Genomic DNA, 454047 nt, shown 5'->3' with positions numbered 1-454047 from the left:
CCCAAGGCGATGGCGGCGATCCATGCGCTGGCAACCCACTTCACCCCCGTCCCCCCAGGCACTTATGGACCATTACGCAGTCTATATGCCGATCTCTATGGCGAAGAACTGACCCCGAAGTTGCAACGCCCGCGTTGGCGCCTGGGTATTCCGCCCGCGTTTTCCCCCCTGACCGCAGCACGCCTGTTCCAACCCTTGCGCCTGGCCCTGGAAAAGGCAACCGGCAAGGCCATCGAAATTGCGCTGCCGCGTAACGAACGCCAATATCTACAGCAAGTTCGAGCGGGGAAATACCAGTTTGCGCTCTTGAGCCCGCTAATGACGCAAGCGGCGCGGGGGAAGTGCGGCGACTGGCAACGCTGATTCCGAATGCTGGCTCCTCGGGACTGGCGCTGGTACGCATTGCGGGTGTCCAGGCACCACTGACGCAATGGCGGATTGCCTATGGCAGTCCCTACTGCAGCGCCAAAGACCTGATCGCCGACGAGGTCACCCGCCTTGCGGCCGGCAAACCGATCCGCTGGTGGCCGGTGGATTCGGAACGCGGAGTATTCACCGCGCTCGGCAGCGGCAAGGCAAATTTGGGGGTGGTGCGCAGCGCGACGGTAGACAGTCTCACTGCTGCCATGCCGCATACTTGGCAAATCGTCGCCCGCACCGGTCCCGCGCCGGCCTGGGACCTCGTCGCCAGCCCCGCCATTACCCGCGAACAGGGCGCGCAAGTTCGCGACGATTTGGCTACACTCCCGAAACAGGCCTTGACGGCCGCAGGCTTCCGGGAGATCACTGCTCAGCCATGAACCTCGCCCACCCCATCTGTACGCCAAGCCCGCTTTGACACCGTCGGTTCCGCACCTCTGGCAACGCCTGACTTGGCGTAGCAAGAGCATGGCCCTGGTCGTGCTTCTCATCGCAATGATTTATCTGCTGATCGCCACATTTCTCTATACCTCCGTGCGCGCCGACCTCACCAGCCAGGTACAGACGGAAATCCGCCATTTCACCGACAGCATTGCCAGCTCGGCAGCCAACCCACTGCTCCTCAAGGATGCGGGACAGCTTGCGCAACTCGCGAATAGTGGGAACTCTCTGGTGTCTGCAGTGCTGATCGTCGATCGCTCCAACACCGTGGTTGCCAGCACGGATCTCGCCCAGGTAGGTACGCAGATACCGACTGCGGCGGCCAGAATGCTGCCCCGGAAATATGGCTACTCCGCCGCTATCATTGCTGGTAATCAGCGCCTGGGTACGGTATGGCTGCGCAGCGCCACACCAGAAATCGATAGACTCATTGCGCGAAAGCTGGAACACACCACCAGTCGCCTACTGATTCTCGGCATCAGTACTGCCATCATCGGCCTCGTTGGTGCCTACCTGGTCAGCCTTGCCATCACTCGCCCCATATCGCGGCTCATGCGCGAAATGGAAGCCATGCAGCGGCAATTTGGCATACGCGTTGAACCGCAAGCGGCAGAGGCTGACGAATATCGTGACGAATTGCATCGCCTCGAACTCGCCTTTCGCTCCCTCGCGACACGGCTGCGGGAGCACCTGCTGGAGTTGCACAAACTCAATCAGCGGCAGCAGGCCATGCAGTGTATGGTGACCATCGGGCAGATGTCGTCGCAGGTCGCACATGAGATCCGCAATGCCTTGTCCTCCGTGCGCGGGGCGGCACGGTATCTCGTGCGCTACGACGATCGCGACAACCGGGAGGAGTTTTTACAGATCATTGAAGAAGAGGTGCAGCGCCTGTACGACATGACGCAGGGCTTTCTGGATTTTGGCCGTAGCTATGATGCCCGCGTCGAGACGCAGGAACTGTGCGCTTTTCTGCAGCGCTGCGTACAACGACATGTAACGGATTTCGACGCCCGCTCGATTCGCGTAACCCTGGAATGCAATCCCGGTCTACTGGCGAGCTTCGATGCCTCTTTGCTCGGGCAAGCCATCAGCAACCTCTTGCTCAATGCCTGTGATGCAGTACCTGCCCAGGAGGGTCGCATTCTGCTGCGGGCCACCGCCCTTGCGGATAGTGTCGAGATCAGCGTGCAGGACAATGGACCGGGAATACCTCCGGCGCAATGGACAGAGGTTTTCAAGCCTTATGTCACCAGCAAAACCAAGGGGAGTGGACTTGGTCTGGCGATTGTCGCCAAAATCATGATGGTCCACGAGGGTAGCGTTGAGTTGCGCCAGGCACAGGGGTATGGGGCCTGTTTCGTGCTCACGCTACCACTCGCGCACAGCAACCGGGCAGAGATCATCAACGAAGGCTGAGGAGCAGTATGGATACCCAAATTCTGATTGTGGAGGACGAGCGCAATCTGCGCCGCGTCCTGGCCGCCATCCTGGGCGCTGAGGGCTTCACCGTGCTCGAGGCAGAATCGGGCGAGGAGGCCCTCGAACTCCTGCAGCAACAAAGTCCCTCACTGATCCTTACGGATCAACGCTTACCGGGGATGCCCGGTATGGAACTTTTGCGTCGGGTAAAGATGCTGCTCCCCTCGATTCCGGTCATCGTCAGCACTGCCTATGGCGAGATCGATCAGGCAGTGGAGGCCATCAAGGAGGGGGCGGAGCATTATCTGACGAAACCCGTGGACGAGGGCGAGCTGCTGGCCTTGATCCGGCAGATCCTCGAACGCGGCGGCCGGAGCATCCCACCTCTGCGACAAACCCCTAAACGGCATGGATTGATCGGGGTCAGCCGGGCCATCACCCAGCTTCTAGAAACTATAGATCTCGTAGCGCCGGCACCTTCCAACGTCCTGATCAGTGGCGAATCCGGCACGGGCAAGGAACTGGTGGCCCGTGCTCTGCACGAGGCCTCTCCGCGTGCTGGAGAACCCTTCGTTGCCTTCAACTGCGGCGCCATTCCTCTAGAGCTGGTGGAGAGCGAAATTTTTGGCTATGAACGTGGCGCCTTCACCGGTGCGGTGCGCAGTCAAGCTGGAAAGCTGGAGACGGCGGCTGGCGGCACATTGTTCCTCGATGAAGTTGGCGACATGCCTTTACCGATGCAGGTCAAGCTCCTGCGCGCCCTGCAAGAAAGGGAATTCACGCGCCTCGGCACCCATCAACCGATCCGTCTGCAGGCACGTATCGTTGCTGCCACCCACTTAGATCTAAAACAGGCCATTCAGGAAGGACGTTTCCGAGAGGACCTGTACTACCGCCTGAACGTGATTCCACTGCATATTCCCCCGCTTCGCGAGCGACGTGCCGACATTGCTCCGTTGGTCAGCCATTTTCTCGAAAAAATCTGTCACGAGATCGGACGTCCACGAATAGAAATCGACAGCGATGCCCTCTCCGCCCTGGAGAGTTATTCCTGGCCGGGCAACATCCGACAATTGGAAAACCTTCTGGAACGCTGTGTCGTGCTCACTCGCCACAACAGCATCGGTCGGCGTGATCTGCCAGGAGAAATTCGCGAGCAGGCATCCAATAACGAAGGGCAGCCATCCAGCCCCTTCGATCTACCCGCCATCGAGCGGCAAACGGTACTCAGTGCGCTGGAAAAGACCCGTTTCAACCAAAGCCAGGCAGCGGTGCTACTGGGTATCAGCCGCAAACAGCTGCGTACCAAGATGAAGAACATGGGTCTGCTGGCCGACCAAGCAGAGGAAGAAGAGGGGTTTGATTAAAGACTAGGCGCTGCTGTGCCTTTCGGCACAGTGAAGCCCCGGCAATGGTCCGGGGCATTTTATTTGCTCCTGCGAACCGACCGGCGACCAGGCCATGGCTCCGGCACGCCCTGCTAAAGTAACAGGCTGATTTTACGAATTGTAAATGGCATTGTCGCGATCCTGTGGACGACCACGACGTGCGGTCCATTGAAAATCCATGTCCCCGCCATAGCTGGCACGAAACCTGCTGAGTGATAGCGCACCGGGCGAGAAACCGGGCAGCACCGTAGGAGTCATCATGAACGCTCACAGACGCACACGTGCGGGGATACTTACTGGACTGGCTGGCGCCCTGTTGTTGGTCGCTACTGCTGCCAGCGCTGCCCCGGCGGTCAATAACATTGAAGCTGGTCGCGCCTTGGCATTTAACCGGGCCAAGGGAAATTGCTTAGCCTGTCACGCCCTTCCCGGCGGCACGCAAGCGGGTGATGTTGGCCCGGCTCTGCCGATGAAAGGCGTGACCTTCCAGCAAATGTTCCAGACCAAGGAAAAGTTGGTCGCCTTTCTCTCTGATCCGGAAAAACTCTTTCCCTATGCCAACATGCCGGAATTTGGCAAGAACAAAGTCCTGACCCAGCAAGAGCTGGAACAGATTGCTGATTATCTCTGGTCCTTGAAATAAATCATCTGTTGAGGAGTATTTACATGAAGCAAATGCAACGTAGACAATTCCTCGGTACCGGCGTCACCGCCGCTGCCGTAGCTGCCGTCGCCGGTACTGGTCTTTTGCGTGCCGGCAACGCCTTCGCCGACAATGTCGCGGGCTGGCCTGCCAAGGCCTTCGACGCCAAAGTGCTTGATCAGGCAATGAGCGATTCGGTTGGCAAAACCAATGTACCTGTTTCTCCCAAGGTTTCGCTCAAGGCCCCGACGATCGCCGAAAATGGTGGCGCTGTGCCGGTCACGATCGAAGTCGACTCTCCCATGACGGCGGATGACTACATCAGCACGGTCTGGCTCTTTGTTGATCACAACCCCACCCCTCTGGCGAGCCAGTTCAATTTCACCCCAGCATGCGGCAAGGCCTACATTCAAGAGCGCATCAAGATGGCGAAGACCGACAACGTCAGGGTCGTCGCCAAAACCAACAAGGGGGAACTGATGGCCTCGGCACCCCGTGAAGTCAAAGTCACCATTGGCGGCTGCGGCGGCTGATTTTTTTAGATTTTCTTAAGGAGCAATATACCATGGCAGAAGCACTTGGCAATCCGATGATCCGCATGCCCGGTAGCGCAAAAAAGGGGGAGATCGTGGAGGTTCGTTCCCTGATCATGAACCCGATGACTACCGGTCTCCAGAAAGACAAAAAAACGGGCAAATTGATTCCTGCACATTTCATTCAGACGGTAACCGTCACCTTCAACGATAAACCGCTGTTGGACATCGACTGGAGTACCGCAGTCAGCGCCAATCCCTATCTGGCATTCAAAATGCGTGCGGAGGAAAGTGGTACCTTAAAAATGGTATGGAAAGACAATACCAATGGTAACTGGAGCGCGGACTCCAAAATTACCGTGAGTTAGGAACACGCTACAGCGCAGTGCATAGCGCACTGCGCCGATTTCCATAAAAAGGGAGGGAAATCGCAATGAAAAGATGGCTCATACCTGTTGCTGTTGTGGCGCTCGCCGGAAACAGCATCGCAGCCAATGCGGTGAATTGGTGGGACCTTGGAAACACCAAGGTGGGACCGGAACAGACTCTGCAACAGTTTCACGAATATTTCAAACAGCAATTTCCCAGCATGCCGTTAGAGAAATACGCGCTGGGAGCCTATGCCTTCAGTCCCCAGCTCTACGCACAATATCAGGAAGCCATGCAGTTCAACCCAGGAGACCTGACTCTCTCCGAAGGGCAGAAGCTCTGGGACAGTAAATTCAAAAATGGGAAAACCTATGCCAGTTGCTATCCCGATGGCGGCAAGGGGGTAGCTGCGCATTATCCGATGTTTGATAGCAAGACCAACCAAGTCGTCACCATTGGTATGAGCATCAACGCCTGTCGCAAGGCCAACGGCGAAGCGCCGCTGAAATATGGCAGTCAGGACATGATCGCATTGCAGACCTATCTTGGGTCGCTGTCCAATGGTATGCCCGTCGACGTGCAGGTCAAAGGGCCGGGCGCGGTGAAGGCATTTGAGGAAGGAAAGGCCTATTTCTTCATGAAGCGTGGGCAACTCAACTTCTCCTGTGCTTCCTGTCATGTTGCCTATGCCGGGAAATATCTGCGCGACCAGATCATCTCTCCAGTGGTTGGGCAGAGTGCCCATTTCCCTACCTATCGGGCGGCGTGGTCGGCGGTAAATACCCTACAAAAGCGTATGGAAGGCTGTGACAAGAAAGTGGGTGCGCAACCGGAAAAGCTGGAGAGCGTCAACTATCGTAACCTGGAATATTTCATGAGTTATCTCAGTAATGGCATCAAGATGAATGTTCCGGGCTATCGGCCGTAAGGCGGCGAGCTTTCTGCTGATCACATCTGTCGTACCAGAGGAGTTGTCCATGTTTCGTATCGCATCCCTTGCGGCAAGACTCAGCGTTGCTTTGGCCAGCGCTGGCTTCGCCTGTATCGCCCACGCGGCACTCGTTGCGGCGCCGGTTTCCGGCATGCCTAAAATCAATACCGATTCCCCGTTGTATGTCGTAGCCGTAGACCAAGGAGTGACGCCCGCTCAGATTAAACTCGGTATCAGCAGCGGTGCCGAGGCGGAAAACATGAATGTCGTCGGCACGCTGGATGTACAGCAGGGTTTGCAGGAGCGCGGCATCAAAAGCAATACGCCTTATGTGATTTATGAGGTGTGCAATCTCGTACTGGGTGCGAAAATTTTGCAGAGCACCCCGGAGTTCGGCGCTTTCGCTCCGTGCAAGATCGTCATGTATGAAAGTCATGGGCAATTAAAACTCATGACCTATTTACCCACCTATGCGCTGCGCTATTTCCCAAAGAATACCGAAGCAGAAAAAGTGGCCAAGGAACTCGATAAACAGATCATCACCGTAATGAAACAGGCCAAATCCGGCGGTCTGTAAACAAGAATTGGGGAGGTATCATCGTCATGCAATTGGGTAGAAGAGATTTTTTGCAACTTTTGGGCGTCGCTGGGGCCAGCGGCTTTTTTGCGCCCGGCGCCATCCAGGCCGCCTGGGGGAGCGACAAGGACCCCTACGATATTCCCGCATACGGGAATGTGACGCTGCTGCATATGACTGATTCACATGCCCAGCTTCTGCCGGTCTGGTGGCGCGAACCCGATACCAACATCGGTGTCGGCCCGGTTCTGAATCAGACCCCGCATCTCTGCGGCAAATGGATGCTCGATTATTATGGTCTGGCCCACCGCGGACGCGACGAGTACGCCTATTCCTGCCTGGATTTCGATACCCTCGCCAAGCACTACGGAAAAATTGGCGGCTATGCGCATATCGCTACGCTGGTAAAACGCTATCGCAGCCAGCTCGGCAATCGCGCCCTGCTGCTCGATGGCGGAGATACCTGGCAGGGTTCTGCGACTGCACTCTGGACCAAGGGTGAGGACATGGTCGGAGCGCAAAACCTGCTCGGTGTGGATGACTTCGTCGGTCACTGGGAATTCACCTATGGACAGAAGCAGGTCGAATACCTGGTAAAGAACAAGTTGAAGGCCAAGTTTCTGGCGCAGAACGTGTTCAGCAACACCTGGCAGGAGCCCGTCTTTCAGCCTTATCAGATCCACGAGATCAGCGGTCGTCGCATTGCCGTGATCGGTCAGGCATTCCCCTTCACCCCCATCGCGAACCCTGCCTACATGATTCCCGACTGGGGCTTTGGCATTCATACCGAGCACATGCAGAAAATGGTAGACGAGTGCCGCAATGACAAGAAGGCAGATCTGGTGGTCGTCCTCTCCCACAATGGCGCTGACGTGGACAAAAAAATGGCCTCTCTGGTCAAAGGAATCGACATCATTCTCGGCGGGCATACGCACGATATCATGGGTCCCAAGCCTTTCCAGGTGAATCAGACCTTGATCATCAACACCAGCACCAACGGCAAGATCTTGGCGCGCTTCGATCTCGATGTCGGCAAAGGCAAGCTCAACGGCTGGCGCTTCCACTATCTGCCGGTGTTCTCCAATCTGATTCCCGCCGATGCCGCAATGAGCGCGTACATTGACGGGGTACGCAAGCCGTATCTGGAAAAATTGCAGCAACCCCTGGCGACCACGGGTAGCCTACTCTATCGGCGTGACAACTTTAACGGCACGTTCGACCAGCTCCTCTGCGATGCCTTGCGCGCCGAGATGGATTGCGAGGCCGCGTTCTCGCCTGGTTTCCGCTGGGGCTACTGCAAGCTGCCCGGGGAGACCATCACCATGGAAGATGTCATGGGGCAGACGGCTATCACTTATCCCCAGGTGACGGTCAACAACTATACCGGCGAGCAGATCAAAAACATCATGGAGCAGGTGGCGGACAACATCTTCAACCCCAATCCCTACTACCAGCAGGGCGGTGACATGATTCGCGTCGGCAACATCCAGTATGACTTCAACCCCGACGAGAAGATCTATCATCGCATCAGCAACCTGCGTATTGGTGGCAAGCTTGCCAGTGCGAGTAAAAAGTACAAGGTCGCCGGCTGGGCTGCCATGCAGCCGGTGGAAGGCAAGCCCGTCTGGGAAGTCTTTGCCAGCTGGCTGCAGAGCCAGAAGCATGTGGAAGTGAAAAAGGTCGATCTACCCGTCCTGAATGCGGACATGCGCGACAATAAGGGCATTGCCTTCCCCAAAAGCTACCACCTGTAACGGGACAAGCTGGTAACGAGCGGACTCCGCCGGCCAATTGTGCCGGCTTTTTTGTAGCCAAATCGCTACAGTTTCAGTCGCTTACCGGTTCTTGGGCTTTGCCATGGCTTCTGCTAGACTGGCCGGGCATTTTTTGGGACCGCTGCGCAGGCGCGCGGCCCACGAACAGCATTGGCTTCTGGACCCCCATGCAGGATCACAACTAAATGATATTCAAGCGCTTTCTTGGACTGTTTTCGAGCGATCTGGCAGTTGACCTCGGCACGGCGAACACCCTGATCTATGTACGCGGCAAAGGCATCGTCCTCTCTGAACCCTCGGTAGTGGCGATCCGCATCGGTCGCCACGGCGCCGACCGGCGTACGCAGGCCGTTGGCGAGGAGGCCAAACGTATGTTGGGACGCACACCAGCCAACATCATCGCCATCCGCCCACTGAAGGATGGCGTCATCGCCGATTTTCAGATCACTGAGGCGATGCTCAAGCACTTCATCAAACGCGTCCATCCCCAGCGCTTTCTTAGCCCGAGTCCGCGCATCATCGTTTGCGTACCCTACGGGGCAACCCAAGTCGAGCGGCGCGCCATCCGAGAGTCTGCCCAGAGCGCTGGTGCCCGGGAAGTGCATCTCATCGAAGAACCCATGGCAGCGGCCATTGGCGCGGGTTTGCCGGTTGCCGAACCCACCGCCTCGATGGTAGTGGATATTGGCGGTGGCACTACCGAAGTCGGCGTGATTGCCCTGGGCGGCGTCGTCTACTCGCAGAGCGTGCGCGTCGGTGGCGACAAGATGGACGAAGCCATCGTCAATTACATCCGCCGCAACTATGGTATGTTGATTGGCGAGAGCACCGCTGAAGAAATCAAGAAAACCATCGGTTGCGCCTACCCCTTGAGTGAAACCCTGAGCATGGAGGTACGCGGACGTAATCTTGCCGAGGGGGTCCCGCGCACCTTCAGCATCTCCAGCAACGAAATCCTCGAGGCCCTGCAGGAGCCTCTCGGCGCGATCGTCGGGGCCATCAAGCTGGCCCTGGAACAGACCCCCCCGAACTCGCCGGCGATATCGCTGAGCGCGGCATGGTGCTGACGGGCGGCGGTGCCCTGGTGCGCGATCTCGATCGTTTGATCATGGAAGAAACCGGGTTACCAGTCATCGTTGCCGAAGACCCTCTCACCTGTGTGGCTCGCGGGGGAGGCCGAGCGCTCGAAGAATTGGAGCGCCTGGGCGAGGTATTTGCGGAAGAGTGAAGCGTAGACGCCAATGTCTGGCTTGTCGCTGAGTCGCCCCCTTCCATCGCTGCTGCGCCTCGTCCTACTGGGCGCAGTCAGCGCGGGGCTGAGCTTTTACAGCATTGGACACCCCAATCTGCAAGCATTCGGCCTCAGCCTGGCGCGCCCGATCTTCTGGCTCAATGGGCAAGTGAGTGACGCTTGGTCGGCGGCCAGCGGTTACCTGCAGGGACAAGAGGCGCTACGGAGAGAAAATGCAGATCTCCGGCAACGCCTGCACGCCTTGGAGGCCGAAAACCTCGCGTTACCGATATTACGCGCAGAAAATCGTCAGATACTCGCCCTGCTGGACAGTTTTCCCACGGCACCGGGTCGGGTGACGGTAGCGCAGGTCGAGGCCCAAAGTCTGCTCTCCGGAAGTCAACAAATCACTATCAATGCGGGCTCGGCAGAAGGTGTCTATGTCGGTCAGCCTGCACTTGCACCCGGCGGCGTAATCGGACAAGTGGTCACCGTGAGCCGCGATAACGCCAGAATCAGTCTCTTGTCGGACCTGTCCAGCTCCGTTCCCGCGCAACCACTGGGGGTGGTGAACCACTGCTGGTAGATGGGCAGGGGAGCCTACAGGCATTGTCTGTGCCCTTTCAGTCACGTGACACAAAGCTGGTTCCGGGGATGGAACTGGTCACTTCCGGGCTGGGTGGCCGTTTCCCTCCCGGTCTGCCACTGGGCGTGGTGCAAACCGTAGAGCGGAGGAGCGACGGCTCGTTTGCCAAGATTGAAGTTCGCCCGAGTGCCAATCTGGCAGCACTGAACACCATCCTTCTGCTGTGGCCGCAGACCCGCCGCTCATCGGATCGATGAAGGCAGGGATTCTGTTCCTTGGCTTTCTTCTAGCCTTTCTCCTGGAATCGCTGCCATTTGGCCCACTCTACGCGCAGTTGCATCCCGACTTCGTGGCACTGCTTATCTTGTACTGGGCTTTGAGCAGCGAGCAGGCCCTGAGCTACGTGGTCATTTGGTTGATTGGTCTGCTCCAGGATTTACTCCTCGGCGATCTTCTTGGCGCTCAGGCAATCTCCCTCGTGCTTATGTTGGTCTTGCTCTATGCTTGGATGAACCGGGTGCGACGACTCCCGCCTTGGGAGCAGCTCTTCTTTATCTTTTTTTTGCTTCTCGCCCAACAGCTAGCTGCCTGGCTCTGGCCGCTGTTACTGCGACCGATTGCCTGGCACAACGCGCTCCTTATCGGTCCGGCACTGGGCGCTGCCCTCTGGCCGTTGTTGACGTATCTCCTCGACCAAATGCAGCGCCACTGGCCACAACTGAGGAGATGAGCAGATGAACTCCAGCAACCGACCGCAACGCCTCGCCCGAGTTTTCAGCCACATTGATCCCGCGTTGATGACCGGCATCCTGCTGCTTATGGGGATCAGCTTGGCAGTGCTCTATAGTGCCAGCCAACAGAACCTTCACGTCGTATGGGCACAATTACTGCGTTTCACGATCGGGATTGGCGTCATGATCGCCATCGCCAATACGCCGCCCGAGCGCCTGCGCGCCTGGGCTCCGCCCCTCTATGCCGTGGGCATCGTGCTCTTACTGCTGACCTTGGTCGTCGGCGAAACCAGCATGGGCGCCAAACGCTGGCTGGGCGTCGGAGCCCTGAGTTTTCAGCCTTCCGAGCTGGTCAAGCTCGCTCTGCCGCTGATGCTCGCCTACTACTATTCGCAGGTGGACGATGTGCGCCTGTGGCGACCCGCGGTCGTCGGTTTTGTGTTGATCGGCGTGCCCTTTCTCCTCATCGCCAAGGAACCCGACCTGGGTACTGCAGTGCAAATCGCAGCGGCGGGGCTCTTTGCCATGTGGCTGGCGGGCGTGCGACGACGCTGGTTCATTGCCCTGATTCTGCTTGCCGCCATCAGCGGCCCGGTACTCTGGCATTTTTTACATGGCTACCAAAAGGAGCGCATCCTCACGTTTCTCGATCCGCAACGCGATCCACTGGGCGCCGGCTACCACATCATCCAGAGCATGATTGCCATTGGTTCAGGGGGAATCTTTGGCAAGGGCTGGTTCCACGGTACCCAGGTCAACTTGGATTTTCTACCTGAGGCGCAGACCGATTTCGTCTTCGCCGGTTTCGCTGAGGAGTTTGGTCTGGTCGGTGTGCTGCTGCTGATGGCGGTATATCTCCTTATCGTCCTGCGCGGCCTGGTCATTGCTTTCGAAAGCCGCTCCCGCTTCGGGAAATTGCTCGCTGGCACTCTCAGCCTGACCTTTTTTCTCTATGTTTTCATCAATATGGGCATGACCAGCGGCATTCTGCCGGTCGTCGGTGTTCCCTTGCCGTTGATCAGTTATGGCGGGACGGCGATGCTGACCTTTCTTGTCGGTTTGGGTATCCTCATGTCGATTCATTCGCACCCCCGACTTCACGACTAACCCGCCTTTTTAGCAGGATGTTCATGGCTTCTATGCGTACTTTCTTCAACAGTGTTCTGGCTACCTTACTTTTCACCTTCTCCACCCTGGCAATGGCCGTCACCCCAACGCCGCAATTGCCGATTCCACCGGCACCCTCTTTGCCCAATGTGGCGAGCTACGTCCTGATGGATTATCAAACAGGACAGGTCATTGCGGCGAAGGACCCGGATTTGCGCCGCGCGCCCGCCAGCCTGACGAAATTGATGACGGCCTACCTCACCTATCAAGCGATTGCCGACGGTAGTCTACGCTTACAAGAAACGGTTCCGGTTTCGGACGCTGCCTGGAAAACTGGTGGTTCCCGTATGTTTATACAGCCACGCCTGCCGGTGACGGTGGATCAACTCCTGCACGGGCTGCTGATCGATTCCGGCAATGACGCGGCGGTGGCTCTTGCCGAGGCCATCGGCGGTAGCCAAGAGGCATTCGTCACCCTGATGAACAATGCTGCAGCAAAGCTGCAGCTGCATTCAACCCACTACAGCAATGTAGATGGTTTGCCCGACGACAATCTGTATACGACCGCTTATGATGTCGCTGTGTTGTCGCGTCATATGATCCAACAATATCCGCAAGTCCTGCAGATCACCAAGCTCAAATCCTATACCTACAATAACATCACCCAGCGCAGCTGGAATCCGGTATTGTTCCGCGACCCCAGTGTCGATGGGTTGAAGACCGGACTTACCGATGCCTCTGGGCATTGCATCGATGCCACGGCCGAGCGCAATGGCAGGCGTTTGATCGTCGTGGAGATGGGTGCGCCCAGCTGGTCTTCTGGTACGGACGCTATCGAAGCCCTGCTCAATTATGGGTATCGTTTCTACGAGAACCAGGAACTGGCTGCCGCAGGCAAGCAGGTGGGCGTAGCATCCCACAGTGACTGGTCGCCGATGCAGGTGCCCGTCTCCGTGGCCGAGCCATTGATTGTAACCGTTCCGCATGGCCGCGCCGCCGATCTGCAAACCCACTTGCTATGGACGCCAAAGGTGCAGGCGCCCTTCGCCAAAGGGACCGTACTGGGGCAACTGCAGGTAACTCTGGATGGCAAGGTCGTGCGCAGCGTGCCGGTCCTCGCCAGCACTGCGGTGAGCAAGGCGTCCTGGCTCGGACAGCTGTGGCATCGCGTCAGCGCCGCCCTCTGAGGTCGAGGACTTCACCTGATGCCGTGGAAGCACTACCATGCGGGAGTAAGTACCTCGGGCAAGACGAGGCGCGATGAGGAGCAGGCATGGAAACGCTAGGCGAAAGGCCAGACGATTTTCCCCATATCCACCATGTGAAGGCTATTGGTCAGCACGACGATCTGCTCGGCGCGGTGCGGGCAGCCGTCGCCGTGCATGTGCCGGATATATCAGAGCAAGCATTCAGCGTGCGCGCTAGTGGTGGTGGTAAATATACCGCCGTCACCTGCTCAGTGACGGTGCATGATGCCGAGCACCTGCAGGCCATCTACGCCGCAGTGCAAGGGATCGAGGGGGTGATGCTGTGCCTGTAGAGCTCTCCGACGAATCCATTTCCGTGCGCTGCTGGCCCGGTCTCCTGCCTTACTTCACCGTGCTCGACGCCATGCGTGAATTCACCCGACAACGTGACGAGACAACTCCTGATCAGATCTGGTTGTTGCAGCACCCCCCGTCTTCACCCTAGGTCGCAATGCCGATGCAGCGGACGTGCTTGATCCTGGCCCCATCCCGGTGATCCGCAGCGATCGCGGCGGTAAGGTGACCTATCATGGTCCTGGCCAATGGGTCGCTTACCTCCTCATCGATCTCGCCCGCTGCGGCTGGAATGTGCGACAACTGACGCTCGCCATGGAAAATGCCGTCATCCACCTGCTTGCGCAACACGGCGTCAGTGCCCAAGCGCGCCGCGACGCCCCGGGGTATATGTACAGGGAGCCAAAATTGCGTCCTTGGGGTTGCGCATTCACAAGGGCCGTAGCTACCACGGATTGAGCCTGAACACCGACATGGATCTCAGCCCTTTTCAGCGGATTCATCCTTGTGGTAGCCCCGGCCTGGAAGTCACGCAGGTACACACCCTCTGCCCAGATCTGTCCTCGGAAAGCGTGGCCAAGGAGCTACTCGACAGTCTCTCCATCGCCCTCGGACGGCCCTTGCACAAAGGGGGTAGCTGATGGCAAGCGCCGAACGGGGAGAGGAAAAGGTCCGCCGCAACCCCGTGCCCATTCCCGTCGTTGCCGAACCGTCTCGGCGCCAGCCAAAGCCCGACTGGCTGCGGGTGCGTTCGCCCTTGAATCCACGTGTGGATGAATTGAAGACGATTCTGCGACGGGCAAACCTGCACACGGTCTGCGAAGAGGCTTCCTGTCCCAATCTGGGAGAGTGCTTTGGTGGCGGAACGGCTACCTTCATGATCCTCGGCGATCTATGTACTCGGCGCTGTCCCTTCTGTGACGTTGCCCATGGCCGACCACAGGCTCCTGATCCCGAGGAACCTGCGCACTTGGCGCAGACCGTTGCGCAGATGGGGTTAAAATTCGTTGTGGTGACCTCCGTTGACCGCGACGACCTGCGGGATGGCGGCGCCGGGCATTTTGCCGCGGTCATCGCCGCATTGCGTCAGCAATGTCCGGAGCTGCAGATCGAAATTCTGGTTCCAGACTTTCGCGGACGTCTGGATAAGGCCCTCGATGCGCTGGCCGAATATCCCCCCGATGTCCTCAACCATAATCTGGAAACTGTACCCAGGATCTATGCCCAGGCGCGTCCAGGCGCAGACTACGCGCATTCTTTGGAGCTCCTGCGCCGCTATGGAGAGCGCCATGCCGATGTCCCAACCAAGTCAGGCCTCATGCTGGGCCTGGGGGAAGAAATCGGGGAGATCATCGAAGTGATGCGCGATCTGCGCGCTGTCGGCTGTTCGTTGCTCACCCTCGGACAGTATCTGGCGCCCTCGCGCCATCATTACCCTGTGCAGCGCTACGTGGCGCCCGATGAGTTTGCGCAGTTGGAGCAAATCGGACGAGAAATGGGATTTCGTCACGTGGCAGCCGGCCCCTTGGTACGCTCTTCCTACCATGCCGAGCATAGTTTCCGTGAGTGGTCTGACCCACTGTAGCGTGTGACGCCGATCTATCTGCTCAGCCTCGGCTCCGCCTTGGTCCAGCCGCCCGGCGTCTTCCTGGGCATTGCGGGTATCGGCCTGCTCCTCAGCGCATTGGGCGGCTGGCATTCCCTAGGCAGAATCGTGATCGTCCTCGCCCTGTTCGGCATCTATTTCACTGCCACCCCGATTGGCGCACGTCTCCTGCTGCAGCCGCTGGAAGATCGGTATCCACCGCTGTTGCATCCCCTGCGCGGAGACCTGGCGCCGCAAGCGATCGTTGTACTGGGTGGCGGCGAGATCGTCAATCCAGATCGGCCGGTGCCCGAGATGGCCAATGCACGAACGATGATGCGCTTACAGGCGGCCGCCGCGCTGGCGCGACAAGTCGATCTACCCGTAGTACCCAGTGGCGGCGCGCCCAGTTTCGGGGCGCCCAGTGAGGCGGCGACCATGGCCAGCCTGCTGCGGCACAGCTTCCATGTCGATAATCCGATCTGGCTGGAGGGCAAATCCTACAATACCGCTGCCAATGCCAAGGACAGCGCGTCCCTGTTACGCCAACACGATATTCGCCGAATCTACCTGGTGACTTCGGCGGTCCATATGCCGCGGGCCATGGCTTGGTTTCGCCACTATGGTCTCCTGCCAACGCCCGTGCCCTGCGACTACCGGATGGGACAGGCGACCCCACTCTCCTGGCAGTCCTGGCTACCCCGCGCGATCTATGAGGAGATCAGCAGCGAGGCCATGCACGAATATGCTGGCCTCCTCTGGTATTACTGGCGCACCGGGAAGTTTTAACTGGACTTCTGCCCCGGCAAATAGACCTTGACGTTGATCTGATCCTTATTGGCCTGGCTCGCCAGCGGAAGTGGGGGAGGAACGGCAGCACCGTTGGCAGCGGGTCCATACGGCGCATACGCATAAGGCTTGGCGGGCAACGCCTGGACTAGGGTGGCATAGGTGGGCGTGCCCTTACCGATTGGCAGGGCAACGGTATTGTGCTCGGCAACCATACGCCGTACCCGCGCCCAGTCGATCTCTTCGTGCAAATGATTGGCCGCCATAAACTGCTTGATGGCGACCACCGCGCGTTGCAGATCCGTTGGTCCATCCTTGTGATACGCATGCAACGGCTTGTAGCACTGCAGGTAGATCTGTCCGTTGCGTTCGCCCACCATGTTCGGCTCGTCGATGATGCGCACCGGCGTTCCCACTGGCACCATGGGGAAGAGCTGCGCGACATTCTCCGGGTACATCTGGAAGCAACCCTGGCTGGATCGCATCCCGATGCCCCAAGGGTGGTAGGTGCCATGAATGAAGATTCCAGAGAGTCCCGTCTCCATGGCCAGCTCCCCCATGGGATTTTCCGCACCCGGCGGCCAATACCAGGGAATGTCCATGTGAAACTTCTTCTCAAACCAGGCGTGGATGTTTTTGGGCACGTACCATGCCGGCATCTTGAACTTCTGAATGATGCTGGTAGTGGTCAGACTCTCCTTCCAGCCGGGCAAGAACACCCCGACCGGATAGGTAAATACCACTCCCCGACCCTCCGGGAAGAAATAGATGCGCCGGGCAGGGATGTTGACGACAATTCCTCGCCAAGGCCCGGCGGGTAGCACGTACTCGTTGGGAATGACGACCTTGCTCGCCTGACCCGGCAGCCAGGGATTCACTCCAGGATTGGCGCCAACCTCCTGGTTATAACCGATATCATAGAAGCGACCGATATCGAGCAAGGTGTCATCGCGATGGCTGGTAACGGCTTGCAGGTTCCCAACCATGTTACCGTGCTGCGGTAAGGGGAACACCGTAGCCTGGGCGGCGAGCGGCGCCAGCGCGACATAGCCGGCAAGAAAAATTCTTCGTAGTGTGATTTGCAGCATTGCAACCTCATCCGAGAGGCTGGCAGAATCCCTAATTTCTTCTGCGCGGCCAGTTAATCCTGTTGTAACTTTGCGATTTTACCGAAAATGGAGCAAAAAGTGGAATCACCCTTTCTTCTCGAATTACGGCGCCATCTCCAAGATGAAACGCCCGGGACGGAAGTCCTGCGGACCGCCTTCATCCCCTTGGACCACCTCCTCGCCGACATCGCCACGGACCTGCAGATCGTCTACGACGGCCCTGGCGTGGGACTGGGCACCCAGCCGAACCTGCACCGCCTGCGCGTTGCCCAACACCATTGGACGGGTAGCGAGCAAGCTTGGGGTCTGGCGGTATGCAGCTATGCCGGGCCCGGAGAACCGCGCAGCGAGTGGCGCATCGCGCGTGCCAGCCGCGAGCGTCTGCCGGTGATTTTGCGGGCATTGCCCGAGTTTTTCCACGGCTACGCCGAACTGGCACTCAGGGAACACCCCGAGCGCGGCAGCTGCAAACGGCTACAGGAAATCGCGCATCTACTCGGGCGTTGACAGGCCGACAAAAGCATCTATCTAGCTCCTCGAAGTCCATTGGATCATCCAGGAGCCTTGAGTCTCAAGCCATGCATCTCCCCACGACGAGTCTGATACTGATCGGTGCAGCCGTGTTTTTGGTGGTGGCAGCGATTCTCTGGAAGTTATGGGGGCGCAAAGCCACGGGCCCAGGAAAAGCATCTGAAACCCCGATGTCGACCGCCGTGCAAGCTCCGCAGCCACCGTTGCCTGAGGTAGGCGCGCCGGCCGCCAGGGTGGCGGAAATCGAAGAGGTCAGCATACTGGACGAGGTAGAAATCTACCTCGCATATGGACATATCGATCAGGCAACGACGGCCCTTCGCTGGTATGTCGAGCATCATCCACAGGACCAGGAGCAAAGAAACCGGCTCCGCAATCTCTACATCGAGGCTCTGGATTATCCGCATCTCGCAGAGCTGCTGGAGGAAGATCTCGACCAGCAAATTCTGGACATCCATGCGGTCCGCGACCTGACCTTACAATGCCTGCAGAAGGACCCGCAAAATCTGCCACTACGCGTGTTGGCCGAGACCCGACTACAACTCAGTCTGGCAAATATCGAACAGGAACTAGGCCGTCAGCAACCCCTCCCAAAGGAAAATCTGCTCGCGCGCGAGCAGGAACAGCTGGAGCTGGGTTCTGTCCATCGCGACCTACAGCAGGCAATCGTCCATCCTGAACCGCTCGAACTGACCGACATTCCTCTGCACGCATTTCAGCGGCATGCAGCGGAGCATGAGCGAAAGGAAGAGATTGCAGCAGATGCTCTGCTGTGTGGTTCAGAGCCCCAATCTCCGCTCAATGACGAGGAAATCCGGGTGGTTAGCACCCTCGTTGGTACGGGGCATGCGGTCGCATTACTGAGAGAAGCGGGCCAGGACGCAGCCGCGGCAACTCTCCTACAGCGCGAGGTCGTTCTATACCCGAAACGACTCCGTCTCCACGTACTGCTTCTCCAGATCTTTTATGAACAGGGAAACAGCCAGGATTTTGCCCGCACTTTGCTGCGGTTGCATATCATCCTCTGGGGTCTAGGGAAGGCATTACGCCAACGCCTGCTCAACCTGGGGCGGCAATTGGGTCAAAACGACCTATATAACGACTTGGAACATAGTGAAGGGAGAGAAAATCAGGTGCTACCGAGTCTCGCAGAAAAATATCAATTATATGTTCCTACCAGCACTATCCCCGTAAGCAGCGCGCAATTGGTGGAGGAACGCCTGCGCCGCGATCGAGAGATTGCCGAGGTGGATGCCGATGACCCAATTTTACGCGACTTCAATATGCTCCTCGATTATGGCCAAGTAGAGGAAGCCGTCGATTTGCTAGAACAGTCAGCCCTTGCCTCACCGCGAAAGTCCGGCTATTTCCTCCCATTACTGGAGATGTATGAACGCATGCAAGCACGCGATCGTTTTGCTCGATTCAGCAAAAGGATCATCCACAGTGACCCACAACCTGACGAAGCCATCCTGCGGCAACTGTACCACCTGTCCGAACGCCTACAGCGAGACATCAGCGCTACCGCCTGAGGAGGAAAATCATGACTGACAAGGCACAGATTGCGGGAACCCCTTCGATTCTCGTTCGCGGGATTGGCCTCGATAGCCGAAAAGAGGCCGTATTTCGTATGGCCTTTCGCATGAACCGTAGGGCGAATTATAGTTTTCTCGAAGCGGATGATCGGCAGGTGCCGGATGCGGCGATTGCCGATCTGGATTCTCCCGACGGGCTCGCCGAAGCCAAGAAATTTCGTCAGGAACACCCCGAGATTCCCCTACTTGCCACGACTGTAGTCCCCAACAATTTTCCCCAGTTCGTGACGCTGGCCAAACCGATCCGCATGGAAACCCTGTTCCCCGCGTTGGAGCAGTTGCTGCGTCCATCACCAACGACCCGAGAATTGCCTCCGCGGGAGCCCCCGGAACCAGTAGAGCAGGCCCGAAGTTCTACAGCAGCGGCGAGTCCAGCCAAAATCCCCACGAGCGTGCAGCAGCCGCCGGTAAGGGAGAAACCCAGTTTTGACCCGAATCAAATCAATTACTTCGATCCGGAGCAGGGCCTTCTCGCGCTGGTTCAGCGGGCCATCCGCGATCAAATTCCCGTAGGAATCGTCGATCGACGTAATGGAAGATTGCTCTGGCAGATCCTTCCAGAGCAGGAAAGGGTTGACGCCAGTGTCAGCATGGAAGAGGCACAAGCAATCTTTCGAGAAGGAGAAGAAAACCTCATTCTCCGAGATGGCGCCTCTTTCACCGACAACAAATCCGTTCATTCGATGACGCTTACGGAATATCTTTGGCAGATTCACGCAATCGCTGCGGATGGTCGCCTGAGCCGGAAAATTCCATTGAATCGCCCAGTAAAACTGCGCCGGTGGCCCAACCTTACGCGTTTATACCCACTACCCGAGGCGCTGCGTTTGGCGGCTTTTCTCGCCCGTTCACCGGCATCTCCGGCATTGACCATTCGGATGTTGCAGGTACATTCCCAGGCCCTCTTCAATTTTCTCGCGGCCGCTGATGCCCTGCAATTATTGGAATATAGTTCCGCCGCAGGCATGGCGTCAGAGCCGGCGATCTCCTCCGACACCCTGGCGGAAGCGCAACGGCCGAGTCCTGCGAAGCGCGGTCTTCTTGGCCGTCTGTTAGCGAAGATTGCAGGGCTATAGTGATGGAAATGAATAATAACCGGGAGACCTATTTATGAGAGAGGACAATAAAATCGTTTTCACCGGCCCGGTTGGCGCAGGCAAAACTTCGGCGATATCTGCTATCTCTGATGTGCCCATCATCTCTACTGACGCGAAAGCGTCAGACATGACCATAAATCGTAAAGGCCACACCACGGTGGCTATGGACTATGGGATTCTGCACCTTGGCGACAAAAGCAAGGTACATTTATACGGCACTCCAGGGCAGGAACGCTTTGATTTCATGTGGGACATCCTGACTACCGGCGGACTTGGGCTGATATTGATGCTGGACAACACACGCCCCAATCCGCAAAAGGACATGCATTTCTTCCTCCATGCATTCAAGGACTACATTGCCGAGGTTCCGGTGGTCCTGGGCATCAGCAAGACCGATGTCAACCCCCGCCCGGATACCGCAGACTATGCAAAAATGCTCGCGGAGGTCACCCAGGATCTGCAAATGCTCAATCCTGTTCCGCCGATCTTCGAGGTGGACGGGCGCAGCAAAGAGGACGTGAAGAACCTGGTCATGGCGCTACTCTTCTCCATCGATCCTGGTCTGGGAATGGTGCCATGAGCATCGAACTCGTCACTGCTGAGCGCCCTCTGTATGCCGAGTTGACGCCAGCGGGTGCATTCTATGTCAGCTCGGGACCCGAACTGGAAGGCAACCGGTCGATTCTCTTCCATATCCTTCGCGAAGGATCGCGCAACCCTTTCAACCCGGAAGCTGCCTGCCGCTGGACCCGATTGGATTCGCTGGATGACGCCTTGCGCAGTATTTTCCGCCTGCAACGCCTGGGTCTGATCCGCGGCAATCCCGAGCCACGCCACCCACCCGAGCAGCGCCTGGAAGACGTCCTCCCGGGGTTACTGGCACAGCTATCGGACGGGCAACGCGCTCTACTTGCCGATGAAAACGGCTTTTACCTGTCAACATCGGGCTTCCTGCATGAATCCGCGGAGGAGCTTGCTGGACTTTCCGCTGATTTGCTCAGCCTGCAGGGCCGACATGGGAGGTTGTTGCGCAACAATCTCCGCATCCACAGTGAAACCTGGGCGCTGGTCGACCCCGCGGGACAGTCTGAGCTCGGATTCTGGCCGCTATTCATTGGTCCGCAGCGCTTTATGTTGATCATCGGCGGTACCCCCCTACTCCAGAGCCAGCCCTTCGTCACCCTCGTGCAAATACTCGATCAACGGTATCGCTAAACGTCTTCATCCTTTTTTATTGGGAGTTTTAACGCCATGCGTGAAGAAATGCTTAAATCCATCCTCAGTGACCTCAACGGCTCTTCCGCCGACATCGAGGCATCTGCAGTCATATCCACCGATGGGTTGACCATCGCCTCCCTGCTCGCCGGCAACATGGACGAGGATCGCGTCGGTGCCATGGCTGCCGCCATGCTGTCCCTGGGCGACCGCACGGCGGCGGAGCTGGCCCGCGGAGAGCTGGAACAGGTGATGATCAAGGGAGATTCCGGATACGTCCTCCTCATCCATGCCGGACACGATGCCGTTCTCACCGTAATTGCCAGAAAGGAAGCAAAACTTGGCTTGATTTTTCTGGATGCGAAACGCGCCGCCCAAGGCATTGCGGAACTTCTGTGAACCCAGACTTTCCCGATACCGGGCATTCGGCCATAATTGGCGTCCTCGTGCAGCGGGGTCGCCATGACTTTTCAGGAAATCATCCAACAGTTACAGCAGTTTTGGAGCGAGCAGGGTTGCGTGGTGCTGCAACCCATGGACATGCCCGTGGGTGCCGGCACCTTTCACCCGGCAACCTTTTTGCGGGCAATCGGTCCGGAACCCTGGCGTGCTGCCTACGTACAACCCTCCCGCCGCCCCACCGACGGTCGCTATGGCGACAACCCCAATCGGCTACAGCACTATTATCAGTTCCAGGCAGTACTCAAACCAAATCCCCATAATCTGCAGGAGCTGTACCTGGAATCCTTGCGGCGCCTGGGCATCGACATTGCGCTGCAGGACATCCGCTTTGTCGAAGACGATTGGGAGTCACCCACCCTCGGTGCCTGGGGTCTGGGCTGGGAAGTCTGGCTAAATGGCATGGAAGTGACGCAGTTCACCTATTTTCAGCAGGTCGGTGGCCTGGACTGTCGCCCGGTGATGGGTGAAATCACCTACGGCCTGGAGCGCTTGGCCATGTATCTGCAGGGTGCCGAAAGTGTTTATGACCTGATCTGGACACCCGGCGTGAGCTACGGCGACGTCTATCACCAGAATGAGGTGGAGCAGTCCCGCTACAATTTCGAGCTGGCTCCGGTAGACGATCTATGGCAACGCTTTGACCGCGCCGAAGTCGATTGCCAGAGCCTCATCGCGGCCAAGCTGCCCCTGCCCGCCTACGAACGGGTGCTCGACTGCTCCCACACTTTCAACCTGCTCGATGCCCGCCATGCCATCGCCGTCAACGAGCGCGCACGCTTCATCGGCCGGGTACGCAATATGGCGCGTGCGGTAGCCGAAATCTACGCCGAGGCTCGCGCCGAGCTCGGCCACCCGCTATTGCAGGGAGTTGACGCATGAAGTCCCATCCCTTGTTACTGGAAATCGGTTGCGAGGAACTGCCGGCAGCGGAACAACAGCAGCTGCAGGAAAGCGCCGGGGAGATCATGATTCGTCTACTCGACGAGACCGGCATCGAGTATGGCGAGATCCTCCCCTTCATTTCGCCACGCCGGATCGCTTTGCTCATCCCCGATCTCGCCGCTAGCACGCGTGCCGAGGAAGAACTCCGCCGCGGACCGTCGTTCGAACGCGCTTTTGTCGATGGCAAGGCGACAGCGGCGGCCGAGGGTTTTGCCCGCTCCTGTGGTGTCGCCGTGACCGACTTGGAACGGCTGGAAACCGAAAAGGGTACGATACTGGCGTGGCGTATCCAGCATCCTGCTCGCCCCGTGGCGGAACTGTTGCCCGAGCTGGTCACGCGCTGGGTCGAGTCCTTACCTTTGCGCAAGCGAATGCGTTGGGGCAAGCGAGAGGAAAGTTTCTCCCGTCCCATTCGCTGGCTGCTTCTCCGTTTTGCCGACCAGGCCCTGCCCTGGCAGGCCTTTGGTCTGCAAAGCGAGGCCCATAGTTTCGGTCATCGCGTCCATCATCCTGGCCCCGTGCCAGTCGTGCAACCGCAGAGCTATTCCCAAGCCTTGCTACAGGCAAAGGTCCGCGCCAATTGGCAGGAACGCCGCGCCTATATCGCAATGGAACTGCAACGCTTGGCGCAGGAGCTGGACTGCACGCCCGTGCTTGCCGATGCCCTCCTCGATGAGATCACCGGACTTTGCGAATGGCCCGTAATCCTTGCGGGCGGTTTTGCCGAGGAGTATCTGCGGATCCCCGAGGAAGTTCTGATTACGGTGATGATTCAGCACCAGCGCTATGTCCCCTTACGCACTCAAAGTGGCTGCCTGGCTCCGCGTTATCTCTTCGTAGCGAATATCGAAAGCCGGGATGCACAGGTCGTCATTCATGGCAACAACCGGGTGCTGCGCGCCCGCCTCGCCGATGCCGCCTTTTTCTGGGACCAGGACCGCAAAAGCAGCCTGGCGGCACGCATTCCCGACCTGGACAAGGTCTCCTTCCAGGATGGTCTGGGGAGCATGGGCGACAAGGTGCGGCGATTGCAAAATCTTGCTCCCAGGGTGGCGGCGATGGTCGGTGCCGATCCCAAGGATTGCGAGCGCGCAGTGCAACTCTGCAAAAGCGATCTGCTCAGCGGCATGGTGGGAGAGTTTCCGGAGCTGCAGGGCATCATGGGATCCTACTATGCCCGCCATGATGGTGAATCCGCCGCCGTTGCCCAGGTCATCGGCGAACAATATCGGCCAGCAGGACGCGATGACGCCATACCGAGCTCGGCGGCCGGGCAGGCGCTCGCTCTGGCAGATCGCATCGATACCCTCTATGGCTTTTTTGCGCTCGGGAAAATCCCGACCGGCGATCGCGATCCCTTTGCTTTGCGCCGCGCCGCATTGGGCATTCTGCGCATTGCGCTGGAAGGAGAACGCTCTTTCTCTCTGGGTGAGCTCACGCAGGTCAGTCGCAGAAGCTATGCCGCGACACTGCTTCCCGGCGCGGAACCCAGTGCAAAACTCAGCGAGTTCTTTCAGGACCGACTGCGCGTGCTCTTACGCGAGGAAGGCTTCGCCGCCGACCGTATCGCAGCGATTCTGGCGGTGGCCGGTGACAATCCGCTCGACGCCCGACGCCGACTGGAGAGTCTCAGCACCTTTCTCGCCAGTGACCCGCGCGCCGATGATCTGGTGGCACTGATCAAGCGCGTCAGCAATCTCTTGCGCAAGGAGGAAAGCCCGGAAAATGCAGCCCTGCAGCCCGGCCTGCTGCAAGAAGCGGCAGAAAAGGCGTTATGGAACGCCTGGACGGCCATCCGCGAAATCGTTGAGGACGACCTTGCCGCCAAGAACTACCATCACGCATTTGTGACCCTCGCCAGCCTGCGCGACCCGGTGGACCGCTTCTTTGCGGAAGTGATGGTACTCTGCGAAGATCTTGAGCTCCGGCGACAACGTTTGGCGCTGTTACGAACGTTGCAAAGTGCGTTTTTGCATGTCGCCGATTTTTCTCAGCTGCAGGGCCGCGGATGACGCATCTGCTGATCCTCGACCGCGACGGCGTCATCAACGAAGACAGCGATGCCTACATCAAGTCCGCTGCCGAATGGCGGCCGATTCCCGGCAGTCTGGAGGCCATCGCCCGCTTCAATCGCGCGGGCTACACCGTCGTGGTGGCGAGCAATCAGTCAGGCATCGGCCGGCGCCTGTTCAGCCTGCGCGCCCTGGGCGCCATCCATTCCCGTATGCGGCGGGAGTTGGCGGAGGCTGGGGGACGGATCGACGCGATTTTTTTCTGCCCGCATCACCCGGAAGCCGGCTGTGCCTGCCGCAAGCCAGAGGATGGCATGTTCCGCGAGATTGCCGAGCGCTTTCATGTTGATCTGCAGGGAGTGCCAGCCGTCGGCGACAGCCACCGCGACCTGCTAGCGGCACGCAGTGCCGGTGCCAGCCCTATCCTGGTACTGACTGGTAAAGGAAAGAAGGCGGCAGATAACGCGCGAGCCGAAGGCGTACCCGTTTTCCCGAATCTGGCCTCAGTCGCCGACGCCCTACTCGGTCACTAGGCGATGCCGCGAGTCTTCCGTAGCCTTCTGTTTTACGGGGGATTCACTTTGTGGACCCTGATCTGGGCGTTGCCACTTCTGCCCTTCCCTCTCCTGCCCCAATCCTGGCGCTACTGGGGTTGCGGTGCTTGGGCGCGGGTCGCGAGCCACCTCTTTGCCTGGAGCATCGGTGTGCGGTATCGCGTCCAGGGGCTGGAAAATGTTCCGGCCGGTCCCTGCGTTATCCTCAGTAATCATCAGTCCTCCCTCGAAACCCTGCTGCTCTGGCGTTACTTCCCGCGTCTTTCTTTTGTCCTCAAGGCAGAGCTGCTGCGTTTTCCCATCATTGGCTGGTATCTGCCCCTGAGCCAGCCCATTGCCATCGATCGCCAAGCGGGGCGTCAGGCCCTCAAACAGGTTCTGGAGGAGGGAGAAAAGCGCCTGCAGGCAGGAATTCCCGTACTCATTTTTCCGGAGGGTACGCGACAGCCCTGTGGCGAGCTCGGCCCTTTTCACCAGACCGGTGTCGCCCTCGCGCAGCGCGCCGGCGTACCGATCATCCCCCTCGCCCTCAATAGTGGCTGTTTCTGGCCGCGTCACGACTGGCGCATGCGATCGGGCGAAGTACATCTGCATTTTGGTCCTGCCGATACCGGCGAAGGGCGCAGTAACCAGGTGACCGAACGGCTGCGCGAGTGGATTGCCGCGGAAATCAGGCAGATGCCTGCACCCGGCGACTAAGAGCGAAGTCCACGACTCTACCAGCGATATCGATGCCGCTCACGCGCTCGATGCCCTCCAGGCTGGGGACGGGATTGACCTCCAGGATGACTGGAGCGCCTTGCTCATCGAGCATCAGATCCACTCCGGCAAAATCCAGATCCAAGGCCACCGTTGCGGCAAGCGCCAACTTCTCCAGGAGCACTAGAACATCTCCGGCATCCACGAGTTCAGCCGTCCCGGCCCGATGCAGATTGCTACGGAACTCTCCCGGTCCCGCCCGTCGCCGCATGGCCGCCAGCACCTCGTTACCCAGGACGATCATGCGATAGTCCTCCCCTCCGGCAGAAAACGTTGCAGCAGGGTTTCGTGCTGCAATTGCAGCAGGGTATCCACCAGCGCTCGCGCCCCTCCACGGCTCTCCGCGAGGTTGACGCCAACGCCCTGGGAGCCGCTGAGCAGTTTGCTGACCAGTGGCGTTCCCAATTGCGCGAGTGCCGTTTCCGTCGCCGAAGCATCGGCAAGATACCAAGTCTCCGGTACCGGCAACGACGCGCTGGCGAGGATTTGCAGGGAAAGGAACTTGTCGCGCGCGAGCAGGATCGCATCACCGCTATTGAGGCAATAGCTACCCTGCGCCGCCAGCTGCCGTAGCAGGCGCACGCCGAGTTGGGTCAGGGGACTGCCAAAACGCGGCAGCACCACTTCGGGAGGCGGCAGGAGCTGCCCTTCATAATATAGGTGAAAGTTTCCTTGCTGGACGTGCAGGGCGCAGCGCTCGGGCTGCAGGACACGACCATCCACCCCCCTCACGCGCAGCGCCTCCTGCAGGCGACGGGTGGAATAAAGCTGCGGGTAGCGTGACAGGATCGCGACGGAGGTCAAGAATCACTCTGGTAGGTCAGCAGCGGCAGTTCTCCGTGCGCAATGGATCGCTCGATGAAACTCGCACGACCCGGTTGACGTTGTTCCAGGGTAGGCCGGCTCCTCGCCTCTACCCCAACAATCGCCGCCAATAGAACCTCCAATTCTTCCCCATCAACACGCAAGGCGCCGTAGGGATTCTGGGGGTTTTCTGGGCGCCAGAAGAGATTGCTACGCCATCCCTTGGCCCGTACGACGGGATTCTCAAACAATGTGCGACAGCGCTGTCCAATATCGGTTTTTGCCTCCATCCTCACTCCCACCTGACCGTCTGCAACAAAATCCTTGACTTGGCTTTAGAAATATAGAAGAGCATAATAGTCAACTATAAAGAGATCCAAAACGGACACGGCAATGGATCATAGTCTGGGCCCACAGGGCCGACAAGGAGTTTGCAATGAGTGAAAACACGACGCAGCAAGGGGTAGCCGGGCACGGTGCCTTTTTTCAGGACACCAATCTGAAAGCCGAGGAAGCCGAAGCGGCGACGGCGTGGGTGCGCAACCATGTCGACCGGCGCTCGGTGGATCTGGGCGAGCGCATGGACGACATCCGCGAGCACATGTGGGAGTTGGAGAGAGAGGGCGAGATCATCGTCCATCGCATCACCGATGATCACAAGCCGATCGAGGTCGAAACCCTCTTCGGCTGGAAGAAGCGGGTGCCCACCAACCAGCTCTGGCATCACAAGAGCTGCGGGCAGTGCGGCAACATCCCCGGCTATCCCACCAGCCTCATGTGGTTCATGAACAAGTTCGGTATCGACTACCTCGACGAGACCGACCAGACCTCCTGCACCGCCTGGAACTATCATGGCTCCGGCATCGGCAATGTCGAATCCCTGGCCGCCGTATTCCTGCGCAACTTCCACCAGGCCTATGTCTCCGGCAAGCAGCACGGCTTCGAGAATGGCCACTTCTACCCCCTGGTACACTGTGGCACTTCCTTCGGCAACTACAAGGAGATTCGCAAGTACCTGATCGAATCTGCCGAACTGCGCGAAAAGGTCAAGAAGATCCTCGGCAAGCTCGGGCGTCTGGTGGACGGCAAGATCGTCATTCCCGAAGAAGTGGTGCACTACAGCGAGTGGCTGCACGTGATGCGCAACCGCATCGCCAGCGAATTGCAGACCATCGACATGAGCAACATCCGGGTCACCGTGCACGCTGCCTGCCACTACTACAAGATGGTGGCCGAGGATGCGGTGTATGACAACACGGTTCTCGGTGGCAACCGTACGGCGGTGGGTACTTCGGTGGCCCAGGCCCTGGGGGCGCAGGTCATCGACTACTCCACCTGGTATGACTGCTGCGGCTTCGGTTTCCGCCACATCATCTCCGAGCGCGAGTTCACCCGCAGCTTCACCATGAACCGCAAGATCAAGGTCGCGCGGGAAGAAGCCAAGGCGGATGTGATGATCGGCATCGACACCGGCTGCATCACCACCATGGACAAGAACCAGTGGATCGGCAAGGCGCACGACATGAACTATTCCGTGCCGATCATTGCCGACGTGCAGTTGGCGGCCTTGGCCTGTGGTGCCGATCCGTTCAAGATCGTGCAGCTGCAGTGGCACGCCTCCCCCTGCGAGGATCTGGTGGAGAAGATGGGCATCAGCTGGGATAAGGCCAAGGCCGATTTCCAGGAATACCTGAAGCAGGTCGAGCAAGGGAATGTGGAGTACCTCTACAACCCCGAACTCGCTACCAATCAGCAAATCAATATGAAGACCGCCCACGGCTGAAGCGGCCAACGATCCACTAGCCAAGAGCCCCACCACGGTGGGGCTTTTTTATTGCGGACCCGGTTTCTTCCGCGATGCAGTTGCACCCCCACGGTAGCGTACGACGCCCTTCGAAGGAATCCGAATCCGCCCCGACTGCCCAGGCATGACTTGGGACCCGCACTCGCGAACGCCAGAAGCCTGCGCCGGACAGACGAATCTGTTTGTTGTCTTAATCCTAAGATTATAACTAACTGATTTTATGGTCTTATTTTCCTTATCCCAAGTTCATAGACATTCATAAAAAAACTGGTAGGATCCGCGCTTAAAGGACGCAGCCGGACCAGGCTGCCATGAGGGAGCGACGAAATGTGCAAGTATATCCGTCTGTTTAGTCGGGTCGATACCTTTGTGAGCAAGGATGCCGTTCCAGCGTCAGAAGCGCTCACGCCACCCCGGGCAGCAGAGTACTATCCCCGGCCAGTTGCTCTCCACTCCGAATCGCCCATCCAGCGCATCACCGTCTACCGATGTCTGCGTCTTCCCAACGGCCAGTTGGAACCGCATCCGTGGTGGCGTTTCCCGAAGGCGCGCTGGCCAAAAGGAGAGCAATCCCGGAGTCTTTTGCGTCGAAGCCTCGCGCGTGCATCCGCGGGCCTACTCGCGTGGGATGCAGATCAATACACCTTTCTTTCCACTGTTCAATACCGGTCTTACGTTTTCTTCGCCGAGCTCGAAGGGTGCCGCAACAGTACTAGTGAACAGTTGATTCGAGAACTCTGGGATCTTCACCAGCGTCTGCGCACCAATATTCCTTTTTTCCCACCCATTTCCGTACAAGACCGGGAAATCATCTTGTCTCTGTTGCGCGGCAACTCAGCCGGGAAAATTGCGAAAGATATCGCCGTTCCGCGGTCCCAGGTAAACAGCCGACTGCAACGCTTGTACAAAAAATTTGGCGTCAACAAAAGAGAGGAACTAATGGTCTGCCTTTGGCAATGTTATCGAAAAAACAAGAAGCAATTGCTACATCCTGCAACGGCTGCTAAAAAAATGCTACCGCTGGCAATGGCCGCAGCATCACTCTCCATACTTCCCCACGCAGCTTTTTCTGCCGAAAAAGGGCAGAATCTACCATTTTTACATCCCTACCCAGGCAGTAGCCTGCTCACTTATCAGCATCAGCATTTCGATGAAATACGGATGCCAACAGGTCCTTTTGACGACAAAGGCGAACCCAGTCGGGCCGAAAATCTACAAGGAGAGGTCGTCTACATCGATTACTACAGCCCGACCGATCGCTCCCCTCTCGAAATCATGAGCAATTATCAGCAAACCTTGCAACAGGAAGGCTTCAAAATTCTCTGGCAATGCGCCAACAACGCCTGCAACACAAAGCACAATATTGGAGATGTCTTTCAGCACAATCCCCTGTGGCAGCCCGCTGGAGATTTCAAGACCTTCTTCGGAAACGGTGGCGGCCGGATGAGTACCGCTCGACTCATTTCTCCCAATGGTGCGCAAACCTGGGTCTATCTCTGGGTATCGGGCTCCAGCCCACAGGGGAGGGGCGAGACTTACGTCTACGCCGTGCAAACCAAGCCCATGCAGACCGGCATGGTACAAGGCGATCGCGAGCTCGTTACCGCATCGGAAATGGGCCAGGCGCTGCAAAGTCGGGGACGCTTTGCCATGCACATCCCGTTCGACTACAACAAAGCCACTCTTCGCCCCGACGCCCAAGCCCCTATTGCTCAATTGGCTCAGGTACTCAAACAAAATCCCCGGATGATGGTTGGGCTTGATGGCCACACCGACGCCATCGGGTCTGCCGCGTTCAATCAGAAACTCTCCGAAGAGCGGGCTCAAGCCGTCAAGGTGGCGCTGGAACAGCTGGGCGTGCCAGGCAAGCAGATTGCCACCCGCGGCCTCGGGGCAACGCAGCCCGTCGCCGACAATCAAAATGATGCAGGCCGCGCCAAAAACCGGCGCGTGGAAGTCGTCAATCTCACCCCAGGTTTTGTGCCAAACGCTAGCGCGAGCGGAGGGGCTACCGGGGTTCCGGCCATGACTTCGCAAAACTCGCCCAGCCAGGCCTCCAGCAGCGCGGGCAGCACGCCCGGCATGGATCCTGCCGCCCACGCGGCGCTGCGTGCCACCCAAAACGGGCTGTACGCCAGTGGGCATTGGGGCATTGCCCGGGCGCTGGATTTCCTGCCCGGACAGTAAGGTGTTGTGAAGGGGATCTTCATTTTCTGATGAGGGAGGCGTAATACATGTTGATTACAGGAAAACCTCGAGAACGCGGTCAGGGCATGACTGAATACCTGATCGTCGTGGCACTCATTGCCATTTCTTCCATTGTCGTCTTTTCCCGTTTTGGACAAACCATGCGTAACCAGGTTGCTGGATTGGCGCACGAACTCGTCGGCACCGACTCTACCAAATACGGCGTCAAATATGCCAAGCAAAAGGCAGACTACGCTGCCACGAATGCGAACAAAACCAAATCCATGAGCGACTATACCTCGGCCAATGATCTGAAAAAGCGTTGATTTCACCATTCTTGCCCGTATTGGCAAGGACACCGTGGTTGTTGTTTCTCTCACCTGATGGAGGGTTATATGAAGCAGAAGTTGATTGCAGTTCGTAAGTCGGTTCGTGAAGCGGGTCAGGGCATGACCGAGTATCTGATTGTTGTGGCCCTGATTGCCATCTCCGCCATCGCCGTGTTCTCGTTCTTCGGCCAGACCATGCGTCACCAGGTGGCCGGTATTGCGGCGGAGCTCGCGGGCAATGACTCCAGCACCAACGTCAGCAACGCGAAGGGCACTGCCAGCAATGCCAATAGCCTGGGCACCAAGCAGAAGAGCATGGGCGACTACAGCTCTGCGAGCGTCCTCGGCACCGGCGGCACCGGCGGCAAGTAATTTTTGCCGAAGTAACCTGGCGCTTTCCTCCCCCGTCCGTTGGGATGCGGGGAGGCTTTACAGGAGTCTAGCGATGCAAAACCGGAAAGTTTCCTGCCCAACGTTTTCCCTTTTCCCACGGCGCAAGAGGGGAAAAGCGCGCCGTGAACAGGGACAGGCGGCTTTGCTCGCTGTACTGTTGATTCCAGTCGCCATTGCTGGCGTGCTCCTAGTCTTCAACACCGGGCAGCTTACCTCCAGCAAGCTGCGCGTACAGAACGCCGCCGATGCAGCGGCTTTCTCTGCCATGGAATTGCAAGCCCGGCAGATGAATCTCGATGCCTACCTCAACCGCGCCATGCTCACCAATCAAATCGCCATTGGCCAAGCGGTGAGCATTCTCTCGTGGTCGCGCTATGTGCGCCAGGCTGGCGAGAATATCCAAACGCCGCTGCGGGCCATTCAGGCTGTAGCTAGTCTCATCGGTGCCGGCGGCGCCGTCGAAGCCTATCGTCAGGCCATCGAGGCGAACGCCAAGATCGTTTACGCCACGGGCCAAGTCTACGCACTGCCTTTTTTGGCCGTGGCCTCCGGCGCGGATGTGGCATATTCCGGCGCCTCTGAAGCCTTCAACTTGGCGCTCGCCAACAGCACACCCAACGGTGCCCTGCAAAAAACGGTGGAACAGATTGTCCGGCTCAATGCTGGTCCCAAAGCGAGAGTACTGAACTTTACCGCAGCAGGTCTTGCCACCACCGTTGCACCCTATTGGGCAGCTCGACGCAATTACGTAACGCGCTGGGGCGAAAATGCGGACGCCAACGGTTCCGATCCGGGAGGGCGCGCACGCATGGCCAGCATGATCAACCAAGGCTCGCAGGCATTTACGGTAAACCGCGACCACGACGTTGAGCGTCCCTTGACTATCAATGCGCTGGTTGTGCGCATCGGGACGCACAAGAGTGGTGGCAGCCAATTTGCGCCCAATGCCAATAGCGACTATGTCTGGTCGGGTGCGGATAGTGTTTCTACACAAGTGCAAATTTTCGGACCTTTTTGCGGACGAATCATCCCCCGCCTTTGCTGGAAAACGACGTACTCCGACTCTTGGGCGCGCGGCGGCTCTTGGGCAGGAGATCAGGGCAATTTCGACTACAATGCTAGCGGCCCTCGCAACTGGTCCGATCCAAGGGTAAATCCGCAGGCATCCGGCGAGGCGAAAACCGTTCAGTGGTCGTCTTTTCCCGTTTACCAGGGTGCATGGTCCCGCGATAGTCGTGGCATGAGCCGCATCGTTTCGGAGTATGCCAGTCGCGATATGGCCTTGTTGGGTCAGAAAGGCATCTCACCATATCGTGACCTTGTCTGGCAGGATCAGCGTCCGGGGGCAGACCTGACTGACAGCGCCCCACGCTACATCGTGGTCGTCGATCTCCCCAAGACCGAAGTACGCGATTCGGTTACTGCCTTGGGCATCAGCCACGATTCCGACGCGACCAACACCCGCCTTGGCTGGCTCAATATGCACCTGACTACCCAGGGAGCCGGCAAAAACCCGGGAGTGCGCGCTGCTGCCGCCGCCCAGGTCTACTTCCGCCGCCCGGCGGAGCTCTGGCCCAGGAGCGATGGGCTCGACGAACGCGCCAATCTATTCAGCCCCTTCTGGACGGCCCGTCTGGTCGATCTCACTCCTACCGAAAAGGCGCAGGTACTTGCCTTGAACATCGCGGAGTAGCCAATGCTTATGAAACGTAACCTCACTTTATCCATAACCTGCGCTCTCGCTTTGCTGACGTTGGCACCACCATCCTATGCCCAGGAATCATCTCTGAAATTCCACCCCACCCCTGCCGCGCCCAAGAGTGCGCTGCAAGTCAAATCCATGGGCGTAGGCGATCCCTACCCTCGGGCGAACGACCTCGCTATAAAAAATGGGACTGTCGTATTAAACGGTTTGAGCTCAGGAGACTATTCCGGCTCGCGGGCATGGAATGGTGAAGTCAGCTCTTCTTTTCTTTGGGGAGGGGTGGAAAGCCAGCGTTTTGATCATATCACGCAACAATTCGCTACAAAGGGTTTATGTGAGCCATTAGATCGTCCACCACCTCCCCATGGCATTACATTCTCCAATGATCTCAAGGATTTTGTTGTCTCGCTGCCAGCTCTCCAAGCTGCGCTGGGTGCCAAAGGCATCCTCTTCGCACCCAGCGGAACTGAACAGTGGATGGCGCTCAAAGCTTCAACCGTTTTATCTCCTAAACCGGGCGTCAGGACACAGATGCAGACTTTTACTCGCGCAGTTTTTTTTCTCACCACAGGCGATCCGCGCGTCGTACGAGACGAAATTGTTCGCGCGGCAGAAGCGCTTGGCTACGAAGATATCCCGCCACCAAAAGTTCCAGGTTTTTCTGGGGCCGATGACTTCGCCATTTTAAAGCAACCGGTTGTCGGTGCGGTATTCAATAGTGCACTAGTGACCACCGGCGACGATAAAGCGGGCAAGTCTTTTGGGCGCCCAGCAAGGAGAATGGACATCTCCTGTCTTGTAACTGACAAAGTTAGCAAAAATTATTTGCTCCACACCGTCAAGCCAGGCACCAATCACACCTATCAGATTAAAGATTTGAGATTCGGTTATATTGCTCAATTTTCGCCGATTCCTTTAGGCAAAGATACCGAGCCATTTACCAAAGCGCACGTTAACGCACGACTCGAAAAAGAGCGAACGATGAGCCCGCAGCAGGTTGCGGCGCGACGTAACGCGGAAGAAGAACGATTATTCCGGGAAGCGTACCAGAACTCTCCAGGCGCGCAAAAACATGACCAGAAACTTCACTCCACGGCAGAAAATGGGAAGAAAGAAATTCAGTCCTATCTGCAGGAGATTGGCCCGAATGGCGAAAACCTAGCCAAAGTTTTAATTAGCGGGGGTATGAGTCCGGACAAGGCCTACAAGCTCGCTGCCCAAACGGCTTCAAGCACGCGTGATACGGCTCGAATAATGGGTGATATTGCACAACACTTTGGCCAGCGCCACCAGGAGCTCATGCAGTGAATAATTGCTATATATTGCCGCGACAATTACTCTCTGCGTTTTTTCTCCTGTCGTTGCGGTTGGATGATCCCACCCCTGCTGGAAAAGAGCGGTTTCTCACCTTGATCATAGCGAAATAGCTGATGCTTACGAAACGTAACGTCATTTTACCCATAACCTGCGCTCTCGCCTCGCTGACATTGGCTCCGCCATCCTATGCACAGGAATCATCGCCAATTTTGCACCCCACCCCAGCCGCACCCAAGAATGCGCTACATGTCGAATCCATGGGCATGGATGATCCCTATCCTCGGGCGAACGCATTGTTGCTGAAAAATGGCGCCAAGGCTCTGGATGCGATGACTACACATGATATATCGGGTTTCGAATCGTGGAACAACGAAACGAGCTTGGCGTTTTCCTGGGGAAGCGCTGACTCTCGCTTTGAGCGTATCCTGAACGATTTCTATCAACGATTTCGCCAATGTTCACCCATCGATCGTTCTCCGCTGGCTGCAGGCGTTCAATTTTCCACTGATATTGCGGATTTTCCAGTGCCACTATCAGCTCTGCAGGCTGCGTTACGCGCCAAGGGTATTCTTTTTGCGCCTTTTGGGACCGAGCAATGGAAAGTCCTCAAATGGACGGGCCTTTATTCTCCTGAGAAGGGCGTTGTAACAAAAATCCAAGGTTTTGTCCGTGTAGTTTCCTTTCTCAGCACCGGCGATATACGTACCGTACGCAAGGCCATGCTGCGCGCCGCGGAAGCGCGTGGTTACGAAGACACCACACCTCCCAATGGACCAGGTTGGCTCGAATTGGATCACGTAGCATTTTTGAAACAACCAGTGGTTGGCGCAGTAAACATCTCTGCTCTCATGAGCATTGATCCTGCTAGCAAAGCGAACGCCGGAGAACTCCCAGGAGATGTGTCCTGCCTCATCACTGATAAGCAAAGTAAGACTTTCCTGCTTCACACGGTTAAACCAGGCACCAATCGAAGCTATCAGATTAGAGATTTGAGCTTCGGTTATATTGCTCAGTTTTCGCCGATTCCCTTAGGCAAAGACACCGAGCCTTTTACCAATGCTCATGTGAACGCGCGAATAGAAAAAGAACGCAAGATGAGTCCGCAGCAGACAGCGGCGCGACGCAAAGAGGTAGAGGATCGTGTGTACCGCGAGAAATATCAGAATGCCCCAGGTGGACAGAAATTTACCCAAAATTACATTGCTGATATGGAAAGGCTCAAGAGGAATGCGCTGGCGTTCCAGCAACAGATTGGCACAAACGGTCAAAACTGGGCGAGCGAGATGAAAAAGACAAAAATAATGCCCCCCGATTGGGTCGATGAGAGAGCGGCTGAGCTCGCCTCTGGTGCGCGTGAAGGCATCAAATTAACTGAGGATATATCGAACCACCTCCGCCAGCGCCACCAGGAGCTCATGCAATGAGTGCGACAAAAGCACGGTATTCAACAAATTTTCCAGGCACGGCGGTTGCGGCGCATTGCCGAGAGGAGCGGACGACTCACGAAGGGAGCCTCGGGTACAGGAGTCTTTTATTGGTTTTTTGCCTGAACACCCTTTCGGCCGCAACCGCTCTCGCCGGACCAGTGGCCCAGAACGGTAAGGGCGGTCTCGACGAGTTTCTGGCAACTCCTGCCGCGCCCAAGAGCACATTGTACACCGAGTCACTGGGCTCTGGCGACCCCTACCCCGCAGTCGAGGCCCTCGTGCGGCACAACGAACAGCGCCTTGCTGACTTAGATTGGAAAGGTATGCGCTCCTACGACGGATCAAGTGCCGGCTACATGGGCGACGTAGGTATCGACGATGACCTCGAGCCCAAACTCCGGCACGTCTTTTTCAAAGCACTCGAGAATTGTCGAGGCATGAGTCAGACCGACATGCCAAAAGGAGTTACGCTGTCTGACGACTTGCACGACTATGTTTTCAATCCCTCTGCTGTACAGGCAAGTCTGGCTATGCAAGGAATTCTTTTTGCACCAGAATTTAGCAACGGCTGGAAACCGATGCAGTTTTCCTGGCAATTTGCGCACAACCATTTGCAGCACTGGGATGGCACAGAAAAGAAGGGGTACACCCAAATTCAAAATTTTTGGCGTGTGCTCTTTTTCGTAAGCACAGGTACTACCCAGCAGGTACGCGCGGCTCTTATCAAAGCCGCTGCTGATCATGGCTACGCTCTCAATCCCCTACCGAAAGGACCTGGTTGGCAAGGTGGGGATGGCTTTTTGTCGTTTAGCCAGAGGGTAACTCCTTTGGTAAAGAATTTTGCGCTGGTAACGATCAGTAACTCGGGAAAGGCCGGTGACGATGCTGAGTCGCCAGAGGATCTGAAACTGAATAATCAGCTGCGCAGCGGTGGCTGGCGTTGCCTGATCAGTGACGATTTTGCCAAAGGCTGGCTAAGCAAAGTAAATCCTAAGACAGGTAGGCGGTATCAGCTCGAAGACCTCACTATGGGCTACATCGTACAAAGGTCTCCTTTACCGCTTGGAAAAAACACCGAGCAATTTACCAATGCGCACGTACGGAAACTCCTGGATGACGAGCGCAAATTATCCCCGACACAATTGCTCGCCAATACAAAGTCCGTAGATAAACGCATTACCCTAGATGCTTTCAAGCACTCTCCGCAACGACGAGAAAAAATGCTGGAGGCAGCAAAGAATCTAAATTCCGCCGCAGCTGAATCCAGGAAAGCTGAACAAGAACTGCCGAAACTCGCTGCAGATATGCTGCGCTTGGAATTCCAAGCGGACAAGTGGAATCTATCATCTCGCAAGCTAAAAGGAATATCCTTGAGGCCGAAAGGCTTGGGGACAAAGCAGCATCCCAGTTTCGGCAAGTTGAGAAACAAGCTGCTTCGGACTAGGAGGATTTGATGTGCACGAAATATTTGCAGAGCCCTTCATATAAGAATTTCCAGTCCACCCGAGAAAGCGGCCAAGCCCTCACCGAGACCGTGGTGATTGCGGGCTTTGTCCTCGTGCCGCTCTTGCTCCTTGGCGTGTATGTTGGCAAGTGGGCATATCTGCAAGATCGCAGCATCGAGGCGGCGCGCTATGCCGCCTGGGAGCGGGTGGTGTCCCTAGCCAACCCGCCACAAAATCGCGAGTGGGTGAGCCTCAAAACCGATCAAGATCTCCAGAACGAAGTCGCCATTCGGTTTTTTGGCGGCCGCGGGGAAAAACTCACTGCCGTTACGGGAAACGCGGGCGCGACTGACATAGCCAAAGGCTCCAGCCGCGAGCCCCTACTGCGCAAACACGACGGAACATCCCTCCTCGTGGAGCGAGAAAAAAATATCACCGTTGCCACGCGGCAGGAAGCCTTTGACGGCGGCTGGACGGGCGGGGCTATCGGCGCATTCGGCAAACTTACCCAAAAAATTGGTGTCATGCCTCTGGAAATGACGGGCCCGACCGTCGCCGCCGTGACTGTTTCAGCTGCCGGTTTGCCGCAAAAGATTTTTGCCGAGGTGGGCTTGGGCCAGCCTCTGCAGTTCAAGGCGCAAGCTGCAGTGCTTGGCGACCCATGGTCGGCCAATGGCCCCGGCGAGGAGGAAAGGCTGCTGCGCAGCGGTTTTATGAAGCCACAGGAAGCGTTACCGTTAAAGGGTTCAAAGTACTCATTTGGTATCGCAGCGACGACACTCCGCGGTTTGGGATATCCGCTAGGTGACCTTTTCCAAGAGGCTGGCAAGTTTACTAACGACCCCGACAAATATCGCATAAAAATCGACACCGAACAGCAATTTGGCGACCGTCTGCAGCCTGCTCCCAGCATTCCTGCGTATCAGGGGCCGTGAAAGATGTTCCGACCACGAATTCTTGACGTTTTGTTTTTTGCGATCCTTAGCAGCGCAGTGGCTGCGCCCACCTGGGCGGAGGAGCTGCCATTGTGGCCGCTCCCCAGCACTATGCACACGAGCCCCGTCGCCCAAAAAATGCAGCTCAACGGCGTGCCGTTGCGAGCAGCCTTACTGAGCGGACAAATCTCCGACTACGAGTTTCGTCGAGCGTTGGAGGCCTCCTGCGCCGAGGAAAAGGGGCGTTTCCAGGCATTGCAGTTTGGTGCAAAAAACCTCTGGTCTTGCATTCGCGAACCCTACTCGCAAACGGTGCAATGGCAAGAAGAAAACGGGCGAATCACGGGCGAACTATCAACCCTGCGCTTGGACTCTCAACCTACCCTGCCACCGCCGCTACTGCTAATTCCTGACCGCACCGAATCAGTGTCTGATTTGGAAACGGAGGACGACGGCGTTCGCGGTCGCGTACAGATTCTGCGCAGTGACCTCAGCGTGCCACAGCTCCGCGCTGCCTTGTTACGCGCAGCGCAGGCTAAGGGTTGGAAAGTGGAGCCACTTCTGAGTGGCAACCTGATGCGCTTGAGTCTACGCCAGCGGCATGAATCGCTCGATCTTGCCTTTCAACCCGAGAGAATGGGCGGATGCAAGACGGTGCTTGTTTGGCAATCAAAGGAGTAAAAAACATGAAAAGACGGCTCAGAACAAAAAGAGAACATACACAAGCGAGCGGACAGGCGATGATTGAATATCTGATCATCGCCCTTGCGATTATTTTTGCGCTGCTGATACCGATTCCATCAATCGTGCCGGGAAAATTACCTGATCAAGCTTCGGTATTAACGCAGCTCTCGGTCGCTTTGCGCGGAGCGTATGCCGACTATTCCTGGGCAACGTCCCAGCCTGTGACCAACTAGGAGCGCATCCGTGGCAGCCCAACTACCCGAAGATCTGGAGCCAATCACCATTCAGAAAAAGCCGGCGCGTACGCTCGGTGGCTGGTTACTTCTGGCAGCCGCAATTCTTGCGGGTTTGGCCGCCGCTTATCTTGCCGTACATACCTTGCGCTCCCGGGAGGAGGCCGCAATCGAGAGCCTACGCAGTGCACAGCGGGGCGAAACCATCCGTGCGGTAGTTCCCATCCACGACATTGTCCCCGGGACGATCCTCGATCTCTCCATGGTGGCAGCGCGCTCCATTCCTGCCAACACGGCACCTACCGATGTGATCACGCCGGAAGACTTCGAAAAATTTGCCGGACATCGCGTCAACGTGCCCCTGCAGCAGGGACGACCCATTTTGGCGTCTTATCTCAGCACGCGTCGAACCCTCGCCGACATCATCGATCCCGACAAGCTGGCAATGACCTTTACGGTAGACAACACCAGTACCTTGGACGGTATGTTGCAGCCGGGAGATCACGTGGACGTGCTGTGGTTCAGCACGGCAGGACAAAAAGGTAGTGCTGGGGAAGCGGGTTCGGGGGTTACCGGTGAAGACGGCGCACAAGAGCTACAGAAAGCTCTTGGTGCTGGCGCCTCCGGCGGGCCTGTGATGTTCCAGGTCGGCACCTCTCCCGAGAAGCTTCCGAAAGAATCCGTTCGCTACTTGGAACGTGATCTCAAGATTCTCGCTACCGGAACGCGCACCGTTTCGGCAGATTCTGCCGCCAATCTGGGCAACGATCCTGCCATGCAGGGGGCCGCCAATCAGTTCAACTCTGTTACCGTAGAACTCACACCATTGCAAATCCAAAAATTGGCCTTGGCCAAACGCCTTGGGGAGCTACAACTGGTACTGCGCAGCCATGACTCTCAGGTGGTGGCGCCCGCCAAAGTCTTTACTGTGCGCGACATTCTTGGCGTGCGAAAACATGCCGGTGGCACCCTCTACGCCGCCGATACCATCGAATACATTGTTGGCTCTACGGGCGAAAGTGGGCAACTGCGCTCCCACGTCGATCTCGCCAATCTGCGACGGCTGCCCAAGTCGGCCGGCGACACAGCAGAGCAGAGTCTCGCCGCTGGTGGTGGCGCACTGCCCAAGCCCGTCCCGCTAGATCAGCTGCTCCCTCCCGTTTCGCGTTGAAAAAAGGATATCCCATGCGTCTTCACCGGAAGATCTTGCTTGCCCTGACGGTTGCCAGCCTGAGCACAACGAGCCTGGGAGCCGAAGATCAAACTCTCAATCTCTATGCCGGGCAGGTGAAAGTAATCCCTACCAAACCGGTAAAGCGCGTTGCCGTTGGCGATGGCAAGGTGCTCAGCACAACGGTCGTCGAAGGCAAGGAGTTGCTCCTGCTCGGTGACGCCGAGGGTGAAACGAGCCTGCGGGTTTGGTACAAGGATGGCGGCGAAGAGGCGTACCGGGTCTTGGTAGCGCCCAAAAATGTCGGCCGCGCGGCGGAAGAGATGCGCGAGCTGCTTGGTGCGGATGGGCATGGCGCACAGGTTCGCGTAGTCGGCGAGCATTTGGTAATCGATGGTCACAATTTACCCGCAGACGTTCTCATGCGTATCAGCGAGCTGCAAAAGCTCTATCCCAAAACCCTGATCTTGGCCAATCCAGCACCATTCAAAATGGAAAAAATGGTGTGGCTGGATGTCAATGTGCTGGAAGTCAAAAAAAGCGCCATCGAGACGTTTGGAGTGGACTGGACCAAGCAGATTGCCGGCCCCTTCGTCGGTTACGGCAAGGACTTCGTCGGCCCAAGCTTTCGTCAGTACACTCCGCTAGGCCAAGATCCGACGCAACCCCCAGTCCAAGGGTCTGGAGTTCTCTTGACCCCGCCACCACCGGGTCTGACCGGCGCGATTGATCTCACCAATCTCGCGCGTCCTCTGGCCGGAGGTTGGAACGTGGGCCTGATCACCGGCATGCTCTCGAAAATCAACTTTGCCATGAGCAATGGCGACGCCTACCAAATCGCCAATCCACAACTCAGTGCCCGCAGCGGCGGTGAGACGAAGTTTCTAGCCGGTGGTCAGGTACCCATTTTGCAGGCCTTGGCCTCCGGAACCGTCGCCTTTCAGAATGTGACCTACAAAAATTACGGCATTCAGCTCGATTTCAAACCCCAAGTGGATGATGAAAACAACATCACTATGCATGTAGTAGCGGACATCTCCGACATCGATCCCGCCACCAGTGTGGTTCTCAATGGCTTCAATGTGCCCGGTTTCACCACTCGCCGTAGCGAGGCCGATATCAATGTTGGCGACGGCCAAACCATGGTCATTTCTGGCTTGGTCAATCCGAAAACTGCCAAAAATCTCTCTAAACTGCCTTGGTTGGGAGATATCCCCGTTTTGGGTCATCTCTTCAAATCCACCGATTTTCAGTCCGGCAACACCGATCTCATCATCCTCGTCACTCCGCGCGTCGTCTCGCCAGCTTCCCTGGAAAATATCCGCCAGGTATCCCGCGCAGTGGTCATGAAAGACGAGTATCAGAAAGTCTTGCCCAAAGATTCGGCAACGTGGGAAGCCGTAGGTCGAACTCTCGGTTCGAAAACCCCGTATCCCGAGACCCAGGCGGTACCCGCACCCAAACCCCAGCCGCCTCTGGTAGTCACGCAGCCCCCTGTGGCACAGAGTCCGAAAGACTAGGAGAAATTGTATGTTTCGCGTTATCGCTCAACACCCCAAACACGGCCCCTTGGAAGTTCGCCCCCATGACGGCGTTTGTCTGATTGGACGTTCTACGGAGGCCCATCTCCAGCTCGACGGATGGAACATAGGCAAGGAACACGCCAGGATTTTGCGGCGGGAAGATGGTCCCTATGTCGAGGCATTGAGCAGCCTCGGAGCGGTATCGGTGAATGGAGAAAAAGTGCGCTGGTATGGCCCGCTGACGGAACGCGATGTTCTTGAGGTGGGCGGCGTTACTGTGCGCATTCAAAAGAAGGAAGCGCCAAGCTCTCCCTCGTCTCCCCCCAGCCCGCCAGCTGCGCAGCAAGCAGCGGCTCCGGAAGCCATCGCGTCGATTCCGAAAGTACCGGAAGCGGACGCCAACATCGCAGAGTTGCGGCCACAAATCGATCCGCAATGGATGCAGTGGCGCTCCAACGTCCAGGAGCGCTTGCGGGCACAAATGGATTTGCGGCGCATGGATCTTGCCAGCATGAGTCGCGACGAACTGCGGCGAGTCGTCAGCAATCTTGCCACTGAGGTTTTGCAAGGAATGCGCCTACCCCCGGATCTGGACCGGGAGCGTCTTATCAGGGAAGTCGTCGATGAAGCAGTGGGGCTCGGGCCGCTGGAAGATCTCCTCGCCGACGAATCGGTTACCGAAATCATGGTCAATCGCTACGACGAAGTGTTCGTCGAACGCGGTGGGCGACTGCAACCGGCAGCAACGATTTTCAGCAGTGAGCAAGCCGTGCGGCACATCATCGATCGCATCGTGGCCCCCATCGGTCGCCGCATCGATGAAAGCTCCCCTCTGGTGGACGCCCGACTGCACGATGGTTCGCGCGTAAATGCGGTCATTCCGCCCGTGGCGCTGAAGGGTGCCAACATCACCATCCGGAAATTCAGCAAGAAACGGCTGCAGATGGAGGATCTGATGAGCTTTGGCTCGGTGGAGCCGCGCATGGCGGAGTTTCTGCGAGTAGCCGTGGAGCAGCGCAAAAACATCATCATCTCCGGCGGTACGGGCTCGGGCAAAACGACGCTGCTGAACGTGCTTTCCAACTACATTCCCCCCAACGAACGGGTGGTGACCATCGAGGACGCCGCCGAGCTCAAACTCTACCAGCCCAATCTCGTTTCCATGGAGGCGCGACCGGCAAACGTAGAAGGCAAAGGCGCCATCCCCATCCGTGAGTTGGTACGCAATGCCCTGCGTATGCGTCCTGACCGCATCGTCGTTGGTGAATGTCGTGGCGGTGAGGCACTCGACATGCTCCAGGCTATGAACACCGGGCATGACGGCTCGCTCACAACGGCCCACGCCAACAGTCCGCGCGACATGCTCTCCCGTATGGAGGTGATGGTCATGATGGCAGGCATGGAATTGCCCCTGGTCGCCATTCGTGAACAGATTGCTTCGGCCATCGACATCATCGTCCAGATCACTCGTTTTTCCTGTGGCTCGCGCAAGCTCACAGCGATTGTGGAGGTAACTGGCACGGAAAGTGGCGTGATTCAGTTACAAGAGTTGTTTCATTTCAAGCAACAGGGGTTTGGGACTGACGGGAAGGTCCGCGGTGCCTTCCGTGCTACCGGCAGCATGCCGGAATTTTACGAAGAGATGCGCGCCCGCGGTCTGCCGGTCGACATGAGCCTCTTTTTGGAGGAAGAGCATGGGCGCGTCTGAGCTTGGCATTGCCCTACTCGTTTTTCTTTCCGTTGCGGCGCTGATCTATCTGCTCGCCCAGGGATCGCGTCGCGCGCTGCAGCGCCAACAGCAACGGTTCACCAAAGATGCACAACGCAATCTGACGGACATGTTCATCTTTGCCGACCCGGGACTTCTCTGGCGCATGAATCTCGCCGCGCTGCTACTCATTCCACCGCTGTTTTATCTCGTTGTTCCCTCCTTATCGGTGGTGATCCTGCTGGCACTGATGCTTGCCGTCGCACCACGTTTTTTGCTCCGTCATCTGAAGATCCGGCGTTTTAACCGACTCCACGACCAATTGCCCGACACCCTGTTGATGATGGCCTCGGCGCTGCGTGGCGGCGCAAACCTGGGGCAAACGCTCGAAGGCTTGGCGCGCGACATGAGTGCCCCCATGAGCCAGGAGCTCTCTCTCGTGGTGCGCGAGCAACGCCTTGGCATTCCCTTCGAAGAGGCTGTCGCGCACTTGGCGGAGCGGGTGAAATCTCAGGATTTTGATCTGGTGGTCTCGGCACTACGCATCAACCGCGAGGTGGGTGGCAATCTTGCCGATACCCTTCTGCGTCTCGGCGAAACTGTGCGCAAGCGTTTGATGATGGAGCAAAAAATCAAGGCCCTTACCTCGCAAGGCAAGCTGCAGGGTCTGGTCATGACCGCTTTGCCGATACTTATCGTCCTCGCCCTCTTGCGTATCGAACCCCAGGCCGCCAGCGCACTCTTTGATACCTACAAAGGATGGGCAGTACTCGCCATTGCTGCGGTGCTCGAGCTGCTGGGCTACTGGGGCATTCGTAAAATTGTGAGTATCGAGGTGTAGTATGAGCGACCGGCTACTCCGTAGCATGAGTGCGCGTAGGCTCTGGCAGCGCAGTCTCCCCTGGCTGGGTGCTGGCCTTTTGTTGCTACTCGGGATGTACTTCTTTGGCGCTCGTGCTTGGGACCTGCTGCTGAACAATACCGGCGATTTACCCGTTCTTCTGGTAGGTGCCTTGGCAGGGGCGGTAGCAGTAGCAACGCTGTTCGGGCTCTCTCTCTTGTTTTCAGCGGTCGAGAAACAAGCGCGCGACTACATGGACCCCCTACCCAAAGGGCTTGCACATGTCTGGCCACTGGTGCGCTTCATCAACTCCACCATCGTCGTCTTTCTACCCAACAAACTGGTCTATAGCAGCGCCCAGCGCCTACAAAAAGCTGGTCTACATTATCTGGTCACCCCGCGCGATTTCTTCTCTCTGAAAATTCTCGCAGCTCTCTTTCCAGCATTTTTCAGTCTCCTTGTTTATGTCGCCTTGGGGATTTTTCGCTGGGAAATCACATTGCTCGCCATGTTACTGATGAGCTTTTATCCCGACCTGTGGTTGGTAGAACAAGCCAAAAAACGCCAAAAGCGGATTCTCAAGGATCTGCCGGTATATCTCGACTTTATTACCCTGATGGTGGAAGGTGGACTCAATCTTACCGGTGCCATCCAAATTGCTGTCGATAAGGGACCGGAAGGGCCACTGCGCAATGAGTTTCGCATCATCCTCCGCGACCTGCGCTCGGGGATGCCACGCATCGAGGTTTTCCGACGCTTTGGGGAGCGCGTCGCGATGCAAGAGCTGCGCAGCTTGGTTACTGCCATCATCCAGTCGGAAGAACGCGGTGGTAGCTTGGCTCCCGTGCTCAAGGCCCAGGCGGAGCAACGCCGCGAAGAGCGTTTCCTGCGCGCCGAAAAGGCAGCCCTAGAGGCACCCGTCAAGCTCCTGGCTCCCCTCGTCATGTTTATTTTTCCGATTGTTTTCCTCGTGTTGGCCTTTGTCATTTACATGAAATACGTGCAGGAGGTGGCCACATGAGCCAGCGGGGTAGCATCTGGCGGGGCGAAGAGTGCGTATGGGCCCAAGCCTCGCTTGCCAGCGATCCGCTTTCCCGAAGTGTAGGCCTGCTCGGCAAAAAGAGCTTGCACGCGGATCAGGCGCTATGGCTACTTCCCTGTCGTGCCGTGCACATGTTTGGCATGCGCTTTGCGCTTGATCTGCTCTGGCTCGATCGCGCTGGACAGGTGCTGGCGGTGCGATCGAATGTGCGCCCCTGGCAACTTGCGTGGCCTCGGCTTCGAGGAGTGCACAGCACCATTGAGGTGGCTGTGGGAGAGATAGCCAGTCGCGATATCGCTCTTGGCCAAAAACTGCATTGGCGAGAAATGGACGTGTGAGGAGAAACGAAAATGCCCTGTCATAGCCCGAAATCTCTCGTCGTCGAATCCCACGAAGCAGGAGCCGGAGTGGTGGAGTTCGTCATCAGCATACCCATCGTTCTGCTTCTACTCCTGGGGAGCTTGCAGGCGAGCCTGCTCTACCAGAGCCGCCTGCAACTCGAGGTGGCCGCCCAGAATGCCGCCCGCGCCGGTGCCCTGCACGGCGGCGACATCAACGCCATCCGCCGCGGCCTCGCCGAGGGACTCACGCCCCTCTATACCCACGGTCAGGATGCCCAAGCCCTGCTCAAGGGGCGCCTGGCCGCCGAGGCTGCCGCCCGCCAAGCCAAGATCGAGATCCTCAGTCCCACCGTCGAGGCTTTCCGCGACCACAAGCAATACGGACGCCTACCCCTTGACGACGACATCGGCAAGAAAATCGGCCCCGACGGCAACTGGGGCTGGGGCATACCCGAAAGCCATCTCGGCTACCGTAAGACCAGCCTCGGTGCCGGGAGCGGCCTAAGCGTGCAAGACGCCAACCTCCTCAAGATCCGCGTCACCTACCATGCCCCACTGATCATGCCCTTTATCGACAAGATACTCGCCCGCTTCGATCCCAACAACGCCGGGCGTGGCAGCGTGGTCGGCGGCAACGGCGGCGGCCAGGGTGCCTTCAGCGTGGCAGCCGGCGACTCTCTACTTCTCGGACCAAGCGCGTCTGGCCAGCTCCTGCCCACCTTTCCCCTCACCGCCGAGGCAACCTTTCGCATGCAAACCCCCTTCACCCATGTGAACGGGTTGCAGCAGACAAGCGCACTCGCCAATCCCCAGGCGGGGGGTAATGAGACCTATACACCGCCTGATAGCCAGGCCCCGACGAACGATCTCGAACCCTTGCCACCAGACGATCCCGGTATACCCGACTATGACATCGCCGACCAGCTACCGCCGCCGCCAAAGTATGGTTGCACGAATTGACCAGCACTATCGAAAAATCGGAGAGAGCGATATGATTCAGCGGATAGAGAGCACACGCACAGCACAACGCAAGGCGGTGCTCGTCGCCCTAAGTAGCGTTGCCTTTCTTTTCCAGACATTGGACGCGCAGGCGATGAACTGTAGGCTAGCACAAACGCCCACGGAAAAGGCTATCTGTTCTGACCCGGAGCTGAAACTCCTGGATGCACGCCTCGGTCGCGACTATGCGGCTTTGAAAAGCGCATTCCAAAATTCAAGCAGTCACGCTTGCGTGCTACCCGCTGAAGCCGCCAGACAGACGGAGTGGCTCGCAAAAAGAGATGCCTGTGGTGCAAATGCGGCGTGCCTAAAAAAGGCGTATGAGGAGCGACTGACAGCGCTAGGTGTTTACGCAAGGGCGTGTGTAGCTTGCGCCTCACCGACTACACCTGTAGCGTCTACCACTGGCCCAACGAGCTCCGACGCAAAAAAATGTGAGCCGATAAGTACCACAAACAATCAAAGGGAAATCGAGGCATACAACAAAAGCCACTTTGTCGTGTCTGAATCAGGAAAAGTAGCGATACGGCATTACGAGGGCATGGTTAATTGCTTGTACGAAGACTCTGTAGGTCTTGCAACCGTGGGCATAGGTCACCTGATTGAACCTCGAGGGAGTATAAAAGGATTACCTACCAGAGCTCCGAAGGAATGGGAGAAGTATCGCAGCGGAGTTACCGATGAGCAGGCTTTAACGGACATGGACGACGATATAAAGACGAGGATTAAAGAATACGCAAACAAACAAATAAAGGTAAAACTTACAACGTGCCAAATGGACGCATTGATGAGTTTCTTTTTCAATTTAGGCCCAGGTATATCTTCTATTTACAACCTTTTAAATAAATGTGATTGGAAAGGCGTAGCAAACAAGATGAAAGAGTACAATAAAGCGGGTAATAAAGTTAACCAAGGACTGGTAGACAGAAGAAAAGGTGAGGCAGATCTGTTTTTGGAATGTAAGTACCCGGAATCATCATTCGGAAGAAAAACGTGTTGCGATTATTCCGCAACAATAAATAGCAAAAAACAGACTTTCAAAGCCAAATGTAAAAGCTCGTGCAAACCTGGAGGATCGTGCTATGGCCTGTAATCTTTTTACAAACCTATCCAAACCTGTCAACATACTAGCAAGCCTTGTCCTTTTGTTTTTCTCTCTTCCCCTGCATGCAGCAAGTGCGGTAGATAGTTTAGAGACACTCAAACAAATTCCCATTGTTCCGGCAGTAAAACGGGTCATCGCGCATCCCAAAGATGCCAAGGCCATCGAGAAGCTTGTAGCTGGTGACTGGAAAGCGATTGCGACGGTTGGTTTTTCTGGGATTCTTACCGACAGAGATGCCCCCAAAACCGTGCTAGGCAAGGTCGGCAAAATTGTGCTCTCGGGCAAGGCGCCCGAGATTGGCGTCTTTGGCTGGGAAAATTCTGCTTGCGGCGCAGCCACGCCCACTGGCAAGCTCTACACTTGGGATAAGTACGAAATTCCTCCGCCCGGTTATGTTCAAATGGGGTGGCACGGGCTGGATGAGTCCGATTTTGAGCCCGAAAATGCCAAGTACTACCACATACTCACCTGGAATGGTAAGCCCTTAAGCAAGGCGCAGCTGGACGCTGCCACGCACTTGTTTCCCTTCAACCAGGATATTAAAGAGGGTCGACGTTGGCTTCTGATCGGTTTCAAGCGCAAGTGTAAAGGCAGCAAGCCGGAGGATGTGCTGCTGCTCGAACCTACTCGCGGTGGGATGCTAGTGCAGTATATGGTCGAAGGCTGGATCCTGTACGAGCGCGTCTCCCCCGGCAAAAGTCATCCGTGACCGGCGAGAGCGCACAACAAGCAAAAGGAGCGGAGCGTGCAGTTGTGTAAGATAAACAAAGCAGTTTTCTACGCACTGATCTTCGTTATCGGGCTGTTTGGCGGAAACCCACTCCTGGCGGAGAGCATCCCGGCATACGACTGCCCCGCCGCGGCGAAGAGCATCTACGCCCCAGATTTTGACAATCGCTGCAATGTGCCCAACTCCCCCTGGAGTCCGGTTTGTAGAGCGATCCATACATACAAACCCAAAGATTGGACCGACAACCCGGGATTGCTTGCATCTACCGTACATGTAGCGTTTTTAAGGAGCCTGCGCCAGGCCGGAGTAGATACCCCCTACTGCAAGGCGCTGATCGACAGCGAGGAGCCTTTCGAGCGCAAGTTGATTGCCTGTGGCAACAATGGGCCGTGTGCGGTCAAGGTGATGGGAGAGAGATCCTGGCAATTGCGCGAGTTGGAAGAGAAATTCACCGGTCCGCAACTGACTCAAGAAGCGCTGGAAGATTTTCTTGGCAAAGATGCCCGCCTCCCCGTGGGCAGCGGCGAGACCCTGGAAGAGCGCAGCATCCGGGGCCTGAGCATCTCCCCTCTCCCGCACGCCTCGCTCGCGGCACAGGGGTTGACCCTGAGCTGGGGCTTTGAACCCCACAATGCGCAGGTACAGACCGTGGTCTTCAGTAACCAGAAGGGGCAGGTCCTGGCGCTGGCGCTGGTCGATGGTCTCTACGCGCAAGGGGAAACGGCACAACAGTTGCCCGCATCGGCCCGACTCCGTCTCTTTGTGCGCAACCCCCAGCAGTTATCCTCTCTCCTCTCTGCCCTGCAGGGCTGGGCCGCCGCCGATGCCCTGGGCATGAACGTGGACTGCAGCAAAGTAGGCAATGCCGTCTGCACTCGCTGGAGCCAGTATTCCATGCCGATAACCATCTACCACCTGCCGTGCAGCAAAGGAAAACTCGCGGCCTGCCGCCTGCCCGCCCCGAAGCCCAAGGGCAACATTCCTTCCCTGGAGATCTTCCGGCAATGAAACCATCTCATCCAAACCCGCGGTGCGGCAGACACGCAGAGTGTTTACCTGAGCTTGGTGCGAAGAGAATGGCAAAGCCGCAGCCTCTGGAACTCTGCGATCTGCACCGCAAGGCCAACACCCCTACCGCCTACTGCCGCGTTCCCGGCGAAATCGGCCCCGGGTCCGCAAAAGATATCTCCCTGTTTTGGCAGTGACAGAGAGAGAAAATGCGTGCGCCAACCGAACAGAATAGAGGCGGTACCATCACCCTCTCAATTTATCTGTTATTTCTCGCGGCACCCGTTTCCGCCAGCACGAGCTATCCGCTCTCTGTACCGCCCAATCCGGAGAAACATTTGCCCGACAATAAATTCTGTGGCGAAAAAGCTGTCACCCTATGGGAATGCGGCTTGCCGAAAAAGACCGTGGTCTTATGTCTGCAACGTCAAGGCAAAGGATTGGAGCACCTCGGCCTACGCGCGGCAAATTCGCAAGGCAAAGTCCAGGAACTCGCTCGTGGCGGCCAGCCTGGCGTGCAAATGGATTATGTCATCGCGGCCAATGGAGATACCTCTCTAAGGATGACGACACCTACTGCTAACTACATGCTGATTGATTTAGCCCGCGCTCGCTCGGAATTGGAAGTGACGCTTGCAGGCCAAAGAAAAACCCAGCACTATATCTGCAAATACGGAAATCAGACCTTGGCACTGAACTATAATCTCTCGTTATTTCGGCAATTCGGTTTGGCAAAATAGATCGTTTTTCATCGCAAGAAATGGAAATAGAATTCTGGCTTACGGAGACAAACTCCTTGACATCTCTTTCTCAATGCACACGTGTACCGAAGGCTCGTGCTATGGTCTATAACTTTTTTACAAAGCTGTCCAAACCTGTCAACATACTTGCAAGCCTTGTCCTTTTGCTTTTCTCCCTTCCCCTGCATGCAGCAAGCATGGCGGATAGTGAAGAGGAAATCAAAGAGATTCCCATCGTTCCGGCGGTGCAGCGGGTCATTGCGCATCCCAAAGACGCCAAGGCCATCAAGAAGCTGATAGCCGGTGACTGGAAAGCGATTGCGACTGTTGGTTTTTCTGGGATTCTGGCGGACAAAGATACCCCTAAAACTGTGCTGGGCAAGGTCGGCAAAATTGTGCTCTCGGGCAAGGCGCCCGAAATTGGCGTCTTTGGCTGGGAAAATTCCGCCTGCGGCCCAGCTACGCCCACTGGCAAGCTCTACACTTGGGGAGACTACGACATTCCCCCGCCCGGTTATGTTCAGATGGGGTGGCAGGGGCTAGACGAGTCCGATTTTGAACTGGAAAGCGCGGGTTTCTATCACATAACCAGCTGGAATGGTAGGCCCTTGAGCAAGGCGCAGCTGCGCGCAGCAACACCTTTGCTCTCAGTAGACGATAAGCCTTGTTGGCTCCTGATCGGTTTCAAGCGCGGGTGTAAAGGCGGCAAGCCGGAAGACGTACTGCTACTCGAACCTACCCGCGGTGGGATGCTGGTGCAGCATATGGACGATGGCGAGATCCTATACGAGCGCATCTCGCCCGGCAAAAGCCGTCCGTAACCGGCGATAGCGCACAACGAGCAAAAGGAGCGGAGCGTGCAGTTGCGTAAGATAAACAAAGTAGTTTTCTATGGACTGACCTTCGTCATCGGGGCGTCCTGTATGCCCTGCAGGGCTAGGCAGCAGCCTCCACGCTCGGGACAAGCCGCCTGCCAGCGGGCCCTCACCAAGCTCCCGCCCATCGACGTCTATGACCTGCACTGCAAGGCCAAGACCCCCAGCGCCGCCTGCCGCATCCCCGGTGTAGCCGGCTCCGCCTCCGTACAAGATGTTTTCCTGTTTTGGCAGTAACAATGGAGAAGAAAATGCGTCGTGTCCTCCCATATCGTGATCGCAGCCCTGTTATTCTCTCGCTTTGCCTGTGCTTTTTGTGTCTCACATTGCCTGTCGCTGCCAGAGCCACAGGAGAGAAATCCATGCCTCCTATTTCCGAGTTGCCGATCAACCGTTTTTGCGGAGCCGAGGCGGTAACCTTATGGGAATGCAGATTGCCCAAAAAAACCGTAGTGTTGTGTCTCCAACGGCAAGGCACGGGCCTGAAGCGATTGAGCGTCCGCGAGGTGACGCCACAAACCAAGATACGGGAGCTGGTGCATGGCGGCCAACCAGGTGTGTATATGGATTACGAAAACACGCCCAATGGGGACGCCTCCCTAAAAATTACGACCCCAGCTGTCATCTATACGCTGATTGATCCCCTTCACGACCAATCCATACTTGAAGTAAGCCAAAAACACGGATCTAAGAGGAGAACGTGTCAGAATCCAAACCAGACTCTGATGCTCAATTATACCATTGCATTTTTTCGCAAGTTCGGCTTGAAGAAAAACGATTCCCATCGATCGGATGTGAATAGCGATGCGACTGATCATGCTGATATCACAAACTCTCTTCAAGCGCTCGAATTGGCAGACAAAGAGCTGAGGCAGGTAAAGGATCATGCCGAGCTTGAAGTCAAAATGCTCTCCAAAACATGGACAGTCGCACAAAATCAAGCTGTCTGGCGTTTATATGGCGCCGCTCAGCGTTTTTTTTTCAGATTATTCAGAATACGAGTACATCACCAGCGCCGGGGACCAATGGAATACCTATTGGCAAATAGAAGCCGAAAAAAATCGCTACATAGAGTTTCTTCATCTTTTGCGATTGGTTGCTGAAAATCGGCTATCAGAAACCGACGATAAAAACATAGCCGAACTACAAAAAAGCCTGAATAATACTGTTTCAATTTCGACAAATAAGATAAAAGATTCAGAATTTTTCTCTCAATACTCAGGCCGGATTTCCATTGATGCAATCAAAATCTCGCAAAAATCCTGGGAGCCCTACTACCGAGCGTGGATCAATCTGTACCGCGTACTACATCCACAAGCCGATACGCGGGTCTTACAAGCATGTTTGCTTCGTCAACGCTTGGATAGTGTTACCCTTTTCTTAGAAACCCCCAATGCCGATGAGCGCCTCGATCACTTGCCCGCCGAATCAAACGGTAAACCTTCATTTTCGTGTGCAAAGGCTACAACCAGCGCTGAGCGAAGCATCTGCGCCGATGCAGTGCTCAGCAAGAAAGATAGCGAACTTGCGCTGGACTATGAAAGCGCTCTGGATAGAATCCTTCCCTGCGATCCCAAGCGCCAAGAGCTGGTGCATGCCCAGCGTCAATGGCTCAAATCTCTCGCCAAGTGCAACGGACGAAAAGACTGCCTGCTACAGCGTTATGAACAACGTATTCATGCACTCGAGGGTCGCCAGGATTTTGTTGGCGACTTGTAGGGCGTTGCTTACATGGGGCCATCCACGCAGCTGGGGGTAGCGGCAAGAAACAAGACCATTTCCAATTCAAGACTTACGTATAGTTTCTGGGTCCCCGTTTGCGAGTCATTGGGATACGCATGGGGACTCCGATACAAATTGGTATATTGGGAAAACGATGGAGGGAGTACCTATGATGCGTTCTTTCGCACGATTGTTATTGGCGTTTGCTGCATGTGCCTGGGTCTTGCCCGGCAGAGCGAACGAGCTTGCAGGTGTTTGGGAGGGCACGGTTGGCACATTGCCCGTACGCGCCTGTTTTGAGGAGGTGAAAAATGATTCGGCAGTGCAAACGTATGGACAGTACTACTACCTGCGTTATCTGCGCTGGATCAACCTGGTTCCGCCGGAAGGCAAGAATGTACGATCAGGTACCTTCGACGAATATGATACCCAAGACCAGCGCTGGCATCTTGGGCCGGTGGAAGGCCAGGAACTTGGCGGCATCTGGACCGACGGCAAAAAGACCCTGCCCATCCGGCTTACGCGGGTCAATACCCATAAGAAGGCCTGTACCGATCCTGCCTACACCGGTCCGATGCAGAAGCTACGCCGCAAATTCGCAGGATTCCTGTCCCCAATGCACCTTATGTCAAGATCCGGGCCACCTTCCCTCCCTTAGATGCAGAGGATTATCGCTCTGAATCGTTTCTGCTAAGCGCCACCACACCTGCGGCAAAACGTTTCAATGCGGAGATGCGTAAGCGCATGGATGACTTCAAAAAAGAAGTGTTCGGCGTAGAAGAGGAGGGGAGCACTGGATTCCGCTATGATACTTTCCCCCGAAATCTTTCCTTGACCGAGTACTTGACTCCCGTCGCCATCTCTTCAACGTGGGTGGTATGGCGCGAAGATGTGATAGGGTTCCACGGGCTTGGCCAGCAACAAGCTGGATTCTGGTTATGTCATTTTGCATCTACCGACCGGAAAACAATTAGATGATCTTTTGGCCTCAAATGCACATGCCCAAGATGGCTACTGGAGCTACGCCCCCAAGCTGGAACAATTGATCAAGAGTGCACCTTATGCCCAAGGCAAAAAGGTTGTCGCGGAGTGTCAGGAATGGGAACAAACATTCGTTCATTGGTCACTCAGACCCTCGCGCCGGGGCATCGATTTCGTGCCGATCGTGCGCTATAGCGCCGAGCTATTCGAAGCCCAGCCCGACTGTGCCCGGGCACTCACTTATTCCCAGGTTTTGCCGTGGCTCAGTGGGTCGGGCAAAAAAGACTTACAAAGCTTTATGCGTTCGATGCAGGAACCTGGCGCCTGGGCAAATGATAGCGAGTGATTCGTGACGTTCCCATAATCATTGCTTACGATCGCCTTACGGAACGCTGTCCCAAGGCGAATAGCCCTTATCCATCCATTCAAATCTTGAATGATCCAGCAGAGCGCCGGGGACTCCCTCTGGAGGACGATTTTCGGGTATGCTGGGCGCCGAGCCTTCAGGCGACCTTTTCATCGGCTAAGACAGGAGGAGTACCCATGGATTCCCAAGCCCTCAACGCGCGCTGTGTTGAACTGTTCCAGAACCCCAATGTTCGCCTGCGCATGTGGAATGCCCGCATGTTCTGGAAGGTAGGCGATCAGTTCAACGTGTCCAGCGACAAGTTGACCGATCCCAAGGTCGATCTCTGCGAGCTGGAAGTGATGCTTGCCACCGCTGCACTGACAGAGTCGCAGTGTGCCGCAGAGCTCGACAAGAAAGAGCCTGGCCGCGCTGCCTTCATTCAGCGTCAGACCCGGGAAGGAATGCGCCCCCTGCTCCGCGCCGCCACTCACTGACGTATTGCAGCAAGCGGGGCAGCAACTGCGCCCCGCTACTGCACTAGGGCCATCACCGCCCGCGCGCAGATCAAATCATTCTCGGTGACCCCGCCAACGGCGTGGGTGCAGTAGCGCACGGTGCAGCGGTTGTACGAAACCTGCAGATCGGGATGATGGTCCTCGCGGTGGGCAATCCACGCCAGGGCATTCACAAAGGCCATGGTTTCGTAGAAGTTGCGAAACTGAAACGTCTTTTCCAACCCATTGTCTCGCCAAATCCAACCGGGCAAGTCCGCCAAGGCGGCGTCGATTTCGGCGGCAGATAGGGGCTGCACCCCGCCCTCACAGGCGCGACAGGTTCCTGGGCGCAAATCGTTGGGCATTCCGTCTCTCCTTTCAAAAACTGCTATGATGCCGTAATTGTAGTGCCTCGAGGTGCATCATGGCGAAAAAACCCCTGCCCCCCCTAACGACTCCCGACGGTAGCCAACAGGTGCTACTGCATTCCTGTTGCGCTCCTTGTGCCGGTCCGATCATGGCCGACATCCAGGCGGCAGGCATCGCGCTCACCATCCTCTTCTACAATCCCAACATCCATCCCGAAGCAGAATATCTCCTGCGCAAGGAGGAAAATATCCGCTACGCCCAAGAACTCGGCCTGCCCTTTGTCGATCTCGACTACGACAAGGACGACTGGTTTGCACGTGTCCGCGGCTTGGAATGGGAACCGGAGCGCGGCGCCCGCTGTACCGCGTGCTTCGACATGCGCTTCGAGCGCTCCGCCCTGTACGCCGTCGAGCATGGCTTTACGGTATTTACCAGCACCTTGGGAATCTCGCGCTGGAAGGATATGAACCAGATCAATGCCTGCGGCCACCGCGCCGCCAGTCGCTATCCCGAACGGCTACGCTATTGGGACTACAACTGGCGCAAGGGCGGCGGCAGCCAGCGGATGATCGAAATTGCCAAAAAGGAACAGTTTTATCAGCAGGAATACTGCGGCTGCGTCTATTCCCTGCGCGACACCAATCTCCACCGCATCACCCAGGGCCGCGACAAGGTCGTGCGCGGGGTGAAATTCTACGGCCGCGACGAGGCAGCCAAGGGCATCCAAAGCTGATAGCGGTCGCCCGGACCCAAGAGTTCGAGCAACGGATACTCTGGCGTGATGCCGTTGCGTTTGCACCAGGATTGCAGCGCCGCGTACCCTTTCCAGCTGGCGATGGCACTATTGGCGTGCAGATCAACCGCCACTACGCGCTGGCTCGCCCATTCCCCTGCCTGCCATCCTGACGGTAGCGCGCTTGGCGAGGCCGTCAGCAGCACCCCCAGGCGTGCTTCCACCCGGTTATTCTTGCCCTGCATCGCGCTTTCTTTCTCGATTAACGTGAGCGTAGACCCCTGCCGCCAATCAGCAGGCAGCTCCTTGACCCATTTCTCGCGCTGGCGGTCGAGGCCGGCGTAACTACCATCATACTGCCGATAGACGTAGTGCAGCTGCGGACTGCTCATCTCTTGCACAGAGGCGCTGGAAAAGACCCCCAGCCACCAGAGGGTGAAGAGCAGCATCGCCAAAAATACCAGCACTGGACCGCCCCAACCACGCCGCCAATCCCGCTTTGGGCGCATCCGTTCTGCATCGTTCATATTGCCAACTCCCGCCAAAGGCGTTGCCAATCAAAGTAAGGGCCAGGATCCCATCTCCGCCCTGGGGCGATCTCCGCATGTCCGGCAATGGCGCGCCGATCGAGGGCAGGAAAGTAGGACCAAAGCGCAGGGATCAAGCGCGACAAGGCGGCATACTGGGCATCGGCAAAGGGCTGGGTGGCGCTGCCTTCGATCTCGATGCCCACGCTGAAGTCGTTACAGCGCTCTCGCCCCTGCCACTGCGAAACCCCGGCGTGCCAGGCGCGACGATCGACGGCCACATGCTGCCAGATCTGCCCGTCGCGCTCGACAAAAAAATGTGCGGAAACCCGCAACTCCCGCAACTGCTCGTAATACGGGTGGCGGTCGAAATCGAGAGTCCCTTGGAAAAAGCGCTGCACCTCGCCAGAACCAAAATTTTCCGGCGGCAGGCTGATGGCATGCAGGACCAAAAGATCGACACTGCTGCCGGCAGGGCGCTCGTCACAGTAGGGCGAAGGCGCGCGCTGCGCCGCGCGTAACCATGGTCCCTCCCAGGAGTCCTTCATGGCGCCTCCTCTGGTGGCCAATCTGCCTGCGCCGCGAGCCAAGGGTCAAAGGCGGAAAGCCGGGCCTCGACCTGCATGGGCCGCTGGTAACGGCCATCGCGGAAGACGAAAAGCGCCGGCAGATGATAGACCTCGAATTCCTGGGTGAGCCCCATCTCGATGCCGGCATCGGCCTCCCAGACCTGCAGATCGCTGCGACGATGCTCCCACTCCGTCAACAAGCGACGCCAGATCTTGCAACTATGGCAACCCGCCGAGCTGAAAAAAAGGATCGTCCACCCCTTTTGTTCCGCCATGCGTTGCCAAAACCCGAGTTCGGAGACCCGCTCCATCGTCATAACCCGATGCGCGAGCAGCCGTTGCCGCCCCATTTCTGCATGGGCGGAGTATAGCATGGCAGGAAATCAGCGCTGCAGTTGTTGCTCCAGGGCGCGTCGATTGGGCAGATGGGCGTCGAGCAAGGCATAAAAGCGCTGATTGTGGTGGCGTTCGCACAAATGGGCGCATTCGTGGGCAACGACATAGTCGATGCAGTCCAGGGGCATCTCTACTAAGGCAAGCCGAAACGAGAGGCGGCGCGCCACGGTGTTGCAGCTCCCCCAGCGCGTGCGCATGCGGCGGATCCCCCAGGCGGCGACATTCACACCAAAGGCCCTCTCCCAACGCTCGATCATTGCCGGTAGAAGGCGTTCCAACTCCCGTCTTTGCCAGGCCTCGAGGAGCAGTCGCTGCGCAGCACGGTCGATATGGGCAGGACAGTAAAGGATGAGCCGATCGCCCTGGCGCTCCACCCGCGCCCTACCCTCCCGCGAGCAGCGTTGCAGGCGTAGGGTTTCACCCAAATGCAGGAGAACATCGTCATCCTCTTGCAGCGCGAGTTCCTGGAGTCGGGCACGCTGCTCGTGAATCCAGGGCAGTTTCTCCACCAGAAAACGGCGCAGTAGAAACTCCGGAAGATACCAGGGACAGAAAACCCAGACATCTCCGTCGGCATCGAGCTGGATACGCAGACTTTTGCGTTGTTGACGGCGGTAGCGACAACGAAGCCCAGCCACCTCCAGTGACTGGGCTGCTTGCGGCTGCTTTTTGGACACGGTACTAGGCCACCCTCAGAGCTGCGGATGCTCGCTACTCGGTGCCTGCAGGCGATTGAGGGCAGAGACGTAGGCCTTGGCGCTGGCCACGATGATGTCGGTATCTGCGCCCAAGCCATTGACCACCCGCCCATCACTCCCCTGCAGCCGCACGGTGACCTCGCCTTGGGCATCGGTGCCCGTGGTGATGGCATTCACCGAATAGAGTAAAAGCTGTGCGCCACTGCCCACCATCTCCTCGATGGCCTGGAAGGTAGCATCGACGGGTCCACCGCGGGTGACCGCGGCCGTCTTCGGCACCCCATCCACCCAAAGTTCCACCTTGGCCTCGGGATGTGTCCCCATTTCCGAGCAGACCCGCAAATAGCCCAGGCGGTAGCGATCCTGGCTGCCCTGCTGGGCATCTTCATTGACCAGTGCCTGCAGGTCCTCATCAAAGATTTCGGCCTTACGGTCCGCCAGATCCTTGAAGCGCGCGAAGACCTGGTTCAAGGCCTCGCCGTCGAGCTGGATTCCCAGCTTTTCCAAGCGCGCCCGCACGGCTGCCCGCCCGGAGAGCTTGCCCAGGGTCATGCGGTTGGCCTCCCAGCCGACGTCCTCTGCGCGCATGATTTCGTAGGTTTCGCGCTGTTTGAGGACGCCGTCCTGATGGATACCCGACTCGTGGGCGAAGGCATTGGCGCCGACGATGGCCTTGTTGGGCTGCACCGGAAAACCGGTAATGGTCGACACCAGTTTGCTGGTCGCGACGATCTGGCGGGTATCGATGCGGGTATCGCAGGCAAAGACGTCGCCGCGGGTACGCACCGCCATGACGATTTCTTCGAGGGCGGCATTCCCCGCCCGCTCGCCAAGACCGTTGATGGTGCATTCCACCTGCCGCGCCCCGTTTGCCACCGCCGCCAAGGAGTTGGCCACAGCCAAACCGAGATCATTGTGGCAATGCACGGAAAAGACCGCTTGGTCGCTGTTGGGGATGCGCTCGCGCAGGGTGGAGATGAGACGCCCAAAGCGATCCGGCAGGTTGTAGCCGACGGTGTCGGGGATGTTGATGGTACGGGCACCGGCAGCGATGGCCGCCTCGATCACCCGGCAAAGGAAATCCTCCTCCGAGCGACCGGCGTCCTCGGGAGAGAACTCCACGTCATCGCAAAGACTGCGCGCCAGTTTGACTGCCTCCACCGCCCGTTCCAGCACCTGATCCGGGGACATGCGCAATTTTGCCTGCATGTGGATGGGGCTGGTGGCAATGAAGGTATGGATGCGGCCCGCTGCCGCAGGGGCCAGGGCCTCACCGGCGCGGCGGATGTCTTCCTCCCGCGCCCGCGCCAGACCGCAAATGCGGCTTTCGCGAATACTCTCGGCAATGGCACGCACCGACGCAAAATCTCCGGGGCTCGCCGCCGGAAAACCGGCCTCGATGACATCCACCCGCAGCCGTTCCAGTGCCTTGGCGATGCGCAATTTTTCGTCTTGGGTCATGGCAGCGCCCGGCGACTGCTCGCCATCGCGCAAGGTGGTATCGAAAATGATCAACTGCTCTTTCTGCTGCATGGCAAATCCTTCCTAAATCGGAATCTCGGGAATCTTTGGATAATTAAACGGGACCGCGGCGGGTCGAAAGAGATTCTTAGCCCCAGCGGGGCAGCAGCAGTCGGCCTTCGCCGAAGGCGAACGCAAGTAGGAGTGCCTGCAAAGAGAATGGCTTCATGGAGCGGAATATAGACAAACTCCAAAAAGAATGCAAATGTAACGACGCCACGACACCGATGGAGCCTGTATGCGCCTGCTTCTTGCCATTCTCATTCCCTGGCTGCAGTTCTTTACCATTGGCCGGCCTTTTGCTGGCATCATCTGCCTAATCTTGCAGCTCACCGTGATTGGCTGGGTGCCGGCAGCCATTTGGTCGGTGTATGCCCTGAGCCAATACGAGACCGATCGCAAGATTCGACAGGCCACCCGCAACTAAGCATCAGGACGTCTGTAACCAACGATAGACCGTCCTCTCACTGACCCCCAGCCGCTCTGCTACCAAGCGACGGTTACCTTGATAGTGAGCCAGGAGCTCGTCGAGGTCCTGGGGACGCCCACGCCGGGTGGAAACCAGAGTGGGCCGCGGGTGTGGCGCCGTTTCCACCGCCGGTCGCTCTTCCATATTCAAGAAACGCAGATGCTCGGGCCGGATCATGGGACTATCGGCGAGGGCGACCGCTTTTTGCAGGATATTGCGCAACTCCCGGACATTGCCCGGGAAATTGTAGGCGCAGAGGCGGCGCTCGGCTTCGGCGCTGAGCTGCCAACGACCGGACCACTCCTGACCAATACGGTCGAGCAGGACGCGGGCAATACCGGGTATATCTTCGCGCCGCTCCCGCAGCGGCGGCAGGTCGATGGTGATGGCGGCGAGGCGATAATAGAGGTCCTCGCGAAAGCTCCTCTCTGCGACCATATCACGCAGGTTACGATTGCTGGCGGCGATGACCCGTACATTGGCGTGCAACAGGTCCGATCCCCCCAACCGCCGGAAAACGCCGGTTTCCAAGACCCGCAATAGCTTTGCTTGCACCGGTAAAGGCAATTCACCGACTTCGTCGAGAAACAAGGTGCCGCCGTCAGCACTTTCGTAGAGGCCAATTTTGCGCCCGATGCAGCCGGTGTAGGCGCCCCGCTCGTGTCCCAGGAACTCACTCTCGAAAAGATGTTCCGGAAGGGTCGTACAATCCACGGTGATCAGGGGCTTTGCGGAGCGAGCGGAAAATTGATGGAGGGCACTGGCAGCCAGCTCCTTACCGACCCCACTTTCGCCCCAGAGCAAGACGCTGGCATCGGTTCGCGCAGCCATCTCGATATGATGCAGACACCGCAAAAAGGCCGGAGAGCGACCGACCATGCGTAATTCGTTGCAGGTGATGTCGTTACGTTCCCGGGGCAGACGGATGATTTCCTCCGCCAGATAGGCCTGACCGCGCAAATCGCGCAGGACATGGCCACGAATACGCACATGTTCGGCATTGCCGGAAGGGTCGTAATGCACATGCCGCACCTCGTGCGGCTCGCCGTGGCGAAACACCGTCTGATGCGGACAGTCTTCGCCGTTCTGATGACAGGGAACCTCCGAATGATGCGAGACCTGATGACAGCGCCGGCCAACCACCTCCTCGGCGGTGACGCCGTAGCACTCCCGATAAGCGCGGTTGGCGGCAACAATGCGATATTCTTCATCAATGACGACCATGGGATGCTGCTGCAAATCCATGGCCGACTGCACATCCAAAGCTTCTAACGGCGGCGTGTTCTTATCCAAAGGATCTTCTCCATGATTCCTTATATGGGAGAAAAACGGACAAAATTAATTTATGGAACGATAACCATTTTCTCCATTATGCCGATTTTGGCAAAAAAACCAAGACGCAACCGATTCAGCGTAACTGTAATCTGCCTATGGGATACGCGAACGAGAGAAATCTGGATGCAGGGACAAATGGGCGAGAAGACGCGGGCAAAAGATATTAACTTAGAATATTATTTACTTCTGATGTTTAACCGCTTTGGATTCTTGCGCCACTGGGAATCCGGTACTCCCAGCAAAAACGACCCGCCGGAGCGGGTCGAAGAACTCATGATTGTGGCCATGAGGAGGAGGTACAGCCAATAGATTTGAAATGTTACCCCAGCGGGCCGTTAGCAGTGACGATTTCCGGTTCCATAGGAGCCAATAGTGACAACAGGTAGTTCTGTGCACCGATGGGGATGCGATGGGCGTCCATGGCATCGATCATGTCTTGTGATAAGTAATTGAACGCAGCCGTGGTGATCTGCAACCCTCGATGCGCATCCGTAGCAAAGATCAGAAGCTGGTCGTCAGCGAGAGGTAGCAGGCCACTCTGGTTGTTTTCTGTAGCAACGGTTCCCAAGTCCAGATAAGCTGCAGTTACTGACAATTGTTTGTACGGAAACCACGCAGGACTTGTTGGTTTGCATTGGTGGCATCAATATTCACGTCAGCCAACGTGGCCAGACCGAATATACCGTCCAGCCAAACCTTGGTAGCCGACAGATAATACGACATCGCATGGCGAGCTACACCGAGCGTAGCGGCCAGATTTTTCAGCATCTCATTGTGGTGATAATCAATGCCGATGGCGACTTGCGGCTCCCTCCAGTTTTCATCTTAGTTACATCGGAACGTAGTCGTAGCAGTAGCCGTGGGGGCTGATTTTCCCTGCGACAACTTTGCAGGTGCCGAAGGCTGATCCACTCGCGCCAGGAACGAAGTTTGCGCAATTGCTGCACATGTCCTGACCCGAGGGATGATCCTGATAGTGAACAGAAGCCTTACTGACGAGCGTGGATGCCTCGGCTTGGGATACAAAAACCAAAGGAGCCATAGCGGCCGTAGCCACAAAAGCACCACTCATTTTGAGCCAGTCACGGCGAGACAACGATTTCATACACACCTCCTTGCGGCAGAGAGACCCAACTGAATATACGTAGGGTCCCTCATTTTGGATTCACACGATTTTGGCCGTCCATACAAAATGGTCAACCAACGGTGACTCTCTGGTGGATTGTCGAGTTGATAGTAACGCGCTGATTTAAGAAACGTCCTTGTGGGGTCGCATTGCTAGCAACCGGATCACGATAGGAATGGCCTTTCAACACAAGGCGATTGCTGGAGACTCCCCGATTTTCGAGATATCGAGCAACACTCTCGGCACGCGCTACCGAAAGTCGATAGTTGTAGGCGTAGCTGCCAGTCTTGCTGCAGTAGCCATTCACGTTCAAGACGGCTTGTGGATGATTATTTGCGAAGGCGGCGACTTCATCGAGCACCTTGATATCCCGTCCCAGCAGTTTCGCCGAGTTGGTTTGGAAGTTGACTCCCGTGATGGTAATGGGCTTGCTCTGCAAAACGGTGTGCGCAATGGGTGCAACCGGGGCGGGAACTGCTTTGGGTGCCGGCTTTGGAGCGGGGGACGGGGCTGGGAGAGGCGGCGCGCAATTGAAGGGATTCTCCCCGCAGCCAGCAAGGCCGGCGGCTACCATTCCGAACAAAACGTACTGGGAAATTTTCATGAAGTTCTCCTAACGTATCAAAAGGGCTGAGGGTCGCCCCTCAGCCACCCGAAACCGTTTCAGGCTTTCTTGGGAGCAAGGCTGCCTACGGGAAGTATCGCTTTCCCCATCACGGGGTTGATGACATGCACTGCTGCCAAATAGAAGCCAATGACCGCAACGACCATGAAAAGCATCGACGCGATTGGAGCGCTGCCCACGGCCATCAATACGAATGCGGCACAGAGTAGCCCGAAAAGCAGGACCAGGCCGATATTGGCACGCAGGGACGCCAGAAAGAAAATCAGGGTAATCAATGCCATGAGCCAGAACCAAACGGCGAGGAGCTCCGGCGCAGACTTCATCGTCACCGCCAGTCCGCCAGACAGCGCGGCAATGGCGAAGCTCAGAAAGAAGGAACCATTAGTGAACATTACCGTGGCAATGTAAGAGTTAGGCATCTGATAGGTCATGGCTCCGGACACATACATTGCTGCAGCCCCAAAACCAAAGCAGAGCGCAAGCAAGGTTCCAAGCCCCACCATAGGAAACAGCCCATGAAAAAACAGGGCGCCGATGATGAAAAGAGGAACAGCAAAGCCAAATAGTCCGATGGTGATAGGATCTTTCGTTTTATCATCCTCCAAAATGTCATTGTCTCATAATCTGGTACTACACTTATTTACCGCCACTCCAAACAAAAGCGACCTGCCGAAGCAGGTCAAAGAACTCATGATTGTGGTCATGAGGAGGAGGTGCTGCCACGTCAAAAAAATTGACTCAGCCCAACGGTCCATTGGCCGTCACGATCTGTGGTTCCATCGGGGCAAGTATCGACAACAGATAGTTCTGCGCACTGATCGGGATGCGATGGGCATCCATGGCATTGATCATGTCTTGCGATAAATAATTGAACGCAGCCGTGGTGATCTGCAATCCTCGATGCGCATCCGTCATGCTCGGACCGGTATATTTACAGGGCCCGCCAACCGCCATACAAACCTGATTCACCAGTGCGTATTTCAGCGCCGGGATGTTAGTGTGCGCAAAGTAGTAGTTGATGTGGGGGTCATTAGCGACATTGTCGACAAAGGTGTTGATCAGCGCCGTGATCCCCGCCTTACCCCCGAAATCCGCATAGTAATCCTGCGCCGTGGCAGCACTCACACCCAACACGGAGAATGCGGCAACCCCGGTTCCAAAGATGATCCCCTTCAGGGACTTCGACAACAAAGAGTTCATGATACGTTTTCCTCCGTAGCAAAGCTTAGAAGCTGGTAGTCAGGGAAAGATAGAGACCGCTCTGATTTTTTTCCGTAGCGATCGTGCCCAGATCCACATAGGCGGCAGTCAAGGACAGCTGCTTGTACGGGAACCAAGCTACGTAGACATCCTTCCAGGCGCTGGTTTTACTCACCGCATCTCCCAACGGAGCCAATGGTCCCGAGCCCGCGATGAGCTGATTTTGCGGCATCGCCCGATATTCTCCTCCCAGCACCACATGTCGGTTCAGGAATACCCCAACAGATGCGGCTGGCAGAACCTTATAGCCCATGCCGTTCACCCCACCAAAACCAAGTAGACCTTGCTGATTCGCATTGGTCACCTGAATATTCACATCCGCCAGAGTAGTGAGGCCAAAAATCCCGTCCAGCCATACTTTGGTCGCAGACAGGTAATAACTCATGGCATTCCGGGTCACACCCAGAGTAGCGGCGAGGTTTTTCGGCATTTCGCTATGGTGATAGTCCACACCGACAGAGACCTGTGGCTCCCACCAATTTTGGTCATACACGATGTTACCAAATAACCGCACCTTGAGTCCTACGATATCTTGGTTCAGCTGGTAATTGTTTCCAAAAAAAGCTGGTCCAGATAACCCCAACGTCTGTGAAGCGGGAGCATTCAATTCCTCGGCAGATGGAGAAACACCGTGCAGCCCATAGGCAAACCCATTGATCGCTTGGTCCAATGCAGTCCCCGTATTGCCGAGGCTGAAGCTTTGGCGAGCGTAGGAAATCTCAATTCGGTCGAATAGCCCAACGGACGCGCCATAGGCGTCCATGTTGTAATTATTGAGCAGAACGTGGGAATAGAAGGCTGTTGCACCAATCTGCTGGTTGGTACCATAACCAGAAATGACTGCCCAAGGATTGATACCGCCGCCAGCAGCACCATCTACGGCAGTTACCGCACCTGTGCCCAAGAGACGACCCATTCCCCAAAGACAGGCCTGACCGATGGCAGCGGAAGCAACCAAGGGGCTAGCAGCCAGTACCATGCCGACCGCGCAAGCAGTCAAGCGTTTCCGATAACGTAGCGTGTTTTTCATTGTGTAGTACTCCTCCAAGTTGTAAATGAAACCGCGTCGCCCTCACAGCAGGATCCATGCCATCTACATATTTATTGACAATGAACTGTAATAGATTGATTGTAATAACATCAGAAAACATATGGTTACTTATTTGCATGACATTAACGGTATGTCATGACATGACTCTAATGACATCTGTCAGAAAACGACCAACTATTCTTGCCATGGCATGACACAACATGACAATGTCATGACATTACCGATCAATGCATACTACCAATCCCTTTCAGAACCATGCATGCTGAATTCATCAGCATGAATTACTATGTAAATCAGATTATTAAAATATACTTTTTTTTGTTGGCACAGGATATGCAGGTTGTCTGACTACAATCTACGGCGAGGGTATTTATGGCAGGCATGTTCATTATTTGTCTCAACGGCGACCGCGAGCATTTGCAGTTCGCGGCCATGGCAGCGTCGGTAGCGGCGGTTTCTGGAACGGACGTTCAGGTGTTTCTTTCCATGAATGCGTTTCCCCATTTCATCAAGGGGCACAGCAAGCAGGCGCCGGTTAGCGGTGTCCTTGGCAAAAAAATGGAAGAGCACAAGGTACCGGAGTTCTTCAATATCTTTGAGCAGGCGGTGGAATTGGGTGATGCCAAGATCTGGGCCTGCTCCATGGCCATGGATGTGATGGGGGTGAAAGAGGATGAACTCGAGCCCATCGTCGCCGGCGCCATGGGACTGACCAAGTTTTTTAGTGATGCCGAAGGCGGTCAGATCCTGACCTTCTGAGGCAGCAAAAAGGATGGGCGGGTCTTTCCCAGCCCAGCGGTGACGAGAGAAGAAAAGGAGTGTGTGATGGCAGAACGTACGGTCGATGCCCGCGGTAGCTTTTGCCCGGGCCCGTTGATGGAACTCATCGCCAACATGAAAAGCATGCAGGTGGGTGACACCCTGGAGTTGCTCTCCACGGACGCAGGTTCCGCCAAAGATGTGCCCGAGTGGGTGCACAAGGTGGGACATGAAATGGTGGATACCAATCAAGACAGTGAAGGAACCTTCCACATCCGGGTGCGGAAGGCCAAGTAAACGCAGGTACGAGGAGTGATATCATGAGAATTCTGGTCGTAGGTGGCGGTATGGGGGGTACGATCTTCGCCAATCATCTGGCGCGGCGTATCCATCACGAAATGAAGACGGGCAAGGCGCGCATCACCATGCTCTCTGCCAGTCACGAGCATGTCTATCAGCCGGGCTGGCTCTATGTGGCCATGGGCCGGGCAACCCCTGATGAGTTGGTCCGGGAGCAGCAGAGCCTGCTCGAACCCGGCATCGAGTTTCATGTCGATCCGGTGGAGGAGTTCCACCTCGCGCACAACCACGTCAAGTGCAAGAGCGGCAAGGTGCACGAGTATGACCTCATCGTCATCTCCACGGGTTCCCGTCCCATGCCCGAGAATATCCCTGGGCTCAAGGAAAACTCTGTCAACTGCTACACGGCAGAAAATGCCGTGGAGTACTACAAGCAGCTCTCGGAGTTCAAGGGCGGGCGCATCGTGGTCACCGTGGGCCTGCCTCACAAGTGCCCGATGATTCCCCTGGAGGTCACTTTTGCCATGTATGACTTCATTAAGGATCGCGGTCTGCTCGACAAGACCGAGTTCTACTACACCTACCCCATCGGTCGGGTGCATAGCCTGGAGAATGTGGCCAAGTGGGCCGCGCCGGAGTTCGACGCCAAGGGCATCAAATACGAGACTCTCTTCAACATGAAGGAAGTCGACGGCAAGAACGCCAAGGTAATCAGCGAGGAAGGTAGCGAAGTGGCCTATGACCTCCTGGTGGCGGTGCCCCCGCACAAGGGCCAGGAAGTCATCGAGAAGAATGGCCTCGGCGAAAATGGCTGGATCCCGACCAATCGCCACTCCCTGCACATGGAAGGCGAGCATGGCAAGAACGTCATCGTCCTCGGCGATACCACCAACCTGCCCATTTCCAAGGCTGGCTCCACGGCGCATTTCGAGGCCGAGACCGCAGCCGAGAACGTGGCGGCGGTGGTGAAGATGGGGCGTCCAGTGAAGAGCTACGACGGCAAGGTCTTCTGCTTCATCGAAGCGGGCAAGGACCGCGCCACCTATGCCATGTTCAATTACCAGAATCCGCCGCAGCCCAAGGCCCCCACGGGTGCGGTCCATGCCTTCAAGATGGCCTACAACAAGCTCTATTGGGCGACCGCGCGCGGCTTGCTCTGAGGAGGTGACCCATGGCAGCTGTACTGGATACTCGCCAAGAGGAGGAGCTGCAACAGGCGCAAATGGCCTTGTTGCATCTGGTCCGCAACGGGGACTTGGAGCGCATCGTTCACCTCGCCCGCCTTCTCGGCGCGGCGGGGGATTCGATGAGCGATGAAATGGTTGGGCGCCTAGCGGAAATCGGGTCGAGCGGACTCGATCTGCTGGACCGCGTGGAGCGGGCCGACCTGACCCGCGCCATACCGGCCATCTCGGCCTTGGTCCACAATGGCGATCTCGATCGCATCGTTCACCTCGCGCGCATGCTCGGCGCAGCGGGGGATTCGATGAGCGATGAGATGGTCGGACGCCTGGCGGAAATCGCCACTGGCGGGCTGGACCTCCTCGATCGCGTCAATCGCGCCGAACTCGCCCAGGCCCTGCCGGCCATCTCGGCCTTGGTCCATAACGGCGACCTGGATCGTATCGTCCATATCGCCCGCATGCTGGGTGCCGCCGGCGACTCCATGAGTGACGAGATGGTCACCCGTCTCGCCACTCTGGCCACGGATGCGATGTGCCTCCTCGACCGGGCGGTACGCACGGGGGTCATGGACCGCTTACTGGGCGTGGTAGAGAAGATGGATGAGCAACACATCCTCACCGACTTTCTCCACTGCCTAGCCGGTGCTACCGAGGAAGCGGCAAAAGAACCCGCCCCCAAGGGCGGCCTCTTCGGCCTGCTTGATCTCATGAAAAAGCAGGAAACCCAACAAACCATCCAGTTCCTGATGTTGGTCGGCAAGCACTTCCGCTCCTGCCGTCTCAAACACTGACCCGAACACCAATCAAGTTCACTCGCCCCGCTTGAGGCCCTACGGGGCCTTTTTTGTGCTCTAATCTGCAGCCGAGAACTATCGAAACCAGGACGTTCTTCCGATGCACATCGGCCTCTGACACGGATACAATCATTCTAGGCAAACCCACTGGAGATTTTTCATGCGCGCACCTCGTTCTTTCTCCCTGATTTTTGGTCTCGCCCTAGTCGGGCTCGCCGCCAATGCCCAGGCCTGCACCCGCGTCGTCTACCACGGCGAGGACGGGCTGAACATCACTGGCCGCACCATGGACTGGCGCGATCCTATGAATACACGCCTCTGGCTCTTTCCTGCCGGATTGAAGGAGAATGGCGGTGCCGGCGACAACTCCGCGGCCTGGACTTCGCGCTATGGCAGTGTGGTGGTGACGTCTCTCAATGCGGCGGTCAGCGATGGCATGAACCAAAAGGGACTGGTGGCCAATATGTTGTGGCTCAACGCCAGCAAATATCCCGACCAGTGCGCGGCAAATGAAAAACGGCTAGCAATCAGCGCCTGGGCCCAGTATTTTCTGGACAATTTTGCTACGGTGCAGGAAGCCATCGCTTCTCTAAAAACTCATCCGGTTTGTCTCATTTCCGCACCCATTCCGGGTACCGATCGCTTCACCACGCTGCATCTTTCCCTGTCTGACGCCAGCGGCAACAGCGCGATTCTGGAGTACATCCACGGCAAGTTGGTGATCCACGAAGGGCGCCAGTATCAGGTCATGACCAACGATCCCGAATATCCTCAGCAAATGGCCGTCGCTAAATACTGGGAACAAATTGGTGGTACACGTTTTCTACCCGGTACGAATCAGGCCCCGGACCGATTCGCCCGTGCCGAATTCTACATTCACGCCATTCCGAAAACCGCCAGTAACCGGACGGGTGTGGCCCAGGTATTGAGTGTGCTAAATAACGTCTCCGTACCCATGGGGATTTCGACACCAGGGCATCCCAATATCTCCACGACTCGCTGGCGCGTAGTGGCGGACCAAAGAAATCTCCATTACTACTACAACTCCACCTCTTCCATGGACCTTTTCTGGGTAAACCTGAACAAGGCCGACCTGAAGCCCGGCGCACCCGTGCGCACCTTGCCCATGGGCGCTGGACAAACCTATAGCGGCGATGTCGTCGATAAATTCGTCCCCACAAAACCCTTCCACTTTGTTCCCGTACCGCCGGAAGTACTGGCTGCCTACCGCTAAACAGGAGAAATGATATGCCACGCAATAACGAATCAGAGAAGAAAAATGCCCTTACACGCCGCAACTTTTTGCAGTCCGTTGCCGTGATTTCCGCGGGAGCCGCTCTCCCGCAAGTGGCATTGGCCGAGTCTGCACAAAAAATCACCACGGCACCGAAGCCGATAAACATCGATTCTCCCGACGCCGCCCTTGCCGCTCTCCTCGAGGGCAACCGCCGCTTCATATCCGGACAGATGAATTCGTGCAGCGTGCCCATTGGTCCCTTGTTGGAAGAGACGGTAAATGAGCAGCAGCCATTTGCTGCCGTGCTCTCTTGCGCAGATTCCCGCGTACCGGTAGAGACAATTTTTGATCAGGAACTGGGGCGCATCTTTGTTGCCCGTGTAGCCGGCAATATCGCCACCCCGGAGATGATCGCCAGCCTGGAATATGGTGTTGCGGTATTGGGCACCAAACTGATCATGGTCATTGGCCACAGCAGCTGCGGCGCGGTGAAAGCGGCCATGCTCAATAAGGATGCCCCGGGACAGATCACCTCTCTGTACGAGTACATCCGACCTGCCATTCATGCCGGTGGGCACAATTTGAGTGCTTCCATCCATGACAACGCTAAAATCCAAGCCAAGCTCCTGGCGAAGGCCTCACCGGTGCTGTCACAGGCCATCAGCGAGGGAAAACTGCGGATCGTTCCCGCCTACTACAGCCTTGCCACAGGCGAGGTAACCGTCCTCAAGGATTGAGCAAACCAGGTTCGGGCGATCCGCGCGGGTCGCCCTCAGCGTTTCAGGAAACCCCGTCCCTGCAAAAAGCCCTGCATGTGTGGTCGTGCCTCGCGACCGGCAAGGGCAGCCACTTCCTGACTCCAGCTACTGTCCTTGCGATGCGCCGAGCGTGAGGCGTAGTACTCATGCATGGCGGCATCATATTGGGCGATATATTCGGCATCGTGACCGTCGTCGTAGCGGTTTTCCTGTAGAACGGCGGCCAGCGGCAGGCGGGGCTTCACCTCGACGTCCTGGTCTGGATAGCCGAGACAGAGCCCAAAGATGGGATAGACCTGCTCCGGTAGGCGGAGCAGTTCGCTGATTTCGGCAGGATGGTTGCGGACAGCACCGATGTAGCAGGCACCCAGGCCCTGGGACTCTGCGGCGACCACGCAGTTTTGCGCGCAGAGCGTGGCATCGGTGGTCGCGATTAGAAAATGCTCCGTCATGCCGGGCACGAAGGGCGGCCCGAGGCGATCGCAAACCCCCTGCGCACGCCGCAAGTCGGCACAAAACACCAGAAACTCCGGCGCCAGACGCACATATTCCTGCTGGCCAGCAAGCTCTGCCAGTTGCGCGCGCAGGGCGGTATCGGTGATGCGCAGAATGCGGTAGGCCTGGAGATTGCTGGAGCTCGCCGCCTGCTGCCCACAGCGCACGATCTCTTCCAAGAGCCCCGCCGGCAAAGGTTCGGCGCGAAAACGGCGGATGGAACGGTGGGATTGCAGCAGCTGGAAAACGTCGGTCATCGGAATACTCCCAGAGCGAGGCAGACCGTTTCATGGTAGCAGCGTCGACCTTTGCTGACACCACGTCGATGCTCCGCCAAGCGCAGAGTCCTCGTTGACATAATACCATCTAGTCGGTATGTTTTCCCTACCGTTCACTACTTTTGAGGAGAATGTCATGGCTCTACTGCAAGTCACCTCACCCGAAAATGCCCAAGGCGAACTCGCTGAACTTTATGCGCAAATCACCCAAGCCTTCGGCGGTGTTCCGGAAGGGCTACAACTCTTTGGCGTCAGCCCAGCGCTGCTACGCGGCCAATGGCAAAACCTGCAGTACTTTGGGCAGCATCCGCGCATTTCTGCCAACTTCTTCGCCCTGCTCCGCTACCTTCTTTCGGAAGAAGGCCACTGCGCCTTCTGCATCGGTTTCAACGAGGCGCTCCTGCTCAATGCCGGGTTCAGCAAGGAAGACATCGCCAAGGCCCGTACTACTCCGGCGCAAGGCCCTTTGTCGACGGCGGAAAACGCTCTTCTCGATTACGCACTCAAGGCAATCCACGCTCCCCATAGCGTCGGCGAGGCAGAAATCGCTTCCCTGCATACGCAAGGTTGGTCCGATCAGGATCTCTTCGATGCCGTCGCCCACGGCGCTCAGCATCAAGCCATCGACATTCTCTTCGAGACCTTTCGCGTCGCTCCCTTTCAAGCCGGCTGAAGAAAACGATCCCAGCTGGTCGCACTTACACACTCTATCGTGCGCAGCTTGGCTATAGCGCCGCTCGGAAAACTCTCATATCATAGAGGATATGAAAACTATCCGGGCGGTGATAGACACCAGCGTGCTGGTTGCGGCATCGCGCAGCCATCTTGGGGCGTCTTTCCGGGTATTACGCGAGATACGAGCCGGAACTTGCGTGCCTTTGCTTTCGGTTCCGCTCTTATTGGAGTACGAGGCGGTGCTGAAGCGACCGGAGCATCTGGCGGCCAGCTGCCGAACTCTCCAGCTTACTGACGCCTTTCTGGACGCGCTCTGCTTGCTGGCAGAGCCAGTTCACTTACACTATCTCTGGCGCCCACAATTGCGTGATCCAGGAGATGAAATGGTCCTCGAAACTGCTCTGAATGGTCGCGCGGATGCTCTGGTGACCCTGAATGGCAAGGACTTTGTGGCCGCCAGCCGATTTGGGATGCCAGTGATTGGCCCAGGAGACTTGTTGGCGCAACTGCGCAAGGAGAAGTGATCATGTCCAACTATGCGTTGCGGATTCCGGATTCTCTGCTCAGCTATGCACGAGAAGTCGCCAAGGAAGAACACGTTTCCATGAACCAGTTCTTTGTGACCGCCATTGCCGAAAAGGTTTCGGCGCTGAAGACCGAGGCGTATTTCCGGCAGCGTCGGGAGCGTGGCGACTTGGCCGACTTCGACCGCTGGCTGGAAGCAAGCCCACGCGCGACACCCCTGCCCGGCGACGAGCTCCCAAGCGACTGAGGCGGGTAACGCCCCTACCCGCTCTTACTTTTTCTTGGGCTGATATTGCTTGCGGCGGAAGAGATCGGTCTTGCGGGAAACCAAACGGTCGAGAAAGAGCAAACCATCGAAGTGGTCCATTTCGTGCTGCACCGCCCGCGCCTCGAAGCCCTCGCATTCGTAGAAGCGGTCGCGACCCTCGGCATCCTGGGCTTGTACCTGGATGCGCTCGGCGCGGATGACGTTGCCGGTGAAATCCGGCACCGACATGCAGCCTTCGCGCCCCACCGCCATGCCCTCCCAAGCGATCAGTTCGGGATTGATGAGCACCATTAGGCCGTGGCAATTGTCTCCAAGCTTGGGGCGTACATCGACAATGACGATACGCTGCAAACGGTCCACCTGGGGCGCGGCAATCCCCACCCCACCGGGGCCGGCGTACATGGTTTCGGTCAGATCGGCAACGAACTGTCGCAACTCTTCGTCAAAGTTCTCTACCGGCTCGGCAACACGCCCCAGGCGTGGGTCGGGGTAGGTGAGAATCGGCAACACCGCCATCAGAGCAACACCGTATCGATGGGGTGGACGGTAATCTCGATGCCTTGGCTGGTCTTCAGGGGTTCGAGTATGGCGCGCACCTGCTCCACACCTTCGGGAGCCGAGCCCTGGATGACCATCACGTAGATGGGGCGATCGGGGTTACCCGAGCGCTCGCTTTCGAGATCGATGATGTTGAAGCCGACACTGGCCAGCTTTTCGGTGACGCTGGCGACGATGCCGGGATGGTCTGCCCCATAGACAGTGACGCGGACATTGGCGGAGTCCTGCTGCCGCGGCAGGCTCGGAATGGGATCGAGGTGGACGCGCAGGTTCAGACGTTTCACCGCCGGATCGAGAGCCGACTCGACGGCACCAAAGTCGCGCTGGTAATCGATTACCTGCATGATGGTGAAGTAACCACCCAGGCGCATCATCGAGGCATCGCCAATGGCACAGTCGGCGGCGTAGAGAGCTTGGGTTACGGCGGCAACGATACCCGGTCGATCTTCTCCGATCACCGTCAGTAGGGCTTGACTCATGATTCTCCTCCCAGGCCATGCAGGCGAGCCAATGATAGATAGCGAAAACAGTATTCGAAAAGTTCGAGATGATGTCGAGCGGCGTCGAAATCTCGGCCCCAGGCGGTCATGCCATGGAGATGGATCAGGGCACCGGGGACGGCGGGCTTTTCCCGGGCAAAGGCCGTGTCCATGTCGGCGGCGATCTGCGCCACCTCGACGTGATTGGCAAAGACCGGCAGATCCACCCGCGGCTCGGCATCGGGAATCCCCAGACCCTTGAGCATTTCCAGAGGGGGCAGGCGCAGGCGACCGTCCCGGGCAAAGTTGCCGCAGATGTTTGCCTCTACCGAATGGACGTGAAAAATCACTCGCGCCTCGGGAAAGTGGCGATAGATGACCCGATGGATGCTACTTTCGGCAGAAGGCCGACGACCCGCCACCGCCTCGAGTACCCGGCCATCGAGATCGAGGGCGACGAAGTCTTCCTGCTGCAGGCGATCCTTGGGGCGACCGCTGGCGGTGATCCAAAACCCGTCCTCGCGGCGTGCCGAGAGGTTGCCCGCCGTCCCCAGCATCCAGCCGCGGCCATAGAAATCCCGGGCGGCAGCGGCTAATTCCGCGCGTAGATCCATCATTTCTCGCCCTCCAAGGCACGCAAGACATCCCCAAAATCCTCGAAGCGGGTGTAGGCGCGCCCCTCTGCCGCCAAGTAATCGATCAGGCCATTACGGGCAAAGACGCGCGGACAGTCCCGCGCCAGGCGCAGGTCGGTTACCGAATCGCCAATGCAGATGGCCTCGTCCGGCGCATAGTGGGCATAGATGGCCTTCTTGACGACGAGTTCCTCGGCATCCTGCCAGGGCGAGAAGACCCGCAGGGTGGAGCCGGAAAGATCCACCTCCAGGCCGTGGATGGCGCGAATCCTCTCGCGCAGGGGGGCAAGCACCAGCTCTGCCATGCGGGTGAACCCCCCGGTCACCACCAAAAGCTCCCAGCCCAGCCTCGGTAGAGCGTCGAGAAAGTCGACAAAGCCGGCGCGCAGATGGCTGTGTTCGACAACGAAGGATTCCATCTCTGGCCAGCGCGCACTCGGAATGCTCGCGAGGATCTCCGTGAGTCCATCGCGCAGACTCACCCGCAGGGCTAGGATCTCCGGCAGGATGCGCTCGCTGACTGCAGGCGCAAACTCCCGTATCAGGTCACGAAAGATCTCCTCGACCAGGATGGTGCCGTCAAAGTCGCAGAAAATCAGGCGCTCAGCCATTACCCGTCCCCCACTTGGCCAAGGCGGAATGCAAGGGGCCAGGAGGGACGGCAGCGAGGGCGAAAGACTCTCCCGCCTGCACCCGCTCCCAGGCCTCGAAGAAGGCACGCACTCCGCTTGCCGCGCCGTCGGGATGATCCATGATGCCGGTGCCAGCATTGAGGATGACCTCCTTGCCATAGTCCGCGAGCAGGGCCGGCAGAATACCCGGCTGAATTCCCGCCGAAGGCACCGGCGCCAGTCCCCGCTGCCGCAGCGCATCGCGGATGGCGAACTCCTCCGCCGCCGGGAAAGGCAGACTGCCATAGTGGGCCGGATAGAGTACGGCATCGGCCCCGGCATGGGCCATGAGGGTACCGAGCAGGACGGCATAGCGCAGACCGTGCTCCGGGGCTGCCGCCAGCGCACCCCCCAGGGCCGGATGGGCGAAGATCGGGACGGCGATTTCCGGGTCCTTGGCCAAGGCCTCGAGCACGGGAAAGCCGTAGGCGAGGACGTTGAGGAGCAGGGCATTGGCTCCCTCCGCCACAAGCTGCCGCGCCAATTGCTGCAGGCTGGCGGCATCGCCGGAGAGATTGACGGCATAGAGCAGCTCGCGTCCAAGCCGATCACGCCGCGCCTCGACGATGGGGGCGCAGGCCCGCCAGCGCTCCAGGGTCGGGGCAGCAGCCAGATTGGGAAGGATTTCGTCATCTTTGATGATGTCGAGCCCTGCCCAAGCCACCTCGGCAAGGATCGCCGCATGATCCTCGGCCGTAAGCCCCAAAGCGGGTTTGAAAATCGCCATGAAGAGGGGACGATCGAAAGCCCCCACCTGCTCGCGGATGCCTGCCAGCCCGAAGCGAGGCCGCAAGCCGTATGCCTCGGGCAAGCGCAGATCCCAGACCTTGGCCGTGGCACCAAGGGAGTACTTGCCAAAGATCATCGTCAGCAGGCTGCCGATCCCGCCATCTACATTGGCCAGGGGAAAGGCGACAGTGGCCAGGCTGCTCCCGTCTGCCAGGGTCTGCAGGGCACGGATCTCCCCTAGGTGCCCGCGCAGCTGCGTCTCGCGATGGGCATGGCGCTCATCCCAGGAGCCCGCCGTCTGCCCCACCGCCAGCGCCTGCGCCTGCCGCTCGGCGTTGGCGCCGGCCGGAAAACGATAGTCGACTTCGAGGAAGGCGGTCATGGACGCGGAAACTGCTGCATGGCCCGCTCCTGGTAAACCGGGGTCCAGCCACCGCGGGCGCTGAAGTAACGCACCGCCTTGATGCGCCGCGCCCCATTGAGACGGAACCAGTGCTCGACCTGGGCGGGAATGTGGATGTAGTCTCCGGCGCTCACCGTCACCTCGAGCTGCCGCCCGTCGGCGAGGACAAAACCGAAGACTCCTTCGCCGTCGACGATATAGCGCACTTCTTCGTCTTCATGGATGTGAATGCGGCAGAATTTGGCATCGAGCTCGGCGAGCTGCGGGTGTTCGGGATGGAGCACTACCAGATCGCGCTCCTGATAGCCTTTTTCTTCTTGCAGAACGCGGAAAACAGAATCGAGGGCCGCGAGCAGGCGCTCCTGGCCCTCGGCATCCAACTGCGCCGGCGCTAGCCAGGGTGCCGCGGCGCCGGCCACAGGGTACTCGCGCAGCGTCACCCCTAGAGGCGCCAAGAATGTCGCCAAGGCCTGTGCATCGCTGCCCTGCTCACCGCCATCCCCTAACTTCCAGCCTTTCATAGCCCCTCCCGCCAGATCAAGGACGCCATGCGCCCGGTGCAACCGTCGCGTCGATAGGAAAAAAATCGTTCTGCTTCCGTCACGGTACAATATTCGCCGCCGAAGATCTCGCGCACCCCCAGATGCCGCAAGCGGCGCCGCGCCAAGGCGTAGATATCCGCCCAGTAGCGGTCCCCCTCCCCCGCCCGAAAGGCGGCGTCGCTACCCGGATCTTGGCTTACGAAACACTGCCGCAGTTCCGGCCCCACCTCGAAGGCCCCCGGGCCGATCGCTGGCCCCAAGTATACCAGAATCTCCGCGGGCTCCACCTGCAGGGCGGTAATCCCAGCTTCGAGAATTCCAGCGGCAAGACCGCGCCAGCCGGCATGCAAGGCCATGATCGCTTGGCCATCGCGGGAGCAGGCGAGGACCGGCAGACAGTCGGCGGTGAGGACAGCGAGGACCGCACCTGCTGTCCGCGCTATGGCGCCATCTGCCTCGCTTGCCATGCTCGCGCCCGAGCAAGCCTCCCAGCTAACGATTTGCGTGCCATGTACCTGGCGCAGCCAGAGCGGCTCTGCGGGCAGATCCAGGGTACTCCGCAGGCGTTGCCGATTGGTGGCAACGGCGGCGGGATCGTCGCCCACATGGTCACCTAGGTTCAGGCTCTGCCAGGGACCCTGGCTGACGCCCCCCTGGCGGGTACTGATGGCGATGTGCACCCCATCCGGCAGGGGAAGATCGGGAAAAATAAAGGATAGTTCAGGAAGCACGGCGGCGCAGAAGGGCCAGCAGGGCCTCCATGTCGGCAGGCAAGGGGCTTTCAAAGGCACAGGGTTCACCGCTCCCCGGATGCTCGAGCTCAAGCCGCCAAGCGTGCAACGCCTGACGCTGGAAACTGCGCCACAGGGTCATGCCTTCAGGGTCGAGGCCCGCTGGTATCACCGCGCGACCGCCGTAGACCGGGTCACCCACCAGGGGGTGCCCAATATGGCGCATGTGTACCCGGATCTGATGCGTCCGCCCCGTCGCCAGCCGCAGGCGCAGCAGGGTGTGGCGGGGAAAGCGCTCGGCTAGGCGATAATCCGTGCGCGCCGGTCGGCCGTCGTCGCGCACCGTCATACGCAGACGATCCTGCGGATGCCGACCGATGGGTGCCTCGACCCTGCCACCGCCGGTCATTGCCCCGAGCACCAGGGCCAGATACTCGCGGTGCATGCTGCGTTCCGCCAACTGTTCCGTGAGGTCCTGACGGGCATGCTCAGTCTTCGCCACCACCAGCAGGCCACTGGTGTCTTTGTCCAGACGATGGACGATCCCGGCCCGCGGCAGGTGCTTACTCCCCGGGCAATGGGCGAGCACGGCATTGGCGAGGGTGCCGCTGGGGTGCCCAGCACCGGGATGGGTGAGCATTCCCGCGGGCTTGTCGATGACCAGAATTTCCTCGTCTTCGTGCACGATGTGCAAAGGAATCTTCTCGGCGCGCCAGTGCTCCGGCTCCCGCGGCGGCAGGCGCACCTGCACCGTCTCGCCTCCCTGCACCCGCTGGCTGGGCCGCGCCGCATGACCATCGACGACGATCTCTTCCGCCCCGAGAAGCTCCTGAATGCGGCTGCGACTCAGCTCGGTGGCAAGTTGAGCCAGAACGACGTCGAGGCGCTCGCCTGCCCGCTCCTCTGGCAAAACCCAGGTGATTTCCGTAGTATCCGTGCTCATGGCCCGCCACTATAGATCATTGTTCGACATGCGCAAGCGCTCCCTCGTCGTTATTGCAGTTCTCACCCTGGCCGCCGCCGGCTGTGCCTCGGACAATCACAAAAAGGATCTGATGGACTCCCACGAGGCCGCAGCGACCATGTACAGCCACGCCAAGCAGGCCGAGGATCGCGGCGACTATGGAACAGCGATTCGGGAGTACCAGGATCTGGAGGCGATGTATCCCTACGGCCCCTACGCTGAGCAGGCGCAGTTGAATACCGCCTATAGTTACTATCGCCAGGGCGATTCCAAGGCAGCGGCAGCAGCAGCGGAGCGCTTCATCAAGCTGCACCCGGTCAATCCTCACGTGGACTATGCCTGGTACCTGAAGGGAATCTCTGAATACCAGGAAATCGAGGGAGCAAACTGGAACCCGGTGCCCCTGCATCAGGCCTTCGACACTTTCGAAACCTTGGTGAAACGCTGGCCAAAGAGCGCCTACGCCGCCGATGCCCGCCTGCGCATGGAGAAGATCATCGACCTGCTGGGCAAGCGCAACCTCGATATCTGCAAGTTCTATTACGTGCGCGACGCCTATGTCGCGTCAGCCAATCGTTGCAGCGAGGTGGTGACCAAATACCAGTTGAGCCCAGCCCGCGAAGAGGCCCTCTATTACCTCTACCTATCCTACAAGCATCTGGACCTCGCGCAGCTGGCACAAAATACCGCGGCCATCCTGCGCTACAACTATCCTCACGGAAAATACACGCAAAAGCTCGGTTGAGCGGGGCGGCTCAGACCGCCTCGTCGCCCTCCTCCCCGGTGCGGATACGAATGACGCGCGCGACATCACTGACGAAGACCTTGCCATCACCGATCTTACCCGTGCGTGCCGCTCCGACGATGGCATCGACGGCCCGATCGACCAGGGCGTCGGGGACCACCACCTCCATTTTTAGCTTGGGCAGAAAATCGACCACATACTCGGCGCCCCGGTAGAGCTCCGTGTGCCCTTTCTGGCGCCCAAAACCCTTCACTTCCGTTACCGTCATCCCGGCAATGCCCATTTCCTGCAAGGCATCGCGTACGTCATCCAGCTTGAATGGTTTCACAATCGCTTCGATCTTTTTCATGACCTCTCCTGCAGACAGTGCGGATCCCAGGCATGGAATCCATTACTGATAGGGTAGCGGCGGTCCTTGCCAAAGGCCAGAGGGCTGATACGCACCCCGGGTGCAGCCTGCCGCCGCTTGTATTCGGCACGATCGATCAAGCGCAGAGTCCGCTCCACGGTGGCGGCCGAAAAGCCGCGCGCGACGATCTCCGCACGTCCCTCACTCCGCTCGATATAAGCATGGATGATCGCGTCGAGGACATCGTAGGGCGGCAGACTATCCTGGTCCGTCTGTCCCGGCGCCAGCTCGGCTGAAGGCGCTCGTTCGAGGACACGCTGCGGGATTACCTCGCCTTGCTCGTTGCGATAGCGCGCAAGCTCATAAACCAGGGTCTTTGGACAATCCTTGATCAGGGCAAAGCCGCCGGCCATATCGCCGTAGAGGGTGGCATAACCCACCGCCATTTCGCTTTTGTTGCCAGTACTGAGTAACAGCTGACCGAATTTGTTGGAATAGGCCATAAGCAGGGAACCACGGATGCGCGCCTGGAGATTTTCCTCGGTCACATCAGCGGCGCGTCCGGCAAAGAGCGGCGCCAGGGTCTCCAGATAGGCATCAAAGAGCGCATCGATGGAGATGATGTCGTAGCGTACCCCGAGCTTGCTGGCCTCCGCCTCGGCGTCTTCGACACTCATTGCGGCCGTGTAGCGGGATGGCAAAATCAGGGCGTGTACCTTTTCGGCGCCCAAGGCATCGGCGGCGATCGCCAGAGTCAGGGCGCTGTCGATGCCGCCAGACAGCCCGAGGACCACGCCGGAAAAGCCGTTTTTCTGCACGTAATCACGCAGACCCAGCTGCAGCGCGGCGTAGACCTCGGCAACGGGGGAAAGCTCCGGCGCCACAGGTCCGCCTCGCCACTGTTTCTGTGTCGCGGAGATTTCGACGTCGAGAAAGAGAAGCTCATTGGTAAAGGCTGGGGCGCGCGCAATTACGGATCCGTCGGCAGCCACGGCAAAGGAAGCACCATCGAAGACCAGTTCATCCTGCCCGCCCAGCAGATTCGCATAGAGAACGGCAGCACCCGCTTCGCGCGCACGCTGCGCGGCCATCCTCTCCCGTTCTGCCTGCTTGGCGCGATGAAAGGGCGACGCATTGAGGATTACCACGGCATCGGCAGCGCCTGGCTCCTTGAGCAACGGCAGCTCGGAACACCAGAGATCTTCGCAGATGCGCACGGCCAACCGCAGTCCTTCGAGGGTAAAGATCAGCTCACCATCGCCGGGTTGGAAATAGCGTTTCTCGTCAAACACCTGGTAGTTGGGCAAACAATGCTTGCCGTAACTGGCCTCGATTCGCCCACCGCGCAGGAGGCTTGCGGAATTGTACAGATGTCCGTTCCGGCGCAGCGGATGACCGACGAGCAGCGGTAGGGGACAATCCCGCGCCAGCATCTCCACGGCTTGTGCGCAACAATCGAGAAAATCGTTGCGCAGCAACAGGTCTTCTGGCGGATAGCCGGAGAGCACCAGTTCCGGCGTAACCAATAGCGCTGCCCCCTGCGCTTGCGCTTCTCGGGCCAGTTGCAGGAGCAGGGCCGCATTGCCTGCCACATCCCCGACGCGGGGATTGCATTGGCTCAGGGCAATGCGCATGCTTCAGTTGCCGAGCAGGGCCGCGGCCTGGTTTCCCAGCTCCGCCGGCGAGGACACGCAGTGAACCCCGGCGGCGCGCAGAATTTCATACTTCGCGGCTGCCGTACCCGCACCGCCATCAATGATGGCACCGGCGTGCCCCATGCGTTTTCCCTTGGGAGCCGTCGAGCCGGCGATGAAAGCCACGACCGGTTTGCTCATGTTCTGGCGAATGAACTCCGCCGCCTCTTCTTCGAGACGCCCGCCGATCTCCCCCACCATGATCACCAGTTCCGTCTGCGGATCGGCCTCGAAGAGACGCAAGACCTCGACAAAATCCATACCGATGATGGGATCGCCGCCGATTCCCACACAGCTGCTCTGCCCCAGACCCAGACGCGTCGTTTGCTCCACCGCCTCGTAGGTCAAGGTACCAGAGCGCGATACGATGCCCACCCGTCCCGGCAGATGGATCGAACCGGGCATGATGCCGATTTTGGCCTGCCCAGGGGTGATGACGCCGGGGCAATTCGGGCCGATCAGGCGTGCGTGTGGATGCTTGGCGAGATATTGTTTGACCAGCAGCATGTCATGCACCGGGATGCCTTCGGTGATGCAGACGATGAGTTCGATCCCCGCCGCGGCCGCTTCGATGATGGCATCGGCAGCGGAAGGCGAAGGCACATAAATCACCGTCGCCTCGGCCCCGGTCGCCGCGACCGCCTGCGCCACGGTGTCAAAGACCGGCAGGCCGAGATGTTCATTACCCCCCTTGCCTGGCGTCACGCCACCCACCATGCACGTACCGTAGGCGATGGCCTGTTCCGAGTGGAAGCTGCCCTGCTTGCCGGTAAAGCCCTGGCAGATGACGCGGGTGTCGTGGCGAAGAAGAATGCTCATGAATGAATTCCGAAATAAAGTAACAAAGCGATGATGATCAACTCGCCGATAACCAAAAAGAGGAGCAGCGGTCGGCGCCGCGGCAACCCACGCTGCTCGATGAGCGCCCGCAATTCTGCAACTTCGCGCCGCAACGCGTGAAGATCATCGGCCTGGGCCAGATCCTTGAGGCGCTCTTCGAGGACCTGATCGACAATGACTGCCGTTCCTGCCAGGTTTTCTGCCGTCTTGCGATCCGCGCCACGTTTGACATAGGTCTCTGCCAGACGCGAAATCAGCGGCCCGGAGTGCCGCAGCAGGGGCCAGAGCTTCTGCAACCAAACGACATTGATGTCCAAATCAAGCCCGAGCGGCCTCTACCGCCTTGCACGCTGCATCGGTCAAGCCCTCCGCAACGATCATGCGCAGCCCGCTGTCCCGCAACATCGCCATTCCCTCCTCCTTTTTGGTGCCTTCCAGACGCACCACCACCGGCAGGTGGATGCCCACCTCGCTGGCCGCCTGAATGATGCCCTGGGCCAGGAGATCACAGCGGGTGATGCCACCAAAAATATTGACCAGAATGGCCTTTACGCGCTGGTCGGAGAGGATGAGCTTAAAGGCCTGGGTCACCTTGTCGGCAGCGGCACCACCGCCCACGTCCAGGAAATTGGCCGGCTCGCCGCCGTGCAGCTTGATCAGATCCATGGTCGCCATGGCCAGCCCTGCCCCATTGACCATGCAGCCGATATTCCCGTCGAGGGAGATGTAGTTCAGACCAAACTGCCGCGCGGTGATCTCCCGCGGGTCCTGCTGGGTGGAGTCAAAAAGCTCATCGGACTCGGGGTGGCGATAGAGGGCATTGTCATCCATCACCACTTTGGCATCCAACGCGAGAACTTTGCCATCCTGGGTGAGGGCCAACGGATTGATCTCCACCATCTGCGCATCCAGCCGCCGCGCCAATTGGTACATGCCCTGCATGACCTTGACCAACAGCTGCACCGCCGCCGCCGGCAAGCCCCAAGCAAAGCCCAGGTCACGCGCCTGATAAGGCAGGAAGCCGATGCCAGGATCCAGGACAATACGCTGGATAGCCTCGGGGCGTGTTGCCGCCAGCGTTTCGATCTCCATCCCCCCCTCGTCCGAGGCGATGAAGGTCAAGCGCGCCGCAGCCCGGTCCACCAGCAAGGCAAGATAAAACTCCCGCGCGATCTGGCTCGGTTCCTCGATGAGCAAAGCGGCGACATGCTGCCCCTCCGGGCCCGTCTGGGCGGTCACCAGGCGCTTGCCCAACAAGGATTGAGCTGCCGCCTCCACTTCCGCAATGCTATGCACCCGCTGCACGCCACCGGCCTTGCCCCGGCCACCGGCGTGTACCTGCGCCTTCAAGACCCAGTCACCACCACCCAGGGCACGGGCCTGATTGACCGCCTCCTTGACGGAGAACGCCGGTATTCCCTTCGGTACCGGCACCCCTTCCTCGGCCAGCAACCGCTTGGCCTGATATTCGTGCAGATTCAATGGGTCATGCCTCGATGCGACGGCAGAGCGCCGCGGTGAATTCGCTGGTGGACAACCCCGCCTGGCCCTGCAGACTGGCGAGATCGCCAGTCACTTCCCCGGCGGCTATGCAGCCTTCCATTGCCGCAGTGATGGCTTGCGCCGCCTCCAACCAGCCCAGATGTTCGAGGAGCATCACTCCGGAAAGAATCAGGGAACTGGGATTGGCCTTGCCCTGCCCGGCGATGTCTGGTGCGGTACCATGCGTCGCTTCAAAGATGGCGTGGGTATCCGACAGATTGGCGCCGGGCGCCATGCCAATGCCCCCACCTCCGCCGCCAGGGCATCGGAGATGTAGTCGCCGTTGAGGTTCAGAGTGGCAACCACATCATAGTCCTGCGGGCGCAGGAGAATCTGCTGCAGGAAATTGTCGGCGATGACATCCTTGATGGCCAACTTGCCGGCCTGCAACGCCACCTGCTCTGCCGCGGCTGCCGCCGCTTTCCCTTCGGCCTTGGCGATAGCCGCCTTCTGCCGCCCGGTGAACACTTGCTCAGCGAACTCCCGCTCGGCCAAGGCGTAGCCCCAATCGCGGAAGCCGCCTTCAGTGAATTTCATGATGTTTCCCTTGTGCACCAGAGTCACCGACTTCCGCCCATGCTGCAGCGCATAGCTAATGGCACGGCGAATCAGGCGCTCCGAACCCTCCTGCGACACCGGCTTGATGCCAATGGCAGAGCTGTCGGGGAAACGAATCTTCCTGACCCCCATCTCCTGTTGCAGAAAGGCGATGACCTTGGCCACCTCAGGGGTCCCTGCGGCCCACTCGATACCGGCATAGATGTCTTCCGAGTTTTCCCGGAAGATCACCATATCGACATCTTCCGGGCGTTTCATCGGGCTCGGCGTCCCAGCAAAATAACGGACTGGCCGCTGACAGACATAAAGATCGAGATCTTGGCGCAAGGCGACATTGAGACTGCGGATGCCGCCTCCCACCGGCGTTTCCAGCGGACCCTTGATGGCTACATGATAGCGCTGGATGGCGGCCATGGTTTCCTCGGGCAGATACACGCCCGCGCCAAATTTGGCCACGGCCTTTTGTCCCGCATAGAGTTCCTGCCAATGGATGCGACGTTTAGCGCCGTACACCTTGGCCACGGCAGTATCGAGTACCTGCCGCATGGCCGGTGTGACATCGACACCAATCCCATCACCCTCGATGAAGGGGATGATCGGATCCATGGGGACTACCATACTCCCCTTTTCGTAGCGGATCGCCGTACCACTCATGCCGTTTTCTCCAGTTGCTCGCTGGCCCAGGACAAAGCGCCGCCCTTGCGAATCAGCTCGAGATCACGTTCGCTGGCCAACTGTGGTTGTACGGCAATCTCGATGCCCTGACTGAGATCTTGCAGCAGCAACGACTTGCCCAAAGCCAAACCACGGATGTCCAGTGCCAATTCATCTCCCGCCTGCACCTTTTCGTAGTCGGCGGCGTTGACGAAGGTCAGCGGCAGAATGCCGAAGTTGATCAGATTGGCCAGGTGGATGCGCGCGAAGGACTGCACCAGTACCGCCCTCACTCCCAGATAGCGGGGCGCCAGAGCGGCGTGCTCCCGGCTGGAGCCCTGCCCATAGTTGTGTCCGGCGACGATGAAGCCGCCGCCGGAGCGCTTGGCTCGGCTGGGGAAGCTTTCGTCGACCACATGAAACACATATTCCGAAATGGCCGGCAGATTGGAGCGCAGGGGCAGGACCTTGGCCCCCGCAGGCATGATATGATCGGTGGTGATGTCGTCCCCCAGGCGGATGAGCACGGAACCGCGAATTTCCTCAGGAGCCGCCTGGTTCACCGGTAGCTTGGCGATATTGGGGCCACGTAGCACCTCCACCTTCTCTGGCTCGCCCGCGGGTGCCACGATCATACGGTCGTCCACCAGGAACTGCCCGGGCAAATCCACCTGGATGGGCGCCATACCCAGATCGCGCGGGTCGGTGATCACACCGGTCAGGGCGCAGGCAGCGCAGGTCTCGGGGCTGGCAAGGTACACCGAGGCATTCTTGGTGCCGGAACGGCCGTAAAAGTTGCGGTTGAAGGAGCGGATGGAAACGCCCTCGCTGGGCGGTGCGAAGCCCATGCCGATACAGGGACCGCAGGCGGACTCCAGGATACGCGCGCCAGCGCCAATGAAATTGAGCAAGCCGCCATCCCGAGTGACCATCTCCATGACCTGCCGCGAACCGGGCGAGATCCCCAGACTCACCCCTTCCGCAACCACCTTGCCTTGGAGCATGGCCGATACGGTCATCAGATCGGTGTAAGACGAATTGGTACAGGAGCCGATGGCCACCTGCGCCACCGGCGTGCCGGCCACCTCGCGCACGGTCTTCACATTGTCCGGGCTGTGCGGACAAGCAATCAGCGGCTCCAGGGTATCGAGATCGATCTCCAGGACCTCGTCATAGCTGGCGCCGGCATCCGCCACCCACTCCGACCAGTCTACCTCCCGGCCCTGCGCCTTCAGATAAGCGCGGGTGACGTCATCGCTGGGGAAGACGCTGGTGGTGGCCCCCAGTTCGGCACCCATATTGGTGATGGTGGAACGTGCGGGCACCGACAGACTGGCGACTCCCGGACCAAAATACTCGAAGACTTTCCCCACGCCGCCCTTGACGGTCTTGCGGCGCAGCACCTCGAGGATGATGTCCTTGGCGCTGACGAAAGGCTGCAAGCGGCCGCTGAGCTTGACGCCGATCACCTGCGGCATGTTCAGGTTGAAGGCCAGTCCGCCCATGGCCAAGGCAATATCGAGTCCACCAGCGCCAATGGCGAGCATGCCTGCACCACCCGACGTGGGGGTATGCGAATCGGAACCGAGCAGAGTACGCCCCGGCTTGGAGAAGCGTTCCAGGTGCACCTGATGGCAGATACCATTGCCGGGACGGGAAAAGTGGATCCCATATTTGGCGGCAAAACTCTGCAGGAAGCGGTGGTCATCGGCATTCTCGAAGCCCGACTGCAGCATGTTGTGATCGACATAGGATACCGACAACTCGGTGCGCACCTTGGGCAGACCCAGCGCCTCGAACTGAAGGTACGCCATGGTACCCGTGGCGTCTTGAGTCAGGGTCTGGTCGATGCGGATCGAGATGGGACTGCCGGCCTGCAACTCACCACTGACGAGGTGAGCAGCAATGATTTTCTGCGTGACGTTGTGGGCCATAGCGAAACTCCTTTTCGAGGCGGCAATCCATAAGAAAGGATAATGACAAAAGCAGCCGCCTACGCCAAGGGGCAATCACACCCAATCCTGCGCTCGCCGCAGGCGCCGCAAGGTCTCTTCTCGCCCGAGCACCGCCAAAGTCTGATCGAGGGGCGGGGAGACGGCACAACCGGCCACCGCCACCCGCAGCGGCTGGGCCACTTTGCCCAGCTTGCCTTGCGCATGCTCTTGCGCCAAGTCCTGCAAAACCGCATGCACGGCCCCGGCCGTCCAGTCCGGGATCGGGTCCAGCGCGCCCAGCGCCGCCTGCAGCAGTGCCCCCTGGCCGGCGAGATGCTTGCTGCGATCCTTTTCTTCGGCCGATTCTGGCGCGATGTAGAACATCCTTGCGGCAGCGGCCATATCCACCAGGGTCTTCGCACGCTCTTGCAACAGCGGCACGACCTCCGCTAACGCCGGACCAGCGGCGATTGCCGCGTCGTCCAATTCCACCAGATAAGGCCGCAGCTGTCGGGCCAGGTCCCCTGCCGACAAGGTCTGCAGATGCTGGGCATTGAGCCATAGCAGCTTTTCGGGATTGAAAGCCGAGGCCGCCTTGTGCACCTCCTCGATCCGGAAATGCTCGATCATCTCCGCGCGGGTGAAAACTTCCTGATCGCCATGGGACCATCCCAGCCGCACTAGGAAATTGAGCAGGGCGTCCGGGAGAAAACCCTGCTCGCGATACTCCAGCACACTGACCGCACCATGGCGCTTGGACAGCTTCTGTTTGTCCGGCCCGAGAATCATCGGCACATGGGCGTACTGCGGCACACTGGCGCCTAGGGCCCGCAGAATCTGCATCTGCCGCGGGGTATTGTTGAGGTGGTCATCACCGCGGATGACCTGGGTGATACCCATATCCCAATCATCCACAACCACGCAGAAGTTGTAGGTGGGGGTGCCGTCCGAGCGGGCAATGATCAGGTCATCGAGCTCGCTGTTTTGGAACGCCACCCGCCCGTGCACCAGGTCCTCGACCACGGTTTCGCCAGTGTCGGGGCTGCGAAAGCGGATGACCGGAGAGACGCCCGGACGAGCCTCCTGACGATGCCGGCAGCGACCATCATAGCGGGGTTTCTCGCCGCGCGCCCGCTGCTCTTCCCGCATGAGATCCAGTTCTTCCTTGCTGCAGTAGCAATGATAGGCGGTGCCGGCCGCCAGCATCTGCGCCAGCACCTGGCGATAGCGTTCCATCCGCTGTGTCTGATAGAACGGACCTTCGTCCCAATCCAGACCCAACCATTGCATCCCCTCCAGGATGGCGGCGGTGGCTTCGGGCGTCGAGCGTTCGAGGTCCGTGTCCTCGATGCGCAGAATGAACTGACCCTGCTGTTGGCGCGCATGCAACCAGGAGAAGAGCGCAGTGCGCACTCCACCAATGTGCAGATAACCGGTGGGACTGGGGGCGAAACGGGTACGTACGGTCATCAACTCTGCATCCTTTCTTGCTTCTGTACGAGTAGCAGGGCCCATCATATCAGGCTTGCACTCTGCGCCACACTGCGCGCAAAAATCTCCGCACGGTTCCCAGGATCGATAGGAAATTTTGATAGTGCATAATCAGCATTGACGAGCAGCGATGGAGCCCCTAGTATCAGCCGAGAATCTCCCCCTGGGGATCACTCCAGCTTTTTGTTTATATTTGCGAAAAATCTGCAGATTTGGTCAGGGTGCACGGTCGGGGCCTCCTCACCAAAGAAGGAGTAGTATGCGAAAGTCGGTCATCGTCCTATCCACGAGCTGCGCGCTACTGGCGTCACCGCTCGCTTGGGCCAGCAACAGTGCGGCCACCGCACCAGCCAACAACGATCCGTCAGAATCCCTTTCCCAGTTGATCGCCAAGCTGCAAAGCAGCGGTCCAGCCGGGCAAGACCCCAGCACGGATGCGCAGGAAACCGCCCCGGAGACTGTCAGCGACAGCTCGCAGCTTCTGCAGGAATTTCACAACCTACAGCACAGCGACGTGGCGCTACAAAATGCGCAGGAGAGCATCTGGACTGATCTAGTGGACGGTTTCCGCATCAGCGATGTCTCCCGACCGCGGGTAGCCAAGTGGCGTAGTTGGTTCCTGCAGCATCAGGGCAAGCTGGAGGAGATCCTCCACAACTCCCGTCCCTTCTTGTACTACGTGGCCAACGCGGTGCACGAGCGGGGCCTGCCCATGGAGCTGGCGTTGCTGCCAGCCATCGAGAGCGGCTACAACCCGAAGGCATATTCTCCGGCAGCCGCGGCAGGGCTCTGGCAGTTCATTCCCGGCACGGCAAGGAATTTTGGTTTGCAGAACACCCGCTGGGGCGACCCCCGCCTCAGCCTAACGGCCTCCACCAATGCCGCCCTTGATTATCTCTCCTATCTCTACAATTACTTTGGCGGCAACTGGTTGCTTGCCATCGCCGCCTATAATGCCGGTCAGGGGACTGTCTCGGCGGCCATACAGCAGAATGTCGCTGCGGGGGAACCTACCGACTTCTGGGACCTGAACCTGCCGAACCAGACGGAAAACTACGTTGCCGAGCTACTCGGGCTGGCACAAGTGATTCAGAATGCGCAGGCTTACCACATTGCCCTGCCAAGCATCCCCAACACCGCGCATATTGCCTTGGTGAATACACCGCGGCGGGTCAATTTGCAGGTTGCTGCGCAGTTGATGGACGTCTCGGTGACGGAGCTGCAGCGTCTGAACGCCGGCCTCAGTTACGGGGTAGCGCCGGCCGGCTACTCGCTGGTCGTCCCCAAAGACAAAGCGAAAACCCTGCGCACCGCCTTACTGCAGATGCCGGAAATGGAAACTCCGACGCCCGCTCCGGCAGCCACCCCAGCACCAGCCATCGCCGTACAGACTGCCCGGCCTACTCCCGCCGTGCATTACACCTCCGTACGTCCCGGCGAAACCCTGTCCCAGCTTGCCCTCCGGACTGGCGTTTCCGTACGTGATCTCGAGCGCTGGAATCATTTGCGGTCGGGTCGCTTCCTGCAGGTGGGGCAACGACTCGTCATCTATGGCGGCAAGCCCATGGCCGTCGCCAGCGGGTATGCGCCGCGCAGCATCACCGTGCGTCCCGGCGAGAGCCTCTGGCAGCTGGCGCAGCGCGCCGATGTCAGCGTAAGCGCCCTGGCCAGCGCCAACGACATAAGCACGCGCAGCGTCATCCACCCCGGACAGAAGCTGCAGTTGCCTGGCGCTCACTTGCAGGAGGCCACCTATACCGTTGCCCAAAGCGGCGGTAGCATTCGCGTGCGACCCGGCGAAACCCTCTGGCAGATTGCGCAGCGCGCCGGTGTGAGTGTAGCGGCTATTGCCTCCTACAACGGTTTGCACAGCAAGAGCATATTGCATCCCGGACAGGTGCTGCGCCTACCCGCCCGCGGGACGGAGGTGGCTGCGTTGAGTCCACAGCAAGAACGGCTGGCCACTGCGCCCCATGCCACCACCTACGTCGTCCGCCCCGGCGACACCGTCTGGCAGATTGCAGAGCAATTCCATGTTTCACCCCATGCCGTGGTGCAATGGAACCGTTTGGCCTCGGCCAGCGACCTGCAGCCCGGCAAGCATCTAACCATTTTCCTGCGTTGACAGGGACTCTCGGAGCATTCACAGACCATGGGTTTTTTACAGAATAAACAGGCTTTGGTAGTCGGCGTTGCCAACGAGCGCTCCATTTGCTGGGGAATCGCCCAGGCGATGGCGCGGGAGGGGGCAGAAGTCCTGTTGACCTACCAGAGCGAGCGCACCAAAAGCCGGGTGGAAGACCTGGCGGCGCAGATCCAGGCGCCGTCCCCTCTGGCCTTGGATCTGATGGACGAGGCGCAGGTGCGTGCCGTCGTCAACGACCTCCAGCAACGCTGGGGTGGGGTGGACATTGCCATCCATGGCGCTGCCTTCGCACCCAAGGAAGAGCTGTCCGGCAACTACGCCGACGTCACCACCCGCGAGGGCTTCCGCATTGCCCATGAAGTGTCGTCCTACAGCTTTACCGCCATGGCACAGGCCCTGCGCCCCTTGCTGCAAGGACGCCACGGCGCCCTCCTCTCGCTCAGCTATCTGGGCGCCGAACGGGCGATGGCCAATTACAATGTCATGGGACTGGCCAAGGCCAGCCTGGAGGCAGGTGTACGTTATTTGGCGCACGCCCTAGGGCCCGAAGGGATCCGGGTAAACGCCATTTCTGCTGGGCCCATCCGCACCCTGGCAGCCAGCGGCATCAGCGAATTTCGCAGCATCCTCGACCACTATGCCGCGCATGCTCCGCTACGGCGCAACGTGACACAAGAGGAAGTCGGCAATGTCGCCGCCTTCCTCTGCTCGGATCTCGCATCTGGCATTACCGGCGAAATCACCTACGTCGACGCCGGCTACAACATCGTCGGCTTCTAGGCGCGGCGCTTCTCCACCTCCTCCAGCATCGCCTCGAAGGAAGTGGAGAAGGCCTCCAAGCCCTCCTTCTGCAGTTGAGGCGCGACTTGCCCGTCGAGGTCGATCCCGAGGGCAGCGAGATCGGCCAGCGTCTTCTCCACCTCAGCAAGGCCCTGAGACAGGGTATCTGCCAGCTTTCCGTGTTCCCGCAATTTGGCCAGAGTCGCATCGGGCAGGGTATTGATGGTCTCCGGACCCATCAATGGTTCGACATAGAGCAGATCGGAATAGGCCGGATTTTTGGTGCTGGTGCTGGCCCAAAGCAGATACTGTGGCCGCCCGCCTGCCGCCTTGAGGCGAGAAAAGCCTTGGCCGTGAAAGGTCTCCCGATACACCGCGTAGGCCTTCTTGGCCAGTGCCACCGCGGCCTTGCCCCGCAGCCGCAATGCCGCATCCGTGCCGATTGTTTCCAGCTGCTGATCTACCAGGGTATCGACGCGAGACAGGAAAAGGCTGGCTACGGCCTTCACCCGTCCAGCCTCGCCACCAGCGTCGATCCAGGCCGAGAGACCTTCCTGATAGGCAGCGAATACCTGGCGTACGTGCTGCAGGCCAAACATCAACGTCACATTGACGGAAATACCGCGACTGATGAGGGTGCGCAGCGCGGCAATACCAGCGGCGGTCGCCGGCACCTTGATCAGGAGATTTTCGCGCTGGACGATGCCGCGCAAACGCTCCGCCTCGGCAACGGTGGCGGCCTCATCCATGGCCAGTCGCGGGGACTCCTCCCAACTTACCCAACCATCATCGCCTTGGGTGGCGACATGGGTGGCGTGCAGAAGATCGCAGGCCATTTGCAGATCGACCTTGACCATTTCTTCGTAAAGGCGCTCGGCCGACTCTGCCGGACGCAGCAAATCCTCTTGATAATATGGGCTCTCGTGAATGGCCTTCTGGAAAATACTGGGGTTGGAGGTCACTCCGGAAACTCCGTCTTCAGCAATATAACGGGCCAGAATGCCGTCGTGAATCAGAGTACGAGAGAGATTGTCGAGCCATAGACTCTGCCCCAGGCGTGTATGCACTGCACGTAAATCTGCCATTGCCTTTCTCCTTGCGAACCACTCTGCCTACCAGTCTAGTGCAGAAACCGGTGCGACAGCGGATTACGGATGGCCCTGAATCGCCGCGCGACCACCCTCGGCGACGAGCTCTGGCAGACCTTCCCAGTGCTCGCGCCGCGACAGGGCACGCAGCAACATCGGTAGATTCAACCCATAAACCACCCGCACCCAAGGGTTAGCCCAAGTCTCGGGTAGGGCGTTGGCTGGGCTGGCACCGCGGATGTCACAGAGAATCAGCAGCGGACGCTCCGACCCAGCGGCATCGATCAGCTCTTGCAGGCGCGCGCGTAATGACGTGAGATCGTCTCCCGCGGGAGACAGGGCAAATACCGCCGCAGGACGGTCACCATAGATATGCTCGACCACATCCAGCAGCGCCTCGCCAAAACCGGCATGGGTGAGTAAAGCGACCTGCGCCAGGCTCAAGAATACCGCTCCTGAATATCGAGCTCGCGATGCTCGACCAAAATCTCCTGCCCATCACGTGCAAAGGATCTCGCCAAGGATTCGACCATATAGACGCTACGATGTTTGCCACCGGTGCAGCCCAGGGAAATGGTGACATAGTTTCGGTGGTCACGGGCAAAAGGGGGAAGCCACTCCTGCAGAAAGGCCTCCAGACTGCTCCGCGCCCTTTGTACGGCCTCCTGAAGATCAAGGAAATCCCGCACGGCGGTGTCGCGCCCGGTCAAAGACCGCAGTTCGGGCTCGTAATGGGGATTGGGCAAGGCGCGTAGGTCGAAGACAAAATCGGAATCGGCAGGTACCCCGTTGCGGAAAGCAAAAGATTGGAGCAGCACGATCAGGCGCTGAGCCCGTGCCACCTGGGCCCAGGCCTGCACACGTAGCCGCAACGAGTGGCTGTGCACCTGCGAGGTATCCAGCACACGGTCGGCAAGGCGTGCCAAAGGAGCCAGCAGGACGCGCTCACGCGATAACACCTGATGCAGTGCGGCGCCCGGTGCTATCTCTGCCTGGTCACTGAGGGGATGGCGGCGGCGAGTCTCGCTGTACCGGCGTAACAGCGTTTCTTCATCCGCATCGAGAAAGAGTATGCGCGGTTGCAGGCCGCATTCCTGCGGTATCTGCTGTAATGCTTCGGGCAGTGCGTCGAGAAAGGTGCGATTGCGCACATCGATACTCACGGCAACACGCAGGGGAGCCAGCTGGTGGTGCGTCAATTCCTGCAACAAGGAACCCAGGAGGGTGGCAGGCAGATTGTCGACACAGAAATAGCCAAGGTCCTCGAGCGCCTGCAAGACAGTCGTCTTACCGGAACCGGACAGACCCGTAATGATGACAAAATCACCAGCGCCGCTCATAAATTGTGGCCCACAGCGCGGGTTTGTTGATCGAAAAGCGCCACCATATCCATTCCGGCCTCTCGCAGGTACTGCGCTCGTGCCGCCGCTTCTACCAGTACCGCCAGATTGCGTGCAGCACTGACCGGCAAACGCAGGCGTGGAAAGGGCACTCCGAGGATATCCCAGTAGTCCACCTGGCCCTGCAAACGATCGACGTCGGCCAGTTCCATTTCCGTCATGTCACGAATCTCGACCACCAAGCGCAGACGCTTGGAATCGATCACGGAGGCGGCACCAAAGAGGTGGCGGATATTGATGATCCCCAGCCCACGCACCTCCATGAAACCCTGCAGGGCCGCGGGACAATGGCCGGTGATCACCCCCGGCGCTTCGCGAATGCACAGCACACTGTCGTCGGCGATGAGGCGGTGATGGCGACTCACCAGCTCCAGGGCCAGCTCGGACTTGCCGATTCCGGCCTCCCCCTGAAGGAGGATCCCCACCCCGAGCACGTCAACCAACACCCCGTGCAGCAGACAGCGCGGCGCCAACTCGCGTTGCAGATATTGCTGCACACGCACCAAGATTCGCCGCGCAGGAAGCGCCGAGACGAGGATACCCACGCCTTGGTCCATCAAGCTCGCCAGCCAATCCGACGCTGGCTGTACCCCTTCCGTAAGAATGAGGACGCGCAATGTCCTCACCAGATAGATCTGCTCGGGATGACTCTGCAGGTAGTCCAGTTCTGCCTGCCCCAAGATCTGCACCGGGTGCGAGCGAATGAAACTGAGAAAACCCACCAGCGCCGCACCATCACTACTATGCTGCGGGTCGACTCGCAGCACTGTTTGCGCGGCCGCGTGCAGGATCGTCCAGCCAAGTTCGGCGGCCAGATCGGAAGCCATCTGGGAAAAACTTACGCTGCGCTCCATATCGGCCTACCCTATGCAAACGGCGAGAGCATCGCCACCGACGACTGGGACGCCTCAGGCGACTAGCAGGGCGCGAAAGGCATCCACATCCTGGACTTCGGCAAGCTGCTGCCGCGCGGTTTCCTGCGTTAGACGCGCTGCGATGTGGGAAAGTATCTCTAGGTGCTCCATGGCTTCTCCAGCGGGTACCAGCACGGCCACAAAGATACGCACGCCTGCCGCATCGGGCGCGGCAAATTCCACTGCCCTACGACTGCGCAACGCGGCGACCGCAGCACTGGCGAGATCCGGCAGACGCGCGTGTGGCACCGCCACCCCAAAGCCCAGTGCCGTCGAACCCTGCGTCTCGCGGTCCATCAGGGCATCATAAATTTTTTGCCGAGCAATTCCCGTGCTCTCACTGAGCCTCTCGGCTAAGGCCTGCAGGACCTCCGTCATACTCGCGGCTGGACTGTCGAGAAGAATAGCCTTTGCGGGGAGCGGCAAAGCAGCCATGGTCATTCGCTTTCTGTGGCAAGGACTGCGGCTACCGGACTGCTCCGGTGGCGCTGCAGCCTTTCCTTGTACTGACGCACCTGACCGTCGATCTTGTCGGCCAGTTGGTCGATGGCGGCGTACATGTCGGCATCGCGCGCCTCGGCGTGAAAATCGTGTCCGGGAGCACTGACCGTAATCTCCGCCACGCTGGAGAGTTTCTCGTGGGCGAGAAACTTCAACACGACCCGTCCATCGATGACGCGATCGAAATAGTGGTCAAGGCGTCCGAGTTTTTCGTGCACGCGGTTCTTGATGGCCTCGGTGAGGTCCAGGTGTTGCCCGGTGATGTGTATTTGCATGGCAAGCTCCTAGCTTTCGTTTCCGTTTTGGGAGTCCGTCACTGCTTTACCGCTCCTTTGTCAGTGTAGCGCCTTGGACTCCATTACAAAAGCGGGCAGAGGCGCTATCTACAGGCGGCGGCGCTGGCCGGCTGGCGGGATGTTGGCGGCCTCGCGGTACTTGGCGACCGTACGACGGGCAATCTGGATGCCCTGCTCGGCAAGTATCTTGGCGATTTCCGCATCGCTGAGAGGATGCCGACTATCCTCCGCCTGAACCATTTTGAGAATGACGGCGCGGATGGCGGTGGCAGATGCCGCCCCACCCTGATCCGTACCGACATGACTGGAGAAAAAATATTTGAATTCGAACAAGCCGCGCGGGGTGGTCATGAACTTTTGATTGGTCACCCGGGAGATCGTCGATTCATGCATCTCCACAGCCTCGGCAATATCGCGCAGAACCATGGGACGCATTGCCTCCGGTCCGTGCAGGAAAAAGTCCTTCTGCTGTTCAACGATCGCCGTAGCTACCCTCAGGATGGTTTCTTGCCGGCTTTGCAGACTTTTGATGAACCAGCGCGCCTCATTGAGCTGATCCTGGATGTATCGGTGCGCGGCGTCCTTGCCACCGGACAGGTCAGCGTAATGACGATTGATGCGCAGCCGCGGCATCGCCTCGGCGTTCAGTTCCACTCGCAGCCGTTTGCCTACCCAACGCACGATGACATCGGGAATGACATATTCCGAGGCTCCGGCACCAATTTCGCTGCCGGGTTTGGGATTGAGGGCAGCAATCAGGGCGACGGCAGCGCGCAAATCCTCCTCGCGCGCATCCAGAGCCTGCGCCAGACGGACATAGTCATGCTTGGCCAAAAGCTCGAGCTGCTCATCGACGATGCGGCGGGCGAGCAGCAGGGCATCATCTTCTTCCTCGATCTGCTGCAACTGCAAGGAGAGGCACTCTGCCAGACTGCGGGCAGCGATCCCTGGCGGATCAAAATCCTGGATCTGTCGCAGAATCGCTTCCAGCTCCGCCACAGGTCGACCAGAGGTCTCCGCCAACTCAGTCAATTCCGCCCCCAGATAGCCGGTATCGTCGATGGCATCGATGATCAACTCGGCCAGATTGCGATCATCACTCTGGAAAAAGGTGAGGTCAGCCTGCCAGCGAAGGTAGTCCTGCAGGCTTTGTTCGCGGCTGTTGCGCGCCTCGAAATCGGGCAGATCCTCCTCATTGGCCGTCGCGCTTCCGGAGGCGCTGCTGCCCATATCGAACACATCTTCCCACTGGCTGTCGACAGGCAGCTCCTCGGGCAGGCTGGTCTCCGCCGCGAGATCGAGCTGACGCTCCTCCGGCGCTGGAGATGAAGCATCGCTCGCCGCCAGCTCCACGCCTTCCTCTTCATCGAGGAGCGGGTTGCTGTCGAGCATCATCTGCACTTCCTGCTGCAGGTCCAGGGTCGACAATTGCAGAAGGCGAATCGCCTGCTGCAATTGTGGAGTCATGGCCAGATGTTGGCCGAGTTTGAGTTCGAGTCCTTGTTTCATGATTCAGATCTTGAACTGCTCTCCTAAATAGACTTCGCGCACCGCAGGGTTGTCGATGAGGTCTTGCGGGCCGCCCGAGGCCAGCACCTGACCATCATGCAGGATATAGGCGCGCTGGCAAATACCCAAGGTTTCACGCACGTTGTGATCGGTGATGAGGACGCCAATACCGCGCTCACTCAGGCCGGAAATCAACTGCTGAATCTCGATCACCGAGATGGGATCGATGCCGGCGAAGGGTTCATCGAGCAGGACGAAGCGCGGGCTCATGGCCAGGGTGCGGGCGATTTCCACCCGCCGCCGCTCACCTCCCGAGAGGCTTTGTCCGCGGGTGTTGCGCAGATTTTGCAGATGCAGTTCGGCGAGCAGCTGCTCCAGACGCGCCTGCCGTTCTTCGCTGCTGAGAGGCAACTGTTCGAGCACTGCCAGGACATTGTCGGCGGCGCTGAGCTGACGGAATACTGAAGGCTCCTGGGGAAGATAACCAAGCCCCAGTCGTGCGCGCTGATGCATGGGGAGTTTGCTGATATCCTGGCCACTGAGGTAGATCCGGCCACTGTCGGGGCGGATCAAGCCTACCATCATATAGAACGTGGTGGTCTTGCCGGCGCCATTCGGTCCCAAGAGACCCACCACCTCGCCGGCCTTCACCTCCACCGACACCCCGCGCACCACGGTGCGTCGGCGAAAGCGTTTGACCAAGGATTCCGCGCGCAGCTCGGACGTCATGGCTTGGCGCCACCCCTCTTGGCTGGATAGAAGACCGAGCGCACCCGCTGGCCAGGACTTGCCGTCACCGCCGTCTGTTGGCTCTGCAAAAGATAGATGACCTGATTCCCGCTGACCTCGTTTTTCCCCTGCCAAAGGTGGGCGTCGCCGCTGAGGATGATGCGGCCGCTGCCGGGTTCATAGGTCAGCTGCTGGCCATAGCCATGGCGCTCGGCACTGGACATGGTGAAACTCACCGGACTGCCGGTGGCTACCGCTTTCTCTACCTTACCGGCGGCGGCGTGGATGGTGAGCTGTGCCGCGTGGATGACGAGATCCCCTTGCTGCATGACCACATCACCGCTGTAAATGGCCTCCTGCACGGGTTTGTTCTGGCCTTGCAACTGGTCAGCGGAAATGTGGATGGGCCCCTTGCCGAGTCCCGCATCCGGCGCGTTCGCCGCGCTGACCGAAAGCGGAACAAGACAAGACAGAAGAAGGAAGCAACATTTACGGTACATAGGTTCCTCGCACCTGATGCAACAAGCGGAACTGCTCCGTTTTTACCGACGCCCATAGCCCTACCCCTTGCAGGGTACTACGCCCGTGCACTAGAAAGACCGGATCCTGGGTCTCGATCACGCCGCTCTTGGGGTCATAACGCAATCTTTGCGTACGCAGGGTATTATCGGACGCCAAAGTCGCAAGCACCTGTCCCCAGGCCAAAAGCTCCTGATCGCCGTTACGCAGAAGGCCATGCTCGGCCTGCAGGGCAAGGTTCCCCTGACGGCGGAAGCGCTCCACCGAAAGACCGTTGAGAAAAGTCTGATTGCCCTCGGGCAGATGGTAGGCATCCTGTGCATGGGCAAGTAATTGCAGTTGTCCCTGCGCGTCATACTCGCGCAGGACGACATCGCTTGCGGCCTGATCGCCGCGTCGGATGCCACCATGCCAATCCACGGCAACGAACGGAATGGGTTGCTTTGGCCAGGTCAGCCACAACAGTCCTGCGCCCAGCAGGGCGAGAAGCAGGAGTCCGGGCAGGCGCAGGTTCATACCTGACCCAGCGCGCGCGCCACGATGCCGCCCCAATGCCCCTGGGCACGCAGGATTTCCTCGCTCAGTTCGCGCACTGCGCCCATGCCACCTGGGCGTTGCGCGACCCAGTGCGCGCGCACCAGGACTTCGGGGTGCGCATCAGCGGGCGCCGTGGCAAGCCCCACGCGGCCGAGGATACCGAGATCGATCAGATCATCGCCCATGTAAGCGACTTCTTCCTCTTCCCTTTGGGTGGCGAAGAGCAGTTCGGTGTAGGCAACGATCTTGTCGACACTCCCCTGGTACACGCGCTGGATGCCGAGATCACGGGCACGATGGGCGAGGGCCTGGGAATAGCGCGCGGTGATCAGGGCCACCTCGATCCCGCAATCCTGTAGGAGGCGGATGCCATGCCCATCGCGCACATGAAAGCTTTTGCTTTCCCGCCCTTCTGCATCGAAAAGCAGACGGCCATCAGTGAGCACCCCATCGACATCCAGCACCAGCAGACGCACCCGCGCACAGCGTTCGCTGAAATCCATCATGCGACCCCCGCATGTAATAGATCATGCATACTGATGGCGCCCGCCAAGCGATCCTCGTCATCGACGACCAGCAATACCGCCACCCGTTCCGCATCCATCCGCGCCATAGCCTCTGCCGCCAAGGCGTCGGCGCTGATACATAGCGGCTTGGGACGATAGAAATCGGCCATAGGACGACCCCAGAGGTCCTGTTGCTCGCTGAAGGCACGGCGCAAGTCACCATCGGTGAAGATGCCCAAAAGGCGATCCTCGTCATCGACTACCGTCGTCATGCCCATGCCTTTGCCACTCATCTCCAGGATCGCTTCGTGTACCGGGGTAGAGAGCCGGACCCGCGGCAACTGCTCGCCCCGGCGCATCAGGTCTTCCACCCGCAGCAATAGACGCCGTCCCAGGGCGCCACCGGGATGAGAAAGAGCAAAATCATCCGCGGAGAACCCCCGCGCACTGAGCAGGGCCATAGCCAAGGCATCCCCCATCGCGAGACTGGCAGTGGTCGAGGCGGTGGGTGCCAGATTCAGCGGGCAGGCCTCGCGCGCCACGGCACAATCCAGATGCACGTCCGCCCGTCGCGCGAGGGTAGAATCCGCCTTGCCCGTGAGGGCGATCAGCGGCACGCCAATGCGTTTCACCACCGGCAGGATGGCAAGCAGCTCCGCGGTTTCGCCCGAGTTGGACAAGGCGAGGAGCAGATCGGACGCCGTGAGCATGCCAAGGTCGCCATGACTGCCTTCGGCAGGATGGAGAAAGAGGGCGGGACTCCCCGTACTGGCCAGAGTCGCAGCGATCTTCTTGCCAATGATCCCGGATTTGCCCATACCGCTGACGACAATGCGGCCCGGACAGGCGAGCAGCAGACGGCAGGCGGCGACGAAGGCATCGTCGAGGCGCGCTTCCAGGGCCTCCAGCGCCTCCCGCTCCAGACGCAGAGTGTCACGGCCGGTACGCAGCAGGAGCTCGCTGGCGACGGTCGTTTCAGTCATTGGCGCGACTCGCTTCATAGGCAACCCGACACTCGGGATGGGCCGCCATCACCTTGTCGACGTCGGCAAAGCTGCTCTGCTGCAAGAGTTTCCAACATTTCAGATTGACGGCTGCCAGCTCTCGCGGATGCTGACGATACCAGGCCACCGACCCACTCTTCGGGCTACCACTGAGGATCTGCGGGCGATCGGCCCAAAACAGCAAAACGAACAGGGCGATAGCCCCAAGAAAAATGAGCCCATAAATGATCTTCATCGACGCGCAAACCCGTGAACCACATCTCTCACTCGATCTCTTCCCCGTACTGTGCATTCAGAAGCGCTACCAGCCGCTCCTCACGCTGCTGGAGATCGGCAAGCAAATTTCCGGCCAGATTATCCCACAAGCTGTGCAAAGGCACGAGTGCCGCCCCGGCTTCCATTTGTTCCAACTGTTCCGAGACCTTTTCCAGACTCTCCCGCAACTGCAGGCCACTGCTCAGACAGTTCTTGATCTGCTCACGCGGGTGCGGAATCCAGGAACGATCAGCGCTGTAGGAGCGCAATTTTTCGCCACACTCCAGGATGCGCCGCCGCAGCTTACCCAGGGCGCCAATCTTGCTGCTCTTCAGTTCGCCCCACAACGCCAGATCCATCAACGCCAACCAGTGCTCGCGCCACTCTTGCACCTGGGCAGCACTGGGGTGCACCCAGATGGCAACTTCCGCTTCATCAAAGACCACTACGTTCCTCCACAGTGCAGGCGGGCGGCCTGCAAGCGCTCCGGCGTACCTACATCACACCAATACCCTTGCTGAAGATACGCACGGAGAAGATCCATCGCCACCCATTGCCGCAGCCACGGTGCCAGTGGCGCTCGGCCGCTGGCAAAATTCGCCAGCCAGGCAGCGTCGAGAAGGGCAAGACCAGTATAGGTATAGGTCGGCAACCCCGCAGCGGGCGCTGTCACGCGTCCTCGTTCTACGGCAAAATCGCCCTGGGGATGGTGCGCGGGGTTGTCCACCAGAACCAGGCCCGGATCGCCGGCCAGCAACTCCGCCAGGGGATGCTCCGTGCAAATGTCGCCATTGAGCAGAAGAAACGGGGCATTTTCCAAACGCTCACGCAGGGCCACCAGTGCTCCCCCGGTTTCCAGGCGCTGCGCCGTTTCGTCGCTATATTCCAGCGACATGCCTTGCCACTGATGGCCCAGGAAGCGAGGCAACAGGGCTCCCAAGTGCGAGAGATTGATGAAGACCCGTTCCACTCCGGCGGCGGCCAGATGATCCAAGTGGCGGACGATGAGCGGGCGCCCTGCAACGCTCAACAGCGGCTTGGGGAGAAAGTCGGTGCGCGGGCGCAGGCGCTCCCCCCGCCCCGCGGCGAGGATCACGGCCTGCCGCATGGAGACCAACTCTGGAACAAGGGCACGAAGCACCGCCAGGCGTCCTGCCCAGCAAGCAGGTCTTCCACATAGGCCCAAAAGCGCGGCAGAAACTGGAGATACTCCGTTTTTCCGTCCCGGTAGGCGAGACGGCAAAAAATCCCCAGGATTTTCAGATTGCGCTGCAGGGCCAAAACCTCTACCTGCACGCGAAATGCCTCGGCATCCGGGACGACCAATCCGTGGCGCTGCAGCAGGCAGCGATACCGCTCGATCCAGCCAGTGCGCCGTGCACGCCCCCAGTCCCAGTAACGATCCCAGAGCAGAGAGGCGAGATCGTAGGTATACGGCCCGAGCACGGCGTCCTGAAAATCGATCATCACCAGCGTAGCATTCGGCCGCAGCAGTAGATTGCGCGCATGGAAATCGCGGTGCACCCAGATTCTGGGTTGCTGGCAGGCGGCGCTCGTCAGCTGGCGAAACAGGGAGCTCAGCTGTACCTGTTCGGCGTTCGACAAGCAAACCCCGAGATGCCGGCGCAGATACCAGTCGGAGAAGAGCGACAATTCCCGGCTTAGCAGTTCGCTGTCGTAGGCGGGCAAGGGCGGACGGAAGATCCGCTCTTGCGCTGCCACCGCCAAGCCCAGCAGCAGGGGGAATACCCTGGCCATGAGGGCATCCGGCGACTCACCCGCATCCAGCGCGCTCTTGAGGTCACGGAAACCCACATCCTCCTGCAGTAGGAGACGGTGCTGGAGAGAGACTGCAAAGATGCGCGGCACGGGCAAGTCCACCTCGGCAAAACGATGCTGCACACGCAGGAAGGGCAGCAGCTCGTCGGCGTGGGGCACTTGTGCCAGAACCCGCCCTGCGGGTGCCCGCCAGTAGCCGCGTGCGCTGGCGTCGCCAGGGATCGACTGCAGGGTGCCCGGCTCAACGCCATGGGCGCGCAAGAAGCGTTCGGCGGCAGCACTGAGCTGGGGCAGAGCATTGGGAGATTGCGACATACGCGCATTCTGTGCGATTTTACGCGCCTATGCCTAGCCCTGGGACATGCTCGATGGCCGTAGGCCGCTCACGCCCGCGGCGCTGGTCCCTGACCTGCGCGGCTGCGGCGTTCTGCATCTTTGTCTCTCCGGCCTGGGCGCAGGATGGGCCGGTAACCCTCTACGCCGACCAGATCCAGGGCCTGGGCAGTGGCCAATGGACGGCCACGGGCAATGTCGAGGTGCTCTACGGCGATCGCCGCCTCTATGCCCATCAGGCGCATTACGACGAGAAGAAGGACGAAATCATCGCCAAGGGGCAGGTGCACCTGGTGAGCCCGGGAATCGTCACCAATGCACCGGAGGCAACCCTGAAGATCCACAGCAATCAGGGTATCGTTCTCCATCCGCGTTTCCTGCTGCCGAGTCAGGATGGCCATGGGCAGGCGAGCAGCGGGCAGGAACTTGGCAAGGATCACTACCGCCTCAACGAAGCCTGCTACACCACCTGCCACGGGCAGGTCCCGGCCTGGCAGATCTACAGTCAGCAGCTGGACCTCAACCAGAGCGACCAATACATCAGCACCTACAACAGCACCTTGAATGTCTATGGTCTGCCCGTCCTCTGGCTGCCCTATTTCAGTTTTCCGCTGCAGCGCCATTCTGGTTTTCTGCCACCGACCATTGGCAGTTCCACCATCAATGGTTTTACCCTGGGTATCCCCTACTATTTCGACATCGCCAGCAATCTCGATGATACCCTGACCGTAGAGGGACTGACCAAGCGCGGGATACTGGTACAAAACCAGTTCCGCTATCTGGAACCCGACTATAGTGGACAGTTGCTCCTCGCTTTGCTGCCCCACGACAAGCTCACCGGCAGCAATGTCTGGGCCGTATCCTGGCAGCACCAGCAAAATCTGGGAGATGGTTTTGCGCTCTCGGTCAATTACAATCGTGTCAGCTATCGGAATTTTCTCGCCGATCTCTCCGGGGTTACCGGCTTCAACGGCGGTTACATCGGCGGGGTCGGCAATGCGCCGTATCTGACCTCCACCGGCGCCATCAGCTATGGCAATCGCCATCTGCAGGCAGGTGTCATGGTGCAGGGCTATCAGGAGCTGCTGCAGGGCGGCGCCGCGCCCTACGCGCAATTACCCTATGTTTACGCCAATGGCTATTGGCGCCTGGGCAAAACCGGCTATTTCGACTGGCGCAGCAACTTCAATTACTTCTATGCTAGCACCGGTCCCATCGGCCAGCGCCTCGACCTCACACCCACTGTCGGTTGGAAATGGAGTCGCGCTTGGGGCTACCTGGAACCGCAGGCGCGGCTCTATTTCAGTCATTACCAGATCCAGCGCAATGGTCCCTATGCCCGCGTGAGCAACCGCAGCCTGCCGGCTCTGAGCCTGCGCGGCGGTCTCAACTTTGTTCGCGATGCCAAGGACGGCAGCAGTATTGTCCTGCATCCCATGTTCAAATACCTTTTCATTCCTCTGCAGGCACAGGACCAGATCCCGAACTTCGATTCCAGCCTGCCCTTCCAGAACTACGACTCGATATTCACCGACAACTCCCTATTCGATGGGAGCGATCGCATCAATGCCGCCAACCAGTTGGCCTATGGCCTGGAAGGATCGGGCTACAACCCGAATGGACGGGAAGTCTGGAGCGCCGCCATCGGTCAGATCCACTACTTTAACCGTCAGCAGATCGACCTTGCCGGCAATATCGTGGCGCAAAACAGTCGGTCCAATTATTTCTGGCAGGCCCAGTACGCCCCCCTGGCCAATCTCAATTTCCTCGCCAGTTCCGAAACCGACTCCAACTGGCAGCGTTTCGAGCGCATGGATTTTCGCGCGCAATGGTTGGCCCACAACGGTACGGTGCTCAATCTTGATTACCGTTACACGCGCAACTACGTCGATCAGGCGGGCGTCTCTGCAGCTCTACCCATCGGTAAACGATGGCGCGTCCTCGGTGCCTATCAATATGATGTGCAGGATGACAAACCCTTGGAGCAGTTGCTCGGGATCGGCTATGATGGCGGCTGCTGGACGGCTCAACTGATGATGTTTCACCAGATTCTACTGGGGGGACAGACGAACAACGCCGTCTACCTGGAAATCGTGTTGCGCGGTTTGACCAGCATTGGCAACAGTTCCAACGGTTTCCTCGATCAATATGTGCCCGGCGCCAGCATGGAGTTCTGATGTCCCGATACCGCTCTGCCCTTTTCCTCGCTGCTTTGGCTAGCAGTTGCTCTGCCTGGGCCGCAACCCCTTTCGTCAACCGCGAGACACTCCTGGCTGCACCACCGCCGCAGTCGCGAGTCTTTTCCGCCCGCTCCACGGAGGTACCGCAGGCCGCACCCCTGCCGCAGAACCTCGACACCCTCAACAAGGTAGTGGCGGTGGTAAATGATCAAATCATCACTTCACTACAACTCGACCAGAAGGTCAGCGCCATCAAGGCACAACTACAGCAACAGGATCCCGGCCAGTTGCCACCGGAGGCGATCCTGCGCCGTCAGGTACTGCAACAGATGATCCTGCAGGACATCGAGGTGCAGATGGCCAAACGCATGGACATCAACGTCGATCAGGCCACGCTGGACCAGGCCATTGCCAATATCGCCCACAGCAACAATCTGACCGCGGACCAGCTGCGCGAAGCACTGAACCAGCAAGGGCAGTCCTGGTCGGAATTCGAGGACAATCTCCGTGAGCGGATCCTGGTGGATCGTCTACAGCAGCAGGAAGTAGAGGCGCGGGTGCACCTCGGCAAGGATGAGATCCAGACCTTTGCCCGCCAGCTCAAACAAACTGCGGGAGTGAGTTTTGAATTGCAGCAGATATTCCTACCCTTGCCTGGCGACCCCAGCCCAGATGCCGTGAGTCAGGTGCGCCGGGATATCGAGCAGGTGCACCAGCAATTGGTTGATGGCGCCAGCTTCACCCGTCTGGCCACCGAGGTCAGCGCTGCCCGCGACGCTCTGCAGGGCGGTCGCCTGGGCTGGATCAAGGCCGCCGAGCTGCCCAGCGCTGTCACGCAGGCTCTGCTCAAACTGCAACCCGGCGATATCAGCCCGGTGATCCCCAGCGCCACCGGTTACCACATTTTCAAGCTCCTCAATGTCAAGCATCAAGAGCCATCGGTGACTGAGGTCAAGGCGGCGATGATCTTGTTGCACGCCGGCAAGGGTATCCAGGAGCAGGAGGCACAGTCCCAGGCCAAGGACATCGAGACCAGCCTGCAATCCGGGGTGAATTTCAGCGAGCTGGCCCGACGCTACAGTCAGGATCGTGCCACGGCAGCCAATGGCGGCGAATTGGGCTGGGTAGCACCGGGAAGTCTGCCCGACGAGCTGGAACGCGCACTGATGAGCTTGCCGGTGGGCAACGTGAGTGCCCCCATCCAGATCGGCGACGCCATCTATATCGTGCAGTCGCAAGGCCATCGCGAGGCTGCCCTGAGTGATGCGCAGCTGGAATCTGTCGCCCGCATGCAGCTTTTCAACCGTACGGTACGCGAGCGTATGGAGGAGTGGCAGCGGCGCATTCGCGATGGCGCCTATGTCGAAATTCTCGACCCGGATCTGCGCCTGCGCAACGCCTGAGATGAATAGCTCCATTTCGACTGGAAAGCCACAACAGAGTCCAGAGTCGCTCCTGGGGCACAGGTTTTTACCCGCCATCGCCTGGACACCTGCCTGGACCCTGTTTCGCAAAGAGGTATTGCGCTTCGCCCGCGTCTGGTTGCAAACGATTGCCGCGCCCCTGGTCACTACCCTGCTGTATCTGCTGGTTTTCGGCCATGCCCTGGGCGGACATATCCACATTTATCCCGGGGTCTCCTACATCGCCTTCATCGTTCCCGGCCTGATGATGATGTCGGTGCTGCAGAATGCCTTTGCCAACAGCTCTTCCAGCCTGATTCAGGCCAAAGTGACGGGCAACATCATTTTTCTTCTGCTGAGTCCCCTGCGCCCAACAGAGATCTTTCTGGCGATGACCGCAGCATCCATTGTCCGCGGCATTGCCGTGGGTTTGGCCATCTTGCTGCTGGCTCTGCTATTCCTGCGCTTGCCCTTGCAACATCCGGTGTGGATCTTGCTGTTTACCGTTCTCGGTGCGGGAGGAATGGGTGCGCTGGGTATCGTCGCCGGACTCTGGGCAGAAAAATTCGACCAGATCGCCGGCTTTCAAAACTTCCTGATCATGCCGTTGACCTTTCTCGCCGGAGTGTTCTATTCCGTGCAGTCGTTGCCGGGGACCTGGCGTCACCTGTCTATGGTCAATCCTTTCCTCTACATCGTCGATGGTTTCCGTTATGGGTTCTTCAGCGATGCGGACGTCTCGGTCTGGACTTCCCTCGCCGTCGCTCTGATCTTTTTTCTGCTCAGCTCGACGGTGGCCTGGCGCCTGTTGGCCAGCGGTTACAAGCTGCGTCCCTGAGCAACGGGATCACAGACACGACAATTTCAGGTAAGATGAAACGATGATGCAAGCAAATACGATCCGTTCCCTCATCGAGTCCGGTCTTCCCGGCGCTCAGGTGCAAGTATTCGGTGACGATGGCGCCCATTTCGAGGCCGTTGTCATCGCCGAGCAGTTTCAGGGCCAGAGCCTCGTCAAACGGCACCAGCTGGTGTACGCCTGCCTGGGCGACCGCATGCGCGAAGAAATCCACGCCTTGCAGCTACGCACTTTGAGCCCGGACGAAGCTACGGCTCGTTCCTAACTTTTTTCCTTCCCATTCGAGGTACAGTCATGGCCGACATTCAAGACATCATCCGGGATCAGGTAACCAAGCACCCCATCACCCTCTACATGAAGGGTAATCCGCGGGCGCCGCAATGTGGCTTCTCCGCCCGCGCAGTGCAGCTCCTGCAGCAGGCGGGCGTGAAAGAGCTCTTCACCGTCGACGTGCTCGCCGACCCGCAGATTCGCGACGGCATCAAGAAATTCTCCAACTGGCCGACCATCCCGCAGCTCTATATCAATGGCGAATTCGTAGGCGGCTCCGATATCATGGCGGACCTTTTCCAGCAGGGCGAACTGCAGAAATTGGTCAGTAAAGCGCAGGGCTGACGCAACATCGTGGACAAACTGCTCCTGCGTGGTAACGGCCCCCTGCGTGGCGAGCTGCGGATCTCGGGGGCCAAAAATGCTGCCCTACCTTGCCTGGCAGCGAGCCTTCTGGCGCGGGAGCCGGTTGTCCTGCGCAATATTCCGCACCTACGCGACGTCACCACCACGCTCGAGCTTCTGAGTTGTTTGGGCGCACGGGTACTGGTGGATGAACAGTTGGGGGTGGAAATCGATCCCCGCAGTGTCCACTCTTTGGTTGCGCCCTATGAATTGGTGAAGACCATGCGCGCCTCGATCCTGGTCCTTGGGCCGTTACTCGCTCGCCACGGCAGCGCAGAAGTCAGTCTGCCCGGCGGCTGCGCCATCGGCAGTCGTCCGGTCACTGTGCATCTCAACGGTCTGCAGGCCCTCGGCGCCGAAATTCGTCTGGAAGATGGCTTCGTCAAGGCCAAGGCTGCGCGCCTGCGCGGTGCGTCCATCGTCATGGAGATGGTGTCCGTCACCGGTACCGAAAATCTGCTCATGGCGGCGACCCTGGCGGAAGGACATACGCGCATCGAAAATGCCGCGCGCGAGCCGGAAGTGGTGGATCTGGCGCGCATGCTCAATGCCATGGGCGCCAAAATCCGCGGCGCCGGCACCTCGGTGATCGAGGTGGAGGGGGTGGATTCCCTGCATGGCTGCGAGCATCAGATCCTCCCCGACCGCATCGAAACTGGTACCTACCTGGTTGCAGCGGCCATGACTGGGGGCGACATTTTTTTGCGGCGCACCGATCCACGTCTGCTCGACAGCGTCCTGGCCAAGCTGCGCGAGGCGGGAGCGGAGCTCCGCGAGGACGGCGATGGCATTCGTCTGCGCATGCAGCAGCGAGCACGGGCCGTGGACATTCGCACCGCGCCCTATCCCGCCTTTCCGACCGACATGCAGGCGCAGTTCATGGCCCTGGATGCCATCGCCGAAGGGAGCGCAAAGATCACCGAAACGATCTTCGAAAATCGCTTCATGCACGTCTCCGAACTGCAGCGTCTGGGGGCGCGTATCGACAGCGACGGCAAAACGGCGGTCGTACGCGGTGTACCCCGCCTGCAGGGAGCGCCGGTCATGGCCACCGATCTGCGCGCCTCGGCTTGTCTGGTGCTGGCCGGCCTGGTTGCCGAAGGCGAGACCCTCATTGACCGCATCTACCATCTGGATCGCGGCTATGAGGTCATCGAAGAAAAGCTGAGCGCCCTCGGGGCAGATATTCGACGAGTACGAAATCGAAGCGGAAAGGCGGCATGAACGACATTTTGACCATTGCCCTGTCCAAGGGGCGCATTCTCGAAGAAAGCATTCCCCTCTTTGCCGCCGCCGGTATCGAGCTGGCCGAAGACCCCGACAAGTCGCGTAAGCTGATCCTGCCCAGCACCGACCCGCAGGTGCGCTTTCTCGTGATCCGCGCCAGTGACGTGCCCACCTATGTCAGTTGGGGGGCTGCGGACCTGGGCATTGCCGGCAAGGACGTGCTCCTCGAGCAGGAAAACCTCGCCCTCTACGAGCCCCTCGACCTGCGCATTGGTGTCTGCCGTATGTCGGTCGCAGAGCCCGCTGCCCTCGCTGCCGCTGACCGGCCGGAAAGCTGGGAGCGTGTCCGAATCGCCACCAAATACCCAAAAATCACCAGGCGCTTCTTTCAGGCGCGCGGCATTCAGACGGAAATCATCAAGCTCTACGGCAGCATGGAGTTGGCGCCCTTGGTTGGGCTCGCGGACCGCATCGTTGACCTGGTCTCCACTGGACGCACTCTGCGGGAAAATGGTCTCGTCGAGGTCGAGGAGATCATGCCCATTTCCAGCCGGCTGGTGGTCAACCCGGCAGCGATGAAACGCAAGGGAAAAGCCATTGAGGATCTGATTCGCAAACTAGAAGCGGAGATAGGGCAATGAAGCGTCTCGACACCCGACAAGAAGATTTTGCTGCCGCTTTTTCTGCCCTGCACGGCTGGGAAGCGAGCGGGGACCTGCAGGTGGAAGAGCGCGTGCGCGAGATCCTGCATGCCGTGCGCACGCGCGGCGACGCTGCCCTGCTCGAATACGGCGCCCGTTTCGATCGCTTGGTGCTAGCCGACAGCTCTGCTCTGGAAGTCCCCTTGCGCGACTGCGAAAAGGCTCTTGCCAGCCTGCCTGCGCAAGGTCGCAGTGCCCTGGAAGCCGCCGCTGAACGGATTCGGGATTATCACCAACAGCAGCTCGTGCAGAGCTGGGAAATCACCGATGCTGCCGGTAATCGCCTCGGGCAGCGGGTCCTGCCCCTGCAGCGGGTGGGGATCTATGTTCCGGGTGGCAAGGCCGCCTACCCCAGTTCGGTACTGATGAATGCCTTGCCCGCCAACGTGGCGGGGGTTGAAGAGATCATCATGACCGTGCCTACTCCCAACGGCGAGGTCAATCCCTGGGTCTTGGCTGCCGCCGCTGTTGCGGGTGTCGATCGCGTCTTTCGCGTCGGTGGCGCCCAGGCCGTCGCTGCCCTGGCCTACGGTACCGAGTCAGTGCCAGCGGTCGACAAGATCGTCGGCCCGGGCAACATCTATGTCGCCACCGCCAAACGCATGGTCTTTGGCAAGGTCGGCATCGACATGATCGCCGGCCCGAGCGAAATCCTCGTCCTCAGCGACGGCTCGGCGCCCGCCGAATGGCTCGCCTGGGACCTACTCTCCCAAGCCGAGCATGACGAAATTGCCCAGAGCATCTTCATCACTTGGGACGCCACCCACTTGGAGGCGGTTGCCAGTGCCGTCGACAAGGCCCTGACGGAACTCGACCGTGCTCCCATCGCCCGCGAAAGCTGGGCCAATCGCGGTGCCCTCATCCTCGCCCGTGATGCCGTCGAGGCCTGCGCTTTGGCCAATCAGGTGGCACCAGAGCATCTCGAGCTTGCCGTGCAGGAACCGCGTGCCCTGTTGCCGCAGATACACAATGCCGGTGCGATCTTTCTCGGTATCCACACCTGCGAAGCCCTCGGGGACTACGTGGCCGGACCCAATCACGTGCTGCCCACCGGCGGTAGTGCGCGATTCTCCTCGCCTCTCGGGGTCTATGACTTCATCAAGCGTAGCAGCTTGATCGAAGCCAGTCCTGCGGGAGCGGCCCAGTTGGGGAGGCTTGCCAAGACGTTGGCGGAGGCCGAGGGGTTGACGGCCCATGCGCGTTCGGCTGCGGCACGGGTGTCTGGCGGGCAATGAGCGGCAAGACCCTACAGCAGGAACTTCTACGCCCAGCCGTGTTGGCCAGCCACGCCTATGCGGTTGCCGAGAGCGCGGGCTTGATCAAGCTCGATGCCATGGAAAATCCCTATGGATTGCCCGACAGTCTGCGCAGTGCTTGGCTGGAAAAGCTGCGTGAGGCCGAGCTCAACCGTTATCCCACGCCGCGCCCCACGGCATTGCTGGATGCTCTCGCCCAGCACGGCGGCATCCCCGCCGGCATGGAGCTCATGCTCGGCAACGGTTCCGACGAACTGATCCAGATCCTGATTACTGCGGTGGCGGGTGCCGGACGACCGATCCTGGCGGTCGATCCGTGCTTCGTCATGTATCGTGTCATCGCCGAACAGCAGGGTCTGGCCTACCATTCCGTGCCTCTGGATGATAATTTTCAGTTGGATCTTCCCGCCTTTCTGGCGGAGATGGAGCGCTGCAACCCAGCCATCGTTTTCCTTGACTGGCCCAACAATCCCAGCGGTCAGATGCACCCGGTGGAAAGTCTGGAGGCGATCTGCGCCGCTGCACCCGGTCTGGTGGTAATCGATGAGGCCTATCATGCCTTCAGCGAGGAGAGCTTTGCCGGGCAGTTGGGACGCTGGCCGAATCTCCTGCTGCTGCGGACCCTCTCCAAGGAGGGCCTAGCGGGGCTACGCCTCGGCTATCTGGCCGGACCAAGTGCCTGGATTCAGGAACTCGACAAGCTACGTTTGCCCTACAACATCAACATCCTCACCCAAAAGAGCATCGCTTTCGCTCTACAGCACGCCGAGGTATTGGCTTTGCAAGCGGCGGAGATCCGCGCTCAGCGGGAAGTCGTCCTCCAACGCTTGCAAGAACTGGGGGTGCGAGTCTGGCCCAGCCGCGCCAATTTCCTGCTCTTTGCCCTACCCGGTCGTGCCGCTGCCATCCACGCTGGACTGAAAAGGGCCGGGATACTCATCAAGGCCTTTACAGGACATCCTCGCCTCGGTGACTATTTGCGCGTGAGCATCGGTACACCTGCCGAAAATCGCGCCTTTCTTGCTGCCTTGGAAGAGTTGCTATGAGTCGCGTTGCGGACGTCCGTCGTGATACCCTCGAAACCCAGATCAGCGTGCGGCTGGAGCTGGACGGTAGCGGCCAGGTGCAGCTGCGAACCGGTCTGCCCTTTCTCGAACACATGCTGCACCAGATTGCCCGCCACGGTCTCTTCGACCTCGAGATCGAGGCCCAGGGCGATCTCGAGATCGACGCCCACCACACCGTCGAGGATATCGGCATAACTCTCGGTCAGGCCTTTGCCCGGGCCGTGGGCGACAAGGCTGGACTGACCCGCTACGGCCATGCCTATGTTCCCCTCGACGAGGCACTATCGCGGGTAGTGGTAGATCTATCCGGGCGACCCGGCCTGGTCTACGCGGTCGAGTTCCCGCGGGCGCAGATCGGTACTTTCGACGTCGATCTGCTGCACGAATTCTTCCAGGGCTTCGTCAATCATGCTCAGGTCACCCTGCATCTCGATGCCCTGCGTGGTAACAACGCCCACCACATTGCCGAGACCCTCTTCAAGGCTTGTGGCCGAGCGCTACGCATGGCGGTCAGCGCGGATCCACGGGCTGGCAGCAGCATCCCCAGCACCAAAGGGACACTGAATCGATGAGTTATCGCAGTTCCGTTGGCATCGTTGACTATGGCATGGGCAACCTGTATTCCGTAGCCAAGGCGATCGAGCATCTGGGGGGCAAGGCAGTGATCAGCGCCAAACCCGCCGAGCTGGCCGCCTGCGATCGCCTGATTTTCCCCGGCGTCGGCGCCTTTGGCGATTGCATGGCGGCCCTGCAGGAACGCGAACTGGATGAGTTTCTTCGCGTTGCGGCGCAGAATCGTCCCTTTCTCGGCATCTGTCTGGGTATGCAGGCGTTGATGGAATCCAGCGTCGAGCATGGCGAACACGCCGGGCTGGGTATTTTGCCAGGCCGGGTCTTGCCCTTTCCTGAAGAGGCGCTGCACACTCCGCAAGGACAGCCCCTGAAGGTGCCACATATGGGCTGGAATCAGCTCCACCAGCTCGTAGCGCATCCCCTCTTTGCCGGCGTCCCGCAGGATGCTCATTTCTATTTCGTGCATTCCTTCTATGTCGAGCCGGCACATCCCGATCTGCTCGCCGCCTTTGCCGACTACGGCTTTCCTTTCTGTGCGGCGATTGCTGCCGACAACCTCTTTGCCCTGCAGTGCCATCCGGAAAAGAGTGGCAGTGCGGGCCTACGCTTGCTGGGCAATTTTCTGGAATGGTCTGGCGATTGCGGCAACGGCTGCGAGATTGCGTGAACATGGAGAAAAGAGCATGTTGTTGATACCCGCCATCGACCTCAAGGAGGGGCATTGCGTGCGACTGCGGCAAGGGCGCATGGATGACGGTACCACCTTTTCTAAGGATCCTCTGGCCACCGCCCGGCGCTGGGTGGAGGCCGGGGCGCGGCGCCTGCACATTGTCGATCTCGACGGTGCGGTCAGTGGGGAACCGGTGCATGCCGAGATCATCGGGGAAATCTGCCGCACTTTCCCCGACCTGGAAATTCAGGTGGGTGGGGGCATCCGCACCGACGAGCAAATCGAACGCTACATTCTCGCTGGGGTGAATTTCGTCATTATCGGTACCCAGGCGGTCAAGGCGCCGGGCTTTGTTGCCGAGGCGACGCTGGCCTTCCCCGGACATATCATCGTCGGCATCGATGCCCGCGATGGCAAGGTGGCCACGGAGGGTTGGTCCAAGCTCTCTCGACACGATCCCATCGATCTGGCGCAGCACTTTGCCAACGATGGCGTAGAAGCCATCATCTACACCGACATCAGTCGCGATGGCATGCTCAGCGGTCCCAACATCGACGCCACAGTTGCCCTGGCCCGCAGCATTCCAATACCGGTAATCGCCTCCGGGGGCATCGCCAACCTGGAGCAAGTGCTGGCCTTGCAGGCCCACGAAGAAGACGGGATCCTAGGTGCCATCAGCGGTCGCGCCATCTACGAAGGCACCCTCGATTTTGCCGCAGCGCAACGCCGTCTGGACGAACGCGATGCTCAGTAAGCGCATCATTCCCTGCCTCGACATCGACCAGGGGCGGGTAGTCAAAGGGGTGCAGTTTCTCTCCCTGCGCGATGCCGGCGATCCGGTGGAAACCGCCGCCCGCTATAATGCCGAGGGTGCCGACGAGCTCACCTTTCTCGACATCTCGGCTAGCCATGAAGGGCGGCAGACCATGGCCGATGTAGTCGCAGCGGTGGCCGCCGAGGTCTTCATTCCCCTGACGGTGGGTGGTGGCGTGCGCAGCGTGGAAGACGTCCGCACCCTGCTTCTGGCCGGGGCCGACAAGGTCAGCATCAACAGCGCAGCGGTCGCCAAGCCTGAGCTGGTGCAGCAAGCGGCGCAGCGCTTCGGCAATTCCTGCATCGTGGTGGCTATCGATGCGCGCCGTAGTGGCGAGCACTGGGAGGTATTTACCCATGGTGGCCGCCGGGCCACGGGTCTGGATGCCGTGGCCTGGGCACAGCGTATGGCCGCCCTCGGCGCTGGCGAGATTCTCCTGACCAGCATGGATCGCGATGGCACCGGGAAAGGCTTTGACATCGAACTGACCCGCGCCGTGGCTGATGCCGTGCCCGTGCCGGTCATCGCCTCGGGTGGAGTGGGCAAGCTCGAAGATTTCGCCGCTGGCATCGTGCAGGGCCATGCCGATGCCGTCCTGGCCGCCAGTGTCTTCCATTTTGGCCAATTCCGCATCGCGGAAGTGAAAAGTGCCCTGGCGCTGCAGGGCATTCCTATGCGTCTGGATGCCTGATGCATCCGCAGGCCGCCCGTTTGCGTAGAGAAAAACATGGATAGTCAGTACGACAAGCTGCTCGCTGCGGTGCACTGGAATGCGCAGGGCCTGGTTCCGGCGATTGCTCAGGATGCACGGAGTGGACAGGTATTGATGCTGGCGTGGATGAATGCCGAGGCCCTGCGCCTGAGTCTGGCGGAACGTCGGGGCATTTACTGGTCGCGCTCGCGTCAAGCCCTCTGGCGCAAGGGCGAAAGTTCTGGGCATGTGCAGCATTTACAAAGCGTTCACCTGGACTGTGATGGCGACACTTTGCTCTTACGTGTGCTGCAGGAGGGCCCCGCCTGCCATACCGGCGCCGACACCTGCTTTTTCCACGCGGCTGGAGAGCAGAACTGGGAAGATTCCGTGCCTCCGGGTGGCAGCGTTCTCGATGATCTCCAGGCGGTCATCCAGCAACGACGGCAGGCCGACCCGGCACAGTCCTATGTGGCCAAATTGCTCCAAGGCGGCCGTGATCGGATCCTCAAGAAAGTGGGAGAGGAGGCCACAGAGTTTCTGATCGCCTGCAAGAATCCCGAGACGCAACCGGTGCTTGCCGAGGCCGCAGACTTGCTCTTCCACCTCATGGTGGCGCTGGAGGAACGAGACTTGCATATCGATGACGTATTGGGCGAGTTGCAACGCCGCGAGGGATTGTCCGGATTGGTCGAAAAGGCATCTCGCAAGTCGGCTTGACGCTGTTATCCTTCTTGACTATGGTCAGGAGTGCATTGGCGCATCATCCCGTAAGGGAAGGAGATTCACATGGGCGCTTTCAGTATTTGGCATTTGATTATCATCCTGTTGATCGTGGTGGCCCTCTTTGGCACCGCCAAGCTGCGTAACGTCGGCTCCGATCTGGGCTCGGCCATCAAGGGCTTCCGCTCCGCGGTCAAGGAAGAAGAGGAAAAGAAGGAAAAAGAGGCTGCCATCGGGCATACCATTGAAGCCGAAGTCAGCCCGAAGACCGAACAGGAAAGCATTCACCGCAGCTAAGCCATGTTTGATTTCAGCTTTGGCGAACTCGCCCTCCTCGCGGTCATTGCCTTATTGGTAGTCGGGCCGGAAAAATTGCCCGAGTTGGCGCGTACTGCGGGGAAATGGGTGGGCTACTTCCGGCGCACGGTGAATAACGTGCGCTCAGAAGTGGAACAACAGTTGCTGCTCGACGAGATGCGGAAAGAGGCAGAGAAACTCAAAGGCTTTGCCAATGAGCCACTGCAGGAAGTGGAGAAATTCAAGGCGAGTATCGAGGAGCCTCTGTTGGCCGAAGGGAATCCCATCGAGACGGGGACACAGCTTGGTTCCAGCGGATCAGGAGGCGAGCCGGAAGTCACACTGCCGCCCCCGAGCAGCAGCCCCTCCCGCCCCCAGGATCAAACGCTGCACTGATGAACTACTCCGGGGTAGTGCCACCCCTGCCGACACCCTGATAGCTCCTGGAATTTCATGGCGAGTGCAGACAAACTGAGCGGGTCCGCAGAAAATACCTTCATCGGCCATCTCTTGGAGCTACGTCGCAGAGTCCTCTTTGCGGTCATCGCGCTCTTCGTGGGTTTTCTTGTCTCCTATCCCTTCGCCCAGCAGATCTATGGCATTCTTGCCCAGCCATTGATCTCGGTCCTGCCCAAAGGCAGCCACCTGATTTACACCAGCTTGCCCGAGGTCTTTCTGACCTACGTGCAGCTATCGCTCATTTCCGGCTTCATCCTCGCCCTGCCGGTGATTCTGTACCAGTTCTGGGCCTTTGTCGCACCAGGTCTATATACCCACGAACGGCGGGTATTTTTTCCGATTCTGTTCACTTCCCTCGCGTTATTCGTGGCGGGCATCGTCTTCGCGTATTTCGTCGTCTTTCCCAACGCCTTTCGCTTCTTTGCCAGCTTCTCTGGCAACGACATCACCGCCATGCCCAAGGTCAGCAATTATCTCGCGCTGATCGTCAAGTTTTCCCTGGCCTTTGGGCTGGCCTTCCAAATTCCGATCCTGGTGGTGGTGCTGGTGCAGATCGGCGTTCTGCAGCTCGATACCCTGCGCCGGGGACGACGCTATGCCTTCCTCGTCTGCGCCATTGCCGCGGCGATTCTCAGTCCGCCGGATGTCATGTCGATGGTCCTGCTGATGATCCCCATGTATATGCTGTTTGAAATGGGGCTGTTATTTTCCGCCTACTTCGAACGCAGACGGAAGCGCATGGCCGACAGCGTGCCCGCAGAAGAGACCGACCCCGAGCGTGCCATGGACGCTGCCGAAGATAGCTTCCGCGACGACTAGCGCGGGACTTTTCTTTCCCCTGTGCTATGCTCACCGAAGGATGCCCAAGGGAGGTGATCGATGGTGGCCGAGATGCTGAGCATGAACACCAGTGACGTAGACGCCATTCTTGCTGCGCGTCATCACGATCCCTTTGCCTTCCTCGGCCAGCATCCCGTGGGCAACGGTTGGGTACAACGGGCCTACCTGCCCCATGCCAAACAGGCCGAGCTATTGCCCAAACGCGGTAAGGCTCGGCCCATGCATTGCGTGGCCGAGGATGGGATCTTCTTCTGCGAATCGAACACACGACTGGCGCAGCCCTACCGTTTGCGTTGGCAGGATGGCGTGGGAAACTGGCACGAACAGCATGACCCGTACACCTTTCAGCCGGTGCTCGGCGAGATGGACATCTACCTCTTCGGCGAGGGTCGCTGGCTGGATGCGTACCGCAGCCTGGGCGCACATCTGCGCAAGTACGAAGGAGTCGAGGGGGTGCTCTTCGCCGTCTGGGCGCCGAATGCCGAACGCGTCAGCGTGGTTGGCGATTTCAATGCCTGGGATGGTCGGATACACCCCATGCGCGCACGCGGCCAGAGTGGTCTCTGGGAGCTTTTCCTACCAGGACTCGGCGCGGGCGCCCTTTACAAGTTCGAGATCCGTCATCGCGAATCCGGCAACGTCTTCGTGAAGACCGATCCGTATGCCCAGAGCTTTGAACTACGCCCGGAAACCGCTGCCCGCGTAGTCGAAGCACAGCATCAGTGGCAGGACGACGCGTGGCTGCAAGGGCGCGCCGGGGCAGATTGGCAGGCAGCGCCCATGAGCATTTATGAGGTACATCTTGGCTCCTGGCGGCGCCGTGCCGACAACAGCTTTTGCAGCTACACCGAACTCGCCGAAGAACTGGTGGCCTACTGCAAGGAAATGGGCTTTACCCATCTGGAGTTGCTGCCTGTCATGGAGCACCCCTTGGATGAATCCTGGGGCTATCAGGTCAGCGGTTACTTTGCCCCCACCAGTCGTTTTGGCAGCCCCGACGAGTTCCGCGCCTTCGTCGATCATTGCCATCAGCAGGGCATCGGTGTCCTGCTCGATTGGGTGCCCGGGCATTTTCCGCGCGACGACTGGGGGCTGGCACGCTTCGACGGCACCGCCCTCTACGAACACGCCGACCCGCGCGAGGGCGAGCACAAGGATTGGGGCACCTACATCTTCAATTTTGGGCGCAACGAGGTGCGCAATTTCCTCCTCAGCAATGCCCTTTACTGGGCCGAAGAATTCCACATCGACGGCTTTCGCGTCGATGCCGTTGCCTCCCTGCTCTACCGCGATTATTCCCGCAAGGAGGGTGAATGGATCCCCAACCAATATGGCGGGCGGGAAAATCTGGAGGCGATCGATTTTCTGCGCGAACTGCACGTCGCCCTACACGAACGGCATCCGGGAATCCTGAGCATTGCCGAAGAATCCACCGCCTGGCCCATGGTCTCTCGACCCACCTATCTTGGCGGCCTGGGATTTTCCATGAAATGGAACATGGGCTGGATGCACGACACCCTGAGCTATCTGCAACTCGACCCCATCCATCGGCAGTATCATCACGATGCCCTGACCTTCAGCCAGCTCTATGCCTACACGGAGAACTTTGTCCTGCCGCTCTCCCACGACGAAGTGGTGCATGGCAAAGGCTCCCTTCTCGACAAGATGCCCGGAGACACCTGGCAGCGTTTCGCCAATCTGCGCCTGCTGTTCAGCTACCAGTTCGCCCATCCCGGCAAGAAACTCAATTTCATGGGCAACGAATTCGGCCAGGGACGGGAATGGGATAGCGGTTCTGCCTTGGACTGGGGACTATTGGATGTCGATTGGCACCGCGGCTTACGGCAGATGTTTCGCGATCTGAATCGACTGCATCAAGACATCGCCGCCTTGCATGAACAGGACTTTCAGCACGAAGGGTTTCAGTGGATCGATTGCCACGACTCTGGACAGTCGGTGCTGAGCTTTTTGCGCTGGGATCGCCACGGCGATTTTGTGGTCGTCGTCTGCAACTTTACGCCCGTGCCACGCGAACAGTATCGCATTGGCGTGCCCCGCGCCGGAACCTACCGGGAAATCTTCAACAGTGACGCTGCTGTCTACCGAGGTAGCAATGTCGGTAACCCCGCCCGACCCAGCGAGGCAGTGTCCTGGTCCGGTCTGCCGGCCAGCCTGTCGCTGACCCTGCCACCGCTGGCGGCGATCTACCTGCGCTGGAGTGACTGAACCGTGCTCCTGCTCTACCTGATCATTGCCGTTGTCGCAGGTCTGGCAGAGCTCTTCACCGGTACCTTCTACCTCGCCGCGGTTGCCATCGCTGCCCTGATCGCCCTCCTCGCCGGGCTTTTCCTACCGCATCTCACTCTGCACTGGGTCTTTCTCGCCAGCAGCGTGGTCCTCATTCTCGTCAGTGCTTGGCTGCGCCATCGGCTGGCACGCAAAGCCAGCGGCGTCGACGACCTCGATCTGGGCCAAGCGGTGGAGGTGCTCCGTGGTCCCGACGCCCAAGGGCGCTACCGGGTCCGTTATCGTGGCAGTGAGTGGCCGGCGGTGCTGGAAGAAGGCGATACTGCCTGTCCTGGCGCCGCCGCGGTCATCGTCGCGCACGAGGGAAATCTCTTGCACATTGCCGTCGTTCCGCCATCGTCCGGGGAGTCGCTATGCCTACCACCCTCATCAGCATCGTCGTCGTCCTGATCGTCGTCTTTTTCGTGCTGCGCGCTACCATCCGCGTGGTGCCCCAGCAGCGCGCCTGGGTGGTGGAACGCCTCGGTCGCTATCATGTGACCCTGCAACCGGGTCTGAATCTCATCGTCCCCTTCATCGATCGCGTCGCTTACCGCTTCGACATGCGCGAATTGCCCATGGAGGTGCCCGCCCAGGTTTGCATCTCCCTCGACAACACCACCATGACTGTCGATGGCGTGCTCTACGTACAGATCACCGATGCGGTCAAGGCGGCCTATGGCTCGAGCAACCCGTTCAATGCCGTCATCCAGCTCGCGCAAACCAGCATGCGTTCGGAAATCGGTAAACTGCATCTCGACGCCGCCCTGTCGTCGCGGCAGCTCCTGAACGCGGCGGTGGCTGAGGCCGTAGACGAAGCCGCCCTGAACTGGGGGGTGAAAGTGCTGCGCTACGAAATCAAGGATATTACCCCGCCGGGTGAGATCATCCGCGCCATGGAGCTGCAGATCACCGCCGAACGCGAAAAACGCGCCATCATCGCCAAGTCCGAAGGGCAACGGCAGCAGCAGATCAACACCTCCGAAGGACAGCGGCAGCAGGAAATCAACATCGCCGATGGTCGCAAGCAGGCGGAGATCCTACGTGCCGAAGGCGAGGCGCAGGCAATTGCCCTGGTCGCCGAGGCCACGGCCAAGGCCATCAGCACCATCGGCGCCGCTGCCCGCGAACCTGGCGGGATCGAGGCTCTGCAGATGCAGATTGCCAAGGATTACATCGAAAAATGGGGGAACCTCGCCAAGGCCGGTACCAGTCTGGTCATTCCCGCTGAACTCGGCAACGTGGGCGCCCTCGTTTCCACGGCGCTCGCCATCGTGCAGAAAAACGGGTCGGGGCCAGCAGCCAAGGGCTGAGATTGCGACGCAAAAACGGCCGAATCATCCGGCAGCCAGTTCTCTGCTAGCCCCAGCTGGACGCGTTTCCGGCATATTCCGAGAAAATTTCTCATGTTGTCAAACGTAGCTCAGGACCAATCTGCGGTGAGCACTAGATGCAGGGCGTCATCTCTCGACCGGCGGCCATTGTCAGGCCGCGTGCAGTACGCGTAACACTCTAATATAGTCATAGACGGCGTCACGGGCTTGACGATGCCCGCACGGCTCGCCGCCGTGCGGATGGCGCGCTGTACGGAAGCCTCATGAATATGGTGTCGCCGTTGCGCCCCCGTGCGCACGGCAGATTGGCCACCTACCACATGGTCCCTGAAAGCTCATGCAGCAACGCCCGCGCTTCGCCGGAGGTCAGCACCGTAGGCAAGTGTTGGGAAAGCTTGGCGCTGGTGATATCGTCCAGCCAGGGCAGGTCAATATCAAGCACTTGCTTATAGAGAAAAAGCAACGCCGCCTTAGCCTGATTTTGCGTAGAGGACGACACCTTGCGCTCTACCGCTAGATAACTGAGGAATGCCTCGATCTCTGTGGCTCCCATCTCCTTGGGGTGCCGCGACCAGTCCGTATAGGCCTCTTCGGTACGGATGCTGTAGTGCAACGCCCTGATCCTGGCGCGCATTTGGTCCAGGAGTTTGGGTAGGGAATTAGGGGTTGGCTGACTGATTTTCATCAGGCAAATATTAGGCAGTCCTAAATTTTTGAGCAAGGGTAATTATGCTGCAGATACAGTATATTGGCGTTGCTCTGTGTTGCGTTAGCCATCTATCTTGTGCTAGGGTGGTGCCATCTAATTTATGTTAGCTGTCGGGAGATAAAATGGACCCTTCCGAATTGAATAGCTGGCTATCCCTCATTCAACATGCGCCGGAGAATCTCCGTCAGTACTTGGAAACTACATTCTGGATTCTTGTCTTTCTGATTTTGCTGTGGGCAATCCTGAGGACTCTTTTCAGCAAGCAGTTCAAGGAGTTTTATCGGCTCATCGGTGTAGCTGCTAAGAAGACTGGAGAAATTGGCAAGACTGTTGCCAAGGAAGCTGCGAAAAATCTCGAACTCCCCGAGCCTTATCCAAGGCTGGCAAGGTTCTTCGCCATCGTGTTCATGATTAACGGTTATCTGGCCGCTTTCTCTTTTACCTGCTTTGCGCTTGCCGTTGTTGCACTACTAGTTCTTTCCAACACGCCCAGCTTCTGGGCTCGAACGGGTGGCATGTTGTTTCTGGTACTTCTCGGATACTTCGCGTGGTTCTTCTTCGCCCAGTCTGAAAAGGAGCGCATCAGAATCTTCAAGGAAAGTGGTCGTGATGGCAGCTAACACTACAGTCGAGCGGACCTGCGCAAAAAGCCGCACAGGCCGCTCACTTTCACGTTAGGCCCCTCATTTATGACGACTACATATCAACCAAATTCATTGTTCCGAGCAGGACCGCGCCCTGACTTGAACGCGTGCGTGGGAACAAATGGCGGGCCGTATGACTTCGGCGCTTATGGTGAAGGCTTTTTCGAGGGCGGCTTTCAGATCGTGGCCGCAATAAAGCGAGACGAATGGACAATTGATCTCCGGTTCTTCGATGTTTCATGTGGGTAGCCTGAGATCCAGTTTACCGAGGATCAGGTAGGCCATGTTGATAAAGTTCTTGTGGGTACGGTAGCCACGGGCTTTTGCCTTGGCGGACTGGAGGAGGCTATTGAAGCCTTCCAGAATCCCGTTGGTGATCTGGCTCTCGAACCAGCGGAGCACACCATCCCAGTGATTCATGACGGTGTAGGCGACCTTGACCATTGGCGGTAATCCGCTGTCCTTGACGTTTTCCACCCAGGCCTTGAGCAGGGTGGCGCCCTGGTGGCGATTCTGGACGGTGAAGATTTCTTGGAAGGTCAGGCGAAGCTGATAAGCCTGTGCTGTCTTGAGGTTCTGGTTCTTGAGGATCTCCCGGAGCCTGGCGCTTTGCTTGGCGGAGAGCTTTCCCGGGTTCTTGAGCCAAAGCCAGCGGCTCTTTTTCAGGTCTGGTTGGGAGAGGGCTTCCCCCTTGCGTACGGCATCTACGGCCTCATTGACGAGCTTCATGAGGTGAAAGCGATCGAAGGTGACCTGGGCGTTGGGCAGGTGTTCTGCGGCCCCTTTTTGGAAGGCTGGCGAGAGGTCCATGCTGACCTCCGTAATGGCCTCGGCGCTGCCGCCATGGGCCTGCAGATCTTCGGCGAACTGCGCAAAAGTCTCGGCATCCTTGCCGGGTGTGGCAAACAGCAGGCGCTTCGCCACGAGGTCCACAAACAGGGTGATGTAATCATGGCCGCGCCGGCTGCTCGTCTCATCGATACCGACGGAATGGACCTCTGACATGTCCGCGGCCTCGCGGGCCTTGGCGACGTAATGATCGAGCACCCGCCAGAGTCGCTGGTCCGTCTCCCGCACTAGGCGGGAGACCGTCAACACGGGCATCTCCCGGACCATGGCCATGACTAGAGCCTCAAAGAGCAGCGTGAATCCCGAGCCTTCCCGCGCCCAAGGGACGGATACCAAATGCACGCCGTGTTCCGGGCAATGGACCCGTGGTACGCGGGCATGGAGATAAGCCGCATGCTGGAAGAAGTCGAGGTGACGCCAGACCTTCTCCTGGGTGTCATAGACCGGGCAGTCCTGGCCGCAGACCGGACAGGGAAACTGACTACCCCTTGGGAAGTTCACATGCAGGTCCAGGCGCTTTTCCTCCACCGTGAACCGCACATCGTCCACCATCCACGGCGGAACCAACCCCAACGCCAGAGTGAACAGTTGATTACCTTGGTCCATCCTTATCCTCAGCTCGCTGCCCTTCCCATAAAGCAATCATACCGCCTTACCCACTCAATGTGTCGAGGAGCCTGATCTCCTCATCTATCCCGCTACATTTTCATTCCGACATGGAATAGAGCTGTACCTAAAACATATGGTGCGCCTGTTCGCCGCGCAGTCAGGAAGTACGACCTACCAGAAAACTCATACCCTTCAGGACAACTGGAAAACATTCGAGGTGCAAGCGCGAGCAACAGGTAGTTCAGCCTTTGATCATCTTGAACTGTCCATTGCCAAGGACATCATCGACGACTTCTGCAACATCGATCCAAGCGGCCAAGTTTTTCGATATCCCGAAGACATTAAAGGAAACAAACATCTAATCGGGTTAGGAGTTATCAATGTTGAAGTTCTCGGAGACGGCATGCGTGTTTTGCACGAGCGGTTGGAACATTGGCGCACGGCAACCGAGGTCATCTGTGGCCACCCCGGGGCCTAACCAGGTGCTGCAGTGGGACGTCACAAAAAATGCGCTGCATTTTTTGCGCCGCCCATGAGCTTGGGCGTTAGCCCCTTGAACCTGAAGCACATTTGCAAATTGGGAGATTACAAATGAACAAAAAGCAGACGCCCTCGCCGGAACATGAGGTCAATGCTCGCGTTGAAGCTGCCGTAAAACGGAAGCGTGCTCAGCGTCCCTTCCCTGCTTGCGGGTTCGAGGAGGCTCTTGCTTTTGCCAAAGAACTTTTCGATTACGGTAGCGGGAAACCCGTGCGACGACTTAGCCTGTTCGATCATCTGCAGAAGTCACCGGAAAGTGGTCCGAGCAGGATGTTAATTACCAACTCCAACAAGTATGGACTTATCAAAGGTGGCTACGCCGCTGAGCAGTTGGAGCTAACGCCAGAAGGCATCAAAGCCCTTGACGAGGAACTTCCGCGACGAGAACAGGTGAAGGCCCGAATTCAGTTGGCAGTTGATCAGATTGAACCCTTCGCGAAACTGTACGAACGGTTTGCGGGAAACAAGCTCCCCGCTCGCGCCGCTCTCATAGATGCAATCAAGGACTTCGATGTCCCTAGTGAACTCGCTGAAGAAGCCGCTGATACGTTTGTCGTAAACCTTCGGTTTCTTGGGCTGCTGCAAACCCTCTCGGGTGCTGAACGAATCGTTACGAGAGAGCATTTGCTTGACTCACTGCCTGCATCGCCGATTCGTAACACTTCAATTGCAGCCACTCCGCAGATCCAGAGTGCGTCTTCTTCTGCCAAGGTAGGGACAGGATTAATTACGGCAGAACATGCTCAGTTCGAGGCGACTTGCTTTTACGTCACACCGATTGGTGAAGATGGAAGCGAACAACGAAAGCACTCCGATCTATTCCTTGGATCGATTGTTGAGCCAGCGCTTGAACAATTGGGCCTTAGAGTCATTAGAGCCGATGCGATCGACAAACCCGGAACAATCACGCGGCAGATCATTGAGTATCTACTCAAGTCTCGATTGGTCATTGCAGATCTCTCTTTCCACAATCCCAACGTCTTTTATGAACTTGCGATCCGCCATGCAGCTAGGCTACCGGTTGTTCAATTAATCCGCGCATGCGACAGAGTACCGTTTGACCTGAATCAGGTACGCACAATCAAGATCGACACCTCCGACATCTATGCACTTGTTCCCAAGATCGACACATACCGCGCCGAGGTCGGAAGCCAAGTGCGGCGGGCACTTGAAGACCCAGACTCGGTCGACAATCCGATAACGACATTCCATCCCGACTTTCGTGTGCACCTTGGGGGCTAACAAATCATTCCACCGGACCTGCGCGAAAAGCCGCGCAGGCCGGTGAATTCAGACGTTAGCCGTCGACCGGAGGTTCCAAGCAAACGCGCATGAGAACACGACCATTCCGGGAGGGCGACACGTTCGCTACATTCCGTGCTCTCCTTGAAAACACAGTTCGGGAGATTGACTCACTTGAGAACGAGTACGTCCTCAAGGCATCGCCCACTGAGCTTGAGGACTACTACGTCTCTAAGGTCACGGTTACACCCCTTTCTCTGGATGCCGACAACCACTACATCAAGGGACAGAAAGGCACTCAGCTCGACGTGAGCCACCATGTCGATCGGGTAGTGTTTCCCGGCGAGCGGGCAATCGTTAAGGGTACGACTCTCCACATCGCCATTCTCTACTCTGGGGACCCGAACCTTTGGCGCATACGGCCGTCGACATTCAGCCTCTCCGGTTACCCCGAGCTGGAAATCAGAGACGATGTCGTCGTTTTCACCTGCACGTTCCCGGACGACTCTGCCAATCCGGAGCGGCTGAAAGCCGAGATTCAGAACAACATCAGATACTTGGCTGATGCAGTCGCAAACCTTCGACGTGACGTCGATAACCACAACCGAACCGCGTCCCAGACGATTCGCTCCGCCCTAGCCCAGAAGCGAACCAAGGCGCAATCGGCGGTCGGGGCAGTTGCGGCACTCGGGATACCAATTAAGAAGCGTAGCCAACCGTTGACCTTCACTGTCCCAACCAAGAGGCGCGAGTCACCCGTCAAGCGCCCGCTGGCCGCCACCGAGAAATATGCTCCCGAGCCTGCTCTCGATCAAAACGAATACGAGCACATTCTCGGCGTGCTCAAGAGCATGTCTCTCGTAATCGAGCGTAACCCGGGCGCCTTTGCGTCGTTGGATGAAGAAGCGATTCGAACGCACTTTCTTCTGCAGCTCAACGGGCACTACGAAGGGACAGCAACTGGTGAGACACTCAATGCTGCGGGAAAGACTGACATCCTGATTCGCGCCGAGAACCGGAACATCTTCATTGCGGAGTGTAAGTTTTGGCACGGGCCTAAGTCGTTCACCGATGCTGTGGATCAACTCCTAGGGTATCTCTCGTGGCGAGATTCTAAGTCCGCGTTGCTGATCTTTAACCAGACGAGAGACTCGACCGCGGTACGGCAGAAGATGCGCGAGATCATGACGTCTAGGCCGGAGTACCGCAAGACGCTCGAGCACGACCCCGCCGGTAGATCCCGCTACATCTTCGTGAAGACCACGGATCCGGGACGTGAGATCCAAATTTGCATCATGCTTTTCGATGTGCCGACGGCGTAACCGAGCGACGGCTAACAACCGCATGCATCTGACCGGCTACAGCGGGCTTCGCCCGCCTCCGCCGGCAGGTGATGCCGGGCGTTATGCCTCATGAATCCATACGACCGACCCATCTCGCTCGCGGCAACGTAGGGGCCCTCGTCTCCACGGCACTCGCCATCATGCAGAAAAACGGGTCTGCGCCGGCAGCCTAGCAGTAGAGGGAAGCCATCTTGAACACATTAGGACAGCAGTTTATTGTGTAAAAAATAAACAAAGAGCTGCACTCGCGAAAAAGGAATACGCCTCAATGTCTTGCAAAACTACAGCCTCAATCAGTCTTGTTGCGCTTCTCTCTGGTTGTGCAGTGAATAGCGTGACCACTCCCTCGGGGATGCCGACACAACCCGTCCGCAACGCGGCAGTCATTTCACCGCAAGAACGTGCGCAGTACTCCTATGTAATCCAAGTTCGACAAATTATCGCCGGTCATGTTGAGGCCTTGCTCAGAAAACAGGAACAGTCTGCCATTAAGAAGACTGGGCATCCCGTTGTGCTGCCCACGGGAATCTGTGGCGCCGTAGCGGTAGTCCAGGCCAACGGGACCGTTCTGCGCGCGGATCTTGCCCAATGTTCATCCGATGCACTCGGTAAAGTCTTAGTAAAGGCAATTCACGACGCTTCTCCCCTTCCACCGACACCATTTGGTCACAATGCGAACATCACGATTCGTATTAACGATTCGGAGACTACCCCTGGCGTAAAAGCTGGTGAATAGCGAACACGCGCCACCTGTTGGTCGGAGAATAGCGTCCCCAGGCAGCGGCATCGAGCCAGACATCGGCATTGGCGCCCAGGCGAGCCGCGGGGGGATTGGCGCCAGCACCCTACAGGCCCCCCCAAAGTCGTTTCAGGTTGTTTTCAGGCGCTCTTTGTCAGTGGGTGACAAGTGGCCCAAGAGCCCACGGATCAAGCGAGCATCGAGGGTACCCGCAACACCTGACCAGGCTCATAGATCACGATAGGCTTCCTCGTCGGCTGGGCTGGTCCATTCGGATAGCAGGGCCTCTACCGCCTGAGGATATTCCAGATCCAAGGGCATGACCCGTCGTACCCGGGCAGTACCGTCGGGCTCCAATTCCCACGACATGAGGTCGCCAGGACTGACCCGTAGCGCCTCTCGGACAGTAGCAGGAATTGTCGTTTGTCCTTTGCTCGTGATCTTGGCGAGTACGCTCATTGCGTCACCTCAGTAAGACTGCATTACTTACGGAATGTAGCAAGGCTCCGTGGCACGTGCCAGAAGTGCCTGCAACCCAATCTCCGCGATTGGTTCTGCCGTAAGGTTTGGTTCGGACAGGGGTGACGATCAGCCGGTGTTCGGTGCCAGAAACAGGGGGCAGGTTAGCGCTAGTCCGACGGTCTCAGACACCCTCATGACGTTCAGCGACCCCAGGCCGCGGCATCGAGCCAGACATCGGCATTGGCGCCCAGGCGGGCGGCGGGAAGATCGGCGCCAGCGCGCCAGGCTTCGATGGCGGGGGCCTTGGCTACGCCGGTGACCACAAAAAACATGGCGCGCGTCTGTAACAGGCGGGCGGCGCTCAGGCTAACCCGATCTGACGGTGGCTTGGGGCTGTCGTGTACCGCGAGGGCAGCGGGCGCATCGGGCGCAAAGCCTGCCTCCTGGCCAGGGAAAAGGCTGGCACAGTGGCCATCTTCGCCCATTCCCAACAAAACCAGATCGAAGCGATGCAGGGGTAAAATGGCCGTGTAGGCCCTCGCCGCCGCTTCCGCCCCCTGCTCTGCGGGAATGATGTGATGCTGGGCACGCGGGATGGGAGCGGAACCCAAGGCCGATTTTGCTACCAACTGGGAATTGCGCTCGTCATCACTGGGGGATAGACAGCGCTCGTCACCGTAGTAGAGATGCCAATGCTGCCACTGCCCAGCGTAGCGAGGCAGAAGGTCGTAAACGGCCCTGGGCGTATGCCCACCGGCCAATACCCAGTGGAAGGCTCCCCGCGCGGCAATCGCTTCGGCCGCCAGCCGGGAAATGGCCGCTGCAAGGCGCTCGGCGAGACGCTCTGCATCGGGATACAGATGCCAGACTGGGACGCTCATGCGACCGCGGTGCCCAGCATGTGACCGATCAGGGTCGTGGCAAGCAGAGAAAGCGCGCCCCAAATCAACACGCGGATGGCCCCGCGCCAAATCGATGCACCGCCGGCCCAAGCGGCAAGGCCTCCCAAACTGGCAAGTAACAGCAAAGTCAGGACATACAGGACCGGCAGGAGTGCGGCCCCCGGCGCAAAGAGGATCGCCAAAATCGGAAAGATGGCACCCAGGGAAAAAGAGAGCGCAGAAGCCGCAGCGGCTTGTACCGGCCGGGCGGCAGCCACTTCCGTCAGGCCCAGTTCGTCACGGGCATGGGCGGCCAAGGCATCATGCTGCATCAACTGCGCCGCTACCTGACGCGCCAAAACCTCGTCCAGTCCGCGCTGCATATAGATATGAGTGAGCTCCTGCAGTTCCAGCTCGGGATTTTTGTGAATCTCCCGCGCCTCGATAGCGAGATCGGCGGCCTGGGTATCGGCTTGGGAACTGACGGAGACGTACTCCCCAGCCGCCATGGAGAATGCCCCAGCCACCCAGGCGGCAACTCCCGCCAGCAGCAGAGCGTGCGTGCCTGCCTGGCCAGCAGCGACCCCGGTCAGCAGGGCCGCGGTGGACAACAGGCCATCGTTGGCACCCAACACACTGGCGCGTAACCAGCCGATCTGGGTGTGGTGGTGATGCTCATGGTGATGCACCGGTTGCACCGCAGCATTGGTAATCATCAATGTGGATTCCTCACTGGATGTTTTAGTCATCATAGTCAGACGCAGCGCTTGGGTCTACGGGCAGGCAGTGCTAGCCTAAGCCCTGCAGAAAGGAGAAAAAGCGATGAGCGGCCTTGCAGATTTCGTTGGGAATACCCCGCTGTGCGAATTGCGGCGCCTGAGCCCCAATCCACGGGTGCGGCTGTTTGGTAAGCTGGAGGGAAACAACCCCGCCGGTTCGGTGAAGGATCGTCCAGCCTTGCATATGATCCGCCGCGCGCTGGAGCGGGGGACGATCCGGCCGGGAGATCGTTTGGTGGAAGCCACCAGTGGCAATACCGGCATCGCCCTGGCCATGGCCGCCTCCGTCGAGGGCCTGAAAATCACCCTGATCATGCCCGAAAACATGAGTCTCGAGCGGCGCCAGGTGATGCGTGCTTTCGGCGCGGATATCGAGCTGACCCCCGCCGATGCCAGCATGGAAGGCGCTATCGACCGCGCCCGTGCAATGGTCGACGCCGGCGAGGCGATCATGCTTGACCAATTTTCCAACCCCGACAATCCTGAGGCACATACTCGGACTACTGGCCCGGAAATCTGGCGCGACAGCCGTGGGCAGGTCACGCACTTCGTCTCGGCAATGGGTACGACAGGTACCATCATGGGCACCAGTCGCTACCTGCGTCAGGTCCACCCCGCTATCCAGATCGTTGGCGTGCAGCCTGCCGCCGGTGCCAAAATCCCGGGAATCCGTCGTTGGCCGAAGGAATACGTGCCCAAGATCTACCAACCGGAGTTGGTCGATCGGGTCATCGACGTCGGCACGGAGGAGGCAGAGGAAATGACCCGCCGACTGGCACGTGAAGAGGGTATTTTGGCGGGCATCTCCTCTGGCGGCGCAGTTGCTGCCGCCTTGCGCGTGGCCGAAACCCTGGACCAGGGCTTTCTGGTGGCGATCATCTGCGACCGCGGCGACCGTTATCTGTCTACCGGGGTCTTTCCCGCCTAGAGATGATCGGTCCGGCGCCAGCCACGGTCCTGGAGATCCGTGCGGCGAGCCTCAGCGGCCCGCACTTGCAGTTGCACAATCTGCAGATCCAGGCGCAGGGAACGAGCCCGCGCGATCTGCACTGGCAGGTTCAAGCCGGTGCCGCGCGGGGGGCCGGCACCCTGCGCTGGCAAACCCTGCAGGCGCAGGGGCAACTGCATTCCCACGCTGGGGTCGACGAACTGCAGGTGCAGGCAACCGTCCAGGCCAGTCCCTTGGGAAACCTGGAGGTACGCAGCCAGGGGAAGGTCGGCAAAAACGGTGGGCAACTGCGCCTGCAACTCCGTAGCCAGCAGATCGGCGCCTGGCAGGGCTGGTGGCGAAGCGCCGGCCAGGGTAGCTGGTCGGCCCGCCTTTCGGGCGAGGGCAATGCTGCGTACCTCATGCACACGGTGCTACCGAAAACCTGGCATCCCCAGGGAACGCTACGCGCACGACTCACTGCGCGGGGCACGAACTGGACCAGCCTACAAGGCGCAGCACTGCAGGCCTCGCTCGACAAGTTACAGTTTAGCAGCCCCAGCGGTCTGCAAGCGGCGCAAAACGGCGTCTTGCATCTGCATACCCAGGTCGAGCTGCGGCAGGGCATCTGGCAAGGCCAATCGACTCTGCAGTGGCGCAGTGGCGCGGCACTCTGGAGCCCATGGTACGTCAGCGCTCCCGTCGCAGGAGTCACGCTGCGGGGAAACTGGCAATATGGGGCGCAGGGCTGGCGGATAACGGCAGCCACGCTGCACTGGCCAGAAATGGGGCAGGCACGTTTTTCTGCGGCTTCCAGAGGTAGATCTGCAGCACCGGAGATTCATCTGCAGGAAGCTATTTTGGCGATGCAGCCGTTATGGCAAACCTGGCTGCGGCCGATATTGCCGACCAACGGCCTCGCGCATCGACTTGCGGCAAGTGGCCAGCTGAAGATTTCTGGCGATTATGTCGGCCGTCTCGACAAGCTCCGCTGGCAGCTCGAAGATGGCAGCCTGCGCGATCCGCAGGGACAATTTACGCTGCAGGACCTGCGCTCCAGCGGCACTTGGCAACGACAGGGAGGCGAGTCCAAAGCCGAACTGCAGTGGCTCTATGGTGGCTTTTACGGCATCCCTTTCGGGCCCCTCGATGCGCAGTTTCTGCTGCGCCGCCAGGTCGCCGAGCTGCGCGCGCCGACCGCACTTTCCGTGTTGGGCGGTCGCCTTCATATCCAGCGCTTGCAGGCCAACTGGCAGAGCGGTTCGCCCAGCGTCGTTCTCGGCGGCGGGGTCGATCACATTCAGCTGGGTTCTCTCACTCGCACTTTTGGCTGGCCGCACTTCACCGGCACACTCGATGCCGAGATCCCACAGTTGCGCTACCATCAAGGGGATCTGCAGACCAGCAGCGTGATGCGCGCCCACGCCTTTGGCGGCGAGATCAGCATCGACGGACTCTCCCTGACCGAACTCTTTACCCCCGCTCCCCTATTGCAGACCAGCGTTCGCCTGCAGAATCTGCAACTCAAACCGCTTACCGATGTCTTCCCGGTTGGCTACATCAGCGGCGTGCTCGATGGCAGCGTCCAGCATCTCACGCTACTGGATTGGCAGCCGGTGGCCTTCGATGCGCACATGGAGACCCATCGCGTTCGCGGTATCCCGCAAAAAATCAGCGCTGCCGCCATCGAAAAGCTGACCAAGCTGGGAGGCGGCGGCATCAGCGGCTTTTTCCAGAATATCTTTCTGCGGTTTTTTCATACGTTTTCTTATGCCAAACTGGGCTTCGGGGTAGACTTGCGGGATGGAGTCGCGACCTTATCGGGGGTAGCCAGTACCAAAGATGGTGGATTTTATCTGCTCCGCGGCCAGGGACTGCCGCAGGTGAACATCATCGGCTACAATCGGCGCAGTAATTGGCAGGAGCTGCTCGGCCGCCTGCACGCCGTCATGGAAGGCAAGGCCCAGGTTGCCACAGGAGACTAACGGGTGAACGCTTATCGATTTCGACACGGCCTTCGGGTCCTTCTCCTTTTGGGTCTTTCTCTGACCTTGGCGGCTTGCGTCACGGTCAACATCTATTTTCCGGCTGCTGCTGCACAAAAGCTGGCCGATCAAGTAGTTGATCAGGTCTATCACGCCGCACAGCAAGGACGGGTGGACATTCAAGCCGAGCCCGAGGCCAAGACCACCGCGCCAGCGGCTTCGGCGGCACCCAGTGCCTGGCATCGGCCGCAAGAACTGCATCCCAGCCAAATTTTGGGGTATTTGACCAACGCGGCGTTCCGTTCTGTAAGCAGTACAGCGCAGGCTGCCGCCAATCTGGATGCCTCCAGCCCTGCTGTAATTGCAGCCAAGACCAACGTCGAAAACCAGGCCACCAAGTTGGGGTCTTACTTTGCCAGTGGCGCCATTGGCTACACCAGCAATGGCCTCGTCGCGATCCACGATGCAGCGGCAGTCCCACTTGCTCAGCGCGGCGCGCTGGCGGGTTTGGTAGCAGGCTACAACGCTGCCCTGCAAAATCTCTATGCGCAGATTGCTGATGCCAACGGCCACCCCGAATGGGCTGGTCAGATTCAGGAGAGTTTTGCCCGTGCCTGGATCGCGAAGGCCCCCGCAGGCTACTGGTACCAAAGCCCTAGTGGCCAGTGGCAACGCAAGTAACGCCATCTCTTTCCGCTCATGACTCGTCCCAAGCCCATACGCGGCACAGCACCCTGTACTCTGCGGATCGATTCCCTGGATGGGGAGGGTGTGGGGGTTGGCCGGGCCGACGGCAAAGTCACTTTCGTCGCCGGCGCCCTGCCGGGGGAGCAGGTCGTAGCGCAGGTCTACGAAGGTACTCCGCGTTACGATCGTGCCCGCTTGCTGGACGTGCAGCGGGCCTCGTCGCAACGGGTGACGCCACGCTGCCCTCATGCCGGGGTCTGCGGCGGTTGCAGTCTGCAACACCTGGAAGCGTCGGCACAGATAGCGGTCAAACAACGACATCTGGAAGAACAACTCTGGCAGATCGGCAAGGTGCGGCCGGAGCGCATTCTGCCGCCCATTGCCGGGCCGAGCTTCGGCTATCGCCGCAAGGCTCGTCTCTCGGTCCGGGTACCAGCCACTCGCGGAGTATTGGTGGGCTTTCGCGAATACCATTCCAGCTACGTGGCAGATATGGAGAGCTGCGCGGTACTCGACCCGCGCGTGGGCGAGCGGATTCTCGACCTGCGGGCGCTGATCGCGCGTCTGCATAATCCGCGCATCATTCCCCAGATCGAGGTGGCCTGCAGTGATCAGGTCGCGGCACTGGTGTTCCGCCACCTGGAGGCTCTGACCCCCGCGGATGAGGAATTACTGCGACTCTTTGGACAGACCCATGGGCTGCAAATCTGGTTGCAAAGTGCCGGTCCCGATAGCCTGCGTTGCCTCAGCGAGAGCGATCCCCAGGCCTTGTTCTACGTCTTGCCCGAATATGACGTCCGCCTCACCTTCTCGCCTCTCGTCTTCACCCAGGTCAACGCCAGCATCAATCCCGTCCTCGTCCGCCGCGCCCTGGCCCTGCTCGATCCGCAGCTAGGGGAACGGATTGCCGATCTTTTCTGTGGTCTGGGCAATTTCACGCTCCCCATTGCGCGCGCCGGGGCCAAGGTTTTGGGGATCGAAGGAGAGCGTCGCCTGACGGCCTTGGGCAGCGCCAACGCCGCAGCCAATGGCCTGACGGAGCAAGTGGAGTTTCGCTGCGCCGATCTCACCCAGGAGAGTCTCGATGAAGTGCTGGCCGGGCATCCCGTGCGCAAGCTCCTCATCGATCCCCCGCGCAGTGGCGCAATCGAGATCCTCAAGGGTATTGGCGCCGGCATCGAGCGCTTGGTCTATGTGTCCTGCAACCCGGATACCCTCGCACGCGACGCCGGGTATCTGGTGCAGCAGCTCGGCTTTCGTTTCCGCAGCGCGGGCATCGTCAACATGTTCCCGCATACCGCTCATGTCGAGTCCGTCGCCCTCTTTACCCGCTGAGGCTCCTGACCACTGGCTCTGGGTGCAACCCGCCCGGCAACGCCTGCTGGAGATGTGGGGTGGTGCAGCAACGCTAGAGTGGCCAGTATCCACCGCTCGCGCCGGCCTTGGCGAGGAGCTCGGCAGCGGCAAGACCCCGCGCGGTTGGCATTATGTGCGCGCCCGCGTGGGCGATGGCCTGCCGGCGGACGCCGTGCTGCGCGGCCGGCGCTGGCGGGGCGAGCGCTGGCAACCCGGCGCCGTTCTGATCGACCCGATTCTTGCCCGCCTGCTCTGGCTCTGCGGCCTGGAGCCGGGGCGCAACCGGGGCGGTCAAGTCGATACTTTTCGCCGCTATATCTACTTGCATGGCACGGCAGACGTCGAACATCTGGGCCAACCCGTTTCGGCTGGCTGCATCCGTCTCGATCCCGCTGCCATCATCGATTTATTTTCTCGTTCCCCCGCGGGCCTGCCCGTGCTCATTGCCGACACCTTCGCGTCCTATCCCCGGCCGAACAGGAGAACCTGAATGGCACGCTTTCGCTTTCCCCACTTTCAGCGCACGGTCAATGTCTTCAATCCGCACCTCTTCGAAAATCTCTCTCTCGCCGCCTTTCTCGCCTGGGTGGGCCTCGGTTCCGACGCCCTCTCCTCTTCGGCCTACGGTCCTCCCGAAATTTATTACGCCCTGCACGGCCATGAATATTTGTCTGTAATCTTGGCGATCGCCATTCCGATCACGGTATTCATCATTGCCGCCGGCTACAAGCAGGTGATCGCCCTCTTTCCAGAGGGGGGAGGCGGGTACCACACGGCAACCACTCTGCTCGGGCCTCTGGCCGGTTTGGTCAGCGGCGCCGCTCTGATTGTCGACTATATCCTCACCGCGGCCATCTCAGTGGCCTCCGGTACGGAGGCAGTGCTCAGCATCCTGCCGGCGAGCTGGTACCAAGAGCGCATCTTACTCGATTTGCTGGTCCTGCTCTTTCTGATCTTTCTCAATTTGCGCGGCATGAAGGAGTCCATCAAGATCCTTTTGCCGATCTTTGTCGGCTTCCTGATCAGCAACGGGATCATCCTTGCCTGGGGCCTGCTCAGCCATGCCGGAGATTTTCCGCACATTGCCGTGGCGACCGTCCACGGCGTGCAGCAGGACAGCATGACCTACGGCTGGATCTTTATCATCGCTCTGATACTGCGCGCATTCAGCCTCGGTGGCGGTACTTATACCGGCTTGGAAGCTGTAGCCAATGGTGTGCACATCATGCGGGAACCGCGGGTGCAGACCGGCCAACGGACCATGACCCTGCTGGCAACTTCACTCTCTCTGGTTGCCGGCAGCCTGATCTTCCTCTACCTGCTCTATCATGCCGAAGCCCGCGCCGGCGAAACGCTGAATGCCGCGCTCTTCCACAGCATCACCGCCAACTGGCAGGGCTTTGGCATCCATTGGGGCAGTTGGGCCACCCTGCTCGCCCTGCTGACCGAGGGGCTGCTTCTCTTCATTGCTGCCAATACCGGTATCATCACCGCACCCATCGTCATGGCCAACATGGCCGTCGATCGCTGGCTACCGGAGCGATTTTCCTATCTATCCGACCAGTTCGTTTCGCGCAATGGCATCCTGCTCGTCGGCTTCGCGTCGATCGCTATTCTTTTGGCTACCCAAGGCCATGTGCGCATCTTGGTGGTGCTCTACAGCATCAACGTGTTCATTACCTTCACCCTGACCATGGCAGGCCTCAGCCGCCATTGGTTTGCCCAACGCAAGGGCGACAAGCCATGGCTGGGCAAACTGATCATCAGCATACTCGGCCTGATCGTCACCGGCTCCATTCTGATCATCACTGTCTTCGAGAAATTCGATGCTGGCGGCTGGTTCACCCTGCTCATCACCAGCGTTGTGATTTTGCTCGGTTATTTCATTTATCGTCATTACCGTTCCATCAGCAAGCGGACCCGCGAGCTGGACGAAACCATGCTCGACGTCGTCCCGGAAAACATGGAACCCGGGCCGGCGCTGCCCCTCGACCCGCGCGCCAGTACGGCAGTATTCTTCGTGAGCAAATTCGATGGCGTCGGCCTGCATACCCTCCTCACCGCACACCGCATGGTGAAGGGCTTTGTCAAAAACTATGTATTCCTGCTGGCGGGCATCGTCGGTCAGGGCGAGTTCAAAGGCATGGAGGCAGTCGAACAACTCAAGGTATACACCGAAGCGGAAGCCAATCAGTACATCGCCTATTGTCGCGCGCAGGGTATGGCGGCCACCTGGTTTGCCACCTATGGCACCGACCGCATTCAGGCCATGGAAGACCTCGCCAGTGCGGCTATCCGCTATTTCCCCAACAGCATCTTTTTTGCCGGGCGGGTCATCGACTCCAGTCAGAACAGTACATTGTGGAGCATCCTGCACGATGAAGTGTCTTTCATCATCCAGGACCGTCTGCAAAAAGATGGTTTCAGCATGATGATCGTCCCCGTCCATGTGCATGGCATGCCCAACAAACTCCCCTCCATTTCCTTACCTATCGATATGCCGCCGGACATGGAACTGATACAACCGGAAAAGAAGAATGAGGAAAATGCCAAATCCAGTTGAACTCCCTCTCGGCCCGCTGATGATCGACATCTCCGATCCAACCCTTGGAGCGGAGGATCGCGAGCGGCTGCTGCACCCAACGGTGGGTGGCGTGATCCTCTTTGCGCGCAACTGTGTCAGTCATGGCCAGGTGCAGGAACTCTGTGGCGAAATCCACGCCCTACGCCAGCCGGCGCTCCTCATCGCCATCGATCAGGAAGGGGGTCGCGTGCAACGCCTGCGCGACGGCGTCACGCGTTTTCCGCCCCAGGCCAGCCTCGGACGCGTAGCTGATCGCGAGGGACTGGATCGTGCCCGTACCCTTGCGGAAATCTGGGGCGAACTGTTGGGCTATGAGCTTCGGCAGCTGGGCATCGACATGGATTTTACGCCGTGCATCGATCTTGCCTCCGGTGTCTCTGCAGTGATCGGAGATCGTGCCTTGCACAGCGATCCGCGTATTGTTGGTGAACTGGCAAGCCATCTCTGGCAGGGGATGGACCGTCAGGGCCTGACGGGGGTAGCCAAACATTTTCCCGGTCACGGTGGTGTGGCAGCAGATTCCCATCATGAGCTGCCCATCGACCCGCGCCCGCGAGAGGCGTTGGCAACCGATCTGCGTCCTTTCCGGCGCTTGGTCGCGGCGGGCATTCCAGCCGTTATGCCAGCGCATGTGAAGTATTCTGCGGTGGATGAAGCCCCGGCCGGGTATTCGCCGTACTGGCTGCGCCAAGTACTGCGCGGCGAACTTGGTTTTACCGGGGTCATTGTCAGCGACGACCTGAGCATGGCGGGTGCGCTGGGCGTCGGTGCGATCAGCGAGCGCGTCGATACCGCCCTCGCCGCCGGTTGCGAGATGCTGCTTATCTGCAACGATGCGGCCGCCGCCAATCAGGCCATGCAACACTGTCTGACGCGCAATTTACCAGCATCACGCTTCGGCAGTTTGCGCGGTCAGGAAGGCCAGCTCGATGCCAATCGCTGCGCCGCCTACCGTGACGAGATCGACAAGCTCCGGGAGCACTTCTCCAATCCCTTGTAATTCCTCTGCCAACGCGTAGAATACGCGTTCCCCCTTTGTGGTGGTCAACTCCTTGTTCGGACGATGGGCGTCCGGACTCTATGATCCGTAAGGAGAATGCATTGCGGCATTATGAAATCGTGTTTCTGGTCCACCCTGACCAGAGTGAGCTGGTACCCCAGATGATCGAGCGCTACCGGGGCATGATCGAGGGCGATGGCGGGCAGATTCATCGTCTGGAAGACTGGGGTCGCCGCCAGCTCGCGTATCCCATCAAAAAGGCCCACAAAGCGCACTACGTTCTCATGAATGTGGAGTGCAGCGCAGCCGCCCTGGCCGAGTTGGAAGATGCCTTCCGCTTCAGCGATGCCGTATTGCGCCACCTGACCCTGGCGCGCGACGAAGCCATCACCGAGGCGTCGCCCCTGGCGCGCGACGAAAGCGATCGCCACGAGCGGAGCGGCGATGAAGAGCGGACGGATAGCATTCCGGAAAGCGTGGAATAAGGAACCGACAATGGCATTTCATAAAGAAAGAGATAGAGACAACGATGGCGATCGCCGTGGCGGCGGTGGCTTTTCCCGGCGGCGCAAGACCTGCCGCTTCAAGGCCGAGGGCGTCAAGGAAATTGACTATAAGGATCTGAAAACCTTGCAGGCTTTCGTCGGCGAGACGGGCAAGATCGTGCCCAGCCGCATCACCGGCACCAGCGCCCTCTACCAGCGGCAACTGGCCACTGCCATCAAGCGCGCACGCTTCCTGGCATTGTTGCCCTACGTCATCCGCTAATCCGCTGACGACAAGGACAAGATCATGAAAGTCATTCTATTGGAACGCATCAACAAACTGGGGCGCTTGGGGGATGTCGTCGAGGTTCGCCCAGGCTACGGACGCAATTTTCTGGTTCCCCAGGGCAAAGCGGTGGTCGCCACACCCAACAACCTGGCCGATTTTGCCGCGCGTAAGGCGCAGCTGGAAGCAGCCGAGGCCGAGCGCCTGCAGGCGGCGCGGGTACGGGCGGAAGCGCTGGCTGACACCATTCTGCGTATCGCCCTGCAAGCGGGAGAAGACGGCCGCCTCTTTGGCTCCGTGGGTCACCATGACGTGGCGCGGATGCTCGAGGACATGGGACACCAGATCAGTCACGGCGAGGTGCGTATGCAGGAGGGTCCCATCAAGCGCACCGGCGAGTATCCGGTACGTCTGCATCTGCATCCGGAAGTCGAGATCGACATCCAGGTCGTCGTCGAACGCGCCTGATTTCGCGAGTCCAGAGGCAGAGCAATGGCGGCCCATCTGGACCAGGAAGTCAAGGCAATCCCCTTCTCCCGGGAGGCCGAGCAATCGGTCCTCGGGGGCTTGTTGATCGACCCGGAAGCTTGGGAAACGGTCAGTGAGACCCTTGCGGTCCACGATTTTTACGAGCGTCGTCATCAAACCATCTTCGCGGCGTCTGCCGAAATCTGCAATGCCGGCAGCGAACTCGACGCCATCACCCTTGGCGAGCATCTCGAGGCGCGCGACCTCCTTGCCGAGGTGGGCGGTCTCACCTACCTGATCGAACTCGCCAACCTCACCCCCAGTGCCGCCAATATCCTGGCCTACGCGCGGATCGTACGCGAACGCTCGGTTCTGCGTTCTCTGCTCCGTGCCGGCCGCGAGATCGCCGACCTGGCCTATCGCCCCGAAGGCCGGGAGGCGCGTCTGCTGCTCGACGAGGCAGAGCGTAAGATTTTCGAGCTGGCGCAAGGCGAGGATCGCGGCGGCGCCCATTTTCAGCAGATCAAGGAAGTCTTGCCCGCGGTCATCGATCGGATCGAGCAGATCGCCAAGGAGCGCAAACAGATCACGGGACTGCCCACCGGCTTTGTCGACCTCGACGAAAAGACCTCCGGTCTACACCCAGGGCAACTGGTGATCGTTGCCGGCCGCCCCAGTATGGGCAAGACGGCCTTTGCCATGAACATTGCCGAGCACGTTGCCTGTGTGGAAAAACGGGCGGTGGCGGTGTTCAGTATGGAGATGCCGACGGAAGAGATCGTTCTGCGCGCACTCTCCTCGCGCGGACGGGTCGATCAACACCGGCTGCGCAATGGCAGCCTCAATCGCGACGACTGGCCCCGTATTGCCCAAGCCGTCGGCGAACTGAACACCGCTCCACTCTTTGCCGACGACTCGGCCGCCCTCTCGCCCGCCGAGCTGCGCTCCCGCGCCCGGCGCCTCAAACGCGAGCATGACATCGCCCTGATCGTTGTCGATTACCTGCAGCTGATGCAGGTGCCCGGACGCGGCGACAACCGGGTGGCCGAAATCTCTGAAATCAGTCGTTCACTGAAGGCGCTGGCCAAGGAGCTGGCCCTACCCATCATCGCCCTCTCCCAGCTCAACCGCAGCCTGGAGAATCGCACCGAAAAACGTCCGCAGATGTCAGACCTGCGCGAGTCCGGCGCCATCGAACAGGATGCCGATCTGATCCTCTTCCTCTACCGGGACGAGGTTTATCACAAGGACAAGGAAGAGGTGAAGGGTATGGCCGAGGTCATCATCGGCAAACAGCGTAACGGACCCATCGGTACCGTGCGCATGAGCTTCTTTGGCGAGTACACGCGCTTCGAGAACTACGCCCCGCTGGATGGCGATTCCTGACTCCGGCGGGCAGTCCCAGCAATCCTCTGCTATGCTCAAAGGAATTGTGATCAAGAAAAGTGAGTGAGTCGATGAGCACTGTGCTCATGGGCAGCGCCGATGTCGATCCGCATTCCGAGCACGGGTACCTTTGCTGTCCCGACTGCGGCCTGCTGCAAAAATTGCCACGAATCGGTATCCGCGGACTGAACACCTACTGTGGACGCTGTGGTGCTACGCTGGAACGCACCCGTGGGCGCAGCATCAATGCCGCCTTGGCCATGTGTCTGAGCGCCCTGTTCCTCCTGCTGCCGATGAATCTTCTCCCGTTTTTGACGGTAGATATTTTCGGGGTCCACCACACCAGCATCATCTATTCCGGCATTGCCGGGATAGCGGCCCAGGGCTGGCCAGTGGTCGCCGTGATCTTGGCACTGGAACTCATCATCCTACCGTTTTTCCGCTTCGGCTTTTTGGCCGCTGTCCTGCTCGGTGTCTATCACGACTATCATCATCCCCATCTGGGACGGCTTTTTCGCTGGTCGGAGCGCCTCGATCAATGGTCCATGCCTGATGTCTTTCTCATTGGCTCGGTCATCGGCTATGGCCGGGTCGCCCCGTTTCTGCCCATCAGCATCGGAATAGGCGGTTATTGCGTGCTCGCCGTCTCTTTTCTCACCTTGCTGACCCGTGCGAGCCTCGATCGACGCGAAATCTGGCGGCGCATCGGTCCCTGCTGCCAGGAAATCGAAGAAGGGGTGGAATACGTCGGTTGCCCCTTCTGTGGTCTGCCGCACCCCAAGGCGGAGGCAGAGGGTCAACAGTGCCACCGTTGTGGCGAACGGGTCTGGCGCTATCGGCCGGACACCGAAATGCGCGTCCTCGCACTGACCCTTGCGGGTTTCTTCTGTTATCCCTTTGCCTATCTCTACCCCATGGAGAGCAACTACCAACTCGGCAGTCTGCAGGGCTACACCATCATGACCGGGGTGGACAAGCTGATCCAGGCGAATTTTTACCTATTTGCGGCCATCATCTTTCTTGCCAGCGTACTCACTCCCTTTCTGAAGCTGTTCGGGCTAAGCTGGTTCCTCGTCTCCATACATGGCCAATCGCAGCGCTGGCTGCGTAACAAGACCACACTCTTCCGTGTGATTCGCCAGATCGGTCGCTGGTCTCATATCGATGTCTTTACCGTCGCCGTCTTTCTGCCCCTCATGCACCTCTCCGGCTTGCTGGCGGTATACGTGGGGAAGGCATTACCCTTCTTCCTTGCCGTTGTCATAATCACCATGTTTGCCACCGAGATTTTCGATCCCCGCCTCCTCTGGCAAAAGGTCGATGAACAACAGGAACAAGATGAGTCAGTCTTCGTCAACACCGCAAGCGCAGAATCGTAAACCTCGCTGGCCAGGTCTGATCTGGGCCGTGCCGGTCGCCGCACTGGCGATTGTCGCTTGGCTCGCCTTACGTAGTTATCTCGACCAAGGGCCGTCGGTTACCGTGAAGTTTCCTACCACTGGCGGGATCAAGGCCGATCATACATCGGTAAAATTTCGCGGAGTGACGGTTGGTCAGGTCACCGGTACACGACTGGCCAAGTCTTTGGAGGAGATGTTCGTAACCATCCGCTTCGACCCCTACATGGCCGGGCACCTGGGCAAGGGGACGCGCTACTGGATCGCCGGCAAGGAGGTCAGTTTCAGCGATCTGAGCTCCCTCAAGTCGCTCATCGCCGGACCCTATATTGGCGTGGACCCACACCCCGGCCCGACGGTGCACGAGGTGGTGGGATTGAGCCAGGAGCCGGTGCTCAAGAGTGAGCCGAAAGGTCTGACGCTCATTCTGCAAACTGATCATTTCGATGTCGTACAACGGGCAGCCCCCATTTTTTATCGGGGAATGCAGATCGGTGAGGTGCGCGGTAAGGCGCAGGCCCCGGATGGGCATGGCTTTCGGATTTATGCCTTCATCTCGCAAAAATATCTGCATCTGATCAATGCCCGCAGTCGTTTCTGGAACTCGGGCAACATTCGCTTCGATCTCTTTGGCAAAGATTCTGGCCTGCATCTACCGCCCAGCAACGCCATTCTCTCTGGCGCCATTTCGGTATTCACGCCGGAGTCGGGAAAGCCGGCTACGGAAAACATGCAATTCCAGCTCTATCCCAGCGCGCAGGCTGCGCGCTGGGCACCGCGCAGCAATGCCGTGTCTTACCAACTGGTGATGCCAGAAGGACCAAAGGGTCTGACCAGCGGGGCCGCCGTGCGCCTGGAAGGTGCTCGGGTGGGCACGGTTACCGCTGTCGACATGCGCTACGACCCGCAGCATCAGGCTCTGCAGACCTATGTGCAATTGGCGCTCGAGCCACAGAGCATCCCCCTGGCTGACGCCCAGTGGGATGAACAGAATCCGCGGCCCCAGATGGACGCGATGCTGCGCGCCCTGATCACTCATGGGCTGCGGGCCGAACTGCAGCAGAATCCACCCCTCGTCGGCACTCCAGAGATCTCCCTGGTCATGCTCCAGCACCCGAAAGCGGCGACTTTAGCCGCTGGCAATCCACCTCGGATTCCTTTCGTGGAAGGCGGGAGTCTGGCCGGTACGCTGGCTCAGGTCGATGGCATCCTGCGGGAAATCCATGCGCTACCCCTACCGGAAATTGCCCGGAACTTGGAGATCACGACCCATAAAATCGCCACCCTCAGCCAATCGGAAAAAACGCAGGAGACGCTCCGCCATCTTGCCGCGGCGACTCAGCACCTGAATGCCATTCTGGCGTCCGGCCAACAGCAGTTACCCGAAACACTGCAGCATTTGCGCGCCGCGAGTGCGCAGGCTGAGCAGGCCCTACAGGCTGCAGACGGTCTATTGGCAGCCGATGGCAGCGCCGGTAATGCACCGGAATCCACCACCCTGCCGCGTGCGCTGTACGAACTCAGTCGCGCCGCTGCCTCGCTGCGTTCCCTGACTAACTATCTCAACAGCCACCCCAACGCCCTATTGATCGGGAAATGACCATGGCCTGGATCCGTCTCTGTTTTCTTCTTGTTTTCACGCTACTCCTCAGTGCCTGCGCCAGCACCCCAACGCAGTACCTGAGCTTGCGTGCGCAAGGTTCGCCCCTACCCAATCAGCCACTGGTAGAGAGGCACCGCCTGTTGATCGTCGATCACGTACAGATGCCTGCCAGTATCGATCGCCTCTACCTTACCCGCCGTAGCGGCGACAATGGCATGGAGGTATCCGGGCATGTGCGCTGGATTGCCCCCTTGGGAGGCATGACGCAGCGCGTGTTGACGGAAGATCTGCGCCGGCGCCTAAGCGATGTTACCGTGCTGCTTGCCGGTTCTCCGGTACCCGACGATGCGCAACCCACGCATCTACGGGTGCAGGTCCAGGAATTTCTGCCGACGGGCAACGGTCACGTTCTGCTCGATGCCGATTACTTCCTGCTCAATGCCGCTGGCCATGTCGAATATGCTGGACATTTTCATCACCGCGTTCACGCTGATTCGTCCGCAACTGCGCAGGCACAGGCCATGAGCACCTGTATCGCAGAATTGGCACAGGACATCGCGCGACACCTCCCAGCAGAATACCGCGCGAATAGCCTTTAGCTCAGCATGGCAAGTCCGTTACGCGAAGGCCCGCTGCCCGCAACGGAGGCTGTCAAGCTCCAGGGCAGGGATTGTCAATACCAGTTTCGTCCGCTACGCATCAGCGATGCGGCCGCAGTACGACAGATCTGCTGCGAAACCGGATTCCTGGGAGAGCCTATCGAGCCTCTCTGCGGTGACCGGGAACTTTTCGCGGCGCTCATGGTAAATCCTTACCTAGAGTACGCCCTGGATTGGGGCCTCGTCGCCGAACGGAACGGTCAGGTCGTCGCTTATCTCCTGGGTGCTCCACCAGACTTCGACGCTTCAGTCTTTCGCGTGGCCGCGCAGGCAACTCTGAAGATGCTCGGGCGGGCGGCCGCCGGAAGCTATCGTGAGCAGCCGCAAACCCTGCACTTCCTCAACTGGCTGCTGTTCCGCAGCTATCGCGAGCGCCCATTGCGACCAGCCCATGCCGCGCACATGCATTTCAATGTGCGCAGTCCCGAGCGGGGTCACTTTCTGGGTCTGCATCTCTGGCAACAGTTTGAGGCGCTGTTGCGCGCGCGCAGCGTTCTGCACTACTACGGAGAACTCTTTTCCTGGCCAGGACATCGTCCAGAGCGCCCCTACCGACGCTATGGTCTGCAAGTCTTCGATCGCGTGCCGAGCAGCCTTTTCGACTATGCGAGCGATCTGGAAGTGGAGAATATCTGCGTGTACAAACGTCTGGATTGAGATGAACATCAACCTGCGTTTCTGGCTGCTTCTCCTCCTCGCCATCGCTATCTCCCTGCTGCCGATTTGGTATTTCATGAATGGCCAGGCCATCCACCTGATCAGCGAGATACATCTGCAGCTACTCCTGGGACTGACGGCCCTGATGCTTTTGAGCTGGCTGGCCGAGGCTCTGCGCCTGCATCTGATCTGCGCCGGCGTGGCGCTGCGCATCCCTCTACGGAGTGCCCTGCCGCTGGTCATGGCTGCCGAATTTGCTGGGGCGGCAACGCCGGCAGCCTCCGGCATGGGGGCCGCCTACCTTGTCTTTCTCTACCGGCGCGGCCTCAACATTGGTACGGCAGCGGCAGTTCTGCTCGCTATCGCCATCACTGATCTTCTCTTCCTGATTGCCATCTTTCTTTTTTCCTTGCTGTATCTTCTCTGTTTCCAGAACTCTTTGCCTGACGTGCGCATCATTCTCTGGCTGGCATCGCTCAGCTTTGGCACCACAGCTCTCTTATTTGCGATCTGGCATTTCCAGCGTCGACGTATCATTCGCGGCATCGATCGCCGATTTTTGCGCTTCTCCTGGTATCAACGCTACCGGCAACGCATTGCGCTGTTCTTTTCGCGTTTTCTGAAGGCCCTGGAGTTGCTGCGCGCACTCCCTTGGCGACAACGGGGGAAAATCTTTCTGAGTGCCGCCGGCTACTGGACACCACGCTATCTGGTCCTCTGGGCGTTGATGCAGTATGTTGGTGGTCAGGTCAGTGTGCCGTACATCGTGGTCAGTCAGACTTTACTCAACCTGACCTCGCAGCTGAGTTTCCTGCCCGGTGGTGCAGGCAGCGTCGGTGCAGCCTACGGTCTGCTCTTCGGCGCCAGCCTGTCCCAGGCCGATATTGCTTTTAGTCTCCTCGGTTGGCGTCTTTTCACCTATTACTGGTATCTCTTTCTCGGCATGCCGTGGTTCTTTTATGAGTGGGGCTGGGGCAAAGAGCATCCCGGCAAACATCAACGGAAAAGCGTATAACTCCCAAGACGGACAAGGCTCCCCTTGCTATCATTGCCGCATGAGTCGCCCCAACCAAGTAGAAATCTCTGTCTCTGCGCTGGCCCACAATCTGGCTGTGGCGCGCCGTGCCGCGCCCCACGCTCGGGTAATGGGCGCCATCAAGGCCAATGCCTACGGTCACGGCGCGGCTCTGGTCGCCACGCTTCTGGCGGAAGCCGGCATCGACGCCTTTGCCGTGGCCAGTATCGAAGAGGCCGAGGAACTCCGGAACTTGCAGCTCCGCCCCCGTTGCACCGCCCTGGCCGGTCCCTTTTCTGCAGGGGAGATTCCCCTGGCAGCAGCGCATGGTCACCGCTTGGTATTGCAAAATTTTGCCCAAGTCGCCTGGTTGCGGGAGAAGCGCTGGCAGGAGCCGCTGGAGCTTTTCGTCAAATTCGACAGCGGTATGCATCGGCTCGGCTTTTCCCGGGACGAGCTGGCGCAGGTATTTTTCCAACTGCTCGGCGGGGTCGGCGGACCTCTGCGGATTCTGGGCCTGCTGAGTCATCTGGCCCGCGCCGATACCCCAGAAGATCCCTACAATGCCGAACAGATCCGTGCCTTCCATGCGGCTTGCGCGGACTTCGGTCTGCACACTGCCGGGCAGCACTCTCTGCCCAACTCGGCGGCCATACTCGCCATGCCGGCGGCGATCACTCCCTGGATTCGGCCGGGCTTGCTGCTCTATGGCTTGGCACCCATCCACGGACGTAGCGCCGCCGACCTGGATCTGCAGCCCGTCTTACGTTGGCAGAGCGAGATCATCGCCGTTCGCCAGTTGCGCGCCGGGGACTGGCTGGGCTATGGCCCGAGCTGGCAAAGCCCGCGGGACTGCCGCGTGGGAGTGATTGCCTGCGGCTACGGCGATGGATTGGACCGCCGCCTGGGACTGCAAGAGGCCCCCATTCTGGTGAACGGGCAGTGGAGTCATTTGCTCGGCCGGATCAGCATGGATCTCGCCTTTGTCGCGCTGGATGGAATCACTGCCGATATCGGCGATCCAGTGCAAATCCTTGGCGGGCCAGAACTCCCTCTGGAAGACTGCGCCGAACGCCTTGGCACCATCCCTTATGAAATCGGAACCCGCATCGCCCAGCGGGTACCCAGGCTGCGCGTGCCGTGAGTCGAGAGCGCAGTCTCTACGTCTGCCAGACCTGCGGCGCCAGCAGCCCGAAATGGATGGGACGCTGTGGGGAATGTGGCGCCTGGAACAGCCTGGTGGAAGAGCGGGCAGCGCCGGCATCCAAAGGTAGCCGCGGCAGCAGTGCCTACGCCGTGGCCAGCCCGCCGCAACGCCTGGCTGCCGTGCCCATTACCACCATCCGCCGACAAAGTACCGGCCTGCAGGAGCTCGATCGCGTCCTGGGCGGCGGTATCGTGCCCGGGGCAGCGATCCTCTTGGGGGGAGAACCCGGCATCGGCAAATCGACCTTATTGTTGCAGGGCGCCGCCGGCATGGCGCAAAACGACTCGGTGTTATACGTGACCGGCGAAGAATCGGCCGCGCAGCTTGCCCTGCGTGCCCAGCGACTGGGAATCGGCGATCTCGCCATCGAGGTCCTAGCCGAAAATCATCTGGAAAGCATCGAGGCACAGACTGCCCAGCAAAGACCACGGGTATTGTTGATCGACTCCATCCAGACCCTGTTCAGCGAAAATCTCCAGTCGGCGCCGGGCTCCGTCGCCCAGGTACGAGAATGCGCGGCGCGCCTGGTACGTCTCGCGAAAACCCAGGATATCAGCCTGTGGATGGTGGGACACGTGACCAAGGAGGGGGCGATTGCCGGCCCTCGGGTACTGGAACACATGGTCGATACGGTACTGTATTTTGAAGGGGAAGCCGGTAGCCCCTATCGTATCGTGCGGGCCATCAAGAATCGCTTCGGCGCCGCCAATGAACTCGGCGTCTTCGAAATGCAGGAAAAGGGCCTGGAGGAAATCAGCAATCCCTCTCGTCTTTTTCTGAGTCAACACCAAAGGCCGGTTCCCGGCAGCATCGTGCTCCCCACTCAGGAAGGCAGCCGCAGCCTGCTGGTGGAGGTACAGGCGCTGGTCACTCCCAGCCCCCTGGCCAATCCGCGCCGGGTCGCGCTGGGGCTCGATCCCAATCGATTGTCCCTACTGCTCGCCATCCTGCATCGCCATGGTGGAAGTTTCTTGTTTGACCAGGATGTCTTCGTCAACATTGCCGGTGGAGTGCGCGTACTGGAACCGGCCGCCGATCTGGCCGTCGCTCTAGCGGTACTCAGCGCCTTTCGCAACGAACCGGTAGAAGAAGGCTTGGTGGCCTTTGGCGAATTGGGTCTGGCGGGGGAGTTGCGTCCCGTGGCCCACGCCGAGAGCCGCCTGCGCGAGAGCGAGAAACTCGGATTCGAGCACGCCGTCCTGCCCCAAGGCAAGATACCCTCCAGCGCCATTCGCCTGCATTCCGCCCGCTCCCTGGCCGACGCGGTACAATCGGCCTTTGGACACTAGACACACCGGGCCGGTCAGGCCGGTTGTGCATGCAAGCAGACAGCGTCGAGCAGGGCCGTAGAGAAACGCCGATGGCAGTCCTCCACGGCCGCCCAGTCGGCATCTCGCACTCTTCCATTTTCTGTCCGCAAACAGCCAATCAAGGCATGATACTCTTGGTGCAAAGTCATCAACGTGGCATCCGGAGCAAGCCCCAACTGTTCCAGTCGACGCTCCTCGGGACAGGCGTGCGCGTTCGCCATTGCCTGGAAATCAACGATTTCGGGATGCAGCCCCAGCGTCTTTTCGAGAATATCGAAATGAGAGATGTGCTGAGCGTATAGCCCCAGAAAACTTGCTGGAATACTGCCCCTATCCTGCAGGCTTCGATCCAGAAACTCCTGCAATATAGGCATCGGCATCGGACGAGCGATGGCATACCCCTGAAAATACCGTACCCCCATCTCCATCAAGGCATCGCGAATCGCATCACTTTCCACCCCTTCGGCCACGAGATCGATGTGCAAACCCTTGGTCAAGCCCAAGACCGACGTAAGCGATCGCTCCGCGGCGTTCTTTCGTTGAGGGTATTGTGTTGCCAGCATGATGGCTCCTTGGGACGCTTGGAGAAGTAAGATCATGCGCAGCTCGGAAGAAAAGACGCGGTATTGGCAGGAGATGGTGACGGCACAAGAGACCAGCGGGCTGTCAACGCCGCAGTTTTGCCAAGGGCAGGGTCTGGTTCTTTCGCAATTTTACTACTGGCGGCAGCGGCTGCGGGGTGGGGCCAGCCAAAAGACGGCGGCATCTTCCAGCGTTGCCCCCTTGCCCGAGTTCCTGAAGCTGGGATTGCCAAGCGAGCGGGAGACAGGGATTTCTTCCTTGGAGATTCGTCTGGACTTGGGCGCCGGCTGCACCCTTACCATTCGCCGCGGCTGAGATGTTTTTTCCCGAGGGGCGCATCCGGGTCTTCGTCTGCCGGGTACCGGTAGACATGCGCAAGTCTTTTGACGGGCTGTCGGCTTTGGTGCGGCAGTTCCTGGGGCAGGATCCCTTGTCTGGGCACTGTTTCGTCTTCGTGAACCGCCGCGCCACGCAGATGAAGGTGATCTACTGGGATCGCACAGGGTATTGCCTCTGGGCCAAGCGCCTGGAGCGCGGCCAATTCTGGAGCTGGCAGCGACCTCCAGCGGGGGAGTTGGATTGGACCGGTTTGAAACTCCTGCTCGAGGGCCTCGAAGTGGCCAAAACACGCCGTCGCTATCAGCGCCAAGTCCCCGAAAAACTGGCGGAAACTGGGAGTTAGCGCTATGATTCTGCAATGGAAACAGAGACTTCCTCGCTCCCACGCAACTACCCCGAAGCCCTCGCCGCTTGGCAATTGCAGGTGCTCCTCAACCAGTCCCTGCGGGAAGAATTTCAGGCACAGATCCAAGGTCTTCAAGCCCAGCTGGATTGGTTTCGCCGCCAGCTCTTCGGACCCAAGAGCGAGCGCCGTCTTCCGCCTCCTCCCATAGAGCAGCTCAGTCTCGGCGAGATCTTCGAGGCGCAGGAAAAACAGCCGGTTCCTACCCGTACCGTCGCTGCCCATACCCGCACGGTGGCCAAGCGCCCCGAGGAGAAGGCAGAGAGCCTGCCCTTCTTCGACGAATCGCGCCTGCCGGTCGAAACCATCGTGCTGCCGGCTCCCGAGACCCAGGGGCTGGACCCTTCGGCCTATGAGATCATCGACACCAAGATCAGCTATCGCTTGGCCCAAGAGCCCGCCAGCTATGTAGTTCTCAAATACGAGCGGCCCGTAGTGAAACTGCGCGACTCCGGAAAGATCACCCAGGCCCCGGCGCCTGCCGCGGTCTTGGAGGGTGGTCGGGCTGACGTCAGTCTCCTGGCGGGAATCCTGATCGACAAATTCCTCTACCATCTGCCCTTGTATCGGCAACATCAGCGCATGACCCAGCAGGGGCTGCGGGTGAGCCGCTCCTGGCTCACGGACTTGGTGCAACGCTCCATCTTCCTGCTTGCACCGATTTATGCGGCGCAGTTCGAGAGCATTCGCCAATCGCGGGTGCTGACCATGGATGAAACCCCCATCAAGGCCGGATTGTCAGGGAAGGGCAAGATGCACCGAGGGTATTTCTGGCCCGTCTTTGGCGATGCCCAGGAGATCTGCTTTCCCTATGCCGCCACCCGGGGCACGGTCCACATCGAAGAGCTACTCGGCAAGCTGCCGCCGGGCACCGTACTCCTGAGCGATGGCTATGCCGCCTATGCCCGGTTCCAGAAAGAGAACGAAGGGCTAGTCCATGCCCAGTGCTGGGCGCATAGCCGCAGAGAATTCGTCAAGGCCGAGGCCCATGAGCCCGAGCGGGTGGCCGAAGCCCTCCGGCAGATCCGGGAGTTCTATCGCATCGAGGAAGAAATCCAGGAGAAACAACTCACCGGGCAGGCCAAGCGGGAATACCGCAGACGACATACCCTGCCGCTGGTGACAGCCTTCTTCCACTGGGTAGAGCAACAGCTCCAGGACATCGCCCTGCTACCGAGCAACCTCTTCACCAAGGCCTTGGCCTATGTCCATAGCCGCAAAGGTCCGCTCCAAGTCTTTCTGGAAGATCCCGACGTACCCATAGACAGCAACCACATCGAACGACAGATCCGACCGATTCCCCTGGGCCGGAAGAACTGGCTCTTTTGCTGGACCGAGTTGGGCGCCGAGTATCTCGGGATCATCCAGAGCCTGCTCAGTACCTGCCGGCTTCAGGGGGTGGACCCGTACGACTACCTCGTCGATGTCCTGCAACGGGTGGCCACCCACCCCGCCAAGGACGTGGCGCAGCTCACCCCAAGACTCTGGAAAGAGCACTTCGCCGCCAACCCCCTGCGTTCTCCGCTGTATCACGTCCGCAAGCCCGCATAAAGAACGCCGCGGGGAGACCGGTTACAGACCGACTGCACAAAACGCAGATCCTGGGGGCGATCCTCCAGACAACGCACAAAGCCCTGATCCAGCTTTGCCTTATCGACCGGCAACTCTTTCAGACGCAAGAGGGAAGAATATCCACTGCCAATATCATCCAGCGCCAGGCGAAAACCCATCACCTTCAAATCGAGGAGGTGATCCATCGCTATCTGGCGGTCGATGAAGTCGTGACTTTCCAAAATCTCCAAAGTGATTCGCGCGGGATCGACGCGGAAATCATCGACAATCTTTTTTATCGCCCCCATGCAGGCAGTACCCAGTACCCGCGGATCGATGTTGACCGATACCCAGTATACCCGTCCCTCTCGCTCGAGGGCCTGCAAATCGACGATCGCCTGTCGCAGCATCTGCTCTGTCAAACAAAAGACATCTCTTTCGGTAAGCTGACCCAGGAAGTCACCCGGCCCCCAGACCTTGCCGTCCTCGTCCACCAAGCGCGCCAGTGCCTCCAAGCCAACGATCTGTTTACGTCGTTGATCCCAAATCGGCTGGTACCAGCTTCGCAGCCCGCCGGCACGAAAGAGCATCCGCAGCGGATACAAGCTCTGGACGCTTTCGTCCGCGCTCCAGAATGCCCACGGTGCATTCCGAATTCCCTTGTTCCGTTTGGATTCGAACATCGCCTGGTCGGCTTCTCGCAGCAGCAGCTCGAGGTTACTGTTGGCAGAGAGTGGGTAAATACTCACTCCCATGCTCACCTGAAGATGAATCTGCTCACCTGATTCCAGAACCAATGGTTTTTCCACCGCAAGATTGACCTTGCGCAACACACTCTCGAGCTGGTCAATATCGCGCAACCCTTCGAGCAGCAGGATAAACTCGTCACCACCGATTCGGACAACGCAATCCGAGTGCCGCAACGAATCCTGCAAACGCTGCGCGAGCCGCTGCAACATGGCGTCACCCAGGTCGTGTCCGATGCGATCGTTGACTTCCTTGAAGTCGTCCAGATCGAGCACGACCAAGGCCAAGAGGCGTTCACTGCGATCTGCCCGGGCGCGCGCTCGGGGTAATTCCTCTTCCAGCCCACGTCGGTTCATCAGGCCGGTCAACGGATCGTGCAGCGCCATTTTCTCCAGCTCCGCCTCACGTGCTTTCTGGTGGGTAAGATCATGGAAATAGCCAATATAGTTGGTTACTTCTCCCGCATTGTCACGTACCGCTCGAATCTGGAGAAATTCGGGGAGCAATTCACCATTTTTGCGACGATTCCAGATTTCTCCTCGCCACTCGCCATCCCGCTGCAGCTTTTCCCACATCAGCTCATAGAAATTGCCGTTCTGCAACCCGGAGTGCAGAATCTGCGGCGTCAGTCCCAAAACATCGCTTTCGGCATAACCGGTCAGCCGCGTAAATGCCTGGTTCACGCGCACGATGCGCTGTTGCGCATCAGTGATCATGATGCCTTCCTGGGCCTCGAATACTTGCGCGGAAAGGCGCAGCGCCTCGCGCTGCTGGCGCTCCACGCTGACATCCCGCTGCACACTCACAAACTGAACCACCTGCCCCTGATGGTCGCGTATTGGATTGATCGACAGTTGGTTCCAGAAGGAACTGCCATCTTTGCGATAATTGAGAATTTCTCCGCTGTAAGACTGCCCTGCATCCAGGTGCTGGCGTATACGCGCAATGGTTTCGGCTGAGGTCTTGGGCCCCTGTAATATGCGGCAATTCTTGCCGATCAATTCGGCCAGACCGTAGCCCGTCATCTGCGCAAATGCGTTGTTGAAATACAGAATGTTTTGCTCTGCATCCGTCAGCAATACGCCCTCACTGATCGAACGCAATGCCGCGGCAAAGCTACGATCACGTCCGTCTACTGGGGTCTGGAAGAGGATTTGCGCGACTACTGCAGCAATTCCCTCCAGCAATCTCTCCTGCTCTGGTGTCGGCGTACCCACCCGAAAACTGGTGAGTGCAAAGCTGCCAACTGCCTGGCCAAGAGGATCCCGAATCGGTGCCGACCAGCAGGCGCGGATCTGTAACGAATGGGCAAGTTCGCGTAGCCGCAGCCAACGCTCGTCCTCGGTTGCGTTGTGCACCAAAACTTTCTCACCGCTCAGAACGGCGCTGACACAGGAGCCGTTGCCTTCGATCACGCGCAAGCCGTCGAAGCGCTCCCGCAGTCCTTCGGGGAGACTGGGTCCCGCGTACAATCGAAGTTCCCCTTCCAATCCCAGAAGCATCACCGTCGCCAGCGCTCCAGGAACGATGCGCTCGCCAAGCAGACACAAGGATTCGACCAAGGGAAAAGCGGCGTCTGCCGCCTCGGGCACCACTGGATTACACGACAAACCGAGCACTGTACGGAACTCCCACCCCTACCACATGCCCCTTTGTGCAGAGGCTCGCCCCAACTCTCATCAACTTACAAGCAAAAAAGGCCCGCCAGTAAACCCTGAGATTCCAGCGAGCTTTCCCACAATACTCCAACTTTCAACAAAAACAAGTCTACAAGAGACTAGGGTGAGCAAAGATCAAAGGTACATGTCAGAACGGTTGCGCACATACGTATAGATATCAACCTTGGAATATCCATGCAACATATTGATTATGGATACCTTATAAGATTTTTTCAACAACAGACACGGATTATGTTGAAATAACTGTTTTGTTTCCGCGTTGCGCAAGGCCCTTCGAGCGTGGTACGCACTAAAAGGTGTACTGGGCACGGAGATTTTCCGATTCTAGCAACGTTGCACCGCCCTCCTCAAGTGGTCATGCCCACATATCGGGCACCGGAAGCAGTTTAGCCAGCGCTGCGGCTTCAGCGCTTCCATGCAGGCCGCCTCTGTACCAAAGCGCTCCCGCCACTGCACCAGATTCACCGCTTCCGCCTTCATCTTCAACCCTCCAACTCTATTCGCATACAAGGAGCTTCTGCTGAAAATAGTTCAGAGGCATGTATTTCTAAAACAACGGCGTCCACTACACCTAGACTATCCCATAAAGCATATCCAATGCGTCAAATTTCCATTTTTCGGATTCCTCCCAGGTAATTAGGTCATCGGTATTTAAGGGCTTCACGGATTTCCTTTAAAAAATCCTTAACGAACAGATCTACTTCCCGATTAGCCATGTCAGAGCGACCCTCCACGCGACACCGACCACCCAGACGACAACGCCTCGGCTTGCTGCAACACGGTTTGTACGGCAGTGTCCTGAAGATCAGGCGGATAGCCGTACTTCCGCAGGATGCGCTTGACCAGCACGCGCATCCTGGCGCGAGCCGAGTCACGGTGTGCCCAGTCAACCGACACGTTCTCGCGCAGGCCTATCAGCAGTTCGTGGGCAATCACACGGAGCTTGTCGTCACCCATCACCTGCACCGCGCTTTCGTTCTCGGCCAAGGCGTCGTAGAAGGCGATCTCTTCGTCTGACAGCCCGGATTCTTCGCCACGCTGGCACGCTGCACGGATATCCTTGGCCAGCTCGATCAGCTCCTGCAGCACCTCGGCGGTAGTGATCGCGTTGGCGTGGTAGCGCGCTACTGCGTCCTCCAATCGCTCCGAGAAGGCCTTGGTCTGCACCACGTTGGCCTTGCTGCGCGAGCGAATGCCGTCGTTGATCAGCTTGCGCAAAGCTTCCAGCGCTAGGTTCTTCTTCTCGATGTGCTGGAGTTCAGCCAGAAACTCATCGGATAGGATGGAGATGTCCGGGCTCTTGATGCCCGCTGCAGCCAGAATGTCCACGATCTCGGTCGAGACCACCGCGCGGCTGACGATTTGCTGAATAGCCAACTCGCGTTCTTGCTGGGTTACGCCAGAAGCCGTAGCGCTCTTGACCAGCGCGGCGCGGATCGCCTGAAAAAAACCGACTTCTTCCCGGATTTCGCGGGCCTCGTCGGAGGCGGACGCCAGGGCGAACGCCTTGGACAAGGCCAGCACGGCGTCCTGGTACCGGCGGTGAGCGCTCTTCTTGCCGTCCTGGGTTTTCTCTTCCGCTGCCAGCTTCTGTTGCAGGTCGAGAATCCATTCGATGGCCCCCGCCATCATCGCTAGGCGCTGTTGCGGCGTGCCGCTCATTGCCGATGCGTAGTCAAAGCCGTGGTACATGTCCCGTACGACTTCGTATTTCTCCATCATGACCGCGATGGCCTGCGTTTCGTCAACGCCAGTGTTTTCTTGGTCGTTTTTGGAGTACTGCTGCAGCGCCGATTTCAGGTTTTGCGCAATGCCGATGTAGTCCACGATTAGCCCCGCAGGCTTATCACGGAACACACGGTTCACGCGTGCAATGGCCTGCATCAGCCCGTGTCCGCGCATTGGCTTGTCCACGTACATGGTGTGCATACACGGCGCGTCAAAGCCGGTCAGCCACATATCCCGCACGATCACCAGCTTGAGCGGGTCTTTGGGATCGCGGGCACGCTTGGCCAGCAGATCACGCCGGGCCTTGTTGCCGATGTGCTGCTGCCATTCCTGCGGGTCGCTTACCGCGCCCGTCATCACGATCTTGACCGCACCCGCGTTGTCATCGTCGCTGTGCCACTCTGGGCGTAGCTTGACGATCTCATCGTAGAGCTTCACGCAGATGCGGCGGCTCATGCAGACGATCATCGCCTTGCCATCCAGTGCTGCCAAACGGGCCTCGAAGTGCTGCACGATGTCGGCTGCCACCTGCGCCAGACGCTTGTTGCTACCGACCAGTGCCTCTACCGTGGCCCACTTCTGCTTGGCACGCTCGCGCGAGGGCTCCTCCTCGTCCTCTAGAATCTCCTCGACCTCGGCGTCGATCTTCGGCTTCGCCTCCTCGTCGAGTTCGATGCGCGCCAGCCGCGACTCGTAGTAGATCGGCACGGTCGCGCCATCCTCGACAGCCCGGCTGATGTCGTAGACATCGATGTAGTTGCCGAACACCGCCGGTGTGTTCACATCGTCCGCCTCAATGGGCGTGCCGGTAAAGCCGATGAAGGATGCGTTCGGCAACGCATCACGCATGTACTTGGCGAAGCCGTAGGAGATTTCGCCGGTTTTCACGTCCACCTTGGCCTTGAAGCCGTACTGACTGCGGTGTGCCTCATCCGCGATAACCACCACATTGCGGCGCGTGGTGAGCGGCTCCGCGATCTCGCCGAATTTCTGCAAGGTCGTGAAAATCACGCCGCCCGATGCCCGGCTCAAGACCTTTTGCAGATCGTCGCGGCTCTCGGCCTGCACCGGCGTCTGCCGGATCAGGTCGCGACACATCGTGAAGGTCGAGAAGAGCTGATCGTCGAGGTCGTTGCGGTCGGTCAGCACCACCAGCGTCGGGTTGGCCATGGCCGGGTGTTTGACCAGAAGACCTGCGTAGAACGCCATCAGCAGGCTTTTGCCGGAGCCTTGGGTGTGCCAGATGACGCCCGCGCGCTTGTCACCCTGGCTTTGCGTCTTCACACTCGGCAAACCGTAGTCGGTTGGGTTTTCGGCCACACCTTGCACAGGGCTAGAAGCGCGAATCGTGGATGCCACTGCGTGCCGCACCGCGTGAAATTGGTGGTAGCCCGCGATGATCTTGATGAGACCAGAGCCCGTGTCGCCGAACACCGTGAAATCGCGCAGCAGATCGAGTAGGCGGCGATGCTCGAATACGCCTTCAATCAGTGTCGAAAGTTCCGGCGCACCTTTCGGGGCAATGTCCTCGCCGTCGGTGGTGCGCCATGGCATGAAGCGCTCGAGGTCTGCCGAGAGCGAACCCACCCGGGCGGCAATGCCATCCGAGGTGACCAGCAGCGCGTTGGTGTGGAACAGCGCTGGAATCTGCTTCTTGTAGGTCTGCAACTGGTTGAATGCGGCCACGAGATGCGCTCCCGCACTCCCCGGCGCTTTCAGCTCGATCACGCCCAGCGGCAAGCCGTTCACGAACACCACCACATCGGGGCGCCGGTTATTCTGGCCGTTGATCACGACGAACTGGCTCACCGCCAACCAATCGTTCTGCTCCGGGTGTTCGAAGTCGATGAGCGCGACCTTGCCCGCCGTCAAGGTGCCATCGTCGGCATAGTACTCAACATCCACGCCTTCGGTCATCAGCTTGTGGAGGCGGCGGTTTTCTTCGAGCAATGACGGCAGTTCGGACTGCGTCAACTTCCGAATTGCATCTTGACGTGCCTCCAACGGAAGGCCGGGGTTCAGGCGCGCGACGGCGTCCTCGAACCGTTTTTTGAGCACGACCTCATCGTGACTCTCGCGCTCCGGGCGGTGCCCATCGGGGCCGATGTCCTCCTCTCGTTCGATCTGGTAGCCCAGCGCGGCAAGCTGTTCCAGCAGTGCTTGCTCCACGGCGGCCTCCGACAGAAACGCCATTACGGTTCTTCTCGTTCCGCAGCGGCGGCAAAGAGGAGAACCAACGCGCGTTCATCAAAGCAGCAGGTCATGTCAACAATGCCTCCACACCTTGAACGAAGACCTGAAAGCTACGCGAGCGGTTGGCTTGCAGATCGAGTTTGGGAGCGATGCGCCGCGCAGCGTCGATTTTTGGATAACTGCTCTTGTAAATGCCGTGCTTTTTGAGGAAGCGGTGCAATGCTTCCCAGGAGCCGCCATTGTCGGGATTGCGGAAAATGCCTTTGCCGACATCGACCGTAGGCAGGCTGCTAAACGCCTGACGTAGAGCCGCAGCGTCACCGATAAACCAAGATTCCAACTCCTCGACTGCGATGCGGTTGACGACGTGGAAGTGTTTTTGGGCGTCGGGGTGGGTCTTGGTTGCGAGTCCCGCCGTCCTCGCCATGTCTTCGAGCTGGCGCTTGAGCGACGCGCAATCGTCGCTGTCCTGGTCTACCAGTACGACCACGCGCAACGGCTCGCCCCGGTCGATGCGATCACGGTATGCTGCAAGTCGGCCCGGCAGTGCCTTGAGCAGCTTGTGTTTGCTCCCCAGATTGATCAGCTTCCATCGCGCACGGCCACGCAACAGCTTCGGCAGCACATGCCGAAGCGCTTCTTCTGCCGAAGGCTCTTCGACCAGAAACTCGATCTGCGTCACGCCTCATCCCCCATTGCAAGCGGATCACCGGCGTCGAAATGCCCTTCCATCCAAAGCTCCCCAAGCGTCGCTCCCTGCCGGATGAAGTGCTGTATCCCCGGCATGTCGGCCACCCGGCGCACACGGGTATATCCATCGGCGGCGCGGTACAGCACTCGCACCTCTTCCGGTCGCAGGGGGTTGATGAAGAAGGGCGAATGGGTGGTGACGATCAGTTGCGTGCGATCCGCCGCCTGCTGGCACTCCTCGGCCAGCTCCGGCAGCAGGCGCGGATGGAGGTAGTTTTCCGGCTCCTCGATGCCCACGAGTCGAGGCGGGTCGGGGTCGTAGAGAACGGTCAGATAGGCCAGCAGCTTCAGCGTGCCGTCGGAGGCAAAACGGGACAGCACCGGCTTGGAAAACGGTGCATCCTTGACCAAAAGCAGCAAGCGGCTGTCTTCCAAAACCTGGGCTTCGACTTTTTCGATTCGGGGGATGCGCCGCCGCAGCGTCTCGAAGATCTGTTCCAGGCGCTCAGGGTGCTGCTCGCGCAGATACTGAATCACGTTGGGCAGGTTATCGCCCGTCGGTGAAAGGCGCTCCTCGGCTCCAGCCTCCGGATTGCCGCGCGCGGCGTCTGCCGAGAGATACGACAGGTGCCAGCCGGTGATGAAGTTACGCAGCGCAATCACGCGCGGGTTTTCAGCCAAGGTGCCCAAGGTGTTCACGGCCAACACGTCCGGGCCGGAGAGGCGCTTGTCGACGCGCTTGTCACTGGCCTCAGGCATCTCGCCGGTGATGACCTCACCCTCGCCGTAGCGGTAGTCGAGGAAATGAAAAGGTGCTGCCGGATGCCCGCGCTTCCAACGCAAAAATTCGCGCGAAACCACAGGCCCTCTGGCCTGCTCCTGGATTTCCAGGTGGTATGTGATGAGCGGCGTGCCGGGGCGCTCGCGGTATTGCAGTTCAATCACGATGGGGCCATCCCGATCACGGCTGCGCAGCTCGCGAAATCGCCCACGCCGATCCCATGCTTTGCGCAAGCCATCGCTGAAGCACTCAGCCAAAAACGCAAAGACATCGAATACCGTAGATTTGCCGCTGCCATTGGGCCCCAACAACACCGTCAGCGGCGTGAGGCGCTCCAAGCGAACATCTTGTAGTGCGCGGAAATTTCTCACACGCAAGCTCTCGATACGCGGTGGCGTAGGTGTCTCGCTCATCCATTTACTCCCCAAATCGCCTCGAGCGGCTGGCCGTCAGCCGAGTTTGCCTCAGATTTGCGCACCAGCGCCAGCGCCGCTTCCAGCTCGGCAGCGTTTTTCTCGAAGCGCGGTAACCGTTGGCCGCAGTATGTGAAAATTTTGCAACTACTGCGCCATGCGCACGCCGGTGCGATGCGCCGTCGGGTTCGGTGCCATACGCGGCCCGCGGGACACTTGTTCCCTGCAAGACAAGTGCGGCTTCTTCGACGGTGGATTCGGCAAAGGCGCTCATCCCTCGACCCAGTGCGCGACCGGCTGCGCGAGGAACTCATCGAGCGCGATGCCGTCGCCGCCGACCAGCAGCGTGCGCTTCGGCCTGAACGCTTCGGCGAAGGCGGCCATGCCCGCCGGCATTTCCCGCACGCGGCCGCTCTTGACTTCGATGGCGACAAGCCGGCGTCCCGTCTTCACGACGAAGTCCACTTCGCGGTTGCGCTCGCGCCAGTAGTAGAGCGCGCAATCGCCGGCCGCGGCGGCGTTGGCCAGATGCGCGCCGACGGCCGACTCGACGAGCCGCCCCCAGAACTCCCGATCGCCTCGCGCCTCATCGAAAGAGAGGCCGCTCGTCGCGCTCAGGAGGGCCGTGTTCAGCACCTGCAGCTTGGGGCTCGACCCGCGGCTGCGGGCAACGTCACCCGCGACCTTCTGCAGGCCGACGACCAGTCCCGCGCCCGCGAGCAGGTCGAGATAGTGCGCGAGCGTGGTCGTGTTGCCGGCATCCTGGAGCTGCCCCAGCATCTTCGTGTACGACAGGATCTGCCCCGAGTAGCGGCAGGCGAGATCGAACAGCCGCCGCAGCAGCGCCGGCTTGTCCACGCGCGCAAGCAGCAGCACGTCGCGCGAGACCGAGGTTTCGATCAGGCTGTCGGCGATGTAGCGGCGCCAGCGTACAGGCTCGCCGATCGAGGGTGCTGCACCCGGATAGCCGCCGAAGTACAGGAATTCCTCCAGCCCGAAGCCGAACGCCGCGCGCATCTCGGCAAACGACCAGTGCGGCAGGTGCAGCAGCTCGAAGCGGCCCGCCAGGCTCTCGCTCATACCGCGCGCGATCAGCAGCGGCGCCGATCCCAGCAGCACCACCTTGAGCAGCACGCGCCGGCGCGTGTCCTCGTCCCACTGGCGCTTGACCGTCTCAGACCAGCCGGGGATCTTCTGGATCTCGTCGAGCACGAGCACTGCACCCGCCTTGCCGGCTTGACCCGCGGCCAGGCGCGCCGCCTCCCACTGCTGCGCGATCCACTCCGTCCCGCGCAGCGTCGGCTCGTCCGCGCTGGCGTAGCGCACAGCGGCGGCGAGGTCTTCGGCGACCTGTTGCACCAGCGTGGACTTGCCCACCTGCCGCGGCCCGGCCACCACCTGAATGAAGCGCCGCGCTTCGGCGAGCCGGCGGGCCAGTTCGGCCGCCTGCGGACGGCGGTAGGGCGAACGTGAAGTGCTCATGACACTGAGTATTTTTACTCAATGCCATGAGTAACACAAGGAGGCGTGCCGGGCTGCGCGTCGCCCTGCGCCGAGAGGCGGCAGTCGGCTGAATACGAGTATGGGCGGCGGCTGAATGCCAATTCGACTCACGGCCACTGGAGCTCGCGGAACCATGTCCGATTGCGCAGCCGCACGCTTCCAGCCACGCGAGAGCGGCGTGTTCGACGACAGGCTCTGAGAATGTACGCATTGTTTAAGCTTTCCCAAGCTAACAAACAGTCATGTTTCTGTATGGCCCATCATGTGTTCTCTCCCTGGTTCATCGTTGAGGGAGCGCTAACCACGACACAGCCATTTATCCCCTCTATCTTCAAAACACCTTCCTTGAACTTCGTGTGTTCCTCCGTTGCCCGCGTGCAATCCCACAGGAAACTGACAATCCGCGCATCCTTGTATTTCGCGTCGGCGCGATAGAGGGAGGCGTCCTCGGCGATCTCCCCAATGAGCGTCGGGAAGGACTTCTTTACGTCCTTCCGGTATTTGACCTCGATGACCGTGTGCAGCGACGGCAGGTAAAGATCAATGCGCGGATTCTTCTGCCCGACAGGCTGGAGGTTCACTTCGTCCGCGATGTCGTTGAAGATCGGCCCGAGCAGGACATAGAGAAGGTTCTGGACGTGGTATTCGTTTTCCACGGGCCACTTCGCGGGTTCTGCGCCTCGTGTGCGGCCCGAATCTTCCCATGTCCACCGCTTGAGGCCGACAGGGATATGCTCCAGAAATCCCAGAAGGTCGTCGAGGCTCCAGCCCTTCGGCGGCACGATAGCCAAGTCCTGATTGACCTGATCGAAGACGTGAACCATCAGGCTTAAGAGCGCTGTCGATGCGTCCCCTTGCGCCTGCGCCCGGAACTCAACCATGAAGCGTCCGATCAGGGACATGCGGCTTTGGTGATCCTCGATCCGCCGTAGCCTCCTGTAGTGAAGGAAAAGCGGTACGCACGCGCTCGCATAGACGGCGGAGTCGCCGCTGAGGACATACGCCGCGATATCTTTCTCAAAGAGATTGAGATGGTCGCCGCTAATCTGCTGCGCCAAGAACTCTGAACTCCAATTCTCGAACTCGCGGGCGATCCGCGCTTCGTTCATCTGCGCAACTAGCCACTTCACGGCCATGACGCCGAACATGTCGGAGACCCACGGGCGCGGCGTGGAGTCGATCTTGGCAGCCTGCCCGAGCAAGCGCGAGACATCCTGGCTTGAAACTGTTTCGTCCAAAACACCGAGACCCGCAATCGCGCACCGCTGATACAAGGAGAGCGCCGCGAAGTCGAAGGACGGAAGGCCATCCTTCGACAATCCCAGGAAATGCAGGAAGGAGGATTTGAATGGATCGGCGTGCGCGCTCTCGATCACCTTGCGGTGCAGATATTCGCGCAGCGCGTATGCATTGTCCTTCTCTACAGGAACCATTGGGATTGCCCGATCTTCCCGATCATCACCGAGTCGTTCCAGCGCGGAAGCTGGTTCAGCCATCCGAGATTCCGGGCGATCAAGTCGGAATAGCTGATCGTCACCGGCATGGGATTGGGGAAGTAGCTACGCCAGGAGTGCGAGGCGAAACTGTAGAGCTGCGCGCTCAGATACTTGATGTCCTTGAAGGTTGAGTCCTTGTGAACATCGAGGATCACGCCGCGCGGATGCCCGTCCGTGTCCTGGCGTAGCTCGCGCTGCCCGATCAGATAGATCAGCATTTCATGCTTGGAGAGCTTGAAGGTCTTCCCTCGCTGCGGCGCCAGTTTTCCCTTCTGCACGCCCGCTGTCGCGGAGTCGAACATATGCAGCCCGTGATCTTCCGAGATTTTCAGGAAGGCGTATTCGATCTGATATTCTCGGTACTTGTCGATCACGGCGCGGACAGCTTCGATCTCTTCCTTGTTGAACTTCTTGACCTGCGCATGAAAGATCAGGCGGATCGTGTCGCCTTTCTGCCAGTTCATGCGCTTCTGAATCTTCTCGATGGTTTCAGCAAGAACGGAAGTCAAAGCCTCGCAGTACGCCTCCGGCACGACGGCCTTCGATGTGTTCGAGACGATATAGCTACCGTCCCCGGAGAAGACGGTGGTGATGCCCATAATCCGCTGATCGTTCGCGCCGCGCTCCTGCCCGATATTGGCGCTACCGATCCCGATTACGAGTTCATGGGAAAGCGTCGGCGAGGACTTGAGCAGCCACGGAACGCCGCCCATCTTGGCGTAGCAGGCAAGCGCCATGTTGTTGAGCGAGTAGCCGAGTGAGTAATCGGACTGCGCCAGAAGCTCGATGGTGAAATCCTGCACCGGAACTTGATGCAGGAAGAAGAGGCTCTTGCCCAAATAGTACGGATTCTCCGTGACCCTGAGCTTCTTGAAAGACTGTCGGACCTGCACGAGGGCCAAGTCCCATCGCCCGCTGTCATCTGCCTTCTTCCGGATCGCGGCCTCAATGGCATTCTTGTATGCCTCCACGCTGTCGGTGGCGGTCGCGAAGACTTCAACGCGGCTGGTGCCAAGCGTGAACTTGCCTTCAAGCCCGTTGCTGAAGTACCGGCTATTCGTAATGCCTTTGAGGAGCTTGCGGACGAACTGTTCGACGCGGCCCTTGTCATGCTGGGCGCAGATGACGCAGATCGACGGATCGTTTCGGTCAAACGTGCGCTTTGTATAAGGGCCGTACTGTGTCAGACCCCTCTCGGCCCAATCCGCTTCGCCGTTGTCGTTGAAGACAAACACCGGCTTTGGTATCTGCCCGCAATCCTTCTGGATATCGGGCGAATCCTTGATTTCGATGCGCGTGCCGTCGATCAACGTGATGCTCTTCGACTGGATGTACTTCTTGAGGGTGTCGATGCGCGCTTTCTTTTTCTCGCCGCCATTGAAGATAGAGACGGATTGCCGGATATCCTCGACAATGGAATCCTTTTCCGCGCCGTGCGTGTGCAGAATGTAGGCATCGAAGTTCTCACGGCTGGCCTCCAAATAAACGTCTTTCGCCTCGGCCTGAACCACCTGGCCGTCTGGCCGCGTGATGGAGAGCGTTTCGCCTTTGCGGCCATTCACCGATCCCAGGAGTCTTCTGCATCCGTCCGCCTGCTGCGTGACCACGTAACGGCCCGTGAGTTCGAACCCGTCGTTCAGGAAGAACAGGCCATTCTCTTTGACCACCCTGCGCGTTGTGCAATCAATGACAAGGCACGGTTTGCCTAGAATGGTGCGCGTGTCGATGGAGTATTTGGCGCAGACCTTGAAGGGGTAAGCATCGCCAAGTATGGGAACGAGAAGATTGTCTTCAGGCCGGGCGCTCACCAACTCGATAGGGTTGAAGCCGGAGGGATTGCGACCCAGCCCCACAAAGTGCCGCGTCAGCCCGTCCTTGACCAGCGAGCAGAAGATGCCGAAATTGTCTTTGAGCGCGATCGCCTGCGGCGTTCCAAGCACGGGGAACGTGCCATTTCCCGAGAAAATTAGGATGCTATTGCCTTGTCTGCGAAACGCATGAGTCGATCCGTGCTTCGCGCGAAGTTCGTCCAGAACCCCTTTGTCGTAGGGGATCTGGCAAGCTTCGAGCTCTAGCTCGGGAACTATCAGTGGGAATGCGTTCAGAAATACCGGCAAGGTTCGTCCTCTCATGGGTGAGAGAAAACAGTTTTCAGTGAATTCTGCTTTTCTAGCTGGGCAGCCCCAACGCGTAGCTCGCCGGAGATGAGCTTGGGCAGCAGCGTGTCGCGCAGAGCGGCGAGGGTGCGGGATTCGGCAAGAGCCTCGCGAATACGATCTAGCATCGGGCTGACGAGTGCTTCAAACGCTTTGATCACAGCGTGGGAAGGCGCTACGACTTGGACTCCCGCGAGGGTGTCACGAGTGATTGTGTCGAATACGGAGCCATGCGTCCGTTGCTGAAGAATCGAGACCAGCTGACGCGTTGCGAAGTAGTTGAAGAAGCCGCGATCGCCCAGCTTCCCTCGCAAGCCGTAGCAGGACTGGTTCATCGTCATGGGAACGCCCACAAGTGCAACGCGGCCAACTGTCCCGCGTGCGGAGATGATCGTTGTGCCGACCGGAAGAACCCGCGCCGATGAGTTCTCGACCCCGGCGTGGGTAATCTTCTTCTCAGTGTCCAATGTCCAGACATCTGACGGCGGTGGGGCATCGGCGACCGAGAACCATGGGACATCGCCGTTCCAATACTCGGCAACGGATGTCTTCGGTGTCCCGCCACCAATGATCTCCACAGTTTCCGCGAAGGCCTTGACCTCCCACCCCTCCGGAATCTCGCCGAGTTCGGAGTCGATGAGGCGGGCGGGGAAGAGGTCGGCGAGGGGCTTGGGCAGGCCGGGGTCGCGGCCCTCCATCTTGGCGCGCACGGGGTCAAAGTCCACGAACCACGACTTGAACAAGGCGCGGGCCATCGCCTCCAGCGTTTCGTTCTGCTTGCGGTTGAGTTCGATCTTGTCGTCCAGCGTGCCAAGGATATGGGCGATGGCGCGTTGCTCTTCGATGGGTGGGCATTCAAGTTCAATTTTGTTGAGATTGCCTTGCGTTAACTTCGGCATCACAGCGCCGGTGAGATAGCCGCTGATGTCAGACCCCTGAATGGCGTACATCAGAAATCTGGTGTCCGCTTTCTCGTTACCCGTAACAATGTGCGCGTGATTGTTGACCCACGATTTTCCACACGCCATGAAAGCAATAGGCGTTTGTCGAGTGCGCAAATTCTCGCCATCTTCAGCAATCAACAAGTAGTCGCCATCGAACAGGTAGCCGTCCACATAATCAACAATCCCAGAGGCTCCGTAATATGGATAAGGCCCGGGTCGCCTGTCTGATTCTTTTACTGGCTTGCGCTTGCCATCGTGGTTAACGGTCAGATCACCCAGCGAAGTCGTGCGCCACTCACCCGCCATACCCCAGCTCCTTCAGATTGGCTCCGATCGCCGCCTCCAACCGTCCCGCCCACCGCTGCCATCCCGCCAAAACCGACATTCTCATCCCTGCCCATCCTCCTCGAACAGCCGCAGATACGGCTCGAAGCGAAAGCGCCGGTTGCGGGCGTAGCCGGTGATCTCGCGCAGCAGGCCGATGCCCTCCAGCCGGGCGACGATCTGGTTGGCACCGGCGGGGGTGAGGCCCAGCCAGTCGCGCACGGTGGCGACGCTGACGATGGGGTGGTCGAAAAGCCGATCCATCACGCGCTGGCCGTTGGCGGCGGCGCGGCCCAGGTGCTCGGTGATGCGGGCGCGGTAATCCTCGCGCATCTTGAGGATGGCGGCGGCGGTCTGGGTGGCCTCGCGGCTCACCTCGGCCACGCCGTGCAGGAAGAAGGCAAGCCAGCCTTCCCAGTCGCCCGCGTCGCGCGCCGCTTGCAGCCGTTCGTAGTATTCGCTGCGGTGGCGTTTGAAATGGTGCGACAGATACAGCACGGGGCGCGACAGCAGCCCTTTTTCGGTGAGCAGGAAGGTGATGAGCAGCCGCCCGACGCGGCCGTTGCCATCCAGAAACGGGTGGATGGTTTCGAACTGGGCATGGGCCAGCCCCACCTGCACCAGGGGCGGCAGGCCGCCGCCGTCATGCAGAAACCTTTCCAACTCGCCCAGCGCCTGCGGGACTTCGTGCGGGGGCGGCGGCACGAAGCTGGCGGTGGTGAGCGTGCAGCCGGCAGGGCCGATCCAGTTCTGGCTGGTACGCAGCTCGCCGGGGGTGAGCCGCCCGCCACGCACGCCCTGCATGAGTGCGGCGTGGATTTCGCGGATCAGCCGCAGCGAGACGGGCAGTTCCTTCAGGCGCGCCAGGCCCAGGTTCATCGCCCGCACGTAGTTGGCGACTTCATGCACGTCTTTCGGGGTGTCGGGGTCCAAGAGCTGCGCTTCGGCGGCCAGCAGGTTTTGCAGCGAGGACTGGGTGCCTTCGATCTGACTGGAGAGCACCGCCTCCTTGCGCACGTACATGAAGACGAAGAGATCCGGATTGGGCAGCGTGAGCACCGCGCCATCGAGACGGCCCAGGGCGTAGTCGGCGGCGGAGAGTTGGTCACGCAGCGCCCCGGTGAGATCGAGCGGCGGGTCGCGCGGCGGCAGCGGCGCGGGGATGAAGGCGCGGCAGCCACTGGGCTGGCGGATGTAGCGCCCAGCGCGGCCTTCCTTGTTTTCACTTGTCTGCATCGTGGGGCGGTTCCGACCTCTTGCTATCTATTGTGTTTATTATGAGACAGTATCGCTTGTCTGGGAAACACAGCGTTTGCTATGGCAGGCGCCTTTTATCATGCACAACCTAGGGTTCTTTATGGGGCATCAAACCCTAGCACCTTCAAATTGGCCTCAATCGCCGCATCCAGTTTGGCCGCTGCTGTCCGTTGCTCGCGCCACTGTGCGGCCAGTCGAGCCATCTTTTCCGCGAAGGGTTCGCCGTCGTCTTCCTGTTCGGCCGCGCCCACATAACGCCCCGGTGTCAGCACATAGCCGTGCTTGCGGATTTCCTCCAACGAGGCCGACTTGCAGAAGCCGGCCACGTCGGCGTACTCCCCAGCGTCTTTCTCACCGCGCCAAGCGTGGTAGGTGTTGGCAATCTTTTGGATTTCTTCGTTGGTGAGTTCGCGCCGGGTGCGATCCACCAGCACGCCCATCTTGCGCGCGTCGATGAACAGCACCTGCCCGCGCCGGTCACGCAGGCCCTTGCCGGGGTTCTTGTTGCGGGCCAGGAACCAAAGACAAGCGGGTATCTGCGTGGAGTAAAAGAGCTGCCCAGGTAGCGCCACCATGCAATCCACCGCGTCGGCCTCGAGCATCGCCTTGCGGATGTCGCCCTCGCCGGACTGGTTGGAGCTCATCGAGCCGTTGGCCAGCACCACGCCCGCGGTGCCGTTGGGTGCGAGGTGGTGATAGATATGTTGGAGCCACGCGTAGTTGGCGTTACCCACAGGCGGCGTGCCGAATTTCCAGCGCACGTCTTCGCGCAGGCGGTCGCCGCCCCAGTCGGAGATGTTGAACGGGGGATTGGCAAGGATGTAGTCGGCCTTGAGGTCGCGCAGTTCGTCCTTGTGAAAGCTGCCCTCGTTGTTCCAGCGGATGTCGGAGTCGATGCCGCGTACCGCCAAGTTCATCTTGCACAGGCGCCAGGTGGTGTAGTTCGACTCCTGCCCGTAAATCGCAATGTCGCCGATGCGGCCGCCGTGCTCCTGCACGAACTTTTCCGATTGCACGAACATCCCGCCCGAGCCGCAGCACGGGTCGTAGACGCGGCCGGAATATGGCTCCAGCATTTCCACCAGTACCCGCACCACGGAGCGCGGGGTATAGAACTCGCCGCCGCGCTTGCCTTCGGCTCCGGCGAATTGGCCGAGGAAATACTCATACACGCGCCCGAGGATGTCCTTCGAGCGGTCGCCTTCTTCGCCCAGTGCAATGCCGGAGATCAGGTCGATCAGCTCGCCCAGCATCACCTTGTTGAGCGCGGGGCGGGCATAGTCCTTGGGTAGCACGCCCTTGAGCGACTCGTTGTCCTTTTCGATGGCGCGCATCGCGTCGTCAATCAAGCTGCCGATGATGGGCAGCTTGGCGTTGGCTTGCAGATGTGACCAACGTGCCTCCTTGGGCACCCAGAAGATGTTCTCGGCCAAGTATTCATCCTTGTCCTCGGCGGCCTGCGGGTCTTCAGCCAAGAGGGACTGGTGCTTGGCATTGAAGGCATCCGAGATGTACTTCAGGAAAATGAGACCGAGCGCGACGTGCTTGTAGTCGGAAGGCTCCATGTTGCCACGCAGCTTGTCGGCGGCTTTGAACAGTTCCGCCTCGAAGCCGAGGTTGCCGCCGTTGCCATTTTTGCTGGTGTCGTTCTGTGCCATCGTGTCCTTACTCGTTTTTTCGTGTCCGGTTAAATCGGAAAAGCCAATTTTACTTGTCTCATCGCCCCGATCGATTGATTTCTGGCAACGGCTTGTCCCAAGCGATTAGCAGGCCGCTGAAAAACCGCGCGATAAAACTGACCATGCTTCGGTTTTTTTCGGAAATGACTGCCTGAGCGCGCCTCTGGATGGATTTTCTGCGGTTTCTTTGGCCATTTCGATCGATTTACCGAATTCTGGGCGCAATGCTCCCATCATGCCACCCCCAGTCGTGCCATGCGCACCAGATTGTAGGCAGTGGAAACCAAGGTGAAATGCAGGCCCACACGATCCAGACCACGGAATCGCGTCTTGCGCATCCCACCCACGGTTTTCATCCAACCGAAGATCGACTCGATCCGTTTGCGCACGCGGATGCTCGTATACCCGATGTGACGGGTGCTGCGCCCATCAATCGCCGAACCTTTGCATTTTCGGGCCACATGAGGCGTAACGTTGCGGTCACGTAGATTCTGCACGAATTCGTGCCGATCATAGCCCTTGTCAGCACCCAGAGTGATGCGATTCGTACCGCCCAGATCATCGAGGAGCTGCACTGCAGCATCCACTTCTGCTGTGCCATCTGCCGTAGTAACCTGCTTGCTAACGATCAGTTCCTGCCGATTAACTGTTAGCACATACGCCAGAAAGGCCCGACGCGAATCATCTCCCGGCGCCTTTTTATAGAGGCGGCAGTCGGGGTCGGTCACCGAGGCATGGGTGTCATTGCTTCGCTTCTGCCCGCGAAAATCGGAGCCATCGCCCTGCCGGTCATCCGGGTCTTTGGGCTGAAAGGATTTCTGCGAAGCCCAGGCTTCCAGCAAGGTACCATCCACGGAAAAGTGTTCCTCGGAGAGTAGCCCCTGATTCCGTGCCTGCTCCACGACCGTCAGGAAAAAGCGTTGCACGGTTCCATTGTCCAGCAAGCGATCCCGCTTCTTGGTGAACACCGTTGGCACCCAAACCGGGGCATCCATTCCCAAGCCGACAAACCAGCGGAACAGGAGATTGTAATCCAGCTGCTCCAACAGCTGGCGTTCTGAGCGAACGCTGTAAAAGACCTGCAAAAGCAAAGCCCGGAGCAGGTACTCGGGAGGAATCGAGGGGCGGCCGAGGTCCGAATAAATCTGGTTGAAGTGTCCGTCGAATTCAGCCAAGGCCCGGTCCACGATCACTCGGATCGCTCGCAGGGGATGATCTGCCGGCACACGCTCCTCCGGGGATAGATAGCTGAACAACGCGCCCGTCTCTACCTTGGCTCCACGCATGATCGAATCCCTCCGTGCCTTGTCCCGCCATTTACACCACGGACTTTTTCAGCAACCTGTTAAAAAAGTGTTCGCTAAAACGGAATGTCGTCATCCTCAAACTGCTCCACCGGCGGACGCACCGAGCCTTTGGCCGGGCTTTGCGGAGCGGCATAGCCGTCCTGCTGACCATCGTCGAAATTCGCGGTGCCACCCCCGCGACCCCCCACGAGCTGCAGGCGATCACCAACGATCTCCGTGGTATACCGCTCCTGGCCTTCCTTGTCGGTCCATTTGCGCGTCTGCAGGCGTCCCTCGACGTACGCCATACTGCCTTTTTTCAGATATTCACCAGCGATCTCCGCGGTACGCCCAAACAGCACCACGCGGTGCCATTCCGTGCGCTCCTGGCGATTGCCCTCGCGATCCTTGAAGGTTTCGGACGTGGCCAGATTGAGGTTGGCAATGGCCCCGCCGCTGGGCTGATAACGCATCTCGGGGTCACGCCCCAAGTGCCCGAGTAGTATGACTTTATTCACTCCCGCCATGGTTTCTCTCCTGATGACCGGGGACGCGCGTCCCGATAGCCCGTATACTATCCCACTCTGGCAGCCAACAAAGCAAACGGCATGGACCATATCGAAATTCGCGGTGCCCGCACCCACAATCTGAAAAATATCAGCCTGCGGCTGCCACGCGACCAACTCATCGTGATTACCGGTCTCTCCGGCTCGGGCAAGTCCTCGCTGGCCTTCGACACCCTCTATGCCGAGGGGCAGCGCCGCTATGTCGAGAGCCTTTCGGCCTATGCGCGGCAGTTTCTTTCCTTGATGGGCAAGCCCGATGTCGATGCCATCGAAGGACTCTCTCCCGCGATTGCCATCGAACAGAAATCGACCTCGCACAATCCGCGTTCTACGGTCGGCACCGTCACTGAAATCCACGACTATCTGCGCCTGCTCTATGCCCGCGTGGGCACGCCCTGGTGCTGCGGAGAACCGATTCAAAGCCAGAGCATCGCCCAGATGCTCGATCAGATCCTCAGCTGGGAAGCTGGCACCCGCATCCTGGTTCTGGCTCCGGCACTGCGCGACCGCAAAGGCAGCCATGAGGAAATTTTCCAAGGGCTGCGCGCCCGCGGTCTGGTACGCGCCCGGGTCGATGGTCAGCTTTGCGAGCTGGAAGAGCTCCCGGCACTCGATCCCAAACGCAAACACCGCATCGAGGCGGTGGTCGATCGCCTGGTCCTGCGTGAGGATGTTCGGGGACGTCTGGCAGAATCGCTGGAGAGCGCGATGGCCATGGGCGACGAAGAGGCGATCGTGGTCAATCTGGATGAAGGAAAGGATCATTTTTTCTCTGCTCGCCACGCCTGCCACCAATGTGGCCGGTCCTTCCCTACCCTCGAACCCCGGCTCTTTTCCTTCAATAACCCAGCAGGCGCCTGCCCCCGTTGCGATGGACTCGGCGAAATCAACATCTTCGATCCCCAATTGATCGTCCCTAATCCGGCGCTGAGCATTGCCGACGGCGCGATTGCCCCGTGGCGTCAGCGTCAGAACGATATGCTGCCGGCACTTCACGCCCTCGCCCAGCGCCTCGACTTTTCTCTGGAAAGCGCCTGGGACGAACTGCCCGATACCGTGCACAATATTCTGTTGCACGGTTTCCCCGAACCCTTGACCATCCGTGGACGTAACGGCACAGCGGAAAGCCAGCGCTACCCCGGTATCATCCCCAGCCTGGAAAAACGACTGCGCGAGACGCAATCGCAGCTGTTGCGCGAAGAGATCCTGCGCTTCATGGGTCGCCTGCCCTGCCCCGACTGCGGTGGTAGCCGTCTACGTGCCGAAGCGCGCATGGTGCGGGTGGGCACCCTCGCCGCCGTACATGAGTTTTCCGCCCTGTCGATCGGCAGGGCCTTGCGCTCTGTCGAAGAGCTAAAGCTTTCCGGCAAAGACGCCGTCATCGCTGAGCGTATCCTCAAGGAGATCCATGACCGGCTGCAGTTTCTCATGGATGTCGGGCTGGACTATCTGACCCTCGACCGCTCCGCCGAGACCCTCTCGGGCGGCGAGGCACAGCGGATTCGTCTTGCCTCGCAGATTGGTGCCGGTTTGGTGGGCGTTATGTACGTACTCGACGAGCCCTCCATCGGCCTGCACCAACGGGACAACGACCGCTTGCTGCAGACCCTGAAACGCCTGCGCGATCTCGGCAACACCGTCATTGTCGTCGAACATGATGAGGATGCCATCCGTGCCGCCGATTATCTGGTCGATATGGGCCCCGCTGCCGGCGTGCACGGCGGCGAAGTGGTCGCCAGTGGTCATCCCGCAATTGTCGCCAGTAGTGCCGCTTCCCTGACCGGGAAATACCTGCGCGGTGAGCTCTGTATCGCCACGCCCGAACGTCGCCGTCCGCCAGACGAGGAGCGGATCTTGCGGCTCGTGGGTGCGCGTGGACACAATCTGCGCGACGTGACTCTCGAAATCCCCCTTGGGCTCTTCACCTGTATTACCGGGGTTAGTGGTTCCGGCAAATCGACGCTGATCAACGACACCCTCTTCCCCGCCTGCTCGCGCCGGCTGATGAACAGTCATCTCACCCCCGCAGCTTATGATCAGCTCCTCGGACTAGAGCATCTCGACAAGGTCATCTCCATCGACCAGAGTCCCATCGGCCGCACCCCGCGCAGCAATCCGGCGACCTATAGCGGGCTCTTCACTGCCGTGCGGGAGCTCTTTGCCGGCACCAACGAGGCACGCGCGCGCGGCTATGGACCAGGTCGTTTCAGTTTCAATGTCAAGGGTGGGCGCTGCGAGGCCTGCGAAGGCGAAGGGGTACTACGGGTGGAAATGCACTTTCTCCCCGACGTCTATGTAGAGTGCGACGTCTGTCAGGGGCGGCGTTACAAACGCGAGACCCTGGAGATTCACTACAAGGGGAAATCCATCCACGATGTGCTGCAGATGACGGTGGAGGAAGCGGCGGACTTTTTCGCCGCGGTGCCCAGCATCGCGCGCAAACTGGGAACCTTGCTCGACGTTGGCCTTGGTTATATTCAACTGGGTCAGTCCGCAACCACCCTTTCCGGCGGCGAAGCGCAACGGGTGAAGCTCGCGCGCGAGCTCTCCCGCCGGGACACCGGCCGCACCCTCTACATCCTCGACGAACCCACCACTGGCCTGCACTTTCACGATATTGCGATGCTGCTGAGCGTACTCCAGAAGCTGGTTGACGCTGGAAATACCGTGGTGGTGATCGAACACAATCTCGACGTCATCAAGAGCGCCGACTGGCTGGTAGATCTCGGGCCCGAGGGTGGTAGCGGGGGTGGCCAGATCATTGCCCAAGGAACGCCGGAGACTTTGCTGAGCGCCCAACAGTCGCATACCGGTCGCTATCTGGCACGCCATCTGGCAGTAGAAGCGAAAAAAGGCTGAGAGCCCCCGGCTCCCAGCCCCTTTTGCGCGACGCAGAAACGTCAGGAAGTGCTGGCTTGGCGATCCACCAGTTCGACAATCGCGAGCGGCGCGTTATCACCCGCTCGAAACCCGTACTTGACGATCCGCAGATAGCCACCAGGCCTTGCCTTGTAATGGGGACCGAGCTCATCAAAGAGCTTGACCACGGCCTCCCGATCACGAAGACGAGAAAATGCCAAACGCCGGCGCGCCACCGTGGGTTCCTTGGCCAAGGTGATCATCGGCTCGGCAAAGCGCCGCAATTCCTTGGCCTTGGGTAAGGTGGTAACGATACGCTCGTGCGCAAAGAGCGAGACCATCATGTTGGCGAACATCGCCCGCCGATGGCTGCTGTTACGATTCAGTTTTTTTCCACTATTGCCATGACGCATGACGTCACACTCCCCAAATTAACAGTAACGAGTCAGTCGGCCTCGACGGCACCTTTATTGCCCAGTGGCGGCAAGCCCTCGGGCGGCCAATTCTGCAGGCGCATGCCCAGGGAAAGTCCTTTCCCACCCAAGATTTCCTTGATTTCGGTGAGAGATTTCCGCCCGAGGTTCGGTGCCTTCAGGAGTTCGTTTTCCGACTTCTGCACCAGATCGCCGATATAAAAAATGTCCTCCGCCTTGAGACAGTTGAGCGAACGCACCGTCAACTCGAGGTCATCCACCGGCCGTTCCAACAAAGGCATCAAGTCTTCGACAACGGCAACCTTCCGCGTATCCTCGACGGCAGGCATTTCCCCGCCAACGAAGACGTCCAACTGCTGCCGGAGTATGCGCGCCGCTTCCTGAATGGCAGCAAGCGGCTCAATGGTCCCGTTGGTTTCGACATCAAGCACGAGGCGGTCAAGGTCGGTGCGCTGTTCCACCCGAGCACTCTCTACCTGAAAACTGACGCGACGCACCGGACTGAAACTCGCATCGAGAGCCAGCACACCGATCCGCTTTTCGTGGTCACGCAGGCGCGTAGCCGCCGCCTGGTAACCGCGCCCAAAGTCGAGGCGCAAATGCATGACCATTTCGACATCCCGGGTAATGGTCGCGATGACGTGGCCGGGATTCGCCACCTCGACGCCATGCTCGGCAACGATGTCGGCGCCAGTGACTGGCCCCGGGCCCCGTTTGCGCACGGTGATGGTCTGCGACTCCTGGCGGTGACTACGGATCGCCAGCTGTTTCAGATTCAGGAGAATGTCTACGACATCCTCCTGCACTCCTTCGAGACTGGAGTATTCGTGCAGGACGCCCTCAATTTCGACCTCGGTAACTGCAACTCCCTTCAGCGAGGAAAGGAGAATCCGCCGCAGTGAATTACCGAGAGTGTGTCCAAAACCACGTTCTAGAGGACCCAAACTGACGCGGGCGGAATGCGCACCGGTCGTTTCGATTTCGTAATTCTGCGGACACAACAGCTCGCCAACTTCAGCCATAAATAATCCTCGTTGCTCCGTATTACTTGGAGTAGAGTTCTACCACCATCTGCTCGTTCAAATCCTGCGGCATTTCGTCGCGCACGGGGACGGCCTTGATGGTGGCACTGAGTGCCTTGCTATCGACGCTGAGCCACTCAGGGTAGCCGCGACCTTCTGCTGCCTCAACAGCGCTTAGAATGCGCGCGTGCTCCTTGGCTGTAGCCGCCACCGCGACCACATCGCCGGCCCGGACCTGATAGGAAGGGATATCTACCCGCTTGCCATTGACAGTGAGGTGTCCATGGCGAACCACTTGCCGCGCCTCGGCACGCGACGCGCCGAAACCAATGCGGTAGGCCACGTTATCCAGGCGGAGCTCCAAAAAACGGAGAAGTAGCTCACCGGTGACGCCCTTCTTTTGCGAAGCGACGGCAAAATACCGGCGGAATTGCCCCTCGAGAACGCCGTATACGCGCCGGACCTTCTGTTTTTCGCGCAACTGCGTACCATATTCACTGACGCGCCCTCGACGTTGCCCGTGTTGACCCGGCGCATAGGCCCGGACCACAACTGGACACTTGTCAGAGAAACACTTTTCACCCTTGAGAAAGAGCTTGCCACCTTCGCGCCGGCATTGACGGCAACTGGGGCCGGTATATTTAGCCACTACCTACCTCCAAAAAAATCAAACACGCCGCTTTTTGGGCGGACGGCAGCCATTGTGCGGAATTGGCGTCACGTCGCGGATGCTGGTGATGCGAAAACCGACGGAATGCAGGGCACGTACCGTGCTCTCTCGCCCAGGTCCGGGACCACTCACCTCGACATCGAGGTTCTTCAGGCCGTATTCCTGCGCCCGGCGACCGGCATTTTCCGCCGCGACCTGGGCCGCAAACGGCGTGCTCTTACGCGAACCGCGGAAGCCGGAACCACCAGCGCTTGCCCATGCCAACGCATTGCCCTGCCGATCACTGATGGTGATGATGGTGTTATTGAAGGAGGCGTAAATGTGCGCCACGCCATCAACGACGTTCTTCTTGACTTTCTTGCGCACGCGCACATCGGTTTGTGTCTTTGCCATGGTATCGATCCTTCAGCTTCAGCGGGCGATAGGCTTCGCCGGACCCTTGCGAGTACGAGCGTTGGTTTTGGTCCGTTGGCCGTGAACGGGAAGGCCGCGACGATGACGGATGCCGCGATAGCAGCCAAGGTCCATGAGCCGCTTGATACTCATGGTCACTTCGCGGCGCAGGTCACCTTCGACGAGATATTTCGCAACCTCCGCGCGAATGCGCTCCAACTCGCCTTCGCTAATATCCTTCACGCGAACTCCGGTATCGACCTCTGCCGCCGCCAGAATGTCACGGGAGCGGGTGGCTCCAATGCCGTAGATGTACGTCAAAGCGACACCAATCTGCTTGTTATTCGGAATATTGACACCAGCAATGCGGGCCATTCCCTACTCCTTCCCATTCATCATAGTCAACCCCATCACTACGCTTATCCCTGCCGCTGTTTGTGCCGCGGCTCGACGCAAATCACGCGGACCACACCATTTCGCCGGATGATCTTGCAGTTACGGCAGAGCCTTTTCACCGATGCCCGAACTTTCATGGAACGCCTCCTTACTTGGCGCGATAGGTGATGCGCCCCTTGCTCAGGTCGTAAGGCGTCATCTCCACAGTGACCTTATCTCCAGGCAGAATCCGTATGTAGTGCATACGCATCTTTCCAGAAATATGTGCATTGACCACAAAACCATTCTCCAACCGCACCTTGAAGGTTGCACTTGGCAGGTTTTCTATGACTTCTCCCTGCATTTCGAGAGTGTCTTCCTTGGCCATCCCTTTACCTCAACAAAACCCGTATACGTTCGGTCACCGCTGCACTGCTGCCGGTGCCATCCACCTCAGCATACCCGGCCCGACCGCGGTAGAAAGCAACCAGGGGCGCCGTCTCGGCTGCGTACACCGCAAGCCGATGCCGAATTACCGCAGGCTGGTCATCGTCCCGCTGAAAGAGTTCTCCACCACAACGGTCGCAGCGTCCCTGGACCTTGGGTGGCTGGAAGCGCACATGGTAGATGGCACCACAGTCTCTACATACACGCCGCCCGGACAGCCGCTCAACAATTTCCTCATCATCAAGCACGATGTGCAGGATATGTGCGATCGCGACATCACCACTGCGCGCGAGCAAGCGGTCGAGCCCTTCTGCCTGCACCACCGTGCGCGGGAAACCGTCAAATACGACTCCCTTCTGAGCATCGCTTTCCTGCAGCCGCTCCGACACGATGCCCAAGATGATCTCGTCAGAGACCAAAGCACCGGACTCCATCACCGCCTTGGCCCGCTTGCCCATTTCGCTGCCGGCAGCAACAGAGGCGCGGAGCATATCACCAGTCGAAACATGAGGCAAGCCCAACTCCATAGACAGCACCTTGGCTTGCGTACCCTTGCCCACTCCAGGCGCACCCAGGAGGATGATGTGTCCACCAGACGTCATAATTATCGCTTACCCTGTTGGCCGCTTTTCCGCAGCAAGCCTTCGTAACGATGGGTGAGCAAATGACTTTGAATCTGCGCCATGAGATCCATCATAACGACCACCACGATGAGCAGGCTGGTGCCACCAAAGTAAAACGGCACGTTGTATTCCGTGATGAGAAATTCTGGCAACAGACAGACCACGGTGAGATAGATAGCTCCCCACAGGGTGAGCCGGCTCAAAACCCGATCCATATACTTGGATGTTTGCTCTCCCGGCCGCAGTCCGGGAACGAACGCGCCGGACTTTTTCAGGTTATCTGCAGTTTCGCGCGGGTTGAACACCATCGCCGTGTAAAAAAAGGCGAAGAATACGATGGCAATGGTGAATACCACGACGTACAGTGTGGTCCCAGGACTCAATGCCTGCCCAACCCGAGCCAACCACTCCATGCCAGGCACGTTGGCAAACCAGCCGGCGAGGGTGGCAGGCAAGAGCAGAATGCTGGTAGCGAAGATCGGCGGAATCACACCGGACATATTGACCTTGAGGGGCATGTGGGTACTCTGCCCGCCGTAGATCTTGCGCCCGACCTGCCGTTTGGCATACTGGATAGGGATGCGACGTTGTGCGCTTTCCATGAACACTACAAAGGCGAGGACCACCAGGGCCAAGACAAAAATGGCCAGGGCAAAGAGCGGCTGAAACTGTCCAGTGCGTACCAGCTCCAACATGGTGGCGAGGGCCTGCGGCAGACCAGCTACGATGCCCGCAAAAATGATGAGAGAGATACCATTGCCGATACCGCGTTCCGTAATCTGCTCGCCCAGCCACATGAGGAAAACGGTGCCCGCCGAGAGCGTGATCGTTGTGGTAAAAAGAAACAGTGGACCGGGATCGATGACCACCGGTACCGAGCCGCCATGCATCTTCTCGATGGCGACGGCAATGCCCAGTCCTTGCAGGAGGGATAATACGACTGTGGCGTAGCGAGTGTATTCGGTAATTTTCCGCCGCCCCGCTTCACCCTCCTTTTTCAGCTCCTCCAGCTGGGGAATGACTGAACCCCCCAACTGAAAAATAATCGAGGCACTAATGTACGGCATGATCCCCAAGGCAAAAACCGTGAGTCGCGATAGCGCACCCCCGGAGAACATGTTGAACATGCCGAGAATGGTTCCCTGTTCCTGGTGAAAGAAGGAAGCCATTGCCGCAGGATCGATGCCAGGAACGGGAATATGTGCGCCGATGCGGAAGACCAACAACGCCCCCAGCAAGAACAAGATTCGCCGCCGTAACTCCGCGATGTTGCCCGCACCCTGCGCGGCATTGCCAAGTGCACCGAGGGCGTTGGCCATCTTATTCCTCTACCTGACCGCCAGCGGCCTCAATGGCCTGCCGCGCACCTGCGCTGACACGCAGGCCCTTGACGATGATCGCCGCTTCCAGCTTCCCCGTCCGGATGACCTTGATCTGATCGACATCACCGCGGACGAAACGGCGCAGCCGCAGGGCTTCGGCATCCACCACGCCGCTGATCGCGGCGCTAGCAAGCATGTCCAAAGTCACCTCGGCCACCACCGGAGCACCAGCATTCCGAAAACCCCGTTTCGGGATGCGCCGCTGCAGCGGCATCTGTCCACCCTCAAAACCGACCTTGTGGTAGCCTCCGGACCGAGCGTGCTGTCCCTTGTGTCCCCGGCCCGCGGTCTTGCCGAAGCCGCTACCAATGCCACGACCGACCCGCACACGCTCCTTCTTGGCGCCTGGCGCAGGTGCAATGGTATTCAATTTCATGACTGTTCTTCCCAACGTAAAAGATACGGGATTTTCTGAATCATACCGCGAACCTCAGGAGTATCGCGGAGTTCCACGGTGTGGCCGGTGCGCCGTAAGCCCAAGCCACGAACCGTGGCGCGATGCTTTTCGGTGATTCCGATCAGACTGCGGACCAAGGTAATGCGCAGGGTCTTACTCATCCTCAGACCCCCCATGGCCGCGAATCTCCCGCAAGGTTTTGCCACGCTTCATGGCGATGGCCTGAGGACTCGCCAGTTTGGAAAAGGCATCGAAAGTTGCGCGCACAACGTTGATGGGGTTATTGGATCCCAACGACTTGGCCACCACATTGCGTAAACCGACGGCCTCGCACACTGCGCGCATGGCACCCCCGGCGATCACCCCACTTCCCTCGGAGGCCGGCCGCAGGATGACACGGGCAGCGCCATGACGTCCTTCCACGGGGAAGGGAATGGTGCCCCGCATCAGCGGCACGTGGGTAAGGTAACGGCGGGCTTGATCAGTCGCCTTTTGAATACCGGCGGGCACTTCCTTGGCCTTGCCCCGTCCAAAACCAACCTTGCCATCTCCGTCACCGACTACCATCAAGGCGGCAAAGCCAAACTGGCGCCCGCCCTTCACCACTTTTGATACGCGGTTGATATGGATAAGCTTTTCCAACATTCCGTCACTCGGCTGCTGGCTTTCACGGTTCTCTCTTGCCATTGTCAATACTCCGTCAGAAGGACAGGCCGCTTTCGCGTGCTGCCTCGGCGAGCGCCTTTACCCGGCCATGGTAGCGATAACCGCTGCGGTCGAAAGCCACCTCGGTAATACCCAAGTCTTTGGCCTTTTCTGCCACGCGCTTGCCGATGAGGGCCGCGCTATCGGTACTGCCGCCATTCTTGATGGTAGCGCGCATCTCTTTCTCCAACGAAGACGCTTGGGTAAGGACCTTGCCCAGGGCATCGTCGATGATTTGCGCGTAGATATGCTTGCCAGAACGATAGACCGACAAGCGCAGTTTGCCCTGATCGGCGATACGCGCACGGGTCTTTCTGGCCCGACGCAACCGGCTGATATTCTTGTCCATTGCTGATCCCCTCACTTCTTCTTGGCTTCTTTGCGCCGGACCTGCTCACCGGCGTAGCGGACGCCCTTGCCCTTGTAAGGCTCCGGCGGCCGATACGCGCGGATGTCCGCAGCAACCTGGCCGACCATCTGCTTATCGACGCCGCGAATGACGATCTCAGTCTGCGTCGGCGTCTCGATGGTGATCGACGCTGGGACCGGATACTCGACCGGATGGGAAAATCCGAGACTCAGACCCAGAGTGCTACCTTTGGCCTGCGCTCGATAGCCGACGCCAATGATTTCCAGCTTGCGCTCAAAACCCTGCGACACGCCGTGGACCATATTGGCCAACAACGCACGGGTGGTACCCGCGTGATGCACAACGCCCTCGTGCCAATTGACACTCGCACTGTCGCCGTCGACGTGAATCTCGATACCGCTTTGCAAAGCCATGGAGAGCTGCCCTTTGGGCCCCTTCACCACGACTTGGCCGGCGTCGATCCGCACCTCGACGCCCTTGGGCAAACTGACTGGTTGTTTTGCTATGCGTGACATGCTTCCCCCTTACGCGACGACGCAGAGCACTTCGCCGCCGATGCCTTCGGCACGCGCGGCGCGGTCGGTCATAATGCCGCGCGACGTGGAGACAATGGCGATACCATAGCCATCGCGCACCCGTGGCAGCTCTTGCGCACCGCGGTAGATACGCACACCGGGGCGGCTGATCCGCCGAATCTCAGAGATCACCCCTTCCCCTGCATAATACTTCAACGTAATCCGTAGGCTGGGATGCCCGGCGAGGATATCGTCAGCAACTTCCGCGATATAACCTTCATCCAGCAATACCCGCGCGATGGCTCGTTTCAGCTTGGACGCTGGGACCTGGACCGAATTCTTGCCTACTGCCTGCGCATTACGAATGCGCGTCAGCATATCTGCGATAGGATCTGTAATGCTCATCTTTCCCTCACCAACTGCTCTTCACGACGCCGGGGATGTTGCCGGCCGAAGCATGCTTGCGCAGGCAAAGACGGCAGAGTCCAAACTTGCGATAGTAACCATGGGCACGCCCGCAAAGCTGGCAGCGGTGGTAGGCACGCACGCGAAACTTCGGCGCCCGCGCTGCCTTGGCGATCATCGATTTCTTTGCCATAACTTTGCTCTCCTCAGGCGCGGAACGGCATTTTGAAAGCCTTGAGCAAGCCCAGGGCCTCCGCATCGTTCTTGGCAGTGGTAGTAAAGGTGACATCCATTCCGCGCAGTCGATCGATTTTGTCGTACTCGATCTCCGGGAAAATGATCTGCTCCTTTACCCCCATCGAATAGTTGCCGCGCCCGTCGAAGGATTTTGGAGACAGTCCCCGAAAATCACGGATCCGCGGGATGGCAATACTCACCAAGCGATCCAAAAACTCATACATGCGCTCACCGCGCAAGGTTACCATGCAGCCAATCGGGTACCCATCGCGAATCTTGAAGGCAGCAACAGACTTTCGCGCCTTGGTGATGATTGGCTTTTGGCCCGCGATCTTGGTCATATCCCCCACTGCGGCCTCAAGCACCTTCTTGTCGCCCACCGCCTCTCCGACCCCCATGTTGATGGTGATCTTCTGCAGGCGCGGGACCTCCATTACGCTCTTGAAACCAAACTCCTGAATCAGCCGCGGAACGATCTGATCCCTATATACTTTTTGCAATCGTGCTTCCATCTCTACCTGCCCCCTCAATGCGTCGCCAGCTGTTCGCCGTTGCTTTTGAACACGCGAACCTTGCTGCCATCGGCGAGGAACTTGAAACCAACGCGGTCGGCCTTACCCGTAGCCGGGTTGTAAATCGCGAGCTTGCACAACTGGACCGGGGCTTCCTTTTCCACGATACCGCCACCGTTACCCATGCGATCCGGGCGTTGATGCCGCTTGATCATATTCACTTTTTCCACGATGGCGCGGCCTTCCTCCGGCAACACGTGCAACACCTTGCCACGTTTGCCCTTGTCCTTACCGCTGAGCACCACGACTTCATCGTCCTTACGAATCTTGCTCATGCTCAACTCCTACAACACTTCGGGCGCGAGCGAAATGATCTTCATGAAATTGGCGCCACGTAGCTCGCGGGTAACCGGGCCAAAAATACGGGTGCCGATCGGCTGCAACTGGTTGTTGAGCAGTACCGCGGCGTTATTGTCGAAGCGGATGACCGAACCGTCTTCGCGACGCACGCCCTTGCGGGTACGGACGATCAGGGCGTTGTACACGTCACCTTTCTTGACCTTGCCCCGCGGAGCTGCATCCTTGATGCTGACCTTGATCACGTCACCGATGTCGGCATAACGCCGGTGAGAACCGCCGAGTACCTTGATGCACATGACCTCGCGGGCGCCACTATTGTCTGCCACGGCGAGCCGGCTTTGCATTTGGATCATGACGCGACTCCTTCAGCGATGGCGTGGCCGACGACCGATACCAGGCGCCAAGTCTTGGTCTTGGAGATGGGACGACACTCTTCGATGCGCACGGTATCACCGATCTGGCAACTGTTCTCCTGATCGTGGGCGTGAAACTTCTTCGAGCGCCGGATGTACTTCTTATACAACGGGTGCTGGATACGACGCTCGACGAGCACCACAATGGTCTTGTCCATACGGTTGCTGACCACGGTGCCCACCAGACTCCGGGGATTGTGTTCTGTGCTCATTGGCTCACCTTCGCCTTCTTCGTGATCTCGGTACGCACCCGTGCGATATCGCGGCGCACGCCCCGCAGGCGGGCGCTGTTCGCCAGTTGCCCGGTGCCGTGCTGCATCCGCAGTTTGAACTGCTCTTCGAGAAGCGCAAGCAACTGGGTCTGACATTCAGACACCGATAGCTGGCTCAAGTCTTGTCCTTTCATCCCATCACCCGCCGTTCTACGACAATGGTCTGTACCGGCAGTTTGGCAGCGCCGAGCCGCAGGGCCTCACGTGCCACATCTTCCGTTACGCCTTCCATTTCATACAAAACCTTACCCGGCTGAACCAAGGCAACCCAATATTCCGGATTTCCCTTGCCCTTACCCATACGCACTTCCGCCGGCTTTTTGCTGATCGGCTTGTCGGGGAAGATCCGCACCCAGATCCGCCCGCCACGGCGCACGTGCCGGTTGATGGCGCGGCGCGCCGCCTCGATCTGCCGCGCCGTGACCCGCCCGCGGGTAACGGCCTTGAGTCCGTAATCGCCGAAGCTGACTTTATTGCCACGCGTCGCCAGTCCGCGATTGCGACCCTTATGCTGCTTGCGAAACTTGGTCCGTTTTGGTTGCAACATCACCGCTCTCCTTACTTCTGTGCGGCAGCAACGCTAGCGGCGCTGCTCCATTCGAGAATTTCGCCTTTGAAGATCCACACCTTGACGCCGATGATTCCATAAGTCGTCTTGGCCTCGGCAAAACCGTAATCGATATCCGCACGCAGGGTGTGCAGAGGCACCCGTCCCTCGCGATACCACTCGGTACGGGCAATCTCCGCACCCCCCAGGCGACCAGCACAGTTGATGCGCATTCCCTGCGCACCAAAGCGCATCGCATTCGTAACGGCACGCTTCATAGCACGGCGAAACATGACTCGACGCTCCAACTGCTGCGCCACATTCTCGGCGACCAGCTGCGCATCCAGCTCCGGCTTGCGAATTTCCTCGACGTTGACGTGCACCGGAATCCCCATGCGCTTTTGTACTTCTATACGCAGATTCTCGATGTCCTCGCCCTTCTTGCCAATCACCACGCCAGGACGCGCGGTGTGCAGCGTGATGCGCGCGCTACGCGCCGGCCGCTCTACGGTGATATCGGAGATCGCAGCGCCACTCAAGCGTTTGCGAATGAAATCACGGATGCGGATGTCTTCCAGCAACTTATCCTTGAAATCTGCTTTGCCGTACCAGCGCGAGTTCCAATTCTTAATGATTCCCAGACGCAGTCCGATTGGATTGGTTTTCTGACCCATACTTTCCTCGCTTACTGTTCGGCTACGACAATGGTGATGTGACTGGTGCGCTTCAAAATTCGCGTGCCGCGCCCCTTTGCACGTGCGGCAAAACGCTTCAACACCGCTCCACCATCGATCATGATCGACTCGACCACCAACGCATCGACATCTGCGCCTTCGTTATTTTCCGCGTTGGCGATGGCGGACTCCAAGCATTTGCGAATTGGCAATGCCGCCTTTTTCCGGGTAAAGCGAAGGATATCCAAGGCCTTATCCACGGGCTGCCCGCGCACGAGGTCAGCTACCAGACGGGCCTTTTGCGGTGACATCTGCAATCCTTTCAATACTGCCGTTGATCTCATCTTGCTATCCTCAACGCTTGGCTTTCTTGTCGGCTACGTGACCCTTGAAGGTCCGGGTCAGCGCAAACTCTCCGAGCTTGTGGCCGACCATGTTCTCGTTGACGACAACGGGAATGTGCTGCTTGCCGTTATGCACGGCAAAGGTCAGACCGATGAAATCGGGCGTAATGGTGGAACGACGCGACCAGGTCTTAATCGGCTTGCGACTGTTGCTGGCCTGGGCTTCCTGGACCTTTTTGTCGAGATGCTGGTCCACGAAAGGACCCTTCTTGATGGAACGTGGCACGACGAATTCCTCTCCCCTGATCAGGACTTACGGCGGCGGACGATCATGCCGCTGGTACGTTTGTTGCGACGGGTACGATACCCCTTGGTCGGCTGTCCCCAAGGCGACACTGGATGACGTCCGCCTGAGGTACGACCTTCACCACCACCATGCGGGTGATCGACGGGGTTCATGGCCACGCCACGCACCGTGGGACGGACACCCCGCCAACGGGTGGCACCGGCCTTGCCCAGCTGGCGCGTGCCGTGCTCATCGTTACCCACAACACCCAATGTGGCGCGGCAGGATACATGAATTTTGCGCACTTCACCAGAGCGCAAGCGGAGTTGCGCGTAGTCGCCCTCCCGCGCCATCAACTGCGCAGAGGCGCCGGCGGAACGCGCAATCTGCCCGCCCTTACCAGGCCGCAGTTCGATATTGTGCACCACGCTGCCTACGGGAATCTTGCGCAGCGGCATGCAATTGCCTGGACGTACCGGCGTTTCCTCGCCAGAGATCAGGGTATCACCAGCCGATACCCCTTTGGGAGCGAGGATATAGCGACGCTCACCGTCGGCGTAACAAAGCAGGGCCAGATGGGCGCTACGATTGGGATCGTATTCGATCCGCTCGACCTTGGCCGGAATGTCGTTCTTATTGCGGCGAAAATCTACCAAGCGGTAATGCTGGCGATGCCCGCCACCGGCATGCCGGCGGGTTACCCGCCCGTTGTGGTTGCGACCCCCGGTATGCGCCTGGCTGGAGGTCAGAGCTTTGACCGGAGCGCCCTTATGCAGCTCCGGATTGACCACCTTGATGACGAAACGACGTCCGGCAGAGGTCGGTTTGGTTCGTACGAGAGCCATGATTATCCCCTATCTCTCTCAGGCAATGCCAAGGTCGATGCTGTTGCCTTCCGCAAGACGCACGTAGGCCTTCTTCCACGAAGAGCGGCGCCCAGCATGACGCCCCATACGCTTCGCCTTCCCTTCATAGTTCAACGTCTGCACAGACAACACGTTGACTTGAAACAGCCGCTCCACTGCGGACTTGATCTCGCGCTTGGTGGCATCGCGGGCAACCCGAAAGGCATACTGATTTGCAGCCTGGGTCTGCAAGGTACTTTTCTCGCTCACGATCGGCGCGAGCAACACCAGAAACTGCCGTTCGTTGTTCATCCGTACACCTCCGCGAACTTGTTGGCCGCGGCGGCATCCATCAGAACACGCCCATAACGCAGGAGGTCTGCCGGGCCAACATCCTGCCACTCCGCCACGCCAACGTGCGGGAAATTCCGCAGCGACAAAAAGAAATTGACCGGCGCCTCTGCCAGAACGACCAACACGTCATCGCCGCCCGCGGCCTGTAGCCAGGTCCGCCCGAGTTTCGCCTTGGGCTCGGCGAAGTCCTCTGCAGCGATGATCTGCAAACGGTCCTGCCGTAACAGCTCCGCCAGTGCGCTGCGCATGGCACCCGCCCACATCTTCTTGTTGACTTTCTGTTTGTAACTCTGTGTCACCCCCGGGAAGGCTCGACCACCGCCACGCCAGATGGGACTACGAATGCTGCCGGCGCGGGCGCGACCGCCGCCTTTCTGCTTCCACGGTTTGCGACCGCCGCCACGGACTGCCGCACGATTTTTTTGCACCGCAGTACCGCTACGCAGTCCTGCCAACTGCGCAACAACTACCTGATGCAGAAGCGCCTCGTTGTAGGGGGCGGCAAAAACGGCGTCTGCCAGCTCCACCTTTTCCCCCTTGCCACTGCTGATATGAATACTTTCTACTTCCATCGTCGTGCTCCCGCTCACCCGCGCACTGTCGGGCGCAATACCACATCGCCCTCGTTTGCGCCGGGCACACTGCCCTTGATCATTACGAGACGGCGCTCGACATCGACACGCACGACCTCGAGATTCAAGGTCGTTACCCGCTCGTTGCCCAACTGCCCGGCCATTTTCTTGCCTTTGAACACCCGACCGGGAGTCTGGCGACAACCAATGGAGCCCGGGGCACGGTGCGACAGCGAATTACCGTGGCTGGCGCGATTGCTGCGGAAATTGTGACGCTTGATGGCACCAGCAAAACCCTTGCCCTTGCTGATACCGGTCACATCGATGCGCTGGCCGACGGCAAACATATCCATCGACAACTCTTGTCCTGCTTGATAAGAACCGGACTCATTCACTCGAAATTCACGCAAAAAACGGCGCGGCTCAACCGCGGCCTTGCGGAAATGTCCAGCCATCGCTGAACTCAAACGCTGCGGCCGGACGCCGCCTACGCCAACCTGGATCGCTTCGTACCCATCGCTCTCTTTGCTTTTTATCTGGGTCACGACGTTTTCCGCGAGGTGGATCACGGTGACGGGCACTACCTTGCCACCCTCGCCCGCTACCCGGGTCATACCGATCTTGCGACCAATCATGCCGATCGTCATTTTCTTCTCCTTACAGCTTGATCTCTACGTCGACGCCGGCGGCAAGATCGAGCTTGATGAGCGCATCGACAGTCTTGTCATTGGGGTCGAGAATATCCATGAGCCGCTTGTGAGTACGCTGCTCGAACTGGTCACGCGCATTTTTATCCACATGCGGCGACCGCAGCACGGTAAAGCGCTCGATCTTGGTGGGCAACGGAATCGGGCCACAGACCCGAGCGCCGGTACGTCGAGCCGTCTCGACGATCTCCGCGGCGGAGATGTCGAGCATTCGGTAGTCATAGGACTTCAGACGAATACGAATCTTGGAACCTTCCATTGTCTCTTACTCCACAATCTTGGAGACGACGCCGGCGCCGACGGTACGGCCGCCCTCACGCACCGCAAAGCGCAGGCCGTCTTCCATCGCGATCGGGGCAATCAGCGTGACCCTGAACTGCACGTTGTCTCCCGGCATCACCATCTCGACACCTTCCGGCAAATCCACCGCACCCGTCACGTCCGTCGTGCGGAAGTAAAACTGCGGGCGGTAGCCATTGAAAAACGGCGTGTGCCGGCCTCCCTCTTCCTTCGACAACACGTACACCTCGGCCTCAAACTTGGTGTGCGGCTTGATCGTGCCCGGCTTCGCCAGCACCTGACCACGCTCCACCTCGTCCTTCTTCGTTCCACGCAGCAACACACCGACGTTGTCTCCCGCCTCTCCCTGATCCAGGATCTTGCGGAACATCTCCACACCCGTCACCGTCGTCTTGCTCGTCGGACGTATGCCCACAATCTCGACTTCCTCACCCACCTTCACCACGCCGCGCTCGATACGGCCAGTCACCACCGTACCACGACCAGAAATACTGAAGACGTCTTCGATCGGCATCAGGAAGGTCTTGTCCACCGGACGCTCCGGCATCGGGATGTAGCTGTCCATCGCTTCAGCCAGCTTGAAAATCGCCGGCTCGCCAATGTCACTCTGGTCCCCTTCCAGGGCCTTCAGCGCCGAGCCAATCACCACCGGGATGTCATCCCCCGGGAACTCGTACTTGGACAGCAGCTCGCGGACTTCCATCTCCACCAGCTCCAGCAACTCAGCGTCGTCCACCATGTCGGCCTTGTTCAGAAACACGACAATGTACGGTACGCCCACCTGCCGCGCCAACAGAATGTGCTCGCGCGTCTGCGGCATCGGACCATCCGCCGCCGAACAGACCAGAATCGCCCCGTCCATCTGCGCCGCTCCAGTGATCATGTTCTTGACGTAATCGGCGTGCCCCGGGCAATCGACATGCGCGTAGTGACGATTCGCCGTCTCGTATTCCACGTGCGAGGTCGCAATCGTGATCCCCCGCGCTCGCTCTTCCGGCGCGTTGTCAATCTGATCGTAGGCCCGCACCTCGCCACCAAACTTCGCCGACAATACCTTCGTCAGCGCCGCCGTCAGCGTCGTCTTGCCGTGATCCACGTGACCAATCGTTCCCACGTTTACGTGCGGCTTCGTCCGCTCAAACTTTCCCTTGGACATGACTACCTTCTCCCGTTACAACTCAGCGCTGACTTTTCTTGACGACGGCCTCGGCAACATGCCCAGGCACTTCCATGTACTTCTCGAACTGCATACTGTAAGTGGCGCGCCCCTGCGACAAGGAACGTACCGTAGTGGCGTATCCAAACATCTCCGCCAGCGGAACTTCGGCTTTGATGATCTTGGCACCGGCCTCGTCATCCATACCCTGCATCACTCCGCGACGACTGTTGATATCACCGATGATGTCGCCCATGTACTCTTCTGGGGTGACAACCTCGACAGCGAAGATTGGCTCCAGCAGCACCGGATTCGCCTTCGCAGCACCCGCCTTGAAGCCCATGGATCCCGCGATCTTGAACGCCGCCTCGGAAGAGTCGACATCATGGTAGGAGCCATCAAAGATGGTGACTTTGACGTCCACGACCGGGAAGCCGGCGACTATACCACTTTCCAAAGCCTCTTGCACACCCTTTTCCGTCGGCCCGATGTATTCCTTGGGTACCACACCGCCGACTACAGCGTTCTCAAATACGAAGCCCGAACCAGGTTCCAGCGGCTCCAGTCGCAACCAGACATGACCGTACTGTCCACGACCTCCGGACTGCCGCACGAACTTGCCTTCGGCTTCTACGCTCTTGCGGATCGTCTCGCGGTAGGCCACCTGTGGGGCACCCACGGTTGCCTCGACACCAAACTCCCGCTTCATGCGGTCGACGATGATCTCTAGATGCAGCTCGCCCATACCGGAAATGATGGTCTGACCCGACTCTTGATCAGTGCGCACGCGAAAGGAGGGGTCTTCCTGCGCCAACTTGCCCAAAGCAATGCCCATCTTTTCCTGGTCACTCTTGGTCTTGGGCTCGACGGCAACGTGAATGACCGGCTCCGGGAACTCCATCTGCTCGAGGATGATGGTTTTATCCATGTCACAGAGGGTATCACCGGTATAGGCGGTCTTGAGCCCCACGGCGGCGGCGATGTCACCCGCCAAGACTTCTTTGATTTCCTGACGCTCATTGGCGTGCATCTGGAGGATGCGACCGATCCGTTCGCGTTGGCCACGCCCCGGATTATAAACGGTGGAGCCAGCGTTGAGGACACCAGAGTAGACGCGGAAGAAGGTCAACTGGCCGACAAAAGGATCCGTCATGATTTTGAAGGCCAAAGCCGAAAACGGCTCGCTGTCATTGGCAAGACGAGTGGCCTCGGCGCCGGTGTTGGGGTCGGTACCCTTGACCGGGGGAATGTCGACAGGCGAGGGCATATAGTCCAACACCGCGTCTAACATTGCCTGCACACCCTTGTTCTTGAAGGCGCTCCCACAGAGAACCGGCACGATTTCGCTAGCAATCGTCGCCTTGCGTAAGGCAACCTTGAGCTCTTCGATGGAAATTTCCTCACCCTCGAGGTATTTCATCATCAACTCTTCATCGGTGTCGCAAATCGCCTCGATCATTACGTGATGCGCTGCCTCGGCGGCTTCCTTGAGCTCGGCCGGGATCTCCTCCTCCACGAAGGTGGTGCCCTGCGTCGCATCGTCCCAGTTGATCGCCTTCATCTTCATCAGATCGATCACGCCACGGAAACGCTCTTCCTCGCCGATCGGCAACTGAATGGCGACGGCATTGCCCTTCAATTTGCCGCGGATCTGTTCAACGACACGGTTGAAGTTTGCCCCCTGACGATCCATCTTGTTGACGAAAGCCATACGCGGCACGCCATACTTGTTGGCCTGACGCCACACGGTTTCCGACTGCGGCTGCACACCACCAACGGCACAGAACACCGCTACCGCACCGTCGAGCACACGCAGGGAGCGCTCGACTTCGATGGTGAAATCGACGTGCCCGGGGTGTCGATGATATTGATACGATGCTCTGCACGCTTGGCATCCATACCCTTCCAGAAGCATGTCGTTGCGGCCGAAGTGATCGTGATGCCGCGTTCCTGCTCCTGCGCCATCCAGTCCATGATCGCCGTGCCTTCATGCACCTCACCGATCTTGTGCGAGACCCCGGTGTAAAAGAGGATGCGCTCGGTGGTAGTGGTTTTTCCGGCATCAATATGCGCCATGATGCCGATGTTGCGATAACGTTCAATGGGGGTTGTGCGCGCCACGAATTGATCCTTGCGTTTGCGAAGCGGAGAGGGTTACCAGCGAAAGTGCGAGAACGCCTTGTTGGCCTCGGCCATACGATGCGTTTCTTCCCGCTTGCGTACGGCGTTGCCACGGTTTTCCGCCGCCTCGAGTATCTCGGCGGCCAGACGGTTGCCCATGGATTTCTCATTGCGCTTGCGTGCAGAGTCGCGCAGCCAACGCATGGCCAACGCCATGCGTCGATCCGCACGGATTTCCACCGGCACCTGGTAGGTTGCACCACCCACACGGCGACTCTTGACCTCCACTACCGGACGAACATTGTCCAGAGCCTTGCGGAAGATCTCCATCGCGTCGGACTTGCTTTTCTCGGCGACGATATCGAGGGCCCCATACACGATCTTTTCGGCAACGCTCTTCTTGCCATCACGCATGAGGACGTTGGCAAATTTGGCGAGGACCTCTTCCTTATATTTGGGATCTGGCAGCACGATCCGCTTCGGCACTTCTCTACGTCTTGGCATCTCTAACTACTCCTTGGGAATCCGATACCCTTACTTGGGCCGCTTGGCGCCGTACTTCGAGCGGCGTTGCTTACGATCCTTCACGCCAGCAGTGTCGAGGGTGCCGCGGATGATGTGGTAGCGCACACCCGGCAGATCCTTCACACGACCACCGCGGATCAGAACGACGGAGTGCTCCTGCAGGTTATGTCCCTCACCAGGAATGTAGCTACTGACTTCATAGCCGTTGGTCAAACGCACGCGCGCCACTTTCCGTAACGCGGAATTGGGCTTCTTTGGCGTGGTGGTGTACACGCGGGTACAGACACCCCGCTTCTGCGGATTGGCCTCCAGGGCCGGTACCTTACTCTTGGCCACCGGAGCCTTGCGCGGCTTGCGGACCAACTGGTTCAGTGTGGGCATACCTTCTCCAAAAACGAAGGGCGGCACATCACCTGCCGCCAATGAGAGCGCGCATTTTATGGATGCGCGTCCGAACTGTCAAGAAAGATCAGGGGGCTGCAGAATACCGATCAACTGGCGGCGATCGTCTCGGCCTCGCTCTGGCCACCATCAGCGAACAGACTCTCACCGCGATTCCGTCGGCGACGGTGCTCGTGATAGGCAAGCCCGGTTCCCGCAGGCACCAGACGACCGACAATCACATTCTCCTTCAGACCACGCAGATCATCGACCCGTCCGGAAACTGCCGCTTCGGTCAGAACGCGGGTGGTTTCCTGGAAACTGGCAGCGGAGATGAAGGATTCTGTCGATAGACTCGCCTTGGTGATACCGAGCAGCATCGGCGTGAAACGTGCAGGCTCTTTGCCTGCCGCTTCGAGAACTGCGTTCTCCTCTTCCACCCGCGCACGATCGACCTGATCGCCGGTGATGAAGCTGCTATCACCGGCATGGGTAACTTCGACTTTGCGCAGCATCTGCCGCAGGATGACCTCGATGTGCTTGTCGTTGATCCGTACACCCTGTAAACGATAGACATCCTGAACTTCGTCGACAATGTAGTTGGCCAGCGCCTGGACGCCCAGGACACGGAGAATGTCGTGCGGCACCGGCTGGCCTTCTACCAGAGGTTCACCGGGGCTGACTCGCTCACCTTCGTAGACGGTGACATGACGTCCCTTGGGAATCAGGTATTCATGCGTATCCCCGTTTTCATCGGTGATCAGCAAACGTTGCTTGCCCTTGGTGTCCTTGCCAAAGCCGACGATGCCGTGGTGCTCCGCAATAATGGCGTAGTCCTTGGGGCGCCGGGCCTCGAAAAGTTCGGCCACACGCGGCAAGCCACCGGTGATGTCACGGGTCTTACTGGTACCAACTGGCAAACGCGCCAGGGTATCGCCAGGCTGCACCTGTGCGCCATCTTGCACCGCGATGATGGCTCGCGGCGGCAGATAATAGCGCGCCGGCAGATCCGTACCCGGCAACTTGAGATCCTTGCCCTTGGCATCCTGCAAGAGGACCACGGGACGCAGATCGCGACCGCTGGCCGGCCGCTGTTTGGGGTCGATCACTGCCTGGGTGCTGAGGCCGGTGATGTCATCGGTCTGAGAGATGACACTCTGGCCCTCGATGGCGTCTTGCAGCGATACCGTACCAGCGATCTCGCTGACAATGGGGCGCGTATGCGGATCCCACTCGGCAATCCGCTTACCGGGCGTTACCACCTCGCCATCCTGGACCAGGATGGTGGCACCATACGGCACTTTATAGCGTTCTTTTTCCCGCCCTTGCTCATCGGTCACGGCGATTTCGCCGTTACGGCCAACGACCACATGACGGCCACTGGGGTGCTCCACTGAACGCAAGCTGCTGTGGTAACGAATCAAGCCACCCTGCTTGATGTCGATGCTGCTCTGCGCCGCGGCACGACTTGCCGCACCACCGATGTGGAAGGTCCGCATGGTCAGCTGGGTGCCGGGCTCGCCAATGGACTGCGCAGCGATCACTCCCACCGCTTCGCCAGCATTGACCAGGTGACCACGCGCGAGATCGCGCCCATAGCAGAGGGCACAGACTCCATAACGCGATTTGCAGGTCAGGGGAGAACGTACCTTGAGGGCATCGACGCCGAGTTCGTCGAGCTGCCCGAGCAACTGCTCGGTAAGTAAGGTGTTCCGCGGAATGGCAACCTCACCGGTGTTGGGATGCAGGATATCCTCCGCCGTCACCCGCCCGAGAACGCGTTCACGCAACGCCTCGACGACTTCACCGCCCTCCACCAGGGCCATCATCGGCAGACCGTCCTCCGTCCCACAGTCGTGCTCGACGACCACCAGATCCTGCGTCACGTCTACCAGACGGCGGGTGAGATACCCGGAGTTGGCGGTTTTCAAGGCGGTATCGGCGAGACCCTTACGCGCCCCGTGGGTGGAGATGAAGTACTGCAGTACATTCAGCCCTTCGCGGAAATTCGCGGTGATCGGCGTTTCGATGATGGAGCCGTCCGGCTTGGCCATCAATCCACGCATTCCAGCCAACTGACGCAACTGTGCCGCCGAGCCACGCGCACCGGAGTCCGCCATCATGTAAATGGAATTGAAGGAGACCTGGTCGGTTTCCTCGCCATCGGGCAGGGTGACCTTTTCCTTGCTCACCCGGTCCATCATGGCCTTGGCCACCTCCTCGGTGGCGCGCGACCAGATATCGACCACCTTGTTGTAGCGTTCGCCTTCAGTGACCAACCCAGAAGTGTACTGATCCTGGATGGTTTTCACTTCTTCTTCGGAACGCGCCAGAATGGCGTCTTTTTCCGGCGGCGTAACCATGTCACCGGCGCCAAAGGAGATGCCGGCACGGGTCGCCATGCGATAACCGGTGTACATGAGCTGGTCAGCAAACACCACCGTGTCCTTGACGCCCAAGGTGCGGTAACAGGTATTGATCAGCTCCGCGATCGCCTTCTTCTTCAGGACGCGATCGATGACGGCAAAAGGCAGCCCCTCGGGGAGGATATCGCTGAGCAGGGCGCGGCCCACCGTGGTTTCGATGCGCTCCCCACGGAAGCGTAGGGTTACACGGGCATGCAGGCCCACTTCACCGTTCTCGTAGGCGCGGCGCACCTCGGCGCTATCGACGAAGCGCATTCCCTGCCCCTTGGCATCCAGGCGTTCCTGCGTCATGTAGTACAGGCCCAGCACGATATCCTGGGATGGCACGATGATCGGATCGCCATTGGCCGGGCTGAGGATGTTGTTGGTGGACATCATCAACGTGCGCGCTTCGAGCTGCGCTTCGAGCGAAAGCGGCACGTGCACGGCCATCTGGTCACCATCGAAGTCGGCGTTGTAGGCTGCGCAAACCAGGGGGTGCAACTGAATCGCCTTGCCCTCGATCAGCACCGGCTCGAAGGCCTGGATACCCAGACGATGCAGAGTGGGGGCACGGTTGAGCATCACCGGATGTTCGCGGATCACCTCTTCGAGGATGTCCCAGACCTCCGGCTTTTCGGCCTCCACCAAGCGCTTCGCCGCCTTGATCGTGGTCGCCAGACCGCGCTCTTCCAGTTTGTTGAAAATATAGGGCTTGAACAGCTCCAGTGCCATCTTCTTGGGAAGTCCACACTGATGCAGACGCAATTCCGGCCCGACGACGATCACCGAGCGGCCGGAGTAATCGACACGCTTGCCGAGCAGATTCTGCCGGAAGCGCCCCTGCTTGCCCTTGATCATGTCGGCCAGAGACTTGAGCGGACGCTTGTTGGGGCCGGCAATGGCGCGTCCCCGACGACCATTGTCGAGCAGTGCATCTACCGCCTCCTGCAACATGCGCTTTTCGTTGCGGACGATAATGTCCGGGGCCTTGAGCTCCAAAAGCCGCTTCAGACGATTGTTGCGGTTGATGACCCGGCGATAGAGATCATTCAGATCCGAGGTCGCAAAGCGGCCGCCATCCAGGGGTACCAGCGGCCGCAAATCCGGCGGCAATACCGGCAACACCTCCAGAATCATCCATTCGGGACGGTTTCCCGAATTCACGAAGGACTCCAGAATCTTGAGCCGTTTGGCCAGCTTCTTGGTCTTGGTGTCGGAGTTGCTGGCGAGGAGTTCCTCGCGAATCTGTTCGATCTCGCTTTCCAGCGGGATGCCCTTGAGCAATTCGCGGATGCCCTCGGCGCCCATCATCGCCTGGAACTGATCGCCGTAGGCCTCGAGGGCGTCGAGATACTGGTCCTCACTGAGAATCTGTCCACGCTGCAGGTCAGTGACCCCGAGATCGACATCGATGACAACATAGGCCTCGAAATACAGGACCCGTTCGATATCCCGCAAGGGCATATCGAGGATCATGCCCATGCGGCTGGGCAGGGACTTCAGGAACCAGATATGCGCTACCGGACTGGCCAGCTCGATATGGCCCATCCGTTCCCGGCGCACACGCGCCTGGGTGACTTCCACGCCGCATTTTTCACAGACCACGCCACGGTGCTTGAGACGCTTGTATTTACCGCAAAGACACTCGTAGTCCTTGATCGGGCCAAAGATCTTGGCGCAGAACAGACCTTCGCGTTCGGGTTTGAAGGTCCGATAGTTGATGGTCTCCGGCTTCTTTACTTCGCCGTAGGACCAGGAGCGGATCTTGTCCGGCGACGCAATGCCAATGCGGATGGCATCGAATTCTTCCTGCCGATCATTCTGCTTGAAAAGCTTGAGGAGGTTATTCAAGTGACTCTTCCTTATCCGAAGCCTGCGGATACCTTAGACCGATTGTTCCAGTTCGATGTCGATGGACAGCGACCGCAGCTCCTTCAACAACACATTGAAGGACTCCGGCATTCCCGCATCCATGCGGAAATCACCTTTGACGATGGATTCATACATTTTGCTACGCCCGGAAACGTCGTCCGATTTGACCGTGAGCATCTCTTGCAGGGTGTAGGCGGCACCGTAGGCCTCCAGCGCCCAGACCTCCATTTCGCCAAAACGCTGGCCACCAAACTGCGCCTTGCCGCCCAGCGGCTGCTGGGTGACCAGACTGTACGGCCCCGTGGAACGGGCGTGCATCTTGTCATCAACCAGATGGTGCAGCTTGAGCATGTACATGTAGCCAACGGTGACCGGACGATCGAAGGCCTCGCCGCTACGCCCATCATAGAGAGTGACCTGGCCGCTGCGCGGCAGGCCAGCGAGTTCGAGCATATCGCGAATATCTTCTTCGCTGGCACCATCGAAGACCGGCGTCGCCATCGGTACGCCATTGCGCAGATTCTGTGCCAGTGCCAGCACATCGTCGTCGCTCAGACTATTGATGTCCTCCACTTTGCCCGTACGGTTGTAGATTTCCGTAAGAAAGCCACGGAGCTCCGCCATTGCTCGCTGCTGATCGAGCATTTCCGCAATGCGCCGTCCCAAACCTTTGGCCGCCCAGCCCAGATGGGTTTCGAGAATCTGCCCAACGTTCATACGCGATGGCACACCAAGGGGATTGAGCACGATATCCACGGACGTCCCATCGGCCAGATAGGGCATGTCTTCCACCGGTACGATCTTGGAGACTACCCCCTTGTTGCCGTGGCGACCGGCCATCTTGTCACCCGGCTGCAATTGCCGCTTCACGGCCACGTGCACCTTGACCATCTTCAGCACGCCCGGGCTCAGATCATCACCCTGCGTAAGCTTGCGCCGCTTCTCTTCCAGGACCGCATCCAGGCGCTCACGCTGCTGCTCGAGCTGGGCACGGATCTGCTCCAACGCTTCGTTACTCTCCTCACTGCGCAGACGGATATCGAACCAGCGGTCTCGAGCCAACTCCTTCAAATAGCTCTTGGTGATCTTCGCACCTGGCGCCAGACCTGCAGGGCCGCCTTCAGCAACCTTCCCGAGGAGCAGACGTTCGATACGCTGATACGTATCGGCCTCAAAAATGCGGTATTCATCCTGCACATCCTTGCGGATCTTCTTGAGCTGCTCCTCCTCGATCGCCTTGGCCCGCGCGTCTTTTTCGATACCATCGCGGGTAAAGACCTGCACGTCGATCACCGTCCCGTACATACCTGCCGGCATGCGTAAGGAATTGTCCTTCACGTCCGAGGCCTTCTCGCCGAAGATCGCACGCAGGAGTTTCTCTTCGGGGGTAAGCTGGGTCTCGCCTTTGGGCGTGACCTTACCGACCAGAATGTCCCCCGGCCCGAGTTCTGCCCCAATCACCACGATCCCGGATTCGTCCAGATGGCGCAGGGCGCCTTCAGAAACGTTAGGAATGTCGCGGGTGATCTCTTCCGGCCCAAGTTTCGTGTCTCGGGCATAGACCGGAAACTCCTCGATATGGATGGTGGTATAGCGATCTTCCGCCACCACACGTTCGGAAATGAGGATGGAGTCCTCGAAGTTGTAGCCGTTCCACGGGGTAAAGGCGACCAGGATGTTCTGCCCCAGAGCCAACTCCCCCAGTTCCGTACTCGGGCCATCCGCCAATACGTCCCCCCGCGCAACCTCATCGCCGACGCGCACGATCGGCTTCTGGTTCAGGGTGGTATTCTGGTTGGAGCGCGAATATTTCACCAGATTATAGATATCCACGCCCGGTTCCCCCGGCTGCGTTTCGTCATCATTGACGCGTACGACGATGCGCGCACCGTCGACACTGTCAACAACGCCACCCCGACGGGCAGTAATGGCAGCGCCGGAGTCGATGGCGACAACTCGCTCCATGCCGGTACCCACCATCGGGGCATCGGAACGCACCGTAGGCACCGCTTGACGCTGCATGTTCGAGCCCATCAGCGCCCGGTTGGCGTCGTCATGTTCCAGGAAGGGAATGAGGCTCGCGGCCACGGAAACGATCTGCCGCGGCGAGATATCCATGAGCTGTACCTGATCCGGGGCTACCAACAATGTTTCGCCCTTGTGTCGGCAGGAGACGAGCTCATCCAGCAGGTGATTATCCGGGCCCAAAGGGGAGTTCGCCTGGGCGATGACGTAATGTCCTTCGTCAATGGCGGAGAGGTAGATCACTTCATCGGTAGCCTGTCCTCCGATCACCTTGCGGTACGGAGTCTCCAGAAAGCCGTAGGCGTTGGTGCGGGCAAAACAGGCCAGACTGTTGATCAGACCGATGTTGGGCCCTTCCGGCGTCTCGATGGGACAGATACGCCCATAGTGGGTGGGATGTACATCGCGTACCTCGAAGCCCGCGCGCTCGCGGGTGAGCCCCCCAGGACCCAAGGCCGAGACACGGCGCTTGTGGGTGACTTCGGAGAGCGGGTTGGTCTGGTCCATGAACTGCGAAAGCTGGCTCGAACCGAAAAATTCATTGACCACCGCCGCAATCGGCTTGGCGTTGATCAGATCTTGCGGTGTGAGTCCCTCGCTTTCGGCCAGCGCAAGACGATCCTTGACCGCCCGCTCGACACGCACCAGTCCCAGACGGAACTGATTTTCCATGAGTTCACCGACCGAACGCACGCGCCGGTTACCCAGATGATCGATGTCGTCAATCTCGCCGATACCATTGCGAAGATCGACCAGCACCTTCATCACCGCAATGATGTCCTCATTGCTCAACACGCCCGGGCCGGTAATTTCTTCCCGGCCGACACGGCGATTGAACTTCATCCGTCCCACCTGCGAGAGATCGTAGCGCTCGGCGCTGAAAAACAACCCCTGGAACAAGGTCTGCGCAGAATCCTTGGACGGTGGTTCACCCGGACGCATCAAACGATAGATCTCGATCTGCGCCTCATGGGCATCCCGCGCGGTATCGATCCGCAAGGTTTCCGAAATGTAGGGGCCGCGATCGACTTCATTGATGTACAGAGTCTCGATGTGCAAGGGTGCCGACTGCCGCAGCTTTTTCAACGCCTCGTCATCGATCAGGTCGTTGGCCTGGAGCACCAGTTCGCCGGTGGCCTCATCTACCAGATCTCGCGCGAGTACCTTGCCCAGCAGGAATGCCTCCGGCACTTCCACCTCGATCGACTCACCGATTTCCTGCAATTGCCGCACATGGCGGACGGTAATGCGCTTGCCCTTGGCGACGATGATCTCGCCGGTCTTGGGATGCGCAACATCGAATACGGCAATGTCCCCCTGCACGCGGCTGGGGCGCAACTGGTAAAAAATCTGCGCGCCCTCGATCCGAAATTCCTCGGTATCGAAGAACATCCCCAGGATGTCCTCGGTACCATACCCAAGGGCCCGCAATAGCGTCGTTGCCGGCAGCTTCCGGCGCCGGTCGATGCGCGCGTAGAGGTGATCCTTGGGATCGAATTCAAAGTCGAGCCAGGAACCGCGATAGGGGATGATGCGCGCATTGAAGAGCAACTTCCCGGAAGAGTGGGTCTTGCCGGCATCATGGGCAAAAAACACACCCGGTGAACGATGTAGCTGGGAAACGATCACCCGCTCGGTGCCATTGATGATGAAGGAGCCATGCTCGGTCATCAGTGGCAACTCGCCCATATACACGTCCTGTTCCTTGACGTCCTTGATGCGCTTCGCCCCCGTGCTGTCGTCTTTTTCGTAGAGCGCCAGACGCAGCCGCACGCGCAGGCCGGCGCAATAGGTAGCGCCACGCTGATGACACTCCATGACATCAAAGACCGGACGCTCAAGACGATAGCTGACATAGTCCAGTCGCGCATTCCCGGAATAGCTCTCCATGGGAAAAAGCGAGCGAAATACCGCTTCGAGGCCCGTATCGCTGCGCGCCGCAGCGGGAGTTTCAGCCTGGAGAAACTCGCGATAAGAATCCATCTGGGTCGCCAAAAGGTAAGGCACCGGAAGGATACTTTGGCTATTACCAAAGTCTTTACGAATCCGTTTCTTTTCCGTAAAAGAGTAGGCCATGAGTGCTCCGCGCGATAATCGCTAGATTACGAACCAAAAAGACGGCATGCCGCCAATAATGAGGGGCCGACGACCAAAGGTCGCCAGCCATGTGGGGTAGAGACAGGAGATCTTACTTGATCTCGGCCTCGGCACCCGCTTCCACCAACTGCTTCTTGATGTCTTCCGCTTCCGCCTTGGCAATACCTTCCTTGACCGGCTTCGGCGCTCCGTCCACCAGGTCCTTGGCTTCTTTCAAACCCAGACCGGTAATGGCACGCACCACTTTGATGGTGTTCACCTTATTGGCGCCGGCACTGGTTAGGATGACGTCAAATTCCGTCTGCTCCTCGGCCGCTGCCGCAGCGTCCCCACCGGCAGCACCGCCAGCGGCCGGCGCCGCTACGGCAACCGCAGCGGCAGATACACCAAACTTCTCTTCCATATCCTTGATCAGCTCGGAGAGCTCGAGGACGGTCATGCCAGCGATGGCATCCAGAATTTCTGCTTTTGATAAGGCCATGATTGTATTGCTCCTAAAATGGAATTACGCTGCTTGATCGCGCACGGCCGCGAGGGTGCGGACGAAACGTCCGGGAACCTCGTTGAGGGTACGCACAAAGGTAGAGATGGGCGCCTGCATGGTTCCCATGAGCTTGGCCAGCAATTCCTCCCGCGAGGGCATCTTGCTGAGCTGCTGGAGCGCTTGCGCGTCCATCAACTTGGCTCCCAGGGCACCACCAGTGATGACCAGCTTGTCGTTGCTCTTGGCAAAGTCGGTCAGAACCTTGGCCACGGCCACCGGATCTTCGCTGGCCGCGAAAACCAAGGGACCACTCAACAACGGATTCATCACCGCAAAGTCGCTATCCGCCAGCGCACGTTTGAGCAGAGTGTTCTTCACCACCTGCACGTGCACCGACTGCTTGCGCGCCGCAACACGTAGCGCCGTCATCTGAGCGACGCTCAGACCCCGGTACTCGGCTACTGCCATCGCTTGCGCGTTCACCAACTTTGCTTGCAGGGCAGCAACTACTTGTTCTTTATCAGCGAGTTTGAGACTCACGGTTTGCTACCTCCAGTTGGACAGAGGCGGCCAGAAATTCCTGGCGCGCCGTCGCCTACGCAGGGTATGGGTTTGAGGCCGAAGCCCCCTGCGGTCTTTGAACGCCGGCTTGCGCCGACACATCCCGCCAAAATGGCAGAATTCCTCTTAGAGCCCGGCCGGATCCACGGCGACGCCGGGCCCCATGGTCGGGTTGACACTGATCTTGCGAATGTAAACACCTTTACTGGTCGCCGGTTTCGCTTTCTTCACGCTATCCAGCAGCGCGATGAAGTTTTCCTGCAGATCGGCGACAGAAAATGACGCCTTGCCGATACTGCTATGAACGATACCCCCCTTGTCGGCGCGGTAACGGACCTGACCGCCCTTGGCATTTTGCACCGCCGTGCGCACGTCGGCAGTTACCGTGCCAACCTTCGGATTGGGCATCAAACCGCGCGGGCCCAACACCGGACCCAAGGCGCCCACCACGCGCATGGCGTCTGGAGTGGCGATGACCACATCAAAATCCATCTGGCCTGCCTTGACCTGTTCGGCCAGGTCTTCCATGCCTACCAGATCGGCACCCGCGTCCTTCGCCTCGTTGGCCTTTTCCCCCGTCGCGAAGACCGCTACACGCATCGTCTTGCCGGTGCCTTTGGGCAACACCACCGCACCGCGGACTACCTGATCCGACTTCCGCGGATCGATCCCGAGGCCGATCGCGACATCTACCGATTCCGGAAATTTGGCGGTGGCCGTCTGTTTTACCAGAGCCAACGCCTCTTCGAGATCATAGCGCCGGCTGCGGTCGATCAGCGCCCGGGCCGCAATGATACGCTTCGATTTCTGTGCCATCGCTTACCCCTCCACCGTCAGGCCCATACTACGGGCTGTTCCACGAATACTGCGCTTGGCCGCTTCCAGGTCCTCCGTATTCAGATCCGGCAATTTGGTCTTGGCGATTTCTTCCACCTGTGCCTCGGTCACCTTCCCAACCTTGTTGGTGTTGGGACGTCCACTACCGGACTTGAGGCCGGCGGCCTTCAGCAGCAGCACCGGCGCTGGCGGCGTCTTGACGATGAAACTAAAGCTCTTATCGGCAAACACGGTGATGACCACCGGCAACGGCAGCCCCGGCTCGATGCCTTGGGTTTGCGCATTGAATGCCTTGCAGAACTCCATGATGTTCAGACCGCGCTGACCCAAAGCCGGACCAATGGGCGGACTGGGGTTGGCCTGGGTGGCCTTTACCTGGAGCTTGATGTAGCCCGTAATTTTCTTTGCCATATTGACTCCTCGAGGTACAAGCGCCGTACGGCTCCCTCAAACGATAAAATCAGATCTTCTCGACCTGTCCGAAATCCAGCTCCACCGGAGTGGAACGTCCAAAAATGGTCACCGAGACACGCAGTTTGCTCTTCTCGAAATTGACCTCTTCCACCACGCCATTGAAATCTTTGAAGGGACCTTCAATGACGCGAACCTGCTCACCGGCCTCGAAAGTGAACTTGGGACGCGGTTTCTCCACGCCTTCCTTGATCCTCTCGAGGATCGCATTGGCTTCCGCCTCGGAGAGAGGATGGGGCTTACCGACACTTCCGCCCACGAACCCGGTAACCCGCGGGGTACTTTTGACCAGATGCCAGGTCTGATCGTTCATCTCCATCTGCACCAGAACGTAGCCCGGGTAAAACATCCGCTGAGAGGTTGCTCGCTGGCCGTTGCGCATCTCTACCACTTCTTCCACCGGGACCAGTATTTCACCAAACTGATCCGCCAAGCCTTCGCGCCGAGCGCGCTCACGGATCTCTGCCTGCACCCGCTTTTCGAAACTGGAAAAGGCATGTACCACGTACCAACGCATTGCCATGATTAAGCGCCTCCCAAGGCAAAACGCACGACCGCCAGCAAGGCCAGATCCACCAGCCACAAAAAGAGGGCGATGACAATGATCAGCCCGAGAATGACTGCCGTGCTGCGCAGCAGTTCAGGGCGGCTGGGCCACACCACTTTCCGCAGCTCCACGTAGGCCTCGCGAAAGAACTGCAGCAGTGTAGACGCGCCCTCGCTCCAAGCAAAAAAGCCCAGCGCAAACAGGAGGCCAACAATCAGAGCGATACTGGGTACGTACGTGCCGAAATGGAGCGGAATCAGAAAATAGGCGAGCACCCCCGAGGCAGCAAAGAATGCCGCAGCATAGAGTTTCACTTTTTCTGACATGAATGCCGCTTCCTAAAATATGGCAGGGCAGGAGGGGCTCGAACCCCCAACCTGCGGTTTTGGAGACCGCTGCTCTACCAGTTGAGCTACTGCCCTGCAGAAACACAGGCGGCCGCTACGGCCGCCGTCTTTGGAGTCTAGCAAAGTAGACCCCAATCCGCGAATTACTCCACAATCTTGGAGACGACGCCGGCGCCGACGGTACGGCCGCCCTCACGCACCGCAAAGCGCAGGCCGTCTTCCATCGCGATCGGGGCAATCAGCGTGACCCTGAACTGCACGTTGTCTCCCGGCATCACCATCTCGACACCTTCCGGCAAATCCACCGCACCCGTCACGTCCGTCGTGCGGAAGTAAAACTGCGGGCGATAGCCATTGAAAAACGGCGTGTGCCGGCCTCCCTCTTCCTTCGACAACACGTACACCTCGGCCTCAAACTTGGTGTGCGGCTTGATCGTGCCCGGCTTCGCCAGCACCTGACCACGCTCCACCTCGTCCTTCTTCGTTCCACGCAGCAACACACCGACGTTGTCTCCCGCCTCTCCCTGATCCAGGATCTTGCGGAACATCTCCACACCCGTCACCGTCGTCTTGCTCGTCGGACGTATGCCCACAATCTCGACTTCCTCACCCACCTTCACCACGCCGCGCTCGATACGGCCAGTCACCACCGTACCACGACCAGAAATACTGAAGACGTCTTCGATCGGCATCAGGAAGGTCTTGTCCACCGGACGCTCCGGCATCGGGATGTAGCTGTCCATCGCTTCAGCCAGCTTGAAAATCGCCGGCTCGCCAATGTCACTCTGGTCCCCTTCCAGGGCCTTCAGCGCCGAGCCAATCACCACCGGGATGTCATCCCCCGGGAACTCGTACTTGGACAGCAGCTCGCGGACTTCCATCTCCACCAGCTCCAGCAACTCAGCGTCGTCCACCATGTCGGCCTTGTTCAGAAACACGACAATGTACGGTACGCCCACCTGCCGCGCCAACAGAATGTGCTCGCGCGTCTGCGGCATCGGACCATCCGCCGCCGAACAGACCAGAATCGCCCCGTCCATCTGCGCCGCTCCAGTGATCATGTTCTTGACGTAATCGGCGTGCCCCGGGCAATCGACATGCGCGTAGTGACGATTCGCCGTCTCGTATTCCACGTGCGAGGTCGCAATCGTGATCCCCCGCGCTCGCTCTTCCGGCGCGTTGTCAATCTGATCGTAGGCCCGCACCTCGCCACCAAACTTCGCCGACAATACCTTCGTCAGCGCCGCCGTCAGCGTCGTCTTGCCGTGATCCACGTGACCAATCGTTCCCACGTTTACGTGCGGCTTCGTCCGCTCAAACTTTCCCTTGGACATTCAGAAGACCCTCTCCAATCAAAAAGCGACCTGAAAAATGGAGCCCACAACCGGATTTGAACCGGTGACCTCTTCCTTACCAAGGAAGTGCTCTACCGACTGAGCTATGTGGGCCAAACTTGGAGCGGGTGATGGGAATCGAACCCACACCATCAGCTTGGAAGGCTGAGGTTCTACCATTGAACTACACCCGCACGACCGAACTCGGCAAATCTGGTGGAGGGGGAGGATTCGAACCTCCGAAGGCAGAGCCGTCAGATTTACAGTCTGATCCCTTTGACCGCTCGGGAACCCCTCCAGCGGTAGCGGCGAATTATCACTGCGTCCCCCACCACTGTCAAGACCTTTTCGTCGCGCTAACTGATCGGGTAGACACACATTTTATCGCAGAACAGTAGCGTTCCAGACAGGACGGATATACCCGCTCCTTGACAGCGTTGTCGAATTACAACATTCTTCCGCCTGTTGTAAAAATACCGTCGCCTTGTCCGTGGGACGGCTCTACATTTGGTATTGAGGAGGGTATTACAATGTCGAACAATCTGCGATTGACGCTGGCAATCTCTGTCGCTGCGGTATTGAGCTCCAGTACGGCTCTGGCTAGCACCAATCCCTACGAGGGTTATGCGGTAACTGCCCAGGGTGCACCGGTGGTCACCGCCAAGGGCCAGTGCGTGCGCGGCGGACGACCCGACGCCAACGGGCCAGCTCCCGCTTACTGTGTGCCACCCGTGAAGGTCGCTGCGCCGGCTCCAGCTCCAGCCCCTGCTCCCGCGCCGGCACCCATCGCACCAGTCGAACAGACGGTTTTGGTCAGCAAACCGATCACGATCACCGGAATCAACTTCAAGTTCAATTCTTACAAGTTGCTCGACCATGACATCAAGGTCCTCGATGAGGTGGCGGACTTCGCCAAGAATCACCCCGATGCGGTGCTCAACGTAAATGGATATTGCAGCAAGGTAGGTACGTACGCGTACAATCTGAAACTGTCCAAACAACGTGCAGAGAGTGTAGCGCAGTACCTGGAGAGCCATGGAGTCAGCCGTAGCCGCATGGTTCTCAAGGGCCATTCCTACGATGATCCAGTTGCTACCAACGCTACCGCTCAGGGACGCTTCCTCAATCAGCGTGTGGAAATCAACAGCACCATCAAGGTGGAAAAAACCGTAACCAAGTAAGAGCGGATTCCTGCTTTCTTTGGGGCCCCCTGCGGGGCCCTTTTTCGTCCCATTCTCTGGTAAGCATGCTAGAATCCCGCCATGCGCCAATCTTATCTCCGCTCCCTTCGCATCTTTGAGATCACTCGCGTTCTGGTTCGCTACCGGCTGGACGAGTTGCTCTATTTTCTGCCGTTGCTGAAGCCCTATCAGGCCATCCTCAAGCTGAACCCCGGGCGCTGGATCATGCCCAAGCCGGAGGGAAGTTTTGGCGCGCGTCTACGGCTCGCCCTGGAGGCCCTCGGCCCAACCTTTATCAAACTTGGGCAGATGCTATCCACGCGACGCGATTTGTTACCAGAGGAGATCACCCGCGAGCTGGCCAAACTACAGGATGCGGTGCCACCCTTTCCCTCGACGCAGGCACGGCAAATCATCGAACACTCTCTAAAGAAACCAGTTACCGAACTCTTCGCCGAAATAGAAAACGAGTCGGCTGCCGCGGCATCGATAGCCCAGGTTCATTTCGGCCGCCTGCACGATGGTCGCGAAGTGGCCATCAAAATCCGCCGACCTGGCCTGCGCCGCATCATTGAACAGGATCTGGGGATTCTCGCCTGGCTGGCCGAGCTTGCCGAACGCTATTCCCAGGAAGGCCGACGTTTGCGGGTGTGTGCGGTGGTTGCGGAATATGCCAAGACACTTCGCGGCGAATTGGATTTTCTGCGCGAGGGTGCCAATGCGAGTCAGCTGCGCCGCAACTTCGCCCACGAGCCGGAACTTCTCTACATTCCTGAGGTGTATTGGGACTACTGTAGCGAAGAGGTGTTGGTGATGGAGCGCATACGCGGGATTCAGATTGGACAACGCGACGCGCTGCGGGCCGCAGGCATCGATTTTGATCAGCTGTCGCGCCGTGCCGCCGAGATCTTTTTTCGCCAGGTATTCCGCGACTCCTTCTTCCATGCCGACATGCATCCTGGCAACATCTTCATCGATCCGAGCAATGGCCGTTTCATTGCCGTTGATTTCGGCATCATGGGGAGCCTGGACGAGGCCAGCCAGCATTACCTCGCCGAGAACATGGTCGCCTTTTTCGGTCGCGACTATCGGCGAGTGGCCGAAGCCCACATTGAGGCCGGCTGGGTGCCAGCAGATACCAACGTCCAGGATTTCGAAACGGCGATCCGCGCCATCGCCGAGCCCGTGTTTGAAAAGCCTTTACACGAAATTTCCGTGGCCCAACTGCTCCTGCGTCTATTCCAGACGACGCGCCGCTTCCAGATGCAGACCCAGCCGCAACTGCTACTCTTACAGAAGACATTGGTGAATGTGGAGGGGATTGCGCGGGACTTCAACCCTACCCTCAACATCTGGGAGGTGGCAACGCCGCTATTGCGCGACTGGTTGAATCGGCAACGCGGCCCCCAGGCGTGGTGGACGCAATTTCGCCGTCACGCGCCGCAATGGGGCCTAGTGTTACCGGAACTACCGGAACTCGTACACAGTCTGCTGCAAAAGACGCAGCGTGGCGAGCTGCGAGTACCCGTGCAGAATGAGGAACTGGAAGCGATTCGGCGGGAGTTACGGCGCGGTCTGCAGCGCCTTGCCGTGTTGACCAGTTCGGTGATCGTGGTCATGGGCCTCGCGCTCATTGCCGCGGTCGAAGGGGATCTGAATGCTCTGCTGCTGGACCTTCCTATCTGGCTGTGGCTGCTCAGCCTGCCTTTTGTTGGCTGGGCGCTGACACGTTGGTTTCAGGCGGTTTTCATTAGATCGCAACACTAGGAGAGATACATGTGGATTCTCTTTTCTCTGCTCCTTGCGGGCTTGGCGGTGCTGTTCGCGGTGCAGAACAATGCCCTTAGCGGCGTTCGCTTCTTTACCTGGGAGTTTCAACAATCGATCGGGGTGATCGTTTTGATTGCCTTCTTTGCCGGAGCCCTGGCCAGCGCCATTTTTTATCTACCGACGCATTTGCGCAATCGCTGGCGGATTCGCCGACACGCCAGACAGATCAACGAGCTGGAGAAGAGACTTCTGGGCGAGCAGAACCACAGACTGACGCTGGAGCAGGAGCTGCATAAGGCATCTGCATCCGATCAGCGGGAGCCGGAAGACTACCCGCCGCAGAGCCTCTGATCGCTTACGGCGTGACGCGGGTCTTTTCAGCGACCTGCTGGAGGTTTTTCGCCTGCCACTTCTCCAACACCGCCAGGTTGGTCTTGGCTTGCGTTACGCCCAGGCCGGCCGCTTTCTTCCACCAATAGGCGGCCTTCTCAAAATCCTGCTTTACACCAATCCCCTGGTAATATAGGTTCCCCAAATTGTATTGTGCTGACGGGATGTTTTGTTCAGCAGCGAGCTGCCACCAATGGGCGGCCTTCTCGTAGTTCTGCGCTACTCCCTGACCGAAATAATACTGCATCCCCAGATTGTACTGTGCCTTACCGTAGCCAATCTTGGCGGCCTTTTCGAACCACTGTGCCGCCAGGGCATAGTTTTGTGGCACCCCCTGGCCAAGCGCGCAGTGGGTACCAATGTCGTTTTCCAGTTTGGCGGTGGTGAGAAGCGCAGGCGACGTGCTTGCCGTATCCTCCAAAGTGGCTTGTTCGGTCTGGCCCGCCCATGCCGACGCGGAGAGGACGGTGCTAAAAGCCAGTACAGCGGAGATAGCGATGGACTGTGAAATCTTCATGAGACCCTCAAAAGAAAACTCTGGCAGTCAGAAGGTTACATCAGAAAGCTCATGTATGGCTATAGCTACATCGTGCTAACTTTCGACCTTGGGAGAATGCAGCTCCACGGCCCGCCAGCGGCGGGCAAGCTGGTCCAAAACGCCATTGATGAAGCGGTGACCCTGGTCGGCGCCAAAGGCCTTGTCGAGCTCGATGGCCTCATTGATGACCACCCGGTAGGGGGTGTCTGGTGCAGAGTGTAATTCAAAGGCGGCGAGGCGCAGGATGGCACGCTCGATCTCGTTGACTTCATCTTCCCAGCGGCGATCACTGATAGCTTCGATGATCGCCGGATCGAGTGCGTCCACCTGTTCGCAAAGCGCGGTCCAGACCCGATCGAAGAAGGCTACGTCTGCCGCTTGCAGGCGCTCTGGCTCGCCATGGAACTGTTCCGCCAGCTCCTGGCAGGAGGTGGGATTGAGCTGCCATTGGTACAACGCCTGCACCAACGCCATTCGCGCCAGACGTCGACGACTGGGAGTGCGGGGCTCGTTCACAGGTTTTTCAGCAACCGAACCATTTCGATTGCCGTGAGGGCGGCATCAAAGCCCTTGTTGCCGGCCTTGGTGCCCGCCCGCTCGATGGCCTGTTCGATGCTGTCCGTGGTGAGGATGCCAAAAATTACGGGGACGCCAGTCTCTAGGCCAACCTGTGCGATGCCCTTGGCCGCCTCGCCTGCCACATAATCGAAGTGGGGTGTACCACCGCGGATCACCGCTCCCAAACAAAGGACAGCTGCGTATTCACCCGAACGCGCGAGCTTTTGCGCCAATAGCGGGATTTCATAGGCCCCAGGGCTGTAGATCACCTGAATCTGTTCATCGCTGGCGCCATGCCGTCTGAGACCGTCAATGGCGCCCTGCTCCAACTGCTGCGTGATGAAACTGTTGAACCGGGCGACCAGCAGTGCGTACCGCTCGTCAGCGCCGACCTGCAAAGTACCTTCGATGCGCTCGATCATGGGTGTTTTCCTGTTTCGAGAAAGGGAAGTTGGCCGACGATTTCGAGACCGAAACCGCCAATGCCACGATACTGAAACTGACTGTCACTGAGGACCAGCGCCTGATGGACGCCAAGATCGGTGAGGATCTGCGCGCCAATACCAAAGGTGCGGAGAATTTTCCCCGAGTCTCCTGCCTGCCCAGGACCCTGAGGCCGTGCCGGCAAGTCAGCAATCTGGGCAAGGAGGGTCTCGATGCCGTCGGCATGTTGCAGATACACCAGCACACCAGTATCTTCTTTTGCCAAGCGCGCCAAAGCATGGGCCACAGGGCCTTGATCTCCGAGAAAGAGATCGGTGAGCATCTTTCCCACCTGTACCCGCACCAAGACCGGCGCACCGCTCTCTTCTGGCCGCCCCTTGACCAGGGCAAAATGTGTCTCACCAGCAATCCAGTCACGATACAGATGCAGGGTAAACTCCCCCCACGGGCTCTGCCAGGGGCCACTACCTTCGCGCCGGACGATGCGCTCGCGTTCCAGGCGATAGCGGATCAGATCGGCAATGGTCCCGAGCTTCAGGCCATGGCGCGCGGCGTAGGGCAGCAGGTCCGGCAGGCGCGCCATCTCCCCATTTTCGTTGAGAATCTCGCAGATCACGCCAGCGGGCTTGCACCCCGCGAGACGGGCGAGGTCGACAGCAGCCTCGGTGTGGCCAGCCCGCACCAACACCCCGCCAGGCTGCGCGGCCAAGGGAAAGATATGCCCCGGCATGACGATATCCTGGGGGCCGGCGCCATCGGCGATGGCCGCCTGAATCGTGGTGGCGCGATCGGCAGCGGAGATTCCGGTGCTGACCCCGCGCGCCGCCTCGATCGAGACCGTGAAGGCCGTGCCCAGCTGCGCAGTATTGTGACGCACCATCTGCGGGAGTTGCAGTTGCTCACAACGCTCTTGCGTCAGGGGCAGGCAAACCAGACCGCGGGCCTCCCGCACCATGAAGTTGATGGCCTCGGGGGTGGCATGCTCTGCCGCCAGGATCAGATCGCCTTCGTTTTCGCGGTCCTCGTCATCCATGAGGATGACCATTTTCCCCGCCCGAATGTCGGCAAGAATCTCTTCCGTGGGGCTGATATGGGTTTCCGTCATCAACTGAATCCTTTCGCGGCCAGACTTGCAGCGTCGAGCCGGGATTCTACCGCGCTTTTCCCGTTCTCGGCCATGAGGCGCTCGAGATAGCGAGCGAGGAGATCGACTTCCAGATTGAGTCGTTGCCCCGGTTTCCAGAACTGGGCTGTGGTCTGCGCCAGACTGTGGGGAATGAGATTGAGCGCGAAACCATCAGGATAAAGCGCATTGACAGTGAGACTGATGCCATCCACGCAGATGCTCCCCTTGGCCGCGATATAGCGCCGCAATTCCTGGGGCACCTGCACCCGATAGACCTGGGAGCGGCCGGAGGCCTGCGCGCTGAGCAGCGTGCCAACCCCATCGACATGGCCAGCCACCAAGTGCCCACCCAAGCGATCGGCGAGGCGCAAGGCCTTTTCCAGATTGACCTGCGCACCCGGTGCCAAATTGCCGAGGGTGCTGCGCTCAAGGGTTTCGCGGGAGACATCGACGGCGAAACGCCCATGATCCAAAGCAACGGCAGTGAGACAAACGCCCGAAACGGCGATGCTATCCCCCAACTGCACGTCACTCAGGTCCAGACTGCCAGCAGCGATCCAAAAGCGCTGATCACCGCCCAAGTGCTGACGTAGCTGTAGGGTTCCGAGCGCCTGTACGATTCCGGTGAACATCAATCCTCCTGCTGACAGAGGTAACGAACCTTCATATCTTCTCCAAGAGAACGACTCTCCCGCAGTCGCCAACGCGGAACCCGGGCAAGCTCATGATAGGGGCCGATCTCGGCAAAGGCGCGGGCGTCCTGGCCCAACAGCAAGGGGGCAAAATAGAGTAGATATTCATCAACCAACCCGGCACGGAGCAGGCTGCTGGCCAAGCGCCCCCCAGCCTCGACCAACAACTCATTGATTTCTTCGGCTGCCAAAAACGCCATCAGTGCAGCAAAATCGACGCCGACACCCGAGCTCGCCGCCGGCAGAGCGACGAGGCGGACACCGGCAGCGACCAAGGCAGAACCCTTGTCGGCACCGATATCATCACGATGCACGATCCAGATGGCGCCGGGGCTACGCAACATGGCCGCTGTGGGAGGGGTACGCAGGCGTCCATCGAGGACGATCTTGACCGGGTAGCGCGGCAGCTCAGTGGCAAGTCGTGGAGCCAGCCGCGGATCGTCCGCCAGGACCGTACCTACGCCGACCAGGATAGCGCTCGCCTGCGCCCGCTCCTGCTGCACGTCCTCCCGTGCCAAGACTCCGGTCAACCACTGGCTCTGGCCATTCGCGAGGGCAATCTTGCCATCCAGGCTGCTGGCCTGCTTGATGCGAATCCAGGGACGTCCAGCTCGCATGCGCTGGAGGAAACCACGATTCAGCCACGCAGCCTCCTCTTCTAGGCAAGGCACATCGACTTCGATACCGGCAGCGCGCAGACGTGCGATGCCCTGACCAGCCACCAGGGGATTGGGGTCGACCATGCCCACCACCACTCGGCGCACTCCGGCGGTGATCAGGGCATCACTGCACGGCGGCGTGCGGCCATGATGGGAACAGGGTTCGAGAGTGACATAGAGGGTCGCGCCGCGCGCCGCGTCCCCCGCCTCACGTAGAGCCAAAACTTCCGCATGCGGGCCACCCGCCAGCCGGTGTGCTCCGCGACCAATCTCCCTGCCATCACGCACGAGGATGGCACCCACCCGCGGGTTGGGGTGGGTACTGTAGAGTCCCTGCCGCGCCAGCGCCAGCGCCTGCCGCATGTGCTGAATGTCGCTCTGGTCAATCGGCATCGCTGGCGGGCTCACCGTCGTCACCGGGATCGAGTAGGGCCTGAATCTCGCTGCTAAAGGCATGCAGATCATCGAAACGGCGGTATACCGAGGCAAAACGCACATAGGCAACCGGATCAAGCTCACGCAACGCGGTCATCACCAGATCGCCAATGCGACGCGCAGGAATCTCTCGTTCAGCGTGGCTGCGAATCTGTTTCTCGATCTTGCGCAGCGCCAGATCCAATTCCGCGGTAGAGACCGGGCGTTTACTCAGCGCACGCCGCAAACCGGCAAGAAGTTTCTCCTGCCGGTAGGGCTCCCTCCGGCCATCTGCCTTGACCACCATGGGAAAGGCCAGGTCGGCACGCTCATAAGTGGTGAAGCGCTGGCCGCAGGCCGGACACTCCCGGCGTCGCCGCACCGCTTCGCCATCATCGACGATGCGGGAATCGACGACACGGGTATCGTCATGCGCACAGAAGGGGCAATGCACCGTCAGCCATAGACCGGGAATTGCCGGCAGAGATCGAGAATGCAACTCTGCGCTCGCTGCAGTACGGCCGGGTCTTCATGGGCATCGAGAACGTCGGCGATGGCAGCCCCGAGAGTCTCCATTTCGCCCTCGGCAAAACCGCGGGTTGTCGCTGCCGGGTGCCGATGCGAATTCCGCTGGTTACTGCCGGCGGGCGGGCGTCGAACGGTACCGCATTTTTGTTGACCGTGATATTGGCGCGACCCAAAGCTTCTTCCGCCTCTTTCCCTGTCACCTTTTCACCGAGATCAAGGAGAAAGAGATGGTTGTCGGTGCCACCGGATACCGCCTGATAGCCCCGCCCGGCCAGGACGGCGGCGAGCTTCTGCGCATTGCGGATGACCTGCGATTGATAGGATTTGAACTCTGGTTGCAAAGCCTCCTGAAAGGCAACCGCCTTGCCAGCGATGACATGCATCAACGGGCCGCCCTGAATGCCCGGGAAAATCAGAGAATTGACCTTTTTGGCGTACTCTTCACGGCAGAGGATCAGGCCCCCGCGCGGTCCACGCAGGGTCTTATGCGTCGTCGTGGTGACGAAATCGGCGTGCGGCACCGGGCTCGGATGCAGGCCCGCGGCCACCAGGCCGGCAATGTGCGCCATGTCGACCAGAAGGTAGGCGCCAATACTGCGGGCAATCTCGCCGATGCGCGCGAAATCGATAATCCGCGAGTAGGCGCTGGCCCCCGCAACGATCATTTTCGGGCGTTCCTGCTCAGCTTGCGCCGCCATGGCATCGTAATCGATGCGCCCGTCCTCACGGCGCACGCCGTAGGCCACCACGTCGAAGACCTTCCCCGATAGATTCACTTTGGCGCCGTGGGTGAGATGACCACCGTGGGCAAGGCTCATCCCCATGATCTTGTCACCCGGCTTCAGCACTGAAAAATAGACGGCCTGATTCGCCTGCGAACCGGAGTGCGGCTGCACGTTGGCGTGTTCGGCGCCAAACAACTGCTTGGCCCGATCAATGGCCAACTGCTCCACCACATCGACATACTCGCAGCCGCCGTAGTACCGCTTGCCGGGATAACCCTCGGCGTACTTGTTGGTGAGCACCGAGCCCTGCGCCGCCATCACCATCGGACTCGTATAGTTTTCCGAAGCAATCAATTCGACATGATCTTCCTGCCGCACGCGCTCGTGCTCCATGGCCGCTGCCAGGGCGGGATCAAAACCGGCGATCGTTTGGGAAGAAAACATGGGGGCTCCTGCGTCTATCAATTTTCCAGGCGGAACAGTAGCAAGGCGAGCAGCTTTCCCTCAAGCGCAAAATCTGCTCCCTGGCCATGAAGAAGATTCAACTGGCGCGCACTTTCTGCGGTCGCGCCTGCAAAACCGGGAGCTGTACCGACCTGCTCGCACGCTTGCGCCGCGGCCGCTGCTTGTTGGCAAAGATGTCTTCATACGCGACATGGACGATAGGTGGCCCCAGCACCCAGACCAAAAGCGCCAGCCAAACCTGCGCCGGTAACGGCAGAATGACGCTGGCAACCAGAAGGATGGCCCATAAGGCAATGAGTGGATCACGCAACTCCTGACGAAACAGCAAGGCAAGCGTCGTTTCGACTTCCGCCTCCAGCCAGCCATGCCCCTTATGCAGCGCCAGGGCCACGCCGAAGAAAGCCGGGGAAAACCAGAAATACGGGGTCAGAGCGAGATCGGTCAGGCGCTCACTGAACCCCATCCACCAGCCCCAGAATCCTGGCTCCTGACCGATCTGCCAGTTACCCTGCACGCCGCTTAACAGCGCTCCGAGCAGCACTGTTTCGCGGCCAAATTCGAAAAGCAGGCCAAACAACGTCAGCACCATTCCCCACAACACCGCCACACTGAGGGCGTGCCGTATTTGTGCAGCGGTATATTCCTGCCCGTCACAGCGTCCGGCGAGGTAGAGTCCGCCGAGCAGCCCGAGAGGGGCGATGCCATACATGAGCCAGAAGGGCAGCGGCAGGGCGGTGAGGACCAAAGGCACGAGCAGGAAGCGCGCCCAGCGGCCCGGGTGTGCGCGGACGATATCAACGCCGCCATGCACCCAACTTTCCATTCGCTGCAGCCACTGTTTGGCCAACCCCATCCCTCCGCAACCGCACCATTTTGACATTCTAGTGAAGGCAAGCTACAAACTCAAAAAATTGTCGATCTTGAGGACTTTTGGGTGCAGGAACTTCCAGCGTTTCGGGAGCAGGTACGTAGGGCGCACGCACAGCTCATTGTACAGGTCGTTGCCGCTTGTCAGAACGTCGACCGGCGGCCGGCTCTACGGGACAGTCTGCGGGTGGCTACTGCCAACGGCTGGGAAGAGCTGGTCGCGCGCCTGGAACGAATCGTGGCGGGCGAGAGAGATGCCACACTTTTGCTCGGCCTGGACGACGAGGACTACATTGTCGTCGAGAGCGTCCTGCAAGGTCTGCAGGATCCCCATTCTCTCCCTTCTCCCGACGCCCAAGCCGACCCGAGCTTCGCAGCTCCCGGGATTGCCGGAATCGTCGTCGCTGCCCAGCGGGGCGACACCCAAGCCCTGCAATGGCTTGGGCAGATGGCCAGCCAGATGCAGCGGGCGGGAGGCGAGATGGCAAAGTTGGGCGCCTGTCTGGGACCATTATCCCAAGGGAAAACCGACGTAGAGCGCTTGGGCAAAGGACTGGGTGCCAGCACCCGCAGCCTGCTGCACCAGATCGTCGAGGAAATGCACAAACTGCAGGCACAGTGACGCGCTCACGGCGACAACGTATCGTGTAATCATGTTCAGAATCCGAAGAGCAGGAGTGGAGTAGATGGCGTCTGGTTCCCACGTGATGGATGTAAACCTGGGCAATTTTCGCGAGGCCGTGGAAGCCGAGTCCTTTCGTCGCCCGGTCGTGGTGGATTTCTGGGCTCCCTGGTGCGGCCCCTGTCGCGCCCTGGGTCCCGTTCTGGAACGCTTGGCCGAAGAGATGCAGGGAGGGTTTTTACTCGCCAAGATCAACTCGGATGAAAACCCCGAGCTCTCTCGGCAGTATTCCGTGCGCGGCATCCCTGCGGTAAAAGCCTTCCTTGATGGTAAGGTCGTCGACGAGTTCACCGGCGCCTTGCCCGAGTCGGCCATTCGCCAGTTTCTCGACAAGATTTTGCCCAAGGCCGGCGATGAGCAGCGCAAAGCAGGGCTCGAAGCCCTCGCACGAGGCGATACCGCAGCGGCCGAGAAAGCATTTCGCTTGGCGCTGGAACAAAATCCACGCAACGACGAGGCGCACCTGGAGCTTGCGCGCCTTCTGATCGCCCGCGGCGAGCATGACGCCGCCGAGGCCGAATTGGCGGCTCTGAGTCCGGCCTTCTCGGTGCGGGAGGAGGTCGAAGCGTTGCGGGCCCTCGTGGAATTTGCTTCTGACCTGCGCGATGCGCCGCCCAGCGCGGAAATCTTGCGCCAACTGCAGGAAAGCAGCGGTGATGAGCAAGCACAGGCCATGTATCAGCACGCTCTCAGCGAGCTGTTGCAAGGTCATGAGCAGGCGGCACTGGATCAGCTCATCGAGATGGTGCAGCGGCATCGAAAATATCGCGACGATCTCGCGCGCAAGACCCTCCTAAAAATTTTTCTCGTATTGGGCAAGGAACATCCCTTGGTCAACGAGTATCGCAGCAAATTGGCGCGGGCACTCTATTGAGCCTGTTTTCTGGCGGAACCTCTCCGTCGCACCGCCCTGACAGGCACCCATTAGGAGCATGACTGCATGTCCGACCTCATTTCCCGTTTTCCGCAACGTCGCGCCATTTTTGCGGCATTGACTCTGGTCCTGCTCGCTTCCGGTTGCGCGCAAGCGCAGGTGAGCGCACCGAAGCCGGTCCCCAGTCCAACAGCGCCCGTCACCGCAACCCCGCAAAGTGCTGCGTTGCCGCCCTTGGTCAATCTTCCCGATTTTACTCCACTCATCGAGCGCTATGGGCCAACGGTGGTGAATATCAGCACGACCTCCGAACAGGCGATCCCTGGGGCCGGCAATCCCTTCCCGCCAGACTCGCCCTTTTACCGCTTCTTTGAGCACTTTGGTGCGCCCAATGGCCAGTCCAAGCAACCGCCGCAAGAGAAAGTCGAGTCCCTCGGCTCGGGCTTTATCCTGAGCAGCGATGGCTACATCGTTACTGCCGCCCATGTCGTGCGCCATGCCAAGCACATCATTGTCACCCTCGCCGATCACCACGCCTATCCAGCCAAGCTCGTCGGCTTGTCTGTGCGCTACGATACCGCGCTGTTGAAGATCGACGCCAACAATCTGCCCACCGCACCCATAGGCAACTCGAACGATCTCAAGGTGGGACAATGGATACTCGCGGTGGGTACCCCCTTCGGCTTCTCTAACTCGGTCACCCAGGGCGTTGTCAGCGCCCTGGATCGACCACTGCCGGACGATGAGTACATTCCCTTCATCCAGAGCGACGTCCCCATCAATCCTGGCAACTCGGGCGGGCCACTCTTCAACATGTATGGTCAGGTGGTGGGCATCAACGACCAGATTTACACCAACAACGGTGGCTACATGGGCCTGTCCTTCTCCATCCCCATCAATACGGTGATGTCGGTGGTAGAGGATCTCAAGGCACACCGCGCGATTCAGTTTGGCTATCTCGGAGTCGAGGTGCAGAGCGTGACACCAGACATGGCCGAGGCACTGCGTCTCCATGAACCCGTGGGCGCTCTCGTCGCGTCGGTCGAGCCCGACAGCCCAGCGGCGCGCGCGGGCCTGCAGGCCGGGGATGTCATCGTCACCTTCGCGGGCAAGCCGGTCTACAGTGTCGGCCAACTGCCCTTGCTGGTGGGCACGAAAAAGCCTGGAACTCAGGTAGAAATCGGTATTCTGCGGCACGGCAAGGCGGTGAATCTGCCGATCACCGTCGGCGCCTTGCCCAGCCCGCAGAAAGCCAGCGATTTGGAGAGCAGTCCGACGCCGAATCCCAGCGTGCTCAAAATCGAACGGCTGGGGATCTCTACCAAACCGCTCTCTGCCAAACTGAAACAAGAGTTGGGAATCGATCAGGGCGTAGAAGTAGTGGACGTACACGAAGGCGCAGCGGCGGAAGCCGGCGTGCAGCCGGGGATGATCATCGAACAGTTTGACCAGCAGGTGGTGCAGAATCCGCAACAACTGCAACGTCTGGTCGCGGCTACCCCTGCAGACAAACCGGTTCCGGTGCTGATCCGACAAGGGAAATCGAGCATTTTCATTGTCCTGCGCCTTCCCAAAAAAGGGAGCTGAACCTAGCCGCGCGGATGATGCGCGGCGTGCAGGGCCTGGAGACGTGCCTGGGCAATGTGCGTATAGATTTCCGTGGTGCTGAGCTGGGCATGCCCCAGCATCAGCTGCACACTGCGCAAATCTGCACCATGATCGAGTAGATGGGTGGCAAAGGCATGACGCAGACTGTGGGGAGAAAGCCGGCAACGGATGCCGGCGACCCCGCCATAATGCCGGATCAGTTGCCAGAAGCGCTGACGGGTCATCGGCGCGGCCCGCTGGCTGAGAAACAGGGCGCTCTGGGCACCCTGCTGCAAGAGCTGGGGGCGTGCGCGCCGCAAATAATCGGCAAGCAGTTCCTGGGCCCGTTCGCCGATGGGCACCAGGCGTTCCTTACGTCCCTTGCCGAAGGTCTTCAGCACGCCAGCGGCTATGTCCACCTGTGCTAACTGCAGGCTCACCAACTCCGATACCCGCAAGCCGGTCGCATAAAGCAGCTCCAGCATGGCCGCATCCCGCAGACCCAGGGGATGCGACGGATCGGCTGCGGCGAGCAGTGCCTCCACTTCCGATTCCGTCGGCACCTCCGGCAAGTGCCGACCCAGACGGGGCGAGCTGAGATCCAGACTGGGATCGCGGCGCATCCAGCCCTCGCGCAGGGCGTAGGCATAAAAACTCCGCAAACTGGAAAGCTGGCGTCGCACGCTCCGCAGGGCCGCGCCAGCGTTGAGGCGAGCAGCGAGAAAACTTGCCAGGTCGGCATGCTCTGCCTGACGCAGCCCGCGCGGCTGCAGGTACCGGCACAAGGCATCGAGATCCTGGCGGTAGGCCTGCAATGTATGCGCACTCAGGTTTTTCTCCAGCCACAAGGCATCGAGAAATTGCTGGACATCCGCATCCAGCTCCCCGGTAGAGATCTTAGGCATGCGCATTCCCCACCCCCTCATGCCGGAGAAGAAGTTCCTTGTAGGCCAGCGCTGCCCCCTTTCGTTCGCCCGCATAGCCGCCGAGACTGTCCTTGGCGAGTACTCGATGACAGGGGATGAGGATGGCAACGGGATTGCGGCGGCATGCCTGCCCAACCGCGCGGGGCGCGTTCTGCAAACGGCGAGCGAGGTCGCCGTAGCTGCAGACCTGACCCAGAGGAATCTCTTGCAGGGCGCGCCAAACCTGTCGCTGAAAGGGCGTTCCCGTTACCCGCAACAGCAGGAGGCGGCAGCATCGCTCATACTCCTGGAAGTCGGCTGCTGCATAGGCGGCCAGCGCCTGGGCGACCGGGTGATCGGCGCGGAGATCGGGCAATTCCTCGGCCTGTCCGAGAACGGGACTCAGGCCTATCAATGCAGCGTCACAAAATTCCAGAGTCAGCGTGCCGATCGGCGCGACGCTGTGGCGCCAACGGCTTACGATTCCGGGTGCAGGCGCAGAAAAACCAGAGGATGAATCCATAACAACGGTCCGGCAAGTTCCTGGGTAGCCCTTTGCGTCTCCTGCCAATGTGCCCAAAAGTCTGTCGCGGGCTCGGCAGCTACGCTGAGATATTGCTCGGCCCGCCGACGATACCAGGAGGCCAGGGCCTCGCTGCCCAAGGCTTGTACCTGGAGAATACGCTGCCAGTCCTCGCTGAAGATTTGCGGCGTATGCTCCTCGGACAGGGCATGGCGAAAGGCCGCGAGTTCGGTATATCCCGGCCAGTCTTGCTGCGCCTCCCAGCCGGCAAAGCGGAACAGATCGGCAGCGGCACTGAAGAGGATACGCCGGCAACGCCGCAAGCTGCGGTGGGGCATCTGCAATACTGCTGCCAGCCACAGGTAGATGTCTCCCAATTCACGCAGTTGCACGTTCGCCGGATATTCCAGGATCATCAAGCCGAGCGCCAGAAAGAGCTGACGCAACGCGGCAATCGGTTGGTCCCCCATACCGCGCAGATGCTCCATATACGCCGCCAGATCGCGCTCCCGGAGGCTCTGTAAGAGCGCCTTGCCACTATCGGCGCGCCGTTCCGCCCGCCCTTCGGGCACCACCACCGCGCAAGCTTCGGCCAGGCCCCAGTGTTGCCGCAACGCTGCCAGAGTAAGCGCTACGAAATCTTCCGCAGACACGATGGCGGCGAGCTGTGCCCAGGCATGGAAGAGGCTGCTGCGGAAGCCATGCGCGAAACCATCTTCCGCGACCCGCAGGCGCAGGCGATCGATGATCAGGTGCCGGGCCTTGACGTCATCGGCCATGCTGCGCAGCAGCGGCAAAAGTCGTTGCTCATCCCGATGTTCGACGGCCTCGGCGAGGATATCGAGTTCCATGTCGATCGGTAGAGGCGCGTCGGGGATTATTTGCCGCCAAGCGACGGGAGCGAGGGCATCCGTCGCCATCGCCGACCAGGCCCGCGCCACCAAATGGCCAGGCAGGGAATTCGCCGCAATGGTCACGCTAAGTCGCGCCATCCAGCAGCGACCGAGATACAGATCGGCCTGCCCCTGAGATAGAGGCAGGCCCTCACGCAAAAAACCAGACTGCAGGGCTAGGCGCGCAGCGGCGTCTGCCCACATGCGGTCCTGCTCTGGCGCCGCAGCCATCCGCCATTGCGTCAGCAAGGCGGTGGACTGCTCCCCGCTCATCAGCCGAGCTTTTCGCGGATGCGCGCAGCCTTACCGGAGAGATCGCGCAGATAGTAGAGCTTGGCACGCCGGACATCGCCGCGACGCTTCACCTCTACTTTGGCGACCAGTGGCGAGTGCATCGGGAAAACGCGCTCAACGCCTTCGCCACTGGAGATCTTGCGCACCGTGAAGGACGAGTGGGCCCCGCGGTTACGCCGGGCAATACACAGACCCTCGAATACCTGGATACGCTCACGCTCGCCTTCCTTCACGCGAACATGCACCGCCACGGTGTCACCGGCGATGAAGTCGGGGATCTCGTTCTTGGCCTCTGCCTGATTGATTTCATCAATGATATTCACAGCACTTCTCCTTACATCCTGCCACTTTCATCCGCGCTCTCTGCTTCCTGCAGACAACGTATATCCGCGACCGACAACTGACGTTGCGCCCAGAGGTCCGGGCGCCGCGTCTTGGTTCGCAACAACGACTGTCCCCGGCGCCAGCGTGCGACTCGCGCATGATCACCCGACAACAAAACCTCTGGCACCCCCACCCCATCCCATTGCTCCGGTCGGGTGTAATGCGGACAATCCAACAGGTCCGCCGCCGCAAAGCTGTCCTCCTGCGCCGATGCCTCATGACCGAGGAAACCGGGCAGGAGTCGCGCCGTTGCCTCCATCAACACCAGCGCCGGCAACTCTCCGCCGGCGAGGACGTAATCTCCCAGCGACCACTCCTCATCGACCTGTGCCATGACACGCTCGTCGATACCCTCATAGCGCCCGGCAAGGAGAACCATCCCCGCACGGCGGCTGAAGCGCTGGCAATCCGCCTGCCGCAGGGGCTGCCCCTGGGGCGATAGATATGCCACCGGCGCCTCTGGATTTTCCCGGCGCGCCGCAGCGATGGCCGCCAACAGCGGCGGCGCCATCATCAGCATCCCCGGGCCACCGCCAAAGGGCCGGTCATCCACCCGCTGATGCGGCAGATCGCTGAAATCCCGGGGATTCCAGACCTGCAATGCGAGCAGGCCGCGCTGCCGACCGCGGGCCAAAACTCCCGCCTGGAAATATCCTTCGATCAACTCGGGAAAGATACTGATGACATCAAAACGCATCACCAATCTTTCTCCCAGTCCACCACCATACGCCGTTGCGCCGCGTCCACCTGTACGTCCGCTGTCCACGGAATCAGAATTTCGCCACTTGGCTCGCTCTGCACGACGAGAACATCATTGGCGCCAGTCTCCAAAAGACCTTGCACCTGCCCTAGCCGTTGCCCCGCACGATTGATGACCTGCATACCAATCAGCTCACGCCAGTAGTACTCCCCTTCCGGCAGCGGCGGCAGCGCCTCGGCAGGAACGGTAATTTCTTGCCCAATCAATGCCCGGGCGGCCTCGCGATCACCGACCCCCTGCAGCAGGGCAATCACTGCGCCCGCCTGCACCCCACCGGAGAGGACGTCGACGGGCCGATGCGCGGCACCCAGATACCAACGCGGATGGTCGAGGATGCCGTCACGTTCCTCAGTATAGGAAAAGACCTTGACAGCGCCGCGGACACCATAGAGGCCGGAAATCCGCCCCAGAGGCACCCATTCCGCGCTTTCAGGCGGCGTTGACACCTGTCTTGCTCACGCCCTCGGCCTTGAGGAAACGCGCCACGGTGTCCGAAGGCTGCGCCCCCTGGGCCAACCAGTAAGCAGCACGTTCCTTGTCGAGCCGCAGCTCCGACGGATTACTGACGGGGTTGTAAAAGCCCAAACGCTCAATGAAGCGTCCGTCACGCCGTGCCCGACTATCCGCCACCACGATGTGGTAGAAGGGCCGCTTCTTGGCGCCACCCCGAGCCATCCGAATCACTACCATGTCCGTTCCTCACAAAAGTTACGATACCGCGCCCGCGCGGCGGGAAAGGCGAGAATCATAACCAAAAATTTCCCTTATTGAAAGGGCAGACCGCCTTTCATCAGATTGCGCGGATTCATCCCCAGCAAGCGTCCCAGGCCCTTGCCCCCCTTGCCCATCTTTTTGAACATCTTCTGCATCATCTCAAACTGCTTGAGCAGCTTGTTGACCTCGGCGACAGTCGTGCCGGAGCCTGCGGCAATGCGGCGGCGGCGAGAGGCCTTGATGATTTCCGGGTGGCGCCGTTCCTCCATAGTCATGGAGTTGATGATCGCCTCCAGGCGCCGCATCGGCTTCTTATCCTGCAAGACCCCCTGCGCTTCGCTGGGGATTTCGTTCATCCCCGGTAGTTTCTCGAGAATGCTGGTCAACCCGCCCATGCGCTCCACCTGGCGCAATTGTTCGCGGAAATCCTCGAGATCAAAGCCCTTACCCTTGCGCAGCTTGTCGGTCATCCGCTGCGCCTGCTCCAAGTCGACATCTTGCTGTACCTGCTCCACCAGGCTGACGATGTCGCCCATGCCGAGAATCCGCGAGGCCATCCGCTCCGGGTGGAAGGCCTCCAGTCCCTTGCGCACCTTCTCGCCCACGCCGAGGAACTTGATGGGTTTGCCGGTGATGGCGCGAATGGACAGGGCCGCGCCACCGCGCGCATCGCCATCGGCCTTGGTCAGGATCACCCCGGTCAGCGGTAGAGCACTGTCAAAGGCCTTGGCGGTATTGACCGCGTCCTGGCCGGTCATGGCATCGACGACAAAGAGCAGTTCCGTCGGCTGCACCGCGGCGGCGAGGTCGCGAGCCTCGCGCATCATCTCCTCATCGACGTGCAGACGTCCGGCGGTATCGACAATCAGCACGTCGTACACCTGTCGGCGCGCCGCATCGAGAGCATCACGGGCGATCTGCACCGGCGCCTGGCTGGGGTGGCTAGGAAATACCTCGACGGCGATGTCACGTCCGAGACTGGCGAGCTGCTCCATCGCCGCCGGCCGATAGACGTCGGTACTGACCATCAACACCCGCTTCTTTTCCCGTTCCTGGAGCCAGAGGGCGAGTTTGGCGCTGGTCGTCGTTTTCCCGGAGCCCTGCAGTCCGGCCATGAGGATCACCACCGGCGGCCGCGCCTGCAAATCAAGCCGGTCGTTATGAGAACCCATCAGACGCGTCAGCTCGTCGTTGACGATCTTGATGAAGACCTGGCCGGGGCTCAGGCTGCGCAGCACTTCTTCGCCAAGGGCCTTCTGCCGCACTTCGGCAACGAAATCCTTGACCACAGGGAGTGCGACGTCCGCCTCGAGCAAAGCCATACGTACATCACGCAAGGCATCGCGGATGTTGTCTTCGCTAAGACGGGCCTGGCCACGCAAGGCCTTGAAACTCTGGTTGAGACGTTGGCTGAGGGATTCGAACATGGGCACCTCGACAAAGCGAAGGGCCATTTTGCGCGCTCAGGGATATGGGCGCAACGTCGCCGGCGCGAGCAATTCCGGCTGGTGACAGACTTGGAGAGCGTTGGCGGGCATGGCAGAATGCCGGCTACGAGTCACCCGGGGGCAGAGAATTCATGGCGGTTGTTCAGCGTCATCACGACGTTCTCATTCAGCGTCTCAGTCGGCACAGCGCAAACTATCGTGATCCGCTCGAGGAGATCCCGTGGGATACCCTGGATCCGGAGCAAGCTTGGTTGCCTGATCCCCTCCTTTCCTTATACGGGCTGCCAGAGTTCGACGCCCTCCGTGCTGAGGAGCGGATTCGTCTGTCGCAAGTCGAGTTTGTCTCCTTCTGTGAGCTGGGTCTGTGGCTGGAAGCGCTCTTCATTCAACGGCTGGGCAGCCATTCGCTGCAGCACCTGTACGGCGACACACACAGTTATTGTTACCAACTCCACGAACTGCGCGAGGAAGTCGGGCACAGTTTGATGTTCCTCGAGCTGCAACAGCGGGCACAACTCCCTTTCCTGACCCCACCGAGTCAGCGCCCACGCTTGGCCACCCTGTTCGCCCGCTTGGCGCCCGAGGGCTCGGCGGCTTTTTGGGCAACGATTTTCATTGGTGAAAATGTCCCCGACCAGATGAGTCGGCAAATCCTCAGCGACAAGATGCTGCCGCCGGCGGTTTTAGCGATCAACCAGCTCCATCGGCGGGAAGAAGCCAGGCACATGGCCTTCGCGAGAATTACCGTGCAACGGCGCAGTCGTCGCCTGAGCGGTTTACAGCGACGCCTCCTCAGCCCTTTACTGCGCGAGGTGATGCGCCAATTTTTGTACACCGCGTTTTTCCCGGTGCCGGCGGTATATGCTGCGGCAGGATTGGACTCAGCAGCGCGCCTGGCACGCTTGGCGCGGCAAAACCCACAGCGGATAGCGTTGATGCAGAGCTGCGCAGAGCCGAGCCGCGAATTTCTCCGTAGCCAAGGATTTTTTGTATGAGCGATCTTCATCCCAAGATGCTGTTCCCTCTCGGCACCATCCTGCTTTCTCCCGACGCGCAGAGCATTTTCGAGGCGGGAGACATCGATCCCCAAGAGCTGCTATGGCGCCATGTGACCGGCGACTGGGAAGAAAGCATGGACGAGGATCTGCGTCGCGCCAGCCTGGCCGCCATCAGCGACGGCGGCATCATTGTCAGCACCTGGCAGATTGGCGGCTATACTTTATGGGTGCGCACCGACGCATCCCGCAGTTCGACAGTGTTGGACATCCCCTTGGATCACTGAGGCTCTGTGCATGGAAATCACCACGGTCAAAACGCAAGCTTTTGCCGATCAACGGCCTGGTACTTCCGGCCTGCGTAAAAAGGTAAAGGTGTTTCAGCAGGCGCATTACCTGGAAAACTTTGTCCAGGCCGTCTTTGATGCCATTCCCGATCGCGCGGGCAAGACTCTGGTCCTTGGCGGCGACGGTCGCTACCATAACCGCGAAGCCATCCAGACCATCATCAAAATGGCGGTCGCCAATGACTGGGGAGAACTGCTCATTGGCCGCAAGGGACTCTTTTCCACTCCTGCCGTTTCTCATGTGATCCGCCATTACCGGGCACGTGGCGGACTCATCCTCAGTGCCTCTCATAATCCCGCCGGTCCCGAACACGATTTTGGCATCAAGTTCAATGGCGAGAATGGTGGTCCGGCCAGCGAATCCCTGACCGAACAGATTTGGGCCGGGAGCAAGGTCATCAGCAGCTACCGCATTGCACAGATTGAGGACATCGATCTCGATCGCGAGCAGGAATTGCAGCTGGGCAGCACGCGCATCCGCGTCATCGATCCGGTCCGCGACTATGCCGATCTGATGGAGAAGATTTTTGATTTTCCCGCCTTGTCCCGGCTACTGCAGGGCTCCTTTCGCATGCGCTTCGATGCCTTGCATGCCATCACCGGCCCCTATGCGCGGGAAATTCTGGAACAACGCTTGGGCGCGCCCACCGGTACCGTACAAAATGCCATCCCCCTGCCCGATTTTGGTGGGGGTCACCCGGATCCCAATCTGGTCTATGCCAAGCCGCTTGCGGATCTGATGTTTTCCGAGCAGTCCCCGGACTTCGGCGCCGCTTCCGATGGCGATGGCGACCGCAACATGATCCTGGGGCGCGGCATCTTTGTGACCCCGAGCGACTCCCTGGCGGTGCTGACCGCCCAGGCGCGCTGCATTCCTGCCTATGGCAACGGTCTGCATGGTGTGGCACGCTCCATGCCCACCAGCCAGGCTGCCGATGTGGTGGCCGAAGCCTTGGGTATCGAACACTTCGAGACTCCCACGGGCTGGAAATTTTTTGGCAACCTTCTCGACGCCGGTCGCATCACCTTCTGCGGGGAAGAGAGTTTTGGTACGGGCTCTGACCATGTGCGGGAAAAGGACGGCCTGTGGGCGGTACTGGCATGGCTTTCCGTACTAGCCCACAGCGGCCAGTCCGTGCGCGAGATACTAGATGCCCACTGGCAGCGCTTTGGTCGCCATTATTATACCCGGCATGATTACGAAGAGTTACCGAGCGAGGCGGCGGAAAAGATGTTGGAAGGATTACGGTCGCAACTGCCGGTATTGCCCGGACAACAGCTGGCGGGCCGCGAAATACATGCGGCGGACGATTTCTCCTACACCGATCCCATCGACGGCAGCGTCAGCGAGCATCAAGGCTTGCGTATTCTTTTTGCCGACGGCGCCCGCCTGATCTTCCGGCTATCGGGAACCGGCACCGCGGGAGCGACCCTGCGGATTTATCACGAGGCATACGAAACCAATTGCGAGCAATTGCATCGCGATCCACAGCGCTATCTGGCTCCTTTGATAACGCTCGGAAAAGATCTGACTCGCCTGGAAAGCCTTTCCGGCCGCAAGGCCCCCACGGTTATCACGTAACGGAGGTACCCCATGGATTACGATACAGACAATGGTTTGAGCTATGCCGCGTTGGGTGCGGCCCTCGCTGCTGGCGCCCTGGCGGGCGCCGCGGCGGCGCTACTCTTTGCTCCGCAAAGCGGCGAGCGTACCCGCGAGCAGTTGCGCCAGCAGGCCAACCGGGCCTGGGACCGGATGGCGGCATCGCGTGAGCGTATCAACGAGCGCGTCGAAGAATTGCTCGATACCATCGCCATCTACAGCGAGGAGCTGGTAGAAAAAGGCAAGGATATCACGGAGAAAGAGCGGCAGCGGCTGAACGACGGCATCGCCCTCGCCCGCCGAGAACTCGATCGCCTGCGGCGCAAGCTTTCCCGTCTTGATTGACCCAGGTTGCTCCCCACGGCTATCCTAATGGCTTCGGGGAGTGGCGCAGTCTGGTAGCGCGCCTGCTTTGGGAGCAGGATGTCGCAGGTTCGAATCCTGTCTCCCCGACCAATTTCTCCCGTGGCGAAAGGAAATCGACGTATGCGCCGCCTGCTCCTACCGTTTCTGTGGCTGGGCAAGGTCCTCCACTGGCTGCGTCTCACGGTCCTCAATCTGCTGACCCTGGCCATTCTGATCCTGATCATCGTCGCCATCGTTCAGCATTTCTCCCACCCACAGATTCACGTCGCCAAAAATTCCGTTCTCTGGGTCGAACCACGGGGGAGCCTGGTCTACAGCAAAAGCAACTCCTGGCAGGACCGCTTACTGCAAAAGATCCACCCCACCCAAGAGCATGTTCTGCTGCGGCATCTGGTCGCCAGCATCGATCACGCGGCCAAAGATCCGAATATCAGGGTTCTGGCGCTTGACCTGCGGGAATTCGGCGGCGGCAGTCTAACACAGCTGCTGGATGTCGCCCATGCCTTGCAGCGTTTCCGCGCACAGGGCAAGCTCATTTACGCCTATGCCCCGGAATATTCTACTGGCAGCTATGTGCTTGCCGCACAAGCCAACGAGGTATTTCTGCCGGAATTGGGCATGGCCCTGATCACCCCCTTCTCCAGCGATTCCCTCTATTTTAAAGGCCTGCTGGACAAAATCGGGGTCGATGTCTACGCCTTCCGGCAAGGTAAATACAAATCTGCGGTGGAGCCTTTGACCCGCACGGACATGTCACCGGCGGCGCAGGAGGAAAACCGTGCCTGGCTGGCGACCTGGTGGCAATCCTACACGAGCGCGGTGGATCAAGGGCGCGGCTTCTCCGCAGACACCCTGCAGAATTACGCCTCGCATCTTCCCGAATTATTGCAGAAATCTCAGGGCAACGCCGCGCAGTTGGCGCTTAAGCAAAAGCTCATCACGCAGATTGGTGACCGGGAGGACTTTCGCGACGCCATTGCCAAGGCGGTGGGCCAAAAACCGAAGAAGCTCCAGCGCATCGGCTGGCAGCGCTATTATGCAAGCTTTGCCGCGCAACGCCCGGAGCGTGGGCCAGAGATCGCTGTGGTACCCATCGACGGCATGCTGGTGCCAGGCGACATCGAACAGCCTGGGGTGGTTGCCGCCGAAGCGACAGTGCGCCAGCTCGACCGGCTGCGCCATGAGCCGCAAGTCAAGGCCGTCATCCTGCAGGTCAACAGCCCCGGTGGCGATGTCAATGCGGCCAACGCCATCCGTCGCGCCATCGAGCGTTTGCGCCGGGCGGGCAAGCCCGTCGTGGTGAGCATGGGTACCCTCGGAGCTTCCGGGGCCTATTGGCTATCCACCGCCGCCGATCGCATCTATGCCGAGCCAACCACTATCGCCGCCGATATTGGTGTCTTCGTGCTCGTCCCGAACTTTTCCGGCCTGCTGCAAAAGATCGGCGTAGGCTATTCCGGCGTCAGCAGTATCCCCCATAGCCCCTCACTGTCCCCCTACGCGCCCCTCGGTAAACCCGAACAGAAGGCCCTGCAGGCCGTGGTCGACCATCTTTACACCCACTTTGTCGGGCTGGTAGCGAAGGCTCGCCATCTGCCCTTCGCGCAAGCTGAGAAAGACGCACAAGGCCGGGCCTGGAGTGGTGTGGACGCCAAACGTCTGGGGCTGGTGGATGGCCTGGGGGGAATGGCGGAGGCGGAACAGGCCGTTGCCCAACTGGCACATCTGCGGAGTGGCCATTACCACCTGGTCTATCTGCCGCGTCCCGAGAGCGAATCCTCTTTTGCCCAACTCCGCTCCTGGGCACTGGCGAGCTTCGGGTTTTCCTTACCTTTGGGGAGCGGCGGCGAGGCACTGACCCAGGCACAATTGCTTTTGCAATATTCGCGCCCCTACGGGATATTCGCCTACCTGCCCGTCAATCCGAGGCTTTCCTGAGAGCCGCAATGGCCAAGGATCGAAGGCTGACCACACGCCACAGGTCGTCGGCCAGCCCCATTGTTCTATTGGCTTTCTAGAGCAGGTTCACAGGAATTTTCAGATAACTGACGCCATTGGCCTCCGCTGGCGGCAAGGCCCCGGCACGCATATTTATCTGTACCGAAGGAAGAATCAGTACGGGCATGGCCAAGGTCGCATCCCGCTCGGTACGCATTTTGACGAAATCTTCTTCGCTGACGCCGTCGTGCACATGAATATTACCGGCACGCTCTTCGGCCACGGTCCACTCCGCACGCGGTTCGCGCCCCTCCGGCGGATAATCGTGACAGAGATGGAGGACGGTATCCTCCGGCATACTGAGCAAGCGCTGGATGGATCGATATAAAGTGTGTGCATTTCCGTTGGGGAAATCACAACGCGCCGTACCCACGTCCGGGGCGAAGATGGTATCACCTACAAAGACGTGTTTCCCGATCACATAAGCACTGTCGGCCGGAGTATGGCCAGGGACATGCAGCACAGAGACCTGCACGTTGCCGATGGAAAAGGCATCGCCATCCGCAAAGGTCCGATCGAACTGCGAACCATCGGTTTGGAAGCCTTCTTCGGGATGAAAGATCTTCTTGAAAGTCTCCTGTACCTGCCGGATGGCCGCGCCAATCCCGATCTTGCATCCATAGCGTTCCCGCAGCAAATTACCGGCGGACAGGTGATCGGCATGGACGTGCGTCTCGAGCACCCACTCCGGCCGCAAGTCCTCCGAGGCAATGTGGTCGACAACGGATCGTAGAGAACACTCCGTCGTGCGCCCGGACTTCGGATCATAGTCCCACACGGGATCGATGATGGCCGCCTTGCGGGTGGCCGGATCATGAACCACATGGGTGAAGGTTCCCGTGGTGGAATCGAAAAAGGTCTTGATTGCCACTTCCGTCATGGTAATACCTCCGCTTGCAAAAACCTGCAGTCACTGCACAACAGGAATTCGCCATAACAATATGTCTCCATACTTCCAATCAGGGGCTTGATTACGCCCTTTAGAATTAGTTTGTATGTATATTAGAAATAAATCAACTAGAAATGTTCGCCATTCTGCGAGATATCCCGATGACTGACCGAGCACGGATCACGGGATTTTTTGAGCTTTTCGGTGCTTGGGACCCTTCCTCTTTGGCAGCGCCTGGGGACTTGCCGGTACTGCCCCGGCCCGGCGCTGGCATCCTCGGCCACCCCGAAAGGCAAAGTCATGCTGTTCGTCGCCATGATCGTCGGGATGTTTACCCACAAGCTTTTGAAAAATGGCGGCTTCGTCAGTCCGCTTTCGACCTGTCCCGCCAGGTCGTGAATTGATCAATAGCTGCCAGATGACCTACTAGGCTCCCTACGATCCCCACCCGCCAGACGATATCCGTCTGCGTCCTTACCCCGGATACGACGCCAAAGCACTTGGCCACTCAGGCGGTTGGCGACCACGATAAAGACCTTACGATAGGCGCCCGGGGGACAGCTCAACGCTTTTACCGCATGCCAGGAGTGGTCGGTCTGGGCGAAGAGAAAACTCTGGTTGTCCAAGACCCGCGAGGCGCCCACCTCGCGCAGGTCGGAAAAATCGGGGGCCGAGTGGCGCGGCCAACGCCCCGAGTCATCCGCCAGGACCAGGGTCTGACCACCCCAGGACTCCTCCCAGTCATCTGTCGTGTTGCAGTAGAAAATGTGCGAGCCGATCTTGCGCCGCGCGTCGGTATGCGGGGATACCGAGGCACCAGCCGGGGCGTAATGCCAATGCATGGTCAGGATTACCGGGCTACGTGGACGCAGGCCGAGCATAGTGCGCCAGAAACCCAGGTAGGCTGGGGAGTGCAATTCGGCAATGAACTGCCGCCACAGGGGCGAGAGCTGGGCATCGAGGGATGGTCGGTATTGTAGGGCCAGTCGGTCATGGCTTTTTTGTCCATGGGCGCGGGTTCTTCCGACGTGATTCTCGAACAGCTCCAGGGGCGGCAACTGCGCGCAGAGTTGGGGAAAGAGTTCCGGGCGGATGAAGTCGCTGATCCGCATCCAGGGATACGGTGTAATATTCTGAAAATCCAGAGCATTGTCCAAACAATCCTGCAGTGTCGCATCGTCCAAAACCTTCACGGCTCGCCATCCTCCCATCACCAGTCACTGCAGTATAATACAGGCTAGTCTTTTGATCCCATTTACCGCGATGGGCAAACTCTCTACTCTTCGTCGATGCTGATTTCTCCCTTGCGTGTTGGTCACCTCGAGATTCCCCTGTGGGTTCCCGTCACCCTCTTTGCGGCGGTCATGCAGACTTGGCGCACCGGCCTGCAAACTCGCCTGAAAGGGATTCTGAGCGTCGATGCCGCTAGCTTTGTGCGCTATTTGTATGCCTTGCCGCTGGAGTTTCTCGGACTGCTGTTTCTGCTGTGGCGTTTCGGTGGCGCACCTTTTGCCGCGACGGACGCCCCGTTTCTGTTCTTCTGCCTGGCAGGGGGAGTGGCGCAGATCCTCGGCACACTGTTTCTCGTCCGCTCTTTCCACAGCCGCGGATTGGTCACCGGAACCGCCTACGCCAAGACCGAAGCAGCGCAACTGGTCATTCTTACGATGCTCTTCCTCGGCGCCGAGATCCAGATCCTGGCGGTGCTCGGTATCGTTTTGGCGTTGCTCGGCGTACTGCTGCTGTCTGGACAGGGATTTTCTCTACTACGGCGCGACTTTTGGCGCGGCTTGCGCGAACCCGCAGCCCGCTATGGACTGGCGGCGGCACTTTCTTTTGCTCTGGCCGCCATCGCCCTGCGCGCCGCCAGCCGGCACGGCGATCCGCATCTGCCCATCCTGGCTCTGGGACTGTGGCTGCTGCTGGTCACCAATACCCTACAAATCCTGTTGCAGGGATCCTGGCTCTTGCTCCGCAACCGCGCGGATCTACTTGCCAGCCTGCGTGAATGGCGCGTTGCCTGGCCGGTTGGTGTGCTCTCGGCACTGGGCTCCTGGGCCTGGTTCAGTGGTTTTGCATTGACGCAGGTCGCCCTGGTACGCGGCCTGGGGCAGATAGATACGCTGCTCGTCTTTTTCTTTGGCCATCGGATCCTGCGAGAGCGTCTGGGTCGCGTGGAGATCATCGCCACCCTTTTGATCGTTCTTGGAGCATTGTGTATCGTCGCGCCCGACATTCACTGGCAGCGTTGACGCGCCTACGACTGCGCCTCCCGGCGGGGCCGCAGCGCCCAAAACAGCAGGAGCAAAGAAAGGCCGAGGTAGGGCCAGTTGCCATAGCGTGCATAAGGCGTCTCGCCAGCCATCGGCTGAATGCGCGCATTGAGGGCGGCATAACTGAACTGCGGTAGTTGCGCCAACACCTGTCCGGTGGGCAGGATCACCGAGGTGATGCCGGTGTTGGTGGCGCGTATATCGGGCTTTTGCTCCTGCAAGGACTGCATCACCGCCATCTGCAGGGTCTGCGCCGAGGCCGTGCTGTGGCCGTACCAGGCATAATCACTGCTGTTGACCAGGAAGGTCGCGCCCTGAACCACCCCCTTGCGCACGTCACGAGAGAAAGACTCCTCATAGCAGATGGTCATTCCCGCCTTTTGTCCATCCACCGGCAGTACCGAAGCCCCATCTCCGGGGGTAAAACTACCAAGTCCCGGCAGAAAATGATGCACGATCGGGCCGAGAATTTTGGGGAAGGGGATATATTCGCCAAAAGGCACGAGGTGCTCCTTGCGATACCAGCGAATCGGCGCCGTTCCATCAATTTCCATCGTGGCATTGTAGTAGCGCCCGTGGGCGTCTTCGGGAATGCCAATCATCAACACGCTATGGTATTTGGCAGACCAGGCCTGTAGTTGCTGGATGAGCAGCGGAATTTCGGTCTGAAAGATGGGAAAGGCCGTCTCTGGCAGCACGACGAGCTGCGTGCCCGGCGGACTGGCCACGATCAGGCGCACATAGCGCTCGAGGATGTCGTTGATGCGGCTGGCATTCCATTTTTCCGTGATGGGAATGTTGCCTTGCAACAGACGGACCTGCAGCGGTTTTCCGGAAGGGTGGGTAAAACGGACAGTGGCAGCAAAAAGGGCTGCGGCAAAGATCAACAGAATGGCCGAAGCGCCCATCGACCAGACTGCGGCATTCCGCCGCTGGCTGATGACCCAGGCGCCAATACTCGCCACCCCTGCCGTCGCCAGGCCCACGCCATATTGGCCAAGCCAGGGAGCATAGCCCGATAGGAAATTCCCGGCCTGGGTGTAACCCACCGCCAGCCAGGGGAAGCCGGTCGCCACTCGCGCCCGAAGGTATTCGGCAAAGACCCAGAACAGGGGCAAGAGCCACCAGCGGGCCGCCGGCGAAAAACGTCGGGCGACGCCCATGGCCAGGGCCGGATACAGGGCACAGTAGGCAGCCAGCAGCGCCACCATCGCCCCGGCCAGCGGCCAATCCATAGCGGCAAAATTGTGCAGGGTGATGGCCAGCCAGTACACCCCTGAACTGAAGGCGGCAAAACCAAAGAGAAAGCCGAGACCCGCAGCACGGCGCGGCGCGCTGCTACGCTGCACCAGCAAAAAGAGAAGACCCAACAGAACGAAGGCGAGCCAAGCCTGATGAAAGGGCGCAAAGGCCAAGGGCCAGGCGGCACCAAGCGCCAGTGCCGCGAGAGCGGGCCATGCCCGGATCGGTGAAAAAGACATGCAGGTTAGAGTTCTGAGTCGCTATCGCGTTCCACCGCAGTCACCCCCGATGCGGAACTGGGAGCGGTCAGCCGGAAACTTTGCACACGCCGACGGTCAGCGCGCAGGACTTCGAGCTGCAGGCCCTGTACTCGCAGTTTTTCTCCCACACGGGGGACATGTCCCAGTTCACGACTGACCCAGCCGCCAAGGGTGTCGGCATCGTCATCCTCCAGCCGCACGGCAAAGGCGGCATTGAAATCTTCCAAAGGAATCAGGGCATTGACCAGATAGTCGCCATCTTCCCGCGGGACGATCATGACGTCTTCGTCGATGTCATATTCGTCTTCGATCTCGCCGACGATGATCTCCAGCACATCCTCGATGGTGATCAAGCCGGCAACGCCGCCATATTCGTCCACTGCCAAGGCCATATGATGACGGCCCGTGCGGAATTCGTAGAGCAGATGATCGAGGTGTTTGCTGTCGGGAATGTAGGTGGCCGGCCGCAGAAGCTCCTCGATCGTCGGAGTGGAACCCTGCTGGCAGGCGCGCAGCAGATCCTTGGCGAGGAGAATGCCGCGCACATCGTCACGATCATCACCGACCACCGGATAGCGGGAGTGGCCCAACTCCACCACGCGGCTGATGATCTCGGCTACCGGACTGTCGATTTCGATGACTTCCATCTGTGCACGAGGGATCATGACATCGCGGACGGTCATCTCACCGATACGGAAGATGCCGTCGATCATGCGCGCCGATTCGGCATCGATGATCTCTCGCTCACTGGCCTCGCGGATCAGCTCGAGCAAGCCCTCCTGATCCTCGACATTGCCTCGCAGGGACTGGGTGAAACGCTCCCACCAACCGCGGGAGCGCTCGCTACTTCGGTCTTCACTCATTTGCTTGGATACGATATGGGTCGGCCACACCCAGTTGAGCCAGTAAACGGGTCTCCAGCGCCTCCATGCAGCTGGCTTCCTGCTCTTCCTGGTGATCATAGCCCAGTAGGTGCAGAGCACTGTGGATGAGGAGATGGCGATAATGGTCGCGCAAAGGCTTGCCCTGCTCCTCGGCCTCGCGGCTGATGACCGTGGGACAAAGGAGAATGTCGCCCAAGGGGCGGCTGCGACCGGGCCAGACTTGTGCCGGTGCCGGGAAAGAAAGGCAATTGGTGGGCTGTGGCCGCTGCCGGAACTGCCCATTGAGCGCGGCGATCTCGCTACTGCCCATAAATTGCAACGAAATCTCCAGACGCTGTGCGTCTGCGTCACAATCCATCAGGGCCAAGGCGAGGGCAGCACGCAACGCACGCCGGGAAGGAATCCCTGCGCGTTCCGCAGCGGTCAACTCCGGGCTCAACTGCATCCGCAGGAGGAAGCGTGGAGCGCTCATGCGGGGGCATTCCCGCGGTCATAGGCCTGAACGATCCGTGCCACCAGGGGATGACGCACGACATCGGCACTATGAAAAAAGCTCATCGATACCCCTTCAACGCCGTTGAGGATGTCGATGGCCTGGACCAGACCCGAGGGCTGTCCACGCGGCAGATCCACCTGAGTGACGTCACCGGTGATCACCACCTTGGCACCAAAACCCATGCGCGTCAAAAACATCTTCATTTGTTCTGGCGTCGTGTTCTGCGCCTCGTCGAGGATGATGAAGGATTCGTTGAGGGTGCGGCCGCGCATGTAGGCCAGGGGCGCCACCTCGATGATCTGCCGTTCCATCAGCTTGGCCACCTTCTCAAAACCGAGCATCTCGTAGAGGGCATCGTAGAGCGGGCGCAGATAGGGATCGACCTTTTCCGCGAGCCCTCCAGGCAGAAAGCCGAGGCGCTCTCCCGCTTCCACTGCTGGCCGCACCAGGACCAGACGTTGCACCTGCTGTTTGTCGAGCTGCTCGACGGCGGCCGTGACCGCCAGATAGGTCTTGCCGGTACCTGCCGGACCGATACCGAACGTCAGATCATGCTCGCGGATGGCCTGCAGGTAGCGCCGCTGCCGCGGCCCGCGGCCATTGATCCAGCCCTTGCGGGTCAGGACCCCCGCCACCTGCGCGCCGCCATCGTCGCTTTCCGCTTCCAGGCGCGTGGCCTGGATACAGTGGTGCACCCACTGCTGGCTCAGGGAGCGTCCCTGCCGCACCTGCCCGTAGAGTTGCCGCAATACATCCGCGGCAGCCTGCACGCTGGCAGGCTCACCACTCAGGTGGTAACGTTCGCCGCGCTGGGAGATGACCACCCCCAGTCGCCGCTCTACCTGCTTGAGATGGGCGTCCAGTTCCCCCGCCAGCGCCGCCAACTGTGCGGCACTGGCCCCCTCGGCGATGAATTCCCGGTGTTCCGCCGACGTGCCAGGCTCCATCGATAGCGTCTCAGGAGGCCGCACGCAGGCCTGTCAGACGCCCGCGCAGACTGTTGGGCAGGGCTTCGGTGATCTCCACTGCCAGCATCTGACCCGCCAGTCCCTGGGGACCGGCAAAGTTGACCGAACGGTTGCAGCCAGTTTTGCCGGTCCACTCATTGGGGTTGCGTCGCGACGGGCCTGTCACCAGGACATCCTGGGTACTGCCCACCAGGGCACAGCTGTAGTCCTGCGCCAACTGGTTGATACGCGCCTGCAAGATGGCGAGGCGCTGCTCCTTGACCGGCTCAGGCACGCTGTCTTTCAGCTTCAGGGCCGGGGTATTGGGGCGGGGACTATATTTGAAGGAAAACGACTGGTCGAAACGCACCTTGTCGATGAGGTCCATGGTCGCCTGAAAGTCGGTATCGGTCTCTCCCGGAAAGCCAACGATGAAATCCGAGGAAAAGCGGATCTCGGGACGCGCCTCGCGCAGGGCCGCGACCTTGTCGAGGTATTCCGTGACACTGTGCTTGCGGTGCATGCGCCGCAGGATACGATCAGAACCACTCTGCACCGGCAGATGCAGATGCGGCGCCAGAACCGGCAGATCGCGGTGCGCGGCGATCAAGCGCTCGTCCAGGTTATTGGGGTGCGAGGTGGTATAGCGCAGACGCTGCAGACCCGGCAACACCGCCAGACGACGCAGAAGCTCGGCAAAATCGGCATCACCGATCAATCCAGAAGGCGCACGGTAGGCATTGACGTTTTGCCCAAGGAGAGTGATTTCTGCAACTCCCTGATCGAGCAGCTGGCGCACCTCACGCACGATCTCCGGCAGCGGCCGGCTATATTCACGCCCGCGGGTGTGGGGAACGACACAGAAAGTGCAGAACTTGTCGCAGCCCTCCTGTACGGTCACAAAGGCGGTCGCACCCTGCCTTCCCGGCCGCTCCGGCAGGCGGTCGAACTTTTCCAGTTCGGGAAAACTCAGGTCCATCTGCGGCTGCCGTTCCGCCAAGCGGGCATCAAGCAGGTCCGGCAAGCGATGCAGGGTCTGCGGCCCAAAGACGATATCGACAAAAGGCGCCCGCCGACGCAGACGCTCACCTTCCTGGCTGGCGACACAACCGCCCACAGCGATCAAGGGCTGGGGCTCGCGCTCTTTCAGTGGGCGCCAAAAACCGAGTTGGGTATAGACCTTGTCCTCCGCCTTTTCACGGATGGAGCAGGTATTGAGGATGAGAAGATCCGCCGCCTCTGGAGTCTCGACGAGCTTCATGCCGTGACTGCGCGCCAGCAGCTCGGCCATGCGCTCCGAGTCGTACTCGTTCATCTGACAGCCAAAGGTTTTGATGTAGAGATGCCGCAAGTTCGCTTCCCAGACTTCCTTTCAAATCGCCATGATACGAGGGGGACAAGGGGCTGGCAAGGCAGCTGCGGATCCCCTCGCCACGGCAGTTGCTGCCCCAACGCGAGTAGAGGATCGGGTAAGCGAAACATTCGCGGACCCTCAGGTGCCACAAAAAGTGCGGTACGGTCCGAAGCTGCCGGGCATTGGTTCGCTGTAGGGGAGATACTCGGGGCGGGCGCGGTAAGGATCGGCAAGGACGGCGAGGAGCTTTTCCAGGGGACGGGAATCGTTGCCCTGACTGGCCGCGGCCAAGGCGATTTCCACCTGATGGTTACGCGGGATGTAGAGCGGATTGACCGCATCCATGGCAGCAGCCACAGCGGCATGGGGACGGGCATCGCCCAAACGAGCGAGCCAACGCGCATGCCAGGGGGACCAGCTCTCCGGGATCGCGGGAATCCCGAAACGCTCCCGCTGCGCTGGGTCCATGCCCTGCAGGGCTGCCGCCAGACTGCGGAAAGCGAGGGTGAAATCCGCGTGCTCTTGATGCAGCAGCAGCAGGAAGTCCTCCATCAGCGCGTCATCCTCTTCGCTGACCTCTGTAATCCCGAGTTTCTGGGCAAAGATCTCCCGCCAGGACTGCTGATAGAGCTGGGGAAAGCGCTGCAAGGTCTGCGTGAGGCGAGCAATGGCCTGGTCGACATCGTCGTCCACCAGCGGCACCAGACATTCCGCCAGCCGCACCAGATTCCACTGCCCGATCCGTGGCTGCTCGCCATAGGCATAGCGGCCATTCTGGTCGATGGAGCTGAACACCGTGCCCGGATCGTAAGCATCCATAAACGCACAAGGGCCAAAATCGATGCTCTCCCCGGCGATACTCATGTTATCGGTATTCATGACGCCGTGAATGAAGCCCACCCCCATCCATTGCGCGATGAGCCTTGCCTGCCGCTGCATGACTGCATCGACAAAGCCGAGATAGCGCTCACCGCCGGACAGCTCGGAGAGTTCGGGATAGTGGCGCGCGATGGCATAGTCGGCGAGGCGACGCAGCAAGTCCTCCTGCTCGCGCACGGCAACAAATTGAAAGGTACCCACGCGCAGATGACTGGATGCCACTCGCGCCAGGATCGCCCCTGGCAGCGGCTGCTCGCGCTGCACCGCCTCGCCGGTGGCGACGACCGCCAGCGCGCGAGTGCTCGGAATGCCCAAGGCATGCAGGGCTTCGCCGATGACGTACTCGCGCAGCATCGGCCCGAGCGCGGCCTTGCCGTCACCACCGCGGGAGAAAGGGGTACGTCCGGAGCCCTTCAGGTGCAGGTCCCAGAGGTTACCCTGGGGATCGCGGATTTCGCCCAGCAACAACGCGCGGCCATCGCCAAGTTGCGGATTGAAGACGCCAAATTGGTGGCCAGCGTAGGCCTGGGCAACCGGGCGGCTGCCAGAGGCCAGACGTTGCCCGGAGAAGAGTGCCGCGCCCTCGGCACGCAGCGTCGCCACCGACAAGCCCAGTCGTGTGGCCAAGCCCTCGTTCAGGAGCAGGAGCTTGGGCTCGGGGATGACAGCGGCCTGCCACTCGCTATAGAGCCCCTGCAATCGTTCGGCGAAGTCGCTTTCCAGCTGGATTTCCGTTTCCATTCCCTGCTCCTGTCTGCTCCCGCTCACAATGACAGAAAGGCCAATGCCCGGGCAAGAGAGGACAGTGCTATGCTTGGCGCATGCAAAGTCAGACTTCCAGCAAACGCTTGCGCCGGAATCGACGCTGGGCACTCGCCCTTCTCCTGCTCGCCTTCGCGCTTTTTGTCTGGGCCTCTTTGGAGAATGGGCAAGGGGCCTACGCTTGGTTGCTAGCCGCTAGCGAGGCGGCCATGGTCGGCGCCCTTGCCGACTGGTTCGCAGTGGTAGCGTTGTTCCGCCATCCCCTGGGAATTCCCTTCCCGCACACCGCCATCCTGCCACGCCGGCGGGACCAGTTGGCGCAGCGTTTGGCGGAGTTCATCCGCGAGCATTTTCTGCAGGAAGACGCCATCTTACGCCTCGTCCAACGTTATTCCCTGGCAAGTGGACTGGCTTCCTGGCTACGTCGACCGAAAAATCGCGCGCTTTTTGCCGAACAGGTGCAACAGCTCGTCTATCGCGCCCTGCAACTGGCGCAACTGGAGCCCTTGCGTCAGAGTCTCGCCAAGAGTCTGGGGGCACAGCTACGGCAACTGGACTTGTCGCGCTGGACGGCACAGCTTCTGCAACTCCTGACGGAAGATGGCCGCCACCAGGCCCTGCTCAGCGACGCCATCGCCCGCCTCGATGACTGGCTCACGCAGGAAAGCGTGCAAGAAGAATTGGCGGAGCAAATCGAGAGACTGCTGCAACGCGCCTATCCCACGCTGTTTTCCTGGCTCGGCGCGGTCGTCGACCCCGCCACCCTCAGTCGCAATCTCGCCCGCAATCTGGTGCGCGCGGCACAGGAAACCTTGAGCGAGATCCATCAGGACCCCGAACACCCCAAGCGCCAGGCCTTCGATCGTTGGCTCCAAGAAAGTCTCCTGCGCCTACAGCAGGATCAGAGGCTGCAGGCACGCATCCGCCGCTGGCAGGAAGGGCTGCTCGCGCATCCGGCGGCGCGCGATTACGTAGCCCGAGTGGTAAACGACCTGCAGCAATGGCTGTTGCAGGACCTGCAGGCGTCCCCGTCGCGCAGTCGACAGCTCTTGCACAAGGGCGCAGGCTGGTTTGGCGACTTGCTCGATACCCAGCCACAGCTGCGCCAAGCGATCGACGGCTACGTGGAAGAAAGCGCGCGCCGCCTGCTACCCACGGTACAGGAAAGCTTCACCAAGCATATCGAAGATACCATCCGCGCCTGGCCAATGGCAGACATGATCCGTGTCCTGGAGGAAGGTATTGGCAGCGATCTGCAATACATTCGTATCAATGGCACGGTGGTGGGTCTGCTGCTCGGACTGCTCATCCACGCCCTCTTCGTGCTGCTGGGTTCCCTATGAATGGCTCTTTCGGGACTTCTGGTGCGGTGGCGAGCGGTCCGATCGGGGCAGCGCCGGCAACGTCAGCCAGCATACGCGCGGATCAAGGAAACGGAACATTTTTTGCTTTCTTCAATGCAAGATTTTACCGAAGAGGAGTAGATCATGAAGCCGTTCCTTGTCAGCACCTTTGCCTGTGCCGCCCTGCTCTGCAGCAGCAGTATCGCCTTTGCCGCCAATGCCAGTGACGCCCAGAAGGCCATCAGCGCTGCTCAAGCGGCCATGGCCAAGGCCGAAAGCATTCATTACCAGTGGTTGGATACTCCGAAATTCCTCAAAGAGGCGGAGGCCGCAGAAAAGGCCGGCAAATATGATGAGGCGGTCGCCAAGGCACAGCATGCAGAGGAGCTGGCCAAGCTCTCCTACGCCCAGGGGGAAGCGCAAGCCAAGAAGTACAATGTGACCCTCGGCGAGAAAGGCATCACCCTCAACTAAAAGGGCAGGATTCGGGCGCGTACTCCCGCGCCCTGCAGGAGCCTTTGCGCAGCAGCCATTTTCTGGTCTGCATCAGCCGACGCGGCAAAGTGGAGGGTCAGCAGGTCGGTATGGCTGGCGGCCGCCGGCGGCTCGCGGCGCAACAAGAGTCGGTAGAGCTGTCGCGCTACTCCGTCGTTGCCGTCAAAGATGGCGTTTCCAGCAGACCACACCGAGATTTCGTCGCGTAGCCAACAGTAGTGGGTGCAGCCCAACACCAGCGCTGTGGCGTTCCTGGCGTGTGCGGCAATCTTTTCCTGCCAATATTCGCTGGCGCGCTCACGCCAATCCGCTTGTTGCCCCTCGATGATCTCCATCCAGCCCGGACAGGCCAGCGCCCGCACCCGACGTTCTGGATCACAAAGCTGTAGAAGTTTGTCGAGCTTGGCGCCACGCACGGTAAGCTCGGTTGCCAATAACAGCACTTCCCCCCTGCTTTCCTGCAGAGCGACCTTGATGGCGGGCTCGATGCCGATGATGGGCATGGACGCGTACTGGCGCAGTGGTGCTGCGGCGGCACTGGTGGCGGTGTTGCAGGCGATCACCAGGGCATCGACATCGAGCTGCAAAAAGCGCCGGTAGGCATCCTCCGTAAAGGCCTGCACCTCCACAGCGCTACGATCACCGTAAGGCGCGTTGACGGTATCCGCAAAAAAGAAATATTCCGCATCTGGAAGATAGCGGGTACAGGCCAGCCAAGTACTCAGACCACCGAGGCCCGAGTCAAAAACACCAATCCGCATCAGGCGGCCAGAACTTCCCGAGCGAGCAGGGCAGCGCCGCGCATACCGGCCTGGTCATCGCCATTACCGGCGGCGATTTCGACGGTGTCCTGCAGTGCCGGAATCATGTTGCTGCGCAGTTGCCGACACAGCTCTTCGCCGAAGCAATCCCAGGCGGCACTCAGGCCCCCGCCTACCCGAATCTGGCGAGAGTCCAGCACCTTGACCACGTGCGCCAAGCCCTGCCCGAGATGCTCCGCCAAGGTTTGGAACGCCCGCAATGCCCCGGGATTCTGGTCCTGCGCGAGCTGGGCGATGATCTTGGGATCCGCCGGCATGCCGGTGTATTCCAGATAACTCGACACCAGCCCCTGCGCCGAGGCGTACTGTTCCAGGCAGCCCTGGTTGCCACAGCCGCAACGCCGTCCACCTGGGACCACGATAAGATGGCCAATCTCCATGGCCGCTCCGTCTTCCCCCCGCCACGGGCGCCCGGACTGGATCCACCCCCCCCCCACGCCGGTACCAAGCCCAACGTAGATTAAAGACTGGATTTCGGGATGATCCTGGCGCAACGACCAGAACTCGCCAAAGGCCGCCGCATTGGCGTCGTTTTCGAGCAGCACTGGCACCTGCAACTGCTCGCTGAGCTGTGCTTCCAGAGCAAAATTTTCGAGATGTGGGATATTGGGTGACTGCCGCAGCACCCCATCGGCGGTGACAAAACCCGGAAAGGCTACCCCCACTCCGTCGATCTGCGGACATTGCTCGCGCAAGCGATGATAGCCACTGGCAAGGGCCTCCAATACCAACTGCTGCGCCGCGCCTGCCTCTCCGGCCCGGGCGCAGCGCTCCCGCAGATTCAGTTCCGTGCGGTAGCTGGCGACACATTGTGCACCGTCAAAAACGCCAAAGCGCAGGTTGGTGCCACCCACATCCACCCCGAGATACCAAGCACTCATGCGCGCCCCACCTGGATTTGCAACGAGGCAGAAAATTCCTCGCCAAAGGCCGACCAAGTCAGCTCCAGCACCCAAGCCTGCATGATTTTTTCAAAGCCGGCCTCGGACTGCGAAACCGTCCGGTGTGGCCAGGCCCGCCAGGCCGTCTTACCGGGAAGCAGAATCTCGACACTGCCACCCAGCACCGCGTCATCGAGACGAAATTTCTGTGCAGTACCGGAGAGCTCCGCGGCGAAGCCCCCGACAACGGCTCCATCCACAGACAAGCAGCCCGCCGGTCCATCACAACTCGGCATGGCCAGATAGATGCGCGTGGAGAACGTCGTCGCGGCATCTTTTGTTGCTTTGCCGGCGTAGCGCACGGATAGGCAACCGTTGCGCAGAGCAAAGGATTTTTCGAGTTCCCAGGTCTCGTGTCGGGCCAGAAACCGCGGCGTCTTCGCCTCAGCAATAGCTTGATAATGCAGCGCCTCGCCGCCTAGGTGATCGACAAAGCTCTGACAGGGGAGATCATCGAAAAGCAGATCGTCCGCATGAATGACGGTCTTGAAACTGACCCGGTCATGGGCAGAGGCGATGCCTCCAGCATTCTCGGACTCTGCCGCGCCTTCTCCCTGGCGGATCTTGTCATAGTAGGCCTCGTCGCGGCGTGCCAGGGTATCGGCAAAGTCATGCTCGCTCGGGTAGTGATTCCACTCCTGGATGCTGGCGTACGGCAGATGTAGCACGATCTGCATCTGCGCGTCATGATAGAAGCACTCTTCGCGGCCATCGAGATCGACATCTTCCCAGATCATCGCAGGCCGTTTGCGCACTTGGTCGAGCCCTGCCTCCAGACGCGTCAGGTGATGGTGCACGGCACGCCGCAAATGCGGTAGATAAATGCCGCCGAAGAGCCCGTGCCAGTACGCATCGTTGGCCTGCGCCGCGTGCAGATCGGCACGCAGGGCCTCAGACTGGCGTCGCTTGGGCAGGGCATGAAAACGTGCGGACAGCTGCAACATGCGCTTGTGCATCCAGTTGGATTCCGGATAGCGATGCAGGAAGCCTTTCCAGATTCCCCCGCGGATGAGGGCCTTGCGCGCATCCAGACGCCCCGCATCACGTTCCTGCTGCAAGAAGCGTTCATACTCCCGCGCCACATTAGGGCTCAGGGTCCATTCGTTCATTTCACTGTAGGACACCGTCGGCAGGTAAATCATGCCGCGCGGGCGCCGGGTCTTTCGGTAGGCGGCAAAATGCTGCGTTTTGATGCTCTCCAAGGCAAGTACGCCCTCGATAAACTGCGCCAGCCAGCCGCGCTCGTAGACCCAGTTGTAGGTTTCCGGCCAGAGGCCGAATTTCTCGATGTCATCGAAATAGATCGCCGCGCTACCTGGCTGTTGCGCGCCTAGCGCATGGAGAAAGGCAATGGCATCCGCCACCTCAGAAAAGGGCAGGCGGTAGCGCAGTGCCTCGGAGATGGGGAAGACATCGATACTCTGGCCATTCTCCTCAGTACGATAGAAACTGCCGAGCTCGTCTCTTTCCAGTCCCGCGCAAAGAAAATGGTAGTCATCGACCACGACATAGCGAATGGCCGAATCGACCAGCGCCGGAACCACCGAGGGGTCCCAGACGCGCTCCGTCAGCCAGGCACCTTCCGGGCGTTGTCCAAATTCTTCCTGTAGCCGGTGACTCATAGACTGCAATTGTTCGATGCGATCGATATACGGAATTGCAGCCAGCACCGGCTCGGTATCGCCAGCCCCTACCAACTCTACCTGGCCACGCGCCACCATACTGCGCAGGAGCTCCATGGTCTGGGGATGTCGTTCGGCCAGGTAGCCCAACAACCAGCCACTGCTATGAAAGGCAAAGACAAAGTCAGGATAGCGATCAAGCACCTGCAAAAACGGGTGGTAACAGCGCGTTACCGCGTCGTCGACGACCTCGGGAAAATTGCCGATCGGTTGATGGGCATGGACTCCAAACAGCAGGGACAGGGCATCGGGCATCGTTTGCTTTCCTCAGGTGTGGCCACGGCGCATGGTACCACCGGCCTCGGCGCTGCCGCCGCCGTGACTGATGGCTTGATCGAGTTCCGCTGGCGCTGGCTGCTCCAACAAATCGTAGAGTTGCCGCAGGTGATCGCGGTACAGGCCATCAAAATCCCGTACGGCATCACCCGGGTTGTAGTCGCCAAACCACCAGAACCAGTCCGACCCCTCACAACGAGCGAGCTGTTGGCGAATCGCTTCCTGGCGCTCAACAGAAAAGCTGCCGATCTTGCGGTCCACTGCCTCCTTGGCATGGCAAAGCAGATCCCAGGCCCGATTCTTTGCCGGGTCGCCAATCCAGGTACTGAAATTTCCATAGACCCAGCTACCCGCTGCGAGCTTGGGCAGGGCCTTGGCGGTATCGCCGTGATCGCGCACGTAGTCGGCAAAGGTACAGAGCTGGATGTGCGGGTGGTTACTCAGGAGACGGTAGAGTTCGCTGAGAAAATAATAGCCGTTGTAGGGATAGTACTCCCAGGCATTCTCGCCATCGAGAATGACGCTGACCACCGGCGCCGGCTGATCTTCGGTATCGCGCCAGATCGCTTCCAAGCGTTGTACGAAGTCCGTGGCCGCGTCATGCCCGGACCAGGTCTTGTAGTCGAAGCCGATGCGATCCGAGAGGGAATCATCGCGGAAGAACAGATGCGGTCCCTGGGGGGTCGAGCGATAGGCGCCATACAGGTACGCTGCCCGTCCCTGGGCGGGAGAGCGATCCGGAAAGGAGTGATGCAGGCTGCGCCCGAGGACACCCTCCCCGGAGGCCGTCCACTGCAATCCCTCGTCTCCCAGCAACTCCACAAACTCTGCGGAAACCCCCCCCTCGGCCGGCCAGATTCCCCGGGGAGGCGCGGAAAAATGCTGGCGATGACTCGCCAGCGCCTGCCGCAATTGCCACTGTACTCGTTCCTTGCCACCCGGGTATTGCGGACTCTCGGGCAATGGCGCATCCGGCAGCCCATCCTGGGCTGCCCGAAAGTCGAGCAGCAGCGGGGCAATCGGATGCTGGTACGGCGTGCTCGAGAGCTCGATCCGGCCCGCCTGCGCCAGAGCCTGATAACGCGGCAACAGGCCGGCAACGGTCGCACCCAGACAGTCGAGCAGCGCCAGGCGGTCGGCGGCCGAGAAGCCGCTGCCCTTGGCCATCAACTTCTGGATCGTTGCACTTTTTCGGCGCAGGGTCTCGCCGGTCCAGGCCAGGTGATACCAGACCAGGAGATCGGCGAGATATTGTACCGAGAGGTAATCGCCCATCTCCGCAGCGTCTTGCCGGATGAATTGCCAAAGGTCGAAGAGACGCCGGTAGGCGGGAAAGGGATTGAGCATGTGCTCAGGGTCCAGACGAAAACACTGGTCGAGTATGCTGTGCCGGTCTGCCAGGGCAAGGGTCTTCAGGTCGGGGGTGGCCAAGGCCCACAGCAGAGGATCACGAAACTGGCGCGTGCGAAACTGCTCGGCATAGTCGTCGAGCTGCTCGACCAGCACCGGAACGAAATTGAATACCGCCCGCGCCAGAGGATTTTCCTCCAGATGCGCGACCATATCGACGTAGTCCTTGCAGGCGTGCAGATAGGTCCAGGGAAAGCGATATGTCCCTTGGGCATCCCGGTAATCCGGCTGATGCATGTGCCAGCAGAAGACGACGTGCAGGGAGCGCGCTGGCGTCATGCGGCTACCGCACAAAGTGTAGCTGCTGTCCGAGAGATTCGGGGGTGATCAGGGTCACGCCGTTGGGCGTACGATGAAAACGCCGCGCATCCTCTTCCGGGTCTTCCCCCACGACCAAACCCGCGGGGATCACCGTGCCCTTGTCCACCACCACCCGGCGCAGCCGCGCGCCCTCGCCCAGTCGCACATTGGGCAGAATGACCGAATCTTCGATCAGGGTGTGACCATCATTGACCCGCACATTGGAGAACAGCAGCGAACGCCGGACCGTCGCACCACTGATGATACAGCCGCCAGAAACGATGCTATCGAGGGCTACACCGCGACGACCATCATCGTCGAAGACAAACTTGGCCGGTGGCAGCTGTTCCTGATACGTCCAGATTGGCCAGCGGCTATCGTAGAGATCGAGATCCGGGGTCACATGCACAAGATCGATGTTGGCGGCCCAGTAGGCATCGATGGTACCAACATCGCGCCAATAACAGCGATGACTGTCGGAGCCGCCCATGCCGGTGGTCACACAACTGTGGCGGAAGCGATGGGCCATCACCCGGTAGCGAGAAATCATGTAGGGGATCAGATCGTTGCCAAAATCGTGGCTGGAGTGTGGATCATCGGCATCACGAATCAGCTGTTCGTAGAGGAAGTCCGTATTGAAAACATAGATGCCCATGCTGGCCAATGCCTTTTCGGGATGGCCGGGCAACGGGGTCGGATTTTCGGGCTTTTCCGTGAAACCGACGATGCGATCCTCGTGGTTTACCGACATGACGCCAAAGGAGCGGGCCTCCTGCAGCGGTACCTCGATACAGGCCACGCTCATATCCGCCTGACTCTGCACGTGTTCAGCCAGCATCTGGCCATAATCCATGCGGTAGATGTGGTCGCCGGCGAGGACCATCACATAGCGGGGACGATGCGCCCGCAGGATATCGATATTCTGAAAGATGGCGTCGGCGGTACCCTTGTACCAGCCGGTATTCATGCGCTGCTGCGCCGGAAGAAGCTCGATGAACTCGCTGAATTCGCCACGCAGGAAGCCCCAACCGAGTTGCAGATGACGAATCAGACTGTGGGCCTTGTATTGGGTCAACACCCCTACTCGGCGAATACCGGAGTTGATACAGTTGGAAAGGCAGAAATCGATGATGCGAAACTTCCCACCAAACGGTACGGCAGGTTTGGCGCGCCAATCCGTCAGGGGGCCGAGGCGGCTACCCCGCCCACCCGCCAAAACCAAGGCCAAGGTATTCTTGGTGAGATTGCTGACGAAACGCGGTGAATTCCCGAGGGCTTCGGACATATTGGCGACTCCCGAGGCAGATGGCCCAAAAGACTTTCGTTAAAGTTAAGTATAGTGACTCTGCCGTGCTTCCCCTCTTCCTGCTAGGCTTGTAGGAGAAAATACCGCATACCCGGGCGCTGGAGCAAGGCACCCGCGCTGGACAGGAAACGTTATGGGCATGAAGACGCAGCAAAAAAATACCGGATTCTGGCACTTCACCCGGGAATTTTTTCGCGATCCCCGCGGTATCGGTGCGCTGTTTCCCAGCTCCCCATTTCTCGCCCGACGCATGGCTGAGCTGGTACCCGCTGGCGAGGGTGCAGTGGTCGAGCTCGGACCGGGACTCGGCCCGGTGACCCGCGCCCTGCTCGAAGGCGGCATCGCCAAAACCGATCTCATTCTGATTGAGCGCTCTGCCAACATGGTACAGCACCTGCGGCAGGAATTCCCCGGGGTGGAGGTCATTCATGGCGATGCCGCTGAACTGGCCTCCCTGATTAGCGATCGCTCGCCGGTGCGCGCCATCGTTTCCAGTCTGCCCCTACGTACCATCCCACCGAATATCGTCGGACGTATTCTGGCGGAAGTCCCGAAGTGTGCGCGGCGTGGTACCGCCTTCATCCAGTTTACCTATCACCCCCTACATTCCTGTGCAGGCCTGAGCGGCAAATTTACCCATCAGCGAGCCAGCTATGTATGGCGCAACCTGCCGCCGGCACGAGTCGATTGCTTTCACTTTGGCGATTGACCACCTCAAGCAAAGGCCGGATCATGGCAGTCCATGATCCCTTCGCGTCGCCACCGTAACCACGCTGCCCGGACACTCTGGCCTTGGTTATGTCTTCCCGCCTCCCTCACCGCTGCCTTGCGTCGCGCCTACGATGCAGCAGAGTGGCCCCGCGCGCGGGTGCTCGGCTGTGGTCGTGCCCGCCCCCATCCCCGGGAGCGTCGCGCTCTTGGCCTGAATCGCTTGGCCTGGGTCTATTGGCGAGAGGTGGAGCTTCATGGTCCCGATCCGCAAAAACCCGCCATCTGGGCCCGCTCTAGTTTTCCCTTGCGCGCCATAAGCCAAGGGCTGCAGCCCCTTACCCGTCATGGTAGCCGTCCTATTGGCAATACTCTATTCCGGCATCGACGCTTGCAACGCAGTCCGCTCCAGATCGAGGTCACCCCTGCCTTTGGTCAGCGCCGGCGCTGGCGGCGCAGCTCTATACTGCAGCGCGGGGCGCGACGGGTCTGGGTAGAAGAGCATCTCCTGCCCGACCTGCCGCGCTGGCGCGGGCGAGGCCGATGAACCGCGCTTGGCGTAGCCGTATGGCGGCATACGGGGCGCTGATGCGCATCGATCGCCCCATCGGCACCTTGCTCCTGCTCTGGCCCACCTATTGGGGGTTATGGCTGGCAGCCGGCGGCACGCCACCATTGGCGCTGTTCCTAATCTTTACCCTGGGAACCTGGCTGATGCGCTCAGCCGGTTGCGTCATCAACGACTATTTCGACCGCGACTTCGATCGCCAGGTCGCCCGCACCCGTAACCGGCCCCTAGCCAGTGGCAAGGTTCGCGCCCGGGAAGCATTGCTGCTGTTTTTTGTGTTGTGCCTGTTGGCGGCCGCACTCTTGCCGTTTTTGAATCTCCAGGTGTTCTATCTCGCCATCGTTGCCGTGGCCATCAGTGCCGCCTACCCCTTGTTCAAACGCTTCACCCATCTACCTCAAGCCTTTTTGGGTCTTGCCTTTTCCTTTGGCATTCCCATGGCCTTTGCGGCAGTGCAGGAGCGTGTACCGGCCATGGCCTGGTGGCTGATGCTCGCCAATGCCTGCTGGGTGATTGCCTATGATACCGCCTATGCCATGGCCGACCGGCCCGATGACCTGCGCGCCGGGATTCGCTCCACCGCCATCTTGTTCGGACGCTTCGACTGGCTTGCCATTGCGGCTTTCGAGGTGGTCATGCTGGCCATTCTGTCGGTCATCGGTCTGGAGCTGCAGCTTGACTGGCCGTACTGGTTCAGCTTGGCCGGCAGCGCAGTGCTGTTTCTCTACCAACAGAGTCTTCTCGATGGCGATCGCGACAAGGCCTTTCGCGCTTTTCTGCATAACAATTGGGTGGGATTATGGATTTTCTGGGGACTGGCAGCCTCTCTCGGTCATGCCTGAAGGAAGAATCAAGGATCACTTATACACAGTCTAGCCATGTACTGACGCTGACACGCAAGAATCAAGCAGTTAGCGCGCGGCAGAAAAATTACTTTACTAAACAATGAGTTAAAAACGCCTACTTTTTAGGCATCGGAAAAAAAGGTAAATGGCTCAGGCTCTTTGCGCAGTTGGACCCATTTCCTGCACAGACTTATCCACAGAAATTGTGGGAAACTCATGAATCGTGAAACGCCCTGTATCAAAGTTGTTATCCTCGGCCCCCTGCCGCAAACCTTCACCTATCGTTGCGCCCTTCCCCTGCCTGCGTCTGGCTGCCGTCTGCGCGTGCCCTTTGGCCGAGGGGAGCGCATCGCTATCGCGATTGGCCCAAGTGCTTGTCCGCAGGATATCCTCGTCAAGGAGGTCAGCAGCGTCCTGGATTGCGAGCCCCTGCTCCCCAGCCCCCTGCAGGCCTTGCTGGAGTTTGGCAGCCACTATTATCACCACCCTCTTGGGGCTGTCTGGGAAACTGCTTTGCCGGCGCGGCTCTGTCGAGGGCATCCCCTCCCCGAGTTCACGCCCACGACCTGGCGCCTGCGGGCTGACATCAGCCCATCGGAGAAGGGTCTGGGGGCACGGCAAATCGACCTTCTCCAGCGTTTGCGCGAAGGCAGTGTGGCCAGCTCGGAACTCGGCACTAGCGATCGCCAGCGTCTGCGTCAGTTCCTTGCGGCCGGATGGATAGAAGAGGCCCCGCCCACTTTTCAGATTCGGGAGTCGCCGCTTTGCCTCCACCCCGAGCAAGCCAGCGCAGTCGCCGCGATCCGTGCGGCCTCGGCATTTCAGCCTTTTTTACTCGATGGAGTCACCGGCAGCGGCAAGACCGAGGTCTATCTGCAGGCCATGGAACCGCTGGTGTCGGCGGGAAAACAGGTGCTGTTCCTGGTGCCGGAAATCGGGCTCATCGCCCAGACCCAGGGGCGCTGTGCTGAGCGCTTTGGGGCGGATCGCGTCGCCGTCTACCATTCTGGCCAGAGCGACGTTGAACGCTTGCGGGTCTGGACGCAGGCGCGTCAGGGCCGCATCGCCATCGTCATCGGCACGCGTTCGGCCGTTTTTGTGCCGCTCTTACAACCGGCGCTGTTGATCGTCGACGAAGAACACGATCCCTCCTACAAACAGCAGAGCGGTTGGCTCTATTCTGCCCGCGATCTGGCCCTACGCCGCGCGCAACTCGAGGACCTTCCCATCGTTCTCGGTTCCGCCACGCCGTCCCTGGAGAGCCTGCACAACCGTCAACTTGGCCGCTACCGCGACCTGCGTCTGAGCGAACGCGCCAGCGCTCGGCAACTCCCGCCAATCGAGATCTTGCCCCTGCGCAAAAAGCGACTATTGGCGGGGCTGGATCCCGTCCTTCTGAGCGCCTGCGCAGAAACCCTGGCCAGTGGTCGACAGGCGTTATTTTTTCTCAATCGACGCGGCTATGCCCCGGCCCTGCTCTGCCATGCCTGCGGCCATGTTCCCCACTGTCGCCGCTGCTCGGCACCTTTGACCTGGCATCGACGTCAGGCACGTCTGCGCTGTCATCATTGCGGGCTGGAGGCACCCGTTCCGGCGCAATGCCCCAATTGCGGTGCCAGCGAAATTACTGGCATTGGCATGGGCACGGAAGGCCTCGAGGATTTTCTGCGAGAGCGCTTTCCCGACGTGCCCCTGCTGCGTATCGACCGCGACGAGGTGCATAGCCCTAAACAATTGGCGGAGCGCCTGCAACAGATCCTGCACACTCGACCGGCCATCTTGCTGGGCACGCAACTGCTCAGCAAAGGTCACCATTTTCCCGACGTCAGCCTGGTGGGAATCGTGGATGTGGACCAGGGGCTGTACAGCGCCGACTTTCGCGCCCCGGAACGCTTGGCACAGACGGTGATCCAGGTGGCCGGTCGTGCTGGCCGCGGCGACACTCCGGGACGGGTGATCCTGCAAACGCATCTTCCGGAACATCCCTTGCTGCTTGCCCTGCAAGGTGGCGCGTACGCCACCGCGGCAACCCAACTACTCCGCGAACGCCAGCAGGCAGGCCTGCCCCCCTTTCGCGCCCTCGCCCTGCTGCAGGCCGAGGCGCAACGTGCAGAGCCCGTCTATGCCTTTTTATGCGCGGCACACGCCTGCATCGGCCCGGAATTGGAGTGCAGCGGTCCGATTCCGGCTCTGCTCGAACGCCGCGCTGGCTATCACCGTGCCTACCTATGGCTCGAGGGCAAAAGCCGCTCTGCGCTCCACCGTGCCTTGTCTCGCGTCGTGGATCCACTCGGCAAGTTGCCCCAATCGCGGCGAGTGCGCTGGAGCCTGGACGTGGATCCACAGAATTTTTAGGATCGCTGGAAGGCTCTCTACAGGCGGTTGTATCCAGTGCAAGCTCGGGCTAATCTTGGGAAAACACTCGAACGGGGAATGGCATGGCAGCAGGAGACACAGAGGTTGTGCAATCGAGTATTCTTCGTCGAGTCGCCCTATACCTCGGTCCCGAAGACGTAATTGCGCCAGCACGAGAACTCCTCAGCGCCCAAGAATGGATCCTCCTGCCGTTTCGGCATATCGACGAAGTATCGGCGGCGCTGCGCAAGCAGCAACCCTCGGTTGGTATTTTGGTGCTGCAGGATGTCGACGCGGTAAAATGGCAAAAGCATCTGCTGCGACTGATTGCGCAAAATGAAAACATCCGTTGGCTGGCCCTGGTAGAGAAAGAGCTGCTCAACCAACTGGCTATACGGCAACTCATTGGTAGTGCCTTTTACGATTACCACACCACTCCCATTGACCCGCAACGTTTCCTCGTCATGCTAGGACACGCTGCGGGCATGGCAGAGATCTCCCGAGAAGCCCTGTTCACCTCCGACGTCAACTCCGCAACCACAGAAGAGCAAATGGTTGGCGCCAGCAAACAGATGCAAAAGGTCTATCAAGACATTCGCAAGGTGGCAGCAACTGATGCACCCGTCCTGATCACTGGTGAAAGTGGTACTGGTAAGGAATTGACGGCCCGAGCCATTCACGAACGATCCTTTCGCAAGGACGGTCCTTTCGTTGCTGTCAACTGCGGCGCTCTCCCCGCCAACCTGATTCAGTCGGAACTGTTTGGGCATGAAAAAGGCGCATTCACTGGCGCGACAGAAAGGAAAATTGGTCGCATTGAAGCCGCCAATGGCGGCACCCTGTTTCTTGATGAAATCGGCGATCTGCCTCTCGATCTGCAGGTAAATCTTCTCCGCTTTCTGCAAGAACAAACCATTCACCGGGTAGGCGGCAAGGACGAAATTCGTGTCGATGTTCGTGTACTTGCGGCAACCCATGTCAATCTGGAGGAGGCAATCAAAGGCGGGCGGTTTCGACAGGACTTATACTATCGTCTCAACGTATTGCAGATTCTCATGCCTCCACTGCGAGCTCGCGAAGGAGACATCCCGCTCTTGGCCAATTATGTCTTCCATCGCTTCGCTGACGAGCGCGGCCAACGTGTCAAGGGCTTTAGCGAAGATGCCTTGCAAATCATGAATAGCTACTCCTGGCCTGGGAACATTCGTGAACTGATCAATCGGGTACGTCGTGCCATGGTGATGTGTGACAAGATTCTCATCAACGCCGAGGACCTCGGTCTGGAGCGTCGACAGAACCAACGAGCAAGGGTCAGTCTGTCGGAGGCTCGAGATGCGGCCGAGCGGGATGCCATAAAGGCGGCCGTCGCGCAAAGTCTTGGTAGCATCACCCGCGCTGCGGAATTGTTACAGATTTCCCGTGTCTCCCTCTATCGATTGATGGAGAAACATGGCATCACCCCACCCGGGCAGAAGGATCGATAGCCCTCGACAACTCCCCTGTTACGCGAACGTACTTTTGAGAATCAATGTAGTACGATGACTTCCCAAGCACTGTTACGAACACGTAACAAACTCCTCTTCCATCCACTTTCATTTGTAAAACCAAACAGCTAGCCACTTTTTGGACGCTGCGCCAGGCTGCTGCATCTCTCTGATCTGTAACGGCTGCAATACAGATAGCTTCTTGAACACGACCCCGTCAGAGGATCGGGTCTGTCCAGATCCAAACGGTTCACGAAACGATCGTTATGGTAAAGCTCGAACAGCATGTCAGCCAAAAAGCGCGCCGTATGACCCCGGCCGAGATAATCGCAGTTTGTTGGCACCAGACTTACGGTAAGACAGAAGTAGGTCAGGTTAGATGCGGCCTTCGCGGTAGCCTGTCCAATCGCCGGAAGGGTCAATTTGATCATGAATCTTGGTATTGGGCTGAAGTCGAGCGCGCCCAATTTCCAATTGACTACGACGATCTCCGATAATCTGAACGCATCTCCTGTCGCACGGATTGCTTGTGGCTGGGGCAACACAGACTCAAAAGGGAATGGAAATCTCCCCGCCAAAATAGCTGCGATGGTAGCCTGGACCGCCTCCGTAGACATTGGCTATGTTGCTGTAACCTCCAGTCAGGGAAACAGAGCAGTAGGGAGAAATTAAGCCGGTTAGGGTGCCATAATAATCCTGTACTCCCGACGTCACGCCATCAATCGTCTGTGACCCAAATCCCGAATAGAAGCGCAGAGTCCAGTATGGCGAAAATTTTTGGACATAGATCAGATACGCCAATGCTTCCCGATAATTTTGGGGATTAAAATAACCGGCGTATGGAACTACGCTACTCTCGAACTGACGGTAGTAGCCTTGGATCCCCAGAGCGATGGGCCAACGACCTAGAGTCAAGAATTCTGGAGTCAAGCGGACGACCACGCCATTGCGCTGGTTGTCGTCGGAGAAAGACTGATGGAAATAGGCTGCGCTTAAGGTGCCGAGATCGCGCAGTCGACCAAATCCGCCTACGCTCAACGTGTTGACTAAGATTTGGTTTTGCACCGCGCCCAAGGTACGTACCAGTTCACGGTCTGCGCTGCCGTCTAACCCCCAGCTATCGCTGGGCTGATAGAGGGTACTGGCATGCAGTGAAGCATAGGTCCATCCTTTTCCGGAAGTCCCTAGACCCGCCAAGATGGAATATCGCCAATCCTTTGAGGGAATAGCCGACCAACCGGCACGAATAGCACTCAGACCCACCTGACCACTAGGATCAGCAACCTGCGTCTGCTGAAATCCGACCTGCCAGAAGGTAGGATTGAGTCCTTTTCGGCTTAGCCACCGACCTGGCCAAAACGCATCGGCAGAATAGATTTGATTGATGTTGCTGTCGATGTCGCTGCTATAGTGAAAGCCTAGGCGGATTTTGGGCTGCAAGGCAAAATCGACATAATTATTGGTGATGCGGTATAGACGAGCCTCCCAATCAGGCCCGACATAGTGGCCTGCAGGGGCGGCAAGGGCCAGATCTTGTTTGGCCATGACATTCCAGTCCAGCAGATTGGCAGCAATGGCTGATTGCAAGGCGACCGGAGGGTGCTGCCGATATGGCTGAGTGATATTGAAGGCTTCGATCGGTCGGCCATTGGCAATGAGTGCCCGCGCCAAGCCTACACTGACTACCTTGCGATCACTCGGCACTTTCGCGAGAGGAAACGCCTGTGCGTAAGCGCGATATGCCTGATGATCATTTCCTAGCCAAAGCGCTGCATAGCCTTTTCCTGAAAGGGCCGCCAGGCGGTCGGAGGCGTAGCGAACGGGATGCTCGTCAATCTTTTTGAGTGCCAACTGGAAGGCGTCTAGGGCTCTTTGTGGGTGGTTTTCCTGCAGCGCCTGTCGACCCTTCCGTATTTGCTCTCCTGGATCATCCGAAGCGGCGAAGGCTGCCTGAAAAAACCCCGTGCAAAAAACACTTCCTATAATTATCAGTATCTCTGCTTTCCTGCTCACTTGGTCCCCCAGGTTTTGCTGAGACGCAGCACTTCCGAAGCGTATCCAGCAATGGAGGCAGGACTCATCAGTAGCTGGGAAAAGAAAACATACAAAAACATCCCGCGAATATTACGACGCACTTTCAGGCCACGACTTTGAAACATCCGTAATTGCACAAAGTAAATGACGAAATTATTAAGTGCTGCCAGCGGAATTAGTAAAAGCGTAATCGGGCCTGCGATCAGGAAAAAACCAAAGAACGCGGCAATCACGCCAGGCACAAAGAAGAGAATATAACTCATGTCAATAAACGGAAACAGCATATTGATGAAGACAAATTGGAGTGTCAGGCGCGGCTGCAATAGGATGCCTGGGTGGACGCGCACGGCCTCAAACATACCCCGAGCCCAGCGTCGTCGTTGCTGAAAGAGCTGTCTATATGATTCTGGAACATTGGTAAAGACCACCGCATTTTCTGCGTAGCCAATACGATAGCCTTTTTTCAGCATACCCCACGACAATACGATGTCTTCTCCTACCACCGGCGCCCAACCGCCCAGCTCTTGCAGCACCTTTTTCTCATAGAGGGAGAAGGCTCCCTGAGCTACCAAGGTTCCTTGATAGAGACTCTGAACACGCTTGACGATGGCAATACCATGAAAGTAATCCCACTCTTGCAGTCGGGTGATCCAGTTGGTACGAGAGTTTCGGACGGCCAGGGCACCGGCTACTGCTGCTGTATTACTGGGGTCACTCAGGTATCTACCCACGATCTTCTGCAGGGCATCGCGGTACAAATACGTATCGGCGTCGAGGGTGATGACGATGTCAAATTTTGCATGCTGCAGACCCGCGTTAAGTGCGCTGGCCTTTCCGCCATTGACGGGCTGCCGAATGAGACGCACACGGGAATCGGTGAAGGCTTTCACTTTCTCTGCCGTTGCATCTTTTGATCCATCATCAATGACAATGATTTCGTGCATTCCGGGGTAGCTTTGAAGCAATACGGAATGGATTGTGTCGCTGATGACGAGCTCTTCATTGTAGGCGGCCACGAGAATACTGATCGGTGGGTAGGTATCAATCGAGACAATGCGCGGCCGACGATCAAGCAGAGTGCTGAAGAGCATGAATCCGGAGATATACCCAGGGATAATGGCGACGCCACCGATGATCAAGATTGTCAGGATTGGCCCGATGACAGTATCCAGGTTATGGATCCAAGGCAGGGCAATCCAGAAACTAAAGAGGACCCAGAGTATCGCGCCAATCTGGGCCACAACGAACTTGACGGTAACCGGAAAGTAGATGAACCATGCGGGTTTCCGCCGCTCGTCGACAGTTTGGCTCGCTACACTCTGTGGCAAGGGGAATACATTGCCAGTAGTGGCCGACGGTTCTGAAAGAGCTGGAAATGGTGGATCGCCCTCTCCAGCAATAGGTGGCGTTGGGGATGGTCTTGTCATTTTTCTATCCTTTCCAAAGAGCCCGAGTCATCTCAAGCAATACCTGCTGACCCGGCTTCCATGCAGGTCAGGCCTCAGGGAAGATTAGTCGGAAAATTCGCTTTTAGCATGGATTGCAATTGCTGCAGTTGCGGCGCGCCGGCGCTATTGCTAGGGTTCACACCGAGCGTCATGTGCATGGTGTTCTCGATCTGGTTAGCGTTGCTCGCGATCTGCGCCAGTTGATAGGCGCCGTTGCTACCAATACCTTGCTGAACGGTGTTGGCACCGTTGTTGATCAGCATGGACAGCTGTCCAGATTGTACCGTAAGCGTGACATCTCCAACCTGGGTCGTTCCTTGGCCAAGAGTGCTTCCAGCGGATCCTTGCAGATCGTCCGGTCTACCTTTTACCACGTTCAAGGTCATGCGGTTCTGGATTGCATTTTCCTGACCCCCAACCTGTATCGCCTGCGTGACCCCGTGGATATTGCTTAAACCCGCGCCATTTACGTCCGTATTGGGATCAGGTGCCACCTTGGGGAGTCTGGGATTGGTGACGGAATAAGTGATAGTCGGAACAAAAACCTGGTTGTTGCTGTTGAAGGCAATGTTTAGATTGCCTTGCATAGGGGTTTTCGAGGCAGAGTTTGTCCAATTGGTCTGCATCTGCACACCAAAGTATACTATCTTACCACCAATAACCCCTTTGCCAATCATTTTTGCCAACATGGAATCGGCAACAACGGGGGCCTGAAAAGGTAAAGGACCAGCCATGGCGCCTGTTGTTGCGCAGCCGACCAGCAACGAAGTTCCGAGAGAGATGAAAGATTTTCTGGTGTACATGATTTATGCTCCTCAAAAATATTTAACGAAATCATAGCCAAAATGTGCTGGCTGCAAAGGTACGTTTGGCAGTTCGCCGTGGAGCAAGCGCAGCGCACTCGGAGGTTTCGGAGGTGTTAGCAAAACAGAGTGGGGGTCAAACCCATTGCCGAATACAGCAAAAACAATTCCATTCCAGTCTTTCAAAAAGACGTTTTTTTCCATGATCCGATTACCCAGAGCTGGATCAGCCAGATATACCTTGTTCTCCGTAGTTTTTTCCAAGACGACGAAATGCTTGTAACCGCCCAAGTCCAAAAGGACGATCACAGGAATGTGGATAGCCTCCAGCTGGGAAGGTTTGACCTCATAACCCTGACCCTTGAGACCAATTTTTTGGTTCTTCGATGTTTCATGTGGGTAGCCTGAGATCCAGTTTACCGAGGATCAGGTAGGCCATGTTGATAAAGTTCTTGTGGGTACGGTAGCCACGGGCTTTTGCCTTGGCGGACTGGAGGAGGCTATTGAAGCCTTCCAGAATCCCGTTGGTGATCTGGCTCTCGAACCAGCGGAGCACACCATCCCAGTGATTCATGACGGTGTAGGCGACCTTGACCATTGGCGGTAATCCGCTGTCCTTGACGTTTTCCACCCAGGCCTTGAGCAGGGTGGCGCCCTGGTGGCGATTCTGGACGGTGAAGATTTCTTGGAAGGTCAGGCGAAGCTGATAAGCCTGTGCTGTCTTGAGGTTCTGGTTCTTGAGGATCTCCCGGAGCCTGGCGCTTTGCTTGGCGGAGAGCTTTCCCGGGTTCTTGAGCCAAAGCCAGCGGCTCTTTTTCAGGTCTGGTTGGGAGAGGGCTTCCCCCTTGCGTACGGCATCTACGGCCTCATTGACGAGCTTCATGAGGTGAAAGCGATCGAAGGTGACCTGGGCGTTGGGCAGGTGTTCTGCGGCCCCTTTTTGGAAGGCTGGCGAGAGGTCCATGCTGACCTCCGTAATGGCCTCGGCGCTGCCGCCATGGGCCTGCAGATCTTCGGCGAACTGCGCAAAAGTCTCGGCATCCTTGCCGGGTGTGGCAAACAGCAGGCGCTTCGCCACGAGGTCCACAAACAGGGTGATGTAATCATGGCCGCGCCGGCTGCTCGTCTCATCGATACCGACGGAATGGACCTCTGACATGTCCGCGGCCTCGCGGGCCTTGGCGACGTAATGATCGAGCACCCGCCAGAGTCGCTGGTCCGTCTCCCGCACTAGGCGGGAGACCGTCAACACGGGCATCTCCCGGACCATGGCCATGACTAGAGCCTCAAAGAGCAGCGTGAATCCCGAGCCTTCCCGCGCCCAAGGGACGGATACCAAATGCACGCCGTGTTCCGGGCAATGGACCCGTGGTACGCGGGCATGGAGATAAGCCGCATGCTGGAAGAAGTCGAGGTGACGCCAGACCTTCTCCTGGGTGTCATAGACCGGGCAGTCCTGGCCGCAGACCGGACAGGGAAACTGACTACCCCTTGGGAAGTTCACATGCAGGTCCAGGCGCTTTTCCTCCACCGTGAACCGCACATCGTCCACCATCCACGGCGGAACCAACCCCAACGCCAGAGTGAACAGTTGATTACCTTGGTCCATCCTTATCCTCAGCTCGCTGCCCTTCCCATAAAGCAATCATACCGCCTTACCCACTCAATGTGTCGAGGAGCCAATTTTTTCTACATAGTTTTTGATGTCCAAAAGTGAAAATCCGACTTTTCTTACCACGGCGGGATTACTTACCGTGAACAAGCCTTTCATGACCGATTCTTCGGTTACGTCCTGACCAAAAGCATATTTGAGGATGGTGGCGAGAGAAGCCGCGCCACAGGAAAAATCGGTGTGTTGGCGAATCACATGGATAAAATGCATGTCTACCATGCTGCGCACGGGAACATGAATGACGCCCGCTCCGGGAATGATGTTGCCGAAAGCTGCCGCCTGAGAAAGAGGAGCAAGGGCCAGAAGACCAATGCCGAACATTCCGGAGATAAAATTTTTACGATAAAAAGAAATGAAATGACACATGGCAGTCTCCGGCAGTGCCTGTAACTACTGGAAAACTGCCACCCCCATAGGGGTGGCAGAAACCAAGCAGATTAGTGGGTCACGCTGGCGATAGCCAGGGTGTTGACCTGCTGGTTGCCGTTGCCAGTAGCCACGTTCAGACCGAGGTTGCCCGAGGCGCCCGCAAGAGCATTGCCACTGACGTTGCTGTTGTACATCGAACCCGAGGTCGTGCCACCGTTGTAGTAGGCGACCTGCTCCACCGGCGCCGAGGCGTTGCCCATGGCTTTGGCTGAGGCGATAGAAGCCATGGCCAGACCATTCTCCTGCTGGTTCTGCGCACCGGCAGCGACGTTGATGGCGATGTTGCCAGAGGCATTCGCAGCGGCATTGCCGTCGACGGTGGCGCTATCCTGGACCCCGGTGTCCGAGGTGGTGTTGTATAGCGACATTTGCGTGGCACCCGCAGAGGCATCCGCATAATCCGTTGAGGACTGGTGATTGTAGCTGTTGCTGGTCGCGCTCAGAGCGGTGTTGTTGCTCTGCTGGTTGCTGTTGCCAGAGGCCATGTTGGCGCCAATATTGCCGGATGCGCCTTCCAGCGCGTTGCTACCAAGGCCAGCGGTGTTGTTGACGTAGGACCACTGCCAGTAGTACGCGTAGGGATTGCCCTGCATGGTTTGATTGGCGCCCATGCCCTGGAACGCACTGACGGTGGCGGTGGCACCAATGGGATAGCCTTCGTGGTCAGTGTTGGCAGCAGTGGCCAAAGCCAGGCTGTTGCTCTGCTGGTTGCCGATACCGGCCGCCTCGTTGACGCCGATGTTGCCAGAAGCATTCTGCAGGACGTTGCCATACAGACCCGTCTCATTGCTGGCACCAACTTCATGCCCATAATTGCGGTTGCTGTAGGTCGAATTGATGGCGCTGACCTGGCTGGCGTCGATGCTGGCATTGGCGTGGTCCGAATACTCCGCGCTGGAAGCGGCCATGTTGTTGCCCTGCTGGTTGAAAATGCCAGAGGCCAAGTTCACGCCAATGTTACCCGAAGCGCCTTGCAAAGCGTTGCCGATGAAGTCCACGGCATTGGCGCCGTTCATCACCTGCCAGGCGTAATCCATCAACTCCAGCTGGCCGGCATTCACGCTGGCGTTGGAATCAGCAGCGTCGTCGATGTTGGTGTTGGAAGCCAGAGCGCCGGCATTGGCCTGCTGGTTCTGCGAACCCGTGGCGACGTTGATGCCGATGTTGCCGGAGGCGTTGGCGGCGGCGTTACCACCGAGTACGGCGTTGCCCGTGGCGTTGAACATGGAGCCTTGTTCATTCATGGCGCTGGTCTGGCTGTTGCTGACACCGGCACCGGCGAAGGCCAGCGGAGCGGCCACAAGGGCGGCAACGGCGATGGCGATGGGGCTTAGCTTACGGATCGTGTTCATGGTATACTCCTATGGTGAAGGAAAAACGAAACGAGTTGACTACTTCACGGCTTACTACATTACTGCATCACTCCGGGAGCCACCCCGAGAGCGAAACTGTTGGCCGAGGCATTGCCTGAGCCAGAAACTTGGTTGACTTGAGCGATGCCTCCGGCGCCCCTAAAGGCGCTGGCGGCAACTTCTACCTTCTGAATTCCGCCCCCGACGCTGGCAGCCTGCGTCCCTGCCTGCTTGCTCGGTCCAGTCAAGGTCTGCGATAGCGCCTGGTTGCTCACGGGCTTTAACGCACCCATAACGATGCTCGTCTGGTTACTCTCAGCATTCCCAGAGCCTGCCGCCTGATTAATGCCAAGAATTCCGACGCTGTTGGCAAAGGCGTTTCCAGAAATGTGGGTCTGCTGAGCGCTGTAGACGTCACTGTTGCTTTGGACCGATTGCTGCACGACCTTACCGTTGATCGTGCCCGCCCCCTGACCATTAGGGCTCATGATGATGTTGGCTACGTTGGCTTGCAGATTGTTGTTGCCAGCCGCCTGATTGGTCATGGTGGAACCGAGAACGTTGCTCATGGCATTGTCCGAGATGACGCTTTGTGCGGTGTTCGGCAGCGGCAGCGCCGAGGCTTCCTGGGCATAGATCGCGATCGCTCCGGAGAGCAACACGGGGATGATTGGGAGGTGGCGGGTCATGACGGTTTCTTCCTCAGCGATTGCTCAGCATACTGTTGGTCTGCACATTCAGTGCACCCATCTGTAGGTTTTCCGATCCAGCACCTTTCCTGGTGGGCAGTTCGTCCCAGAGGACGACACCATTCGAACGACCAACACTGGGGAGACTGACTGCCTCTCCTTTTCCTTGGACGGTTTCGAGAACCTTGTTGGGAACAACCGCTCCGGGAATGGTGCTACCCCAACCGGGAATGGTTGACTCAGGGGCGGAGACATTTGCTGCCATACAAGACCCAGATGCCAGCATCAGGGCAAAGCAGATGCCGCGGAGCATTCCTGCTAACTCTCTTCGGAAGATTAGACGTTGCTGCATGGCACCCACCTCAACGAGCTTTCATTGCCTGGGCTCTCCATAGCAATGGCCGTGCCAAAGGCGCCGTATGATTATTATCTACGTGTAAACATAGGGTTAAGAAAAAACCACATTGCAGTCAGTGGCGGGTGTTTGTAAACCTCCATATACACAGTTTTCCTTGCTTCGGCAGGACGTGATCGGCAAGCAGCTGATATCCTCAGTGCTTACAAGGGATTTCTCAGATGTAACAATGAAGTTACACAAGCCTGAATCGGCGCCTCTATCATGCACAGCCTGGACCGTTTTATTCCAATGAAATCAATTTACTGGTGTCACAATCGCCATATATAAGCGTAGTAATCGGCCCTGGGTGCCACGAATCGCGCCGATGAAACACGCTGCGTCTCCGATTATGGCAAAGTAGGTGCGGGGCGCTGCGGAAGACCGATGTGTCAATGGAGCATTATGCCCGCATATAAGCGCGGTCCTGGGTGACGTCATCGACATTGGCTGCGCCTCGCACTATGTCGCGGCCCCTGCGAATCGCGAAACCGGTAAGGGAATTTGCCGGTTTCACGGAGGATCTTGAGGCCTTGGCCGATTGGCTCAAGTCCTGCGGTGTGGACACGGTAGCGATGGAATCTACCGGCGTGTACTGGATATCGCTCCTTGATCTGCTGGAATCGCGCAGCAGGTCAAGAACGTTTTTGGTCGAAAATCCGACGTACTGGATTGCCGGTGGCTCCAGCAGCTCATGAGTTACGGACTGCTCCGGGGAGCCTTTCGTCCAGATAATGCGATTTGCGTGTTATGTGCGCTCTGGCGTCAGCGCGGAATGCTTCCGCGTTCCCAAGGTCGTCAGGTGCAGCATTGAAAGAAGTTGCTGTTCCGAAAAGACTTGTCAATCACCCCCGCGATGTGGTTATCCACCGGACAGTCATGCATGCTCTGCGCGCCGCCCCCATACAGCATCATGTAGTTCGTATAGTAAGGCCTCAGATACCGTCGCGATTACCCCGGTAGCGAGAAGATCACTGTGCCGAGCAGACGGAGGGGGCGCACATACAAAGCACCCAAGCATCGTCTGCCGTTATAGATTATATGGAATGGTCGCCGTCAGCTGAAAGTTCGGTGCGCTGGACGTCAGGCCGATCCCGAGGTTCATGATCAAGGAACTGGTCGGAGTAAACGCATAGGTCAATCCAAGGTTTGCGACACCGACATTGGCACCACTGCCAACGACGGGGGTCCAGGCGCTGCCGAGACTACGTACGCTGGTCTGCTGCTGCAGCCGGTCGGCAAACGAGGTACTCACACTCAAACGGTCATTGAGGGCATAAGCGACGCCCAGACTGAACTGAAAGGCATTACCCAGGCGCACCTGGCCGGGCTGCACCACATCCGCAGTCGTACTGATATCCGAAAAACTGCGCTGCAAGTTGTAGTAATAATTGGCACTACCGAAGAAGATGGCAGGATCCGAGGTAGACACGAAAGAGATGCCTGGCGTAATGGTCCAGACGCCATTGCCGGTCGGCAGCTTGGTCGGCACTTCCAGATTGGTATTATTGGGGTCTGGTTGATATAACTTGATCCCGTAAGGGTTTATACCCGTAGGCGCGGTTAGTAGGAGGCTGGCAGTCAGGGTCGGCCAGGTCTTGGATTCCTGTACCAATTGGTAATAAGCACCAAAGCTGATATCTCCCAAGCGCGGCCCACCAGAGGTCACCGTCGCTTCACTGTACTGATTGCTGGCATACCCCGCGCCACCAATCTCGTAAGTGCTTTGCCGATAGACCATCGGCACATTGAGAACCAGCTGCAATCGTCGCCCCAAGGGAAGATAGGCGGATTCCGTGAAGGTATAAATACTCGACTTGACCTTGCTCACGTTGATGTTGCCAAGAAAAATGGCACCGAGGGCAAGAAACCCATTCAAATTGATCGTGTTCTGATCGGAGTACGCATAGGACATACTCGATTGCAGGGTGATGTGGTCGTAAAAGAAATCGGTGTTCTGCTGCAAAATCGCCTTCTTGCTCGCCGACTCCGGGGGGGCCTTGAGATTGCCTTGCTGGCTGTTATCCTGCGCCAAGGCCTCAGTGGAGGTCGCGAACACAGAGAAGATCATCATGATTAGTGCAACCGACTTTGCGCGCCGTTTCATCCGTAGTACTCCGAGCATGGTCTTTCCTGCGCAGAGCCTAGCACAAGTTCGGCGCCCACTACTAACACTCCTTTGCTTTTGCCAAAGAAAGGCCTATACTGGCTTTGGCCAGTTCGGCTGTTTTTATTTATTTGGGGTGTAACATGGCGGTTGGTACGGTAAAGTGGTTCAACGACAGCAAGGGGTTTGGTTTCATTACGCCGGAAGATGGCAAGGAAGATGTCTTCGTGCATCACTCTGCCATTGAAGGCACCGGCTTCAAGACCCTGGCGGAAGGCGAGCGCGTCAACTTTGAAGTGACTCGTGGCCCGAAAGGCCTGCAGGCCGAGAAGGTCCGCCGGGCCTGATGCGCCCGCGCAGGGCAGTGTAAACTGCCCTCCCCCTTGCGGGGAAAACACTTACCGGCCCGGTTTACTGAGCCGGTATTTTTATGTCCGCCGATCGCGCTTACGGGTGCTCGGCCGCGCCACGCGCCGCTCTTCTCCAGCAACCGTTTTGCGCCGCGCCGCTGGTCGCCGAGGATAGCTCTCTCCCCCTGTGTCACCAGACGATAGTGGGCGGATTTGTAGGGGCCGGCCGCAGACCCAGGTCTTCTTCAAGTGCTCGATTACCGAGTCGTGGAGATCGGCAGGCAACTCCACCGTGCTGTGATCATTGGCAATCTGGACCTTGCGAATCAGACGGCTTGGCAAGCCCGACTCATTGGCAATGGCGCCAACAATATTCTTTACCTGCGCTCCGTGCTCCTCACCCACGTCCAGACGGTACCTGCGCATATTGGGCTCACCCTCGGCAGCAGAGGATTCGCGACGGGGCACCTGCGGCCTCTGCCGCTTGCTGCCTTCGCCATCGCTGTCACGTCGCTCGCGACGAGGACGTGCGGACGGCACAGCAGTGTCCAGCGCTGCGGAGGGCCGGGTTTCCGGCGCCGGCAAGAGCGGCCTGTCCTTCTGCACCAAAAAGGCGAGAGCCGCTGCAATTTCGCCCAAGCCAATGTCGTGCTCCTCCTGGTATTGGGCAATCAAAGATTCGAAGGGCGCCAGGTCCTCTCCCTCGATTACAGCAAGCAGTTGCTCCTTGAATTGCGCCACCCGACGGTCGGCGACGTCGGCAAGACTGGGCAGATGCATGGCTTCGATACTCTGCCCAGTAGCCCGCTCGATGGCCTTGAGCAGGTAACGTTCGCGTGGGGCCACAAAGAGAATGGCCTCCCCCTTGCGCCCAGCCCGCCCGGTGCGGCCGATGCGATGCACGTAAGCCTCCGTGTCATTGGGAATGTCATAGTTGATGACGTGGGTAATGCGCTCGACATCCAAACCACGGGCCGCAACGTCGGTAGCAATGACGATGTCGAGGGCACCCGATTTGAGCCGCTCGACGGTCTGCTCGCGCAACGCCTGACTCATATCGCCGTTGAGGGCGCCGCAGGCGTAACCACGTGCCTCCAGACGTTCCGCCAATTCGACGGTGGCGGTCTTGGTGCGCACGAAGATGATCCAGGCATTGCTGTCTTCCACTTCCAGGATGCGGGTCAGAGCATCGAGCTTGTGGGTACCGCTCACCTGCCAATAGCGCTGGCGGATGGCAGACACGGTTTTCGTGGCACTTTTGATCTTGATTTCAACGGGATCGCGCAGATAGGTGCGCGCTATACGGTGAATCGCTTCAGGCATGGTCGCAGAAAACAGTGCTACCTGCCGCTGTTCCGGAGTGTGCTGGAGAATGTCTTCGACAGCGTCGATGAAGCCCATACGCAGCATCTCGTCGGCTTCATCCAGCACCACCGCCTGGAGCCGGTCGAGCTGCAGAGTCCGTCGACGCAGATGGTCCTGAATGCGCCCCGGCGTGCCCACTACCACCTGCACCCCACGCGCCAGCTGTTTGAGCTGCAAGCCCATCGACTGTCCACCATAGATGGGCAGAACATGAAATCCGGGCAGGTACTTGGCGTAGCTCTGCATCGCCTCAGCCACCTGAATGGCCAGCTCGCGCGTCGGTGCCAACACCAGGATCTGCGGGAAGCGCTGCGAACAGTCAACGCGGCTGAGCAACGGCAAGGCAAAGGCCGCCGTCTTACCCGTGCCGGTCTGCGCCAGACCGATGACATCCTTGCCCGCGAGCAGCGGGGGAATGCTCTGGGCCTGAATGGGCGATGGCTGCTCGTAGCCAATCTCGGCTACGGCGCGCTGGAGCGGTTCGGCAAGCGCGAAATCGCCGAAACGCTGTGTGTTTTCCTTTCCCATTCCTACCCCCTACGCAACCGATTGCGCACTATACGCCAATTCTGGCGCCGGTGCATGACTCAGTCGGCAGCCAGCAATTCCTGCAATGCCGCCGCAATACCCGCGTCAGCCCCCGGACCATACGGTGTTTGCCCAGGCGTGAAACGATCGCAAAAGGCGTAATCAAACGTAACGTCCTGTAAACCCAAGCTACCAAAGAGGCGGTTCTCCCAGGATTGATCATCCGGGTGGGGGATGAGAGTCGGCCAGCCAGCCGCCGAAGCAGGCTCGAGGATGGGGCCGAAAAAGATCACACCAGGCTTGTTGCGCAGGCGCAGGGCACAGGAACCCGCGGTGCGACCGGACATCGGCAAGAAGTCGATGGTGCGCGTCAGGCGCAGCTTGCTGTCGAGGGCAACATCGAGCTCCACGCCTATGGCTCTTCCCTCCATGGGTTGCGCCACCACACGCATGCCCTTGTCTTGCCAAGTTGAGAGATCCCGGGCACCAAAACGACTTGGAAGAAACAGTACCTTCGGCGGGGCCAGCACCTCCAGTTCCTGCCAAAGCGCGGCGTCATAGCGTGGGGCATTGACGAGAATGCCACCGGCATCCTTGTCGGCGATGTAATACACTGCGGGGGTGTCCTCTCCACCCTCTACGTGATGTATACTGCGGTCGAAAAAACGACAAAGTTCCTGCATAACACCCCTCCACAATTTTCTGATTCACCTTGGCGCAAAAATTCTTTGCGCGCAAGGACTGGGCGTCATAGAACGCGAAGTTTATTCTGTCACTTTACCTTGCACCGAGATCTTGACCCATGGATATCCTCCAGCTTCTTCTCGCCCTCGTTCTCATCCTTCTGGCCGCAGAGATCTTCACCAATTCCTTGGAGCATCTGGGCGACCGATTGGGACTTTCGGAGGGCGTCACCGGCTCCATTTTTGCTGCTGTTGGCACGGCCTTGCCGGAAACCATGGTACCGCTGGTGGCCGTCTTCGCCTCGAGCGGCCTATCGAGCCCGAAGATTGGCGAGGAGGTTGGCGTCGGTGCCATCCTCGGTGCGCCGATGATGCTATCCACTCTCACCCTGTTTTTGATGGCGTTATTCGCTGCCGCTCAGCGCGGCTGGCGGGGCGAGCTCTTGCCCGAGCGCAGTGGCCTGCGTCGCGATCTGTCCTGGTTTCTGGCCGCCTTCGCCTTGGCCTCGATCGCGCTGTTTATTCCACACCATGCCGCCATCGTGCACAGTGCCATCGCTACCCTCCTCGTCTTATTCTATTTCTTTTACATTCTGCTCACGGTTCGCGCCTCGGCAGCCCTGGTCGCCGATGGTCATGGTACCGAAGCCGAAGCAGCACTGTATCTTTCCCGGTTGGGACTCCCCGATGCCTTGCCGGTCATCTTCCTGCAACTGGCGCTGGGACTGGCTGGCATCATCTTTGGTGCCGAGCTCTTTGTCCATGGGGTAGAGCATCTCTCCGCCTGGCTGGGGGTTTCGGCGCTCGTCCTCTCCCTGCTGATCGTGCCGGTAGCCACCGAACTACCGGAAAAAATCAACAGCATTCTGTGGATACGGCGCAAGAAAGACACTCTGGCCTTTGGCAATATCACCGGTGCACTGGTCTTTCAGGGGTCATTGTTGCCTGCCATTGGCGTCTCTCTGACCCCATGGACACCTGCCCCACCGGTACTGCTCGGGGTAGGACTGACCCTGTGCGCAGCGGGTTACACCTTTTTGCTTGTCTGGCGTGGGGTGCGCCTACGGCCCCTGCATTTCCTCTTTAACGGACTTCTCTATCTGGCGTATTTTGCGGTGTTGGGCTAGGCGCAAAATACCCCAAGCTGCTACCATTGGCGGCAAGCCCCAGTAGCTCAGTGGATAGAGCAACCGCCTCCTAAGCGGTAGGTCGTACGTTCGATTCGTATCTGGGGCGCCATCTGCGTTATATCCTGGAGCGCTGCGTCGGGTTCGCAAAAGGTCGCCAAAGCGCCGTATACTCGTCGCGATCCTCCACGGCGTACTTGCCGGGCCCTTACCGAGGGATTTCCACATAGTGTTGGGGGAATCGGTCCAAGATAGACTTGCGAAAGATCAGGCCAAGAACCACACGCTACGATCGGCGGCAGGCCAAGGGGCCGCATTCTGGGCTGACTGCATCAATCGATGCTTCGGTTTTCTTGCGTCCTCTGGGCATGCTGTCCTCGCTCTCCCATGCAGCGCCTGTCTCTGTCATGGATGGCACCTCGATGACATCTCGCCACCCACTCCTCGTTGCCGGTTCTGTACTATCATATAGGCGTATCCGCTTATCTGTGAGATCGGTCAACAAGCCGCAAAAGGAGCGAGGAATGGCAACGGAGCATGACCCGAAGGAATGGGAAGAGATGAGCCCCGAAGCTGCTTTTCAGGTTCTCCAAAGCAGCGAGAAGGGGCTCAGTGCCGATGCGGCGGCGCAGCGACTGCAACAATATGGCGAAAACGCCTTACACGAAAAAGAAACTCCCCTGTGGCGTCGGCTGCTTTCCTACTTTTGGGGCCCCATCCCGTGGATGATCGAAGTCGCTGCGGTGTTATCCGCCATCAATGACGATTGGAAGAGCTTTTTGGTGATCTTCGCCATGCTGCTGATCAACGGTGGCATTGGCTTCTGGGAAGAAAAAGGCGCTGCCGACGCCCTCAATGCCCTGAAAAATCAGCTGGCACTCAAGGCGCGCGCTTTGCGTGATGGCCAATGGCAGGAAATCGAAGCCAGTACTCTGGTGCCGGGAGATGTAATCCGGGTGCGGCTGGGTGACGTGCTACCCGCCGATGTCAAACTCTTCTCCGGCGACTACCTTGCCGTCGATCAATCGGCGCTGACCGGCGAATCGCTGCCCGTCAACAAAAAGCCTGGGGCGGTGGCCTACTCCGGGACCATCGCCAAGCAGGGGGAGATGCTCGCCGTGGTCTATGCCACCGGCAGCAAGACCTTCTTTGGCCGTACGGCAAGCCTGGTCCAGAAGGCGGCGCCGGTTTCCCACTTTCAGAAGGCCGTACTCAGCATCGGCAATTTTCTCATCATCCTCGCCCTGGTTTTGTCGACGATCTTGATCATCGTCGAGCTAGTACGAGGACTGCCGTTCCTGGAGCTGCTGGCCTTCATTCTGGTGGTCGTCGTCGCGTCCATCCCCGTCGCCATGCCTGCTGTGCTGTCCGTGACCATGGCGCTGGGAGCCTTGGCCTTGTCGCGCATGAAAGCCATTGTGTCGCGCTTGACCTCCATCGAGGAGATGGCCGGGGTCGATATTCTCTGTTCAGACAAGACCGGTACGCTGACGCAAAACAAGATCACCCTGGGGAATACCGTGCTCTTCCAAGCCAAAGAGGAGCAGGAAGTGATCGTTGCCGCTGCCCTCGCCTCCCGCGCCGAGGATGCCGATGCCATCGACCTGGCCGTGTTGGCTGGCCTCCAGGATAAGACCAAGCAACTGCAAGGTTTCCAGCAGAACAAGTTCATCCCCTTCGATCCCGTTTCCAAGCGCACGGAAGGGCAGATTCAGGGTCCAGATGGCCAGCATTTCCGAACCTCCAAAGGGGCCCCGCAAATCCTCATGGACATGGCCAAACTGGACGAGGATGCGCGCCGCAAGGCGGAAAGGGCGGTAGAGGACTTTGCCGCCAAGGGTTTCCGCACCCTGGGGGTCGCCCGCTCCGATGACGACGGGGCCAGCTGGCAGTTCCTGGGCATTCTCTCGCTCTTCGATCCACCGCGGGTAGATTCCAAGGACACCATCATCGAGGCACAGAAGCACGGCATCGAGGTCAAGATGGTGACCGGTGATCATCGGGCCATCGCCAGCGAAATTGCTGGACAGTTGAATCTCGGTACCCACATTCTGACCGTCGACGAGCGCCTGTCGAAATACGCCGAAACCGAGCAGCTTGCAGATGGCTTGGGAGCGGAAATCGAAAAAGCCGATGGCTTTGCTCAGGTATTCCCCGAGCACAAATACGCCATCGTCAAGGTGCTGCAGCGGCGCGGCCACATCGTCGCCATGACCGGCGATGGAGTGAATGATGCCCCGGCGCTCAAACAGGCAGATGTGGGCATTGCCGTGTCCGGCGCGACCGACGCCGCCCGCGCGGCCGCAGCACTCATCCTCACGGCTCCAGGCCTGAATGTCATCGTCAAGGCCGTAGAGGAGGCACGGCGCATTTTTGAGCGGATGATGAGCTACACTGTGTATCGCATCGCCATGACCCTCGACATCCTCTTTTTTGTCGTCATCACCATGCTGATCTTCAATTCCTATCCACTGACAGCGATCATGGTGGTCCTTCTCTCCTTGCTCGACGACATCCCCATCATGACCATCGCCTGGGACCGCACCGCCGTCCAGAGTAGCCCCGTGCATTGGGAGATGGCGCGGGTGCTCAGCCTGGCCTCATTGATGGGCCTGCTGGCCTTGGGCGGTACCCTGGTCCTCTACCTGCTGGGCCGTTTTGCCTTCCAGCTGCCCGACTGGGAACTGCAAACTCTGATGTTTCTGCAACTCATCGCCGGCGGGCATTTGATGCTGTTTCTGACGCGTACCCGTGGCCCCTTCTGGAAGCCACCCTATCCAGCCCCCCTCCTGCTGCTTGCCATCCTGGGCACGCAGATCGTTGGCATTGCCATCGTCGCCTTCGGCTGGCTGATGCCGGCCATTCCCTGGGTGGCGATTGGTCTGGTGTGGGCCTACAACATCGTGTGGATGTTTGTCGCGGACTTCGCCAAACTGGCTATCCACCGGGCCATGGATCATCAGCACGAGCATCAGCTGCGTTTCCTCAACACCCTCAATCGCTCCCTGCATCCGATGATTGCCGAGATCGAGACGGGAAATGCCGCGCTACGACGCCAAGTACAGGGCCTTTTGCACGCGCAAAAAGGTCAGGAAAAGTAAAAGTTCAGCAAGCCACGGAAGGAAAGACACATGGCAGAACAGAGTACGGATGTCTTGATCATTGGTGGCGGCCCCGCAGGTATGATGTGCGGGATCACCGCAGCGCAATTTTCACCTCATAAGAAGGTGCTGGTGGTACGCCCGGAAAGTGACGCAGTCATCCCCTGTGGCATTCCCTATATCTTCGGCACCCTGGGCGGCACCGACGAGGATATGGCGGGTCGCGCGCCGCTGCTGGCGGCAGGTGGCCAATTGCAGATCGGCCAAGTCAAACAGGTGGATCGGCAGCAACGCACGGCACGCCTGGACGACGGCGATCTCATCCACTGGGAGCGCCTGGTCCTCGCCACCGGAGCCGACAATTTCATTCCTCCCATCCCAGGCCTCGATCTCGCGGGCGTCTTCAGCATCCAGAAGGACTATAACTACCTGGATCAGCTCTTCAGCACCCTGATCCCCAAAGTCGAGCGCTTGGCGATCATCGGTGGGGGCTTCATTGGTGTGGAATTTGCCGACGAGATCCGCAAGCGGGGTATCGAGGTGCATATCATCGAGATGATGCCTCATCTGATGCAGGCCGCCTTCGATCTCTATGCCTGTACGGCAGTGGAAAAACAGCTCGAAACTCATGGCGTCCGGATCCACACGAACTGTAAGGTGCAAGCGGTAGTCGCCGACGCCTCGGGCAAACAGGTCGGCGGCGTGCAGATTGCTGGACAGGATCTCCTGCCTGTCGACGCGGTGTTGATCGCCATCGGCACCCGTCCCCGCACCCAACTGGCGCAGGAGATGGGCCTCACCCTGAGTCGCTCGGGAGGAGTCTGGGTAGACGCCTTCCAGCGCAGTCGCGAAGATCCCAGCATTTTCGCCGTCGGTGACTGTGCACACAAACAGGATTTTTTCACCCGTAAAGCCAGTCACGCCATGATCGCTTCGCAAGCCGCCGCCGAAGGACGGATTGCCGGAATGAATCTCTATGGATTGCGGGAGCTGCGTTTCAACGCTGGCTCGGTCAGCGTCTATGCCAGCCAAATCGATGGCCTCGCCTTTGGCGTCGCCGGCATGACGGAGCACCAAGCAGAACAGGAAGGCTTTCCCATCCTCGTCGGCGAGGCCCGCTTGCCAGATCATCATCCGGCGGCCATGCCCAATACCACGGAAATCTACTGCCGCGTCATCTTCGCCCGCGACTCCCTGCAACTACTGGGTGGGCAGATACTGGGCGGCGCAACGACTGGTGAGCTCGTCAATACCATTGGCCTTGCCGTGCAGATGCGCGCCACCGCGCCCGACCTGGCGAGCATGCAATTCGGCAGCCAACCGCGCCTGACGCCGTCCTTGCATCCCCTGGTTGCCGCTACCGGCGACGCACTGCGCAAACATTTTCAAGGCCAGCATCCCTGCGTGGAGGCGCCGACCTGAATCCAGGCTCAGCGCCTCCTCAGGCCTGCGCAGCCGCCCTGCGCAGCAGGTCGAGGCCATGTGCCAAGAACTTTCGCGGCGTGCCAAAGTTGAGACGAACGAAACCAGACCCGCCCTCGCCAAAGGAAGGGCCCCAGTTGAGGCCCAGGCCGGCAGCGAGAATTCTCGCCTCGATTTCTTCGTCGCTCAGCCGCCAGGCGCGGAGGTCGAGCCAGGCCAAATAGCCAAAATCCGGCTTGCGAAAGCCAACCTCCGGTAGGTACTGCTGCAGATACGACGCCAAGAACTGGGCATTCTCGCCAAGGTAGCTCTGCAGTGCCCGCAACCACGGACCACCCTCCTGCCAGGCCGCACGCAGGGCGGTTTTGGCAAAGGTGTGGGTGCCAAGGATCCCGCTACGCCGTAGTTCTTCCACGAGCTGGGCTTTGGCTTCGACACCCCGGAGCCATGCTACCGCCCCCCCCAGTCCCGCGACATTGAAGCTCTTACTGGCCGAAGCGAGGACGATGGCGCTGGGATCCAGTTTTCCCATGGGGGTGTGCGCCTGCTCGGGAAAACTGAGATCCGCATGAATTTCGTCACTGACAATCCGTACCCCATGGGGTCGACAGAGAGAAACCAACTGCTGTAACTCCTGTGTTGTCCACACCCGACCTACTGGATTGTGCGGAGAACAAAGGAGCAACATCTTCGCCTGCGCTACTTGTGCCGCCAAGGACGCAAAGTCCATTTCGTAGCGAAGGCCCGCATCCATGCGCAATGGCACGGAAATCAGACGCCTTCCCTGCCCGGTTACGGCGGCAAAAAATGGCGGATAGACCGGGGGCATGACGATGATCCCATCCCCTGGCTGGGAAAAGGCACGAACCGCGGCATTCAGCGCTGGCACTACCCCCTGGACCAAGATGACCTCTTCTGTCGTGACCGTCCAGGAATGGCGTTGGTGCCACCACTCGGCCGCCGCTTCGTGCACCATCTCGTCGTGATCCGGGTATCCCAACACTGGCTCTGCCAAGCGCTGTTCCAGAGCGTGCAAAATATTGGGCGCAGCCGGGAAATCCATGTCGGCCACCCACATCGGAAATACCGGCCTGCCGAATTTCCGTCGCGCTCCCGCCCACTTCACGCTATCCGTATGCCAGCGATCGTTAACCGTATCAAAATCGAATTGCGTTTCACGCATGAGGGTTTCCTGAGCAAATCGGGCGGCCGGATGCCTATTTCTCCGACCAATAGGGATGAACATTTCCCTTTGGCCCTAGACGGTAGGCGTGATCGTACCACCCCAAAGCAAACAGGGCCAAATTTTGGTTGTAATAATGTATCGGGGGATGTCCATAAACACCGGTCTGTGGATCTTTCTCTTCCGCCAAACGCTGGAGCTGAGCAGCAATAGCTTTGTCCATTTGGTAGCGGGCCAAAAAGGGAATCACAGCGGCAGAAAAGCCGCTCGGTCCAACACCATCGGCTTTTCCCGAAAACACATCTACGCGTACCGGCGGAAAATCGTGAGACTGCAAATAGAGAGCCATTCCCCAAAGCGAATCAACTATCGCCTTCGCTCCCTCAGTATCCGGGTCGGTGATCCCCGCCCACAAATAAACCCGGATTGCATTATAACTACCATCAACGCCTTGCGGCGCAGGAAAGAATCCTCGATTTGCATTATAGGCGATCCAGTCCGGAGAAAATCCATTTGGCGCAGTCTTTTGCAGAACGTATGGGAGCTTTTTCAGCATTTCGGACCACGGCCCATCGGGCAAATGTTGAGCTAGAGCAGCGAGCAGAAAGGGAGGTAAATAGCTCGGATTAATAACCAGCGTCGAACCAAAGCGAAAATATTTTTCTCCCGGTATCAGCATGGGGCCAACACCTGCCATTGGCAGCACTTCTCGGGCGGCAATGTTCCGTGCCAACGACTCGCCAAGGCGAGTGTAGTTTGGCCGGTTCCACAAGCGACCGGCCTCTATCAGATCATAGGCAATCCACAAATCGGAATCTGCCGCATGGTTTTCACTCAAAAGTCCCCACTGCCCTTCCTGGTTCTTACCCCAGCGCCACGCAGGCAGATTCTCTGCCAAGTTACCATGCGCAAGATTGTTCTCGGTCCAGGCCAACACACGCGCGAAAACTTTTGGCTCGTTCGCCACCAAAGCAAAAAACAGCGCGTAAGACTGCCCTTCCGAAGTAGTAACGCCCCCTTCATACCAGTCGATTACGCGACCACTCTGAGAATCAATAAAGAATTTTTGGTAATCTGCCCAGAACTTCTGCCACGCGCTCACGGTATCAGCCTGAGCCGACGACAGGAATGCAGCCAGCAGAAATATGCCAACCAGAATTTTTCCGGCACTTTTCCTTAAACGTAAGAATCCATAACATATTGATATTCTCATGGATATTGCCGCCACATATTCCCCACAAGCCCAGCGAAAGATAGAGTTTTTGGCATCACACCTGAAAATACGTAGCGAACTGCGAGACCAACGTTACTCTGAGAAAATGCGGGACTAGCCTGATAAATCACACTACCATCAAGATACCAATTTTTCGCAAGCTCTTGCGTAACGCGCAGCTCAAGGCTTCCGGATAGATTACGGGTATCTGCAGCGGCAAACTCGCCGATGCTCTGCCCAACAGCCGCCTGGGAGATAACTGCAGCAGCAGTTTTTCCCAGGAATGGTGCGGCATTGGTATGTGCCCATTGATAACCGACCGCAGCAGCAAGGCTTAACGATCCATTACTCCACCAATGGCTCACAGCGGCACTCAATTGTGGCTGCATCAACCATTTAGGACTATAATAGTTCCCATAACCTGGGGTAGAAAAATTTTCGTTGTGCGCATATCCCTCAGAATATAATGCCGGACCAATGGCAGACCACCAGGAATCATCCACAAAAATTGGCTTCATCGCTGAAAGATAGCTATCCCAGCCATAATTGTTACGAATATTCTCGCCGGTAACCGCATTGATATGAAAGCTTGCAAGATAATTCCAAGACATTGTCTTCTGTCCGGACCAATAGCCAGCGAATCCGACCTGATTACGCATAGCTGCACCCCACTGGTAAGGTATCTGAATGGCGTCATTTTTCATTCCAGAGATTGTCAGAATACCACTTGTGCCGTGATAAGAAGTCCAGGTTTGACGAACGGCATCACGCGTCGCATTCACCTCCCAGTAGGAGTCCTTTGCCCCTATGTTGTGCCGGTATTCCAGGATGGCCTGCGGCGAGCCTCCGTCAATATTGCTGGGTGAGGTCCAGCCAACCCCAATACGCCACAGATAACGTGGCATTCGGTCATCCACACCAAGCAGTATACTGGGAGCAAGCCAGCCAGATAATGAACCAGATGGCTGAACGCGGAGCTGTGCAGCACCTAACGGCGTGGTTGACTCTAGTGATTGTATATTAGACTGCAACCAGGAGGCATGCAAACGAGCGAATGCTGCATAATGCCAATTCAATCCCCACTGTCCAATGAGGCCAGGAGCGAGATCTTCTAGCTGACTGCTATTTGCCGGCGCGCCACCGCGATGCATCCATCCTACTCCCAACAACAAAAAACTGGCTCGCGTTAATGGCTCCGTCACTTGCCCCTTTCCATTCATCGTCCAAGGTATCAGATTTATGTCAGGAACATTCTTTGCCATTTCGGACATCGGTAGAAAACCTGGCAGACTGCCCTGCACCCGCTTTGCTAGAGCATATGCCGAGCCTAATGACTTGTCATTGTAACTGGCCAAAGCCACTCCCGCCGCATCACCTGAACTACGAGGATCGTTCAAGTAAAGAGAACGGAACAGTTCGTCCGCTCGCGCATACTCATGCTGATGAACAAGAGACCAAGCCTTAATACGCTGCATCCCCACCGGCAAAGCCCGCGTTTTTGGCCACTCGCGCAAATAGTATAGTACCCGCTCATAGTCTTTGTGTTGAAACGCACTGGCAGCGAGTTGTTGTAAATACCACTCGTAGATAGCTTGTCTCTGCGGCGAATCCGGTTTAAGGTGAGCCAGGGCCTGCGCCACATCAGTAGTAGCGCCATCCGCCATGGCCAAATTCCCTGCAGTCTGCCAATCTTCTTCCTTGCCGGACCAGCGCGCCGCCAACAACCACCAGTGCAAAGAAGCTTGATTTTGCTTTACAGCGCCAAGAATGGCCGCCACCAATTTCGCATCATCGGGACGCCTAGCCCGTTCTATCGCGGAAAGCTTCGGCTGCAGTATTCGCCAGGCCCGCAAGTTCTGCCCTTGAATATGCCAGCGGGAGGCTAATCCCAGAAGATATCTCAGATGCCACTGTTCCAGCTGCATCGCCGCGCCTGGATATTTTACCAACGCTTCTTTATAAAGAATATTTATTATAAATTCCGGAAGAACATCACTAGCGTCCTCCAGAATCCGTTGTGTCTGCCCAAGGCTTTTACTTGTTAGTATCTGCGTATGGTAGTATCGGCTAGCGGCGAGCGGATTGCCAGTCAGCGCCTGCGCGTGCGCAAGTAGCAATGCATTTTCCGGGTATTTTTCAGTCGAAAAAACAGCCGGATAGCTCTGCGCGAGCTTTATAATTGCGGCCCAGTTTCCTTTTCCTGCCAGGCCCGGGACATCGTCTGCGGCTTGATTGGCCGCTAGCACCCTCATAATCGCCGATGGCGAATGATAGCCTGGAATTTGCCTCTCCGCAGCTTTTATCTTCGCTCGCATCTCACTGGCGGACAGACCTTGCTGCAGATCGTTCCACAGAAGGCGGTCCATCAAGGCTCCTTGCATGCGGATCTTTACTTTACGCTCCTGCTGAGCCTCCGCACCCTTGTCATAGCGCGAAATAAAGTCCTCCAACTCCTGTTTCGCATGTTCCAAGGTTCCATTCTTTATCTCCTGCCATACCCGCACCTCCGATATCACAAATTCCATTTCGGCACTAGGATGCCAGCCATGAAATCTTTTTTCGGTTGCGCGTATATCGGCCATTGCCGAGATGATATCTTTTCGATTTATTTCTTGCCAAATATCTTTCACAGCAGCATCTAGCTCGGGCGATCCAGCTCCCTGTTCACCATTAATCTGCTCGACAACGTTAGTGGATTCATTTTGATTCACGACTGCGGCTAGTGCTGGCTGGCTCAGGTTCCAGAGGATCACAAGGACCAGCATATTCATCGAGACTCGCACTTCCTTTTCTCCGCAGTGGCGACACCACCAGTTACCGCTCATATAGCTCCTCCATACGCCAGTGCCGACGCTTTCTTCTAATGATGATCCAGCCAGCAAACGTGCCTCCAGATACGAGCAGAAGCACGATCAATATCCACCAATATGGTTCCACAGAAAAAAGGTAAACATAATACCAGTAGCTATATTTTTGGCCAAAAATCTCTTGCTTTCCAAACAGAGTCGAATGATATTTTCCTGCGTTATCTAGCCAAGAGAAATTTCCTTCCAAAGTATCCCATTCGCTCGGCTTGACCAGCCGCCACGCAGCTTCGGAAAAATCCTGATCCTTACGTACCGCAAAGACTACTCGCCAAGTATGTTTACGCAAGTCATTTGGACTCTCCATCAAAAAAGCCAAGGGTCTTTCCCCATCCATCCCGCTCCACGCGCCATTGGAGGTAGTGAGCTGCCAGCGCATGCCATTTTTTGTCAACTGCACCGGAGCATTTATAAAGACATTTTTTGAAAGGGTGGACATCGTTCCCAGGATGATCTCGTTGCTGTCGCTCTGCGTATCACCGATTAGCGCGGACGCCCCAGGAATACTGCTTCTGGATGCTTGGGCCAAACGCGCAAACAAGCTCAGACCCGCGCTCAACTCCTGCGCGGATGGATCGAGATAGGTCATCGCCAGTTTTTCTGTACCCGTGCGTATCAAAGGATAGCCAGTACGGGCAAATAACTGTAGGTCAGGCAGCATTGCGTAGTCATGCGTCTTGGGAAGATGCAAGGTCGAACCAGCCAGAAGTTTTACGGTACCACCGGTAACCTCTAGCGTGATGCGGTTGTTACCCGCCTCGAGAGTTGAGAACGGAACTTCCGTCACATAATGGCCAGCACCAAGGCCCAAACGCCACCGCGATATCCAGTTGCCATTGGCGCGGATCGTTACCAAAGGTCGCTTCTCGTCCACCTTCGCGGGTACTACATCGAGATTCAGTTTCATCGTCATCTTTGCCTGACGGTTGGCAAACTGACCTCCGGGCATCCAAAAAGAAAAATGAACCAGTTGGCCAGCAGGGGTCGCTGCCTCCCTTCCAGTTAGCAAGTTACGTCCGTCAATGGGGATTTCCATACCTGGCCGCAAGACGGATGCCAACTGAGTTCCCGAATTTGGTCCACTGGCTACAGAAGTTTGTACTGGTACCTGCCACACGGTCCCTGCTGGCACGGCCTCGGGATTGTTGGCAAAGGCCATTGCCGCCTGCAGCAGTTCCGCAGGCGTCTGCCCGGTAACAATCAACTGCACTCCCGTGCCACTGTCCTTAAGTCGCTGTAGGATCAATTCGGGCCGTGTAGATTTGCCGACATCGAAGTTACCAGCGGCAAGATCCTTTTCTGTTCCAACGACAACGGAAATTGGCAACGTGCCCAGCCCTTCACCGCCTGTCGCCTTCGTCTTGTCCGCCCCCGACTCAGCTTCTACTAACAATGGTGTATCAGTCCGCAGGGCAAGACCAGCAACAATCTGCTGCGCTGCGGATAATAGCGTTGGAGACATTCGGCCGACCAGCTGCACGCGCAAGAGTTGCGCGTCATTTTGGCTACTCTGGCGAAGAATGTTGCCTATATCCGCAAAGCCGACCTGTCGCCAGGGGAGATACTCGACGCTGTAGCTGAGAGTCGATCGATAGAGATCAACCTGCGTCCAGGTCGACGTATTTCTGGCAGAAGTCGCCTTGGTCATTAGGCGCAGTGATATCGTATGCTCCCCCCCAGCAATGGCCTGTTTACTCAAGCGAATGACCGCCTGCCCTTCTGGAAATTCTGGATTTTCGGTGACAGCGCCCACGTCACGTCCGTCCAGAGACACGACAAGCTCTGTGCCCGTTGCAGTTCCTGGACCCACGAAATAGAACAGATGGAGCAAGGTTTGCGCAGCGCTTTGATGCGCAGGGATCACCCAGGGGATCTCCAAATTTTGCTCTTGCGCCGAGATGTGAATGAATTTCGGACCATGCAACAGATCAGCAAGTGACTCGCCAACTGTAGGGCCCGCACCTTCCGCTGCGCTTGACCAGAGCAAGACCGCCAGCACCAAGCACCTCAGCAGAACAGCGAATGCCCCCTGGGCTCCAGATAGTGGGCCACTCATAGTCGCAAACGTCCGACCAACTTGGGCATACGCTGAGCCAATGTGACGGTGACAACGGAAGGCCACACAAGAAGACTGGAGAAATTAAAGACATTTCTATCCCGGAGAAACTTGAGCCAGAATCCGATGCCGGCAACAGTTTTCGCCAGAAAATAGGCGTAGGAATAGGCGAATCCCACCCGTTTTTTGCGCTGCTCAGAATAGCTGGATACCCGCTCACTACTGGAATACAACATCCCGACCACCTCTTGTTTTTGGGTGGCACTCTGATACTGAAACTCCAGACCAACATCCGAGCCACGGCCTACCACCATGGAAACGGGTAGTACACTGGTAGAGCAATCCTGCTCTCCTTCTCCAACCAGTCGAATCCCGACGATATTCGACCGCATTTGATCGAGGCTGGCAGGCCACTGCGCATGCCGGAAACCAATGCCGCCCATAGACAGGTCGGAGATGGGCACTCGGATGATCGCTCCAGACTTGAGAGATATTTCACCGATGATTTGGCCGGCACTTGGATTCAAATTTACGCGATAATTTCCCCGCACTTGCCGCTTCTCCAGCATTACGACAATTGTCGCGGTAATGATCATGAAATTCAGAATTTCCCAGATCATCGTAAATACCAGCTGAGGGCGCTCGGCCGGGTACCCTAACCACCGCCAAGTACCGACCCCCAGGGAAAGGATTATGATAAAAAAGAACAGCAACTGCACCCGTATTGCTGCGGACACAAACTCCGTTTCGAGATGCTCCCCTTTTGGGGTTACATTAAAGGGTCGCTTTCCCGGTCGCAACAAGGTGCTAAACAGCATGACCGACGCCAGAGGCGTTTGTACCATTTCATACACATCCGACGTCAATGGCCAACGAACTTTGCCATAAATAAAGTCCGAGTAAATCCAAGTCGCAAGAAAATATGGCGCACCATATATTAGGTATTGACCAATAGTCGCATTATAAACCATAACTCCAAAGAGCAAAAACATTGATGGCGCGAGGATATTGATAATCCTTGCATAGGGGAAAAACCAGTACGAGAAGCTGGTCAGATAGGATATTTTCTGCGCCAAACTCAGCCCGCTGACAAAAAATGGGTTTTTCATTTGCAGGATCTGTATGGCACCCTGGGCCCAACGTACGCGCTGGCTAATAAAGCTGGTAACCGTTTCCGGCTGCAAACCAAGCACTTGCGATCGGTTCACAAAAACGCTGCGGTACCCACGCGAGTGCAACTTCATGGCAGTCTCTACGTCCTCGGTAAGAGTATCCGTCTGTATTCCGCCAATCTCCAGCAGCATTTGCCGTCTTATAACTGCTGCTGAACCAACGAAAAAGCTGGCCCCCCATCCATCTAGGCCTGACTGAATGTATTGTTGGAACAGGTCCACCTCGGGCGGAGAATCCTGATAAATGTCCAGGTTTTTTTCCACCGGATCGGGATTTATGAAGCTGTGGGGCGTTTGCACCATAGCACATAGAGGATCATCCAAGAAAAACCCAACGGTATTTTTCAGGAAATCTCGCGTGGGAACGTGGTCCGCATCAAGAATAACCAGAAGCTCTCCTTCCAACGATGGAAGCGCGGCATTGATGTTTCCCGCCTTGGCATGCACATTGTGAATACGGGTATGATATGACACCCCGAGCATTCCGCAGAGCTTCAGCAAGCTGGCGCGCCGGCCCTGCGCAACCGCGCTTGTTTTCGGGTTTTCGCAGCGGTCATCCGTACCCCCGTCATCCAATAGGTGCACACGCAACTTTTCCGCGGGATAGGATACATTCAGAGCGCCCAACAATGTCACTTCGAGCACTTCTTCCGGCTCATTGTAAGAGGGCACCAAAATATCTACCAAAGGCCATCTATCTTGATCTTTGGGAAGCGGCTTTGGCAAGCGATTACGAGGCGCGAAATTCACGAAGAATCCCAAAATAGCATATGTGGCGGCGTAAAATTCTGAGAGAAATAACAGCCATCCAAAAATGAGACTCGCCGGACCATATCCACCAATTGTAAACTCTACTCTCCACACCAAAAATCGAAATATCAAGTATACCGCCACCAATATATTCAATACTCTAAGAACATCAACAATATTTTCTGATAATGGAACCCTTTTAATAACGAAAAGGCCAACCATCATAATCGATAACAGCGTGACGCTCATATAGATTTGGGCATCGTTCTGCACTGGGACGACAGCGAGCCCAACCAGCATGAGCAGCGCGAAGGCAAAGGCAACCGCTGGAAGCACCAATCCAAACCACTGGACAAGAGACCGCCAACGCATCCTATTCATTAAAAACATCCTCGCTTTGTCATGCAACCTTTTGCAGCTCCTGCCAGTGGTCCCGGTACCATTTCACCGTTCTCTCCAAGCCGTCATCCAGGGCGGTCTTTGGCTGCCAACCCAACAACTGGAACGCTTTTTCAATATTCAGGTATTTAATGGCTGGCCGATCCCTTTTTTCACCTGAAAATATTGGCGCACGTTCACTACCGTCGTAGCGCATTGAAATCATTCTTGCCACATCTGCTATTGATATCGCCACACCGCTACCAAAGTTGAATGGTTCACCGCGACATGCCGGCATTGCCTCGGCGGTTCGCAAATACGCCTCCGCCATATCGCCTACATACAGGAAGTCCAGACGCGAGCTTCCATCATCGCGCGCACCGAAGTGGTACGCTTCGCCTTTCAATAGGTTGCGCATTGCTCGTGGGACCAAGCGAGTGAAATTGATATCTCCAGGGCCATAAGTATTCATGAAGCGACATACCGCGACGGACAAGCCGAAGGCGGCAGCGTAACTACGGGCCACCGCGTCCGCAGCGACTTTAGACGAGGCATAAATATTCGCTGCGGTAAGAGGAGGATCCGACTCCCGAAGCGCGCAGTCGGTAGTAGTTGCTCCGTAGTAAGCGCCACTCGAGGCGATGACCATGCGCTCAACACACGCACTCTGGCGCATCGCCTCCAGCAAAATGAAAGTGCCTATCGCGTTGCTCTGCAGAGTTGCCATAGGTAGCGTGTTGCTGATGGGTACGATCGGCTGTGCTGCCAAATGGAAAACCGTGTTGATCTCAAAGCGCTCCAACATTAAACGAACCAGACTGTCGTCTGTGATGTCACCAGGAATCATTTGAACCTGACGATCGATTCCCTGGAGGCGGAAATAGGAAAACTCGTGCACGACCTTATCAAGCACGTAGACCTGCGCACCACGCGCTAAGAGCTGTTCACACAGATGCGCCCCCCCAAATCCCGCGCCTCCCGTAACCAGGCACTTTCTACCCTGCCAAACGTTTTGCACTGGCGACCTCCGCCTTGATGCCGATAAAATACTCTCGATAGAATCGAATTGTCTCCAGCAGCGCATCCGTAAATGATTCCCCAGGCTGAAACCCAGTATCATTTACCAGTTTTTCTCCGTTGAGATGTTGTTTACTAATCGCATGGACAGTAGAGGCATTCGCACTGACACGCACGGCAATACCATTGCGCAAGATTTTTTCTGCCCTGCCAGCATCATAATCACGCTCAACGTTCGCGCTCAACTCTACGATGGTACGTAGCATGGTGGGGGTGCTTAGATACGTGCCGCCAGCCAAATTATAGACTTCTCCACGACAGACACTCCCGTGCGCAAGCAATATGATGGCATTCACCAAATCGTCAACATAGAGATAATCTCGGTGATGCTCAATTGCGTCAAAATAGAGCTCTGGAGCTACAGGATCTGGCGCACCAAATATATTTTTCATCGCTCTTGGCAGCAGGCGATACCCACTGTTGAAATCATATGGACCAAATATATTGCACATACGCAAGGTAACTGTCGGCAACCCGAATGCCTCATGATACGTACGCGAAAATACGTCTGCCGCGAGCTTTGCGGAATCGTACACTCCGATCCCCCGCAAAGGCGTGAGATGTTCAAAATAGGAATCCCCTTCCATCTCGCCATAGACCTTGTCAGTAGAGGATAAAAATATCATGCTGGGCCGGTGTTGCGTAATACGACAGGCTTCCAATACATTGATCCAGGCTCCTCGACACATTGAGTGGGTAAGGCGGTATGATTGCTTTATGGGAAGGGCAGCGAGCTGAGGATAAGGATGGACCAAGGTAATCAACTGTTCACTCTGGCGTTGGGGTTGGTTCCGCCGTGGATGGTGGACGATGTGCGGTTCACGGTGGAGGAAAAGCGCCTGGACCTGCATGTGAACTTCCCAAGGGGTAGTCAGTTTCCCTGTCCGGTCTGCGGCCAGGACTGCCCGGTCTATGACACCCAGGAGAAGGTCTGGCGTCACCTCGACTTCTTCCAGCATGCGGCTTATCTCCATGCCCGCGTACCACGGGTCCATTGCCCGGAACACGGCGTGCATTTGGTATCCGTCCCTTGGGCGCGGGAAGGCTCGGGATTCACGCTGCTCTTTGAGGCTCTAGTCATGGCCATGGTCCGGGAGATGCCCGTGTTGACGGTCTCCCGCCTAGTGCGGGAGACGGACCAGCGACTCTGGCGGGTGCTCGATCATTACGTCGCCAAGGCCCGCGAGGCCGCGGACATGTCAGAGGTCCATTCCGTCGGTATCGATGAGACGAGCAGCCGGCGCGGCCATGATTACATCACCCTGTTTGTGGACCTCGTGGCGAAGCGCCTGCTGTTTGCCACACCCGGCAAGGATGCCGAGACTTTTGCGCAGTTCGCCGAAGATCTGCAGGCCCATGGCGGCAGCGCCGAGGCCATTACGGAGGTCAGCATGGACCTCTCGCCAGCCTTCCAAAAAGGGGCCGCAGAACACCTGCCCAACGCCCAGGTCACCTTCGATCGCTTTCACCTCATGAAGCTCGTCAATGAGGCCGTAGATGCCGTACGCAAGGGGGAAGCCCTCTCCCAACCAGACCTGAAAAAGAGCCGCTGGCTTTGGCTCAAGAACCCGGGAAAGCTCTCCGCCAAGCAAAGCGCCAGGCTCCGGGAGATCCTCAAGAACCAGAACCTCAAGACAGCACAGGCTTATCAGCTTCGCCTGACCTTCCAAGAAATCTTCACCGTCCAGAATCGCCACCAGGGCGCCACCCTGCTCAAGGCCTGGGTGGAAAACGTCAAGGACAGCGGATTACCGCCAATGGTCAAGGTCGCCTACACCGTCATGAATCACTGGGATGGTGTGCTCCGCTGGTTCGAGAGCCAGATCACCAACGGGATTCTGGAAGGCTTCAATAGCCTCCTCCAGTCCGCCAAGGCAAAAGCCCGTGGCTACCGTACCCACAAGAACTTTATCAACATGGCCTACCTGATCCTCGGTAAACTGGATCTCAGGCTACCCACATGAAACATCGAAGAACCTTGATCCAACCCATGGTATTGGCCATTATCGTGTCGTATGGCGCGTTGAGAGCTTTTTCAATGACCGAGGCATAAGCAGCAAAATGAAATATATAATGAAACCTTCCCTCATCTATGATATCCAGCATCATTTTCTTGTCGGTAACATCTGCCTCTATAATACGGACTTTTTCTCGGATCCCCTGTCGAGGGCAATTGACCATGGAGGGGCGATCGGGCGAAGTGTCGATGTCTAGAAGCGCGAGTTCAGCACCACAATTCAGGAGATGGCGAGCAACGTGACCACCCACGAACCCGAAACCGCCAGTGACCAGAACCCTCTTGGCGTGGAAGTGTTCGGTTATCTGGCGGGCGGTGGAGGTGTTATAGCGATTGATATCTTTTAGCATGTCTAGTCCCCAGAGTCTTGGGTTGTACTCCCTTCTTGTCTTTCCCAACATTGGAGAAACAAAGAAGAACTTGCCTGTTAGGAGCAGGATCTATGCCAAAACATAACTCACTATTTTTTCTTGTATATTAGAGTTCTCTTTTAGTTAATGATGTAATGATTTTCTTACACTCAACTCGCAGATTCTGCAGATTTCCAAAAGAAACAATCCGTTATGGTTTGTTATCAGAACGTGACGGCGCACCAGAAGGAGGAAATAGAAACTCTTGACACCAAAAAGTCTATAGACTTGTCTTCATTGTCCACAGGGCAGATTATAGTGCCGCCAACGTAAATTTCTCGAGCAACTGCTGCAAGCCCGCGGCCAACGGGGTGCTCGGTGGACCCAACACCGATCGCATCATGGAAATATCAGCACAGGAATGACGGATGTCTCCGGGGATAGCTGGAACCCAGGAGATATCGCCTTGACCATGTAACTTCAGCAACATCTCGCCCAACCCAAGGATACTCACAGCCTCGCCAGAGCCGATATTGATAACACCGTTGGAGGTAGAAAACAAAGCCGCAACGTTGGCACGGGCCACATCGAATACATGTACGAAATCTCGTTCCTGCAAGCCGTCTCCGCGAATAGTCAATGGTCGACCGGATCGCATCTGCTCGAGAAATCGAGAAATCACGCCACTGTAGGGTGAGTGAGGATCTTGTCGGGGACCGTAGACATTGAAGTAGCGCAAACCCAAATGGGAGAGGCCGTACATTTTATGGTAGAGCGCTGCGTAGAGCTCATTGGTGTATTTTTCCAGGCCATAGGGTGAAATGGGCGAAGCGAGATCCGCTTCCCGAGCAGGAAGGCTCTGCGGATCTCCATATACCGCTGCAGAGGACGCATAAACTACCCGCACCGCACGTTTCCGCGCCAACTCCAAAACAATGACGAAGTTCTGGATATTTTCCGCACAGGAGCGTACGGGGTTTTCGATGCTTTTCTGTACCGAAACTTGCGCTGCCAGGTGTAAAACCGCGTCGACATCAGCGAAGGCTGGCTCCCATAGTTCCTCTTCGGCGATATCTCCGACCAAGATTTCCAGCCGCGGATGTTCCGACGGGAGATTTTCCCAGCGACCGGTGGAAAAATTATCCAGAACCCTTACCGAATAGCCCTCGGCAAGCAAGCGATCGACGCTATGCGACCCAATGAACCCCGCGCCGCCAATAACCAAAATACATTTACGCATCCACTCCACCTCCCTCGTATTGTTTATGGCGGCTATCCAAACATAAGGCAGCGCTAACTGCAACACGGAGCACCGCCGTCACTGACCGTCTACCTACTTCCGCAGCGAGGCACTGCTGACCCTACCGTGCACGAATGAAGGTGAGATAGTCAATGCGATCCAAGTCGCGCGCCAAGAGATAAACCCCCAGCGTGTCAACCAAGAATAGCCCGGCAACGAACCCCATACCATAGAAAAACGGTCCCGCACGCAGTGTCAACCAGGTAAAAACCAGGTTCCCTGTAAAAAACAATAAGCTCAATACCACCGCCCGAAAACGCAAATCAAGATAAAAATAGACATTTAACAGGCTCATAAGCAAGAGCTGCAAGCTTACGCCAATGACGTCAAACTCAAAAATTCTGGCGTAATTCTGTGAATAGCCCAGAACGTGTAGCAGTTGCGGCGTAAAGGCAAAAGCGAGGAGCACCGTTACCCCTTGGATTTTGGCAATATCCCACAGCCCGGCCCGCGTGGCAATGATCATGCCAATTTTGGCCGCACGCAACTCGGCTAACGTTCCACCCTCAACGATCGCTCGATTGTAGGATTGGTACGCCTCTACGAAATCGGTTTCCAGACGAAACAGAAACACCGCGAGTCCTGGCACGATCGTGATATAACTGAGAAAAATGGGTACGTCATAGATCGGCGAAGCATGTAGTGGCCCGATGACCTGCTCTCCCGTTGCCGGATCAAACCAAAAAAGGAACTTATCCGCCCAGATGGCTGCATTGAAAGCCAGACCAACTAGAGAAAGCGACCAGAACAAGTGGTTGACACGCTTTTCCGGCCATTGCAGATACCCCGGGAACTCCCTTATAACCGTGATACCCAGGCCAAACAACAGAACCATTTGGCCTACCGAGAATGCTGCAAGATAGCCCGGCAATCCCCAGTGGCGACCCTCAAAAAATCCCAACAAAACGATCGTTGCGTAGGCGAGAAAATACCAACTCACCAGCGCCTTGTAGTCCTTCAGACTGGTGCCCATGATGGTAAGCACCCATACGCCACAGAGTTCGACAAAGCTGAACCCCATCAGAACCTGATAAACGAGGGATGTTCCCTGAAACAACAATAGCAGGATCAGGCTCGCGAACACCGCGCCCGGGACCATTGCCGTCACCAGCATGGTGAGCAATATCGTTACCACCGAACGTGCCTGCCGAGCAAACAGCATGTCAGCGATATACCGAGTAAACAGCAACTGCATAGGCCCGGTAAAAATGAGCGATACTGCAATCAGGTAAGTGACGGATACCTGAAATTGGATGATGGGTAAGGCTGCCGACTGATCGCTCATGGCGAGAAAACCAAGGAGCAATATTCCAAAAATCGATAGCAGCCATGGCCCGGATGAGACAATGCCGGCGTAGCCGTAGGCCTCGATCAGCGCCAAGTAGCTATTTCGGCGAAGAATACGACGCAACTCAAAGCCAATGCCTGCCATCGTCAATTCCTTCCCATAGCCTGGTCGTACAACTGTCGATATGCGGCAAACATCTGCTCCTCGCGATACTGACTCTCTACCCGTGCGATCGCCTGCTCGCTACAGCGCCGCCACTCCGCGGGATTATCCAAGAGTTCGTATATTGCTTTCGCCATCGCCTGCGCATCTGCGATGGGTACCACCTTTCCTGCGGCCTGCGGATGATCGGCGTTCGTGCCGAGGATGAGTTCCCGGCAGGAACCTACATCGGTACTGACCACGGGAACGCCCGCAGCAAAACTCTCAAGAATCGACAAGGGCAACCCCTCGCTGATGGAACTCAATACGCTGAGACGTGCTTCCTGCAATATCTCTGTAACGGCACGAAAACCCAAGAATTGCACCTGCTCCTGCAGTTGGAGGTGACGCAACAACACCGTACACTCCGCAAAGTACTCTTCGTCTTCTTCCGTGGGACCAACAACCCAGAAACGGGTGCTACGCCCCTGGTCGCGAGCGACTGCAGCGGTGCGGATAAAAGTTTTGATATCCTTGATCGGGACCACGCGACCTATCAATGCCACAACGTCCTGTCTCGCCGCATAGTCTTGGCGACAGGAGACAAACTTCTCTACCGCAATCCCGTTGGGAATCGTGCACAATTTATCGGGGCTGGCGCCATCGGCAACCTGCAACGGAATCACGCCGCTGTACAGATTGATGATTTTATGGGCTTGGCTGTAGGTGATTTTACCGAGCAGGGAAAAAAAATTGATCCAGAGCTGCCGTAGATAATGAATGTGGCCGGCACGCTGCAAGAATTCTTCGTCTTCCTCGATCCAGCGAGCCAGCATCAAGTCGATGCGGCGCTCCTTGGTATAGATGCCATGCTCGGAAATGAGCAACGGCCGACCTTGCTGATAGCTGAGTAGAGCCCCCAAATAGCCGGCATAACCGGTTGAGGGACAATGCATGATCTTGGCCTGGGGTGCCCTTTTCACAGCATTCTGGATCACCCAGAGGGGGGCATGCATACCGCGAATCGTCCAAAAATAATCGACGAAGGGGGGCTGATCCGGGATCTCTGCATAGCGCGCAAGGAAATACTGCCATACTGATTCGGAATACAAAAAAATCTGCTGACTTATCGAGAAGTTATTCGCATAAGCGGCAAGATCCAGCCCTTCTTGCTTGCCGGCGATACACTGTTTCATTTGCTCATGGGCAACTTCAACCGACTGCAAATCTGGTCGCTTAGCCGCCAATTCAACCTTTTTAGGTGGAAGCTCGTTATTGTCATGGAGAAAATATTCCGCAAAATAGTCTACGTTCTCCGGCAATGCATAAGGCGTGGCGGTGTATTCGTCACGGGCACTTCCCAAAAAAATGATGCCGAAACGGTGTTCAGGGAACCCTTGCATCATTCGATTCACCCAAGACGAGACTCCGCCGCGGACGTAGGGAAAAGTCCCTTCAAGAATCAGTAGGACATCCACGGACTCGACAGATTTACGCATCATCATTTCTGACCTATCCAGAAACGATAGGACGCGGCGTAACGCGGAGAGAGAGCCATCTCGGGATGATCTGCGTATACCGATTGCAAACCTTGAATGTCGCGCTGAAGATAAAGCGCTGCCGCTCGATAGGGGGCAAGCACACTCGGTGCCACATTCGCTTGCTCGGCTTGCCGAAAAAGCTCTAGCGCCTGGCCCGCAGCGCCGATTTCCAATGCACGCAGCCCTCGCAGCATGGCTGGCGCCGGCTCCACCGCCTGGTCATCGAAGCCAAGCTCAGGCTTCGCCTCCTCTTTCCGCAGCAACGGATCGGCCAGCTCACGAGAATCGGTGTGGTCGATGTTCCACCGCAACCAGGCTAGATATTCCTGCAGCCGCTGCCGCAGGCGGGGGCTGGAACTGTGTTCAATATCCTGCTGCAGATCTAACAAGAGTTCCGTATTTTCCTGTTCGCGCTGATCCAAGGCAGCATAGGCCAGCAAGCGGATCTCTTCGGCTTCGTCACGTAACGCAGAGCGCAGCAAACGAGTTTGTTCGGCAAAACGGGAGGAGACGATCTGGGAAAGTGCCTCCACCCTCTGACCAAGATTCCTGGATCCTCTCAGCCGACCTGCCACCGCTCCCTCCGAGGCAACGGAAATGCGTAGACGAAGGTCTCGTGCGGGAGCCGGCACGAGGATTGGTTCTACTGCGGCAACGTGAATACGGTGCCGCACGGAGCGGAGGGCAATCGCATAACTTACGGCAAGCACCGCACCCAGGAATGGGAGAAAAACGCTGAGCAAGAGAAACAGGAGCCAGGCTGGCAACCAACCCCGTAATGCCCTCTCCCGTGGCGCAATGACGCTTGCCCCTAACGATGCCGCCAAGGCAACAAAAAAATAAAGGATAGCGACCAAAATCACGGCGAATCTCCCTCTTCGAGGAAGGCGCGAATCTGGACAACAGCGTCCCTGCCGTCGAGCTCCAAGGCATCTCTGCGTTGAAAAACCTTTTCCCACTCGTTGCGGCAGCTTTCCTGGATCTGGGTTTCCACACGCCGCAGGTAGCCCTCCATCGCACTTTGGCCAGAAAATGGCAGCAGAACCAGCAGATACAGGTCGCTTCCACCGCGATGCAACCACAATACATCCAATCCGCGACGCAGGTTTTGCATGCTTCGCACGATCGCCTCCGCTTGTGGGGCATCCCGCAGAACGTAGCGAACACAGAACCCCACCTTCGCGACGATCTTTGCCAAACGCTGCAGTTGCAGAAAATCGACAGCAAACTCTGGTGGACAATCAGACCAATGTTGCAGTAATGACTGAGAAAATTGAACTGCCTCGGAATAGTTACAGAGGTACTGAAATAAAACCTCTACGATCTGCAAGTTTTCTCTGCTAATAGCAAAAAAAGACATCTCTTCAATGGCGAGATAGTATACGATTCCGGCCTCTTCCCCGCAGACATGGACGGACAGATATTGCTGGATCTGCGCCAAATCAAGGCCTGCAATATTCTGGCTTTGGCCTTCTGCAACCGCCTGGTGCCAAACAGGATCCATCTCATTCAGTGCGGTAACGTCACCGAAGCTAGCCAGCAAGACTGGATGCGTATTCGCAGCGGGGCGAGAATACCAGGCAGCCACTTGTAGCCCGGCAAGCTGATTCAGAAAATACAAGGCCCGGGATACGATCTCCCGGTTCAGGACACCTCGATTGGCAATGAGGCTACGTCGCAGGTCTTCCAGGGCAGTACGCGCAGAAACCGGTTTGTAGAGCAGGCTTTGCTCCAGACGATCGAGGGAAATTCGCGTGACGTAGAGGTCATCCGCGAGCTGACGCAGCCGGGTTGCGGTAATTTCTTCCTCCAGCGCACGTCCCGTCTCGCGCCGCGACCAGTATGCACTGAATTCCGACCCAATGAGCACCACCAGTAAGGTACCGGCAGCAAGCTCCAGACTGACACCCAGCGGATAGGGATGCCAGAGAAAATCACTGGCCAGGATCACCATGGAAGCCAATGCCGGCAGGAAGGCGTAACGCAAGGCGATAAGCAAGGGGATGAGCATCAACCAGGGGAACCCCTGGGTGAACAACAGGGGATCCTGGGGACGCAGAAAATTGCTGAGCAGTAATGCACAGATCGGCAATAGAATTGCCTCGAGCCAGCCCTCGCCCCGTCGTGGCAGCGCCGTCAGCATGCCCATGATGCTAGTGAAGCGCGCGATTGAGGAGGCGCTGGATCAGGCGTTGCGCAACCCCTCCTGTGCCGCCACGTCCCAGGCTTCCGCCGTGGGCACTGCCCACCCCACTCCACACCACCTTATCGTTGGCAACATCGACCACCCACAGCGTCATGGCCACTTCCGGTTCGGCATTAATCCCAGCACGATAATCCCATTCATCGACACTTCCCGCCAGGGCATAGCGAGCTCCATCGGCACGCGCCTGACGCAAGGCGTCCGCATATTCCCGCTTCCAGTCGCCACCAAGGAGGGCTTCGGTACGGGTATTGATCGGCAGATTCCCAAGTACCGGCCGTCCCTCACTTTGCAAGGTACCTGCAGCGATCGCCGCCGCACGGGCATTGGCCATCGGAGTCTCGGTATTATTGGCAAAGGGCAGCACCGCCCAGGTGGCTCCCTTGTTGTCTGCGAGCGGGCCGGCCGTTTGCACATTCATACCGGCACAGCCACCAAGCGAAGCCACCAGTCCTACAGAAACGACTACTGCGCGCCAATTCATCTTGATTCCCCCTGTTCGATTCTTAAAAATAAAAACGGTATCCGAGGCGCACCATGCGCTGATTCAAGGCCAACCCATTTCCTCCCTGCCCCTGGGCGAAACCAATACGCAGCCGATCCGGCCCAAAAACCGAGGTACTCAAACCTGCATCGAACTGATATTGCGGCCCAAACCGGGTATTCTGATACACACTGAGGGCGATATACGGAGTCCAATCACTAGCGATGGCCCGCTCCCAAGTTCCCCACTGCACTCGCATTCCGATATCGGCGTAACTACCGGGCAATATAAGATCCGGGATACGGGCATCCGGTTGCAACGCGGCAGCCAGTACTCCTTGCAACTGAGTAACCCGGGTAAGATCGTGATAATCGGCGAAGGGTCCAACTTGGAATTCCCAAGGGCCGAGATTATGACGCCACAACAAGGAAACCTCGCCGAAGCGATCGCTCCCGAGTGCGTCCCCATCCTGTCCCTGATATTGCCGCCATCCCCCACCGATGTTGCCCAGCCAGGAACCGAAGCGCTGCGCCCACTGCAAGTCAATGCGGTTGACCATGCCTGCCACTGCGAGGGCAGGGCTTTGCAGACTGCGGTCATGATAATCGAAGTTGGCGGAGAATTCGCCCGTATCGGTCGCTTGCCAGGCAAGCGAGATACGCGCGCTCACATTGTTTCGTTCGGCCTGATAGCTTCCCAATAAGCCCTCTATCTGCCAGCGCGGATCTTGCCAGCGGAAACCAACCAAATCACGGCTACTCCACGAGGGCACGCGGAGCAATTGAGAAGCCGCAGACGCGGACTGCGCCAAGGCATCGGCGTCAAATAGCAAACTCCAACGGTCATTCCAGGCGATCCGTCCACGCAGCCGCGGTCCAAAGAGGCTGAGGCCGTTGAACGCTTGCCAGCTGCCCGCAAGATCCACGAAGCTCGCACTCTCGCGCACGGCTTCCAGATATTGGCGGCGCAGAAGACGGTCAAACGGATCGGTCTGCATAGCCGACAATGCATCCTGCCGGGCTTGCCGGTAACGTCCCAGCTCCATCTGCGCCTGCATGCGGTCGCGCACCGGTAGACCCTGCGGGTGCCGCAAGAGACGCGCTAGGGCAGGCGTATCGTGGGCATGCAGTGCCAGGCTCAGCTCTACCCACCGCGGCGTCGGCTGCGGGTTACTGGTGGCCAGCAGTTGCGCGAGGCCCCAGTAGCCGTGCGCCAAACTCCAGGATATGGCGGGCAGGAAATCGCCCCGACGTGCCGCGGCAAGCAACACATGGCGCGTCACATTGCCGCCAGCGGGTGCTGCGGCCAAAGCATCGGCAAGGGTATACAAGGGATCGTGCGCAAAGTCGGAGTCAGGCGTCGGCTGGCGGACGGGAACGGCACGAGCTGCGGACTGGGACGAGACCGTATTGTCGCCGTTCGCGCGGGCCAGGGCCGGAAACAGGCAAGAGCTTGCCGTCAGCAACGCCAGAACGCCCAGACCCTTGCGTCTCACCGATCACCCCCATCCATATCGCGTAACTCCTGAGCACTTTGCCAGGCCGCTTGACGACGCAAGCTCCAAGCCAGACCGGTCTGACCAGTGCTATCCCAGAGAGATGCCTCGTTGAGCAAACGCGGGGCCCGCGCGCTTGGCGCTACCTTCGCGAGGTCCCTAGGCAAATAGAGGGCCTGGCGGTTCAGATTCAAACGCTCGAGGGCATTACGCACGGCATCGCGCAGGGCCGATTCCGGTTGCGCCGTGTTCCCCACCAGAACGGCGCGCAACAGACGTAGCTGGCCACTGTCGATGAGCATCCACAGCAAATTGTTTTCGGCGACAGTATCATCAGGGTTCCGTCGGAGGGCTTCTGCATAGGCGTATCCGGCAAGGTGGTAGTCGAGACGGGCATTGGCCCATTGCCCCAACGCCAACCAGTAGGCGGGAAAATTCCGCAGGCCATCCGGGTCGGACTTTGCCACCTCTTGCAACAGTTGCCCCAAGGTCTCCCAATGTTTGGCTGCAGCTGCATAATACAATCCTTCGAAGTAAAAAATCGGGAGATGGTATTTGCGCCATCCGAGCATGGCCACCGACAAAGCCGCCTCGGGTTCCTTCTCACCCGTCAATCGTACCAAACGTTGCAAATCATATTGATTGGCAGCGCCCAGAAGATAGAGCGTCTTTTCCGCCTGCAATGCGGCGTCATGATCATGCAATTCCCAAGCGAGGACGGCATACAGTTGCCAAAACGGAACCTCTTCCAGGGTCGCTTGCGCACGAACACGCTCCAGCGCGGCAAAGGCCAGACGATAATTCCCTTGCATGGACAACAGGCGCGCCTCTTCGATCGCTATCGACGGATCGGAACCGTACTGCCCGGCACTGCGCTGCAAGGCGTGCAGGCTGGCTTCGATGTCGCCCATCTGATAGCTGAGATACGCCTTCTGATTCAGCAGATAGCGCCGGGGGCCGAAACGTTGGAGCGCATAATCGAGGGCCTTCAACGCACGGTCTGGTTCGCCGAGCTGCCCGTATGCATAGATCAGGGATTTCCACTCTGCGTCACTGAGCGGCCGACTGTGTGCCGCCGGTGCCAGCATGCTGATGACGATATCCGGCCGCTCCAGAGTCAAGGCCAGCGATATTGCCTTAGCCTGTGCCGTCGCATCGCCATGCTCCGCGAGCCAATGCAGCTGACGTAACACCTCTTCGCGTTGACCCAACCAGCCCGCAACTTCGATCAGCCGCTGGCGCCAAAGCCGATCATCCGGCCGCTTCTGAACCGCCGTGAAAGCCAGCCGGTAGGCTTCGTCAAGTTCATGACTTTGCAAAAAAGCGCTGTAGGCCAGATCGTAAAGCTTTTGCGAATATTTCGCCGGATAGGGCTGCACTTCCAAAGGTGGCCGGTACCAGGATGGTGATACGCCGCCTTGGTCCAGGTAACTCATCCCCTTGCCCGATTTTTGGCTGGCCTGTAAATCCGCGGCAAAGGCATTTGCAACCTCTTTTTGCTGCAGATACTTCGCCCGCCATTCTGCGTCGTCAGAAGCCAGGCTACCAGGCGCCTTCCACCAATCCGAGGGCATCGAAGCGGCAAGCGCTGGCAACGCGCACCACGCGAGAACGAAGCTGATCGCGAGGGCGCGAATCTTCATGACATCTTCCTGCCAGGGGCTTTGCGCAACAATTCGCGACGCAGCCACTCTGCGGCCAGCTGCGGGCGACCAGCAGAGAGGGCCAGCTCCGCCATGGCGAGCAGCACCTCATGATCCTGCCATAGCTGGGGCAACCTCTGCAGAGTCGATTGCGCTCCTTGCAGGGCAGCTTCTGCGCCTTTTCCACCCTGTATCCATCGTATCCCCTGCAAGAACCAACGCTTCGCTCGTGCGCTGTCTTGACTCTGCGCCGCGAGCTGCAGAAGGAGAGCACCGGCTTTGGCCGGCTGACTGCCAGCTGCCCAGGCATGTGCGGCCGCAAGCTGATCAGCCTCCCGCTCGTGCGGGTCTGCTCTGGCGGCCGCCAACCACGCCTGTGCGCTGAGGTCGTAGGCACCCAAGGCATAGGCATCCCGCGCGAAGGCTTGCCACTGGGCAAGCGGCCAGGAACCCATTGCATACAGTCCTGCCAACTGCGGGCGCAAGCTCCGCAGCGCTGCCTCACGCTTCGGCGAGTCTGCAGGGATGGCAAGCGTTTCCGTTTTGTCGATCCGCCATTGCAGGAGGCGCGCCTGACGGTACAAAGGACCGTCGGGTTCACGCAATACGGGAGCAATTTGTCTTCGTGCCGCAGTATACTGACCGCTGCGCAACATCAGGTCCGCACTCTCCAGATGCGCCTGCGCATCGGCAGCGGTCTCCTGAAAAAATAGAGGACCATGCCAACCATACTGCCAGGCGACACCGGCGATCACCGCCAGAACGATCGCAACAAAAAGCAGCAGACTCGCCGGGCGTAGTAGATGCGCCCGACCGCCAGCCAGATCAGCTTGTCGGGCAGCGGACATCGACACGCACACGCTGCGAACTGCTCTGGATCTGCTCGGAATCTGTTGCTGGCTTGCCGTTCAGCCTTACCTCACAACCCTGCACATTGGCGAGATGGAGCTGTACCGGCACAAAACCATCGAGCTGCGCGGTAAAGCCATTGGCATTTTCTTGATAAGAGGCGATGGGCGCGTTGGCGCTCCTGATGTACGGTACCTTCGGGGCCGCGGATTGCAGAGCCAAAAATGCCGACCCCTGGCCATCCATATGCACGTAGTAGGCACCGTTTGGCGTATCGTTGTACCCCGCAATGCCCGAGCTGGCCGCGAGGTTGGGATAGCCGAGGCTTTTCGGCATACGCAGTTCACGTAGGTCAGTGGCATTACCAATCCAGAAACCATCACCTTGGCGCGCGATGTGAATGGTGAAAAAATTATTCGCGATGTGCGCATAATTGGCGACATAGGTGGGGGTGATGGATTGGGTCAGAACCCAGTCATATACCTTTTCCAGCGCAGAGAGAGAGGCCAGTTTGGTCGCCGTATACCAATGCGTATAGATGTCGATCGGTTTCAGGCGATGAGGCTTGTTGGTCATCTCGAATGTCTGGATGACATTGATATAGCCCCAGAACGGCCCGTGCCATTGGTTGGTAAAGTAATCCTCGTTCGCATCTGGAGCAAAGACCTGCAACCATTTACCGCGAAAAATGCCGATGGGGGGAACCGCCGTGATACTCGGGTCCTTTTTGCTGATATAACTGTCACCACCGTTGATGTTCATCAATCCGGCCCCATACGCAAGGCCCACCACCCGTGCATCGGGTTCACAATCCCCCGACCACTGATCAATTACCACCTGTTTACAGGGGGGCGCGAGGTGTTGATCAATCCACTTGGCAGCACCTACCGCCTCCATGTAGGGACTGAATTTGTATCCCGGGACTGGCAGATTGATACCGGGGTAATCCTTCCCTGCTTCGATTGCTGGCCAATTGAAGGGATGCGACCACATATGCGAACCAATTTCCACATAGGGCAGACGAAACACCTCGCGGGCCACCTGGGTACCCAGGGGCGCGAGCGCCGGATACAGTCCACGATCACCGGGGAGCAAGTCGCCAACAATGATGGAACCCGTAAACGGCAACTTGTATTTCTCCAGGATCCGGTGCATGTAGACCTCACCAGCAATGTGGTACGGCGGGAACTGGGCGCGGCTGACGAATCCGTCGCCGTCGGTATGCGCCATGAACAGACGTCGTCCACTTTCGGTCGTCGTATCGGGTACTGGCATTGGCGGCAAACGCAGGGCCTCTCGATACAGCGCAAAAGGATCAATGAGCCAACGGGTGTCCTTATTCGGTAGTGTCTTCAAGATGTAGGGCGACAATACATAGCCACCCCACGGAGTGATGGCTGCGGCGTCTTCGCTACTGCCGGAGATGTCGCGCAGATGCAGCCAAATCTGGCTGCCCGCTGGGGCGTTCGTCGCGAGAAAATCCCGAGTGCTGGCCTGCACCGGCATTTCATAGTTCATTTCCTTGGCCGCACTGACAACCTCTGCCGAACTGGTCGTGACCGACTGAGGGCGAGACATTTCCAGTGCCTGATAGAATTCGGCATCCAGATCATCCTGAAAATCCCCCATCAGCAGGAGTGGTATTCCCGCCTGTTTCACGCCACGCAACCAGCGCGAAAGACCGGCAACATCAGTCACCGGATCGCCATCACTCCATAATATCACCCCCGCGTATTCCCCAGCGTAGGGAGCTTTGGGCAAGCCATCGGACAAACGCCGGAACTCGGGAATGTAGCCGAGATACTCCAAAGGCATGGCGCCATCGGCAAACGCCTCACTGTATTCTTTTGGGCCTGTGCTGTTATACAGGATCAGGACATGCCGCGGCATCGGCTCACGCAAGCCAGCACCAACTGCCGTCAGCTTGCCATTGGTCACATAGGGGATAAAACCCAGAGCCCGGATCTTCTCGGCATCCTTCCACCACCCCTCGCGATTGAGTTTTGTCGGCAGATAGTCGATCACGATAGCTGGCAGACCAAAGGATTGCGCCTTACGCAGTTCCGTGACAAGAGCCTCACGGTTGGATGCCGACACCTCCTGATAGCTTTGGGCTGATTGATTCCATTCGTGGAACAGCGACTCAGCCAGCACTGCAGACAGGTCTTGGTGAATCTGTGGCAGTACCGAGAAACCCCGATTGGCAATCAATTGTGCCTGCGGATGCGCCGCCTTGATGGCCTGAATCAGATCGACGAGCCCCTGTTCCTGAGCCTTCCGCGCCGCCCCCTCCGTCACTGCCTCATAGGAGTCGAGAGTGTCCAGGAAAAATCCGCGGTATCCCTCCGCCCAGATTGGATCGATGACTTTCTGCAGGAGAAAGTCGCGACATTGCGCATGCGCGAGATCGATGATTTTACCGCCCCAAGCGGCATTACGACCCAGCACACAGGATTCCGGAAGCTGCGCATAACGATCGTCACCGGGCGTCGTTTCGCCAATACTGACATAGGCGAAAACCTTTTGTTGCGGAGCGAAGGCACTGGGTGAACGATCGCCTCCAGGATTGACGACCACCCAGTCAAAATCATGGAACGCCGCAGGTGCCGCGCCGTCGCCATAGTAAAATCCAACACTGGGCAGGGAAGCAGCTTGTGCAGGCAACAAGCCCACCCAGAGCAACGTCAAAACCCCAATTACCACCGCAACCCGCAGGTGATGGAAAGAACCCAAACGCATACGCCCCTCCTACGTGCTGATTACAGTAGCCAATTACGCGACAATTGCAAGGCGGCGCGCAGTGAATTCTCCAGAAAAAAGCCGAGGAGACAGCCTCGGCTCCCTGAACCCCATTCCCGCCTGGAACTCAGCGCTCCGACAACATCCGCTCGATACGCGGCCCGAGAATCAGCTCCATGGCATAGCCCATTTTGTTGCCCGGAACGACGATCGTATTCTTGCGCGACATGAAGCTACCGGGAATCATCTGCAGCAGATATGGGAAATTCTCCTCCTTGTGGTCGCTGAAGCGAATCACCACCATACTTTCGTCCGGGGTGGGAATGTCGCGGGCGATGAAGGGGTTGGAGGTATCCACCATCGGTACCCGCTGGAAGTTGATATGCGTGCGACTGAACTGCGGGGTGATGTGGTGGATATAGTCGGGCATACGCCGCAGGATGGTATCGACAATGGCCTCGGCCGAATAACCGCGCTGGGCGTTGTCACGATGGATCTTCTGGATCCATTCCAGATTGACCACCGGCACCACCCCCACGAGCAGATCGACATAGTTGGCTACATCGTGTTCCTCGGTTTTCACGCCGCCGTGCAGACCTTCATAAAAGAGCAGGTCTGTACCCGACGGAATGTCCTGCCAGGGCGTGAAAGTTCCTGGCGCGCTGCCGCGCAGCTCGGCCTCGGCATCGTCATGCACGTAGTAACGCATCTTGCCGGTGCCGGTCTCGCCGTATTGACGGAACAGGGCCTCTAGCGCGCCAAAATCATTCCCCTCCGGTCCAAAATGGCTGATGGTCTTGCCCTCGGCGGCAGCTTTGGCGATCGCTTCGCGCATTTCGACGCGATTGTAACGGTGGAAGCTATCGCCCTCGATCACTACCGGGTTGACATCCAAGCGGTGGAAGATATCGTGAAAGGCATGTTTAACGGTCGTGGTACCTGCACCCGAGGATCCAGTCACCGCAATGACGGGGTGTTTTTTGGACATGGAACTGCTCCTTGATAGGCAAAGAAAGGGTGGCGCGCGGCAGACGCGGCGAATTAGCGAAGAGTGTATATCAGCGCGGTGGAATCGCTCAAATATCCAGACGTTGCGCGATGGCGAGGGTAGCGTCCGCTTGGTTCAAAGTGTAAAAGTGCAGCCCTGGCGCCCCCTCCCGCAGCAGGAGATCGCACTGGCGCGCGACCACGTCGGCAGCCACTTCGCGCTGCGCCTCCGGCTCATCGGCGTAGGCTTCCAGCAGTAAGCGCAAATAGCGCGGAATCTCTGCTCCACATTGGGCGGAAAAACGAGCAATTTGCTCATAATTGTGGATGGGCATCACCCCAACCAGGATCGGCACCGTTACCCCCGATGCTGCAATAAATCGCGAAGTTGCAGATAGGCATCGGGGTTATAAAAATACTGGGTGATGAGCGCATCGACCCCAGCCTCGACTTTGGCTACGAGATAGTCCAGATCGGCGCGCGCATGCTGCGCCTGCGGATGGACCTCCGGATAGGCGGAAGCAAAAATCTCGAAGCCACCAAAGTCACGGATGAAGGCGACGAGATCGCTGGCGTGACGAAAAAAGCCCGGATTCTCCATACCTTCCGGCAGGTCACCGCGCAGGGCAACGATCCGCCGCACTCCCCAGTCTCGATAACGCTGCAGAAGCTCCCGAATCCCCGCCTCGGTAGAACCGATGCAGGTGAGGTGCGGCACTGCCTCATAGCCATCCTGCTGCTGGATGAGGCGCACCGTAGCCAGAGTGCGCTCCTGGGTGGAACCGCCAGCGCCATAGGTAACCGAGGCATAGGCCGGGCGCAAGGCCGCCAGGGCGGCCATGCTCTCGCGTAAGCGCTCTTCGCCCGCCGAATTCTTCGGTGGAAAAAACTCCACCGAGATTTCCGGCGCCTTCATCAGTAGCGGTAGGCGTCGTTCTTGAACGGGCCGTCCACTGGCACGCCCAAGTAATTCGCCTGCTCCGCAGTCAATTGCGTAATCACTCCGGCAAAGCCCTCGACCATGTAGCGTGCCACCTCCTCGTCGAGCTGCTTGGGCAGCACATCCACCCGTATCGCCTTGGCCTTTTCCGCGTCGGACAACTTCGCAAAGCCTGCCTGATACAGGTGGATCTGCGCCAAGACCTGGTTGGCAAAGGAGCCATCCATGATGCGGCTGGGGTGGCCGGTGGCGTTACCCAGATTCACCAAGCGTCCCTCGGAAAGAAGAATCAGGTAATTATTGCTGGCTGGATCAACCGTACTGCCACTGCTCGCATCGCGATAGACCTTGTGCACCTGCGGCTTGACCTCTTCCCATGCCCATGCCTTGCGCATGTACGCAGTATCGATCTCGTTGTCGAAATGACCAATATTACAGACCACCGCACCATTCTTCAGCGCCGCCAGCATGCGACTGTTGCAGACGTTGAAATTGCCGGTGGCGGTAACCAGCAGGTCAGTCTGCGCCAGCAACTCCCGGTTGATGCAGGCGTCCGACCCGTCATCCACACCGTCCCGATAGGGCGACACCACTTCGTAGCCATCCATGCACGCCTGCATGGCGCAGATCGGGTCGACCTCGGTCACCCGCACGATCATCCCTTCCTGGCGCAAGGAAGCGGCGGAACCCTTGCCGACATCGCCATAACCCAGCACCAGGGCGCGTTTGCCGGAAAGCAGGTGATCAGTAGCGCGCTTGATGGCGTCATTCAGAGAGTGACGACAGCCGTATTTATTGTCGTTTTTGCTCTTGGTCACCGCATCATTGACGTTGATGGCCGGGATCTTGAGACTGCCTTCTTTCAGCATTTCCCAGAGGCGATGAACACCGGTGGTGGTCTCTTCCGAAACGCCGTGGATTTCACTCAACAACTCTGGATGCTTTGCATGCAAGAGACCGGTCAGGTCACCGCCATCGTCGAGGATCATGTTCGGCCTCCAGCCCCCTGGGCCGGTGATGGTCTGTTCCACACACCACCAGTACTCTTCTTCGGTCTCGCCCTTCCAGGCAAAAACCGGGATCCCCGCTGCGGCAATGGCCGCTGCCGCCTGATCCTGGGTAGAGAAGATGTTGCAGGAAGACCAGCGGACTTCCGCCCCGAGGGCCACGAGGGTTTCGATGAGGACGGCAGTCTGGATGGTCATGTGGATACAGCCGGAAATCCGGGCACCTTTGAGGGGCTGTTCGGCACGATATTTTTCGCGGATCCGCAGCAAGGCGGGCATTTCCGTCTCGGCAATGCGAATCTCCTGACGTCCCCAGTTGGCCAGGGACAGATCGGCAACTTTGTAATCAGCTTGGTCTTGCAACACGGCATTCATCGGGATATCACTCCTTTGAAAGACGAGCGCGGTTGTAGCAAAGACCCGTGCCGAGCCTGACCATCAGACCGCGATGGCTGCAGCGCCCCTCGGCACGGGCAGGAAATCAGTTCAGACCTGCCGCCGCGCGTAAGGCAGCGGCACGATCGGTGCGCTCCCAGGTAAACTCCGGCTCTTCACGGCCAAAGTGCCCATACGCGGCGGTCTTGCCGTAAATGGGCCGCAGCAGATCCAGCATCTGAATGATGCCCTTGGGGCGCAGGTCGAAGTGCTCGCGCACGATGGCGGCGATACGATCGTCGTCGATCACGCCGGTACCGAAGGTGTCGACCATCAGACTGACCGGCTGGGAAATGCCGATGGCATAGGCCACCTGCACCTCACAGCGCTTGGCCAGGCCGGCGGCAACGATATTCTTCGCCACGTAGCGACCGGCGTAGGATGAGGAGCGATCGACCTTGGAGGGATCTTTGCCCGAGAAGGCACCGCCACCGTGGCTACCCTGACCGCCATAGGTATCGACGATAATCTTCCGTCCGGTCAGACCGCAGTCGCCCACGGGTCCGCCAATCACGAAACGGCCCGTAGGGTTGATGAAGTATTGAGTGCCCTTGTGCAGCATCTCTGGCGGCAAGACCGGCTTGATGATTTCCTCGCGCACGGCTTCCACCAAGTCACTGTGGGTCACATCCGGGCTGTGCTGCGTCGAGAGAACCACCGCGTCGATGGCCACTGGGCGGCCATCCTCGTAGCGCACCGTCACCTGACTTTTGGCATCCGGACGCAACCACGGCAAGCGGCCATCCTTGCGCACCAGGGCCTGCCGTTCGGTCAGGCGGTGCGCAAAGTAGATTGGCGTGGGCATCAGCACGTCGGTTTCGTCGCAGGCGAATCCAAACATCAGCCCCTGATCGCCGGCTCCCTGATCCAGGTCCAGGCCAGCACCCTCATCGACGCCCTGCGCAATGTCCGGCGACTGTTTGTCGAGAGTCTGCACGACGGCGCAGGAGGCCCAGTCAAAACCCATCTCCGAGGAATCGTAGCCAATCCGGCGCACCGTCTGCCGCGCCACGTCGGCGTAGTCCACCTGCGCCGTGGTGGTGATCTCGCCAGCAAGGACGATCAAGCCGGTGGTGATTAGCGTTTCGGCAGCGACTCGCCCCCGCGGGTCCTGCACCAGGATCGCATCGAGAATGGCGTCGGAAATCTGGTCCGCCACCTTATCGGGATGGCCTTCGGATACGGACTCGGAGGTGAAGAGATGGGTTTTGGACATGCGGACGACTCCTCGGCTGCTGGCGATGTCAATCGCAGAAAAGTGAGGCAAATATAGCAGAGGGTCAAAGCACAAGAAACTGAAAGGCGCTCATTGCCAGCGCGAAAAACCCTCAAGACCCGGATTGCGTCGGCGCAACGATGGGGAAGACGCGCTTTCCTTCACTGCCGCCCCAAAAATAGGAGATGCCGCCCGTGATTTGAATGTTGTTCAGCGGCCCGCCCTGCGCCTGCGGGGTGTCGAACAAAAGGTGATCTTGCACACCGAAACGCAGGCCGAAGTGATCCCCGATGCGCTGCTCATAGCCAAGGCCAAAGATCCCCATCAGCGATGTTCCCCGACCAATCTGTTGGTTGAAGACGTCACTCGAAGCGCCAAGCCCTAGGGAGAGGTACGGAGAGGAATCCCCGGAAAAGGTATAATAGTTGCCGATAACGGAACCACTGTACTGATTGGCGTTGCCTTGGTTCTGATCTTGGAGTCGCGCAAAGGCCGACGCCACCTGCGCTTCGATACCCAGATGCCGCCCCAGACGCTGCCCGACACGCAGACCTACCGTACCCCCGCCATCGAGGTGGCTACCTGAGCCAAAGAACGTGTTGCCGCCAAACAGGTTGACATACGGCTGGTCCGGGGCAGCCATTGCCGAGGCTGGCAGCGCTACCAGCCCAGCAAACAGCAATCCAGAAACAAGCCCCAAACCCCACATCATTCGCACCTGATCATTACATTGTCGTACAATGGCTACATTCTAGTCCTCAATCGTGCAAATTACCACTAGTATCCGTTGCAAAAAATCAACAGGAGATTCCATGCCGACCCTCATCTGTGGTTCCCTCGCCTTCGATACCATCATGGTCTTTCAGGACCGCTTTCAGGAGCACATCCTGCCCGATCGCGTGCATATGCTGAACGTGTCCTTCACCGTACCCGAGATGCGCCGCGACTTTGGCGGTTGCGCCGGCAACATCGCGTACAACCTCAAGCTTCTCGGCGGCGAGCCGCTAATCGTCGGCACCGTTGGCCAGGACTTCGGCCCCTATGCCGAACATCTGCAGCATCTTGGCATTGCCCGTAGCCATATTGTGGTCCGCGACGATCAATATACCGCACAGGCGTTCATCACCACGGACCTCGATGACAACCAAATCACCGCCTTCCATCCTGGAGCCATGATGCAGGCGGGCAGCAATCGTCTTGCTGGTCGCATACCGGCAGGTAGCCGCTGGGGCATCGTCGCCCCCGACGGACTCGATGCCATGGTGCAACATCTGAGCGACCTGCGCAGCGCCGGGGTGCAGACCATTTTCGATCCCGGCCAGGCATTACCCCTCTTCGACGGCGACACCCTGCGGCGGATGATCAGCGAGGCCGACTATCTCAGCGTCAACGACTACGAATGCGGGATGATCCAGTCGCGCACGGGTTGGGACCTGACAACCCTGCGCGCCAAGCTCAAGGCATTGATCGTCACGCAGGGCGAGAAGGGATCCTCTATTTACCAAGGCGCAGAAGAAATTCGGATTCCTGCCGCCAAGGCCAGTGCCGTCGTCGATCCCACCGGCTGCGGTGACGCCTACCGCGCCGGCCTACTCTATGGCCTGGAGCACGATTTGCCGTGGGCTACCTGCGGCCGCATTGCGTCGCTGATGGGCGCTTACAAGATTGAGGTTGCTGGCACCCAGAACCACCACTTCACGCACGCCGAGTTTGCGCAGCGTTACCAGGACAGTTTTGGCGCGGCATTACCTGCCTGATTCAGATTTCGATGGGCTTATCCTCGGCCTCCCAGACGACCATGCCGCCGGCCAGGCTGTAGACCTGGGCGAAGCCCATCTGCGCCAGGGTAACGGCGGCGAAGGCTGAACGAGTGCCACTGTCGCAGTAGAGCAAGACTCGACGCTCCCGCGCCCGGGACAATTCCGGGTGCGCCTTGCCATACTCGAGGTCCGCCAGCGCCTCCAAATGACCGCGCGGGACATGATAGGCTCCAGGCAATCGCGCTCGACGAAAATCCTCCGTTTCACGCACATCGACGATCAACACATCTTCGCCGGCGTCCAGCCATTCCTCCACCGTATCGCAATCAACTTCAGAGATTTGTGCCCGCGCCTCGCGGATAAAGTCTGCCAAAGATTTTGCCATCTGTTTGCTGCTCCCCAGTCGCACCTTGCCAGAGCGGCTACCATGGCGAGGAAATCTGCAAAAGGCAAGCTTGCGGACGCTTCTCAAGGCCATAAAAAGGATCTATGCTGAGCTTGAGTCCGGCAGCGAAGAAGGAGTCCGTCGTGATACGCAAACGCAGCAAGAACGCCGAATGTACTCTCCCTCCTCTGGGCATGGATGCCGAGGCCCTTTGTCAGGACACCCAACACTATCTTTTCCGCAGCCTGGGCATTGCGCCCAGCGAGGCGGCTGCCGACAAGTTTTCGCGTAGCGTCTATATCGCCCTGGGCATGGCCCTGCGGGACCGACTGGTGGAGCGCTGGAACCAAACCCAGGAACAACGCGCAGCAATGCAAGGGAAACGGGCGTTCTATCTTTCCCTGGAATTTCTCCTCGGACGCAGCCTGAACAACACCCTGCTCAACCTGAAACTCGAGGATGCCGCCGAGACGGCACTGAGCTCGCAAGGGTGGCAGCTGGCGGAGCTGGCCGAAAAAGAGGCTGATGCTGGCCTCGGTAATGGTGGCCTCGGCCGCCTGGCTGCCTGCTTTCTCGACAGTTGCGCAAGCCTCGCCCTGCCGGTTACGGGCTATGGCATCCGCTACGCTTATGGCATGTTCCGCCAGGAAATCATTCATGGAGAACAGGTCGAAGAGCCCGACCACTGGCTGAAAAATGGCTATCCTTGGGAGATCAGACGTCCAGAGCGGGTGCGCCGCGTTTCCTATGGCGGGCGCAGCGAAGCCTATCTCGACGCTGCCGGCAAAAATCGCTTTCGCTGGGTAGATACCCACGATGTTCTGGCCGTGCCCTACGACATCCCCATTCCCGGCTATGCCAATGGCATCGTCAATACCTTGCGCCTATGGCGTGCCGCCGCCACCGACGTTTTCGATCTCGGCGAGTTCAACGCGGGAGCCTACCCCGAGGCAGTTGCCGCGAAAAACGCCGCCGAGCACATCAGCATGGTACTCTACCCCAACGACAGCAGCGAAAACGGCAAGGAACTTCGTCTGCGCCAGCAGTATTTCCTCGCCTCTGCCAGCTTGCAGGACGTACTTGCCGACTGGGTGGCGAACCACGGTAGAGATTTCTCCCGCTTCGCCGAGAAGCACGTCTTTCAACTCAATGACACCCATCCCAGCATCTCGGTGGCCGAACTCATGCGCCTGTTGATCGACGAGCACGGCCTGGCTTGGGACCGTGCCTGGAAGATCACCAGTAACACCATGGCCTATACCAATCATACCCTGCTCCCCGAAGCGTTGGAGCGCTGGCCGGTGCGACTCTTCCGCCAGCTCCTACCGCGGGTGTTGGAGATCATTTACGAGATCAACGCGCGCTTCCTACGCGAGGTGGCCCGCACCCACCCCGGCGACAGCAGTCTGCTCAGCCGTATCTCCTTGATCGAAGAGGGCCCGGACCCAATGGTGCGCATGGCCCATCTGGCGGTGGTCGGGAGCTTTTCGATCAACGGCGTTGCTGCTCTGCATACCGAGCTTCTCTGCCAGGAGCTGTTTCACGACTTCTACCAGCTCTGGCCGGAACGCTTCAACAACAAGACCAATGGCGTCACCCCGCGCCGCTGGCTGCAGTCTGCCAATCCCGAGCTGTGCAAGCTGATCAGCGCCAAGATCGGCAGTGACTGGCAGCGGGACCTGGCCGGGCTGCAAGCGCTGGCGCCCTTTGCCGATGACGGTCGGTTTCGCAAGAGCTGGGCCAAGATCCGCGCCGCCAACAAAGCAGCGCTCTTCGACATCATCGGCGAGCAGACCGGGGTGGCCATGATCCCCGGCGCCTTGCTCGATACCCAGGTCAAACGCATCCACGAATATAAGCGCCAGTTGCTCAACGCCCTGCATGTGGTGCACCTCTACGACCGCATCAAGCGCGGCGATCTAGATGCTTTCACGCCGCGCAACGTGCTCTTTGCCGGCAAGGCGGCGCCGGGATATTTCATGGCCAAACGCATCATTCGCTTCATCAACGAAATTGCGCGCACCATCAATGCCGATCCTGACACCGATGGTCTGCTGCGCGTGGTATTTCTGCCCGACTATCGGGTGTCACTGATGGAAAAGATCTGTACCGCCACCGACCTTTCCGAGCAGATTTCCACTGCTGGCAAGGAGGCATCAGGTACCGGGAACATGAAATTCATGATGAACGGGGCATTGACGATCGGTACCCTGGATGGTGCCAACATCGAGATCCGTGACGCCGTGGGCGGTGACCACTTTTTTCTCTTTGGCCTGAATGCCGAGGAAGTCGCTCACCTGCGCAGCCAGTATCAGCCGCAGTATTTCGTCGATGCCGACCAGGATCTGGAGCGTGTCCTGCAGCTCATCCGCAGCGGCTATTTCAATCCCTATGATTTTGGCCTTTTTGATTGTCTGCTGGACGCCGTCCTTTCGCCGCATGATCCGTGGATGGTGCTGGCCGACTTCACCAGTTACAAGCAGAAACAGCAGGAGGTAGCGGAACTGTGGCGAGATCAGGACGAATGGCTGCGTTTCAGCATCCGCAATACGGCGGCGAGCGGGATATTCTCCAGCGATCGCACCATCCGCGAATACAACGCTGATATCTGGCATCTGACGCCCCTGGTAGCGGACGGCGCCAGTCTTGGCTAGAATCCGCGGGTGTCGGAACAGTTTGTGAAGGAGTCAGGTGAATACATTGTCCGTTCGCCCCGTGGTATTGCTCATTCTCGATGGTTGGGGCTATCGCGAGGCTGCGGAAGACAACGCCATTGCGCTGGCGCACACGCCGCACTGGGATAGCTGGTGGAGGACCCACCCGCACGCCCTGTTGCAGGCATCCGAGGCTTCGGTGGGCCTGCCCCGCGGGCAGATGGGAAACAGCGAGGTAGGGCACATCAACATCGGTGCCGGTCGGGTCGTCTATCAGGAATACGAGCGGATCAATCGTTCCATCGCCGACGGTAGCTTTTACCGGAATGCCGCGCTGGTGCAGGCCGTAGATGCGGCGCAACAGCAGGGAAAGGCGGTACACATCCTTGGGCTGCTATCTCCCGGCGGGGTCCACTCCCACGAAGATCACCTGATCGCTGGCTTGCGCCTGGCACGGGAACGCGGCGCCGAGCGGGTTTATCTGCATGCCTTCCTGGACGGGCGTGATACCGCTCCGCGCTCCGCAGCGGCATCCCTACGGAAAGTAGAAGACGCCCTGGCGCGTGAGGGCGGCCACCTTGCCACTCTGATTGGTCGCTACTACGCCATGGATCGCGATCACCGCTGGGATCGTATTCAAAAGGCCTACGATCTCATTACCCAGGGTATTGGCACAGAATATCCGAGTGCCGAAACCGCCCTGGAGGCGGCCTATACTCAGGTGGAAAGCGACGAGTTCGTGCCTGCGGCGCGGATTGGACCCGCAGTGCGGGTGGAGGACGGAGACAGCCTTCTCTTTCTCAATTTTCGTTCCGATCGCGCCCGCCAAATCACCCGCGCCTTTGTTGAACCGGACTTCTCCGGCTTCCCGCGTGCCGTCGTGCCGAAACTCTCGGCCTTCGTCACCCTGACAGAGTACAGCGAGCAGCTTCCCGTACAGGTGGCCTTTCCACCAAGCCGCCTGCGCAATACCTTTGGAGAATGGATTTCCCGCTTTGGGATGCGGCAACTGCGTATCGCCGAGACCGAGAAATACGCCCACGTGACGTTCTTTTTCAACGGTGGCGAAGAGCAGGTTTTTGAAGGAGAAGATCGCATTCTCATCCCCTCTCCCAGCGTCGCCACCTATGATCTACAACCGGAAATGAGCGTACGGGACCTAGCGGATCGTCTCGTTGCCGAGGTGCAGACCGGTCGTCATGACGTCATCATCTGTAATATTGCCAACCCCGATATGGTCGGGCACAGCGGCAAGCTGGAGGCCGCCAAGGCCGCCGTGGAGGCCGTGGATCAGGCTCTGGGCCGCATCGTACCGGCGGTGCGGGCGCGCGGCGGTGAGGTGCTGATCACGGCGGACCACGGCAACGTCGAGCAGATGCTCGACCCCGACACCGGGCAGGCACACACCGCGCATACCTGCAATCCTGTGCCCTTGCTCTATATTGGTCGCCCCGCTCGCCTGCAGGAAAGCGGCGCGCTGGAGGATCTCGCTCCCACGCTACTGCAGCTGCTCGGTCTACCCAAGGCCCCGGAAATGAGCGGGAAAAGTCTCATCGAGCATACGTGAAAGATCTAACCCCTCCTGCCGTCCTGCTGGGCAGTGCCCTTCTCTGGGTAGGCATCGGCCCCGCCCAGGCGAGCAATTTGCCGCAGAAAATCCACGAGAACAAGGCCCGCCTGGAGTCCATCCACCAGAACGTGTCGGCGCTGCAGGCGCAGTTGGCGGATAAACAGAAAACCCAGGCAGAACTCCGCGCCGAGATCGCACAACTCGACCAGCGCATCCATTCTACCCACGTTCAGTTGAGAAAAATCGAAGGGCAGCGACAACAGACGCAACAAGAAATCGATAGGCTGCAAGGCCAGATCGATAAGCTGCAACAAGAACTGCAAACGCAGAAAAAAATCCTTGCGGATCAGTTACGCGCCGCCTACATGTTGGGTGGGGAAACCCCACTTGCGGTCTGGCTGCAAACGGAAAAGCCAGCCGAAATCGGGCGTCTCAGCGTCTACTACCAAGCCTTGGCCAAGGCGCGCCTGGAATTGATCGCCAAGACCCAGGCTACGGGCAAAGAGATCGTCAAGACGCAGGATCAAAAGAAGGTACAAGAGTCGCACCTCGCGCAACTGGCAGCGCAAACGCAGCACCAGGAGGCGACGCTGGAGGTCCAGCGCAATCAGCACGCCGCACTGGAAGAACAACTGGTGCGGCGCATAGCCGCCGATCAGGCCAAAATTGCCAACCTGCAGGCAAATGCCAATATTCTGAACGGGCTGGTGCAGCGGCTCTCCGCCCAATACGCACAGCAGCTCGCGGCGGAGAAGGCGGCGGCCGAAGCCGCAGCGCGCAAACGGGCAGCCGAACGTCTGGCGGCAGAGCGGCGGGCGGCCGAACAAGCTGCTGCCCGGGCGGCGGCCGAGAGACGCGCGGCCGCGCGCGCCGCGGCGCAGCAGCGTGCCGAGATCGCAGCCAAGGCGGCTGCCGAGCAAAAACGTGCCGAACAGCTGCAAAGAGAGCTACACCAGCCGCCCCCGCCGACTCCGGTGCGGCCTCCACAAATTGCCACGGTTCCGCCGGTCACGCCCAGCATTATCCCGCCCTCCACCAGCACCGTTGGTCGCGGCAGCTTTCCCCCTCCAGTCAGCGCGCCGGTGCGTCATCTCTTTGGCACCCCCGGGTGCAGGGTGGACCAAACTGGCAGGGAATCACCTTCGCCGCGCCAACCGGGACGCCCGTGCACGCCATCGCCCCGGGCATGGTCCTATACGCCGGTCCGTTGCGTGGTTATGGCGAGATCGTCATTGTCCAGCAAGCCAACCTCGTTCTGGCCATCTACGGGCACTTGGCCAAGTCGGCGGTACAGGTCGGTCAGAAGCTGCAAACCGGTAGCTTGGTAGGCGCAGTCGGCAGCGGCGGCGAAATGGCCGATGATGGCCTCTACCTCGAGATCCGCAGCCAAGGTCACCCTGTCAACCCATTGGATTTCATTCGCTAGTAGCGCAAGGTTCTGGAACCATGATGACGACGCGTATCCTGCAAATCTGTTTACCCGTCCTGACCGTCGCGGTCCTGGCCCTGGGTTCAGCTCCCGCCCAGGCGGAAGATAGCCAGACCATTCCCCTCAAGGAAATCCAGACCTTCAGTCAAGTGTTTGCGCTGATCAAATCGGATTACGTCGATCCGAGCTCCGATCAGCAATTGATGCAAGGGGCCATCGCCGGCATGGTGCATGCCCTGGATCCGCATTCTGCCTACCTGACTCCGAAGGAATGGAAACAGATGCAGGTCTTTACCGATGGTCGTTTTGGCGGCGTGGGCATTGAGATCACCCCAGATCATGGGCTCCTGCGGGTGGTCACGCCCATCGACGGCACCCCCGCCGCCCAGGCCGGGATTCATGCCGGCGATCTCATCATCAAGATCAATGGCAAAGCGGTGGAGGGTCTGGGTCTGCAGAAGGCGGTGGACGAGATGCGTGGCAAGCCGGGTAGCCAGGTCAGTCTCACCCTGCTGCGGCCGCACAACAGCGTTCCCCTGCAAGTCACCCTGACGAGAGCCATCATCAAAGTACAGAGTGTGCGCTATCAGATGATCGCGCCCGACTATGGCTATCTGCGTATCAGCCAGTTTCAGGACAATACCGGCAATGCCGTGCAGTCGGCCGTCAAACAGCTCGAAAGGGATGCCAAAGGCAAACTGAAAGGGCTCATTCTCAATTTGCGCAATAATCCGGGCGGGGTACTGCAGGCGGGAGTGGAAACTGCCGACACTTTCCTGAATCATGGGCTGATCGTCTACACCAAAGGCCGCACTGGGGAGAGTGATATGCGCTTTCGCGCCCATGGTCCCGATCTGTTGCATGGTGCCCCCATGATCGTACTGATCAACGGGGGTACGGCTTCTGCCGCCGAGATCGTGACCGGCGCCCTCAAAGATGATGGTCGCGCCTTGGTGCTCGGCAGTCGCAGCTTTGGCAAGGGTTCCGTGCAGTCCGTCATCCCTCTGGATAACGGTGGGGCGCTCAAACTGACCACGGCGCTCTATTACACGCCGGCAGGCTGCTCTATTCAGGGGCAAGGAATCGTGCCCAATGTCGCCATCGTCCCCAGCAACCCGGAAGAACGGCAGATCGATGCCGCCTTGCTCAAGGAATCGGAATTAGAGGGAATGCTCAAGGCCCCGAATCAGTGTCAGAAGGTTCAGCCGCAGTTCCAGATTGCGGAGCCAACACCGACCGCCACCAGCCAGCAACAGCAGACGCCGTCCGAAGGTCCAGATCTGGCGACAGATTTTGTGTTGCGCAAGGCCCTGGAGATTCTGCAGGGCAATGCCGTCGACGTTGTGCAGGATGGCAAGTCGGTAAAAAAAGTCATCCCGTTACCGATCTATCCTAGCCGGGATAAAACCGCCGACGCCAAGGTCAAAGACGCCTGAATGGGAATGCAGGGGGAGAAGATGGCGCCAGCACCAAAAGTGGTCATTCCGATAGCCGACGGCTGCGAGGAGATGGAGGTCGTGATCTGCGCCGACATTCTGCGCCGCGCCGGGGCAGAGGTCTGGCTGGCTGGAGTGGATGGCACAGCTGCGGTCACCGCCTCCCGCGGCGTGCGCCTTCTGCCGGATTGCAGTTGGAGCGAATGCGCCGACGCGCCGATGGATCTACTGCTGCTCCCCGGTGGCGCGGGTGGGGTGGAGCGCCTGCGGCAGTCCACCAGCCTGCGTAGCAAAATCATCGAACGCAGCGCAGGTGCAGAGAAGGTCGCGGCCATTTGCGCCGCTCCCTCTTTGCTTGCCGAGCTGGACGTTCTGCGTGACAAAAGGGTGACCAGCTATCCCGGCGCCCTCGACCCGCAGAGCACAGAATATCAGTTCCAGACCGCGGCCGTCGTTGTCGATGGTGCTCTCACCAGTTCCCGCGGTCCGGGCACCGCCATGGATTTCGCTCTCGACCTCGTCGTCCAGCTCTTTGGCCGGGAACGGGGAGTGGAGGTGGAAGCGGCTTTGCAAAGGCCGTCGGTTTACCTTTGATCTGTCCCCATGGATAATGCTTCGTCTCAATCAAACTGAAGGAAAACGCATGAAACTTCGCGCAGTTGTTCTCGCCGGCATGGTCGGTGCTTTCTCTTTGCCCGTCTTCGCTGCTCCTGCGGCCACCGTCAATGGTCATGCCATCGACAACAGCCAGGTGCAGGAAATCATGAGCATGAGTCCGGATCTCGCGAAAGAGCCCAACGCTCGCGAGCAGGTCATTCAAAATCTGATCAACATGGAAGTGCTGTCGCAGTACGCGGATCAGCACGGCCTGGCGCAGTCCGCTGACGTGCAGGAGCGCCTCAGCCTAGCCAAGCGGCAGATTCTGGCGGACGCCGCGATCGAATCCTATGTCAAGGCCCACCCGGTTTCCCAAACCGACGTCCAGAATGCCTACAACAAGTTTGTTGCGGCCATGGGCAAGAAGGAATACGAAGTACGCCACATTCTGGTGAAGACCAAGGCTGAAGCGGACAAGATCATGGCGGATCTGAAAGCAGGCCAGAAGTTCTCCAAGCTTGCCGAAAAGTACTCTATCGACAAGGGCAGTGCCGCACACGGTGGAGAGCTCGGCTGGATCGTTCCCGGCATGGTGGTACCACCCTTCGCGCAGGCCGTGGAAACGGCGCCCATCGACAAGCCCGTGGGTCCGGTACAGACCCAGTTTGGTTATCACATCATCGAAGTGCAGGCTACCCGACCGGTCACCCCGCCTTCCTTGAGCTCCATGCAAGACCGTATCAAGGCCCAGCTGCAGCAGCAGGAGGCCGCCAAGTTCGTAGCGGATCTGCGTAGCAAGGCTACCATCAACATCACCAAGTAAGTCGTCGTTACTGCGGCGGTCCAAGGGTCGAAGGGGTTTCTCTTCGGCCCTTTACCTTGCCTGGAGCCGGATCAGGCGCCACAATGAAGAGACAGAGTTTTCGGGAGTACTGGTGTGGCAACGCGAAGAAATCCTCAGCAACCCGTCCTGGAGCGGCAAACGCAAACCCGCGAGCCGCGCCTGTATCGGGTCTGTCTGCTCAACGATGACTTCACCCCCATGGACTACGTGGTACGCATCCTCGAAGAATACTTTCACAAGAGCCACGAAGACGCCTTCCAGATCATGATGGAGGTGCACAATCAAGGCAAAGGCATCTGTGGGGTCTACCCCTTTGATCTCGCGGAAACCAAGGTCACCCTGGTCACGGCTGATGCCCGTCAGCATCAGCATCCCTTGCGCTGTACCATGGAAAAGGAGTGAGCGATGATCGACAAGCCCTTGGAACAGTCCATCAATCAGGCATTTCAGACGGCACGCGAATTTGGGCATGAGTATGCCTCGGTCGAGCATCTGCTGCTGGCCTTACTCGACAACCCGGCGAGTCAAGAGGTACTGGATGCCTGTGGCGCCGATCGCAAGCGTCTCGGGCGCGAACTGCGGGGATTCCTGAGCAAGAAAATTCCTTCCCTGGGGCAGGCCGGCACCGTCAACAGTCAGCCCTCCATCGGTTTCCAGCGAGTCATTCAGCGCGCCCTATATCATGTGCAGTCGGCAGGCAAGGATGCCGTCACCGGCGCCAATGTGCTGGTCGCTCTCTTCGCCGAGCGGGAATCCCATGCCGTGTACTTCCTGCAGAAAGAGCATGTGTCGCGGATGGACGTGGTCACCTACCTTGCCCACGGCCATCCCCGCGACGACAGCCAGGAAGAAAGTGAAGAGCCAGAAACCGACAAAGAGCAGGGTAAGTCGGGCAAGGATCCGCTGTCCGCATATACACGCAATCTCAACGCTCTGGCCCGGGCCGGGCGCATCGATCCGCTCATTGGCCGCGCCCACGAACTGGAGCGCGCACTGCAGATTCTTGCCCGCAGACGCAAGAACAACCCGCTCTTCGTGGGGGAACCGGGGGTCGGCAAAACCGCCATCGTCGAGGGCTTGGCGCGTGCCATCGTGTACGGCAACGTGCCGGAAATTCTCGAAAATGCCACCATCTATGCCCTCGATATGGGCGCCCTGATCGCCGGGTCCCGCTACCGCGGTGACTTCGAGGAGCGCCTCAAGGCGGTGCTCAAGGCCCTGCAACGACAACCCAAGGCCATCCTGTTCATTGACGAAATCCACACCATCGTGGGTGCCGGCGCCGTTTCCGGGGGGCTATGGATGCCTCCAACCTGCTCAAACCCGCCTTGGCAGCAGGTGAACTCAAGTGTATCGGTGCCACCACCTACCAGGAATTCCGTCAGCATTTTGAGAAAGACCGCGCCCTCAGCCGACGTTTCCAGAAGATCGACGTACCGGAGCCGAGCCCGGATGAGGCGGTCGAGGTCCTTCGGGGCCTCAAACGGCACTTCGAGAATCACCACCACCTACGCTATACCGACGCCGCCTTGCGGGCTGCCGTGGAATTGTCGATCAAGCATATCCACGACCGGCATCTGCCCGACAAGGCCATCGACGTCATCGATGAGGTCGGCGCCGCGCAGGCTCTGCTGCCGCCATCGCGACGTAAAAAGAGCATCGGCGTTCATGACATCGAAGAGATGGTGGCGAAAATGGCGCGTATCCCGGGCAAGTCGGTCTCTCTCGACGACCGCACGGCACTGAAGAACCTCGAGCGCGATCTGGGGCTGGTGATCTTTGGTCAGGATCGCGCCATCCGCGAGCTGAGCGCCGCCATCAAACTCTCCCGTGCGGGGCTGCGGCACGCCGAGAAACCGATCGGCGCCTTCCTCTTTTCCGGTCCGACGGGCGTCGGCAAAACCGAGCTGACCCGGCAGCTGGCACAGCTTTTGGGTATTCCCTTGCTGCGCTTTGACATGAGCGAGTACATGGAGCGGCATAGCGTCTCCCGCCTCATTGGCTCGCCGCCCGGCTATGTGGGCTACGACCAGTCTGGCCTGCTCAGCGATGCGATCCTGAAACAGCCGCATGCCGTTCTTCTCCTCGATGAAATCGAAAAGGCACACCCGGATATTTTCAACGTGCTCCTGCAGGTGATGGATCATGGCAAACTCACCGACGCCAGCGGGCGGCAAGTCGATTTCCGCCAGGTGATCTTGGTCATGACCACCAATGCTGGTGCCGAGGAACAGGGAAAGGCAGCGATCGGCTTCGTCCAGAAGCCAAACGAAACCGGCAAGGAGATGGAGAGCATTCGGCGGATCTTCGCGCCCGAATTCCGCAACCGCCTCGACGCGATCGTGCCCTTCTCACCCCTGGCGCGCGAGGACATTCTGCATGTGGTCGACAAGCTGCTCATGGAGCTGGATGAACAGCTTCTGCAGAAGGGATATAGCCTGGAGGTCAGCAGCGAGCTGCGCGACTGGCTGGCGAAGAAAGGCTACGATCCACTCATGGGTGCGCGGCCAATGGCGCGTCTGATTCAGGAGGAACTGAAAAAGCCGCTAGCGGAACACATCCTCTTTGGCGATCTCCCCAAGGGCACGCAGATCCGTGCAACGCTGGAAGGAGACAAGGTCGTCCTGCGTCTGCCGGAGACCGCTCCCGTCTAACGCTGGCGGCGCCAGTAGGGCGCCAGCAGGCGGGCCTCCGGTACTTCCTCGAGAATGGCGGCAGGTATTTCTACGGTCAGCCCCGGACGTGCGCGGATACTCACCCACAGCAAATTCATGCGGAGATTGATGTCGGCAAAGACCACCCAATTCTGGTAGCGCTGCAAGACGCCGCCCACTAAGCGCAGGGTACGCAGTTGCCGGTCGCGACTGTGGCGCCGCAAGCCCGGAAAAAGCATGCGGAAGTCGGCAAGCAGGTTGCCATATTCGTCGCGGCTGGGAACGCGCTGCCACAACGGCCCATCAGCTTCCAGTCGGCCCCAGGGCAAGGCAGCAGGCACGACACCAGAGGCCGGGACCAGGAAGGTACCGGCGGTCTCTGCGCAAGCCTTAGCCCGGGAAGCGGGCAACGTCCTTTTTGATGATGTCACGGGCGGCTTCAGCACCGGACCAATCCTTGAGTTTTACCCATTTGCCAGGTTCGAGATCCTTGTAATGCTCAAAGAAGTGCCGCACCTGATCGAGCAGGGACTGCGGTAGATCCTTGACGTCCTGGATCGCCTCGTAACCCGGTGCAATCTTGGCATGGGGCACGGCAATCACCTTCATGTCCAGACCCTTCTCATCTTCCATCGTCAACACGCCTACCGGACGGGCACGCAGGACCGTGCCGGGCGCCACCGGCTGCGGCGCAACGACCAACACATCAGTGGGGTCACCATCATCCGACAGGGTATTGGGGATGAAGCCATAGTTCAGCGGATAGTGCATGGCGGTAAAGAGAAAACGATCGACAAAAACGGCTTCCGACGCCTTGTCGACCTCGTACTTGATGCTGGAGCCTTGCGGAATCTCAATCACGACGTTGATATCATCGGGGACTGCCTTACCGGCAGGGATCTCTTTCAATTTCATGCAGAACAATCCTCCTGGGTGGAAAATGCGGCCCGCACCCGGGCCAGGTCCGCAGGGGTATCGACCCCAATCGGCGGAACGACGTCGCTACAGCATACCCGAATTCGGTAACCGCGTTCGAGTATTCGGAGTTGTTCCAGCGACTCCAGCTCTTCCAGGGCCGCGCGCGGCCAGCGGGCATATTCCTGTAGAAACCCTGCTCGATAGGCATAGAGGCCAAGATGTCGCCAGTGCTGACCAGCTGGCAGTTCGGCACCTTCTGTCAACGGGTAGCGATCACGATCCCAGGGAATGGGTGCCCGGGAAAAATACAAGGCATCCTTTGCGGCGTTCAGCACCACCTTGACGGCATGGGGATCGACCAGATCTTCCCAGTGGGTCAAGGGCACTGCCGCCGTTGCCACCGCAAGGCCAGCATCTCCCTCCAGAGCTGAAGCCACGGCATGCATCAGGCTCGCCGGCATCTGCGGCTCATCGCCTTGCAGATTGACGATGATCTCCTCGGCCGGCAGCCCAAGAATCTCGGCCGCCTCGGCCAGACGCTCACTACCGCAACGGTGACGCGCGTCGGTCTGTACCGCCTCACCGCCATATGAGCGCACTGCAGCCAGAATCTGCTCGTCGTCTGCCGCGACGACCACGCGCTCCGCGCCACTGGCCAGCGCACGACGACGCACCCTCTCGATCATTGGCAGTTCGGCAATGGGCAGTAGCATTTTTCCCGGAAGGCGGGAAGACGCCATACGCGCCGGGATGAGAACGGTAAAGCTCACTGGCTTTCGCCATCCAACGGTTCCGCATCTTCCAGCAGGAGGACCGGTATGCCATCGCGGACAGGAAAGCGCAATTTGCAGTGCTGACAGCAAAGGGCGCGCTGCTCTGCGCAAGGCTGGAGGGATCCTTTACAGGCCGGACAGGCGAGTAGGTCGAGTAAACGGCGATCGATTTTCACTGTGGACTCCTCAAGGTAGCCAGCCGCTGATCGAGCCAGTGGCCGAAAGATGGCTCCCAGTGGATGCCGATCTCCAGCACCCAAGTTTCCGGTAGACCAGCCAATTGCGCACATTTTACGGCATCCTTACGGGTGATGACGAGGGGAGCGGGTATACCTGCCAGATCCTGCTGGCAAAAGACATGATGGTCGGGGAAGGCATGCAGGGTTACTCGCGCCCCCAAGGACTCCAAGGTATGCTGGAAACGCTCTGGCCGGGCAATGCCCGTCACGGCATGGACATGGCGATTGCACAACGCCTGCAGTGGTACTTCCTGCGTGGAATCGGGCAATCGCGACAGGCGCGTAACCTGCTGCTCGAAGCGAAAACTGGGCAGTTCGACACCCACGAGCTCTGCACTGCCAGCAGCGGCATCGTCGCAGAGGAGAGCGTCGGCATCGCGTAGGGCCGTTTTCCCTTCGCGCAGGGGACCGCCCGGCAGGCAACGACCATTACCCAGGGGTCTTTCCCCCTGCAGCAGGACCAGGGAGAGACTGGGCTGCAGCACCAAATGTTGGAAGCCATCATCGAGGACAACGATGTCATGTCCCGCGGCGGCGGCGGCCGCAATCCCAGCATGGCGCGCGCGACTCAGATAAACCGGCGCCACAGTCCGCAGCAGCAGTGGCTCATCACCTGCACACGCGGGAGAATCGTCCGCGAGCACGACATAAGGCTCCTGCGCTGGGTGCGCGCCATAGCCACGGCTAATAGCGGCTGGATGCCAGGAGTGGCTTTGCAAGTAACGGAGCAAGGCCATCGTTACAGGGGTTTTCGCACTACCCCCAACGTTGAGATTGCCGACGACGATGCTCGGCAAGGCTCCGGGTAGACGCCTCGCCCGTGCTCGTCGCCGCGCTGCCAAGGCACAATAGATGGCACCCAAGGGGCGCAGGAGATCGGCAACGACACCACCGGCGTACCACTGCCGCTCCAGCTCCTGACGCCAGGTCAGCAAGCCGGGCTCACCAATCGAAGACCCGTTGCAGGAACTCCGGCAAGCGCTCCGCTGCCGCCCGCCGCTCCTGCCAGAAATAGCGCCGGTAGGCATCGGCCTCTTCCCGCGCCGCAATGGGCTCGGCCAACACCGCGGCCCAGTGCTGCAGCACCGCGGCAGGCTGGGCCAATTGGGTCGGCTCGGCGGCCAGGGTGCTGGGGAGAGCCCAATGCAGGGCCAAGCCCTGACTGAGCGGACGCCCACCGGCAAAAATCTGCCATAACTGCATAGTTCCGACAGCGAGGAGATGCACGGCGTCACAGGCAGCAGCCAGGGCGGGATGCCAGCGCGCTTCGTCCACCCGCAGGATACTGCCCACTTCCACCGGCTCTCGTCGCCACTTGGACAAGACAGGCAGACTCACAGGTGCGCCAGTGCCTTCGAGAAAAAGCAGCCCACGTCGGTGCAGCGGCGAGTTCTGCCAAGCGGCCGTCCAGGCAGCCCAGTCCCCTTCCTGCAGGCCCGTCACCCAAAACAGGGCGTCGCCCTGGCTGCCAAGAATCAGATTGCGAAAATTGGGTTCGACCTGGGCTACCGTCACCAGCGTAAGGAAGTCTACCGGCTCCTGCAGACCGACATTGCGGGCGAGCGACTGCCACTGCTGGTATTGCTCCTGACTACGCGGGTACACGGCCTCCCAAGGAGTGGCGCTGACCGTCCCTGTGGCTGGGGCGGCGATCGCCAAGGCGGGTATCTGTTTCTCATCGAGCAATCTTGCCAGGGCAGGACTGGGCACTCGACCCAGGCCCAGATAGCGCAAGGGATGCAGCCGCTCCAGGGTGGTGGCCAGGGCACGGGGATGGGCGCAGGGGCCAAAACCGTAGCCCAGACGCTCGATACCCCTCGTGGTCTCCGGGAACAGCGCCGCATCCTCCCGTTCAAAGGTCAGAATCATGCGCAGATCACGGCGTTTGTCACTGATCGCCCGCGCGAGCTCGACGCCCAGCCGCAGATCGTCGTGCTCGCTGCCGCCCTGCAACCAGAACACCGGGCCACGATCCCCGGGTAGCTTCAGCCCCCCCAGGCGGGCGTTGGCCTCGGCCAGGCGTCCCGCGCGAGCGTCCTGCCAGCTCGCCCAGCGGGCACGCCAATAATTGGCTCCGTAATAACTCATCCCTGCCACCCTTCTTCGACTCGCCCCATCATGCGGTCCGCCCGCTGCCGCTGGGCCCGCATCTCGTCCTCCAGGCTCCTCTGCAGAGCGAGCATCTCGGCCGGGGAGGTGTCGGCAGCAATGTAGATCGGCTCCCCCCAAAGCACCACGGCGCGACTGCCGGGCAGGGGAAAGAGAAAGTGGTCCCAACTCGCAAAGCGACGTCCCCAGCGCGCGGAAAAGGTGATCGGAACAATCGGTAGCCCGGTCCAACGCGCCAGTTCCAGCACCCCCGCCTGCAATTGCTCACGGGGCCCGCGTGGGCCATCCGGGGTGATCGCCAGATCGTAGCCCTCCCGCGCCGCGCGCAGCAGGCCCTTTGCCCCCTTCAAGGCGCCGCGCCGGCTGGAACCGCGTACTGCCTCATAGCCCCAGTGCGCCATCACCTGGGCGATCAGTTCGCCATCGCGATGTTCGCTGATCAGAATCTTCACCCGTTGCCCGCCTATCCGCTGGTAGGCCGCCGGAATCAGGGCGAGACGCCCATGCCAGAAAGCCAAAATGATGGGCTGTCCAGATTCGTGCAAGACGCGCACGCGGTCGGCGCCCTCTTCCTGCCAGCGCAGACTTTGCGTAACTCCCTTCAGCACCAGGGCAGCCAGCGCGGCGACGCGGGACTGCCAGCGCCCTTTCAGGCGCACGGGTCAGCGTCCCGCCTGACTCAGGGTGGCGAAACTGATGCGCGTCAAACCCGCTGCCTGGGCCGCGTCGAGAACGTCGATCACATACTGCTGGGTGGCGTTCTTGTCGGCACGCAAGACGATGACGCGCTCCGGATCCTCGGCAGCCAGAGCCTTGAGGCGGGCCAGCAGATCACTCATGGGCAGGCCATGGCCGTCGATGGCCACTTGCCCCGTCGCACTCAGATCAATGGTGATGGGGGTTTTCGGTTCGCCCTTGGCGGCTTGCTGCGCCTTGGGCAACTGCATCGAGATGTGACTGCGCTGGACGAAGCTCGTCGTGACCATAAAAAAGAGCAACAGCACCAGGACGATGTCGACCATGGAGATCACGTTGATCTCCGGCTCCTCATTCCTTCCACCCCGCGAGTGAAAATTCATGATTTTCCGCCTGCCAGCAAGTTTACCAGTTTCAGGACGTCCTTCTCGGTAGCCAACACCAGAACCTCCACCCGTCCGCGGAAATAGCGATAAAAGAGGAGGCTGGGGATGGCGACGATCAGGCCCGCCGCAGTGGTGATCAAGGCTTCGGCAATGCCACCGGCCAGAGCCTTGGGATCGCCCATACCCACCGCGCCAATCGCAGCAAAGGCATGCATGATGCCAAAGACCGTACCGAGCAGCCCGAGCAGCGGTGCCACCCCAGCGATACTGCCGAGAAAATTCAGGTAGCGGTCCAGATGCGCCATTTCATGGCGCCCGGCATCCTCCACCGCTTCCTTAATAAGTTCCCGCGGTTTTCCCGCATGCTGCAGAGCCACCAACAGAATACGTGCCAACGGCGTATCGCTCTCATAGAGCTGCTTGACGGCCTGGGGTACCTTACCAACGTCGACCAACTCGGCAATGCGTTCGACCAAGCCCGCGGGCACGATACGGGCCCGACGAAGCACCCAGAAGCGGTTACCGATGATAGCCAAGGCGATGATCGCCGCCAGCAAGAGAAGGGGCAAGACAAAGCCCCCCAGACGAAACAGTTCCAGCAAATCCTGCACGCACCCCTCCCGACCTTCCGGTGAAGACAGCCGAATATACCACAAGGGGCGTATCTTTCACCGCGTCAAAATGGTCAAAAACAATAAACACCGGCAAAGGCGGCAAGGCCACTGGCGCAAAGAAAACACTACGAGATGCCGCGAGCATCGCTCCTGGCGCTAGGGGAAAGGCTGAGCGCGGCGGACAACGGGGCTTGCGGCTGCGCCGGACCCCAGGGATCATTGGGCGCCACTTGCTGGGGGCTGGCGGCATCATCCACATAGTGAGGAGACATGATCTGAACCCCATTTTCGTTGAAGATGTCGAGCACCTCACCATGCAAGGCCGAGAGGGTGAGGGCATGACTACCCAGTACCGTAATATCGAACCCTGCAACCAAGGTGTACTCCACGTAAAAATCACTCAGGGCCTGTTGCAGAACGTAGGGCGCGGGCTCGTTCAAGAAGCCGGGGCAACGCTGTGCTGCCGTGAGTAACAGGGCATGGACCTGCCGCCAGGGAGTCCCATACCCAATGGAAACGGAAACTTGCAGCACGTGCTGGGCACCCGCTCCCTCACGGGAGAAATTCCGGATGGGCTGACTAAACACCACGGAATTGGGAATGCTCACCTCCTCGCCGGTGCCCGTGCGAATGCGCGTGGCAAACATGCCAATCTTTATCACAGTGCCTCGGGTCGACCCGATGACCACATATTCTCCCGGGCGCACGGCGTGGGAATAGAGCAAGGAGAACCCTGCCAGGGCCTGACCCACCACACTCTGCCCACCAAGAGAAATCATCAGGCCCGCCAAGACCGAAACGCCTTGAAAGGTGGCGCTGCTGGAGCCAGGCAGATAGGGGTAGGCGAGGGCAAGGGCAAAAAGCCAGATGAGCAACGCACTGATTTGCCGCGTCGGTGCCGCTAAATCGGAAGAAATCCAGGGCAAGCGTAGCTGCCGCCTCTCTACCCGCTGGAGCAAGGTGGAGTTGGCATGGACGAGCCCACGCGCAGTCACAAAAATCAGCATGGCGACCAAAAGATTGGGGATGGCAATCAGCACCTGGTAGGCGATGTGCCCCGACCAAAGCTTGAGCCAGTGGGTAAAATGCACCCCCAGCGCATGGCTGAAGTCGAACTGGCGCAATACAAAGGTCAGGTAGAATGCAGCGAGGACCAGATCCAAGGCCAGGAATAGCAAACGCAGAAAGCCATTGATCAAGTACTGGAGCTGCGCCAGATACTGGGCCAGGGCACCGCGCCGATGCAACAACCACCGTTCCAAACGCCGCTGCAACCAATGCTGCACCCGCCCCAAAAGCCAGTAGAGCAGTAACAGGACGCCCAGACCGACGAGAGCCCAAGCCACGGAAACGGCAAGTGTCAGCAAGGAAGACATCGTTCTTGCTTACGGAATGCTGGGAAAGGCGCCATGCTTCGTCCTTACATATTCATCTTGTCGAAAGTATCGGCAGGGTACGGCAATCCGGTCAAGACGCTGCATTGGTCCATGCCTTCTGGGCGCTCAGGGCAAGTCCCAGTAAGGCCGCTTGCCGCTGCCAGCCAGCAGTTGCAGTCGACCGCCGCCCCAGCGCCAGGGACTGCCGCCCTCGCCAACGTAGCGGATGCTGGCGTAGGGAAAGGCCTGGAGCAGGGCGTGGCGCTGCCAAACGTCCCAGGTGTAAGGGGCAAAAATGACCTGTGGCGCACCACGATCCGCAGGACGCAGGAAGGCGTTCAGGGTAGGCTCATCCATATCACCGAGGATCAAGACCTTGCCCGCATCTAGGCGCAGGGCGCAGGGCTGCAACTTGGCCAAATGCAAGGTTTTCCCGCCGGGCACGGCAATGCCGTCGCAAACCCTTGCCGGCCGGCCCAATTCCGGCAGGCGATTCCCCGGCGGCACAAGGGTCTTCTGCGCTGTCGGCACCGGTTGCGGCAGGGAAAGATCACCCAAGACCCAAACGTCCAGGCGCGAACTGCCGGCCTTCTGCAGATGCGCCGCGATTTCGCCTTGGAGGGCGCGTTGGTCCGGGCGATGCCAGAGGTTGGCGGTGTAGAGCCCGGTATGACGGCCATCCTGCCAAAAAACCGCCATTCCCTTGCCAATCGCCAGCTCGTCCAGGCGGAAACCGCCGTCGCCACCCGTACCCGGCGCCAGCAAGGGTATGAAGCCGAGATAGGCCAGATTCCGTCCTGGCCAATAGCGCGGCAAGAGGAGCAAGGCAAAAAGTATGGCGCTGGCGAGTGCCGCCCCGAGGCGCTCCGGGGTCACCGTCAGCAGGGCCCAGGGCCAATGGCGCAGCCAGTCGAGCAAGGCCGTTACGGCCTGCATTTCCACGGCCACGAGACGAAAGAGCAGCCGGTAGCCCAGTTCCCAGTCCACCAGCGAGAGGGCTGCGCCGAGCAAGGCCAAAGGCACCGCAAGCAGTTCGATCGGCGGTATCACCAGCAGATTGGCCAGCGGCGAGATGAGCGCGATGCTGCCAAAGAGAAAGGCAAGCAGCGGCAGCAACAGGATCGACACCCGCCACTGTGCCGCCAGGGCCTGGCGCCACTGGCCCTCCTCCATACCGAGACTGATCAGTACCGCCACCGCCAAGATCGACAGCCAGTAGCCGAGATCGATGACCTGCCCCGGATCGAGCAGGGCCATCATCGCCGCACTGAAGGCCAGGCCGGACCACGCCGCGTGGCGGCGGCCGAGCAAGGCCGCCACGCTGGCGGCGGTAATCATCCAGGCAGCGCGCTCCCCCGGACTTTGCATGCCCGCCAGATAGGCATAGGTCCAGGCTGCCGGAATGGCGGCCAAAAGTGCTGCCTGCTGCGCCGGCCAGCGCCGTACGAGTACCGGAACACGGCGCCAGAGGGAGCGCCAGAACCAGAGGAAGAAGCCGGTGATGACTGCCACATGGGAACCGGAAATCACCAATAGGTGAGCGGTCCCCGTGTCACGGTAGATCTGCCAGACTGCCGGCGGCAGTTGATTACCGATGCCCACCGTCAGAGCCTGCACGTAGCCCGCCCAAATTCGCGGCAGGGCGGCGTTGCTGGCCTGTACCACGCGGCTGCGCCATTGTGCGAGCCTATCCAGTGGATGCCAGGAAGAGGCGGGCAGAGGCGTGGCGGAGACGATCCGCCCAGCACCCAGCAGGCCTTGCCAGAAGCGCTGCCGCGGCAGATCGATAAAGGCGCTGTGGCGCAGAGTCTGCAGGGACTCTGTGCGGATTTCCAGTTGCCAGCGCTGGCCAGTGACCGGGATCTCCGGTAGGGCTCCATGCAGCTCGACGAGAGGAGGCAAACGCGCCATCAGCGCGGCGGGCTCAGCACGTTCTGGCGTCAGGTGCAGACGCCACTGACCGCGCTGCTCCTGCGGGATATCCGCAATTCGCCCAGTGATAGTCATCGATTGTCCGGCGGGAAGGACTCTTTCGAGCAAATGCCGCACCTGTAGACCAGCGATCAGAAAGGCCAAAGCGGTGGCCGCGGGCAGAAGCGCCTGGTGCCAGCGCCAGGCCAGGAGGAGAGAGACCAGCAACGCCAGAGCGGCTGGCAGCTGGCTGGGTAAAGCGGTAAAGACCTGAAAGAGTATTACGCCAGCCAGCAGCGCCAACGATACTGCAAGCAGCCCGGGCCAGGATTTGGACCAGCGCGCGAGACTCGCTAGACTAATGCCTCTTTGTCCCGACAGGATTCCCTTTGCGCCTGCCCGCATTTCTTCGCCTCCCGAGCCGTGAGGAAATCCTCCGTAAACGCCCTCTGGGACGTTTCACGCACTATCTGACCCACAGCGCTTACTGGCAACTGAAGCGCAGCAATCTGGCCCGGGCAGGCGCTTTGGGCACCTTTATCGGCACCCTCCCCTATTTTGGGCACGAACTCACGATTCTCATTCTGTGTCTGGTCCTGCACCGCTGGCGGCGTATCGACGTCAATGTGCCCCTGGCGATGCTGCTGCCCTTCATCGTCACCGGCCCGCTCACCATTGTCGAAGTATTCTACGCCTCCTACCAGCTCGGCTACTGGCTTCTGCAGCAGGTGCACCTAGCCCCGGCCATCACCATCCATTATGCCGACATCCAGCGCCTAGTGCATGGCAACATGGGATTACTGTCCATGGGAGATCGCCTGTGGCACGCCTACTGGGTCACCTGGATCGGTAGCATCCCCTTCGGTGCCACTCTCGCCGCCATCGTCTACTTCGGCATACTGCTCGGCTGGCGCGGATGGGTCAACTGGCGCCTGTTTCGTCGCCGGCAAAACCGCAACTAGAGAGCAGCGCTGTCCTGTAGAGTGCCGTCGCGCAAATGCAGCACCCGCGCCATGCGTTCCGCCAGGGCGGGTTCATGGGTCACGACCACCATGGCCGTTCCCAGCTCGGCATTGAGGTCGAACATCAGGGCATGCACCGCCTCGGCAGCGTTCCGGTCGAGATTTCCCGTGGGTTCATCGGCAAGGAGCAAGGCCGGGCGGGTAACCAAGGCACGCGCCAGGGCCACGCGTTGGCGTTCACCACCGGAGAGCATCCCCGGCTTGTGCTGATAGCGTTGCCCCAAGCCCACCCGGTCGAGCAATTCTTTGGCCCAGGGCTCGCTCACGGCCCGCTTCTCCCGGCGGATGAGCAAGGGCAGTAATACATTCTCCAGGGCAGTAAATTCCGGCAACAGGCGATGCAGCTGATAGACGAAACCGATGCTGTGGTTGCGCAGGCGACTGCGCTCGGCCTCCCCCAGGCGGTAGAGATCCTGCCCCAGTACCCGCACGGTACCATCACTCGGACGTTCCAGGCCGCCCATCAAGTGCATCAGCGTGCTTTTGCCCTGCCCCGAAGCGCCCACGATCCCCAGGCGCTCGCCGCGGCGCAGCTCCAGATTGACATCGCGCAACACTTCCAGACGTCCTGCGCCAAAGCTGTAGCCATGACGCAGATGTTCCACCTGCAGGACGAGATCACTCATAGCGCAACGCCTCTGCCGGATCGACGCGGGAGGCGCGCCAGGACGGATACAGGGTCGCCAGCCAGCTCATCAGCAGCGCGGCAATGGCCACATGCACCACGTCTGCCGGCTCCAGACGGGACGGCAACTGACTGATGGAGTAGACCTCCGGCGAGAGAAACTGCACGTGAAAGAGCTGCTCGATGTAAGGCACGATGGTCGGGATATTCAGCGCCAGCAACACGCCACCGAGCACACCCAAGGCAGTACCGAAGAGGCCGATGATCACCCCTTGCACCATGAAGATCAACATGATGCTGCGGGGCCGCGCGCCCAAGGTGCGCAGAATGGCGATATCCGGCTCCTTGTCGGTCACCACCATCACCAGGGTGGCAACGATGTTGAAGGCTGCCACGGCAATGATCAGGGAAAGGATAACGAACATCACCAGCTTTTCCATGGCCAGGGCCTTGAAAAAGTTTTCGTGGGTTTGCGTCCAGTCCTGCACGTAAAAAGCGGGCCCGAGGATCTTTTGCAGGCGGGCGGCAAAGGCGGGCGCGGCAAAGGGATTCTGCAGTTGCAGGCGCAGGCCGGTCACTCCGGAACCCAGGTTGTAGAGTGCCTGGGCGTCGGGGAGGCTGATATAAGCCATGCCGCTGTCATAGGCGTAGATGCCCACGGAGAAGAGCCCGACGACGGTAAACTGGCGCAAGGTGGGCGTCACCCCCAGGGGCGTAACGCCCCCCTTGGGCGAAATCAGCGTCACTTTGCTGCCGATGGTCGCGCCCAGTTGGCGCGCCAGGGCACTGCCCAGGACGATCCCCCAGGGATGTTTCTGCAGGGCATCGAGGCTACCTGCTTTCATGTCTTGCGCCAGGCGGTTCACCCGTCCTTCCAGCCGCGGATCGATACCCTCCACCAAGGCCCCACTCACCAGCCCGTCATGGGAAAGCATGGCCTGGGCTTGGACGTAGGGCGCTACACCGGTCACCCCCTCAACCTGCGAGAGATTTTTTTCCGACTCGCGCCAGTCGAGTACCGGCACCCCGTTACCCTGCACGATGACGTCAGAGGTAACGGCGAGGATGCGGCTGCGCAGGGTGTGGTCGAAGCCATTCATCACCGCCATGACGGTGATCAGGGCGGCCACCCCGATCACCATACCCAGGATAGCCGTGCCGGTAATGAAGGAAATGAAATGATTGCGCCGCTTGGCGCGGGTGTACCGTAGGCCCACCCATAGTTCGAAAAGGCTCATGCCTGCTCGGGCCGCAGATGGGGAAAAAGAATGACCTCACGAATGCTGGGCTGATCCGCCAGCAGCATCACCAGACGGTCGATGCCCATACCCACCCCGGCGGTGGGCGGCATGCCGTACTCCAGCGCACGAATATAGTCGTGATCGTAGAACATCGCTTCGTCGTCACCGGCCTCCTTGGCCAGAACCTGGGACTGAAAGCGCTCCGCCTGGTCTTCCGGATCATTGAGCTCGGAGAAACCATTGGCCAGTTCGCGCCCGGCAATGAAGAGCTCGAAGCGGTCGGTGACTTCGGGATCGGCGTCACTGGCCCGCGCCAGCGGACTCACCTCGGTCGGATATTCGGTAATGAAAGTAGGCTGCTGCAGTTGCGTTTCCACGGTCTTTTCGAAGATCTCGATGAGACGCTTGCCCCAACCCCAGCCCGCCTGCACTGGCATCCCCAGCTCCTGCAATTTTGCAGCAAGGACTTCGGAGTCGTGCAGATTTTTAGCCCGCAGATCGGGGTTGTAGGCCCGCACTGCTTCGGCCACGCTCAAGCGCGCGAAAGGTCTGCCGAGGTCGATCTCCTGCCCCTGATAGACGATCTCCGTCTGCCCCAGAGCGGCCTGCGCCGCCGCACGAATCAGCTGCTCCGTGCGATCCATGGCGATGTGGTAATCGGCATAGGCCTCATACCACTCGAGCATGGTGAACTCGGGATTGTGGCGGGTGGAGATGCCCTCGTTGCGAAAATTACGATTGATTTCAAAAACGCGTTCGATCCCACCCACCACCAGCCGCTTGAGATAGAGCTCGGGGGCAATGCGCAGATACAGGGTCATGTCGAGGGCGTGGTGGTGAGTGACGAAGGGTTTGGCCGTCGCGCCACCGGGAATCGGCTGCATCATCGGCGTCTCGACTTCGACAAAGCGCGCCGCTGCCAGCCCGTGGCGCAGTGCCGCCACCGTCGCCGCCCGGATCTGAAAGGTGCGCCGCGTCTGCTCGGTAACGATCAAATCCACGTAGCGTTGACGGAAGCGGGTTTCCGCATCGCTCAGACCATGCCATTTCTCGGGCAGAGGGCGTAGGGCCTTGGCCAGTAACTGCAGGGAGTGCACGCGCAGGCTCAGCTCGCCCGCCTTGGTGCGGAACAGCGTGCCCTCGACGCCGATCACGTCGCCGAGATCAAGCTCCTTGAACTGCGCGTAGGCGCCCTCACCCAGTTCATCGCGGCTCAGAAAGAGCTGCAACCGGCCACTGCCATCCTGCAGATCGGCAAAACTCGCCTTACCCATCACCCGCCGCGTCATCAGGCGTCCCCCCAGGCGGGCGCTGATCGGCTCTTGCTCGAGCGCCCCGGCGTCCATGTCAGCACAGCGCCGCTGCAGATCGCCGGCCTCGGCATCCCGCCGGAAGGCATTGGGATAGGCGCGGCCAAGCTCGCGCCAGCGCTGCAGCTTCTCCCAGCGCACCTGCATCTGATCGTTCCGCTCTTCCATGCCCTGTCCTCGTTCCCTGCCTTAGAGTCCGGCCTTCAGGGCCGCCTCGATGAAAATGTCCAGACCACCATCGAGCACCTTTTGCGTATCGCCCACTTCGACACTGGTGCGGAGATCTTTGATCCGTGACTGATCGAGCACATAGGAGCGGATCTGATGTCCCCAGCCGATATCGCTCTTGCTCTCTTCCAGCGCCTGCTTTTCCGCTTCGCGCTTTTTCAGCTCCATCTCGTAGAGTTTGGAACGCAACATGCGCATGGCCTCGGCACGGTTCTTGTGCTGCGAGCGATCCGTCTGGCAGGCCACCACGATACCCGTCGGCACGTGAGTGATACGCACCGCCGAGTCGGTTTTGTTGATGTGCTGGCCACCCGCGCCACTGGCCCGATAGGTGTCCGTCTTGAGGTCGGCGGGATTGATGTCGATCTCGAAGCTGTCGTCAATCTCGGGATAGACGAAGACGCTGGCGAAACTGGTGTGGCGACGATTACCGGAGTCGAAAGGCGATTTGCGCACCAGACGATGTACGCCGGTTTCCGTGCGCAGCCAGCCGAAAGCGTGGTCGCCTTTGACATGGATACTCGCCGACTTGATCCCCGCCACTTCCCCCTCGGACACTTCCACCAGCTCGGCGGCAAACCCATGCGCCTCAGCCCAGCGCAGGTACATGCGCAGAATCATTTCCGCCCAGTCTTGCGCCTCGGTACCACCGGCACCGGCCTGGATGTCAATAAAACAGTCGGCGGCGTCATGCGGGCCAGAGAACATCCGCTGGAACTCCAGCTTTTCCACCGCTGCCAGGGCCTGATCGAGATCGACATCGACGGCTGCCAGGAGCTCGGAGTCATTTTCGCTCAGGGCGAGTTCCAGCATCTCGGCACTGTCGGAAAGCTTGGCGGCGAGTTCATCCATCGGCCGCACGATGGCCTCCAGGCTGGCACGCTCCCGCCCCAGTTCCTGCGCCTTCTCCGGCTGATTCCAGATCGCGGGATCCTCGAGCTCCCGCCCGACCTCTTCTAATCGGCCCCGCTTTTCTTCGAGGTCAAAGATACCCCCTCAGGCCATCCAACCGGGCCTGGAGATCGTCGCGCAGGGCGCGCATCTCATTCACTTCACGCATCACGCACCATTCCCAAACGGCAAAGGGGCATAGTATGCGCAAAGTTCTTGCCAACGACCAGCACCGGAAGAACGTCGCATCCGAGCTACACTATAGCTTGTGCAAGGAAGGGATCGCCCAAGCCACTGATTCAGGCGAAAGACACCATTATGCTGCCGCTAGACATCCCCGCTGATACTGAATATGGCGCTATCCGTGCTGGGCCGGAGACGGCTGGCCAAACCCATCTGCAGGAACGTTTATCAGGTGCTCGTGCTCCCCGCCCGACGCTTTTATACAGCGCGTATCATTCCCCACCATCCCTGCGCATCGGCCCCCGTGGAATACTCAATGGTTCTATGGTACCGATAAGGGCATCGAAGTTGCCAATACTGGTCTTTCTCCGCCTGTTTTTCAGCAACTCACAGTGAATGTTTCCGATTTACCAGATGAGGGATCGCAATGAATGCCACGGTAACCCCTTCGTGCACTGGACTCTCCCAAGCGGATGCGCAAAAGCTTCTCGAGCAAATTGGCCCAAATGAGGTCGCTGAGAAGAAGGAGAAACCCTGGAAACTTTTTCTGCTCAAATTCTGGGCGCCGGTACCCTGGATGTTGGAGGCCACTTTTGTTCTGGAAGCCGTTTTGCAGAAATGGCCAGAAACCATCGTCATCGCCCTGCTGTTACTCTTCAATGGGATATTGAGCTTTAGCCAAGAACGCAAGGCGCAGAATGCTCTCTCCCTCTTGCGCGAACGGCTGCGCATCCAGGCCAAAGTCTGTAGGGATGGCAGCTGGACCGAGGTTCCTGCGTCCGAGCTTGTGCCTGGCGATTTGGTACATGTGCGTATGGGTGACATCGTGCCCGCGGACATGACCGTGTCCGACGGTCAGGTGTCTGTAGACCAATCGGCTCTCACGGGAGAGTCGATGCCCGTGGAAGTGGGGCCCGCGAAAACGCTGTATTCTGCAGCCATCATTCGGCGGGGCGAAGCAACCGGAACGGTAACGGCCACCGGCTCTCGCAGTTATTTTGGCAAGACCGCCGAGTTGGTCCGCTCCGCCGGCTCGAAAAGCCATCTGGAAGAGCTCGTGCTGAGCATCGTTCGCTACCTCGTGGCGATGGATGTATTGCTTGTCGTCGCCATTCTCACCTACGCCATGGTAGAGAATCTTCCCATCGGCACGATCCTTCCCTTTGCCCTTATCCTGCTCGTGGCTTCCGTTCCGGTAGCATTACCAGCGACATTCACTCTGGCTACGGCGATTGCGTCCCTGCATCTTGCCCACCGTGGCGTCCTGGTAACGCGACTCGCCGCTGTGGAAGAAGCAGCGGCGATGCGTGACCTGTGTAGTGACAAAACGGGCACCCTGACGCAAAACCGCCTGTCACTGGCGGCACTGGACGTCTGGGATGGACACAGCAAAGAAGAATTACTGGAAATGGCGCTCGTGGCCAGCGACGCTTCCACCCAGGATCCCATTGACTTGGCCATTCTGGCAGAAACGCAAAAACAACATCTTGTCCCGCCTGCGCGAGTCGATTTTGTCCCCTTTGATCCTGCCACGAAGCGCTCCGAGGGCACCTTTCAAAAAGAGGGACAGGTCTATCGTGCATTGAAAGGAAGCCCGCAGGTAATCGCAGCGTATTGTCAGGATACGCAATGGCAGGAACGGACGGAAAGATTAGCAAAAACCGGTGCGCGGGTGCTGGCAGTGGCGGCCGGTCCAGATGGGCATCCCACCCTACTCGGATTACTCGCCTTAGCCGATCCCATTCGGCCGGATGCCAAAGAAGTCGTCGGTAAGTTGCAGGAACTGGGCGTGACGGTTCGCATGGTCACCGGCGACAGCGCTCCTACAGCAGAAAGCGTGGCAAAGGAATTAGGATTGGTTGGGGCTATCTGCGACCGAGAAAAGCTCGGTAATGATTGCGCGGTGTATGCTGGCGTATTTCCTGCGGACAAATTTCATCTCGTACAAGGCTTGCAAAAGCGTAACAGCATCGTCGGGATGACGGGTGACGGGGTCAACGACGCCCCAGCACTCAAGCAAGCAGAGATGGGCGTGGCGGTAGAAAGTGCTACCGACGTTGCGAAAGCAGCAGCCAGCCTGGTGTTGACCACGCCAGGACTAGAGGGAGTCCTGGACGCCGTCATTGCCGGCCGTCGCGTGTATCAACGTATGCTGACGTATACGCTGAACAAGATTGTCAAAGTGTTCCAAGTAGCGATCTTCTTGAGCTTGGGATTTTTGCTTTTCCACCGTTTTGTGGTAACCCCACTATTGGTGTTATTGCTCCTCTTTGCTAACGACTTTGTCACCATGTCCCTGGCCGAAGATCATGTACAACCATCGAAAAAACCGGATCGTTGGGCCGTACGTACCTTGGTAATCTCCTCGTTGGCAATCGCCGTTGCCTGGTTGGTGTATATCTTCGCCGTCTATTGGATTGGTAGCGCCGCCCATCTTTCGTTGGACTCCTTGCAAACGCTGGATTTCCTTGGCTTGGTATTCTCCGGACTCGCCAATGTCTTTCTGGTTCGCGAAAGACATCATTTATGGGCGTCTCTTCCCGGCACTTTTTTACTTACCGCGAGCCTGATAGATATCCTTGTCGTGAGCGGGATGGCCGTGTGCGGATGGATTATGTCACCCGTGCCCTGGGAATATATCGCTATTTTGCTCCTGGCAACCATTGCCTACACGCTCTTTCTTGATCAAATCAAGGTTCCCATGTTGCGACGACTGACTCGCTAATAATACGCCGATGATGGCCGCAACTGGCCTGTAAATGATCTTCTTCAATGTTATCACCGCATTTGCCTTTTTAATCCCCAGCGCATCAGTCGCAGCGGAACTGGCAACAGCCTGGCCGAAAAATGGCGTATTCCACTGGATTGAAACGGCCGATGGAGCGCGATGGGGATTCACGGCCGTTTGCTTACGGCTAGTGACGGACCACGAATTCGGCCGCGTCCGTGGCCCTAATGTTGAGAACTTGCTGGAAAATTAGTCGGTTCCGCGACGTTCCATGTGGGTATCCCGAGACCAATTTTGCCGCGGATACAACTTCCATGAGCTGCCCTTCATTGAAACCGTAGCGACAATGTTTCAGAATAAGATTTGTCAACCTTATTGACTCTGGATAGAGTGGGTAGAAACATGCGAATCTCACAGAAAAGATGTCGATTCTTTCTGTTCGGGTTATTGCTCAGTCCCGGCATCGCTCTGGCAGCACCCCAACTGTTGCAGCCGGGGAGCTGGCGAATGTCGATAGACATGGCGGGGATACCGGATATGCCGCCTCAGATGGCCGCGATGATGCATCGCGAGATGCCAGAAATCTGCATTGGATCGGGCATGACTCACCCGCCGATATCGCCACAAGCGCAGGCGAATCATTGCCACACCGTACAATCCCGGATATCCGGTAAGCAAATCACGGTCATCGAAGCCTGTGACGTTGCCGGCCATCCAATGCGAACCCGCTCCGTCACCAACGTATCCGCTGATGGAAAAGCCTTTGTGGAACGCAGCAAGGTCCTCCAGGGACTGGGTGTGGGAGAAACCACCACGATGCGCGGGTCCTGGGTAGGCCCTACTTGTCCGAGCCCCTCCCAAGACAGTGGGCAGCCTGCCGATCCACAAGCTGCTCCCGGGGCAGGATAGGGCCGGTAGGAGACTGCAGGCCATCTCTGGTGCGTCCACGCGCACCGCCGGTCAAGCCCACCAAGTAGGAAACCAGATCGTCCTCGACCCCATTGGGGGTGACGAAATGGATCATAGCAAATTTTTCCGCCAAAGCGCTTGCCAAGGTTGACGTCCGCACCGACGGTCTTGTCTGCGCCTACCATCCCGCCCCTTGGATAAAAATACCATACAGTATGTAACCCAGGAAAACTCCAACCCGTTTGATCGATAAATTAGAATATTGTTACTCATTAACTATAAAATGAAATTTTTACTTTATGGATAATCTTATCTTAGATATAAATTAAAATATTCCATTCGCCAAAGCATCATCTTCCATGGATGATGAGAAAAACCTTCGAGTGAACAGCATGATCATAAAAAACTTGAGATTTTTGATTTATCTGGCGATGATTTCGGTTAGCGTGCTGGTCCACGCGGAAACAGCCAAGCCCACTACTATTGATCCCAATCCTCTTCTGGTGCAGGTACAGGTGCACGACCGCACCGAGGTCGGGCAGCAGACAAAAGTGTTCAGGCATCCCGCAAACGCTGCGGACAGCAGCCACTTGCTGGATTTTGTGAGTGGCACCCAGAGCATCGCCTCGGGTGGCGTTTCCGCCTTGCCCTATCTGAATGGCCTCGCGGGCAGCAATCTCAATCTGCGGGTGGATGGCATCTCGATCCCCAATGCCTGCCCCAACCAGATGATTCCACCCTTGTCGTATCTGCCGCCCAATCAGGTGGGCGAAATTACGATCTATCCCACCGTAGCGCCGGTAAGTGTCACCAGCAACGCTCTGGGGGGCACCGTGTTGGTTTCTTCCGCGGCGCCCGTCTTTGCCAGCCCAGCGCAGGCATATACCTATGGCGGAAGCGTTAGCGCATTCTATCAGAGCAATGGCGATATTCATGGAGAAAATCTCTCCGTGTATGGCGCAACGCCGCATTTTTCCATTCAGTATGCCGGCAGTCTCAGTCAGGGGGACAATTATCAGGCCGGCAAGGGATTCAAACCGGCAACCCCCAATATTCCGGCAAAAACCGTGGGCTCGACGGCCTTTCGCAGCGAAAACCAGAGCGTGACCCTGGCCGGCCGGTGGAAGACCCAGGAACTCACTCTGCGCATCAGTCATCAACACATTCCTTATGAGGGCTACCCCAACGTGCGCATGGATCTGACCGACAACCAGCAGACCAGTTTCAATCTGCACTACCGCGGTGGCTTTCACTGGGGCTTTGTCGATGCACGGCTCTACAACGTTCTGATCCAGCACGAGATGAATTTCCTGCCGGACAAAATCACCCCCATGGCAGCAGAGATGCCCATGTATACCCAGGGGGTAAAGAATGGTCTGCGTCTGGAGTTCGGGCTGGATCTCAGCCCGCAGGACCTGTTGCGTACCGGAATCGAGATTTCCCGTTACCACCTGAACGATTGGTGGACGCCAGTACCGGGCAGTCGGATGATGGGCCCGGGTACCTTCTGGAATATCCGCGATGGTCGACAGAATCACTACGACGTCTTCGCCGACTGGTCGCACCACTGGAGTCCGGAGTGGATGAGTCGCCTGGGTCTGCGTTTTGACGCGGTAGACATGAATAGCGGGCCGGTGCAAGGCTACAACCCCATGATGTATGGGAACCCGGCTATGCCGGGCTCCGTGCCTGGACAATTCAATGCCGCCGATCGCTCCCGCAGCTTCAGCAACTGGGATCTCAGCGCCATTCTCCAATACCACCCCAGCGCATCGACGGCACTGGAGCTGGGCTACGCACGCAACGTCCAGGCGCCCGGCCTTTATGAGCTCTATCCCTGGTCCAGCAACCAGATGGCGATGTTCATGAACAGCTTCTCCGGGGATGGCAACGGTTACATCGGCAACCTGCGCCTGCGCGCGCAGACCAGTAACACCTTCAGCGCCAGCCTGCACCTGCAAGAGGCGCACTGGGATCTGCGGCTCACTCCGTACGTGAATTATATCCAGAACTACATCGGGGTAGAGCGCTGCTCAACGAGCCTGGGCGGGGCCTGTACCGTCGCCAACCGAAGCGCAGAAAGCGGCTTCGTGAACCTGCAATACCACAACCAGAATGCCCTGATCTGGGGGATCGATCTGCAAGGAAAGACACGACTACTGCACCGCCAGCAGTGGGGGGACTTTTTCCTCGACGGAAAGGTGGCCTACAGCCATGGCGAGAATCTCAGCCTCGATGTGCCGCTCTACCGGGTCATGCCCCTCAATGGCAGCCTCACCCTACGTCAGGACTGGGGTCACTGGGAAAACTGGATCCGGGAAACCCTGGTCGCCAGCGAGACCCGGGTCGATCCCCTGCGCAATGAGCTGCAGACACCAGGTTATGGGCTGTTGGAGATTGGCACACGCTTCCACTCCGGCGCCTGGCAGGCCAGCCTGCGCCTGGAAAACCTGCTCAACCAGCTTTATTACCAGCCCCTCGGCGGGGTATACCTAGGGCAGACGCCGTTTGTCTATGGCATCCGCCTGCCTGGACCGGGGCGCTCGGTCAACATCGATCTCAGCTATCAGTTCTGAGATCGCCGTCCGATCAGCTCGCCAGACGCACCGCGATCCCCTTGGAGGCGGGCGTTTTCGAGAGCTTATCGTGCTCCGAGAGGGGAATCAGCGGATTCAGCTCGGGGTAATACCCGGCAACGGTACCGCGGGGGATCTCGAAAGATACGAGTTCCAGACCGTCCACGCGGCGCTCTATACCATCCGCCGTGTCACTGAGCAGCGAAACCTTTTGCCCGGGATGCAGGCCAGCATCGGCGATATCCGCGGCGTTCATGAGGAGCACATCGCGCGTGCCCTCGATGCCGCGAAAGCGATCGGAATAGCCATAGACGGTGGTATTGAACTGATCGTTGGAGCGCAGGGTGATGAGCCGGTAGCGACCCGGCGCATCGGCAAAATCGAGGGCATTGAGGCGTTCCGGCACAGTGAATTCGGCCTTACCTCTGGGAGTCTTCCAGACTCGCTCGCGCGCCGCATTGACTCGCCAAAAGCCACCGGGCTTTTGAATGCGGGCGTTGAAGTCATGGAAATCCTCTGGATAGGTAGCCGCGATCAGATCGCGTACCCGACCATAATCTGCCTGCCAGTCGTCCCAGAGCAGCTTGGGACTGAGCTCCAGGGTCGCTTTGGCAATGCCCGCCACAATGGCCAGCTCCGAGCGCAGCTGCGGCGAAGCCGGTTCGCGATGACCGATGGAAGGGTGGATCATGGAGAAGCTGTCTTCGATGGTCACGGTTTGATTCCCCGTCGCCTGCTTGTCGACTTCCACACGCGACAGGCAAGGAAGGATGTAGGCTTCCTTGCCCGGATACAAATGACTGCGATTGAGCTTGGTCGACACCGTCACCGTCAGTTGCTGCTGCGGCCACACCTCCTGCAAGCGCGCAATGTCAGGCATTGCCCTGACCAGATTGCCGCCCAGGCTGATCGTGGCCGCCACCTCGCCACGCAGCAGGGCCTCGCCGACCTCGACGATGTGCATACCGTCTTGTTGCGGTGGTTCGAAGTCAAAGAGGGTGCGCAGCTTGTCCATGGGAACGAGTGCCGCTTTTTCCGCGATGCCCACCGTGCGCTGCCCCTGCACGTTGGAGTGGCCGCGCACCGGACAACAACCGGCACCGGGGCGGCCGATATTGCCGCGCAGTAACAGAAAATTCACCAGCATGCCGACATTGGTCGAGCCATGCACCTGCTGCGTCAGCCCCATACCATATACGCCAATCACCCGTTCGGCAGCCATGTAGACCGCTGCCGCCGCGCGCAGAGCGTCCTCGCTCAACCCGGTTTCCGCACAGACGGCCGCCCACGACGTCGCCCGTAAAAAATCAAAAAAATCCTCAACGCCATGGGTATGTTCGGCCAGGAACGCATGGTCGATGACCGTACCACCCTGGCTTTCATCCGCCTCCAGGACCGCCTTGCACAGGCCAGTGAGGGCGGCAATGTCAGAACCGGCGCGCAACTGATGATATTGATCCGAAATTTGTGTCTCGCGGCCACTGAGCATGTCCGAAACGCTACTGGGATCGACGAACCCAACCAGACCCTGCTCCCGCACCGGGTTGAAGGTGATGATCTTGGCCCCGCGTTTTTTGGCATCCTTGAGCGGATGCAAAAAACGGGGGGAGTTGACACCCGGATTCTGACCAAAGAAAAAGAAACAGTCGGCCTCTGCCAGATCTTCCCAGATTACCGTGCCTACCGGCGAGCCAATGACGCGCTTGAGACCAACGCTGGTGGTCTCGTGACACATATTGGAGCTTTGCGGCAGGTTGTTATTGCCATACACGCGCGCCAGCAAAGCGTAGAGGTAGGAGGCTTCCAGACCGGCGTGCCCCGAGGCGTAAAAGACTACCTGTGCCCTGGGCAGACGCCGCAATGTCTGGCCGATGGCGGAATAGGCCTCGTCCCAGGAGACCTCAACATAGCGATCCTGCTCGCGATCGTAACGCAGCGGCGCCGTCAGGCGTCCCGTCTTTTCGAGATCGTGGTCGGACCAGCCACGCAGCTCAGTGACGGTATGCGAGTCCCAGAATCTGGGCGTGCAACGCGCCGAAGTGGTGTCCCAAAGAATCGCCTTGGCGCCATTCTCACAGAACTCGAAGGGATGGTAATTGACCGGCTTGGGCCAAGCGCAGGAGGTACACATGCTACCGCCGGGTTTATTGAGGCGCGCCAGGGTCTCCAGAGCCGCGGGTGTGGCCCAGCTCTCGCCGTAGATATGTACGATGCCCTCCACCGATCCCCAACCACCCGCTGGTGGTTGGGGAAGATTCACCTGGGATTTCCTTTGCAATGTCATTCTCCGGATCTTGTCTAGATTCTCAGTATAGGAAGCCATTGTGCATCGTGCTTGCCGATCAAGCGGAAACCTCGACCTCCGGATGCTCCGCATCCGGGGTCACAGAGAGCGGTGCGCCCTCGGAGGCCAATACCGTCGCTACATCGCGCGGATACGTGAACGCCGCGAAAACCATGGCGACGCCAGCGGTCAACAGCAGAACTAACAGAAGCAGAAAGGCATGCCCGAGGGCCTCGGCGCCTTGTCCATCGCTTTTCTGGAAATATCCCACCAAAAGCCCAATCATCAGCGGTGCCAAACCCACGAGGGTATAGCGCACCAGATTGCGTATACTTTCTGCTCGCCCCCACAAGCGGGAGTGCATGATATCGAGACGTGCGGCATCAAGAGTTGGATTGGTAGCGCCCAAAAACAAGGCCGCCAGAAAGAAACAAGGCGCCGCCACCCAGACGCTGTGCAGCAGAAAGGCCGGCAGAAAGGCGAGCACCGTCAGAAAGAAGGCCCCCGCTGCCACCCACACCCGCGCCGCAACAATATGCCGATGCAACAATCGATCTGCGAACCAGCCACTGAGCAAAACCCCGAAGATTCCGCCACTGCCCAGACCCATGAACAGGATGCTGGCGGTATCAGCGGGCAGATCGAAGCGCTGCATGAGGTAAAGATCGGCAAACACCAAGAGACCCGTGAAATAAAAATAACTGGCCGACGAGCCGAGGACGAGAATGACGTTGGTACGAATGGTGACGATGTATCGCGCCGCCAGCGTCCACCGCCAGCAAGTCGGATCTTCGCGCATCACCCGATCGGGATACGGCGCAATCGCCATCCGGCGAATCAAATCGGCAACCTTGTGGGAACGCGGCGCGGCAGCGTCAGAGCGCGAAGAGCTTTTGGAACCGCTGGCAATTCTCTCCATCGTATTGCGCTGAGGCTCGCGCAGATACCGGCGTATCACGACAACGCCCAGTAACCCCAACAGTGCCAGACTCCAAAAGGCAAAACGCCAGCCCAGGAGGTCGGCGACGATGCTCGCCACCAGCATTCCAATTCCGGCACCCAACAACTCACCACCTACAATCAGGCCAAAAATTCTGCCGCGTTGGGACGGAGGAAAATAGTCCCCGGTCAGGGAGGCGACCACCGCCCCGACGGAGATACCGCTGGCGCCGACTATGACTTGCGCCAGCAAAAGCTCCAGATAACCTGGAATGGCGCCGCTGGCAGCCATACCCAGAGCCCAGCTGGCAGCAAAAATGGCCAGCAGGCGCACGCGCTTTCGCCGATCCACCCAGACCCCGGCGATCAAAGTGAGTACCGCCCCGGAGAGCGAGGCTACCGTACCCACCAGACCAAAACGCGCATCGCTGATGTGTAACGTGGCCTCCAGTATATGGGCCAATGCCCCGAGCGCTGCGAGATTTGCCGACGCCACACCCAATACCGCGGCGAGAATCACCACTACCCGGGCGCGATTGGGCAGGTATTGCAAAAAACGATATTCGAGATGCTCGTATTCGGAACAGAGCCAACGTTCCAAGTTGACGAGATTTTCACTGTTGAGCATGAATGGGTATTTTTTTCTGACAGGCCATAATTCCAGTATAAGCGAAAAGGGCGAAAGCGGCCTTGACCTTACAAACAAGTAAAGGGTTTATCCTGCAACCATGAACCGTACACTGAAACCCGAATCCCTCGACAAGAAGATCGCGCGCACCCCGAGCACCCAGCGCCTACGCGTGGGAGTGACGGGCATGACCTGCGCCTCCTGCAGCAACCGCGTGGAACGGGCCTTGAACAAGGTGGCGGGGGTGGAAGCGAACGTCAACCTGGCGACGGAAACGGCGGACATCCAGTTTGATCCAGCGCAAACGCCCGCCTCCGCCGTCGTTGCCGCCATCGAAAAGGCGGGCTACGGCACCCTCAGCGCGCAAGCGCAACTAGCCGTGGAGGGGATGACCTGCGCCTCCTGCAGCAGCCGGGTGGAGCGCACCCTACGCCGCCTGACCGGGGTGCTCGAAGCCAGCGTCAACCTGGCAACGGAGCGCGCGCAAGTCCGCTACCTGCCAGCCAGCATCTCCGTCGACGAGATGATTGCCGCCATCCAGACAGCGGGCTACGGAGCCAGAAACCTGGACCGCAGCGAGGAGGCGGAGGAAGACGGGCATAAGGCCGCCATCCTCCGCGCCATGGGCCGTGATGTGCTCCTCGCCGTCAGTCTCGCCCTCATCGTTCTTCTTCTGGCAATGGGGTCGGCGTTCTCGGCGCCCTTCGCGCATTGGCTGCAGAACCATGCCCCGCTCCCCAGATTTTGGGAGGGCGTGCAGTTTATTCTGACGAGTATTGTGCTGTTCTGGCCCGGACGGCGTTTTTTTCGTCCGGGCTGGATTGCCTATCGTCACCTGTCTCCCGACATGAATTCGCTGGTAGCGACGGGGACTGGAGCGGCTTGGCTCTACAGCAGCCTGGTACTTTTTGTCCCCTTCGTCTTTCCCGCCAGCGCTCGTCATCTCTACTTCGACTCGGCGGCCGTGGTGATTGCCGCCGTGCTGCTCGGCAAGTATCTGGAAGAGATTGCCAAGGGACGCAGCTCGGCGGCCATTTACGCCCTGTTGCAGCTGCAGACGAAAACTGCGCGACGCATCGACGCGCAAGGGCAGGAAGAGGAAGTTGCCATCAGCCAGTTGCGTCTCGGCGATCATCTCCTGGTGCGCCCCGGGGAGCGTGTCCCGGCGGATGGCCGGGTGCTGGACGGCAGCGCCCATGTCGATGAAGCCATGCTGAACGGTGAACCGATTCCCCAGAAACGTGCTGCAGGCGCCGAGGTCTATGCCGGCACCTTCTGCCAGGATGGACGCCTGCGCATCGAGGTCACGCGTCTCGGAAAAGACTCGGTGCTGGCCCAGATCATTGCCCTGGTGGAATCCGCGCAGAGCGGCAAGCTGCCCATCCAGAGCCTTGCCGACCGGGTGATCCGCATCTTTTCCCCGCTGGTCCTCGCCATTGCTCTGCTGAGCTTCCTATTTTGGTCGCTCTACAGCGCTGACGTCAGTCTGGCGCTGGCCACGGCCGTGGCCGTACTGGTGGTCGCCTGCCCCTGCGCCATGGGTCTTGCCACCCCGGCAGCCATCATGGTGGGTACCGGACGCGCCGCCGAACTGGGGGTCCTCTTTCGCAAGGGCAGTGCCCTGGAGATGCTGGCCGAAGTCGACACGATACTGTTCGACAAAACGGGTACCGTCACCTGCGGTCACCCGACCCTGGTCGCTCGCGGTGGTGCCCAAGAGGCGCTGACGATTGCGGCGGCGGTCGAGCGCGACTCGGAACATCCCATCGCCCGCGCCATCGTCCACGCGGTACCCGAACTCGTTCTCCAGGCCGAGAATTTCCAGGCCGTAGCCGGACAAGGGGTAGAAGGACAGCTTGCCGGCGCCTGGGTGCGGGTGGGGACACGGGAGTTTCTGGCGCAGCAGAACATCGCCATCCCCGAGGACGACGAGCTGCGCACCCAGGAAGCAGTCGGTGCGACCATCGTCTTTGTGGCACAGGACGGCCGCTACCTGGGCTGGCTCGCGGTGGCCGATGCCTTACGGGCTGAAGCGCCAGCGGTTTGCGCGGCGCTGCGCCAGATGGGAATGGATCTGGCCCTGGTAACCGGCGACGGCGAGATACCGGCGCATCGGGTAGCGAAACAACTCGGCATCGAGGCAGTACATGCACGGATACTGCCGCAAGACAAGGCCAACGTCGTCCGGGAGTATCAGACCCAGGGTCGGCGGGTTGCCTTCATTGGTGACGGCATCAACGATGCTCCGGCCCTTGCACAGGCAGATGTCGGGGTTGCTCTCGCGAGCGGCACGGAGATCGCCATGGAGGCCGCCGATGTGACGCTGAGCCACCCCGACCTCGGCACCCTGGTGACCGCCCTACGGGCAGCCCGGCAAACCCTGGGGCGGATTCGCGGCAACCTCTTCTGGGCCTTCTTTTACAACATTCTCTTGCTGCCCCTCGCCGCCGGAGTCTTTCTGCCCTGGGGTGTGCAGCTCAATCCCATGCTCGCCGGCGTTGCCATGGGCTTTTCCTCAATCTTCGTTCTTGGCAACAGCTTGCGCCTGCGGCGGATTCGCGCCTTTTCCTGCTGACTGGTGGTTGACTGAAAAAAGACTCCCGCCGGTACGTCTGTAGGGCAAGAACTTGAGTCGAATTTTGTTCTGCACCAGAAGCGCCATGCGAGCCACAGCAGGGGCAGGCTGAAGAGAATCCCCAGTAATCGCTCCGTTCCATTGCGTGCATCGCGCTGCAGGCGCCGCCACCACGGGCGCGGGCGATCAGCATGGCACGCTTGCCATCCTCGTTCTGCAATGGCTGATGGATAAGACAAGGTGATGGTGACTGGATACGGCTCCACCACCCGCAGTTTCATGCGATGTACCCAGAATCGGTCCATTACCTGATCCACGGGAATACGGATCCGTTCGGTCATCCGCAAGAGTTGACGTGCAGCCTGCGGCTGGATCAGGTACGCCGCGGTACCCATCGCCGGGCGTGGATAGTGGGTCAAGATACGGTCCTCCCTCAGTCCAAGAACGGGGACCCGCCAACGATCCCAACGCTCCGCGAGAAATCGTAGGATGTCCCATTGCGATTCTTTTGCTAGCGCCTGATGGAGAATGACCGAAAAGTCTGCAGATAACTCTACGTCGTCCTCTAGAATACACAAGGTCTGATTGCGCCGAACGCATTCTTCCCATAACGATCGATGGCTGAGCAAACAGCCGAGCTCTCCCAAGGTCAGATCGTAGCCAAAGTGATGCTGACGATATCTTTGGTCATAGCTTGGGACCTCGGCATACGATTGCGGGGTGATCGCCGGAAATACCGTGAGCGGATAGGGAACCGATCGCTGCAGCGCCGCAACATGGGCGCGACGCTCCTCTCGTTGTATCAGCGTGATGACGAATACCGGGAACGGTGGTGTCGCTTGCTCAGGCACGACTGTGTTGGAACTGTCCATGAGACCACCTCCACCAAGCTCCGCGTCTGCGCCGCCGCCACTCGGTCTCCGCATCGAGCAAAGCGTATAGATCCGACCACTCGCGATGACGTACCTGCAGGTCTTTCCAGGCCAGCCAGAAAGCCTCTGCCGGCAGTGCATCAAGCTCCCGTAGCAGCGCGTAGGTATCGGCTACCAAAGGCAATAATCGTTTCTCTCCGCTTTCGGCCTGGTGATGGCGCAGATTACGATCAAGGAAGCATTTCCCATACTGCTGCAGACTTTCTTGATTGACTGTGTAGCCCAATTGCTCCGCAACCCGACTCAGCACGCGGACAGGGGCCGACAAGACCTCGTCGTATTGAACGACGGCCATGCTGCCTCCCCGTAACAACGGTAGAAAGGGTAACCAATGGGCTGCCCACATCAACTGCGCGCGGAGCGAATCCATCTGATTCCGTGTCGCCAGGGATGCACAAATTTCCAGGGGATGGCGCAAAACCAGCAAACTCCGAATTTCAACCTGCGCCTGCCCGGCGGCATGTAGCCAGATCGGCAGGGTCCGAAGCGTTCTCGGGTCCTTGAACGCCCAGCTCCCCCAGCATGCTACGCGGTTGGCTAACAGGTCTGTTGCGGAAGCGCAGAGGCTGTCCCCTGCGGTAGTCAGCAATTGTTTTGCCGAGAGTATGCGCGCCTCATTCCAGCGCAACGCGCACTGTTCCAGTATTCTCTGGTTGAGGGCTACGCCGTCGGCGTCTTCCCAATAACCTTTCGGATTATCTGGCGCGCTACCGAGGAGTCGATCTCCTAGAGACAACCCGAAGCTTTCAACAGCCCGAGCGACAGCGCTGGTGCCACTCCGATGCATTCCCAGGATCAGCAGAACCGATGATTGTTGCGGGCAAGAAATGTCATTCACCATTCGCTGATAGTACGGCGAGGCCAACGCCATCTTCAAAAACTTTTCCGTGAAGGATTGTGACGATAGCCGCCCGCCTCGCGGGACTAGGCGCTGGGTTCGGCGTGACGAATCTGCAGTTGCAGGCGCGATTCACCGCGCCAGTGGTTGCGCTCCAGGGCATAGGCGAAACGGATTTGCTGGCCGACCTGCACCGGATGCTCACCATCCTCGCTGGCGAAGAACCAGATGGCGTCGAAACCCTCGCCGCCCATGCGCAGCGCGAGCTTCAGGTGGCGGCCATCGCCCACCGGTCGTAGGCTGCTGATCGTCCCGTCCCCGACAAAGAGGGGGGCCTCCCATTGCCGACCAAAAGGCTCCAATTCGCTGATTTCCTGCAATAGTTCCAGGCTTGGGAGCGTCGGCAGGATGCCATCGGTCCAGATGCGCGGGCCGAGCGGTTCTTCCGCAAAATGTGCCGCCGCCAGCTCTGCCCAGGCGCTGCGAAAGGCATCCAGGGCGCTGCGCCGCAGAGTGACGCCTCCTGCCCCGGCATGGCCGCCCCAAGCCAGGAAAGCATCGGCGTGCCGAATGGCGATCTCGGCCAGAGCGTCCCGCACATGAAAACTGCCAATACTGCGCAGCGAAGCGCTGACGAGCTCAGGATCTTCCTTGGGAGTAAAAAAGGCCACCGGTCGACCTGTCGCCTCAACGATCTTGGCCGCGCAGATTCCCTGCACCCCCGGATGCCCCGCGGGATCAAAAATACACAGCGCCGCAGCGCCGGCACGCAGCTGTTCCTGTATCTGCCCCTGTGCCCCACGCAGCATCTGCGCCTGCACCGCCTTGCGCACCTGGTTATCTTCCAGAAGCACGACGGCGAGACTCTCCGCCTCGGGCAAGTTCTCGCTCAGAAACAGTCGCACGCTGTCCTGCGCCGAATCGAGGCGGCCACGGGCATTGATCAATGGTGCAAAGCGAAAGGCCAGGGTGGCCGCGTCAATCTGTGCACCACTACGGGTCATAGCGGCGAGGGCGGTCCAGACCGGCCGACGGCGAGGGCCATTCATCAAGCGCAGACCCCGCGCGATGACCGCTCGGTTATTGGGGGAACGGGCCAAATCCACACAGTCCGCCACCGTCCCCAAGGCCACCAAGTCCAGCAAGTCGCCCAGTTTGGGAGCGTCTGCCGGCAGCAAGCCCGCCCTCTGCAATCCTTGGCGCACGGCGCAGCAGTAGAGCCAGGCAACATGGACACCGGCGATGTACGGATCGGGAAAATGCGAATCGCAGCGGACCGGATTGACGCACGCCACGGCGCCGGGGGGTGGGCCAGCTTGCGGCACCCCGTGGTGATCGGTGACGATGACGGTAAAGCCCGCCGCCTGCAGGCGGGCAATGCGCTGCTGATCGCTGCTGCCCTGATCGGCGGTGATCAGCAGGGCCGGACGCGGAGCCTCGGCGAGAATGCGCTCGGTGAGGTTCTCCGAGACGCCATAACCGTCGCGCAGGCGGTGGCCGATATAACTATGCAGCCGCTCTTCTGGGACGAAAAAATGGTCGCGAAAGGCCAGTTTCAGCACCGCGTGGGCGGAGGCGCCATCGGCGTCATAATCAGAGATGAGGAGAATCGGCAGGCGTCGTTGCAGCGCGTCGATGGTGGCTTGCACAGCGACTTTGATGTCGGGGAGCAGGTCGGGAGGACTCAGTTGCGCGAGCTTCACCGATAGCAGATCGGCCAAGCATCCGGCATGCTCCACGCCCAGCCGACCGGCAATGAGACGCGCCTGCAAGGGGCTGTAGCCTAATGCCAGCGCTGCCGACTCCACTTCCGCAGAGACTTTCCGCGTGCAGATTTCCGGACGTCGCATCGCTACCAATGTCCGTGTCGCAGCGTCCCGCCCGGCTGCCTGCGGCGACGCCAGAAGGCCCAACGGCTGCCCGGTGAGAGCTGCAAATGCTCCACACCATCTCCCTGGGCGAGCAGCCCGGTATAGAGATCGATGGCACCACTGCCTCGGCGAAAGCCTTGCAATGTGGCTGCCTGCTGCTCGAACTGGGCCGCCACCTCGGGAAAACGCCAATCCTCCGGCCATACCCACAGGAGGGCTTCGGGCCATGGATCCTGGTTGGGAATCCAGTCCGCCAGCCCCAGCCACTGCCTGGCCGCGCGCAGCTCCTCGCCGGTCGCGGCCAAATGGGTCCAGGGGTTTTGCGGACGCTCGTCAGGCAGGCTTCCCTCACCCCAGGGCCAGAAGTAACACCAGGGGTCGAGACCCTCGGCACTACGCCTTTCATTGAGGGAATGCGCGGCGAGCAGCATCTGCAATTCATTGAGAAAGGCATGCACGGCGCGGGCATCGGCACCCTGAATACGCTCCACCAAGGGTTCGTGCCCCCACACCGTGTTGGGGTCGGGAGTATGCAGTGCGAGGGGGGAGCGGCTGCACAGGTACCAACGCTGCCGGCCTCGCCGCAGCCGCCAGGGCATGGCGACGAAATGGGCCTGGGCTGCAGCGAACAATGCAGCATCCTCAGCCTCTGGCAGCGTACCGACGGGCTGCAGCACTGCCCTCCCCGCCTGTCCGCCAATCGCCACCGGCTCCAGAGCCAGTACCCAGTCACCGGCGCAGTCCACGCCTTCCTGCCATGCCAGCAGGGCGGCTGCCGGCAGCGGCGCGGAAAAGCCCAAGAGCCGACCCGCAGCCTCCAAACTCGATTGCGCCGCCAAGCGCTCGGCCTTCCCCTGCCCCCAGAGCCTCGGCAGCAACGTGCCGAGCCTTTCCTCGGGCAGTCCGTGGAGGCCCGCGAGCCACAGGCCCAGTCTTGCCATCAGCGCTCCAGAATGGCGCGCTGCACCGCCTCCAGATTTGCGTCGACAGTGACCACCGAACCTCCCTGGGCAATGGCGGTGTCCGGATCTTTCAGGCCGTGCCCTGTCAGGGTACAAACCACCTTTGCCCCGGCCTCGATCTTGCCGGCGCGGGCGGCGGCCACCACGCCAGCGACGGAGGTCGCCGAGGCTGGCTCGCAGAAGACACCCTCATACTGCGCTAGCCAGCGCTGCGCCTCGAGGATTTCCGCATCACTGTGGGCAGCGAACCAGCCGCCACTCTCTTTCGCGACCTGGTGCGCCTGCTCCCAGGACATCGGGCGGCCAATGCGAATCGCGGTGGCGATGGTCTCGGGCTCGCGCACGAAGTCACCAGCAATGAAAGGCGCGCTCCCTGCCGCCTGAAAGCCGAGCATCTTCGGACGCTTGCTGGCACCCGTCCGATGTCCGTAAGGACACTGCCCAGCACAGAACTTGCAGGCGCCGGTGAGGACGTCCTGGGCATCACAGCGCGGGTCCGTGGCCTCGCAGTAGCCCATCCAGTGGGCAGTGATGTTGCCGGCGTTACCTACCGGCAGGGCATGGTAGTCCGGCGCCTCGCCCAGGGCCTCGATGATCTCGAAGGCCGCCGTTTTCTGCCCTTGCAGACGATAGGGGTTGACCGAATTGACCAGGGTGATGGGAGCGTTGGCCGCCACGTCCTGGACGATCTGCATACCGGCATCGAAGTTGCCGCGAATCTGCAGGACAAGGGCGCCGTGCATCATGGCCTGCGACAGCTTGCCGAGCGCGATCTTGCCTTCGGGAATGACGACGAAGGCGCGCATCCCCGCCCGCGCCGCATAAGCGGCGGCAGCGGCAGAGGTATTGCCGGTCGAGGCACAGATGATCATCTCACTGCCGTCTTCCTTGGCCTTGGTCACCGCCATGGTCATACCGCGATCCTTGAAGGATCCGGTGGGATTGAGTCCCTCGAATTTCACGAAGAGTCGTAGGTCGAAACCCAACTGGCGCGGGAGATTGATGCATTCGATAAGCGGCGTATCGCCTTCTCCCAGAGAAACTGCCTCAGTGTCGGGAGCCAGAGGCAGATACGAACGGTAGCGATCGATAATTCCGGTATAACGGGTCATGTCAAAGATCCTTGCGTGGAAATCAGCCTTCGTCCAGGGCCTCGACGCGCAGGCGCAGCACCGGCGCGCTGACGACGGCAAGAGCCTCGATACGAGCGATGGCCTGCTCCAGGTCACCTTCACGACAACGATGCAGGAGCAAAACGATGGGGACCGATGCGGCACCGGGTCGCTCGCGCTGCACCAACGCCTCGATGGAAATCTGATATTCCGCCAGGATCGTCGCCACCTGGGCGAGAACCCCGGCGCGATTCTCCGCCTGAATACGCAGGTAATAAGCGCTTTCGACTTCGGCCATGGGCAATAAGGGCAAGGGGCTGAGGGCATCCGCCTGAAAGGCCAGATGCGGTACCCGATTGCTGGGATCGGCGGTCATCGTCCGCGCCACGTCCACCAGATCAGCGACCACCGCGCTGGCCGTCGGATCCCCGCCGGCACCGCGGCCGTAATACAGACTCTGACCGGCGGCATCGCTGTCGGCGAGCACCGCATTGAAAGGACCTTCCACGTGCGCAAGCAAGTGATCCTGTGGAATCAGGGTCGGATGCACCCGCAACTCGACGCCATCGTCGCGCCGTCGCGCAATGCCCAAGAGCTTGATGCGGTAACCGAGCTCCGCCGCATAGTGCACATCCTCGCCCTGCAGCGAGCGGATACCCTCCACATGACAGTGGGCAAAATCCACCGGAATGCCAAAGGCGATGGAGGCCATCAGGGTGATCTTGTGCGCGGCATCGCCACCATCCACGTCCAGGGCAGGATCGGCCTCGGCATAGCCGAGCTCCTGCGCCTTGGCCAAGGCCTCGGCAAAGCTCCAGCCCTCGCGAAACATTTGGGTGAGGATATAGTTGCTGGTGCCATTGATGATGCCCGCCAACCAATGGATACGATTGCCGGCGAGCCCCTCACGGATCGCCTTGATGATGGGAATGGCCCCGGCTACCGCCGCCTCAAAGGCCACCATCACGCCGCGGCGCTGCGCGGCGGCGAAGATCTCATTGCCATGCTCAGCGAGCAGCGCCTTGTTGGCGGTAACCACATGCTTGCCGCTGTCAATGGCGGCGAGGATCAGCTCGCGCGCGAGTCCGGTGCCCCCCATGACCTCGACCAGCACATCGACCTCGGGATCACGCACCACCGCCCACGGATCGGCGCTGATCCGGCCCGGGAAGGCGAGTCCTTCCAGCCGCTGCGGACTGCGCACCGCAGCATGGACCAAACGCAGGTCACGTCCCACCCGGCGGGTAATTTCTTCGGCGTTGCGCAGTAACACGCGCACGGTACCCTGTCCCACGGTACCCATGCCCAGAATACCCACACGTACTGGACGGCTATCGGTACTCATCCCCAACCCTCACGAAACATCTGCTTGATGCCGCGAATGGCCTGCCGAGTGCGATGCTCGTTCTCGACCAAACCGAAACGCACATATTCATCCCCGAGCTCACCAAAACCAATACCGGGACTGACTGCCACCTTCGCCCGCTCCAGCACCATCTTGGCAAACTCCAGCGATCCCTTGCTGCGCAACCCTTCCGGAATCCGTGCCCAGACAAACATGGTGGCCTTGGGACGAGTCACCTCCCAGCCTGCCGCATGCAATCCGTCACAGAGAACGTCGCGCCGCTGTTCGTACATCGTGCGAATTTCTTCGACACAGTCCTGCGGCCCTTCCAGAGCGGTGATGGAGGCCACCTGGATGGGCGTGAAGGTGCCATAATCGAGATAACTCTTGATGCGCGCCAGGGCGCCGATCAGCTTGGGATTGCCCGCCGCAAAACCAACCCGCCAGCCGGGCATGTTGTAGCTCTTGGAGAGGGTAAAAAACTCCACCCCCACATCCTTGGCTCCCGGCACCTGCAAAAAGCTCGGCGCCTGATAGCCGTCGAAGACGATATCAGCGTAGGCCAGATCATGTACCACCCAGATGCGGTGCTCCTTGGCAAACTCGACGATGCGTGCGAAAAAATCGAGATCGACCACTTCCGCGGTGGGATTATGCGGAAAGTTGATAACCAGCATCTTGGGTCTGGGCCACGCCGCTTTCATCGCCTTTTCCAATTCGTCGAAGAAATCGAGACCCGGCAGCATGGGCACATGGCGCACATCGGCACCAGCGATGACAAAACCGTAAGGATGGATGGGGTAGGTCGGGCTCGGCACCAGCACCGTATCGCCCGGGCCCATGGTAGCGAGGGCCAGGTGCGCCAAGCCCTCTTTCGAGCCGATGGTGACGATGGCCTCCGACTCGGGGTCGATTGAGACTCCAAAGCGGCGTTCGTACCAGCCGGAGATGGCCTTGCGCAGCCGCGGAATACCCCGCGACACACTATAGCGATGGGTATCGCCGCGTTGAGCGGTCTCACAGAGCTTGTCAACGATGAACTGCGGCGTCGGCTGATCGGGATTGCCCATGCCAAAGTCGATGATGTCTTCGCCACGCTTGCGGGCCTGCAGCTTGAGGTCCGTGACGATATTGAAGACATATGGCGGGAGGCGTCGAATCCGCTCGAAATCGCTGTTCATGGCTACCAGAGTCCTGCCCTTGAGGCATCTATCAAAATCGAAGAACAATAGAGAGGCAAATCGGTGCTGTCAATTGAGGAGACGGGCATGAAACTACACCGGCAGGTCGGCACCCTGCGCCACCATCTGCAATCTTACGACGAGCTGGGATTTGTCATCGATGGTCAGCACTACCGCGGCGGCGTCCTGCTCGCGCAAAACCTCTTGTTGCACCCCTGGGGTCCGGCCCACGCCCGGCTACTCGACGGAAAGGATTTCCAGCCGCTACTGGCCGCCATCCCGGAAGTGCTTCTGCTCGGCACTGGACATACCCAGCACCTCGATATCGCCCTGCTACGCACCCTGCGCGACAGCGGACTAACGGTGGAGGCGATGGACAGCGCCGCTGCCTGCCGCACCTACGGCATTCTCCTGGCAGAAGACCGGCACGTGGCAGCGGCGCTGCTGCCCGTCAGCGCCTGAGATTCAGACGAAGAGAGTGCAGGGGTCGAGCCCTTCGGCCTCGATGCGCCGGCGCAGGAGCAAGAGACTCTCCACCTGGATCTGGCGCACCCGTTCCCGCGTCAGCCCCAAACGACTACCAACCTCCTCCAGAGTAGCGCCGTCATTGCCGTCCAGACCAAAACGCCAGAACAGCACCAGACGCTGCTTTTCCTCCAGAGATGCAATCCAGCCATACATGCGCTGGTTGAGGTTGAGCTCAGCCAATCGATCTTCGGGACCGGCCACCTCGGGGTCGTGCACAATCTCGGCCAGACCGAGATCATCCTCCCGCCCCCCCCGGAATCCAGGCTGGTCACCCTGCCATCCAGATCCAGGCACTGACGGATCTGCTCCACCGGACGGTCCAGTGCCGCGGCGACTTCTTCTGGAGTTGGATCGCGCTGCAGCTTTTGTTCGAGGCAACGTGCCGTGCGCAGAACGGAAGAGATTTCCTTCATGACATGAATCGGCAGTCGGATGGTGCGCGTCTGGTTCATCAAGGCACGCTCTATGTTTTGCCGAATCCACCAAGTTGCATAGGTGGAAAAACGAAAGCCTTTTTCCGGATCAAATTTTTCGACTGCATGGATCAGACCGAGATTGCCCTCTTCAATCAGGTCAAGGAGAGGCAGACCACGATTGATATAACGTCGCGCCAGCCGCACCACCAGCCGCAGATTGCATTCGATCATACGCTGGCGTGCAGCCCCATCGCCCTGCTGCACCAGGCGCCCCAGGGTGATCTCTTCCTGTGCCGTCAACAGCGGGTTATGGCCAATCTCTTCAAGGTAACACTGAGTGGCATCCCAATCCGGACCATGCTCGGCAAAGGGGGAAGCTGCCATGTCGTCGTCTTGGGTATTTTCTTCTTCCAGTTCCGGTTCCGACCGCAGTTCCATCACTTCGCTGCTCATGTTCAGGCTCCTTGGTGATCCCTCTGATTGACCGTCCCGGGTAGTAGCGGAACAAAACGACAGTTGCCAAGATCCTCTTCCTCGGCATCCTGTCCATTCCAGCGATAAAGCTTGAGCCGCTGTTCGTCGGCCGTGTCGGACTGCGGCATGAGCAAACAGCCACCTGCCGCAAGTTGGTGCAACAATGGCGGCAAGGCACAGGGAACTGCAGCGGCAAAGAGCACCGCATCAAAGGGCGCAAACTCCTCCCAGCCCTGACTGCCATCTCCCAGGCGCAGACGCACGTTTGGAGTGCGCAGCCGGTGTAGGAGTTCCTGCGCCGCCGTAAACAAGCCTTCGATTCGTTCGATGCTGAACACCTCATAGCCCAATGCGGCGAGCAACGCCGTCTGGTAACCCGAGCCCGTGCCAATTTCCAGGACACGCCGCGGATCTCCACTGGCCCGCAACACGGACAGCATCCGCGCCACGATGAGCGGCTGGGAAATGGTCTGCCCCCAGCCGATCGGCAGAGAAACCGGCTCATAGGCGCGACAGGCCAGCGCCTCGGCAACGAAGAGATGCCGCGGCACTTCGGCCATTGCCGCGAGGACCTGTTCGTCATCGATACCGGCTACCCGCAACGAAGCCACCATGCGCTCGCGGGTGCGCGGCGAAATCATCCCGACTTCGGGACTCACGATACGCAACGATGCAGCCATTGCGAGAGATCATCCATGAAACGGTAGCGGGTCATGTCGAGATCGAGGGGAGTAATGGAAACGTAGCCGCGCCGCACTGCATCAAAGTCCGTACCCGGGCCGCCATCCGCCTCGCGTCCCGAAGGACCAATCCAGTACACCGGCTCTCCCCGCGGGTCGGCTGCCGGCATGAGCATCTCGCTTTTGTGCCGCCGCCCAAGACGGGTGACCTCAAAGCCCTGTAACTCGGCATAGGGCAGGTCCGGGACATTGACATTGAGGATGGTATCGCTGGGAAGGGGATTTGCCAGTAAGCCCCGCAACAAATCCGCGGCAACCCGTGCCGCACTGGCAAAGTGCTCAGGCTCACGACCGGCGAGAGAGACGGCCATGGCCGGCATACCCAGATGGCGGCCTTCCATGGCGGCGGCGACGGTACCGGAGTAGAGGACATCGTCGCCCATATTGGCACCGCGATTGATGCCAGAAACCACCATTTCCGGGGGCTCCGGCAATATTCCGGTAGCCGCCAGATGCACGCAATCGGTGGGCGTGCCACCTACCAGGTAGTGGAAACCGTTGAGACCTTTGCGCACTCGCAACGGCCGATCGAGAGTGAGGGAATTGCTGGCGCCGCTGCGATCCTGCTCAGGGGCCACCACATCGATATTGCCGAGAGGCTGCAAAGCCTCGGCGAGAGCTGCCAAGCCAGGCGCCAGATAGCCATCATCATTACTGAGAAGGATTCGAGGCATTACCCATCCCTAACTGGAGACTGCTGCCAGCGTCGTGTAACTCGCCCAATCGTCCGGCAATGGTACGCCAGCGAGCCTCCTGCGGTCTAGCTTTGCGGCGACGACGTTCCGCCCCCGGACGCCGACTGCTGCAACTGGTGTTCGAGCAGGGCTACCCGCAGCTCAGCCACGTGTACCGCCTCTTTCAGACTATCGATGCGTTGCAGATAGCGGGCATAATTGCGCTCATTGCCATAGCGCACCGCTTTTCCTTTCTCGTACGCTTGGGTGGCTTGCAGAAGCTGCAGACGGGCAGCCGCCAGCTGCGTCTTGAGCGCTTGCTGCTCCTGAGTGCCCAGATTTTTCTGCGGCGCAGCGGCGGATTTGGGCAACGGCTGCGCTGGTCGATCAATGGCCGGGCCGCTTGCGGGCGCGGCTTGCTCCGGGGCACTGGGCATGGGTGCTCCATCGAGAGTCTCTACATGGCGCGCATTGGCAGGGGGATTTCCGCCGTAACTGACTACACCGTCCGGAGAAACCCAGCGATAAATCGTGGCTTGTGCATTGAGCGCCGGGCCGGCGCTCAGCAAAGCGACTACAACGGCAAGCACGCCCACGCGACGCCCAGATGATTGCATGATCGATCTCCTCTGCGTTCTCTGACGGGAACAATTAGCGCAAGTAAGCCGGTTCAGCAAGTAAAAAGCCCCGCCGGGGCGGGGCATTGCGAACGCGCAACCCGTCGCCTTATAGGCTGTAGTACATCTGATATTCGACGGGGTGGGTGGTGACGCGCAGGGCCTGGACTTCCGCCCACTTGACCTCGAGGTAGCCTTCCAGCCAGTCGGGAGTGAAGACCCCGCCTTTCATCAGGAACTCATGGTCGGCCTCGAGGGCACGCAGGGCCTCTTCCAGGGACGCCGCCACGCCAGGAATCTTCTCCTGCTCTTCGGCGGGCAAGTCGTAAAGGTTCTTGTCCATGGCATCGCCGGGATGGATCTTGTTCTGAATCCCATCCAGGCCCGCCATCATCATCGCACTGAAGGCGAGATACGGATTGGCCGTGGAGTCCGGGAACCGCACTTCGATCCGCCGTGCCTTGGGATTACTCACATAGGGGATGCGAATCGAGGCAGAACGGTTCTTCGCCGAGTAGGCCAGCAAGACCGGGGCCTCGAAGTGGGGCACCAGACGCTTGTAGCTGTTGGTGCTAGGGTTGGTAAGGGCGTTCAGAGCCTTGGCGTGCTTGATGATGCCGCCAATGTAGTAGAGCGCCAGCTCCGACAGGCCGCCGTAGAGATCGCCGGTGAAGAGGTTCTTGCCGTCCTTGGCCAGGGACTGATGCACGTGCATACCGCTACCGTTGTCCCCCACGATGGGCTTGGGCATGAAGGTCGCCGTCTGCCCGTAGGCCGCCGCGACGTTCTGCACCACATACTTGAGGATTTGCACCTCGTCGGCCTTGCGGGTGAGGGAATTGAAGCCAACGCCAATTTCGTGCTGCCCGGCGGTGGCGACTTCGTGGTGATGCACCTCGACCTTCAATCCCATTTCCTCAAGGGCTAGACACATGGCCGAGCGCAGGTCCTGGGCGGAATCCACCGGTGGCACCGGGAAGTAACCGCCCTTGACGCCAGGACGATGGCCCATGTTGCCGGACTCGTATTCCTTGCCGGAATTCCAGGCTGCTTCTTCGGCATCGACCTTGTAGCTGCAGCCACTCATGTCGAGTTGCCAGGTGACGGAGTCGAAGACGAAGAATTCGTTCTCGGGACCGAAGTAGGCGGTATCGGCAATGCCGGTGCTCTTCAGGTAGGCCTCGGCGCGCTTGGCCACGGAGCGGGGATCGCGCTCGTAGCCCTGGCCGGTGGCCGGCTCGACCACGTCGCAGCGGAGGTTGAGGGTGACTTCGTCGGTAAAGGGATCGAGTACCGCCGATTCCGCCTCGGGCATGAGGATCATGTCGGACTCGTTGATGCCCTTCCAGCCGGTGATGGAGGAACCATCAAACATCTTGCCTTCGATGAAGGTCTTTTCTTCGAGGGTATGCGCCGGCACCGAAACGTGCTGCTCCTTACCCTTGGTGTCGGTAAAACGAAAATCAATGAACTTCACGTCCTTGTCGGCAATCAACTTCAGCACGTCTTGCGGGCTGTACCCCATTCGATTCTCCTCCATTCGGCTGATTGGCTAGTCAAATCCCTTACGGGACTCCAGTGTTACGAGTGTACGGCGGATTGCGCCGCGCGCCTAGGGCTTGATCGAGCCGCCAAGCGCGTCGCTACAGCCGAACGCGAGAATTTCTCTTATACTACAGTGCGACGCAAAATTAGGAGGCACACCATGGACACTGCAGAAATCCTCGCCCGCGCCGCGGAGCGGGCACAAGGCAAAAAGCACGCAGGAGACCTGACCCCGGAAGAGGCCCATGCGCTCCTACGCGAGCATCCCAAGGCCAAACTGATCGATGTGCGTTCGCATCCCGAGCTGGAGTTTTCCGGCTTTGTCGAAGGGTGCTGCCATGTACCCTGGAAACTCTACCCCGGCATGACCCCCAACCCGGATTTTGACAAGCAGATCCAATCAGTTGCTCAAGCGGACGAGGTATTGCTGCTGCTTTGCCGAACCGGCGGACGCTCTACCGAGGCTGCCGAGCATCTGGCCGACCTGGGATACACGCATGCCTACAATATCCTGGGCGGCTTCGATGGCAAGCCCGACCAGGAAGGAAAACGCGGCAAGGTGGAGGGGTGGAAGGCCAGTGGCCTGCCCTGGCGCCATCCCTGAGCAACACCCTGCGGAGCACGGGCCGATCCTCGCTCCGCACTGCACCGGCAGCAGATCCTCTCAGGCCTGGCAGACGGGGCAGAAGAGTGCCGTCTTGCCCCCGACCGCCAGCGACTCCAGTGCTCCACCGCAAGACGGGCAATGTCCATCTTCCCGGTGGCGGGTGAGAAAAGTCTTTGGCAGCAGAGGAATCTTCGCCTGCGAGCGCAGCACCCGTTGCAAGACCTGCGGAATCTGTTCGAGAAAGCGATCCCGTTCCTCCTCACTGAGGCTGGGAACCGTGCGATCCGGGCGCAAGCGCGCTTGAAAGAGAATCTCATCGGCCCATAGAGGACCGATGCCGGTCACAAAACTGTCATCCAACAACACGTTCCGCAAGGCGCTGCGACGCCGCGCCAACGATTCCCGCAGATGACTCAGCCCTTCTGCCGGGACGAGCAACGGATCCGGGCCCAGCTTGGTCAAAAAATCCACGTCACTCGCCTCGTCCAGTAGGCGCAGGCGCGTGCCCAACTGCGTTCCCTGTAGGCGCAAGCTCAGGTGTGCATTGATTGCCAATTCCAGACCGGCGCGGTTCTCACTGCTCTCTTCCATCGTCGGCCCACGCTCGAGTTCCATGCTCAGCTCACCACCCAACTGCAACGCGAGGATTTCGCGACGGTCGAGCTCAAAGAAAACTTGCGTGCCATAGCGATGGATGTCCGAGATTTCCTTACCTTGCAAGGCATCTTCGGCAAGCCCACCCGCCTCGGAGAGCAATTCGCCTTTCGCGTTCTGCAAACGTAGACTGCCCAATTTCTTGCGCAGCACCATGCGTTGCAACTTTTGTTTGAACAATTCGATTTCGGGCAAATCGGCCATTCTTGTCGACTCTCTGTTTTCGATCTTGGGGCCTAGTGTACCGCGCTCTTCCCCGGCGCGGAAACTTGGCAGCCTGGGGGCTGGGCCTTAGACTGCAGGACTGAGCCATTCACGGAGCAGTGCCCATGAGCGTACCCACCGCCATCACGATTCAGGTCGAGACGCGCTACCTCCCGGAACAATCGAGCCCGGAACAAAACCATTATGTATTTGCCTATCACGTGCGGATCGAAAACCACGGGCCGCGCAGTGCGCAATTGCTGCATCGCCACTGGATCATTACCGATGCCGAAGGACGGATCCAGGAGGTACGCGGACCTGGTGTGGTCGGCGAGCAACCAACGCTAGCCCCAGGCGAGCGATTCGAATACAGCAGCGGCACCGTCATTCCCACCCCCGTCGGCAGCATGCACGGTAGTTACCAGTGGGTGAGCGAAGACGGCGAGGATTTCGAAACCCCCATCCCCGCCTTTCGCTTGGCAGTGAGTACCGTGCTGCATTGAGCAAGCGCAGCCTACAACGCGCCTACGATTTCTGGGCGCCGATCTATGACTGGGCAGTGATCGGCTTTTCCCGCGGCCCACGCGCCGCCAACATTGCCGAAATACCGTCCACGGCATCGACCATTTTAGTGGTCGGGGCAGGAACTGGCTTGGATTTGCCGCTACTTCCGCCGCAAGCGTTCTCCGTGGCCCTGGACCTCAGTTGGGCCATGCTCTCCCGTGCCCGCGCGCGAGCCAAAGGGGCGCAGTTCCTCCAGGCCGATGCCGAGGCCCTACCCATTGCCAGCGCCTCCTGCGACGTGGTGCTCCTGCACCTGATCCTCGCCGTCGTACCCCACGCCGAAGAGGCCTTGGCCGAAGCCAGCCGCGTCCTCCGCCCCGGTGGCACCCTGCTCATCTTCGACAAGTTCTTGCGGCCCGGCCAGCGTGCCCTCCTGCGGCGGCTGCTGGCGCCCCTTTCGGGGACGATTGCCACCCGCACGGATCTGGTCTTTGAAACGCTCTTGGCTCGGCACCCGGAGCTGGCACTGGAGAGCGACGTCCCGGCCGCCGTTGGCGGCTGGTTTCGCCGCCTGCGGCTGCGCAAAGCCGCCTAGTCATCAGGCCCACAGATAGAGCGGTCATCCTACACAGCTGTGGGAAGCGGCAGCCAATCAGCGCAAGAGTACTTACGGGTAGGCCGTAAGGTTCGCGTTTGGGCGTTCATGACTCAACTCATCCGGCCCATTCATCCATAAACGGGTTGAGCTAGGGAAACAGCAGCCCGTCGGCTCAGGACGTCCTCGCGGGCAGGCCGTAAGGTTCGCGTGCGAGCCGCCCACAACTCGCCTTCGGCTCAGACAATTGGGCGGCTGATCCGCACGCTTCACCAACGGCCTGCAGCGCTCATCCTTAAATCGCCTTCCGGCTGCCGATTCCCACAGTTATCGATGGGCTAGGCCATCAAGCGCCGGAGCGGGCAGCCTTCTTGCGCTCGTTTTCCTTAAGGTAGCGCTTGCGCACGCGGATGGATTCCGGCGTCACTTCCACCAGCTCGTCGTCGTCGATGAACTCCACCGCCGCTTCCAGACTCATGCGAATTGGCGGGGTGAGCAGGATGTTCTCATCGGAGCCCGAGGCACGCATGTTGGTGAGTTTCTTTTCCTTGAGGGGATTGACCACCAAATCATTGTCGCGACTATGGATGCCGATGACCATGCCCTCGTAGACTTTGTCGCCGGGGCCAATGAAGAGACGTCCACGATCCTGCAGATTGAACAGGGCATAGCCCACCGCCTCGCCTTCCTCCGCCGAGATCAGCACCCCGTTGATGCGGGTGGGAATGGCGCCCTTTACCGGTCCATAGCCATCAAAGATATGGCTCATCACCCCCGTCCCCGACGTGGTGGTCATGAACTCCGTGTGGAAACCGATCAGGCCGCGGGCCGGGATGCGGTACTCTAGGCGTACCCGACCACGGCCGTCGGGCTGCATGTCGAGGAGCTCTCCTCGCCGCGTGCCCATGCGCTCCATGATGGCGCCCTGATGTATCTCCTCCACGTCGATGGTCAAGGATTCGTAGGGTTCCTCGGGAACGCCGTCCACCACGCGCTGAATCACCCGTGGCCGCGACACCGCCAGTTCATAGCCCTCGCGTCGCATGTTTTCGATGAGGACGGTCAGGTGCAATTCGCCGCGCCCGGACACCAGAAAGACATCGGGATTTTCCGTATCCGCTACCCGCAGGGCAACGTTGATGAGCAGCTCCTTGTAGAGGCGCTCGCGCAACTGACGACTGGTGACAAACTTGCCTTCCCGCCCGGCAAAGGGACTCGTATTGACCTGAAAGGTCATGTTGAGGGTTGGCTCATCAATGGGTTTCCAGGGCAGGGCTTCCGGCGCCTCCGGGGCAGCAATGGTGGCGCCGATGGTCGGACTTTCGATGCCGGTGATGGCTACGATGTCCCCCACCGACGCGCCTTCTTCCCAGGGCACCCGCTTGAGGCCATCAAAACCGAGCACCTGCAGGATCCGCGCCTTGCTCTGCTTGGCGTCCTGCCCTTGAATCAGGACGACGTCCTGGCCGGGACGAATCCTGCCGCGGTGCACGCGGCCAATGGCGATCTGCCCCACATAACTGGAATAGTCTAGATCGGCAATCTGCATCTGTAGCGGGGCATCAGGGTTCCCCTCGGGAGCCGACACATGGGAAAGAATCAGTTCAAAAAGCGGGCGCATGTCGCCCTCGCGTACGCTGGGATCCTCTCCGGCGTAGCCTTGCAGGCCCGAGGCGTAGAGCACCGGAAAATCGAGCTGTTCCTCGGTAGCGCCAAGTTTGTCGAAGAGATCAAGGGTGGCACTGATGACGTAATCGGGTCGGGCACCAGGGCGGTCGATCTTGTTGATGACGACGATCGGCCGCAGTCCCAATTCCAAGGCCTTGCGGGTGACGAAACGGGTCTGCGGCATCGGCCCTTCCACGGCATCGACCAAAAGAAGCACACCGTCCACCATCCCCAAAACCCGCTCCACTTCGGCACCAAAGTCGGCATGGCCCGGGGTATCGACGATATTGATGTGGGTATCCCCCCACTGCACCGCCGTGTTCTTGGCCATGATGGTAATGCCCCGCTCTTTTTCCAGAGCATTGCTGTCCATGACCCGCTCCTCCACCTGCTGGTGGGCGGCAAAGGTACCGGATTGTTTGAGCAGTTGATCGACCAGAGTCGTCTTACCGTGATCGACGTGGGCAATGATGGCGATGTTGCGAAGTTGGCGTGACACAGGATTCCCCAAAAAAACCAGAAGAGAGCCGACCGGCGGCGGGCTCCCTTATAGCGAGAAGACCTCCAAAAAGCAAACCGCCCCGCCACAATGGATCGTGGCAGGGCGAAGAAATGAGGCGCCGCAGCGCCTCAGATACTTCTAAGCGAACTTAGAAGCCGGCCTGGAACTGCAAGGCCAAGGTGTTGTAGATATACCCGTTGGTCGGGATGACTCCAGTGTCTCCTTTCTCATAGGCAGCGCGAAAGGCAGCGCCCTGAGTGGGAATCACATAGTTCAACTGCACCCGGGCCGCGTAAGGGTCGTCAGGATTGAACGAATAATTTACACCAATGGTGGTGTTGTTCAGGTATGTCTTGTTGCCGCCGATGTTCCAATCGAAACGCTCGAAACGCACCGCCGGCTCAATATCCAACCAACTTGGAGTAAGGGTCATTTGGTGCAGGTTGGCAGCAAGAGCAACATACCAGTCATTGGCATTGAGACCAGCCCAACCACCATAACTCGTTACATGGCTGTACTCCGCCATATACTTGAGCCCCATCAAACCACCGCGGGCACCGGCATTCCACGCCGTGATGGAGTTTGCGTACTGTGGCCCATAAACAAGGGTGTCGGCCCGAGCACCGGAAAGTTCGACATCCAACAACGGATTGAGTTTATATCCCACCATACCAGCAAAAAGATACTTGCCCGATCCATTGCTCAGCGTACCGCCAACAGTGGTCTGACCAGCTCCGAAAGGAACCCCTACGTTCATGATCTTTTCACCATACACGACCTGAGATTCAGGCAAACTCCCAAAATCACTGAAAGCGTTATTGCCATCCAGAGAATGGTTATCGAAGATACCCAAGCTGTAATAGAGACCCGTGTTCATCACGTCAGGGCTGTGGAACATAGCACCAGCACTACGATCAGCACCCAAGGACTGGTTCATCGAGCGCTGGATAAACCATAGATCGTTACCACCAAACTGGGTACGCTCCAAACCGACGGGCACCCGGAACTTACCAACTTTCAGCTGTGCCTCAGGCAGGAAGTTGAAGTTGATCCAGGCATCCTGCACTCCGGATTGGCCATCGACGCCAGGGAAAACAGGCTTGCCTTCGGGGTCCTTAAGTTGGCCAGCCCCGTATAACGAACCACCACTCATCCAGGCGCCATCCCACTTGTACTGGAAGTCATAGGTCACGCCTTTGACCGCCTCACCCTTGACGCCCAAACGAATCCGGTGCGCGCCAAAAATCAGGCCTTCGGGGCCATTGGTGCCAAACTGCTGGCTGCCAGTGATCTGGGCATAGCCGTACAGGATAGGGCCAGTCTTGGCGGTATCGGAACTATCATCAGCAAAAGCCATAGCCGGGACCAACAGCGCCGCGGCAACTGCAAAGGTTACGAGATTCTTCTTCATGACAAGACTCCTCCTCATGAGCCGTTGTTAAAGTACAACGAGAGAAGTTATAGCACCCCTTTTGCGCCTTTGCAACATCCACCCAAGAACTTTTTGCAACGAGGCACTAGGAAAGGGAATTTTGCGGAACCCCTGCGGGCTCCGCACGCACCGTGTCGGAACGATGCGCACGCAGGTTGGCGCGCAAAAAGGTGATGGCACGGCGGTACTGGCCCAGCTCGCGGTCCACCGCCAGCACCTGATCGAAAAGCTCCGCCGGCGAAGCACCCGGCAAGTCGCGCAAGAAGCGATGCCAGCGGTCGTCGACGCGCTCCTGGCCCGCAAGCAGGGCATCCAGAACGACAAGGGAGTCCAGAGATTCGGTTGGACACTGGGAATCACAGAGCTGATGAAGGAGCTGAATGCTATCCATGACGGCCTGCTTTGCGGCGACTAGGGTTATATCACTACGACCGCTGACAAAACGGAAAGTTGCGCACCCACAAAAAAACCGGGGCGCTGCCCCGGTTTTTTGCGCCCGCCCCGATCAGTGGGCAGCGTAGATGCTCTTTTTGGTGAAGCGTCCGCGGAACACCCAGATCTGGTACCAGTTGTACATGATCATGATGGGTACGAAGCCAGTCATGAAGAGGGTGAACACCGCCAGCGAGTTGGCCGGATTGGCAGCGGCATCGATGGTCCAGGTTCCCGGTACGATGTAGGGAAACATCGTCGCCCACATAGCGGCCCAGAGTAGGGCCACCACCCCTTCGCCCCAGAGCAGGGCAACGAAATCGTGACCTGCAGAATGGTTGCTCATGGACTTGAAGGCAAAGAACAGCACGATGATCATCCACGCTGCCCAGACCCACCAATTGGAGCCGGTCCACTTGGCGGCCGCCCACGGGAAAATGGCATAGGACCAGACCAAAGTCACCACGATGGCAGCCAGGGCCAGGAAGGAGAACAGGCTGGTCCAGCCCTTGGCGCGCTCGTGTATCACATCACCAGGGACGAAACGCGCGCAGAGGTACAGGCCACCGGCCAGCCCCGCAGCAATGACCGCACCAACCCCCGTCCAAATACTGAAGGGGGTGAGCCAGGTCAGTGCGTTGCCGGAAAAGTGCATGACCGGGGTGCTATAGTCGCGCCCGGCAATATGCGCCATGGCCAGACCGTTCTGCATGGGAAAACCCTGCAGACTGGCACCCAGGGCGACGCCGGCAAAGAACGGTGCCAGCAGGCTGCCAATGGCAAAGAACCAGCCCCAGACCTTGCGGCTGGAACGAGCATGGACGTGGAACTCGAAGGCCACGGCGCGCATGATGATGGCCCAAAGAGCGATCATCAACGGGATCATCAGGTAGTTGAACGCCGAGCCGTAGACCAGCGGAAAGGCCCCGAAGAGCACGCCGCCAGCCACCACCAGCCAGGTCTCGTTGCCATCCCAAAAGCCGGCCATCGACGCCATGATGGCGCCACGTTCATCCTCATCCTTGGAAAACAGGGCAAAAATGCCGGCCCCTAGATCGGCGCCATCCAGAGCGATATAAAACAAAAACATCAACCCCAGCAAAATCCACCACCAGGTGGAAAGAGCCGAGGTAATCCGCACGATGTCGTGGGTAAAATCCATGGTAACCTCCTTCAAAATCAGTAAATGGGGTGGCGCGGGCCACCCCACGCGGCTCAGCGCTCAGCCTTGAGCATCGGCTTGGCAAAGCTGGCCTGCGCGTGACCGCCGCCGGCGTGCGCATCGCCCTCTTCCCCGTGATGGAAGAGCTGATTCGATGGGGCGATACCGTCCACGCCCTTGGCAATGACCCGGGCGAAGAAATACCAGGCACCGGCCCATACCAGAAGCTCGAAGAGGATATAGCCCAGGAACCAGATCACTTCCTGAGCCACGCTCATGTGACTCACACCTTGGTAGGTGCGCATCAGGCCATAGACCACCCAGGGCTGGCGGCCGATTTCCCGCACCCACCAACCGGTCCAGATGGCCAGATAGGGCAGGAAGGCAGAGAAGACCACGGCCCGCAGGAACCAGGGGCTTTTGCGGAGCGATTCGGCATTGAGCTTGCCACGAAGACGCAGCCAGTTCCCCCACAGCGCTACGAAGAAGAGGAAGAAACCAATCGCCACCATCACGCGGAAGGCGTAAAAGGGCACCCAGACGTCAGGGCGATCCTCGGGCGCGAACTGGTCCATACCTTTCACCGCGCCGTCCCAGGTATGCGTTTCCAGCAGACTCAAAACGTGCGGGATGGAAATCTGGAAAAGGTTGCCATCATTGTTGGCATTGGGGATCGCGATCAGGTTCCAGCTGGTGTTGGGTTTACCATCCGGAAGATAGGTATGGTAGTGCCCTTCCATGGCCGCCAAAGAGGTCGGCTGGGTATCGGCCACATCCTTACCGACGCTATCACCGATGAAGATCTGGATCGGGGTGACGATGAGCAGGGCAAGAAGGGTCGGCTTGAGCATCTTGGTGAAGAGATCGGCGTTGCGATTCTTGAGGATGAACCAGGCACTCACACCGGCCATGACGAAGAGAGACAGCTCCACCGTCGCTACCCACATGTGCGGAAAGCCCCAGACGAAGTTGTCGTTGAGGATGGCATGCCACCAGTTCTCCACCTGGAATAGGCCATCCTTGAGGACAACCCCGTTGGGCGTCTGCATCCAGGAATTGGCGACCAGAATCCACATGGCGGAAAGGCTGGAGGACAGGCCCACGTTGAAGGTGGCAAAGAGGTGCATGCCCTTGCTGACCTTGCCCCAACCAAAGACCATGAGGCCGATGAAGCCCGCCTCATACATGAAAGCGGTGATGGTCTCGAAGCCAAGGATATTGCCGAAGAAGGGACCAACGGCTTGAGAGAACGGGCCGTAGAGGATGCCGAAAGCCATCTCCATGGTCACGCCAGTGGCTACGCCGGCGCCAAAGTTGATGATGAAGATCTTTTCGAAGAAGCGATTGAGCTTGTACCAACGCTCATCGCCACTGCGAAGCCAAGCGACTTCCAAGAAAAACAACAGCCAGGACATGCCGATGGTCATCGGTGTCCAGAGGATGTGCATGGTGGTGATCCATGCGAAGTCCAGCCGACTGAGCAGGACCGGTAAGCTGTTTTCGATGATCATTGCTGATTCCTCGACTCGGTAGGGTTATGGATGAACTGCTGGTTCCAAAACAGCAAAGCGCATGCCACATTTCTGGCGAAGGGAGCGCCAGCAAAAATAAGGATTTGGTGATATGACTACTTAAGAATCGTTCAAAAGCACCGAATTGGCTGGTTGTTTTGCACCATATCTTCCCAAATAACCCAATATAATCATATATGTAGATATTTTTATTTTAGAGTAATCGTTTGCCTTGCAGCCTCCACGACCTTCTCCTACTCTTTTTGGAGTATCTCCCGACCAACTTGGCAAGCCCAGGAGAGTGAACATGTGCGCAGCAAAATTGCAGGATCTACCGGCCTGGCAGCGAGTGCAGAAGCAACGAGAGGATTGGGGTGATGCGAGGATTGCCGATCTCTTCGATGCGGATCCCGAGCGTGGCAGCCAGATGACCGCCGAGGCCTGCGGCATCTACCTGGATTACTCGAAGAACTGGCTGCATCAGGAAACCCTGGCGGCACTGATCGATCTGGCGCGGGAACGCGGCCTCGAGACGCGCCGCGCCGCCATGTTCGCTGGCGAGCACATCAACACGACGGAAGATCGCGCCGTCCTGCATGCCGCCCTGCGTGCACCGAAAGATGCCCGGATCTGCGACCAGGGAGTCAACGTCGTGCCGGAGGTGCATGCGGTTCTGCAGCGCATGATGACCTTCTGCGATAAGGTCCATAGCGGAGAATGGCTGGGAGCGACGGGCAAACCCCTGCGCCAAATCGTCAATATCGGTATCGGTGGCTCCTATCTGGGGCCGGAGATGGCCTACCGCGCGTTACGGCAGCAGCGGATCGCGGGCATCCGCGAACACTTCGTAGCGAATGTCGATGGTGCGGCACTCGCGGCGGTACTCGCCGAGGTCGACCCCGAAGAGACTCTGTTCATCATCGCTTCGAAAACTTTTACTACCCTGGAAACCATGACCAATGCCCACGCCGCCCGACGTTGGCTGGTGGCGGCCTTGGGCGAGGCAGCGGTGGAGCAACACTTCGTTGCAGTATCCACCAATGACAAGGCGGTCGCCGCCTTTGGCATGCATCCAGAGCATAGCTTCGGCTTTTGGGACTGGGTAGGCGGGCGCTACTCGATGGATTCCGCCATTGGTCTGGCCACCATGCTGGCGGTTGGCTCGTCGGCCTTTGGCGAGATGCTGCGCGGGTTCCATGCCATGGATGAGCACTTTCAGCATGCCCCGCTGGAGCAAAATCTGCCGGTGCTCCTGGGGATGATCTCGATCTGGTACAACAATTTCTGGGACGCACAGAGCCAGGCGATCCTGCCCTATGCCCACGACCTGGCCCGCTTTCCCGCCTATCTGCAGCAACTGCAGATGGAAAGCAACGGCAAACGGGTAGACCTCGCCGGGAACTCCCTTACAGTGGATAGCGGCCCAATCATTTGGGGTGAACCCGGCACCGACGGCCAACACTCCTTTTACCAATTGCTGCATCAGGGAACCCGCTTGGTGCCCTGTGACTTGATTGGTTTTATCGCCCCCCTCAGCGAATACAGGGACCAACATGACCTGCTCATGGCCAATCTCTTTGCACAAAGTGAGGCCCTGGCTTTTGGCCGCTCGGCGGACGAACTGCGTGCCCTGGGGGTACCCCAGGCACAGATTCCCCACCGGGTTTCGCCCGGCAATCGGCCCAGCAACCTGCTCCTCGTCGATGCCCTCACCCCTTTCTCTCTGGGTGCCCTGGTCGCCCTCTACGAACACAGCGTCTTCACCCAGGGGGTGATCTGGGGCATCGACTCCTTTGACCAGTGGGGGGTAGAGCTCGGTAAGGTCTTGGCCACGCGCGTCGAATCCGACCTGCAGGGCAAGACACATCATTCCCATGACAGCTCTACCCAGGCGCTGATCGAGCGCTACCGCGCCAGCCGTGGCTAGGCGGCGGGAACTTTTCCCGGCGGCAGTTTTTCCAAAGGAAAATCTTTCCTGAAGAGTTCTGCCGCCCCTATGAAGAAAACCGCCGCGTTTTTTGCTGTTTTGCTGGTTTCCGGTACTGCCTATGCCGTCGTGCCCACGCCTACTCTGCCCGCAGCACCACCCATGCCAGCACCACAGATTTCCGGCGTCAAGGCGGCGGTGCTGATCGACGTCAATACCGATCAAGTCCTGCTCGACCAGAATGGGCAAGCGAGCTACGACCCGTCGGGCCTGGTCAAGCTGATGACCGCCTATCTCCTCTATCAGGCAGAAGCGCAGAAGATGCTACAACCCGACCAGCACGTCTCAGTAAGCGTCGACGCCTGGCATGCCGCGGGCTCGCGCATGTTCATCCAGCCAGGTCTTCCGGTAACCATCGACCAACTGACCCATGGCCTGCTGATCGACGGGGGCAACGACGCCGCCATTGCCATTGCCCAGTCGGTGGCCGGCAGTGTCGGCGGTTTTGTCGACCTGATGAACCGCGAAGCCGCCAGCATGGGCCTGACCCAAACCCATTTCGTCAATCCCGATGGCATGCCCACACCTGGGCAGCGCAGTACGGCGCTCGACATCGCCCGCCTGGCACGGGCCCTGTTGGTGAAATTCCCGCAGGTCGAGAAAGTCGCGGGGCAGGCAAGTTACCGCTACAACAACATCACCCAGTACAACTACAACCCGTTGGCGGGCCAACACGGCATCACGGGTCTGGGAGTGGGCTTGGCGTCAGCCAACAACTGGGATCTGGCCGTCAGCGCCAGCCAGGAGGGTCGTGACCTGGTGGCGGTAATTCTGGGCGCCAGCTCGCGCGCCGTCGCCGGTACCGACGCCGCGGCCATGTTGCATTACGGTTTCCATGGCTGGCAGCAACGGCAGGTCTATCCCGCCGGCGCGGTAGTGGCACAGCTGAAGCGGATCGACTGGAGCCCGGAAACTCTCTCGGTCATCACCCCCAAAGCGATCAACGTGGTCGTCCCGCGGCCCAGCCAGGGCAAGGTGGAAAGCCGTTTCGTCGCAGCGGCCAATCTGCAGGCCCCGATCGCGGCCAATAGCAACGTGGGCACCCTCGATCTTCTCTGGCAAGGCAAGATCCTGAAAGCGGAACCAGTACTCGCGAAAAATGCGGTGGCCAAGGCCGGTTGGTTCAGTCGTCTCTGGCATCGCGCACAGGGTGCGCTATGAGCGACGCGCGATTGCGCTCCAGCGAGGCCTGAACAATGTCTGCGACTCCCTTCTTCCGCCAGCGCAGCTGGCGGTTCTGGCTGGTCTTTGTCGTCCTTTTCGTATTGGTGGACGCCGCCATCGCCGTTGGGTTCTGGACCTATCGCATCTACCAGGAACTTCCTCCAGTACAAGCGTTGGAACATTGGCATCCGGCCGAGCCACTACGCATCTATGCCAATAACGGTAAGCTCCTGCAGGTCATCGGCCCGCAGTTGCGCTACGCCTTGCCTCTCCGCCAGGTTCCGAAGCGCCTGCAGGAAGCTTTCATCGCCGCCGAAAACTCCAAGTTCTACAGCCACAATCCGCTGTATTATCCGGTCAGCTTTCCCGGCATCATTCGCGCTGCCTGGGTGGATCTCCTCCATTGGGGACCGGTGCAGGGAGCGAGCACGATTACCGAGCAGGTCGCCCGCAATTTTTACCTGACTCCGAAAAAGACCATCACCCGCAAGGTGGCAGAGATCCTCCTTGCCTACAAGCTGGCCCAACATCTGGATCGCGCGCAGATCCTCGATCTCTACGTCAACAAGATCTATCTGGGCGAGGGAGCCTACGGAGTACAGGCGGCCGCCGAAACCTATTACGGCAAGACGGTCTCGCAACTGAGTTTGGGCGAAATGGCGACTCTGGCGGGTTTGCCAGCTGCCCCATCGGTATTCAACCCTATCGCTTCGCCGGCCTCGGCCAAGACGCGCCGCGACTATGTACTGCGCCGCATGGCAAGACTGGGGTTCATCAGTGAGGAGGCCGCGCAACGAGCCATGGCCGAGCCAATTCGCGCCCGCTACCACGCCCCTGCAAGCAACTTGGCCCCTTATGCCACCGACTGGATCCGTAGCTGGCTGGAGAAGCATTTTGGCCCCGACTTTACCTACCGCAGTGGCCTGCGGGTCTACACCAGCATCGATCCGCGAGATCAGCAGGCAGCCAGCCAGGATGTGGCGATTGGCTTGGAGAATTACGCCATGGGTCTCGATAGCATGGACCCCAAGGCCTGGCGCGGTCCAATTGCGCAACTGCGCGGCCAGATGCTGCAGGCCGCTCTGCACGGGCAGCGCCCCCCCATGTTGCCGGACTTCGACCCGGCCAACTTGCGCTGGGCGGTGGTGGAAACAGTCGATGCGCAGAAAGCGCAGATCAAGATCGAGGGGCAACGGCAGGCCGAACTCCGTCTCCGGGACGTTGCCTGGGCCCGATTACGGCCCAATGGCCAGCGGCCGACGGGGGTGAATCAGGTGCTTGCAGCAGGTGATCTCATCTGGGTCCGGCACTATGTCGCCGCGGCGACGGAAGGAACGGGTAACCCCGTCTGGGGTACCAGGGTCTGGCACGCTGTACCCCACGCCGGCTGGCAGCTGGCGCAGATCCCGCACGTCCAGGGGGCCTTGGTTTCGCTGAATAGTCACAGCGGCGCCATCCTTGCCTTGGTCGGCGGCTTCAGCTACGAACTCAGTCATTTTGATCGCGCCCTGTATTCTTACCGGCAACCGGGATCCGGTTTCAAGCCCTTCGTCTATGCCTCGGTCATCGACGCTCCTACACTGCTCGCCAGTGGTCACAAGGGCTATTACACCCCGGTTTCCTTGATTGCCGACACCCCCCTGATCATCCATCTGGCGGACGGGCAGATCTACGCACCCACCAACTATAGTCGCACCTTTTCCAAGGTTCCCTTCCCGATCTGGGAGGATCTCGCCGACTCCCACAACGTGCCGAGTGTGCGCCTGCTCATGGATGTGGGCATCCCTTATGCGAAAACCTATGTGCAGCGCTTCGGCTTTCCCGCTAAACAGGTGCCGGCAACCCCTTCGATGGTGCTCGGTGCCGGCGATTTCACGCCCCTGCAGATGGCACGCGCCTACGCCACCTTCTCCAGCGGCGGCTTTCTCCCTCACCCCTATCTCATTCGCAAGGTGATCACCGCCAATGGCACGCAAGTGGCGCTTCTGCACTGCCCGTTGGCCTATCGGGCACCCGCCCGTCAGACGGTCATCCCCCGGGGGTGGCCTATCTGATGACGCGGATGATGGAGCGGGTGATCCGCGTCGGGACGGGGGTCGCGGCGCAGATTCTGCATCGCCATGACCTCGCCGGAAAAACCGGCACCACCAATGCCGAAGAGAACGCCTGGTTCAATGGCTTCAATCCGGAAATCACCACCTCGGTATGGGTGGGCTATGACGACAACCATACCATGGGCACCTGGGCGGCGGGTGCCCGCGAAGCCTTGCCGATCTGGATACGTTACATGGGAACGGCTCTGCAGGGCATGCCGGATACCGGCTTTTTCAGGCCCCCGGACGTCGTCACGGCGCGCTATGATCCGCAGACCGGCACTCTGGCCACCGGCGGTGGCAAGGGAAATCCCGGCAAGATGGGGTATTTTTTGGCAGGCTATCTGCCCCCCGCAGCCAAGACGCCACGACAGCAGGAAGAGCAGAGTTTCGTGCGCGCATTGATGAAAATCTTTTAGGAGCAAAAATGACGGAAGAGGGCAAAAATGCCGGTGCTTACGCTTGGGTTTGGGGTACGCTGATCCTTCTCTTGGCGGTGGTCGCGTACTTTTTTCTCCATGCCTGGTTGGTGAACGGTGTTGACCAGCCCGATCCGCATCCGTTGACCGTCATCGCAGGACACGCCGCAACTCCCGCCCCGCAACTGCCCGAACGGAAAACTCTCGACCGGCAGGCCGCCCCATACTCCTGAGAATCAGTCCATGAACAGGGAGCTGACAGAGTCTTCCTCGGCAATCCGGCGGATGGTTTCGGCAAAGAGTTCGGCGACCGAGAGCACGCGGATCTTGTCACAGGCGCGCGCTTCGCTGCTCAATGGAATGGTGTCGGTCACCACCAGTTCGTCGAGTTGGGAACCGCGGATGCGCTCGATGGCCTTGCCGGATAGCACCGGGTGGGTGCAGTAGGCGCTCACGCGCAGCGCCCCCGCGTTTTCAGAGCATGCGCCGCTTCACACAAGGTGTTGGCGGTATCGACCATATCGTCTACCAGCACGCAACTACGTCCGTCGACCTCGCCGATGATATTCATCACCACCGATTCGTTGGGGCGTGGACGGCGTTTGTCGATGATGGCGAGATCTACCTCCAGCCGTTTGGCAATGGCACGTGCGCGTACCACACCGCCCACGTCGGGGGAAACGACCATGAGATTTTCCGGGTTTTGCCGCCAGATGTCGCCGAGCAGGATGGGCGAGGCGTAGATATTGTCCACTGGAACGTCGAAAAAGCCCTGGATCTGATCCGCATGCAGGTCCATGGTCAGGACACGGTGCGCGCCAGCGGTGGTCACCAGATCAGCGACGAGTTTGGCAGTGATCGCCGTGCGGGCACGAGATTTGCGATCTTGCCGTGCGTAACCAAAGTACGGCATGACCGCCGTAATGCGATTGGCCGAGGCGCGCTTGAGGGCGTCGATCATGGCCAGCAGTTCCATGAGGTGATCGTTCGTCGGGGCACAGGTGGGTTGCAGTACGAAGACGTCATGACCGCGGACATTTTCCAGAATCTCGACGAAGACCTCGCCGTCACTGAAGCGGCTGACCTCTGCCCGCCCCAGGGGAATCTGGAGAAATTTGACGATCTGCGCTGCCAGGGCGGGATTGGCGTTCCCGCTGAATACCATCAGGCTACCGTGAGACATGAAAGGATGGATCCCTCTGCACTGTCCGCAAAAATAAAATGGCTGGGGCGCCAGGATTCGAACCTGGGAATGCCGGAATCAAAATCCGGTGCCTTACCGCTTGGCTACGCCCCAACAGGGATTTCCGGGAGAAGTCCGAGAAGCGGGTGGCGATTGCATCCTCTCACCAACCACCCACGCCATGGTGAGGGCAGTTGGGAAAGAAGGGCCTCACCAGCCACGCCTACGGGAATTTCGGCAAAACAACAGGCACCACTGCCGGTCAATCTTGCATTCCGCAGGCCTTGGGCACGCAACCAATCGATGCATTCAGCAATGACGGGATAACGGCGTCGGACCAAGGGTTCCAGGGTGTTCTCCTGATCCCCCCCAAAAACGCCGATATTGTGCTGGGCGGGTGTTGGCGTGTCAATTCGGGGGCGCGAAAAATTTCAGCGGTGGCAACGGATACGCCTGGATGTACGAGGAGGTACGGGAGCTCCGGGATGGGCGGCATGGGCTGGAGGAGCTCGCCGATGCCCTCCGCCCACGCGCTGCGGCCAAAAAGGAAGATCGGCACATCGGCACCGAGCGTGGTACCCATAGCCATCAACTCCGTTCGCGTCAGGGCGCAATTCCAGAGCTGGTTGAGCACCAGCAGGGTAGTGGCAGCATCGGACGACCCCCCGCCGACCCCCCCTCCTTCCGGCAACCGCTTGCGCAGAGTGATCTCCACGCCCTCGCTCACGCCGCAGCGCTCGGCCAGGAGGCGTGCCGCGCGCAGGGTCAATTCCTTTTCCGGCGCCAGACCTGGCGGCCCGCCAAAGGAACGAAACACCCCGGCAGGCGCCGAAGCAAAGCGGAGTTCGTCGTGCAGGTCAAGAAACTGAAAAACGCTTTGCAGAAAATGGTAGCCATCTTCACGCTGGCCAATGACCCGCAACATCAGATTCAGTTTTGCCGGTGCCGGATACCATTGCGCGTTCATCATTGCCCCAGTTGCCAGTTGCTGACCGCGATGCGCAACTGCAGGGCATCTGGCCCAGAGGCCTGCAAAAGCGCCGGCATCTGTAACCCGCCCACCGCCTCATAGCGCAGATATTGCAGTTGCCAGCCCCCCCAACGGGCGCGCTCGGGCAGGCCGGCGGCATCAAAGGAATCCACTTGCCCGGATGGCGGAATACCCAGCAGCCATTGGGGGAGTTCAGCAACGGGCAATGCAACCCCCAGTACCCGTTCGAGCAAGACGCTCATGGTACTCGCCGTCAGATGCCGGCCATTGGCCTCGAGCAGCGAGGCCTGCGCACCGTCATCGCGCAACTCGGCAACCGTATTGCCCAGGGGGCCGAGGATGCGGAGCTGCTCGCCGGTGGCCTGCTGCCGCCAGACAAAACCAAAACTCTGGCTCCCGCGCGGGCTACGCAGGGAGGCCTGACCGGTGGCCGTCCACCGATGCACCGAGGCGAGAACCTGTGCCCGTTGCTCAGCCGGCAGGAGAAGCTGCGCGCGACCACTTGGCGCGGGCAGCTGCGCGCAGGCGCCAAGTAACAGTAAGGCAGGAATCGCCAGCATCCGCCAATTCTGCCGCAGCATGCCTTTCATGGGTGCAACAGGGCCTCTTGGAGCTGCTTACTACCCGGGTGTTTCTCGAGGCCACGCCGCCACAGGGCACGCGCTTCCTCCTGGCGCCCCAGCTGCCAGAGGACGCGCCCCAGATGAGCAAGCACTTCCGGCTCGTCGCCAAGCTGGGCATGGGCCTTCTGGAGATAGTCCAGCGCCTTCTTTTGGTCGCCCTGCAGGTGGTAATACCAACCTACGCTATCCTGGATGTTGGGGTCTTCGGGAGCCAGTTGAATGGCCTTTTCGAGATATGCCCCGGCCTGCGCCAGTTGCTGTCGCCGTTCGAGCAGACTGTAGCCGATGAAATTGTAGGCTTGCGCGTCCTCGGGCCGCAGCTCGATGACGATACGCATGGCCTTCTCCATGCCGGCATAGTCCTTCTGCAGCTCGGCGATAGTGCCACGGGCATACCAGAGGGCAGCATCGCGGGGATTGCGTTCCAGGGCTTGATCGAGAACTCGTGCGGCATCGCCGTAATCGGCCTCTTCCTGGAGCAGTTGCGCACGCAGGAGCGGAATCTGCGCATCGTTCGGATGCCGTGCCTGGATTTTTTGCAGCTCCTGCAGCGCCTTGTCCTTTTGCCCTTGCGCATAATAGGTCTGGGCGATGCGCAGCTGCCCTTCGTCCGCCAGAGGCGTACCGGCCAGCTTTGCGTACTCCTCCCGCGCCTTCGACCACTCCTTTTGATCTTCGGCGATGCGCCCTTGGTAATAGGGGACCAATGGCGAGTGGGGAGCCAGCTCGCGTAGATGCTCCAGTGCCCGCTGGGCACCGCGCCAGTCCGCCTCTGCCAGGGCCAAGGGTAACATTTGGCCCCAGACTTTGGGTTCGTCCGGCTGCAACAGGCTGATCTGCTGCAATACCCGATAAGCCTGCGTTTGCCCACCCAAGCTAAGATAGAGTGTGGCGAGATGGGCACGCGCCTGCACGGCGCTCGGATGCGCGGCACAGTAGCTCTGCAAAAACTGTAACGCCGCCAGAGAGTCCCCTTGCCGGCGGAGGCTTTCGGCCTGCAATACCGCTGCTTCCTCCCAGTCCGGGCGCAGTCGTAATGCCTCGGCAAAGGCGCTGGCAGCACGTTTCGGTTGATTTTGCAGCAAGGCCAAACGGCCTAAGGCAAGCTGTGCTGCAGCAGAATGCGGATGATTCTGAACAACCGTGTGCAACAATCGTTCTGCATCACCGAAGCGGCCATGCTGTGCCAGCAGCTCGGCCAGCTGGCTGCTCACCCGCTCATCGTCGGGAAAGCGCGCCAATGTCGCCTGCAGCAACTCCAGGGCTGCCGAATCCTGACCATCGGCGAGGAGCAGCCCCGCTTCAAAGCGTGCGGACTCGCTGTCATCAGGTGCCAGTTCATGCCATCTTTTGGCCCAACGCAGCGCCATAGGCAGATCTCCGAGCTGCGCCGCAGCCTTCGCTGCCGCCGCCAAAACTGGCGCCACAGGGACCTGATCAACGCTGTGCCTCCAGGCCGGGATAGCGATTGCAGAGTCGTGTTGTTGGGTGGCAAACTCGGCACTGAGGAGATAGTACAGGCTCTCCCCCGACAACTGGACGCTGGCTCCGGCCCAGGGAGACACCCCAAGCACGATCAAGGCCAGCCAACGCCACTGTATCTTCCTGCCCATACCATTCCCTGCCCACCGCGATGCGCCGACAATAGCGCCAGCCTCAGCGGCTTGCAATCCGAACAAGCCTTGCGGACAATGCGCAAACATCATCGGGTCGTCAATGTCACGGATGGTACCGCCATTTTTTGCTACGGTTTGAGTCATCACAGCGCACCCATTGAGGTTCGCGAGAAAGTCGCATTCGCGCCAGATCAGTTGGCGGCGGCTCACCGGGATATACTGGACAAGAATTTGGCCAGGGAAGCCCTGATCATTTCCACCTGCAACCGCACCGAAATCTATACCTATGGTGGATCGGGACCGCGAGAGAATCGCCTGCAGCAGTGGCTGGCCGATTTTCACGGCATCGACGCCGAGATCTTGACCGGCAACAGCTTCAGTTATCACGATGCAGCGGCGGTACAGCACCTGTTTCGCGTGGTTTGTGGTCTCGACTCCATGATCATTGGTGAACCGCAGATTTTGGGTCAGGTGAAAGACGCCTACCAGATCGCGGCGGACATCGACAGTACCGGGCCCGTCCTCAACCGCTTGCTACACTGGGCCTTCCGTGTCGCCAAGCAGGTGCGTACGGAAACCGCCATCGGCGCGGCGCCGGTGAGCGTGGCCTACGCGGCAGTGACCCTGGCACGACAGTTGTTGGGCTCCCTGCAGAGCAAGCGAGTGCTGCTCATCGGTGCGGGGGAAACCATCGAGCTGGTGGCCACCCACCTGCGCGAACATGACCTGGATGGATTCCACGTCGCCAACCGCAGTCCCGAGCGCGCCCGTCTGCTCGCCAATCGCCTGGATGGTCAAGCACACCCTCTGGAAGACGCGGCTGCCCTGCTTCCCAGCGTCGATCTGGTATTGAGTTGTACCGCCAGTCCGCAAGTGATCCTCCGTTCCGCTGACGTTCAGCCTGGGCTGCCGCGCGAACGTGGCAGTCTGCTCTTCCTCGACCTGGCCGTGCCACGTGATCTTGACCCTGCCATTGACGAGCTGGACGGCTGCTATCTCTATACCATCGACGATCTCAACGACATCGCCCAGGCCGGTATGCAGGCGCGCCGCGAGGCAGCGACCGAGGCCGAACGGATCATTGCGCAAGAGGCCGATGGATTTCAGCAGTGGCGTGACAGCCTGGAGGTGGTTCCGGCCATTCGCCGTTTGCGGGAACACGTCGAGCAGGCCCGGCGCGCTGAAGTTCAGCGCTTTCGCCACTACCTGCAGCAGGGTCAGGACCCCGAAACCGTGCTGGACGCCTTTTCGAAGGCGCTCATGAACAAGGTCCTGCACGACCCGATCTCGACCCTGCGCCAGCCCTGTCAGGAAGCCACCAGCGAGGCCCTGGTCGCCTCGCTCGACATCCTCTTTCATCTCAGCGACGCAGAAGGATGAGTCTCAGCCCCCGTTTGGCGGGCCAGCTCGAGCAGTTGAGCCTACGCGCCGAAGAACTCGAACATCGTCTGGCGAGCCCGGAAATCTTGCAGGATCCACAACAGTACCAAGCCTTGTCCCGCGAGCTCGGTGAAATTCAGCCGCTGCGGGACCTGCTCGCGCAACAGGAGCGCCTGCAGGCAGAACGCGAAGATGCCCAACGCATCCTGCGTGAGGAAAGCGATGCCGAGTTGCGCGCCCTGGCGAGCGAGGAGCTATCTGCGGCGGAAGGGGAACTCGCCGAACTCGAGGCCGAGCTGCGCCTGCGCCTGCTCCCCAAAGATCCGCAGGACGAGCGTAACGTCTTTATCGAGATCCGTGCCGGCACCGGCGGCGAGGAAGCGGCATTGTTTGCCGGTGATTTGGCGCGTATGTATACCCGCTATGCCCAGACCAAGGGTTTCGACGTCACCGTCCTCTCCGCCTCGGAATCCGAGCGCGGCGGTTACCGCGAAGTAGTTCTGGAAGTCTCCGGGCGCGGTGCCTATTCCCGCTTCAAGTTCGAATCCGGCGGGCATCGTGTACAACGGGTGCCGGATACCGAGGCGCAGGGGCGCATCCATACCTCGGCCTGCACCGTAGCAGTCCTGCCGGAGGTAGACGAGATCGAAGGGATAGAGATCCAGAGTAGTGATCTGCGCATCGACACCTTCCGCGCCAGTGGTGCCGGTGGCCAGCACATCAACAAGACCGATTCGGCGGTGCGCATCACCCACCTGCCCACGGGCCTCGTGGTAGCCTGCCAGGAAGATCGCTCGCAACACAAGAACCGCGCCAAGGCCATGGCCTTGTTGCAAGCGCGTTTAATGGAGATGGCGCAGGAAAAGCAGCAGAACGCCACCGCAACGGCGCGGCGCTCCCTGATCGGCTCGGGCGACCGCTCGGAACGCATCCGCACGTACAATTTCCCCCAGGGCCGCGTAACCGATCACCGCATCAATCTGACCCTGTATCGCCTGGAGGCGATCATCGCCGGGGACCTAGACCCCCTCTACGAGGCACTCCTGCGCGAACATCAGGCCGATCTTCTGCAAAGCCTGGGTGATGACGCCTGAGATTCCAACGTCCGGGGATTCTTTACGGCACTGGCTTGCCTGGCTCCGCACCCAGCTTGCGGCCCACAGCGATGCGCCGGAGCAAGAAGCCCACTGGCTCCTGGAGGAAGTCTTGGACAGCAGCACCGCACTCTGGAGCCATCCCCAGGCGCCTCTGGGAGAAGCGCGCCGCGGCCACTTGTTGGCGCTGCTGGCCCGGCGCGTGGGCGGCGAGCCTCTACCCTATTGTCTCGGCCACTGGTCGTTCATGGAACTCGACCTGCGCATCGATCGGCGCGCGCTCATTCCCCGCCCGGATACGGAAACCCTCGTGCGTTGGGCCCTGGAGCATCTGCCCAACAAGGGCGCTGTGCTGGATCTCGGCACCGGTTGCGGCGCCATCATCCTCGCCCTCGCCCAGGCGCGACCGGATCTGGACCACTGGGCGGTGGACCGAAGCGAGGACGCTCTGGCCCTTGCCCGCCAGAATGGGGCTGCCTTGGGGCTGCCGGTGCGCTGGTGTATCGGAGATTGGTGTCAGGCCTTGCCTGCGGAGCAGCGTTTCTCCCTGGTATTGAGTAATCCCCCCTATCTGGCGGTCGACGATGCCCATCTGTCCGAACTGAGCGCTGAGCCCATCAGCGCCCTGGTAGCCGGAGAGACCGGGCTGGAAGCCTACCAGGCGATCCTCGCCGGAGTCGTCCACCACCTGGAGCCACAGGCACGCATCGCATTCGAACACGGCCACGAGCAAGGGCCGTGGCTACGTCAGCTCTTGCGCGAGCATGGTTGGGAGGAGGTGGAGACGCATCGGGATTTGGCTGGTCGCGAGCGCGTGAGCAGCGCCGTCTGGGGCACTCCATATGCCTGAATTGCCCGAGGTAGAGGTGACGCGGCGCGGCATCGAGCCGCATCTCGTAGGCCGGCGCATTGCAGCAGTCACCGTGCGCGAAGCGCGGCTACGGCGGCCGGTCAATGACGACCTCGCTGCCCGCTTACGGGGACAAAAAATCACTGGTCTGCGTCGGCGGGGAAAATACCTCCTGGCCGATCTCGATCAGGGCCAGATCCTGCTGCATCTGGGCATGTCCGGGCATTTGCGCGTCGTGCCACAAGATACCGTCGTGCAACGACATGATCATGTCGACCTGCTCCTGGAAGATGGCAACTGCCTGCGTTTTCATGATCCGCGACGCTTTGGCCTGCTCCTCTGGGGCGAGGACTGGGCTGGCGATCCGTTGTTGCAGGGTCTTGGGCCGGAACCTTTGGGTAGTGAGTTTGATGCGGATTATCTCTTCGCTCGCAGTCGTGGGCATCGGCAAGCCATCAAGAGCTTCCTCATGGATTCCCGCGTCGTTGTCGGTGTAGGCAACATCTACGCCAACGAATCGCTGTTTCGCGCTGGGATCGATCCGCGCCGGGCGGCCGGGCGCATCGCCCTGACCCGCTTGCACCAGTTGCATCAGGCGATCGTGGAAGTATTGCAGGAGGCGATTGCCGCCGGCGGCACCACCCTGCGCGATTTTACCCGACCCGATGGCAAGAAGGGCTATTTTCGACTATCTCTGGCAGTGTACGGACGCGAGAAGGAACCCTGTATCCGCTGCGGCAAAGCACTGCGCGCCGCACGCATCGGGGGGCGCTCGACATTTTACTGTGGGCAGTGCCAGCGCTAGATGCATCGAACGGGAGCGATATGCCGAATTCATTGAATGATTCGCCGATTCTGCAGGGCTTGCGATCTTTTCGGCGGTGGCGAGAGGACGTCGCGCAATCGCTGCATCAACTGGCCGAGCTTACCGGAGACCTCGGGCTGCTTCCCGGAGGAAGTATTCTCCAACTCGAAAACCTTGCCTTTGAGGTCGAACAGGACAATCTACGCCTGGCGGTGGTGGGCGAGTTTTCCCGCGGCAAGACTGAGCTGATCAACGCCTTGCTGTTTGCTGATCTTGGGCAGCGGTTTTTGCCTTCGAGCACCGGCCAGACCACCATGTGCCCAGTGGAAATTCGCGGTGCCCCGCAGGGCCGCGCGGGGCTACAGCTCTTGCCCATCGCCAGCCGCAGCATGGATGTCAGCATCGAAAAGCTCAAACGGGCGGGCAGCGCGTGGGTGCGGCTCAGTTTTGAGGAAGGCGGCAACCAGGGCCAACGCTTAAAGGTCCTGACCGAAACCATCTGTGTCGCAATCGAAGAGGCCAGGCGCCTCGGCCTCTGCCCCCCCCTCAACCGCGTGGCCAAAGGCCAGGAGAGCAGCGTCTGTCCCTCCTGCGGCCTGGGCAAAGTGTTGATTCCGCGCTGGCGGCACTCCATGCTCTTTCTGCCCCATCCGATCCTCGATGCCGGCCTGACCGTACTCGATACGCCGGGGCTGAACGCCATCGGCGCGGAACCAGAACTGACCTTCAGTATGCTTGCCAATGCCGATGCCCTGCTCTTCATTCTCGGGATCGATACCGGAGTCACGCACAGTGACCTGACCATTTGGGAGCAATACCTCAAACGCAATCGGAATCAGCACCAGCTCGTCCTCTTGAACAAGGTCGACACCCTCTGGGATGAGCTGCGTGACCCCTTCGAAATCGAGGAAGAAATCGAGGCTCAGGCACAGCGCACGGCCGAGCGTCTGGGAATCACCCGGGAGCAAGTGATCCCGATCAGCGGCCAGAAGGCGCTCCTGGCGCGAATCCGCGGCAATGAGGAATTACTGCAGCGTAGCGGCATCCTGGAGCTGGAAAAGGCCATCGCCGAACTGACCATCCCGGGCCATCGTGCGGCCCTGGAGCAGAAGAGCAGGACTCTGGCAAAGCGTATCTTGACCGAGCAAAAAGCGCTGTTGGCCGAGCAGGACCACCATCTGGTCACACAAACCCAAAATCTGCAGGAGCTCAAAGACCGCACAGGCGAGAAAGTGCCGAAACTGGTGCGCCAGCATCAACAGCGGCTGGCGCATTTCGAGCACGATCGAGGCGCCTTCGAGGGACGGAAGCTGGCTTTTCAGGAATCTGTCCAGGAACATCTGCTCGCCCCGCTTTCCACCGCCACTTTTGACTTGATCATCAGCAACGCCAAGGGAGAAATGCTTTCCGCTTGGACTACGGCCGGCATCGTCGATCGCTTTCGCAATTTTTTTGCCGAGGCCATCCGGCAATTCGACCTGGCGCTGGCTGGCGCGGAAACGGTCAATGGCGAAATCAGCCGGGAATACGCCGCGTTGCAGCAACGCTATTCCCTACCCGCCTTGGCCACCATTCCCTATGCCATTCTTCCCCGGCGCGCCGAGCTATTGGCCATGGCCGAGAGTTACGAACGCTTCGGCATGATGCTGGAAATCGCGGTGAACACCCAAAGTTCCGTCGTCCGCAAGGCCTTTCTCACGGTGGCCGGCAAGGTACGAGACTATATTGTCGACACGCGCCGCGACGCGCAGAACTGGGTCGACGAGGTCATGGCGGTGATGAATCAGTACCTGGAGAGTTATCACCAAAAGGCGGCCGAAGAACTCGAGGCCCTGGAGCGCATCTCCCTGGCCATGGACAGCATCGACGGTCGGGTAGAACACCTGCTCATGCAGCGCTCCACAACGCAGCAGCAAGTTCAGAAACTGGAAAGAGTCAGCCATTTGGTACAGAACGCCCTAGACGCGAAAGCCCTCTGATTCGGGCAGCGTGGCTGCCGCAAAGCTCAGACCTGTCCGGTCAGGAGCAGGAATTTTTCCTGCAAGGCCTCTGCCGATTCCGGGTTGGCAGGGTCGAGTTCGATGCAGTCCACCGGACACACTTCTTGGCACTGCGGCGTGTCGTAGTGGCCAACACACTGGGTACAAAGGCCCGACTCGATGACGTAGATCTGTGGCCCCATGTGGATGGCACCATTCGGGCATTCGGGCTCGCAAACGTCACAATTGATGCAGTTATCAAGAATGTGCAAAGACATGAAAAGCACCCCAAAAAGAAACTGGACTGATTCTACGCTTTCCTAGCCTTGCGGGGCAAAACGTCGACGCAGGGCATCGGCAACGACGGGCTGCACGAAGGCGCTCACATCACCGCCCAGGCGGCTGATCTCGCGCACCAGACTCGAGGACAGGAAGGTGTGGGCGTCCGAAGTCATGAGAAACAAAGTCTCCACGCGCAGATCCATGCGGCGCTGAATCGATGCCAGCTGAAACTCGTGCTCAAAATCCGATACCGCGCGCAGCCCGCGGAGGATGACCCGCACCCCCTCGGCCTGCAGCAGATGCAGGAGGAGCCCCTGAAATGGCCGCACCCGCACTCCCGGGATTCCCGCCAGGCAGGCCTCGGCCAACGCCACCCGCTCGTCGAGGGGAAAGATGGTCCGTTTGGGTGTCTCGGCTGCCACCGCCACCACGACCTCATCGAAAAGCCCGACGGCGCGTCGCACCAGATCTTCATGCCCGAGGGTGATGGGGTCAAAAGTCCCGGGATAGACGATGCGGCGCGGACTCTCGTTCTGACTCATGATCACCCCTCCTGCAAATGCAGCAGCACATAGTGGCTGTCGCCACAACGACCGGCACGATACCATTCCCAGCCAGCAGGTAGCTCGCTTTCCCGCCAAAGCTCCGCAGCATTGGCTTCCAGATAGAGCCATCCTCCCGCACGTACCGGGCTGTTTTCGCCCAGCAGGAGCGGCCAAAGGCGCGCCGGCCAGCCCGCCGCAAAAGGCGGATCGGCAAGCACCAGATCGTACTGCCGGACAAGACTGGGGAGCACGCTGAGCGCATCGCGGCCGAGCAGGCGGATCTTTGCATCGGGGCCACAACTGGCGAGGTTCTTCTCCAGAATCCGCCGGTGCGCGGCTGTGCTCTCGACAAAATCCACCCGTTCGGCACCCCGGGACCACGCCTCCAGTCCCAGAGCGCCCGTTCCGGCGAAGAGGTCGAGCACCCGCGCCCCCGCGATTTCCGTCGCCAGCCAGTTGAACAGACGCTCGCGCACCACGCCCGGAGTGGGCCGGATACTGGCACCGCTGGCCGTCTGTAGTTTCTTGCCGCGCAGCTTTCCGGCAATGATAGCAACCGACATCGCGTCTCCAAGAGATTGTTCGAGTTCGTCCTTCGCGAGATAATGCGGGCCCACAGAGACAATGAGGTTGGCCCACAGATCATGGTTTTGTCTTGGTTCAAGCGTAACAAAAGCACCCCTGCAGAGGAAACGCCAGCCGTTCTCGAGCCTGCGGAGCCGAGCCAAGAGCCGCTGCCTGCTGCGGCACCCGATACTCCATCCAGCCCGCCACCTGCCGCTGAGCCCGTGGACGAGAGCTCGCCGGCGTCGGAAACCCCCCTCGCGGCTTCCCGGTTTGCACCGGGCGAGGCACAAAAAACTGCAGAAACACCCAAGACGGGCTTCTTTGCCCGTCTGAAATCGGGACTCAGCCGCTCCCGCGAGCAACTGAGCGAGGGTGTCGCACGCCTCGTGCTGGGCAAAAAAGAGATCGATGACGAGCTTCTCGAGGATCTGGAGGCGATCCTCCTACAGTCTGATGTCGGCGTGCCCGCCACCCGCAGCATCATGCAAGCTGTCACCGAAAAGGTCCGCCGCAAGGAGCTGAGCGACCCGGCGGCGTTGCAACAAGCCATCCGTCAGTCTCTCCTTGATCTCCTACAGCCCCGCTGCGAGGCCTGGACCCCCCAAAAAGGGCAGACTCAGGTACTCATGATGGTGGGCATCAACGGCGCCGGCAAGACCACCACCATCGGCAAGCTGGCCGCACGCTGGAAAATGGAGGGCTTCGGGGTTTTGCTGGCAGCCGGCGACACCTTCCGCGCTGCGGCGGTGGAGCAGTTGCAGGGCTGGGGAGCGCGAGTGCAAGTCCCGGTGATCGCCCAGGGCAGTGGCGCCGACAGCGCCTCGGTGATTTTTGATGCCTTTGCCGCGGCCCGCTCGCGGGGTGCGGACCTCCTCATTGCCGATACCGCCGGGCGCTTGCATACCCAGGGACATCTCATGGAGGAGCTGAAAAAGGTCAAGCGCGTTCTCGGCAAGCAGGATCCCGACGCCCCGCAGCAGATTTGGCTGGTGTTGGACGCTGGCACCGGGCAAAATGCCCTGCAGCAGGCACAGCAGTTTCACGCCGCTGTGGGCCTGACCGGCATTTGCATCACCAAGTTGGATGGCACCGCCAAGGGCGGCGTGGTGGCGGCCATCGCCCAGGCGCTGCCCATCCCTATCCGTTTCATCGGCGTGGGCGAGGGGGTGGAAGACCTTCGCCCCTTCGATGCCGAGGCCTTTGTCGATGCCTTGTTTGCGCGGGAGTCTGCATGATCGAGTTCATCAATGTCACCAAGCACTACCCGGGGCGACGTCATGTCCTGCGCGAGCTCAATTTGCAGTTGGGCAAGGGCGAAATGGCCCTGCTCACTGGCCCTTCCGGCGCCGGCAAGAGCACCTTGCTGAAGCTGCTGACCCGGCTGGAAGCGGTGAGCCACGGCACCCTGCGCGTCGCCGGGGTGGACCTCGCTACGCTGCGTCGTCGTCACATCCCGGCGTACCGACGGCGCGTCGGCGTCGTCTTTCAGGACCACAAGCTGCTCATGGACCGCACGGTTTACGCCAATGTCGCGCTCACCCTGCAGGTTGCCGGGATGTCCGCACGACAGCTCGACCATCGGGTGCGTGCTGCCCTGGACAAGGTAGGGCTGGGAGAGCACTGGCGGGAGTTTCCGGAGACCCTCTCGGGCGGGGAACAACAGCGGGTAGGCATTGCCCGGGCCATCGTGCACACCCCCGAGATCCTGCTTGCCGATGAACCGACCGGCAATCTCGACCCCGAACTGAGCAATGAAATTCTGGATATGTTTCGCGATTTTTATCGGCACGGAACGACGGTTCTGGTCGCAACTCACGATCAGGGCCAAGTGGAACGCATGGGCGTACGCACCCTGCACCTTGCCCACGGACAGTTGCAGGAGAAAGCATGAGCCTTCATATACGCCTGCAGGCCTTAGGCAATGCGCGGGATACACTGCTGCGCCAACCCATCGCCACGGCACTTACCATCATCGCCCTGGCCGTGGTATTCGCCCTGCCTGTCGGATTGTTTACCGCACTAGGCAATCTGCAGCAGCTCCTCGCTAGCTGGCACAACCAAGCGCAGATTTCGCTGTATCTGCACGATGATGCCAGCCCCCAAGCCATCGCCCAACTCCGTCGTCAGCTCCAACATAGTCCCGGCGTGGTGGCCGTACGCTTTGTCGACAAGGTTCATGCCCTGGCGGATTTTCAGCACTATGCGGGCATGACCGCGGCCATCCAGACACTGGGAGAGAATCCCCTGCCGGCCTCTCTGATCGTCGAACTGAATCCCCTGGCGCAAAGCTCCAGCAGCTTGGAGGCCCAGGTCCAGCAGTGGAGCCACGAGGCCATCGTGCGCAGCGCCCAATCGGATCTGAAATGGGTGGCCCGACTACAGGCCATTGTCGCCCTCGGTACGCGGGCGGTCTACATCCTGGCCATCCTCTTGGCTTTGGGGGCGATTCTGGTGATGGGCAATACCATCCGCCTGCATATTGAGCAGCGTCGCGACGAGATCGAGATCAGTTCCCTGGTCGGGGCAACCAACAGTTTCATTCGCCGCCCCTTCCTGTATCAGGGTCTGATCCAGGGCATACTCGCCGGATTCCTGGCCTGGTTGATCGTGGCCATCGCCTTTGCCATCCTGCAGGGGCCTGTCGACCATCTGGCGAGCCTCTACGGCACGAGCTTTCCCCTGCATGCGCTGACGGTTGGCGAGGGGTTTCTCCTGGTCCTCATCAGCGCCGCGTTGGGCTGGCTGGGTTCACTGGTGGCGGTGGGCCGACATCTTGACAATACCGTCTCTTGAAATCCGTGGCGCGCGCCCCCAGATATTGGCAGCGTGTTCGGAGTAAACCTTTGCCCACTGCATTGGTCTAAACTCGGAGCAAAAACAGGAGATAGGCAATGAACGAACTGGTGGTCGCGAACAGAGAGTTGGCGAGTGTGGACGGCATGGCGGCTTACCTGCGCTTTGTCAATGCGCAGCCGCTGCTGAGCGCCGAGGAAGAGCGGGACTATGCGCAGCGTCTGCGCGAGCGGGACGACATGGAGGCGGCCAAGGCCCTCGTGCTGAGCCACCTGCGCTTTGTCGTGCGCGTCGCCCGCGCCTACCGCGGCTATGGTCTGCCGGAAGCCGACCTGATCCAGGAAGGGAACATCGGTCTGATGAAGGCGGTCAAGCGTTTTGACCCCGACCACGGGGTACGCCTGGTGTCCTTCGCCGTGCACTGGATCAAGGCTGAGATGCACGAATTCATCCTGCGCAACTGGCGGATCGTCAAGGTGGCAACCACCAAGGCGCAGCGCAAGCTCTTCTTCAATCTGCGCTCCAGTCGTAACGATACCGGCTGGATGAATCTGAGTGAGAGCGAGGCCATTGCCGAGGAACTCGGGGTAAGCCAACGCGAAGTACTGGAGATGGAAGGTCGTATGGCGGGATACGACTACTCCATCGATCACAGCAGCGAAGATGAGGAAGGGCATGCCCACAGCTTCGAGCTTGCGGACCCGGACGCGTCCTCGGTCGAGCAGGTCATCGAAAGCGATTGGGACCGGTCGCGCGAGCGCGGGCTGCGCAGTGCCCTGGCCGCATTACCGGCACGGGATCGCTACATCATCGAGAATCGCTGGCTGAGTGAGGAACCCAAGACCTTGCAGTCCCTGGGCGATGAGCTTGGAGTTTCGGCGGAGCGCGTGCGGCAACTGGAAAAGAGCAGCATGAACAGACTGCGTCAACGTCTACTAGAGAACGCTGCGGCTTGAAACCTGCCGCTGCCCTGGTCTTTCATATTGATGAGCCGGGCCGCTGGCCGCTGCTGCTCGGTAATCTCCGCAACGCGCTGCGCTCTGATGCCGGCGTTCGGCTGCGGGTCGTCGCCAATGGTCCTGCGCCCATCCCCCTATGGGCAGAAGGACTTTGGCAGCGGGAAGTCGCTGCCTTGATCGCCCAAGGGGTAGAATTTCTCTTTTGTCAGAATAGTCTGACGGCCTACGAGCTCGATGCCGCAGGTCGTCCAGAAGGGAGCCAGTTGGCACCTGCCGGCATCCTCGCTCTTGGCGAGGCGCAGGCGCAGGGTTTCGCCTACATCAAGCCCTGATTTCTGCTCCCTTCCCCATTTTCTGTACGATCTACGGGAGGGTTTCCTTCGTGATCCAGCATCTGTGGACGAGTGCCATCATAGTCGTGGCTGCGGGGCTGTTGTGGTGGTTACAGCGCAGCTATTTCCGTCATTATCCCCACAAAGGGTCCTTGCCCTTTTACCTGCTGCGGGTCATGGCGCAGCTCGGCATCCTCTGCGTAGCACTGCTCGCCCTAGCCCTGAACTGGGGCATGCCCAAAGAGGGCCTGCACTATGTCGGACACTATTTTCTGGACGGTTTTAGCGTCAGTGGGGTCAAAATCATTCCGGCGCATATCGTCGCCGCGATCATCATCGTGGCGCTATTGCTGCGTTTGGTGGAGTTCATTACCCGTCGACTCGACCATTTTCTCGGCATGTTTTCTCTGGATAGTGGAGCGCGTTATTCCCTGGTTATCCTGAGCAAATATGTCACCATCACCCTGAGTCTGTTGATTGGCATCGGGCTTGCCGGAGTGCCACTGGAAAAGCTGACCCTGATCGCCAGCGCCTTGTCCGTCGGTATTGGTTTTGGCCTGCAGACCATGGTCAACAATTTTGTGTCGGGCATCATTTTGATCTTTGAACGACCGATCAAGGTCGGAGACTGGATCCAGGTCGGCAGCGCCGAAGGATACGTCCAGCGCATCAGCATCCGCTACACCCTGATCCTCACCTTTGATCGCACAGAAGTCTTTGTGCCCAATTCCGAGATCATCTCCGGGCAGGTCACCAACTGGATGCATTCCAATAGCGTGGTACGCTTGATGTTGCCCTTTACGGTGGAACATAACGCCAATCTCGACCGGGTCAAGGAACTCCTTGTGGCGGTTGCGCAAAAGCACCCGGACGTGATGCAGGACGATCCCAGCATCATCCCGCCCTCGGCGCTGATTCTGGACGTGAATACGAACGGAATCGTGGTCTACTTGCGGGTGTATCTGCGCGATTGCAACTTGATGTTCAATGTGCAGACAGACCTCCGTGCCGGCGTCATGGAGTCCTTGCTGGCGGAAGGTATCCCGGTGGCTCGCCAGCAGCAGGACGTGCGCATTCTCAACAGCCAGCTCGAACCTCTGCGGCTGACAGAGGCCGAGGCAGGGAGCAAGACCTAGAGGATGTAGCGGGACAGATCCTCGTCGGCAGCCAAGTCACTCAGCCGAGCATCGACGTATTCGGCATCGATGCGCAGCGGCTGGCCGTCGTGATCCGGGGCCTGAAAGGCAATCTCTTCCAGCAGGCGTTCCATTACCGTATGCAGGCGGCGGGCACCGATATTTTCGACCCGCTCATTCACCTGCTGGGCAATCTCGGCAATGCGGCGGATGCCAGAGTCCTCGAACTGCAGGGTGACTCCATCGGCTGCCAGCAGGGCACTGTACTGGCGAACCAGGGCATTTTCCGGCTCGCGCAGAATACGTTCCAGATCTTCCGCCTGCAGCGCCTGCAATTCGACGCGAATGGGCAGGCGCCCCTGCAGCTCCGGGATCAGGTCGGCCGGCTTGCTCAGATGAAAAGCCCCCGAGGCGATGAACAGGATATGGTCGGTCTTGACCACGCCATAGCGGGTGCTGACGCTCGCTCCTTCTATCAGGGGCAGAAGGTCGCGTTGGACGCCCTCGCGAGAGACTTCCGCGGCACTTTGCCCAGTACCCCGCGAGGTGACCTTGTCGATCTCGTCGATGAAGACGATGCCATCCTCCTGCACCCGTTCCAAGGCCAGACTGCGTACTTCGTCCTCATTGACCAATTTGGCTGCCTCCTCCTCGCAGAGAAGCTTGCGCGCTTCGGCAATGGGAATCTTGCGCTTGGCCGTCTTTTGCGGCGCCATATTGCTGAACAGATCGCGCAGCTGTGCGCTCATTTCTTCCATGCCCGGCGGGGTCATGATCTCTACGTTGGCTTTGGGAGCCGCCAGCTCGATCTCGATCTCCTGCTGGTCCAGGCGCCCCTCCCGCAGCATCTTGCGGAACTTCTGCCGCGTCCCCTCGTCCTGCCGCGGTACGCTGACGTCGCGCGGTCCAGGCACGAGGATGTCGAGCAGACGGTCCTCCGCCAGCTCCTCGGCGCGCTGACCATTCGCCGCCTGCCGCTCACTACGCAGCAGGTTGACGGCGATCTCCGCCAGATCGCGAATGATGGACTCGACGTCCTTGCCCACGTAGCCTACCTCAGTGAACTTGGTCGCTTCCACTTTCAGGAAGGGGGCGCTCGCAAGCTGGGCCAGACGACGGGCGATCTCGGTCTTGCCCACCCCGGTCGGACCGATCATGAGGATGTTCTTGGGGGTGATTTCCTTGCGCAAAGGACCATCCACCTGGGCACGACGCCAGCGATTGCGCAGGGCGACGGCAACCGCCCGCTTTGCCTCCGCCTGGCCGACGATGTATTTGTCGAGCTCCTGCACGATCTCGCGCGGGGTCATTTCACTCATTTTCATGACAATTCTTCCACGGTACGTTGTTGATTGGTGTAAATGCAGATGTCTCCGGCAATCGCCAAGGCCTGCTCGGCAATCGCGCGGGCCGGCAGATCGCTGTTCTCCAGAAGGGCGCGGGCGGCGGCGAGGGCATAAGGCCCTCCCGAGCCAATGGCAATGATGCCATGTTCCGGCTCAAGGACGTCGCCCTGCCCGGTGATGATCAGACTCTGACTGCGATCCGCCACTGCCAACATCGCTTCCAGACGGCGCAGCACCCGGTCGGTGCGCCACTCCTTGGCGAGCTCCACCGCCGCCTTGGCCAGCTGCCCCGGGTGCGCCTTGAGCTTGGCCTCAAAGCGCTCCAACAACGTAAAAGCGTCAGCAGTCGCTCCGGCAAACCCGGTCAGCACCCCCGGCTCGATGCGTCGAACTTTGCGCGCATTTCCCTTCATGACGGTGTTGCCAAAGGTGACCTGACCATCACCGGCCATCACCACATTCTCCCCGCGGCGTACCGAAAGAATGGTGGTGCCGTGCAGGGTCGCTGCTTCACTCATGCGACTGCTCCTTGTGCTTGGCGCGCGGATGCGCCTGATCGTAAACCTGTGCCAGGTGCTGATAATCCAGATGGGTATAAATGGCGGTGGTATCAATCTGAGCATGCCCCAAAAACTCCTGGACCGCGCGCAGATCACCCGAGGATTGTAAGAGATGGCTGGCGGCGCTGTGGCGCAGACTGTGCGGGTGCAAACGCTGCCCCAGACGCTCTCGCCCAGCCTTGTCGACCAGATACTGCACGCCACGCACACCCAGAGGGCGACCAAGACGGTTGAGGAAAAGGGTCGAATCGGTGCTTTCCGGTCGCCGCGCCAGATAGCGTTGCAGGGCCTCGCGCGCCACGCGTCCCACGGGCACGATGCGCTGTTTTTGGCCTTTACCGAGAACGCGCAGCAGGCCCGCTTCGAGCTGGAGATCGTGGCGCTGCAACTGCACCAGCTCCGAGACTCGCAAGGCACTGGAATAGAGCAGTTCGAGGATGGCTTGATCGCGCAGTTGCAGCCAGTCATCGCCGATATCGGTAGGGGAGTCGAGGAGCTTCTGCGCCACATCGATCCCCAGCCAATCGGGAAAATGCTGTTCGCCCTTGGGCATAGGGAGGCCGCGACTGGGGTCTTGCAGCTCAGGGTTCTGCAAGCGCAGCCAGCGGTACCAGGCCCGCAGAGCGGCAAAACGGCGTCGCAGGCTGCGCACCGACAGCCCCCGCTGGCGTTCGCGCAACAGGAAATGACGCAGCTGCGCAACCTGGATGGCCGCGATGGACGAAATCTTTTCACCGGCAAAAAATGCCTGCCACAGCTGCAAATCCTCGCGGTAGGCGGCGACAGACCGGGCGGCCAGCCGCGCCGGGGCGCTCTGTAAAAATGCCTCGATCTGCAGGTCGATTTCGCTAGGCATCACGATCGCTGCCGGCGCAGCGCTGCAGGGCAGCCGAGAACAGCCGCGAGATTTGCTCGAGCAAGTCGGTGGCCATGTCGGCGCCATAGCGTTCGGGGTCGTCACTGGCCAGCAAAATCAGCGCGCTGCAGTCTGGACCGCGTACGCTGATGCTGGCCAGCGACGCCGGGAGCGATACGGCCGCCGGGAAATACCGGCGCAGCTCGTCCTCACCCAACTGCACGCCAGCCTGGGCTTCCCGATCATCAGCCAAGCGTTGCCAGTCGCTTTCCTCCAGGGTAATGGCGTCGGGCAAGCAGGATTGCGGCCCCGTCAGCATCACAAAGGACTCCACGGCGAAATCCTTTTCGAGACTGCGACGCAAGGCTGCCACGCAGGCGCCCCGATCCTGCGCCAGTAACAGGTCGACGGCGAGGCGGCCGAGATGCCGTCCCAACTCCGTTTGCCGTTGCGCCTGACGGAGCAGTGTCGCAACATAGCGCTGCAGTCGGTCACGTTCGTCGCGCAGGCGCTGCACTTGGCGCTCGAGCAGAGAGCTGGCAGAGCCAACACCCAGATGGGGCAGGGTCAGCTGTTGCAGCAGATCCGGCTCCTGCAGCAAAAATTCGGGGTGTGCCTGCAGATAGGCACGGCACTGTGCGGCAGACTCGTCCTGCATCCCTCAGTCGTCCTCCCAATGGGTATCGGTGTACTGCTCGGAGCGTGCATGGATCTCCAGCTTGGCGATGAGTTGCGCGAGTAGCTCTAGCTCGTTTTCTTCCAGCTTGTGCAAAAAGGCAATCTGCCCGGCAGATACCTGCAGATTGCGGGCAATGGCATCCAGAAGTTGCTGACTCATGTATTTTCTCCTCGGGGGATCCAGGTACCATCAAAAACGACTTCCGCTGGCCCTACCATGTATAGCGGCATACCGGGGCCTGCCCAGCGAATTTCCAGTGTACCTCCGGGCAGGGTGACTTGCACCGTATCGGCCAGCCGACCCCAGAGCTGGCCCGCAACCACCGCCGCACAGGCGTTACTGCCACAGGCGAGGGTCTCCCCCGCTCCGCGCTCCCAGGTGCGCAGGCGCAAATGCGTGGGATCCTGAATTTCGAGAAAGCCGACATTGCAGCGCTCGGGAAAGGCGGGGTGCTGCTCCAACTCCGGACCCCAGTCGGCAACGGGGGCGCTACCGCATTGGTCTACCGCCAGCAGCAAATGCGGATTGCCCATACTCACTGCCGCGATCGGCAACACCCGGCCGCGAAAGCTCAGCTCATACTCCTCCGCGGGGGCACTGGCACGAAAAGGGATGGCGGCGGGGTCGAGAATTGGCACCCCCATGTCCACCTCTACCAAACCATCCGCACGGATGTGGAGCGACATCTGCCCAGCCCGGGTCTCCACCCGGATGGGATTCCTATCGCTCAAACCGGCGCGCCGCACGAAAACGGCAAAGCAGCGTGCACCATTACCGCACTGGTTTACCTCACTTCCATCGGCGTTGAAAATGCGATAGCGAAAATCGCAATCAGGGTCGGTGGCAGGCTCCACCAGCAAAATCTGATCACAACCAATGCCGAAGTGCCGATCGGCAATGCGCCGGCAATCCTCCGGCCGCAAGGAGAAGGACTGACGCACACCATCGAGCACGACAAAGTCGTTGCCCAGGCCCTGCATCTTGGTAAAGGTCCAGGTTTGGGAAAGGACGGAGTGACGTTCCATGACTTTGCTCATACGCCGAGTGTAACAGGTTGCAGCACACTGCATAGTCTCTGGCAGCTGCAGATACTTTCGGGAGACCATGAATTTCTTGACCCTAGAGCGCTGAGCGCCTAGCTTTATACCAACTAGTATGAATGTGAAGGAGGCGGCATGAAAATCGGTTTTTTGGGACTCGGACGGATGGGCAGCGCGATGGCGCAGCGCCTCTTGGCTGCGACTACAGATCTCATCGTCTACAACCGCAGTACCCAAGCGTCAGCAGCGCTGGTAGCCCAAGGCGCCCGGGCCGTCGCTCGCCCCGGGGCAATGGCGGATCGAGAGCTGGTGTTTACCATGTTGGCTGACGATCAGGCGCTTCGCGATGTCGTGCTGGCGTCAGGAGCCTTGCTGGAAAGCCTGCCAGAAGGCGCGGTCCACGTCTCGTGCAGTACCATCAGCATGGCTCTGGCAGCCGAACTTGCCGAGCGTCACGCCGCGGCTGGACAGCATTTCGTGTCCCTGCCGGTGTTCGGCCGACCCGATGCCGCCGCTGCTGGCAAACTGTTCCTGGTTGCTGGTGGCGCGGAAGAGATCGTAGAAAGATTGCGGCCGGTGTTCCTGCGGATGGGGCAGGACCTCTGGTGGGTTTCGCCGCAGCCGGAGCTCGCCAATCTGGTCAAACTCAGCGGCAATTTCCTGATTGCTACGACCATCGAATCCATGGGCGAAGCCATGGCCCTGGTGGAAAAGGGCGGCGTCGACCGTCATGCCTATCTCGACTTTCTCACCCGATCCCTCTTCACGGCGCCCGTCCATCGCAATTACGGCAAACTCATTGCCGATCGAGCGGTCCGCCCCGCCGGCTTTGCCGCGCCACTGGGGCAGAAGGATCTTCGCCTGGTAGGCGAGGCCGCAGAGAAGCTGGCCGTGCCCATGCCTTTCTTTGGCCCCCTGCGGGAGCGCTTCCTCGCCCTTGCCGCCCGCGGAGAGAAGGACGTCGATTGGGCGGCGCTGGGAGTCGAAGCGGCACGCGGCGCTGGACTACACTCTACGAATGACGATGTCTGAAGGGCGGATACCCCGTGGAAGCAGAAAAATCGAGGCTGGCTGACGATAGTCTCCGCCCGCCGACCAGCTGGCAGGGTCAGGCGCAGAGCCTGGTCGAGGAGTCCCCGGTCTCCTTCGTGCTCAACGGCGAGGTCTATGCCGTCATGCTGGCAACGCCCCACGATCTGGCAGATTTTGCGCGCGGCTTTCTCTGGACCGAGGACATCGTGCACAACCCCGAGGAGATTCTGGCGCTGGAAGTCGAGGCCACTGCGGACGGCGCCGCCGTCTACTTGCAGCTGCATGCTGCCGCCCGGGATCGCGCTGCCAGCCACCGCCGGGCACTGCCCGGCGCCAGTGCCTGCGGGCTTTGCGGTTGTCCTGACTTTCGCGGCCTACAGCCCTTTGCGCCGTTACCTGCCGCCCGGAATCTTCCGGATCTGGGGCTAATTCATGCGACCATGGCAGAACTCGCGGCGCAGCAATGTCTCCACCAGCAAAGCGGCAACTGCCACGCTGCCGCCCTCCGATTTTCGGACGGGGAGGTCCTGGTGCGCGAGGACATCGGTCGCCACAACGCCGTCGACAAGGTCATCGGTGCGGCTCTGGCCCGCGGAGCCGTTCCCGGCTCGGCAGATGTTCTGGCGGTCTCCTCACGACTGCCCTTCGAGATCGTGCGCAAGGCACTCGCCTGGCGAATTCCGTTGGTAGCAGCCATCTCCGGTGTCAGCAGCATGGCGGTGGACATTGCCAGAAAAAATCACGTGCAGCTAGTGGGTTTCGTCCGCGATGGACGCGCCACTCTGTACTGCGATGGCAAGGCGGCCCCGCCGGGGTCCCACGGCCAAAAGAAAAGGCCCCAGCCGGTAAGCTAGGACCTTGATTTCTTTGGCTGGGGGACGTGGATTCGAACCACGGTTAGCGGAGTCAGAGTCCGCTGTCCTACCGCTAGACGATCCCCCAATCGAGCGCGAAAGCATACCGGTCAGTCCGGCTTCCTGTCAAACCTCATCCTTGGCAACCGGCGGCTGTCTATCGCAACATTGCTGTGCATAGCTACCAGGAGCTGCAACTCGCCATCACGGTGAGCATCCTGGTAAGGCACTTGGACGAGTTTCTGCAATACAGCCAGGTAGTCTTGCTACACGACGCAGCGCAGCCGGTGCAGTGAAGCCCTCCAAAACGCCCCATCCCCAACGAGAAGCACGGTTCAAAAACCAGCAACTGGTCCCGCTGCAGAATCTGGCAATCTGTGTCGTTTCGACTATTTAGGCGTCCATGGCATGGAAGGGAACCATGGGCGTGGCAGACGTTGGAATGACGGAGGTAGACAGGACGTGATCGCGGGGCAAGAACGGATGCGCATCAGGAACTTGGGTTTCACTCTGGTGGAACTCATGATCCTCATCGCCATCATGGCCATCGTGGCCGCCGTTGCCATTCCGCAGTTCAACATCTGGATGGTGCGCGCGCGCATCCAGGGGGCTTCGGGGCATCTGCAGCAGGACCTGGCTTGGGCGCAGGGCTATGCCATTCGCTCGGGGTATCCGGTGCAGGTGAACGTGAGCGCGGGTGCGCCCGGTGCGCCGGGATGTTCCTGGACCATCACCCCGGCCGCCCAGAATGTGCAGCAGACCGTGCCGCAGATGAGCGCCAGCGCCTTTGCCAGCCGCTATCCCAATACCACCTGCACTGTGTTGACGGGCGGGACTTTCAGTGTTTCGCCAACGGGCATGGTCTATGGTGCGGGAGGTACGGTTACCAGCGCCAACATCACCTTTGGCACGGTGGGCAACGATGCCGCGAGCTACGGCTACTGGCTGGTGCAGCTTAGTGGCGCCGGCAACCTGCGTAATTGTGCGACCTCCGCACCCACCAGCAGCGTGTGTAACTTGCAATGAACGCCAAAACGCGTAGCCAACCCCGGCAGATGACCCCAGCCCAGCGCCAACTGGGCCTTACCCTCATCGAGGCAATGGTCGCTCTGGCTATTTTTGCGATTGGCTCCTTGGGAATCATAGGCCTCTTTCTAAATAGCTTCAGTATGTCGGCGCAGAACCAGAACCTCACCTCTGGCTTTGAAATCGCGCAGAGCGCGGTCGGAGTGTTGCGGGCCAATGGAAGTGACGCTCTCAACCTGAATGGCGATACTGTTACCGCTAGCACAACCAGCCCTTTACTCGCGCCGATCGCGTCCGTGATGAGTGCCTACGGCATGCCGCCACAGGCGACGGTCACCTTCGCTGTCACCCCCATGAGCGGCGCCAGCCAGTGCCCCTGCAACGCAACGGTGACGGTGAGCTGGGGCAATGGTGCCAGCTATCAAACGCAAACCATCGTGGGGTATTGAGATGAGGCCCAGAAAAATTGCTCCCGTAGCTCCTGCCTCCGGCGAGGGCGGACTATCGTTGGTGGAGCTGCTGGTGGCGCTGGTGGTGGTGGGCCTGCTCTCCACGGCGGTCTTCAGTTTCTTTTTGCGTACCAGCCAGGGGGTTAGCCAGCAGTCCGCCAATGGCGAGATGTGGCAGCGCGGCCGCAATGCCATGGCCATCATGCGCCAGGCCATCGAATCGGCGGGCTATGGGTTGCCCAGCTATAGCCAATGCCCGAACGGGGTGGTGGGAATCAACAGTACTAGCGCGCAAGGCGGTGCTCTAGTGGCAATTACGGCTTCGGTGCAGAGCTACGATACTTCCTTGACTGCACAAGGAGGGACCGCACCGTACTCTTTCAGTACCGTGATTGGCGGAGGCAGCCTTGGGGGCGCACCGGCGACGACGGTGGTTGGTTATTCGGGGAATTCGAGCGGCAGTTCTGAAAATATCAATGTCACCAATACCCAGCTGTTAAATCCTTGCGATATCGCTTTGATTGTACCCCAAGGTGGCGGTACGTGCCTGATGGGACAAATAACGAATATAACTAAAGGCTCTAGCAACAAAGTTGGCTTCAATTCTGGAAGCTCCTGCGGCTTGCAGTTGAATCCGACACAGATTTTCGCCGCGCTTCCCAACACACCGACAGCGCCATCAATAAGTGGCGCAAATTTATATGATCTCGGCTCACAACATTTTCTATTTACACAGTTCCAAATCATGGAAAATCCAGCGGGAAATACTCCAACTTTATACATGACGCAGTACACAGGATCACAGGCAACGGCACCAACCCCGCAAGCTCTAGCGAGCGGTGTCGTTGTTCTGCAGATGCAATATGGTCTTACCAGCGGGATGAGCACGAGTGTTTCTGCATGGATGTCGCCCACGGCCTATAACCAAAGTATTGCAAATGGAACCAACCCTGGGACCATTGTTGCCGTACAGTTGGCCATGCTCATCCGCAGCACCCAGTATCTACCCAACAGCTTGAGCCCGGCGAGCTTCGATGTGTTGGGGCAAACCTATACGGTCCCCACCAGCGGTGGTCCGGGCTGCTTGCAGGGGAACTGCCGCCATTATGCATATCATCTTTTCCAAAGCATCATTCCCGTGCGTAACGGCATCTGGGGGAGCGAATGAAGCAGCAAGCTGCGCCATTGAAGATCGCGCTATCTGTTCCTGCAGACAGGGAACGGGAGCAAGGTGCTATCTTAGTCATCGTGCTGGTGCTGATCTTTGCCGTAACACTGGCGGTTATGGCCTATCTGTATCTCAACAAAAATAACACCCTCATTGCCAGCAACTTGGCGGTGCAGAATGCTGCGCAGGAGGCCACCGATGTGGGGCTGAATCAAGTCAGCAACCTTTTGGCCACAGTGCCAAATCCGCCACCTGCGAGCATCCCTCCATGGTATGTCGCATCAACCTCTTCCTCTGCTAGACCAACAGCACCCTCGGCGAGTTACTGGCAAGCATGCGGCTCGAGTACCACTTACCCCTGTGGAGAAACCAGCGTGCAATATGGCTCCTATAACTTTACGGTAAAATATGTTGTGTATCCCTTGGGCCCGAATGCACAGAATAATGGCTATTATTACGTGACCTATGTGCATTCCTCGAATGCCAATGGTGGTGGCCTGGGAGTCACCATCGAAGCAACGCTGGAGAACACCCAATGATATTCCACAAGTCCCGAAAAGCAGTTTCTCTGATATTGGCAATCTCCACCTCGCTGTTACCTTTGAGTGCATGGGCTGCACCACAGCAAACTGGCGTTACAATTAATAACATCCCAGTTGGCGATCAGCCGCAGGTAATGATCATAATTGATAATTCGCAAGGAATGGCGGGGGTGTTGGCGAGCCCCACCAATCCGGCGACCCCGGGCTACCTGCCCGGAACGAATGGCCTGTCTGGAGCCATTATGTCAGGTTCGGGTGTACAGGGCGTCAATACCACGTCAGCATCACCAGTAAATTACACGGCCCTCGCTGGTTTTGTACCTCCCAATTCATCCACCGCACCTACGACAAGCGTCCCCTATACGGTGAGCTGCGCGAACGTAACTGCGGGAACTCCCGCTGCGTCTGCATGTGCCAACGCAGTATCCTCGGATTCGTCATATGTATATGTTGACAACTCTGAGTCCATGCTTAATGTTGCCGAGCAATCCATATTAAACATATTACAAAATCCCAGCATTTCTCAACAATTACAGTTTGGATTGATGGATTTTGCTACACAAACGCCATCGCTTTACACTACATGGGCATATTACATGAGCCAGAACACCTCTGGTTTCTCCTTCAACTCCCAAACACCCGCCGCTTACAACGGAACATCAGGAAACTCACTCATTGCTGTTTCAAATCCATGTTATGGTAGCAACTCAAGCTTTTGCACAAACATAAACGGCTATAACGCAACCGCTTACCCTTCACTTCTTGTATCTGAAACAAGCGATGATCCTTTGATAAATGACGTCTTATACTCCAGCAACAACAGTTCGAACTTTTACACTTTCAATGGAAGCAATGCATCCAATTACAGCCTAAACTACTATGAGAATCAGTTACTTGGTTCGTCATCTCCGAGTGTAACATATTCCTCAACCTCTCAGGGGCAGGGCGGAATTACGATCACCCCTACCAGCTCGGGTTATTTACCTGTTTACCAAAATGGCTCCGTTTACTCGGCAGTTAATCAGGTATGGTACGCGCAGAGAGGATTTGGATTTAATGCGCGTACGGTGACCAAACAGGATAGTAGTCAGAGACATTATCAAGGCAAAATCTTAGCGGGAGTCACAACGAATGCCAGCTCTCTAACGCAATACTTGGTGCCGGAAGTTTTTGACACCTATTACGGAAACACGAGCCCGATCACCGCTGCAGCAGGCTATTCACCAACGGCGGGGGCGATTAAAACCGCGGCAGACTATTTTTCTAACAACTATTTTCCTAACAACTATTTTCCTAACAACTATTCTCAATCAATTTCTGGTCCCACTCAAACTTGCGGACAACGGTATGTTATTTTGGTTACTGATGGTCAACCAACGCAAGGACTCAACGGTCATGTATATCCGCCTCTCGGTAGCGCCGCCGCTACCAGTCTTGGTGTAACGTCGATTTCCTCGCCGAGTAATTGGTCATCCACCAACGACGGTGCAGTAACCGATGCCATCCAGACGATTCAGGCTCTAAAGACGCAAGGGATCGATACCTACGTTATAGGCATCGGTTCGGCGGTAAATCCTTCGCAAGCTGGTAACGATGCGCAAAATGCTGTCGCTCAGCAAGGAAATTATGTTTTGACGGCCATGGCCCAAGCTGGCGGTACGGGGTCCTTTTATCCCGCTACCTCTGCCAGCCAGGTACAGCAAGCCTTCAACAGCATTATCGGCAACATTCTTAACAATGTCGTCACTGCCCCAATTGCTGCAACGGCAGCGGTAAATAATAATTCAGTGGAATTAGTAGCGGAAAATGTGAACAGTAGCCATGGGCAGGGTAATTTATATGCATTTCCTTTCTCGGCAAGCGGCGTCACAGCTACGGCAACATCGCAGGCTAGCTGGAATGCCAATTCGGTATACTCCACTGCCGTTTCCTCTAACAGTGTGCCGTTCTACACAACAGCTCCGACTTCTTCTAGCGGCGCTATCATATCCGGTGCAGCCATTCCTCTCACTCAGGCCGCCTCCAAGTATCCCAGTGCCTTCGGATCTTCGTTACCGACAGATCTGACGGCCTCTACGATTGCGTCCTACACCATTAATCCTTCTGTGGATTCTGGCGCTTACCTAGGGGGGCGAACGGCTAATTGGTACATTGGATTGCCAAGTACCAGCGCTCCCATCATTGTGACACCACCCGACAATGGTACTTTGCTCTCCGCAAGCGGAAGCACTGGCAGTTATGGGACGTTTGTCTTGCAGCATTCTTCACGCGAGAATCTTGCCGTCTTTTCCAGCAATAGCGGCGTTTTATATGGTATAAGTTACGATGCTTCCACAGGAGGGAATCCATCGCTGACCTGGGCGTGGACGCCATACGGATTGCTCAATCAACTCCAGTATTATGGAACCTTCTGGCGTGGCCAAAGCATGGACGGAGGGTTCCAGAGCATTGACGCGACTGATGGAACTGGAAAATGGCATACGTATATAGTCGGTAGCGCCGAGAACGGTGGCATTCTCTACGATCTACAGCTTGGCGGAACGAGCACAGCTAATCTCGCAAATGTGGTATTCGAAGATGATCTCGGACCTTCTTACTCCCAGCCTCTTAGCCAGGCCCCTGTATTTTACCAGAATACCAACGCATCTTCGTCGACCTTCGGTCAGACGTGGGCTCTCTGGGTAGTGAATCAGGAGAATGGCGGGGTAACCACAAGCTATCTCGTTGGCGTAAATGTAGGAACCGGACAGTCGTTTCAAGATCAGTTGCCGTTCGACGCTACCAGCGCCTTGAGCATCGATTCCAGCAACAATATTTATCTGGGTGATGCGAACGGCTATGTCTATGAAATGCCGGTCACCAATATTCCACAAGTTTCCGGCGGTTCCTCCAGTAGTACCGCGACCATCTCCGCTTCCGCTTTTCCACCGGTCATCACCCCGGCGAGCTTCGGCTCTAGTGGATCCACCAGCCCCGCGTCATTCGCTCCCTGGGCGAGCAGTTCATCTGGGCTGAGCTCGGTTGCTCAGTACATGACGGTCAGCCCCTACCTTGGCAACACCTACCTCACTGTACAAGGTGCCAATGGTTTTACGGTTTTTCAACTTCAGGGCGGCAACTGGATCGCCCAATGGGCGGCGTACTCCGGTGGCTCTACGGTGTTTGCACAAAATGGCACGAATTCTACCGTAACTTCATTACCGTCGAACGGCGTCATCTCTGCGCCAGTAGCGATCAACAATGGAGCTATCATTGTACCCGTTACTGTCAGTCCTCCCGCCGGAACCTGCGGTAATTCTTCGGCCTACTATTATCTTTATAAGCTGAATAATGGTGCGTTCCCATCGGGTGTGTTTGTCACTTCAAGCGGTACGGCGTATACAGGGGCCATACTTATAGGCTACGGCACAGCTTACACACCCACGATCATGAGCGTCGGTGGCAAGACTCTGATTCAGTCATCCGCGGGCATTCCACCAACTGGGGGACAGTTTCCAGCGTTTTACCAAAATGGTGCAACCGTGCGAGTCGTCGGATGGCGGGTACTCAACTAGTCCAGCCGCTTGGTGCTGACGCAGTGACAGGTATTCCGTCGCGGGAAGCGCCGCACGAATCTGCGCCCGCGATCTCCCGGGAGAGTTAGGCTCGTGCGAAACGGAGGGGGGAACTGCTGCTCTACGGCAACGTGGCGAAAGATACGGATACTTGTTAGAGCTCTATTTCCGTTTGCTGTTGTAATAAGGGGGGCAGGTGTTTAGGCGCTTTGATCCGCAGTTGCTTGTGGACGCTAAACTGGCCAAAGACGACTTCGATTGCCGATGGTTTCACGCCAAATTCCTTGGCGAGAAATTGCACCATCCGCTCCGTGGCTCGTCCATTTTCCGGCTCTGCTGTTACACTCACTTTCAATTCGGAGCCTTTGACTTTGCCAATGGCATTTTTGGCGGCACCAGGCTTGCCCAGGATGTTCAACACCAGGGTGTCCTCCTCCCACCAAAAGAAAGGCTTTTCCGCTTCGGTCATTTGGGAACACAATGATCCCGGCAACGACCTTCGGCCAGGATGTCCGACAAATTGTCGTATGGGTGCTCCGCAAGTCTGGGATGAATACCACTGCGCAACGCCAGTTCTTTGATGATTTCTGCCTTGGTCATCGGTCATCCTCCCGAGTCATCGCTTGCAACGCGGAGAGAATCTGCTGTGGTTTGGGCGGACAGCCGGGGCAATATGCGGCTACGGGGAGCACCTGCTCCACACCATCCAAAACCGCGTAACTGCCGGCAAAGACCCCGCCATTGCAGGCACAATCCCCCAAGGCAAGGACTTTTTTGGGCGTCGCCATGGCCTCGTAAGTGTCGCGTAGGGCAGCAGCCATGTGCCGGCTCACGGGTCCAGTCACCAGGAGGATGTCGGCGTGCCGGGGCGAGGCGGTAAAGCGTAGGCCCGCTTGTTCCAAGCCATAGTGGGGGCCACCCAGGGCCTGGATCTCCAGCTCGCAGCCGTTGCAAGAGCCCGCATCCACATGGCGGATGGCAGCGCTCCGTGCGAAAAGGCCGTCTTTCCCGCGTGCCCGCGCTGGCTTCTCGCCCACGCGGCCCAGGCGCCAGGCCTCGCGTAAAATCCGATACATCATCTACCTCCGGAAATCCGTCTCAAAGATCATGGCCGCTGTAACTCAGGTTGAAAGATTTGTTAATGAGCGGGAAGTCGGCGACGATGTCCTGCAACACGGCTTCCTCCAACACCGGCCAGAGGGACCAGGACGGATCGTGGGGGTGGCAGCGGGCAATGCGCCCGGACTCTAGGCGCAAGGCCACGAAGACCTCGCCGCGCCAGCCCTCGACAATGCCCAGACCCTCTCCATCCTCAGGGACTCGCAGCGGAGCTTGGCAGGAACCCTCGGGGAGAGCATTGAGAAGGGTATCCTGCCAGCGCAGGCTCGCGTAGATCTCCTGGAAGCGCACGGCCCAACGGGCGGCAACGTCACCGGTCGTGGCCAGAGCAATATCGACGGGAAACTTGCCGTAGGGCGCTGGGGTAAACTGTACCCGCAAGTCCCAAGCCTGCCCACTGGCACGCCCAGCCATGCCTCCCATACCCCAATGGTAGGCGCGCTCGGGGGAGATGGATCCAGTCCCCACCAGGCGATCGCGCAGGCCGGCGTGTTCGTGCAGCAGCAGCTCCAGATCTTGCAATCGCGCCTGCCAACGGCCCGCACTTTGCCGCAAGCGCAAACCGGCCGCGGGGGACAAATCTCTGGCAATTCCTCCCGGTTGGATGAGATCCATGAGGTAACGATGGCCAAAGACCTCGTCATTCTCGCGCAGCAATTCCTCTTTGATGGCGAGCAACTGGGTGAGGGCGAAGGCGAAGCCGGCGTCGTTGCCGAGAGCACCCAGATCGCCAAGATGATTGGCCAGACGCTCCCGTTCCGCAAACAGGCCGCGCAGGGCCAAGGCCCGCGCCGGTGGCTGGAATTCCGCGATATTCTCCACCGCCATGACATAGGCCCAGGCATAGGCCACCGTGCTGTCGCCGCTGACCCGTCCGGCGAGGGGCGTGCCCGCAAGAGGGTCCTTGCCGCGAAAAAGCCATTCCGTTCCCTTGTGGGTGTAGCCAAGGCGCTCTTCCAGCTGCAGGACTTGCTCCCCCAGACAAGTGAAACGAAAATGCCCAGGTTCGATGGTCCCGGCATGGACCGGACCCACAGGAATTTCGTGGAGATCATCACTTGGAAGCTGCTGGAAGGCATAGCTGGAATCTCCCTGGACACCCAATTCCTCTACAGGGAGCTGCCCGATGCGCAAGGGGAAAAACGATTCTGGCCAGGCCGCATGGCGCAGCCAGGGCCGAAGATCTTTGTTACCCTCAGCACGCACGCCGAGCAAATCGGCAATGGCCCGTTCCTGGCGCGAGGCGGTAGGGAAGATCTGCGATAAAGTTGGATACCCGGCGCCGTCGCCATCCCAGTCGAGACTGCACCAGAGGCAGGCCGCACCGCTCAGGTACAAGGCATGGATCCGCAATTGCCGCTCCGTCATGGCCTCAGCCCAGAGCCCCAACAAGCGTCCGCCTCTTTGCCGCAATGTCGCCGCTAGACCCTGCCAATCCTGCGGCGACAGCGCCGCCCGCCAGAGGGGCACAGCGCTGCTCACGGCGCTGCTCACGGCGCGAAAGGGGCCGAATCCCTGCACCAGCCTTGTCTCTTGCTTCTTCATTGCAGGATCCCCGCAACGCTATGCATCCAGGCGTTTAGGGAGCCCGGAATCCAGATACCCAGGAGGACGACGACCAGGATCTGCACAAAGACGGGAACGAGACCCCGCGTCCGCTGCGCTGGCACTGGCGTTGCCTCGCCGTAGAGCATCGACAGGAGTCGCGGCAGGATAGCGGCAAAGGCGACCCCGAGGCCAAGCAGAAGGATTGGGGTGATCATCCACATCTGCTGCACACTCGCCACCACGATGAGAAATTCGCTCAAAAAGAGGGAGCCTGGAGGCATGCCGAGAATAGCGAATATCGAAAGCAGCAACGACCAACCCAAGGTAGGACGAGTCTGCAGGATGCCGCGAAGATCCGCCAACTCCCGGGAATGGCCCTCCTGTATGGCGCGTCCTACGGAAAAGAATACTGAGGACTTGGCCAGGCTGTGGCCGACCATGTGCAAGACCCCGGCAAAGATTGCCAATGGGCCGCCCAGGCCGAAGGCAATGCTGATCAGGCCCATGTGTTCCACTGATGAATAAGCGAAGAGGCGTTTCACATCGTGCTGGCGCAGCATGGACAGGGCGGCCAGCAGCAAGGAAAGGAGGCCGAAGGCCAGCAATAAGTGAGAAGCGAAGGCCGAACCCAAGGCGGCGTCGGCCAGGCTCTTGAAGCGCAGAATGGCATAGAGGGCGACATTGAGCAGCAGCCCGGAAAGGACCGCCGATACCGTGCTCGGACCGGCGGCGTGGGCATCCGGCAGCCAGCTATTGAGGGGCGCCAGCCCTACCTTGGTGCCATAACCGACGAGGACGAAGACGAAGGCCAGGGCGAGGGCCGTTCCATTCAGAGCCTTGGCATGTCCATCGAGAGCCGACCAGAGCAGCGCCCGGGCACCACTGCCGAGCACCGGCTGGGCGGCGAAATAGAGCAGCACCGTGCCGAAGAGGGCCATGGCCAAGCCGACACCGCAGAGGATGAAGTATTTCCACGCGGCTTCCAGACTCTCCGCACTGCGCTGCATGCTCACCAGCAATACCGTCGAGAGGGTGGCGCCCTCCAAGGCAACCCACAGAATGCCCAAGTTGTTGCTCAGCAATGCCAGGAGCATGGTGGCAAGAAAGCTCTGGAACATGGCGTGATACAAGCGCTGCCGTCCCTTCCCGAAACCGTGCTCGCTGATCTCCCGCTGCCAATATGCGCTAGAAAACCATGCCGTCATGAGGCCCACCAAGCCATTGACCAGGACCAAAATCAGGGAAAGGGCATCCATGCGGAAGCTGTCATCCAGGGCCCGCAAGGTGCCGTGAGCGAGGAACTCCTTGGCGAGGAGCAGGCTGAGCATAAAGACTACGAGGTTGATGCCGACAAAGAGGATTCGGCCCCGTCGCCCATCCCCCAGCAGGGCCAGCAGCGGGATTCCGGCGGCGGCTGCGACAAGAATCCAAAGCAGCGTCATCGATCCTCCCGCAGGTGTTCCAGCCAGTGCAGATCCAGGCTCTCGAAATTTTCGCGAATATGGAAGAAAAAGACGCCGAGGATGACAAAGCCGATGAGGGCGTCGAGGGCGATCCCGAGCTCGACGATCAACGGCATCCCCAGGGTGGCGCTGGTGGCGGCAAAAAACAGGGCGTTGTCCATCGCCAGAAAGCCCACCACTTCTGAAATCGCCTTGCGTCGGCTGATCATCATCCAAAAGGCGAGGAGAAAGGCGGCCAGGGCAATACCGAGCATGCCATGGGTAGCAGCCGGGAGCGCACCGGCCAGAGGCGCCGCCAGGGCAAAGGCAAAGATGACCAGGACGATGCCAATGAGTTGGCCGCCCGCTACATTGAGGGTCATCTCCACATCACCGCGGACATTGAGGCGCCGTAACAGGCGATGCAGCAGGGTCGGGATCAGTAGCCCCTTGAGGAGCAAGGTCAAGGATGCCGATACCCAGAGCAGACGGTCGCCGGTGAGCAGGGCCACCAACGCCGTGCTCAGCGCAAGGGTGACGCCCTGCCAGGCGAGGAGATAGATCAGGCTGAGCAGACGGCGTTGGGCTAGGAGGGCAAAACTCAGCAGCAGCATCCAAGCAGCGAGGAATTTCAGGATGGCGGGGAGTGACTCCGTGGGTAGGTGCATGTTCAGGCCCCGAGCATGAAGTGGGTAAGCAAGCCGATCACCCCAAAAAGGAAGGCACTAGCGGCAAATTCCGGCACGCGGAAAAGCCGCTTCTTGGCGAGCAGGGTTTCCACCAGGGCGAGGATGGGCGCGGCAAGGAACAGTTTGCCGAAGAATGCCGCCAACGCCAGCATCACTGCCACCAGTCCCACGTGATCGGCGATTCCCCAAGGAAAAAACAGGGCGATACCCATCGCCACATACAGTAAAAGCTTCAATTGTGCGCCCCACTCCAGCAGGGCCAGATGACGTCCCGAGTACTCCAGCAACATCGCCTCGTGGATCATGGTGAGCTCCAGGTGGGTGGCAGGATTATCGACGGGAATGCGGGCGTTTTCGATCAGGAGGACCAAAAAGAAGGCGGCAGCGGCAAAGACCATACTCGGATGCAGCGAAGTGATCTCCACCTGCGTGTGCGCAACGATAGTGCTCAGGGAGCTGGAGCCAGCCAGGAGAGAGGCAATGAAAAATGCCGTAAGGAGCGCAGGTTCCGCCAGCGCGGAGACCAGCATCTCCCGGTGGGCTCCGAGATCCGCAAAAGGCGTCCCCGTATCCATGGCCGCCAGGACCTGAAAAATACGCGCTACGGCGAGCAATCCGACCAGGGCAATGACGTCGGCGGCCCGCGCCAAAGGAAGATTCACGGCCAAAATGGGCACCAAGGTCGTGGCCATCACTTTGGTGCCAAAGAGGACGTAGGGGCTGAAACGAAAGAGCCAAGAAGAATCTTCCGGAAGAAGAGATTCCTTGGCAAAAAGACGGCGCAGGTCACGGTAACCCTGCCCCAGACCTGCAGGGCGGCGGTTTTGCAGCAGGGCACGGAGCATCTGTAACCAGGCGGCGAAAAGGGGCGCGATGGCCAGCGCCAGCAAGACCTGCAAAGACTGCATTCCCCAGGCTGCCCAGCTCATTGGACTAGTACCAGAAGCACGATCAAGGTGAGAAACGCATACAGGAGGTAGGAGCTGATCTTACCGTGCTGCAGTCGCAGGGCCTGCCGGGAGAGAAAATCCGCCCCATGCTGTATGCGCGCATAGATACCGGCCCAGAAGGGGTCGCTGAGCCGTAACTGCCAACCCTCCTCGACCTTGCCGACCGGGACTTGCCCTTGGTGAATGGGGCGGAAGATCCGGTACAGCGGTTGGCTGAAGCCTGCGGGGCTATCCTGCATGCGGGCGCTGCGCGGACCCTGGAAACCACAGGCCCAGACGGGGACGCGGCGCAACGGCCGACCAAAGCGCCACCACACCAAGAGGAAGGTCAGGACGATGGCGAGCACGATGCCGATCAGAAAGGCCCCAGGCAGGTAGCTTGCCCGCTGCGGGGAAATGGGTGTCAGCCCCCACGGCGCCTGGCTACCCAGGACCTTGCTGTGCAGGAGCAACAGATTGACCCCCTGCAGATGATCGACGATCGTCCCCGGAAAGAGGCCCAAGAGCACACACCCGAGTGCCAGGAGGCCCATGGCGCTCCGTTCCCAACGACTCGCCTCGTGGGCCGAAAAAGCCGTACGCGCCTGCCCGAGAAAGCTCAGGCCAAAGGCTTTGACGATGGCGAAGCTGGCCAAGGCGAGGACGAAGATCACGCCAGCGGCGGCGAGGGGCAGAATGGCTTGTAGAGTGCCGGATGCCGACTGTGGCGCGAGGAGAAAGGCCTGCAGAAGCAGCCACTCCGAGGCAAAACCATTGAGGGGCGGGAGTCCGGCGATGGCGAGACTGCCAATGAGCATGAGCAAGGTCGTTTGGGGCATGCCGCGGATCAGTCCACCCAGGCGACCCATGTCCACCGTGCCGGCGCTGTGGAGCACGCTACCGCTGCCGAGAAAGAGCAGGCCCTTGAAGAAGGCGTGGTTGACGATCTGGAATAGGCCGGCGCTCAAGGCCAGCGCCGCGAGCGTTGGGGAACCCTCAGCGGCAAAGATGCGTGCAAGCCCGAAGGCCACCAAAATCAGGCCCATGTTTTCCATGGAGGAATAGGCGAGCATGCGTTTCAGGTCGCGTTGCAGAGCAGAAAACAGCACGCCGAAACCTGCGCTGATCAAACCGACCAGCAACCAAATCAGGCCCCAGGAAGTACCGACTGGCGGCAAGATTTGCCAATCCATGCGCAAGAGGCCATAGAGGGCGATGGGCAGCATTGCCGCACTCATCAAGGCAGAGATCGGAGCCGGGGCCGCCGGATGGGCCTCGGGGAGCCAGACGTGCAGGGGCGCTGCCCCGAGCTTCGCGCCAAAGCCGAGCAGGGTCAGCACGAGAATGGCCTGCCGCTGCCACGGGGAGAGAAAATGCCCACTCATCGTAGAGAACGTGCTGCCTTGCAGCGGGCTACCGTGACTCAAGAGGGCAAAGGCGGCGAGCAGGCAAAGGGCGCCGAGATGGGCAAGGAGCAGGTACAGGTAGGCTGCCTGGCGTTCTCGCGCCCCTTGCGCCTGGGCCAGGATCAGGAAGCTGGAGCTCAGGGCCATGCCTTCCCAGGCCACCAGGAAGGTATAGGCGTTGTCCGCCAGCAGCACCAGCGCCATGCTCGAGAGAAACAATGGCAGTGGCAGCAGAACCCGTCGTAGCTGCCCCGTACTTGCGTTGTGAAAATACCCCAAGGCGTGGAGGGATGCGCTGCTCCCCACTACCCCGAGCACGATGAGAAAAAATGCCGACAAGGGGTCGAGCCGGAATTGCCAGACGATGACCGTTCCCAGGCTCAGAGTCGGCGAAGCGGCTGGCGCGAGCAGAGCCAATATGCCATCGATCAGCCAGAGCAGGCCCATGGCGGTGCTTCCCAGCAACGCGGCACGGCGCACCTCGGCCGGGGCCAGGGGCAAAAGCGCGGCGAGGCTGAGCAGCGGTCCGAGGGCCGCCGCTAGCAAGGCGAGGTGCAGAAGGTTGACGCCGTTCATTGGGCCACGACGATCAGCAACACCGCAGGATCCTTGCCGGTATTGCGCCAATTGTGGAGCTGCCGCGGGTCATAGTAGACCGCATCCCCCTTGACCAGATCATGCCGCGTCTCTTGCTGCTCAAAGCAGGCGCAGCCCTCGATGAGCATGGCAAATTCTTCCCCCTCGGCGCTGCTGTAGGGGTGCTCGCCAATCTCTCCCCCAGGCTCCAGGGTCAGAAGAATGGGCTGCATCTTTTTGCGGGAGAAGTTTTTTGCCAGAGGCTCGATGCTGGCGTGGGAACCGGCGCTGTACACCCGCCGACGCTGTTCAGCACGGACGATGATGGGGGCAGGGCTATCGGTCCCCTCGTCGAAGAGGTCGGCGATATGGACTCCCAAGGCATGACAGAGCTTTTCCAAGGTGGCGATGGAGGGCGAGACCTGGCCCGCTTCGATCTGGGAAATGGCGCTGGCAGAAACCCCCGCCCGCTCGGCCAGGGAGCGCAAGGATAACTGGCGATCCTCGCGGATCTTTTGCAATTGACGGGCGAGCTGTTCCATGGGCGCAAGTGTACGTAATAGTGAACGTACTGCGCAATATACTGTTCATTTCGTGAGGGCGAGGAACAGTTGCGGCAGGCGTTCGGGCAGGCGCTCGATCTGATCGATAACCGTGTATTGCCGAGCGAAGATTTCTCCCACATAGCTGTCCGCCTGGGCATCGAGGCTGATGCAGTACGGGAAAATTCCCTGCTGCTCGAGTTCCCGTACCGCCTGCCGGGAATCGGCAACGAGTTGCTGTGGATCAGCTACGTCCACATCCGACGGCATGCCATCGGTGAGAACGAGCAAGAGTTTCTTCCCTGTATTGCGTGCCCCCAGGTAATGGGCGGCGTGACGCAGGGCAGCCCCCATGCGCGTCGACCAGCCTGCTTCCAACCCTGCCAGCCGCGCCTTGACCGGTTCCCCCCACGGCTCACGAAAGCCCTTGATGTGGGCATAGCGGACTTCATGACGGGTATTGGAATGAAATCCAGCAATGGCGAAGGGGTCCCCCAGGGCGTCGATGGCCCAGGCGAGTAGGGAGACCGCCTCCTGGCTCAATTCCAGGATCGTCTGGCCGGTACCCGGTACCGTGTCCTGCAGAGATTCCGAGAGGTCGAGCAAGAGCAAGACGGAGAGATCGCGGTCACGGTGACGATGGCGCAGATGGATGCGCGGGTCGGGGCTGGCACCACTTTTGTAGTCGACGAGGGCGCGCAGGGCAATGTCCAGGTCGAGTTCGCTGCCCTCTTCCTGGTACCGGATGCGTTCCTTGTTCTGCGGCTTGAGCAGGTCGAAGAGGCGCTGCAGGCGTTTGCCCAGGGCACTGTGCTTGGCAAGCAGACGATCGATCTTTGCCGGCTCGCCGTTGCTTTGCAGCTGGTCGTAGACGCTCACCCAATCGGGTCGGTAACTCTGGGTCTGGGCGTCCCATTCCGGATACAGACGGGGCGGCAGGGACGAAGATTCCTCCAGGCGCTGGGGCCGTGCTTCCGCCGCGCTGCTTTCCTCCTCGTCGTCGGGCTCGATGAATGTCCAGAGATGGCGGTTGTCGTCGCGGTAATCGACCACGGTATCGGCAAAATGGACCTTGGCAAACTGGTCGCTGGCCTGGCGGGTGCGAGTGACGAAGTCCAGGCCCAGGGCCGCCATCTCGCTGGTGCTGCTCGTTCCGCTTTGCAGCAGCCCATGAAAGCGCCCGGCAATCTCCAAGATTACCGGATGCCGGTAGCCATGCCCCGGATTGAGGAGGGCACGGGAGAGCATGGCCAGACGGTGAAGCAGGCAGGAAGTCGTTTGCGGATCGCAGTCGCCTTCGCCCGGCTGGGGGTGCAAACTGAGGAAAAAACGGCGCAGCCCTGGGTACTCGCGGATGAGCAGGGTATCGATCCGGCAATCTTCCAGGATTTCCACCGCCAGGCGCTGGAAAGGGCTCCAGTTGTCGGCGATCAGGGGGCTGCTCCAGCGCCGATGTCCGAGCATATGGGCAAGGGCGATGCGGTAACGATCCAAGCCGGATACCCCGCGGGCGGCATCGTAGGCGTCGGGTAGGCGATAGCCCAGGGAATCGAAGTAGGGAATGGGCTGGCGTAGCTGATGAAAGGCGCTGGAGTAAGGGATGAGGATGGCAGTTTCCGCCCACAAGCCGCGCAGGTAAGCGTCTAGGCTGCGTTCGCAATCGGCCAGGAGGGTACCGTGCCGTTCGCGCTGCAAGACGGCGCGACTGTCGGCGGACTGTAGGCCGAAGTAGTCCTTCTGGCGTTCGGGATGGCTGGCGTGGTTGCGAATACCGTACTCGACCCAGTTGGCGAGCCCTTCCAGGCTGAGCTGCTGAAGCAGTGCCGGAGCCTGAACGAAGAATTCCGGCAGTCCCGTGCTGGGAATAGTGGCCTCGCGGCCATGAATGGAGCCTGTGCTCTGCTCCATCAGGCGCAGGGCGATGTCCAGATATGTTTGCAGCTGCGCCGCCGATCCCAGGCGTGCCGCCACCGCGGCCAGGCTTTGTAACAAGGGAGTGATCGCCCGGCCATTGGGAGATTTCTGCAGGCGATCGATGAACTGCATCAGCGCCGGCAGGGCCTTTTCTCCCGCTGCCCCCGCCACGGCCGGCCACTCCTCCAGGAAGGCCAGCAAGGGTTCCACGCCACGACCGAGTTTTCCGATCCGCCGCGCCGCTTCCAGGTAGTCCACCTGGCCCTGAGGGCTGAGCTCGGCCGTTGCAGCTTTCCATACATCGGGGAAAACCCGTTCCACTTCCGCAAAACGGGTATCCAATTGCGCCCAGGCGTCCGCCTGCGACAGCGAGTCGTCTATCCCGGCTGACACGCGCTGGACCCCATCAGGCGAAAGTAGCGACGATGGCATGCTCGAGGGTGGCACGGATATCGGCATCGTCGGTGATCGGTGCGGCCAGGGCCATGCGGCAGGCATCTTGCGGAGCAACACCGTCTTCGATCAGGGAAGCGGCATAGACCAACAGTCGAGTGGAGATGCCTTCGTCGAGTCCATGCCCTTTGAGACGCCGGGCAACACTACCGATCTTGACCAGTCGTTCGGCAATATCGGCTGCAATTCCGCCCTCACGCTCGAGGATCTTGGCCTCCAATTCGGCGTCCGGATAGTCAAAATCAAAAGCGGCAAAACGTTGCTTGGTGGAAGGCTTGAGGTCTTTCATCAGGCTTTGATAGCCGGGATTGTAGGAAATGACCAACTGAAAATCGGAATGTGCGTGCACGAGTTCGCCCTTTTTGTCCAGGGGCAAGACACGCCGATGATCGGTAAGGGGGTGAATGACGACGGTGGTGTCCTGCCGCGCCTCGACCACTTCATCGAGGTAGCAAATGGCGCCCATCCGGGCGGCAGTCGTCAACGGTCCATCGATCCAGCGGGTACCATTGGCCTCGAGCAGGTAACGGCCAACTAGGTCACTGGCGGTCATGTCCTCGTTGCAGGCCACGGTAATGAGAGATTTACCCAGCTTCCAGGCCATGTACTCGATGAAGCGCGATTTGCCGCAGCCCGTCGGCCCTTTGACCATGACGGGGAGGCGCTTGCGGTACGCAGCGGCAAAGAGTTCCACCTCGTTGCCCTGGGCTTGGTAGTAGGGCTCCTGGGTGATCAGGTAACTCGTGGAGGAAGGAAGAATGGGGTCACTCATTTCGGATTTTCCCTCGCGAGGCGCAGTACAGCGGAATGGGGAGCCCCGCAGGCGCGGGGCCGAACTTGTCTCCCGGCCAGCATTGCCGGGAGACCGGGGTGACACCAATCAGCGGTGCGCACCAATCTTGTCGCGCCAGCCGGGATAAAGCTTGTCGGCATCGTGGGGGAAGGACGCGAAGGCGCGGGCGAACTCCTTATGGCTCTTGGCAAACTCGATCGGATCGGCGCCGGACTTCCAGCACTCGTAAGCCTGGCGCAGCGAAAGCGCACCTGCCGCGGGGCTGTCGATATGACCGTAAGAGCCACCACCGGCGGTATTGATGACGTTGCCGTGGCCGAGGTTTTCGAAGAAGCCAGGCAGGCGCAGGGCGTTCATGCCACCGGAGATGATCGGCGTGGTGGGCTTCATGCCGTACCACTTCTGGTAGTACACCGGCCCCTGGCACTCATCGCGCTCGATCATGTAGGCGATATTACGGTCGTCGTGTTCGCCTTCCATCTTGCCATAGCCCATGGTGCCGACATGGATGCCCGAGGCCCCCTGCAAACGCGAGATCTTCGCCAGTACGAAGGCGGTATAACCGCGCTTGGCGCTGGGAGAGGTGATCATACCGTGGCCGGCGCGGTGGTAGTGCAGGTACTGCGCGGGATATTGCCGGCGGGCAGTGGTGATCATGCCGGGGCCGCCGACGAAGCCATCGACCAGGAAGGCCACCTTGTCGGCGTCAGGCCCGAAGGTCTCGAGGATGAAATCGGCGCGGGCGCACATTTCGTAGTGGTCGTCGGCGGTGATGTTGGCTGAGAAGATCTTCGCTTGCCCGGTTTCGTCCATCGCCCGCTTCATCGCGTCGGCGACCAACGGGATGGTCTTCTTGAGTGGCGAAAACACCTGGTTGCCCTGGGGCTCATCGTTCTTGATGAAATCGCCGCCGAGCCAAAACTGATACGCGGCCTGGGCAAAGGGCTCGGGGCGCAGGCCGAGCTTGGGCTTGATGATGGTGCCAGCGATATAGCCGCCGTCTTTCAGGGGTCGACCGAGGATGCGCCAGAGGTCGGAAATATCCCGGCTCGGTCCGTCAAAAAGCTGTATCGCGCGGGGTGGTACCCAGAAGTCGATCATCTTGGCGTGGGCGATGTCGCCCATGCCCTGGTTGTTGCCGATGGCAAGCGTGAGGAAGGAGACGATCATCATCCGCCCATCGGTGACGTTACGGTCAAAGAGATCCAGCGGGTAAGCGATGCGCATATCCTCGGTGGCCTCGTCGATGTGATAGACGAGAGCATCGACGCCTTTGGTGAAGTCGTCCGTGGTGGAGACTTCGACATTGGTCCCGGTGGAGGACTCGGCGGCAAAGTGGGCCGCAGCCTCCAGATAGCCGTGACCGGCTTTGGGCTTCATCTTGTAGGCCACCAGTATGTGCTGGCAGGCTTTGATCAGCTCCTCTTCTTTGAGGGAGAGATCGGCATAGCGTGCAGATTGATCCATGGTACACACTCCTCAGTTTGTCGGGAGCGATCACTGTAGCGCTGTGCAATCATCAATAAAAACGATTATTTATTATAGAAAAAATTAAATAAAATCATGATTATCTAGGTAAATAGGGTTTTTCTTCGTAGCCGAGAGTGGGTAAGATCATGACATGAAAAACATCACGCTGCGACAGCTGGATATCTTGAAAACCTTGGGTGCCACGGGTTCCTACACCAAAGCGGCACAGCAACTACACCTCACGCAGTCGGCGGTCTACGTGCAGGTGCGGAAGCTCGAGCAAGAAATCGGCTTGCCTCTGACCGAGCAGGTAGGGAAAAAGGTATTCTTGACCGACGCAGGAGCCGAAGTCCTGCGCACCAGCGCCCAGATCGAGGGGCAGTTGAACGAACTGTCCAGATCCCTGGAGCACCTGCGCAATGTGGATGACGGACAAATTCGCATTGCGGTGACTTCGGCGGCGAATGCTTTTGCGGTGGACCTCCTGGCGCGGTTTCGCCAATTGCACGGCCATATCCAGATCCGCCTAGACATTGCCAATCGCAAGGACGTGCTGAAAAGTCTGGAGCGGAATGACATCGATATGGCGATCATGGGCGAGCCCCCACAGATTCTGGATCTGGTCGCCTTACCGTTTCATCGCAACGATTTGGTGGTCATTTCATCGGCCAATTATCCTCTGACCAGATACCGAAAAATCCCTCTCGAGCGTATTGCCAAGGAGCCATTTGTGCTCCGCGAACCTGGTTCGGGCACGAGAGAAGCAATTTTACGCTATTTCGCCGATCACGGCTTGAGCATCGACGATCGCGTGATCATGAATAACAATGAATCGATTAAACAGGCGGTAAAGGTGGGTATGGGCGTTGCCGTGGTCTCCCGCCATAGCGTGCTCACGAAAATCGAGTCTGGTTACTTGCGCGAGCTCAATGTCGAAGGATTTCCGTTGCAGAGAATGTGGCACCTGGTGCACCGCAAAGGGAAGAAACTCGCACCGGCGCCAAATAGTTTCAAATCTTATCTCTTGCAGCACCAATATGTGCGCACTACGAATGAGCTGACGCAAATTGTTACCTGACAATTGACTGGGCGAACGAAGCCTTCTGCCGTCCGGCCCGTGTTGCCCCCTGTTGCCATGGTATCGGCGAGCAGAGGCATGGAATCGCACCCATTCGTTACACCGCACTGGAAAAAAGGCTCTGGTGGTTACGCCAGAGCCTCGTTTTTTGGTGGCGCTTCAGGGACTCGAACCCCGGACACGCGGATTATGATTCCGCTGCTCTAACCGACTGAGCTAAAGCGCCATTGCAGGCCCGCTATTTAAGCCGCTAGAGGAAAGACTGTCAATAGAAAATTCCGCGGTAGGGACGTACCTACCAGGATGATCAGCCCCTCAAAAATTTACTCGCCACCGCCAGGGCCCAGATGCACCACTGCACGGCGGTCATCGGCACCCGCTGCAGCCGGGTTCCCTCGGGCCAGCTCGGGGTCTCACCAATATAATCCTGAATACGCTTTCCGCTGCCAAGCCCGATTGTTTCTGCGCTCATGATCTTTCTCCAAAACTCCCCGTCCCTGCTGGTCGCGGGACCAGCCGCCTGTAGATCAACGTCGCGGCAACGTACTTAGCAATCCTTTCGGAGGCTGGCACGGCAATGCGACGATTTCATTCGACTTATCAACGCAATAGGCGCCGCCGCAAGAGGAAGGCGGCGAGGACATAGGCGCCCAGGGCGTAGGCCAGCAGGATGGCAAGATGCAGCCCCACCTGCGCTGGCGCGTGTCCGGTAAGGAGGGGCCGCAGGAGGAGAACGGCGTGGGTGAGGGGGAGGACTGCTGCGATGTTTTGGGCAAAGACCGGCAGGGTATGCAGCGGGTAGAAGACCCCGCAGAAAAGGAACATCGGGGTCACCGCCAGGGTGAAGTAATACATGAAAAAATCGTAACTACGCGACAGGGCGGTGAAGGCCAGGGCGATGGCCCCAAAGCTGAAGCCCGTCAGCAGGATGACCGGCAGGGCCAGAATGACCTGCCATTGCCAGTCGATGGCACCTAAAAGGCCCGCCACGATGATGATCGCCAGGGCACTGATAGCCCCCTTCACCGCACACCAAAGCAGCTCGCCAGTGACAATATCACCAATTTGCAGAGGCGTGGCGAGAATCGACAGATACGTATTCTGTACCGCCATGCGCGTATAGGCCGAGTAGAGTCCCTCAAAGGTTGCGGTGTTCATCGCCGAGCTGGCGACGATCCCCGAGGCAATGAAGGTGATGTACGGCATCCCCTCCATCTTGCCAACGAAATGCCCCAAGCCATAGCCCAATGCGAGCAGGTAGAGCAAGGGATCGACAAAATTGCCGAGCAGGCTGGGCAAGAGCAACTTGCGCCAGACCAGAAAATTGCGCCGCAGTACCGCCAACGCACCCCAGCTGGGCAGAAACCAAGCCATCAGCCTTCTTCCTCGCGCAGCTCGCGCCCGGTCAGGCGTAGAAACACATCCTCCAGCGTTGCCGGACGCTGCAATAACTGGTACTGCGGATCGACGGCAAAATGGGCGCGGACGGCATCCAGCTGCGGATCGAAAAGAAACAGGGTGTCGCCACTACGCTCTGCCGCCGCCACCCGCCCTTGGTGCCAATTCTCGGCGTCGGGCAGGGCGCCATCGTGCCGACGCAGCTCCAAGACTTCTCCTGGGATATGTTTCTGGATCATCGCTACGGGCGCATCCTCGGCGAGAATGCTCCCCTGCTGGAGGATACCGACTCGATCCGCTAGGCGTTCCGCCTCGTCGAGATAGTGGGTCGTGAGCAGGAGCGTGACCCCCTCGCGCTGCAGGGTCCGCAAGCGTTGCCAGAGCAGGTGGCGGGCCTGGGGATCGAGGCCGGTGGTGGGCTCATCGAGGAGAAGGAGCTGCGGCTGATGGATCAGGGCGCGGGCTACGGAAAGCCGCCGTCGCATTTCCCCAGACAGCGCCTGAATCGGACGCTGGGCAAATTCCTCCAGGCTCATGAAGGCCAGGAGTTCGCGGCTGCGACTGCGGATCAGCGCCGCCGGCAAACGGAAATAGCGCCCGTAGGTCCAGAGATTTTCCTCGACGGTGAAGTCGGGATCGAGCTGATCGCTCTGCGGCACCACGCCAATCCGTTCGTGCCCCCCCGCCGGCCACTGCGTCAGCGGACGGCCATCGAGACGGATCTCACCCGAGTCAAAGGGCGTCAGGCCCTGAATGCAGCGTACTGAAGTGCTCTTGCCGGCACCATTGGGGCCAAGCAGGGCGTAACACTCGCCAACGCCCACGGCAAAAGACAGTCCCCGCAAGACAGGACGCCCGGCATAGGCCTTGGCGACGGCCTGGAGTTCAAGCCGGGGAAAAGGCACGGCAGGGCTTGGCGTGTTGATTTTCCTCCCCCAACTGCGCCTGGAATCGATCGAGCAGAGCGTTCTGCAGCAGCGTCAGCTTACCATGGAAGAAATGATCGGCAGGCAGGTCGATCCGCGCCGGCTGGACCGAGAGGCTCTCCAACCAGGCGCTAACCTCCTTGGCCGGGACCAGTTCGTCCTCCTGTCCCTGCACCACGGTCCAGGGACAGCGGGGAACCGGCGCCACCGAAAAATCGAAAAGATTGATCGGGGGGGCGACCGTCAACAGGCGCTCGACACGGGCATCGCGGCTGGCCGCCTGATAGGCAACGAAGGCACCGAAGGAAAAGCCCGCGAGCCAGATGGGAAAGCCGGGGCGACGCTCCGTCACCCAGTCGAGAACGGCCAGGCAATCCTCCACCTCGCCACGTCCGGCATCATAGCGCCCGGCACTTTTGCCCACCCCACGAAAATTGAAGCGCAGGGAGGGAATGCCGAGGAGATTGCAGGTACGGCTGAGATAATGCACGACCTTGTTGTTGAGAGTGCCCCCATAGAGGGGATGCGGGTGCAGGATCACCGCCACGATACCGCGCGTCTCTTTTTCCGGACAAGCGGTCAGACCCTCCAGAATCCCGGCCGGACCGGGAATCTCCACCGCCTCGCCCACACATTCGAGGGCGAGTTCCTGGCCGTCATAGAGGTGGCTGCGATCAATGGGTAGCATCAGATGCGTAGCCGCTCCACCGGCTTGCCATCGCGCAGGTGCGATTCGACGATCTCTTTCACATCCTCGGCATCGATGTAGGTATACCAGACCGCGTCTGGATAGACGACCGCCACTGGGCCCTCGCTGCAACGGCCGAGACAACCAGCGCGGTTGACGCGCACCTGCCCTTCGCCATGGATGCCCAGCTTCTTGGCGTGTTTCTTGGCCTGATGAAAGACCTCTTCCGCGAGGCCACCGTTGTTGCAGGCCTGCTCACCATTCTCGCGCTGGTTCAGACAGAGGAACAGATGGCGCTGGTAAAAACTCATGTTTGACCCTCCACTGGCATGGCGCCATGATAACCCGAAATGGCAGCGCGGGTCAGATAGCGTATGAACTTCCTCGATCAGGCAATCCTCTCCGTCGATAATGCCTTGCGCACCCTCAGCGGGCAAAGCCGTGGTAGCGGCCGCGCCAATCCCGCTGCCGGGGCGCCCGATAAGCTCTTACGCCCTTGGGAGCGTCGCCGTGCCGGGCGCATGATGCGCGTCAACCACGCCGGCGAGGTCATGGCCCAGGCGCTCTACACCGGACAGGAAGCCGGCAGCAGCGACCCGGAATTGCGTGCCGTGTTACGCAAAGCGCGCAGCGAGGAAGAAGATCATCTGCGTTGGTGCGAGGAGCGCCTGCGCGAACTCCACAGCCGCCCCAGCCTGCTTGGGCCGCTCTGGTACGCCACCGCCTGGGGCATGGGCTATGCCGCCGCACGCCGCGGTCACGGGGCCAACCTGGGCCTGGTGGTAGCCGTGGAGAATCTGGTCGAGGAACATCTCAAGGAGCATCTGCAGGATCTGCCCCTGGAAGACGAACGCAGCCGCCGCATCCTGGAACAGATGGAGTGCGACGAAGTGGGGCACGCCGAAAAAGCCGAGGAAATGGGCGCTGCGAAACTGCCCCGCCCCCTGCGCATGGCCATGCAGAGCCTGTCTCGCGTGGTGACCCGCGGCGCCCTCTGGATTTAGGCAAATCTCGGCGAAGCTAGGCGGAAGCCTTGACCCGCAAGGTGCTGCCGCCGGGGAGGTGGATGCGATACTTGCCCGCACGCACAGCCTCCGCCATGCTGCCAATGGTCTGCTGGCTGAGCAGCTCGATGACCTCGGCCTTGAGGGGCTTCCAGGCATAGTGCACTGGGCAGGCGGTGGCGTCTTCGCATTTTTTCAGACCCAAAACACAGCCCTGTCCCAAGGGCTTGCGCTCGACGATCTCTACCACATCCAGAATATTTTTCTCTTCCGCACCCGGCGCCAATACAAAACCACCGCCACGCCCCTTGCGGGATTCGAGAATGCCGGCCTTGCTGAGGTCCTGTAGGATTTTTGCCAGGTACTGGCGCGGTGGCACGCGGGGGTCCTCAGGGTCTTTGAGATATTCCCAGATTTCGCCGCTCAGCACCAACTCTCCCGGCGGCTGGGTTGCCAGATAAATCAGAGCCTGCAAGGCATATTCGCTGGTCTTGCTGAGTAACATTCAGTCTATCCCCAAAATGGTATAGTCGTGGGTGATTTTCGCGGTCTTACCCAGCATGATGCTCACCGAGCAGTATTTGTCTGCGGAAAGCTGGATGGCATGGGCAACGCGGCGTGGATCGAGTTCTTTGCCGGTCACGAAAAACTGTAGATGGATCACGGTAAAGACCTTGGGATCTTGCTCGGCGCGTTCGGCGCTGATCTCCACTCGGCAGGCGCGCACGTCCTGGCGCGATTTCTGCAGAATCATCAGCACATCGATACTGGAACAACCGCCCAGACCCATGAGGACCATTTCCATGGGCCGCGCGCCCAAATTGTGTCCGCCGATGTCCGGCGAAGCGTCCATCACCACGCCATGGCCGCTGTCGGCATGGGCCACGAAGGCCATCCCTCCCGACCCCGTCCATTCTACCGTCGCCTGCATAGATTTCTCCCTAGATACCGCATCTTGCGATTACACTACCGCTACGGGCAAGATGCAATCGCGGAACATGGAGTCAGTCGGCAAAAAGCTCCTGCAGTGCCTGGCCCGGGTTCGGCGTGCGCATCAGTCCTTCCCCCACGAGGAAGGCATGAATTCCTGCGCTGCGCAGGGTTTGCACGTCCGCTCGCTGGCGGATACCGCTTTCGCTGATCAACAACCGCCCCGGCGGAATTTGTGGCAGGAGCTCGATACTGCGCTGGATATCGGTGACGAAAGTACGCAAGTCGCGGTTGTTGATACCCATCAGGGAGCTTTGCAGGCGCAGGGCACGGTCCAGCTCTGCAGCGTCATGCGACTCGACCAGCACGTCCATCCCCAACTCCAGGGCACAGGCCTCCAGCTCCGCCATCTGGGCATCGGCAAGGGCGGCAACGATGAGCAGGATCGCATCCGCACCGATGGCCCGCGCCTCCCAGACCTGGTAGGGATCGATGATGAAATCCTTGCGCAGCACCGGCAGCGAACAGGCCTCGCGTGCCGCCGTCAGGTAACTGTCGCTGCCCTGAAAGAAGGACTCATCGGTCAGCACCGAGAGGCAAGTGGCACCATGCGCAGCATAGTCGCGGGCGATTTCCACCGGGTTGAAATCCTCGCAAATGATACCTGCCGAGGGCGAAGCCTTCTTGATTTCGGCAATGACCGCCGCCTTGCCCGCCGCGGCCCGATCGAGCAGGGATTGGGCAAAGGGCCGTGGCGGCGAGGCGAGACGCGCCGTCGACGCGAGATCAGCGAGCGGTAGGCGTTTTTGCCGCCGCGCCAGCTCGCTTCGTTTTTCCGCCAGAATTTTTTGCAGAATGTCTTCCATGGTTCCTCAGATCTCGCGGGCGCATTGCAAAAGCGCTTCCCATTTCGCCCAGGCGGCTCCACTATCCATTGCCGCGCGCGCGCGCTGCACCCCCGTCGCCAGATCGGGGGCCACATCAGCGGCGTACAGAGCCGCCCCAGCATTGAGCAGAACGATGTCGCGACGCGGCCCGGGCTCGTTGCGCAGAACTGCCAGAAATACCGCCGCCGCCTCGCTCACATCGGCAATCTGCAACGCCGCCAGCGGCGCCGGCTGCAGCCCGAAGTCTGCCGGCTGCAGCCGGTAGCGATGCACCTCTCCGGCGCGTAATTCCGCCACTTCTGTGGGCCCACCCAAACTGATTTCGTCGAGCCCGTCGTGCCCATGCACTACCAGCACGTGGCGCGCGCCCAGCTCCCGCGCGGCCTCCGCCAAGGGCGTCAGCCAAGCCTCGCTGTAGACCCCGAGGACCTGATGCGGGGCACCAGCCGGATTACTCAGAGGGCCCATGAGATTGAAGAGGGAGCGGATTCCCAGCTCCTTGCGCGGACCGACCGCATGCCGCATGGCGCCATGATGGGCGGGGGCAAACAAGAAACCGATGCCGACGCTATCGATACAGGCCGCCACCTGCTCGGGGCGAAGATCCAGGTTCAAACCAACGGCCTCTAGCACATCGGCGCTGCCACTGCGCCCCGATACCGCGCGGTTGCCATGTTTGGCCACCCGCGCCCCGGCCGCCGCTGCCACCACCGCGGCGGCCGTGGAGATATTGAAGGTGCCGCAGGCATCGCCACCGGTGCCGCAGGTATCCACCAGGTGGCTGCCATCGACCTCGACGCGGGTCATGAAGGCCCGCAGCGCGCGGGTGGCGCCCACCAGCTCCTCCACTCGCTGCCCCTTCATTCGCAGGCCCATGAGGAGGGCGCCTAGCTGCGCGGGAGTCCAGTCGCCGCGCATGATCGCCGCGAAGACCCCTTCCGCCTCCCGGGCCGAAAGGTCTTGGCCCGCAACGATACCTTCCAGGATTTCCCGGATCGCTCTCATCGTCCCTCCTCCAGGAAATTGCGCAGAAGCTCCTTGCCGTAGCTGCTGAGGATGGACTCGGGATGAAATTGCACCCCTTCCACCGGCAGCTGGCGATGGCGCAAGCCCATGATCTCGCCCTCGGCGGTCCACGCCGTCACCTCCAGGCAGTCGGGCAAGGTGTCGCGGGCAACGATCAGGGAATGATAGCGGGTTGCCGTAAACGGATCGGGCAAACCGGCAAATACGCCCTGGCCGCGATGGTGAATGGGAGAGGTCTTGCCGTGCATCACTTGCTGCGCGCGCACGACCTCGCCACCAAAGGCCTGGCCGATCGCCTGATGACCCAGACAAACCCCAAGAATGGGAATCTTGCCGGCAAATGTACGGATGGTAGCGAGGGACACACCCGCCTCGTTGGGCGTGCACGGCCCCGGTGAGATACAGATGCGCTCGGGTGCCAGGGCGGCGATGGCCGCCAGATCGATCGCATCGTTGCGTTCCACCCGCACCTCGGCGCCGAGCTCACCGAAATACTGTACCAGGTTGTAAGTAAAGCTGTCGTAATTATCGATCATGAGCAGCATCGGCTTATCTCCCCTCGGGATCGAGGCCATTCTCGGCCATATCCACCGCACGAAACATGGCGCGGCGCTTGTTCAAGGTCTCTTCCCACTCCGCTGCCGGCTGGGAATCGGCGACAATGCCACCGCCCGCCTGGATATGCAGTTGCCCGTCCTGTACCACTGCCGTGCGAATGGCAATGCAGGTGTCCATGTTGCCATTCCAGCCCCAGTAACCGACGGCGCCGGCATAGACCCCGCGCGCCACCGGCTCCAGCTCGCGGATGATCTCCATGGCACGAATCTTGGGGGCACCGGAGACCGTCCCGGCCGGAAAGGTGGCGCGCAGGGCATCCATGGCATCGAGGCCGGGGCGCAGACGGCCAGTGACCTGAGAGACGATGTGCATGACGTGGGAGTAGCGCTCGACGGCAAAGGATTCCGTGAGGCGTACCGAACCCGTTTCGGCAATGCGACCGACGTCATTGCGGGCAAGATCGATAAGCATCAAGTGCTCGGCGCGTTCCTTGGGGTCCGCCAGCAGCTCTTCTTCCAAAGCCCGGTCGGCCTCCGCCGTTTTGCCGCGCGGTCGTGTGCCGGCAATGGGCCGCACCGTCACCTCACCATCTTCCACACGCACCAAGATCTCCGGCGAGGAACCCACCAACTGGGTGCGTCCCAGATCCACATAGAACAGGTAGGGCGAAGGATTGATGCGGCGCAGGGCGCGGTACAGATCCAGGGGCGGCGCGGCGAAGGGGATCGACAGGCGCTGCGAGGGCACGACCTGCATGACATCGCCGGCGGCAATGTATTCGCGAATCCGCTGCACGGCAGCCATATAGCCCGCACGGCTGAAGCTTGCCTGGAAGTCTTCTTCATCTACCCGCCCACGCCGCTCCGTCTGGCTCGCTGGCGGCAGTGGACCGCGCAGTCGTTCCTCCAGCTCGGCGAGGCGGGCCTGCCCTGCGCTGTAGGCATCGGGGCGCTGGGGATCGACCTGCAAAAGCAGACGCAGGGTGCCGCGCAGATTGTCGAAGAGCAGGATCTCATCCGCCACCAGCAACTGGATCTCCGGCAGGTCGAGGGGATCGGGCAGGGGCTCGACCCGCGCCAGACGCGGCTCGATGTAGCGGACGATATCGTAGCCGAAATAGCCCACCAGCCCGCCAGTAAAGCGATCCGCAAGATCGTCCGAGGGCGCCGCGCGGAAACGCTGACGGAACTCGCTGACCCAGGCGAGGGGATCGGCAACCTGACATTGCTCCTGCAACACGCCATCGACGAAGCGCTGGATCTGCTGCCCGCGAATCTCGATGCGCTCCCGCGCCGGCAGACCGATAATGGAGTAACGCCCCCACTTCTCGCCGCCCTGCACCGACTCGAAGAGATAGGCATAGGGACCGTCGACGACTTTGAGAAAGGCAGAGAGGGGGGTATCGAGATCGGCGGGGATCTCACGACTCAGGGGAATACGATTGTAGCCCTCACGGGCCAGGGACTGAAAACGCTCGGCAATCAGCACGGGTCACCTCGAAAATTGGCAATAGAAATCACAGACTGCCTGCAATCAGCAGCCGCGCCATCGCCAACCTTTCGTCGTCCACCCGAGATTTGTCATATCACCCGAAATCCCAAACCGTAGCTACCGCAATAAAGGCAGCAGTTGCGGCAGTGTATCGATAACGGCATCGGCTGCCAAGTCTGCCAGAGGCATATCGCCGCGGTAGCCATAACTGACCGCCACCACCGGCATCCCGGCGGCTCGCGCAGCCTGGGCGTCGTTGATCGAGTCACCGACCAGCAGGCCGCTTTTTGGGCCTACACCAAAATGCTCTGCCGCATGCAGGAGCGGCAAGGGATCCGGCTTTTTGCGCGGCAGACTGTCGCCCGACAAAACCAGATCGAAATAGCCGCGCAGTCCCAGACGCTCCAGCAACGGCAACGTAAACTGCTCCGCCTTGTTGGTGATGCAGACCAGTTTACGCCCCTGCCCCTGCAGCTCCTGTAACGCCTCCTCGACCCCCGCGTAAGCAGCACTATGGGTGGTCAGATGCGCGCCGTAATACGCAGAAAACTCCGGCATGGCGGCGTCGAGCTCGGCCTCACTGGGCTCCGCCTGGATGGCCAGGGCGCGACGCATCAGCTCCCGCACGCCATTGCCAATGAAGCCACGGATGACGGGCATGGGTGCCGGCTCCCGCCCCAAGGTTTGCAGGACATGGTTGGCTGCCCCGGCAAGGTCCGGGGCGGTGTCGATGAGGGTGCCATCGAGATCGATCAGCACGATATCTGCGGCGAAGCTTGCCTGGCGCATCTAGAGAACTCAGCCTGCCAGGGCAGCCCGGAAGGCGGCGATGGTAGCCTTGTAATCCGGGGTATTATAGATGGCACTGCCAGCGACAAAGACATCGGCTCCGGCATCGGCCACTTGACGCACGTTGCTCACCTTCACGCCACCATCCACTTCCAGCTCGATGGCCTTGCCGGTCGCGTCGATCCGTTTGCGGATGGCTTCGATCTTGCGCAGGCTGTAATCGATGAAGCTCTGCCCGCCAAAACCCGGGTTGACACTCATCACTAGCACCAGATCGATGCTTTCGAGGACGTAATCGAGCACTTCCAGGGGCGTCGCCGGGTTCAACGAGACACCGGCCTTGCACCCAACGCTATGGATGAGCTGGATGGTGCGATCGAGATGGATGGTACCTTCCGGATGCACGGTGATGATGTCGGCACCGGCCTTGGCAAATTCGGGGATGATGGCATCCACCGGGCTGATCATCAGGTGCACATCCAGCGGCTTCTGGGTATGCGGCTTGATCGCCGCCGCCACCAGCGGGCCGATGGTGAGGTTGGGAACGAAGTGGTTATCCATCACATCGACGTGGATGTAATCGGCGCCGGCCTCGTCCACCGCGCGCACTTCCTCACCCAGACGGGCGAAGTCGGCCGACAGTATGGAGGGAGAAATCTTGTACTGAGGCATAACATGGCTCCTTGCAAAACGGCTGGAGCGCCCGGAGGCGCCCCAGCACAGCATGCCACCCGCGGGTGGCAGAGGGGCGAAAAGGCTTAGGCGCCCTTGACCCGCGGATCGAGATCACCGGCCTTGTACTTCTTGACCATGGTATCCATGGGGATCGCCTTGATCTTGCTGGCCTGACCGGCAGAACCAAAGGCCTCGTAGCGCGCCTTGCAGATGTCGCGCATGGCGTCGAGGGAAGCCTGCAAGAACTTGCGCGGATCGAAGTTCTTGGGGTTCTTGTACAGGCTCTGCCGCACCGCACCGGTGGCTGCCAGGCGCAGATCGGTGTCGATGTTGACCTTGCGCACACCATGCTTGATGCCTTCCTGAATTTCTTCCACCGGCACACCATAGGTCTCGCCGATGTCACCACCGAATTCGTGGATGATTTTGAGCCAATCCTGGGGCACGGAGCTGGAACCATGCATGACCAGGTGAGTGTCGGGGATGCGCTCGTGGATCTCCTTGACGCGGTCGATGCGCAGGATCTTGCCGGTCGGCGGCTGGGTGAACTTGTAGGCGCCGTGGCTGGTACCAATGGCGATGGCCAGGGCGTCGAGCTTGGTCGCCTTGACGAACTGCGCGGCCTCTTCCGGATCGGTAAGGAGCTGGTCGTGGCTCAGGCAGCCCTCGGCACCGACACCATCCTCTTCACCAGCCATGCCGGTTTCGAGCGAGCCCAGACAACCCAGTTCGCCCTCGACAGTCACACCCACGGCGTGCGCCATCTCGACCACCTTGGCGGTCACTGCGACATTGTAGTCATAGCTGGCCGGAGTTTTGGCATCTTCCAGCAGGGAACCGTCCATCATCACGCTGGTGAAGCCAGAACGGATGGCCTGGATGCAGACGGCGGGGCTGGCGCCATGATCCTGATGCAGTACCACGGGGATGTCTGGATACTCCTCCACCGCTGCCAGAATCAGGTGACGAAGAAAAGGCTCACCGGCGTACTTGCGGGCACCAGCCGAGGCCTGCAGAATGACCGGAGCGTCGACGGCGGCCGCGGCCTCCATGATCGCCCGCACCTGCTCCAAGTTGTTGACGTTAAAGGCGGGAATTCCATATCCGTGCTCGGCGGCGTGATCGAGCAGTTGCCGCATAGATACCATTGCCATCGCTGTTACCTCACTAGCAGTAGAAAAAACAGTTACGGTTCAAATCCGGCTGGCCGCGCCCACACGCACCAGCTTCAGGGTATTCGTACCCCCCGGCGCACCAATCGGCTCTCCGATGGTGATTAGGATTAAGTCGCCATCCCGCACGACACCGCGGCGGCGCAGTTCGTCTTCTGCCGAGCGCATCACCTGCAAGGGATCGTCGTGACGACTCTGCGGGAAATTGACCGGGTGTACCCCACGATACAGGGTGACCTTACGCCGCGTATAGACTTGCGGAGTGAGAGCGTAGATCGGCACCCGGGAATCCGCTCGCGACAGCCACAGTGCCGTCGAACCACTCTCGGTAAAGGCGGCAATAGCGGCAATCGGCGCACGCTGGGTGGCGAGGATGGCGGCAGCGGCAATGGTTTCATCCACCCGCTCCAAGGTCCGATCGAAGAACGGTTCATCGACATCACAGGGCATCTGCCGCTCGACTTCGAGACAGGTCCGCGCCATGGCCGCGACGGCCTCCACCGGATACTGGCCGGAGGCCGTCTCGGCGGAGAGCATGACGGCGTCGGTGCCGTCGAGCACGGCATTGGCAACATCGGAGACCTCTGCTCGCGTCGGAATCGGCTGATGGATCATCGACTCCATCATCTGCGTCGCGGTAATGGTAAGACGATGGTAGCGATGCGCCATAGCGATGATACGCTTTTGTACCGGTGGCACGGCAGCATCACCGATTTCGACGCCCAGATCACCGCGGGCAACCATCACCGCCTCAGAAGCCTTCAGGATATCCTCGATGGCCTCTACCGCCTCAGCACGCTCGATCTTGGCCACCAAGGCCCCATGACCACCGGCTTCACGAAACAGCCGCCGCGCCTCGTCCATGTCTGCACCACTGCGCGGAAAGGAGACCGCAAGATAATCCGCTTCCAACTGCGCCGCAGTAACGATGTCCTGCCGATCCTTGTCGGTCAGCGCGGGCGCGGTCAGTCCTCCGCCCGCCCGGTTGATCCCCTTGTTGTTGGACAACTCGCCACCCTGCACCACGCGGGTATGGATCTCGTTGCCCTGCACCTTGTCCACCCAGAGCACGATCATGCCGTCATTGAGCAGTAAGGTCGCGCCCCGTTCCACATCCTTGATGAGTTGCGGATAGGTCACCCCCACCCGCGTCTGGTCACCCAGTTCGCAGTGGATATCAAGGATGAAGGGGTCTCCCTCCCGCAACTGGATCTTACCCTCGGCAAATTTGCCGATGCGGATCTTCGGTCCTTGCAGGTCGGCAAGGACGCCGATGGCGCGGCCATGCGCCCGTGCACGTTCCCGCACCAGTTCCGCCGTGCGCAGGTGGCCCTCGGCCGTTCCGTGGGAGAAATTGAGGCGCACAACATCCAGGCCTGCCTCGATCAATCGGTCGATGACCTCGGCGGAGCTGCTCGCCGGTCCTAGCGTCGCAACAATCTTGGTGCGGCGAATCATATGGGCCTACCCCCGGGCACGAGCCTCTAGAATCTCAAAAGCCGGCAGGGTCTTACCCTCGAGCACCTCGAGGAAGGCCCCACCACCCGTAGAGATATATCCTACCTTGTCAGCAATATCATATTTGGCAATTGCCGCCAGGGTATCGCCACCACCAGCAATGGAGAAGGCCGGACTTGCAGCGATGGCCATGGCCAAGGTCTTGGTACCGTTGGCAAAAGCATCGAACTCAAAGACCCCGACCGGTCCATTCCAAACGATGGTACCGGCAGCCTTGAGCTTGTCGGCAAGCTGTTGCGCCGTCTTCGGGCCGATATCGAGAATCATATCCTCGGGGCCAACCTGATCAACAGTCTTGACCGTGGCTTTGGCATCGGCGGCAAAGCGATCGGCCACCACGACATCAACAGGAATCGGGACTTCCGCACCGCGGGCCTTCATCTTGTCAATGACCTTGCGTGCCTCTTCGATCAAATCGGGCTCCGCTAGACTCTTGCCGATGGCATGACCGGCAGCCAACAAGAAGGTGTTAGCGATACCACCACCGACGATGAGTCCGTCCACCTTGTCGGCCAGGGCCTGCAGGATGGTCAATTTAGTGGAAACTTTGGAGCCTGCGACAATGGCGATCAGCGGGCGTTTGGGGTTGGCCAGGGCCCTCTGGATGGCATCGATCTCGGCCGCGAGCAACGGGCCGGCACAAGCAATGGGCGCGTACTTGGCGATTCCGTAAGTGCTGGCTTCGGCGCGATGGGCAGTGCCAAAGGCGTCATGCACGAAGATATCGCAGAGCTTGGCGTACTTTTGTGCCAAGGCATCGTCATTCTTCTTCTCGCCTTTGTTGAGGCGGCAGTTTTCCAGCATCACCACTTCGCCAGGATGCAGCTCGAAGCCGCCATCTACCCAATTCTGCTGCAGGCGTACGGGCTTACCGAGCAGCTCTGCCAACCGCTTGGCCACTGGAGCCAAGGAGTCCTCGGGTTTGAACTCACCCTCCGTGGGGCGCCCCAAATGCGAGGTGATCATCACCGCTGCGCCGGCATCCAGGGCCATCTGCACTGCCGGAACCGAGGCCCGGACCCGGGTATCCTCGGTGATCTGGCCTTGATCGTTGAGGGGAACATTGAGATCGGCACGGATAAAGACGCGATTCCCCCGTGCCTCACCGCGCTGACAGACTTCGGCAAAGGTCAAAATGTGCATGACGAGACCCTCAGTGGCTCGCTACATGCTTAACGAAGCGCAGCATGTTGCAGGTGTAGCCATACTCATTGTCGTACCAGGAGACTACCTTGACGAAGGTCGGATCGAGCTGGATTCCCGCCTTGACATCAAAAATCGACGGTGCCGAAAAACCGCGAAAATCGGTGGAGACCACGGCATCCTCGGTGTAGGCGAGCACACCCTTGAGGGGACCTTCGCTGGCCGCCTTCATCGCCTGGCAGATTTCCTCGTAGCTGGTTTCCTTGTTCAACTCGGCGGTCAGATCGACGACGGAGACATCGGAAGTGGGCACGCGGAAGGACATACCCGTCAACTTTTTGTTGAGCTCGGGAATCACCTTGCCCACCGCCTTGGCCGCGCCAGTGCTGGAAGGAATGATGTTTTCGAGAATGCCGCGGCCACCGCGCCAATCCTTAGCCGAGGGGCCATCGACGGTCTTCTGGGTGGCAGTGGCGGCATGGATGGTGCTCATCAGACCGCGCTTGATGCCGAACTGGTCATGCAGCACCTTGGCCACCGGGGCCAGACAGTTGGTGGTGCAAGAAGCCGCGGAAACGATCTTTTCGCCGGCATACTTGCCATGATTGACGCCGTAAACGAACATCGGGGTGTCGTCCTTGGAGGGCGCGGACTGCACGACCTTCTTGGCACCGGCGTCGATGTGCTTCTGGCAAGTCTCTGCGGTGAGGAAGAAACCCGTCGATTCGATCACCAGATCCACCTGTACTTCGTTCCACTTGAGGTTGGCGGGGTCACGCTCGGCGGTGAGGCGCACGCTCTTGCCGTTGATGAGGAGATGACTGCCCTCGACCTTCACTTCACCGGGAAAACGACCGTGGACCGAATCGTACTGCAGCATGTACGCCAAATAACCGGGCTCCAACAGGTCGTTGATGGCGACCACCTCGAGATCCTTGAACTCCGCTTCCTTGGCGATGGCGCGGAAAGCCATGCGTCCGATACGTCCAAAGCCATTGATACCGACACGAATTGTCATTCCCTAACTCCTCAAAGTTTCTGATGAATTCTTAGAGTGCCCGAAAGCGCTCGACCACATGCGCAACGGTGAAGCCGAACTTCTCGAAGAGCACTGGTGCGGGGGCAGACGCGCCGAAGTGATCGATGCCGACCACCCCACCCTGCAGCCCGACATATTTGTACCAGAGCCCGGTGCTGCCAGCTTCCACCGCCAAGCGCTTGCTCAGGGCCGCGGGCAGTACACTCTCGCGGTAGGCGGCGTCCTGGGCATCAAAAATTTCCAAACAGGGCATGGATACCACCCGCACGTGCACGCCGGCATTGGCCAGCTCCGCCTGCGCAGCCAGGGCAAGTTCGACCTCGGAGCCGCTCGCCATAAGGATGCCATCTTCCTTGCCTGCCGCCGCCTTGACTACGTAAGCCCCGCGGCGCGCGCCTTCGATACTGGCGTCGCTGTGCGGCAGGGCGGGCAGATTCTGGCGGCTGAGGGCGAGGAGGCTTGGCGTGCGTTCCTGCTTGACCGAAGACTCCCAGGCAATGGCGGTTTCCACCGCATCAGCAGGGCGCCAAACATGCAGGTTAGGGATCAAACGCAGGCTGTTGACCTGCTCGATGGGCTGGTGGGTCGGCCCGTCTTCGCCGAGACCAATGGAATCGTGGGTCATGACATAGACGACGCGCAGCCCCATGAGGGCCGACATGCGGATGGCGTTACGGCTGTAATCCGAGAAGATCAGGAAGGTGCCACCAAAGGGGAGGAAGCCACCATAGAGGGTCACGCCATTCATGATCGCCGACATGCCGAACTCGCGCACGCCGTAGTGAATGTAATTGCCGTCCACCTTATCTTTACCGAGATCTGCCGCCTCTTTCCAACGGGTGTTATTGGAAGGGCTCAAGTCGGCAGAACCGCCCAGGAATTCCGGCATTGCCGCGGCGATGCCCTGAATGGTCTTGCCGGAGGCGACGCGGGTGGCGATCTTCGGCGCTTCGGCACGGAAATCGGCAATGACCTTGGCAATGGCTGCGTCAAACTCTGCACTCGGTTTGCCCTGCAGCCGGCGCTCGAATTCCGCCGCCTCCTTGGGGAAAGCCGTCTTGTAGGCAGCAAACTTCTCCTGCCAGTTCGCTTCCGCGGCCTTGCCCTTGGCACGGGCGTCCCAACCCTGATAGATCTCTTGGGGCACAAAGAAGGGCTCGTTGGAAGGCCAACCCAGGTGCTTGCGGGTGGCGGCGACTTCCTCGACACCCAAGGCGGCGCCGTGGACATCGTGGGTGCCGGCCTTGTTGGGTGAGCCTTCGCCAATCACCGTCTTGCAGCAGATGAGCACTGGCTTGCTGCTCTGTGCCCGTGCCGCGATGATGGCCTTCTTGACCGCCTCGGGATCATGGCCATTGATATTGCGGATCACATGCCAGCCATAGGCCTCGAAACGCGCCGGGGTATCGTCGGCAAACCAGTTATCGACGTGGCCATCAATGGAGATATTGTTGTCGTCGTAAAAACAGATGAGCTTGTGCAGGCCCCACACTCCGGCGAGGGAGCAGGCCTCGTGAGAGACCCCTTCCATGAGGCAGCCATCACCCAGGAAGACATAGGTGTAGTTATCGACGATCTCATGACCGGGACGATTGAACTGCTTGGCCAGCAGATTCTCTGCCAGGGCCATACCGACACCATTAGCCAAACCCTGTCCAAGAGGGCCGGTCGTGGTCTCGACGCCAGGGGTATCGCGATATTCGGGGTGGCCCGGGGTCTTGCTGTGCCACTGACGGAAGGCCTTGATGTCGTCCAGAGAGAGGTCGTAGCCGCTCAGGTGCAGCAGAGCGTACTGCAACATCGAACCGTGACCGTTGGACAGCAGGAAGCGATCACGCCCCGCCCAATGCGGATTGGCGGGATTATGAACGAGAAAATCGTTCCACAGCACTTCGGCAATGTCGGCCATACCCATGGGCATACCCGGATGGCCACTGTTGGCCTTCTGCACGGCGTCGATGGCAAGGATGCGGATGGCATTGGCGAGTTCGGTACGAGATACGGTCATATAGGCTCCTCAGAGAGGCGACCGGCATGAGGCCGGGCGCCGCAGCTAGTTTCAAAAAATCAGTCGTCGGCCCGCTGGTGGGTACGCACCCGGCGCAGAATGCCGTCGTGACCGGAAATCACCAGACTTTCGCTCTCGACGAAGAAATGTGAGCGGGATACACCATCCAGAATATCACCGCTGGTCAGCCCGGTAGCAACAAAGAGAACGTCATCACTGGCCACCAGCTCATCGCGGCCAATCCATGCGCCGACCTTGAGCCCGGCCTCGGCGATGGCTTCTGCCTCACCAGGCTTCTGCGGCGCCAACGCGCCAAACATGTCGGCTCCCATGGCACGCGCGGCGCAGGCGGTGATCACGCCCTCAGGGGTGCCGCCAATGCCCATCATCGCATCCACCTTGGTGCCCAGGGCAGCCATGATCCCACCACTCACGTCACCATCCGTCTGCAGGCGCACCGTGGCGCCAGCCGCTTGAATTTCCTTGATCATGCCATCATGACGCGGCTTTTTCAGCAAGAAGATGCGTAGCTCCTTGACATCCTTGCCGAGCGCCTTGGCCAGCGCATGCAACTTGTCCTTCATGGGGGCCGCCGGGTCGATCTTGCCGCGCGCCGGCGCCGGAACCACCAGCTTGTCCATGTAGAAGGCCGGGCCAGGGCGGAACATGCTGCCCTTGGGAGCGGCAGCCAGCACACAGATGGAGCCGGGCATGCCGTAAGACATGAATGTGGTTCCCTCTACCGGATCGACGGCGATATCAACTTCGGGACCCGTACCGCAGCCAACGGTCTCACCATTGTAGAGCATCGGGGCTTCATCTTTCTCGCCTTCTCCGATGACCACCGTACCGCGCATGGGCACTTGCGCCAGAGCCGCCCGCATGGCGTCGACCGCCGCACCGTCCCCCTGCTCCTTTTCGCCCCGACCAATCCAGCTGCTGGCAGCGCGCGCTGCCGTTTCGGTAACAGGGAGGAGGCTCAGAGCCAGGTTGCGGATGGTGGCCATAGGGGACGTCCTTCAGGTGGCGATAGAAATAGGTTCAAGGATAAATCAAGCGGGACTATTTGGGAACTCGAGAGCGGAACCGCCGGGCGGTTCAATGCCGCTCGTCCTGCGCAATGCTGGTCAGCCGCAGGGGACTGCCACCTTGTCCGGTGACCCTGTTAGCCCAACCGCTCCAACCGTTTACTAAGGTCCGCTCCGGACAGATCGCGCAGCAGCCGCCTCATAAGGCGAGTATCTCCTCGCGGGTGATGTGCAGGCGCGGGAGGCCGGACCAACACGCCACTGCAGCGGGGGTTGACGGTGTACCGCTGGAGTTTGCGCATTTCCATGGGAACCCACCCAGCGCCACCTACTCCACAGGAGGATGAAAGATCGATTCCGTGTCGATCTTGGCAAGGTATTCTCGCCAGGCGGCGTGTAACTGCGGGTCCAGGGTGGCCAGCACGGAAGTCTTCTGCAAGCCCCGCAATGGCAGGGCCGCGCCGTCGAGGGTACTCATTTGGCCGCCCGCCTCCTGCAAAATCAGGGAACCCGCGGCGCGGTCCCAGAGCTGCTGTGCTCCGTGCAGGTAGAAGTGATAGTAGCCTGCCGCCAGCCAGCTCCACTCCAGCACGCAGCTGCCAAAATTGCGCTGGCTATGGAACGGCTGTTGCGTCAGCAAGCGCAGCGCCAGCTCCCGCGTCAGGCGTTTGTAGTCCACCACGCCAACCGTGGCACGCAGATTCGGGGCCTGGCGCGTGTGGAGAGGCGTGCCATTCACGTAGGCCCCGCCGCCGCGCCGTGCCGTAAACAGGGTTTCGCGCATGGGATCGTAAATCCAGGCCTGTAAGGGCCCAGCGGCGTCCAGAAGCGCCAGACTGATGCCAAATACCGGCACACCAGCGGCAAAATTGCTGGTCCCATCCAGGGGATCGAGACACCAGAGAAGTTCTGCGCTGCGCAGCAGCTCGGCCTGTTCCACCTGACTCATCTCTTCCCCCAGCAGAGGGATTTCGGAGTAACGACGGAGCAGGGCTTCCTGCAGGAAGTTCTGGCTGTCGATGTCGGCGCTGGTGACGATACTGCCATCCGGCTTGCGCGAACTGGCCACCCGTTGATAGCCGGGCAAGATGATGCTCTCGGCACAGCGTCGCAGCTGTTGCCCGATCCAGTCCCCGTCGATTCTCAGCAAGTCTTTCATGCGGCAAGGATAGAGCAGTGTGCCGCGCCGGTCATCCCGATCTTTGCGGGAACGGACAGATCGCCCACAATAGGTCTATGCCTCGTATCCATCTTTACAGCGACATCACGCCCCGGGCGGGCGAATTTGCGCTGGCCGAAGCGCCCAGCCATCACCTGCTGCGCGTGCTGCGTGCCCGTCGCGGGCAGGAACTCACACTGTTTACTGGCGATGGGCATGAATACCGCGCCACCCTGACCGGCGTCGCAGGGAAAGCCGCGCTCCTGGCGGTGGAGGAAGGCATCTTGCGCGACACCGCCAGCCCCCTGGCAGTAACTCTGGCGGTGCCCGTGTTGCGTGGCGAGCGCTGGGACTGGCTGTTGCAGAAGGCTACCGAACTCGGCGTGGCGCGGATCCAGCCGCTACACAGCCGATATTGCCAGGTTCCTCTGGTGGAGACGCAAGGGGAAAAAAGACGGAAGCGTTGGCAGGAGATCCTCATCGCTGCAGCCGAACAAAGTCAGGCCACCCGCCTGCCTGCCCTCGCCCCGGCACTGTCCCTGGCTGACTATCTGCAACAGTCTCATGCACCCACCTGCTTGGTTCTTGATAGCACCGCGCAGGAGGGTCTGAACTCAATGTCTGGGCCACATGCGACCGAGGTAGAGCTATTGACGGGTCCGGAGGGCGGCCTGGCACCAGAGGAACTCCAGGCAGCCAGAGATCGAGGGTTTCTGTTGCGGCGCTGCGGGCCACGAATCTTGCGTGCCGAAACCGCTCCCATCGCCGCCCTGGCGATTTTGCAGGCGCGCTGGGGCGATCTCGGTTGACAGCGTGGCCCTGGCGCTGGACCATGCAGAAAATTGTCTGGAGCCGAACTCGATGGATATCCTCTTAGCCAATCCGCGTGGTTTTTGTGCCGGCGTCAATCGTGCCATCCAAATCGTCGAACGGGCATTGGAGCTCTTCGGCGCCCCGATCTACGTGCGTCACGAGGTGGTGCACAACCGTCACGTAGTGGACGACCTGCGCAATCGGGGGGCAATTTTCGTCGAAGAGCTCGACGAGATCCCGGACGGCGCAACGGTCATCTTCAGTGCCCACGGCGTCCCCCTGGCCGTGCGGCAACGGGCCGAAGAGCGCGGCTTGACCGTCTTCGATGCCACCTGCCCACTGGTGACCAAAGTGCACATGGAGGTCAAGAAATACAGTCGGGAGGGCATGGAGATGGTATTGATCGGCCACGCTGGTCACCCGGAGGTGGAAGGCACCATGGGTCAGGTCGAATCTGGCATGATGTACCTGGTTTCCGGCGTGGCCGATGTACAGCGTCTGCAGCCACGCAATCCCGAGCGTTTGGCGTACATCACCCAGACCACCTTGAGCATGGATGACACCGCGGAAGTGATCCAGGCATTGCGGGAGCGCTTCCCCGCGATTCAGGGTCCAAAGAAGGATGACATCTGCTATGCCACCCAGAACCGTCAGGATGCAGTGAAAAAACTCGTACCCGAGGTCGATATCTTGCTGGTCGTCGGGGCACCGAACAGTTCCAACTCCAGTCGCCTTGCCGAACTGGGACAACGCCTCGGCACCGCCACCCATCTGATCGAAGATGCCAGCCAGCTGCGGCGGGAGTGGTTTACCGGTAACCCGAGCATTGGTATCAGTGCCGGGGCCTCGGCGCCCGAATCCTTGGTGCAGGAGATCATCAACACGCTGGCCTCCTGGGGCGCGCAGCAACCGCAGGAGCTACCTGGCGTCGAAGAAAAGGTAACCTTCAGTCTTCCTCTGGCCCTGGCGCAGGCGACTCATCGCGCATAGAACCGATCGGCTCACTATCCCGCGTTTGCAGCTCGCGTAGCTGCAATTCACGCACCTGCGAGTCTATGGGTTCCGGCGGCGGGATCTCCCGCTCGCCCCCCGTGGCGCCCAGGTCCGGAAATCTTCGCGCCGAAACCAGTACCCGGGTTTCCAGCGAAGCGGTGGCCCTGTTGTAGGACTGTACCGCACTTTGCAATTGCTTCCCCACCTTCCCCCAATGATCTGCCATGGTGAGCAAACGATCATGCAGCTCACGGCCCAAGGCACTGATGGCCTGGGCATTGGCCGCCACCGTCTCCTGCCGCCAGCCATAGGCGGCCGCCCGCAGCAGGGCGATCAAGGTCGTCGGCGTGGCAACCAAGACCTTCTGTTCCACCCCATATTCGATGAGCGCTGGGTCCACCTGCAAAGCCGCACTGAAGAAATCTTCCCCCGGCAGGAAAAGCACCACGAACTCCGGGCTCGATAATTCCTCCCAATACGATTTTCGTCCCAATTGTTGGAGATGGGTACGCAGCTCATTCGCGTGCTTGCGCAGAAACTGCTGGCGTTCCTCCTCGGACTCTGCCTCGACGGCCTGCAAATAGCCATTGAGAGGCGCCTTGGCATCGACCACGATCTCTTTGCCCCCGGCAAATGGACCAATAAGTCCGGACGTTGCTGTCCCTGCTCGGTCTGCATGCTGGCCTGTTCAACAAAATCACAGTGATCGAGCATCCCGGCCATTTCCACCACTCGCCGCAGTTGCAGCTCGCCCCATCGGCCGCGCGCAGCAGGTTGACGCAGCGCCTTGACCAACGCCGCCGTTTCGCGGTGTAAACGCGGCAGATGATCTTGCACTAGGCCACGCAACTGCTCGCTCAGAGCACTGTAGGCGGCGGCGCGTACCTGCTCGAGCCCATCCAGGCGCTCATTCATTTTTCCCAAAGACTCACGGAGCGGGGTGACGAACTGGCTGAAGGCAGTTTGTCGCCCCTCCCAATCCTGTCGGGCTTGCTCTTGGAAGCGGGCAAGGTTCTCTTGCGCCAAGCGCAGGAAGTCTTCATTGTTGCGGCGCAGGGCGGCGCCGGAAAGGGCCGCAAAAGACTCGCGCAGACGCTCCTCGGCCTGGCTGAGTAACTGCTGTTTTTCCTCGGCGTGCTGACGTTCTTGTAGCAGACGTTCCTGTAGTTCAGCCAGGCGCCCGTTTTGCCGGTTGAGCTCCTGCTGCAGCCGCGCCTGTTCCTCGCGCAGCGGCTGCAGCTGCACGACGCTCGCCTCAGCCGAAGCCAAGGCAATCCGGCTTTCCTGTAGCTGAATGGAAAGCGTTCGGATTTCTTCGCGCGTCTGTCGTAGCGTATCTTCCGCCTGCAACTGGATTTCCCGCTGTTCGGCAAGGCGTTGCTCTGCCTCACTGAGCTTAGACTGATAGAGCCGCTTCTCGCCCCGCCACCAAAGCCAAAGCGCCAGCGCGCCCAGCAGGGCGCCGCTGCCGATGGCAGCGACGATCCATGCCAAGAAAGACACGAGCTAGAGACCTCCTCAGGAGCTCAACTGCGAGGTGCAGTTGGGGCAACGGCTGGCAGTCAGGGGTATGGCAGTTGCACAAAAGGGGCAATCCTTGGTCGTGACTGGTGCAGCCGGTTTCGGATAGAGGCGATTGATGGTATGAACCAAGAGGAAAATCACGAAAGCGATGATCAGGAAGCTGATGATGGACATGATGAACAGGCCATAGTTCCAGGTCACCGCACCGGCTTTCTCGGCAGCCGCCAGCGTGAGGTACGGTCCCGGCGTCTTGCCCTCGTGGAGCACGAGAAAGAGGTTGCTGAAGTCTACTTTTCCCAGCACGAGCCCGATGGGCGGCATCACGATGTTTTTTACTAGCGAAGTGACAATCGCCGAAAACGCACTGCCGACGACAAAGGCCACGGCAAGATCGATGACATTGCCGCGCTGCAAGAAGATTTTGAAATCCTTGAAAAACTGACGCATGTTTCCTCCCTTGGAATCTTTTTCAATGCAACCTGACAGTAGCAAGATAGCAGAGGGAAAACAACGACAAAGAACTTCTCCACTGCCCTAGCCGTGGGCGCCGGATCGTGCTGCACAAAAGCGGTTGACCACGGCCTTTTGCGCCTGCATCGACGATTGGCTGGCCTCCTGCAGACAACCTTGAATGTTGCTACGGCAATTTTGTGCCCAGACCTGGGTTTGTTGAAAGAAGTTTCCCGCCGCCTGCGCCGGCTCGGCATAGGCATGCCCGACGAACAGGCGTTGCAGAGCGGCATAATACTCGCCTTTCGCTCCCGCCCAGTTGGCGACAGCATCCCAACAGGCTCCTTGCTGTTCCGACGTTGCATGGACACAGCCAATGGCATCACGGCGGACAAGATCGAGGGAACGTTGCCAAGAGGAACAAAATTGCTTCTCGGCAGCCCTACGCTGCGCCGTTACCGCCGCGAGCCTCTCCTCGGCCAACCGTGCTGCCTGATCGGCCTGCGATGCACGCGACTGCGCCAACGCTGCGTGGTTGGGCACGGGTGCCGGGATTTGTGCGCAGGCCCCCAGCAGGCCTGTAGCAAGAAGAAATAGCGGTACTTGTAATTTGCGCATGAAAGTTCCTCATCCTTTCGTTAGCGCCGCCTTTATAGCATAGTTTTTATGCGCTTGCGTCCTTCACCGCCGAAGAACTGCGATGTCGCGCGAAACGCCGCGAAAATCGCTCCTTCAGTCCCTCGAAGAAGACATAGAAGGCCGGCGTCACAAACAGGGTGAGGAACTGGGAGACGATAATACCACCCGCCACTGCCACTCCCAGCGGCACTCGCGATTCTGCGCCGGCACCAATGCCGATGGCGATCGGCAGGATACCCAGCACTGCCGCCAGATTGGTCATCATGATCGGGCGGAAGCGGGTGACACAGGCATCGACCATGGCCTCCACCGCCGAAGCCCCTTCCCGGCGCCGATGGATGGCAAAATCCACCATGATGATCCCATTTTTCTTCACCAGCCCCACCAGCATGATGATCCCCACGAAGCTGAACAGATCGAGTTCCTGGTGAAAAATCCACAGCGCCAGCAGCGCGCCAAAGCCCGCCAGTGGCAGTGCCGTCAGGATGGTGAGCGGATGAATGAAGTCCTCATAGAGGATGGCGAGGATGGCGTAGATCAAAGCAATGGTGGCCAGCAACAACAGTGGCAGGGACGAACTGGACTGCTGGAAGGCCTGTGCCGAGCCACTGAAACTGCCCTCCACTCCCGTCGGCAGAACCTCGGCGGCCACCTTCTGTACTGCCTGCGTCGCCTGCCCAATCGAGGTTCCCTGCGCCAGATTGAAAGAGACCGTCACGCTGGGGATACCATCATAGTGGCTGATGCTCAGGGGGCCGACACCGTAGCCGAAGTTCGCCACCGCCGAGAGCGGCACCAGACCAGCGGTCCCCGGCAAGCTGATCGCCCCCAGAGCGCCGATGTTCTGCTGAAAACGTCGCGCCAGATCAAGGATGACCTCATACTGGTTGGTAGAGGCATAGATCGTCCCGACCTGGGTTCCACCAAAGGCAAAATTTAGCGCCTGTTCGATGGCTTGCGGCGTCACCCCCAGGGCCTGGGCCCGGCGATGCAGCACATGCACGTCGATTTGCGGATTGGCTACCTGCAAATCGCTGTTGACGGCCTCTAAGCCAGGAACCTTACGCAGGGCTGCCACCAGTTTGGGGACGGCCACATCGAGCGCATCCTGATCTTCGCTCTGCAAGGTATACTGGTAGTTGGACTGGGAAGAGACGGGACCCATCTGGATTGCGGGGGGCAGCAGGAAACTGGCCTCTACCCCCGGAAAGCGCTGTGCCGTGCGCCGCAACTGGGCAATCACCGTATCCCCACTGGCGCGCTGGCCCAAGGGCCTGAGGCGAATGATGAGACGCCCGGTATTGGACGAGCCGAAGGCGCCCGCCCCCTGGCCGGCACTGGACATGACCGATTCGACGGCGGGATTCTTTCCGACCGCTGCCGCTACCTGCTCCTGCTCGGCCTCCAGTTGGCTGAAGGAAATGCCTTGTGGATATTGCAGGTTGCCCATGATCATCCCACTGTCTTCTCGAGGAATGAACCCTTTGGGAAGCAGAAAGAAAAGGCCGATCATGGCCAGCAGACTCAAACCCGCGCCCAGATAAATCCAGCCACGATGCTCCAGACTCGCCCGCAGGCTGCGCCCGTACCAGGCACGCAGTCGCACAAACCAGCGTTCGAAGCCCGATGGCGCAGCGTGTTTGACCTGCAGATAGCGGGCACAAAGCATGGGGGTGAGGGTCAGCGAAACCAGCCCGGACAGCAGAATCACTACCGCGATGGTGACACCAAATTCCCGGAACAGGCGGCCGATGATGCCACCCATGACGAGGAACGGTAAAAACACCACCGCCAGGGAAATCGTCATCGACAATACCGTGAAGCCGATCTCGGAACTGCCGGCGTAGGCCGCCTGCTCCGGCTCTTCCCCTTGCTCCTCGTGGCGGGCGATGTTCTCCAACATCACGACCGCATCATCCACCACAAAGCCGACGGACAACGTCAGGGCCAGCAGGGTCAGGGTGTTCAGGGAATAACCCAGGTACGAGATGACAGCAAAAGTGCCGAAGATGGAGGTAGGAATTGCCAGGGCACCGATCAGAGTAGGACTGCCGCGGCGCAAAAAGAGCCACAGCACCCCCGTCACCAGGAGCGATGCCAGAAGCAGGGTGTACTCCACCTCCTGCACGGCGGCGCGGATATAGTCGGCCTTGTCGTAGATGATTTGCAACTTTGCGCCACCGGGTAAGCCGGAAGTAAAACTGGGCAGGCGCTTCTGGATGGCGTCGGAGATGGCAACCGTGTCGGCATTAGGCTGCCGCACCACAGCCAGGATCAGGGCCCGCTGGCCACCCAGCCAACTGGCGATCTGGTCATTGTCGACACCATTTACAACGGTGGCTACATCGGCCAGGGGCACCACCGCACCGCCGTTCTGCTGCACGGGCATCTGGCTGAAGGCCTCGGCATCATGCAACTGGCCATGCACATTGACGGCATAATTGCGCGCCGTACCGAGCAGGGTGCCCTGGGGCAGATTGACGTTGTGGCTGGTAATCGCCGAACTCAAGGCCTGCAGCGACAAGCCGTGGGCCTGCAGAGAAAAGGGATTGGCGTGGATGCGCACGGCATAATTCTGCTCGCCAAAAATCTCCACCTGCGCCACGCCGGGAATCCCGGAAATTGCCGGCACCACCTTGTCGACCGCGTACGCGTTGAGCTTGTAGATCGGCATATCCGGCGCGGTCAATGCAATAAACTCGATGGGTGCAGCCGACGGATTCATCTGCTTCACAAAGGGCAGGCTGGGCATACCCGGAGGAAGAAGATGCTGTGCCTGGGTGACGGCGTTCTCCACATTCTGGGTAGCGACGTCGATATTCTGGCTGAGATCGAATTGCAGGATGATACGCGTCGACCCAAGGCTGCTGGTCGAGCTCATGGAGGACAAGCCCGGAATACTGGAAAACTGCTTCTCCAGCGGCGTTGCCACACTGCTCGCCATGGTCTGTGGACTGGCACCGGGCAGACTGGCGGAGACCAGCACCGTGGGAAAATCCACACTGGGCAGCAGGGCCACGGGCAGGCTCTGAAAAGCGAAGATGCCGTAGATGACCAAGGCAAGACTAAGGATGATGGTCATCACCCGGCGGCGGATGAACAGCGCCGAAATGTTCATCTACCACCCCAGGCATGATGACCATGACCCGTAACCGCTGCAGCCTTTTGCCCAGGCAGCAAAACGTGAACCCCGGCATAGACCCGGGCCGGCACTGGATCGATGACCCGGGCACTCGCTGGCAGACCAGAAATCACGGCGGTCTGGCCATCCTCCCAAAGTACCTGCACCGGTGTTGCCTCGACTATGCCCTTGGGTGCCTGGTAGACGAAGTTCCCACTGCTGCCCTGCTGCACGGCCGCCACCGGCAGGGTCATGGCCTGCGCGACCCGTTGCACGGGCAGACGGACCTCCACGTACTCCCCGGGCCAGAGCACCGCACTGGCATTGTCCGCCTGCGCCTGCACACTCAAGGTCGCTGAGGTCGCGGCTACGCTGTTGTCGATAACCTGGAGCGTAGCGGCAGCCAGGGTCTTGCCTTGCTTTTCATCCTGGATGAGCAGCTTCCAGGCCTGATCCTTGGCCTGGCGTGCCGCCCCCAGCAAACTCTGCGGAATCTGAAAATTGATGCCAATGGGGCTGATCTGGTTGATGGTGGCCAGTTGCGTCTGATTCGCCACCACCAGATTGCCCGGCTTGACCAATGCCATACCGATGCGTCCAGTGATGGGCGCGGTGATGCGCGTATACCCCAGGGTGATCGCGGCCTGCTGCACAGCCGCCACATCGGCGGCCACCTGTGCTCGACTCGCTTGCGCCTGGGATACCGCCTGCGCATAGCTTTGCTTGGTGATGAAATCCTTTTCCACCAACGGTCTATCCTGCTCTACCAGGGTTTGGTCATAGCGCGCAGTGGCCTGCGCCGCGGCGAGATTGGCCCGCGCCTGCGCCAAGGTGGCAGCCGCCTGGGCGGGATTGATGGTGAAGAGCGTCTGGCCCCGCTGCACCATCCCTCCCTGCGTAAAGGACAGGCTGGCAAGCTGGCCCGAGGTCTGCGGAATGATGGTCACCATCTGCAGGGGCGTTACCGTGCCCAGAAAACTCTCGTAATGGACCATGTCCTGCAGCTTGGGCCGGACCAGCGTCACCTGCACCGGCGGCGGCCCGCCCCGCTCGGCCTTTTGGCAGCCGGTCAGGATAACTGGCAAGAACAGGATCAGGGCGGCGGCGCCCCAGCGATGTGCTTTCACGGTTGTGTTGCTCCTACGGGCATGCCCACGGCCTGACTCAACTGCGCCAGCGCCACATAGCTATTGACGAGATTGGCGATGAGGGTATAGCGGGACTGGGCCAGGGTGGATTCGGCCTGCAGCACATCCTGGATGGTCGCCTGCCCTACCTTGTATTGCGCCAGGACCACTTCGAGGGCCTTGCGGGCGTTGGCAAGGCTGCTGGACGCACCCGGATATGCTGCCAGATCGCCCTGAAAGCCATGGTAGTCCTGCCAGATACTGGCCATGGTGCTGTTGCGTGTTGCCGCCAGGGTATCTGCATCCTGCCGCGCGGTGGCCTCGGCTTCGCGCACGGCATAATGGTTGTTGAAGCCAGTAAAGAGCGGGACAGTCAGGGTCAGGCCCACACTCCAGGTGTCGCCCGGCTGAAACCCTCCCTGAAATTGATAGCCGTAGGAACCGGTCACTCCAAGGCTAGGCAACCCTTGCGCCTGGGCCGAGCGCACGTTGGCCCGGGCGACTGCCACCTGGGCACGCGCCTGCTGCAGAGCGGGGTTTGCCGTTTCCGCTGCGTGCATCAAGGCCTCGACGCCGGCGCTTAGAGCGCTGGGCGGCGGACTATCCGGGCTGAGAGGGCTGATTTGAATGACACTGTCGGGAGGGAGACCCAGACTACTGGCTAAGCTACCCTCCGCACTGCGCACGGTCTGCTCCTGCGCCGCATAAGTCGACTGGGCGGTCGCCAGGGATGCGCGCGCCTGATAGAGATCGCCAATGGTGGCCTGTCCCGCCTGATGCAATACCTCGGCAGCCTCCAGGGCTTTTTGATTTTCCGCCACCGTCTTGGCGTCTGCCGCGAGCAAAGCTTGACCACCCAGCAGTTGATAGTAGGCCTGAGTGACATCGAAGATCACCGTCTGCAAGGTCTGATTTTGCGTATACCCCGCTACCCACTCCTGTGCGCGGGCAGCATCGGTCTTGGCCGCCCGCAGACCGAAATCCCATAGGGTATAGCTCAGACTCAGACTGGGCATGGTGCTATTGCGGGCCGGCACGCTGAAACCGGCGGTGGATACAGCCTGGCGACGCGCGGCACTGGTGCTAAAAGTGACCGTCGGCAGCCAGGCACTCTCCGCCACCCCTAGGGCGGCCGCCTGGGCGCGCAGCGCTTCCCAGGCAGAGGCGGTTTGCGGATTGTGGGCCAGAGCCCAGGCCGTGAGTTCCGGGAGCGTCCAGGTTTTGGCCGCCAGCGCCGCTGGCCACGTCGGCGATGTCGGCAGGGCCGGGAGCTGCTGCGCCACCCCTTTCCAGGTCTGTCCCGGGTGCTGCGGCAAGCCACTGTCGGTGGAGAAAGGATCGTCAAAGACCACGCCGATCCCCGCCTGCGCAGCGCCACTCAGCAAAAAGAGGCCGGAGAATATCCACTGCCAACGCATCGCCATGTCATCTCTAGCTGAAAATTTGCCATAGTATCGACGATATTTGTTGGTAACGCAGCCCTCCTACCCGGGGCAAATTGTGTACGACTGTAAGGATGTACGTTGATTTTTGTAAGAATTTTTCACTGGCTTTGGGGGCGGCGGCGCGCGTAGGCTGTTAACCGAGCGATAGAGCTCTTTTTTCGGAGGTACCCGATTATGCGCAAAATCACCTATTCACTTCTTATCCTGGCGGCGTTGGCCCCAATGGCCAGCATGGCGGCGGACATGCCACCGCCAGTGCACGGGCCCATGCAGCGCCCGATGCACGGCGGTCCTCGCGCCGAGTGGATGAGAAATGCTCCAGTTCCCATGCTCATGCCCATCGTCTGGCGTCACGCCATCGAACTCAAACTCACCCCGCAGCAGGAATCGCAGCTCGAGACCTGGCGCAAGGACCAGAGGGAGCAGTGGGGAACGCAGCGGCAGGCCATGGAGAGCCACAACCACGCACTGCAGACTGCCCTCCTGCGCGGCGAAACGGGCAGCGCCCTGAAGCCACTGGAAGACGCAGTGCTGGCCGACCATCAGGCCATGCTGCAACGCGGCATCGCCCAGGTTGCCTTCGTCCATAAGTTGCTGAACGCCGAACAATGGCAGAAAGTGACGGCAATCTATGCGAAGATGGAAAGAGGTCCAAAGTGGGGAGGGTGGCACAAACCGTGAGTAGCAATGCCCGCATCTTGTTGGTGGATGACGACGCCAAGCTGCGCGCCATTCTGACGCGATACCTGGAGTCGCAGGGCTACACGGTCCATGGCGCCGCTTCGGCGGCGCAAATGGACCGTTTGCTGGAGCGGGAGCACTATGATCTCCTGCTCCTCGATGTAATGATGCCTGGCGAAGATGGCTTTCAGATCTGTCAGCGGCTGCGCCAGCAGGAATCCGTCCTGCCGATCATCATGCTCACGGCCCGCGGCGATCTCGATGATCGCGTCCAGGGTCTTTCCATCGGCGCCGATGATTACGTCGCCAAGCCCTTTGAGCCGGAAGAGTTGCTGGCCCGGATTGGCGCCGTGCTGCGGCGTAGCCAGGACAGCGGTACGGTCGAGCCCAGCCCCGGTGCCATCGACTTCGGTCCCTTTCACCTCGCCCTCGATTATCGGCGCCTGTACCGGGGCAAGCAGGAAATCACCATCACCGAAACCGAGTTCGCCCTGCTTCGCGCCCTCGCCGAGCATCCCTGGCAAACCCTGTCGCGTGACAAGCTCCTGGGCATGATCCACGGCCATAGCGAGGACATCCCCGGTCCCCGCGGCATCGATGTCTTTGTCTCCCGCCTCCGCCGGCTGATCGAAGACGACTCGAGCAAACCCCGTTACCTGCAGACGGTCTGGGGGCGTGGCTATGTCTTTGTTCCCGACGCGGGGAGCGCGGACAAACCGGCGTGAAATTCCGGCGTCTGTGGTCCGACACCCTCTTCGGACGGATCTTTTTGCTGATTGGTGCGCTGCTGCTGGCCAGTCAGTTTGCCGTCTACTGGTACTTCAACATCTATCTCGGCAATCCCCAGGCGCGCCACTTGGCGCAGAGCTGGGCGCAGATACTGACGCTCAGTAGCGTCCTGGATGTCGGCGAGGCAGAGTGGCTGGCCCCACGCCTGGCCAAGATCGGCATCGCCTTCTTTCCGGTCGACGAGATGGAGGGCCATCCTCCCCGCAACCCGATCATGCGTAATGCCGAGCGCCTGCTGCATGGGATGGGTTGGCCCGATGCTCAGGTGCAGGTCGATGATCGGCACCATCTGTTGTGGATCGACCCCGACCCGCACAGCCATGTCGCCGTCGCCATGCCCATTCCCAAGCCCCCACCGGGGCCGTCACCGCAGTGGTTCAAACTCAGCGCCATCCTCCTACTTTCGTTGCTGGGCGCCTACCTCATCGTACATCAGATTACCGGCCCTTTGCGCCGCCTGGTGCAAGGCCTCAACGCCAGTCGCGGTCGCGAGGGGCCCGTGGTATTGCCGGTGGAGGGACCGGAGGACGTGAAACATCTGGCCGGAGAGCTGAACAGTGCTCTGCGCGAACGCCATGAACTGGCGGAAGAGCGCGAGATGGTCCTGCTGGGGGTATCTCACGATCTGCGCACACCCTTGACGCGGATGCGCATGCTTGCCGAGTTTCTCCCCAAGGAGGCGGCAGATCTGCAAAAAGATCTGGTCGACAATCTGTGGGAAATGGACGAAATCCTGCACCAGTTTCTCGATTACGCCCGCAGTGGACGCGAGGAACTGGCCGAAGAGATCGACCTGATCGCTTTCCTACGCCATTTTGTCGAATCGCAGGGGGACGATGTGCGACTCCAGGAGCCGGAAAACGAAAACCTCTACCTTTCCATCACGCCGGTAGCGTTGCGCCGCGTCCTGCAGAATCTGGTGGAGAATGCCCGCCGGCATGGGCGGCCTCCCATCGAGATCCGCGTTGCGCAGGAGGCGGGTTCCGCAAGCATCGAGGTCCGCGATCATGGTGACGGCATCTCGGCGGAAAAACGGGCTCAGCTCGGCAAGCCGTTCGCGCTGGCCGGGCGGGGCGGCGGCACAGGACTGGGCATCGCCATCGTGCAGCGCATCCTGCAACGTCTTGGCGGCAAGATCGACTTCTGCAACGCCACCGAAGGCGGCTTACGGGTGCGCCTGACCTTACCTTTGCGCTGAGGCTGCCTGCCGCGGACAGAGTTTGCGCAACTCCTGCAGCTCCTTGGGATCAAGTTTCTGCCAGGCAATGTTGCCACAGCGGCCTTCAATCGGCCCCTCGATGGTACCCTGCTGGGAGATGCCGGGAGCGACGACAAAATCGGGTACCGAAACCGCGCTACCGGCAGGGCTTACCGACTGCAGCGCCGTCGCCGAACTGGCGGTGCTGGCGACAGGCGCGACCCCAGGACCGGCCGGATGCAGCCACAGAAAGAAAAATCCCACCAAGACAATGAGGGCGAGAATCACGATGATCACCGCCATCCACGATGCCTTGCTGTTTGCGTCCGTGCTCATCTACACCCCCATGTTCCCCATCAGCATAGTCTCTCCAGACTCACGATGCCCAGTGCCAGCCACTTGGTGCCGGAACTGAACTGAATCTGCACCCGCCCCTGGCGTCCGCCGGCCTCGTAGTCCAACACCGTCCCTTCACCAAAAACCGGGTGACGAATGCGTCCACCCAACGGGTAGGGGCAATCGCTGCGCCCGCTGCTCATAGCGGCTACCGCGGGCGCCAGCGGCCGGCTGATGCGCGCGCGCGGGCGCAATTCCTCGATTTCCTCGGCCGGCAGCTCGCGCAAAAAGCGCGACGCCAGCGCCAGACGCTCTGTGCCGTGCAGTCGCCGGCTCTCGGCGTGACAGAGAATGAGCTGCTGCATGGCGCGGGTCATGCCTACATAGCAGAGGCGCCGTTCCTCGGCCAGACCGGCAGGGTCTTCCAGACTACGTTGGTGCGGAAAAAGCCCCTCCTCTAGTCCAACCAAAAAAACCTGGGCAAATTCCAAGCCCTTGGCACTATGCAGACTCATCAACTGCACGGCATCTTCCCACGCTTCGGCCCCGCCCTCTCCTGCCTCAAGGGCAGCATGGGTGAGGAATTCGCTGAGCAGGTCGCCTGGCACCGGGCTCAACTCGCGCAGGCCTTCGGAGCCATCCTGCAGAGCAAAACTGCGCGCTGCATTGATCAGTTCTTCCAGGTTTTCCATACGTCCCTCACCGCGATCGCCATCCCGCGCATGCCAATCGCGCAGGGGGACCTGCTCAAGGACCAGGCGCACCTGCTCGTCGAGCTCCTGGTTGGTGCAGGCTTGCGCCAAGCGATCGATGAGGGTGAGAAAGGTATTGAGCTTCGGCTGCGCCAGCTCGCCGGCGGCCTGCCAGAGCGAAATGCCGCGCTCGCGCGCGAGCGTGCGCAAACGTTCGAGGGTAACGGCGCCGATTCCGCGCGCCGGCACGTTGACCACCCGCTCGAAGGCGGCGTCATCGTGGCGCTGCAAGACCAGACGTAAATAGGCGAGGACGTCCTTGACCTCGGCGCGTTCAAAAAACCGCAGGCCACCATAGACTCGGTACGGCATGCCGGCACGCAGGAGATGTTCTTCAAAAGGACGGGACTGGGCGTTGGAGCGATAGAGAATGGCACAGTCCTCGCGCTTGCCGCCCGCCGCCACCCACTGCTCGATGCGACCAACCACGAAGCGGGCCTCATCCTCCTCGTTATAGGCGCGGTAGAGCTGCACCGGGGCGCCGTCGCGGCGTTCCGTCCACAAGGTCTTGCCAAGACGATCGCTGTTTTGCGCAATGACCGCATTGGCAGCCGCTAGAATGGGCGCCGTGGAGCGATAGTTCTGTTCCAGGCGGATCAACCGGGCACCTGGAAAATCGCGCTGGAAGCGAAAGAGATTTTCGACTTCGGCACCACGCCAGGCATAGATCGACTGGTCATCATCGCCCACCACGAAGAGATTCTGATGCGCCTCGGCTAGCCGTCGCAGCCACTGGTATTGCACGGCATTGGTGTCCTGAAACTCATCCACCAGAACCTGTTGAAAACGCTCCTGATACTGGGCGAGGAGCGGGGCATCGTGCCAGAGACGCAAGGCATAGAGCAGCAGGTCGGCAAAATCCAGGGCTCCAGCGCGCTCGCGCAGCAATTCGTAGCGCTGATAGATCTCCACTAGCTGCGGCGGCACGGAACGCTCGCCCGCGAGTTCCTGCGGCCCCAGCCCACTGTCCTTCCAGCGGCTGATACGCCCAGCGATCTGGCGTGCAGGCCAGTGTTTCTCGTCGAGCTGCAGCTCCCGCACGGCACGCCGCACCAGACGCTGGCAATCGTCCGCGTCGAGAACAACAAACTGCTCTGGCAAATCGACCAGCTCGTGGTGCATACGCAACAGGCGATGCGCGATACCGTGAAAGGTTCCCATCCACAAGCCACGCAGATCCATATCGAGCATGGCCGCGAGACGCTCGCGCATGGCCCGCGCCGCCTTGTTGGTGAAGGTCACCGCGAGGATCTGCCCCGGATGCAGGCCCTCTTCCAGCAAATGGGCGATACGGCTGGTGAGTACGCGCGTCTTTCCCGAACCGGCACCCGCCAAAACCAGTGCCGGCCCCGGTGCCAGCAGCACCGCCTCCCGCTGCCGCTCGTTTAGTTCCATACCTGCCTTACCGTACCGGTGACTTGAAAAAACACCTCTGCGCCCCCACAGTCGCATCAGGTTCATCAGATGCCATCGCGGCATGATACGGGGGGTTCCCTTGGAATACAAAGACTACTACCAGATCCTGGGGGTAGCACGTGACGCCGACGCCGACGCGATCAAATCCGCGTATCGGAAGATGGCGCGCAAATACCACCCGGACGTAAGCAAGGAGGCCAATGCCGAGGACCGCTTCAAGGACCTGCAAGAGGCCTACGAGGTGCTGAAGGATCCGGAAAAGCGCCGTGCCTACGATCAACTGGGCAGCAATTGGCAAGCTGGGCAGGATTTTCGTCCGCCGCCCGGCTGGGAACATTTTGCCGGCGGCTTTGGCGGCGGTGCGAACCCCAACATGGGCGGCTTCAGTGACTTCTTCGAGGAGCTCTTCGCCCAGCGGGGGCGACGGAGCTCACACGGTGCCTCCCCCTTTCGCATGCGTGGGGAAGACAGCGAAGCGGAGATCCAGATTCCCCTAGAGGACGTCTTTCGCGGCGCAAAGCGAGAGATTTCTTTGGAGGTACCGATACTCGGCCCGGATGGACGCATGCACCGCGAGCGCCGTCAACTCAGCGTCAAGATCCCAGTCGGCATCGCTGAGGGACAGCGCCTGCGGATTGCCGGACAGGGACAGCCCGGACAGGGCGGCGGACCCAACGGCGATCTCTACCTGCGCGTGCGCTACGCAGCCCATCCGCGATTTCGTGCCGAGGGAAAGGATCTCTACCAAGAGCTTGCTATTAGCCCTTGGGAAGCGGTACTCGGTGCCTCGGTATCGGTGCCTACCCTGGACGGGCAGCTGCGGGTAAAGATCCCGGCCGGTAGCAGCAGTGGCCAGAAACTGCGACTCGCAGGCAAGGGATTACCAGACAGCAAGGGCGGCAAGGCCGGGGATCTCTACGCGGTTTTGCAGATTGTTGTCCCCAAAGAGCTCCGTGCAGCAGAGAAGGAGCTATGGGAAAAGCTCGCGGCAGAAAGTCGTTTTCAGCCGCG

General features: G+C 59.4%; 458 protein-coding genes, 9 tRNA genes, 12 pseudogenes and 1 riboswitch (2 of these 480 cut by a window edge). Of the genes and pseudogenes, 201 read left to right on the top strand and 278 right to left on the bottom strand.

The window, feature by feature from the left end:
* From ORD17_RS07885 to ORD17_RS07790, 21 genes and pseudogenes are all read left to right on the top strand, one after another.
* Positions 1 to 363, top strand: the 3' end of a protein-coding gene (locus ORD17_RS07885) for a PhnD/SsuA/transferrin family substrate-binding protein (protein WP_308387810.1). It extends 717 nt beyond the left edge of the window; only the last 363 of its 1080 coding nucleotides appear in the window; its start codon lies beyond the left edge, outside the window; it ends in the stop codon at positions 361 to 363.
* Positions 342 to 800 (top strand): PhnD/SsuA/transferrin family substrate-binding protein, encoded by a 459-nt coding sequence (locus tag ORD17_RS07880; protein ID WP_308387808.1) that lies wholly within the window; start codon positions 342 to 344, stop codon positions 798 to 800. Before ORD17_RS07885 ends, ORD17_RS07880 begins: the two co-directional genes overlap by 22 nt.
* Before the next feature lie 34 nt (positions 801 to 834).
* Complete coding sequence (locus ORD17_RS07875) at positions 835 to 2280, top strand: HAMP domain-containing sensor histidine kinase (protein ID WP_308387807.1); 1446 nt, start codon at positions 835 to 837, stop codon at positions 2278 to 2280.
* 8 nt (positions 2281 to 2288) lie between these two features.
* The gene (locus ORD17_RS07870) at positions 2289 to 3650 is read left to right on the top strand and encodes a sigma-54 dependent transcriptional regulator (RefSeq protein WP_308387806.1); all 1362 of its coding nucleotides are present in this window, start codon (positions 2289 to 2291) and stop codon (positions 3648 to 3650) included.
* A gap of 280 nt (positions 3651 to 3930) precedes the next feature.
* Positions 3931 to 4314, top strand: coding sequence for a sulfur oxidation c-type cytochrome SoxX (soxX, locus tag ORD17_RS07865; RefSeq protein ID WP_308387805.1), 384 nt, complete (start codon positions 3931 to 3933; stop codon positions 4312 to 4314).
* Between the two features lie 23 nt (positions 4315 to 4337).
* Positions 4338 to 4847 carry a thiosulfate oxidation carrier protein SoxY gene (gene soxY, locus ORD17_RS07860; RefSeq protein WP_308387803.1) on the top strand — a complete coding sequence of 170 codons (510 nt, stop codon included), beginning with the start codon at positions 4338 to 4340 and terminating at the stop codon, positions 4845 to 4847.
* A gap of 32 nt (positions 4848 to 4879) precedes the next feature.
* Complete coding sequence (gene soxZ, locus ORD17_RS07855) at positions 4880 to 5215, top strand: thiosulfate oxidation carrier complex protein SoxZ (protein WP_308387802.1); 336 nt, start codon at positions 4880 to 4882, stop codon at positions 5213 to 5215.
* Between the two features lie 65 nt (positions 5216 to 5280).
* On the top strand, positions 5281 to 6144 hold the full coding sequence (soxA, locus tag ORD17_RS07850) for a sulfur oxidation c-type cytochrome SoxA (protein ID WP_308387801.1): 864 nt from the start codon (positions 5281 to 5283) through the stop codon (positions 6142 to 6144).
* Complete coding sequence (locus ORD17_RS07845; protein WP_308387800.1) at positions 6122 to 6724, top strand: DUF302 domain-containing protein; 603 nt, start codon at positions 6122 to 6124, stop codon at positions 6722 to 6724. Before soxA ends, ORD17_RS07845 begins: the two co-directional genes overlap by 23 nt.
* Positions 6725 to 6750: 26 nt before the next feature.
* Entirely contained in the window at positions 6751 to 8478 is a 1728-nt protein-coding gene (gene soxB / locus ORD17_RS07840) for a thiosulfohydrolase SoxB (RefSeq protein WP_308387799.1), read from the top strand.
* A 209-nt stretch (positions 8479 to 8687) separates the two neighbouring features.
* A pseudogene (locus tag ORD17_RS07835) lies at positions 8688 to 9727 on the top strand (rod shape-determining protein).
* A gap of 13 nt (positions 9728 to 9740) precedes the next feature.
* Positions 9741 to 10316 carry a rod shape-determining protein MreC gene (gene mreC / locus ORD17_RS07830; protein WP_308387798.1) on the top strand — a complete coding sequence of 192 codons (576 nt, stop codon included), beginning with the start codon at positions 9741 to 9743 and terminating at the stop codon, positions 10314 to 10316.
* Positions 10317 to 10345: 29 nt separating this feature from the next.
* The gene (locus ORD17_RS07825) at positions 10346 to 10573 is read left to right on the top strand and encodes a rod shape-determining protein MreC (RefSeq protein ID WP_308390075.1); all 228 of its coding nucleotides are present in this window, start codon (positions 10346 to 10348) and stop codon (positions 10571 to 10573) included.
* On the top strand, positions 10570 to 11046 hold the full coding sequence (mreD, locus tag ORD17_RS07820; protein WP_308387796.1) for a rod shape-determining protein MreD: 477 nt from the start codon (positions 10570 to 10572) through the stop codon (positions 11044 to 11046). The genes ORD17_RS07825 and mreD overlap by 4 nt, the downstream gene beginning before the upstream one ends.
* 4 nt (positions 11047 to 11050) lie before the next feature.
* A complete protein-coding gene (gene rodA / locus ORD17_RS07815) occupies positions 11051 to 12154 on the top strand; it encodes a rod shape-determining protein RodA (RefSeq protein WP_308387795.1) in 1104 nt (367 codons plus the stop codon).
* A gap of 23 nt (positions 12155 to 12177) precedes the next feature.
* Positions 12178 to 13341: a D-alanyl-D-alanine carboxypeptidase family protein gene (locus ORD17_RS07810; protein WP_308387793.1), complete on the top strand. Its 1164-nt coding sequence runs from the start codon at positions 12178 to 12180 to the stop codon at positions 13339 to 13341.
* 86 nt (positions 13342 to 13427) lie between these two features.
* Entirely contained in the window at positions 13428 to 13694 is a 267-nt protein-coding gene (locus ORD17_RS07805; protein ID WP_308387791.1) for a DUF493 domain-containing protein, read from the top strand.
* A 175-nt stretch (positions 13695 to 13869) separates the two neighbouring features.
* Positions 13870 to 14154 carry a hypothetical protein gene (locus tag ORD17_RS13470; protein ID WP_374693361.1) on the top strand — a complete coding sequence of 95 codons (285 nt, stop codon included), beginning with the start codon at positions 13870 to 13872 and terminating at the stop codon, positions 14152 to 14154.
* Positions 14112 to 14336, top strand: coding sequence for a hypothetical protein (locus ORD17_RS13465; protein WP_374693360.1), 225 nt, complete (start codon positions 14112 to 14114; stop codon positions 14334 to 14336). Before ORD17_RS13470 ends, ORD17_RS13465 begins: the two co-directional genes overlap by 43 nt.
* Positions 14336 to 15280, top strand: a complete 945-nt coding sequence (lipA, locus tag ORD17_RS07795; RefSeq protein ID WP_308387790.1) for a lipoyl synthase — start codon at positions 14336 to 14338, stop codon at positions 15278 to 15280. Before ORD17_RS13465 ends, lipA begins: the two co-directional genes overlap by 1 nt.
* A 3-nt stretch (positions 15281 to 15283) precedes the next feature.
* The gene (locus ORD17_RS07790; RefSeq protein ID WP_308387788.1) at positions 15284 to 16069 is read left to right on the top strand and encodes a YdcF family protein; all 786 of its coding nucleotides are present in this window, start codon (positions 15284 to 15286) and stop codon (positions 16067 to 16069) included.
* Here ORD17_RS07790 and ORD17_RS07785 read toward each other — a convergent pair.
* Positions 16066 to 17157, bottom strand: coding sequence for a L,D-transpeptidase family protein (locus tag ORD17_RS07785; protein WP_374693359.1), 1092 nt, complete (start codon positions 17155 to 17157; stop codon positions 16066 to 16068). The two genes, ORD17_RS07790 and ORD17_RS07785, sit on opposite strands and share 4 nt — an antisense overlap.
* Positions 17158 to 17256: 99 nt before the next feature.
* On the opposite strand from ORD17_RS07785, the gene ORD17_RS07780 reads away from it, so the two are divergent.
* The 10 genes from ORD17_RS07780 (at position 17257) to ORD17_RS07735 (ending at position 26285) form a co-directional block, all read left to right on the top strand.
* Complete coding sequence (locus ORD17_RS07780) at positions 17257 to 17685, top strand: hypothetical protein (RefSeq protein WP_308387787.1); 429 nt, start codon at positions 17257 to 17259, stop codon at positions 17683 to 17685.
* Positions 17686 to 17756: 71 nt separating this feature from the next.
* Entirely contained in the window at positions 17757 to 19241 is a 1485-nt protein-coding gene (locus tag ORD17_RS07775) for a hypothetical protein (RefSeq protein ID WP_308387785.1), read from the top strand.
* 11 nt (positions 19242 to 19252) lie between these two features.
* Positions 19253 to 20380 carry a response regulator gene (locus tag ORD17_RS07770; RefSeq protein WP_308387784.1) on the top strand — a complete coding sequence of 376 codons (1128 nt, stop codon included), beginning with the start codon at positions 19253 to 19255 and terminating at the stop codon, positions 20378 to 20380.
* A 34-nt stretch (positions 20381 to 20414) separates the two neighbouring features.
* The gene (locus tag ORD17_RS07765; RefSeq protein WP_308387783.1) at positions 20415 to 20981 is read left to right on the top strand and encodes an ATP/GTP-binding protein; all 567 of its coding nucleotides are present in this window, start codon (positions 20415 to 20417) and stop codon (positions 20979 to 20981) included.
* Entirely contained in the window at positions 20978 to 21616 is a 639-nt protein-coding gene (locus ORD17_RS07760; RefSeq protein WP_308387782.1) for a roadblock/LC7 domain-containing protein, read from the top strand. The genes ORD17_RS07765 and ORD17_RS07760 overlap by 4 nt, the downstream gene beginning before the upstream one ends.
* Before the next feature lie 36 nt (positions 21617 to 21652).
* Positions 21653 to 22015, top strand: a complete 363-nt coding sequence (locus ORD17_RS07755) for a roadblock/LC7 domain-containing protein (RefSeq protein WP_215872275.1) — start codon at positions 21653 to 21655, stop codon at positions 22013 to 22015.
* 63 nt (positions 22016 to 22078) lie between these two features.
* A complete protein-coding gene (glyQ, locus tag ORD17_RS07750; RefSeq protein WP_308387780.1) occupies positions 22079 to 22957 on the top strand; it encodes a glycine--tRNA ligase subunit alpha in 879 nt (292 codons plus the stop codon).
* Complete coding sequence (gene glyS / locus ORD17_RS07745) at positions 22954 to 25032, top strand: glycine--tRNA ligase subunit beta (RefSeq protein WP_308387778.1); 2079 nt, start codon at positions 22954 to 22956, stop codon at positions 25030 to 25032. The genes glyQ and glyS overlap by 4 nt, the downstream gene beginning before the upstream one ends.
* Positions 25029 to 25565 (top strand): D-glycero-beta-D-manno-heptose 1,7-bisphosphate 7-phosphatase, encoded by a 537-nt coding sequence (gmhB, locus tag ORD17_RS07740; protein ID WP_308387777.1) that lies wholly within the window; start codon positions 25029 to 25031, stop codon positions 25563 to 25565. Before glyS ends, gmhB begins: the two co-directional genes overlap by 4 nt.
* A gap of 48 nt (positions 25566 to 25613) precedes the next feature.
* Positions 25614 to 26285, top strand: coding sequence for a lysophospholipid acyltransferase family protein (locus tag ORD17_RS07735; protein WP_308387776.1), 672 nt, complete (start codon positions 25614 to 25616; stop codon positions 26283 to 26285).
* Here the strand turns inward: ORD17_RS07735 and ORD17_RS07730 are convergent.
* Both ORD17_RS07730 and ORD17_RS07725 read right to left on the bottom strand, forming a co-directional pair.
* A pseudogene (locus ORD17_RS07730) lies at positions 26257 to 27149 on the bottom strand (RimK family alpha-L-glutamate ligase). The gene ORD17_RS07735 and the pseudogene ORD17_RS07730 overlap by 29 nt on opposite strands.
* On the bottom strand, positions 27146 to 27439 hold the full coding sequence (locus ORD17_RS07725) for a hypothetical protein (protein WP_308387774.1): 294 nt from the start codon (positions 27437 to 27439) through the stop codon (positions 27146 to 27148). Before ORD17_RS07725 ends, ORD17_RS07730 begins: the two are co-directional and overlap by 4 nt.
* A gap of 146 nt (positions 27440 to 27585) precedes the next feature.
* Between ORD17_RS07725 and ORD17_RS07720 the strand changes: the two genes are divergently transcribed.
* The 30 genes from ORD17_RS07720 to ORD17_RS07575 all read left to right on the top strand — a co-directional run bounded on the left by ORD17_RS07720 (position 27586) and on the right by ORD17_RS07575 (position 55237).
* A complete protein-coding gene (locus ORD17_RS07720) occupies positions 27586 to 28932 on the top strand; it encodes a heterodisulfide reductase-related iron-sulfur binding cluster (protein ID WP_308387772.1) in 1347 nt (448 codons plus the stop codon).
* Between the two features lie 348 nt (positions 28933 to 29280).
* Positions 29281 to 31140, top strand: coding sequence for an OmpA family protein (locus ORD17_RS07715; protein WP_308387771.1), 1860 nt, complete (start codon positions 29281 to 29283; stop codon positions 31138 to 31140).
* A gap of 47 nt (positions 31141 to 31187) precedes the next feature.
* Positions 31188 to 31466, top strand: a complete 279-nt coding sequence (locus ORD17_RS07710; protein ID WP_308387770.1) for a pilus assembly protein — start codon at positions 31188 to 31190, stop codon at positions 31464 to 31466.
* A gap of 69 nt (positions 31467 to 31535) precedes the next feature.
* Positions 31536 to 31841: a pilus assembly protein gene (locus tag ORD17_RS07705; RefSeq protein ID WP_308387769.1), complete on the top strand. Its 306-nt coding sequence runs from the start codon at positions 31536 to 31538 to the stop codon at positions 31839 to 31841.
* A gap of 73 nt (positions 31842 to 31914) precedes the next feature.
* Positions 31915 to 33555 (top strand): pilus assembly protein TadG-related protein, encoded by a 1641-nt coding sequence (locus ORD17_RS07700; RefSeq protein ID WP_308387768.1) that lies wholly within the window; start codon positions 31915 to 31917, stop codon positions 33553 to 33555.
* A gap of 3 nt (positions 33556 to 33558) precedes the next feature.
* Positions 33559 to 34875: a hypothetical protein gene (locus tag ORD17_RS07695; protein ID WP_308387767.1), complete on the top strand. Its 1317-nt coding sequence runs from the start codon at positions 33559 to 33561 to the stop codon at positions 34873 to 34875.
* Between the two features lie 122 nt (positions 34876 to 34997).
* Entirely contained in the window at positions 34998 to 36308 is a 1311-nt protein-coding gene (locus tag ORD17_RS07690) for a hypothetical protein (protein WP_308387766.1), read from the top strand.
* Positions 36305 to 37765, top strand: coding sequence for a hypothetical protein (locus ORD17_RS07685; protein WP_308387765.1), 1461 nt, complete (start codon positions 36305 to 36307; stop codon positions 37763 to 37765). Before ORD17_RS07690 ends, ORD17_RS07685 begins: the two co-directional genes overlap by 4 nt.
* Positions 37765 to 38691, top strand: coding sequence for a hypothetical protein (locus ORD17_RS07680; RefSeq protein ID WP_308387764.1), 927 nt, complete (start codon positions 37765 to 37767; stop codon positions 38689 to 38691). The genes ORD17_RS07685 and ORD17_RS07680 overlap by 1 nt, the downstream gene beginning before the upstream one ends.
* 3 nt (positions 38692 to 38694) lie before the next feature.
* Positions 38695 to 39372, top strand: a complete 678-nt coding sequence (locus ORD17_RS07675) for a hypothetical protein (RefSeq protein WP_308387763.1) — start codon at positions 38695 to 38697, stop codon at positions 39370 to 39372.
* 5 nt (positions 39373 to 39377) lie between these two features.
* Positions 39378 to 39608, top strand: a complete 231-nt coding sequence (locus ORD17_RS07670; protein WP_308387762.1) for a hypothetical protein — start codon at positions 39378 to 39380, stop codon at positions 39606 to 39608.
* 10 nt (positions 39609 to 39618) lie between these two features.
* Entirely contained in the window at positions 39619 to 40779 is a 1161-nt protein-coding gene (gene cpaB / locus ORD17_RS07665) for a Flp pilus assembly protein CpaB (RefSeq protein ID WP_308387761.1), read from the top strand.
* 14 nt (positions 40780 to 40793) lie between these two features.
* Positions 40794 to 42299 carry a pilus assembly protein N-terminal domain-containing protein gene (locus tag ORD17_RS07660; protein ID WP_308387759.1) on the top strand — a complete coding sequence of 502 codons (1506 nt, stop codon included), beginning with the start codon at positions 40794 to 40796 and terminating at the stop codon, positions 42297 to 42299.
* A 10-nt stretch (positions 42300 to 42309) separates the two neighbouring features.
* Complete coding sequence (locus tag ORD17_RS07655; protein WP_308387758.1) at positions 42310 to 44010, top strand: ATPase, T2SS/T4P/T4SS family; 1701 nt, start codon at positions 42310 to 42312, stop codon at positions 44008 to 44010.
* Positions 43997 to 44851: a type II secretion system F family protein gene (locus tag ORD17_RS07650; RefSeq protein ID WP_308387757.1), complete on the top strand. Its 855-nt coding sequence runs from the start codon at positions 43997 to 43999 to the stop codon at positions 44849 to 44851. The genes ORD17_RS07655 and ORD17_RS07650 overlap by 14 nt, the downstream gene beginning before the upstream one ends.
* Position 44852: 1 nt before the next feature.
* Complete coding sequence (locus ORD17_RS07645) at positions 44853 to 45872, top strand: type II secretion system F family protein (protein WP_308387756.1); 1020 nt, start codon at positions 44853 to 44855, stop codon at positions 45870 to 45872.
* Positions 45869 to 46231: a DUF192 domain-containing protein gene (locus ORD17_RS07640; RefSeq protein ID WP_308387755.1), complete on the top strand. Its 363-nt coding sequence runs from the start codon at positions 45869 to 45871 to the stop codon at positions 46229 to 46231. Before ORD17_RS07645 ends, ORD17_RS07640 begins: the two co-directional genes overlap by 4 nt.
* A 12-nt stretch (positions 46232 to 46243) precedes the next feature.
* Complete coding sequence (locus ORD17_RS07635; RefSeq protein WP_308387754.1) at positions 46244 to 47194, top strand: TadE/TadG family type IV pilus assembly protein; 951 nt, start codon at positions 46244 to 46246, stop codon at positions 47192 to 47194.
* A 31-nt stretch (positions 47195 to 47225) separates the two neighbouring features.
* The gene (locus ORD17_RS07630; protein WP_308387752.1) at positions 47226 to 48326 is read left to right on the top strand and encodes a glycoside hydrolase family protein; all 1101 of its coding nucleotides are present in this window, start codon (positions 47226 to 47228) and stop codon (positions 48324 to 48326) included.
* On the top strand, positions 48316 to 49047 hold the full coding sequence (locus ORD17_RS07625) for a hypothetical protein (protein WP_308387751.1): 732 nt from the start codon (positions 48316 to 48318) through the stop codon (positions 49045 to 49047). Before ORD17_RS07630 ends, ORD17_RS07625 begins: the two co-directional genes overlap by 11 nt.
* Positions 49048 to 49083: 36 nt before the next feature.
* On the top strand, positions 49084 to 50076 hold the full coding sequence (locus tag ORD17_RS07620) for a hypothetical protein (protein ID WP_308387750.1): 993 nt from the start codon (positions 49084 to 49086) through the stop codon (positions 50074 to 50076).
* 68 nt (positions 50077 to 50144) lie between these two features.
* Positions 50145 to 50273 carry a hypothetical protein gene (locus ORD17_RS07615; protein WP_308387749.1) on the top strand — a complete coding sequence of 43 codons (129 nt, stop codon included), beginning with the start codon at positions 50145 to 50147 and terminating at the stop codon, positions 50271 to 50273.
* A 12-nt stretch (positions 50274 to 50285) separates the two neighbouring features.
* Positions 50286 to 50816: a hypothetical protein gene (locus ORD17_RS07610; protein ID WP_308387748.1), complete on the top strand. Its 531-nt coding sequence runs from the start codon at positions 50286 to 50288 to the stop codon at positions 50814 to 50816.
* A 56-nt stretch (positions 50817 to 50872) separates the two neighbouring features.
* Positions 50873 to 51637 (top strand): hypothetical protein, encoded by a 765-nt coding sequence (locus tag ORD17_RS07605; protein WP_308387747.1) that lies wholly within the window; start codon positions 50873 to 50875, stop codon positions 51635 to 51637.
* Positions 51638 to 51673: 36 nt separating this feature from the next.
* The gene (locus tag ORD17_RS07600) at positions 51674 to 51928 is read left to right on the top strand and encodes a hypothetical protein (RefSeq protein ID WP_308387746.1); all 255 of its coding nucleotides are present in this window, start codon (positions 51674 to 51676) and stop codon (positions 51926 to 51928) included.
* Positions 51929 to 52053: 125 nt separating this feature from the next.
* Positions 52054 to 52794, top strand: coding sequence for a hypothetical protein (locus ORD17_RS07595; RefSeq protein WP_308387745.1), 741 nt, complete (start codon positions 52054 to 52056; stop codon positions 52792 to 52794).
* Positions 52778 to 53410 carry a lysozyme inhibitor LprI family protein gene (locus tag ORD17_RS07590; protein ID WP_308387744.1) on the top strand — a complete coding sequence of 211 codons (633 nt, stop codon included), beginning with the start codon at positions 52778 to 52780 and terminating at the stop codon, positions 53408 to 53410. The genes ORD17_RS07595 and ORD17_RS07590 overlap by 17 nt, the downstream gene beginning before the upstream one ends.
* A 172-nt stretch (positions 53411 to 53582) precedes the next feature.
* The gene (locus ORD17_RS07585; RefSeq protein WP_308387742.1) at positions 53583 to 54071 is read left to right on the top strand and encodes a hypothetical protein; all 489 of its coding nucleotides are present in this window, start codon (positions 53583 to 53585) and stop codon (positions 54069 to 54071) included.
* A gap of 252 nt (positions 54072 to 54323) precedes the next feature.
* Positions 54324 to 54740 (top strand): hypothetical protein, encoded by a 417-nt coding sequence (locus ORD17_RS07580; RefSeq protein ID WP_308387740.1) that lies wholly within the window; start codon positions 54324 to 54326, stop codon positions 54738 to 54740.
* Between the two features lie 197 nt (positions 54741 to 54937).
* A complete protein-coding gene (locus ORD17_RS07575; RefSeq protein WP_308387739.1) occupies positions 54938 to 55237 on the top strand; it encodes a hypothetical protein in 300 nt (99 codons plus the stop codon).
* A gap of 35 nt (positions 55238 to 55272) precedes the next feature.
* Here ORD17_RS07575 and ORD17_RS07570 read toward each other — a convergent pair whose 3' ends face one another.
* Positions 55273 to 55602: a 4a-hydroxytetrahydrobiopterin dehydratase gene (locus tag ORD17_RS07570; RefSeq protein ID WP_308387737.1), complete on the bottom strand. Its 330-nt coding sequence runs from the start codon at positions 55600 to 55602 to the stop codon at positions 55273 to 55275.
* Positions 55603 to 55661: 59 nt separating this feature from the next.
* Between ORD17_RS07570 and ORD17_RS07565 the strand changes: the two genes are divergently transcribed.
* Positions 55662 to 56339, top strand: a complete 678-nt coding sequence (locus ORD17_RS07565) for an epoxyqueuosine reductase QueH (protein ID WP_308387736.1) — start codon at positions 55662 to 55664, stop codon at positions 56337 to 56339.
* On the opposite strand, the gene ORD17_RS07560 is transcribed toward ORD17_RS07565, so the two are convergent.
* Genes ORD17_RS07560 through ORD17_RS07540 form a run of 5 tightly spaced genes read right to left on the bottom strand, consistent with a single transcriptional unit; the run spans position 56300 to position 60062 of the window.
* The gene (locus ORD17_RS07560) at positions 56300 to 56866 is read right to left on the bottom strand and encodes a hypothetical protein (protein ID WP_308387735.1); all 567 of its coding nucleotides are present in this window, start codon (positions 56864 to 56866) and stop codon (positions 56300 to 56302) included. The two genes, ORD17_RS07565 and ORD17_RS07560, sit on opposite strands and share 40 nt — an antisense overlap.
* Positions 56863 to 57414 (bottom strand): 1,6-anhydro-N-acetylmuramyl-L-alanine amidase AmpD, encoded by a 552-nt coding sequence (ampD, locus tag ORD17_RS07555; RefSeq protein WP_308387734.1) that lies wholly within the window; start codon positions 57412 to 57414, stop codon positions 56863 to 56865. Before ampD ends, ORD17_RS07560 begins: the two co-directional genes overlap by 4 nt.
* The gene (locus tag ORD17_RS07550) at positions 57411 to 57809 is read right to left on the bottom strand and encodes a thioredoxin family protein (protein ID WP_308387733.1); all 399 of its coding nucleotides are present in this window, start codon (positions 57807 to 57809) and stop codon (positions 57411 to 57413) included. Before ORD17_RS07550 ends, ampD begins: the two co-directional genes overlap by 4 nt.
* A gap of 9 nt (positions 57810 to 57818) precedes the next feature.
* The gene (locus ORD17_RS07545) at positions 57819 to 58508 is read right to left on the bottom strand and encodes a SprT family zinc-dependent metalloprotease (protein ID WP_308387731.1); all 690 of its coding nucleotides are present in this window, start codon (positions 58506 to 58508) and stop codon (positions 57819 to 57821) included.
* A gap of 15 nt (positions 58509 to 58523) precedes the next feature.
* Positions 58524 to 60062, bottom strand: coding sequence for a 2-isopropylmalate synthase (locus ORD17_RS07540; RefSeq protein WP_308387730.1), 1539 nt, complete (start codon positions 60060 to 60062; stop codon positions 58524 to 58526).
* A gap of 226 nt (positions 60063 to 60288) precedes the next feature.
* Here ORD17_RS07540 and ORD17_RS07535 point away from each other — a divergent pair, with 226 nt between their 5' ends.
* The gene (locus tag ORD17_RS07535; RefSeq protein WP_308387728.1) at positions 60289 to 60477 is read left to right on the top strand and encodes a YqaE/Pmp3 family membrane protein; all 189 of its coding nucleotides are present in this window, start codon (positions 60289 to 60291) and stop codon (positions 60475 to 60477) included.
* A 3-nt stretch (positions 60478 to 60480) separates the two neighbouring features.
* Here the strand turns inward: ORD17_RS07535 and ORD17_RS07530 are convergent, their stop codons facing one another.
* Complete coding sequence (locus ORD17_RS07530; protein WP_308387726.1) at positions 60481 to 61812, bottom strand: sigma 54-interacting transcriptional regulator; 1332 nt, start codon at positions 61810 to 61812, stop codon at positions 60481 to 60483.
* A gap of 12 nt (positions 61813 to 61824) precedes the next feature.
* Here ORD17_RS07530 and ORD17_RS07525 point away from each other — a divergent pair, with 12 nt between their 5' ends.
* Complete coding sequence (locus ORD17_RS07525; RefSeq protein ID WP_308387725.1) at positions 61825 to 62163, top strand: hypothetical protein; 339 nt, start codon at positions 61825 to 61827, stop codon at positions 62161 to 62163.
* A gap of 10 nt (positions 62164 to 62173) precedes the next feature.
* Here the strand turns inward: ORD17_RS07525 and ORD17_RS07520 are convergent, their stop codons facing one another.
* From ORD17_RS07520 to ORD17_RS07490, 7 genes are all read right to left on the bottom strand, one after another.
* Positions 62174 to 62449 (bottom strand): hypothetical protein, encoded by a 276-nt coding sequence (locus ORD17_RS07520; RefSeq protein WP_308387724.1) that lies wholly within the window; start codon positions 62447 to 62449, stop codon positions 62174 to 62176.
* Entirely contained in the window at positions 62440 to 62622 is a 183-nt protein-coding gene (locus ORD17_RS07515) for a DUF3034 family protein (RefSeq protein ID WP_308387723.1), read from the bottom strand. The genes ORD17_RS07520 and ORD17_RS07515 overlap by 10 nt, the downstream gene beginning before the upstream one ends.
* Positions 62623 to 62683: 61 nt before the next feature.
* Positions 62684 to 62959, bottom strand: coding sequence for a high-potential iron-sulfur protein (locus ORD17_RS07510; RefSeq protein WP_308387722.1), 276 nt, complete (start codon positions 62957 to 62959; stop codon positions 62684 to 62686).
* 91 nt (positions 62960 to 63050) lie between these two features.
* Entirely contained in the window at positions 63051 to 63584 is a 534-nt protein-coding gene (locus tag ORD17_RS07505) for an OmpA family protein (protein WP_374693358.1), read from the bottom strand.
* Between the two features lie 59 nt (positions 63585 to 63643).
* On the bottom strand, positions 63644 to 64210 hold the full coding sequence (locus tag ORD17_RS07500) for a GPR1/FUN34/YaaH family transporter (protein WP_308387721.1): 567 nt from the start codon (positions 64208 to 64210) through the stop codon (positions 63644 to 63646).
* Between the two features lie 133 nt (positions 64211 to 64343).
* Positions 64344 to 64805 (bottom strand): group 1 truncated hemoglobin, encoded by a 462-nt coding sequence (locus tag ORD17_RS07495; RefSeq protein ID WP_308387720.1) that lies wholly within the window; start codon positions 64803 to 64805, stop codon positions 64344 to 64346.
* Positions 64806 to 64830: 25 nt separating this feature from the next.
* Positions 64831 to 65844, bottom strand: coding sequence for a DUF3034 family protein (locus ORD17_RS07490; protein WP_374693407.1), 1014 nt, complete (start codon positions 65842 to 65844; stop codon positions 64831 to 64833).
* A 444-nt stretch (positions 65845 to 66288) separates the two neighbouring features.
* Here ORD17_RS07490 and ORD17_RS07485 point away from each other — a divergent pair, with 444 nt between their 5' ends.
* The 6 genes from ORD17_RS07485 to ORD17_RS07460 all read left to right on the top strand — a co-directional run bounded on the left by ORD17_RS07485 (position 66289) and on the right by ORD17_RS07460 (position 70927).
* A complete protein-coding gene (locus tag ORD17_RS07485) occupies positions 66289 to 66675 on the top strand; it encodes a DsrE/DsrF/DrsH-like family protein (RefSeq protein WP_308387718.1) in 387 nt (128 codons plus the stop codon).
* Between the two features lie 66 nt (positions 66676 to 66741).
* Complete coding sequence (locus ORD17_RS07480; protein ID WP_308387717.1) at positions 66742 to 66972, top strand: sulfurtransferase TusA family protein; 231 nt, start codon at positions 66742 to 66744, stop codon at positions 66970 to 66972.
* A 23-nt stretch (positions 66973 to 66995) separates the two neighbouring features.
* The gene (locus tag ORD17_RS07475; protein ID WP_308387716.1) at positions 66996 to 68135 is read left to right on the top strand and encodes an FAD/NAD(P)-binding oxidoreductase; all 1140 of its coding nucleotides are present in this window, start codon (positions 66996 to 66998) and stop codon (positions 68133 to 68135) included.
* 11 nt (positions 68136 to 68146) lie between these two features.
* Positions 68147 to 68950 carry a hypothetical protein gene (locus tag ORD17_RS07470; RefSeq protein WP_308387715.1) on the top strand — a complete coding sequence of 268 codons (804 nt, stop codon included), beginning with the start codon at positions 68147 to 68149 and terminating at the stop codon, positions 68948 to 68950.
* Between the two features lie 163 nt (positions 68951 to 69113).
* Entirely contained in the window at positions 69114 to 70187 is a 1074-nt protein-coding gene (locus ORD17_RS07465; protein WP_308387713.1) for a linear amide C-N hydrolase, read from the top strand.
* 14 nt (positions 70188 to 70201) lie between these two features.
* Positions 70202 to 70927 carry a carbonic anhydrase gene (locus ORD17_RS07460; protein WP_308387712.1) on the top strand — a complete coding sequence of 242 codons (726 nt, stop codon included), beginning with the start codon at positions 70202 to 70204 and terminating at the stop codon, positions 70925 to 70927.
* 35 nt (positions 70928 to 70962) lie between these two features.
* On the opposite strand, the gene nfsA is transcribed toward ORD17_RS07460, so the two are convergent.
* The gene (gene nfsA, locus ORD17_RS07455) at positions 70963 to 71700 is read right to left on the bottom strand and encodes an oxygen-insensitive NADPH nitroreductase (protein ID WP_308387711.1); all 738 of its coding nucleotides are present in this window, start codon (positions 71698 to 71700) and stop codon (positions 70963 to 70965) included.
* Between the two features lie 157 nt (positions 71701 to 71857).
* On the opposite strand from nfsA, the gene ORD17_RS07450 reads away from it, so the two are divergent.
* The 3 genes from ORD17_RS07450 (at position 71858) to ORD17_RS07440 (ending at position 73168) form a co-directional block, all read left to right on the top strand.
* Positions 71858 to 72394, top strand: a complete 537-nt coding sequence (locus tag ORD17_RS07450; protein WP_308387709.1) for a hypothetical protein — start codon at positions 71858 to 71860, stop codon at positions 72392 to 72394.
* A gap of 91 nt (positions 72395 to 72485) precedes the next feature.
* Positions 72486 to 72920 (top strand): putative toxin-antitoxin system toxin component, PIN family, encoded by a 435-nt coding sequence (locus ORD17_RS07445; RefSeq protein WP_308387708.1) that lies wholly within the window; start codon positions 72486 to 72488, stop codon positions 72918 to 72920.
* Between the two features lie 2 nt (positions 72921 to 72922).
* Complete coding sequence (locus ORD17_RS07440; RefSeq protein WP_308387707.1) at positions 72923 to 73168, top strand: hypothetical protein; 246 nt, start codon at positions 72923 to 72925, stop codon at positions 73166 to 73168.
* A gap of 24 nt (positions 73169 to 73192) precedes the next feature.
* On the opposite strand, the gene def is transcribed toward ORD17_RS07440, so the two are convergent.
* Genes def through rluD form a run of 8 tightly spaced genes read right to left on the bottom strand, consistent with a single transcriptional unit; the run spans position 73193 to position 78880 of the window.
* Entirely contained in the window at positions 73193 to 73705 is a 513-nt protein-coding gene (gene def, locus ORD17_RS07435) for a peptide deformylase (protein ID WP_308387706.1), read from the bottom strand.
* Positions 73705 to 74226, bottom strand: a complete 522-nt coding sequence (locus ORD17_RS07430; RefSeq protein ID WP_308387705.1) for an ACT domain-containing protein — start codon at positions 74224 to 74226, stop codon at positions 73705 to 73707. The genes def and ORD17_RS07430 overlap by 1 nt, the downstream gene beginning before the upstream one ends.
* A complete protein-coding gene (gene mtnB, locus ORD17_RS07425; RefSeq protein ID WP_308387703.1) occupies positions 74223 to 74843 on the bottom strand; it encodes a methylthioribulose 1-phosphate dehydratase in 621 nt (206 codons plus the stop codon). The genes ORD17_RS07430 and mtnB overlap by 4 nt, the downstream gene beginning before the upstream one ends.
* Complete coding sequence (locus ORD17_RS07420) at positions 74840 to 75472, bottom strand: haloacid dehalogenase-like hydrolase (protein WP_308387702.1); 633 nt, start codon at positions 75470 to 75472, stop codon at positions 74840 to 74842. The genes mtnB and ORD17_RS07420 overlap by 4 nt, the downstream gene beginning before the upstream one ends.
* On the bottom strand, positions 75465 to 76643 hold the full coding sequence (locus tag ORD17_RS07415) for a RuBisCO large subunit C-terminal-like domain-containing protein (protein ID WP_308387701.1): 1179 nt from the start codon (positions 76641 to 76643) through the stop codon (positions 75465 to 75467). Before ORD17_RS07415 ends, ORD17_RS07420 begins: the two co-directional genes overlap by 8 nt.
* Positions 76640 to 77185, bottom strand: coding sequence for a cupin domain-containing protein (locus ORD17_RS07410; protein WP_308387700.1), 546 nt, complete (start codon positions 77183 to 77185; stop codon positions 76640 to 76642). The genes ORD17_RS07415 and ORD17_RS07410 overlap by 4 nt, the downstream gene beginning before the upstream one ends.
* Positions 77182 to 77937, bottom strand: coding sequence for a peptidoglycan editing factor PgeF (gene pgeF, locus ORD17_RS07405; protein WP_308387699.1), 756 nt, complete (start codon positions 77935 to 77937; stop codon positions 77182 to 77184). The genes ORD17_RS07410 and pgeF overlap by 4 nt, the downstream gene beginning before the upstream one ends.
* Positions 77927 to 78880: a 23S rRNA pseudouridine(1911/1915/1917) synthase RluD gene (rluD, locus tag ORD17_RS07400; RefSeq protein WP_308387698.1), complete on the bottom strand. Its 954-nt coding sequence runs from the start codon at positions 78878 to 78880 to the stop codon at positions 77927 to 77929. The genes pgeF and rluD overlap by 11 nt, the downstream gene beginning before the upstream one ends.
* Before the next feature lie 28 nt (positions 78881 to 78908).
* On the opposite strand from rluD, the gene ORD17_RS07395 reads away from it, so the two are divergent.
* The gene (locus ORD17_RS07395; protein WP_308390072.1) at positions 78909 to 79646 is read left to right on the top strand and encodes an outer membrane protein assembly factor BamD; all 738 of its coding nucleotides are present in this window, start codon (positions 78909 to 78911) and stop codon (positions 79644 to 79646) included.
* A gap of 10 nt (positions 79647 to 79656) precedes the next feature.
* Here ORD17_RS07395 and ORD17_RS07390 read toward each other — a convergent pair whose 3' ends face one another.
* The 8 genes and pseudogenes from ORD17_RS07390 to gltX form a co-directional block, all read right to left on the bottom strand.
* Positions 79657 to 79995, bottom strand: coding sequence for a P-II family nitrogen regulator (locus tag ORD17_RS07390; protein WP_308387697.1), 339 nt, complete (start codon positions 79993 to 79995; stop codon positions 79657 to 79659).
* The gene (locus ORD17_RS07385) at positions 79992 to 81629 is read right to left on the bottom strand and encodes an NAD+ synthase (RefSeq protein WP_308387696.1); all 1638 of its coding nucleotides are present in this window, start codon (positions 81627 to 81629) and stop codon (positions 79992 to 79994) included. Before ORD17_RS07385 ends, ORD17_RS07390 begins: the two co-directional genes overlap by 4 nt.
* Positions 81630 to 81632: 3 nt before the next feature.
* On the bottom strand, positions 81633 to 82508 hold the full coding sequence (gene sucD, locus ORD17_RS07380) for a succinate--CoA ligase subunit alpha (protein WP_308387694.1): 876 nt from the start codon (positions 82506 to 82508) through the stop codon (positions 81633 to 81635).
* A complete protein-coding gene (locus tag ORD17_RS07375; RefSeq protein WP_308387693.1) occupies positions 82505 to 82846 on the bottom strand; it encodes a hypothetical protein in 342 nt (113 codons plus the stop codon). Before ORD17_RS07375 ends, sucD begins: the two co-directional genes overlap by 4 nt.
* Before the next feature lies 1 nt (position 82847).
* On the bottom strand, positions 82848 to 84011 hold the full coding sequence (gene sucC / locus ORD17_RS07370; protein ID WP_308387692.1) for an ADP-forming succinate--CoA ligase subunit beta: 1164 nt from the start codon (positions 84009 to 84011) through the stop codon (positions 82848 to 82850).
* A gap of 4 nt (positions 84012 to 84015) precedes the next feature.
* A pseudogene (gene icd, locus ORD17_RS07365) lies at positions 84016 to 85283 on the bottom strand (NADP-dependent isocitrate dehydrogenase).
* A complete protein-coding gene (locus ORD17_RS07360; protein WP_308387691.1) occupies positions 85280 to 87217 on the bottom strand; it encodes an aconitate hydratase in 1938 nt (645 codons plus the stop codon). Before ORD17_RS07360 ends, icd begins: the two are co-directional and overlap by 4 nt.
* Positions 87218 to 87292: 75 nt before the next feature.
* A complete protein-coding gene (gene gltX, locus ORD17_RS07355; protein ID WP_308387690.1) occupies positions 87293 to 88687 on the bottom strand; it encodes a glutamate--tRNA ligase in 1395 nt (464 codons plus the stop codon).
* A 280-nt stretch (positions 88688 to 88967) separates the two neighbouring features.
* On the opposite strand from gltX, the gene ORD17_RS07350 reads away from it, so the two are divergent.
* Together ORD17_RS07350 and ORD17_RS07345 are read left to right on the top strand one after the other, a co-directional pair.
* Positions 88968 to 90833 carry a LysM peptidoglycan-binding domain-containing protein gene (locus ORD17_RS07350; protein ID WP_308387689.1) on the top strand — a complete coding sequence of 622 codons (1866 nt, stop codon included), beginning with the start codon at positions 88968 to 88970 and terminating at the stop codon, positions 90831 to 90833.
* 27 nt (positions 90834 to 90860) lie between these two features.
* Complete coding sequence (locus ORD17_RS07345; RefSeq protein ID WP_308387688.1) at positions 90861 to 91634, top strand: enoyl-ACP reductase; 774 nt, start codon at positions 90861 to 90863, stop codon at positions 91632 to 91634.
* Here the strand turns inward: ORD17_RS07345 and tal are convergent.
* The 16 genes from tal to ORD17_RS07265 form a co-directional block, all read right to left on the bottom strand.
* A complete protein-coding gene (gene tal, locus ORD17_RS07340) occupies positions 91631 to 92719 on the bottom strand; it encodes a transaldolase (protein ID WP_308387687.1) in 1089 nt (362 codons plus the stop codon). The two genes, ORD17_RS07345 and tal, sit on opposite strands and share 4 nt — an antisense overlap.
* Positions 92720 to 92782: 63 nt before the next feature.
* Positions 92783 to 93166, bottom strand: coding sequence for a hypothetical protein (locus tag ORD17_RS07335; RefSeq protein ID WP_308387686.1), 384 nt, complete (start codon positions 93164 to 93166; stop codon positions 92783 to 92785).
* Complete coding sequence (rapZ, locus tag ORD17_RS07330; RefSeq protein ID WP_308387685.1) at positions 93163 to 94062, bottom strand: RNase adapter RapZ; 900 nt, start codon at positions 94060 to 94062, stop codon at positions 93163 to 93165. The genes ORD17_RS07335 and rapZ overlap by 4 nt, the downstream gene beginning before the upstream one ends.
* Positions 94059 to 94976, bottom strand: a complete 918-nt coding sequence (gene hprK / locus ORD17_RS07325; RefSeq protein ID WP_308387684.1) for an HPr(Ser) kinase/phosphatase — start codon at positions 94974 to 94976, stop codon at positions 94059 to 94061. The genes rapZ and hprK overlap by 4 nt, the downstream gene beginning before the upstream one ends.
* A 54-nt stretch (positions 94977 to 95030) precedes the next feature.
* Positions 95031 to 95471, bottom strand: a complete 441-nt coding sequence (locus ORD17_RS07320; protein WP_308387683.1) for a PTS sugar transporter subunit IIA — start codon at positions 95469 to 95471, stop codon at positions 95031 to 95033.
* Positions 95472 to 95473: 2 nt separating this feature from the next.
* Entirely contained in the window at positions 95474 to 95812 is a 339-nt protein-coding gene (gene hpf / locus ORD17_RS07315) for a ribosome hibernation-promoting factor, HPF/YfiA family (RefSeq protein WP_308387682.1), read from the bottom strand.
* Positions 95813 to 95920: 108 nt separating this feature from the next.
* Positions 95921 to 97342 (bottom strand): RNA polymerase factor sigma-54, encoded by a 1422-nt coding sequence (locus ORD17_RS07310; protein ID WP_308387680.1) that lies wholly within the window; start codon positions 97340 to 97342, stop codon positions 95921 to 95923.
* A 3-nt stretch (positions 97343 to 97345) separates the two neighbouring features.
* The gene (gene lptB, locus ORD17_RS07305; protein WP_308387678.1) at positions 97346 to 98071 is read right to left on the bottom strand and encodes an LPS export ABC transporter ATP-binding protein; all 726 of its coding nucleotides are present in this window, start codon (positions 98069 to 98071) and stop codon (positions 97346 to 97348) included.
* Entirely contained in the window at positions 98068 to 98571 is a 504-nt protein-coding gene (gene lptA / locus ORD17_RS07300) for a lipopolysaccharide transport periplasmic protein LptA (protein WP_308387676.1), read from the bottom strand. Before lptA ends, lptB begins: the two co-directional genes overlap by 4 nt.
* Positions 98561 to 99106 (bottom strand): LPS export ABC transporter periplasmic protein LptC, encoded by a 546-nt coding sequence (lptC, locus tag ORD17_RS07295; RefSeq protein ID WP_308387675.1) that lies wholly within the window; start codon positions 99104 to 99106, stop codon positions 98561 to 98563. Before lptC ends, lptA begins: the two co-directional genes overlap by 11 nt.
* A complete protein-coding gene (locus tag ORD17_RS07290; protein ID WP_308387674.1) occupies positions 99103 to 99633 on the bottom strand; it encodes an HAD hydrolase family protein in 531 nt (176 codons plus the stop codon). The genes lptC and ORD17_RS07290 overlap by 4 nt, the downstream gene beginning before the upstream one ends.
* Positions 99630 to 100616 carry a KpsF/GutQ family sugar-phosphate isomerase gene (locus ORD17_RS07285; protein WP_308387673.1) on the bottom strand — a complete coding sequence of 329 codons (987 nt, stop codon included), beginning with the start codon at positions 100614 to 100616 and terminating at the stop codon, positions 99630 to 99632. The genes ORD17_RS07290 and ORD17_RS07285 overlap by 4 nt, the downstream gene beginning before the upstream one ends.
* Positions 100609 to 100872 (bottom strand): hypothetical protein, encoded by a 264-nt coding sequence (locus ORD17_RS07280; protein ID WP_308387672.1) that lies wholly within the window; start codon positions 100870 to 100872, stop codon positions 100609 to 100611. The genes ORD17_RS07285 and ORD17_RS07280 overlap by 8 nt, the downstream gene beginning before the upstream one ends.
* A 28-nt stretch (positions 100873 to 100900) precedes the next feature.
* Positions 100901 to 101338: a hypothetical protein gene (locus ORD17_RS07275; protein ID WP_308387671.1), complete on the bottom strand. Its 438-nt coding sequence runs from the start codon at positions 101336 to 101338 to the stop codon at positions 100901 to 100903.
* Complete coding sequence (locus tag ORD17_RS07270) at positions 101338 to 102000, bottom strand: nucleotidyltransferase family protein (RefSeq protein ID WP_308387670.1); 663 nt, start codon at positions 101998 to 102000, stop codon at positions 101338 to 101340. The genes ORD17_RS07275 and ORD17_RS07270 overlap by 1 nt, the downstream gene beginning before the upstream one ends.
* A complete protein-coding gene (locus tag ORD17_RS07265) occupies positions 101985 to 102986 on the bottom strand; it encodes a phosphotransferase (RefSeq protein WP_308387669.1) in 1002 nt (333 codons plus the stop codon). Before ORD17_RS07265 ends, ORD17_RS07270 begins: the two co-directional genes overlap by 16 nt.
* A gap of 53 nt (positions 102987 to 103039) precedes the next feature.
* Between ORD17_RS07265 and ORD17_RS07260 the strand changes: the two genes are divergently transcribed.
* The 20 genes from ORD17_RS07260 (at position 103040) to ORD17_RS07165 (ending at position 121038) form a co-directional block, all read left to right on the top strand.
* Positions 103040 to 105181, top strand: coding sequence for an LPS assembly protein LptD (locus ORD17_RS07260; protein WP_308387668.1), 2142 nt, complete (start codon positions 103040 to 103042; stop codon positions 105179 to 105181).
* On the top strand, positions 105181 to 106587 hold the full coding sequence (locus tag ORD17_RS07255) for a peptidylprolyl isomerase (protein WP_308387667.1): 1407 nt from the start codon (positions 105181 to 105183) through the stop codon (positions 106585 to 106587). Before ORD17_RS07260 ends, ORD17_RS07255 begins: the two co-directional genes overlap by 1 nt.
* A 1-nt stretch (position 106588) precedes the next feature.
* The gene (locus ORD17_RS07250) at positions 106589 to 107425 is read left to right on the top strand and encodes an ABC transporter permease (RefSeq protein ID WP_308387666.1); all 837 of its coding nucleotides are present in this window, start codon (positions 106589 to 106591) and stop codon (positions 107423 to 107425) included.
* Between the two features lie 43 nt (positions 107426 to 107468).
* A complete protein-coding gene (locus ORD17_RS07245; RefSeq protein WP_308387665.1) occupies positions 107469 to 107711 on the top strand; it encodes a BolA/IbaG family iron-sulfur metabolism protein in 243 nt (80 codons plus the stop codon).
* A 29-nt stretch (positions 107712 to 107740) separates the two neighbouring features.
* Positions 107741 to 108061: a Grx4 family monothiol glutaredoxin gene (grxD, locus tag ORD17_RS07240; protein ID WP_308387664.1), complete on the top strand. Its 321-nt coding sequence runs from the start codon at positions 107741 to 107743 to the stop codon at positions 108059 to 108061.
* A gap of 9 nt (positions 108062 to 108070) precedes the next feature.
* A complete protein-coding gene (gene murA / locus ORD17_RS07235) occupies positions 108071 to 109345 on the top strand; it encodes a UDP-N-acetylglucosamine 1-carboxyvinyltransferase (RefSeq protein WP_308387663.1) in 1275 nt (424 codons plus the stop codon).
* Complete coding sequence (gene hisG, locus ORD17_RS07230; protein WP_308387661.1) at positions 109342 to 109989, top strand: ATP phosphoribosyltransferase; 648 nt, start codon at positions 109342 to 109344, stop codon at positions 109987 to 109989. The genes murA and hisG overlap by 4 nt, the downstream gene beginning before the upstream one ends.
* Positions 109986 to 111284 (top strand): histidinol dehydrogenase, encoded by a 1299-nt coding sequence (gene hisD / locus ORD17_RS07225; protein WP_308387660.1) that lies wholly within the window; start codon positions 109986 to 109988, stop codon positions 111282 to 111284. The genes hisG and hisD overlap by 4 nt, the downstream gene beginning before the upstream one ends.
* Positions 111281 to 112351 carry a histidinol-phosphate transaminase gene (gene hisC / locus ORD17_RS07220; protein WP_308387659.1) on the top strand — a complete coding sequence of 357 codons (1071 nt, stop codon included), beginning with the start codon at positions 111281 to 111283 and terminating at the stop codon, positions 112349 to 112351. The genes hisD and hisC overlap by 4 nt, the downstream gene beginning before the upstream one ends.
* Positions 112348 to 112944, top strand: coding sequence for an imidazoleglycerol-phosphate dehydratase HisB (gene hisB, locus ORD17_RS07215; RefSeq protein ID WP_308387658.1), 597 nt, complete (start codon positions 112348 to 112350; stop codon positions 112942 to 112944). The genes hisC and hisB overlap by 4 nt, the downstream gene beginning before the upstream one ends.
* Positions 112941 to 113612: an imidazole glycerol phosphate synthase subunit HisH gene (gene hisH / locus ORD17_RS07210; protein ID WP_308387657.1), complete on the top strand. Its 672-nt coding sequence runs from the start codon at positions 112941 to 112943 to the stop codon at positions 113610 to 113612. The genes hisB and hisH overlap by 4 nt, the downstream gene beginning before the upstream one ends.
* 16 nt (positions 113613 to 113628) lie before the next feature.
* Positions 113629 to 114369, top strand: coding sequence for a 1-(5-phosphoribosyl)-5-[(5-phosphoribosylamino)methylideneamino]imidazole-4-carboxamide isomerase (hisA, locus tag ORD17_RS07205; RefSeq protein WP_308387656.1), 741 nt, complete (start codon positions 113629 to 113631; stop codon positions 114367 to 114369).
* The gene (hisF, locus tag ORD17_RS07200) at positions 114359 to 115120 is read left to right on the top strand and encodes an imidazole glycerol phosphate synthase subunit HisF (protein ID WP_308387655.1); all 762 of its coding nucleotides are present in this window, start codon (positions 114359 to 114361) and stop codon (positions 115118 to 115120) included. Before hisA ends, hisF begins: the two co-directional genes overlap by 11 nt.
* Positions 115121 to 115156: 36 nt before the next feature.
* On the top strand, positions 115157 to 115840 hold the full coding sequence (hisIE, locus tag ORD17_RS07195) for a bifunctional phosphoribosyl-AMP cyclohydrolase/phosphoribosyl-ATP diphosphatase HisIE (RefSeq protein ID WP_308387654.1): 684 nt from the start codon (positions 115157 to 115159) through the stop codon (positions 115838 to 115840).
* A gap of 69 nt (positions 115841 to 115909) precedes the next feature.
* Positions 115910 to 116140, top strand: coding sequence for a Sec-independent protein translocase subunit TatA (gene tatA, locus ORD17_RS07190; protein WP_308387652.1), 231 nt, complete (start codon positions 115910 to 115912; stop codon positions 116138 to 116140).
* A gap of 3 nt (positions 116141 to 116143) precedes the next feature.
* On the top strand, positions 116144 to 116536 hold the full coding sequence (gene tatB, locus ORD17_RS07185) for a Sec-independent protein translocase protein TatB (RefSeq protein WP_308387650.1): 393 nt from the start codon (positions 116144 to 116146) through the stop codon (positions 116534 to 116536).
* 57 nt (positions 116537 to 116593) lie between these two features.
* On the top strand, positions 116594 to 117418 hold the full coding sequence (tatC, locus tag ORD17_RS07180; protein WP_308387649.1) for a twin-arginine translocase subunit TatC: 825 nt from the start codon (positions 116594 to 116596) through the stop codon (positions 117416 to 117418).
* Between the two features lie 60 nt (positions 117419 to 117478).
* The gene (gene glgB, locus ORD17_RS07175) at positions 117479 to 119665 is read left to right on the top strand and encodes a 1,4-alpha-glucan branching protein GlgB (RefSeq protein WP_308387646.1); all 2187 of its coding nucleotides are present in this window, start codon (positions 117479 to 117481) and stop codon (positions 119663 to 119665) included.
* A gap of 3 nt (positions 119666 to 119668) precedes the next feature.
* Positions 119669 to 120136 (top strand): NfeD family protein, encoded by a 468-nt coding sequence (locus ORD17_RS07170; RefSeq protein WP_308387644.1) that lies wholly within the window; start codon positions 119669 to 119671, stop codon positions 120134 to 120136.
* Positions 120100 to 121038, top strand: a complete 939-nt coding sequence (locus ORD17_RS07165) for an SPFH domain-containing protein (RefSeq protein WP_308387642.1) — start codon at positions 120100 to 120102, stop codon at positions 121036 to 121038. Before ORD17_RS07170 ends, ORD17_RS07165 begins: the two co-directional genes overlap by 37 nt.
* A 334-nt stretch (positions 121039 to 121372) precedes the next feature.
* On the opposite strand, the gene ORD17_RS07160 is transcribed toward ORD17_RS07165, so the two are convergent.
* A complete protein-coding gene (locus tag ORD17_RS07160) occupies positions 121373 to 121693 on the bottom strand; it encodes a phage integrase N-terminal SAM-like domain-containing protein (protein WP_374693357.1) in 321 nt (106 codons plus the stop codon).
* A 197-nt stretch (positions 121694 to 121890) separates the two neighbouring features.
* Here ORD17_RS07160 and ORD17_RS07155 point away from each other — a divergent pair, with 197 nt between their 5' ends.
* Positions 121891 to 122388 (top strand): hypothetical protein, encoded by a 498-nt coding sequence (locus ORD17_RS07155; RefSeq protein ID WP_308387640.1) that lies wholly within the window; start codon positions 121891 to 121893, stop codon positions 122386 to 122388.
* Positions 122389 to 122649: 261 nt separating this feature from the next.
* On the opposite strand, the gene ORD17_RS07150 is transcribed toward ORD17_RS07155, so the two are convergent.
* Positions 122650 to 123867, bottom strand: coding sequence for an ISL3 family transposase (locus tag ORD17_RS07150; protein ID WP_014003049.1), 1218 nt, complete (start codon positions 123865 to 123867; stop codon positions 122650 to 122652).
* A gap of 136 nt (positions 123868 to 124003) precedes the next feature.
* Here ORD17_RS07150 and ORD17_RS07145 point away from each other — a divergent pair, with 136 nt between their 5' ends.
* From ORD17_RS07145 to ORD17_RS07135, 3 genes are all read left to right on the top strand, one after another.
* Positions 124004 to 124348: a hypothetical protein gene (locus tag ORD17_RS07145; RefSeq protein ID WP_308387638.1), complete on the top strand. Its 345-nt coding sequence runs from the start codon at positions 124004 to 124006 to the stop codon at positions 124346 to 124348.
* Between the two features lie 113 nt (positions 124349 to 124461).
* Positions 124462 to 125652 (top strand): hypothetical protein, encoded by a 1191-nt coding sequence (locus ORD17_RS07140; protein WP_308387637.1) that lies wholly within the window; start codon positions 124462 to 124464, stop codon positions 125650 to 125652.
* Between the two features lie 89 nt (positions 125653 to 125741).
* Positions 125742 to 126974: a hypothetical protein gene (locus ORD17_RS07135; RefSeq protein WP_308387635.1), complete on the top strand. Its 1233-nt coding sequence runs from the start codon at positions 125742 to 125744 to the stop codon at positions 126972 to 126974.
* A 988-nt stretch (positions 126975 to 127962) separates the two neighbouring features.
* On the opposite strand, the gene ORD17_RS07130 is transcribed toward ORD17_RS07135, so the two are convergent.
* The 3 genes from ORD17_RS07130 to ORD17_RS07120 all read right to left on the bottom strand — a co-directional run bounded on the left by ORD17_RS07130 (position 127963) and on the right by ORD17_RS07120 (position 129793).
* Entirely contained in the window at positions 127963 to 128193 is a 231-nt protein-coding gene (locus ORD17_RS07130; RefSeq protein ID WP_308387634.1) for a type II toxin-antitoxin system PrlF family antitoxin, read from the bottom strand.
* A gap of 203 nt (positions 128194 to 128396) precedes the next feature.
* Positions 128397 to 129077, bottom strand: coding sequence for a 6-phosphogluconolactonase (gene pgl, locus ORD17_RS07125; protein ID WP_308387633.1), 681 nt, complete (start codon positions 129075 to 129077; stop codon positions 128397 to 128399).
* A complete protein-coding gene (locus ORD17_RS07120) occupies positions 129074 to 129793 on the bottom strand; it encodes a VIT1/CCC1 transporter family protein (protein WP_308387632.1) in 720 nt (239 codons plus the stop codon). The genes pgl and ORD17_RS07120 overlap by 4 nt, the downstream gene beginning before the upstream one ends.
* A gap of 106 nt (positions 129794 to 129899) precedes the next feature.
* Here ORD17_RS07120 and cysM point away from each other — a divergent pair, with 106 nt between their 5' ends.
* From cysM to radA, 18 genes are all read left to right on the top strand, one after another.
* Complete coding sequence (gene cysM / locus ORD17_RS07115) at positions 129900 to 130784, top strand: cysteine synthase CysM (protein WP_308387630.1); 885 nt, start codon at positions 129900 to 129902, stop codon at positions 130782 to 130784.
* Between the two features lie 2 nt (positions 130785 to 130786).
* Positions 130787 to 132769, top strand: a complete 1983-nt coding sequence (locus ORD17_RS07110) for a hypothetical protein (protein WP_308387628.1) — start codon at positions 130787 to 130789, stop codon at positions 132767 to 132769.
* Positions 132770 to 132772: 3 nt separating this feature from the next.
* Positions 132773 to 133450 (top strand): DUF1318 domain-containing protein, encoded by a 678-nt coding sequence (locus tag ORD17_RS07105; RefSeq protein WP_308387625.1) that lies wholly within the window; start codon positions 132773 to 132775, stop codon positions 133448 to 133450.
* An 18-nt stretch (positions 133451 to 133468) separates the two neighbouring features.
* On the top strand, positions 133469 to 134791 hold the full coding sequence (rlmD, locus tag ORD17_RS07100) for a 23S rRNA (uracil(1939)-C(5))-methyltransferase RlmD (RefSeq protein WP_308387623.1): 1323 nt from the start codon (positions 133469 to 133471) through the stop codon (positions 134789 to 134791).
* Positions 134760 to 135302 (top strand): L,D-transpeptidase, encoded by a 543-nt coding sequence (locus ORD17_RS07095; protein WP_308387622.1) that lies wholly within the window; start codon positions 134760 to 134762, stop codon positions 135300 to 135302. Before rlmD ends, ORD17_RS07095 begins: the two co-directional genes overlap by 32 nt.
* Positions 135303 to 137375 (top strand): APC family permease, encoded by a 2073-nt coding sequence (locus ORD17_RS07090; RefSeq protein ID WP_308387621.1) that lies wholly within the window; start codon positions 135303 to 135305, stop codon positions 137373 to 137375.
* Positions 137359 to 138396 carry a beta-N-acetylhexosaminidase gene (gene nagZ / locus ORD17_RS07085; RefSeq protein ID WP_308387620.1) on the top strand — a complete coding sequence of 346 codons (1038 nt, stop codon included), beginning with the start codon at positions 137359 to 137361 and terminating at the stop codon, positions 138394 to 138396. Before ORD17_RS07090 ends, nagZ begins: the two co-directional genes overlap by 17 nt.
* Before the next feature lie 101 nt (positions 138397 to 138497).
* Positions 138498 to 138881 (top strand): 30S ribosomal protein S6, encoded by a 384-nt coding sequence (gene rpsF / locus ORD17_RS07080; protein WP_308387619.1) that lies wholly within the window; start codon positions 138498 to 138500, stop codon positions 138879 to 138881.
* 10 nt (positions 138882 to 138891) lie between these two features.
* Entirely contained in the window at positions 138892 to 139164 is a 273-nt protein-coding gene (rpsR, locus tag ORD17_RS07075; RefSeq protein WP_308387618.1) for a 30S ribosomal protein S18, read from the top strand.
* Between the two features lie 24 nt (positions 139165 to 139188).
* Positions 139189 to 139635 carry a 50S ribosomal protein L9 gene (gene rplI, locus ORD17_RS07070; RefSeq protein WP_308387617.1) on the top strand — a complete coding sequence of 149 codons (447 nt, stop codon included), beginning with the start codon at positions 139189 to 139191 and terminating at the stop codon, positions 139633 to 139635.
* 24 nt (positions 139636 to 139659) lie between these two features.
* Positions 139660 to 141021, top strand: coding sequence for a replicative DNA helicase (gene dnaB / locus ORD17_RS07065; protein WP_308387615.1), 1362 nt, complete (start codon positions 139660 to 139662; stop codon positions 141019 to 141021).
* 71 nt (positions 141022 to 141092) lie between these two features.
* Positions 141093 to 142400: a paraquat-inducible protein A gene (locus ORD17_RS07060; RefSeq protein ID WP_308387614.1), complete on the top strand. Its 1308-nt coding sequence runs from the start codon at positions 141093 to 141095 to the stop codon at positions 142398 to 142400.
* Positions 142360 to 144018 (top strand): MlaD family protein, encoded by a 1659-nt coding sequence (locus ORD17_RS07055; RefSeq protein WP_308387612.1) that lies wholly within the window; start codon positions 142360 to 142362, stop codon positions 144016 to 144018. The genes ORD17_RS07060 and ORD17_RS07055 overlap by 41 nt, the downstream gene beginning before the upstream one ends.
* A 2-nt stretch (positions 144019 to 144020) precedes the next feature.
* Positions 144021 to 144620 (top strand): PqiC family protein, encoded by a 600-nt coding sequence (locus ORD17_RS07050; protein WP_308387611.1) that lies wholly within the window; start codon positions 144021 to 144023, stop codon positions 144618 to 144620.
* Positions 144621 to 144626: 6 nt separating this feature from the next.
* Positions 144627 to 145337 (top strand): hypothetical protein, encoded by a 711-nt coding sequence (locus ORD17_RS07045; protein ID WP_308387610.1) that lies wholly within the window; start codon positions 144627 to 144629, stop codon positions 145335 to 145337.
* A 1-nt stretch (position 145338) separates the two neighbouring features.
* Positions 145339 to 146352, top strand: a complete 1014-nt coding sequence (locus ORD17_RS07040) for a lysylphosphatidylglycerol synthase transmembrane domain-containing protein (protein ID WP_308387608.1) — start codon at positions 145339 to 145341, stop codon at positions 146350 to 146352.
* A gap of 40 nt (positions 146353 to 146392) precedes the next feature.
* Complete coding sequence (alr, locus tag ORD17_RS07035) at positions 146393 to 147496, top strand: alanine racemase (protein ID WP_308387607.1); 1104 nt, start codon at positions 146393 to 146395, stop codon at positions 147494 to 147496.
* Positions 147493 to 148848, top strand: a complete 1356-nt coding sequence (gene radA / locus ORD17_RS07030; protein ID WP_308387605.1) for a DNA repair protein RadA — start codon at positions 147493 to 147495, stop codon at positions 148846 to 148848. The genes alr and radA overlap by 4 nt, the downstream gene beginning before the upstream one ends.
* Positions 148849 to 148862: 14 nt before the next feature.
* Here radA and ORD17_RS07025 read toward each other — a convergent pair whose 3' ends face one another.
* Positions 148863 to 149432 (bottom strand): EAL domain-containing protein, encoded by a 570-nt coding sequence (locus tag ORD17_RS07025; RefSeq protein ID WP_308387603.1) that lies wholly within the window; start codon positions 149430 to 149432, stop codon positions 148863 to 148865.
* A gap of 34 nt (positions 149433 to 149466) precedes the next feature.
* Between ORD17_RS07025 and ORD17_RS07020 the strand changes: the two genes are divergently transcribed.
* Genes ORD17_RS07020 through ORD17_RS07010 form a run of 3 tightly spaced genes read left to right on the top strand, consistent with a single transcriptional unit; the run spans position 149467 to position 151744 of the window.
* Positions 149467 to 149766 carry a hypothetical protein gene (locus ORD17_RS07020; protein WP_308387602.1) on the top strand — a complete coding sequence of 100 codons (300 nt, stop codon included), beginning with the start codon at positions 149467 to 149469 and terminating at the stop codon, positions 149764 to 149766.
* 1 nt (position 149767) lies between these two features.
* Complete coding sequence (gene tnpB / locus ORD17_RS07015; RefSeq protein WP_308387601.1) at positions 149768 to 150133, top strand: IS66 family insertion sequence element accessory protein TnpB; 366 nt, start codon at positions 149768 to 149770, stop codon at positions 150131 to 150133.
* 15 nt (positions 150134 to 150148) lie between these two features.
* On the top strand, positions 150149 to 151744 hold the full coding sequence (locus ORD17_RS07010) for an IS66 family transposase (protein ID WP_308387600.1): 1596 nt from the start codon (positions 150149 to 150151) through the stop codon (positions 151742 to 151744).
* Here the strand turns inward: ORD17_RS07010 and ORD17_RS07005 are convergent.
* From ORD17_RS07005 to ssb, 13 genes and pseudogenes are all read right to left on the bottom strand, one after another.
* On the bottom strand, positions 151723 to 154110 hold the full coding sequence (locus ORD17_RS07005) for a diguanylate cyclase (RefSeq protein ID WP_308387599.1): 2388 nt from the start codon (positions 154108 to 154110) through the stop codon (positions 151723 to 151725). The genes ORD17_RS07010 and ORD17_RS07005 overlap by 22 nt on opposite strands.
* 414 nt (positions 154111 to 154524) lie before the next feature.
* Positions 154525 to 154635, bottom strand: a pseudogene (locus tag ORD17_RS07000) (transposase); the annotation flags it as partial.
* A gap of 252 nt (positions 154636 to 154887) precedes the next feature.
* Positions 154888 to 158091 carry a type I restriction endonuclease subunit R gene (locus tag ORD17_RS06995; protein ID WP_308387598.1) on the bottom strand — a complete coding sequence of 1068 codons (3204 nt, stop codon included), beginning with the start codon at positions 158089 to 158091 and terminating at the stop codon, positions 154888 to 154890.
* Positions 158092 to 158158: 67 nt separating this feature from the next.
* Positions 158159 to 158773: a DUF4276 family protein gene (locus ORD17_RS06990; protein ID WP_308387597.1), complete on the bottom strand. Its 615-nt coding sequence runs from the start codon at positions 158771 to 158773 to the stop codon at positions 158159 to 158161.
* Entirely contained in the window at positions 158770 to 159975 is a 1206-nt protein-coding gene (locus ORD17_RS06985; RefSeq protein WP_308387596.1) for an AAA family ATPase, read from the bottom strand. Before ORD17_RS06985 ends, ORD17_RS06990 begins: the two co-directional genes overlap by 4 nt.
* A 270-nt stretch (positions 159976 to 160245) precedes the next feature.
* Positions 160246 to 161457, bottom strand: a complete 1212-nt coding sequence (locus tag ORD17_RS06980) for an ATP-binding protein (protein WP_308387595.1) — start codon at positions 161455 to 161457, stop codon at positions 160246 to 160248.
* A 281-nt stretch (positions 161458 to 161738) separates the two neighbouring features.
* Positions 161739 to 162974 (bottom strand): hypothetical protein, encoded by a 1236-nt coding sequence (locus ORD17_RS06975; RefSeq protein ID WP_308387593.1) that lies wholly within the window; start codon positions 162972 to 162974, stop codon positions 161739 to 161741.
* Positions 162899 to 165091 (bottom strand): Piwi domain-containing protein, encoded by a 2193-nt coding sequence (locus tag ORD17_RS06970; RefSeq protein WP_308387592.1) that lies wholly within the window; start codon positions 165089 to 165091, stop codon positions 162899 to 162901. The genes ORD17_RS06975 and ORD17_RS06970 overlap by 76 nt, the downstream gene beginning before the upstream one ends.
* 11 nt (positions 165092 to 165102) lie before the next feature.
* Positions 165103 to 166380, bottom strand: coding sequence for a restriction endonuclease subunit S (locus tag ORD17_RS06965; protein ID WP_308387591.1), 1278 nt, complete (start codon positions 166378 to 166380; stop codon positions 165103 to 165105).
* Between the two features lie 81 nt (positions 166381 to 166461).
* Positions 166462 to 167634 carry a Fic family protein gene (locus ORD17_RS06960; protein WP_308387590.1) on the bottom strand — a complete coding sequence of 391 codons (1173 nt, stop codon included), beginning with the start codon at positions 167632 to 167634 and terminating at the stop codon, positions 166462 to 166464.
* 119 nt (positions 167635 to 167753) lie between these two features.
* Positions 167754 to 169313, bottom strand: coding sequence for a class I SAM-dependent DNA methyltransferase (locus ORD17_RS06955; RefSeq protein ID WP_308387589.1), 1560 nt, complete (start codon positions 169311 to 169313; stop codon positions 167754 to 167756).
* A gap of 254 nt (positions 169314 to 169567) precedes the next feature.
* A complete protein-coding gene (locus ORD17_RS06950; protein WP_308387588.1) occupies positions 169568 to 170620 on the bottom strand; it encodes an IS5 family transposase in 1053 nt (350 codons plus the stop codon).
* A gap of 74 nt (positions 170621 to 170694) precedes the next feature.
* Positions 170695 to 171147, bottom strand: a complete 453-nt coding sequence (ssb, locus tag ORD17_RS06945; RefSeq protein WP_308387587.1) for a single-stranded DNA-binding protein — start codon at positions 171145 to 171147, stop codon at positions 170695 to 170697.
* Positions 171148 to 171228: 81 nt separating this feature from the next.
* On the opposite strand from ssb, the gene uvrA reads away from it, so the two are divergent.
* Positions 171229 to 174045, top strand: coding sequence for an excinuclease ABC subunit UvrA (uvrA, locus tag ORD17_RS06940; protein WP_308387586.1), 2817 nt, complete (start codon positions 171229 to 171231; stop codon positions 174043 to 174045).
* A 41-nt stretch (positions 174046 to 174086) separates the two neighbouring features.
* Here uvrA and rplQ read toward each other — a convergent pair whose 3' ends face one another.
* The 47 genes and pseudogenes from rplQ to ORD17_RS06705 form a co-directional block, all read right to left on the bottom strand.
* Positions 174087 to 174458, bottom strand: a complete 372-nt coding sequence (rplQ, locus tag ORD17_RS06935) for a 50S ribosomal protein L17 (protein ID WP_308387584.1) — start codon at positions 174456 to 174458, stop codon at positions 174087 to 174089.
* Positions 174459 to 174490: 32 nt separating this feature from the next.
* A complete protein-coding gene (locus tag ORD17_RS06930) occupies positions 174491 to 175501 on the bottom strand; it encodes a DNA-directed RNA polymerase subunit alpha (RefSeq protein WP_308387583.1) in 1011 nt (336 codons plus the stop codon).
* Between the two features lie 22 nt (positions 175502 to 175523).
* Positions 175524 to 176150: a 30S ribosomal protein S4 gene (gene rpsD, locus ORD17_RS06925; protein ID WP_308387582.1), complete on the bottom strand. Its 627-nt coding sequence runs from the start codon at positions 176148 to 176150 to the stop codon at positions 175524 to 175526.
* A gap of 18 nt (positions 176151 to 176168) precedes the next feature.
* Positions 176169 to 176564, bottom strand: a complete 396-nt coding sequence (rpsK, locus tag ORD17_RS06920; protein WP_308387580.1) for a 30S ribosomal protein S11 — start codon at positions 176562 to 176564, stop codon at positions 176169 to 176171.
* An 18-nt stretch (positions 176565 to 176582) separates the two neighbouring features.
* Positions 176583 to 176939: a 30S ribosomal protein S13 gene (gene rpsM / locus ORD17_RS06915; RefSeq protein WP_308387579.1), complete on the bottom strand. Its 357-nt coding sequence runs from the start codon at positions 176937 to 176939 to the stop codon at positions 176583 to 176585.
* Between the two features lie 44 nt (positions 176940 to 176983).
* Positions 176984 to 177097 carry a 50S ribosomal protein L36 gene (gene rpmJ, locus ORD17_RS06910; RefSeq protein ID WP_215871572.1) on the bottom strand — a complete coding sequence of 38 codons (114 nt, stop codon included), beginning with the start codon at positions 177095 to 177097 and terminating at the stop codon, positions 176984 to 176986.
* A gap of 11 nt (positions 177098 to 177108) precedes the next feature.
* Positions 177109 to 177327, bottom strand: a complete 219-nt coding sequence (infA, locus tag ORD17_RS06905; protein WP_215871573.1) for a translation initiation factor IF-1 — start codon at positions 177325 to 177327, stop codon at positions 177109 to 177111.
* 4 nt (positions 177328 to 177331) lie between these two features.
* Positions 177332 to 177988: an adenylate kinase gene (locus ORD17_RS06900; RefSeq protein ID WP_308387578.1), complete on the bottom strand. Its 657-nt coding sequence runs from the start codon at positions 177986 to 177988 to the stop codon at positions 177332 to 177334.
* A gap of 2 nt (positions 177989 to 177990) precedes the next feature.
* A complete protein-coding gene (gene secY, locus ORD17_RS06895) occupies positions 177991 to 179328 on the bottom strand; it encodes a preprotein translocase subunit SecY (RefSeq protein ID WP_308387577.1) in 1338 nt (445 codons plus the stop codon).
* A gap of 1 nt (position 179329) precedes the next feature.
* The gene (gene rplO, locus ORD17_RS06890) at positions 179330 to 179767 is read right to left on the bottom strand and encodes a 50S ribosomal protein L15 (RefSeq protein ID WP_308387576.1); all 438 of its coding nucleotides are present in this window, start codon (positions 179765 to 179767) and stop codon (positions 179330 to 179332) included.
* Positions 179764 to 179949 (bottom strand): 50S ribosomal protein L30, encoded by a 186-nt coding sequence (rpmD, locus tag ORD17_RS06885; RefSeq protein ID WP_308387575.1) that lies wholly within the window; start codon positions 179947 to 179949, stop codon positions 179764 to 179766. Before rpmD ends, rplO begins: the two co-directional genes overlap by 4 nt.
* Complete coding sequence (rpsE, locus tag ORD17_RS06880) at positions 179942 to 180475, bottom strand: 30S ribosomal protein S5 (RefSeq protein ID WP_308387573.1); 534 nt, start codon at positions 180473 to 180475, stop codon at positions 179942 to 179944. The genes rpmD and rpsE overlap by 8 nt, the downstream gene beginning before the upstream one ends.
* A gap of 13 nt (positions 180476 to 180488) precedes the next feature.
* Complete coding sequence (gene rplR, locus ORD17_RS06875) at positions 180489 to 180842, bottom strand: 50S ribosomal protein L18 (protein WP_308387572.1); 354 nt, start codon at positions 180840 to 180842, stop codon at positions 180489 to 180491.
* Between the two features lie 11 nt (positions 180843 to 180853).
* The gene (gene rplF / locus ORD17_RS06870; protein ID WP_308387570.1) at positions 180854 to 181378 is read right to left on the bottom strand and encodes a 50S ribosomal protein L6; all 525 of its coding nucleotides are present in this window, start codon (positions 181376 to 181378) and stop codon (positions 180854 to 180856) included.
* Positions 181379 to 181387: 9 nt separating this feature from the next.
* Entirely contained in the window at positions 181388 to 181783 is a 396-nt protein-coding gene (gene rpsH, locus ORD17_RS06865) for a 30S ribosomal protein S8 (RefSeq protein WP_308387568.1), read from the bottom strand.
* Between the two features lie 7 nt (positions 181784 to 181790).
* Positions 181791 to 181976: a type Z 30S ribosomal protein S14 gene (locus ORD17_RS06860; RefSeq protein WP_308387567.1), complete on the bottom strand. Its 186-nt coding sequence runs from the start codon at positions 181974 to 181976 to the stop codon at positions 181791 to 181793.
* Positions 181977 to 181989: 13 nt separating this feature from the next.
* Positions 181990 to 182532, bottom strand: coding sequence for a 50S ribosomal protein L5 (gene rplE, locus ORD17_RS06855; protein ID WP_308387565.1), 543 nt, complete (start codon positions 182530 to 182532; stop codon positions 181990 to 181992).
* 14 nt (positions 182533 to 182546) lie between these two features.
* Positions 182547 to 182867 carry a 50S ribosomal protein L24 gene (rplX, locus tag ORD17_RS06850; RefSeq protein ID WP_308387564.1) on the bottom strand — a complete coding sequence of 107 codons (321 nt, stop codon included), beginning with the start codon at positions 182865 to 182867 and terminating at the stop codon, positions 182547 to 182549.
* A gap of 9 nt (positions 182868 to 182876) precedes the next feature.
* A complete protein-coding gene (gene rplN / locus ORD17_RS06845) occupies positions 182877 to 183245 on the bottom strand; it encodes a 50S ribosomal protein L14 (RefSeq protein WP_215871585.1) in 369 nt (122 codons plus the stop codon).
* Entirely contained in the window at positions 183242 to 183517 is a 276-nt protein-coding gene (rpsQ, locus tag ORD17_RS06840) for a 30S ribosomal protein S17 (RefSeq protein WP_308387563.1), read from the bottom strand. Before rpsQ ends, rplN begins: the two co-directional genes overlap by 4 nt.
* Complete coding sequence (gene rpmC, locus ORD17_RS06835) at positions 183514 to 183711, bottom strand: 50S ribosomal protein L29 (RefSeq protein WP_308387562.1); 198 nt, start codon at positions 183709 to 183711, stop codon at positions 183514 to 183516. The genes rpsQ and rpmC overlap by 4 nt, the downstream gene beginning before the upstream one ends.
* Entirely contained in the window at positions 183708 to 184124 is a 417-nt protein-coding gene (gene rplP / locus ORD17_RS06830; RefSeq protein ID WP_308387561.1) for a 50S ribosomal protein L16, read from the bottom strand. The genes rpmC and rplP overlap by 4 nt, the downstream gene beginning before the upstream one ends.
* Positions 184125 to 184135: 11 nt before the next feature.
* Positions 184136 to 184798: a 30S ribosomal protein S3 gene (rpsC, locus tag ORD17_RS06825; protein WP_308387560.1), complete on the bottom strand. Its 663-nt coding sequence runs from the start codon at positions 184796 to 184798 to the stop codon at positions 184136 to 184138.
* Between the two features lie 11 nt (positions 184799 to 184809).
* Positions 184810 to 185142 carry a 50S ribosomal protein L22 gene (rplV, locus tag ORD17_RS06820; RefSeq protein WP_308387559.1) on the bottom strand — a complete coding sequence of 111 codons (333 nt, stop codon included), beginning with the start codon at positions 185140 to 185142 and terminating at the stop codon, positions 184810 to 184812.
* A gap of 10 nt (positions 185143 to 185152) precedes the next feature.
* Entirely contained in the window at positions 185153 to 185428 is a 276-nt protein-coding gene (gene rpsS, locus ORD17_RS06815; protein WP_215871591.1) for a 30S ribosomal protein S19, read from the bottom strand.
* Positions 185429 to 185448: 20 nt separating this feature from the next.
* On the bottom strand, positions 185449 to 186273 hold the full coding sequence (rplB, locus tag ORD17_RS06810) for a 50S ribosomal protein L2 (RefSeq protein ID WP_308387557.1): 825 nt from the start codon (positions 186271 to 186273) through the stop codon (positions 185449 to 185451).
* 18 nt (positions 186274 to 186291) lie between these two features.
* The gene (gene rplW / locus ORD17_RS06805; protein ID WP_308387556.1) at positions 186292 to 186585 is read right to left on the bottom strand and encodes a 50S ribosomal protein L23; all 294 of its coding nucleotides are present in this window, start codon (positions 186583 to 186585) and stop codon (positions 186292 to 186294) included.
* Positions 186582 to 187199 carry a 50S ribosomal protein L4 gene (gene rplD, locus ORD17_RS06800; RefSeq protein ID WP_308387554.1) on the bottom strand — a complete coding sequence of 206 codons (618 nt, stop codon included), beginning with the start codon at positions 187197 to 187199 and terminating at the stop codon, positions 186582 to 186584. The genes rplW and rplD overlap by 4 nt, the downstream gene beginning before the upstream one ends.
* Before the next feature lie 14 nt (positions 187200 to 187213).
* Positions 187214 to 187846, bottom strand: coding sequence for a 50S ribosomal protein L3 (gene rplC, locus ORD17_RS06795; RefSeq protein WP_308387553.1), 633 nt, complete (start codon positions 187844 to 187846; stop codon positions 187214 to 187216).
* A gap of 10 nt (positions 187847 to 187856) precedes the next feature.
* A complete protein-coding gene (gene rpsJ, locus ORD17_RS06790) occupies positions 187857 to 188165 on the bottom strand; it encodes a 30S ribosomal protein S10 (RefSeq protein WP_215871596.1) in 309 nt (102 codons plus the stop codon).
* A gap of 6 nt (positions 188166 to 188171) precedes the next feature.
* On the bottom strand, positions 188172 to 189362 hold the full coding sequence (gene tuf / locus ORD17_RS06785; protein WP_308387539.1) for an elongation factor Tu: 1191 nt from the start codon (positions 189360 to 189362) through the stop codon (positions 188172 to 188174).
* Positions 189363 to 189384: 22 nt separating this feature from the next.
* Positions 189385 to 191483 (bottom strand): annotated as a pseudogene (fusA, locus tag ORD17_RS06780) (elongation factor G).
* 33 nt (positions 191484 to 191516) lie between these two features.
* Complete coding sequence (gene rpsG / locus ORD17_RS06775) at positions 191517 to 191987, bottom strand: 30S ribosomal protein S7 (RefSeq protein ID WP_308387552.1); 471 nt, start codon at positions 191985 to 191987, stop codon at positions 191517 to 191519.
* A 30-nt stretch (positions 191988 to 192017) separates the two neighbouring features.
* Positions 192018 to 192389, bottom strand: coding sequence for a 30S ribosomal protein S12 (gene rpsL, locus ORD17_RS06770; RefSeq protein WP_308387551.1), 372 nt, complete (start codon positions 192387 to 192389; stop codon positions 192018 to 192020).
* A 110-nt stretch (positions 192390 to 192499) separates the two neighbouring features.
* Positions 192500 to 196648 carry a DNA-directed RNA polymerase subunit beta' gene (gene rpoC / locus ORD17_RS06765; RefSeq protein ID WP_308387550.1) on the bottom strand — a complete coding sequence of 1383 codons (4149 nt, stop codon included), beginning with the start codon at positions 196646 to 196648 and terminating at the stop codon, positions 192500 to 192502.
* A gap of 33 nt (positions 196649 to 196681) precedes the next feature.
* Positions 196682 to 200770 (bottom strand): DNA-directed RNA polymerase subunit beta, encoded by a 4089-nt coding sequence (gene rpoB / locus ORD17_RS06760; RefSeq protein WP_308387548.1) that lies wholly within the window; start codon positions 200768 to 200770, stop codon positions 196682 to 196684.
* Between the two features lie 112 nt (positions 200771 to 200882).
* On the bottom strand, positions 200883 to 201272 hold the full coding sequence (gene rplL, locus ORD17_RS06755; protein ID WP_308387547.1) for a 50S ribosomal protein L7/L12: 390 nt from the start codon (positions 201270 to 201272) through the stop codon (positions 200883 to 200885).
* A gap of 24 nt (positions 201273 to 201296) precedes the next feature.
* Positions 201297 to 201815, bottom strand: coding sequence for a 50S ribosomal protein L10 (gene rplJ, locus ORD17_RS06750; protein ID WP_308387546.1), 519 nt, complete (start codon positions 201813 to 201815; stop codon positions 201297 to 201299).
* 147 nt (positions 201816 to 201962) lie between these two features.
* On the bottom strand, positions 201963 to 202652 hold the full coding sequence (gene rplA, locus ORD17_RS06745; protein ID WP_308387545.1) for a 50S ribosomal protein L1: 690 nt from the start codon (positions 202650 to 202652) through the stop codon (positions 201963 to 201965).
* A 3-nt stretch (positions 202653 to 202655) separates the two neighbouring features.
* A complete protein-coding gene (gene rplK, locus ORD17_RS06740; protein WP_215871771.1) occupies positions 202656 to 203084 on the bottom strand; it encodes a 50S ribosomal protein L11 in 429 nt (142 codons plus the stop codon).
* 49 nt (positions 203085 to 203133) lie between these two features.
* On the bottom strand, positions 203134 to 203667 hold the full coding sequence (gene nusG, locus ORD17_RS06735; RefSeq protein ID WP_308387543.1) for a transcription termination/antitermination protein NusG: 534 nt from the start codon (positions 203665 to 203667) through the stop codon (positions 203134 to 203136).
* A 2-nt stretch (positions 203668 to 203669) separates the two neighbouring features.
* Positions 203670 to 204017 (bottom strand): preprotein translocase subunit SecE, encoded by a 348-nt coding sequence (secE, locus tag ORD17_RS06730; RefSeq protein ID WP_308387541.1) that lies wholly within the window; start codon positions 204015 to 204017, stop codon positions 203670 to 203672.
* A gap of 20 nt (positions 204018 to 204037) precedes the next feature.
* Positions 204038 to 204113 (bottom strand) — tRNA-Trp (locus tag ORD17_RS06725).
* Positions 204114 to 204181: 68 nt separating this feature from the next.
* On the bottom strand, positions 204182 to 205372 hold the full coding sequence (tuf, locus tag ORD17_RS06720) for an elongation factor Tu (protein WP_308387539.1): 1191 nt from the start codon (positions 205370 to 205372) through the stop codon (positions 204182 to 204184).
* A 38-nt stretch (positions 205373 to 205410) separates the two neighbouring features.
* A tRNA-Thr gene (locus ORD17_RS06715) sits at positions 205411 to 205486 on the bottom strand.
* 6 nt (positions 205487 to 205492) lie between these two features.
* A tRNA-Gly gene (locus ORD17_RS06710) sits at positions 205493 to 205566 on the bottom strand.
* Positions 205567 to 205586: 20 nt separating this feature from the next.
* A tRNA-Tyr gene (locus tag ORD17_RS06705) sits at positions 205587 to 205670 on the bottom strand.
* A gap of 232 nt (positions 205671 to 205902) precedes the next feature.
* Here ORD17_RS06705 and ORD17_RS06700 point away from each other — a divergent pair.
* The 3 genes from ORD17_RS06700 (at position 205903) to ORD17_RS06690 (ending at position 208674) form a co-directional block, all read left to right on the top strand.
* Complete coding sequence (locus tag ORD17_RS06700) at positions 205903 to 206553, top strand: OmpA family protein (RefSeq protein WP_308387537.1); 651 nt, start codon at positions 205903 to 205905, stop codon at positions 206551 to 206553.
* An 81-nt stretch (positions 206554 to 206634) separates the two neighbouring features.
* Complete coding sequence (ubiB, locus tag ORD17_RS06695; protein ID WP_308387536.1) at positions 206635 to 208320, top strand: ubiquinone biosynthesis regulatory protein kinase UbiB; 1686 nt, start codon at positions 206635 to 206637, stop codon at positions 208318 to 208320.
* A 9-nt stretch (positions 208321 to 208329) separates the two neighbouring features.
* Positions 208330 to 208674: a LapA family protein gene (locus ORD17_RS06690; protein ID WP_308387535.1), complete on the top strand. Its 345-nt coding sequence runs from the start codon at positions 208330 to 208332 to the stop codon at positions 208672 to 208674.
* A gap of 4 nt (positions 208675 to 208678) precedes the next feature.
* On the opposite strand, the gene ORD17_RS06685 is transcribed toward ORD17_RS06690, so the two are convergent.
* From ORD17_RS06685 to ORD17_RS06645, 9 genes and pseudogenes are all read right to left on the bottom strand, one after another.
* Complete coding sequence (locus ORD17_RS06685; protein WP_308387534.1) at positions 208679 to 209230, bottom strand: tetratricopeptide repeat protein; 552 nt, start codon at positions 209228 to 209230, stop codon at positions 208679 to 208681.
* A 75-nt stretch (positions 209231 to 209305) separates the two neighbouring features.
* Complete coding sequence (gene nusB / locus ORD17_RS06680) at positions 209306 to 209767, bottom strand: transcription antitermination factor NusB (RefSeq protein ID WP_308387533.1); 462 nt, start codon at positions 209765 to 209767, stop codon at positions 209306 to 209308.
* On the bottom strand, positions 209764 to 210231 hold the full coding sequence (gene ribE, locus ORD17_RS06675; RefSeq protein WP_308387531.1) for a 6,7-dimethyl-8-ribityllumazine synthase: 468 nt from the start codon (positions 210229 to 210231) through the stop codon (positions 209764 to 209766). Before ribE ends, nusB begins: the two co-directional genes overlap by 4 nt.
* The gene (gene ribB, locus ORD17_RS06670) at positions 210228 to 211358 is read right to left on the bottom strand and encodes a 3,4-dihydroxy-2-butanone-4-phosphate synthase (protein ID WP_308387529.1); all 1131 of its coding nucleotides are present in this window, start codon (positions 211356 to 211358) and stop codon (positions 210228 to 210230) included. Before ribB ends, ribE begins: the two co-directional genes overlap by 4 nt.
* Entirely contained in the window at positions 211358 to 212011 is a 654-nt protein-coding gene (locus tag ORD17_RS06665) for a riboflavin synthase (protein WP_308387527.1), read from the bottom strand. The genes ribB and ORD17_RS06665 overlap by 1 nt, the downstream gene beginning before the upstream one ends.
* The gene (gene ribD, locus ORD17_RS06660) at positions 212011 to 213123 is read right to left on the bottom strand and encodes a bifunctional diaminohydroxyphosphoribosylaminopyrimidine deaminase/5-amino-6-(5-phosphoribosylamino)uracil reductase RibD (protein WP_308387525.1); all 1113 of its coding nucleotides are present in this window, start codon (positions 213121 to 213123) and stop codon (positions 212011 to 212013) included. Before ribD ends, ORD17_RS06665 begins: the two co-directional genes overlap by 1 nt.
* A complete protein-coding gene (gene nrdR, locus ORD17_RS06655; protein WP_308390071.1) occupies positions 213113 to 213598 on the bottom strand; it encodes a transcriptional regulator NrdR in 486 nt (161 codons plus the stop codon). The genes ribD and nrdR overlap by 11 nt, the downstream gene beginning before the upstream one ends.
* A gap of 2 nt (positions 213599 to 213600) precedes the next feature.
* Positions 213601 to 214841: pseudogene (gene glyA / locus ORD17_RS06650) on the bottom strand (serine hydroxymethyltransferase).
* Between the two features lie 97 nt (positions 214842 to 214938).
* Positions 214939 to 215709, bottom strand: a complete 771-nt coding sequence (locus ORD17_RS06645; RefSeq protein WP_308387524.1) for a hypothetical protein — start codon at positions 215707 to 215709, stop codon at positions 214939 to 214941.
* An 87-nt stretch (positions 215710 to 215796) separates the two neighbouring features.
* Between ORD17_RS06645 and ORD17_RS06640 the strand changes: the two genes are divergently transcribed.
* The 3 genes from ORD17_RS06640 to ORD17_RS06630 all read left to right on the top strand — a co-directional run bounded on the left by ORD17_RS06640 (position 215797) and on the right by ORD17_RS06630 (position 218872).
* A complete protein-coding gene (locus tag ORD17_RS06640; RefSeq protein ID WP_308387523.1) occupies positions 215797 to 216351 on the top strand; it encodes a hypothetical protein in 555 nt (184 codons plus the stop codon).
* A gap of 64 nt (positions 216352 to 216415) precedes the next feature.
* Positions 216416 to 217285 (top strand): tetratricopeptide repeat protein, encoded by an 870-nt coding sequence (locus ORD17_RS06635; protein ID WP_308387522.1) that lies wholly within the window; start codon positions 216416 to 216418, stop codon positions 217283 to 217285.
* Positions 217286 to 217351: 66 nt separating this feature from the next.
* On the top strand, positions 217352 to 218872 hold the full coding sequence (locus ORD17_RS06630; protein ID WP_308387521.1) for a Do family serine endopeptidase: 1521 nt from the start codon (positions 217352 to 217354) through the stop codon (positions 218870 to 218872).
* Positions 218873 to 218874: 2 nt separating this feature from the next.
* Here the strand turns inward: ORD17_RS06630 and xerD are convergent, their stop codons facing one another.
* The 8 genes from xerD to ffh form a co-directional block, all read right to left on the bottom strand.
* Positions 218875 to 219777, bottom strand: coding sequence for a site-specific tyrosine recombinase XerD (xerD, locus tag ORD17_RS06625; protein WP_308387519.1), 903 nt, complete (start codon positions 219775 to 219777; stop codon positions 218875 to 218877).
* Positions 219770 to 220300: a methylated-DNA--[protein]-cysteine S-methyltransferase gene (locus tag ORD17_RS06620; RefSeq protein ID WP_308387518.1), complete on the bottom strand. Its 531-nt coding sequence runs from the start codon at positions 220298 to 220300 to the stop codon at positions 219770 to 219772. Before ORD17_RS06620 ends, xerD begins: the two co-directional genes overlap by 8 nt.
* On the bottom strand, positions 220255 to 221466 hold the full coding sequence (locus ORD17_RS06615; RefSeq protein WP_308387517.1) for a hypothetical protein: 1212 nt from the start codon (positions 221464 to 221466) through the stop codon (positions 220255 to 220257). The genes ORD17_RS06620 and ORD17_RS06615 overlap by 46 nt, the downstream gene beginning before the upstream one ends.
* Positions 221466 to 221810: a 50S ribosomal protein L19 gene (rplS, locus tag ORD17_RS06610; protein WP_308387516.1), complete on the bottom strand. Its 345-nt coding sequence runs from the start codon at positions 221808 to 221810 to the stop codon at positions 221466 to 221468. Before rplS ends, ORD17_RS06615 begins: the two co-directional genes overlap by 1 nt.
* An 11-nt stretch (positions 221811 to 221821) precedes the next feature.
* Positions 221822 to 222568 carry a tRNA (guanosine(37)-N1)-methyltransferase TrmD gene (gene trmD, locus ORD17_RS06605; RefSeq protein ID WP_308390070.1) on the bottom strand — a complete coding sequence of 249 codons (747 nt, stop codon included), beginning with the start codon at positions 222566 to 222568 and terminating at the stop codon, positions 221822 to 221824.
* Complete coding sequence (gene rimM, locus ORD17_RS06600; protein WP_308387514.1) at positions 222568 to 223077, bottom strand: ribosome maturation factor RimM; 510 nt, start codon at positions 223075 to 223077, stop codon at positions 222568 to 222570. The genes trmD and rimM overlap by 1 nt, the downstream gene beginning before the upstream one ends.
* Positions 223061 to 223321, bottom strand: coding sequence for a 30S ribosomal protein S16 (gene rpsP, locus ORD17_RS06595; RefSeq protein ID WP_215871263.1), 261 nt, complete (start codon positions 223319 to 223321; stop codon positions 223061 to 223063). The genes rimM and rpsP overlap by 17 nt, the downstream gene beginning before the upstream one ends.
* Before the next feature lie 74 nt (positions 223322 to 223395).
* Positions 223396 to 224772, bottom strand: coding sequence for a signal recognition particle protein (gene ffh, locus ORD17_RS06590; protein ID WP_308387513.1), 1377 nt, complete (start codon positions 224770 to 224772; stop codon positions 223396 to 223398).
* A 152-nt stretch (positions 224773 to 224924) separates the two neighbouring features.
* Here ffh and ORD17_RS06585 point away from each other — a divergent pair, with 152 nt between their 5' ends.
* From ORD17_RS06585 to sppA, 6 genes are all read left to right on the top strand, one after another.
* Positions 224925 to 225788, top strand: coding sequence for a diiron oxygenase (locus ORD17_RS06585; protein ID WP_308387512.1), 864 nt, complete (start codon positions 224925 to 224927; stop codon positions 225786 to 225788).
* A complete protein-coding gene (locus ORD17_RS06580) occupies positions 225785 to 226075 on the top strand; it encodes a hypothetical protein (RefSeq protein WP_308387511.1) in 291 nt (96 codons plus the stop codon). Before ORD17_RS06585 ends, ORD17_RS06580 begins: the two co-directional genes overlap by 4 nt.
* A gap of 10 nt (positions 226076 to 226085) precedes the next feature.
* Entirely contained in the window at positions 226086 to 227717 is a 1632-nt protein-coding gene (locus ORD17_RS06575) for an alpha-D-glucose phosphate-specific phosphoglucomutase (protein ID WP_308387510.1), read from the top strand.
* Positions 227718 to 227729: 12 nt separating this feature from the next.
* The gene (locus ORD17_RS06570) at positions 227730 to 228083 is read left to right on the top strand and encodes a YtxH domain-containing protein (RefSeq protein ID WP_308387509.1); all 354 of its coding nucleotides are present in this window, start codon (positions 227730 to 227732) and stop codon (positions 228081 to 228083) included.
* 34 nt (positions 228084 to 228117) lie between these two features.
* Positions 228118 to 228194: transfer RNA gene (locus ORD17_RS06565), tRNA-Pro, on the top strand.
* A 30-nt stretch (positions 228195 to 228224) separates the two neighbouring features.
* Positions 228225 to 230042 (top strand): signal peptide peptidase SppA, encoded by a 1818-nt coding sequence (gene sppA, locus ORD17_RS06560; protein WP_308387508.1) that lies wholly within the window; start codon positions 228225 to 228227, stop codon positions 230040 to 230042.
* Positions 230043 to 230118: 76 nt separating this feature from the next.
* On the opposite strand, the gene ORD17_RS06555 is transcribed toward sppA, so the two are convergent.
* Positions 230119 to 230982: an MBL fold metallo-hydrolase gene (locus tag ORD17_RS06555; protein WP_308387507.1), complete on the bottom strand. Its 864-nt coding sequence runs from the start codon at positions 230980 to 230982 to the stop codon at positions 230119 to 230121.
* 201 nt (positions 230983 to 231183) lie between these two features.
* Between ORD17_RS06555 and ORD17_RS06550 the strand changes: the two genes are divergently transcribed.
* Complete coding sequence (locus tag ORD17_RS06550) at positions 231184 to 231390, top strand: DUF6691 family protein (RefSeq protein WP_308387506.1); 207 nt, start codon at positions 231184 to 231186, stop codon at positions 231388 to 231390.
* Positions 231391 to 231395: 5 nt separating this feature from the next.
* Here the strand turns inward: ORD17_RS06550 and ORD17_RS06545 are convergent, their stop codons facing one another.
* A complete protein-coding gene (locus tag ORD17_RS06545; RefSeq protein ID WP_308387505.1) occupies positions 231396 to 232184 on the bottom strand; it encodes a hypothetical protein in 789 nt (262 codons plus the stop codon).
* Between the two features lie 96 nt (positions 232185 to 232280).
* Here ORD17_RS06545 and ORD17_RS06540 point away from each other — a divergent pair, with 96 nt between their 5' ends.
* A complete protein-coding gene (locus ORD17_RS06540; RefSeq protein ID WP_308387504.1) occupies positions 232281 to 233243 on the top strand; it encodes an EamA family transporter in 963 nt (320 codons plus the stop codon).
* Between the two features lie 5 nt (positions 233244 to 233248).
* On the opposite strand, the gene lnt is transcribed toward ORD17_RS06540, so the two are convergent.
* From lnt to ORD17_RS06510, 6 genes are all read right to left on the bottom strand, one after another.
* Positions 233249 to 234745 (bottom strand): apolipoprotein N-acyltransferase, encoded by a 1497-nt coding sequence (gene lnt, locus ORD17_RS06535; protein ID WP_308387502.1) that lies wholly within the window; start codon positions 234743 to 234745, stop codon positions 233249 to 233251.
* A 5-nt stretch (positions 234746 to 234750) separates the two neighbouring features.
* A complete protein-coding gene (locus tag ORD17_RS06530; protein WP_308387501.1) occupies positions 234751 to 235629 on the bottom strand; it encodes a transporter associated domain-containing protein in 879 nt (292 codons plus the stop codon).
* Positions 235622 to 236122 carry an rRNA maturation RNase YbeY gene (ybeY, locus tag ORD17_RS06525; protein WP_308387499.1) on the bottom strand — a complete coding sequence of 167 codons (501 nt, stop codon included), beginning with the start codon at positions 236120 to 236122 and terminating at the stop codon, positions 235622 to 235624. Before ybeY ends, ORD17_RS06530 begins: the two co-directional genes overlap by 8 nt.
* Positions 236119 to 237093 (bottom strand): PhoH family protein, encoded by a 975-nt coding sequence (locus tag ORD17_RS06520; RefSeq protein WP_308387498.1) that lies wholly within the window; start codon positions 237091 to 237093, stop codon positions 236119 to 236121. Before ORD17_RS06520 ends, ybeY begins: the two co-directional genes overlap by 4 nt.
* Positions 237094 to 237103: 10 nt before the next feature.
* Positions 237104 to 238444: a tRNA (N6-isopentenyl adenosine(37)-C2)-methylthiotransferase MiaB gene (gene miaB, locus ORD17_RS06515; RefSeq protein WP_308387496.1), complete on the bottom strand. Its 1341-nt coding sequence runs from the start codon at positions 238442 to 238444 to the stop codon at positions 237104 to 237106.
* Between the two features lie 141 nt (positions 238445 to 238585).
* A complete protein-coding gene (locus tag ORD17_RS06510) occupies positions 238586 to 240067 on the bottom strand; it encodes a protein adenylyltransferase SelO family protein (RefSeq protein ID WP_308387495.1) in 1482 nt (493 codons plus the stop codon).
* Positions 240068 to 240147: 80 nt separating this feature from the next.
* Between ORD17_RS06510 and ORD17_RS06505 the strand changes: the two genes are divergently transcribed.
* Together ORD17_RS06505 and ORD17_RS06500 are read left to right on the top strand one after the other, a co-directional pair.
* Positions 240148 to 241431 carry a DUF445 domain-containing protein gene (locus tag ORD17_RS06505; RefSeq protein WP_308387493.1) on the top strand — a complete coding sequence of 428 codons (1284 nt, stop codon included), beginning with the start codon at positions 240148 to 240150 and terminating at the stop codon, positions 241429 to 241431.
* A gap of 144 nt (positions 241432 to 241575) precedes the next feature.
* Complete coding sequence (locus ORD17_RS06500; protein ID WP_308387492.1) at positions 241576 to 241905, top strand: hypothetical protein; 330 nt, start codon at positions 241576 to 241578, stop codon at positions 241903 to 241905.
* Here ORD17_RS06500 and murI read toward each other — a convergent pair.
* Genes murI through glgC form a run of 5 tightly spaced genes read right to left on the bottom strand, consistent with a single transcriptional unit; the run spans position 241902 to position 248641 of the window.
* Positions 241902 to 242687, bottom strand: coding sequence for a glutamate racemase (murI, locus tag ORD17_RS06495; protein ID WP_308387491.1), 786 nt, complete (start codon positions 242685 to 242687; stop codon positions 241902 to 241904). The two genes, ORD17_RS06500 and murI, sit on opposite strands and share 4 nt — an antisense overlap.
* A complete protein-coding gene (locus tag ORD17_RS06490; protein ID WP_308387489.1) occupies positions 242687 to 243628 on the bottom strand; it encodes an ROK family protein in 942 nt (313 codons plus the stop codon). The genes murI and ORD17_RS06490 overlap by 1 nt, the downstream gene beginning before the upstream one ends.
* On the bottom strand, positions 243625 to 245625 hold the full coding sequence (locus ORD17_RS06485; RefSeq protein WP_308387488.1) for an alpha-amylase/4-alpha-glucanotransferase domain-containing protein: 2001 nt from the start codon (positions 245623 to 245625) through the stop codon (positions 243625 to 243627). Before ORD17_RS06485 ends, ORD17_RS06490 begins: the two co-directional genes overlap by 4 nt.
* A 12-nt stretch (positions 245626 to 245637) precedes the next feature.
* On the bottom strand, positions 245638 to 247335 hold the full coding sequence (locus ORD17_RS06480; RefSeq protein ID WP_308387487.1) for a glycoside hydrolase family 57 protein: 1698 nt from the start codon (positions 247333 to 247335) through the stop codon (positions 245638 to 245640).
* A gap of 4 nt (positions 247336 to 247339) precedes the next feature.
* The gene (gene glgC / locus ORD17_RS06475) at positions 247340 to 248641 is read right to left on the bottom strand and encodes a glucose-1-phosphate adenylyltransferase (RefSeq protein WP_308387485.1); all 1302 of its coding nucleotides are present in this window, start codon (positions 248639 to 248641) and stop codon (positions 247340 to 247342) included.
* Positions 248642 to 248795: 154 nt separating this feature from the next.
* On the opposite strand from glgC, the gene ORD17_RS06470 reads away from it, so the two are divergent.
* The 5 genes from ORD17_RS06470 (at position 248796) to ORD17_RS06450 (ending at position 254622) form a co-directional block, all read left to right on the top strand.
* Entirely contained in the window at positions 248796 to 249371 is a 576-nt protein-coding gene (locus tag ORD17_RS06470; protein WP_308387484.1) for a methyltransferase domain-containing protein, read from the top strand.
* A gap of 33 nt (positions 249372 to 249404) precedes the next feature.
* Positions 249405 to 249917 (top strand): chorismate lyase, encoded by a 513-nt coding sequence (locus ORD17_RS06465; RefSeq protein ID WP_308387483.1) that lies wholly within the window; start codon positions 249405 to 249407, stop codon positions 249915 to 249917.
* On the top strand, positions 249914 to 250780 hold the full coding sequence (ubiA, locus tag ORD17_RS06460; RefSeq protein WP_308387482.1) for a 4-hydroxybenzoate octaprenyltransferase: 867 nt from the start codon (positions 249914 to 249916) through the stop codon (positions 250778 to 250780). The genes ORD17_RS06465 and ubiA overlap by 4 nt, the downstream gene beginning before the upstream one ends.
* A 219-nt stretch (positions 250781 to 250999) precedes the next feature.
* Positions 251000 to 253138 (top strand): primosomal protein N', encoded by a 2139-nt coding sequence (locus ORD17_RS06455; protein ID WP_308390027.1) that lies wholly within the window; start codon positions 251000 to 251002, stop codon positions 253136 to 253138.
* An 83-nt stretch (positions 253139 to 253221) separates the two neighbouring features.
* Positions 253222 to 254622 (top strand): sigma 54-interacting transcriptional regulator, encoded by a 1401-nt coding sequence (locus ORD17_RS06450; RefSeq protein WP_308390026.1) that lies wholly within the window; start codon positions 253222 to 253224, stop codon positions 254620 to 254622.
* Between the two features lie 549 nt (positions 254623 to 255171).
* Here the strand turns inward: ORD17_RS06450 and ORD17_RS06445 are convergent.
* The 9 genes from ORD17_RS06445 to ORD17_RS06405 all read right to left on the bottom strand — a co-directional run bounded on the left by ORD17_RS06445 (position 255172) and on the right by ORD17_RS06405 (position 263314).
* Complete coding sequence (locus ORD17_RS06445) at positions 255172 to 256473, bottom strand: hypothetical protein (protein WP_308390025.1); 1302 nt, start codon at positions 256471 to 256473, stop codon at positions 255172 to 255174.
* Positions 256474 to 256631: 158 nt separating this feature from the next.
* The gene (locus ORD17_RS06440; protein ID WP_308390024.1) at positions 256632 to 257984 is read right to left on the bottom strand and encodes a glycosyltransferase; all 1353 of its coding nucleotides are present in this window, start codon (positions 257982 to 257984) and stop codon (positions 256632 to 256634) included.
* A gap of 173 nt (positions 257985 to 258157) precedes the next feature.
* A complete protein-coding gene (locus tag ORD17_RS06435) occupies positions 258158 to 258907 on the bottom strand; it encodes a hypothetical protein (protein ID WP_308390023.1) in 750 nt (249 codons plus the stop codon).
* A gap of 12 nt (positions 258908 to 258919) precedes the next feature.
* On the bottom strand, positions 258920 to 259279 hold the full coding sequence (locus ORD17_RS06430; RefSeq protein WP_308390069.1) for a cysteine peptidase family C39 domain-containing protein: 360 nt from the start codon (positions 259277 to 259279) through the stop codon (positions 258920 to 258922).
* Positions 259280 to 259298: 19 nt separating this feature from the next.
* The gene (locus tag ORD17_RS06425) at positions 259299 to 260516 is read right to left on the bottom strand and encodes an ISL3 family transposase (RefSeq protein WP_014003049.1); all 1218 of its coding nucleotides are present in this window, start codon (positions 260514 to 260516) and stop codon (positions 259299 to 259301) included.
* 54 nt (positions 260517 to 260570) lie between these two features.
* Positions 260571 to 260945, bottom strand: a complete 375-nt coding sequence (locus ORD17_RS06420; RefSeq protein WP_308390022.1) for a hypothetical protein — start codon at positions 260943 to 260945, stop codon at positions 260571 to 260573.
* Between the two features lie 71 nt (positions 260946 to 261016).
* Complete coding sequence (locus ORD17_RS06415; RefSeq protein ID WP_308390021.1) at positions 261017 to 262360, bottom strand: hypothetical protein; 1344 nt, start codon at positions 262358 to 262360, stop codon at positions 261017 to 261019.
* A gap of 59 nt (positions 262361 to 262419) precedes the next feature.
* Positions 262420 to 263049 carry a hypothetical protein gene (locus ORD17_RS06410; RefSeq protein WP_308390020.1) on the bottom strand — a complete coding sequence of 210 codons (630 nt, stop codon included), beginning with the start codon at positions 263047 to 263049 and terminating at the stop codon, positions 262420 to 262422.
* Between the two features lie 13 nt (positions 263050 to 263062).
* The gene (locus ORD17_RS06405) at positions 263063 to 263314 is read right to left on the bottom strand and encodes a hypothetical protein (protein ID WP_308390019.1); all 252 of its coding nucleotides are present in this window, start codon (positions 263312 to 263314) and stop codon (positions 263063 to 263065) included.
* A gap of 544 nt (positions 263315 to 263858) precedes the next feature.
* Between ORD17_RS06405 and ORD17_RS06400 the strand changes: the two are divergent.
* A pseudogene (locus ORD17_RS06400) lies at positions 263859 to 264248 on the top strand (IS110 family transposase); the annotation flags it as partial.
* A 225-nt stretch (positions 264249 to 264473) separates the two neighbouring features.
* On the opposite strand, the gene ORD17_RS06395 reads toward ORD17_RS06400, so the two are convergent.
* A complete protein-coding gene (locus ORD17_RS06395) occupies positions 264474 to 265550 on the bottom strand; it encodes a transporter (protein ID WP_308390018.1) in 1077 nt (358 codons plus the stop codon).
* A 143-nt stretch (positions 265551 to 265693) separates the two neighbouring features.
* Between ORD17_RS06395 and ORD17_RS06390 the strand changes: the two genes are divergently transcribed.
* On the top strand, positions 265694 to 265897 hold the full coding sequence (locus tag ORD17_RS06390) for a cold-shock protein (RefSeq protein WP_009564993.1): 204 nt from the start codon (positions 265694 to 265696) through the stop codon (positions 265895 to 265897).
* 81 nt (positions 265898 to 265978) lie between these two features.
* Here ORD17_RS06390 and ORD17_RS06385 read toward each other — a convergent pair whose 3' ends face one another.
* Positions 265979 to 267793 (bottom strand): DEAD/DEAH box helicase, encoded by a 1815-nt coding sequence (locus ORD17_RS06385; RefSeq protein WP_308390017.1) that lies wholly within the window; start codon positions 267791 to 267793, stop codon positions 265979 to 265981.
* 59 nt (positions 267794 to 267852) lie between these two features.
* A complete protein-coding gene (locus ORD17_RS06380; protein ID WP_308390016.1) occupies positions 267853 to 268476 on the bottom strand; it encodes a hypothetical protein in 624 nt (207 codons plus the stop codon).
* 119 nt (positions 268477 to 268595) lie between these two features.
* On the opposite strand from ORD17_RS06380, the gene ORD17_RS06375 reads away from it, so the two are divergent.
* From ORD17_RS06375 to ORD17_RS06360, 4 genes are all read left to right on the top strand, one after another.
* Positions 268596 to 269603, top strand: coding sequence for a sodium:calcium antiporter (locus tag ORD17_RS06375; protein ID WP_308390015.1), 1008 nt, complete (start codon positions 268596 to 268598; stop codon positions 269601 to 269603).
* Positions 269604 to 269639: 36 nt separating this feature from the next.
* Positions 269640 to 269715, top strand: a tRNA-Arg gene (locus ORD17_RS06370).
* A gap of 412 nt (positions 269716 to 270127) precedes the next feature.
* Positions 270128 to 272704, top strand: coding sequence for a plasma-membrane proton-efflux P-type ATPase (locus ORD17_RS06365; RefSeq protein ID WP_308390014.1), 2577 nt, complete (start codon positions 270128 to 270130; stop codon positions 272702 to 272704).
* Positions 272705 to 272734: 30 nt separating this feature from the next.
* Positions 272735 to 274126 carry an FAD-dependent oxidoreductase gene (locus tag ORD17_RS06360; RefSeq protein ID WP_308390013.1) on the top strand — a complete coding sequence of 464 codons (1392 nt, stop codon included), beginning with the start codon at positions 272735 to 272737 and terminating at the stop codon, positions 274124 to 274126.
* A gap of 19 nt (positions 274127 to 274145) precedes the next feature.
* Here ORD17_RS06360 and ORD17_RS06355 read toward each other — a convergent pair whose 3' ends face one another.
* Genes ORD17_RS06355 through ORD17_RS06325 form a run of 7 tightly spaced genes read right to left on the bottom strand, consistent with a single transcriptional unit; the run spans position 274146 to position 285481 of the window.
* Positions 274146 to 275309: a PatB family C-S lyase gene (locus ORD17_RS06355; protein ID WP_308390012.1), complete on the bottom strand. Its 1164-nt coding sequence runs from the start codon at positions 275307 to 275309 to the stop codon at positions 274146 to 274148.
* A gap of 34 nt (positions 275310 to 275343) precedes the next feature.
* Positions 275344 to 276537 carry a cellulose synthase complex periplasmic endoglucanase BcsZ gene (gene bcsZ, locus ORD17_RS06350; RefSeq protein WP_308390011.1) on the bottom strand — a complete coding sequence of 398 codons (1194 nt, stop codon included), beginning with the start codon at positions 276535 to 276537 and terminating at the stop codon, positions 275344 to 275346.
* Positions 276519 to 279347: a cellulose synthase subunit BcsC-related outer membrane protein gene (locus ORD17_RS06345; protein WP_308390010.1), complete on the bottom strand. Its 2829-nt coding sequence runs from the start codon at positions 279345 to 279347 to the stop codon at positions 276519 to 276521. The genes bcsZ and ORD17_RS06345 overlap by 19 nt, the downstream gene beginning before the upstream one ends.
* A complete protein-coding gene (locus ORD17_RS06340) occupies positions 279337 to 281385 on the bottom strand; it encodes a cellulose biosynthesis cyclic di-GMP-binding regulatory protein BcsB (protein WP_308390009.1) in 2049 nt (682 codons plus the stop codon). The genes ORD17_RS06345 and ORD17_RS06340 overlap by 11 nt, the downstream gene beginning before the upstream one ends.
* A gap of 53 nt (positions 281386 to 281438) precedes the next feature.
* The gene (gene bcsA, locus ORD17_RS06335; protein WP_308390008.1) at positions 281439 to 283745 is read right to left on the bottom strand and encodes a UDP-forming cellulose synthase catalytic subunit; all 2307 of its coding nucleotides are present in this window, start codon (positions 283743 to 283745) and stop codon (positions 281439 to 281441) included.
* A gap of 19 nt (positions 283746 to 283764) precedes the next feature.
* Positions 283765 to 284826, bottom strand: a complete 1062-nt coding sequence (locus ORD17_RS06330) for a GDP-mannose 4,6-dehydratase (RefSeq protein WP_308390068.1) — start codon at positions 284824 to 284826, stop codon at positions 283765 to 283767.
* Positions 284738 to 285481 (bottom strand): NAD-dependent epimerase/dehydratase family protein, encoded by a 744-nt coding sequence (locus ORD17_RS06325; RefSeq protein WP_308390007.1) that lies wholly within the window; start codon positions 285479 to 285481, stop codon positions 284738 to 284740. The genes ORD17_RS06330 and ORD17_RS06325 overlap by 89 nt, the downstream gene beginning before the upstream one ends.
* Positions 285482 to 285565: 84 nt before the next feature.
* Here ORD17_RS06325 and ORD17_RS06320 point away from each other — a divergent pair, with 84 nt between their 5' ends.
* Positions 285566 to 286783: an ISL3 family transposase gene (locus ORD17_RS06320; RefSeq protein ID WP_014003049.1), complete on the top strand. Its 1218-nt coding sequence runs from the start codon at positions 285566 to 285568 to the stop codon at positions 286781 to 286783.
* Here the strand turns inward: ORD17_RS06320 and ORD17_RS06315 are convergent.
* The 16 genes and pseudogenes from ORD17_RS06315 to ORD17_RS06240 all read right to left on the bottom strand — a co-directional run bounded on the left by ORD17_RS06315 (position 286767) and on the right by ORD17_RS06240 (position 306166).
* Positions 286767 to 287186: a GDP-mannose 4,6-dehydratase gene (locus ORD17_RS06315; protein WP_308390006.1), complete on the bottom strand. Its 420-nt coding sequence runs from the start codon at positions 287184 to 287186 to the stop codon at positions 286767 to 286769. The genes ORD17_RS06320 and ORD17_RS06315 overlap by 17 nt on opposite strands.
* A gap of 313 nt (positions 287187 to 287499) precedes the next feature.
* On the bottom strand, positions 287500 to 288426 hold the full coding sequence (locus tag ORD17_RS06310; RefSeq protein WP_308390005.1) for an NAD-dependent epimerase/dehydratase family protein: 927 nt from the start codon (positions 288424 to 288426) through the stop codon (positions 287500 to 287502).
* A gap of 121 nt (positions 288427 to 288547) precedes the next feature.
* Positions 288548 to 289918: an exopolysaccharide Pel transporter PelG gene (gene pelG, locus ORD17_RS06305; RefSeq protein ID WP_308390004.1), complete on the bottom strand. Its 1371-nt coding sequence runs from the start codon at positions 289916 to 289918 to the stop codon at positions 288548 to 288550.
* 2 nt (positions 289919 to 289920) lie between these two features.
* Positions 289921 to 291420, bottom strand: a complete 1500-nt coding sequence (pelF, locus tag ORD17_RS06300) for a GT4 family glycosyltransferase PelF (protein WP_308390003.1) — start codon at positions 291418 to 291420, stop codon at positions 289921 to 289923.
* Positions 291417 to 292319, bottom strand: coding sequence for a hypothetical protein (locus ORD17_RS06295; protein ID WP_308390002.1), 903 nt, complete (start codon positions 292317 to 292319; stop codon positions 291417 to 291419). The genes pelF and ORD17_RS06295 overlap by 4 nt, the downstream gene beginning before the upstream one ends.
* Positions 292316 to 293599 (bottom strand): PelD GGDEF domain-containing protein, encoded by a 1284-nt coding sequence (locus ORD17_RS06290; RefSeq protein ID WP_308390001.1) that lies wholly within the window; start codon positions 293597 to 293599, stop codon positions 292316 to 292318. Before ORD17_RS06290 ends, ORD17_RS06295 begins: the two co-directional genes overlap by 4 nt.
* A gap of 10 nt (positions 293600 to 293609) precedes the next feature.
* Complete coding sequence (locus tag ORD17_RS06285; RefSeq protein ID WP_308390000.1) at positions 293610 to 294143, bottom strand: hypothetical protein; 534 nt, start codon at positions 294141 to 294143, stop codon at positions 293610 to 293612.
* A gap of 22 nt (positions 294144 to 294165) precedes the next feature.
* Positions 294166 to 295638, bottom strand: coding sequence for a hypothetical protein (locus ORD17_RS06280; protein ID WP_308389999.1), 1473 nt, complete (start codon positions 295636 to 295638; stop codon positions 294166 to 294168).
* Positions 295635 to 297281 (bottom strand): tetratricopeptide repeat protein, encoded by a 1647-nt coding sequence (locus ORD17_RS06275; RefSeq protein WP_308389998.1) that lies wholly within the window; start codon positions 297279 to 297281, stop codon positions 295635 to 295637. The genes ORD17_RS06280 and ORD17_RS06275 overlap by 4 nt, the downstream gene beginning before the upstream one ends.
* Positions 297278 to 298129, bottom strand: a complete 852-nt coding sequence (locus ORD17_RS06270; RefSeq protein ID WP_308390067.1) for a hypothetical protein — start codon at positions 298127 to 298129, stop codon at positions 297278 to 297280. The genes ORD17_RS06275 and ORD17_RS06270 overlap by 4 nt, the downstream gene beginning before the upstream one ends.
* Positions 298107 to 300869, bottom strand: a complete 2763-nt coding sequence (locus ORD17_RS06265; RefSeq protein ID WP_308389997.1) for an endo alpha-1,4 polygalactosaminidase — start codon at positions 300867 to 300869, stop codon at positions 298107 to 298109. Before ORD17_RS06265 ends, ORD17_RS06270 begins: the two co-directional genes overlap by 23 nt.
* A 127-nt stretch (positions 300870 to 300996) precedes the next feature.
* The gene (locus ORD17_RS06260) at positions 300997 to 301857 is read right to left on the bottom strand and encodes a phosphoribulokinase (RefSeq protein ID WP_308389996.1); all 861 of its coding nucleotides are present in this window, start codon (positions 301855 to 301857) and stop codon (positions 300997 to 300999) included.
* An 88-nt stretch (positions 301858 to 301945) separates the two neighbouring features.
* Positions 301946 to 302772, bottom strand: a pseudogene (gene metF, locus ORD17_RS06255) (methylenetetrahydrofolate reductase [NAD(P)H]).
* Positions 302772 to 304178: an adenosylhomocysteinase gene (gene ahcY, locus ORD17_RS06250; protein ID WP_308389995.1), complete on the bottom strand. Its 1407-nt coding sequence runs from the start codon at positions 304176 to 304178 to the stop codon at positions 302772 to 302774. The pseudogene metF and the gene ahcY overlap by 1 nt, the downstream one beginning before the upstream one ends.
* 17 nt (positions 304179 to 304195) lie before the next feature.
* Positions 304196 to 304275: riboswitch (S-adenosyl-L-homocysteine riboswitch) on the bottom strand.
* 9 nt (positions 304276 to 304284) lie between these two features.
* Positions 304285 to 305454 carry a methionine adenosyltransferase gene (gene metK / locus ORD17_RS06245; protein WP_308389994.1) on the bottom strand — a complete coding sequence of 390 codons (1170 nt, stop codon included), beginning with the start codon at positions 305452 to 305454 and terminating at the stop codon, positions 304285 to 304287.
* A gap of 112 nt (positions 305455 to 305566) precedes the next feature.
* Positions 305567 to 306166: an outer membrane beta-barrel protein gene (locus ORD17_RS06240; RefSeq protein ID WP_308389993.1), complete on the bottom strand. Its 600-nt coding sequence runs from the start codon at positions 306164 to 306166 to the stop codon at positions 305567 to 305569.
* A gap of 100 nt (positions 306167 to 306266) precedes the next feature.
* Here ORD17_RS06240 and ORD17_RS06235 point away from each other — a divergent pair, with 100 nt between their 5' ends.
* Positions 306267 to 307211, top strand: a complete 945-nt coding sequence (locus ORD17_RS06235; RefSeq protein ID WP_308389992.1) for a carbohydrate kinase family protein — start codon at positions 306267 to 306269, stop codon at positions 307209 to 307211.
* 1 nt (position 307212) lies between these two features.
* Here the strand turns inward: ORD17_RS06235 and ORD17_RS06230 are convergent, their stop codons facing one another.
* A complete protein-coding gene (locus ORD17_RS06230; protein WP_308389991.1) occupies positions 307213 to 307599 on the bottom strand; it encodes a rhodanese-like domain-containing protein in 387 nt (128 codons plus the stop codon).
* Positions 307600 to 307742: 143 nt separating this feature from the next.
* On the opposite strand from ORD17_RS06230, the gene ORD17_RS06225 reads away from it, so the two are divergent.
* Both ORD17_RS06225 and gpmI read left to right on the top strand, forming a co-directional pair.
* Positions 307743 to 310253 carry a glycogen/starch/alpha-glucan phosphorylase gene (locus tag ORD17_RS06225; protein WP_308389990.1) on the top strand — a complete coding sequence of 837 codons (2511 nt, stop codon included), beginning with the start codon at positions 307743 to 307745 and terminating at the stop codon, positions 310251 to 310253.
* A gap of 37 nt (positions 310254 to 310290) precedes the next feature.
* Entirely contained in the window at positions 310291 to 311820 is a 1530-nt protein-coding gene (gpmI, locus tag ORD17_RS06220; protein WP_308389989.1) for a 2,3-bisphosphoglycerate-independent phosphoglycerate mutase, read from the top strand.
* Positions 311821 to 311825: 5 nt separating this feature from the next.
* Here the strand turns inward: gpmI and ORD17_RS06215 are convergent, their stop codons facing one another.
* Together ORD17_RS06215 and ORD17_RS06210 are read right to left on the bottom strand one after the other, a co-directional pair.
* Positions 311826 to 312146 carry a hypothetical protein gene (locus ORD17_RS06215; protein WP_308389988.1) on the bottom strand — a complete coding sequence of 107 codons (321 nt, stop codon included), beginning with the start codon at positions 312144 to 312146 and terminating at the stop codon, positions 311826 to 311828.
* Positions 312147 to 312173: 27 nt separating this feature from the next.
* A complete protein-coding gene (locus tag ORD17_RS06210) occupies positions 312174 to 312764 on the bottom strand; it encodes a hypothetical protein (RefSeq protein WP_308389987.1) in 591 nt (196 codons plus the stop codon).
* Between the two features lie 245 nt (positions 312765 to 313009).
* Between ORD17_RS06210 and ORD17_RS06205 the strand changes: the two genes are divergently transcribed.
* The 7 genes and pseudogenes from ORD17_RS06205 to ORD17_RS06175 all read left to right on the top strand — a co-directional run bounded on the left by ORD17_RS06205 (position 313010) and on the right by ORD17_RS06175 (position 318783).
* Complete coding sequence (locus ORD17_RS06205) at positions 313010 to 313249, top strand: peptidoglycan DD-metalloendopeptidase family protein (protein WP_308390066.1); 240 nt, start codon at positions 313010 to 313012, stop codon at positions 313247 to 313249.
* A 20-nt stretch (positions 313250 to 313269) separates the two neighbouring features.
* Positions 313270 to 314688, top strand: coding sequence for a S41 family peptidase (locus ORD17_RS06200; RefSeq protein WP_308389986.1), 1419 nt, complete (start codon positions 313270 to 313272; stop codon positions 314686 to 314688).
* 21 nt (positions 314689 to 314709) lie between these two features.
* Complete coding sequence (locus tag ORD17_RS06195; protein ID WP_308389985.1) at positions 314710 to 315282, top strand: DJ-1 family glyoxalase III; 573 nt, start codon at positions 314710 to 314712, stop codon at positions 315280 to 315282.
* A 49-nt stretch (positions 315283 to 315331) separates the two neighbouring features.
* Positions 315332 to 316108 (top strand): peptidylprolyl isomerase, encoded by a 777-nt coding sequence (locus ORD17_RS06190; RefSeq protein ID WP_308389984.1) that lies wholly within the window; start codon positions 315332 to 315334, stop codon positions 316106 to 316108.
* A gap of 114 nt (positions 316109 to 316222) precedes the next feature.
* Positions 316223 to 316531 carry an ATP-dependent Clp protease adapter ClpS gene (gene clpS, locus ORD17_RS06185; protein ID WP_308389983.1) on the top strand — a complete coding sequence of 103 codons (309 nt, stop codon included), beginning with the start codon at positions 316223 to 316225 and terminating at the stop codon, positions 316529 to 316531.
* A 3-nt stretch (positions 316532 to 316534) separates the two neighbouring features.
* Positions 316535 to 317350: pseudogene (locus ORD17_RS06180) on the top strand (Clp protease N-terminal domain-containing protein); the annotation flags it as partial.
* A 77-nt stretch (positions 317351 to 317427) separates the two neighbouring features.
* Complete coding sequence (locus ORD17_RS06175) at positions 317428 to 318783, top strand: AAA family ATPase (RefSeq protein ID WP_308389982.1); 1356 nt, start codon at positions 317428 to 317430, stop codon at positions 318781 to 318783.
* On the opposite strand, the gene ORD17_RS06170 is transcribed toward ORD17_RS06175, so the two are convergent.
* From ORD17_RS06170 to ORD17_RS06120, 11 genes are all read right to left on the bottom strand, one after another.
* The gene (locus ORD17_RS06170) at positions 318780 to 319193 is read right to left on the bottom strand and encodes a hypothetical protein (protein ID WP_308389981.1); all 414 of its coding nucleotides are present in this window, start codon (positions 319191 to 319193) and stop codon (positions 318780 to 318782) included. The genes ORD17_RS06175 and ORD17_RS06170 overlap by 4 nt on opposite strands.
* Entirely contained in the window at positions 319174 to 319698 is a 525-nt protein-coding gene (gene ppa / locus ORD17_RS06165; RefSeq protein WP_308389980.1) for an inorganic diphosphatase, read from the bottom strand. The genes ORD17_RS06170 and ppa overlap by 20 nt, the downstream gene beginning before the upstream one ends.
* Positions 319695 to 320471, bottom strand: coding sequence for a 3-deoxy-manno-octulosonate cytidylyltransferase (gene kdsB / locus ORD17_RS06160; RefSeq protein ID WP_308389979.1), 777 nt, complete (start codon positions 320469 to 320471; stop codon positions 319695 to 319697). Before kdsB ends, ppa begins: the two co-directional genes overlap by 4 nt.
* Complete coding sequence (locus ORD17_RS06155) at positions 320468 to 320650, bottom strand: Trm112 family protein (RefSeq protein WP_374693394.1); 183 nt, start codon at positions 320648 to 320650, stop codon at positions 320468 to 320470. The genes kdsB and ORD17_RS06155 overlap by 4 nt, the downstream gene beginning before the upstream one ends.
* Positions 320647 to 321648 carry a tetraacyldisaccharide 4'-kinase gene (gene lpxK, locus ORD17_RS06150; RefSeq protein ID WP_308389978.1) on the bottom strand — a complete coding sequence of 334 codons (1002 nt, stop codon included), beginning with the start codon at positions 321646 to 321648 and terminating at the stop codon, positions 320647 to 320649. Before lpxK ends, ORD17_RS06155 begins: the two co-directional genes overlap by 4 nt.
* Positions 321649 to 321655: 7 nt before the next feature.
* Positions 321656 to 322801: a hypothetical protein gene (locus ORD17_RS06145; protein WP_308389977.1), complete on the bottom strand. Its 1146-nt coding sequence runs from the start codon at positions 322799 to 322801 to the stop codon at positions 321656 to 321658.
* On the bottom strand, positions 322798 to 323481 hold the full coding sequence (locus tag ORD17_RS06140; RefSeq protein WP_308389976.1) for a lysophospholipid acyltransferase family protein: 684 nt from the start codon (positions 323479 to 323481) through the stop codon (positions 322798 to 322800). The genes ORD17_RS06145 and ORD17_RS06140 overlap by 4 nt, the downstream gene beginning before the upstream one ends.
* A 3-nt stretch (positions 323482 to 323484) precedes the next feature.
* A complete protein-coding gene (locus ORD17_RS06135) occupies positions 323485 to 323901 on the bottom strand; it encodes a biopolymer transporter ExbD (protein ID WP_308389975.1) in 417 nt (138 codons plus the stop codon).
* Positions 323898 to 324515 (bottom strand): MotA/TolQ/ExbB proton channel family protein, encoded by a 618-nt coding sequence (locus tag ORD17_RS06130; protein ID WP_308389974.1) that lies wholly within the window; start codon positions 324513 to 324515, stop codon positions 323898 to 323900. Before ORD17_RS06130 ends, ORD17_RS06135 begins: the two co-directional genes overlap by 4 nt.
* Positions 324516 to 324643: 128 nt before the next feature.
* Entirely contained in the window at positions 324644 to 325894 is a 1251-nt protein-coding gene (locus ORD17_RS06125; RefSeq protein ID WP_308389973.1) for a mechanosensitive ion channel family protein, read from the bottom strand.
* Positions 325895 to 326020: 126 nt separating this feature from the next.
* Positions 326021 to 328210, bottom strand: coding sequence for a ComEC/Rec2 family competence protein (locus ORD17_RS06120; RefSeq protein ID WP_308389972.1), 2190 nt, complete (start codon positions 328208 to 328210; stop codon positions 326021 to 326023).
* Here ORD17_RS06120 and ORD17_RS06115 point away from each other — a divergent pair.
* On the top strand, positions 328195 to 328767 hold the full coding sequence (locus ORD17_RS06115) for a DUF2062 domain-containing protein (RefSeq protein ID WP_308389971.1): 573 nt from the start codon (positions 328195 to 328197) through the stop codon (positions 328765 to 328767). The two genes, ORD17_RS06120 and ORD17_RS06115, sit on opposite strands and share 16 nt — an antisense overlap.
* On the opposite strand, the gene ORD17_RS06110 is transcribed toward ORD17_RS06115, so the two are convergent.
* The 4 genes from ORD17_RS06110 to prfB all read right to left on the bottom strand — a co-directional run bounded on the left by ORD17_RS06110 (position 328764) and on the right by prfB (position 333291).
* Positions 328764 to 329453: an ABC transporter ATP-binding protein gene (locus tag ORD17_RS06110; protein ID WP_308389970.1), complete on the bottom strand. Its 690-nt coding sequence runs from the start codon at positions 329451 to 329453 to the stop codon at positions 328764 to 328766. The genes ORD17_RS06115 and ORD17_RS06110 overlap by 4 nt on opposite strands.
* Positions 329446 to 330690 (bottom strand): lipoprotein-releasing ABC transporter permease subunit, encoded by a 1245-nt coding sequence (locus tag ORD17_RS06105; protein ID WP_308389969.1) that lies wholly within the window; start codon positions 330688 to 330690, stop codon positions 329446 to 329448. The genes ORD17_RS06110 and ORD17_RS06105 overlap by 8 nt, the downstream gene beginning before the upstream one ends.
* The gene (lysS, locus tag ORD17_RS06100; protein ID WP_308389968.1) at positions 330687 to 332171 is read right to left on the bottom strand and encodes a lysine--tRNA ligase; all 1485 of its coding nucleotides are present in this window, start codon (positions 332169 to 332171) and stop codon (positions 330687 to 330689) included. Before lysS ends, ORD17_RS06105 begins: the two co-directional genes overlap by 4 nt.
* 21 nt (positions 332172 to 332192) lie before the next feature.
* A protein-coding gene (prfB, locus tag ORD17_RS06095) for a peptide chain release factor 2 (RefSeq protein ID WP_308389967.1) occupies positions 332193 to 333291 on the bottom strand; the annotation gives its coding sequence in 2 pieces (ribosomal slippage) (positions 332193 to 333215 and positions 333217 to 333291; 1098 coding nt in all).
* 441 nt (positions 333292 to 333732) lie between these two features.
* Here prfB and ORD17_RS06090 point away from each other — a divergent pair.
* Together ORD17_RS06090 and ORD17_RS13460 are read left to right on the top strand one after the other, a co-directional pair.
* Positions 333733 to 336030, top strand: coding sequence for a plasma-membrane proton-efflux P-type ATPase (locus tag ORD17_RS06090; protein ID WP_308389966.1), 2298 nt, complete (start codon positions 333733 to 333735; stop codon positions 336028 to 336030).
* A gap of 405 nt (positions 336031 to 336435) precedes the next feature.
* Positions 336436 to 336942, top strand: a complete 507-nt coding sequence (locus ORD17_RS13460) for a DUF3617 domain-containing protein (RefSeq protein WP_374693393.1) — start codon at positions 336436 to 336438, stop codon at positions 336940 to 336942.
* Here ORD17_RS13460 and ORD17_RS06085 read toward each other — a convergent pair.
* Entirely contained in the window at positions 336872 to 337057 is a 186-nt protein-coding gene (locus ORD17_RS06085) for a hypothetical protein (protein ID WP_308389965.1), read from the bottom strand. The two genes, ORD17_RS13460 and ORD17_RS06085, sit on opposite strands and share 71 nt — an antisense overlap.
* A 292-nt stretch (positions 337058 to 337349) precedes the next feature.
* On the opposite strand from ORD17_RS06085, the gene ORD17_RS06080 reads away from it, so the two are divergent.
* Complete coding sequence (locus ORD17_RS06080; RefSeq protein ID WP_308389964.1) at positions 337350 to 339518, top strand: TonB-dependent receptor; 2169 nt, start codon at positions 337350 to 337352, stop codon at positions 339516 to 339518.
* A gap of 13 nt (positions 339519 to 339531) precedes the next feature.
* On the opposite strand, the gene ORD17_RS06075 is transcribed toward ORD17_RS06080, so the two are convergent.
* Positions 339532 to 341778 (bottom strand): FdhF/YdeP family oxidoreductase, encoded by a 2247-nt coding sequence (locus ORD17_RS06075; RefSeq protein WP_308389963.1) that lies wholly within the window; start codon positions 341776 to 341778, stop codon positions 339532 to 339534.
* 82 nt (positions 341779 to 341860) lie between these two features.
* Positions 341861 to 343369, bottom strand: coding sequence for an MFS transporter (locus ORD17_RS06070; protein ID WP_308389962.1), 1509 nt, complete (start codon positions 343367 to 343369; stop codon positions 341861 to 341863).
* Positions 343370 to 343469: 100 nt separating this feature from the next.
* On the opposite strand from ORD17_RS06070, the gene ORD17_RS06065 reads away from it, so the two are divergent.
* Positions 343470 to 345944, top strand: a complete 2475-nt coding sequence (locus ORD17_RS06065) for a heavy metal translocating P-type ATPase (protein ID WP_308389961.1) — start codon at positions 343470 to 343472, stop codon at positions 345942 to 345944.
* A gap of 314 nt (positions 345945 to 346258) precedes the next feature.
* On the opposite strand, the pseudogene ORD17_RS06060 reads toward ORD17_RS06065, so the two are convergent.
* The 7 genes and pseudogenes from ORD17_RS06060 to alaC form a co-directional block, all read right to left on the bottom strand.
* Positions 346259 to 346816 (bottom strand): annotated as a pseudogene (locus tag ORD17_RS06060) (glycosyltransferase family 25 protein); the annotation flags it as partial.
* The gene (locus ORD17_RS06055) at positions 346788 to 347753 is read right to left on the bottom strand and encodes a hypothetical protein (RefSeq protein ID WP_308389960.1); all 966 of its coding nucleotides are present in this window, start codon (positions 347751 to 347753) and stop codon (positions 346788 to 346790) included. The pseudogene ORD17_RS06060 and the gene ORD17_RS06055, both read right to left, overlap by 29 nt.
* Positions 347754 to 347800: 47 nt before the next feature.
* The gene (locus ORD17_RS06050; RefSeq protein ID WP_308389959.1) at positions 347801 to 349564 is read right to left on the bottom strand and encodes a DHH family phosphoesterase; all 1764 of its coding nucleotides are present in this window, start codon (positions 349562 to 349564) and stop codon (positions 347801 to 347803) included.
* Between the two features lie 2 nt (positions 349565 to 349566).
* Complete coding sequence (locus ORD17_RS06045) at positions 349567 to 350526, bottom strand: hypothetical protein (protein ID WP_308389958.1); 960 nt, start codon at positions 350524 to 350526, stop codon at positions 349567 to 349569.
* Positions 350526 to 351659 (bottom strand): threonine synthase, encoded by a 1134-nt coding sequence (thrC, locus tag ORD17_RS06040; protein ID WP_308389957.1) that lies wholly within the window; start codon positions 351657 to 351659, stop codon positions 350526 to 350528. The genes ORD17_RS06045 and thrC overlap by 1 nt, the downstream gene beginning before the upstream one ends.
* A gap of 22 nt (positions 351660 to 351681) precedes the next feature.
* The gene (locus ORD17_RS06035; protein ID WP_308389956.1) at positions 351682 to 353004 is read right to left on the bottom strand and encodes a homoserine dehydrogenase; all 1323 of its coding nucleotides are present in this window, start codon (positions 353002 to 353004) and stop codon (positions 351682 to 351684) included.
* Positions 353001 to 354185 carry an alanine transaminase gene (alaC, locus tag ORD17_RS06030; RefSeq protein ID WP_308389955.1) on the bottom strand — a complete coding sequence of 395 codons (1185 nt, stop codon included), beginning with the start codon at positions 354183 to 354185 and terminating at the stop codon, positions 353001 to 353003. The genes ORD17_RS06035 and alaC overlap by 4 nt, the downstream gene beginning before the upstream one ends.
* Positions 354186 to 354272: 87 nt before the next feature.
* Here alaC and ORD17_RS06025 point away from each other — a divergent pair, with 87 nt between their 5' ends.
* Positions 354273 to 354647: an MTH938/NDUFAF3 family protein gene (locus ORD17_RS06025; RefSeq protein ID WP_308389954.1), complete on the top strand. Its 375-nt coding sequence runs from the start codon at positions 354273 to 354275 to the stop codon at positions 354645 to 354647.
* Between the two features lie 3 nt (positions 354648 to 354650).
* Here the strand turns inward: ORD17_RS06025 and ORD17_RS06020 are convergent, their stop codons facing one another.
* The 6 genes from ORD17_RS06020 to glnA form a co-directional block, all read right to left on the bottom strand.
* Positions 354651 to 354824: a sigma factor-like helix-turn-helix DNA-binding protein gene (locus ORD17_RS06020; protein ID WP_308389953.1), complete on the bottom strand. Its 174-nt coding sequence runs from the start codon at positions 354822 to 354824 to the stop codon at positions 354651 to 354653.
* Entirely contained in the window at positions 354749 to 355582 is an 834-nt protein-coding gene (locus ORD17_RS06015; protein ID WP_308389952.1) for a sigma-70 family RNA polymerase sigma factor, read from the bottom strand. The genes ORD17_RS06020 and ORD17_RS06015 overlap by 76 nt, the downstream gene beginning before the upstream one ends.
* A 2-nt stretch (positions 355583 to 355584) precedes the next feature.
* A complete protein-coding gene (locus ORD17_RS06010; protein WP_308389951.1) occupies positions 355585 to 356283 on the bottom strand; it encodes a protein-L-isoaspartate(D-aspartate) O-methyltransferase in 699 nt (232 codons plus the stop codon).
* On the bottom strand, positions 356259 to 357017 hold the full coding sequence (gene surE, locus ORD17_RS06005) for a 5'/3'-nucleotidase SurE (protein WP_308389950.1): 759 nt from the start codon (positions 357015 to 357017) through the stop codon (positions 356259 to 356261). Before surE ends, ORD17_RS06010 begins: the two co-directional genes overlap by 25 nt.
* Before the next feature lie 86 nt (positions 357018 to 357103).
* Positions 357104 to 357634, bottom strand: a complete 531-nt coding sequence (locus ORD17_RS06000; RefSeq protein ID WP_308389949.1) for a DUF4124 domain-containing protein — start codon at positions 357632 to 357634, stop codon at positions 357104 to 357106.
* Between the two features lie 109 nt (positions 357635 to 357743).
* Positions 357744 to 359159, bottom strand: coding sequence for a glutamate--ammonia ligase (gene glnA / locus ORD17_RS05995; RefSeq protein WP_308389948.1), 1416 nt, complete (start codon positions 359157 to 359159; stop codon positions 357744 to 357746).
* Positions 359160 to 359339: 180 nt separating this feature from the next.
* Between glnA and ORD17_RS05990 the strand changes: the two genes are divergently transcribed.
* Positions 359340 to 359783 carry a rhodanese-like domain-containing protein gene (locus ORD17_RS05990; RefSeq protein ID WP_308389947.1) on the top strand — a complete coding sequence of 148 codons (444 nt, stop codon included), beginning with the start codon at positions 359340 to 359342 and terminating at the stop codon, positions 359781 to 359783.
* A 60-nt stretch (positions 359784 to 359843) separates the two neighbouring features.
* Here the strand turns inward: ORD17_RS05990 and ORD17_RS05985 are convergent, their stop codons facing one another.
* A complete protein-coding gene (locus ORD17_RS05985; protein ID WP_308389946.1) occupies positions 359844 to 360644 on the bottom strand; it encodes a DNA-formamidopyrimidine glycosylase family protein in 801 nt (266 codons plus the stop codon).
* Positions 360645 to 360769: 125 nt separating this feature from the next.
* Here ORD17_RS05985 and apaG point away from each other — a divergent pair, with 125 nt between their 5' ends.
* Together apaG and ORD17_RS05975 are read left to right on the top strand one after the other, a co-directional pair.
* Complete coding sequence (apaG, locus tag ORD17_RS05980) at positions 360770 to 361147, top strand: Co2+/Mg2+ efflux protein ApaG (protein WP_308389945.1); 378 nt, start codon at positions 360770 to 360772, stop codon at positions 361145 to 361147.
* A complete protein-coding gene (locus ORD17_RS05975) occupies positions 361144 to 361743 on the top strand; it encodes a class I SAM-dependent methyltransferase (RefSeq protein WP_308389944.1) in 600 nt (199 codons plus the stop codon). The genes apaG and ORD17_RS05975 overlap by 4 nt, the downstream gene beginning before the upstream one ends.
* A 346-nt stretch (positions 361744 to 362089) precedes the next feature.
* On the opposite strand, the gene typA is transcribed toward ORD17_RS05975, so the two are convergent.
* From typA to ORD17_RS05950, 5 genes are all read right to left on the bottom strand, one after another.
* On the bottom strand, positions 362090 to 363910 hold the full coding sequence (gene typA / locus ORD17_RS05970; RefSeq protein ID WP_308389943.1) for a translational GTPase TypA: 1821 nt from the start codon (positions 363908 to 363910) through the stop codon (positions 362090 to 362092).
* 151 nt (positions 363911 to 364061) lie between these two features.
* Complete coding sequence (locus ORD17_RS05965; RefSeq protein ID WP_308389942.1) at positions 364062 to 365324, bottom strand: porin; 1263 nt, start codon at positions 365322 to 365324, stop codon at positions 364062 to 364064.
* A gap of 106 nt (positions 365325 to 365430) precedes the next feature.
* A complete protein-coding gene (locus ORD17_RS05960; protein ID WP_308389941.1) occupies positions 365431 to 365736 on the bottom strand; it encodes a hypothetical protein in 306 nt (101 codons plus the stop codon).
* Between the two features lie 114 nt (positions 365737 to 365850).
* Complete coding sequence (cydB, locus tag ORD17_RS05955) at positions 365851 to 366939, bottom strand: cytochrome d ubiquinol oxidase subunit II (RefSeq protein WP_308389940.1); 1089 nt, start codon at positions 366937 to 366939, stop codon at positions 365851 to 365853.
* Positions 366940 to 366992: 53 nt separating this feature from the next.
* A complete protein-coding gene (locus ORD17_RS05950) occupies positions 366993 to 368450 on the bottom strand; it encodes a cytochrome ubiquinol oxidase subunit I (RefSeq protein ID WP_308389939.1) in 1458 nt (485 codons plus the stop codon).
* Between the two features lie 307 nt (positions 368451 to 368757).
* On the opposite strand from ORD17_RS05950, the gene pgi reads away from it, so the two are divergent.
* The 5 genes from pgi (at position 368758) to ORD17_RS05925 (ending at position 374346) form a co-directional block, all read left to right on the top strand.
* On the top strand, positions 368758 to 370377 hold the full coding sequence (gene pgi / locus ORD17_RS05945; RefSeq protein WP_308389938.1) for a glucose-6-phosphate isomerase: 1620 nt from the start codon (positions 368758 to 368760) through the stop codon (positions 370375 to 370377).
* Positions 370378 to 370446: 69 nt separating this feature from the next.
* Complete coding sequence (locus tag ORD17_RS05940; RefSeq protein ID WP_308389937.1) at positions 370447 to 371598, top strand: D-alanyl-D-alanine carboxypeptidase family protein; 1152 nt, start codon at positions 370447 to 370449, stop codon at positions 371596 to 371598.
* Positions 371599 to 371633: 35 nt separating this feature from the next.
* Positions 371634 to 373655, top strand: a complete 2022-nt coding sequence (locus ORD17_RS05935) for a transglycosylase domain-containing protein (RefSeq protein WP_308389936.1) — start codon at positions 371634 to 371636, stop codon at positions 373653 to 373655.
* Complete coding sequence (locus tag ORD17_RS05930) at positions 373655 to 374113, top strand: hypothetical protein (protein ID WP_308389935.1); 459 nt, start codon at positions 373655 to 373657, stop codon at positions 374111 to 374113. Before ORD17_RS05935 ends, ORD17_RS05930 begins: the two co-directional genes overlap by 1 nt.
* Before the next feature lie 8 nt (positions 374114 to 374121).
* Positions 374122 to 374346 carry a hypothetical protein gene (locus tag ORD17_RS05925; protein WP_308389934.1) on the top strand — a complete coding sequence of 75 codons (225 nt, stop codon included), beginning with the start codon at positions 374122 to 374124 and terminating at the stop codon, positions 374344 to 374346.
* Between the two features lie 3 nt (positions 374347 to 374349).
* Here the strand turns inward: ORD17_RS05925 and ORD17_RS05920 are convergent.
* The 6 genes and pseudogenes from ORD17_RS05920 to ORD17_RS05895 form a co-directional block, all read right to left on the bottom strand.
* Positions 374350 to 375296 (bottom strand): annotated as a pseudogene (locus tag ORD17_RS05920) (ribose-phosphate pyrophosphokinase).
* Between the two features lie 39 nt (positions 375297 to 375335).
* Positions 375336 to 375410 (bottom strand) — tRNA-Gln (locus ORD17_RS05915).
* Complete coding sequence (locus ORD17_RS05910; RefSeq protein WP_308389933.1) at positions 375401 to 375637, bottom strand: hypothetical protein; 237 nt, start codon at positions 375635 to 375637, stop codon at positions 375401 to 375403. Before ORD17_RS05910 ends, ORD17_RS05915 begins: the two co-directional genes overlap by 10 nt.
* On the bottom strand, positions 375559 to 376266 hold the full coding sequence (gene ispE, locus ORD17_RS05905; RefSeq protein WP_308389932.1) for a 4-(cytidine 5'-diphospho)-2-C-methyl-D-erythritol kinase: 708 nt from the start codon (positions 376264 to 376266) through the stop codon (positions 375559 to 375561). The genes ORD17_RS05910 and ispE overlap by 79 nt, the downstream gene beginning before the upstream one ends.
* Entirely contained in the window at positions 376263 to 376877 is a 615-nt protein-coding gene (gene lolB, locus ORD17_RS05900; protein WP_308389931.1) for a lipoprotein insertase outer membrane protein LolB, read from the bottom strand. Before lolB ends, ispE begins: the two co-directional genes overlap by 4 nt.
* Entirely contained in the window at positions 376874 to 378670 is a 1797-nt protein-coding gene (locus ORD17_RS05895; protein ID WP_308389930.1) for a tetratricopeptide repeat protein, read from the bottom strand. The genes lolB and ORD17_RS05895 overlap by 4 nt, the downstream gene beginning before the upstream one ends.
* Between ORD17_RS05895 and hemA the strand changes: the two genes are divergently transcribed.
* From hemA to ORD17_RS05870, 5 genes are read left to right on the top strand one after another with little or no spacing between them, the layout of a single operon-like run.
* The gene (gene hemA, locus ORD17_RS05890; RefSeq protein ID WP_308389929.1) at positions 378602 to 379906 is read left to right on the top strand and encodes a glutamyl-tRNA reductase; all 1305 of its coding nucleotides are present in this window, start codon (positions 378602 to 378604) and stop codon (positions 379904 to 379906) included. The genes ORD17_RS05895 and hemA overlap by 69 nt on opposite strands.
* On the top strand, positions 379903 to 381000 hold the full coding sequence (prfA, locus tag ORD17_RS05885) for a peptide chain release factor 1 (RefSeq protein ID WP_308389928.1): 1098 nt from the start codon (positions 379903 to 379905) through the stop codon (positions 380998 to 381000). Before hemA ends, prfA begins: the two co-directional genes overlap by 4 nt.
* On the top strand, positions 380990 to 381850 hold the full coding sequence (gene prmC, locus ORD17_RS05880; protein WP_308389927.1) for a peptide chain release factor N(5)-glutamine methyltransferase: 861 nt from the start codon (positions 380990 to 380992) through the stop codon (positions 381848 to 381850). Before prfA ends, prmC begins: the two co-directional genes overlap by 11 nt.
* Positions 381843 to 382655: a bifunctional DNA-formamidopyrimidine glycosylase/DNA-(apurinic or apyrimidinic site) lyase gene (gene mutM, locus ORD17_RS05875; protein ID WP_308389926.1), complete on the top strand. Its 813-nt coding sequence runs from the start codon at positions 381843 to 381845 to the stop codon at positions 382653 to 382655. The genes prmC and mutM overlap by 8 nt, the downstream gene beginning before the upstream one ends.
* A gap of 20 nt (positions 382656 to 382675) precedes the next feature.
* Positions 382676 to 384634, top strand: a complete 1959-nt coding sequence (locus ORD17_RS05870) for a dynamin family protein (protein ID WP_308389925.1) — start codon at positions 382676 to 382678, stop codon at positions 384632 to 384634.
* Positions 384635 to 384660: 26 nt separating this feature from the next.
* Here ORD17_RS05870 and ORD17_RS05865 read toward each other — a convergent pair whose 3' ends face one another.
* From ORD17_RS05865 to rsmD, 3 genes are read right to left on the bottom strand one after another with little or no spacing between them, the layout of a single operon-like run.
* Positions 384661 to 384912 (bottom strand): YfhL family 4Fe-4S dicluster ferredoxin, encoded by a 252-nt coding sequence (locus tag ORD17_RS05865; RefSeq protein ID WP_308389924.1) that lies wholly within the window; start codon positions 384910 to 384912, stop codon positions 384661 to 384663.
* 42 nt (positions 384913 to 384954) lie between these two features.
* Positions 384955 to 385458 carry a pantetheine-phosphate adenylyltransferase gene (gene coaD / locus ORD17_RS05860; protein WP_308389923.1) on the bottom strand — a complete coding sequence of 168 codons (504 nt, stop codon included), beginning with the start codon at positions 385456 to 385458 and terminating at the stop codon, positions 384955 to 384957.
* 2 nt (positions 385459 to 385460) lie between these two features.
* Positions 385461 to 386024, bottom strand: a complete 564-nt coding sequence (gene rsmD, locus ORD17_RS05855; protein WP_308389922.1) for a 16S rRNA (guanine(966)-N(2))-methyltransferase RsmD — start codon at positions 386022 to 386024, stop codon at positions 385461 to 385463.
* Between the two features lie 81 nt (positions 386025 to 386105).
* Here rsmD and ftsY point away from each other — a divergent pair, with 81 nt between their 5' ends.
* The 6 genes from ftsY (at position 386106) to ORD17_RS05825 (ending at position 391248) form a co-directional block, all read left to right on the top strand.
* Entirely contained in the window at positions 386106 to 387263 is a 1158-nt protein-coding gene (ftsY, locus tag ORD17_RS05850) for a signal recognition particle-docking protein FtsY (protein ID WP_308389921.1), read from the top strand.
* Positions 387260 to 387919, top strand: a complete 660-nt coding sequence (ftsE, locus tag ORD17_RS05845) for a cell division ATP-binding protein FtsE (RefSeq protein WP_308389920.1) — start codon at positions 387260 to 387262, stop codon at positions 387917 to 387919. Before ftsY ends, ftsE begins: the two co-directional genes overlap by 4 nt.
* Entirely contained in the window at positions 387916 to 388821 is a 906-nt protein-coding gene (gene ftsX / locus ORD17_RS05840) for a permease-like cell division protein FtsX (RefSeq protein WP_308389919.1), read from the top strand. Before ftsE ends, ftsX begins: the two co-directional genes overlap by 4 nt.
* Before the next feature lie 98 nt (positions 388822 to 388919).
* Positions 388920 to 389777, top strand: coding sequence for an RNA polymerase sigma factor RpoH (rpoH, locus tag ORD17_RS05835; protein WP_308389918.1), 858 nt, complete (start codon positions 388920 to 388922; stop codon positions 389775 to 389777).
* Positions 389774 to 390112, top strand: coding sequence for a DsrE family protein (locus ORD17_RS05830; protein ID WP_308389917.1), 339 nt, complete (start codon positions 389774 to 389776; stop codon positions 390110 to 390112). Before rpoH ends, ORD17_RS05830 begins: the two co-directional genes overlap by 4 nt.
* Before the next feature lie 50 nt (positions 390113 to 390162).
* Positions 390163 to 391248, top strand: a complete 1086-nt coding sequence (locus ORD17_RS05825) for a mechanosensitive ion channel domain-containing protein (RefSeq protein WP_308389916.1) — start codon at positions 390163 to 390165, stop codon at positions 391246 to 391248.
* On the opposite strand, the gene hslU is transcribed toward ORD17_RS05825, so the two are convergent.
* Genes hslU through dapF form a run of 6 tightly spaced genes read right to left on the bottom strand, consistent with a single transcriptional unit; the run spans position 391245 to position 395714 of the window.
* Positions 391245 to 392567: an ATP-dependent protease ATPase subunit HslU gene (gene hslU, locus ORD17_RS05820; RefSeq protein ID WP_308390064.1), complete on the bottom strand. Its 1323-nt coding sequence runs from the start codon at positions 392565 to 392567 to the stop codon at positions 391245 to 391247. The two genes, ORD17_RS05825 and hslU, sit on opposite strands and share 4 nt — an antisense overlap.
* Before the next feature lie 2 nt (positions 392568 to 392569).
* Positions 392570 to 393112 carry an ATP-dependent protease subunit HslV gene (hslV, locus tag ORD17_RS05815; protein ID WP_308389915.1) on the bottom strand — a complete coding sequence of 181 codons (543 nt, stop codon included), beginning with the start codon at positions 393110 to 393112 and terminating at the stop codon, positions 392570 to 392572.
* The gene (locus tag ORD17_RS05810; protein ID WP_308389914.1) at positions 393105 to 394010 is read right to left on the bottom strand and encodes a tyrosine recombinase XerC; all 906 of its coding nucleotides are present in this window, start codon (positions 394008 to 394010) and stop codon (positions 393105 to 393107) included. Before ORD17_RS05810 ends, hslV begins: the two co-directional genes overlap by 8 nt.
* On the bottom strand, positions 394003 to 394668 hold the full coding sequence (locus tag ORD17_RS05805) for a DUF484 family protein (RefSeq protein ID WP_308389913.1): 666 nt from the start codon (positions 394666 to 394668) through the stop codon (positions 394003 to 394005). The genes ORD17_RS05810 and ORD17_RS05805 overlap by 8 nt, the downstream gene beginning before the upstream one ends.
* A 3-nt stretch (positions 394669 to 394671) precedes the next feature.
* The gene (locus tag ORD17_RS05800) at positions 394672 to 394848 is read right to left on the bottom strand and encodes a hypothetical protein (RefSeq protein WP_308389912.1); all 177 of its coding nucleotides are present in this window, start codon (positions 394846 to 394848) and stop codon (positions 394672 to 394674) included.
* Positions 394845 to 395714, bottom strand: a complete 870-nt coding sequence (dapF, locus tag ORD17_RS05795; protein ID WP_308389911.1) for a diaminopimelate epimerase — start codon at positions 395712 to 395714, stop codon at positions 394845 to 394847. The genes ORD17_RS05800 and dapF overlap by 4 nt, the downstream gene beginning before the upstream one ends.
* Before the next feature lie 150 nt (positions 395715 to 395864).
* On the opposite strand from dapF, the gene ORD17_RS05790 reads away from it, so the two are divergent.
* Positions 395865 to 396761: an NAD(P)-dependent oxidoreductase gene (locus tag ORD17_RS05790; RefSeq protein ID WP_308389910.1), complete on the top strand. Its 897-nt coding sequence runs from the start codon at positions 395865 to 395867 to the stop codon at positions 396759 to 396761.
* Between the two features lie 14 nt (positions 396762 to 396775).
* Entirely contained in the window at positions 396776 to 397615 is an 840-nt protein-coding gene (fdhD, locus tag ORD17_RS05785) for a formate dehydrogenase accessory sulfurtransferase FdhD (RefSeq protein ID WP_308389909.1), read from the top strand.
* A gap of 14 nt (positions 397616 to 397629) precedes the next feature.
* Here fdhD and ORD17_RS05780 read toward each other — a convergent pair.
* A tRNA-Gln gene (locus tag ORD17_RS05780) sits at positions 397630 to 397703 on the bottom strand.
* On the opposite strand from ORD17_RS05780, the gene ORD17_RS05775 reads away from it, so the two are divergent.
* The 6 genes from ORD17_RS05775 (at position 397696) to ORD17_RS05750 (ending at position 404354) form a co-directional block, all read left to right on the top strand.
* Positions 397696 to 397911 carry a HepT-like ribonuclease domain-containing protein gene (locus ORD17_RS05775; RefSeq protein WP_308390063.1) on the top strand — a complete coding sequence of 72 codons (216 nt, stop codon included), beginning with the start codon at positions 397696 to 397698 and terminating at the stop codon, positions 397909 to 397911. The two genes, ORD17_RS05780 and ORD17_RS05775, sit on opposite strands and share 8 nt — an antisense overlap.
* A 187-nt stretch (positions 397912 to 398098) precedes the next feature.
* Positions 398099 to 398641, top strand: a complete 543-nt coding sequence (locus ORD17_RS05770; protein WP_308389908.1) for a GspH/FimT family pseudopilin — start codon at positions 398099 to 398101, stop codon at positions 398639 to 398641.
* Positions 398638 to 399090 carry a prepilin-type N-terminal cleavage/methylation domain-containing protein gene (locus tag ORD17_RS05765; RefSeq protein ID WP_308389907.1) on the top strand — a complete coding sequence of 151 codons (453 nt, stop codon included), beginning with the start codon at positions 398638 to 398640 and terminating at the stop codon, positions 399088 to 399090. Before ORD17_RS05770 ends, ORD17_RS05765 begins: the two co-directional genes overlap by 4 nt.
* A 61-nt stretch (positions 399091 to 399151) precedes the next feature.
* Complete coding sequence (locus tag ORD17_RS05760) at positions 399152 to 400258, top strand: PilW family protein (RefSeq protein WP_308390062.1); 1107 nt, start codon at positions 399152 to 399154, stop codon at positions 400256 to 400258.
* Complete coding sequence (locus ORD17_RS05755; protein ID WP_308389906.1) at positions 400255 to 400797, top strand: hypothetical protein; 543 nt, start codon at positions 400255 to 400257, stop codon at positions 400795 to 400797. The genes ORD17_RS05760 and ORD17_RS05755 overlap by 4 nt, the downstream gene beginning before the upstream one ends.
* Entirely contained in the window at positions 400794 to 404354 is a 3561-nt protein-coding gene (locus tag ORD17_RS05750) for a type IV pilin biogenesis protein (protein WP_308389905.1), read from the top strand. Before ORD17_RS05755 ends, ORD17_RS05750 begins: the two co-directional genes overlap by 4 nt.
* 154 nt (positions 404355 to 404508) lie before the next feature.
* Here ORD17_RS05750 and ORD17_RS05745 read toward each other — a convergent pair whose 3' ends face one another.
* The 12 genes from ORD17_RS05745 to ORD17_RS05690 form a co-directional block, all read right to left on the bottom strand.
* Positions 404509 to 404823, bottom strand: a complete 315-nt coding sequence (locus ORD17_RS05745) for a DUF167 domain-containing protein (protein WP_308389904.1) — start codon at positions 404821 to 404823, stop codon at positions 404509 to 404511.
* Entirely contained in the window at positions 404820 to 404954 is a 135-nt protein-coding gene (locus tag ORD17_RS05740; protein WP_308389903.1) for a hypothetical protein, read from the bottom strand. The genes ORD17_RS05745 and ORD17_RS05740 overlap by 4 nt, the downstream gene beginning before the upstream one ends.
* Positions 404951 to 405433, bottom strand: coding sequence for an NADH-quinone oxidoreductase subunit NuoB (locus ORD17_RS05735; RefSeq protein WP_308389902.1), 483 nt, complete (start codon positions 405431 to 405433; stop codon positions 404951 to 404953). Before ORD17_RS05735 ends, ORD17_RS05740 begins: the two co-directional genes overlap by 4 nt.
* 19 nt (positions 405434 to 405452) lie before the next feature.
* A complete protein-coding gene (locus ORD17_RS05730; RefSeq protein WP_308389901.1) occupies positions 405453 to 407018 on the bottom strand; it encodes an NADH-quinone oxidoreductase subunit C in 1566 nt (521 codons plus the stop codon).
* Entirely contained in the window at positions 407015 to 408463 is a 1449-nt protein-coding gene (locus tag ORD17_RS05725) for a hydrogenase 4 subunit F (RefSeq protein ID WP_308389900.1), read from the bottom strand. Before ORD17_RS05725 ends, ORD17_RS05730 begins: the two co-directional genes overlap by 4 nt.
* Entirely contained in the window at positions 408460 to 409131 is a 672-nt protein-coding gene (locus ORD17_RS05720; protein ID WP_308389899.1) for a formate hydrogenlyase, read from the bottom strand. Before ORD17_RS05720 ends, ORD17_RS05725 begins: the two co-directional genes overlap by 4 nt.
* A gap of 2 nt (positions 409132 to 409133) precedes the next feature.
* Positions 409134 to 410081 (bottom strand): NADH-quinone oxidoreductase subunit H, encoded by a 948-nt coding sequence (locus tag ORD17_RS05715; protein WP_308389898.1) that lies wholly within the window; start codon positions 410079 to 410081, stop codon positions 409134 to 409136.
* Positions 410078 to 412063: a proton-conducting transporter membrane subunit gene (locus tag ORD17_RS05710; protein ID WP_308389897.1), complete on the bottom strand. Its 1986-nt coding sequence runs from the start codon at positions 412061 to 412063 to the stop codon at positions 410078 to 410080. Before ORD17_RS05710 ends, ORD17_RS05715 begins: the two co-directional genes overlap by 4 nt.
* A complete protein-coding gene (locus ORD17_RS05705) occupies positions 412060 to 412605 on the bottom strand; it encodes a helix-turn-helix domain-containing protein (protein WP_308389896.1) in 546 nt (181 codons plus the stop codon). The genes ORD17_RS05710 and ORD17_RS05705 overlap by 4 nt, the downstream gene beginning before the upstream one ends.
* Positions 412606 to 412650: 45 nt before the next feature.
* The gene (locus ORD17_RS05700; RefSeq protein ID WP_308389895.1) at positions 412651 to 414912 is read right to left on the bottom strand and encodes a VWA domain-containing protein; all 2262 of its coding nucleotides are present in this window, start codon (positions 414910 to 414912) and stop codon (positions 412651 to 412653) included.
* Positions 414913 to 414925: 13 nt separating this feature from the next.
* Positions 414926 to 415744, bottom strand: coding sequence for a CbbQ/NirQ/NorQ/GpvN family protein (locus ORD17_RS05695; RefSeq protein ID WP_308389894.1), 819 nt, complete (start codon positions 415742 to 415744; stop codon positions 414926 to 414928).
* Between the two features lie 108 nt (positions 415745 to 415852).
* Positions 415853 to 417232 carry a ribulose-bisphosphate carboxylase gene (locus ORD17_RS05690; RefSeq protein WP_308389893.1) on the bottom strand — a complete coding sequence of 460 codons (1380 nt, stop codon included), beginning with the start codon at positions 417230 to 417232 and terminating at the stop codon, positions 415853 to 415855.
* 154 nt (positions 417233 to 417386) lie between these two features.
* Between ORD17_RS05690 and ORD17_RS05685 the strand changes: the two genes are divergently transcribed.
* Positions 417387 to 418313 carry a LysR family transcriptional regulator gene (locus ORD17_RS05685; protein ID WP_308389892.1) on the top strand — a complete coding sequence of 309 codons (927 nt, stop codon included), beginning with the start codon at positions 417387 to 417389 and terminating at the stop codon, positions 418311 to 418313.
* Between the two features lie 149 nt (positions 418314 to 418462).
* On the opposite strand, the gene ORD17_RS05680 is transcribed toward ORD17_RS05685, so the two are convergent.
* From ORD17_RS05680 to ORD17_RS05655, 6 genes are all read right to left on the bottom strand, one after another.
* Positions 418463 to 418539: transfer RNA gene (locus tag ORD17_RS05680), tRNA-Met, on the bottom strand.
* Between the two features lie 81 nt (positions 418540 to 418620).
* Complete coding sequence (locus ORD17_RS05675; RefSeq protein WP_308389891.1) at positions 418621 to 418785, bottom strand: hypothetical protein; 165 nt, start codon at positions 418783 to 418785, stop codon at positions 418621 to 418623.
* A gap of 128 nt (positions 418786 to 418913) precedes the next feature.
* Positions 418914 to 419687 carry an ABC transporter permease gene (locus ORD17_RS05670; RefSeq protein ID WP_308389890.1) on the bottom strand — a complete coding sequence of 258 codons (774 nt, stop codon included), beginning with the start codon at positions 419685 to 419687 and terminating at the stop codon, positions 418914 to 418916.
* Complete coding sequence (locus ORD17_RS05665; RefSeq protein WP_308389889.1) at positions 419687 to 420616, bottom strand: ATP-binding cassette domain-containing protein; 930 nt, start codon at positions 420614 to 420616, stop codon at positions 419687 to 419689. Before ORD17_RS05665 ends, ORD17_RS05670 begins: the two co-directional genes overlap by 1 nt.
* Positions 420597 to 421325 carry an alpha/beta fold hydrolase gene (locus tag ORD17_RS05660; RefSeq protein ID WP_308389888.1) on the bottom strand — a complete coding sequence of 243 codons (729 nt, stop codon included), beginning with the start codon at positions 421323 to 421325 and terminating at the stop codon, positions 420597 to 420599. The genes ORD17_RS05665 and ORD17_RS05660 overlap by 20 nt, the downstream gene beginning before the upstream one ends.
* On the bottom strand, positions 421325 to 421636 hold the full coding sequence (locus tag ORD17_RS05655; RefSeq protein WP_308389887.1) for an NAD(P)H-dependent oxidoreductase subunit E: 312 nt from the start codon (positions 421634 to 421636) through the stop codon (positions 421325 to 421327). Before ORD17_RS05655 ends, ORD17_RS05660 begins: the two co-directional genes overlap by 1 nt.
* 63 nt (positions 421637 to 421699) lie before the next feature.
* Here ORD17_RS05655 and coq7 point away from each other — a divergent pair, with 63 nt between their 5' ends.
* Positions 421700 to 422329, top strand: coding sequence for a 2-polyprenyl-3-methyl-6-methoxy-1,4-benzoquinone monooxygenase (gene coq7 / locus ORD17_RS05650; protein WP_308389886.1), 630 nt, complete (start codon positions 421700 to 421702; stop codon positions 422327 to 422329).
* Between the two features lie 16 nt (positions 422330 to 422345).
* Here the strand turns inward: coq7 and ORD17_RS05645 are convergent, their stop codons facing one another.
* The 15 genes from ORD17_RS05645 to ORD17_RS05575 all read right to left on the bottom strand — a co-directional run bounded on the left by ORD17_RS05645 (position 422346) and on the right by ORD17_RS05575 (position 437752).
* Complete coding sequence (locus tag ORD17_RS05645) at positions 422346 to 422834, bottom strand: Rrf2 family transcriptional regulator (protein WP_308389885.1); 489 nt, start codon at positions 422832 to 422834, stop codon at positions 422346 to 422348.
* Positions 422835 to 423260, bottom strand: a complete 426-nt coding sequence (locus ORD17_RS05640) for an OsmC family protein (protein WP_308389884.1) — start codon at positions 423258 to 423260, stop codon at positions 422835 to 422837. It lies immediately after the preceding gene.
* A gap of 73 nt (positions 423261 to 423333) precedes the next feature.
* Positions 423334 to 424125, bottom strand: a complete 792-nt coding sequence (gene trpC / locus ORD17_RS05635; RefSeq protein WP_308389883.1) for an indole-3-glycerol phosphate synthase TrpC — start codon at positions 424123 to 424125, stop codon at positions 423334 to 423336.
* A gap of 6 nt (positions 424126 to 424131) precedes the next feature.
* Entirely contained in the window at positions 424132 to 425151 is a 1020-nt protein-coding gene (trpD, locus tag ORD17_RS05630) for an anthranilate phosphoribosyltransferase (protein ID WP_308389882.1), read from the bottom strand.
* On the bottom strand, positions 425148 to 425717 hold the full coding sequence (locus ORD17_RS05625) for an aminodeoxychorismate/anthranilate synthase component II (protein WP_308389881.1): 570 nt from the start codon (positions 425715 to 425717) through the stop codon (positions 425148 to 425150). Before ORD17_RS05625 ends, trpD begins: the two co-directional genes overlap by 4 nt.
* Before the next feature lie 4 nt (positions 425718 to 425721).
* Entirely contained in the window at positions 425722 to 427218 is a 1497-nt protein-coding gene (trpE, locus tag ORD17_RS05620) for an anthranilate synthase component I (protein ID WP_374693392.1), read from the bottom strand.
* Positions 427219 to 427338: 120 nt separating this feature from the next.
* Positions 427339 to 428010, bottom strand: coding sequence for a phosphoglycolate phosphatase (locus ORD17_RS05615; protein WP_308389880.1), 672 nt, complete (start codon positions 428008 to 428010; stop codon positions 427339 to 427341).
* 9 nt (positions 428011 to 428019) lie between these two features.
* On the bottom strand, positions 428020 to 428682 hold the full coding sequence (gene rpe / locus ORD17_RS05610; RefSeq protein ID WP_215871386.1) for a ribulose-phosphate 3-epimerase: 663 nt from the start codon (positions 428680 to 428682) through the stop codon (positions 428020 to 428022).
* An 86-nt stretch (positions 428683 to 428768) separates the two neighbouring features.
* Positions 428769 to 429839, bottom strand: a complete 1071-nt coding sequence (gene fba, locus ORD17_RS05605; RefSeq protein WP_308389879.1) for a class II fructose-bisphosphate aldolase — start codon at positions 429837 to 429839, stop codon at positions 428769 to 428771.
* 39 nt (positions 429840 to 429878) lie between these two features.
* A complete protein-coding gene (pyk, locus tag ORD17_RS05600; RefSeq protein ID WP_308389878.1) occupies positions 429879 to 431315 on the bottom strand; it encodes a pyruvate kinase in 1437 nt (478 codons plus the stop codon).
* Positions 431316 to 431321: 6 nt separating this feature from the next.
* Entirely contained in the window at positions 431322 to 432518 is a 1197-nt protein-coding gene (locus ORD17_RS05595; RefSeq protein WP_308389877.1) for a phosphoglycerate kinase, read from the bottom strand.
* A 10-nt stretch (positions 432519 to 432528) separates the two neighbouring features.
* Positions 432529 to 433536, bottom strand: a complete 1008-nt coding sequence (gene gap, locus ORD17_RS05590) for a type I glyceraldehyde-3-phosphate dehydrogenase (protein ID WP_308389876.1) — start codon at positions 433534 to 433536, stop codon at positions 432529 to 432531.
* A 31-nt stretch (positions 433537 to 433567) separates the two neighbouring features.
* Entirely contained in the window at positions 433568 to 435565 is a 1998-nt protein-coding gene (tkt, locus tag ORD17_RS05585) for a transketolase (protein WP_308389875.1), read from the bottom strand.
* 59 nt (positions 435566 to 435624) lie between these two features.
* A complete protein-coding gene (glpX, locus tag ORD17_RS05580; RefSeq protein WP_308389874.1) occupies positions 435625 to 436572 on the bottom strand; it encodes a class II fructose-bisphosphatase in 948 nt (315 codons plus the stop codon).
* Between the two features lie 349 nt (positions 436573 to 436921).
* Positions 436922 to 437752 carry an inositol monophosphatase family protein gene (locus ORD17_RS05575; protein WP_308389873.1) on the bottom strand — a complete coding sequence of 277 codons (831 nt, stop codon included), beginning with the start codon at positions 437750 to 437752 and terminating at the stop codon, positions 436922 to 436924.
* Between the two features lie 77 nt (positions 437753 to 437829).
* On the opposite strand from ORD17_RS05575, the gene ORD17_RS05570 reads away from it, so the two are divergent.
* Together ORD17_RS05570 and ispH are read left to right on the top strand one after the other, a co-directional pair.
* Positions 437830 to 438561, top strand: a complete 732-nt coding sequence (locus ORD17_RS05570; RefSeq protein ID WP_308389872.1) for a 16S rRNA (uracil(1498)-N(3))-methyltransferase — start codon at positions 437830 to 437832, stop codon at positions 438559 to 438561.
* Between the two features lie 52 nt (positions 438562 to 438613).
* Entirely contained in the window at positions 438614 to 439555 is a 942-nt protein-coding gene (gene ispH / locus ORD17_RS05565) for a 4-hydroxy-3-methylbut-2-enyl diphosphate reductase (protein ID WP_308389871.1), read from the top strand.
* Here the strand turns inward: ispH and ORD17_RS05560 are convergent.
* From ORD17_RS05560 to ORD17_RS05535, 6 genes and pseudogenes are all read right to left on the bottom strand, one after another.
* A pseudogene (locus tag ORD17_RS05560) lies at positions 439512 to 440473 on the bottom strand (DNA recombination protein RmuC). The gene ispH and the pseudogene ORD17_RS05560 sit on opposite strands and share 44 nt — an antisense overlap.
* 603 nt (positions 440474 to 441076) lie before the next feature.
* Positions 441077 to 441529, bottom strand: a complete 453-nt coding sequence (gene mscL / locus ORD17_RS05555; RefSeq protein WP_308389870.1) for a large conductance mechanosensitive channel protein MscL — start codon at positions 441527 to 441529, stop codon at positions 441077 to 441079.
* 87 nt (positions 441530 to 441616) lie between these two features.
* A complete protein-coding gene (locus ORD17_RS05550; RefSeq protein WP_308389869.1) occupies positions 441617 to 442150 on the bottom strand; it encodes a hypothetical protein in 534 nt (177 codons plus the stop codon).
* 46 nt (positions 442151 to 442196) lie between these two features.
* Entirely contained in the window at positions 442197 to 445289 is a 3093-nt protein-coding gene (locus tag ORD17_RS05545; RefSeq protein WP_308389868.1) for an efflux RND transporter permease subunit, read from the bottom strand.
* Positions 445286 to 446419 carry an efflux RND transporter periplasmic adaptor subunit gene (locus tag ORD17_RS05540; RefSeq protein ID WP_308389867.1) on the bottom strand — a complete coding sequence of 378 codons (1134 nt, stop codon included), beginning with the start codon at positions 446417 to 446419 and terminating at the stop codon, positions 445286 to 445288. Before ORD17_RS05540 ends, ORD17_RS05545 begins: the two co-directional genes overlap by 4 nt.
* Positions 446416 to 447843 (bottom strand): TolC family protein, encoded by a 1428-nt coding sequence (locus ORD17_RS05535; protein ID WP_308389866.1) that lies wholly within the window; start codon positions 447841 to 447843, stop codon positions 446416 to 446418. The genes ORD17_RS05540 and ORD17_RS05535 overlap by 4 nt, the downstream gene beginning before the upstream one ends.
* 195 nt (positions 447844 to 448038) lie before the next feature.
* On the opposite strand from ORD17_RS05535, the gene ORD17_RS05530 reads away from it, so the two are divergent.
* From ORD17_RS05530 to ORD17_RS05520, 3 genes are read left to right on the top strand one after another with little or no spacing between them, the layout of a single operon-like run.
* Positions 448039 to 448545 carry a hypothetical protein gene (locus ORD17_RS05530; RefSeq protein ID WP_308389865.1) on the top strand — a complete coding sequence of 169 codons (507 nt, stop codon included), beginning with the start codon at positions 448039 to 448041 and terminating at the stop codon, positions 448543 to 448545.
* Positions 448542 to 449270, top strand: a complete 729-nt coding sequence (locus ORD17_RS05525) for a response regulator (RefSeq protein ID WP_308389864.1) — start codon at positions 448542 to 448544, stop codon at positions 449268 to 449270. Before ORD17_RS05530 ends, ORD17_RS05525 begins: the two co-directional genes overlap by 4 nt.
* Entirely contained in the window at positions 449267 to 450532 is a 1266-nt protein-coding gene (locus ORD17_RS05520) for an ATP-binding protein (RefSeq protein ID WP_308389863.1), read from the top strand. Before ORD17_RS05525 ends, ORD17_RS05520 begins: the two co-directional genes overlap by 4 nt.
* Here ORD17_RS05520 and ORD17_RS05515 read toward each other — a convergent pair.
* Positions 450518 to 450868, bottom strand: coding sequence for a hypothetical protein (locus ORD17_RS05515; RefSeq protein WP_308389862.1), 351 nt, complete (start codon positions 450866 to 450868; stop codon positions 450518 to 450520). The two genes, ORD17_RS05520 and ORD17_RS05515, sit on opposite strands and share 15 nt — an antisense overlap.
* A 20-nt stretch (positions 450869 to 450888) precedes the next feature.
* Positions 450889 to 453015 carry a UvrD-helicase domain-containing protein gene (locus ORD17_RS05510; RefSeq protein ID WP_308389861.1) on the bottom strand — a complete coding sequence of 709 codons (2127 nt, stop codon included), beginning with the start codon at positions 453013 to 453015 and terminating at the stop codon, positions 450889 to 450891.
* Positions 453016 to 453115: 100 nt separating this feature from the next.
* Between ORD17_RS05510 and ORD17_RS05505 the strand changes: the two genes are divergently transcribed.
* Positions 453116 to 454047: the 5' portion of a DnaJ C-terminal domain-containing protein gene (locus ORD17_RS05505; RefSeq protein ID WP_308389860.1), read on the top strand. The gene runs 10 nt beyond the window's last position; 932 of the gene's 942 nt are visible here — the first part of the coding sequence; its start codon is at positions 453116 to 453118; its stop codon lies beyond the right edge, outside the window.

This window comes from Acidithiobacillus sp. AMEEHan, assembly GCF_030996345.1.
In the GTDB taxonomy this organism is placed as follows: Bacteria; Pseudomonadota; Gammaproteobacteria; order Acidithiobacillales; family Acidithiobacillaceae; genus Igneacidithiobacillus.
Note: the sequence above shows the minus strand (reverse complement) of the source record. Positions and strands in the feature narration are given on the sequence as shown.

Bases quoted from the DNA above. Each gene is read 5' to 3' on its own strand.
- lolB (WP_308389931.1), bottom strand. From the start codon at position 376,877: ATGAAAGGCATGCTGCGGCAGAATTGGCGGATGCTGGCGATTCCTGCC.
- ORD17_RS06145 (WP_308389977.1), bottom strand. From the start codon at position 322,801: ATGAGTTATTACGGAGCCAATTATTGGCGTGCCCGCTGGGCGAGCTGG.
- ORD17_RS07350 (WP_308387689.1), top strand. From the start codon at position 88,968: ATGCGAAAGTCGGTCATCGTCCTATCCACGAGCTGCGCGCTACTGGCG.
- ORD17_RS07135 (WP_308387635.1), top strand. From the start codon at position 125,742: ATGAGAACACGACCATTCCGGGAGGGCGACACGTTCGCTACATTCCGT.
- ribD (WP_308387525.1), bottom strand. From the start codon at position 213,123: ATGCCGATTGACCAGAGCGACATTCAGCACATGCGGCAGGCGCTGGCG.
- ORD17_RS05940 (WP_308389937.1), top strand. From the start codon at position 370,447: ATGAAGAAAACCGCCGCGTTTTTTGCTGTTTTGCTGGTTTCCGGTACT.
- ORD17_RS06315 (WP_308390006.1), bottom strand. From the start codon at position 287,186: ATGCTAAAAGATATCAATCGCTATAACACCTCCACCGCCCGCCAGATA.
- fba (WP_308389879.1), bottom strand. From the start codon at position 429,839: ATGGCAATGGTATCTATGCGGCAACTGCTCGATCACGCCGCCGAGCAC.
- ORD17_RS06360 (WP_308390013.1), top strand. From the start codon at position 272,735: ATGGCAGAACAGAGTACGGATGTCTTGATCATTGGTGGCGGCCCCGCA.
- ORD17_RS07250 (WP_308387666.1), top strand. From the start codon at position 106,589: ATGAATAGCTCCATTTCGACTGGAAAGCCACAACAGAGTCCAGAGTCG.
- ORD17_RS06235 (WP_308389992.1), top strand. From the start codon at position 306,267: ATGCCGACCCTCATCTGTGGTTCCCTCGCCTTCGATACCATCATGGTC.
- tuf (WP_308387539.1), bottom strand. From the start codon at position 189,362: ATGTCCAAGGGAAAGTTTGAGCGGACGAAGCCGCACGTAAACGTGGGA.
- ORD17_RS07775 (WP_308387785.1), top strand. From the start codon at position 17,757: ATGCATCTCCCCACGACGAGTCTGATACTGATCGGTGCAGCCGTGTTT.
- nagZ (WP_308387620.1), top strand. From the start codon at position 137,359: ATGCCAAATCCAGTTGAACTCCCTCTCGGCCCGCTGATGATCGACATC.
- ORD17_RS07460 (WP_308387712.1), top strand. From the start codon at position 70,202: ATGCCACGCAATAACGAATCAGAGAAGAAAAATGCCCTTACACGCCGC.
- nusG (WP_308387543.1), bottom strand. From the start codon at position 203,667: ATGGCAATGCGTTGGTACGTGGTACATGCCTTTTCCAGTTTCGAAAAG.
- rpmD (WP_308387575.1), bottom strand. From the start codon at position 179,949: ATGAGTAAGACCCTGCGCATTACCTTGGTCCGCAGTCTGATCGGAATC.
- xerD (WP_308387519.1), bottom strand. From the start codon at position 219,777: ATGCCTAAGATCTCTACCGGGGAGCTGGATGCGGATGTCCAGCAATTT.
- ORD17_RS06230 (WP_308389991.1), bottom strand. From the start codon at position 307,599: ATGGCAAAATCTTTGGCAGACTTTATCCGCGAGGCGCGGGCACAAATC.
- ORD17_RS06310 (WP_308390005.1), bottom strand. From the start codon at position 288,426: ATGCGTAAATGTATTTTGGTTATTGGCGGCGCGGGGTTCATTGGGTCG.
- ORD17_RS05865 (WP_308389924.1), bottom strand. From the start codon at position 384,912: ATGTCTTTGCACATTCTTGATAACTGCATCAATTGTGACGTTTGCGAG.
- ORD17_RS07150 (WP_014003049.1), bottom strand. From the start codon at position 123,867: ATGGACCAAGGTAATCAACTGTTCACTCTGGCGTTGGGGTTGGTTCCG.
- ORD17_RS07345 (WP_308387688.1), top strand. From the start codon at position 90,861: ATGGGTTTTTTACAGAATAAACAGGCTTTGGTAGTCGGCGTTGCCAAC.
- ORD17_RS07120 (WP_308387632.1), bottom strand. From the start codon at position 129,793: ATGATTACCAATGCTGCGGTGCAACCGGTGCATCACCATGAGCATCAC.
- soxB (WP_308387799.1), top strand. From the start codon at position 6,751: ATGCAATTGGGTAGAAGAGATTTTTTGCAACTTTTGGGCGTCGCTGGG.
- ORD17_RS07270 (WP_308387670.1), bottom strand. From the start codon at position 102,000: ATGCGGCAGGCCGTGATCCTCGCCGCGGGGCGGGGGGAGCGCCTGCGC.
- ORD17_RS06450 (WP_308390026.1), top strand. From the start codon at position 253,222: ATGGCAGCAGGAGACACAGAGGTTGTGCAATCGAGTATTCTTCGTCGA.
- gltX (WP_308387690.1), bottom strand. From the start codon at position 88,687: ATGACCGTACGTACCCGTTTCGCCCCCAGTCCCACCGGTTATCTGCAC.
- ORD17_RS06985 (WP_308387596.1), bottom strand. From the start codon at position 159,975: ATGAGCGAGACACCTACGCCACCGCGTATCGAGAGCTTGCGTGTGAGA.
- lnt (WP_308387502.1), bottom strand. From the start codon at position 234,745: ATGTCTTTTTCACCGATCCGGGCATGGCCCGCTCTCGCGGCACTGGCG.
- ORD17_RS07360 (WP_308387691.1), bottom strand. From the start codon at position 87,217: ATGGCCCACAACGTCACGCAGAAAATCATTGCTGCTCACCTCGTCAGT.
- ORD17_RS06580 (WP_308387511.1), top strand. From the start codon at position 225,785: ATGAGCGATCTTCATCCCAAGATGCTGTTCCCTCTCGGCACCATCCTG.
- ORD17_RS07420 (WP_308387702.1), bottom strand. From the start codon at position 75,472: ATGGCTGAGCGCCTGATTTTCTGCGACTTTGACGGCACCATCCTGGTC.
- ORD17_RS07130 (WP_308387634.1), bottom strand. From the start codon at position 128,193: ATGAGCGTACTCGCCAAGATCACGAGCAAAGGACAAACGACAATTCCT.
- lptC (WP_308387675.1), bottom strand. From the start codon at position 99,106: ATGAACCTGCGCCTGCCCGGACTCCTGCTTCTCGCCCTGCTGGGCGCA.
- ORD17_RS06490 (WP_308387489.1), bottom strand. From the start codon at position 243,628: ATGAGTGCTTGGTATCTCGGGGTGGATGTGGGTGGCACCAACCTGCGC.
- ORD17_RS05750 (WP_308389905.1), top strand. From the start codon at position 400,794: ATGATATTCCACAAGTCCCGAAAAGCAGTTTCTCTGATATTGGCAATC.
- ORD17_RS07145 (WP_308387638.1), top strand. From the start codon at position 124,004: ATGGTGCGCCTGTTCGCCGCGCAGTCAGGAAGTACGACCTACCAGAAA.
- ORD17_RS06410 (WP_308390020.1), bottom strand. From the start codon at position 263,049: ATGACCCGCCACCTCCCAATCATCCCCGTGTTGCTCTCCGGAGCGATC.
- gap (WP_308389876.1), bottom strand. From the start codon at position 433,536: ATGACAATTCGTGTCGGTATCAATGGCTTTGGACGTATCGGACGCATG.
- sucD (WP_308387694.1), bottom strand. From the start codon at position 82,508: ATGAGCATTCTTCTTCGCCACGACACCCGCGTCATCTGCCAGGGCTTT.
- rplX (WP_308387564.1), bottom strand. From the start codon at position 182,867: ATGAGCAAGATTCGTAAGGACGATGAAGTCGTGGTGCTCAGCGGTAAG.
- prfA (WP_308389928.1), top strand. From the start codon at position 379,903: ATGAGTCTCAGCCCCCGTTTGGCGGGCCAGCTCGAGCAGTTGAGCCTA.
- ORD17_RS07160 (WP_374693357.1), bottom strand. From the start codon at position 121,693: ATGCGCGCCAGGATCAGGGCGTTGCACTACAGCATCCGTACCGAAGAG.
- rpsJ (WP_215871596.1), bottom strand. From the start codon at position 188,165: ATGGAAGGTTCCAAGATTCGTATTCGTCTGAAGTCCTATGACTACCGA.
- ORD17_RS07040 (WP_308387608.1), top strand. From the start codon at position 145,339: ATGAACATCAACCTGCGTTTCTGGCTGCTTCTCCTCCTCGCCATCGCT.
- tkt (WP_308389875.1), bottom strand. From the start codon at position 435,565: ATGACCGTATCTCGTACCGAACTCGCCAATGCCATCCGCATCCTTGCC.
- glnA (WP_308389948.1), bottom strand. From the start codon at position 359,159: ATGGGGTACAGCCCGCAAGACGTGCTGAAGTTGATTGCCGACAAGGAC.
- rpsR (WP_308387618.1), top strand. From the start codon at position 138,892: ATGGCATTTCATAAAGAAAGAGATAGAGACAACGATGGCGATCGCCGT.
- ORD17_RS06200 (WP_308389986.1), top strand. From the start codon at position 313,270: ATGATGACGACGCGTATCCTGCAAATCTGTTTACCCGTCCTGACCGTC.
- ORD17_RS07550 (WP_308387733.1), bottom strand. From the start codon at position 57,809: ATGCTATACTCCGCCCATGCAGAAATGGGGCGGCAACGGCTGCTCGCG.
- ORD17_RS06395 (WP_308390018.1), bottom strand. From the start codon at position 265,550: ATGAAACGGCGCGCAAAGTCGGTTGCACTAATCATGATGATCTTCTCT.
- ORD17_RS07700 (WP_308387768.1), top strand. From the start codon at position 31,915: ATGCAAAACCGGAAAGTTTCCTGCCCAACGTTTTCCCTTTTCCCACGG.
- ORD17_RS07010 (WP_308387600.1), top strand. From the start codon at position 150,149: ATGGAAACAGAGACTTCCTCGCTCCCACGCAACTACCCCGAAGCCCTC.
- ORD17_RS06690 (WP_308387535.1), top strand. From the start codon at position 208,330: ATGTGGATTCTCTTTTCTCTGCTCCTTGCGGGCTTGGCGGTGCTGTTC.
- ORD17_RS06365 (WP_308390014.1), top strand. From the start codon at position 270,128: ATGGCAACGGAGCATGACCCGAAGGAATGGGAAGAGATGAGCCCCGAA.
- ORD17_RS06405 (WP_308390019.1), bottom strand. From the start codon at position 263,314: ATGGCAGCAAATGTCTCCGCCCCTGAGTCAACCATTCCCGGTTGGGGT.
- ORD17_RS05615 (WP_308389880.1), bottom strand. From the start codon at position 428,010: ATGCGCCAGGCAAGCTTCGCCGCAGATATCGTGCTGATCGATCTCGAT.
- ORD17_RS07595 (WP_308387745.1), top strand. From the start codon at position 52,054: ATGCCTCCTATTTCCGAGTTGCCGATCAACCGTTTTTGCGGAGCCGAG.
- ahcY (WP_308389995.1), bottom strand. From the start codon at position 304,178: ATGAATGCCGTGTTGCAAGACCAAGCTGATTACAAAGTTGCCGATCTG.
- ORD17_RS07625 (WP_308387751.1), top strand. From the start codon at position 48,316: ATGGCCTGTAATCTTTTTACAAACCTATCCAAACCTGTCAACATACTA.
- ORD17_RS07090 (WP_308387621.1), top strand. From the start codon at position 135,303: ATGGCACGCTTTCGCTTTCCCCACTTTCAGCGCACGGTCAATGTCTTC.
- ORD17_RS05960 (WP_308389941.1), bottom strand. From the start codon at position 365,736: ATGGATAGCATTCAGCTCCTTCATCAGCTCTGTGATTCCCAGTGTCCA.
- ftsY (WP_308389921.1), top strand. From the start codon at position 386,106: ATGGTTTTGTCTTGGTTCAAGCGTAACAAAAGCACCCCTGCAGAGGAA.
- ORD17_RS05530 (WP_308389865.1), top strand. From the start codon at position 448,039: ATGCGCAAAATCACCTATTCACTTCTTATCCTGGCGGCGTTGGCCCCA.
- ORD17_RS06425 (WP_014003049.1), bottom strand. From the start codon at position 260,516: ATGGACCAAGGTAATCAACTGTTCACTCTGGCGTTGGGGTTGGTTCCG.
- ORD17_RS05745 (WP_308389904.1), bottom strand. From the start codon at position 404,823: ATGACCGAAGCGGAAAAGCCTTTCTTTTGGTGGGAGGAGGACACCCTG.
- tatB (WP_308387650.1), top strand. From the start codon at position 116,144: ATGTTTGATTTCAGCTTTGGCGAACTCGCCCTCCTCGCGGTCATTGCC.
- ORD17_RS06620 (WP_308387518.1), bottom strand. From the start codon at position 220,300: ATGGATTCATCCTCTGGTTTTTCTGCGCCTGCACCCGGAATCGTAAGC.
- ORD17_RS07475 (WP_308387716.1), top strand. From the start codon at position 66,996: ATGAGAATTCTGGTCGTAGGTGGCGGTATGGGGGGTACGATCTTCGCC.
- dnaB (WP_308387615.1), top strand. From the start codon at position 139,660: ATGGCGGCCCATCTGGACCAGGAAGTCAAGGCAATCCCCTTCTCCCGG.
- ORD17_RS06270 (WP_308390067.1), bottom strand. From the start codon at position 298,129: ATGTCCGCTGCCCGACAAGCTGATCTGGCTGGCGGTCGGGCGCATCTA.
- secY (WP_308387577.1), bottom strand. From the start codon at position 179,328: ATGGCCAACGCCCTCGGTGCACTTGGCAATGCCGCGCAGGGTGCGGGC.
- ORD17_RS05510 (WP_308389861.1), bottom strand. From the start codon at position 453,015: ATGGAACTAAACGAGCGGCAGCGGGAGGCGGTGCTGCTGGCACCGGGG.
- ORD17_RS05715 (WP_308389898.1), bottom strand. From the start codon at position 410,081: ATGAGCTGGGCAGCCTGGGGAATGCAGTCTTTGCAGGTCTTGCTGGCG.
- rplQ (WP_308387584.1), bottom strand. From the start codon at position 174,458: ATGCGTCATGGCAATAGTGGAAAAAAACTGAATCGTAACAGCAGCCAT.
- ORD17_RS06070 (WP_308389962.1), bottom strand. From the start codon at position 343,369: ATGCTCAACAGTGAAAATCTCGTCAACTTGGAACGTTGGCTCTGTTCC.
- glgB (WP_308387646.1), top strand. From the start codon at position 117,479: ATGGTGGCCGAGATGCTGAGCATGAACACCAGTGACGTAGACGCCATT.
- ORD17_RS05640 (WP_308389884.1), bottom strand. From the start codon at position 423,260: ATGCAGGCGACGGTAGAATGGACGGGGTCGGGAGGGATGGCCTTCGTG.
- ORD17_RS06285 (WP_308390000.1), bottom strand. From the start codon at position 294,143: ATGAATTGGCGCGCAGTAGTCGTTTCTGTAGGACTGGTGGCTTCGCTT.
- rodA (WP_308387795.1), top strand. From the start codon at position 11,051: ATGAACTCCAGCAACCGACCGCAACGCCTCGCCCGAGTTTTCAGCCAC.
- soxA (WP_308387801.1), top strand. From the start codon at position 5,281: ATGAAAAGATGGCTCATACCTGTTGCTGTTGTGGCGCTCGCCGGAAAC.
- ORD17_RS06665 (WP_308387527.1), bottom strand. From the start codon at position 212,011: ATGTTCACCGGAATCGTACAGGCGCTCGGAACCCTACAGCTACGTCAG.
- rplL (WP_308387547.1), bottom strand. From the start codon at position 201,272: ATGGCCTTATCAAAAGCAGAAATTCTGGATGCCATCGCTGGCATGACC.
- ORD17_RS05985 (WP_308389946.1), bottom strand. From the start codon at position 360,644: ATGGCCGATTTGCCCGAAATCGAATTGTTCAAACAAAAGTTGCAACGC.
- rpoH (WP_308389918.1), top strand. From the start codon at position 388,920: ATGAACGAACTGGTGGTCGCGAACAGAGAGTTGGCGAGTGTGGACGGC.
- coaD (WP_308389923.1), bottom strand. From the start codon at position 385,458: ATGAGTCAGAACGAGAGTCCGCGCCGCATCGTCTATCCCGGGACTTTT.
- ORD17_RS05895 (WP_308389930.1), bottom strand. From the start codon at position 378,670: ATGACTCAAACCGTAGCAAAAAATGGCGGTACCATCCGTGACATTGAC.
- ORD17_RS06995 (WP_308387598.1), bottom strand. From the start codon at position 158,091: ATGGCGTTTCTGTCGGAGGCCGCCGTGGAGCAAGCACTGCTGGAACAG.
- ORD17_RS07060 (WP_308387614.1), top strand. From the start codon at position 141,093: ATGAGCACTGTGCTCATGGGCAGCGCCGATGTCGATCCGCATTCCGAG.
- ORD17_RS05690 (WP_308389893.1), bottom strand. From the start codon at position 417,232: ATGGATCAATCTGCACGCTATGCCGATCTCTCCCTCAAAGAAGAGGAG.
- ORD17_RS06065 (WP_308389961.1), top strand. From the start codon at position 343,470: ATGAACCGTACACTGAAACCCGAATCCCTCGACAAGAAGATCGCGCGC.
- ORD17_RS07025 (WP_308387603.1), bottom strand. From the start codon at position 149,432: ATGCTGGCAACACAATACCCTCAACGAAAGAACGCCGCGGAGCGATCG.
- ORD17_RS06290 (WP_308390001.1), bottom strand. From the start codon at position 293,599: ATGCTGACGGCGCTGCCACGACGGGGCGAGGGCTGGCTCGAGGCAATT.
- ORD17_RS07440 (WP_308387707.1), top strand. From the start codon at position 72,923: ATGTCCAACTATGCGTTGCGGATTCCGGATTCTCTGCTCAGCTATGCA.
- ORD17_RS05930 (WP_308389935.1), top strand. From the start codon at position 373,655: ATGACGCGGATGATGGAGCGGGTGATCCGCGTCGGGACGGGGGTCGCG.
- ORD17_RS07050 (WP_308387611.1), top strand. From the start codon at position 144,021: ATGGCCTGGATCCGTCTCTGTTTTCTTCTTGTTTTCACGCTACTCCTC.
- ORD17_RS07495 (WP_308387720.1), bottom strand. From the start codon at position 64,805: ATGAACTCTTTGTTGTCGAAGTCCCTGAAGGGGATCATCTTTGGAACC.
- ORD17_RS07695 (WP_308387767.1), top strand. From the start codon at position 33,559: ATGCTTATGAAACGTAACCTCACTTTATCCATAACCTGCGCTCTCGCT.
- ORD17_RS06275 (WP_308389998.1), bottom strand. From the start codon at position 297,281: ATGAAGATTCGCGCCCTCGCGATCAGCTTCGTTCTCGCGTGGTGCGCG.
- soxX (WP_308387805.1), top strand. From the start codon at position 3,931: ATGAACGCTCACAGACGCACACGTGCGGGGATACTTACTGGACTGGCT.
- ORD17_RS06050 (WP_308389959.1), bottom strand. From the start codon at position 349,564: ATGCGACGTCCGGAAATCTGCACGCGGAAAGTCTCTGCGGAAGTGGAG.
- ORD17_RS07385 (WP_308387696.1), bottom strand. From the start codon at position 81,629: ATGCGCATTGCCCTGAGCCAATGCAATCCCCGCGTCGGGGATGTGGCA.
- ORD17_RS06035 (WP_308389956.1), bottom strand. From the start codon at position 353,004: ATGAGTACCGATAGCCGTCCAGTACGTGTGGGTATTCTGGGCATGGGT.
- ORD17_RS06105 (WP_308389969.1), bottom strand. From the start codon at position 330,690: ATGAGCCTTTTCGAACTATGGGTGGGCCTACGGTACACCCGCGCCAAG.
- ORD17_RS07155 (WP_308387640.1), top strand. From the start codon at position 121,891: ATGGACCCTTCCGAATTGAATAGCTGGCTATCCCTCATTCAACATGCG.
- trmD (WP_308390070.1), bottom strand. From the start codon at position 222,568: ATGCGTTTTGATGTCATCAGTATCTTTCCCGAGTTGATCGAAGGATAT.
- ORD17_RS06500 (WP_308387492.1), top strand. From the start codon at position 241,576: ATGAAGCCGTTCCTTGTCAGCACCTTTGCCTGTGCCGCCCTGCTCTGC.
- ORD17_RS07670 (WP_308387762.1), top strand. From the start codon at position 39,378: ATGAAAAGACGGCTCAGAACAAAAAGAGAACATACACAAGCGAGCGGA.
- ORD17_RS06390 (WP_009564993.1), top strand. From the start codon at position 265,694: ATGGCGGTTGGTACGGTAAAGTGGTTCAACGACAGCAAGGGGTTTGGT.
- grxD (WP_308387664.1), top strand. From the start codon at position 107,741: ATGGCCGACATTCAAGACATCATCCGGGATCAGGTAACCAAGCACCCC.
- ORD17_RS06120 (WP_308389972.1), bottom strand. From the start codon at position 328,210: ATGCGGGCAGGCGCAAAGGGAATCCTGTCGGGACAAAGAGGCATTAGT.
- lptA (WP_308387676.1), bottom strand. From the start codon at position 98,571: ATGTACCGTAAATGTTGCTTCCTTCTTCTGTCTTGTCTTGTTCCGCTT.
- rplN (WP_215871585.1), bottom strand. From the start codon at position 183,245: ATGATCCAAATGCAAAGCCGGCTCGCCGTGGCAGACAATAGTGGCGCC.
- ORD17_RS06485 (WP_308387488.1), bottom strand. From the start codon at position 245,625: ATGCCCGATGCCCTGTCCCTGCTGTTTGGAGTCCATGCCCATCAACCG.
- ORD17_RS06975 (WP_308387593.1), bottom strand. From the start codon at position 162,974: ATGGCTGAACCAGCTTCCGCGCTGGAACGACTCGGTGATGATCGGGAA.
- glyS (WP_308387778.1), top strand. From the start codon at position 22,954: ATGAAGTCCCATCCCTTGTTACTGGAAATCGGTTGCGAGGAACTGCCG.
- rplK (WP_215871771.1), bottom strand. From the start codon at position 203,084: ATGGCAAAGAAAATTACGGGCTACATCAAGCTCCAGGTAAAGGCCACC.
- sppA (WP_308387508.1), top strand. From the start codon at position 228,225: ATGCGCCGCCTGCTCCTACCGTTTCTGTGGCTGGGCAAGGTCCTCCAC.
- ORD17_RS05545 (WP_308389868.1), bottom strand. From the start codon at position 445,289: ATGAACATTTCGGCGCTGTTCATCCGCCGCCGGGTGATGACCATCATC.
- coq7 (WP_308389886.1), top strand. From the start codon at position 421,700: ATGAACTTCCTCGATCAGGCAATCCTCTCCGTCGATAATGCCTTGCGC.
- ORD17_RS05535 (WP_308389866.1), bottom strand. From the start codon at position 447,843: ATGGCGATGCGTTGGCAGTGGATATTCTCCGGCCTCTTTTTGCTGAGT.
- ORD17_RS06480 (WP_308387487.1), bottom strand. From the start codon at position 247,335: ATGACGCCAGCGCGCTCCCTGCACGTCGTCTTCTGCTGGCACATGCAT.
- rplV (WP_308387559.1), bottom strand. From the start codon at position 185,142: ATGAGATCAACGGCAGTATTGAAAGGATTGCAGATGTCACCGCAAAAG.
- gmhB (WP_308387777.1), top strand. From the start codon at position 25,029: ATGACGCATCTGCTGATCCTCGACCGCGACGGCGTCATCAACGAAGAC.
- ORD17_RS07450 (WP_308387709.1), top strand. From the start codon at position 71,858: ATGGCTCTACTGCAAGTCACCTCACCCGAAAATGCCCAAGGCGAACTC.
- ORD17_RS06700 (WP_308387537.1), top strand. From the start codon at position 205,903: ATGTCGAACAATCTGCGATTGACGCTGGCAATCTCTGTCGCTGCGGTA.
- ORD17_RS07280 (WP_308387672.1), bottom strand. From the start codon at position 100,872: ATGAAGATCATTTATGGGCTCATTTTTCTTGGGGCTATCGCCCTGTTC.
- ORD17_RS07310 (WP_308387680.1), bottom strand. From the start codon at position 97,342: ATGAAACAAGGACTCGAACTCAAACTCGGCCAACATCTGGCCATGACT.
- ORD17_RS06420 (WP_308390022.1), bottom strand. From the start codon at position 260,945: ATGTGTCATTTCATTTCTTTTTATCGTAAAAATTTTATCTCCGGAATG.
- ORD17_RS06965 (WP_308387591.1), bottom strand. From the start codon at position 166,380: ATGGCGGGTGAGTGGCGCACGACTTCGCTGGGTGATCTGACCGTTAAC.
- rpsK (WP_308387580.1), bottom strand. From the start codon at position 176,564: ATGGCAAAGACACAAACCGATGTGCGCGTGCGCAAGAAAGTCAAGAAG.
- ORD17_RS06635 (WP_308387522.1), top strand. From the start codon at position 216,416: ATGGCGTCTGGTTCCCACGTGATGGATGTAAACCTGGGCAATTTTCGC.
- ORD17_RS06010 (WP_308389951.1), bottom strand. From the start codon at position 356,283: ATGGCTGCATCGTTGCGTATCGTGAGTCCCGAAGTCGGGATGATTTCG.
- hisA (WP_308387656.1), top strand. From the start codon at position 113,629: ATGTTGTTGATACCCGCCATCGACCTCAAGGAGGGGCATTGCGTGCGA.
- ORD17_RS07320 (WP_308387683.1), bottom strand. From the start codon at position 95,471: ATGGCTGCTTTGCCGCTCCCCGCAAAGGCTATTCTTCTCGACAGTCCA.
- ORD17_RS06955 (WP_308387589.1), bottom strand. From the start codon at position 169,313: ATGGCACAGAACGACACCAGCAAAAATGGCAACGGCGGCAACCTCGGC.
- ORD17_RS06585 (WP_308387512.1), top strand. From the start codon at position 224,925: ATGGCGGTTGTTCAGCGTCATCACGACGTTCTCATTCAGCGTCTCAGT.
- ORD17_RS07245 (WP_308387665.1), top strand. From the start codon at position 107,469: ATGATGCAAGCAAATACGATCCGTTCCCTCATCGAGTCCGGTCTTCCC.
- ORD17_RS07465 (WP_308387713.1), top strand. From the start codon at position 69,114: ATGCGCGCACCTCGTTCTTTCTCCCTGATTTTTGGTCTCGCCCTAGTC.
- ORD17_RS07785 (WP_374693359.1), bottom strand. From the start codon at position 17,157: ATGCTGCAAATCACACTACGAAGAATTTTTCTTGCCGGCTATGTCGCG.
- ORD17_RS05755 (WP_308389906.1), top strand. From the start codon at position 400,255: ATGAAGCAGCAAGCTGCGCCATTGAAGATCGCGCTATCTGTTCCTGCA.
- pgl (WP_308387633.1), bottom strand. From the start codon at position 129,077: ATGAGCGTCCCAGTCTGGCATCTGTATCCCGATGCAGAGCGTCTCGCC.
- ORD17_RS06980 (WP_308387595.1), bottom strand. From the start codon at position 161,457: ATGAGCACTTCACGTTCGCCCTACCGCCGTCCGCAGGCGGCCGAACTG.
- hisG (WP_308387661.1), top strand. From the start codon at position 109,342: ATGAACGACATTTTGACCATTGCCCTGTCCAAGGGGCGCATTCTCGAA.
- hisB (WP_308387658.1), top strand. From the start codon at position 112,348: ATGAGTCGCGTTGCGGACGTCCGTCGTGATACCCTCGAAACCCAGATC.
- ORD17_RS05550 (WP_308389869.1), bottom strand. From the start codon at position 442,150: ATGCGCAAATTACAAGTACCGCTATTTCTTCTTGCTACAGGCCTGCTG.
- ORD17_RS07470 (WP_308387715.1), top strand. From the start codon at position 68,147: ATGGCAGCTGTACTGGATACTCGCCAAGAGGAGGAGCTGCAACAGGCG.
- ORD17_RS07705 (WP_308387769.1), top strand. From the start codon at position 31,536: ATGAAGCAGAAGTTGATTGCAGTTCGTAAGTCGGTTCGTGAAGCGGGT.
- ORD17_RS06085 (WP_308389965.1), bottom strand. From the start codon at position 337,057: ATGATCCATTTCGTCACCCCCAATGGGGTCGAGGACGATCTGGTTTCC.
- rplB (WP_308387557.1), bottom strand. From the start codon at position 186,273: ATGGCTCTCGTACGAACCAAACCGACCTCTGCCGGACGTCGTTTCGTC.
- ORD17_RS07260 (WP_308387668.1), top strand. From the start codon at position 103,040: ATGGCCGTAGGCCGCTCACGCCCGCGGCGCTGGTCCCTGACCTGCGCG.
- ORD17_RS06205 (WP_308390066.1), top strand. From the start codon at position 313,010: ATGGTCCTATACGCCGGTCCGTTGCGTGGTTATGGCGAGATCGTCATT.
- ORD17_RS05925 (WP_308389934.1), top strand. From the start codon at position 374,122: ATGACGGAAGAGGGCAAAAATGCCGGTGCTTACGCTTGGGTTTGGGGT.
- ORD17_RS07285 (WP_308387673.1), bottom strand. From the start codon at position 100,616: ATGACTGAAACGACCGTCGCCAGCGAGCTCCTGCTGCGTACCGGCCGT.
- ribB (WP_308387529.1), bottom strand. From the start codon at position 211,358: ATGACGGAAACCCATATCAGCCCCACGGAAGAGATTCTTGCCGACATT.
- ORD17_RS07430 (WP_308387705.1), bottom strand. From the start codon at position 74,226: ATGAGTCAAGCCCTACTGACGGTGATCGGAGAAGATCGACCGGGTATC.
- ORD17_RS07845 (WP_308387800.1), top strand. From the start codon at position 6,122: ATGTTCCGGGCTATCGGCCGTAAGGCGGCGAGCTTTCTGCTGATCACA.
- ORD17_RS06470 (WP_308387484.1), top strand. From the start codon at position 248,796: ATGGGCATGAAGACGCAGCAAAAAAATACCGGATTCTGGCACTTCACC.
- ORD17_RS05645 (WP_308389885.1), bottom strand. From the start codon at position 422,834: ATGTTACTCAGCAAGACCAGCGAATATGCCTTGCAGGCTCTGATTTAT.
- lptB (WP_308387678.1), bottom strand. From the start codon at position 98,071: ATGACGTCCGAGCTGCGCGCGGAATCCTTGGTCAAACGCTTTCGCCGA.
- def (WP_308387706.1), bottom strand. From the start codon at position 73,705: ATGGCGGTGTTGCCGATTCTCACCTACCCCGACCCACGCCTGGGGCGT.
- cydB (WP_308389940.1), bottom strand. From the start codon at position 366,939: ATGGATTTTACCCACGACATCGTGCGGATTACCTCGGCTCTTTCCACC.
- rpmC (WP_308387562.1), bottom strand. From the start codon at position 183,711: ATGAAAGGACAAGACTTGAGCCAGCTATCGGTGTCTGAATGTCAGACC.
- rplI (WP_308387617.1), top strand. From the start codon at position 139,189: ATGAAAGTCATTCTATTGGAACGCATCAACAAACTGGGGCGCTTGGGG.
- ORD17_RS07490 (WP_374693407.1), bottom strand. From the start codon at position 65,844: ATGGTACTGGCTGCTAGCCCCTTGGTTGCTTCCGCTGCCATCGGTCAG.
- soxZ (WP_308387802.1), top strand. From the start codon at position 4,880: ATGGCAGAAGCACTTGGCAATCCGATGATCCGCATGCCCGGTAGCGCA.
- ORD17_RS07755 (WP_215872275.1), top strand. From the start codon at position 21,653: ATGCGTGAAGAAATGCTTAAATCCATCCTCAGTGACCTCAACGGCTCT.
- ORD17_RS07445 (WP_308387708.1), top strand. From the start codon at position 72,486: ATGAAAACTATCCGGGCGGTGATAGACACCAGCGTGCTGGTTGCGGCA.
- ORD17_RS06950 (WP_308387588.1), bottom strand. From the start codon at position 170,620: ATGCGTGGAGCCAAGGTAGAGACGGGCGCGTTGTTCAGCTATCTATCC.
- hisC (WP_308387659.1), top strand. From the start codon at position 111,281: ATGAGCGGCAAGACCCTACAGCAGGAACTTCTACGCCCAGCCGTGTTG.
- ORD17_RS07675 (WP_308387763.1), top strand. From the start codon at position 38,695: ATGTTCCGACCACGAATTCTTGACGTTTTGTTTTTTGCGATCCTTAGC.
- ORD17_RS07095 (WP_308387622.1), top strand. From the start codon at position 134,760: ATGTCGAGTCCGTCGCCCTCTTTACCCGCTGAGGCTCCTGACCACTGG.
- secE (WP_308387541.1), bottom strand. From the start codon at position 204,017: ATGTCAGAAAAAGTGAAACTCTATGCTGCGGCATTCTTTGCTGCCTCG.
- rplA (WP_308387545.1), bottom strand. From the start codon at position 202,652: ATGGCACAGAAATCGAAGCGTATCATTGCGGCCCGGGCGCTGATCGAC.
- rlmD (WP_308387623.1), top strand. From the start codon at position 133,469: ATGACTCGTCCCAAGCCCATACGCGGCACAGCACCCTGTACTCTGCGG.
- ORD17_RS06510 (WP_308387495.1), bottom strand. From the start codon at position 240,067: ATGGAAACGGAAATCCAGCTGGAAAGCGACTTCGCCGAACGATTGCAG.
- ORD17_RS06455 (WP_308390027.1), top strand. From the start codon at position 251,000: ATGAATCGTGAAACGCCCTGTATCAAAGTTGTTATCCTCGGCCCCCTG.
- ORD17_RS07870 (WP_308387806.1), top strand. From the start codon at position 2,289: ATGGATACCCAAATTCTGATTGTGGAGGACGAGCGCAATCTGCGCCGC.
- ORD17_RS07140 (WP_308387637.1), top strand. From the start codon at position 124,462: ATGAACAAAAAGCAGACGCCCTCGCCGGAACATGAGGTCAATGCTCGC.
- rpsM (WP_308387579.1), bottom strand. From the start codon at position 176,939: ATGGCCCGCATTGCTGGTGTCAATATTCCGAATAACAAGCAGATTGGT.
- cysM (WP_308387630.1), top strand. From the start codon at position 129,900: ATGAGCGGCCTTGCAGATTTCGTTGGGAATACCCCGCTGTGCGAATTG.
- ORD17_RS07110 (WP_308387628.1), top strand. From the start codon at position 130,787: ATGATCGGTCCGGCGCCAGCCACGGTCCTGGAGATCCGTGCGGCGAGC.
- ORD17_RS05950 (WP_308389939.1), bottom strand. From the start codon at position 368,450: ATGATCATCGAAAACAGCTTACCGGTCCTGCTCAGTCGGCTGGACTTC.
- ORD17_RS07290 (WP_308387674.1), bottom strand. From the start codon at position 99,633: ATGATGGATTTCAGCGAACGCTGTGCGCGGGTGCGTCTGCTGGTGCTG.
- ORD17_RS05990 (WP_308389947.1), top strand. From the start codon at position 359,340: ATGGACACTGCAGAAATCCTCGCCCGCGCCGCGGAGCGGGCACAAGGC.
- ORD17_RS07505 (WP_374693358.1), bottom strand. From the start codon at position 63,584: ATGAAAATTTCCCAGTACGTTTTGTTCGGAATGGTAGCCGCCGGCCTT.
- ORD17_RS07255 (WP_308387667.1), top strand. From the start codon at position 105,181: ATGTCCCGATACCGCTCTGCCCTTTTCCTCGCTGCTTTGGCTAGCAGT.
- apaG (WP_308389945.1), top strand. From the start codon at position 360,770: ATGAGCGTACCCACCGCCATCACGATTCAGGTCGAGACGCGCTACCTC.
- ispH (WP_308389871.1), top strand. From the start codon at position 438,614: ATGGATATCCTCTTAGCCAATCCGCGTGGTTTTTGTGCCGGCGTCAAT.
- ORD17_RS05625 (WP_308389881.1), bottom strand. From the start codon at position 425,717: ATGCTGCTCATGATCGATAATTACGACAGCTTTACTTACAACCTGGTA.
- ORD17_RS07485 (WP_308387718.1), top strand. From the start codon at position 66,289: ATGGCAGGCATGTTCATTATTTGTCTCAACGGCGACCGCGAGCATTTG.
- glgC (WP_308387485.1), bottom strand. From the start codon at position 248,641: ATGTCCGAAGCCCTCGGGAATTCACCGCGTTTCGTCAGCAATCTCACC.
- ORD17_RS07535 (WP_308387728.1), top strand. From the start codon at position 60,289: ATGCGCCTGCTTCTTGCCATTCTCATTCCCTGGCTGCAGTTCTTTACC.
- ORD17_RS07510 (WP_308387722.1), bottom strand. From the start codon at position 62,959: ATGAAATCGTTGTCTCGCCGTGACTGGCTCAAAATGAGTGGTGCTTTT.
- ORD17_RS06615 (WP_308387517.1), bottom strand. From the start codon at position 221,466: ATGAGCGGGGAGCAGTCCACCGCCTTGCTGACGCAATGGCGGATGGCT.
- alr (WP_308387607.1), top strand. From the start codon at position 146,393: ATGAGTCGCCCCAACCAAGTAGAAATCTCTGTCTCTGCGCTGGCCCAC.
- ybeY (WP_308387499.1), bottom strand. From the start codon at position 236,122: ATGAGCGCTCCACGCTTCCTCCTGCGGATGCAGTTGAGCCCGGAGTTG.
- tuf (WP_308387539.1), bottom strand. From the start codon at position 205,372: ATGTCCAAGGGAAAGTTTGAGCGGACGAAGCCGCACGTAAACGTGGGA.
- hisH (WP_308387657.1), top strand. From the start codon at position 112,941: ATGAGTTATCGCAGTTCCGTTGGCATCGTTGACTATGGCATGGGCAAC.
- ORD17_RS06530 (WP_308387501.1), bottom strand. From the start codon at position 235,629: ATGAGTGAAGACCGAAGTAGCGAGCGCTCCCGCGGTTGGTGGGAGCGT.
- ORD17_RS07770 (WP_308387784.1), top strand. From the start codon at position 19,253: ATGACTGACAAGGCACAGATTGCGGGAACCCCTTCGATTCTCGTTCGC.
- ORD17_RS06125 (WP_308389973.1), bottom strand. From the start codon at position 325,894: ATGTCTTCCTTGCTGACACTTGCCGTTTCCGTGGCTTGGGCTCTCGTC.
- ORD17_RS05790 (WP_308389910.1), top strand. From the start codon at position 395,865: ATGAAAATCGGTTTTTTGGGACTCGGACGGATGGGCAGCGCGATGGCG.
- rplO (WP_308387576.1), bottom strand. From the start codon at position 179,767: ATGAAATTGAATACCATTGCACCTGCGCCAGGCGCCAAGAAGGAGCGT.
- tnpB (WP_308387601.1), top strand. From the start codon at position 149,768: ATGTTTTTTCCCGAGGGGCGCATCCGGGTCTTCGTCTGCCGGGTACCG.
- infA (WP_215871573.1), bottom strand. From the start codon at position 177,327: ATGGCCAAGGAAGACACTCTCGAAATGCAGGGAGAAGTCATAGAAAAC.
- glyQ (WP_308387780.1), top strand. From the start codon at position 22,079: ATGACTTTTCAGGAAATCATCCAACAGTTACAGCAGTTTTGGAGCGAG.
- ORD17_RS07630 (WP_308387752.1), top strand. From the start codon at position 47,226: ATGATTCAGCGGATAGAGAGCACACGCACAGCACAACGCAAGGCGGTG.
- ORD17_RS06570 (WP_308387509.1), top strand. From the start codon at position 227,730: ATGGATTACGATACAGACAATGGTTTGAGCTATGCCGCGTTGGGTGCG.
- murI (WP_308387491.1), bottom strand. From the start codon at position 242,687: ATGCGGATTGGTGTTTTTGACTCGGGCCTCGGTGGTCTGAGTACTTGG.
- ORD17_RS05515 (WP_308389862.1), bottom strand. From the start codon at position 450,868: ATGAGCACGGACGCAAACAGCAAGGCATCGTGGATGGCGGTGATCATC.
- ORD17_RS07395 (WP_308390072.1), top strand. From the start codon at position 78,909: ATGCGCAAGCGCTCCCTCGTCGTTATTGCAGTTCTCACCCTGGCCGCC.
- ORD17_RS05770 (WP_308389908.1), top strand. From the start codon at position 398,099: ATGCGCATCAGGAACTTGGGTTTCACTCTGGTGGAACTCATGATCCTC.
- nfsA (WP_308387711.1), bottom strand. From the start codon at position 71,700: ATGACCGACGTTTTCCAGCTGCTGCAATCCCACCGTTCCATCCGCCGT.
- ORD17_RS07055 (WP_308387612.1), top strand. From the start codon at position 142,360: ATGAGTCAGTCTTCGTCAACACCGCAAGCGCAGAATCGTAAACCTCGC.
- ORD17_RS06435 (WP_308390023.1), bottom strand. From the start codon at position 258,907: ATGTACACCAGAAAATCTTTCATCTCTCTCGGAACTTCGTTGCTGGTC.
- ORD17_RS05675 (WP_308389891.1), bottom strand. From the start codon at position 418,785: ATGAGCGCAGAAACAATCGGGCTTGGCAGCGGAAAGCGTATTCAGGAT.
- ORD17_RS06380 (WP_308390016.1), bottom strand. From the start codon at position 268,476: ATGCAGGAACTTTGTCGTTTTTTCGACCGCAGTATACATCACGTAGAG.
- ORD17_RS07715 (WP_308387771.1), top strand. From the start codon at position 29,281: ATGTGCAAGTATATCCGTCTGTTTAGTCGGGTCGATACCTTTGTGAGC.
- pelF (WP_308390003.1), bottom strand. From the start codon at position 291,420: ATGATGATGCGTAAATCTGTCGAGTCCGTGGATGTCCTACTGATTCTT.
- ORD17_RS07810 (WP_308387793.1), top strand. From the start codon at position 12,178: ATGGCTTCTATGCGTACTTTCTTCAACAGTGTTCTGGCTACCTTACTT.
- rpsC (WP_308387560.1), bottom strand. From the start codon at position 184,798: ATGGGTCAGAAAACCAATCCAATCGGACTGCGTCTGGGAATCATTAAG.
- ORD17_RS07690 (WP_308387766.1), top strand. From the start codon at position 34,998: ATGCTTACGAAACGTAACGTCATTTTACCCATAACCTGCGCTCTCGCC.
- ORD17_RS13460 (WP_374693393.1), top strand. From the start codon at position 336,436: ATGCGAATCTCACAGAAAAGATGTCGATTCTTTCTGTTCGGGTTATTG.
- ORD17_RS05720 (WP_308389899.1), bottom strand. From the start codon at position 409,131: ATGCACCTACCCACGGAGTCACTCCCCGCCATCCTGAAATTCCTCGCT.
- ORD17_RS06175 (WP_308389982.1), top strand. From the start codon at position 317,428: ATGGATGCCTCCAACCTGCTCAAACCCGCCTTGGCAGCAGGTGAACTC.
- ORD17_RS07650 (WP_308387757.1), top strand. From the start codon at position 43,997: ATGGGCGCGTCTGAGCTTGGCATTGCCCTACTCGTTTTTCTTTCCGTT.
- ORD17_RS07655 (WP_308387758.1), top strand. From the start codon at position 42,310: ATGTTTCGCGTTATCGCTCAACACCCCAAACACGGCCCCTTGGAAGTT.
- ORD17_RS07725 (WP_308387774.1), bottom strand. From the start codon at position 27,439: ATGGAGGCAAAAACCGATATTGGACAGCGCTGTCGCACATTGTTTGAG.
- ORD17_RS07165 (WP_308387642.1), top strand. From the start codon at position 120,100: ATGCCTACCACCCTCATCAGCATCGTCGTCGTCCTGATCGTCGTCTTT.
- hisF (WP_308387655.1), top strand. From the start codon at position 114,359: ATGCTCAGTAAGCGCATCATTCCCTGCCTCGACATCGACCAGGGGCGG.
- ORD17_RS07525 (WP_308387725.1), top strand. From the start codon at position 61,825: ATGATTCCTTATATGGGAGAAAAACGGACAAAATTAATTTATGGAACG.
- ORD17_RS07265 (WP_308387669.1), bottom strand. From the start codon at position 102,986: ATGTCGCAATCTCCCAATGCTCTGCCCCAGCTCAGTGCTGCCGCCGAA.
- ORD17_RS07515 (WP_308387723.1), bottom strand. From the start codon at position 62,622: ATGCTGAAAAATCTGGCCGCTACGCTCGGTGTAGCTCGCCATGCGATG.
- hemA (WP_308389929.1), top strand. From the start codon at position 378,602: ATGCGCAAACATCATCGGGTCGTCAATGTCACGGATGGTACCGCCATT.
- ORD17_RS06110 (WP_308389970.1), bottom strand. From the start codon at position 329,453: ATGAGTGATCTCGTCCTGCAGGTGGAACATCTGCGTCATGGCTACAGC.
- ORD17_RS07680 (WP_308387764.1), top strand. From the start codon at position 37,765: ATGTGCACGAAATATTTGCAGAGCCCTTCATATAAGAATTTCCAGTCC.
- ORD17_RS05765 (WP_308389907.1), top strand. From the start codon at position 398,638: ATGAACGCCAAAACGCGTAGCCAACCCCGGCAGATGACCCCAGCCCAG.
- ampD (WP_308387734.1), bottom strand. From the start codon at position 57,414: ATGAAGGACTCCTGGGAGGGACCATGGTTACGCGCGGCGCAGCGCGCG.
- ORD17_RS05710 (WP_308389897.1), bottom strand. From the start codon at position 412,063: ATGAACGGCGTCAACCTTCTGCACCTCGCCTTGCTAGCGGCGGCCCTC.
- ORD17_RS06630 (WP_308387521.1), top strand. From the start codon at position 217,352: ATGTCCGACCTCATTTCCCGTTTTCCGCAACGTCGCGCCATTTTTGCG.
- ORD17_RS07560 (WP_308387735.1), bottom strand. From the start codon at position 56,866: ATGAACGATGCAGAACGGATGCGCCCAAAGCGGGATTGGCGGCGTGGT.
- rplE (WP_308387565.1), bottom strand. From the start codon at position 182,532: ATGGAAGCACGATTGCAAAAAGTATATAGGGATCAGATCGTTCCGCGG.
- rpsH (WP_308387568.1), bottom strand. From the start codon at position 181,783: ATGAGCATTACAGATCCTATCGCAGATATGCTGACGCGCATTCGTAAT.
- ORD17_RS05965 (WP_308389942.1), bottom strand. From the start codon at position 365,324: ATGAAGAAGAATCTCGTAACCTTTGCAGTTGCCGCGGCGCTGTTGGTC.
- ribE (WP_308387531.1), bottom strand. From the start codon at position 210,231: ATGATCGAGCGCATCGAAGGTACTTTGCAGGTCGGCGCTGACGAGCGG.
- ssb (WP_308387587.1), bottom strand. From the start codon at position 171,147: ATGGCGGGAGTGAATAAAGTCATACTACTCGGGCACTTGGGGCGTGAC.
- hslV (WP_308389915.1), bottom strand. From the start codon at position 393,112: ATGAGTGAAGCAGCGACCCTGCACGGCACCACCATTCTTTCGGTACGC.
- rplW (WP_308387556.1), bottom strand. From the start codon at position 186,585: ATGAACAACGAACGGCAGTTTCTGGTGTTGCTCGCGCCGATCGTGAGC.
- prmC (WP_308389927.1), top strand. From the start codon at position 380,990: ATGACGCCTGAGATTCCAACGTCCGGGGATTCTTTACGGCACTGGCTT.
- ORD17_RS07020 (WP_308387602.1), top strand. From the start codon at position 149,467: ATGCGCAGCTCGGAAGAAAAGACGCGGTATTGGCAGGAGATGGTGACG.
- rpsP (WP_215871263.1), bottom strand. From the start codon at position 223,321: ATGGTAGTGATTCGGATGGCTCGGGGTGGCGCCAAGAAGCGGCCCTTC.
- ORD17_RS07415 (WP_308387701.1), bottom strand. From the start codon at position 76,643: ATGACCGCCTTCCTCGAAGTCGACTATCGTTTTCCGGCCGGCGCCAAC.
- tatC (WP_308387649.1), top strand. From the start codon at position 116,594: ATGGCGAGTGCAGACAAACTGAGCGGGTCCGCAGAAAATACCTTCATC.
- ORD17_RS06355 (WP_308390012.1), bottom strand. From the start codon at position 275,309: ATGCGTGAAACGCAATTCGATTTTGATACGGTTAACGATCGCTGGCAT.
- ORD17_RS05570 (WP_308389872.1), top strand. From the start codon at position 437,830: ATGCCTCGTATCCATCTTTACAGCGACATCACGCCCCGGGCGGGCGAA.
- ORD17_RS07760 (WP_308387782.1), top strand. From the start codon at position 20,978: ATGAGCATCGAACTCGTCACTGCTGAGCGCCCTCTGTATGCCGAGTTG.
- ORD17_RS06260 (WP_308389996.1), bottom strand. From the start codon at position 301,857: ATGTCCAAAAAACACCCCGTCATTGCGGTGACTGGATCCTCGGGTGCA.
- ORD17_RS05810 (WP_308389914.1), bottom strand. From the start codon at position 394,010: ATGCCTAGCGAAATCGACCTGCAGATCGAGGCATTTTTACAGAGCGCC.
- ORD17_RS05685 (WP_308389892.1), top strand. From the start codon at position 417,387: ATGAAAAACATCACGCTGCGACAGCTGGATATCTTGAAAACCTTGGGT.
- rplP (WP_308387561.1), bottom strand. From the start codon at position 184,124: ATGTTGCAACCAAAACGGACCAAGTTTCGCAAGCAGCATAAGGGTCGC.
- tal (WP_308387687.1), bottom strand. From the start codon at position 92,719: ATGGCAGATTTACGTGCAGTGCATACACGCCTGGGGCAGAGTCTATGG.
- ORD17_RS07710 (WP_308387770.1), top strand. From the start codon at position 31,188: ATGTTGATTACAGGAAAACCTCGAGAACGCGGTCAGGGCATGACTGAA.
- ORD17_RS07410 (WP_308387700.1), bottom strand. From the start codon at position 77,185: ATGAAAGGCTGGAAGTTAGGGGATGGCGGTGAGCAGGGCAGCGATGCA.
- ORD17_RS07045 (WP_308387610.1), top strand. From the start codon at position 144,627: ATGGCAAGTCCGTTACGCGAAGGCCCGCTGCCCGCAACGGAGGCTGTC.
- ORD17_RS06540 (WP_308387504.1), top strand. From the start codon at position 232,281: ATGCTGATTTCTCCCTTGCGTGTTGGTCACCTCGAGATTCCCCTGTGG.
- ORD17_RS07720 (WP_308387772.1), top strand. From the start codon at position 27,586: ATGAGTGAAAACACGACGCAGCAAGGGGTAGCCGGGCACGGTGCCTTT.
- ORD17_RS06930 (WP_308387583.1), bottom strand. From the start codon at position 175,501: ATGGCTGAAGTTGGCGAGCTGTTGTGTCCGCAGAATTACGAAATCGAA.
- rpmJ (WP_215871572.1), bottom strand. From the start codon at position 177,097: ATGAAAGTTCGGGCATCGGTGAAAAGGCTCTGCCGTAACTGCAAGATC.
- pyk (WP_308389878.1), bottom strand. From the start codon at position 431,315: ATGATTCGCCGCACCAAGATTGTTGCGACGCTAGGACCGGCGAGCAGC.
- ORD17_RS06000 (WP_308389949.1), bottom strand. From the start codon at position 357,634: ATGCAATCATCTGGGCGTCGCGTGGGCGTGCTTGCCGTTGTAGTCGCT.
- ORD17_RS06190 (WP_308389984.1), top strand. From the start codon at position 315,332: ATGAAACTTCGCGCAGTTGTTCTCGCCGGCATGGTCGGTGCTTTCTCT.
- ORD17_RS06345 (WP_308390010.1), bottom strand. From the start codon at position 279,347: ATGAGCGGTAACTGGTGGTGTCGCCACTGCGGAGAAAAGGAAGTGCGA.
- hpf (WP_308387682.1), bottom strand. From the start codon at position 95,812: ATGCAAATACACATCACCGGGCAACACCTGGACCTCACCGAGGCCATC.
- ORD17_RS06330 (WP_308390068.1), bottom strand. From the start codon at position 284,826: ATGCGCTGCTGGAGACAATTCGATTCTATCGAGAGTATTTTATCGGCA.
- ORD17_RS06505 (WP_308387493.1), top strand. From the start codon at position 240,148: ATGCAAAGTCAGACTTCCAGCAAACGCTTGCGCCGGAATCGACGCTGG.
- metK (WP_308389994.1), bottom strand. From the start codon at position 305,454: ATGTCCAAAACCCATCTCTTCACCTCCGAGTCCGTATCCGAAGGCCAT.
- ORD17_RS06135 (WP_308389975.1), bottom strand. From the start codon at position 323,901: ATGAATTTTCACTCGCGGGGTGGAAGGAATGAGGAGCCGGAGATCAAC.
- rplR (WP_308387572.1), bottom strand. From the start codon at position 180,842: ATGGACAAGAATATCAGCCGGTTGCGTCGGGCCAGAAAGACCCGTGCG.
- rluD (WP_308387698.1), bottom strand. From the start codon at position 78,880: ATGAGCACGGATACTACGGAAATCACCTGGGTTTTGCCAGAGGAGCGG.
- ORD17_RS05595 (WP_308389877.1), bottom strand. From the start codon at position 432,518: ATGCACATTTTGACCTTTGCCGAAGTCTGTCAGCGCGGTGAGGCACGG.
- ORD17_RS07480 (WP_308387717.1), top strand. From the start codon at position 66,742: ATGGCAGAACGTACGGTCGATGCCCGCGGTAGCTTTTGCCCGGGCCCG.
- mutM (WP_308389926.1), top strand. From the start codon at position 381,843: ATGCCTGAATTGCCCGAGGTAGAGGTGACGCGGCGCGGCATCGAGCCG.
- soxY (WP_308387803.1), top strand. From the start codon at position 4,338: ATGAAGCAAATGCAACGTAGACAATTCCTCGGTACCGGCGTCACCGCC.
- ORD17_RS06900 (WP_308387578.1), bottom strand. From the start codon at position 177,988: ATGACGTCTGGTGGACACATCATCCTCCTGGGTGCGCCTGGAGTGGGC.
- ubiB (WP_308387536.1), top strand. From the start codon at position 206,635: ATGCGCCAATCTTATCTCCGCTCCCTTCGCATCTTTGAGATCACTCGC.
- ORD17_RS05655 (WP_308389887.1), bottom strand. From the start codon at position 421,636: ATGAGTTTTTACCAGCGCCATCTGTTCCTCTGTCTGAACCAGCGCGAG.
- ORD17_RS06960 (WP_308387590.1), bottom strand. From the start codon at position 167,634: ATGCAGACAAGTGAAAACAAGGAAGGCCGCGCTGGGCGCTACATCCGC.
- surE (WP_308389950.1), bottom strand. From the start codon at position 357,017: ATGCCTCGAATCCTTCTCAGTAATGATGATGGCTATCTGGCGCCTGGC.
- ORD17_RS06415 (WP_308390021.1), bottom strand. From the start codon at position 262,360: ATGAACACGATCCGTAAGCTAAGCCCCATCGCCATCGCCGTTGCCGCC.
- trpC (WP_308389883.1), bottom strand. From the start codon at position 424,125: ATGGAAGACATTCTGCAAAAAATTCTGGCGGAAAAACGAAGCGAGCTG.
- rpsG (WP_308387552.1), bottom strand. From the start codon at position 191,987: ATGCCAAGACGTAGAGAAGTGCCGAAGCGGATCGTGCTGCCAGATCCC.
- thrC (WP_308389957.1), bottom strand. From the start codon at position 351,659: ATGACCCGTTATACCGGAATTATCGATCGCTACCGTTCGTATCTGCCT.
- ORD17_RS07765 (WP_308387783.1), top strand. From the start codon at position 20,415: ATGAGAGAGGACAATAAAATCGTTTTCACCGGCCCGGTTGGCGCAGGC.
- pgi (WP_308389938.1), top strand. From the start codon at position 368,758: ATGTGCGCAGCAAAATTGCAGGATCTACCGGCCTGGCAGCGAGTGCAG.
- mtnB (WP_308387703.1), bottom strand. From the start codon at position 74,843: ATGATGGATCTACGCGCGGAATTAGCCGCTGCCGCCCGGGATTTCTAT.
- ORD17_RS05935 (WP_308389936.1), top strand. From the start codon at position 371,634: ATGTCTGCGACTCCCTTCTTCCGCCAGCGCAGCTGGCGGTTCTGGCTG.
- ORD17_RS05730 (WP_308389901.1), bottom strand. From the start codon at position 407,018: ATGAAGAAGCAAGAGACAAGGCTGGTGCAGGGATTCGGCCCCTTTCGC.
- ORD17_RS05660 (WP_308389888.1), bottom strand. From the start codon at position 421,325: ATGCTACCCATTGATCGCAGCCACCTCTATGACGGCCAGGAACTCGCC.
- rpsQ (WP_308387563.1), bottom strand. From the start codon at position 183,517: ATGAGCACAGAACACAATCCCCGGAGTCTGGTGGGCACCGTGGTCAGC.
- ORD17_RS05800 (WP_308389912.1), bottom strand. From the start codon at position 394,848: ATGAGTCAGCAACTTCTGGATGCCATTGCCCGCAATCTGCAGGTATCT.
- rpe (WP_215871386.1), bottom strand. From the start codon at position 428,682: ATGCCTCAGTACAAGATTTCTCCCTCCATACTGTCGGCCGACTTCGCC.
- rpsE (WP_308387573.1), bottom strand. From the start codon at position 180,475: ATGGCAAGAGAGAACCGTGAAAGCCAGCAGCCGAGTGACGGAATGTTG.
- ORD17_RS07805 (WP_308387791.1), top strand. From the start codon at position 13,428: ATGGAAACGCTAGGCGAAAGGCCAGACGATTTTCCCCATATCCACCAT.
- ORD17_RS07645 (WP_308387756.1), top strand. From the start codon at position 44,853: ATGAGCGACCGGCTACTCCGTAGCATGAGTGCGCGTAGGCTCTGGCAG.
- trpD (WP_308389882.1), bottom strand. From the start codon at position 425,151: ATGAGAGCGATCCGGGAAATCCTGGAAGGTATCGTTGCGGGCCAAGAC.
- rpoB (WP_308387548.1), bottom strand. From the start codon at position 200,770: ATGGCCTACTCTTTTACGGAAAAGAAACGGATTCGTAAAGACTTTGGT.
- ORD17_RS06575 (WP_308387510.1), top strand. From the start codon at position 226,086: ATGGAAATCACCACGGTCAAAACGCAAGCTTTTGCCGATCAACGGCCT.
- ORD17_RS05870 (WP_308389925.1), top strand. From the start codon at position 382,676: ATGCCGAATTCATTGAATGATTCGCCGATTCTGCAGGGCTTGCGATCT.
- ORD17_RS07640 (WP_308387755.1), top strand. From the start codon at position 45,869: ATGAGCCAGCGGGGTAGCATCTGGCGGGGCGAAGAGTGCGTATGGGCC.
- ORD17_RS05725 (WP_308389900.1), bottom strand. From the start codon at position 408,463: ATGACGCTGCTTTGGATTCTTGTCGCAGCCGCCGCCGGAATCCCGCTG.
- mscL (WP_308389870.1), bottom strand. From the start codon at position 441,529: ATGCGTCAGTTTTTCAAGGATTTCAAAATCTTCTTGCAGCGCGGCAAT.
- ORD17_RS07635 (WP_308387754.1), top strand. From the start codon at position 46,244: ATGCCCTGTCATAGCCCGAAATCTCTCGTCGTCGAATCCCACGAAGCA.
- ORD17_RS05735 (WP_308389902.1), bottom strand. From the start codon at position 405,433: ATGATGTATCGGATTTTACGCGAGGCCTGGCGCCTGGGCCGCGTGGGC.
- ORD17_RS06860 (WP_308387567.1), bottom strand. From the start codon at position 181,976: ATGGCAAAGAAATCGATGATCGCCAAGGCAGCGCGGGCGCCGAAGTTT.
- ftsX (WP_308389919.1), top strand. From the start codon at position 387,916: ATGAGCCTTCATATACGCCTGCAGGCCTTAGGCAATGCGCGGGATACA.
- ORD17_RS07540 (WP_308387730.1), bottom strand. From the start codon at position 60,062: ATGCAGCAGAAAGAGCAGTTGATCATTTTCGATACCACCTTGCGCGAT.
- alaC (WP_308389955.1), bottom strand. From the start codon at position 354,185: ATGAACAGCGATTTCGAGCGGATTCGACGCCTCCCGCCATATGTCTTC.
- rplC (WP_308387553.1), bottom strand. From the start codon at position 187,846: ATGACGATCGGCATGATTGGTCGCAAGATCGGTATGACCCGGGTAGCG.
- ORD17_RS07685 (WP_308387765.1), top strand. From the start codon at position 36,305: ATGAGTGCGACAAAAGCACGGTATTCAACAAATTTTCCAGGCACGGCG.
- ORD17_RS06375 (WP_308390015.1), top strand. From the start codon at position 268,596: ATGGATATCCTCCAGCTTCTTCTCGCCCTCGTTCTCATCCTTCTGGCC.
- ORD17_RS05805 (WP_308389913.1), bottom strand. From the start codon at position 394,668: ATGCAGGACGAGTCTGCCGCACAGTGCCGTGCCTATCTGCAGGCACAC.
- ORD17_RS06520 (WP_308387498.1), bottom strand. From the start codon at position 237,093: ATGGAGCCTGGCACGTCGGCGGAACACCGGGAATTCATCGCCGAGGGG.
- hisD (WP_308387660.1), top strand. From the start codon at position 109,986: ATGAAGCGTCTCGACACCCGACAAGAAGATTTTGCTGCCGCTTTTTCT.
- ORD17_RS07585 (WP_308387742.1), top strand. From the start codon at position 53,583: ATGATGCGTTCTTTCGCACGATTGTTATTGGCGTTTGCTGCATGTGCC.
- lysS (WP_308389968.1), bottom strand. From the start codon at position 332,171: ATGGAAGAGCGGAACGATCAGATGCAGGTGCGCTGGGAGAAGCTGCAG.
- ORD17_RS06265 (WP_308389997.1), bottom strand. From the start codon at position 300,869: ATGCGTTTGGGTTCTTTCCATCACCTGCGGGTTGCGGTGGTAATTGGG.
- ORD17_RS07615 (WP_308387749.1), top strand. From the start codon at position 50,145: ATGGCAAAGCCGCAGCCTCTGGAACTCTGCGATCTGCACCGCAAGGCC.
- ffh (WP_308387513.1), bottom strand. From the start codon at position 224,772: ATGTTCGAATCCCTCAGCCAACGTCTCAACCAGAGTTTCAAGGCCTTG.
- ORD17_RS05695 (WP_308389894.1), bottom strand. From the start codon at position 415,744: ATGAGTGACCCCATTCTTCCTTCCTCCACGAGTTACCTGATCACCCAG.
- rplF (WP_308387570.1), bottom strand. From the start codon at position 181,378: ATGTCACGCATAGCAAAACAACCAGTCAGTTTGCCCAAGGGCGTCGAG.
- ORD17_RS06465 (WP_308387483.1), top strand. From the start codon at position 249,405: ATGATCCCTTCGCGTCGCCACCGTAACCACGCTGCCCGGACACTCTGG.
- rplD (WP_308387554.1), bottom strand. From the start codon at position 187,199: ATGGAAGTAGAAAGTATTCATATCAGCAGTGGCAAGGGGGAAAAGGTG.
- ORD17_RS06240 (WP_308389993.1), bottom strand. From the start codon at position 306,166: ATGATGTGGGGTTTGGGGCTTGTTTCTGGATTGCTGTTTGCTGGGCTG.
- lipA (WP_308387790.1), top strand. From the start codon at position 14,336: ATGGCAAGCGCCGAACGGGGAGAGGAAAAGGTCCGCCGCAACCCCGTG.
- ORD17_RS07565 (WP_308387736.1), top strand. From the start codon at position 55,662: ATGGCGAAAAAACCCCTGCCCCCCCTAACGACTCCCGACGGTAGCCAA.
- hslU (WP_308390064.1), bottom strand. From the start codon at position 392,567: ATGAGTGAAATGACCCCGCGCGAGATCGTGCAGGAGCTCGACAAATAC.
- mreD (WP_308387796.1), top strand. From the start codon at position 10,570: ATGAAGGCAGGGATTCTGTTCCTTGGCTTTCTTCTAGCCTTTCTCCTG.
- ORD17_RS06090 (WP_308389966.1), top strand. From the start codon at position 333,733: ATGAATGCCACGGTAACCCCTTCGTGCACTGGACTCTCCCAAGCGGAT.
- ORD17_RS05575 (WP_308389873.1), bottom strand. From the start codon at position 437,752: ATGAAAGACTTGCTGAGAATCGACGGGGACTGGATCGGGCAACAGCTG.
- ORD17_RS07390 (WP_308387697.1), bottom strand. From the start codon at position 79,995: ATGAAAAAGATCGAAGCGATTGTGAAACCATTCAAGCTGGATGACGTA.
- glpX (WP_308389874.1), bottom strand. From the start codon at position 436,572: ATGGCCACCATCCGCAACCTGGCTCTGAGCCTCCTCCCTGTTACCGAA.
- rpsL (WP_308387551.1), bottom strand. From the start codon at position 192,389: ATGCCCACACTGAACCAGTTGGTCCGCAAGCCGCGCAAGGCTCCGGTG.
- ORD17_RS07660 (WP_308387759.1), top strand. From the start codon at position 40,794: ATGCGTCTTCACCGGAAGATCTTGCTTGCCCTGACGGTTGCCAGCCTG.
- ORD17_RS06685 (WP_308387534.1), bottom strand. From the start codon at position 209,230: ATGAAGATTTCACAGTCCATCGCTATCTCCGCTGTACTGGCTTTTAGC.
- dapF (WP_308389911.1), bottom strand. From the start codon at position 395,714: ATGGAACGTCACTCCGTCCTTTCCCAAACCTGGACCTTTACCAAGATG.
- ORD17_RS06195 (WP_308389985.1), top strand. From the start codon at position 314,710: ATGGCGCCAGCACCAAAAGTGGTCATTCCGATAGCCGACGGCTGCGAG.
- ORD17_RS06045 (WP_308389958.1), bottom strand. From the start codon at position 350,526: ATGGCAAGACTGGGCCTGTGGCTCGCGGGCCTCCACGGACTGCCCGAG.
- ispE (WP_308389932.1), bottom strand. From the start codon at position 376,266: ATGATGAACGCGCAATGGTATCCGGCACCGGCAAAACTGAATCTGATG.
- ORD17_RS06385 (WP_308390017.1), bottom strand. From the start codon at position 267,793: ATGGGAAAGGAAAACACACAGCGTTTCGGCGATTTCGCGCTTGCCGAA.
- rapZ (WP_308387685.1), bottom strand. From the start codon at position 94,062: ATGAGCGGCGCTGGTGATTTTGTCATCATTACGGGTCTGTCCGGTTCC.
- ORD17_RS05740 (WP_308389903.1), bottom strand. From the start codon at position 404,954: ATGACCAAGGCAGAAATCATCAAAGAACTGGCGTTGCGCAGTGGTATT.
- ORD17_RS07575 (WP_308387739.1), top strand. From the start codon at position 54,938: ATGGATTCCCAAGCCCTCAACGCGCGCTGTGTTGAACTGTTCCAGAAC.
- hisIE (WP_308387654.1), top strand. From the start codon at position 115,157: ATGGATAGTCAGTACGACAAGCTGCTCGCTGCGGTGCACTGGAATGCG.
- ORD17_RS05705 (WP_308389896.1), bottom strand. From the start codon at position 412,605: ATGGAACAGCTCGCCCGTCAATTGCAAAAGATCCGCGAGGATCGCCAG.
- ppa (WP_308389980.1), bottom strand. From the start codon at position 319,698: ATGAAATTGAAAGAGATCCCTGCCGGTAAGGCAGTCCCCGATGATATC.
- hprK (WP_308387684.1), bottom strand. From the start codon at position 94,976: ATGGAGCGCAGCGTAAGTTTTTCCCAGATGGCTTCCGATCTGGCCGCC.
- tatA (WP_308387652.1), top strand. From the start codon at position 115,910: ATGGGCGCTTTCAGTATTTGGCATTTGATTATCATCCTGTTGATCGTG.
- bcsA (WP_308390008.1), bottom strand. From the start codon at position 283,745: ATGAATAGGATGCGTTGGCGGTCTCTTGTCCAGTGGTTTGGATTGGTG.
- ORD17_RS06025 (WP_308389954.1), top strand. From the start codon at position 354,273: ATGAAACTACACCGGCAGGTCGGCACCCTGCGCCACCATCTGCAATCT.
- ORD17_RS06555 (WP_308387507.1), bottom strand. From the start codon at position 230,982: ATGACGGAAGTGGCAATCAAGACCTTTTTCGATTCCACCACGGGAACC.
- ORD17_RS07610 (WP_308387748.1), top strand. From the start codon at position 50,286: ATGCGTGCGCCAACCGAACAGAATAGAGGCGGTACCATCACCCTCTCA.
- ORD17_RS07570 (WP_308387737.1), bottom strand. From the start codon at position 55,602: ATGCCCAACGATTTGCGCCCAGGAACCTGTCGCGCCTGTGAGGGCGGG.
- ftsE (WP_308389920.1), top strand. From the start codon at position 387,260: ATGATCGAGTTCATCAATGTCACCAAGCACTACCCGGGGCGACGTCAT.
- uvrA (WP_308387586.1), top strand. From the start codon at position 171,229: ATGGACCATATCGAAATTCGCGGTGCCCGCACCCACAATCTGAAAAAT.
- pelG (WP_308390004.1), bottom strand. From the start codon at position 289,918: ATGGCAGGCATTGGCTTTGAGTTGCGTCGTATTCTTCGCCGAAATAGC.
- ORD17_RS06015 (WP_308389952.1), bottom strand. From the start codon at position 355,582: ATGAGCAGCGAAGTGATGGAACTGCGGTCGGAACCGGAACTGGAAGAA.
- ubiA (WP_308387482.1), top strand. From the start codon at position 249,914: ATGAACCGCGCTTGGCGTAGCCGTATGGCGGCATACGGGGCGCTGATG.
- ORD17_RS05670 (WP_308389890.1), bottom strand. From the start codon at position 419,687: ATGGCTTGGTTTCTGCCCAGCTGGGGTGCGTTGGCGGTACTGCGGCGC.
- rsmD (WP_308389922.1), bottom strand. From the start codon at position 386,024: ATGTCGGTTGCTATCATTGCCGGAAAGCTGCGCGGCAAGAAACTACAG.
- ORD17_RS06320 (WP_014003049.1), top strand. From the start codon at position 285,566: ATGGACCAAGGTAATCAACTGTTCACTCTGGCGTTGGGGTTGGTTCCG.
- mreC (WP_308387798.1), top strand. From the start codon at position 9,741: ATGTCTGGCTTGTCGCTGAGTCGCCCCCTTCCATCGCTGCTGCGCCTC.